423 protein-coding genes, 7 tRNA genes and 1 pseudogene (1 of these 431 cut by a window edge) are annotated in these 455,013 nt (G+C 71.0%); 175 read left to right on the forward strand and 256 right to left on the reverse strand.

Annotated features, from left to right (window positions below):
- Positions 1-16 precede the first annotated feature (16 nt).
- On the forward strand, positions 17-1,219 hold the full coding sequence (gene chrA, locus C3481_RS04865; RefSeq protein ID WP_258039013.1) for a chromate efflux transporter: 1,203 nt from the start codon (positions 17-19) through the stop codon (positions 1,217-1,219).
- Here the strand turns inward: chrA and C3481_RS04870 are convergent.
- The 3 genes from C3481_RS04870 to C3481_RS04880 all read right to left on the reverse strand — a co-directional run bounded on the left by C3481_RS04870 (position 1,209) and on the right by C3481_RS04880 (position 4,636).
- Positions 1,209-2,486: an MFS transporter gene (locus tag C3481_RS04870; protein WP_064955938.1), complete on the reverse strand. Its 1,278-nt coding sequence runs from the start codon at positions 2,484-2,486 to the stop codon at positions 1,209-1,211. The two genes, chrA and C3481_RS04870, sit on opposite strands and share 11 nt — an antisense overlap.
- 100 nt (positions 2,487-2,586) lie before the next feature.
- On the reverse strand, positions 2,587-3,876 hold the full coding sequence (locus C3481_RS04875; RefSeq protein ID WP_258039014.1) for a M18 family aminopeptidase: 1,290 nt from the start codon (positions 3,874-3,876) through the stop codon (positions 2,587-2,589).
- A gap of 64 nt (positions 3,877-3,940) precedes the next feature.
- On the reverse strand, positions 3,941-4,636 hold the full coding sequence (locus tag C3481_RS04880) for a M15 family metallopeptidase (protein ID WP_103841006.1): 696 nt from the start codon (positions 4,634-4,636) through the stop codon (positions 3,941-3,943).
- An 86-nt stretch (positions 4,637-4,722) separates the two neighbouring features.
- Between C3481_RS04880 and C3481_RS04885 the strand changes: the two genes are divergently transcribed.
- Both C3481_RS04885 and C3481_RS04890 read left to right on the forward strand, forming a co-directional pair.
- On the forward strand, positions 4,723-5,391 hold the full coding sequence (locus C3481_RS04885) for a response regulator transcription factor (protein ID WP_064955940.1): 669 nt from the start codon (positions 4,723-4,725) through the stop codon (positions 5,389-5,391).
- Positions 5,388-6,491, forward strand: coding sequence for a HAMP domain-containing sensor histidine kinase (locus tag C3481_RS04890; protein WP_308457271.1), 1,104 nt, complete (start codon positions 5,388-5,390; stop codon positions 6,489-6,491). Before C3481_RS04885 ends, C3481_RS04890 begins: the two co-directional genes overlap by 4 nt.
- A gap of 6 nt (positions 6,492-6,497) precedes the next feature.
- On the opposite strand, the gene C3481_RS04895 is transcribed toward C3481_RS04890, so the two are convergent.
- Positions 6,498-6,806, reverse strand: a complete 309-nt coding sequence (locus C3481_RS04895; protein ID WP_103841008.1) for a TraR/DksA family transcriptional regulator — start codon at positions 6,804-6,806, stop codon at positions 6,498-6,500.
- 463 nt (positions 6,807-7,269) lie between these two features.
- On the opposite strand from C3481_RS04895, the gene C3481_RS04900 reads away from it, so the two are divergent.
- Complete coding sequence (locus C3481_RS04900) at positions 7,270-8,772, forward strand: MATE family efflux transporter (protein WP_064955941.1); 1,503 nt, start codon at positions 7,270-7,272, stop codon at positions 8,770-8,772.
- Between the two features lie 18 nt (positions 8,773-8,790).
- Here C3481_RS04900 and C3481_RS04905 read toward each other — a convergent pair whose 3' ends face one another.
- Positions 8,791-10,581, reverse strand: a complete 1,791-nt coding sequence (locus C3481_RS04905) for an NYN domain-containing protein (RefSeq protein WP_103841010.1) — start codon at positions 10,579-10,581, stop codon at positions 8,791-8,793.
- Between the two features lie 83 nt (positions 10,582-10,664).
- Between C3481_RS04905 and C3481_RS04910 the strand changes: the two genes are divergently transcribed.
- The 3 genes from C3481_RS04910 to C3481_RS04920 are packed head-to-tail and all read left to right on the forward strand — an operon-like array spanning position 10,665 to position 12,960.
- Positions 10,665-11,462 (forward strand): glycosyltransferase family 2 protein, encoded by a 798-nt coding sequence (locus tag C3481_RS04910; RefSeq protein WP_064955943.1) that lies wholly within the window; start codon positions 10,665-10,667, stop codon positions 11,460-11,462.
- Positions 11,459-12,316, forward strand: coding sequence for an endonuclease/exonuclease/phosphatase family protein (locus tag C3481_RS04915; protein WP_103841012.1), 858 nt, complete (start codon positions 11,459-11,461; stop codon positions 12,314-12,316). The genes C3481_RS04910 and C3481_RS04915 overlap by 4 nt, the downstream gene beginning before the upstream one ends.
- Positions 12,313-12,960 carry a hypothetical protein gene (locus tag C3481_RS04920; protein ID WP_023951930.1) on the forward strand — a complete coding sequence of 216 codons (648 nt, stop codon included), beginning with the start codon at positions 12,313-12,315 and terminating at the stop codon, positions 12,958-12,960. The genes C3481_RS04915 and C3481_RS04920 overlap by 4 nt, the downstream gene beginning before the upstream one ends.
- Here C3481_RS04920 and C3481_RS04925 read toward each other — a convergent pair.
- The 3 genes from C3481_RS04925 to C3481_RS04935 form a co-directional block, all read right to left on the reverse strand.
- Positions 12,944-14,182 (reverse strand): NAD(P)/FAD-dependent oxidoreductase, encoded by a 1,239-nt coding sequence (locus tag C3481_RS04925; protein WP_052007586.1) that lies wholly within the window; start codon positions 14,180-14,182, stop codon positions 12,944-12,946. The two genes, C3481_RS04920 and C3481_RS04925, sit on opposite strands and share 17 nt — an antisense overlap.
- Positions 14,183-14,351: 169 nt before the next feature.
- Positions 14,352-14,717, reverse strand: a complete 366-nt coding sequence (locus C3481_RS04930; protein ID WP_103841014.1) for a hypothetical protein — start codon at positions 14,715-14,717, stop codon at positions 14,352-14,354.
- Between the two features lie 150 nt (positions 14,718-14,867).
- On the reverse strand, positions 14,868-15,692 hold the full coding sequence (locus C3481_RS04935) for an SDR family NAD(P)-dependent oxidoreductase (RefSeq protein WP_103841016.1): 825 nt from the start codon (positions 15,690-15,692) through the stop codon (positions 14,868-14,870).
- A 133-nt stretch (positions 15,693-15,825) separates the two neighbouring features.
- Between C3481_RS04935 and C3481_RS04940 the strand changes: the two genes are divergently transcribed.
- A complete protein-coding gene (locus C3481_RS04940; protein ID WP_023951934.1) occupies positions 15,826-16,041 on the forward strand; it encodes a DUF2945 domain-containing protein in 216 nt (71 codons plus the stop codon).
- 90 nt (positions 16,042-16,131) lie between these two features.
- Here the strand turns inward: C3481_RS04940 and C3481_RS04945 are convergent, their stop codons facing one another.
- From C3481_RS04945 to C3481_RS05005, 13 genes are all read right to left on the reverse strand, one after another.
- Positions 16,132-16,587 carry an SRPBCC family protein gene (locus tag C3481_RS04945; RefSeq protein ID WP_023951935.1) on the reverse strand — a complete coding sequence of 152 codons (456 nt, stop codon included), beginning with the start codon at positions 16,585-16,587 and terminating at the stop codon, positions 16,132-16,134.
- Between the two features lie 112 nt (positions 16,588-16,699).
- Positions 16,700-17,785 (reverse strand): DNA glycosylase AlkZ-like family protein, encoded by a 1,086-nt coding sequence (locus tag C3481_RS04950; protein ID WP_103841018.1) that lies wholly within the window; start codon positions 17,783-17,785, stop codon positions 16,700-16,702.
- Between the two features lie 135 nt (positions 17,786-17,920).
- On the reverse strand, positions 17,921-18,511 hold the full coding sequence (locus C3481_RS04955) for a Sir2 family NAD-dependent protein deacetylase (protein WP_258039015.1): 591 nt from the start codon (positions 18,509-18,511) through the stop codon (positions 17,921-17,923).
- Positions 18,512-18,513: 2 nt separating this feature from the next.
- On the reverse strand, positions 18,514-19,245 hold the full coding sequence (locus tag C3481_RS04960) for a sulfurtransferase (protein ID WP_103841020.1): 732 nt from the start codon (positions 19,243-19,245) through the stop codon (positions 18,514-18,516).
- A 125-nt stretch (positions 19,246-19,370) separates the two neighbouring features.
- Positions 19,371-20,219, reverse strand: a complete 849-nt coding sequence (locus tag C3481_RS04965) for an aldo/keto reductase (protein ID WP_023951941.1) — start codon at positions 20,217-20,219, stop codon at positions 19,371-19,373.
- A 74-nt stretch (positions 20,220-20,293) separates the two neighbouring features.
- The gene (locus C3481_RS04970) at positions 20,294-20,791 is read right to left on the reverse strand and encodes a GNAT family N-acetyltransferase (protein WP_023951943.1); all 498 of its coding nucleotides are present in this window, start codon (positions 20,789-20,791) and stop codon (positions 20,294-20,296) included.
- 21 nt (positions 20,792-20,812) lie between these two features.
- Positions 20,813-21,670, reverse strand: a complete 858-nt coding sequence (locus C3481_RS04975) for a siderophore-interacting protein (RefSeq protein WP_023951945.1) — start codon at positions 21,668-21,670, stop codon at positions 20,813-20,815.
- The gene (locus tag C3481_RS04980) at positions 21,667-22,500 is read right to left on the reverse strand and encodes an ABC transporter ATP-binding protein (RefSeq protein WP_103841022.1); all 834 of its coding nucleotides are present in this window, start codon (positions 22,498-22,500) and stop codon (positions 21,667-21,669) included. Before C3481_RS04980 ends, C3481_RS04975 begins: the two co-directional genes overlap by 4 nt.
- A complete protein-coding gene (locus C3481_RS04985) occupies positions 22,493-23,515 on the reverse strand; it encodes an iron chelate uptake ABC transporter family permease subunit (RefSeq protein WP_103841024.1) in 1,023 nt (340 codons plus the stop codon). The genes C3481_RS04980 and C3481_RS04985 overlap by 8 nt, the downstream gene beginning before the upstream one ends.
- Positions 23,516-23,529: 14 nt before the next feature.
- Positions 23,530-24,531: an iron ABC transporter permease gene (locus C3481_RS04990; protein WP_103841026.1), complete on the reverse strand. Its 1,002-nt coding sequence runs from the start codon at positions 24,529-24,531 to the stop codon at positions 23,530-23,532.
- Positions 24,528-25,460 carry an iron-siderophore ABC transporter substrate-binding protein gene (locus C3481_RS04995; protein ID WP_103841028.1) on the reverse strand — a complete coding sequence of 311 codons (933 nt, stop codon included), beginning with the start codon at positions 25,458-25,460 and terminating at the stop codon, positions 24,528-24,530. Before C3481_RS04995 ends, C3481_RS04990 begins: the two co-directional genes overlap by 4 nt.
- A 67-nt stretch (positions 25,461-25,527) precedes the next feature.
- Entirely contained in the window at positions 25,528-26,175 is a 648-nt protein-coding gene (locus C3481_RS05000; RefSeq protein ID WP_023951955.1) for an SDR family oxidoreductase, read from the reverse strand.
- Between the two features lie 64 nt (positions 26,176-26,239).
- Complete coding sequence (locus C3481_RS05005; protein ID WP_023951957.1) at positions 26,240-26,749, reverse strand: bifunctional nuclease family protein; 510 nt, start codon at positions 26,747-26,749, stop codon at positions 26,240-26,242.
- Between the two features lie 76 nt (positions 26,750-26,825).
- Here C3481_RS05005 and C3481_RS05010 point away from each other — a divergent pair, with 76 nt between their 5' ends.
- From C3481_RS05010 to C3481_RS05040, 7 genes are all read left to right on the forward strand, one after another.
- On the forward strand, positions 26,826-27,863 hold the full coding sequence (locus C3481_RS05010) for an LLM class flavin-dependent oxidoreductase (RefSeq protein ID WP_023951959.1): 1,038 nt from the start codon (positions 26,826-26,828) through the stop codon (positions 27,861-27,863).
- Positions 27,860-28,642 carry an alpha/beta fold hydrolase gene (locus C3481_RS05015; RefSeq protein ID WP_103841030.1) on the forward strand — a complete coding sequence of 261 codons (783 nt, stop codon included), beginning with the start codon at positions 27,860-27,862 and terminating at the stop codon, positions 28,640-28,642. The genes C3481_RS05010 and C3481_RS05015 overlap by 4 nt, the downstream gene beginning before the upstream one ends.
- 90 nt (positions 28,643-28,732) lie before the next feature.
- Positions 28,733-29,272 (forward strand): GNAT family N-acetyltransferase, encoded by a 540-nt coding sequence (locus tag C3481_RS05020; protein WP_240482613.1) that lies wholly within the window; start codon positions 28,733-28,735, stop codon positions 29,270-29,272.
- A 111-nt stretch (positions 29,273-29,383) separates the two neighbouring features.
- A complete protein-coding gene (locus C3481_RS05025) occupies positions 29,384-30,181 on the forward strand; it encodes an alpha/beta fold hydrolase (RefSeq protein WP_103841032.1) in 798 nt (265 codons plus the stop codon).
- A 220-nt stretch (positions 30,182-30,401) separates the two neighbouring features.
- Positions 30,402-30,683: a GlsB/YeaQ/YmgE family stress response membrane protein gene (locus C3481_RS05030; RefSeq protein ID WP_023951967.1), complete on the forward strand. Its 282-nt coding sequence runs from the start codon at positions 30,402-30,404 to the stop codon at positions 30,681-30,683.
- 155 nt (positions 30,684-30,838) lie between these two features.
- Positions 30,839-31,789, forward strand: coding sequence for an aldo/keto reductase (locus C3481_RS05035; protein ID WP_103841034.1), 951 nt, complete (start codon positions 30,839-30,841; stop codon positions 31,787-31,789).
- Between the two features lie 176 nt (positions 31,790-31,965).
- Positions 31,966-32,592 carry a metalloregulator ArsR/SmtB family transcription factor gene (locus tag C3481_RS05040; RefSeq protein ID WP_064955957.1) on the forward strand — a complete coding sequence of 209 codons (627 nt, stop codon included), beginning with the start codon at positions 31,966-31,968 and terminating at the stop codon, positions 32,590-32,592.
- 35 nt (positions 32,593-32,627) lie between these two features.
- Here the strand turns inward: C3481_RS05040 and C3481_RS05045 are convergent, their stop codons facing one another.
- Positions 32,628-33,194, reverse strand: coding sequence for a TetR/AcrR family transcriptional regulator (locus C3481_RS05045; protein WP_103841036.1), 567 nt, complete (start codon positions 33,192-33,194; stop codon positions 32,628-32,630).
- Between the two features lie 23 nt (positions 33,195-33,217).
- Here C3481_RS05045 and C3481_RS05050 point away from each other — a divergent pair, with 23 nt between their 5' ends.
- A complete protein-coding gene (locus C3481_RS05050; RefSeq protein ID WP_181021884.1) occupies positions 33,218-34,396 on the forward strand; it encodes an MFS transporter in 1,179 nt (392 codons plus the stop codon).
- A gap of 14 nt (positions 34,397-34,410) precedes the next feature.
- On the opposite strand, the gene moaA is transcribed toward C3481_RS05050, so the two are convergent.
- Positions 34,411-35,421 carry a GTP 3',8-cyclase MoaA gene (gene moaA, locus C3481_RS05055; RefSeq protein ID WP_023951975.1) on the reverse strand — a complete coding sequence of 337 codons (1,011 nt, stop codon included), beginning with the start codon at positions 35,419-35,421 and terminating at the stop codon, positions 34,411-34,413.
- 196 nt (positions 35,422-35,617) lie between these two features.
- On the opposite strand from moaA, the gene C3481_RS05060 reads away from it, so the two are divergent.
- The 4 genes from C3481_RS05060 to cydC all read left to right on the forward strand — a co-directional run bounded on the left by C3481_RS05060 (position 35,618) and on the right by cydC (position 41,536).
- On the forward strand, positions 35,618-37,045 hold the full coding sequence (locus C3481_RS05060; RefSeq protein WP_103841039.1) for a cytochrome ubiquinol oxidase subunit I: 1,428 nt from the start codon (positions 35,618-35,620) through the stop codon (positions 37,043-37,045).
- A 10-nt stretch (positions 37,046-37,055) separates the two neighbouring features.
- On the forward strand, positions 37,056-38,087 hold the full coding sequence (cydB, locus tag C3481_RS05065) for a cytochrome d ubiquinol oxidase subunit II (RefSeq protein ID WP_064955961.1): 1,032 nt from the start codon (positions 37,056-37,058) through the stop codon (positions 38,085-38,087).
- 87 nt (positions 38,088-38,174) lie between these two features.
- The gene (cydD, locus tag C3481_RS05070; protein WP_103841042.1) at positions 38,175-39,878 is read left to right on the forward strand and encodes a thiol reductant ABC exporter subunit CydD; all 1,704 of its coding nucleotides are present in this window, start codon (positions 38,175-38,177) and stop codon (positions 39,876-39,878) included.
- Positions 39,875-41,536, forward strand: coding sequence for a thiol reductant ABC exporter subunit CydC (gene cydC / locus C3481_RS05075; RefSeq protein ID WP_103841044.1), 1,662 nt, complete (start codon positions 39,875-39,877; stop codon positions 41,534-41,536). The genes cydD and cydC overlap by 4 nt, the downstream gene beginning before the upstream one ends.
- 188 nt (positions 41,537-41,724) lie before the next feature.
- Here cydC and C3481_RS05080 read toward each other — a convergent pair whose 3' ends face one another.
- From C3481_RS05080 to C3481_RS05100, 5 genes are read right to left on the reverse strand one after another with little or no spacing between them, the layout of a single operon-like run.
- Positions 41,725-42,330, reverse strand: coding sequence for a GNAT family N-acetyltransferase (locus C3481_RS05080; protein ID WP_071918402.1), 606 nt, complete (start codon positions 42,328-42,330; stop codon positions 41,725-41,727).
- Between the two features lie 16 nt (positions 42,331-42,346).
- Complete coding sequence (locus C3481_RS05085; protein WP_088380832.1) at positions 42,347-43,426, reverse strand: ABC transporter ATP-binding protein; 1,080 nt, start codon at positions 43,424-43,426, stop codon at positions 42,347-42,349.
- Positions 43,423-44,226 carry an ABC transporter permease gene (locus tag C3481_RS05090; protein ID WP_103841046.1) on the reverse strand — a complete coding sequence of 268 codons (804 nt, stop codon included), beginning with the start codon at positions 44,224-44,226 and terminating at the stop codon, positions 43,423-43,425. The genes C3481_RS05085 and C3481_RS05090 overlap by 4 nt, the downstream gene beginning before the upstream one ends.
- A gap of 29 nt (positions 44,227-44,255) precedes the next feature.
- Positions 44,256-45,074, reverse strand: a complete 819-nt coding sequence (gene modA / locus C3481_RS05095) for a molybdate ABC transporter substrate-binding protein (protein ID WP_064955966.1) — start codon at positions 45,072-45,074, stop codon at positions 44,256-44,258.
- A gap of 3 nt (positions 45,075-45,077) precedes the next feature.
- Complete coding sequence (locus C3481_RS05100; protein ID WP_023951991.1) at positions 45,078-45,470, reverse strand: molybdopterin-binding protein; 393 nt, start codon at positions 45,468-45,470, stop codon at positions 45,078-45,080.
- 119 nt (positions 45,471-45,589) lie between these two features.
- Between C3481_RS05100 and C3481_RS05105 the strand changes: the two genes are divergently transcribed.
- The 4 genes from C3481_RS05105 to C3481_RS05120 are packed head-to-tail and all read left to right on the forward strand — an operon-like array spanning position 45,590 to position 48,657.
- Entirely contained in the window at positions 45,590-46,693 is a 1,104-nt protein-coding gene (locus C3481_RS05105; protein ID WP_103841048.1) for a ThiF family adenylyltransferase, read from the forward strand.
- Positions 46,681-47,940, forward strand: a complete 1,260-nt coding sequence (gene glp, locus C3481_RS05110) for a gephyrin-like molybdotransferase Glp (protein ID WP_374754839.1) — start codon at positions 46,681-46,683, stop codon at positions 47,938-47,940. Before C3481_RS05105 ends, glp begins: the two co-directional genes overlap by 13 nt.
- A 4-nt stretch (positions 47,941-47,944) precedes the next feature.
- Positions 47,945-48,424, forward strand: coding sequence for a cyclic pyranopterin monophosphate synthase MoaC (moaC, locus tag C3481_RS05115; protein WP_103841050.1), 480 nt, complete (start codon positions 47,945-47,947; stop codon positions 48,422-48,424).
- Positions 48,424-48,657, forward strand: coding sequence for a MoaD/ThiS family protein (locus tag C3481_RS05120; RefSeq protein ID WP_023952001.1), 234 nt, complete (start codon positions 48,424-48,426; stop codon positions 48,655-48,657). Before moaC ends, C3481_RS05120 begins: the two co-directional genes overlap by 1 nt.
- Before the next feature lie 21 nt (positions 48,658-48,678).
- On the opposite strand, the gene C3481_RS05125 is transcribed toward C3481_RS05120, so the two are convergent.
- The 3 genes from C3481_RS05125 to C3481_RS05135 are packed head-to-tail and all read right to left on the reverse strand — an operon-like array spanning position 48,679 to position 51,193.
- A complete protein-coding gene (locus tag C3481_RS05125) occupies positions 48,679-49,107 on the reverse strand; it encodes a molybdenum cofactor biosynthesis protein MoaE (protein ID WP_064955969.1) in 429 nt (142 codons plus the stop codon).
- Positions 49,107-49,583, reverse strand: a complete 477-nt coding sequence (locus C3481_RS05130; RefSeq protein ID WP_023952005.1) for a molybdenum cofactor biosynthesis protein B — start codon at positions 49,581-49,583, stop codon at positions 49,107-49,109. The genes C3481_RS05125 and C3481_RS05130 overlap by 1 nt, the downstream gene beginning before the upstream one ends.
- The gene (locus C3481_RS05135) at positions 49,580-51,193 is read right to left on the reverse strand and encodes an SDR family oxidoreductase (RefSeq protein ID WP_023952008.1); all 1,614 of its coding nucleotides are present in this window, start codon (positions 51,191-51,193) and stop codon (positions 49,580-49,582) included. The genes C3481_RS05130 and C3481_RS05135 overlap by 4 nt, the downstream gene beginning before the upstream one ends.
- 242 nt (positions 51,194-51,435) lie before the next feature.
- Between C3481_RS05135 and C3481_RS05140 the strand changes: the two genes are divergently transcribed.
- Complete coding sequence (locus C3481_RS05140; protein WP_103841052.1) at positions 51,436-52,911, forward strand: MFS transporter; 1,476 nt, start codon at positions 51,436-51,438, stop codon at positions 52,909-52,911.
- Positions 52,912-52,935: 24 nt separating this feature from the next.
- Here C3481_RS05140 and C3481_RS05145 read toward each other — a convergent pair whose 3' ends face one another.
- From C3481_RS05145 to C3481_RS05155, 3 genes are read right to left on the reverse strand one after another with little or no spacing between them, the layout of a single operon-like run.
- Positions 52,936-54,861, reverse strand: coding sequence for a helicase HerA-like domain-containing protein (locus C3481_RS05145; protein WP_103841055.1), 1,926 nt, complete (start codon positions 54,859-54,861; stop codon positions 52,936-52,938).
- A gap of 10 nt (positions 54,862-54,871) precedes the next feature.
- Positions 54,872-55,531, reverse strand: a complete 660-nt coding sequence (locus tag C3481_RS05150) for a phosphatase PAP2 family protein (RefSeq protein ID WP_088380838.1) — start codon at positions 55,529-55,531, stop codon at positions 54,872-54,874.
- Between the two features lie 58 nt (positions 55,532-55,589).
- A complete protein-coding gene (locus tag C3481_RS05155; protein WP_088380846.1) occupies positions 55,590-56,819 on the reverse strand; it encodes a multidrug effflux MFS transporter in 1,230 nt (409 codons plus the stop codon).
- 252 nt (positions 56,820-57,071) lie between these two features.
- Here C3481_RS05155 and C3481_RS05160 point away from each other — a divergent pair, with 252 nt between their 5' ends.
- On the forward strand, positions 57,072-57,776 hold the full coding sequence (locus tag C3481_RS05160) for a DUF3105 domain-containing protein (RefSeq protein WP_023952017.1): 705 nt from the start codon (positions 57,072-57,074) through the stop codon (positions 57,774-57,776).
- On the forward strand, positions 57,773-58,468 hold the full coding sequence (locus C3481_RS05165) for a DUF305 domain-containing protein (RefSeq protein ID WP_308457272.1): 696 nt from the start codon (positions 57,773-57,775) through the stop codon (positions 58,466-58,468). The genes C3481_RS05160 and C3481_RS05165 overlap by 4 nt, the downstream gene beginning before the upstream one ends.
- Before the next feature lie 36 nt (positions 58,469-58,504).
- Here C3481_RS05165 and C3481_RS05170 read toward each other — a convergent pair whose 3' ends face one another.
- The 3 genes from C3481_RS05170 to C3481_RS05180 all read right to left on the reverse strand — a co-directional run bounded on the left by C3481_RS05170 (position 58,505) and on the right by C3481_RS05180 (position 62,258).
- Positions 58,505-59,476 (reverse strand): carbohydrate ABC transporter permease, encoded by a 972-nt coding sequence (locus C3481_RS05170; RefSeq protein ID WP_023952021.1) that lies wholly within the window; start codon positions 59,474-59,476, stop codon positions 58,505-58,507.
- On the reverse strand, positions 59,476-60,813 hold the full coding sequence (locus tag C3481_RS05175) for a carbohydrate ABC transporter permease (protein ID WP_103841057.1): 1,338 nt from the start codon (positions 60,811-60,813) through the stop codon (positions 59,476-59,478). Before C3481_RS05175 ends, C3481_RS05170 begins: the two co-directional genes overlap by 1 nt.
- Before the next feature lie 110 nt (positions 60,814-60,923).
- The gene (locus C3481_RS05180; RefSeq protein WP_023952025.1) at positions 60,924-62,258 is read right to left on the reverse strand and encodes an ABC transporter substrate-binding protein; all 1,335 of its coding nucleotides are present in this window, start codon (positions 62,256-62,258) and stop codon (positions 60,924-60,926) included.
- Between the two features lie 268 nt (positions 62,259-62,526).
- Here C3481_RS05180 and C3481_RS05185 point away from each other — a divergent pair, with 268 nt between their 5' ends.
- Positions 62,527-63,576 carry a LacI family DNA-binding transcriptional regulator gene (locus C3481_RS05185; RefSeq protein ID WP_023952027.1) on the forward strand — a complete coding sequence of 350 codons (1,050 nt, stop codon included), beginning with the start codon at positions 62,527-62,529 and terminating at the stop codon, positions 63,574-63,576.
- Between the two features lie 97 nt (positions 63,577-63,673).
- On the opposite strand, the gene rplL is transcribed toward C3481_RS05185, so the two are convergent.
- Together rplL and rplJ are read right to left on the reverse strand one after the other, a co-directional pair.
- A complete protein-coding gene (gene rplL, locus C3481_RS05190) occupies positions 63,674-64,057 on the reverse strand; it encodes a 50S ribosomal protein L7/L12 (protein WP_023952029.1) in 384 nt (127 codons plus the stop codon).
- Positions 64,058-64,105: 48 nt separating this feature from the next.
- Positions 64,106-64,594, reverse strand: coding sequence for a 50S ribosomal protein L10 (gene rplJ / locus C3481_RS05195; RefSeq protein ID WP_023952031.1), 489 nt, complete (start codon positions 64,592-64,594; stop codon positions 64,106-64,108).
- Positions 64,595-65,036: 442 nt separating this feature from the next.
- Here rplJ and C3481_RS05200 point away from each other — a divergent pair, with 442 nt between their 5' ends.
- On the forward strand, positions 65,037-66,011 hold the full coding sequence (locus tag C3481_RS05200) for a hypothetical protein (RefSeq protein ID WP_146053619.1): 975 nt from the start codon (positions 65,037-65,039) through the stop codon (positions 66,009-66,011).
- 149 nt (positions 66,012-66,160) lie between these two features.
- Complete coding sequence (locus C3481_RS05205; RefSeq protein WP_064955975.1) at positions 66,161-66,820, forward strand: YqaJ viral recombinase family protein; 660 nt, start codon at positions 66,161-66,163, stop codon at positions 66,818-66,820.
- A 49-nt stretch (positions 66,821-66,869) separates the two neighbouring features.
- Here C3481_RS05205 and C3481_RS05210 read toward each other — a convergent pair whose 3' ends face one another.
- Positions 66,870-67,382 carry a 2'-5' RNA ligase family protein gene (locus tag C3481_RS05210; protein ID WP_023952035.1) on the reverse strand — a complete coding sequence of 171 codons (513 nt, stop codon included), beginning with the start codon at positions 67,380-67,382 and terminating at the stop codon, positions 66,870-66,872.
- 189 nt (positions 67,383-67,571) lie between these two features.
- On the opposite strand from C3481_RS05210, the gene C3481_RS05215 reads away from it, so the two are divergent.
- The 3 genes from C3481_RS05215 to C3481_RS05225 all read left to right on the forward strand — a co-directional run bounded on the left by C3481_RS05215 (position 67,572) and on the right by C3481_RS05225 (position 70,987).
- Entirely contained in the window at positions 67,572-69,278 is a 1,707-nt protein-coding gene (locus C3481_RS05215) for an MDR family MFS transporter (protein ID WP_258039016.1), read from the forward strand.
- Positions 69,279-69,288: 10 nt separating this feature from the next.
- On the forward strand, positions 69,289-69,807 hold the full coding sequence (locus C3481_RS05220) for a MarR family winged helix-turn-helix transcriptional regulator (protein ID WP_023952037.1): 519 nt from the start codon (positions 69,289-69,291) through the stop codon (positions 69,805-69,807).
- Between the two features lie 151 nt (positions 69,808-69,958).
- Complete coding sequence (locus tag C3481_RS05225; protein WP_103841061.1) at positions 69,959-70,987, forward strand: NADP-dependent oxidoreductase; 1,029 nt, start codon at positions 69,959-69,961, stop codon at positions 70,985-70,987.
- A gap of 121 nt (positions 70,988-71,108) precedes the next feature.
- On the opposite strand, the gene C3481_RS05230 is transcribed toward C3481_RS05225, so the two are convergent.
- On the reverse strand, positions 71,109-72,002 hold the full coding sequence (locus tag C3481_RS05230; RefSeq protein ID WP_103841063.1) for a LysR family transcriptional regulator ArgP: 894 nt from the start codon (positions 72,000-72,002) through the stop codon (positions 71,109-71,111).
- 71 nt (positions 72,003-72,073) lie between these two features.
- Between C3481_RS05230 and C3481_RS05235 the strand changes: the two genes are divergently transcribed.
- Positions 72,074-72,691 carry a LysE/ArgO family amino acid transporter gene (locus C3481_RS05235; protein ID WP_103841065.1) on the forward strand — a complete coding sequence of 206 codons (618 nt, stop codon included), beginning with the start codon at positions 72,074-72,076 and terminating at the stop codon, positions 72,689-72,691.
- 14 nt (positions 72,692-72,705) lie between these two features.
- On the forward strand, positions 72,706-72,981 hold the full coding sequence (locus tag C3481_RS05240; RefSeq protein ID WP_103841067.1) for an acylphosphatase: 276 nt from the start codon (positions 72,706-72,708) through the stop codon (positions 72,979-72,981).
- Positions 72,982-73,022: 41 nt separating this feature from the next.
- Here the strand turns inward: C3481_RS05240 and C3481_RS05245 are convergent, their stop codons facing one another.
- The 6 genes from C3481_RS05245 to C3481_RS05270 form a co-directional block, all read right to left on the reverse strand.
- The gene (locus C3481_RS05245; RefSeq protein WP_023952046.1) at positions 73,023-74,066 is read right to left on the reverse strand and encodes a nitronate monooxygenase family protein; all 1,044 of its coding nucleotides are present in this window, start codon (positions 74,064-74,066) and stop codon (positions 73,023-73,025) included.
- Between the two features lie 86 nt (positions 74,067-74,152).
- Positions 74,153-74,842, reverse strand: a complete 690-nt coding sequence (gene rplA / locus C3481_RS05250; protein WP_023952048.1) for a 50S ribosomal protein L1 — start codon at positions 74,840-74,842, stop codon at positions 74,153-74,155.
- A 13-nt stretch (positions 74,843-74,855) separates the two neighbouring features.
- Positions 74,856-75,287, reverse strand: a complete 432-nt coding sequence (gene rplK / locus C3481_RS05255) for a 50S ribosomal protein L11 (protein ID WP_023952050.1) — start codon at positions 75,285-75,287, stop codon at positions 74,856-74,858.
- Between the two features lie 216 nt (positions 75,288-75,503).
- Positions 75,504-76,565 carry a transcription termination/antitermination protein NusG gene (gene nusG / locus C3481_RS05260; RefSeq protein WP_023952052.1) on the reverse strand — a complete coding sequence of 354 codons (1,062 nt, stop codon included), beginning with the start codon at positions 76,563-76,565 and terminating at the stop codon, positions 75,504-75,506.
- 74 nt (positions 76,566-76,639) lie between these two features.
- Positions 76,640-76,897, reverse strand: a complete 258-nt coding sequence (gene secE / locus C3481_RS05265) for a preprotein translocase subunit SecE (protein WP_023952054.1) — start codon at positions 76,895-76,897, stop codon at positions 76,640-76,642.
- 44 nt (positions 76,898-76,941) lie between these two features.
- A tRNA-Trp gene (locus tag C3481_RS05270) sits at positions 76,942-77,014 on the reverse strand.
- Positions 77,015-77,645: 631 nt separating this feature from the next.
- Here C3481_RS05270 and C3481_RS05275 point away from each other — a divergent pair.
- The 3 genes from C3481_RS05275 to C3481_RS05285 all read left to right on the forward strand — a co-directional run bounded on the left by C3481_RS05275 (position 77,646) and on the right by C3481_RS05285 (position 83,523).
- The gene (locus C3481_RS05275; protein ID WP_103842025.1) at positions 77,646-78,665 is read left to right on the forward strand and encodes an HNH endonuclease signature motif containing protein; all 1,020 of its coding nucleotides are present in this window, start codon (positions 77,646-77,648) and stop codon (positions 78,663-78,665) included.
- Positions 78,666-78,849: 184 nt separating this feature from the next.
- Entirely contained in the window at positions 78,850-80,700 is a 1,851-nt protein-coding gene (locus C3481_RS05280; RefSeq protein ID WP_023952058.1) for an HSP90 family protein, read from the forward strand.
- A gap of 36 nt (positions 80,701-80,736) precedes the next feature.
- The gene (locus C3481_RS05285; protein WP_071918412.1) at positions 80,737-83,523 is read left to right on the forward strand and encodes a hypothetical protein; all 2,787 of its coding nucleotides are present in this window, start codon (positions 80,737-80,739) and stop codon (positions 83,521-83,523) included.
- 72 nt (positions 83,524-83,595) lie between these two features.
- Here the strand turns inward: C3481_RS05285 and C3481_RS05290 are convergent, their stop codons facing one another.
- The 7 genes from C3481_RS05290 to gabT form a co-directional block, all read right to left on the reverse strand.
- Positions 83,596-84,963, reverse strand: a complete 1,368-nt coding sequence (locus C3481_RS05290; RefSeq protein WP_064955984.1) for an NAD-dependent succinate-semialdehyde dehydrogenase — start codon at positions 84,961-84,963, stop codon at positions 83,596-83,598.
- Positions 84,964-84,981: 18 nt separating this feature from the next.
- Positions 84,982-86,448, reverse strand: coding sequence for an NAD-dependent succinate-semialdehyde dehydrogenase (locus tag C3481_RS05295; protein ID WP_023952064.1), 1,467 nt, complete (start codon positions 86,446-86,448; stop codon positions 84,982-84,984).
- Entirely contained in the window at positions 86,445-88,004 is a 1,560-nt protein-coding gene (locus tag C3481_RS05300) for an APC family permease (protein ID WP_023952066.1), read from the reverse strand. The genes C3481_RS05295 and C3481_RS05300 overlap by 4 nt, the downstream gene beginning before the upstream one ends.
- Entirely contained in the window at positions 88,001-88,903 is a 903-nt protein-coding gene (locus C3481_RS05305; protein ID WP_103841069.1) for a universal stress protein, read from the reverse strand. Before C3481_RS05305 ends, C3481_RS05300 begins: the two co-directional genes overlap by 4 nt.
- Positions 88,900-90,258, reverse strand: coding sequence for an NAD(P)/FAD-dependent oxidoreductase (locus C3481_RS05310; protein WP_103841071.1), 1,359 nt, complete (start codon positions 90,256-90,258; stop codon positions 88,900-88,902). The genes C3481_RS05305 and C3481_RS05310 overlap by 4 nt, the downstream gene beginning before the upstream one ends.
- Complete coding sequence (locus C3481_RS05315; protein ID WP_374754851.1) at positions 90,251-91,633, reverse strand: amino acid permease; 1,383 nt, start codon at positions 91,631-91,633, stop codon at positions 90,251-90,253. The genes C3481_RS05310 and C3481_RS05315 overlap by 8 nt, the downstream gene beginning before the upstream one ends.
- Before the next feature lie 113 nt (positions 91,634-91,746).
- Positions 91,747-93,105: a 4-aminobutyrate--2-oxoglutarate transaminase gene (gene gabT, locus C3481_RS05320; RefSeq protein ID WP_023952070.1), complete on the reverse strand. Its 1,359-nt coding sequence runs from the start codon at positions 93,103-93,105 to the stop codon at positions 91,747-91,749.
- Between the two features lie 84 nt (positions 93,106-93,189).
- On the opposite strand from gabT, the gene C3481_RS05325 reads away from it, so the two are divergent.
- Positions 93,190-94,716, forward strand: a complete 1,527-nt coding sequence (locus C3481_RS05325; RefSeq protein WP_258039017.1) for a PucR family transcriptional regulator — start codon at positions 93,190-93,192, stop codon at positions 94,714-94,716.
- Between the two features lie 102 nt (positions 94,717-94,818).
- Here the strand turns inward: C3481_RS05325 and C3481_RS05330 are convergent, their stop codons facing one another.
- Genes C3481_RS05330 through C3481_RS05355 form a run of 6 tightly spaced genes read right to left on the reverse strand, consistent with a single transcriptional unit; the run spans position 94,819 to position 99,776 of the window.
- Positions 94,819-95,667 (reverse strand): MurR/RpiR family transcriptional regulator, encoded by an 849-nt coding sequence (locus tag C3481_RS05330; RefSeq protein WP_023952072.1) that lies wholly within the window; start codon positions 95,665-95,667, stop codon positions 94,819-94,821.
- A complete protein-coding gene (phnE, locus tag C3481_RS05335) occupies positions 95,657-96,490 on the reverse strand; it encodes a phosphonate ABC transporter, permease protein PhnE (protein WP_103841077.1) in 834 nt (277 codons plus the stop codon). Before phnE (C3481_RS05335) ends, C3481_RS05330 begins: the two co-directional genes overlap by 11 nt.
- The gene (phnE, locus tag C3481_RS05340) at positions 96,487-97,287 is read right to left on the reverse strand and encodes a phosphonate ABC transporter, permease protein PhnE (RefSeq protein WP_103841079.1); all 801 of its coding nucleotides are present in this window, start codon (positions 97,285-97,287) and stop codon (positions 96,487-96,489) included. Before phnE (C3481_RS05340) ends, phnE (C3481_RS05335) begins: the two co-directional genes overlap by 4 nt.
- Entirely contained in the window at positions 97,284-98,102 is an 819-nt protein-coding gene (gene phnC, locus C3481_RS05345) for a phosphonate ABC transporter ATP-binding protein (protein WP_023952078.1), read from the reverse strand. Before phnC ends, phnE (C3481_RS05340) begins: the two co-directional genes overlap by 4 nt.
- Entirely contained in the window at positions 98,099-99,073 is a 975-nt protein-coding gene (locus tag C3481_RS05350) for a phosphate/phosphite/phosphonate ABC transporter substrate-binding protein (protein WP_023952079.1), read from the reverse strand. Before C3481_RS05350 ends, phnC begins: the two co-directional genes overlap by 4 nt.
- A 37-nt stretch (positions 99,074-99,110) precedes the next feature.
- Positions 99,111-99,776 carry an HAD family hydrolase gene (locus tag C3481_RS05355; RefSeq protein WP_023952080.1) on the reverse strand — a complete coding sequence of 222 codons (666 nt, stop codon included), beginning with the start codon at positions 99,774-99,776 and terminating at the stop codon, positions 99,111-99,113.
- Between the two features lie 80 nt (positions 99,777-99,856).
- Here C3481_RS05355 and C3481_RS05360 point away from each other — a divergent pair, with 80 nt between their 5' ends.
- Positions 99,857-100,513 carry an amino acid deaminase gene (locus C3481_RS05360; RefSeq protein ID WP_258039018.1) on the forward strand — a complete coding sequence of 219 codons (657 nt, stop codon included), beginning with the start codon at positions 99,857-99,859 and terminating at the stop codon, positions 100,511-100,513.
- 10 nt (positions 100,514-100,523) lie between these two features.
- On the opposite strand, the gene C3481_RS05365 is transcribed toward C3481_RS05360, so the two are convergent.
- Positions 100,524-101,954 (reverse strand): helix-turn-helix transcriptional regulator, encoded by a 1,431-nt coding sequence (locus tag C3481_RS05365; RefSeq protein ID WP_103842027.1) that lies wholly within the window; start codon positions 101,952-101,954, stop codon positions 100,524-100,526.
- A 185-nt stretch (positions 101,955-102,139) separates the two neighbouring features.
- Here C3481_RS05365 and aceA point away from each other — a divergent pair, with 185 nt between their 5' ends.
- Positions 102,140-103,447 carry an isocitrate lyase gene (gene aceA, locus C3481_RS05370; RefSeq protein ID WP_023952085.1) on the forward strand — a complete coding sequence of 436 codons (1,308 nt, stop codon included), beginning with the start codon at positions 102,140-102,142 and terminating at the stop codon, positions 103,445-103,447.
- A gap of 197 nt (positions 103,448-103,644) precedes the next feature.
- Positions 103,645-105,207: a malate synthase A gene (gene aceB, locus C3481_RS05375; protein WP_258039085.1), complete on the forward strand. Its 1,563-nt coding sequence runs from the start codon at positions 103,645-103,647 to the stop codon at positions 105,205-105,207.
- Positions 105,208-105,298: 91 nt separating this feature from the next.
- Here aceB and C3481_RS16500 read toward each other — a convergent pair whose 3' ends face one another.
- From C3481_RS16500 to C3481_RS05400, 5 genes are all read right to left on the reverse strand, one after another.
- A complete protein-coding gene (locus C3481_RS16500; RefSeq protein ID WP_181021885.1) occupies positions 105,299-106,225 on the reverse strand; it encodes a hypothetical protein in 927 nt (308 codons plus the stop codon).
- 177 nt (positions 106,226-106,402) lie between these two features.
- Complete coding sequence (locus C3481_RS05385; RefSeq protein WP_023952091.1) at positions 106,403-107,038, reverse strand: response regulator transcription factor; 636 nt, start codon at positions 107,036-107,038, stop codon at positions 106,403-106,405.
- A complete protein-coding gene (locus C3481_RS05390) occupies positions 107,035-108,237 on the reverse strand; it encodes a sensor histidine kinase (RefSeq protein ID WP_146053621.1) in 1,203 nt (400 codons plus the stop codon). Before C3481_RS05390 ends, C3481_RS05385 begins: the two co-directional genes overlap by 4 nt.
- A 16-nt stretch (positions 108,238-108,253) precedes the next feature.
- On the reverse strand, positions 108,254-109,129 hold the full coding sequence (locus C3481_RS05395) for an ABC transporter permease (RefSeq protein WP_088380495.1): 876 nt from the start codon (positions 109,127-109,129) through the stop codon (positions 108,254-108,256).
- The gene (locus tag C3481_RS05400) at positions 109,126-110,007 is read right to left on the reverse strand and encodes an ABC transporter ATP-binding protein (RefSeq protein WP_036304649.1); all 882 of its coding nucleotides are present in this window, start codon (positions 110,005-110,007) and stop codon (positions 109,126-109,128) included. Before C3481_RS05400 ends, C3481_RS05395 begins: the two co-directional genes overlap by 4 nt.
- Positions 110,008-110,101: 94 nt before the next feature.
- Here C3481_RS05400 and C3481_RS05405 point away from each other — a divergent pair, with 94 nt between their 5' ends.
- Entirely contained in the window at positions 110,102-111,301 is a 1,200-nt protein-coding gene (locus C3481_RS05405) for a pyridoxal phosphate-dependent aminotransferase (RefSeq protein WP_023952099.1), read from the forward strand.
- 191 nt (positions 111,302-111,492) lie between these two features.
- A complete protein-coding gene (locus tag C3481_RS05410) occupies positions 111,493-112,380 on the forward strand; it encodes an endonuclease domain-containing protein (protein ID WP_103841089.1) in 888 nt (295 codons plus the stop codon).
- Between the two features lie 97 nt (positions 112,381-112,477).
- On the opposite strand, the gene C3481_RS05415 is transcribed toward C3481_RS05410, so the two are convergent.
- From C3481_RS05415 to C3481_RS05445, 7 genes are read right to left on the reverse strand one after another with little or no spacing between them, the layout of a single operon-like run.
- The gene (locus C3481_RS05415) at positions 112,478-113,614 is read right to left on the reverse strand and encodes a UDP-N-acetylmuramate dehydrogenase (protein ID WP_103841091.1); all 1,137 of its coding nucleotides are present in this window, start codon (positions 113,612-113,614) and stop codon (positions 112,478-112,480) included.
- 2 nt (positions 113,615-113,616) lie between these two features.
- A complete protein-coding gene (locus C3481_RS05420; RefSeq protein WP_023952105.1) occupies positions 113,617-114,024 on the reverse strand; it encodes a MaoC/PaaZ C-terminal domain-containing protein in 408 nt (135 codons plus the stop codon).
- A complete protein-coding gene (locus tag C3481_RS05425; protein ID WP_103841093.1) occupies positions 114,021-114,470 on the reverse strand; it encodes a MaoC family dehydratase N-terminal domain-containing protein in 450 nt (149 codons plus the stop codon). Before C3481_RS05425 ends, C3481_RS05420 begins: the two co-directional genes overlap by 4 nt.
- A 9-nt stretch (positions 114,471-114,479) precedes the next feature.
- Positions 114,480-115,316 carry a sulfite exporter TauE/SafE family protein gene (locus C3481_RS05430; RefSeq protein ID WP_023952109.1) on the reverse strand — a complete coding sequence of 279 codons (837 nt, stop codon included), beginning with the start codon at positions 115,314-115,316 and terminating at the stop codon, positions 114,480-114,482.
- Entirely contained in the window at positions 115,316-116,179 is an 864-nt protein-coding gene (locus C3481_RS05435; RefSeq protein WP_103841095.1) for a DUF2510 domain-containing protein, read from the reverse strand. The genes C3481_RS05430 and C3481_RS05435 overlap by 1 nt, the downstream gene beginning before the upstream one ends.
- Before the next feature lie 43 nt (positions 116,180-116,222).
- A complete protein-coding gene (locus C3481_RS05440) occupies positions 116,223-118,277 on the reverse strand; it encodes an ABC transporter ATP-binding protein (protein WP_103841097.1) in 2,055 nt (684 codons plus the stop codon).
- Entirely contained in the window at positions 118,274-120,001 is a 1,728-nt protein-coding gene (locus C3481_RS05445; protein ID WP_103841099.1) for an ABC transporter ATP-binding protein, read from the reverse strand. The genes C3481_RS05440 and C3481_RS05445 overlap by 4 nt, the downstream gene beginning before the upstream one ends.
- A gap of 113 nt (positions 120,002-120,114) precedes the next feature.
- On the opposite strand from C3481_RS05445, the gene C3481_RS05450 reads away from it, so the two are divergent.
- The gene (locus tag C3481_RS05450) at positions 120,115-120,810 is read left to right on the forward strand and encodes a GTP pyrophosphokinase family protein (protein ID WP_023952117.1); all 696 of its coding nucleotides are present in this window, start codon (positions 120,115-120,117) and stop codon (positions 120,808-120,810) included.
- Between the two features lie 24 nt (positions 120,811-120,834).
- Here the strand turns inward: C3481_RS05450 and C3481_RS05455 are convergent, their stop codons facing one another.
- The 6 genes from C3481_RS05455 to C3481_RS05480 form a co-directional block, all read right to left on the reverse strand.
- Entirely contained in the window at positions 120,835-121,257 is a 423-nt protein-coding gene (locus C3481_RS05455) for an organic hydroperoxide resistance protein (RefSeq protein ID WP_023952119.1), read from the reverse strand.
- Positions 121,254-121,748, reverse strand: coding sequence for a MarR family winged helix-turn-helix transcriptional regulator (locus C3481_RS05460; RefSeq protein ID WP_258039019.1), 495 nt, complete (start codon positions 121,746-121,748; stop codon positions 121,254-121,256). Before C3481_RS05460 ends, C3481_RS05455 begins: the two co-directional genes overlap by 4 nt.
- Before the next feature lie 93 nt (positions 121,749-121,841).
- The gene (locus C3481_RS05465; protein WP_064956219.1) at positions 121,842-122,738 is read right to left on the reverse strand and encodes an SDR family oxidoreductase; all 897 of its coding nucleotides are present in this window, start codon (positions 122,736-122,738) and stop codon (positions 121,842-121,844) included.
- A 53-nt stretch (positions 122,739-122,791) separates the two neighbouring features.
- On the reverse strand, positions 122,792-123,676 hold the full coding sequence (locus tag C3481_RS05470) for an SMP-30/gluconolactonase/LRE family protein (protein ID WP_103841102.1): 885 nt from the start codon (positions 123,674-123,676) through the stop codon (positions 122,792-122,794).
- A complete protein-coding gene (locus C3481_RS05475) occupies positions 123,666-125,456 on the reverse strand; it encodes a glycoside hydrolase family 15 protein (protein WP_103841105.1) in 1,791 nt (596 codons plus the stop codon). Before C3481_RS05475 ends, C3481_RS05470 begins: the two co-directional genes overlap by 11 nt.
- Positions 125,453-125,812, reverse strand: coding sequence for a hypothetical protein (locus C3481_RS05480; protein ID WP_023952129.1), 360 nt, complete (start codon positions 125,810-125,812; stop codon positions 125,453-125,455). Before C3481_RS05480 ends, C3481_RS05475 begins: the two co-directional genes overlap by 4 nt.
- 142 nt (positions 125,813-125,954) lie before the next feature.
- On the opposite strand from C3481_RS05480, the gene C3481_RS05485 reads away from it, so the two are divergent.
- Both C3481_RS05485 and C3481_RS05490 read left to right on the forward strand, forming a co-directional pair.
- Entirely contained in the window at positions 125,955-126,875 is a 921-nt protein-coding gene (locus C3481_RS05485) for a DUF368 domain-containing protein (protein WP_023952131.1), read from the forward strand.
- 62 nt (positions 126,876-126,937) lie between these two features.
- A complete protein-coding gene (locus C3481_RS05490) occupies positions 126,938-128,257 on the forward strand; it encodes a cytochrome P450 (RefSeq protein ID WP_258039020.1) in 1,320 nt (439 codons plus the stop codon).
- 553 nt (positions 128,258-128,810) lie between these two features.
- Here C3481_RS05490 and C3481_RS05495 read toward each other — a convergent pair.
- From C3481_RS05495 to C3481_RS05515, 5 genes are all read right to left on the reverse strand, one after another.
- A tRNA-Met gene (locus C3481_RS05495) sits at positions 128,811-128,884 on the reverse strand.
- Between the two features lie 23 nt (positions 128,885-128,907).
- Positions 128,908-128,979, reverse strand: a tRNA-Thr gene (locus C3481_RS05500).
- Between the two features lie 63 nt (positions 128,980-129,042).
- Positions 129,043-130,437, reverse strand: a complete 1,395-nt coding sequence (locus tag C3481_RS05505) for a M23 family metallopeptidase (protein WP_242435650.1) — start codon at positions 130,435-130,437, stop codon at positions 129,043-129,045.
- 134 nt (positions 130,438-130,571) lie between these two features.
- Entirely contained in the window at positions 130,572-131,369 is a 798-nt protein-coding gene (locus tag C3481_RS05510; protein ID WP_023952137.1) for an inositol monophosphatase family protein, read from the reverse strand.
- Positions 131,370-131,414: 45 nt separating this feature from the next.
- Positions 131,415-132,296 carry a hypothetical protein gene (locus C3481_RS05515; RefSeq protein ID WP_023952139.1) on the reverse strand — a complete coding sequence of 294 codons (882 nt, stop codon included), beginning with the start codon at positions 132,294-132,296 and terminating at the stop codon, positions 131,415-131,417.
- A 78-nt stretch (positions 132,297-132,374) separates the two neighbouring features.
- On the opposite strand from C3481_RS05515, the gene C3481_RS05520 reads away from it, so the two are divergent.
- Positions 132,375-133,649: a sensor histidine kinase gene (locus C3481_RS05520; RefSeq protein WP_023952141.1), complete on the forward strand. Its 1,275-nt coding sequence runs from the start codon at positions 132,375-132,377 to the stop codon at positions 133,647-133,649.
- Between the two features lie 13 nt (positions 133,650-133,662).
- Positions 133,663-134,331, forward strand: a complete 669-nt coding sequence (locus C3481_RS05525) for a response regulator transcription factor (RefSeq protein WP_023952143.1) — start codon at positions 133,663-133,665, stop codon at positions 134,329-134,331.
- On the opposite strand, the gene C3481_RS16625 is transcribed toward C3481_RS05525, so the two are convergent.
- Positions 134,328-134,747: a DUF5979 domain-containing protein gene (locus C3481_RS16625; RefSeq protein ID WP_219817654.1), complete on the reverse strand. Its 420-nt coding sequence runs from the start codon at positions 134,745-134,747 to the stop codon at positions 134,328-134,330. The genes C3481_RS05525 and C3481_RS16625 overlap by 4 nt on opposite strands.
- Here C3481_RS16625 and lanKC point away from each other — a divergent pair.
- Positions 134,700-137,321, forward strand: a complete 2,622-nt coding sequence (lanKC, locus tag C3481_RS05535; RefSeq protein ID WP_103841109.1) for a class III lanthionine synthetase LanKC — start codon at positions 134,700-134,702, stop codon at positions 137,319-137,321. The two genes, C3481_RS16625 and lanKC, sit on opposite strands and share 48 nt — an antisense overlap.
- Positions 137,322-137,325: 4 nt before the next feature.
- The gene (locus C3481_RS05540; protein ID WP_103841111.1) at positions 137,326-137,442 is read left to right on the forward strand and encodes a SapB/AmfS family lanthipeptide; all 117 of its coding nucleotides are present in this window, start codon (positions 137,326-137,328) and stop codon (positions 137,440-137,442) included.
- A gap of 65 nt (positions 137,443-137,507) precedes the next feature.
- Here the strand turns inward: C3481_RS05540 and C3481_RS05545 are convergent.
- From C3481_RS05545 to C3481_RS05570, 6 genes are all read right to left on the reverse strand, one after another.
- Positions 137,508-137,589 (reverse strand) — tRNA-Tyr (locus tag C3481_RS05545).
- A 93-nt stretch (positions 137,590-137,682) separates the two neighbouring features.
- Complete coding sequence (locus C3481_RS05550; protein ID WP_088380483.1) at positions 137,683-138,174, reverse strand: FBP domain-containing protein; 492 nt, start codon at positions 138,172-138,174, stop codon at positions 137,683-137,685.
- A gap of 61 nt (positions 138,175-138,235) precedes the next feature.
- Positions 138,236-139,618, reverse strand: a complete 1,383-nt coding sequence (locus tag C3481_RS05555; RefSeq protein ID WP_103841113.1) for a hypothetical protein — start codon at positions 139,616-139,618, stop codon at positions 138,236-138,238.
- Positions 139,615-140,754 carry a DUF2510 domain-containing protein gene (locus C3481_RS05560; protein ID WP_258039021.1) on the reverse strand — a complete coding sequence of 380 codons (1,140 nt, stop codon included), beginning with the start codon at positions 140,752-140,754 and terminating at the stop codon, positions 139,615-139,617. Before C3481_RS05560 ends, C3481_RS05555 begins: the two co-directional genes overlap by 4 nt.
- 123 nt (positions 140,755-140,877) lie before the next feature.
- The gene (locus tag C3481_RS05565) at positions 140,878-141,201 is read right to left on the reverse strand and encodes a hypothetical protein (RefSeq protein WP_023952154.1); all 324 of its coding nucleotides are present in this window, start codon (positions 141,199-141,201) and stop codon (positions 140,878-140,880) included.
- A gap of 48 nt (positions 141,202-141,249) precedes the next feature.
- A complete protein-coding gene (locus C3481_RS05570; RefSeq protein WP_181021886.1) occupies positions 141,250-141,744 on the reverse strand; it encodes a GNAT family N-acetyltransferase in 495 nt (164 codons plus the stop codon).
- Positions 141,745-141,812: 68 nt separating this feature from the next.
- Here C3481_RS05570 and C3481_RS05575 point away from each other — a divergent pair, with 68 nt between their 5' ends.
- On the forward strand, positions 141,813-142,301 hold the full coding sequence (locus tag C3481_RS05575) for a YajQ family cyclic di-GMP-binding protein (protein ID WP_071918434.1): 489 nt from the start codon (positions 141,813-141,815) through the stop codon (positions 142,299-142,301).
- 2 nt (positions 142,302-142,303) lie between these two features.
- Here C3481_RS05575 and C3481_RS05580 read toward each other — a convergent pair whose 3' ends face one another.
- Positions 142,304-142,819, reverse strand: a complete 516-nt coding sequence (locus tag C3481_RS05580; RefSeq protein WP_219817639.1) for a site-specific integrase — start codon at positions 142,817-142,819, stop codon at positions 142,304-142,306.
- Positions 142,820-142,891: 72 nt separating this feature from the next.
- On the opposite strand from C3481_RS05580, the gene C3481_RS16715 reads away from it, so the two are divergent.
- Genes C3481_RS16715 through C3481_RS05590 form a run of 3 tightly spaced genes read left to right on the forward strand, consistent with a single transcriptional unit; the run spans position 142,892 to position 143,661 of the window.
- Entirely contained in the window at positions 142,892-143,017 is a 126-nt protein-coding gene (locus tag C3481_RS16715; protein ID WP_258039022.1) for a hypothetical protein, read from the forward strand.
- A complete protein-coding gene (locus tag C3481_RS05585; RefSeq protein ID WP_103841120.1) occupies positions 143,014-143,289 on the forward strand; it encodes a hypothetical protein in 276 nt (91 codons plus the stop codon). The genes C3481_RS16715 and C3481_RS05585 overlap by 4 nt, the downstream gene beginning before the upstream one ends.
- Before the next feature lie 48 nt (positions 143,290-143,337).
- Complete coding sequence (locus C3481_RS05590) at positions 143,338-143,661, forward strand: hypothetical protein (RefSeq protein ID WP_103841122.1); 324 nt, start codon at positions 143,338-143,340, stop codon at positions 143,659-143,661.
- A gap of 87 nt (positions 143,662-143,748) precedes the next feature.
- Here the strand turns inward: C3481_RS05590 and C3481_RS05595 are convergent, their stop codons facing one another.
- The 4 genes from C3481_RS05595 to C3481_RS05610 all read right to left on the reverse strand — a co-directional run bounded on the left by C3481_RS05595 (position 143,749) and on the right by C3481_RS05610 (position 147,740).
- A complete protein-coding gene (locus C3481_RS05595; protein ID WP_146053623.1) occupies positions 143,749-144,168 on the reverse strand; it encodes a hypothetical protein in 420 nt (139 codons plus the stop codon).
- 431 nt (positions 144,169-144,599) lie between these two features.
- The gene (locus C3481_RS16410; RefSeq protein WP_146053624.1) at positions 144,600-145,397 is read right to left on the reverse strand and encodes a hypothetical protein; all 798 of its coding nucleotides are present in this window, start codon (positions 145,395-145,397) and stop codon (positions 144,600-144,602) included.
- Between the two features lie 167 nt (positions 145,398-145,564).
- Positions 145,565-146,503 (reverse strand): hypothetical protein, encoded by a 939-nt coding sequence (locus tag C3481_RS05605; protein ID WP_146053625.1) that lies wholly within the window; start codon positions 146,501-146,503, stop codon positions 145,565-145,567.
- Positions 146,504-146,720: 217 nt separating this feature from the next.
- Positions 146,721-147,740: a LacI family DNA-binding transcriptional regulator gene (locus C3481_RS05610; RefSeq protein WP_023952165.1), complete on the reverse strand. Its 1,020-nt coding sequence runs from the start codon at positions 147,738-147,740 to the stop codon at positions 146,721-146,723.
- A gap of 193 nt (positions 147,741-147,933) precedes the next feature.
- Here C3481_RS05610 and C3481_RS05615 point away from each other — a divergent pair, with 193 nt between their 5' ends.
- Both C3481_RS05615 and C3481_RS05620 read left to right on the forward strand, forming a co-directional pair.
- Positions 147,934-148,869 (forward strand): dihydrodipicolinate synthase family protein, encoded by a 936-nt coding sequence (locus tag C3481_RS05615; protein WP_023952166.1) that lies wholly within the window; start codon positions 147,934-147,936, stop codon positions 148,867-148,869.
- Between the two features lie 132 nt (positions 148,870-149,001).
- A complete protein-coding gene (locus tag C3481_RS05620) occupies positions 149,002-150,318 on the forward strand; it encodes an Nramp family divalent metal transporter (RefSeq protein WP_103841128.1) in 1,317 nt (438 codons plus the stop codon).
- A gap of 4 nt (positions 150,319-150,322) precedes the next feature.
- Here the strand turns inward: C3481_RS05620 and C3481_RS05625 are convergent, their stop codons facing one another.
- The 10 genes from C3481_RS05625 to C3481_RS05670 form a co-directional block, all read right to left on the reverse strand.
- A complete protein-coding gene (locus C3481_RS05625) occupies positions 150,323-151,300 on the reverse strand; it encodes an alpha/beta hydrolase (protein ID WP_103841130.1) in 978 nt (325 codons plus the stop codon).
- Between the two features lie 40 nt (positions 151,301-151,340).
- Complete coding sequence (locus tag C3481_RS05630; RefSeq protein ID WP_103841132.1) at positions 151,341-152,642, reverse strand: ABC transporter ATP-binding protein; 1,302 nt, start codon at positions 152,640-152,642, stop codon at positions 151,341-151,343.
- A gap of 43 nt (positions 152,643-152,685) precedes the next feature.
- On the reverse strand, positions 152,686-153,534 hold the full coding sequence (locus C3481_RS05635; RefSeq protein ID WP_103841135.1) for a carbohydrate ABC transporter permease: 849 nt from the start codon (positions 153,532-153,534) through the stop codon (positions 152,686-152,688).
- Entirely contained in the window at positions 153,534-154,469 is a 936-nt protein-coding gene (locus tag C3481_RS05640; RefSeq protein WP_036304657.1) for a carbohydrate ABC transporter permease, read from the reverse strand. Before C3481_RS05640 ends, C3481_RS05635 begins: the two co-directional genes overlap by 1 nt.
- Positions 154,466-155,728, reverse strand: a complete 1,263-nt coding sequence (locus C3481_RS05645; protein ID WP_103841137.1) for an extracellular solute-binding protein — start codon at positions 155,726-155,728, stop codon at positions 154,466-154,468. Before C3481_RS05645 ends, C3481_RS05640 begins: the two co-directional genes overlap by 4 nt.
- Before the next feature lie 141 nt (positions 155,729-155,869).
- Positions 155,870-156,235 carry a hypothetical protein gene (locus C3481_RS05650; RefSeq protein WP_023952175.1) on the reverse strand — a complete coding sequence of 122 codons (366 nt, stop codon included), beginning with the start codon at positions 156,233-156,235 and terminating at the stop codon, positions 155,870-155,872.
- Positions 156,232-157,617, reverse strand: coding sequence for an FAD-dependent oxidoreductase (locus C3481_RS05655; RefSeq protein ID WP_023952177.1), 1,386 nt, complete (start codon positions 157,615-157,617; stop codon positions 156,232-156,234). The genes C3481_RS05650 and C3481_RS05655 overlap by 4 nt, the downstream gene beginning before the upstream one ends.
- A 52-nt stretch (positions 157,618-157,669) precedes the next feature.
- Positions 157,670-158,725 carry a polyprenyl synthetase family protein gene (locus C3481_RS05660; RefSeq protein WP_036304658.1) on the reverse strand — a complete coding sequence of 352 codons (1,056 nt, stop codon included), beginning with the start codon at positions 158,723-158,725 and terminating at the stop codon, positions 157,670-157,672.
- 48 nt (positions 158,726-158,773) lie between these two features.
- Entirely contained in the window at positions 158,774-159,511 is a 738-nt protein-coding gene (ubiE, locus tag C3481_RS05665) for a bifunctional demethylmenaquinone methyltransferase/2-methoxy-6-polyprenyl-1,4-benzoquinol methylase UbiE (protein ID WP_146053626.1), read from the reverse strand.
- Between the two features lie 117 nt (positions 159,512-159,628).
- Positions 159,629-160,171, reverse strand: a complete 543-nt coding sequence (locus C3481_RS05670; protein WP_023952183.1) for a DUF402 domain-containing protein — start codon at positions 160,169-160,171, stop codon at positions 159,629-159,631.
- Between the two features lie 25 nt (positions 160,172-160,196).
- On the opposite strand from C3481_RS05670, the gene C3481_RS05675 reads away from it, so the two are divergent.
- Positions 160,197-161,489, forward strand: a complete 1,293-nt coding sequence (locus C3481_RS05675; protein ID WP_103841141.1) for an isochorismate synthase MenF — start codon at positions 160,197-160,199, stop codon at positions 161,487-161,489.
- A 36-nt stretch (positions 161,490-161,525) separates the two neighbouring features.
- On the opposite strand, the gene menD is transcribed toward C3481_RS05675, so the two are convergent.
- The gene (gene menD, locus C3481_RS05680; RefSeq protein WP_103841143.1) at positions 161,526-163,337 is read right to left on the reverse strand and encodes a 2-succinyl-5-enolpyruvyl-6-hydroxy-3-cyclohexene-1-carboxylic-acid synthase; all 1,812 of its coding nucleotides are present in this window, start codon (positions 163,335-163,337) and stop codon (positions 161,526-161,528) included.
- 1 nt (position 163,338) lies between these two features.
- Positions 163,339-163,743, reverse strand: coding sequence for a PLD nuclease N-terminal domain-containing protein (locus C3481_RS05685; RefSeq protein ID WP_023952189.1), 405 nt, complete (start codon positions 163,741-163,743; stop codon positions 163,339-163,341).
- Between the two features lie 53 nt (positions 163,744-163,796).
- Between C3481_RS05685 and C3481_RS05690 the strand changes: the two genes are divergently transcribed.
- Complete coding sequence (locus C3481_RS05690; protein ID WP_023952191.1) at positions 163,797-164,057, forward strand: DUF4229 domain-containing protein; 261 nt, start codon at positions 163,797-163,799, stop codon at positions 164,055-164,057.
- A gap of 18 nt (positions 164,058-164,075) precedes the next feature.
- Here the strand turns inward: C3481_RS05690 and C3481_RS05695 are convergent, their stop codons facing one another.
- From C3481_RS05695 to C3481_RS05705, 3 genes are read right to left on the reverse strand one after another with little or no spacing between them, the layout of a single operon-like run.
- Complete coding sequence (locus C3481_RS05695) at positions 164,076-165,044, reverse strand: 1,4-dihydroxy-2-naphthoate polyprenyltransferase (protein WP_103841145.1); 969 nt, start codon at positions 165,042-165,044, stop codon at positions 164,076-164,078.
- A gap of 11 nt (positions 165,045-165,055) precedes the next feature.
- The gene (locus C3481_RS05700; protein WP_103841147.1) at positions 165,056-166,216 is read right to left on the reverse strand and encodes an AMP-binding protein; all 1,161 of its coding nucleotides are present in this window, start codon (positions 166,214-166,216) and stop codon (positions 165,056-165,058) included.
- A gap of 17 nt (positions 166,217-166,233) precedes the next feature.
- Positions 166,234-167,133 (reverse strand): 1,4-dihydroxy-2-naphthoyl-CoA synthase, encoded by a 900-nt coding sequence (locus C3481_RS05705; RefSeq protein WP_023952197.1) that lies wholly within the window; start codon positions 167,131-167,133, stop codon positions 166,234-166,236.
- Between the two features lie 35 nt (positions 167,134-167,168).
- On the opposite strand from C3481_RS05705, the gene C3481_RS05710 reads away from it, so the two are divergent.
- Complete coding sequence (locus tag C3481_RS05710; protein WP_258039023.1) at positions 167,169-168,170, forward strand: o-succinylbenzoate synthase; 1,002 nt, start codon at positions 167,169-167,171, stop codon at positions 168,168-168,170.
- Between the two features lie 18 nt (positions 168,171-168,188).
- Here the strand turns inward: C3481_RS05710 and C3481_RS05715 are convergent, their stop codons facing one another.
- Positions 168,189-168,806 (reverse strand): TetR/AcrR family transcriptional regulator, encoded by a 618-nt coding sequence (locus C3481_RS05715; protein WP_023952201.1) that lies wholly within the window; start codon positions 168,804-168,806, stop codon positions 168,189-168,191.
- Between the two features lie 124 nt (positions 168,807-168,930).
- Between C3481_RS05715 and C3481_RS05720 the strand changes: the two genes are divergently transcribed.
- A complete protein-coding gene (locus C3481_RS05720) occupies positions 168,931-171,756 on the forward strand; it encodes an MMPL family transporter (protein WP_103841151.1) in 2,826 nt (941 codons plus the stop codon).
- Entirely contained in the window at positions 171,753-173,804 is a 2,052-nt protein-coding gene (locus tag C3481_RS05725; RefSeq protein WP_103841153.1) for a YhgE/Pip family protein, read from the forward strand. The genes C3481_RS05720 and C3481_RS05725 overlap by 4 nt, the downstream gene beginning before the upstream one ends.
- A 535-nt stretch (positions 173,805-174,339) precedes the next feature.
- On the opposite strand, the gene ccsB is transcribed toward C3481_RS05725, so the two are convergent.
- The 6 genes and pseudogenes from ccsB to C3481_RS05755 form a co-directional block, all read right to left on the reverse strand.
- Positions 174,340-175,404 (reverse strand): c-type cytochrome biogenesis protein CcsB, encoded by a 1,065-nt coding sequence (ccsB, locus tag C3481_RS05730; RefSeq protein WP_103841155.1) that lies wholly within the window; start codon positions 175,402-175,404, stop codon positions 174,340-174,342.
- 5 nt (positions 175,405-175,409) lie between these two features.
- The gene (locus C3481_RS05735; RefSeq protein ID WP_103841157.1) at positions 175,410-177,185 is read right to left on the reverse strand and encodes a cytochrome c biogenesis protein ResB; all 1,776 of its coding nucleotides are present in this window, start codon (positions 177,183-177,185) and stop codon (positions 175,410-175,412) included.
- On the reverse strand, positions 177,166-178,005 hold the full coding sequence (locus tag C3481_RS05740; protein WP_103841159.1) for a cytochrome c biogenesis CcdA family protein: 840 nt from the start codon (positions 178,003-178,005) through the stop codon (positions 177,166-177,168). Before C3481_RS05740 ends, C3481_RS05735 begins: the two co-directional genes overlap by 20 nt.
- On the reverse strand, positions 178,002-178,616 hold the full coding sequence (locus tag C3481_RS05745) for a TlpA disulfide reductase family protein (protein WP_023952210.1): 615 nt from the start codon (positions 178,614-178,616) through the stop codon (positions 178,002-178,004). Before C3481_RS05745 ends, C3481_RS05740 begins: the two co-directional genes overlap by 4 nt.
- A pseudogene (locus tag C3481_RS05750) lies at positions 178,616-179,258 on the reverse strand (histidine phosphatase family protein). Before C3481_RS05750 ends, C3481_RS05745 begins: the two are co-directional and overlap by 1 nt.
- Positions 179,259-179,283: 25 nt before the next feature.
- Positions 179,284-180,006: a DedA family protein gene (locus tag C3481_RS05755; RefSeq protein ID WP_023952214.1), complete on the reverse strand. Its 723-nt coding sequence runs from the start codon at positions 180,004-180,006 to the stop codon at positions 179,284-179,286.
- A 99-nt stretch (positions 180,007-180,105) separates the two neighbouring features.
- Here C3481_RS05755 and aspS point away from each other — a divergent pair, with 99 nt between their 5' ends.
- Both aspS and C3481_RS05765 read left to right on the forward strand, forming a co-directional pair.
- Positions 180,106-181,446, forward strand: coding sequence for an aspartate--tRNA(Asn) ligase (gene aspS / locus C3481_RS05760; protein WP_103841162.1), 1,341 nt, complete (start codon positions 180,106-180,108; stop codon positions 181,444-181,446).
- An 89-nt stretch (positions 181,447-181,535) separates the two neighbouring features.
- Positions 181,536-182,729, forward strand: a complete 1,194-nt coding sequence (locus C3481_RS05765) for a mechanosensitive ion channel family protein (RefSeq protein WP_023952219.1) — start codon at positions 181,536-181,538, stop codon at positions 182,727-182,729.
- A 41-nt stretch (positions 182,730-182,770) separates the two neighbouring features.
- On the opposite strand, the gene C3481_RS05770 is transcribed toward C3481_RS05765, so the two are convergent.
- The 6 genes from C3481_RS05770 to C3481_RS05795 all read right to left on the reverse strand — a co-directional run bounded on the left by C3481_RS05770 (position 182,771) and on the right by C3481_RS05795 (position 184,653).
- On the reverse strand, positions 182,771-183,073 hold the full coding sequence (locus tag C3481_RS05770; protein ID WP_023952221.1) for a Dabb family protein: 303 nt from the start codon (positions 183,071-183,073) through the stop codon (positions 182,771-182,773).
- Positions 183,070-183,348, reverse strand: a complete 279-nt coding sequence (locus tag C3481_RS05775; RefSeq protein WP_023952223.1) for a glutaredoxin family protein — start codon at positions 183,346-183,348, stop codon at positions 183,070-183,072. Before C3481_RS05775 ends, C3481_RS05770 begins: the two co-directional genes overlap by 4 nt.
- Before the next feature lie 16 nt (positions 183,349-183,364).
- Entirely contained in the window at positions 183,365-183,658 is a 294-nt protein-coding gene (locus tag C3481_RS05780; RefSeq protein ID WP_023952225.1) for a rhodanese-like domain-containing protein, read from the reverse strand.
- Positions 183,659-183,772: 114 nt separating this feature from the next.
- On the reverse strand, positions 183,773-183,871 hold the full coding sequence (locus C3481_RS05785) for a 30S ribosomal protein bS22 (protein ID WP_003792170.1): 99 nt from the start codon (positions 183,869-183,871) through the stop codon (positions 183,773-183,775).
- A gap of 83 nt (positions 183,872-183,954) precedes the next feature.
- Positions 183,955-184,146, reverse strand: a complete 192-nt coding sequence (locus tag C3481_RS05790; protein WP_023952227.1) for a helix-turn-helix domain-containing protein — start codon at positions 184,144-184,146, stop codon at positions 183,955-183,957.
- Positions 184,147-184,245: 99 nt separating this feature from the next.
- Positions 184,246-184,653, reverse strand: coding sequence for a helix-turn-helix transcriptional regulator (locus C3481_RS05795; protein ID WP_023952229.1), 408 nt, complete (start codon positions 184,651-184,653; stop codon positions 184,246-184,248).
- Between the two features lie 100 nt (positions 184,654-184,753).
- On the opposite strand from C3481_RS05795, the gene C3481_RS05800 reads away from it, so the two are divergent.
- Together C3481_RS05800 and C3481_RS05805 are read left to right on the forward strand one after the other, a co-directional pair.
- The gene (locus tag C3481_RS05800) at positions 184,754-186,196 is read left to right on the forward strand and encodes a TrkH family potassium uptake protein (protein ID WP_023952230.1); all 1,443 of its coding nucleotides are present in this window, start codon (positions 184,754-184,756) and stop codon (positions 186,194-186,196) included.
- Positions 186,189-186,860, forward strand: coding sequence for a TrkA family potassium uptake protein (locus tag C3481_RS05805; RefSeq protein ID WP_023952231.1), 672 nt, complete (start codon positions 186,189-186,191; stop codon positions 186,858-186,860). Before C3481_RS05800 ends, C3481_RS05805 begins: the two co-directional genes overlap by 8 nt.
- Positions 186,861-186,986: 126 nt before the next feature.
- Here C3481_RS05805 and proC read toward each other — a convergent pair whose 3' ends face one another.
- A complete protein-coding gene (gene proC / locus C3481_RS05810; protein ID WP_064956101.1) occupies positions 186,987-187,829 on the reverse strand; it encodes a pyrroline-5-carboxylate reductase in 843 nt (280 codons plus the stop codon).
- A gap of 114 nt (positions 187,830-187,943) precedes the next feature.
- Between proC and C3481_RS05815 the strand changes: the two genes are divergently transcribed.
- Entirely contained in the window at positions 187,944-189,062 is a 1,119-nt protein-coding gene (locus tag C3481_RS05815; protein WP_103841164.1) for an alpha/beta fold hydrolase, read from the forward strand.
- A gap of 45 nt (positions 189,063-189,107) precedes the next feature.
- On the opposite strand, the gene C3481_RS05820 is transcribed toward C3481_RS05815, so the two are convergent.
- Complete coding sequence (locus tag C3481_RS05820) at positions 189,108-189,575, reverse strand: nucleoside deaminase (RefSeq protein ID WP_374754843.1); 468 nt, start codon at positions 189,573-189,575, stop codon at positions 189,108-189,110.
- A gap of 51 nt (positions 189,576-189,626) precedes the next feature.
- Between C3481_RS05820 and upp the strand changes: the two genes are divergently transcribed.
- Positions 189,627-190,262 carry a uracil phosphoribosyltransferase gene (gene upp / locus C3481_RS05825; RefSeq protein ID WP_023952235.1) on the forward strand — a complete coding sequence of 212 codons (636 nt, stop codon included), beginning with the start codon at positions 189,627-189,629 and terminating at the stop codon, positions 190,260-190,262.
- 17 nt (positions 190,263-190,279) lie between these two features.
- On the opposite strand, the gene C3481_RS05830 is transcribed toward upp, so the two are convergent.
- A complete protein-coding gene (locus tag C3481_RS05830) occupies positions 190,280-193,798 on the reverse strand; it encodes a bifunctional RecB family nuclease/DEAD/DEAH box helicase (RefSeq protein ID WP_103841166.1) in 3,519 nt (1,172 codons plus the stop codon).
- Between the two features lie 70 nt (positions 193,799-193,868).
- Here C3481_RS05830 and C3481_RS05835 point away from each other — a divergent pair, with 70 nt between their 5' ends.
- The gene (locus tag C3481_RS05835; RefSeq protein WP_023952239.1) at positions 193,869-195,938 is read left to right on the forward strand and encodes an NAD(+) synthase; all 2,070 of its coding nucleotides are present in this window, start codon (positions 193,869-193,871) and stop codon (positions 195,936-195,938) included.
- A 25-nt stretch (positions 195,939-195,963) separates the two neighbouring features.
- On the opposite strand, the gene C3481_RS05840 is transcribed toward C3481_RS05835, so the two are convergent.
- On the reverse strand, positions 195,964-196,545 hold the full coding sequence (locus C3481_RS05840) for a hypothetical protein (RefSeq protein WP_023952241.1): 582 nt from the start codon (positions 196,543-196,545) through the stop codon (positions 195,964-195,966).
- Between the two features lie 143 nt (positions 196,546-196,688).
- Between C3481_RS05840 and C3481_RS16720 the strand changes: the two genes are divergently transcribed.
- Together C3481_RS16720 and C3481_RS05845 are read left to right on the forward strand one after the other, a co-directional pair.
- A complete protein-coding gene (locus C3481_RS16720) occupies positions 196,689-196,820 on the forward strand; it encodes a hypothetical protein (RefSeq protein ID WP_258039025.1) in 132 nt (43 codons plus the stop codon).
- Positions 196,817-197,383, forward strand: coding sequence for a nucleoside phosphorylase (locus C3481_RS05845; RefSeq protein WP_023952245.1), 567 nt, complete (start codon positions 196,817-196,819; stop codon positions 197,381-197,383). The genes C3481_RS16720 and C3481_RS05845 overlap by 4 nt, the downstream gene beginning before the upstream one ends.
- Here C3481_RS05845 and C3481_RS05850 read toward each other — a convergent pair.
- The 8 genes from C3481_RS05850 to C3481_RS05885 all read right to left on the reverse strand — a co-directional run bounded on the left by C3481_RS05850 (position 197,371) and on the right by C3481_RS05885 (position 204,943).
- Positions 197,371-197,553 carry a hypothetical protein gene (locus tag C3481_RS05850; RefSeq protein ID WP_023952247.1) on the reverse strand — a complete coding sequence of 61 codons (183 nt, stop codon included), beginning with the start codon at positions 197,551-197,553 and terminating at the stop codon, positions 197,371-197,373. The two genes, C3481_RS05845 and C3481_RS05850, sit on opposite strands and share 13 nt — an antisense overlap.
- Positions 197,554-197,562: 9 nt before the next feature.
- Positions 197,563-200,568: an AAA family ATPase gene (locus C3481_RS05855; protein WP_103841168.1), complete on the reverse strand. Its 3,006-nt coding sequence runs from the start codon at positions 200,566-200,568 to the stop codon at positions 197,563-197,565.
- On the reverse strand, positions 200,565-201,713 hold the full coding sequence (locus C3481_RS05860; RefSeq protein WP_103841170.1) for an exonuclease SbcCD subunit D C-terminal domain-containing protein: 1,149 nt from the start codon (positions 201,711-201,713) through the stop codon (positions 200,565-200,567). Before C3481_RS05860 ends, C3481_RS05855 begins: the two co-directional genes overlap by 4 nt.
- A 62-nt stretch (positions 201,714-201,775) precedes the next feature.
- On the reverse strand, positions 201,776-203,236 hold the full coding sequence (locus C3481_RS05865) for an MFS transporter (RefSeq protein ID WP_023952253.1): 1,461 nt from the start codon (positions 203,234-203,236) through the stop codon (positions 201,776-201,778).
- Between the two features lie 150 nt (positions 203,237-203,386).
- Positions 203,387-203,746 (reverse strand): hypothetical protein, encoded by a 360-nt coding sequence (locus C3481_RS16725; RefSeq protein ID WP_023952255.1) that lies wholly within the window; start codon positions 203,744-203,746, stop codon positions 203,387-203,389.
- Positions 203,743-203,973, reverse strand: coding sequence for a hypothetical protein (locus C3481_RS05875; protein ID WP_064956107.1), 231 nt, complete (start codon positions 203,971-203,973; stop codon positions 203,743-203,745). Before C3481_RS05875 ends, C3481_RS16725 begins: the two co-directional genes overlap by 4 nt.
- A gap of 113 nt (positions 203,974-204,086) precedes the next feature.
- Positions 204,087-204,380 (reverse strand): GNAT family N-acetyltransferase, encoded by a 294-nt coding sequence (locus tag C3481_RS05880; protein WP_064956108.1) that lies wholly within the window; start codon positions 204,378-204,380, stop codon positions 204,087-204,089.
- The gene (locus C3481_RS05885; protein WP_023952261.1) at positions 204,377-204,943 is read right to left on the reverse strand and encodes a putative adenylate kinase; all 567 of its coding nucleotides are present in this window, start codon (positions 204,941-204,943) and stop codon (positions 204,377-204,379) included. The genes C3481_RS05880 and C3481_RS05885 overlap by 4 nt, the downstream gene beginning before the upstream one ends.
- 403 nt (positions 204,944-205,346) lie before the next feature.
- On the opposite strand from C3481_RS05885, the gene C3481_RS05895 reads away from it, so the two are divergent.
- From C3481_RS05895 to C3481_RS05905, 3 genes are all read left to right on the forward strand, one after another.
- Positions 205,347-206,039, forward strand: coding sequence for a winged helix-turn-helix domain-containing protein (locus C3481_RS05895; protein ID WP_064956109.1), 693 nt, complete (start codon positions 205,347-205,349; stop codon positions 206,037-206,039).
- A 100-nt stretch (positions 206,040-206,139) separates the two neighbouring features.
- Entirely contained in the window at positions 206,140-207,099 is a 960-nt protein-coding gene (locus tag C3481_RS05900) for a DNA-3-methyladenine glycosylase (RefSeq protein WP_103842038.1), read from the forward strand.
- Positions 207,100-207,124: 25 nt separating this feature from the next.
- Entirely contained in the window at positions 207,125-207,343 is a 219-nt protein-coding gene (locus C3481_RS05905) for a hypothetical protein (protein WP_023952268.1), read from the forward strand.
- A gap of 112 nt (positions 207,344-207,455) precedes the next feature.
- On the opposite strand, the gene C3481_RS05910 is transcribed toward C3481_RS05905, so the two are convergent.
- The 4 genes from C3481_RS05910 to C3481_RS05925 are packed head-to-tail and all read right to left on the reverse strand — an operon-like array spanning position 207,456 to position 211,243.
- On the reverse strand, positions 207,456-208,214 hold the full coding sequence (locus C3481_RS05910) for an ABC transporter ATP-binding protein (protein WP_023952270.1): 759 nt from the start codon (positions 208,212-208,214) through the stop codon (positions 207,456-207,458).
- Positions 208,211-209,233 carry an iron chelate uptake ABC transporter family permease subunit gene (locus C3481_RS05915; RefSeq protein WP_088380456.1) on the reverse strand — a complete coding sequence of 341 codons (1,023 nt, stop codon included), beginning with the start codon at positions 209,231-209,233 and terminating at the stop codon, positions 208,211-208,213. The genes C3481_RS05910 and C3481_RS05915 overlap by 4 nt, the downstream gene beginning before the upstream one ends.
- Positions 209,226-210,200, reverse strand: coding sequence for an ABC transporter permease (locus C3481_RS05920; RefSeq protein ID WP_064956111.1), 975 nt, complete (start codon positions 210,198-210,200; stop codon positions 209,226-209,228). Before C3481_RS05920 ends, C3481_RS05915 begins: the two co-directional genes overlap by 8 nt.
- A gap of 56 nt (positions 210,201-210,256) precedes the next feature.
- Positions 210,257-211,243 (reverse strand): siderophore ABC transporter substrate-binding protein, encoded by a 987-nt coding sequence (locus tag C3481_RS05925; RefSeq protein WP_258039026.1) that lies wholly within the window; start codon positions 211,241-211,243, stop codon positions 210,257-210,259.
- Between the two features lie 100 nt (positions 211,244-211,343).
- On the opposite strand from C3481_RS05925, the gene C3481_RS05930 reads away from it, so the two are divergent.
- From C3481_RS05930 to C3481_RS05945, 4 genes are all read left to right on the forward strand, one after another.
- Positions 211,344-212,129 (forward strand): siderophore-interacting protein, encoded by a 786-nt coding sequence (locus tag C3481_RS05930; RefSeq protein WP_064956113.1) that lies wholly within the window; start codon positions 211,344-211,346, stop codon positions 212,127-212,129.
- A 111-nt stretch (positions 212,130-212,240) separates the two neighbouring features.
- Entirely contained in the window at positions 212,241-212,780 is a 540-nt protein-coding gene (locus tag C3481_RS05935; RefSeq protein WP_023952276.1) for a DUF805 domain-containing protein, read from the forward strand.
- Positions 212,780-213,061, forward strand: coding sequence for a DUF6412 domain-containing protein (locus tag C3481_RS05940; RefSeq protein WP_023952277.1), 282 nt, complete (start codon positions 212,780-212,782; stop codon positions 213,059-213,061). The genes C3481_RS05935 and C3481_RS05940 overlap by 1 nt, the downstream gene beginning before the upstream one ends.
- Positions 213,062-213,181: 120 nt before the next feature.
- The gene (locus C3481_RS05945) at positions 213,182-213,907 is read left to right on the forward strand and encodes a membrane protein insertase YidC (RefSeq protein WP_103841174.1); all 726 of its coding nucleotides are present in this window, start codon (positions 213,182-213,184) and stop codon (positions 213,905-213,907) included.
- A gap of 90 nt (positions 213,908-213,997) precedes the next feature.
- On the opposite strand, the gene C3481_RS05950 is transcribed toward C3481_RS05945, so the two are convergent.
- The 3 genes from C3481_RS05950 to C3481_RS05960 form a co-directional block, all read right to left on the reverse strand.
- Positions 213,998-216,076 carry an alpha/beta fold hydrolase gene (locus C3481_RS05950; RefSeq protein WP_103841176.1) on the reverse strand — a complete coding sequence of 693 codons (2,079 nt, stop codon included), beginning with the start codon at positions 216,074-216,076 and terminating at the stop codon, positions 213,998-214,000.
- Positions 216,077-216,099: 23 nt separating this feature from the next.
- Complete coding sequence (locus C3481_RS05955) at positions 216,100-216,930, reverse strand: aldo/keto reductase (RefSeq protein WP_103841178.1); 831 nt, start codon at positions 216,928-216,930, stop codon at positions 216,100-216,102.
- 63 nt (positions 216,931-216,993) lie between these two features.
- Entirely contained in the window at positions 216,994-217,797 is an 804-nt protein-coding gene (locus C3481_RS05960; RefSeq protein WP_103841180.1) for a Cof-type HAD-IIB family hydrolase, read from the reverse strand.
- Between the two features lie 120 nt (positions 217,798-217,917).
- Between C3481_RS05960 and C3481_RS05965 the strand changes: the two genes are divergently transcribed.
- The 4 genes from C3481_RS05965 (at position 217,918) to C3481_RS05980 (ending at position 222,169) form a co-directional block, all read left to right on the forward strand.
- Positions 217,918-219,186, forward strand: coding sequence for a sensor histidine kinase (locus C3481_RS05965; RefSeq protein ID WP_103841182.1), 1,269 nt, complete (start codon positions 217,918-217,920; stop codon positions 219,184-219,186).
- Positions 219,174-219,851: a response regulator transcription factor gene (locus C3481_RS05970; RefSeq protein WP_071918466.1), complete on the forward strand. Its 678-nt coding sequence runs from the start codon at positions 219,174-219,176 to the stop codon at positions 219,849-219,851. The genes C3481_RS05965 and C3481_RS05970 overlap by 13 nt, the downstream gene beginning before the upstream one ends.
- Positions 219,848-220,738 carry a hypothetical protein gene (locus C3481_RS05975; RefSeq protein WP_146053627.1) on the forward strand — a complete coding sequence of 297 codons (891 nt, stop codon included), beginning with the start codon at positions 219,848-219,850 and terminating at the stop codon, positions 220,736-220,738. The genes C3481_RS05970 and C3481_RS05975 overlap by 4 nt, the downstream gene beginning before the upstream one ends.
- 219 nt (positions 220,739-220,957) lie before the next feature.
- On the forward strand, positions 220,958-222,169 hold the full coding sequence (locus C3481_RS05980; RefSeq protein WP_258039027.1) for an MFS transporter: 1,212 nt from the start codon (positions 220,958-220,960) through the stop codon (positions 222,167-222,169).
- Here the strand turns inward: C3481_RS05980 and C3481_RS05985 are convergent.
- The 6 genes from C3481_RS05985 to aztB all read right to left on the reverse strand — a co-directional run bounded on the left by C3481_RS05985 (position 222,144) and on the right by aztB (position 228,751).
- Positions 222,144-223,547, reverse strand: a complete 1,404-nt coding sequence (locus C3481_RS05985) for an MFS transporter (RefSeq protein WP_308457273.1) — start codon at positions 223,545-223,547, stop codon at positions 222,144-222,146. The two genes, C3481_RS05980 and C3481_RS05985, sit on opposite strands and share 26 nt — an antisense overlap.
- A gap of 57 nt (positions 223,548-223,604) precedes the next feature.
- Complete coding sequence (locus C3481_RS05990; RefSeq protein ID WP_103841186.1) at positions 223,605-224,435, reverse strand: hypothetical protein; 831 nt, start codon at positions 224,433-224,435, stop codon at positions 223,605-223,607.
- Between the two features lie 77 nt (positions 224,436-224,512).
- Entirely contained in the window at positions 224,513-225,697 is a 1,185-nt protein-coding gene (gene aztD / locus C3481_RS05995; protein ID WP_103841188.1) for a zinc metallochaperone AztD, read from the reverse strand.
- Positions 225,698-225,726: 29 nt separating this feature from the next.
- Entirely contained in the window at positions 225,727-226,629 is a 903-nt protein-coding gene (locus tag C3481_RS06000) for a metal ABC transporter substrate-binding protein (protein ID WP_064956124.1), read from the reverse strand.
- Complete coding sequence (locus tag C3481_RS06005) at positions 226,626-227,873, reverse strand: hypothetical protein (protein ID WP_103841190.1); 1,248 nt, start codon at positions 227,871-227,873, stop codon at positions 226,626-226,628. Before C3481_RS06005 ends, C3481_RS06000 begins: the two co-directional genes overlap by 4 nt.
- On the reverse strand, positions 227,870-228,751 hold the full coding sequence (gene aztB / locus C3481_RS06010) for a zinc ABC transporter permease AztB (RefSeq protein WP_103841192.1): 882 nt from the start codon (positions 228,749-228,751) through the stop codon (positions 227,870-227,872). Before aztB ends, C3481_RS06005 begins: the two co-directional genes overlap by 4 nt.
- Positions 228,752-228,805: 54 nt before the next feature.
- Here aztB and aztA point away from each other — a divergent pair, with 54 nt between their 5' ends.
- Both aztA and pgi read left to right on the forward strand, forming a co-directional pair.
- Entirely contained in the window at positions 228,806-229,525 is a 720-nt protein-coding gene (aztA, locus tag C3481_RS06015; protein WP_071918473.1) for a zinc ABC transporter ATP-binding protein AztA, read from the forward strand.
- Positions 229,522-231,207 carry a glucose-6-phosphate isomerase gene (gene pgi, locus C3481_RS06020; RefSeq protein ID WP_103841194.1) on the forward strand — a complete coding sequence of 562 codons (1,686 nt, stop codon included), beginning with the start codon at positions 229,522-229,524 and terminating at the stop codon, positions 231,205-231,207. Before aztA ends, pgi begins: the two co-directional genes overlap by 4 nt.
- A gap of 98 nt (positions 231,208-231,305) precedes the next feature.
- On the opposite strand, the gene C3481_RS06025 is transcribed toward pgi, so the two are convergent.
- Positions 231,306-231,860, reverse strand: a complete 555-nt coding sequence (locus tag C3481_RS06025) for a helix-turn-helix domain-containing protein (RefSeq protein ID WP_103841196.1) — start codon at positions 231,858-231,860, stop codon at positions 231,306-231,308.
- A gap of 65 nt (positions 231,861-231,925) precedes the next feature.
- On the opposite strand from C3481_RS06025, the gene C3481_RS06030 reads away from it, so the two are divergent.
- Positions 231,926-233,551, forward strand: a complete 1,626-nt coding sequence (locus tag C3481_RS06030; protein WP_103842046.1) for an FAD-dependent oxidoreductase — start codon at positions 231,926-231,928, stop codon at positions 233,549-233,551.
- Positions 233,552-233,657: 106 nt separating this feature from the next.
- Here the strand turns inward: C3481_RS06030 and C3481_RS06035 are convergent, their stop codons facing one another.
- The 4 genes from C3481_RS06035 to C3481_RS06050 all read right to left on the reverse strand — a co-directional run bounded on the left by C3481_RS06035 (position 233,658) and on the right by C3481_RS06050 (position 238,581).
- A complete protein-coding gene (locus C3481_RS06035) occupies positions 233,658-235,757 on the reverse strand; it encodes a glucose PTS transporter subunit IIA (protein WP_064956128.1) in 2,100 nt (699 codons plus the stop codon).
- Between the two features lie 88 nt (positions 235,758-235,845).
- A complete protein-coding gene (locus C3481_RS06040; protein WP_071918477.1) occupies positions 235,846-237,345 on the reverse strand; it encodes a PepSY domain-containing protein in 1,500 nt (499 codons plus the stop codon).
- A gap of 80 nt (positions 237,346-237,425) precedes the next feature.
- Entirely contained in the window at positions 237,426-238,070 is a 645-nt protein-coding gene (locus C3481_RS06045) for a hypothetical protein (RefSeq protein WP_071918478.1), read from the reverse strand.
- 37 nt (positions 238,071-238,107) lie between these two features.
- Positions 238,108-238,581, reverse strand: coding sequence for an S-ribosylhomocysteine lyase (locus C3481_RS06050; RefSeq protein ID WP_023952312.1), 474 nt, complete (start codon positions 238,579-238,581; stop codon positions 238,108-238,110).
- A gap of 230 nt (positions 238,582-238,811) precedes the next feature.
- On the opposite strand from C3481_RS06050, the gene C3481_RS06055 reads away from it, so the two are divergent.
- From C3481_RS06055 to C3481_RS06070, 4 genes are all read left to right on the forward strand, one after another.
- A complete protein-coding gene (locus C3481_RS06055; RefSeq protein ID WP_023952314.1) occupies positions 238,812-239,834 on the forward strand; it encodes a lytic transglycosylase domain-containing protein in 1,023 nt (340 codons plus the stop codon).
- 355 nt (positions 239,835-240,189) lie between these two features.
- The gene (locus C3481_RS06060; RefSeq protein WP_103841198.1) at positions 240,190-240,624 is read left to right on the forward strand and encodes a VOC family protein; all 435 of its coding nucleotides are present in this window, start codon (positions 240,190-240,192) and stop codon (positions 240,622-240,624) included.
- 23 nt (positions 240,625-240,647) lie between these two features.
- On the forward strand, positions 240,648-241,886 hold the full coding sequence (locus C3481_RS06065) for an amidohydrolase (RefSeq protein WP_036304663.1): 1,239 nt from the start codon (positions 240,648-240,650) through the stop codon (positions 241,884-241,886).
- A gap of 93 nt (positions 241,887-241,979) precedes the next feature.
- Complete coding sequence (locus C3481_RS06070; RefSeq protein WP_103841200.1) at positions 241,980-243,044, forward strand: sodium:calcium antiporter; 1,065 nt, start codon at positions 241,980-241,982, stop codon at positions 243,042-243,044.
- A gap of 97 nt (positions 243,045-243,141) precedes the next feature.
- Here the strand turns inward: C3481_RS06070 and C3481_RS06075 are convergent, their stop codons facing one another.
- Positions 243,142-243,474: a hypothetical protein gene (locus tag C3481_RS06075; protein ID WP_023952319.1), complete on the reverse strand. Its 333-nt coding sequence runs from the start codon at positions 243,472-243,474 to the stop codon at positions 243,142-243,144.
- Between the two features lie 286 nt (positions 243,475-243,760).
- The gene (locus C3481_RS06080) at positions 243,761-245,560 is read right to left on the reverse strand and encodes a DUF2207 domain-containing protein (protein ID WP_258039028.1); all 1,800 of its coding nucleotides are present in this window, start codon (positions 245,558-245,560) and stop codon (positions 243,761-243,763) included.
- Between the two features lie 35 nt (positions 245,561-245,595).
- Between C3481_RS06080 and C3481_RS06085 the strand changes: the two genes are divergently transcribed.
- Together C3481_RS06085 and C3481_RS06090 are read left to right on the forward strand one after the other, a co-directional pair.
- Positions 245,596-246,027, forward strand: a complete 432-nt coding sequence (locus tag C3481_RS06085; RefSeq protein WP_023952321.1) for a MarR family winged helix-turn-helix transcriptional regulator — start codon at positions 245,596-245,598, stop codon at positions 246,025-246,027.
- Between the two features lie 187 nt (positions 246,028-246,214).
- Entirely contained in the window at positions 246,215-247,651 is a 1,437-nt protein-coding gene (locus C3481_RS06090) for an HNH endonuclease signature motif containing protein (protein ID WP_258039029.1), read from the forward strand.
- Positions 247,652-247,872: 221 nt separating this feature from the next.
- Here C3481_RS06090 and C3481_RS06095 read toward each other — a convergent pair whose 3' ends face one another.
- A complete protein-coding gene (locus C3481_RS06095; RefSeq protein ID WP_071918483.1) occupies positions 247,873-248,298 on the reverse strand; it encodes an Hsp20/alpha crystallin family protein in 426 nt (141 codons plus the stop codon).
- A gap of 150 nt (positions 248,299-248,448) precedes the next feature.
- Complete coding sequence (locus tag C3481_RS06100) at positions 248,449-249,861, reverse strand: L-serine ammonia-lyase (protein WP_103841202.1); 1,413 nt, start codon at positions 249,859-249,861, stop codon at positions 248,449-248,451.
- An 89-nt stretch (positions 249,862-249,950) separates the two neighbouring features.
- Here C3481_RS06100 and C3481_RS06105 point away from each other — a divergent pair, with 89 nt between their 5' ends.
- Positions 249,951-251,021, forward strand: a complete 1,071-nt coding sequence (locus tag C3481_RS06105) for an FUSC family protein (RefSeq protein WP_103841204.1) — start codon at positions 249,951-249,953, stop codon at positions 251,019-251,021.
- A 9-nt stretch (positions 251,022-251,030) separates the two neighbouring features.
- Here C3481_RS06105 and C3481_RS06110 read toward each other — a convergent pair whose 3' ends face one another.
- The 4 genes from C3481_RS06110 to C3481_RS06125 all read right to left on the reverse strand — a co-directional run bounded on the left by C3481_RS06110 (position 251,031) and on the right by C3481_RS06125 (position 253,648).
- Positions 251,031-252,284 (reverse strand): FAD-binding protein, encoded by a 1,254-nt coding sequence (locus C3481_RS06110; protein ID WP_103841206.1) that lies wholly within the window; start codon positions 252,282-252,284, stop codon positions 251,031-251,033.
- 123 nt (positions 252,285-252,407) lie between these two features.
- A tRNA-Arg gene (locus C3481_RS06115) sits at positions 252,408-252,480 on the reverse strand.
- A 77-nt stretch (positions 252,481-252,557) separates the two neighbouring features.
- Positions 252,558-253,175 (reverse strand): asparagine synthase, encoded by a 618-nt coding sequence (locus tag C3481_RS06120; RefSeq protein WP_103841208.1) that lies wholly within the window; start codon positions 253,173-253,175, stop codon positions 252,558-252,560.
- Between the two features lie 44 nt (positions 253,176-253,219).
- A complete protein-coding gene (locus tag C3481_RS06125; protein ID WP_064956140.1) occupies positions 253,220-253,648 on the reverse strand; it encodes a YdeI/OmpD-associated family protein in 429 nt (142 codons plus the stop codon).
- A gap of 218 nt (positions 253,649-253,866) precedes the next feature.
- Here C3481_RS06125 and C3481_RS06130 point away from each other — a divergent pair, with 218 nt between their 5' ends.
- Together C3481_RS06130 and C3481_RS06135 are read left to right on the forward strand one after the other, a co-directional pair.
- The gene (locus C3481_RS06130) at positions 253,867-254,283 is read left to right on the forward strand and encodes a DUF4383 domain-containing protein (protein WP_036304665.1); all 417 of its coding nucleotides are present in this window, start codon (positions 253,867-253,869) and stop codon (positions 254,281-254,283) included.
- Entirely contained in the window at positions 254,283-254,828 is a 546-nt protein-coding gene (locus C3481_RS06135; RefSeq protein WP_103841210.1) for a hypothetical protein, read from the forward strand. Before C3481_RS06130 ends, C3481_RS06135 begins: the two co-directional genes overlap by 1 nt.
- 22 nt (positions 254,829-254,850) lie before the next feature.
- Here C3481_RS06135 and C3481_RS06140 read toward each other — a convergent pair whose 3' ends face one another.
- From C3481_RS06140 to C3481_RS06160, 5 genes are all read right to left on the reverse strand, one after another.
- Positions 254,851-255,786, reverse strand: coding sequence for an aldose 1-epimerase family protein (locus C3481_RS06140; RefSeq protein WP_237049205.1), 936 nt, complete (start codon positions 255,784-255,786; stop codon positions 254,851-254,853).
- Positions 255,787-255,818: 32 nt separating this feature from the next.
- Positions 255,819-257,321: an L-arabinose isomerase gene (araA, locus tag C3481_RS06145; protein WP_064956142.1), complete on the reverse strand. Its 1,503-nt coding sequence runs from the start codon at positions 257,319-257,321 to the stop codon at positions 255,819-255,821.
- A gap of 28 nt (positions 257,322-257,349) precedes the next feature.
- Positions 257,350-258,975, reverse strand: a complete 1,626-nt coding sequence (locus C3481_RS06150) for a xylulokinase (protein ID WP_103841212.1) — start codon at positions 258,973-258,975, stop codon at positions 257,350-257,352.
- A gap of 74 nt (positions 258,976-259,049) precedes the next feature.
- A complete protein-coding gene (locus tag C3481_RS06155; protein WP_258039031.1) occupies positions 259,050-260,063 on the reverse strand; it encodes a LacI family DNA-binding transcriptional regulator in 1,014 nt (337 codons plus the stop codon).
- 89 nt (positions 260,064-260,152) lie between these two features.
- The gene (locus C3481_RS06160) at positions 260,153-260,797 is read right to left on the reverse strand and encodes a hypothetical protein (protein ID WP_103841216.1); all 645 of its coding nucleotides are present in this window, start codon (positions 260,795-260,797) and stop codon (positions 260,153-260,155) included.
- Between the two features lie 203 nt (positions 260,798-261,000).
- On the opposite strand from C3481_RS06160, the gene C3481_RS06165 reads away from it, so the two are divergent.
- Complete coding sequence (locus C3481_RS06165; RefSeq protein WP_088380436.1) at positions 261,001-261,636, forward strand: hypothetical protein; 636 nt, start codon at positions 261,001-261,003, stop codon at positions 261,634-261,636.
- A gap of 2 nt (positions 261,637-261,638) precedes the next feature.
- On the opposite strand, the gene C3481_RS06170 is transcribed toward C3481_RS06165, so the two are convergent.
- Positions 261,639-262,226 carry a PadR family transcriptional regulator gene (locus C3481_RS06170; RefSeq protein WP_023952347.1) on the reverse strand — a complete coding sequence of 196 codons (588 nt, stop codon included), beginning with the start codon at positions 262,224-262,226 and terminating at the stop codon, positions 261,639-261,641.
- A 63-nt stretch (positions 262,227-262,289) separates the two neighbouring features.
- Positions 262,290-263,366, reverse strand: a complete 1,077-nt coding sequence (locus C3481_RS06175) for an FUSC family protein (RefSeq protein ID WP_023952348.1) — start codon at positions 263,364-263,366, stop codon at positions 262,290-262,292.
- 67 nt (positions 263,367-263,433) lie between these two features.
- Between C3481_RS06175 and C3481_RS06180 the strand changes: the two genes are divergently transcribed.
- Positions 263,434-263,934 carry a DUF1992 domain-containing protein gene (locus tag C3481_RS06180; protein WP_052007607.1) on the forward strand — a complete coding sequence of 167 codons (501 nt, stop codon included), beginning with the start codon at positions 263,434-263,436 and terminating at the stop codon, positions 263,932-263,934.
- A 22-nt stretch (positions 263,935-263,956) separates the two neighbouring features.
- Here the strand turns inward: C3481_RS06180 and C3481_RS06185 are convergent, their stop codons facing one another.
- The 3 genes from C3481_RS06185 to C3481_RS06195 form a co-directional block, all read right to left on the reverse strand.
- Complete coding sequence (locus C3481_RS06185) at positions 263,957-265,111, reverse strand: cystathionine gamma-synthase (RefSeq protein WP_103841218.1); 1,155 nt, start codon at positions 265,109-265,111, stop codon at positions 263,957-263,959.
- Entirely contained in the window at positions 265,108-266,127 is a 1,020-nt protein-coding gene (locus C3481_RS06190; RefSeq protein ID WP_023952354.1) for a pyridoxal-phosphate dependent enzyme, read from the reverse strand. The genes C3481_RS06185 and C3481_RS06190 overlap by 4 nt, the downstream gene beginning before the upstream one ends.
- A gap of 157 nt (positions 266,128-266,284) precedes the next feature.
- Positions 266,285-267,097 carry an NADPH-dependent oxidoreductase gene (locus C3481_RS06195; protein ID WP_197690573.1) on the reverse strand — a complete coding sequence of 271 codons (813 nt, stop codon included), beginning with the start codon at positions 267,095-267,097 and terminating at the stop codon, positions 266,285-266,287.
- 85 nt (positions 267,098-267,182) lie between these two features.
- Here C3481_RS06195 and C3481_RS06200 point away from each other — a divergent pair, with 85 nt between their 5' ends.
- The gene (locus C3481_RS06200) at positions 267,183-267,752 is read left to right on the forward strand and encodes a flavin reductase family protein (RefSeq protein ID WP_036305111.1); all 570 of its coding nucleotides are present in this window, start codon (positions 267,183-267,185) and stop codon (positions 267,750-267,752) included.
- A gap of 5 nt (positions 267,753-267,757) precedes the next feature.
- On the opposite strand, the gene C3481_RS06205 is transcribed toward C3481_RS06200, so the two are convergent.
- On the reverse strand, positions 267,758-268,615 hold the full coding sequence (locus tag C3481_RS06205; RefSeq protein ID WP_064956147.1) for a sulfurtransferase: 858 nt from the start codon (positions 268,613-268,615) through the stop codon (positions 267,758-267,760).
- A gap of 161 nt (positions 268,616-268,776) precedes the next feature.
- Between C3481_RS06205 and C3481_RS06210 the strand changes: the two genes are divergently transcribed.
- Positions 268,777-270,138 carry an O-acetylhomoserine aminocarboxypropyltransferase/cysteine synthase family protein gene (locus C3481_RS06210; protein ID WP_084670326.1) on the forward strand — a complete coding sequence of 454 codons (1,362 nt, stop codon included), beginning with the start codon at positions 268,777-268,779 and terminating at the stop codon, positions 270,136-270,138.
- Entirely contained in the window at positions 270,135-271,460 is a 1,326-nt protein-coding gene (locus C3481_RS06215) for an NtaA/DmoA family FMN-dependent monooxygenase (protein WP_023952364.1), read from the forward strand. The genes C3481_RS06210 and C3481_RS06215 overlap by 4 nt, the downstream gene beginning before the upstream one ends.
- A 15-nt stretch (positions 271,461-271,475) precedes the next feature.
- Here C3481_RS06215 and C3481_RS06220 read toward each other — a convergent pair whose 3' ends face one another.
- A complete protein-coding gene (locus C3481_RS06220) occupies positions 271,476-273,962 on the reverse strand; it encodes an MMPL family transporter (RefSeq protein ID WP_071918491.1) in 2,487 nt (828 codons plus the stop codon).
- Between the two features lie 54 nt (positions 273,963-274,016).
- Positions 274,017-274,571 (reverse strand): TetR/AcrR family transcriptional regulator, encoded by a 555-nt coding sequence (locus C3481_RS06225; protein WP_036304668.1) that lies wholly within the window; start codon positions 274,569-274,571, stop codon positions 274,017-274,019.
- A 38-nt stretch (positions 274,572-274,609) separates the two neighbouring features.
- Between C3481_RS06225 and C3481_RS06230 the strand changes: the two genes are divergently transcribed.
- The gene (locus C3481_RS06230) at positions 274,610-275,215 is read left to right on the forward strand and encodes a response regulator transcription factor (protein WP_103841220.1); all 606 of its coding nucleotides are present in this window, start codon (positions 274,610-274,612) and stop codon (positions 275,213-275,215) included.
- A 52-nt stretch (positions 275,216-275,267) separates the two neighbouring features.
- Here the strand turns inward: C3481_RS06230 and C3481_RS06235 are convergent, their stop codons facing one another.
- Positions 275,268-275,858: a DoxX protein gene (locus tag C3481_RS06235; protein ID WP_023952370.1), complete on the reverse strand. Its 591-nt coding sequence runs from the start codon at positions 275,856-275,858 to the stop codon at positions 275,268-275,270.
- 181 nt (positions 275,859-276,039) lie between these two features.
- On the opposite strand from C3481_RS06235, the gene C3481_RS06240 reads away from it, so the two are divergent.
- A complete protein-coding gene (locus C3481_RS06240; RefSeq protein WP_023952372.1) occupies positions 276,040-276,495 on the forward strand; it encodes a CinA family protein in 456 nt (151 codons plus the stop codon).
- Between the two features lie 13 nt (positions 276,496-276,508).
- Here C3481_RS06240 and C3481_RS06245 read toward each other — a convergent pair whose 3' ends face one another.
- From C3481_RS06245 to C3481_RS06255, 3 genes are all read right to left on the reverse strand, one after another.
- Positions 276,509-276,802 carry a dienelactone hydrolase gene (locus C3481_RS06245; protein ID WP_023952374.1) on the reverse strand — a complete coding sequence of 98 codons (294 nt, stop codon included), beginning with the start codon at positions 276,800-276,802 and terminating at the stop codon, positions 276,509-276,511.
- A 65-nt stretch (positions 276,803-276,867) separates the two neighbouring features.
- Positions 276,868-277,827, reverse strand: a complete 960-nt coding sequence (locus C3481_RS06250) for a Gfo/Idh/MocA family protein (protein WP_064956150.1) — start codon at positions 277,825-277,827, stop codon at positions 276,868-276,870.
- Positions 277,828-277,869: 42 nt separating this feature from the next.
- Positions 277,870-278,166, reverse strand: a complete 297-nt coding sequence (locus tag C3481_RS06255; RefSeq protein ID WP_052007611.1) for a hypothetical protein — start codon at positions 278,164-278,166, stop codon at positions 277,870-277,872.
- A gap of 175 nt (positions 278,167-278,341) precedes the next feature.
- Between C3481_RS06255 and C3481_RS06260 the strand changes: the two genes are divergently transcribed.
- A complete protein-coding gene (locus C3481_RS06260; protein ID WP_023952380.1) occupies positions 278,342-278,641 on the forward strand; it encodes a hypothetical protein in 300 nt (99 codons plus the stop codon).
- A 14-nt stretch (positions 278,642-278,655) separates the two neighbouring features.
- On the opposite strand, the gene C3481_RS06265 is transcribed toward C3481_RS06260, so the two are convergent.
- The 5 genes from C3481_RS06265 to C3481_RS06285 form a co-directional block, all read right to left on the reverse strand.
- Positions 278,656-279,105 carry a MarR family winged helix-turn-helix transcriptional regulator gene (locus C3481_RS06265; RefSeq protein ID WP_023952381.1) on the reverse strand — a complete coding sequence of 150 codons (450 nt, stop codon included), beginning with the start codon at positions 279,103-279,105 and terminating at the stop codon, positions 278,656-278,658.
- 98 nt (positions 279,106-279,203) lie between these two features.
- Positions 279,204-280,658, reverse strand: coding sequence for an NAD(P)/FAD-dependent oxidoreductase (locus C3481_RS06270; protein WP_064956151.1), 1,455 nt, complete (start codon positions 280,656-280,658; stop codon positions 279,204-279,206).
- Complete coding sequence (locus C3481_RS06275; protein WP_064956152.1) at positions 280,655-281,095, reverse strand: SRPBCC family protein; 441 nt, start codon at positions 281,093-281,095, stop codon at positions 280,655-280,657. The genes C3481_RS06270 and C3481_RS06275 overlap by 4 nt, the downstream gene beginning before the upstream one ends.
- 24 nt (positions 281,096-281,119) lie before the next feature.
- Positions 281,120-282,295 (reverse strand): zinc-dependent alcohol dehydrogenase, encoded by a 1,176-nt coding sequence (locus tag C3481_RS06280; RefSeq protein WP_103841222.1) that lies wholly within the window; start codon positions 282,293-282,295, stop codon positions 281,120-281,122.
- A complete protein-coding gene (locus tag C3481_RS06285) occupies positions 282,292-282,510 on the reverse strand; it encodes a 5'-nucleotidase/2',3'-cyclic phosphodiesterase (protein WP_023952385.1) in 219 nt (72 codons plus the stop codon). The genes C3481_RS06280 and C3481_RS06285 overlap by 4 nt, the downstream gene beginning before the upstream one ends.
- A 104-nt stretch (positions 282,511-282,614) precedes the next feature.
- Between C3481_RS06285 and C3481_RS16730 the strand changes: the two genes are divergently transcribed.
- Positions 282,615-282,737 (forward strand): hypothetical protein, encoded by a 123-nt coding sequence (locus tag C3481_RS16730; RefSeq protein WP_023952386.1) that lies wholly within the window; start codon positions 282,615-282,617, stop codon positions 282,735-282,737.
- Between the two features lie 79 nt (positions 282,738-282,816).
- On the opposite strand, the gene C3481_RS06290 is transcribed toward C3481_RS16730, so the two are convergent.
- The gene (locus C3481_RS06290) at positions 282,817-283,326 is read right to left on the reverse strand and encodes a MarR family winged helix-turn-helix transcriptional regulator (protein ID WP_023952387.1); all 510 of its coding nucleotides are present in this window, start codon (positions 283,324-283,326) and stop codon (positions 282,817-282,819) included.
- 178 nt (positions 283,327-283,504) lie between these two features.
- Here C3481_RS06290 and C3481_RS06295 point away from each other — a divergent pair, with 178 nt between their 5' ends.
- Positions 283,505-283,861, forward strand: coding sequence for a hypothetical protein (locus C3481_RS06295; protein ID WP_023952389.1), 357 nt, complete (start codon positions 283,505-283,507; stop codon positions 283,859-283,861).
- 156 nt (positions 283,862-284,017) lie between these two features.
- Positions 284,018-285,670, forward strand: a complete 1,653-nt coding sequence (locus C3481_RS06300; RefSeq protein ID WP_103841224.1) for a thiamine pyrophosphate-binding protein — start codon at positions 284,018-284,020, stop codon at positions 285,668-285,670.
- 9 nt (positions 285,671-285,679) lie between these two features.
- Here the strand turns inward: C3481_RS06300 and C3481_RS06305 are convergent, their stop codons facing one another.
- Together C3481_RS06305 and C3481_RS06310 are read right to left on the reverse strand one after the other, a co-directional pair.
- Positions 285,680-287,569, reverse strand: coding sequence for an FAD-dependent monooxygenase (locus C3481_RS06305; RefSeq protein WP_103841226.1), 1,890 nt, complete (start codon positions 287,567-287,569; stop codon positions 285,680-285,682).
- A 22-nt stretch (positions 287,570-287,591) separates the two neighbouring features.
- Positions 287,592-288,992: an MFS transporter gene (locus tag C3481_RS06310; RefSeq protein ID WP_023952395.1), complete on the reverse strand. Its 1,401-nt coding sequence runs from the start codon at positions 288,990-288,992 to the stop codon at positions 287,592-287,594.
- A gap of 76 nt (positions 288,993-289,068) precedes the next feature.
- On the opposite strand from C3481_RS06310, the gene C3481_RS06315 reads away from it, so the two are divergent.
- From C3481_RS06315 to C3481_RS06340, 6 genes are read left to right on the forward strand one after another with little or no spacing between them, the layout of a single operon-like run.
- Complete coding sequence (locus C3481_RS06315; RefSeq protein ID WP_103841229.1) at positions 289,069-290,529, forward strand: fumarylacetoacetate hydrolase family protein; 1,461 nt, start codon at positions 289,069-289,071, stop codon at positions 290,527-290,529.
- Positions 290,526-291,224, forward strand: a complete 699-nt coding sequence (locus C3481_RS06320) for a GntR family transcriptional regulator (RefSeq protein WP_052007613.1) — start codon at positions 290,526-290,528, stop codon at positions 291,222-291,224. Before C3481_RS06315 ends, C3481_RS06320 begins: the two co-directional genes overlap by 4 nt.
- 28 nt (positions 291,225-291,252) lie before the next feature.
- Positions 291,253-292,764: a 5-carboxymethyl-2-hydroxymuconate semialdehyde dehydrogenase gene (hpaE, locus tag C3481_RS06325; protein ID WP_023952401.1), complete on the forward strand. Its 1,512-nt coding sequence runs from the start codon at positions 291,253-291,255 to the stop codon at positions 292,762-292,764.
- A gap of 53 nt (positions 292,765-292,817) precedes the next feature.
- A complete protein-coding gene (gene hpaD / locus C3481_RS06330) occupies positions 292,818-293,978 on the forward strand; it encodes a 3,4-dihydroxyphenylacetate 2,3-dioxygenase (protein ID WP_088380429.1) in 1,161 nt (386 codons plus the stop codon).
- Between the two features lie 27 nt (positions 293,979-294,005).
- Positions 294,006-294,791, forward strand: coding sequence for a 2-keto-4-pentenoate hydratase (locus C3481_RS06335; protein WP_023952405.1), 786 nt, complete (start codon positions 294,006-294,008; stop codon positions 294,789-294,791).
- The gene (locus C3481_RS06340) at positions 294,776-295,579 is read left to right on the forward strand and encodes an HpcH/HpaI aldolase/citrate lyase family protein (protein WP_023952407.1); all 804 of its coding nucleotides are present in this window, start codon (positions 294,776-294,778) and stop codon (positions 295,577-295,579) included. The genes C3481_RS06335 and C3481_RS06340 overlap by 16 nt, the downstream gene beginning before the upstream one ends.
- Positions 295,580-295,586: 7 nt before the next feature.
- On the opposite strand, the gene C3481_RS06345 is transcribed toward C3481_RS06340, so the two are convergent.
- Genes C3481_RS06345 through C3481_RS06355 form a run of 3 tightly spaced genes read right to left on the reverse strand, consistent with a single transcriptional unit; the run spans position 295,587 to position 299,801 of the window.
- Positions 295,587-296,414, reverse strand: coding sequence for a PRD domain-containing protein (locus C3481_RS06345; RefSeq protein WP_023952409.1), 828 nt, complete (start codon positions 296,412-296,414; stop codon positions 295,587-295,589).
- A gap of 44 nt (positions 296,415-296,458) precedes the next feature.
- Positions 296,459-297,910 carry a family 1 glycosylhydrolase gene (locus C3481_RS06350; RefSeq protein ID WP_103841231.1) on the reverse strand — a complete coding sequence of 484 codons (1,452 nt, stop codon included), beginning with the start codon at positions 297,908-297,910 and terminating at the stop codon, positions 296,459-296,461.
- Positions 297,897-299,801 carry a beta-glucoside-specific PTS transporter subunit IIABC gene (locus tag C3481_RS06355; protein WP_071918503.1) on the reverse strand — a complete coding sequence of 635 codons (1,905 nt, stop codon included), beginning with the start codon at positions 299,799-299,801 and terminating at the stop codon, positions 297,897-297,899. Before C3481_RS06355 ends, C3481_RS06350 begins: the two co-directional genes overlap by 14 nt.
- Positions 299,802-300,020: 219 nt before the next feature.
- Between C3481_RS06355 and C3481_RS06360 the strand changes: the two genes are divergently transcribed.
- The 4 genes from C3481_RS06360 to C3481_RS06375 all read left to right on the forward strand — a co-directional run bounded on the left by C3481_RS06360 (position 300,021) and on the right by C3481_RS06375 (position 303,792).
- Positions 300,021-300,713, forward strand: coding sequence for an SDR family oxidoreductase (locus tag C3481_RS06360; RefSeq protein WP_088380424.1), 693 nt, complete (start codon positions 300,021-300,023; stop codon positions 300,711-300,713).
- A gap of 7 nt (positions 300,714-300,720) precedes the next feature.
- Positions 300,721-302,193 (forward strand): glycosyltransferase, encoded by a 1,473-nt coding sequence (locus C3481_RS06365; RefSeq protein WP_103841233.1) that lies wholly within the window; start codon positions 300,721-300,723, stop codon positions 302,191-302,193.
- Positions 302,194-302,293: 100 nt separating this feature from the next.
- Positions 302,294-302,596, forward strand: a complete 303-nt coding sequence (locus C3481_RS06370; RefSeq protein ID WP_071918505.1) for a hypothetical protein — start codon at positions 302,294-302,296, stop codon at positions 302,594-302,596.
- Positions 302,593-303,792, forward strand: coding sequence for a glycosyltransferase family 4 protein (locus C3481_RS06375; protein ID WP_103841235.1), 1,200 nt, complete (start codon positions 302,593-302,595; stop codon positions 303,790-303,792). Before C3481_RS06370 ends, C3481_RS06375 begins: the two co-directional genes overlap by 4 nt.
- Here the strand turns inward: C3481_RS06375 and C3481_RS06380 are convergent.
- Genes C3481_RS06380 through C3481_RS06395 form a run of 4 tightly spaced genes read right to left on the reverse strand, consistent with a single transcriptional unit; the run spans position 303,755 to position 307,795 of the window.
- Entirely contained in the window at positions 303,755-304,552 is a 798-nt protein-coding gene (locus tag C3481_RS06380; RefSeq protein ID WP_103841237.1) for a glycosyltransferase, read from the reverse strand. The two genes, C3481_RS06375 and C3481_RS06380, sit on opposite strands and share 38 nt — an antisense overlap.
- Entirely contained in the window at positions 304,549-305,562 is a 1,014-nt protein-coding gene (locus C3481_RS06385; RefSeq protein ID WP_103841239.1) for a glycosyltransferase, read from the reverse strand. Before C3481_RS06385 ends, C3481_RS06380 begins: the two co-directional genes overlap by 4 nt.
- A complete protein-coding gene (locus C3481_RS06390; RefSeq protein WP_064956167.1) occupies positions 305,559-306,677 on the reverse strand; it encodes a glycosyltransferase in 1,119 nt (372 codons plus the stop codon). The genes C3481_RS06385 and C3481_RS06390 overlap by 4 nt, the downstream gene beginning before the upstream one ends.
- On the reverse strand, positions 306,674-307,795 hold the full coding sequence (locus C3481_RS06395) for a glycosyltransferase (protein ID WP_103841241.1): 1,122 nt from the start codon (positions 307,793-307,795) through the stop codon (positions 306,674-306,676). The genes C3481_RS06390 and C3481_RS06395 overlap by 4 nt, the downstream gene beginning before the upstream one ends.
- 120 nt (positions 307,796-307,915) lie before the next feature.
- Here C3481_RS06395 and C3481_RS06400 point away from each other — a divergent pair, with 120 nt between their 5' ends.
- Together C3481_RS06400 and C3481_RS06405 are read left to right on the forward strand one after the other, a co-directional pair.
- Complete coding sequence (locus tag C3481_RS06400) at positions 307,916-308,956, forward strand: hypothetical protein (protein WP_103841243.1); 1,041 nt, start codon at positions 307,916-307,918, stop codon at positions 308,954-308,956.
- Positions 308,953-310,230 (forward strand): glycosyltransferase, encoded by a 1,278-nt coding sequence (locus tag C3481_RS06405; RefSeq protein WP_103842052.1) that lies wholly within the window; start codon positions 308,953-308,955, stop codon positions 310,228-310,230. The genes C3481_RS06400 and C3481_RS06405 overlap by 4 nt, the downstream gene beginning before the upstream one ends.
- Positions 310,231-310,237: 7 nt before the next feature.
- Here C3481_RS06405 and C3481_RS06410 read toward each other — a convergent pair whose 3' ends face one another.
- From C3481_RS06410 to C3481_RS06420, 3 genes are all read right to left on the reverse strand, one after another.
- A complete protein-coding gene (locus tag C3481_RS06410; RefSeq protein WP_103841245.1) occupies positions 310,238-310,870 on the reverse strand; it encodes a flavodoxin family protein in 633 nt (210 codons plus the stop codon).
- 72 nt (positions 310,871-310,942) lie between these two features.
- A complete protein-coding gene (locus tag C3481_RS06415; protein ID WP_103841247.1) occupies positions 310,943-311,917 on the reverse strand; it encodes a squalene cyclase in 975 nt (324 codons plus the stop codon).
- A gap of 19 nt (positions 311,918-311,936) precedes the next feature.
- On the reverse strand, positions 311,937-313,991 hold the full coding sequence (locus C3481_RS06420) for a beta-galactosidase (RefSeq protein WP_103841249.1): 2,055 nt from the start codon (positions 313,989-313,991) through the stop codon (positions 311,937-311,939).
- A 62-nt stretch (positions 313,992-314,053) separates the two neighbouring features.
- Here C3481_RS06420 and C3481_RS06425 point away from each other — a divergent pair, with 62 nt between their 5' ends.
- The gene (locus C3481_RS06425) at positions 314,054-314,650 is read left to right on the forward strand and encodes a TetR/AcrR family transcriptional regulator (RefSeq protein WP_064956233.1); all 597 of its coding nucleotides are present in this window, start codon (positions 314,054-314,056) and stop codon (positions 314,648-314,650) included.
- Between the two features lie 156 nt (positions 314,651-314,806).
- Here C3481_RS06425 and C3481_RS06430 read toward each other — a convergent pair whose 3' ends face one another.
- Positions 314,807-315,613, reverse strand: coding sequence for a sugar nucleotide-binding protein (locus C3481_RS06430; RefSeq protein WP_103841251.1), 807 nt, complete (start codon positions 315,611-315,613; stop codon positions 314,807-314,809).
- Positions 315,614-315,723: 110 nt separating this feature from the next.
- On the reverse strand, positions 315,724-315,948 hold the full coding sequence (locus C3481_RS06435) for a hypothetical protein (protein ID WP_146053628.1): 225 nt from the start codon (positions 315,946-315,948) through the stop codon (positions 315,724-315,726).
- Between the two features lie 947 nt (positions 315,949-316,895).
- Between C3481_RS06435 and C3481_RS16415 the strand changes: the two genes are divergently transcribed.
- Entirely contained in the window at positions 316,896-317,597 is a 702-nt protein-coding gene (locus tag C3481_RS16415) for a hypothetical protein (RefSeq protein ID WP_146053629.1), read from the forward strand.
- A 172-nt stretch (positions 317,598-317,769) separates the two neighbouring features.
- On the opposite strand, the gene C3481_RS06445 is transcribed toward C3481_RS16415, so the two are convergent.
- From C3481_RS06445 to C3481_RS06460, 4 genes are all read right to left on the reverse strand, one after another.
- On the reverse strand, positions 317,770-318,450 hold the full coding sequence (locus tag C3481_RS06445) for a hypothetical protein (protein WP_103841257.1): 681 nt from the start codon (positions 318,448-318,450) through the stop codon (positions 317,770-317,772).
- Positions 318,451-318,533: 83 nt separating this feature from the next.
- The gene (locus C3481_RS06450; protein WP_103841259.1) at positions 318,534-319,001 is read right to left on the reverse strand and encodes a hypothetical protein; all 468 of its coding nucleotides are present in this window, start codon (positions 318,999-319,001) and stop codon (positions 318,534-318,536) included.
- Entirely contained in the window at positions 318,998-320,149 is a 1,152-nt protein-coding gene (locus C3481_RS06455; protein WP_103841261.1) for a hypothetical protein, read from the reverse strand. The genes C3481_RS06450 and C3481_RS06455 overlap by 4 nt, the downstream gene beginning before the upstream one ends.
- Before the next feature lie 144 nt (positions 320,150-320,293).
- Positions 320,294-320,638: a hypothetical protein gene (locus tag C3481_RS06460; RefSeq protein WP_103841263.1), complete on the reverse strand. Its 345-nt coding sequence runs from the start codon at positions 320,636-320,638 to the stop codon at positions 320,294-320,296.
- A 29-nt stretch (positions 320,639-320,667) separates the two neighbouring features.
- On the opposite strand from C3481_RS06460, the gene C3481_RS16505 reads away from it, so the two are divergent.
- Entirely contained in the window at positions 320,668-320,826 is a 159-nt protein-coding gene (locus tag C3481_RS16505) for a hypothetical protein (protein WP_181021887.1), read from the forward strand.
- A 58-nt stretch (positions 320,827-320,884) separates the two neighbouring features.
- Here C3481_RS16505 and C3481_RS06465 read toward each other — a convergent pair.
- From C3481_RS06465 to C3481_RS16735, 4 genes are all read right to left on the reverse strand, one after another.
- Positions 320,885-320,976: transfer RNA gene (locus C3481_RS06465), tRNA-Ser, on the reverse strand.
- Positions 320,977-321,066: 90 nt separating this feature from the next.
- Entirely contained in the window at positions 321,067-322,377 is a 1,311-nt protein-coding gene (locus tag C3481_RS06470; protein WP_258039032.1) for an LCP family protein, read from the reverse strand.
- A 271-nt stretch (positions 322,378-322,648) separates the two neighbouring features.
- Positions 322,649-324,289 (reverse strand): RecQ family ATP-dependent DNA helicase, encoded by a 1,641-nt coding sequence (locus C3481_RS06475; RefSeq protein WP_258039033.1) that lies wholly within the window; start codon positions 324,287-324,289, stop codon positions 322,649-322,651.
- A gap of 4 nt (positions 324,290-324,293) precedes the next feature.
- Positions 324,294-325,055, reverse strand: coding sequence for a hypothetical protein (locus C3481_RS16735; RefSeq protein WP_258039034.1), 762 nt, complete (start codon positions 325,053-325,055; stop codon positions 324,294-324,296).
- Between the two features lie 131 nt (positions 325,056-325,186).
- Between C3481_RS16735 and C3481_RS06480 the strand changes: the two genes are divergently transcribed.
- On the forward strand, positions 325,187-327,607 hold the full coding sequence (locus tag C3481_RS06480) for an acyltransferase family protein (protein WP_103841267.1): 2,421 nt from the start codon (positions 325,187-325,189) through the stop codon (positions 327,605-327,607).
- 37 nt (positions 327,608-327,644) lie between these two features.
- Here the strand turns inward: C3481_RS06480 and C3481_RS06485 are convergent.
- The 3 genes from C3481_RS06485 to serS form a co-directional block, all read right to left on the reverse strand.
- Positions 327,645-327,732: transfer RNA gene (locus C3481_RS06485), tRNA-Ser, on the reverse strand.
- 48 nt (positions 327,733-327,780) lie between these two features.
- Entirely contained in the window at positions 327,781-328,722 is a 942-nt protein-coding gene (locus C3481_RS06490) for an HAD family hydrolase (RefSeq protein WP_103841269.1), read from the reverse strand.
- Positions 328,719-329,984, reverse strand: a complete 1,266-nt coding sequence (gene serS, locus C3481_RS06495) for a serine--tRNA ligase (RefSeq protein ID WP_103841271.1) — start codon at positions 329,982-329,984, stop codon at positions 328,719-328,721. The genes C3481_RS06490 and serS overlap by 4 nt, the downstream gene beginning before the upstream one ends.
- 115 nt (positions 329,985-330,099) lie before the next feature.
- On the opposite strand from serS, the gene C3481_RS06500 reads away from it, so the two are divergent.
- The 3 genes from C3481_RS06500 to C3481_RS06510 are packed head-to-tail and all read left to right on the forward strand — an operon-like array spanning position 330,100 to position 333,810.
- Complete coding sequence (locus C3481_RS06500; RefSeq protein ID WP_103841273.1) at positions 330,100-331,290, forward strand: diacylglycerol kinase family protein; 1,191 nt, start codon at positions 330,100-330,102, stop codon at positions 331,288-331,290.
- Between the two features lie 60 nt (positions 331,291-331,350).
- The gene (locus tag C3481_RS06505) at positions 331,351-332,715 is read left to right on the forward strand and encodes a deoxyribodipyrimidine photo-lyase (protein ID WP_103841275.1); all 1,365 of its coding nucleotides are present in this window, start codon (positions 331,351-331,353) and stop codon (positions 332,713-332,715) included.
- 48 nt (positions 332,716-332,763) lie between these two features.
- Positions 332,764-333,810, forward strand: coding sequence for an LLM class flavin-dependent oxidoreductase (locus tag C3481_RS06510; RefSeq protein WP_103841277.1), 1,047 nt, complete (start codon positions 332,764-332,766; stop codon positions 333,808-333,810).
- A gap of 172 nt (positions 333,811-333,982) precedes the next feature.
- Here the strand turns inward: C3481_RS06510 and pheA are convergent, their stop codons facing one another.
- Both pheA and C3481_RS06520 read right to left on the reverse strand, forming a co-directional pair.
- On the reverse strand, positions 333,983-334,945 hold the full coding sequence (gene pheA / locus C3481_RS06515; protein ID WP_023952439.1) for a prephenate dehydratase: 963 nt from the start codon (positions 334,943-334,945) through the stop codon (positions 333,983-333,985).
- A complete protein-coding gene (locus C3481_RS06520) occupies positions 334,942-335,838 on the reverse strand; it encodes an EamA family transporter (protein WP_103842055.1) in 897 nt (298 codons plus the stop codon). Before C3481_RS06520 ends, pheA begins: the two co-directional genes overlap by 4 nt.
- 73 nt (positions 335,839-335,911) lie before the next feature.
- On the opposite strand from C3481_RS06520, the gene C3481_RS06525 reads away from it, so the two are divergent.
- On the forward strand, positions 335,912-336,838 hold the full coding sequence (locus C3481_RS06525) for a LysR family transcriptional regulator (RefSeq protein ID WP_071918518.1): 927 nt from the start codon (positions 335,912-335,914) through the stop codon (positions 336,836-336,838).
- Between the two features lie 52 nt (positions 336,839-336,890).
- A complete protein-coding gene (gene pgm / locus C3481_RS06530; RefSeq protein ID WP_023952442.1) occupies positions 336,891-338,531 on the forward strand; it encodes a phosphoglucomutase (alpha-D-glucose-1,6-bisphosphate-dependent) in 1,641 nt (546 codons plus the stop codon).
- Positions 338,532-338,643: 112 nt separating this feature from the next.
- On the opposite strand, the gene C3481_RS06535 is transcribed toward pgm, so the two are convergent.
- Positions 338,644-339,138, reverse strand: coding sequence for a MarR family winged helix-turn-helix transcriptional regulator (locus C3481_RS06535; RefSeq protein ID WP_023952443.1), 495 nt, complete (start codon positions 339,136-339,138; stop codon positions 338,644-338,646).
- A 94-nt stretch (positions 339,139-339,232) separates the two neighbouring features.
- Between C3481_RS06535 and C3481_RS06540 the strand changes: the two genes are divergently transcribed.
- Entirely contained in the window at positions 339,233-340,162 is a 930-nt protein-coding gene (locus C3481_RS06540; RefSeq protein WP_023952444.1) for an NADP-dependent oxidoreductase, read from the forward strand.
- A gap of 128 nt (positions 340,163-340,290) precedes the next feature.
- Here C3481_RS06540 and C3481_RS06545 read toward each other — a convergent pair whose 3' ends face one another.
- The 11 genes from C3481_RS06545 to C3481_RS06595 all read right to left on the reverse strand — a co-directional run bounded on the left by C3481_RS06545 (position 340,291) and on the right by C3481_RS06595 (position 351,574).
- Positions 340,291-340,926: a bifunctional 4-hydroxy-2-oxoglutarate aldolase/2-dehydro-3-deoxy-phosphogluconate aldolase gene (locus C3481_RS06545; protein WP_064956182.1), complete on the reverse strand. Its 636-nt coding sequence runs from the start codon at positions 340,924-340,926 to the stop codon at positions 340,291-340,293.
- A complete protein-coding gene (locus C3481_RS06550; protein WP_258039035.1) occupies positions 340,923-341,861 on the reverse strand; it encodes a sugar kinase in 939 nt (312 codons plus the stop codon). Before C3481_RS06550 ends, C3481_RS06545 begins: the two co-directional genes overlap by 4 nt.
- 8 nt (positions 341,862-341,869) lie before the next feature.
- Positions 341,870-342,718, reverse strand: a complete 849-nt coding sequence (gene kduI, locus C3481_RS06555; RefSeq protein ID WP_103841281.1) for a 5-dehydro-4-deoxy-D-glucuronate isomerase — start codon at positions 342,716-342,718, stop codon at positions 341,870-341,872.
- 66 nt (positions 342,719-342,784) lie between these two features.
- Positions 342,785-343,549, reverse strand: a complete 765-nt coding sequence (gene kduD / locus C3481_RS06560; RefSeq protein ID WP_071918521.1) for a 2-dehydro-3-deoxy-D-gluconate 5-dehydrogenase KduD — start codon at positions 343,547-343,549, stop codon at positions 342,785-342,787.
- A complete protein-coding gene (locus C3481_RS06565; protein ID WP_103841283.1) occupies positions 343,546-344,418 on the reverse strand; it encodes a fumarylacetoacetate hydrolase family protein in 873 nt (290 codons plus the stop codon). The genes kduD and C3481_RS06565 overlap by 4 nt, the downstream gene beginning before the upstream one ends.
- The gene (locus C3481_RS06570; RefSeq protein ID WP_103841285.1) at positions 344,415-345,629 is read right to left on the reverse strand and encodes a glycoside hydrolase family 88 protein; all 1,215 of its coding nucleotides are present in this window, start codon (positions 345,627-345,629) and stop codon (positions 344,415-344,417) included. The genes C3481_RS06565 and C3481_RS06570 overlap by 4 nt, the downstream gene beginning before the upstream one ends.
- A gap of 21 nt (positions 345,630-345,650) precedes the next feature.
- Positions 345,651-346,322, reverse strand: coding sequence for a DUF624 domain-containing protein (locus tag C3481_RS06575; RefSeq protein WP_071918523.1), 672 nt, complete (start codon positions 346,320-346,322; stop codon positions 345,651-345,653).
- Positions 346,323-346,326: 4 nt separating this feature from the next.
- Positions 346,327-347,247 carry a carbohydrate ABC transporter permease gene (locus C3481_RS06580; protein WP_023952458.1) on the reverse strand — a complete coding sequence of 307 codons (921 nt, stop codon included), beginning with the start codon at positions 347,245-347,247 and terminating at the stop codon, positions 346,327-346,329.
- A complete protein-coding gene (locus tag C3481_RS06585) occupies positions 347,247-348,182 on the reverse strand; it encodes a carbohydrate ABC transporter permease (RefSeq protein WP_023952460.1) in 936 nt (311 codons plus the stop codon). The genes C3481_RS06580 and C3481_RS06585 overlap by 1 nt, the downstream gene beginning before the upstream one ends.
- A 93-nt stretch (positions 348,183-348,275) precedes the next feature.
- Positions 348,276-349,559 (reverse strand): ABC transporter substrate-binding protein, encoded by a 1,284-nt coding sequence (locus C3481_RS06590; RefSeq protein WP_023952462.1) that lies wholly within the window; start codon positions 349,557-349,559, stop codon positions 348,276-348,278.
- Positions 349,556-351,574, reverse strand: coding sequence for a DUF2264 domain-containing protein (locus C3481_RS06595; RefSeq protein WP_258039036.1), 2,019 nt, complete (start codon positions 351,572-351,574; stop codon positions 349,556-349,558). Before C3481_RS06595 ends, C3481_RS06590 begins: the two co-directional genes overlap by 4 nt.
- A gap of 137 nt (positions 351,575-351,711) precedes the next feature.
- On the opposite strand from C3481_RS06595, the gene C3481_RS06600 reads away from it, so the two are divergent.
- Genes C3481_RS06600 through C3481_RS06610 form a run of 3 tightly spaced genes read left to right on the forward strand, consistent with a single transcriptional unit; the run spans position 351,712 to position 356,353 of the window.
- On the forward strand, positions 351,712-353,595 hold the full coding sequence (locus C3481_RS06600) for a heparinase II/III-family protein (protein ID WP_258039037.1): 1,884 nt from the start codon (positions 351,712-351,714) through the stop codon (positions 353,593-353,595).
- Positions 353,592-354,707, forward strand: coding sequence for a substrate-binding domain-containing protein (locus C3481_RS06605; protein ID WP_103841291.1), 1,116 nt, complete (start codon positions 353,592-353,594; stop codon positions 354,705-354,707). The genes C3481_RS06600 and C3481_RS06605 overlap by 4 nt, the downstream gene beginning before the upstream one ends.
- Positions 354,704-356,353 (forward strand): DapH/DapD/GlmU-related protein, encoded by a 1,650-nt coding sequence (locus C3481_RS06610; protein WP_103841293.1) that lies wholly within the window; start codon positions 354,704-354,706, stop codon positions 356,351-356,353. The genes C3481_RS06605 and C3481_RS06610 overlap by 4 nt, the downstream gene beginning before the upstream one ends.
- Before the next feature lie 58 nt (positions 356,354-356,411).
- On the opposite strand, the gene C3481_RS06615 is transcribed toward C3481_RS06610, so the two are convergent.
- The 14 genes from C3481_RS06615 to C3481_RS06680 all read right to left on the reverse strand — a co-directional run bounded on the left by C3481_RS06615 (position 356,412) and on the right by C3481_RS06680 (position 372,652).
- Positions 356,412-357,542 carry a glycerate kinase gene (locus C3481_RS06615; protein WP_103841295.1) on the reverse strand — a complete coding sequence of 377 codons (1,131 nt, stop codon included), beginning with the start codon at positions 357,540-357,542 and terminating at the stop codon, positions 356,412-356,414.
- Position 357,543: 1 nt separating this feature from the next.
- Positions 357,544-358,581, reverse strand: a complete 1,038-nt coding sequence (locus C3481_RS06620; RefSeq protein ID WP_308457274.1) for a LacI family DNA-binding transcriptional regulator — start codon at positions 358,579-358,581, stop codon at positions 357,544-357,546.
- A 9-nt stretch (positions 358,582-358,590) separates the two neighbouring features.
- Positions 358,591-359,475, reverse strand: a complete 885-nt coding sequence (locus tag C3481_RS06625) for a sugar phosphate isomerase/epimerase (RefSeq protein WP_103841299.1) — start codon at positions 359,473-359,475, stop codon at positions 358,591-358,593.
- Positions 359,472-360,674 (reverse strand): dihydrodipicolinate synthase family protein, encoded by a 1,203-nt coding sequence (locus tag C3481_RS06630; protein WP_103841301.1) that lies wholly within the window; start codon positions 360,672-360,674, stop codon positions 359,472-359,474. Before C3481_RS06630 ends, C3481_RS06625 begins: the two co-directional genes overlap by 4 nt.
- A 10-nt stretch (positions 360,675-360,684) precedes the next feature.
- Positions 360,685-361,809 carry a Gfo/Idh/MocA family protein gene (locus C3481_RS06635; protein ID WP_064956238.1) on the reverse strand — a complete coding sequence of 375 codons (1,125 nt, stop codon included), beginning with the start codon at positions 361,807-361,809 and terminating at the stop codon, positions 360,685-360,687.
- Between the two features lie 185 nt (positions 361,810-361,994).
- Positions 361,995-363,518 carry an alpha-N-arabinofuranosidase gene (locus C3481_RS06640; protein WP_023952475.1) on the reverse strand — a complete coding sequence of 508 codons (1,524 nt, stop codon included), beginning with the start codon at positions 363,516-363,518 and terminating at the stop codon, positions 361,995-361,997.
- A gap of 66 nt (positions 363,519-363,584) precedes the next feature.
- Positions 363,585-364,865, reverse strand: a complete 1,281-nt coding sequence (locus C3481_RS06645) for an ABC transporter substrate-binding protein (RefSeq protein WP_103841303.1) — start codon at positions 364,863-364,865, stop codon at positions 363,585-363,587.
- A gap of 40 nt (positions 364,866-364,905) precedes the next feature.
- Positions 364,906-365,574, reverse strand: coding sequence for a hypothetical protein (locus C3481_RS06650; protein WP_103841305.1), 669 nt, complete (start codon positions 365,572-365,574; stop codon positions 364,906-364,908).
- 2 nt (positions 365,575-365,576) lie between these two features.
- Entirely contained in the window at positions 365,577-366,503 is a 927-nt protein-coding gene (locus tag C3481_RS06655) for a carbohydrate ABC transporter permease (RefSeq protein WP_023952478.1), read from the reverse strand.
- On the reverse strand, positions 366,500-367,492 hold the full coding sequence (locus C3481_RS06660) for a carbohydrate ABC transporter permease (RefSeq protein ID WP_036304677.1): 993 nt from the start codon (positions 367,490-367,492) through the stop codon (positions 366,500-366,502). Before C3481_RS06660 ends, C3481_RS06655 begins: the two co-directional genes overlap by 4 nt.
- A gap of 70 nt (positions 367,493-367,562) precedes the next feature.
- Positions 367,563-368,861, reverse strand: a complete 1,299-nt coding sequence (locus C3481_RS06665) for an ABC transporter substrate-binding protein (RefSeq protein WP_103842057.1) — start codon at positions 368,859-368,861, stop codon at positions 367,563-367,565.
- 182 nt (positions 368,862-369,043) lie between these two features.
- On the reverse strand, positions 369,044-369,994 hold the full coding sequence (locus C3481_RS06670) for a hypothetical protein (RefSeq protein WP_103841307.1): 951 nt from the start codon (positions 369,992-369,994) through the stop codon (positions 369,044-369,046).
- Between the two features lie 98 nt (positions 369,995-370,092).
- The gene (locus C3481_RS06675) at positions 370,093-371,859 is read right to left on the reverse strand and encodes an ABC transporter ATP-binding protein (RefSeq protein WP_071918533.1); all 1,767 of its coding nucleotides are present in this window, start codon (positions 371,857-371,859) and stop codon (positions 370,093-370,095) included.
- Between the two features lie 49 nt (positions 371,860-371,908).
- Complete coding sequence (locus C3481_RS06680) at positions 371,909-372,652, reverse strand: hypothetical protein (RefSeq protein ID WP_064956239.1); 744 nt, start codon at positions 372,650-372,652, stop codon at positions 371,909-371,911.
- Positions 372,653-372,852: 200 nt separating this feature from the next.
- Here C3481_RS06680 and C3481_RS06685 point away from each other — a divergent pair, with 200 nt between their 5' ends.
- Positions 372,853-374,811 (forward strand): DUF6807 family protein, encoded by a 1,959-nt coding sequence (locus C3481_RS06685; protein WP_103841309.1) that lies wholly within the window; start codon positions 372,853-372,855, stop codon positions 374,809-374,811.
- Between the two features lie 133 nt (positions 374,812-374,944).
- Complete coding sequence (locus tag C3481_RS06690; protein ID WP_103841311.1) at positions 374,945-376,420, forward strand: HNH endonuclease signature motif containing protein; 1,476 nt, start codon at positions 374,945-374,947, stop codon at positions 376,418-376,420.
- Positions 376,421-376,465: 45 nt separating this feature from the next.
- On the opposite strand, the gene C3481_RS06695 is transcribed toward C3481_RS06690, so the two are convergent.
- Complete coding sequence (locus tag C3481_RS06695) at positions 376,466-377,860, reverse strand: glycoside hydrolase family 30 beta sandwich domain-containing protein (protein ID WP_103841313.1); 1,395 nt, start codon at positions 377,858-377,860, stop codon at positions 376,466-376,468.
- A gap of 171 nt (positions 377,861-378,031) precedes the next feature.
- Between C3481_RS06695 and C3481_RS06700 the strand changes: the two genes are divergently transcribed.
- The 8 genes from C3481_RS06700 (at position 378,032) to C3481_RS16845 (ending at position 392,328) form a co-directional block, all read left to right on the forward strand.
- On the forward strand, positions 378,032-379,024 hold the full coding sequence (locus tag C3481_RS06700; protein ID WP_103841315.1) for a LacI family DNA-binding transcriptional regulator: 993 nt from the start codon (positions 378,032-378,034) through the stop codon (positions 379,022-379,024).
- 105 nt (positions 379,025-379,129) lie between these two features.
- Positions 379,130-380,464 (forward strand): Gfo/Idh/MocA family protein, encoded by a 1,335-nt coding sequence (locus tag C3481_RS06705; protein ID WP_103841317.1) that lies wholly within the window; start codon positions 379,130-379,132, stop codon positions 380,462-380,464.
- Positions 380,461-381,396, forward strand: coding sequence for an NAD(P)-dependent oxidoreductase (locus C3481_RS06710; RefSeq protein ID WP_103841319.1), 936 nt, complete (start codon positions 380,461-380,463; stop codon positions 381,394-381,396). The genes C3481_RS06705 and C3481_RS06710 overlap by 4 nt, the downstream gene beginning before the upstream one ends.
- On the forward strand, positions 381,393-382,292 hold the full coding sequence (locus C3481_RS06715; RefSeq protein WP_103841321.1) for a 5-dehydro-4-deoxyglucarate dehydratase: 900 nt from the start codon (positions 381,393-381,395) through the stop codon (positions 382,290-382,292). The genes C3481_RS06710 and C3481_RS06715 overlap by 4 nt, the downstream gene beginning before the upstream one ends.
- Entirely contained in the window at positions 382,289-383,407 is a 1,119-nt protein-coding gene (locus C3481_RS06720; RefSeq protein ID WP_258039038.1) for a mandelate racemase/muconate lactonizing enzyme family protein, read from the forward strand. Before C3481_RS06715 ends, C3481_RS06720 begins: the two co-directional genes overlap by 4 nt.
- Positions 383,404-384,375, forward strand: a complete 972-nt coding sequence (locus C3481_RS06725) for a serine hydrolase (RefSeq protein WP_103841323.1) — start codon at positions 383,404-383,406, stop codon at positions 384,373-384,375. The genes C3481_RS06720 and C3481_RS06725 overlap by 4 nt, the downstream gene beginning before the upstream one ends.
- Positions 384,372-386,624, forward strand: coding sequence for a beta-galactosidase (locus C3481_RS06730; protein WP_181021888.1), 2,253 nt, complete (start codon positions 384,372-384,374; stop codon positions 386,622-386,624). Before C3481_RS06725 ends, C3481_RS06730 begins: the two co-directional genes overlap by 4 nt.
- Before the next feature lie 439 nt (positions 386,625-387,063).
- A complete protein-coding gene (locus C3481_RS16845) occupies positions 387,064-392,328 on the forward strand; it encodes a GDSL-type esterase/lipase family protein (protein ID WP_308457275.1) in 5,265 nt (1,754 codons plus the stop codon).
- A gap of 93 nt (positions 392,329-392,421) precedes the next feature.
- On the opposite strand, the gene C3481_RS06740 is transcribed toward C3481_RS16845, so the two are convergent.
- Positions 392,422-396,321, reverse strand: coding sequence for an RICIN domain-containing protein (locus C3481_RS06740; RefSeq protein WP_146053630.1), 3,900 nt, complete (start codon positions 396,319-396,321; stop codon positions 392,422-392,424).
- A 227-nt stretch (positions 396,322-396,548) separates the two neighbouring features.
- A complete protein-coding gene (locus tag C3481_RS06745; RefSeq protein WP_064956252.1) occupies positions 396,549-397,592 on the reverse strand; it encodes a LacI family DNA-binding transcriptional regulator in 1,044 nt (347 codons plus the stop codon).
- 111 nt (positions 397,593-397,703) lie between these two features.
- Between C3481_RS06745 and C3481_RS06750 the strand changes: the two genes are divergently transcribed.
- The 6 genes from C3481_RS06750 (at position 397,704) to galE (ending at position 405,311) form a co-directional block, all read left to right on the forward strand.
- Positions 397,704-398,627, forward strand: coding sequence for a carbohydrate ABC transporter permease (locus tag C3481_RS06750; RefSeq protein WP_023952517.1), 924 nt, complete (start codon positions 397,704-397,706; stop codon positions 398,625-398,627).
- Complete coding sequence (locus tag C3481_RS06755; RefSeq protein WP_023952518.1) at positions 398,624-399,502, forward strand: carbohydrate ABC transporter permease; 879 nt, start codon at positions 398,624-398,626, stop codon at positions 399,500-399,502. The genes C3481_RS06750 and C3481_RS06755 overlap by 4 nt, the downstream gene beginning before the upstream one ends.
- An 89-nt stretch (positions 399,503-399,591) precedes the next feature.
- Complete coding sequence (locus C3481_RS06760) at positions 399,592-400,929, forward strand: ABC transporter substrate-binding protein (protein ID WP_064956284.1); 1,338 nt, start codon at positions 399,592-399,594, stop codon at positions 400,927-400,929.
- A gap of 74 nt (positions 400,930-401,003) precedes the next feature.
- A complete protein-coding gene (locus C3481_RS06765; RefSeq protein WP_103841329.1) occupies positions 401,004-402,542 on the forward strand; it encodes an alpha-N-arabinofuranosidase in 1,539 nt (512 codons plus the stop codon).
- On the forward strand, positions 402,539-404,290 hold the full coding sequence (locus tag C3481_RS06770; protein WP_103841331.1) for a beta-galactosidase family protein: 1,752 nt from the start codon (positions 402,539-402,541) through the stop codon (positions 404,288-404,290). The genes C3481_RS06765 and C3481_RS06770 overlap by 4 nt, the downstream gene beginning before the upstream one ends.
- Positions 404,291-404,330: 40 nt before the next feature.
- Complete coding sequence (galE, locus tag C3481_RS06775; RefSeq protein ID WP_071919438.1) at positions 404,331-405,311, forward strand: UDP-glucose 4-epimerase GalE; 981 nt, start codon at positions 404,331-404,333, stop codon at positions 405,309-405,311.
- 37 nt (positions 405,312-405,348) lie between these two features.
- On the opposite strand, the gene C3481_RS06780 is transcribed toward galE, so the two are convergent.
- The gene (locus C3481_RS06780) at positions 405,349-406,320 is read right to left on the reverse strand and encodes a LacI family DNA-binding transcriptional regulator (RefSeq protein WP_088380964.1); all 972 of its coding nucleotides are present in this window, start codon (positions 406,318-406,320) and stop codon (positions 405,349-405,351) included.
- A 64-nt stretch (positions 406,321-406,384) separates the two neighbouring features.
- Here C3481_RS06780 and galT point away from each other — a divergent pair, with 64 nt between their 5' ends.
- Positions 406,385-407,545 (forward strand): galactose-1-phosphate uridylyltransferase, encoded by a 1,161-nt coding sequence (gene galT / locus C3481_RS06785; RefSeq protein ID WP_036305144.1) that lies wholly within the window; start codon positions 406,385-406,387, stop codon positions 407,543-407,545.
- On the forward strand, positions 407,542-408,732 hold the full coding sequence (galK, locus tag C3481_RS06790) for a galactokinase (RefSeq protein WP_064956256.1): 1,191 nt from the start codon (positions 407,542-407,544) through the stop codon (positions 408,730-408,732). The genes galT and galK overlap by 4 nt, the downstream gene beginning before the upstream one ends.
- A 75-nt stretch (positions 408,733-408,807) precedes the next feature.
- On the opposite strand, the gene C3481_RS06795 is transcribed toward galK, so the two are convergent.
- The 6 genes from C3481_RS06795 to C3481_RS06820 are packed head-to-tail and all read right to left on the reverse strand — an operon-like array spanning position 408,808 to position 411,307.
- Positions 408,808-408,978 (reverse strand): CsbD family protein, encoded by a 171-nt coding sequence (locus C3481_RS06795; RefSeq protein ID WP_023952533.1) that lies wholly within the window; start codon positions 408,976-408,978, stop codon positions 408,808-408,810.
- Between the two features lie 56 nt (positions 408,979-409,034).
- Positions 409,035-409,649, reverse strand: coding sequence for a hypothetical protein (locus tag C3481_RS06800; RefSeq protein WP_023952535.1), 615 nt, complete (start codon positions 409,647-409,649; stop codon positions 409,035-409,037).
- Entirely contained in the window at positions 409,646-410,230 is a 585-nt protein-coding gene (locus tag C3481_RS06805) for a hypothetical protein (protein WP_023952537.1), read from the reverse strand. The genes C3481_RS06800 and C3481_RS06805 overlap by 4 nt, the downstream gene beginning before the upstream one ends.
- Positions 410,227-410,622, reverse strand: a complete 396-nt coding sequence (locus tag C3481_RS06810) for a hypothetical protein (RefSeq protein ID WP_023952538.1) — start codon at positions 410,620-410,622, stop codon at positions 410,227-410,229. The genes C3481_RS06805 and C3481_RS06810 overlap by 4 nt, the downstream gene beginning before the upstream one ends.
- The gene (locus C3481_RS06815) at positions 410,619-410,810 is read right to left on the reverse strand and encodes a DUF2273 domain-containing protein (protein ID WP_023952539.1); all 192 of its coding nucleotides are present in this window, start codon (positions 410,808-410,810) and stop codon (positions 410,619-410,621) included. Before C3481_RS06815 ends, C3481_RS06810 begins: the two co-directional genes overlap by 4 nt.
- Complete coding sequence (locus tag C3481_RS06820; protein ID WP_023952540.1) at positions 410,807-411,307, reverse strand: Asp23/Gls24 family envelope stress response protein; 501 nt, start codon at positions 411,305-411,307, stop codon at positions 410,807-410,809. Before C3481_RS06820 ends, C3481_RS06815 begins: the two co-directional genes overlap by 4 nt.
- Before the next feature lie 139 nt (positions 411,308-411,446).
- Here C3481_RS06820 and C3481_RS06825 point away from each other — a divergent pair, with 139 nt between their 5' ends.
- From C3481_RS06825 to C3481_RS06850, 6 genes are read left to right on the forward strand one after another with little or no spacing between them, the layout of a single operon-like run.
- A complete protein-coding gene (locus tag C3481_RS06825; protein ID WP_023952541.1) occupies positions 411,447-412,019 on the forward strand; it encodes an RNA polymerase sigma factor in 573 nt (190 codons plus the stop codon).
- 14 nt (positions 412,020-412,033) lie between these two features.
- Positions 412,034-412,606, forward strand: coding sequence for an Asp23/Gls24 family envelope stress response protein (locus C3481_RS06830; RefSeq protein ID WP_237049111.1), 573 nt, complete (start codon positions 412,034-412,036; stop codon positions 412,604-412,606).
- The gene (locus C3481_RS06835; RefSeq protein WP_103841333.1) at positions 412,603-412,923 is read left to right on the forward strand and encodes a hypothetical protein; all 321 of its coding nucleotides are present in this window, start codon (positions 412,603-412,605) and stop codon (positions 412,921-412,923) included. The genes C3481_RS06830 and C3481_RS06835 overlap by 4 nt, the downstream gene beginning before the upstream one ends.
- 48 nt (positions 412,924-412,971) lie before the next feature.
- Positions 412,972-414,219 carry an N-acetyltransferase gene (locus C3481_RS06840; protein ID WP_064956260.1) on the forward strand — a complete coding sequence of 416 codons (1,248 nt, stop codon included), beginning with the start codon at positions 412,972-412,974 and terminating at the stop codon, positions 414,217-414,219.
- The gene (locus C3481_RS06845; RefSeq protein WP_103841335.1) at positions 414,216-415,721 is read left to right on the forward strand and encodes a carboxylesterase/lipase family protein; all 1,506 of its coding nucleotides are present in this window, start codon (positions 414,216-414,218) and stop codon (positions 415,719-415,721) included. Before C3481_RS06840 ends, C3481_RS06845 begins: the two co-directional genes overlap by 4 nt.
- Before the next feature lie 26 nt (positions 415,722-415,747).
- Positions 415,748-416,503 (forward strand): hypothetical protein, encoded by a 756-nt coding sequence (locus C3481_RS06850; protein ID WP_071918550.1) that lies wholly within the window; start codon positions 415,748-415,750, stop codon positions 416,501-416,503.
- Between the two features lie 12 nt (positions 416,504-416,515).
- On the opposite strand, the gene C3481_RS06855 is transcribed toward C3481_RS06850, so the two are convergent.
- Complete coding sequence (locus tag C3481_RS06855; protein WP_023952552.1) at positions 416,516-417,565, reverse strand: biotin/lipoate A/B protein ligase family protein; 1,050 nt, start codon at positions 417,563-417,565, stop codon at positions 416,516-416,518.
- A gap of 100 nt (positions 417,566-417,665) precedes the next feature.
- Here C3481_RS06855 and C3481_RS06860 point away from each other — a divergent pair, with 100 nt between their 5' ends.
- Both C3481_RS06860 and C3481_RS06865 read left to right on the forward strand, forming a co-directional pair.
- Positions 417,666-418,412 (forward strand): ABC transporter ATP-binding protein, encoded by a 747-nt coding sequence (locus C3481_RS06860; RefSeq protein ID WP_023952554.1) that lies wholly within the window; start codon positions 417,666-417,668, stop codon positions 418,410-418,412.
- Positions 418,409-419,824, forward strand: coding sequence for an FtsX-like permease family protein (locus C3481_RS06865; protein ID WP_083990622.1), 1,416 nt, complete (start codon positions 418,409-418,411; stop codon positions 419,822-419,824). Before C3481_RS06860 ends, C3481_RS06865 begins: the two co-directional genes overlap by 4 nt.
- Positions 419,825-419,846: 22 nt before the next feature.
- Here the strand turns inward: C3481_RS06865 and C3481_RS06870 are convergent, their stop codons facing one another.
- On the reverse strand, positions 419,847-420,692 hold the full coding sequence (locus tag C3481_RS06870; RefSeq protein ID WP_023952556.1) for an alpha/beta fold hydrolase: 846 nt from the start codon (positions 420,690-420,692) through the stop codon (positions 419,847-419,849).
- Between the two features lie 83 nt (positions 420,693-420,775).
- Here C3481_RS06870 and C3481_RS06875 point away from each other — a divergent pair, with 83 nt between their 5' ends.
- Positions 420,776-421,234 (forward strand): MarR family winged helix-turn-helix transcriptional regulator, encoded by a 459-nt coding sequence (locus tag C3481_RS06875; RefSeq protein WP_023952558.1) that lies wholly within the window; start codon positions 420,776-420,778, stop codon positions 421,232-421,234.
- Positions 421,235-421,242: 8 nt separating this feature from the next.
- Positions 421,243-422,583 carry an MFS transporter gene (locus C3481_RS06880; protein ID WP_258039039.1) on the forward strand — a complete coding sequence of 447 codons (1,341 nt, stop codon included), beginning with the start codon at positions 421,243-421,245 and terminating at the stop codon, positions 422,581-422,583.
- 144 nt (positions 422,584-422,727) lie between these two features.
- Here the strand turns inward: C3481_RS06880 and C3481_RS06885 are convergent, their stop codons facing one another.
- From C3481_RS06885 to C3481_RS06895, 3 genes are all read right to left on the reverse strand, one after another.
- The gene (locus C3481_RS06885) at positions 422,728-425,604 is read right to left on the reverse strand and encodes a rhamnogalacturonan lyase (protein WP_219817640.1); all 2,877 of its coding nucleotides are present in this window, start codon (positions 425,602-425,604) and stop codon (positions 422,728-422,730) included.
- Positions 425,605-425,786: 182 nt separating this feature from the next.
- Positions 425,787-428,210, reverse strand: coding sequence for a glycoside hydrolase family 2 TIM barrel-domain containing protein (locus C3481_RS06890; RefSeq protein ID WP_103841339.1), 2,424 nt, complete (start codon positions 428,208-428,210; stop codon positions 425,787-425,789).
- Positions 428,207-428,866, reverse strand: coding sequence for a TetR/AcrR family transcriptional regulator (locus tag C3481_RS06895; protein WP_023952562.1), 660 nt, complete (start codon positions 428,864-428,866; stop codon positions 428,207-428,209). Before C3481_RS06895 ends, C3481_RS06890 begins: the two co-directional genes overlap by 4 nt.
- A gap of 184 nt (positions 428,867-429,050) precedes the next feature.
- Between C3481_RS06895 and C3481_RS06900 the strand changes: the two genes are divergently transcribed.
- The 8 genes from C3481_RS06900 (at position 429,051) to C3481_RS06935 (ending at position 442,533) form a co-directional block, all read left to right on the forward strand.
- Entirely contained in the window at positions 429,051-430,577 is a 1,527-nt protein-coding gene (locus C3481_RS06900) for an ABC transporter substrate-binding protein (RefSeq protein WP_064956267.1), read from the forward strand.
- Between the two features lie 67 nt (positions 430,578-430,644).
- On the forward strand, positions 430,645-431,586 hold the full coding sequence (locus C3481_RS06905; RefSeq protein ID WP_023952564.1) for an ABC transporter permease: 942 nt from the start codon (positions 430,645-430,647) through the stop codon (positions 431,584-431,586).
- The gene (locus C3481_RS06910) at positions 431,583-433,448 is read left to right on the forward strand and encodes a dipeptide/oligopeptide/nickel ABC transporter permease/ATP-binding protein (RefSeq protein WP_023952565.1); all 1,866 of its coding nucleotides are present in this window, start codon (positions 431,583-431,585) and stop codon (positions 433,446-433,448) included. The genes C3481_RS06905 and C3481_RS06910 overlap by 4 nt, the downstream gene beginning before the upstream one ends.
- A complete protein-coding gene (locus C3481_RS06915; RefSeq protein WP_064956269.1) occupies positions 433,445-434,293 on the forward strand; it encodes an ATP-binding cassette domain-containing protein in 849 nt (282 codons plus the stop codon). Before C3481_RS06910 ends, C3481_RS06915 begins: the two co-directional genes overlap by 4 nt.
- Before the next feature lie 195 nt (positions 434,294-434,488).
- The gene (locus C3481_RS06920) at positions 434,489-436,774 is read left to right on the forward strand and encodes a glycoside hydrolase family 3 protein (RefSeq protein WP_258039088.1); all 2,286 of its coding nucleotides are present in this window, start codon (positions 434,489-434,491) and stop codon (positions 436,772-436,774) included.
- Positions 436,771-437,916: a serine hydrolase domain-containing protein gene (locus C3481_RS06925; RefSeq protein ID WP_071918554.1), complete on the forward strand. Its 1,146-nt coding sequence runs from the start codon at positions 436,771-436,773 to the stop codon at positions 437,914-437,916. Before C3481_RS06920 ends, C3481_RS06925 begins: the two co-directional genes overlap by 4 nt.
- The gene (locus tag C3481_RS06930) at positions 437,913-440,699 is read left to right on the forward strand and encodes an alpha-L-rhamnosidase (RefSeq protein ID WP_103841343.1); all 2,787 of its coding nucleotides are present in this window, start codon (positions 437,913-437,915) and stop codon (positions 440,697-440,699) included. The genes C3481_RS06925 and C3481_RS06930 overlap by 4 nt, the downstream gene beginning before the upstream one ends.
- Positions 440,700-440,775: 76 nt before the next feature.
- Positions 440,776-442,533, forward strand: a complete 1,758-nt coding sequence (locus C3481_RS06935) for a DUF5605 domain-containing protein (protein ID WP_103841345.1) — start codon at positions 440,776-440,778, stop codon at positions 442,531-442,533.
- A 103-nt stretch (positions 442,534-442,636) separates the two neighbouring features.
- Here C3481_RS06935 and C3481_RS06940 read toward each other — a convergent pair whose 3' ends face one another.
- A complete protein-coding gene (locus C3481_RS06940) occupies positions 442,637-443,353 on the reverse strand; it encodes a FadR/GntR family transcriptional regulator (protein ID WP_071918557.1) in 717 nt (238 codons plus the stop codon).
- Between the two features lie 107 nt (positions 443,354-443,460).
- Here C3481_RS06940 and C3481_RS06945 point away from each other — a divergent pair, with 107 nt between their 5' ends.
- From C3481_RS06945 to C3481_RS06980, 8 genes are read left to right on the forward strand one after another with little or no spacing between them, the layout of a single operon-like run.
- Positions 443,461-444,843, forward strand: a complete 1,383-nt coding sequence (locus C3481_RS06945) for an MFS transporter (protein ID WP_103841347.1) — start codon at positions 443,461-443,463, stop codon at positions 444,841-444,843.
- The gene (locus C3481_RS06950; protein ID WP_103841349.1) at positions 444,840-446,579 is read left to right on the forward strand and encodes a dihydroxyacetone kinase family protein; all 1,740 of its coding nucleotides are present in this window, start codon (positions 444,840-444,842) and stop codon (positions 446,577-446,579) included. Before C3481_RS06945 ends, C3481_RS06950 begins: the two co-directional genes overlap by 4 nt.
- Positions 446,576-447,046, forward strand: coding sequence for a ribose-5-phosphate isomerase (locus C3481_RS06955; protein WP_023952574.1), 471 nt, complete (start codon positions 446,576-446,578; stop codon positions 447,044-447,046). The genes C3481_RS06950 and C3481_RS06955 overlap by 4 nt, the downstream gene beginning before the upstream one ends.
- Positions 447,046-447,831 carry a triose-phosphate isomerase family protein gene (locus tag C3481_RS06960; protein WP_103841351.1) on the forward strand — a complete coding sequence of 262 codons (786 nt, stop codon included), beginning with the start codon at positions 447,046-447,048 and terminating at the stop codon, positions 447,829-447,831. The genes C3481_RS06955 and C3481_RS06960 overlap by 1 nt, the downstream gene beginning before the upstream one ends.
- The gene (locus C3481_RS06965; protein WP_103841353.1) at positions 447,828-448,634 is read left to right on the forward strand and encodes a sugar phosphate isomerase/epimerase; all 807 of its coding nucleotides are present in this window, start codon (positions 447,828-447,830) and stop codon (positions 448,632-448,634) included. Before C3481_RS06960 ends, C3481_RS06965 begins: the two co-directional genes overlap by 4 nt.
- Positions 448,634-449,482 (forward strand): phosphogluconate dehydrogenase C-terminal domain-containing protein, encoded by an 849-nt coding sequence (locus C3481_RS06970; protein WP_103841355.1) that lies wholly within the window; start codon positions 448,634-448,636, stop codon positions 449,480-449,482. Before C3481_RS06965 ends, C3481_RS06970 begins: the two co-directional genes overlap by 1 nt.
- An 11-nt stretch (positions 449,483-449,493) precedes the next feature.
- On the forward strand, positions 449,494-450,249 hold the full coding sequence (locus C3481_RS06975) for an SDR family NAD(P)-dependent oxidoreductase (RefSeq protein ID WP_064956278.1): 756 nt from the start codon (positions 449,494-449,496) through the stop codon (positions 450,247-450,249).
- A gap of 2 nt (positions 450,250-450,251) precedes the next feature.
- The gene (locus C3481_RS06980; RefSeq protein WP_258039040.1) at positions 450,252-452,039 is read left to right on the forward strand and encodes a hypothetical protein; all 1,788 of its coding nucleotides are present in this window, start codon (positions 450,252-450,254) and stop codon (positions 452,037-452,039) included.
- 72 nt (positions 452,040-452,111) lie between these two features.
- On the opposite strand, the gene C3481_RS06985 is transcribed toward C3481_RS06980, so the two are convergent.
- Complete coding sequence (locus C3481_RS06985) at positions 452,112-453,677, reverse strand: DUF4038 domain-containing protein (protein ID WP_258039041.1); 1,566 nt, start codon at positions 453,675-453,677, stop codon at positions 452,112-452,114.
- Positions 453,674-454,516 carry an NAD(P)-dependent oxidoreductase gene (locus tag C3481_RS06990; RefSeq protein ID WP_103842063.1) on the reverse strand — a complete coding sequence of 281 codons (843 nt, stop codon included), beginning with the start codon at positions 454,514-454,516 and terminating at the stop codon, positions 453,674-453,676. The genes C3481_RS06985 and C3481_RS06990 overlap by 4 nt, the downstream gene beginning before the upstream one ends.
- Before the next feature lie 68 nt (positions 454,517-454,584).
- Here C3481_RS06990 and C3481_RS06995 point away from each other — a divergent pair, with 68 nt between their 5' ends.
- Positions 454,585-455,013, forward strand: partial view of an alpha-L-rhamnosidase gene (locus C3481_RS06995; protein ID WP_103841359.1) — the 5' end (the start) only. 2,184 nt of this gene lie beyond the right edge of the window; only the first 429 of its 2,613 coding nucleotides appear in the window; its start codon is at positions 454,585-454,587; its stop codon lies off the right edge, out of view.

Consider the following 455,013-nt stretch of genomic DNA (forward strand, 5'->3'; position numbering starts at 1 on the left):
GTGGTGCGCTGGACGCGTGTCGAATCTCGCCGCCGTGTTCGCGGTGTTCCTCCGCCTCGGGCTGACGTCCTTCGGCGGCCCGATCGCGCACCTCGGGTACTTCCGCGACGAGTTCGTGACCCGGCGGCGCTGGATCGGCGATCGGAGCTACGGCGAAATCGTGGCCCTGTGCCAGTTCCTGCCCGGACCCGCGTCGAGCCAGGTGGGGTTCGCGATCGGCCTGCGCCGCGCGGGACTCTCGGGCGCCGTCGCGGCCTTCGCCGCATTCACGCTGCCCTCCGCCGCGCTCATGGTCTGGGCGGCGAGCGGCATCGGGGCCGTGACCGGCCCCGTCGCGACCGGAGTCATCGACGGGCTCAAGGTGGTCGCGGTCGCCGTCGTCGCGCACGCCGTCTGGGGCATGGCGCGCAGCCTCGCGCCCGACCGGCCCCGCGGGACGATAGCGATCGCGGCGGCCGTCGGGGTCGCGCTGGTGGGCGGGCCCGTCGCGCAGCTCGGGGCGATCGCCCTCGGCGCACTCGCGGGGATTCTGTGGCTCAGCGAGAGGTCCTCCGACTCGGATGACGCCGGCGGGGACGACGCGCTTCCGAGCGCGGGCACCCGCGTCGGGATCGCTGCGCTCGTGATCCTGGTCGCGCTCCTCGTCGTGAGCCCGATCGCCGCCCGAATCACGGGAGACGGCTCGATCGCGTTGTTCGACGCTTTCCTGCGCTCCGGCGCGCTCGTCTTCGGCGGCGGCCACGTCGTCCTCCCCCTCCTCGAGAGCGCCGTCGTCGGGCCGGGCTGGGTCGACGCCGAGACGTTCCTCGCCGGCTACGGCGCCGCGCAGGCGCTGCCGGGACCGCTTTTCGCCTTCGCCGCCTATCTCGGAGCGCTCGCGAGCGTCGGCCCGGGCGGCGTGGCCGGGGCCACGATCGCGCTCGTCGCCATCTTCCTGCCCGGCTTCCTGCTGCTCCTCGGAACGCTGCCCGTCTGGGCTGTCCTGCGGCGCCGGTCGTGGGCGCGTGGCGTGGTCCGGGGAGCGAGTGCCGCAGTAGTCGGAATCCTCGGCGCCGCCCTTTACGACCCGGTCTTCACGACGTCGATCACCCGGGTCGACCAGTTCGCACTCGCTCTGGTCTGCTTCGGGCTGCTGACGCTCTGGCGCTGCCCCGCCTGGGTGGTCGTGGCGCTGGGTGCCGGCGTCGGTGCGGCCGCCGGAGCGCTGATCAGCGGCTGACGAGCGACGGGGCGGAGCGGACTCCGCGCGGCGTTCCGGCACCATCGCCCGCGCGTTCGCGCCGCTCGATGGCGAGGTTGACGACACCGAACGCGAGCACGAGCACCGCCGCGATCGTCGGCAGCAGCATGGCGAGCCGCACCTCGCCGGCCTCGGCGATGGCGCCCGTCACGGCCGACGCGAGCGCCTGCGCCAGCGTCAGCGCCGATCCGAGGAGCGTCATCGTCGTCGCCGACCGGCCGACGGGGCTGCGGTGCCCCGCGATGCTGAACAGCGTCACGAGGGTCGGCCCGACCCCGAGCCCCATCAGCAGCAGCATCACGATGACCGCCCCGAGCGAGTCCGAGGCGGCGTAACCGCCGGCCGAGACCGCGAGGACGGCTGCGAAGACGAGCCAGCGGCGGCGCAGCGCGAACCGCGAGGGCAGGAGCACGACCGCGAGAGCGAGGGCCGCCGAGCCGATCCCCATCAGCCCGTACAGGAGTCCTGCCTCGACGTCGTCGCCCGCGGTCTGCGCGAACGCGGTGAGCGAGGTCAGTGTCGAGCCGAAGAAGAGCCCCACGCCGAACGTGGCCGCGACCAGCACGAGGATGCGTCCGCGCAGCACCTGCGAGATCGGCGCCCGCTCCTCGCTCTCGCCCGGATCGAGGGCCGTCGCCGCGATCTGCCCGCTGGGGTGAAGGGCGAAGGCGGTGACGAAGACGAGGCTGAGGGCTGCGGCGATCGCGATCGGGGCCCAGGGAGCGATGACGGCCGCGAGGATGCCGACGAGGAACGGACCGATGACGAAGGCCGTCTCGTCGGCCGCCGATTCGTACGACATCACGCGCGAGAGCGTCCGCGGTCGATGCTCGGCGTCGAGTCGCGCCCGGATGATGCCCATCAGCCGACTGCGCGACATGGCCGCGGCCTGCGGAGCGCTCAGTCCGATGGCCGCCGCGGCGGTCAGGATGAGCGGGTCGGGTGATCCGGCCGTGACGACGACGGGGAAGATCCCGAGCAGGATGCCGTTGAGGATCCCGAGCGGAACGAGCACCCGCCGCTGCCCGAACCGGTCGACGGCGTCGCCGATGACCGGACCGGCGATGACGACGCCGATGCCGACGGCGGCCGAGGTGAGCCCGCCGAGCCCGACCGAGCCGGTCGCGGAGACGACGAGGGTGAGGACGCCCACGACCATCATCGCGAAAGGAAGCCGGGCGATGAAGGCGATCGGGAAGAGCGCCCAGCCCGTGTGATGGATCAGGGAACGATCATTCGACGTCATACATGCCTCCGAGCAGTCAGCTCGTTCTCACGTGCCGCCTTGCTCCGTCAGCAGGTAGTTGCATCGCTTCATCCGGGCCGGCGCCGCGGACCCCTCGATTCTACCGGCGGAACAGCTCCTCGGCGACGAGTGAGAGGTCATGCAGGTCGGAGACCCCCGCGAGCTCGCGCGCCGAGTGCATCGAGAGGATCGGGATTCCGACGTCGACGGTGCGGATGCCGAGCCGCGTGGCGGTGATCGGCCCGATGGTCGACCCGCAGGGCACGCTGTTGTTCGACACGAACTCCTGGCTGGCGACGCCCGCCGCCTCGCACCAGCCGTTCCATGCGGCCGCTCCGACGCCGTCGGTCGCGTACCGCTGGTTGGCGTTGATCTTCAGGATCGGCCCCGATCCCAGCACCGGCAGGACGACGGGGTCGTGCTTGTGGGCGTAGTTCGGGTGCACCGAGTGGCCGACGTCGCTCGAGACGCACCAGGATGCCGCCATCGCGCGCATCCCCTCTTCGCGATCGGCCCCGAGGCCGAGCTGGATGCGCTCGATGACGTCGGCGAGGAAGGGACCGGCAGCACCCGAGCGGGTGGCCGAACCGACCTCTTCGTGGTCGAAGACGGCGAGCATCGCGATGTGCCCGGCGTCGAAGCCTTCGGCGGCTCGCTCCAGGGCGACGACTCCGGCATGGACGGAGGCGAGGTCGTCGAGCCGGCCGGAGGCGAAGAAGACGTCGCCCGCGCCGAACACCGAGCCTCGGGCGGCATCGGCGGTCACGACGTCGTAGCCGCGGATGCGGGCGGCGTCCACGCCCGCCTCTCGGGCGAGCTCTCCCAGCAGGTCGGCGGACTCGGCGGACCCGAGTCCCCAGACCGGCTGCGTCTGCGTCTGCTTGTCGAGCGCGAGATGATCGTTCGCCTCGCGGTCGAGGTGGATCGCGAGCTGGGGAAGGCGGAGCAGCGGCCCCGTCGCGGTGAGCACCGAGGTGCCGTCGTCGAGCACGAGGCGCCCAGCCAGGCGCAGTTCGCGATCGAGCCACGAGTTGAGCAGCGGCCCGCCGTAGACCTCGACACCGGCCTGCAGCCAGCCGAGACGCCCGGTGGTGGGACGGGGCTTGAGTTTGAACGCCGGCGAGTCGCTGTGCGCGCCGAACACCCGGACGGGCGTCACCGCCGTCGCCGCTTCCGGCACGATCCACGCGAGCACGGCGCCGTCGCGCACCACGAGATAGCGCCCGCCCGGCTGATCGGGCCAGCGCTCGTCCTCGGCCAGCGCGGTGAAGCCCGCGGCGACGAGGCGACGGGCCACCTCGGCGGCGGCGTGGAAACTCGACGGCGACGACGCGACGAAGTCGGCGAGGTCGGCGGCGTGGGAGCGGGCGGCGGCGGTGACGGCGGACACGGTGACTCCTGGATCGTTGGGGGCCTCCGTCGATCGTAGGCGCAGCCGCCGTCGCACCCGCGGCTCAGCCGTTGGCATCGGTGCGCATCGGCGGGCACTCCGCGCCCGGCGCGGTGGCCAGTTCGAAATGCCAGGGCTCGTTGCCGTAGGTCTGACAGATGCCGAACTCCGAGCCGTACGAGATAAGCCAGTACTGCGCGTCGACCGGCCCGATGTCGATGGCGTCCCCGCTGACGTGGCGCGACTGCTCGGGGGTGGCGACGTAGGCGCGCGCGGTCTCCTCCCCCACCGACGCGATGCGGTCGTCGAGGAGCCACTGCTGATACGCCGCGCTGCGCCATCCGCTCGTCACACCGAGGCGGATGCCCTCGTCCGCGGCACGCGCCTCGGCGGCGCGCATCGCCGCGAGCAGCTCCGGGTCGAGTCGCGAGATCGCCGGAAGGTCGTCGTCCCACAGGCTCACCTGCACGCCATCCTCGATGAACCCGTCGTCCGCCGACGGCGAGAACGCCGGGCCCGGGAACACCGGCGGCATCGGGGGCAGCTGCACGCCCGACGCACCGGCGAGCGCACCGATGGCGGACGCGCCGAGGGCGACCGCACCCGCGACCGCGACCACACCGAGCGCGAGACGGCGGCGGCGCACACGAGGGGATGTCCGCGCTCGCGGGCGCGGCGGCACGAACGTCACCCGCCGTCCGGGCTCGGTCGTCGGCAGCGCGAGCGGGCGGGTCGGAACCGGGGCGGAGGAAGTGCTCATGCTCCCAGTGGACGAGAGCGGATGTTGCACCGGTGTCGCCGATTTCTCATACGCCCGCGATACCTGCGCCCGCCTATCCTGAGGCCATGCGTGTGCTGATCGTCGAGGACGAGCTCTTCCTCGCCGAGGCGATCCGCGACGGGCTGCGCCTCGAGGCCATCTCCGCCGACCTCGCCGCCGACGGCGACATCGCACTCGAGCAGCTGGCCATCACCGGGTACGACGTCGTCGTGCTCGACCGTGACATCCCCGGCCCGAACGGCGACGAGATCGCCCGCCTCCTCTCGCAGCGCCCCCAGGCTCCCCGCATCCTCATGCTGACGGCGGCCGACCGGCTGGACGACAAGGCGTCGGGCTTCGAATCCGGCGCCGACGACTACCTGACCAAGCCGTTCGCGATGCGCGAGCTCGTGCTGCGGCTGCGCGCGCTGGCTCGACGTTCGCCCAGCTCCGCTCCCCCGGTCCGCGAGTTCGGCGGCGTGCGACTCGATCCCTTTCGGCGCGAGGTCTACCGCGACGGAAGATACGTCGCGCTGACGCGGAAGCAGTTCGCCGTGCTCGAGGTTCTCGTCGGCGCCGCCGGCGGCGTCATCAGTGCCGAGACGCTGCTCGAACGGGCGTGGGACGAGAACGCCGACCCGTTCACGAACGCGGTCCGCATCACGATCTCGACGCTGCGCAAACGGCTCGGCGAGCCCTGGGTCATCGAGACCGTTCCCGGCGTCGGATACCGTATGTCGGACCCCGCGCCGTGATCGTCCGTCGCCGAGGACTCTCCTTACGGGTCTCGCTCACCCTCAGCTACGCCGGGTTCCTCGTCGTCGCCGGCGCGGTGCTCTTCGGCGTCGGCTTGCTGGCCCTGCGGTTCGTGCCGAGCGGCGACCTGTTCAGTCAGTCGACGGGCGGGTGGGCACCGGGTCGCGGTGACCTCACCGACGTCTTCGTGAAGTACGCCTGGTGGGCCCTCGCGGCGCTCGTCGTCGTCGGCCTCGTCGGCGGATGGTTCCTCTCGGGGTGGATGCTCGCCCCGCTCGGGCGGATCACCGAGGTCGTCGGCCTGGCCGATGCGGGAACGCTTCACCGCCGGATCGCGCTGCGCGGACGACGGAACGAGCTCACCGACCTCGCCGATGCCTTCGACGACATGCTCGACCGGATCGAGAGAGCGGTCGCGGAGGAATCGCGGTTCGCGGCGAACGCGTCGCACGAGCTGCGCACCCCGCACGCCGTCATCCGGACGATCGTCGAGGTCGCGCGAGCCGATCCGGAGGAGCGCGACGTCGACCTCGTCCTGAGCAGGATCGCCGAGACGAACGAGCGGGCGATCGCGACGACGGAGGCACTGCTCGACCTGGCACGCGCCGGCCGCACCGGCCTGGCCTTCGAGCCGGTCGACCTCGCCGCCGTGACGGAACGCGTCGCCGCGGACGCGCGAACCCCCGGCGCCCCGGCGACGCACCGGGCGTCGCCGACCATCCGGGTGGAGCCGGGGCCGGCGGTCGCCCACGGCAACGCGGCCCTGCTCGGGCAGCTCGTATCGAACCTCGTCACCAACGCGATGGTCCACAACCTCTCCGACGGCGGCGAGGTCGCGGTGCGGACGCGCACGGCGCCGGACGGGTGGGCGCTGCTCGAGATAGCGAACACCGGGCCCCACCTGGATGCCGCTCGCGTCTCGACGCTCACGGAGCCGTTCGTCCGGGCGGGCGACCGCACCCGCCCGGCATCCGACCGCGGCGTCGGTCTCGGCCTGACCATCGTCGCGACCATCGTCCGCAGCCACCGCGGCGATCTGCGCATCACGGCGCGCGAAGGCGGCGGCCTGCTCGTCCGGGTCGCGCTGCCGAGCGCGTGAGCGGCCTCAGGCCGTCTCGGCCCGGCTCTGGCACTCGATGCACGCGGGAGCGTAGGGAACCGCTTCGAGGCGTGCGGACGCGATCGCACGACCGCATCCGACGCACTGACCGTACGAGCCCGCACGGACGCGGTCGAGCGCCTCGCTGATCAGCGTGATCGTCGCGCGGTGCGATGCGGCGGCCTGATAGGCCACCGGGTCGACCGAGGGAACGGCACGCGGCTCGATATCCGCCAGCAGCTCGCGGCGTTCCGCGAGGAGCGCTTCCAGGCGCGTCCGGACGTCGCTCGACGCCGCTTCGGCCGTCTTTTCCATTTTTCTTCCGTTCTGCTTTTTGTGGTGCACGAAAAGCCCCGATCTCGAGCCCGCAGGGGCGAGATGACGGGGCATTGACCACCCACCATAGCCAGTGCGCACAAAAAAGCAAGTCACTGCAAATCGCCCTCGACGGTCGATTTGACTTCCTTATTTTCCGGGCTATGGTCGGGAGTCACACGCCAGCCACAAGGGGAAGCGAGTTCTTATGTCGACCAAAACACCACGCGCACGCGGCGACAAAAAGGCGCCGCAATTGTCACTCAAGGAAAAACGCGCCGCCAAACGCGAGAAGCAGGAGGACGGCGCGTTCCTCAAACCGCGGAAGGGCTCGGCCCGCTGACGCCGCGCGTGCGCATGCGGGATAGCCCGTGGCACATCTCGAATCGATTCGATAGACTGACCGACGGCGGCGCTCCGGCGCCGCCGTTGTCGTGCCCGCATCTTCTCGAAGGCCACCGCGATGTCCCGCAACCTCACCACCGGCAGCCCCTGGCGTGTCATCCTCGCGTTCTCGGTGCCCCTTCTGATCGGCAACGTGGTGCAGCAGATGTACCACATCGTCGACGCGGTCGTGGTGGGCCGCTGGCTCGGCGTCGACGCACTCGCTGCGGTCGGCGCCACGGGCTCGATGCTCTTCCTCCTCATCGGCTTCGCGTGGGGACTGACCTCGGGGTTCGCGATCCCCACGGCGCAGGCCTTCGGCGCCGGCGACCACGCCGCAGTGCGCCGCTCGGTCGCGGCCGGTGCCACGCTGACCGCCATCACGAGCGTCGCGCTCACCGTCGTGGCGCCGTTCCTCTCGCGCCCGCTGCTTCAGCTGCTGCAGACGCCCCCGGAACTGCTCGACGACGCGACGACGTTCGCGGTCGTCAGTTTCCTGGGTGCCGGGGCGACGATGTTCTTCAACTATCTCGCCGCCATCATCCGCGCGATCGGCGACTCACGCACCCCGCTGATCTTCCTGACGGTCGCGTGCGTCTTCAACGTCGTGCTCGTGGTGCTGATGGTCGGACCGCTCGGGTGGGGGGTCGGCGGGGCCGCCCTCGCGACGGTGGTGTCGCAGGCGCTCTCGGTGGTGCTGTGCCTCGATTACATCCGCCGGCGCATCCCCGTTCTGCGCATGCGGCGCTCCGACTGGCGCATCACGCGTGCCGATCTCGCCCTGCACCTGCGACTCGGGCTGCCGATGGGATTCCAGGCGTCGATTATCGCGATCGGCACGCTCGCGGTGCAGGTCCGTCTCAACGAGCTCGGTGCCGACGCCGTCGCCGCCTACACGACCGCCTCCCGCGTCGACGGCATCGCGGTCGCTCTGCTGCAGTCGCTCGGACTCGCCGTCTCGATGTTCGTCGCGCAGAACTACGGCGGCGGCCGTCCCGACCGCATCCGCCAAGGCGTCGCGCAGGCGACATGGATGGCAGTGATCGGCGCCGTCGCTCTCGGCGTGGTGCTGATCACCTCGGGGGCCTCGCTCGTGCGCCTGTTCGTCGGCGACGGCTCGGATGAGGTCGTCTCCCTCGCCGCGCTCATGCTGATCATCAACGGGGCGACCTACAGCGCCCTCGGCGTCCTGTTCGTCCTTCGCGGGGCCCTGCAGGGGCTCGGGCACACCCTCGTGCCGACCATCACCGGGATCGTCGAGCTGTTCATGCGCGCCGGAGCCGCCGTCGTGCTCGGCGCGCTGCTCGGGTTCGCGGGAGTGGCGTGGAGCAATCCCCTCGCGTGGCTCGGCGCAACCGTCATCCTGATCCCCGCCTACCTGCGGGCCCGGCGCGAACTCGCGGGCATGCCCGTCGCCCGCGCGGATCACATCACCGCAGCGACGACGCCGGTACCGGTCGTGGGCCCCGCGAGCGGATCGATGGTCGTCGACGCGGTGGTCACGCAGCCGGTGCCCGTCGTTCCGGTCGCGCGGCGCCGACGTCGTGCGCTCGTCTCGGCGTTGCGCCGCGGACGCGGCTGACCGGGTGCCGCCCCGCGATCAGCTCGCCGACGAGCCGGGCCGGGATGCCCGGCGGGGAGCCCGCTTGGCGGGCGCGGATGCCGCAGCTGAAGCCGGAGCCGAAACGGCGTCGGCCGGCGCCTCGATGGCGGGCTCGGCGGCATTCCGATCAGTGGTCTTCGTCGCGGGCTCCGCGACGGGCTCGACAGCGGGGTCGACCGTCGGCTCGCTCGCGGGCTCAGCCGCGGCCTTCCGGCTGCGCGACGCGCGCTTGGGCCGGGCAGGAGCCTCGGAGTCGGCGTCGTCCGAGGCGGTCTTCGGTGCGGTTGCTCGGCTGCGCGACGCGCGCTGCGGTCGCGCGGGCGTCTCGGCCTCGGTCTCGGTCTCAGTCTCGACCGTCGTCGGAGCGGCACCGTCGTCCGGGCCGGACACGGATGCCGCGCGGACGCTCGGCTCCGTCGGATCGGCGTCTTCGGCCGCAGGCTTCGCCGCGGCGCGAGCGGTCGTCGTCCGGGGGGCCCGGGTCTTCGCCGCGGGAGCCTTCGCGGGGGTCTTCGCATCAGCCTTCGCGGTGGTCTTCTTCGCGGCTGTCCGCCTCTTCGCCGCTCCGCCGTCGGACACCGCCTCGTCCTCGGCCGGGGCGGCATCCACCGAGCCGGTCGCCTCGTCGGGTGTCGTGCGCTCCGTCGCGGCAGGCATCGGCGCGGGGTCGACCGCTCCCCCGCCGGCGCCTACAGCATCGGAATCCTCCGACGACGACGACGCGGCGTTGCCCCGCGCGGCCGACGAGACCGCGTCGAGCGCGGCATCCAGAGCTGCGCCCAGCGTCAGCTGCTCGATCATCGGACGACGGCCGCGGGATGTCGACCCGCTCGCGCTCTCCGACGGAGCGGTCGCCCGCGAGGTCTCGACGCGGGAGTCCGCACCGTCCTCCGGCCCGGTCGGCGCCTCCGGCGCGGTCGGTGTCGCCTGCGCGAACGACTCGGACTCCGAGCCTGCGCTCTTGGCACGCGACGGCTTGCGCCTCGAGCGTCCCGGTTCCGCATCGCCTCGGCCCTTCGCGGACGCGTCGGCAGCGGTGTCGTCCGAGCCCTTCGAGCCCCCCGCGGTCTTCGGGCGCAGCGACATCCCGCCCGGCTTCGACTCGATCGTGAACAGCCCCACCGCTCGCACGAGATCCGACAGCTTCGCGTAGCCCCAGTTGCGGGGGTCGAAGTCGGGCTGCTGCTTGCGCATGAGCTGACCCACCGTGCCGAGATCGGACCAGCCGTCGTCGGCGGAGGCGGTCTCGGCGGCGCTGCGCAGCAGGGCCACGAGGCGCGCGTCGCCGCGCAACGCCGCAGACGTCCAGCGCTCCGCGGTGGTCGAGCGTGCGGCATCCGGCTCGTCGACGACACCGAGCACCTCGAGGTAGGTGAACTGATCGCACGCGTTGCGGAAGGCCTCGGGAGTCTTCCGCTCACCGAAGCCGTAGACGGTGACCCCTTCCTCGCGGATGCGCGAGGCCAGACGCGTGAAGTCGCTGTCGCTCGAGACGATGCAGAACCCCTGGAACCGGCGCGTGTACAGCAGGTCCATCGCATCGATGATCAGCGCGCTGTCGGTCGCATTCTTGCCGGTCGTGTTGTCGAACTGCTGCATCGGCTGGATGACGTGCTCGCTCGCGGCATCCTTCCACCCGCGCAACTGCGACTTGGTCCAGTCGCCGTAGACGCGCTTGACCGAGGCGGTGCCGTAGGTCGCGATCTCGGCGAGCACACCGCCGATCCGCGATGGCGAGACGTTGTCGGCATCGACGAGGACGGCGAGGAGGTCGCTCTGCTGAGGCATACCCCCAGCATGTCATTGACGAGGCGGCGCAGCACTGTCAAGCCGCTGCCGGCGCTCCCCCGGCAGCCGTAGCGTGAGGTCTGATGACACGCGAAGCCCGGCCCCCGCTGCACCGTCCGACCGTCTCGGTCGTGATCCCGGTGAAGGACGACGCCGTGATGCTGCGGCGGTGTCTGCGCGCTCTCGCCGAGCAGTCCGACCCACCCGACGAGATCGTCGTCGTCGACAACGGCTCGCGCGATGATTCCGCCGACGTCGCCCGCGCCGCCGGTGCCCGCGTCGTCGAATGCGCCGCCGCCGGCATCCCCGCCGCCGCGGCGACGGGCTACGACCACGCGCTCGGCGATCTCGTGCTGCGCCTGGACGCCGACTCGCTGCCGTCGCCCACCTGGATCGCCGGCCTCTGCCGCGACTTCGCCCGCCGCCCCGATGTCGCCGTGCTCACGGGAGGCGCCCGTTTCATCGACGGACCGCGGATGCTGCGCCGCCCCCTCGCGGCGACCTACCTCGGTCTCTACGCGCTGCTGGGGTTCGCCGCGCTCGGCCACCTGCCGCTGTTCGGCTCCAACCTCGCCTTCCGGCGCACCGCGTGGCGGAGCGTCAGTACAGAGGTGCACCGCGGCGACGCCGAGGTGCATGACGACTTCGACCTGGCGTTCCACCTGGGCGGACGGCACCGCATCGCGTACTCGCGACGCGCCGACATGGGGATCTCGATGCGGCCGTTCGACGACGGGCGCGCCTTCCGTACCCGGGTCGCCCGCGGCTTCCACACCGTCGTCGCGCACTGGCCCGACGAGCTGCCGCACCGCCGCGTCGCCCGCCGACTGCGGCGCACCAGACGCCGCCGCATGACCCGCGCCGCGGAGGCTCGACGATGACGCGCGCATCGCGCGGGAGCACCGTCGCCCGCCTCTTCGACCCCGGCGAGATGCATCCGCACGACCTTCACGTCGCGACCTGGAACATCCGCCGACGCATCGACGGTCCGACGTGGCCGCCGAATGACCGCTGGACGGTGCGCGGTCGGCGACTGGCCACCGTGCTGCACGCCGACCCGCCCGCGATCCTCGGCACGCAGGAGGCGATGCCCGACCAGGCCGACCTCGTGCGCGCCTCGCTCGGCACGTCCTACCGCTTCATCGGTCATGGCCGGAACGCCGACGGCCGCGGCGAGGGATGCCCGATCTTCTTCGACACCGAGCGTCTCGAACTGACCGGCCACGCTCAGCTCGCACTGTCGGAGACGCCCGCCGTCGCCGGATCGGCATCATGGGGCAATCCGGTGCCCCGGGTCGTCGTCCGGGCTTCGTTCCTCGATCGCGTCACGGGCAGCGTGCTGACCGTGTTCAACACGCACCTCGACGTCTTCTCGGCGCGATCGCGCCTGCGCTCGGCCTGGCTGCTGCACGACCTCGCCGCAAAGACGCCGGGTCCGGTCGTCGTCATGGGCGATCTGAACGCCGGGCCCGGCTCGGCGCCGGTGGCGGCGCTCCTCAGCGGAGACCTGGTCGACGCGTGGCACGCCGCCGGGATGCGCACGACTGCGCTCTGGGACACCTACGGCGGCTACCACCCGCCGCGCGTCCGCAAGGGGCCGATCGACTGGATCGCCGTCGACCGGGGCACCCGCGTCACCCGCGCCGCGATCGACACCCGGACGATCGACGGCGCGGCGCCGTCCGACCACCTCGGCGTGCATGTGCTCCTCCGGCTGGGAGAGGACGCCTCATGAGCCGCCCCGTCATGATCGAGAACTTCCTCCGCCCGCCTCGAACGATGAGCGCCGTGGTCGCGGACGCGGTGCGGCTCTGCGGGCTGCTCAGCATCGTCGTCGCCGCACTGTGGTTCGAGCTCACGGATGCCGGCATCCTCGCCTTCGCGCTTCCCGCGCTCGTCGCACCGCGTTTCGTCGGGGTCCGCCCCTCGTTCGACATCGCGTGCGGCGTCACGGTGCTCATCGCTGCGTGGAGCAACGTCGTCGATCTGTACCGCAGCGTCCCGTCGTGGGACATCCCGGTGCACCTCGTGTGCACGGGCGTGCTCGCGGCCCTCGCCTACATCGCGGCGGCTCGCGTCGGGATCGTGCCGCTCCCCGGCGCTGCGGGCTTCCGACGGCGTACCGGCCTCATCGTCACGACGGCGTTCGGTCTCGCCTTCGCGGCGCTCTGGGAGATCGTGGAGTGGGTCGGGAAGGCCTTCGTCGACTCCATCCTCGTGACCTACGACGACACGATCGGCGACATGGCCGTGGGCGGGGTCGGTGCGCTGATCGCCGGCATCCTCGTGGCGCGCGTGCGGCTGACGGCCGAGCGTCCGCGCGGCACGGGCGGCGACGTCGACCGCGAGGATGCCGCCGGCGTCACACCCTCCCGGTGAGGATGAGGTTCCAGTACACCCACGGCAGCACGCGCCGGTCGAAGAACCACGACAGCGCGCTCTCGCGATACATCCGCCGGAAGAACGGGATCGTCGGCATGAGCTCGCCGGACGGACCGAACTCGGCCCATACGACGCTCGACCGCGACACCGTCATCGGGCACACGCCGTAGCCGTCGTACCGCGCGCGGGGCTCGCCTCCTCCGGCGACGGCCGCGAGGTTCTTCGCGAGCACCATGGTCTGCTTGCGAAGCGCTCCCCCGCTCTTCGAGTTCGTCGTCCCGGCGGCGTCGCCGATGGCCCACACGTTGCCGAAGCGAGTGTGGCGCAGCGTCTCGGGGTCGACGTCGACGAACCCGTCGGCGTCGCCGGCTGCTGCCAGCCCGGACTCCCGGATCCAGTCGGGAGCCGACTGCGGCGGTACGACGTTGACGAGATCGAACCGGATGCGTTCGATGCCGGAGGGCGAGGCGATCACGACCTCGGACGCCGCGGCATCCAGCTCGATCAACGCGCTCTCGGTGCGCAGCTCGATGCCGTAACGGTCGATCGCCCGCTGGATCTCGCGATCGAAGGCCGGGATGCCGAACACGGTGGTCTCGGGCACGACGAGGACCACCCGGATGTCGTCGAGCACACCCGTGCGCTGCCAGTAGTCGCACGCCTGGTACATCGGCTTCTGCGAGGCGCCCGCGCACGAGGCGGGACCCGCGGGCTGCGTGAAGACGACGGTGCCTCGCCGGAGGTCGCGCAGGCGCAACGAGGTGCGGGCCGCGAGATCGCCCTCGTAGTGAGTGGTCACGTCGCCCGTGCCGATCGATTCGGCCAGACCCGGCACGCTCGCCCAGTCCTTCTGCATCCCGGGGCTCAGCACGAGATGGTCGTAGCCGACCTCTCCGCCCGAGGCCAGGCGCACCGTCGACCGGTGCGGATCGACCGAGGTCACGGCATCCTGGATCCATCGGACACCGTCGGGGATGACACTGCCCTGCGGCCGAACCGTCTCGCTGATGCGCGCGGTGCCGCCGGCGACGTGCGAGAACAGCGGCTGGTACTCGTGGGTGCCCTTCGGCTCGATCAGCGCGATGTCATCGACACCCTGCCGTTGCAGTCGGGCTGCGGCCGAGACGCCGCCGTTGCCGCCGCCCACCACCACGACCCGGTGATGCACGGGGTGCCGTCGCGTCGCTCGAGGATCAGATGCTGGGTCTGCCGTCGCCATGCGACCACGCTAGGTGCCGCGCCCGGAACGGCGAGGGTGCTTGCGTCGCGCGACGGCGGGGTCTAGGCGTGGTGCGGATGCCGCCGAGAACGCACCCGCGACGCGAGCACGCTCGCTGCATGGTGCGTGCTCGGAGCGGAGGTGCGTTCTCGGCGAGAGCAGGGCCGGGCTAGAGGGTCTCGGTGATGTAGATCAGGATGAAGATCGCGAGGATGCCGACGGCGAGGATCGCCATCGCGAGAGCCAGGCGCCGGTTGCGCACGGGCGCGTCGGCCGATGACCGGGCGGCGACGACCATCATCGCCCAGCCGACCACGGCGAAGATGATGCCGATGGCGGGCAGCGCCGTCTGCAGCTGGAACGCCAGCACGTAGAGGACGATCGCTACCGCGGCCAGGACGCCCGCGGGCACGAGCCACCGCGAGGCCGATCCGTGTCGGAAGCTGGCCTGATTGGTCAGATCGGTGGGATCGGGCCGGGGGTGGCGGTCCGGCATCTGCTCTGGTCCGTGGGGCTCGTTGCGCTTGTCGACCATGTCGTCCTCCCGTTCGGCCCCACGGTACGTGCCCCCGCACGCCCCGCCCGACCCCCTTGCGCATCTCCCGCCGAGCACGCACCATCCCAGCGACAGTGCACGGTGTGCGGTGCGTGCTCGGCGCGACGGTGCGTGCTCGGCGCCGGCAGGTCAGCCGGCGAGGGCGACCATCTCGGCGCTGCGATCCCAGAGCTCGCGGGCGAGATCGGGGTCGGTCGCGTTGCGGTGCGACCGGGTCGGGCGGTCGTTCTCGTAGTACGCGCCGGGCACCCAATCGCGATTCGGGACTCCGTCGGCGAGGAAGACCAGGCGCGCGCCGCCCTCGTCGGTCGTGGTGAGCAGCCGCCGCGCGAGCGGGTTGTGGTAGACCCATCGGAGCGGACCGGGCACGTTCGCGGCGAACTGCGTCGCGACGACGCCGGGGTGGAAGGCGGCCGCCGAGATGCCCTGATCGCCGACGCGGGTCTGCAGTTCGCGCGTGAACACGATGTCGGCGAGCTTGGCGTTGCCGTAGGCGATGCGCCCCGAGTAGTGCTTCGCCGCGTTCAGGTCGGTCACGTCGAACCGCGAGAACAGGCGAGCCGCCACGCTGGCCGTCTGGATGACGGATGCTTCGCTCTCGATGAGCCGCTCCAGCAACAGGTTCGTCAGCAGGAAGCCGGCGAGGTGATTGACCTGGAAGGTCTGCTCGTAGCCGTCGACGGTGAGGGCGCGCGGACCGAAGATGCCGCCGGCGTTGTTGGCGAGCACGTCGATGCGCGGATAGGCCTCGAGCAGTTCGTCGGCCAGACGCCGCACCTGAGCGAGCTCGGCGTAGTCGGCCAGGTGGTACGGCGCGTCGAGCTCGCTCGCGAGAGCCCGGGTCTTCTCCGGCGAGCGCCCGACGAGCACGACGCGGTGCCCTTCTCGCGCGAGACGCCGCGCGGCGGCCGCCCCGATTCCGTCGCTGGCTCCCGTGATGACGATCGTGCGCATGCCCGCAGTCTCGCAGGCTGCGGGCGCCTGGCGGGAGTGCTGGCGCATCCGACCCCGGTGTGTCAACGACTTCTCGCCCGGCACCGCCGGGCGACAGTATCGCGGCAACCGAAGCACAACGGAAGGAGCCGGGATGGCTCAGGAACTGTCGAAGGGCGACCGCGTGAGCTGGGACACCTCTCAGGGGCGGACGCAGGGGAAGATCGTCGAGAAGAAGGAGAAGGACTTCCAGTTCGCGGGTCAGAAGTTCACGGCATCCGCCGACGAGCCGGCCTTCATCGTCGAATCGGAGAAGAGCGGCGATCAGGCGGCGCACAAGCGTTCGGCGCTGCGCAAGCTCAGCAGCTGAGCGGCAGCCACCCCGCATCCGCTCACGCATACGACGAGAGGCCCCTCCGCCGAACGGAGGGGCCTCTCAACGTATGCGTGAGCGCCGGGGTCAGTTCTCGATGTCGCCGCGCCAGGCACCGGTCTCGGTGCCGCGCGACTCGATGAACTCCTTGAAGCGCGTGAGGTCCTTCTTCACGGCGTGGTCGTCGATGCCGATGGCGGCACCGACCGATTCGACGAAGCCCTCGGGCTTCCAGTCCAGCTGGACCGTGACGCGCGTCTCGTTGTCGCTGAGCTTGTGGAAGGTGACGACGCCGGCGTGCTCGTCCTTGCCGCCGACACTGTTCCAGGCGACGCGCTCGTCGGGGTGCTGTTCGGTGATCTTGGCGGTGAACTCGCGCTCGGCCCCGCCGATCTTCACCTTCCAGTGGGTCGTGCCGTCGTCGAGCTGGGTGACCGACTCGACGAAGCTCAGGAAGTGCGGGAACGACTCGAACTGCGTCCACTGGTTGTAGGCGACGGAGACGGGAACGTCGACGTCGATGGTCTCGATGATGCGAGCCATGGGCGGCTCCTTTCGTTTCGATTGCGGGGCTGCCTTCATGCTTCGCCGTCGCCGGCGCCGTCGCGACCGACTTGCGACCTCGGCGGTCGGCTGGTAGGCCCGGCGGTCGGGGTCAGTCGAGCCCGCGCACCGGCACGCCGAGCCACTCGGCGAGGTCGCGGATCTCCGCCTCGACCATCTCGCGCTCTTCGCTCTCCCAGGGCACGAGCTCGTGCAGCGCCGCGACGACGAGGTTCTCCTTCGCTTTGTCGAGGGCCGCGTCGAGAAGACCGATGAACCGGTCGCCGCACAGGATCGGATGCGCGAAGTAGCCGTACACGCGCTGCGCCTTCGGCACGAACTGCTCGAGCTTGTAGGTGAAGTCGAACGCCTCGATCAGTCGCGGCCGGTCGAACAGCATCCCGTCGTACGGGTTGAGGATCGCCACCCTCCCCCCGGGGTCGTCGTCGATGGCCTCGAGCGCCCGCGGGTCGACCCGCCACTTCCACGCGCTCCCCTCGACGACGGCCGGCTCACCGGCCAGCCCCACCCCCGACCACGACGACTTCTGCCGCGCGAGTCCCGCTCCCTGCAGCCGTCGCTCGTCGAGCATCGCGCCGGCCTCGTCGTAGGTCAGGTCGTCGGGCTCGGGGCCGCGTGCCCGCTCGGCGACGTCCCAGCGGCGCAGTCGGCCGGCACGCCCGACGACCGCGACCTCGCCGAGTCGTTCGAGCAGATCGAGCATCCGCGGCACCTGGTTGTCGCTGTACCAGCCGCTGTCGTTGCCGGCAGGCACGGCGGCGGTGTCGGGGATGTCGGCCGCCAGCAGCGGTCCGTCGGCGCGCAGGCGCGCCAGCACGTCGGCCCGGAACGCCCTGTTGGCCTCGAGCCACGCCGCGGTGCTCTCGCGCACGGGACGCATCCGCATCCGCACCCGCATCGCCGGAAGCATGCTCGCGGGGTGGAACGAGCCGGCGTACTCGAAGAGCTGCCGGTCGTCTTCGACGGCTTTCGTCAGCTGCCCGGGCTCGTAGCCCCAGCCGATCCTCGTCCACGGGATCGCCTGCTCGCTGGGCGCGATGACGGCCGTCGGATCGATCTTGATCGCCCCGATCTGCTCGGCCACCTCGACGACGTCGCCGGGCCGGTCGGCCTCGAGCAGCTGCGCCCGCACGATGATGCGACGGGCTTGCTCACGGGTGAGCCGGTGCGGTTCCATGCCACGACGCTACCGCCGACCTCCGACGCGCCCGCGACCTCCGTCAGAAGCGGGCGACCCACTCGGGAACGGTCACCGTCGCCGGCCCGAGCACGACGTCGTCGAACAGGCGCAGGTCGTCATGGGCATCGAGGTTCAGCAGAGCGGTGCGAGCCCCGGCTTCCGCCGCAACGCGACGAGGGATGCCGCGGGCGTGACCGCCCCCGACGTGCCGATCACCCAGAACTGCTTGCACAGCGCCACCGCGTCGAAGATGTCGTCGAGCCCGTACACCGCCTCGCCGAACCAGACCACGTCGGGGCGGAGCGCCCGGGCCCCGCATGAGGGACAGCGCGGCCCTCCGGCGAGGTCGCCGTGCCACGGCATCCGCTCTCCGCACGCCTCGCACAGCGCCGACCCGAGCTCGCCGTGGATGTGGCTGACGCGCGTCGACCCGGCCCGCTCGTGCAGGTCGTCGATGTTCTGCGTGACGATGAGCACATCGCCCGGCCGCCGTGCTTCGAGGCCGGCGAGGGCGAGATGCGCCGCGTTGGGCTCCGCGGCGGCCACCGCGCGACGACGCTCGTCGTAGAACGCGTGGACGAGAGCCGGGTCGGCCGCATAGCCCTCGGGAGTCGCGACATCCTCGATGCGGTGGTCCTCCCAGAGCCCGTCGACGGCGCGGAACGTGCGGATGCCCGACTCGGCGGAGATGCCGGCGCCGGTGAGGACGACGATCCGCGCCACGGTCAGCGCCGCGCCGACAGGTCGGGGGCGAGGGCCTCGCGCTCATCGAAGACGAAGCACTCGCCGTTCCAGTGCGCGCCGCCCTCGTGCTCGAAGTAGCCGAGGATCCCGCCTTCGAGCTGATAGGCGTCGATCCCCTCCTCGCGCAGGACGATCGCGGCCTTCTCGCAGCGGATGCCGCCCGTGCAGAAGCTGACGACCGTTTTGCCCTCGAGTTGATCGCGGTGCGCCGCCGCGGCATCCGGGAACTGCGTGAAGCGCTCGATCCGCCAGTCGACGGCTCCCGCGAACGTGCCGTAGTCGACCTCGAAGGCGTTCCGGGTGTCGAGAAGAACGACCTCGCGCCCGGCGTCGTCGTGGCCCTGGTCGAGCCAGCGCCGCAGGTCATCGGGCGACACGCTGGGCGCGCGCTCGGCGGCGGGCCGGATGGCGGGACGGTCCATGCGTATGATCTCGCGTTTGACCTTCACCAGCATCCGGCCGAACGGCTGGTCGCCCGACCAGCTCTCCTTCGCCGTCAGCGCCGCGAAGCGCTCGTCGGCGCGCAGGTCGTCGAGGAAGCCCCGAACAGCGGTCTCGGCGCCGGCGAGGAAGAGGTTGATGCCCTCCTCGGCCAGCAGGATCGTGCCCTTGAGTCCCGCTCCCAGGGCACGCTCGCGCAGCACGTCACGCAGCGCGGCGGGGTCGGCGATGTGCGTGAACAGGTACGCCGAGACGTTGAGAACGGATGCCACGCCTCCAGCCTACGAAACCGCGCGGCCAGGCGCGGATCGGGCGCAGTCCCCGGCATCCGCCGCAGAACGTTCTGCGCGGGATGCTGAGAACTGCGCCCGAAGCCGAATCCCGATCGGGGCCGAGGTCAGTTCACCTCGGAGGGGTGCGCGCTCACACGGCCCGACCCGTCGCCCGGGTCGAGGGCCGAGATCGCGTCGACCTGAGCCGTCGTGAGCTCGAAGTCGAACAGCGACGCGTTCTCGACCATGCGCTCGCGGCTGACCGTCTTGGGGAAGACGATGAAGCCACGCTGCAGGTGCCAGCGAAGCACGACCTGAGCGGGGCTCTTCCCGTGCGCGGCAGCCGCCTCGGCGACCGGCTCGGCGCCGAAGAGATCGTACTTGCCCTGGCCGAGGGGACCCCACGACTCGATGCGCACGCCCTTGTCGGTCGCCCAGTCGACGACCTCCTTCTGCTGGTAGGCCGGGTGCAGCTCGATCTGATTCACAGCGGGGAGCACGCCGGTCTCGGCGTGGATCTTCTCGAGGTGCTCGACGAGGTGGTTCGAGACGCCGATCGAGCGGGTGTGGCCCGCGTCGCGCAGCTCGATGAGCTTCTGCCACGCATTGACGTAGTTGCCGTTGGCGGGAGCCGGCCAGTGCACGAGGTACAGGTCGACGTGATCGAGTCCGAGCTTCTCGAGGCTCTCCGAGAGGGCCTTGCGGGGCTCGTCCCCGCCCTGACGGTCGTTCCAGAGCTTCGTGGTGATGAACAGCTCGTCACGCGGGATGCCGCTGGCCGCGATGGCCCGGCCGACGCCCTCCTCGTTGCCGTAGATCGCAGCGGTGTCGATGTGGCGGTAGCCCGCCTCGAAGGCCTCGGAGACGAGACGCTCGGTCTCGGCCGGGTCGACCTTGAAGACGCCGTAGCCGAGCTGCGGGATCTCGAAGCCGGAGTTGAGGGACACGTTCGGAACGTGGATCTGATCTGCCATGCCTCCACCCTACGAGCGTGCTCCGACTGCGTCGTCGGGATTGACGCGGGGCGCCCCGAGGGGCAAGGAGGTACTCAGCCCGCGAGCGCGTGCAGCGCATCGCCGGTGAGGCGCTGCGTCGTCCACTCCGACATCGGCTCGGCACCGATCGAGCGGTAGAACGCGATAGAGGGGGCGTTCCAGTCGAGGACGGTCCACTCGAGCCGCGAGTATCCGCGCTCGACGCAGACTTCGGCGAGCGACGCGATCAGCGCCTTGCCGTAGCCGCTGCCCCGCTGCGATTCGTCGACGAAGAGGTCTTCGAGCCAGATGCCATGGCGCCCCGTCCAGGTCGAATAGGTGAGGAACCAGATCGCGATCCCCACGATGTCGCCCTCGCGCTCGACCACGTGGCAGAAGGCGCGAGGCTCTGTCCCGAACAGCGTCTCGGTCAGCATCTCGGCGGTGTTCTCGACGGCATCCGGCTCACGCTCGTAGACGGCGAGGGCGTGGATGCAGGCCAGGATGCCGGTCTCGTCACCGGGGCGGGCGGCGCGCAGCACGGCGCCGCCGGGAAGGTCGCGCGGGGTCATCCCGTCAGCGTATCGAGGGCGTCAGCCGACGAGCGGACCGCCGTGCCGCCAGTACCCGAGGAACGAGATGCGCTCCCTCGGGATGCCGACCTCGGTGGTGAGGAAGCGACGGATGCCGGTGACGACGCCCGATTCGCCGGCGAGCCACACCGCGAACCCCGGATCGGCGGCCGCGGTGGCGCCGTGTGTTTCGGCCCACGACCGCACAGCGAGGGCGAGGCCGTCGTCGCCGGCGCGGTGCTCGACACGCGTCACGAGCGCGCGATCGGCGAGCGCGTCGGTGACGAGGTCGTCGGCGGCGTCCGCCACGCCCGCGATCACGTGCGGCTGCGTCTCCTCGGGCAGCGAGTCGACGATGTTCCGCAGGGCGGGGAAGGCCGTCTCGTCGCCCACGAGGAGGAACCGGCTCGCCTCGCCGGGCGTCCAGTGGATGCCGTATCCCGTCCACCCCATCCGCACGTCGGGTCCCGTGATGACGAGGGGGTCGCCGGGTCGGGCGGCCAGGGCCCATGCCGAGGCGGGCCCGATGGGCTCGTGCAGGAAGAAGTCGACGTCGATCTCCCGCTGGGCGACGCGGATCGCCGACGGCGTATAGGTGCGCAGCACGTTGCGGTCGTCCTCGTCGAGCGCCTTCCACCGCGCATACCAGTCGGAGGGGTGCGGGGTCGGCTCGTCGAGCAGGCCGAACTCGGCGAGGCCCGGGTGCGGGCGCCCCGACATCGGCAACACGATCTTGATGCGCTGGTCGAGGCCCCACGGTGCGAAGTTCGCCAGTGCCTCGCCGCGAAGGGTGATGCGGATGAAGCCGGGGCTGAGCCGGGCCACGGCGGCGACCTCGACGACGAAGGCACTGTAGGCCCAGAGACGCTCGCCGCTCACGGCGTCTCCTCCCCCGTCACAGCCCCGGGCCGACGTGCGCGGAGCGGCACGACGAGCGGACCGCCCGTGACCGGATCGTCGACGACGATGTTCGCGAGGCCGAAGACCTCCTCCACCCGCTGGCTCGTGATCACCTCCGCCGGTGGTCCCTCCGCGAGGATGCGCCCGTCGCGCATCGCGACGATGCGGCTCGCATACCGGGCGGCATGGTTCAGATCGTGGAGCACCGCGACGATCGTCCGGCCCCGCTCGTTCAGCTCGGCGAACAGCTCCATCAGCTCGACCTGGTGGGCCACGTCGAGGAACGTCGTCGGCTCGTCGAGCAGCAGCAGGTCGGTCTGCTGTGCCAGGACCATCGCGACCCACACCCGCTGCCGCTGGCCCCCCGACAATGCCTCGACGGGGCGCGAGGCGAGCTGCGTCGTGCCGGTCGCCGCCAGCGCCTCGTCGACAGCCGCGTCGTCGGCGGCGGACCACTGCCGGAACACGGTCTGGTACGGGTAGCGCCCGCGTCCGACCAGCTCGCGCACCGTGATGCCCTCCGGGGCGATCGCCGACTGCGGCAGCAGGCCCAGCCGCCGAGCGACCTCCTTCGCGGGCATCTCCGTGATCGCGCGGCCGTCGAGCACGATGCTCCCCGCGCGCGGGGCGAGCAGACGCGACAGGCCGCGCAGAAGCGTGGACTTGCCGCAGGCGTTGGGACCGATGATGACGGTGAACGACCCGGGCTCGATCCGCACCGACAGATCGCGGACGATATCCGCACCGTCGTAGGCGAGGGTCACGGACTCGGCGGCGAGCGATATCGCCGGGGGGAACGGGTCAGGCACGGCGGCGGACCTCCAGAACGATCATGAGGACGAGGTAGGCGCCGCCGAGCGAGACGGTGACGACGCCGACGGGAAGCGGTGCGGGCAGCAGATGCTGCGCGATGAGGTCGGAGGCGATCAGCAGCACGGCCCCCATGAGGGCCGAGAGCCCGAGCGACAGGTGGGGCGTGCGCGCGACGAGGCGCGCCACCTGCGGCGCCGCCAGAGCGACGAAGGCGATCGGACCGCCGACGGTCGTCGCCGCCGCGACCAGCACGACCCCGACCAGCAGTGCGAGCGTGCGGACGAGATGCGGCCGGGCGCCTGTCGCCGCCGCGAGGTCGTCGCCGAGCTCGAGCTGACGCAGCCGCGGCACGAGCGCGAAGGATGCGACGACGAACGGCGCTGCGCACGCCAGTGCGCCGGCCACCGCCGGAGCCGTGACGCCGTTGAGACTGCCTGCGCCCCAGGCGGAGGCGAACATCGCCGTCTCGAGCTCGATCTGCAGCAGCATCCAGGTGTTGAGCGACGCGAGCATCGCCGAGACGCCGATGCCGACGACGATGAGGCGGAACCCCTGCAGGCCGCCGCGCCAGGCGAGCGCCCAGATCGCCACGGCGGTGGCGAGGGCACCGATCAACGAGCCGCCCACGAGCACCGGCCAGCTCGACGACACCAGGACCAGCGCGGCGAGCATGCCCGTGAAGGCACCGCTGGAAAGCCCCAGGATGTCGGGACTCGCCAGCGGATTGCGCGTGACGGTCTGGAACAGCGCCCCGGCGATCCCGAGGATCGCCCCCACCCCGAGCGCCGCCAGTGCCCGTGGCAGCCGCCATTCGCGGACCACGGTCTGCACGAGCGCATCGTCACTCGCGCCCGCCAGCGCCGCGACGACATCGCCCGGCGCGACGGGGAAGGTGCCGGCGCCGAGGGCGACGACCAGCAGCACCGCCGCGACGACGAGGGCAGCGATCCCGACGACCACGCTGCGCAGGCGCAGCACCACGTGCAGGCCGCCGACTCGCGGGCTCAGCATCCGCGGCCCGCCGCTCACAGGGCGCTCGCCCGGCGTCGGCGCGCGAGCGCGATGAGGATGGGAGCCCCGACGAACGCCGTGACGATGCCGACCGGCAGTTCCGCGGGCGCGATGAGCACGCGCCCCACGACATCCGCCGCCAGCACGACGACGGGTGCCAGCAGTGCGCTGACGGCGAGGATCACCCGATGATCGGCACCGAACAGCCAGCGGGCAATGTGCGGCACCATGAGCCCGACGAACGAGATCGGTCCCGCGAGTGCTGTCGCCGCACCCGCGAGGAGGGTGACGGCGACGATGACGCCGATCCGGATGCCGGCGAGGTTCGCACCCTGCGCACGAGCGACATCATCGCCCAGTGCGACGGCGTTGAGCCCGGCGCCGAGCACGAGCGCCAGCACGAGTCCGACGGCGATGAAGGGCGCGACCGCCACGATCGTGTCCCAGCCACGACCCAGCAGCGACCCGGCGTTCCAGCTGCGCATCGCGTCGAACGCATCGGGGTCGCTCAGCACGATGCCCGTCGTGATGCCCGACAGCACCGCGCCGAGGGCGACGCCCGCGAGCGTGAGCCGGATCGGGCCCGCGGCTCCGCGTCCGCCCGAACCGATGACATAGGCGGCGACGGTGACGGCGAGCGCTCCGACGAACGCGAACCACACCGTCCCCGACGCCGCGCGCACGCCGAGCACCGCCATCCCGAGCGCCACGGCGAGGGCCGCACCGGCGTTGACGCCGAGGATGCCGGGATCGGCGAGCGGATTACGCGTGAAGGCCTGCATCAGCGCACCGGCGACTCCGAGCGCCGCGCCCGCGAGAAGTCCCACGACCGTCCGCGGGATCCGGAGCTCGGCCACGACGAACGTCGCCTCGGGTGAGCCCTCGCCCCGCAGCACCGCGGCGACGGTGCCCGGCGACAGCGGATTCGCCCCGACGGCGAGGGATGCCGCGACGACGAGCACCAGGGCCAGGGCGATCGCGGCGCCCGCCGCGGCGCGTCCGGCTCTCGAGGTCACCGCCCGTCGAGGAAGCGCTCGATGTCGGTCAGCACGCTCTGAGCGCCGCGGGGGCCGACGCCGGCCACCCAGGTGCTCGTGTCGACGAGGGTCACCGACGGGAAGGCATCCGCGTTCTGGGTGATCGCCGCCGGGATCGCCGACGCGTCGGTCGTGTCGGATGCCGTGACGAACACCGCGTCGGCGCGGGCGTCGAGGATGTTCTCGGGCGAGATGTCGGCCTGCAGGCCGTCGGCCCAGTCGTGCTCGGGCGTCGTGTAGCCGACGCACTCGAGCAGGCTGCCCGCGAACGACACGGGTCCGTACAGACTGAGGGTCGTCTCGTCGCGCGGCCGGATGACCTGTGCCGTCTTGCCTGCGAGGTCGTGCGCAGCCCCGATCTCGGTGCAGCGGTCGTCGACGGCCGCGATCTGCGCGGCGACCTCGTCCTCGCGTCCGAGCGCCTGGCCGATCAGCTCGGCGTTGTCACGCCACGGATCGGCCTGTGTCGCGATGAAGACCGTCGGAGCGATTGCCGACAGCTGGTCGTACAGCTTCGAGTGGCGCGCCTCGGTTCCGAGGATGAGGTCGGGCTTGAGCGCGGCGATCGCCTCGAGGTCGGGCTCGGGCACCGTGCCGACCGGTTCGACTCCGTCGACCTCGAGGTACGCCGGGATTCCCGCGACGTTGCTCGCGACCGCGGCCCCCACCGGCGTGATGCCGACGGAGACCGCGGTGTCGAGTTCGAGGGGCTCGAGGGTCACGACGCGCTGGGGCTGCTCGGGGACCTCGGTGACGCCGCGGGCATGCTCGACGGCGCGAGGGGCGACGCTGGCCTCCGAAGAGGTGTCGGCCGCGGAGGGCTGCGCCGCGCATCCGGCGACGACGAGGGCCGCGGCGGCCGAGATGGCGACGGCGCTCAGGGCGCGCCGAACAGGACGAGACAGCATGTGGGGCCTTTCCTCGGGTCGATCTCGCGGCGAGCGCGATGAGGCAAGGCAACCCTAACAAAGACGGTCAGTCGGCTGTGAGCGCCGCCTCGATCGGGGTGTCGCCGCCCGTGAACTCGATCATCCGCCCGACGGTCGCGGGCTCGGACAGGACGGCGGCGATGACCGCCGCCACATCGCCACGCGGAACGGACTCCTTGCCTGAACCACCGACGGTGATGCTGCCGGTCGGCTCGTCGAGCGTCAGAGCGCTCGGCGCGACGATCGTCCAGTCCAGTCCGCTCTCGCGCAGGTGGGCGTCGGCCTCCGCCTTCGCCTCGGCGTAGGCGTAGAAGGAGTCGTCCTCGGGCACGCCGTGATCCGGCCCCGCGCCGAAGTACGACACCATGACGTAGCGGCGGATGCCGGCCGCCGCGGCGGCGTCGATCGAGCGGATGGCCGCGTCGCGGTCGACCGCCCAGGTGCGGGCGGCATCCCCTCCCCCGGCTCCCGCGGCCCAGACGACCGCGTCGTTGCCGCTGAGCAGGTTCGTCAGCTGCTCGACGTCGAACGACTCGACGTCGGCGACGAGCGGCGTGGCGCCGGTCGCGGCGACATCCGCCTCGTGGTCGCGGTTGCGGATGACGGCGGTGACGGTGTCGCCGCGCTCGGCGAGGATCGGCTCCAGGCGCAGCGCGACCTTGCCGTGGCCTCCGATGATCAGGATGCGGGACATGGGTGTTCCTTTCGTCGGGGGATGTGGATCGGATGCGGCTGCGGCGGCCCCGTCGGCCGGCGCGTCAGCCGCGGAAGTCGTCGGGGTCGATGTCGTCGAGGAACTCGCGGAACTCCGCGACGCGCTGCTCGGCCGCCTCGGGAGTCTCGGCTCCCTCCGGCGCTTCGCTCACGGTGTCGGGGATGCCCGCCTCGGCGAGCACGTCATCGGCGACGAAGATCGGCGCCCCGGCGCGCGAGGCGAGTGCGATCGCGTCGGAGGGACGGGCATCGACGACCCGCGATCCGGTGAGGGCCGTGACCGTCACCTCCGCATAGAACGTGCCGTCGTCGATGCGGGTGACCTCGACCCGGTCGACGGTCGCGTCGGTCGCGTCGAGCAGGCGGATCATGAGGTCGTGCGCGAGCGGCCGCGGCGGCGAGACCCCTTCGACAGCGACGAGGATCGATGTCGCCTCCTGCGAACCGATCCAGACCGGCAGCACCCGATCCGACAGGGCATCGACGGGCTTGAGCAGGATGACGTGCTGTTGAGCGGGATCGAGCGCGACCCCGAGAACGCGGACCTGGACCATGACACCTCCCGGGGTCGGTTTCGCCCAGCCTATGCACGAGGGAATGCGAACGGGGCCGCGGGCGTTGCGGCTTGACATGCAGCGTTTCGGCACTCTCTCGTTCGGTCACTACGGTCCCCTCGGCGGCGGTCGCGAGCTCACCGCCGGTGCCTCGCTGCGTCAGGCGATCGACCTCGCGCAGGGAATGGACGACCTCGGCGCCGTGGGCGCCTACTTCCGCGTGCACCACTTCGCACGGCAGCAGGCGTCGCCGATGCCGCTGCTGGCCGCGATCGCCGCGACGACGAAGAATATCGAGATCGGCACCGGCGTCATCGACATGCGATACGAGAACCCGCTGTATCTCGCCGAGGAGGCGGCGGCGGTCGACCTCATCTCCGACGGACGGCTCGCCCTCGGCGTCAGCCGCGGGTCACCCGAGACCGTCGTCCGCGGGTACGAGGCGTTCGGGTACACCGGCTCGCAGGATCCCCGCGGCGCCGACATCGCTCGCGACCACTTCGACACCTTCCTCCGCGCCATCGAGGGCGAGGGGCTCGCCGAGCGCGACCCGAACAGCCCGTTCGGAGGCGGGAACGGCAAGCAGCGGATCGAGCCGCACTCCCCCGGCCTGCGCTCGCGCATCTGGTGGGGCGCCGGAACGACCGAGACCGCGGAGTGGGCCGGCCGCATGGGCGTGAACCTGATGTCGTCGACACTCCTCACGGAGGCCGACGGCACGCCGTTCGACATCCTCCAGGCCCGACAGCTCGACGCGTTCCGCGCCGCGTGGCGCGAAGCCGGGCATCCCGGTGAGCCCCGCACGTCGGTCAGCCGATCGGTCTTCCCGATCACGACCGCCGAAGACGAGCTGTACTTCGGCGGCAGCAACGACCAGGACGGCATCGGCTACATCGACGGCATGCGCTCGACCTTCGGCAAGACCTACGCCGCGGCGCCCGACGTGCTCGTCGAGCAGTTGATGCAGGATGCCGCGGTCATGAGCGCCGACACCCTCATGCTGACGATCCCCTCGCAGCTGGGCGTCGAGTTCAACCTGCGCATCGTCGAGTCGTTCGCGAAGTACGTCGCTCCCGCCCTCGGGTGGAAGTCGGGCGCGCTGCAGCCGCGATGATCGCGGCGGAACACGGCTCGGGCGTCCCGCTCATCGCGGTGCACGGGTTCGGAGTCGATCACCGCATCTTGCTTCCCTTGGAGGACTGGGTAGCCGATCGCCCATGGCGGCGCATCTATCTCGATCTGCCCTGGGCGGAGGGCGCGACCGATCAGGGTGTCAGCACGCCTCGGGAGGTCGCCGACGCTGTCCGCGACGAGGTTGAAACCATCGCCGCGGGCGGGCCCTTCGCCATCGTCGGCAACTCGTTCGGCGCGATGGTCGCCCGTCACGTGGCGCATGCGCTTCGGCCTCAGTGCCGCGGGCTGGCGACCCTCGCCGGCGTGTTCGAGCTCGACCATGACAAGAGGCGACTGCCTCCGCGCGAGATCGTCATGGCGAACGAGTCCGTGCTCTCCCGAGCGGGTTCGTTTCGGGACGACTTCGCGGAGATGGCGGTGCTGCAGACCGCCGAAGCGCTGAGCGCGTTCGAGAGGTTCGTGCTGCCCGGCATCCGGGGAGCCGACACGGAGGTCCTCGACCGGATCACCTCGTCGTACTCGGCTGGATACGCTCCCGAACGCACCGACCTCCCGTTCACGGCGCCGAGCCTGCACGTCTTCGGGCGTCAAGACCACGTCGTCGGTTTCGAAGACGGGCTCGGTACCGCCGGCCATTACGTCCGCGGCACCTTCGTCGTCGTCGACGGGGCGGGACACAACGTCCATCTCGAGCACCCGGACGCTGTCGCCCCGCTCGTTCGCGACTGGCTTCTGCGAGCGGAACACCACGCCCTCTGACTGCAGGCGCTCGCGCCCCGTCCGACTAGCGTGGATGGGGTGCACGATGAAGAGACACACAGCCTCGCGACTTCCCGGACCGCCCCTCGGGTGGACACCATCGAGCTCGTCCGTATCGACCCGGCGGGAGCCGACCGCGAGGAACTGATCGCGTTCATGACCGGCGAGGTGTTCCCGTTCCACGTCGGAATCCGACCGACGCGCGCTCAGGTCGAGGAGGGCATCGCCGCGGGGCGGTTCCGCGACGACGACAACGACTCGTTCTGGATCGACCATGTCGAACACGGCCGCATCGGATTCTTCCGCCTCGAGGAGATCAGCGACGGCGCACCGCTGTTCGATCTCCGGCTGGCGTCGGTGTGGCGGGGCCGCGGCCTCGCGAAAGACGTGCTGGCGACGGCGGCAGACCACGTTTTCACGACCATGCCCGAGGTCGACCGCTTCGAGGGGCAGACCCGCGAAGACAACCGTGCGATGCGCCGCGTCTTCGATGCATGCGGCTGGGTCCAGGAGGCCTACTACCGCGAGGGGTGGCCCGTCGAGGGTTCCGAGCCGCTGGGGTCGGTGGCGTACAGCATCCTCCGCCGCGACTGGGAGACCGGCGAGGTCACGCCCCTGCGCTGGTCTTAGCTCGCGCCGAGTACGCACCATCGCGCCGAGAACGCACCGTGCGAGGTATGTTCTCGCGGCGACGGTGCGTTCTCGGTGATGTGCAGGGCGCCGCACCCGGACAATGGACGGATGACGCAACGCCGCCGCACGATCATCCACCGCGGCGGCGTCTCGCTCGCGGTGACCGAGGCCGGAGGGACCGGCCCTGCGGTCCTGCTGCTGCACGGGCTGGCAGGCAGCTCGCGCGAGCTCATGCCCACGGCGGATGCGCTCACCGGCGGGCACCGGGTGCTCCTGCTCGACCAGCGCGGTCACGGCCGCAGCACGCGGCGACCCGACGACCTCTCCCGCGACGCCTTCGTTGCGGATGTCGTCGCCGTGCTCGAGCGGTTCGCGCCGGGTGAGCGAGTGGCACTGGTCGGGCAGTCGATGGGCGCGCACACCGCGTTGCTCACCGCGAGCCGGCATCCCGACCTGGTCAGTCGGCTGATCCTGCTGGAGGGGCATCCGGCCGGGAGCACCGATCCACAGGATGCCGCCGACCTCGGCGCCTTCTTCGCCTCGTGGCCGATCCCATTCGCCGATGCGGCCGCCGCGCGGGCCTTCCTCGGCGACTCGCCGCTCACCGAGGCCTGGGTCGCGGACCTTGAGCGGACGCCCTCGGGGTTGCGGCCCCGCTTCGACGCCGACGTCATGCAGGCCGTGATCGCCGCGGTGCACGAACCACGGTGGGCGGAGTGGGAGGACCTCGCGGTGCCGACGACGGCGGTGTTCGCCCATCGCGGCATGTTCTCCCCCGAGCAGCAGGCCGAGCTCGCCGCGCGGCGCCCGGGCACCCGCATCCTGCCGCTCCCCGACGGCAGCCACGACGCGCACCTCGATGCGTTCCCGTCGTGGCTCGCCGCGCTCCGGGACGCACTCGCCTGACGGATCCCGTGCGAGAACGCACCATCGCGCCGAAAGCACACCGTCGCGGGTGCGTTCTCGCGACGAGGGTGCGTGCTCGCGGCTCGCACGGGCCCGCAAGAGTACAACCACGGCGGGAGTGGGCGAAAGAGCCGCGGTGATCCCGACCGCGCAGTCATAACCTGTCGTCCGCCCCGGGTGCCCGACCGGCGCCTGTTCCTGCACAGAAAGAAGAAGCACCATGCTCTGGACGATCCTCGGCCTCATCCTCGTCGGACTGATCGCCGGCTTCATCGCGCGCGCCGTCATCCCCGGCAAGCAGAACATCGGCATCCTGATGACCATCGTGCTCGGCATCGTCGGCTCGTTCGTCGGCGGATTCCTCGGATTCCTCATCTTCAACCACAGCCCCGAGGGCGGCTTCCTGCAGCCGTCCGGCATCATCGGCTCGATCATCGGTGCCATCATCGTGCTCGGCATCTACGTCGCCGTCTCGCGCCGCGGCTCGACTCGTACGCGCTGACACAGCTGCACACAGGCACCGCGCCAACTCCTCAGATCCGAGCCTCAACGCCCCTCACGGGGCCCGAGACACCGCCTCACGTCGGATTCTGAGGAGTTGGCGCTTCGTCGTCACCGGGCCGGAATATCAGCCCGACCCCACCGCTTGAACCCACCATGAGCACGATCGGAAACAGCGACCTCTCCGTCTTCCCCCTCGCCCTCGGCGGCAACGTCTTCGGCTGGACCGCCGACCGCGACGCGTCGTTCGCGATCCTCGACGCGTTCGTCGAAGGCGGCGGCAACTTCATCGACACCGCCGATTCCTACAGCGCCTGGGCGCCCGGCCACAGCGGGGGCGAGAGCGAGACGATCATCGGCGAATGGCTCGCAGCACGCAGCCGCCCCGAGGTCGTCGTGGCGACGAAGGTCAGCCAGCATCCGGACTTCCGCGGGCTCTCCGCCTCGAACGTCCGCGCCGCCGCCGAGGCTTCGCTGAAGCGCCTGGGCGTCGACGCGATCGACCTCTACTACGCACACTTCGACGACGAGGAGACCCCTCTCGAAGAGACGGTCGGCGCGTTCGGCCAGCTCGTCGCAGACGGCCTGGTTCGCCACATCGCCGTGTCGAACTACACCGCGGAGCGCATCGAGGAGTGGCTGCGCATCGCCGACGAGACCGGCGTCGCCCGCCCCGTCGCCATCCAGCCGCACTACAACCTCGTGCACCGCAACGAGGTCGAAGAGACCATCGTGCCGATCGCCGAGCGCGAGGACCTCAGCCTCATCCCCTACTTCGCCCTCGCGAAGGGCTTCCTGACCGGCAAGTACCGGTCGACGGATGCCTCGGCCCACAACACCCCGCGCGCCGAGGGCGCCGCCGTGTACGCGACGCCGCAGGGCCTGCAGATCATCGACACCCTCGAGCGCGTCGGCGCCGCACACGACGTCTCGATCGCCTCGGCCGCGCTCGCGTGGCTGCGTTCGCAGCCGACCGTGGTCGCGCCGATCGCGAGCGCCTCGCGCCTCGAGCAGGTGCAGGGCCTGCTCGACGGCGGGCGCGTCGAGCTCACGGCCGACGAGATCGCCGAGCTCACCCGCGTGTCGACCTGGACCCCGGAGGCCTGAGCCGCGGCATCCGCAACTCGGACAGCCACGCGAACCTCGGAGCCCCGCGCAGGCAGGCTCCGAGGTTCGTCGTTTTCTCCGAGGTTTGCGCCACACACACCTAGGACGCGCCAGCAAACCCACAAAATTCACGGTGTGGTAAGACCACAGACGGTTTTCCGTGTTTAATGAGTCCTATGAGCACCGCGACCGTCGGATACAGCGCCATCTCGAGCTACTCCCGCGTGGAGATCCTGCACCTCATCCAGGAGCAGCCCCGCCGGACGATCCTCGAACTGCAAGAGGCCACCGACCTGCACCCGAACACCATCCGCGAGCACCTGGCCCGACTGATCTCCGACGGCTTCATCGTCGCCGAGAAGGAGCACCGCACCACCCGCGGACGCCCCCGCGTGCTCTACAGCGCCGCCGACGGAGACGCGACCCGCAGCGCCATCCAGCGCCGCAAGGTGCGGGATGCCGCGCAGCGCGGCGACCTCATGCGCCGCGTCCTCACCGTCGACGTCCCCGACGTGCTCGAGACCCGCGCACTGCACCAGCTCGACGCCCTCGTCGAGGAGCTCGAGGACGAAGGCTTCGACCCGATCATCGACGACTCCGCGCTGACGGTCGACCTGACCCCCTGCGCACACGCCACGGCGCAGGCCGATCATCGCGAGGTGCTCTGCAGCGTTCACCTGAGCCTGCTGCAGGGCGTGCTCACCGAGGCGGGCGGACCCCTCGCCGTCGACGGCATGCGGTCCTCGTGCGACCCGTCGGTGTGCATCATCCAGCTGCTGCACGCCGCGACCACTCACGACTGAGCCCGGCGGAGTCGACACCCGGACCTCGTCCGGCCTCAGCCCCGGGCGGCCGCGATCACCAGCGCCGCGGTCGAGCGGGCCAGCTGGGTGTCGTGACCGCGCTCGCGCAGCCGCATCGCCAGGTCGCCGCTGACGACGAGGAGCAGCCGCTCCGCGAGCTCGGCCGCGGCGGCCCCGGCGATCGGACGAGCGAGCTCGGTCAGCCGCGCCCGCATGCCCTCCGTGTCGGCGCGAACGGCGGATGCCACCTCCGGCGGCGGATCGGCGTATTCGGCGGCCGCGCCGAGGAAGGCGCACCAGCGCGACCCGCGCGGCTCGTCGCGGAACGCCGCCAGCGCGTCGAACACCGCCAGCAGCCGCTCCTCGTCGTCGGCGCCGCGCTCGACGGCGGCGTCCCACGTTTCGATCCAAGCCCGCTGCCGCCGCTCGAGCGCCGCCGCGAGCAGCGCCTCCTTGCTCGCGTACCCCCGGTAGAGCGTCGCCGCCGACACGCCCGCGCGGGCCAGCACGGCGTCGATCGGAGTCGCGGCGATGCCCTGAGTGAAGAAGAGATCCTCGGCGGCATCGAGGATCCGCTCCTGCGTCCGCGGCCGCATTCCCATGCCAGCACTCTATGCTCGGTAAAGTGAAACGGTCGTTTTTGTTTCGGCGGTGGGGTCTCGTCGCCTCCGGAGTCGCGCTGATCGCGGCGACCTACGGCCTCGTGCGCCTCGCCTTCGGACTCCACCTGCCCGACATGAGCGCCGACCTCGGCATCGACACCGCCGCGGCCGGCCTCGTCTCGGCGGCGGGGTCGATCGTCTACGCCCTCGCCGCGCTCGTCGGCTTCCTCGCCGCCGAGGGACATCCACGCCTCCTCGTCGTCGCGGCGATCCTCACGGCGGGCGGCGGTGCCGTCGGGATCGCGGCGGCGACGGATGCGGCGACCTTCGCCCCCGCTGCGGCGATCTCCTCCGCCGGCGCTGGGCTCGCCTCGCCCGCCCTCGTGCGCCTGGTGGCGCGTACGTTCGCCGAGCGCGAGTCGAGCACGCCGCAGGCGATCGTCAACGCCGGGACCGGCCCGGGCCTCGTCATCGCAGGCTTCATCGCCCTCGCCCTCACCCCCGACTGGCGCCTGTGCTGGCTGATCGCGGCAGTCGCGACCGTGACGGCGGGGGTCGCCGTCCTCATCGCCGATCGCCGGCGGAACAGCGCTCCGGGAGACGAAGGCGCGAGCCGGCCTCCCCTTCTTCCGCCGGGAGCGTGGTGGACGGCGCATCGCTCGGCGATCGCGGCATCCGTCCTTCTCGGAATCGGCGCGTCGGCGATCTGGAACTACGGCCGCACCGTCCTGGTCGACGCGGGCGGGTCGCAGACGCAGTCGGTGCTGGCGTGGATCGTGCTCGGATGCGGCGGCGCCGCCGTCATCGCGACATCGCGGCTCGTGTCCGGCCTGCACCCCCGGGCACTCTGGCTGATCGGCGCGGGGCTCATCGCCGGGTCGACACTCGCGGTGGGCGCCACCCCGACGAACACGGCGCTCGCCCTCGGTGCGTGCGCCGTGTTCGGGTGGGCGTACGTCACCGCTTCAGGAGCGCTCATCGGGTGGACGACGCGGATCGATGCCGTACACGCGGCCGCCGGCACAGCACTGCTGTTCGTGACCTTCATGGTCGGACAGGCCATAGGCGCGGCAGCGATCGGCGCACTGCTCCCCCGCGGCGGACCGGCGCTCGTCTTCGCCGCAGCCGCCGCGACGTGCCTGACCGGTGGTGCGGTCCTGATCTCACCGCGCCACCGCGAAGCGACCCCACCCCGCGCCTGAGCGGCGATCTCGGCCTACCCGCCGATCGCGTTCATCCCGCGGGCGGGCTGCAGGAAGCCCGGGTCGTCGATCGCGTGACCGGCCTTCTTGCCGGCGATGCAGTTTCGGAGCACACGATCGATCCGCTCGGCTCGCGCCTCGGGCGGCGTCTCGGAGCGCAGCACCGGCAGCAGGTCGTACTCGTCGATCGAGAAGAGGCAGTTGCGCAGCTGGCCGTCGGCGGTCAGCCGCATCCTGTCGCACGCGCCGCAGAACGGGGCGGTCACCGATGCGATGACGCCGACCGTGTGCGGGCCGCCGTCGAGCCGCCACCGCTCCGCGGGCGCGCCGCCACGCCCCGGGACGGGCTCGAGGCTCCAGCGCGCCGCGAGCGCTTCGAGGATCTCCTCGCGCGTGACCATGCTCGACCGGTCCCACGTGTGGCCGGCATCCAGCGGCATCTGCTCGATGAATCGCATCTGCGCGTCGTGCGCCACGGCGAAGGCCACAAGGTCGGCGAGCTCGTCGTCGTTGACACCGCGCATCGCGACCGCGTTGATCTTCAGCGGCCGGAGCCCGGACGCCTGGGCCGCGCGCACCCCGTCGAGCACCTCGTCGAGGCGGTCACGACGGGTGAGGTTTCGGAACCGCTCCCGGTCGAGGGTGTCGAGCGAGATGTTCAGGCGAGCGAGCCCCGCGGCGACGAGGTCGGGCAGCACCTCGGGCAACCGGATGCCGTTCGTGGTCATGGCGATCTCGATCGGGCCGTCGGGCGACGCGATGGCCGCGAGCCGCCGCACGATCTCGACGATGTCGGTGCGCAGCAGCGGTTCCCCGCCGGTGAGGCGGAAGGTCGTGATGCCCGCGGCTGCGGCGACGGTCGCGACCTCGACGATCTCATCCAGGGTGAGGATGCTCTGCCGCGCGAGCCATTCGTTGCCCTGCTCGGGCATGCAGTACGTGCAGCGCAGCGAGCAGCGGTCGGTCAGCGAGATGCGCAGGTCGCGGTGGACCCGGGCGAATCTGTCGACGAGCGGCTCCCCCATGGGTCGAGCGTAAGCGGCTCCGGAGCATCCGAGGGCCGGCCGCGACCGATCGGAGCCGCGTTTTGTGGTCTGACAGCACCTTGCTTAGTGGTCTGACCACGCGTAGCATTATTCCCGGCCGCCCCTGAGACCGGGGAAAACCACACTCGATACCTTCAGCCTGTCGAAACCCTCGCCTCCCGAAAGGCACGCCCCGATGGACTTCCTCGATCCGCTCCTGCTGGCACGCTGGCAGTTCGGTCTGACGACGCTGTACCACTACCTCTTCGTGCCGCTGACCCTCGGGATGGCTCTCGTGGTGGCGATCTTCCAGACGGTGTGGCACCGCACCGGCAACGTGAAGTGGCTGCACCTGACCCGCCTGTTCGGCAAGATCTTCCTCATCAACTTCGCCATGGGCGTCGTGACCGGCATCGTCCAGGAGTTCCAGTTCGGCATGAACTGGTCGGCCTACTCCCGTTTCGTCGGCGACATCTTCGGCGCACCGCTGGCCTTCGAGGGTCTCCTCGCCTTCTTCTTCGAGGCGACCTTCATCGGCTTGTGGATCTTCGGCTGGGACAAGCTGCCCAAGGCGCTGCACCTGTTCTCGATCTGGATGGTCGTGCTCGGGTCGACCCTGTCGGCCTACTTCATCCTCGCCGCCAACGCGTTCATGCAGAACCCGGTCGGATACCAGATCGCCGCCGACGGCGGCCGGGCCGAACTGATCGACTTCGGCGCGGTCCTGACCAACCCGATCGTGCTGGCCGCTTTCCCGCACACGATCTTCGCCGCCTGGATGTTCGCCGCTGCCGTGGTCATCGCGGTCGCAGCCTGGCACCTCTCGCGCGCGCAGCACGTCGAGACGATGCGTCCCGCCCTCCGCTTCGGCATGTGGGGCATGATCGTCTCGTTCGTCGGGGTCGCGCTCTCGGGAGATCAGCTGAGCCTCGTGATGGTGGCGACGCAGCCCATGAAGATGGCCGCGGCCGAAGCCATGTTCAACAGTGCCTGCGGGGCTGACGCGTCCTTCTCGATCTTCTCCATCGGAACCCCCGACGGCACCGAAGAGGTCTGGTCGCTGCGCGTGCCGTACCTGCTGTCGTTCCTGTCGACCCACAGCTTCGACGGGTGCGTCGAAGGCCTCAACGACCTGCAGGCGCAGTACACCGAGACCTTCGGGGCGGGCGTCGACTACCGCCCCATCGTGTGGGTCACCTACTGGTCGTTCCGCTGGATGATCGGCCTCGGGGGCATCGCTACCCTCATCTCGGTCGCCGGCCTCTGGGTCACGCGCAAGAAGGCTCAGCGCCCCGTCGCCCGGTGGATGTGGAAGGTCGCCATCTGGTCCGCTCCCCTCCCCCTTCTCGGCAGCCTCGTCGGCTGGGTCTTCACCGAGATGGGCCGCCAGCCCTGGATCGTCTTCAGCCTCATGCTGACCGAGGACGGCGTCTCACCGAACGTGCCCGGTTGGACGGTGCTCATCTCGCTGATCGCGTTCACCGCGGTGTACGCCTCGCTCGCCGTCGTCGAGTTCGGCCTCATCCGCAAGGCCGCGCAGAAGGGCCCCGACCCGCTGGCCGAACCGGGCTCGCCCGAAGCCGAGAACCCCTCGGCGTCCCACACCCAGACCACCGTCTACTGAGGAGCACGACATGGATCTCGCATACGTCTGGTTCTTCATCGTCGGAGTGCTCTTCGTGGGCTACTTCGTCCTCGACGGGTTCGACTTCGGTGTCGGGATGTCGCTGCCCTTCCTCGGGAAGGACAACGTCTCGCGGCGCCAGATCATCAACACCATCGGCCCGGTCTGGGACCTCAACGAGACCTGGGTGATCGTGGCGGGCGCGTGTCTGTTCGCAGCGTTCCCGGAGTGGTACGCGACCCTGTTCAGCGGGTTCTACCTGCCGCTGCTCCTGATCCTCATCGCCCTGATCCTGCGCGGGGTCTCGTTCGAGTACCGCCACCAGCGCGATGACGCCACCTGGCGCAAGCGCTTCGATCTCATGATCGTGGTGGGCTCGGCACTCCCCGCCTTCCTCTGGGGCGTCGCGGTCGCCAACATCGTGCAGGGCGTTCCGATCGACGCAGACAAGGAGTTCACCGGCACCCTGTTCACGCTGCTGAACCCCTACGGCCTGCTCGGCGGCGTCGTCACGCTGCTGCTGTTCTTCACCCACGGGGTCTACTTCGTCGCCCTCAAGACCGACGGGGACGTGCGCGCGCAGGCCCGTCGCCTCGCGACGAAGTCGGGACTGCTGACCCTGGTCGCCGCGGCCGTCTTCCTCGCCTGGACCGTGCTGTCGGCGATGCAGGCGCAGGCGCCGCTGCTGCCGCTCGTGTTCGTGACGGCCGCCCTGGCCGCCGTCATGCTGATCGGAGCCATCCTCGCCAATGCCCGGGGTCGCGAGGGGTGGGCCTTCGCGGGAGGCGCCGGCACCGTGATGTTCGCCGTGCTGACCCTCTGGCTCTCGCTCTTCCCGAACGTGATGCCGTCGTCGACCGACCCCGCGTGGAACCTGACGATCGAGAACGCGTCGTCGACCGACTACACGCTGACGATCATGACCTGGGCAGCCGTGATCTTCCTGCCCCTCGTGCTGCTCTACCAGGGCTGGACGTACTGGGTCTTCCGCAAGCGCGTCACGCGGGCCCGTATCGAAGAGGCCGAGCTCGTCGCCCACTGACCGGATGACGGGATGCCTCGGATCCGCGCGATCGCGCCGGGCCCGAGGCATCCCGGTCCCGGGGTAAGGCAGGATCGAAGGGTGAGCATGGACGACCCCGAGGCGCCCGCGCGCTCGAGCGGGCGGCCCGTCGATCCGCGGCTGCTGCGCTATGCCCGCGCCTCGCGCGTCTTCTTCGTCGCGATCGGGGCGATCGGCCTCGCCCAGACCGCCGTGATCGTCGGCTTCGCGTGGCTGACCACGCAGGCCATCGTCGGCGCCATCGGCGGGATGCCGATCGCCGACCTCATGCGAACCCTCGCCGCTCTCGCGGCCGTCGTCGCCGCGCGCGCCGGGCTCCTCTGGCTGCGCGAAGCCGTCTCTGCTCGCGCCGCTGCCCGGGTGCGCAGCGAGTTGCGCGGCGCACTCACCTCCGCCGTCGGTCGCCTCGGCCCCGGATGGCTCGCGAGCCGCAACTCCGCTCAACTCGCCGTCACGGCAGGCCGCGGCCTCGACGCGCTCGACGCCTACTTCGGCCGTTACCTGCCGCAGCTCGTCCTGACGGTCATCGCGACCCCGGTGCTCATCGCCGTCATCTGGTGGAGCGATTGGATCTCCGGGCTCACGGTCCTGCTGACGATGCCGCTGATCCCGCTGTTCATGGTGCTGATCGGCCTAGCGACCCGCGCCGTCCAGCGCGCGCAGTGGCAGACGCTCCGCCAGCTCGCCGCCCGCTTCGCCGACACCGTCCGGGGCCTGTCGACGCTCACCGTGTTCGGGCGGCAGCACCGGGCCGCGACGTCGATCGAACGCGTGACGGAGAACTACCGCATCGAGACGATGCGCGTCCTGCGGGTGTCGTTCCTGTCGGGCTTCGCGTTGGAGTTCCTCGCGTCGATCTCCGTCGCGATCGTGGCGGTGTCGATCGGCTTCCGGCTCATCGACGGCTCGCTCGGCCTATCGGTCGGGCTCTTCGTGCTGCTGCTCGCCCCCGAGGCGTATCTTCCGCTCCGTCAGGTCGGCGTGCAGTTCCACGCCGCCGCAGAGGGGGTCGCCGCCACCGACGACGTCTTCGAGGTCCTCGACGCCGCGAGGGCGCTGCCGCAGCAGGATGCCGCGATCCCGGCGCCGACGGATGCCGCGACGACCGCGGCGGCGGAGCGCGGCGTCCTCCGCGCCCGTGAGCTTCGGGTGCAGCGCGGCGACTCGCTGCTCGCACCGGTGTCGTTCACGGCGAGGCCGGGCACGATCACACTCCTGTCAGGGCCGAGCGGCGCCGGCAAGTCCAGCGTCTTCGCCGCACTGCGCGGCGTGGCCCCCTTCGAGGGCGAGCTGACGCTCGACGGAGCGCAGGTTCCGCCGCCGGCGTCGTGGCTCGCCTGGGCCGGACAGGATCCGGGCCTCATCGCCGGCACTGTCGCCGAGAACGTCACTCTCGGCGCTTCGGCAGACCGCACCGCGGGGGCCGCGGACGAGCGTGCCATCTCGCGCGCGCTGGTGGCTGCCGGCGCCGCCGACCTCGACCCGACGCTCGAGCTCGGTGTCCGCGGCGCGGGCCTCTCCGGCGGTCAGGCGCAGCGGGTCGCGGTCGCGCGCGCCCTCTTCCGGCACGAGAGCGTCGGCGCGCCGGTGATCGCCCTCGACGAGCCGAGCGCGGCTCTCGACGCCGAGACCGAGGCCGCCCTGTGGCAGAGCCTGCGCCGCGTCGCGGATGACGGCGCGACCGTCCTGCTCGTCTCGCACCGGGAGACGGCCCGCTCCATCGCCGACGTGCTGGTGGACGTGCGACCCCGATCCGAGGTGACGGCATGACGACGACCGCCGACGTGCTCCGGGGCGCGATGCCGCCACCGAGACGGTTCTGGCGCGCGCTCGCGACCGGCTTCGCGACGGAGGCCTCGGCCGTCGCGCTCCTCGCGTGCAGCGCATGGCTCATCGTCCGCGCGAGCGAGCAGCCCGCGGTGATGTACGTGATGGCCGCCGTGGTCGGGGTACGGGCGTTCGCGATCTCGCGGGCCGTCTTCCGCTACCTCGAGCGCCTCACGTCGCACGACGCGGCGCTGCGCCAGCTCGCCACGACGCGCACCGACCTCGTCCGGCGTCTCATTCCGCTGGCGCCCGACGGGCTCGGCCGCATCCGCCGGGGATCCGCCCTGTCCGCCCTCGTCGACGATGTCGATGACCTGCAGAATCTGCCGCTGCGGGTCGTCGAGCCGCTCGTGGCATCGGCCACGGTCGCCCTCGCCGCCGTGATCTTCGTCATGACCGTCTCGTGGCCCGCCGGGCTCACCCTGCTCGGCTGCCTCATCGTCGCCGCGGCGGCGGCCACCGGCTGGGGCTGGGTTGCAGGCGCCCGCGCGGAGCGCACGATCGCGCCGCTCCGCGCCCGGCTCGCCGACGCCGTCGCCGACCACCTCGGCAGCCTTGACGTGCTGCTGGCGTACGGAGCCGAGGCGCAGAGCCGGCGCCGTATCGAGGCAGCCGACGCCGACCTCCGCCGCGCCGTCGTCCGCCGCGCCGGCGCGCAGGCCGGCAGTGCGGCCATCGTCTCCCTCGCCGCCGGCGCCGCGTCGATCCTCGCGGTCATGGTCACCGCTCCGGATGTCGCCGCCCTCGGCGGTCCGTGGTTGGCCGTCGCCGTCCTCGTGCCGATGGCCGTGTTCGAGGTCTTCCAGACGGTTCCGCTCGCAGCGGCATCCTGGCGTCAGGTGCGCGCGTCGGCAGAACGCATCGCCGAGACCGTGCCGAGCGGCATCCCCGCCGGCCTCGTCGACAGCAGCGTCGCTCCCACGGGTGTCGCGCCCGCGCTCGGCGACGGCCTGCACCTCCGCGACGTGTCGGTGACGTGGCCCGGCGCCGAGCGTCCCGCTCTCACGGGCGTCGACCTCGATGTCCGCCCGGGCGAGCGCCTGCTCGTCGTCGGCTCGAGCGGTGCGGGCAAGTCGACGCTCGCCCATGCCCTCGTCCGGTTCCTCGACGTCGACGGGAGCTACCGCGTCGGGCGCACCGACGTGCGGGACCTCTCTCCCGACGACGTGCGTCTGACGGTCGGACTGTGCGAGCAGCAGCCGATGCTCTTCGACGAGGACATCCGCCAGAACCTCCTGTTCGCCCGCGACACCGCGACCGACGCCGAGCTGGAGGCCGTGCTCGAGCGCGTCGGGCTGGGCGGCTGGCTGCGCGAGCGCGGCGGTCTCGACGCTCGCGTCGGCGAGCACGGCGCCCTCGTCTCGGGCGGCCAGGCGCAGCGCATCGCGCTCGCTCGTGCACTGCTGCACGGCTTCCCCGTGCTCGTGCTCGACGAGCCGACGGCCGGGGTCGACCCCGCGGCATCCGACGCGCTGATGCGCGATCTGCTCTCGGCCGTCGACGAGGAACGTGCCGTCGTGCTCATCTCGCACGTGCGGGTGCCGAGCTCGCTCGTCGACCGCACGGTCCGCATCTCCGACGGGCGTCTGGTCACGGGCTGACGCGCGCCCCCACCCCGCGAGGTCCCAGTTCGGCCGGGAAACCTGCCGACAAACCCGGCCCGTGTGGGACTTCGCTCGCCGTGGCCCGCCGCGACCGCCCCTGCGCAACCCGAGGTCCCCATTGAGCCGGAAATCCAGCCGGCAAACCCGGCCCAACTGGGACCTCGGCGGCGCCGCGCGACCGGGCCTCAGCGCCCGAGATCGATGCCGAAGGCCTGTGCGCCGGGAGAGGAGGGCAGGCGCTCGAAGCCCAGGCGGTCGTAGAAGGCGAGCGCGCCGGCGTTGGCGGCCGACGCGACCAGGTGCAGACGGGTGATGCCCGACGCCCGCAGCTGCTCCGACACCCGGTCGATCAGCCGTCGCCCCCACCCCTGTCCCTGCGCCCCGGGCAGCAGGTCGATGTGCAGGTGCGCCGGATACGCCTCGGCGAGCGGCTCGGCTCCGGGACGTCGGCCGTAGGCGTACCGCAGCGTGCCCGCCTGCCGCGAGGTGTCGTCGGGCGCGGGCTCGGGCCAGCGACCGGCGAACCGCGGCCACCACTCGGCGCGGAACCACTCCTCGAAGGCATCGGTATCGGGCGTCGCGACGACATAACCGATCGCGCGGTCGTCGTCATCGGCCACGACGAAGGAGAGATCCGGATGCCGCTCGGCGTAGGGCAGCACGTAGATCGCTCCCCAGATGTCGTCGTCGTCGAAGATCCCCGCGGCATCGGAGCCGTGGTCGGCGGTTCGCAGACAGATCTCGCTCAGCGCGGCGTCATCGCCGGGCCGGACGGCACGCATGTGGGGCATGCCCCCATCGTGCCACTCAGCCCCACGTGATCGCGGCGGTCGGCAGGGAGAGCGTCACAGATGCACCCGCACGAAGGTCCGCGGCCAGATCCACCGGGATGTCGACCGCCAGCGGCGGATCGGCGACGAGCACCCGCACCCCGCCGACGGTGGGTTCGAGCCGGACCACGGGGGCCCGCCACGCGACACGGCCGTCGTCCGACGACGCGGCCTCCGGCCGCACGAGCCCGTCGCCGGCCCCGATCTCCTCGAGCCGGACGTCGCCCGGGCGGAACAGCGCCGCGACCGATCCGCCGCCCTCACCGGGCCGCGCGATCGCGAGGGCACCGGCCCGCCAGACCGCTCCGTCGCCATGACCGACCACGTCCCCGACGACGCGGTTCACTCCCGCGATCGCCGCACCGAACGCCGTCGCCGGGCTCCGCAGCACCTCTCGGACCGAGCCGCTCTGCGTCACGGTTCCCTCCTCGAGCACGACGAGCCGATCGGCCACCGCCGCGGCATCGAGGGCGTCGTGGCTGACGATGACGGCCGTCGTCCCGGCGGCCCGCAGCTGCTCGCCGAGCATCGTCCGCAGCGACGCGGCGGTCGCCGGGTCGAGCGCCGTGAACGGTTCGTCGAGCAGGACGACGCGGGGCCGCGCGGCGAGCGCGCGGGCGAGGGCGACCCGTTGCTGCTGACCGCCGGACAGCTCTCGGGGGTACCGGCCGCCGACGCCGGCGAGACCGACGCGTTCGAGCCAGTCGTCGGCGGTGACGCGCGCCCGGCGCGCCGGCTCGCCGCGAGAGCGGAGCCCGAAGGCGACGTTCTCGCGCACCGAGAGGTGCGGGAAGAGCCCCGGGTCCTGTCGCAGCAGCACGATGCCGCGACGCTGCGGCGCCACGCGGCGGCCGGGACCGGCGACCTCGTCGTCGTCGACACGGATCGACCCCTCGTCGAGCGGGACGAGGCCGGCGATCGCCTCGAGCACCGTCGTCTTGCCCGCGCCGCTCGGCCCCATGACCGCGACGACCTCGCCCGGTTCGGCGACGAGCTCGGCGGCCACGGTGATGCCCGGGCGCTGCACCCGGACGCGGGCGGTGAGCCGCGCGCTCATCGGGCGCCGCCCGGCCGCCAGGCGCGCACGAGCAGGAGCGCCGCGATCGCGGTGATCAGCAGCAGGAGCGACAGCGCGACAGCCGTTCCCTGCGACACCCCCGCACCGTTGAACGCCGTGTAGATCGCCAGCGGCATCGTCTGCGTGACGCCGGGCGCGTTGCCCGCGAAGAGGGCGGTGGCGCCGAACTCGCCGAGGGCGCGCGCGAAGCACAGCACGGTTCCTGCGACTAGGCCGGGGGCGGCGAGCGGCAGGGTGACCCGGAACAGGATGCGCCACCGTCCCGCACCGAGAGCGGCGGCGGTCTGCTCGTAACCGGCTCCCGTGGCCCGCAGGGAGCCTTCGAGCGCGAGGACGAGGAAGGGCAGGGCGACGAAGGTCTGCGCGATGACGACGGCCGTGGTCGTGAAGGGGATGCGGATGCCGGCTTCGCCGAGCATCGCGCCCAGCCAGCCGGTCCGCCCGAACAGGAACAGCAGTGCGACGCCGCCGACCATGGGCGGCAGCACGAGCGGGACCGTCACGACGGCGCGCAGCACCGCCGCACCGCGGGCACCTGCTCGGGCGATCGTCAGGGCGAGCGGAACGCCGAGCACGATGCACGCAGCGGTGGCCGCGAGCGCGGTCTGCAGCGAGAGCGCGAGCGCCGCGCCGGCCTCGGGCGAGGTGACGTCGGCCCACACCGTCGCGGGGTCGACGCGCCCCACCAGCGCGACGAGCGGGACCACGAGCAGCGCGAGCCCGACGACGGCCGGCACGAGCAGGACACGCGGCACATACCCCGACGCGTCGCGGCGCATCGACCGGTGACCGCCTGCCCGGCCGCCGCTCACGGCGCCCCGAACCCGAGACGGCGGAGCACCGCCTGGCCGTCCGCAGACAGCACGTAGGCGACGAACTGCTCGGCGGCCTCGGGCGCACGGGCGCCGGCCAGCGCGGCGATCGGATAGCGGTTGACCACCTCGTCGGCGCCGGGAGTGTCGACGATCTCGACGTCGTCGGTCAGGGCGGCATCCGTGACGTAGACGAGCCCCGCATCGGCTTCGCCGCCGGCGACCTTCGTCAATACGGCCGTGACGTTCTGCTCGTAGCTGTCGACGCTCGCCGTGACACCGGCGTCGCTGAGAAGCGTCTCCGACGCCGCCCCGCACGGCACCGCCTGTGCGCACAGCACGACGGTGCGGCCGGCGTCCGCGAGGTCGGCGAGGCCGGCGACCGCGCCGGGGTTGCCGGCGGGCACGACGAGGGTGAGGCGGTTCGTCGCGAAGATCTGCGGGTCGGCCGCGAGCCCGGCCGCGACGACCTTCTGCATGTTCGCCTCGTCGGCCGAGGCGAACACGTCGGCGGGGGCGCCCTCGGTCAGCTGCGTCGCGAGCGTCGAGGACCCGTCGTAGCTGATGGGCGAGATGGCGACCGTCGGATGCCGCTGCTCGAACCGCACAGCCAGCTCGTCGAAGCCCGCCTTCAGCGACGCCGCGGCGAACACGGTGACCTCGCCTGAGATGTCGGGGGCCGCGGACCCGGACTCCGACTCCGCGACGCCGGGCGCGGCATCCGTCCCCGCGTCGGGGCCGCCGCCCGCGGCGCATCCGGCCAGGAGGAGCAGGGCGGCGGCGAGGGCGGCGAGGCTCGTTCGTCGGGTGCGCACGGCTCAGTCCTTCGGGGTCTCGACGACGACGGTGGTGGCCTTGACGACGGCGACGGCGAGAGACCCGGGCTCGAGCTCCAGCTCGCGCGCCGCCTCGGCCGACATCAGCGACACGATCCGGTGCGGTCCGGACTGCACGTCGACCTGCGCCATCACGCCGTCGATCTGCACGCGGGTGACGAGGCCGACGAATCGGTTGCGGGCGCTCGAAAGCCGGTCCGACGGGTCGGCTGCGGCCGAAGCCAGCTCGACCGCGTGGGCGGCGAGCGCGTCGCCCGGCACCCGTGCGGGGCTTTCATCGGTGACCGGGAGGACGCCGTGGTCGATCCAGCGGCGCACGGTGTCGTCACTGACGCCGAGCAGGCGCGCCGCCTCCGAGATTCGGTATGCCGTCATGCACTGAACTTACCCGCATCTGCGGACCGACGGGGCCGAATCCGCCGCATTCACGGATGCGTGTGACGCCTCGCCTCCCGTCCGCCCGGGTTGCCCGCGCGCGCGTCTAGCCTGATCCCATGACCGTCCCGCCTCTTGTCGCCGCCACCGGGCCTCTGTCGGATCGCGAGCGCGAGCGCACCGCGAGGCACGCCGTCCTCGCGGGCCTCGGCGACCAGGGGCAGCGGCGACTCGCGGCCTCCCACGTCGCCGTCGTCGGCGCAGGAGGCCTCGGCTCGCCGGTGATCCTCGCCCTCGCAGCTGCCGGAGTCGGGACGATCACCGTCATCGACGACGACGAGGTCGAGTACGCCAACCTCCAGCGCCAGGTCATCCACCGGGTCGACGACGTCGGTTCGCCGAAGGTCGCCTCCGCCGTGCGCGCCGCCGCCGCGCTCTCCCCGGAGACCCGGATCGAGACGCGTCGGGAGCGGCTGGATGCCACCAACGCGTCGCGGCTGCTGGCGGGGAGCGACCTCGTCATCGACGGCACCGACACGTTCGAGACCCGCACCGTCGTGGCCGCCGCGTGCGCTTCGCTCGGGCTGCCGCTCGTCTGGGGCGTGATCCAGGAGTTCCACGCGCAGGTCACCGTCTTCTGGACCGCGCCGCCCGAAGGCGTACCGGCGATCGGCCTCGACGATCTCTACCCGGCCGGCAGCGCCGACGACCTGCCGACGTGCGCCGAGGTCGGCGTGCTCGGCTCGCTCTGCATGACGGTGGGCGGGATGCTCGCGACCGAGGCGATCAAGCTCATCACCGGAGTGGGCGAGCCGCTCCTGGGCCGGCTCGTCGTCGTCGACGCCCTCACCGGCACCCAGAGCGAGGTGCCGCTGCGCGCGGCGTCGAGTGCGCTATCGCAGGCCCCCGTTCCGCCGACCCCACCCGAGCGGACGTGGACGGCGGCGCCCGAGGTCGATCTCGAGCAGCTCCGAGCGCAGCAGTCCGCCGGTGCGGTGGTGCTCGATGTACGCGAGCCCCACGAGACGGCGACCGGCGTGCTTCCCGGATCGGTGGTGTTGCCGCTGGGAGAACTGCTCGCGGCCCCTGACCGCGTCGACGCCGAGCGGGTCGTGGTCGTGTGCGCGCACGGCATCCGAGCCCATCGCGCGGCCGATGTCCTCCGGGGCCGCGGTGTCGCGGCATCCGTGCTCGCGGGCGGACTCGCGCGGTGGCAGTCGTGAGCGGCGGGCTGCGCACCGTCGAGGAGCAGCTCGCCGACGTCCTCGCCGCCGTCCGCCCGCTGCCGACCCGCACGGTCGGGCTCGCCGATGCCGCCGGCTGCGTCCTTCGCGAGGCCGCCGTCGCCCGCGGGGGTATCCCCGACTTCGACAACTCGGCGATGGACGGTTTCGCCGTGCGCTTCGACGACGTCGCGGGCGCGTCGCCCGAGCACCCCGTCGATCTGGCGGTCGTCGCCGACCTGCCGGCCGGCTCCGCCGACGATCCGTCCCTGAGCCCCGGGCAGGCCGCGCGCATCATGACGGGCGCACCGGTGCCGACGGACGCCGACACGATCGTGCCGTTCGAAGACACCGCGGGGGGCCTCGACGATTCGCTAACGACCGCGCGCGTGCTCGCGGCTCCCGCCCGGCGGGGCGTGTTCCTCCGGCGCGCGCACGACGACATCCGCCCCGGCGATACGGTGCTGGACTCCGGTGTGCCGCTCGGCCCTCGGCAGCTCGCCGCCCTCGCTGCCGCCGACATCGCACGGGTCACGGTCTCGGAGGCACCGCACGTCGTCGTCATCTCGACCGGCAGCGAACTGGTCGAGCCCGGTCTTCCCCGCTCCCGCGGGCAGATTCCCGAGTCCAACGGCCTGCTGCTCGAGACGCTCGTCCGTCAGGCGGGCGGCGACGTCGTCCGCCGTGTGCACGTCGACGACGGCGGCAGCGCGTTCCGTCGCGAGTTCGCCGCAGCGACGACCGGAGGATCCCGCGCGGATGTCGTCATCACCTCGGGAGGGGTGAGCGCGGGCGCTTACGAGGTCGTCAAGACCGAGCTCGGCGACGCGCTGCGCTTCTCGCGGGTGGCGATGCAGCCGGGCAAGCCGCAGGCCTTCGGGGTCCTGCCGTCGGGAACCCTCGTCTTCGGCCTGCCGGGCAATCCGGTGAGCGCGGCGGTGTCATTCGACGTGTTCGTGCGCCCCGCCCTGCTCGCCCTCCAGGGCCGCTCAGACCTCCACCGGCCCGCGTTGCGTCTTCCCGCTGCCGAATCCTGGCACACACCGCCGGGGCGCCGGCAGTACCTTCCCGCAGTCATCGACCGCAGCGATCCCGCCCGGTGGCGCGTGCGCCCGGCGACACCGGGCGGCTCGGGCTCGCACCTGGCGGGCGCCCTCGCCCTCGCCGAGGCGTACGCGGTCGTCCCGGCCGAGACGGCCGTCGTCGAGCCCGGCGACCTCGTCGAGGTCCTGCTGCTGGAAGGATGAGGGCATGAGCTTCACTCACCTCGACGACGCCGGTCACGCTCGCATGGTCGACGTCACCGCGAAGCACCCGACCGTCCGCGCTGCGACGGCTCGCGGGTTCGTCCGCTGCTCGCCCGAGGTCGTCGCGTCCCTCCGCGACGGCACGGTGCCGAAGGGCGACGTCCTCGCCGTCGCGCGCATCGCCGGCATCCAGGCAGCCAAGCGCACGCCGGAGCTTCTCCCCCTCGCCCATGTGATCGGGGTGCACGGGGTCGTCGTCGACCTCGACATCACCGACGCGGGCATCGAGATCGAGGCGACCGCGCGCACCGCCGACCGCACCGGCGTCGAGATGGAGGCGCTCACCTCGGTCTCGGTCGCCGCCCTCGCCGTCGTCGACATGGTGAAGGGCATCGATAAGGCGACCTCGATCGAGAACATCCGCATCACCGCGAAGTCCGGCGGCCGCAGCGGCGACTGGCAGCGCCCCGGCGAGGGCGCCTGATGGCGCGCGTCCGCTACTTCGCCGCGGCTGCCGAGCGCGCGGGACGGAGCGAGGAGGTTCGCTCCGAGAACAGCCTCGGCGCTCTGCGCGACGCACTGTCGCGGGAGCATCCCGGGCTGGCGGCGATCCTGCCGAAATGCGCCGTCCTGGTCGACGGCGCACGCGCCGCCGACTCCAGCGAGATCGGCCCCGACGTCACCGTCGACATCCTCCCGCCCTTCGCAGGCGGCTGAGTCACCCGCCGTCCGAGAGGATCAGCCGCCGATCCCCTTCCACGCCGTCGTGCCGTCCGCCTCGATCTGCTGCTTCCAGATCGGCAGCTCGCGCTTGATCGCCTCGATCAGCTCGCGGCACACCTCGAATGCGTCGCCCCGGTGCGCCGTGCCCACCGCGATGACGACGGCGGCATCCCCCACCGCGAGGTCGCCGATGCGGTGACTGACCGCCACGATGCCGTCGCGGTCGCCGAGCGCGGCCGCAGCGATGGCCCGCAGTGTCGTCTCGGCGTCGGGGTGAGCCTCGTAGTGCAGCGCCGAGACCGCGCCGGCGGCATCCGGGTCGTGATCGCGCACGGTCCCGACGAAGCTCGTCACGGCCCCGATAGCGGGGGAATCGACGGCCGCGAGATGCTGGGAGACGTCGAGGGGCTCCGCGGTGATGCGGGCGATGCGGATCTCGCCCATCAGTGATCGTGCCCGTCGAGCTGGGCGACGACGTGCCCGGCGATCCCCGTCACCACGTCGATACCGGATGCCACGGCGCGTGGCGACCCCGGCAGGTTCACGATGAGCGTTCGCCCGGCCACCCCTGCTCGCCCGCGTGAGAGGACGGCCGTGGGCGTCTCGGCTACACCGCGCCGGCGCAGCTCTTCGGCCACGCCGGGCAGCTCGCGCTCGATGACCTCGCCGGTGCCTTCGGGAGTCTCGTCGCGCGGCGCCACGCCGGTTCCGCCGGTCGTGACGATCAGACGCGCTCCGCCTGCGATCGCGGCCCGCAGCGCCCCGGCCACCGAGGCAGCACCGTCGGCGACGACGGCGGCGTCGGCGCAGTCCCATCCCGCGGCGCGCAAGGCCTCGACGGCGACGGGACCGGCCGCATCCGGACGCTCACCCCGGGCCGAGCGATCGGACACGGTGATGACGGCGGCGGAACGGCTCACGACCCCACCCTAGGGGCGTCCGCACCCGCTCGCGCGGTGTCGTCGTCGGCGTGGGTGTTCTCGACGGCGATCCGCCCTTCCTCGACCTTTCCTTCTGCCATCTCGGTGATGCGCGTCGCCATCGCGGTGAAGATGAGCCCGTGGAACGGCAGAACGCCGAGCCAGTACAGTCGCCCGGCCAGTCCGCGCGGGAAGAAGATCGCGCGCTGCTCGTACCGGGCACCGCCCTCGCGCGGCGCGACCTTCAGCTCGAGCCAGGCCTCCCCCGGCACCCGCATCTCGGCACGCAGACGCAGCAGGCGCCCCTCCTCGACGGCCTCGACACGCCAGAAGTCGATCGCGTCCCCGACCCGCACCTTGCCCCGGCTGCGGCGCCCGCGCGCGAGGCCGATGCCGCCGACCAGGCGGTCCATCCAGCCGCGGATCTCCCACAGCGCGCGCGCCGAGTACCAGCCGTTCGTGCCGCCGATGCCTGCGATGACCTCCCAGAGCCGCTCGGGCGAGGCGCTCGTGTCGGCGGAGCGCTCGTCGGTGAAGACGGTCCGGCCCGCCCACTCGGGGTCGCTCGGCAGCGGATCGCTCGGCGCGCCGAGCACGTCGGCGTCCTGCCAGCTCGTCTCGACCTCGTCGGCATCCACCCGGCCGAGCGCCAGCCGCACGCTCGTCCGGTACGACGTCAGGCCTCCCTCGGGCTGCGGGATGATGTCGTCGATGTCGTGGTCGTCCATGACGCACTCGTTCTGGAGCGACGCGATGAGCGGGCGTGCGATGGCGCGTGGCACGGGCGTCACGAGGTTCACCCAGTGCGAGGCGAGCCCGGGTGTGAGCACCGGCAGAGCCGCGATCGCCCGCTGCCGCAGGCCCGCCTCGAGGGCGTATCCGTTCATCATCTGCCCGTAGCGCAGCACGTCGGGACCGCCGATGTCGACGGCGCGGTTCAGCTCGGGATCCACGCGCGCCGCGCCGAGCAGGTAGTGCAGCACGTCGCGGACCGCGATCGGCTGGATGCGGTTTCGCACCCACTTGGGCGCCGGCATGTACGGCAGCACGTCGGTGAGGTGACGCACCATCTCGAACGACGCCGACCCTGACCCGATGACGACGCCCGCCTGCAGCACGAGGGTCGGCACGCCGGACTCCAGCAGGATCTCGCCGACCTCCACGCGCGAGCGCAGGTGCGGCGACAACTCGGCATCGGAGGGGTGGAGCCCGCCGAGATAGACGATGCGCTTCACGGATGCCGCCGCCGCGGCATCGGCGACCGTGCGGGCGGCCCGTTCGTCGGCCTCCTCGAAGCCTGCCCCCGCCCCCATCGAGTGGATCAGGTAGTAGACGACGTCCACGTCGGACACGGCCTCGGCGACGGCATCCGCGTCGTCGGCCGAGCCGCCCACGATCTCGACGGCGTCGCCCCACGGAAAGCTCGCGACGCGTTCGGGCGTGCGCGCCAGCACGCGCACGCGGTATCCCGCCGCGACGAGACGTGGCACGAGTCGTCCGCCGATGTATCCGGTGGCGCCGAGGACGAGGGCTCGCGGCGCCGATCCGTCCGGTCGGGGCTGCGCCTGCAGCTCGGGCTCGTGTCCGGTAGGTGCGGTCAGCTCGGTCATGATCAGACGGTAGGCGCGGACCGGTCCCGACCGACACGACTTGACATGCGACGGATCGCCCGTTGCCGCCCGGGCACTGTGTCCGCGTCGCCTCACGCGCGCGCGATAGGCGGCGATGCGCCGGATCGCAACGCCCCCGCGCGAGATTGCGCCCGCCCCGGCACCGGGGTCTACGCTCCCGTGAGCGAAGGACAGTCGTCTGGCGACCCGAGCCCGGCGACGCTGCCGGAGGAGAACCGAATATGTCACGCACGCGCACGAAGCGGCCCGCCCGCCGACGTCTCGAGGTCGACGACGTCATCGTCGTCGAACGCAAGAAGGTCCGAACCGCCATCTCGGGCACCGTCGTCGGCAACTTCATGGAATGGTTCGACTTCGGCATCTACGGCTACCTCGCCGTGACGCTCACCGTCGTCTTCGCCGAGGACATCCCCGACCCGTGGGGCCTGCTGGTGACCCTCCTCGGCTTCGCCGTGTCGTTCCTCGTGCGTCCCCTGGGCGGGATCGTGCTCGGCCCCCTCGGCGACCGGATCGGGCGGCAGAAGGTCCTGTTCCTGACGATGGCGATGATGGCGACCGCGACCGCGCTCATCGGCCTGCTGCCGACCTCGGCGCAGATCGGCATCTGGGCGGTCGTGCCCCTGTATGTGCTGAAGATGGTGCAGGGCTTCTCGACCGGCGGCGAGTACGCCGGGGCCTCGACGTACGTGACCGAGTTCTCACCCGACCGCTCGCGGGGCTTCTGGGCCTCGTGGCTCGACGTCGGCTCGTACGTCGGCTTCGCCGCCGGCGCCACGGTCGTCGCGCTGACGACCCTCATCACGCAGGGACTCTGGGGCCCCGACGCGATGGTCGACGGCGGCTGGCGCATCCCGTTCCTCGTCGCCATCCCGCTCGGCATCGTCGCCATCTGGTTCCGCCTGCGCATCCCGGAGACCCCGGCGTTCGAGCAGGAGTCGGAGTCGGCCGCGGCGCCCAGCAAGGACGACCCGATGGCTCGTCACGGCATCGGCGGCATCCTGCGCCACCACTGGCGGACGATCCTCGTCGCCGTGGCGATCGTCGCGGCGACCAACACGGCCGGCTACGCGCTGACCAGCTACATGCCGACCTACCTCGAGAAGGAGGTCGGACTCTCGAACCTCTCCGCCGCGGTGGCGACGGTTCCCGTGCTCGTGGTGATGTCGGCGACCCTGCCCTTCGTCGGCCGGCTCAGCGACCGCTTCGGCCGGCGGCGCATCTACGCATTCGCGATCGGAGCGTCGCTCGTCCTGACGGTGCCGGCGTTCGCGATCATGCAGATCGGCGAGCTGTGGGCGGTCTTCATCGCGCTGGGCATCATCGCGGTGCCGGTGGCGCTGTTCGTCGCGATCTCGGCGAGCGCCCTGCCGGCACTGTTCCCCACCGCCACCCGCTTCGGCGCGATGGGCATCGCCTACAACCTGGCCGTGTCGCTCTTCGGCGGCACGACACCGCTTTTCAGCCAGGCGCTCATCGAGTGGACGGGCAACACGTACATGCCGGCGTTCTACATCATGTTCTTCTCGGCTCTCGCCGCCGTCGCGCTCTTCGCGATGCGCGAGACGGCCCAGCGGCCCCTCCTCGGCTCCGTGCCGACGGTCGAGACCATCGCCGAGGCCCAGGCTCTCGTCGCCGGGCAGGACGACGATCCGCGCATCGACACCTCGACGATGCCGCTCGACATCGTCCGCCCCTGAGGCGCCGTCGGCCCGGGCGCGTCCTCAGCGCCGCCCGGTGCCGAAGATGCCCCGGATGACGCCGGTCAGCACCTCCTGGGCCGCACGCGAGCCGAGGATCTGCTCCGCCGGCGTCTTCCGGCGCGACCGCGTGTTCGAGGTCATGCTGCGCAGCATCCGGTCGTATTCGCGACGCTCTTTCGCCTCGTCGGCCGCGGCCTGCTTGCGGATGGCTGCGAGCTGCTTCGCGTAGGCGGCGTCGGCCTTGGCGCGCAGCTTCGCGGCGTCCTGCTCGGCCTTGCGGCGCGCGGCCTCGGCCTCGGCCGCGTCGAGCGCCGCCTGGGCCGCGTTCATGCGGGCTGTGAGGATCTCGCGCGCCGACTCGCGGTCGATCGCCTCGGCGTAGCGCGGCCGGATCTCGGATGCCGACACGCGGGCCTCGACCTCCGCTGCCGTCGCCGGCGACATCGCGGCCTGCGGCGCGCGGAGCCGCGTCCAGGCGACGGGCGTGGGCGCGCCCTTCTCGTTCATCACCGTGACGATCGCCTCGCCGGTGCCGAGCTCCTGGAGGACCCGCTCGAGGTCGTAGCCCGAGCGCGGGTAGGTGCGCACGCTCGCGCGCAGGGCGGTGACGTCGTCGGGCGTGAAGGCCCGCAGCGCGTGCTGCACGCGCGAGCCCAGCTGCGCCAGAACGTCGGACGGCACGTCCTTGGGCGTCTGCGTGACGAAGAAGACGCCGACGCCCTTCGAGCGGATGAGGCGGACGGTCTGGACGACGGCGGCGAGGAAGTCCTTCGACGCGTCGCGAAACAGCAGATGCGCCTCGTCGAAGAAGAACACGAGCCCCGGTTTGTCGGCATCGCCGACCTCGGGGAGCACCTCGAACAGCTCGGCCAGCAGGTACATGAGGAACGTCGAGTAGAGCACCGGCCGGTCGGCCACACCGGGTACCTCCAGCAGGGTGATGACGCCCTCGCCCGCGTCGGTGGTGCGCAGAAGGTCGCGGACGTCGAACTCCGGTTCGCCGAAGAAGACGTCGGCCCCGGCATCGGCGAAGGTGACGAGCTCGCGGAGGATGACACCGGCCGTGGCTTTCGAGAGTCCGCCGAGCTCGGCGAGCTCGGCTTTGCCGTCATCGCTCGTGAGGTAGGTCAGCACCGCGCGCAGGTCGGCGAGGTCGACGAGCGCCAGGCCGTTGGCGTCGGCGTAGTGGAAGACGAGACCGAGGCTCGACTCCTGCGTCGCGTTGAGCCCGAGCACGCGGCTCAGCAGCAGCGGACCGAAGCCCGAGACGGTCGCGCGCACGGGCGTTCCCGCTCCGCGGTCGCCGAGCGCGAGGAACTCCGTCGCGAAAGAGCGCGGCGTCCACTCCTGCCCGATGGCGCCCGTCCGGAAGAGCAGCTTCTCGCTCGTCTCCCCCGGCTCGGCCAGTCCCGACAGGTCGCCCTTGATGTCGGCGGCGAACACCGGCACACCGTTCGCCGCGAGCTGCTCCGCGAGAACCTGAAGGGTGCGCGTCTTGCCCGTGCCGGTGGCGCCTGCCACGAGACCGTGACGGTTCGTCATCGCGAGCGGGATGCGGACCGGCGCATCGCGCAGCGGCTCGCCGTTCAGGAGAGCCCCGAGCTCGAGGGCGGGCCCGTCGAACGCGTAGCCCCGGCGGATGTCGTCGACCTCGGATCCGTCGAGAGGACCCGCCGCATCGGCGGGCTCGGGTTCCCCCGCCGACTCCGACGGCTCGGGTGGCGGGACCGCAGCCGCCGGCTCGGCTTTCCCGTCCGGACCCGACGACTCGGGTCGCCCGGCCGCAGCACGGGCGGCATCCGCTTCGGCGGCGGCCAGGGCGGCGCGCGCCCGTGCGGCGACGAGGGCTGCCTCGGCGGCCTCCGCCTCGGCGCGCAGCCGGGCGAGATCGGCCGCAGCGACCGCGGCAGCGGAAGGAACGGCCGGATCGTCGGGCGAGACGCTCATGGCGGTGAGCCTAGCCCCGCCGCTCCTGAACCGCGCGTCGCTCCCGTTCGAGCTGCTCGGTGAACATCGCGGCCACCACGAGGGCGACGCCCGCCCCCACCAGCATCCCCCCGACCGTGTCGGAGAGCCAGTGCGCGTGCACGACCGTGCGGCTGAGCGCCATCAGCACCGTCCACACGACCCCGATGATCGCGACCCAGATGCGCGGAAAGAGGATGACGGCGACGACGGCGATCGTGGCCGCATTGGCTGTATGCCCGGACGGGAATGAGCCGGCATCCGTCGTGACGAGGATGTCTTCGGGTCGCGATCTGTCCACGAGGTGCTTGATCAGCTGCACCACGAGCGCGCTCAACGCCGATGCCACCAGGAAGTAACCCGCAGCCCAGGGCCGGCGCAGCACGATCAGCGCCACGGCGACCGCGATCGGGATCGCGAACACCCCCACCCACGTCCCGCCGATCCGGTTCATCACGAGCCCGAACACGAGTCCGACCGCCCCCGGATCGGCCGGCAGCGTCTCGTTCCACCACCGATCGACGGCGAAGGGCTGGCCCAGCTGCGTGAACAGCCACCACCCCAGCAGCGCGCCCGCCACCATCAGGACGATTCCGATGGCGGCACGGCGCGGCCAGAGTCGGCGGGGGTCGGTCGGCGGGGCGTCGTTCATCGGTCCATTGTGTCGGCGTTGGCCGATTCGGCTCCGCCCCTTGCGCCGGAAGCGTCGATCAGGGAGAGAGCTGCGGAACGCTGCGCGGGCGCACGACGAGCCACAGCGAGAGGACCGCCACCACGGCGCACCCCGCCATCACCGAGGCCATCGTCGTGGCAGTGATGCCCGAGCCGCCCGAGATCCACGCCGCGAGCGGCGAGATGAAGCCGGCGACGCCGAAGTTGACGGCGCCGATCAGCGATGCCGCGGTTCCGGCGGCGCGGCCGTGACGGTCGAGAGCGAGCACCTGCACGCAGGGGAAGGTGAAGCCGCACGCCGTGATGAAGAAGAACAGCGGCACGACCGTGCCCCACAGGCCCAGCCCCAGCTGGTCGGTGACGATGATGGCGGCCCCCGCGATGACGAGCACGGCGGTCGAGACCGCCATGACCCACTGCGGGCCGAAGCGGGCGGCGAGCCGCGACGCCGTCTGCACGCCCAGGACGACGCCGAGCGAGTTGACGGCGAACAGGACGCCGTACTGCTGCGGATCGAAGCCGTAGGTCTGCTGGAAGAGGAACGACGACGACGACAGGTACGAGAACAGTCCGCTGAAGGTCATGCCGCCGATGATCAGCACACCGATGAAGATGCGATCGCTCAGGACGCTGCGGTAGCGCTGCCACACCGTGGCGGAACCGCTGTCGCGGCGGCGCGCCTTGGGCAGGGTCTCGGGCACGAGGAAGAGCGAGGCGATCAGCATCACCGCGCCGTACGCGGCGAGCACGACGAAGATGCCGCGCCAGGGCATGACCGTCAGCAGGCCCGAGCCGACGAGCGGGGCGGCGACCGGGGCGACACCGGAGACCAGGGCGAGTCGGCTCAGCATCACCACGAGCCGGCGTCCGCCGAACAGGTCGCGGACGATCGCCATCGCGACGACACCGCCCGCGGCCGCGCCGATGCCCATGAAGACCCGAGCCGCACTCAGCAGCTCGAGGGTCGGGGCGATGGCGGCGGCCGTGCTCGAGAGCACGTGGAGCGCGGTCACGCACAGCAGCGGGACGCGGCGCCCCAGCTTGTCGCTGAGCGGGCCGACGATGAGCTGCCCCAGCGCGAAGCCGACCATCGTTCCGGTGAGCGTGAGCTGAATCGCCGCCGCCGTCGTCTGGAAGTCGGCTTCCAGCGCGGGGAAGGCGGGAAGGTAGAGATCGATCGTGAAGGGCCCGAGCGCCGTCAGCGCGCCGAGCAGGATGATGTAGATGACGCGGCGCGAGGTCGGGATCGCGTCACCCGGATGCAGCATGATGGGCGCCGTGGCGGGGTTCGAGCCCAGCGTGCGGATCGCCCCGGTGGCGGAGGAGGAATGATGGGGAGGAGTTTCGGGCACGTCTTCTTCGTTTCGTGGCAGCAGCGTTTTCGAGCGACCTTCTATCGTAACCCGCGCCCGATTCGCGTCGTTCGCGCCTCTCAGCCGATTCACCATTCACGCGCATAGGCTGGCTCCGCGCCGCGCGCGCTCCGACACTCCCCTTGCCCCCGAACCGAGGTCACAGCAATGACTCCGTCCGCCGACAAGCGAACGAGCGGCAATCCTGCCGCCCAGGCCCAGATCAACCTCACCGTCAAGCAGCAGCGCGAGCAGCAGAAGCAGGCCAAGCTCGCCGAGTACCAGAAGCAGCTGGCGAAGCGACGTCGCAGCAAGCTGACCTGGTGGGTCGTCGGCTCGACCGCCGCGGTCGCCGTGGTGGGCCTCATCGCCGCGTCTGTGGTCCTCGCGCCTCGGCCCGTCACGTACGAGGCGGGCAACAGCACGGGTCGCGAGATCCCCGGCGTCGAGACGTTCCAGAACATCACGACGCACGTCGAGGGCACCGTCGAGTACCCTCAGAACCCGCCGGCCGGTGGCGAGCACAACCCGTACTGGCTCAACTGCGGCGTCTACACCGAGCCGCAGGCGAACGAGAACGCCGTCCACTCGATGGAGCACGGCGCCGTCTGGATCACGTACGACCCGGCCCAGGTCTCGGATGCCGACATCGAGACCCTCGAGGGCTACATGCCGAGCACGTACGCGCTGCTGACGCCCTACCCCGACATGGACACCCCCATCGCCGTGAGCGCCTGGAACGCGCAGCTGAAGGTCGACTCGGCCGATGACGAGCGCATCCGCGACTTCTTCACCGAGTACTGGCGCAGCCAGAACGTCCCCGAGCCGAACGCGATCTGCTCGGGCGCGATCGACGGGCCCGGCAAGGCGTGACCTACGACCTCGCGGTGGAGACCGAGTCGCAGGGCTCGGTCCCGCAGCCCACCGGCCTGCGCTGGTGGGCGGTGCTCCTCATCGTCCTCGCGGTCGCGGGGGCGGCGTTCGCCGTCGGGCGCTTCTCCGCCTTCGGCACCTCCCCGTCGGTTCCCGGCAACTCCTCCCCCGAGGCCGGCTTCGCCCGCGACATGCAGGTGCACCACACGCAGGCGATCGAGATGGCGATGACGATCTATCGCAAGACCGAGGACGAGGGCATCCGCACGCTCGCGTTCGACATCGCCACGGCCCAGGCCGGCCAGCGCGGAGAGTTCTACGACTGGCTCGTCCAGTGGGGGCTGCCGCAGGCATCCACCGCTCCCCTCATGCAGTGGATGGTCGGGCACCCCGCTCACAACCACGGGACTCAGGCGCAGCAGCCGAGCGACGAAGAGCTCCGCGCCGAGATGGGCATGGCCACGCCCGCTCAGCTGGCGCAGCTGGATGCCGAGACCGGCGTCGCCGCCGACTGCACGTTCCTCGGCCTCATGATCCGCCACCACCAGGGGGCCATCCCCATGGCCCAGGCCCTCGTCGACCTCGGCAGCGACCCGCGGGCCGTTCAGGTCGCCGGCGGCGTCATCGAGACGCAGAGCGCCGAGATCGACCTGATGCGCTCGATCCAGCAAAGACTGGGGTGCGAGGGCTGACAGCCCCCGCACCCCAGCGGCATCCGCTCCTCCCGATCAGCCCTTCGTCGCACCTGCCAGCAGGCCGCGCACGAAGAAGCGCTGCAGCGCGAAGAACACGATCAGCGGCACGATGATCGAGATGAAGGTTCCCGCCGACTGCAGGAACCAGCGGTTGCCCCACGTGCCCGACAGCGAGTTGAGCGCCTGCGTGATCGGCAGAGCTCCCGGCGACGCGAAGATCGTCGCGACCAGCAGGTCGTTCCACACCCACAGGAACTGGAAGATCGCGAACGACGCGATCGCCGGAGCTGCCAGCGGGACGATGATGCGGAAGAAGACCTGCCCGTGGCCGGCGCCGTCGACCCGCGCCGCCTCGATGATCTCTCCCGGGATCTCGGCGATGAAGTTGTGCAGCATGAACGTCGCCAGCGGCAGGGCGAAGATCGCGTGGGCGATCCAGACGCGGGCGAAGCTGTACTGCACCTCGTTGAGACCGAACCCGGGGAAGATCGGCACGTCGTTGATGGTCAGCCCCTCCGAGAAGAGGCTGAGCAGCGGTACGAGCGCCATCTGCAGCGGCACGATCTGCAGCGCGAAGACGAACACGAACAGCGCGCTGCGGCCCTTGAAGTCGATCCACGCGAACGCGTAGGCGGCAAGGGCTGCCATCACGATCGGGAACACCGTCGCGGGGATGGTGATCGCGAGCGAGTTGATGAACGCCGAGGCGAGCGTCGTCGACGTTCCTCCGGCCGTCAGCGCCTCGGCGTAGTTGTCGAGGGTGAACTCCGGGTTGGCGAAGACGGTCCACCAGCCGGTGGACTGGGTGTCGGCACCGGGCCGGAACGAGGTCACGAACAGGCCGAACGTCGGGATCGTCCAGAAGACGGCGATGATGACGGCCGCGATGGTCGCGCCCTTCGACGTCAGCTTCTTGTGGGCGATCGCCTCGTTTCGGCGTGTGTCGCGCGCCACCTGGCGCTTGGTGCGGGTGTCGACGGGCGCGGCCGGGGCTGCAACGGTCATCAGCGGATCTCCCTCTGCTTGGCCATCGATCGGGCGTTGTAGATGATCAGCGGCAGGACGAACAGGAACAGCACGACGGCGAGCGCGGACGAATGCCCGTAGCTCTGGAACCGCTGCTGCTGGTTGACCATCTCGAAGCCGAGCACGGTCGTCTCATCGCGGCCGCCGGTCATGACCGCCACGATGTCGTACACCTTCAGCGATGCGATCGTGATGGTCGTGAGCACCACGATCAGCGACGAGCGGATGCCGGGCACCGTGACATTGCGGAACCGCTGCCAGGCGTTCGTCCCGTCCAGCTGCGCCGCCTCGAGCTGCTCGGTCGGCACCGCCTTGATCGCGGCGGAGAGGATCACCATGGCGAATCCGGTCTGGGTCCAGATGAAGACCACCAGGAGCATGAGGGTGTTGATGACCGGCTTGATGGCGAGCCACTGGATCGGATCGCCGCCGAACGCCGTGACGATCGCGTTGAGCAGGCCGACCTGCTCCCCCTGCCGCGCGTCGTACATGAACTTCCAGATGATGCCGGCACCGACGAACGAGATCGCGACCGGCATGAACACGAGGACCTTGAGCACCTTCTCGCCGCGGGCGCGGTCGATGAACACCGCGTAGGCGAGTCCGATGGCGACCGAGATCGTCGGAGCGAGGAGCGCCCACAGGAGAGTGTTGACGACCGAGGCCGTGCCCGTCGGGTTCGTGAACACCCAGAAGTAGTTCTCGAGGCCCACGAACTGCTCGCCCGACTTGTCGTAGAACGACTTGAAGATCGTGGCGATGGCCGGGTAGATCAGTCCGAGCGCCAGCATGATGCTGGCCGGGGCCATGAAGAGGATGAGCTGGAACAGGTAGCCCGCGCCCTGACGCGACCGGAAGTCCGCGAAGAAGAGCAGCGCACCGACGAGCAGCGCGATCGCGACGACGTAGAGGACGGCGTTGGCGTAGGGGCGCAGCAGCAGGAACGCGAGCACCGGGATGACCAGGCACGCGACGAGCCGCATGATGAAGTAGCCGCGACCCGGCCGGGGCGCGTACTCGATGAGCACCAGGATGATGCCCACGACGAGCCCGAAGACCGCCAGGATCACGGGGATCTGGATGAGCGGGTTCATCGCGCCCAGCCAGAGGAAGAAGCTGTTGAGTGAGAACCCGATCGTGATGCGCGCCGATTCCTCGCTCGATCCGGTGAAGATCAGCAGCAGCAGGATGGCGACGATCAGGGCGAAGCCGACGGCGACGACGATCCGGGTGATCGACCTCCCCTTCGGATCGGTGGCATGGGTGGTGGTGGGAGGTTCGGTGTCGACAGGTCTGTCGACGGTCGTCTGCGACATGTGGATCCCCTTCTGAGTACAGCGGCGTACCCGGGCGGTACGGACGGGAGGAGCGGGGCCGGGCTTGTGCAGCCCGACCCCGCTCGGCTCAACCGATCGTCAGGCGACGATCAGTTCTCGTAACCGGCCTGGATGTCGGACAGGACCGTCTCGGTGTCCTTGCCGTCGATCCAGTCGACCATGCCCTTCCAGAACGAGCCCGAGCCCACCGTGGACGGCATCAGGTCGGATGCGTCGAAGCGGAAGACCGTGGTCTCGTCCTGCAGCGTCGTCATGGCTTCCTGGAGGAACTCGCTCGAGGCGAGCGAGGGGTCGGCGTTCTTGTTCGCCGAGATCACGCCGCCGAGCTTGACGCGCGCGTCAGCGAACTCGGGAGAGGCCATGAACTCGAGAACCTTCTGCGTCGACTCGTCGTCCGAGAACGCCGCGACGAACTCGCCGCCGCCCTCGACCTGGAGCTCGCCCTCGGTGTACCCCGGGGTCAGGAAGGCGTAGACGTCACCGTCGGGAGCGACCTCGGGGGTCGCGCCGTCGGCGGTCTGCACGTCGAGGAAGTTCGCCGACAGGAACGAGGCCTGGTGCGTGAGCGCGCAGTCGCCGCTCGCGACGGCCGCGGCGACGTCGCCGAACGCGGTCGAGTTGATGCTCTTCACGTCGCCGTAGCCCGCGTTGACGTACTCGGGGTTGAGCAGGATCTCGCCCACCGCGTCGAACGCCGACTTGATCTGAGGATCGGTGAACTTCACGTCACCGGCGACCCACTGGTCGTAGACCTCGGGACCGGCCTGACGCAGGACGAGGTCCTCGACCCAGTCCGTTCCCGGCCAGCCGGAGGCGGCGTCGGAGGCGAAGCCGGCGCACCACGCGGGCCCGCCGGTCGTCTCGACGATCTTGTCGGTGAGGGCGATCATCTCGTCCCACGTCTTGGGCACTTCGACGCCCCACTCGGCGAACTGCTTGGGCGAGTACCAGACGTAGCCCTTCAGGTTCGCGAGCATCGGTGCCGCGTAGAAGGTGTCGTCGAACGTTCCGTACTTCTTCCAGTCCGGCGACCAGTTCTCGTCGACCGCGCTCTCGACGGCCTCGGATGCGGGCAGCACCTTGCCGGTCTCGACGAGCGTCTTCAGCAGACCGGGCTGCGGGACGATCGCGATGTCGGGGGCGTCGCCACCGGTCACCTTGGTGACGATGTTGCCCTCGAAGGACTTGTCGCCGGTGTACTCGACCTTGATGCCGGTGTCCTCGGTGAACTGTGCGAACGACTCGTTGAGCGCGTCAGCCTCACCACCGGTGATTCCGCCCGAGATGCGGACGGTCGTCTTCGCGTCGCCGCCGCCGTCGCCGCCGCCTTCGCCGCCACCTTCGGCGCACCCAGCCAGCACCAGTGCTGCCGCGCCCATGAGAGCGACGGGGGCAAGAAGACGGTATCGCTGTGACAATGCCATGTACTTCTCCTCTATCGGGATCATCGTTCACCCAGAGGAGCCTTGTCCGCATCCATTGGGGAACCGATTCCAGGACAACCTACTGTCCCGCCGAGTCCGGCACAACTAGCGGAATATCACGGAATGACAACCATCACCTGTGGTAATGCACCTGTTCGTGGGAGCGCTCACACGGGACGGGCCTGGAACCGGTTCCCGGTCGCGCGGGAAAGCGCTACGCTCTGGTGGGAGTCCCCCGGCAGGTCTCCCGAACGGACGAGGAGGTCCCATGAGCACCATCGCCGACGTCGCCACCCGAGCAGGTGTGTCCAAGGCGACGGCGAGCCGAGCCCTCTCCGGCCGGGGATACGTGTCGGAGGAGACCCGCCAGCGGGTCGCCGCGGCGGCCCAGGAGCTGTCGTACGTCGCCCATTCCTCTGCCATGAGCCTCGCGACCGGTCGCACCCAGACGGTCGGCGTCGTCATGCCGCATGTCAGCCGCTGGTTCTTCGGGGAAGTCCTCGAGGGCATCCAGGCGGCACTTCTCGAGCACGGCCTCGACCTCACCCTGTACGACGCCCGACCGGGAACCGAGACCCGGCGGCGGGTGTTCGAGGACTTCCTGGCCCGTCGACGCTTCGACGGTGTCATCGCGGTAGGCCTCGAACCGGCCGAGAGCGAGCTCGACGCACTGCTGGCGCTGGGCAAGCCCGTCGTCAGCGTCATCGGCACCGAGGGCGACACGAGCCTCGTCACGCTCGACGACGCGCACGCCACCGCTCTCGCGACGGCGCACCTCGTCGAGCTCGGGCACCGCCGCATCGCGTTCCTCGGCGGCACCGATGCGACCCGCTGGCCGCACGTCGAGTCCGAGCGCTACGCCGGCTATGAGTCGGAGATGCGCCGCGCCGGCCTCGCGGCGGAGATCTCCCGCGTGCCCGCGGAGCTCTCGATGCCCGCGGGCTACGCCGCCGCCGTCGACCTCCTGAGCGACCCGGCATCCCGGCCCACCGGCATCGTGGCGGCCTGCGACGACGTCGCGATCGGCGCGATCATCGCGGCCCGCCGCCTCGGCATCCTCGTCCCCTCCGCCCTGAGCGTGGTCGGCATCGACGACCACGTGAACGCCGAGATGTTCGCCCTGACGACGCTGCGACAGGTGCCCCACGAGCAGGGCCGGGCCGCCGTCGAGCTGCTCCTGCGCCACATCGAGGACCCCGAAGCCGACACGGTGACCATGCGCATCAAGCCGCGGATGGTGGTGCGGGGGACGACGGCGGGAGCCCCCGGACACAGCTCCGTCGCCGTCCGGGACTCGACCCTCTCCCGCCGCGACTGAGTTCGGCGCGTCGGGCCCGGCACGACCGGGAGATACGACGACGGCCCCGGATGCAGCATCCGGGGCCGTCGTGCTGCTCTCGAGTGAGAGCGGGGAATTACTTGAGGGTGACCGTCGCGCCGGCCTCTTCGAGAGCGGCCTTCGCCTTCTCGGCGGTCTCCTTGTTCGCGCCCTCGAGGACGGCCTTGGGAGCACCGTCGACGACAGCCTTGGCCTCGCCCAGGCCCAGCGAGGTGAGCTCGCGGACCGTCTTGATGACCTGGATCTTCTTGTCGCCGGCAGCCTCGAGGATGACGTCGAACGAGTCCTTCTCTTCCTCGGCCTCAGCGGCACCAGCGCCACCAGCGGCGCCGGCGACGGCGACGGGGGCAGCAGCGGTGACGTCGAACTTCTCCTCGAACGCCTTCACGAACTCGCTGAGCTCGACGAGGGTCAGGCCGGCGAACTGCTCGAGCAGCTCCTCGGTGGAAAGCTTCGCCATGATGTATCTCCTAGATAGATGGGGTTGGTGTAAGAGCTCGCCTGTCGCTCACGCGGCGTCGGCGGTCTCCAGCTTTTCGCGAAGCGCGTCGATGGTGGCGGCAGCCTTGCCCATCGTCGCCTTCATCATGCCCGCGGCCTTGGCCAGCAGAACCTCGCGGCTCTCGAGCGAGGCGTACTTGTTGACCTCGTCGGCGGTGAGGGCGTTGCCCTCGAAGATGCCGCCCTTGATGACGAGGAGCGGGTTGGCCTTGGCGAAGTCACGCAGAGCCTTGGCGGTGGCGACGAAGTCGCCGTGCACGAACGCCACGGCCGAGGGACCCTTGAGGTCCTCGTCGAGCGACGTGATCCCCGCGTTGTTCGCGGCGATCTTGGTCAGCGTGTTCTTCACCACGGCGTAGTTCGCGTCCTGACGGATGCTGTTGCGCAGCTGCTTGAGCTGGGCCACCGTCAGACCGCGGTACTCGGTCAGCAGAACGGCAGTCGAGTCCTCGAATGACTTCGTGAGCTCGGCGACCGATGCGTCCTTCTGCACCATGGTCACTCCTTGATGTGTGCCTGACGCCCCGCGGTGGCGGAGCGCCGGCCTCGACCAGCCCCGGACATGACAAAAGCTCCGGCGCAGAGGCACGGAGCTCGGTTCCCGAAGGAGAAGTTCAGTGTCACCTGCGCGGGCCCCTGCAGTGCAGAGCTTCGATCACGAGTGCGCTCACGCGCACACCGATGACCAGCGGTCTTTGGCTTACCCCCCACCATACCCCCATACCCCCCATCCCCCAAATTCCCCCCCGCCCCGCGCCGAGTGCACGGCATCCCGCCCACTGCACGGCACCGCAACGCAGGGTGCCCGTGCACTCGGCGCGAGCTCGTTCACTCGGCGCCGGCCGCGGGTTCTGCACATGTGGGGGGTGGGGTGGGGGTGTCCACACATGGGTGGGGGGAATGGGGGTGGTGGGGGGTGGGGGGTGAGCATGGGCGGGATGCGCAGACGACGAGGACCGGATGAGGTGCGGGCATTGCTCCACCGCCGACGCGACCTGCTTGAAGCCGGTGAGAGCGAACGCTCGATCGACCGTTCTGTGCGCGACGGTGTCCGGGTGCACGTGCGACGCGGCTGGTACGTCGACCGCGCCGCGTTCGACGAGCTCTACACCGAAGACGCGCACCTGCTCCATGTCATGGCGGTCGCGCACGAGGTCCGAGGCCACGCGGTCGTCTCACACGAGTCCGCCGCGGTCCTGCACGGCCTCGACCTCTATCGCGTCCGGCCGACCCGCGTCCACCTCACGACAGCCCCGGGCGCCCGGGTCTCCAGCAGTCCCGATACATTCCGCCACTGCACGCCTCTCGATGCGCATGACGTCGTCGAGGTCAACGGCATCCGCTGCACCTCCCTCGCGCGGACGGTCTTCGACGTCGCGCGCACCATGACTCCCGAGGCGGCACTCGTCATGGCCGACCGAGCCGAACGGATCTGGTGCGACCACACGGGCCACTCTCCCGACGGCTGGCGGATGGCCATGGCCGCTCGGATCGCCGAGGCGGGGGCGGCGCGAGGGATCAGGCGGGCTCGATGGGTGGCGGGCTTCGCCGACGGCCGGGCCGAGTCGACCCTGGAGAGCGTGAGCCGGTTCCGGCTGCACCAGCTCGGCTTCCGGTCGGTCCGGCTGCAAGTGCCGATCGCCGGCCCGCGCGGTGCGGGCTGGTACCGCGTCGACTTCGGCCTCGACGACGCCGATGCCTGGGGCGAATGCGACGGCGTCGGCAAGTACCTCGACCCGGAGCTCCGCTCCGCGGGCTCGGCGGAGAGGACAGTCCTCGAGGAGAAGCGCCGCGAAGACTGGATCCGGGGCACGACCGGACGCCGCCTCGTGCGCTGGGAGGCTCGACACGTCATCTCCCCGTCGGCCTTCGCCGCCCACCTCAGGGCATTCAACATCCACCCTCCCCACTGAGTGCACGGCTTGCCGCCGGGTGAACGAGACATCCTCGCGCGGATGCCGTGCAGTGGATGGGATGCCGTGCACTCGACCCCTACGCGAGGGGAGGGCACGCCGAGGGGCAAGGGCAGAGAGGTGGGGTGGGCGGGGTTAGGGTCTAAGGCGTGTCTCCCGAACTCGCTGCTCGCATCGTCGCGGATTCGCGCGACCGCGTGGCGTGGATCCGGGCGCGCTCGCGGGGCATCACGGCAACGGATGTCGCGACGCTGACGAGCCCCAAGGCGATCGCGCGCGCAGCCGACGCCAAGCTCATGGGCTCGGGATTCTCCGGCAACGCGTACACCGACCACGGCCGCCGCCGCGAGCCGGAGATCGCCGCGTGGGTCGCCGCGACGCACGGCATCCAGCCCTCCTCCGCGCTGTTCCACGCCGTGGTCGAGAAGCGTCACCTCGCCACTCCCGACGGGGTGATGGTGGATGCCGATGGCCGTGTCACCCTCGCTGAGATCAAGACCACGAACAAGAGCTGGCGGTCGATCCCTCGCACCTATCTGCGTCAGGTGTGGTGGCAGCAGCACGTCCTCGGCGCCGAGCGCACGCTCGTGGTGTGGGAGCAGCACGACGGTTTCGTCCCCATCGACGATGAGCCCCGCTGCGCGTGGGTCGACCGCGATGAGCGAGAGATCCGACTGCTCGTGAACCTCGCCACCGAGCTCATCGACGAGCTGTACCGCCGCACCATGCAGCGACGCGCGGCCGAGGCGCCCCGCGTCGCAGCGGCGCATCCGCGCGAGCCGTACCGCGCCCTCGCCCTGAGCGACTGACTCGACCCGCACGCCCGGAGCACACAGCCCCGCGGTCACCGCCCCGCGGTCACCGCAGCGGCGTGACGACTTTCGCTTCGGCGTCCCACAGGCGCAGCCCCGTCAGCTCACCCTCGATGGTCGACGCACCGACGATGCCGAGTGCGCGGCCGACCTGTTCGGCCGTCATCCGGCGAGCGAGCGTCATGTGCGGCGTCCACCGGTCCTTCGCCGTGACGGCATACCGAGCCGGCGGGGGTCCGACGAGGTCGACGATGTCGGCGTGCAGCCGCAGCAATGCGGCGCTCATGACGACGGGCCGAGCCAGGACGAACCGCTCGCCCGCGGCGAAGACGACCGCTCCCCCGAGCCGGCACTCCACCGGCAGCGCGCCACCCGCTCGCGCGAGCTCGCGCACCGCATCCTCCGGGAGGTCGTCTCGAACGGCGAGCGTCACGTGCGGACGATTCGAGTCGGACGGATGCCGCCCGGCGCTGGGCAGATCGGCGTCGATGAGCCGCTGCCAGTCCGCCCGGACGGCGGCATCCACGACGTCGTCCGGAAGCGACTCGATACTGAACATCCCGCCATCCTTCCGCCTCACGCGTCGCACCGGGAATAGTTGACGTAGCTCAACGATTGAACATATAGTTGACCGATCTCAACGGTTGACTTTCGTCAACCAGTTACGCCGCTCCCGCGGCTATCGAAGTACCGTCCACCGACGATCCGCGCCAGCGCAGCCGCGTCCGTCCGAATCCCAGGAGGACCCATGTCCGCTCCCGCATCCGCTCCGCCCGAGGGGAAGAACATGTCGCGCCGCGGCGTGCTCGAAGCCCTCTCGGGCCTCCTGCTCGGCATGTTCGTGTCGATGCTCGCCTCGACCGTCGTCTCGACGTCGCTCCCGGTCATCATCCACGACCTCGAGGGCACCCAGGCCGCCTTCACGTGGGTCGTCACGGCGACCCTGCTGACGACCGCCATCTCGACCCCGATCTGGGGCAAGCTCGCCGACCTCACCAACCGCAAGGTGCTCTACCAGCTCGCGATCGTCATCTTCGTGCTGGCCACCGCCGCTGCCGGCTTCTCGCAGTCCCCCGAGATGCTGATCGCCTTCCGCGCGGTGCAGGGCATCGGCGCCGGCGGCCTCGCCGCCCTCAGCCAGGTGCTGATGGCCGACATCATCAGCCCGCGCGAGCGCGGTCGCTACATGGGCCTCTTCGGCGCCGTCATGGCCGTCGCCACGATCGGCGGCCCGCTGCTCGGCGGCGTCATCACCGATGCCTGGGGCTGGCGCTGGAACTTCTTCGTCGCGCTTCCCGTCGCCGTGGCGGCTCTGCTGATCGTGCAGCGCACGCTCCACATCCCGGCCCACCCGCGCAAGGAGACGCGCATCGACTACCTCGGCATCGTGCTGCTGTCGGCGTCGGTGTCCCTCCTGCTCATCTGGGTGACCCTTGCGGGCGACTCGTTCGAGTGGATGAGCGTCGAGACGCTGCTGATGGTCGGCGGCGCCCTGATCGGCGCGGTGCTCTTCGTCATCACCGAGCTCAAGGTGCGCGAGCCGCTCGTGCCCCTCACGCTCTTCCGCAACCTGACCTTCACCCTCTCGGTGATCGCGTCGATCGCGACGGGCATCGCCATGTTCGGCGCCTCGGTGTTCCTCAGCCAGTACATGCAGCTCGCCCGTGGAGCAACCCCCACCGAGGCCGGCCTCATGACCATCCCGATGATCGGCGGACTTCTCGTCGCCTCGATCGGCGTGGGCGCGCTCATCACGCGGACCGGACGCTGGAAGCCGTTCCTCATCGTCGGCGCGCTGCTGCTGATCGGCGGGGCGAGCCTGCTGTCCACGATCCACTACGACACCGACTTCACCCTCGTCTCGATCTACATGGCGATGCTCGGTGCGGGCATCGGCATGACGATGCAGAACCTCGTGCTCGTCGTGCAGAACACCTCTCGCCCCACCGAGATCGGTGTCGCGAGCTCGGGTGTGACGTTCTTCCGGAGCCTCGGCGGCACGATCGGCGTCTCGGTCATGGGAGCCGCGCTCGCCTCGCAGGTCACGACGCTCGTCAGCGATCGGAAGGACGACATCCAGGCCGCGCTGGTGTCGCTCGGCGATCAGGCCCCGACCTGGGCCGCGCAGCTGCAGTCGGGGACGCTCCCCCAGGTCTCGGCGATGCCCGAGGCGCTGCGGATCGTCTTCGAGGACATCTACGCCACCGGCATCTCGCACTCGTTCCTCATCGCCGTGCCGTTCGCGGTCCTGAGCCTCATCGCGATCGTGTTCCTGCCGAACAAGCCGCTGACCACGATGACCACGACCGAGCGCCTGCAGGCGGGCGAGGCGGACTTCGCCACGGTGTCGGTACCCGAGGGCATGAGCGCACTCACGGCGACCGGAGCCGTCCGTACGGATGCCGCCGACGGCGATGCGCCGATCGACGCCGAGACCCGCCGCTCGGCTCGCTAAGGTGATCGGGATGCCCGAGCAAGAGTCCGCCGAGTCCCGGGGGTGCACCGCCCCCGGGGCTCCCGGCCCCTGGGCCGCGGTCTTCGACGACGAGCGCACCGCGGCCGTCCGAGCCCTCGAGCTCGAGTTCGGCGAGCTTTTCACGCACGTCCGGCGCCTCTTCGCCGAGAACGCCGATCGGCTCAGCCCGGGGATGCTTCCCGGCGCATACAAGGTCTTCACGACGATCGCACGCCGCGGCGAGATCACCCTCTCCGCTCTCGCCGAGACCCTGCATTCCGACAAGGGTCAGATCAGCCGAACGGTGCGGGAGCTCGAAGAGCTGCAGCTCGTGCAGCGCACGCCCGACCCCGCCGACGGCCGGTCCAGCCTGCTGTCGGCCACCCCCGACGGCATCCGACGGCTCGACGCCGTCCGCGCCCCGCGCGAGAACTCGCTTCTGAACGCGCTGGAGTCGTGGCACGTCGACGACATCCGGGAGCTCACCCGCCTGCTCCACGCCCTCTCGGCATCCGAGGCGCCCGACTGACCCGCCTCGGCTCCGCGGGCCGGCGTTGCACGCGCGCGAGCTTCTCCCCTCGGTGACCGCTCCGTAACACGGTCGAGACAATGTCACGATTGACTGAGGTCGACCGAGCATCATCGCCGCCGACGCCGGCGGCGTGAGGAAGGAGCGACGGATGAGATTCCGGCCGCTGCGCACAGCAACCGCCTCCCAGCCGACGACGCCGGCCGAGACGCCGCCCGAGACCATGCGAGCGGTCGTGTTCGACGAACCCGGTGCACCCGAGGTTCTCCGTGTGACCGATGTTCCCGTACCCTCGCCCGCCCTGAGCGAGGTGCTGGTGCGAGTGGTGGCCGCCGGTGTGAACCCCATCGACGCCAAGACGCGGCTGGGACGCGGGGTCGCCGGGCTCATCGATCGCTGGCCGAGCACGCTCGGCTTCGACTTCAGCGGCGTCGTGGTCGCGAGCCCGTTCGAGACCCACGACCTGCAGCCGGGCACGGAGGTCTTCGGCATGGTGCCGTTCCCGCGGTCGGGCGGCAGCTACGCCGAGTACGTCGTCGTGCCGTCGCTGTCCGTCGCCCGGAAGCCCGCGAGCCTGTCGCACGTCGAAGCTGCGGGGGTTCCCCTCGCCGCGCTCACCGCGTGGGGGCTGGTCGTCGAGACCGCTCACGCGCACGAGGGGCAGCGGATGCTGATCCACGCCGGGTCGGGAGGCGTCGGCCACTTCGCCGTGCAGCTGGCCGCCTACTTCGGTGCGCAGGTGACCGCCACCGGCTCGGAGCGGAACCTCCCCTGGCTGCGCGAGCTCGGCGCCTCGGTCGCGATCGACTACGCCACGACGCGCTTCGAAAACGTCGTCGGCGAGATGGACGTCGTCATCGACCTCGTGGGCAACGTGCACGACGACACCGGCTCCCGCTCGCTCGGGGTCCTGCGTCCGGGCGGTCTGTATGTGATGGTTCCGACCGGCGGGTGGCCGGGGTACGGCGAAGCCGCCGCTGCCGCGGGCGTTCGGGCGACCGGATACAAGGTCATCCCCGACGGCAGCGTGCTGGCGACCCTCGGGCGGTTGCTCGACTCCGGCGCCATCCAGGTCTTCGTCGACAGCGTGCACGACCTCTCCGATGTCGCAGCCGCCCACGTCGAGGTCGAGCGGGGTCACTCCCGCGGCAAGGTCGTCCTCACGGTCGCCGAGACCTGAGCCCCGCCCTGCCGGGCCGGGCCCGGTGAGATTTCACCGACCACGCACCCGCGCACCCACCACGTACCGTCATAGCGACACTCTCGCGACGAGCGTGCACTCTCGGCGAACCGAGCTCGAGTCAGACGACGGGTTCGAGCACGCGCCGGGCCTCTGCGACGAGCTCGTCGGCGACGGCGTCGAGGAGCGGGGAGGCGAGGTTCCACTGCTGCCAGTACAGCGGCACGACGATGTCCTCTCCCCCGAGCCGGACCAGCTCGCCCCGTGCCACGTGGGCGCGCGACTGCAGCGTCGGCAGGAGCGCCCACCCGAGGCCGAGCAGCACGGCGGTCGCGAAGTCCTGCGAGGCCGGCACGCGGTGCCGCGGCGGCGCGGCGGAGTCCGCACCCGCACCGCGCAGCCACCGGGTCTGCAGCTCGTCGCGGCGGTCGAAGTCCACGACGGGCGCTGCCGCGAGGCCGGCGCGATCGGGTCCACCACCTCCCCCCTCGGCGAACCATCGACCCGCGAAAGCGGGCGTCGCGACCGCCTCGTACCGCAGCGCGCCGAGCGCCGACACCCGGCATCCCGCCACCGGTGCCCGACGCGAGGTGACGGCGCCCATGACCGTTCCACTCTCGAGGAGACCCGCGGTGAAGTCCTGGTCGTCGCGATGCAGGTCGAACACGACATCCCGAGCGGACGCGACCCGGGCCAGCGGCGGCAGGAACCACGTCGCGAGCGAGTCGGCGTTGACCGCGAGCGGAACGCTCGTCACCTCGTCGTCGATCCCATCGAAGGCATCGCGCTCGAGGAGGGCGAGCTGGCGGGCGTAGCGCACGAAGCGGTGCGCCGCCTCGGTCGCGCGCGCCGGTTTCGACCTCACGAGCAGCACCTGCCCGGCGATGCGCTCGAGCGCGCGGATCCGCTGGCTCACCGCGGACGGCGTGATGTGCAGCCGGCGCGCGGCGGCGTCCAGGCTCCCCTCGTCGAGGATCACCGCGAGCGTCTCGACCAGATCGACGGGCACACGCATCTTCAGCTGCGCTTCACCAAGTGAAGTTCCATGAACTGGACTGTAGCGTCCGCCGACCCTAGCGTCGACTCGTGCTCTCCGCTTCCTTCTCGGGCCTCGGCCTCGGCCTGTCGCTCATCGTCGCCATCGGCGCGCAGAACCTGTTCGTGCTGCGGCAGGGCATCCGGCGGGAACACGTCCTGCTCGTCGCAACCATCTGCGCCGTATCCGACGCCGTGCTGATCGGCGCGGGGGTGACCGGCCTCGGCCTCCTGGTGGAAGGCATGCCGTGGTTCGTACCCGTCGTCCGGTGGGCCGGTGCGGCGTTCCTTCTCGCCTACGGCCTCCTGGCTGCCCGCCGCGCCTGGCGTCCGAGCGGACAAGCCCTCGACGCGCACGCGGCGACCGAACGGCCGGCGCCGGCACGCCGCACCACCGTCGTGCTCACGTGCCTCGCGCTGACCTGGCTGAATCCGCACGTCTACCTCGACACCGTCTTCCTGCTCGGGAGCATCGCCGCCACCCACGGCGACGACCGGGTCTGGTTCGCCGTCGGGGCGGTGGCGGCGAGCGTCCTCTGGTTCTTCGCGCTCGCCTTCGGCGCGCGGCTTCTCGGCCGGGTGCTCGCGACCCCGCGGGCGTGGCGGGTGCTCGACGGTTTCGTCGCCGTCGTCATGATCCTCCTCGCCGTGAGCCTTGTCTGGCCGTGAGGCAGGATGAGGGGATGCGAAGCGTTCGCGTGATCGTCGAAGGCCGCGTTCAGGGCGTCGGGTACCGCTACAGCCTGCTGCTGGAAGCCGACCGGCGCGCAGTGGCGGGCTGGGTGCGCAACCGGACCGACGGTTCGGTCGAGGCCGTCCTGGAGGGCACGGATGATGCTGTCGACGCGGTCCTCGCCTGGATGGCGGAGGGCCCTCCCGGAGCCCGGGTCGGCGTGGCCCGGGTGACCGACGCGCAGCGCGTCGGCTCGACGGGCTTCGAGGTGCGCGACACCCACTGACCGCAGCCGCGCCGCCGCGTTGCCGCGGTGCCGGCCGTGCGTCAGCAGTCCGGCAGCCCGGCCGCGAGCTCGCGCAGCACCTCCGCCGCGTCATCCCGGCGGGCGAGACCCGCCGCCTGCCCCGCCCACAGCGATGACAGCTCAGGATCTCCGCCGGCTGCGGCACGGAAGACTCCCGTCAGCCAGTTCTGCGCAGGGAAGGGAGCGATCACCCCGCTCGCCTCGATGTGGCGCAGGGCGCGATTCGGGATGCCTCGCGCGAGGCGCCCGCTCATCGCACGCGTGAGCACCGTCGAGGTGTCGTCGGCACCGGCGATCGCGGCGCGATGGCCGTCGGATGCGGCCGACTGCCGCGTCCGCAGGAACGCTGTCCCCACCTGCACCCCCGCGGCCCCGAGGGCGAGCGCGGCAGCGACGCCCCGCCGATCGGCGACGCCGCCCGCGGCGACCACCGGCACGGAGACGGCATCCGCGACCTGGGGCGTGAGAGCGAAGGTCCCCACGAGGGAATCCTCCGGGGCCGCGAGGAACGACACGCGGTGGCCCGCGGCCTCGGCGCCGCTCGCGACGATGACGTCGACACCGCCGGCCTCGAGCGCACGCGCCTCGGCGACGGTCGTGGCGGTGCCCATCACGCGGATGCCGAGCCGATGCGCATCGGCGACGACGCTCGGTGCCGGCACCCCGAAGACCACGCTGAGCACCGCCGGTCGCGCCTCCCAGACGGCTGCGAGCTGTTCCTCGAGCGGCGGCAGGAAGCGTTCTGGCAGCTCGGGGACGGCCGCGCCCGCGGCGGTGTAGAGCGGTCGCAGCGCGTCGCGCGAGGGCGCGGCGTCCACGCGGTCCGGGGTGACCTCGTCGCCGAGCGGCAGCCAGAGGTTGAGTGCGAAGGGGCGAGCCGTGCGCTCTCGTATCGACGCGACGGTCTCGCGGATCCGCGTGCCGTCGTAACCGTAGAGGCCGAACGATCCGAGCCCGCCGCCCTCGCTCACCGTGGCGGTCAGCTCCGCCGACGACAGGCCCCCGAAGGGGCCGAGCACGATGGGCAGGTCGATTCCGAGCAGATCGGTGAGGGAACGCCGCATGAGCCGACGCTAGCGCGTTGCGCGCGAGGCCGGAACGACGAACGGGGCCTCACCTGAAGGCGAGACCCCGTTCGTGCGAAGCGCGATCAGACGAGCGCGTTGACGTCCAGCGGGATGCCGGGGCCGAACGTGGTCGACACGGCGCCCTTCTGGATGTAGCGGCCCTTGGCGCTCGAGGGCTTCAGGCGGACGATCTCCTCGACCGCCGCGTTGAAGTTCTCTTCGAGCTGCTCGGCCGAGAACGACGCCTTGCCGACGACGAAGTGCACGTTGGCGTGCTTGTCGACACGGAACTCGATCTTTCCGCCCTTGATCTCCTCGACGGCCTTGGCCGGGTTGGGGGTCACGGTGCCGGTCTTGGGGTTGGGCATGAGGCCACGGGGACCGAGGACCTTACCCAGACGTCCGACCTGACCCATGAGCTCGGGCGTCGAGACGGCCGAGTCGAAAGCGGTCCAGCCGCCCGCGACCTTCTCGATGAGCTCGGCGCCGCCGACCTCGTCGGCACCCGCGGCGATGGCGGCCTCGGCGGCCGGGCCCGTCGCGAACACGATGACGCGAGCGGTCTTACCCGTGCCGTGGGGCAGGATGACCGTGCCGCGGACCATCTGGTCCGCCTTGCGCGGGTCGACAGCGAGCTTCAGCGCGACCTCGACGGTCGAGTCGAACTTCTTCGAACCGGTGTCCTTCGCGAGAGCGACGGCCTCGGAGGAGCTGTAGAACTTGTCGCGATCGATCTTCGCCGCGGCTGCTTCGTAAACCTTGGACTTAGCCATTGTGTTCTCCCCCTCAGCTCTCGACCGTGATGCCCATGGAACGGGCGGTGCCGGCGATGATCAGCGAGGCGGCCTCGATGTCGTTGGCGTTCAGGTCGGGCATCTTGGCCTCAGCGATCTCACGGACCTGGTCCTTCGTGAGCTTCGCGACCTTGGTCGTGTGAGGCGTGGCCGAGCCCTTGGCGACTCCGGCGGCCTTCTTGATGAGCTCCGCGGCGGGCGGGGTCTTCAGGATGAAGGTGAAGCTGCGGTCCTCGTAGACGGTGATCTCCACGGGGATGACGTTGCCGCGCTGCGACTCGGTCGCGGCGTTGTACGCCTTGCAGAACTCCATGATGTTGACGCCATGCTGACCGAGCGCGGGGCCGATCGGCGGCGCCGGGTTGGCTGCTCCGGCGTTGATCTGGAGCTTGATCAGGCCGGTCACCTTCTTCTTCGGTGCCATTCGTTTTCCTTTCGTCGAGCGGATGCCGGCGGCATCCCTCTCCCGCACGCCCGGCATCTCCGAACGGCGGTTGTGTCGCGCGGGCGCGCAGGCGCCCGCAAACTCCCCAAGCTTACCGCATCCTCAGCAGGGCGGACGTCGGCGATCCTGGCCACGAGACGACGAAGCGCCCCGGCCACCGTGCGGCGGAGGGGCGCTCGTCGACGCGGGGTCGCGTTACTGCTTGGTGACCTGGTCGAACGAGAGCTCGACGGGCGTCTCGCGCTCGAAGAGCGACACCAGTACCGTGAGCTTGCCGCTCTCGGGCTTGATCTCGCTGATCGAGCCGGGAAGGCCGGCGAACGAGCCCTCCTTGATGGTGATGGTCTCGCCGATCTCGAAGTCGACCTCGGTGACGACGCTGCGCGTGGGGGCGGCGACGCCCTTCGCGGCGCCGGCCTTGGCGGGGGCCGCCTCCTTGACCTCGACGAGCGACTTCAGCATGTTGAACGCCTCGTCGAAGCGCAGCGGCGTGGGGTTGTGGGCGTTGCCCACGAAGCCCGTGACACCGGGGGTGTGGCGGACGACCGACCAGGTGTCTTCGGTGAGCTCCATGCGGACGAGCACGTAGCCGGGGATCCGGACGCGCGTGACCATCTTGCGCTGACCGTTCTTGATCTCGACGACGTCCTCCATCGGGACCTCGACCTGGTAGATGTCCTCTTCGACCTCGAGCGTCGACTTGCGCTGCTCGATGTTGGCCTTCACCTTGCGCTCGAAGCCGGCGTAGGAGTGGATGACGTACCACTTGCCCGGCAGCATGCGCAGCTCGGTCCGGAACGCCTCGTACGGGTCTTCGTCGTCGCCGACGGAGATCTCGATGCCGGCGGCGGCCTCGAACTCCGAGAGGTAGTCGACGGCTTCCTCGGAGACCTCGACGTCGGGCTCGGGACCGTCGTAGGGCTCGACCTCGTCGGCGGCCTCAGCGGCCTGCTCGGCGATCTCCTCCTCGAGGGAGTCGGTCAGCACCTCCGCAGCAGCCTCGGCCTCGGCGGTCTCGTCGATCTCGAGCGCGTCGTTGACGACAGCGTCGGCCTCGGGGTCGTCGATCTCCACACCGTCGAGGTCGGTGTCGTCCTGCTCGGCCTCATCGTCCACGACGTGGACGGCGGTGTGCTCGGCTGCGTCGGAGGCACGCTCCTGACCGGCCAGCACGTTGCCCTCCTGGGCTTCGTCGTCCTCGCTGGACTGCTCGGCGGCCGTAGCCCAATCGACGTCGTCGGGGATGCGTTCTGACACTGCGTTCTCTTCCATCGGTTGTCGGGATGCCTGCGCGGCAGGCATTCGCGGGTCGTGCGGGCTGGGCCCGTCGATCAGCCCGGGACGCCGAAGACGACGGTGGTGATCCAGACGAACAGGACGTCGAGGCCGTAGACGAGCGCCATCATGACGACGACGAATCCGAGGACCACTGCCGTGAACTTCACGAGCTCCTGGCGGGTCGGGGTGACGACCTTGCGGAGTTCGGCGAACACCTGGCGGATGAAGATGATGATCCGCGCGAAGATGTTCGGCCTCTTCTCGCGGGGCGCGCCACCTGCGGCGACGACTTCGCCACCCTCTTGGACCATCGAACCCACCTGATACCTTCCGTGTGCCGGCTGACGCCGACGCGCAGGGCGGACAGGAATCGAACCTGCAACCTGCGGTTTTGGAGACCGCTGCTCTGCCAATTGAGCTACCGCCCTAGAGATCCTTCGGACCCCGGGGTCTACGCCCGCATTCCTCCACAGCCGCCGAGTCTTCGACGCTTGGGCATGGCGAAAGAATGCAGATTTCGACTGCTCCTCTCAGTGTACGTCATGACTGCCGGGGTCGCGAACGTCGGCGCGGATTCGGCACGGACTCCTCCACTGGAGAGATACGGAGCCCGTTGCGCACAGGCGAAACTGCATTCGATGTGAATGTCGTAACCCGCTGCCATGATGGGAACATGACATCGAACGGCGACCATGGGCTCGGAGGCGAGGGCGCCTCGGGTGGGTCGCCGCACGCCGACGCGTTCTCGGTGTTCGCGGAGGCGCTCGATCTGGCTCATGCGTCTGATGTGGCGCGGGTTCGGGCGTTGGCGGAGCTGGGGTGGTCGGCGTTGCGTGAGGCGCGTCGTGACGGCGTGCGAGGCATGGCGTCGGACATGGAGCTGCGGTCGGTCGCGGCCGAAGCGGCCGGGATGGCGCGGCTGACGGATCGGCGGCTGCAGGGCGAAATCGATCACGCGATGGCCGTGATCGACGACTACCCGGCTGTGTTCGACGCGTGGGTGCAGCGGCGGATTGAACGCGGACACGTGGATGTGGTCGTGCGGGGGTGCCGGACGAGGTGCGCGATTCGTTCGCGGAAGCGGCGATCGCGGTGTGCGAGCGGGATGTGCCGTCCCGGGTGCGGGCTGCGCTGGACGCGTTGGCGGCCCAGCTTCACCCGCAGACGTTCACGGAGCGGCACAAGACGGCGGCGGCGGAACGATGCGTGCGCGTGTTCCACGGGTCCGATGGGATGTCGAACCTCGTCGCCAACATCCCGACGGTCATCGCCGCAGGGATGCTCGACCGGCTCACGCAGATGGGACAGTCCGTCAAGGACGCCCGGGTTGAGGGCGCTGACGGTGCGGATGCCGCCGGGGCTGTCGGAGTGCACGCTGACGCGGTTGCCAGCCCGGCGGGAACGGATGCCGCACCGGACGTCCGGACGATGGACCAGCTGCGGGCCGACATCCTCGGCGACCTCGTCCTCGGCGGAGCGCCGGTGGTCGACCCGACCTACGGCACCGACCGTGCCGGTGGACTCGGTGCCATCCGGGCACGCGTGCAAGTCGCCGTCACCGCCGAGACGCTGATGGGGCGCGATGACAACCCCGCCGAAGCTGTGGGCGCCGGGCTGATCGACTCCGACACGGCACGACAGCTCGCCGGGCAGGTCAGCGAATGGGACCGGCTGTTCATCGACCCCGTCACCAGGACCCCGGTCGAGATCGACACGTACCGGCCCACCGCATCGATGAAGAAACTCCTGATGGCCCGGGACCAGCACTGCCGGTTCCCCGGATGCCGACGCGCCGCCATCCGGTGTGAGATCGACCACACCATCGATCACGCCCTCGGCGGGCACACCCACATCTTCAACCTCGCCCACCTCTGCCAACGACACCACTCCATGAAGCAATTCACGAAATGGGAAGTCCGGCAGCTCGGCGGCGGAGTCCTGGAATGGACCTCACCCCTCGGACGGGCCTACCGCGAAGACGTACCCATACCCTCCGTCTGCTTCACTATCGACACAGCCGACCCGCCGCGCTCCCGCGCCGGAGCAGGCAAGCCACCCGGCGGGCCACCGCCGTTCTGAACCCCGGGGGTCGCGACTCCGCGCCCGCACCCCTCCCCCCGTCGGGGTGGCCCGTCAGCCGACACCGGATATGACGCGCGATTCTGGACGCGAGTCAGAAATGGCCCCTTACCGGGAACTGTTACGCTCTGCTGTCGCACCGAGGACGCCATCGGTGGTGCTTACCCGAGACGAAATCAGGCGGATGAATACCGGACGATCACAGCAGTTCCAGGTCGACCTTCGCGGCATCGTCGACCTCCTGAGTCGACACATCTATTCGGGTCCTCGCGTGTTCCTTCGCGAGCTGATGCAGAACGCCTGCGACGCGATCACCGCTCGCGCCGAGTTCGACGCGAGCACATCCCCGGCAGGGATGCCGCGCGAGTCGAGCGGCATCCGCATCACTCCCCTCAGCGACCGAAGCGACGAGTTCATCGTCCGCGACGACGGCATCGGACTCACCGCCTCAGAGGTGACCGACCTGCTCGCGACCGTCGGGCGCAGCTCGAAGCGCGACATCTTCGACCTCCCCAGGAGCGACTTCCTGGGGCAGTTCGGCATCGGGCTGCTGTCGTGCTTCATGGTGGCCGAGACGATCGTCATCCGATCGCGGAGCGCGCGCGGCGGCGCCGCCGTCGAATGGCAGGGCAACGCCGACGGCACATTCACGGTGCGGACGATTCCCGATGATCTCCCGGTCGGCACGAGCGTGCACCTGCGGCCGCGCCCAGGACAGCGCGATCTCCTCAGCACCCCCGCGACGGTCGAGCTGGCCGAGACTTTCGGGGAGTTCCTCCCCATCCCGGTGCGCGTCGACCTTCCCGGCGGCGGCGAGCAACTGACCACCCGCACGCCTCCCTTCCGTGCCGCCACGACCGGCATCGACGAGGCGGCCCGCTGGGCCTACGGGCGCGACCTGCTCGGCCAGGACCCGTTCGACGCGATCCCGTTGCACGTCCCGGGAACCGACACCGTCGGAACCGCATACGTCCTCCCCTACGCTCCCCCGCCCGGCGCCCGACAGGCCACCCGCGTCTACCTCGGACGGATGTTGCTGAGCGAGAACGCCGACGACATCCTGCCCGACTGGGCCTTCTTCGTCCGGGCCGTGATCGACTCCACGGCGCTCAGCCCGACCGCGAGCCGCGAGGCGCTGGTCGAGGACGATGCCCTCGAGCACACACGTCAGGAACTCGGAGCCGCGATCCGGCGCTGGGTGCTCGACCTCGGGCTGACCGAACCGCAGCGTCTCGCGCAGTTCGTCGCGGTTCACGAAGTCGCGCTCAAGTCGCTCGTGCGTCATGACGACGAGCTCGCCGCCTTCATCGTGCGTTGGCTGAGCGTCGAGACCACGCACGGGCGAATGCGGGTCGGCGACCTGATCGGCCGCTTCCCGCACCTTCGATACGTCGAGACGGTCGACGAGTACCGCCAGATCGCCGGCATCGCCGACCCCCGGCAGCCGCTCGTCAACGGCGGATATCTGTTCGACGCCGAACTGGTGCGCCTGCTCCCGCTCGTCTTCGACGGCGTCACCGTCGAGCACGTCGACCTCGCCGACGAGCTCGACCGGCTCGATCCGCCTCCACTCGACGACCGCGCCCGCGTCCTCGCACTCGAGGAGCGCGCGACCTCCGCCCTCTCGGCTGTCGGATGCAGGGTCGCGGTGCGCTCGCTCGACGCCGCCGAGATCCCGGCGGTCTACCTCGCGGGTGCCGAAGCGCTGCGGGCGATCGACCGCGGCCGAGCCCGATCGGTCGGCAGCCCGCTGTGGGGAAGCGTCATGGACCGCATCGACGCGACAGCCGAGAGGCTGCGCCCGGCCTCCTCCGAGGTGCCGTCCGGGAGTGTCCGTCTCTGCCTGAACTGGCAGAACTCGGTCGTGCGTTCGCTCCTGGACATCCCCGACGACCTCGCCTTCGCGCGCACGGTCCACCTCCTCTACGTTCAGGCGCTCCTCGCCGCCCAGCGCCCCCTCAGCGGCGACGACCGCGCGCTCATGATGGGCGCGCTCCATGCGCTCGTCGAACTCTCCGCGCGCCCGGCGTCCTGACCGCATCCCGCGCCTCGGCCCCCACGAAAGGACAGCATGAGCAGCGACCGTATCCTCGAACTGTTCGAGCAGATCGACCGCACCCCGGTCGGCGTCGAAGAACGAGCCCTCATCAACGAGGCCATCGCCCTCGCCGTCGATGCGGGCGACGAGCCCCTGGAGTACCGGGCGCGGATGCGACTGACCTCGTCCGCCTGCATGAGCGGCGACACCGAGGCGATGCTGACCTCCTTCGCATGGTGCCTCGGAAAGCACGACGATGACCCCGAACGCTTCCCCGCCGACCTGGGCGACGAGACCGCCGACCTCATGTGGCAATTCAAGTGGATGGCCGACAGCCTGGCCGCGTCTCCGGCGTTCGACCGGGAACAGATCGCCGCCGTGCTCGACGACATGGAGAACCACTACCGCGCTGCCGGGCTCGGTCAGAGTGGCGTCCTCATGGCGCGCTTCGAGAACGCGTGGATGGCCGGCCGCCTCGAGGAGGCCGAGCAGCTGCGCACCAAGCTCGAGACGACACCCCGCGACAGCCACAGCCACTGCGAGGCGTGCGTCCGCAGCGTCGTCGCCGGCTACCTCATCGACACCGACCGCGAAGACGAGGCGATCCGCCTCGTCGAAGAGCTCGTCGAGGGCGACTTCTCATGCGGCGAAGAGCCGGAGCACGCGCTCGCCCGGTCGCTCGTTCCGTACCTGCACGCGGGCGAGTACGACAAGGCCCGCCTCGCTCACCTGCGCAGCTATCGCCTCGCGAAGGACAACGCCGACAACCTCGCCATCGTGGCCGACAACATCGTCTTCTGCGCCATCACCGGCAATGAAGCACGGGCACTCTCGCTCGTCGAACGCCACCTCGACTGGCTCGCGCACGACGCGCTCGGCGTCGACGGCCACCTCTCCGCCCTCACCGCCTTCGCGATCGCTCTCGAAGCCGTCAGCGCCGCGGGACACGCCGACACCATCGTTCGCGGCGCCGACTCCGAGCGGCTCCGCGCGTTCTTCGGCGAGAACGACGGCCCGTGGCGCGCCGCCGAGCTCGCGGCGGTGATGCGTTCGGAGGCCGAGCGGATCGCCGGCGAGTTCGATCGCCGCGACGGCACCGACGGTCACCGCCGCCGTCTCGACCGGGCCTGGGCCGTCGGGCAGGAGCGCTACTCGCTCCCCCTCAGCGCCGAGCCCCTGCTCCCCCGCGTCGCCCCCGTGGCCGCGCGCTCGGCCGAAGAGCTCGTTCAGCGAGCCATCGACCTCGGCGATTACGGCGCCTCGGAAGCACTGGCTGCGGCGGATGCGGCGCTCCCCGGCGCGACCCTCGACCAGCGCGCCAAGCTCCACTCGGCGCGCATCGCCGCCCTTGTCGCGCGCGACGACCTCGAAGGCGCCCAGGCCGCTCTGCACGACCGTCTCGACGCCCTCCGCGCCGTCGGTCGCGACGCGGAGGCCCAGGTCGAAGAGCGCGCCGGCCTCGCCCTGTTCGGACGCGGCGCCCCCGGCGACCTCGAGACGCTTCGCGAGGTCCTCGCCGACGGCGAGAGCCTGCCGCCCCGTCTGCACGCGATCGTCGAGGTCGTGGTGGGCATGGCCGTCGCCGAGACCGACCCCGAGACAGCCCGCGGCCTCTTCGACGACGCCCGCGACCGCGAGGCCGCGCTGGGCGACGACGACCTGCGTCGCATCGTCGCGCTCGCACGTGCATCGTTCCAGGGCGCCATCGGTGCATTCGACGAGTGCGACGCGACGATCACCGCCGCGCTCGAGGACCCCGCGCTCGGCGCCGGCGCCCGGGCCCGGCTGCTCGGCCTGCGGGCTCGCATGCGCGGCGGCCAGGAGAGGTTCCTCGACGGTGTGGCCGACGCCGACGAGCTCTGCCGCATCCTCGTCGAGCTCGATGCGCGCAGCGTCCTCGCCGGAGCGTACGTGCTCGCGGCCGCGCTCAACGAGGACGCCGGTGCGCCCGGCGAGGCGGTCGCCCGTTACCGGTTCGCCGAGCGCGCCGCGACCGAGAACGGCGACTCCGTGACCGCGGTGCAGTACCGCCTCGCACGGGCGCTGCTCGCATCCGGCTCCGCCGACGAGGCCGCCGAGCTGCTCGTGAACGTCTACTCCGACGAGACCGACCGCGAGGAGCCCGCGGCGTCGCGCGCCCAGACGCTCATGCTGCTGGCCCGCGCCTTCGAAGACGCCGGCGAACCCGGCCGTGCGGTCGGCGCATGGGAGTTCGCCGCCGAACTGTTCGACGAAGGAGAGGCGCCGGTGGGTCGCGCCAACGCTCTCCTGTCGCACGGGCGTCTGCTGCACCGGTTCGGAGAGTTCGACGACGCCCTCGCCTCGCTCGAGACGGCGGTCGAGATCGCACGCACCGAGCCCGAACAGGCCGGGCTGCTCGCCGAAGCGCGGCACTCGGAGGGTCAGGTCCGCGCCGCGCGAGGCGAGCACGAGGCGCTGACGGCTTTCGATGAGGCCCGCGAGATCGCTTCCGGTCTCGGCGCCCCGTGGCTCGTCGCCGACATCACCGACTCGCGAGCCCGAGCGCTGGCCATGCTCGGGCAGGCGGACGAGGCGGTTGCCACGGCGCTCCAGGCCGCCGACGCGTTCGCGGAGGTCGGCGACACCGGTTCTGCCGGCGCGTCCGAGCTCTTCGCCGCGCGCGTCCTCGCCCAGAACGAGCGCGGCGCCGATGCGGTCCCGCTCTACCGGTCGGTCATGGAGCGTGCCGCCGAGATCCCGCCGCTGCTCCAGGTGGCCGCCGGTGAGCTCGGCGACGTCTACGAAGCGCTCGGCCGCCCCGCCGAAGCCGCCGAGGTGCGCGCGCTCCTCGACGCCTGAGCCCGATCGACACGAAGGGCGCGCCGATCCACTCGGCGCGCCCTTCGTGGTTATCGCGGGCTCCGCGACGGGTCAGGCGCCCGTGCGGATCAGCTTCTTGTTCACGAACTCGTCGGCGGCGAGGAGCCCGAGCTCGCGAGACGTGCCGCTGCGCTTGACCCCGCCGAACGGCAGCCCGGCCTCGTCCGCGAGCACGAGGTTGATGTAGACCATGCCCGCGTCGATCGCATCGGCCACACGCTCAGCCTGCTCGGCATCCGTCGTGAACACGTAGGAACCGAGCCCGAACGGGGTGTCGTTGGCGAGCTCGATCGCCTCGGCCTCATCCGCCACCCGGTAGACGACGCCGACGGGACCGAAGAACTCCTCGCGGTAGGCATCCATCTCCGGCGTCACGCCGGTGAGCACCGTGCCCGGGTAGAAGGCGCCGTCGCGGCGTCCCCCGGTCACGAGGGTCGCCCCCTGCGCCACGGCTCGGTCGACCTGCTCCGCCAGCCGCTCCGCCGCCGTGAGCGACGACAGCGGCCCGAGCACCGTGTCGTCGGCGAACGGGTCGCCGACCTTCGCGTCGGCCAGCGCCGCCGCGAACCTCTCGACGAAGGCGTCGTAGAGCCCGTCGACCACGATGAACCGCTTCGCACCGTTGCACGACTGTCCCACGTTGTCCAGACGCGCCTCGACGGCCGCCGACACCGCCGCATCCAGATCGTCGGTCGAGAGCAGGATGAAGGGGTCTGACCCACCGAGCTCGAGCGCGACCTTCTTCAGGTTGCGACCGGCGATCTCGGCGACCGCCGATCCGGCACGCTCCGACCCGGTCACCGAGACGCCCTGCACGCGGCGGTCGGCGATCACATCGGCGGCCTGCTCGTTGCTCAGGTACAGGTTCGTGTAGACCCCCGCCGGGAACCCCGCGTCGCGATAGATCGCGTCGATCGCGGCGGCGGACTCGGGGCACTGGGGCGCGTGCTTGAGCAGGATGGTGTTCCCGACCGCGATGTTCGGCGCCGCGAAGCGGGCCACCTGGTAGTACGGGAAGTTCCACGGCATGATCCCGAGCAGCACGCCGAGCGGGCTACGACGGATGACCGCGGCACCCTCCCCCTCGATCGGGATCGGGGTGTCGCCGGTGATCTCGTCGATGTGGTCGGCGTAGTACGCGGTGATGTCGGCGGCGAAATCGACCTCGCCCTCCGCCGCGGCGAGCGGCTTGCCCATCTCGCGCACGATGATCGCGGCCAGCTCGTCTCGGCGCTCACGGTGCAGCTCGGCCACGCGGCGAAGCCGGTCGGCCCGCTCGGCCGGCGCGACGACGCGCGACCAGGTGCGGTACGCCTCGTCCGCGGCGGCCAGGGCCCGCTCGACGTCCTCGTCGGTCGCGGGGTCGTACGTCGCCAGCGTCTCGCCGGTGGCGGGGTTGGTCACGGCATACGTGCTCATCGGTTCTCCTTCGTCTCGTCAGTCGGCGGGGATCAGGGTGTACTTCGTCGAGAGGTACTCGTGGATGCCCTCGAGTCCGCCCTCGCGCCCGATTCCCGACTGCTTCACACCGCCGAACGGGGCCGCCGCGTTCGAGACGACCCCGACGTTCAGGCCCATCATGCCGGTCTCGAGGCGATCGATCATCCGGTGGCCGCGCGCGAGATCCTGCGTGAACACGTACGAGACCAGTCCGTACTCGGTGTCGTTGGCCAGGCGCACGGCCTCGTCCTCATCCGCGAAGGTCGCGATCGCCAGGACAGGTCCGAAGATCTCCTCGCGCAGGATGTCGCTGCCCGCGGCGACCTCGGTCACGACCGTGGGCTCGAAGAACGTCCCCTCCCCGTCGATCGCGGAACCGCCCGTGCGCACCGTGGCACCCCGTGCGACGGCGTCCTCGACGAGCGCGCCGGTCTTCGCGACCGCCTTCTCGTCGATGAGCGGCCCGATCTGCACACCGTCCTCGGTTCCGCGACCGATCTTCATCGCCGAGACGCGCTCGGTGAGCCGGTCGGCGAACTCGTCGGCGATCGACTCGTGCACGATGAAGCGGTTGGCCGCGGTGCAGGCCTGCCCGATGTTTCGGAACTTCGCGAGCATCGCGCCCTCCACCGCCTTGTCGAGGTCCGCGTCGTCGAACACGACGAACGGCGCGTTGCCGCCGAGCTCCATCGAGACCCGCAGCACGCCCTCCGCTGCCTGCTCGATGAGCTTGCGCCCGACCGGGGTCGAGCCGGTGAACGAGAGCTTCCGCAGCCGGGGGTCGGCGATGATGGGCGCGGCGACCTCGCTCGAGCGCGTCGCGTTGACGACGTTCACGACGCCCGCCGGGAGGCCCGCCTCCTGCAGGATCTGGACGAACAGCGTCGTGGTGAGCGGGGTGAGCGCCGCGGGCTTGACCACGACGGTGCACCCGGCCGCCAGCGCCGGGGCGATCTTGCGCGTCGCCATCGCGAGCGGGAAGTTCCACGGCGTGATGAAGAACGAGGGGCCAACGGGACGCTGCGAGACGACCATGCGGCCGGTGCCCTCGGGGTTGAGGCCGTATCGGCCCGAGATGCGCACGGCCTCTTCGCTGAACCACCGCAGGAACTCACCGCCGTAGACGACCTCGCCGCGCGCCTCGGCGAGCGGCTTGCCCATCTCGAGCGTCATCAGCAGCGCCAGGTCCTCCTTGCGCTCCTGCACGAGGTCGAACGCCCGGCGCAGGATGTCGCTGCGCACTCGGGGCGCGGTGGCGGCCCACTCCTCCTGCGCGGCGACAGCGGCGTCGAGGGCGCGGATGCCGTCTGCCGGCGAGGCGTCGGCGATCTCGATGAGCGTGCGACCGGTCGAGGGGTCGGTGACCGGGAAGGTCGCGCCGCCCTCGGCATCCACCCACTCGCCACCGATGAAGAGGCCGCGTTCGATTCCCGCCAGCAGTCGTGTCTCGTTCTCGTGCGTCATCGCGCCACTCCTCTCGCGCGCCGGCTCGCCGGCGCATCCTTGGTCAAAGTCTCGCCCCGGAAGAACGCGGGGCGCTTCACGGCCTGCCACACCATCACGACGACGCCGACGAGGATGACTCCCACGCCGAGGATGAACACCAGGCCGATGCCGCCGATCTGCGACCCGCTGCCGTACGCGGGATCCATCGTGTCGATGAGCGTCGTCACGAACAGCACCGCCAGGATGACGCCGCCCACGAGCGGGAAGAGGAACGTGAAGAAGACGTTCCGCACCGAGTCGAACCACTGGCGCCGGAAGTACCAGACGCAGGCGAACGCCGTCAGGCCGTAGTAGAAGCAGATCATCATGCCGAGCGCGAGGATGGTGTCCCACAGCACGTTCTCGCTGACGATGCGCATGACGACGTAGAAGCCCGACGCGACGATCGCCGAGACGATCGTGGCGTAGCCGGGCGTGAAGAACCGCGGGCTCACCTTCGCGAAACTCTCGGGGAGGGCACCGTAGTGGCCCATCGCGAGCAGTGTGCGCGCCGGCCCGACGAAGGTCGACTGCAGTGACGACGCCGAGCTGGTGAGCACGGCGAGCGAGACGAGGAACGCGAGCGGGCCGAGGATCGGTCCCGAGAGATGGAAGAAGACGTTCTCCTGGATGTCTTCGTTGCCGAGTCCGAGCTCGCCCGTGCCGACGCCGGCGAACATGATCATCGCGATCGCGAGCAGCAGGTAGAGCGCGACGATCATGACGACCGTGATGGTCGCGGCGCGGCCCGGTGTGCGCTCGGGGTCCTTGGTCTCCTCGTTCATCGTCAGGGTGACGTCCCAGCCCCAGAAGATGAAGATCGACAGCGACAGCCCGGCGGCGAAGGCGCTGAACGTCGGCACGGCGAACGGGTTGAACCACGACCAGTCGAACGCCGTGGCGTCGAAGGCGTTGCCCGAGACCGCCTCGACGATCGCCGCGATGGCGAACAGTACGAGGACGACCACTTGGAAGGCGACGAGCCCGTATTGCAGCTTCTGAGTCGTCTGCATGTCGCGGTAAGAGATGAAGGTCGCCGCGGCGACGAACAGGACGCAGACGAGGACGTTGATCCAGACCACCGAGGCGAGGCCGGCGATCGACTCCTGCCCGGTGAGCTGGGCGATCAACAGGAAGAGGAAGTCGACGGCGACACCCGCGAGGTTCGAGAGCACGAGGATGGTCGCAGCGACCAGCCCCCAACCGGCCATCCACCCGATCCACGGGCCGAAGGCGCGCGTCGCCCATGTGAAGCTGGTGCCGGAGTCGGGCATGCGGTTGTTGAGCTCGCGATACCCGAACGCGACGAGCAGCATCGGGATGAAGCCGACGAGCACGATCGCCGGCACCTGGGTGCCCACGACGGATGCCGTCGGCCCGACCGCCGCGGTGAAGGTGTAGGCCGGGGCGATGCAGGAGATGCCGATGACGACCGCTCCGATGAGGCCGACGGTCCCGGCGCTCAGCCCCTTCCGGGAGATGCCGCCGGTGACGGGGTCGCCCGCGGGCACCCCCGCCTGTTCTGCTCGGGTCATGCGCTCGCTCCTTCGCGGTCGCTGCGGGTGCGGGGCACCACGATCATGGGGGCGGTCACGACGCGCAGCATCCGCGCCGCCGTGGAGCCGAGGAAGAGCCGTCGCGGCTGGGCGAGACGGCTGGAGCCGACGATGACGACCTCGCCGGCTTCCCACTCGAGGTGCGATACGGCGTCCTCGATGCCGTCGCCGGCCGCGACCACGGCGGTCACCTCGGCGTCGGACGGAAGCGCCGAACGGACCTCGTCGAGCACCTCCTGCGCGTGGTTCTGACCGACCGTGCGGATGGCGCCGGTGTCGAGGCCCGCGGGCAGGTCGAGGGCGACGAGCGAGAGCAGCCGCACCGGCGCCGCGGTCGCCGCGGCGAGCCGGATGGTCGCCTCGACGAGGAGTTCCGTGCCCTCGCGCTCGCCCACGGCGGCGGTCAGCCGCGTGATGCCGGTCTCGACCGGAACCCGCCGCGCGCCGCGCGGAACCAGGGCGACCGGCACGTCGGACGAGTGCACGAGCTCGGTCGTCGTCGTGCCGAGCCGGTGCCGGCCCCGGTTGCCGCCGTCGGCCGCCCCGACGACGATGAGCGAGGCCCCCAGCTCGTCGGCGGTGTCGATGAGCCCCGCCGCGACCGACTCGCCGTAGCGGACGTGGGCGCGGTGCGACACACCCTCGGGAACCTCCGCGGCGCCCTCCCGCAGCCAGCCGGCGGCCTGCTCGCGCAGCAGCCGCTCGTAGCCGGCATCCGGCGGCACGATGCCCGGCTTCTGGGCGGGGAGCACGAGCACGAGGTGGAGCGCGGCCCCGGATGCCGACCCGAGGCGACTCGCGAAGGCCACGGCATCCCGCCCCGCCTTTGTCGCGGTGTATCCGACGACGATGCGGCCGCCGGACGCCGACCGACTCATGCGCGGTCCGCTTCGAGGATCTCGTCGACGACGCGGTGGCCCATGCGGATCGCCCCGTCGACGTGCTGGTAGCCGAGCCCGGCGAGGTCGCTGCACGCGACGTGCAGGGGTGCGACGAGCTCGAGCTGCTCAGCGCCGTAACGGGTCAGGCCGCCCAGGTCGAAGCTCGCGGCGTACGCGCCGCGCGTCCACTCCTCGCTGCCCCAGTCGCTCTCGTAGTAGACGATCGGGTTCTTCGCCTCGGGTCCGTAGTAGTGCGACAGCGACTCGAGGATGCGCTCGCGCCGCTCATCCGCCGACAGGCGGAAGAGGTCGTCGGCGTTCTGGTCGGAGACGAACCCGACGAGCGTGCCCCGCTCGTCGCCGTGGTTGGTGTTGTCGTACGCCTCATGCGACAGCTCGTACGGGCTGAAAGCGGTGCCCGACAGCCCCTGCTCGCGCCAGAACGGCCGGTCGTAGACGGCGTGCACCTTGATGACGAAGCCCATCGAGAAGTGCTGGTGCATCTGGTGCTTCAGACGCGGCAGCGGCGGCGAGAACGAGATGCGGTTGTAGAGCACCGGTGCCAGGGCGAGCACGACGTGACGCGCCCGCACCGTGACGTCGTCGGTGCGGACGACCGCGCCCGCGTCGGAGTACTCGATCGAGCGCACCGGCTGAGCGAGCAGGACGTCCTCGCCCAGTCGCTCCGCGAGGCGCAGCGGCACCTGCTGCAGACCTCCGACGACGCGCTTGTCGAGGATGAAGTCCGCGTCGACCAGGTGCGAGTACGACCCCGCCGACGCCGCCATGAGCAGCGACTGCAGCAGCGAGAAGGTGTGCGTCGGCTTGGTGAGCATCGCCGATCCCGTGGCGAACGCGAGGTTGCGCACCGCCTCGTCGTCGTCGGTCTGCTGTCGCAGCCAGGCGTCCCACGAGATGCGGTCCCACTCGGCCGCCTTCTCGTGCGCCCACGGCCGGTCGGGGTCGATCTCGGCGACCATCTCGTCCAGCCGCGCGGTGATCTCGTCGATGACCCGTTCGGTCTCCGGCGCCACCGGGAACATCTCGCCGCGGAAGCGTCGCGCCTGCCCGTCCGGACCGACGTATACGCTGTCGCCGTCGCGGTACCGCGTGTACGTCTCGAGTCCGAGGTCGGCGAGCGTGTCGATCAGCGCGTGCTGGTCGGGCGAGACCCACTGGCCGCCGAGCTCGAGCATGGCGCCGTCGATCTCATCGGTCCACAGACGTCCGCCGACGCGATCGCGCGCCTCGAGCACGACGACCGACAGCCCGGCCTTCCTCAGGTCGTTCGCGGCGGTCAGTCCGGCCGCGCCGGCTCCGACGATCGCGACGTCGCGGGTGATCTCAGTCATTTCCGACTCCTTCGTTGGCAGAACCCGTGACCGGGGCGACACTCTCCCGGTCGAGCCGACGGGCGCGCAGGTTGCGGCGCACGAGCGGCCAGAACACCAGTAGTACACCGGTGGCGATGAGACTCGTCCACACCTGCGAACGCCCCGACTCGGTCGTGAGCATGACCACCACGACGGCGGCGATCGCGACGATGAGGAAGATGTTGAGCCACGGGTGCAGCCACATCTTCAGCTTGAGCGCGGCCACCTCCTCGGGCGTCATCCGCTGACGCAGACGCAGCTGGGTGAGGGCGATGAAGACGTACACGAAGAGCGCGACGAGGCCGGCCGAGTTCATGATGAAGTCGAAGATGCCCGACCCCGGCGTGAGGAAGTTCACGAGCGTCGCGATGAGCCCGCCGATCGTCGAGGCCAGCAGCGCCATCACCGGAACACCGTTGCGCGAGCGCTGCGCGACGATCTTCGGGGCGAAGCCCTTGTCGGCGAGCGCCGAGAACATCCGCGAGGCCGAGTACAGCCCCGAGTTGAGCACCGAGATGACCGCCGTGAAGATCACGAGCTGCATGATGACGTCGGCGCCAGGGATGCCGAAGCGCGACAGCGCGACGGTGAACGGCGCGTTCGCGACATCCGTCGGTGCCGGCAGCTCGTCCCAGGGCACAACGGTGACGATCACGAGCACCGAACCGACGAAGAACAGCAGGATGCGCCAGATGATGGTGCTCGTCGCCTGTCGGATGCCCTTGGCGGGATCGACGGATTCGGCCGACGCCATGACGGCGATCTCGGTGCCGAAGTAGGAGAAGATCACGAGGGCCACCCCGGTGAAGGCGACGCCGATGCCGTTGGGGGCGAACCCGCCGTGCTCCCACAGGTTGGGGACGGCGAAGGTCGCCTGCGGCCACAGCCCGAGGGCGAAGAGGATGCCGGCACCCAGGAACACCACGATCGCGAGCACCTTGATGCTGGCGAGCCAGAACTCGACCTCGCCGAACGTGCGGACCGAGATGACGTTCGTCCCGACGAAGACCGCCAGCAGGATCAGCGACCAGCCCCACGAGGGGACGCCGGGGAACCAGGTGTGCATCGTCTCGCCGCCGAGCACCGCCTCGTAGGCGAGCACGCCGACCCAGAAGTACCAGTAGAGCCAGCCGACGAGATAGGCCGCCCAGTCGCCGAGTCCGACGCGGGCGTACTCCATGAACGAGCCGATCGCCGGACGCGACGCCGCCATCTCGCCGAGCATGCGCATCGCGAGGAAGACCAGCAGACCGCCCAGCAGATAGGACAGGACCGCGGCCGGCCCGACCGTGCGGATGACGTTGCCCGACCCCACGAACAGGCTCGCGCCGATGATGCCGCCGAGCGTGATCATCGTGACGTGGCGCGACCGCAGCTTGTTCGAGCGCGCTTTCGTCACCGCCCCGAGCCCCGCGGACGTCTCGGGCGAGACCGGGTTCTTCCAGCCGCTGGAGCTCGGGGCCACGCTCAGACCCGCCCGAGCGCCGCAGCGATCACGTCGAGGCCGTCGTCGAGCAGCTCGTCGCCGATCGACAGCGGCGGAAGGAACCGGATGACGTTGCCGTAGGTGCCGCACGTGAGGACGATGACGCCCTCCGCGATGCACGCCTTCGCGATCGCCGACGTCAGCGCGGCGTCGGGGGCGCCGGTGGCGGGGTCGACGAACTCCGCGGCGATCATCGCGCCGAGCCCGCGCACATCCCCGATGCGGGGGTCGCTCTCGCGCATCGCGTTCAGCCGGGCCGTCAGGCGCGCCCCGATCTGCTGAGCTCGCTCGATCAGGCCGTCGTTCTCGAAGGCGTCGATCGCGGCGAGCGCCGCCGCGCACGCGACCGGGTTGCCACCGTACGTGCCGCCGAGGCCACCGGGGTGCGAGGCGTCCATGAGGTCGGCGCGCCCGGTGACCGCGGCGAGCGGCAGGCCCGCCGCGATGCCCTTCGCCGTCGTGATCAGGTCGGGGACGATGCCGAAGTGCTCGCTGGCGAACATGGCACCGGTGCGAGCGAAGCCGGTCTGGACTTCGTCGGCGATGAACACGACGCCGTTCTCGCGGCACCAGTCGGCGACCGCCGGCAGGAACCCGTCGGCGGGGACGATGAACCCGCCCTCGCCCTGGATGGGCTCGATGATGACGGCGGCGAGGTTGTCGGCTCCGATCTGCTTCTCGATCTGCGAGATCGCGCGGGCTGCGGCATCCGGGCCCGACAGCCCGTCGCGGAACGGGTACGACAGCGGCGCACGGTAGACCTCGGGGGCGAACGGCCCGAATCCGCTCTTGTAGGGCATCGACTTCGCGGTGAGCGCCATCGTGAGGTTCGTCCGGCCGTGGTAGCCGTGGTCGAAGGCGACGACCGCCTGGCGGCCGGTCGCCTTGCGTGCGATCTTCACGGCGTTCTCGACTGCTTCGGCGCCCGAGTTGAACAGCGCGGTCTTCTTCTCGTGGTCGCCCGGGGTGAGCCGGTTGAGGGCTTCGGCGACGGCGACGTACGACTCGTACGGCGAGATCATGAAGCAGGTGTGGGTGAACTGCGCGACCTGCGCCTGCACAGCGGCGACGACGGCGGGATGCGCGTTGCCCACCGAGGTCACGGCGATGCCCGAGCCGAGGTCGATGAGCGAGTTCCCGTCGGCGTCGACGACGACTCCGCCGCCCGCGGCGACGGCATGGATCGGCGCGGTGTGGCCGACACCGGCCGGGACGGCGGCTGCCTTGCGGGCCAGCAGTTCCTCGGAGCGAGGTCCGGGGATCGCGGTGACGACGCGGCGCTCCTGCGGGAGGGTCGGGCCGCCGAGGGGGATGGTCGGCGTCGAGGTCGTGGTGCTCATTCCGCGACAGTAGGACGCGCATCGCGCAACCCGCATTCACCGGGTTGTACAGTGATGCCACCTCTTATCGCCAGCATGTACAGGATGCCGATGCCCGCCGCCGCTCCCCCGTCGCCGACGATCCGCGCGCTGCTGGCCCGGCGCGAGCTCGATCTGCGCCTCGCGACGCCGGCCGACGACGCCAACCTCGACGCGCCCGTGCGCTGGGTGCACAGCTCGGATCTCGCCGACCCGACGCCCTTCCTCTCGGAAGACGTGATCCTGCTCACGACGGGCACCCAGTTCGCCGGAGACGACGACGCGGACGCAGAGGCGGAGGCCTATGTCGGCCGCCTGCGGGCGCGCGGTGTCCGGGGGCTCGGCTTCGGCACGGAGGTGGTCCGCGACGGCATCCCCGATGCGCTCCGGACCGCGTGCACGACGGCGGGAATGCCGCTGTTCGAGGTGCCGTACCGCACGCCGTTCATCGCCGTCGCCCGAGCGGCGGCCGAGGCCATCGCGGCACAGGCGTACGCCCGGCGCAGCTGGGCGCTCGACGCGCAGCGCGCCCTCGCGATCGCCGCTCTGCGCCCCGACGGCTTCGACGCGACGCTCGCCGAGCTCGCGCGCCAGCTCGGGGCGTGGGTCGGCCTCTACGACGCCTCGGGTGCGCTGACGCACGAGCACTCGACCGCCGGGTCGTCGGTCGACGACGACCTGCGCCGGGCCGTCGACGCCGAGGCGGCGGCCCTCCTGCGCAGGGGCGGCGGGACAGGTGCGGCGATGCGGCTGGCGGGGCACACCGTGACGCTGCAGACCCTCGGCTCGGCGGGTCAGCGGGGCGTCCTCGTCACCGTCGGCATCGAGCTCGACCAGGATGCCCGGGCTGTCGTCACCGCCGTCGTCGCGATGACGGGCCTCGCTCTCGAGCAGCGCCGGATGACCGCGGGAGCGTGGAGCGGACTGCGGGCGGCGCTCGTCGACCTGCTCGTCGACGGGCATCTCACCCTCGCGCGGAAGGTGGCGACCGATGCCTGGGGCGGCTTCCCCGCCGCGCCATACGTCGTCGCCGTGGCCGATGCTCACGCCCCGACCGGCGCCCGCGAGGTGCTCGACAATCACGCCGCGGGGGGTCGGTTGTTCTACGGTCGCGACGAGGACGGAGTGCTCCTGATCGTCGGGGCGGGCGAACGGCAGGTGCTCGACGACATCGCCGCGCGGCTGTCGTGGCGGCTCGGAACCGCCGCCGCCGCGACCGACGACGCCGTGACGGCGGCCCGCGACCGTGCCCGGCTCGCGCGCGACCGCGGGCGTCCGGGTGCCGTCACCGATGTCGTCGACGCCCCGGGCGATCTGCTCGACGATCTCGCGACGGCGCCCTCTCGCGCCCGGGCCGGAGCCGAGCTCGCACCCCTGCGCACCCATGACGCCCGTCACGGCACGGCGCTCGAGGCGACGCTCGTCGCCTGGCTCGATCACGACGGCGCGCATGAGGCGACTGCTCGGGCCCTCGGAGTGCACCGGCACACCGTCCGTACGCGCATCGCCCTGGCCCAGCGCCTGCTCGGCCGCGACCTGTCGACCTTCGCCGATCGTGCCGCCGTCTGGACGGCTCTCCGCCTCTCCCCCTGACTGACCCCCCGCCTCTTCCCGTCGACTCGCCACGGAATGCGGATCCGGGCCCCGCCGCATCCGCAGTTTCTGGCGAGTCGACGGGGAGAAGGGGGCGAGGGGTCAGGCGCCGAGGTTGTCGGAGAGGACCTCGAGCACCTGCGCGCGCACGGCGCTCGCCCCGCCGGGCAGGCGCGCGGCCACCTCGTCGGCGAGCGCCTCGACGAACAGCGCGTGTGCGGCGCGCGACGTGTGCTCGAGCTCGTCGCGGAAGCTCGTCCCGGCAGGCGCGATGACGAGGGCGTGCGTGGCGCGCTCGACGAGCGGGGATGCCGCGAACGAGGTGATCGCGATCACGACGGCTCCCCCGCTGGCGGCCGCCGCCGCGGCCCGCAGACTCGCCTCGTTCGCGCCCGAGCCGCTCACGACGATGCAGACGTCACGACTGCCGAGCTGCCGAGCGGAGATCTGCTGCGCGATGACGTCGGCGATCACCTCGGCGGGCCGCCCCACGGCGGTCAGGCGCATCGCGAGATCGCTCGCGACCGGCGACGAGAGTCCGTTGGCGACGACCAGCAGCCTCCCGGCACCGACGACAGCCGTCACCGCTCGCTCGACCTCGTCGGCGTCGAGCAGACTCGTCGACGCCGGCAGCGCCGCCGCGGCTCGATCGATCGACCTGCGCACGCGCCCGAGCGCCCCGTCACCGTGGTCGGATGCCGCCGGCGCGACCGCTCCGAGCTCGGCGGCGAGCGCGACCCGCAGCTGCGGATAGCCGCGGAACCCGAACGTCTGACAGGCGCGGACGACCGACGAACGGGCGACCCCCGCTCGATCGGCCAGCTGCTGCGCGGTGAGTTCGACGACGACCTCGGGCGCGTCGAGGATCACGTCCGCGACGCGGCGCTCGGTCGGCTGCAGCCCGTTGCGGAGCGCCTGGATGCGCACGGTCGGCGGAGCGTTACCGGACACGTGCGCCCTCCATGATCCGTCGGCGGATGCGGCCCGAGATGCCGTCGATCGCCATCGTGACGACGATCACGACGATCAGCAGCATCCCCACCGTCGACCACTCACGGTACTGGGTGTAGGTCGTCAGCATGTCGCCGATCCCGCCGACGCCGATGAGTCCGAGGACGGCCGACGAGCGCACGTTGATCTCGAAGCGGTAGAGCCAGAACGACAGGAACACCGGGGTCGCCTGCGGCCACACGCCCCATCGCAGCACCTGCGCCGGGCTGCCGCCGGCCGCTCGCGCCGCTTCGATGGGTCCGGCGGGGACGGCTTCGACGGCTTCGTACCCCCACTTGCCGAGGGTGCCGATGCCGTTCACGGCGAGGGCGAGCGCCCCCGTGAGCGGCGTGAGCCCGGTCATCGAGAGGATGATGATCGCGAAGATGATCTCGGGAACGGCGCGGATCGTCGAGAACACGAACCGCAGGATCGAGCGCAGCCACGCCGGACCGAGGCCCCGGGCCGCCACCAGACTGAGCGGTGTGGCCACGATGACGCCGAGCACGGTCCCGACCCACGCCATCTGGACGCTCTGCCACGTCTGCCACAGGGCGTCGGGCAGCTTCTCCCACGTCGGCGACGAGAACATGAGCCAGCCGTACCGCACGAGCTCGGCGGGCAGGTCGGCCAGCCGCGACCAGGTGATGTCGACCGACCAGAACGCCAGGATGACGACGACCGTCACGGCGGCGGCGATGAGATTGCGCACGAGCCGACGCGGGCGTGCCGGCACGGCGCCTTCCGATGCCCGGGGCGGCCCGGTGAGGACGGGAGCGGTCATGCGAGCCTCCGGCGGAGAGCGGAGCTGGCTGCGTCAATGACGAGCACGACGACGAGGATCTCCAGGATGATGAGCGACAGCTGGTCGTATCGGTAGTAGGTGCGCACGGCGTCGATGATGAGACCCATGCCGCCGGCGCCGACGAGCCCCAGGACGGTCGAGGCGCGGACGTTGAGCTCGAGGACGTACAGCGTCTGCGCCGCGAACGCGGGCCAGGTGTCGGGCAGGGCGAGGGCGTGGTTGATCTGAAGCTGCGTCCCGCCCGCGGCGCGGCCCGCTTCGAGGGGGCCCGTGTCCATCGCGTCGATCTGCTCGGAGACGAGCTTGACGATGATGCCGACGTTGAAGAGCACGAGGGCGAGGATGCCGGGCAGCGCGCCCACCCCGACCATCGCCACCAGGATCGCCGCCGAGAGCAGGTCGGGAACGCTCCGGACGATGTTGAGCATCGCGCGGACCGCACCCCGCAGTACCGGATTCGGGTTGGTCGGCCGAGCCGCCCACAGACTCAGCGGCAGCGACAGCGCGGCCCCCACCGCGGTGCCGATCACCGCCATCTGGAGCGTCTCCAGCAACGGACCGATGGTGCGCGGGAAGAACGACCAGTCCGGCTGCAGCAACCCGAGCACCTTGTCGGCTCCGTGCTGCCAGTTGCGCGCGATGCCCGACAGGTCGAGGCCGACGCCGATTCCCGGGAGGCAGGTGACCACGGTGATCGCGGCGACGATCCCCGCGATCAGCCAGGGCACCGCGCGTCCGCGGGGGCGCGGCGGGACGACGAGTGCGGGCGCACTCATGCGTCGAGCCGGTCTTCGGCCGTCAGCGATCGCCCGTAGATGCCGGCGAAGTCCGCGTCGGATGCCTCCGCTGCCGAGCCGTCGTAGACGACCTCGCCCGCCCGCATCCCGATCAGCCGCACGCCGTAGGTGCGCGCCAGGTCGAGCAGGTGCAGGTTCACCAGCACCGTGATGCCGAGCTCGGTGTTGATGCGCTGGAGGTCTTTCATCACTCCGTGCGCGGTGGGCGGGTCGAGGCTCGCGACCGGCTCATCGGCCAGGACGATGCGCGGCTGCTGGGCGAGGGCGCGGGCGATCGCGACGCGCTGCTGCTGACCGCCCGAGAGAGCGGCGGCGCGATCCCAGACCCGCGGCAGCATCCCGACGCGATCGAGCGCCTCGAACGCGAGGCGACGGTCTTCCGACCGGTAGGCGCCCAGCAGGGTGCGCCACACCGGGGTATGGGCGAGGCGGCCGACGAGGACGTTGTTGAGGACGCTCGTGCGACCGGCGAGGTTGAAGCCCTGGAACACCATCCCGATGTCGCCCCGCAGCCGGCGCAGCTCGCGCCCGCGGGCCGTGTCGACGCGCACACCGCCGACCTCCAGCACGCCCGAGGTCACGGGGACGAGGCCGTTGATCGTGCGGATGAGCGTCGACTTCCCCGACCCCGAGAGGCCGACGACGGCGACCATCTCGCCCGCACCGATCTCGAGGGAGACCCCGCGCAGGCCGAGGGTGCCGTTCGGGTAGCGAACCGTGACGTCGTGCAGCCGGATGCCGGACGGCGATGCCGGGACCGAGGCCCCGGCATCGCGTGCAGTGGTGTCGGTCACTGCAGGCCGAGCGCCTGCGCGGCGCGAGCGACGACGTCGAGCGACGACGCGTCGGCGGGCGCGAGCTTGGTGATCGAGTAGATGCTCTGGAGCACCTCCGAGCCCTCCGGGGTGTTCGAGAAGTCCTCGAGCGCGGTGGCGATGCGCTCGCGCAGCTCGGGCGAGAGGTCCGCGCTCAGCGCGACACCATCGTTGGGGATCTCCTCGGTCATGGCGAACACGACGACCTTCTGCCCGACATCCGGGGTGTCCTTCTTCACGATCGTGCGCGCGTCCCAGAAGCTGAACCCGACTTCGGCGTCGCCGTTGTAGACGGCGAGCACGGACGCGTCGTTCGCGGTCACGGGCAGCTGATCGATGTCGCTGTCGGTGTCGAGCCCGGCCTCCTGCAGAGCGAGGATCGGGTAGATGTAGCCGGCGGGCGACCCGGGCCCGAGCACGGCGACCTTCGCACCCTTCACCTTGGTGATCGAGTCCAGGCCCGCGGGGCCCGTCATCGCGTCGGCACCGTTGCAGAAGAGCATCCCGTCGCGCTCGACGGGAGCGTCGTCGCAGTACTTGTCGGGGTTGTTCGTCATGAACTGCGCGGGGTAGCTGATGTTGCCGTTGCGCTCGGTCTGCAGCACGACGTCAGCGCCGTACATGTCGTTGGCCTGCCACAGCTGCAGCGACGGGAGGAACCCGATCTGCGCCTGACCGGCGCCCATCGCCTCGACCGCGGCCTGGTAGTCCTTCGAGACCACACCGGTGACCTCGATGCCGAGCTCGTCGCTCAAGTAGTCGGTGAGCGGAGCCGCGGTCTCGACGAGCCCGTTCTGGTCCTGCGAAGGGACGAGCGCGAGCACGAGCGACGTCGGGTCGGCGGCGGCCTCGGGTGAGTCGCCGGCAGCGGGCGAGCCCGCGCAGCCGGCAAGGGCGATCGCGGCGACCGCGCTGACGGCCGCGGCGGCGAGGAGACGGGTGGTGCGCATGAGTGGTGTCCTTCGGGTGAGGGGTGGATGTTCGGGGTCAGGGGGCGGATGCCGCGGCCCACGCTTCGATGCGCGGCAGCAGTTCGGTGAGCGTGTCGGCGTAGAAGGTCGGGGATGCCGCGGCATCCGTCCACGGGCCGACGAGCGCGGTGTCGTGTCCGCGCCGGTGCGCGGGCTCGAGGTCATTCCGCCAGATGTCGCCGACCGCGAGCACCCGGCGGTCGCGGACCTCGGGCGCGTCGAGCAGCCGTTCGAGCCCGGCGGGCTTGCCCGCGTCGGTGACGATGCGCGCGAAGGCGTCGCCGAGCCCCAGCGCGTCGAGCGTCTCGGTCACGCGGATCGCCGGGGCGTTGGTGACGAGTACGCACTCGGCCGGCAGCCGCGTGGCCGCCGCTGCGAGCCCGACCGGCGCCTCGACGGGGGCGAGATCGGTCCCCAGCAGCGCCCGACTGTCGAGGTAGGCACGCGACAGCGCCTCGGCACCGACCCCCGCGTCCTCGGCCACGAGGCGGATGACGTCGTACGCGTCGAGCGGCGCTCCGCGTCCGGTGGGTCGGCCGCGCAGCCCATCGTCGACCCGGGCGAGGAACCGATCCGGCGCGGCGGAGGCAGTGGCGGCGGCACGCGCGTAGGCGAGCACCGGCCCGTCGCCGAGGGCGACGGTTCCGTCGAAATCGAAGATGATGAGAGCAGGGTTCGGCACGGATCGGACTTTCTGAGTGGACGCTTCGTCCATCGTTAGGTGCACACGTGGACATAAATCCCACAGTCGATGAACTGCGGATGAACGAGATCCGACGACTCGATGCGGCGGCCGTGACCTCTGCGTCCGGCGATGCGAGGCAGGCGTTCGACGCGATCCCGTGGCTCTCGCGATCGATCGCCGAGGATGCGGCATCCGGTCGCTTCGCGCGCTGGTCGCGGTCGACCATCATCGACGAGAACGTCGGCGATCCCGTGCTCGACCGCGCGGTCTTCGACCGGCTGCACGATCTCGCCGGCGAGCCGAGCGCCTGGCCGGTCGGGAACGCCGGCGTGCTCCACGTGTACGGCTACCTGCTGTCGCTCACTCCGACCCCGTACGGCCTGAAGCGCGATCGCTGGCTCGGCCCCGAGCTCGCCCGCGCCTTCGGGCTCGCCGACGACGCCTTCGCGCCCTGGAGCGACGGGCCGACGCTGCTCGAACGGGTCACGGGTGCGGCGACCGGCCTGCTCCGCTCCCCCGCAGCTTCGCGTACCGAGGCCGGCGGCGAGTATGTCACCGCCCTGTCCGCATCCGCAGGTCGCGCGGCGCTCGTGTACGCGCGCGTCACCGAGGACGGCATCCGCCTGGTGACGACCTTTCCCGTCGCCGACGCCGCCGCCGTCCTGACCGCGATCGACGCGGCCGCGCCCACCCCCGGCGCCCCCTCCCGCCCCCGCTGGAACGCCGCCCCCTGACTCCCGCCGGTCAGGACGGGGCGTGCGCCTCCAGGAACGCGTAGAGATCGGTCGTGTCGACGCCCGGGAAGGCGCCCGTCGGCAGCGTCGCCAGCAGGGTGCGCGGCGTCTTCACGTTCGGCCAGGCGGCGGCGCGCCACCGCTCCTCGAGGCCCGCCGGCGCACGTCGGCAGCACACGTCGACCGAGTGCCGCGACACCCCGCGGTGAGGTGTGTCGCGGCCGAGGAACCACTTCGTGTCGTCGAAACGCACGCCGACGCTGACCGAGTGCGCCCCCTCGCTCGAATGCTCGACGCGAGCCGTGCACCAGTAGGTCCCGTTGCCGGTATCGGTGTACTGGTAGTAAGGGTTGAAGCGGTCGTCGACGTCGAAGACCGCCCGGCTCGTCCACTCCCGGCAGCACAGCTGCCCCTCGATGGCGCCGAGGCGGTCGGTCGGGAAGTCGACGTCGTCGTTCTCGTACGCCTTCGTGATCGTCCCCGACTCGTGAACCTTGAGGAAGTGCACCGCGATGCCGAGGTGCTCGGTCGCGAGGTTCGTGAAGCGGTGCGCGGCGGTCTCGTACGACACCGAGTACGCGTCGCGCAGGTCTTCGATCGAGATCGCCCGCCGCTCCTTCGCGTCGCGCAGGGCGGGCACAGCATCCGCCTCGGGGATCAGCAGTGCGCCGGTGAGGTAGTTGGTCTCCACCCGCTGCCGGAGGAACTCGTCGTAGCTGACCGGCTCGGTGTGACCGAGGATGCGGCTCGACAGCGCCTGCAGCACGGCTGTCCGCGGATCGGCGGGGGTCGCGGCAGCGAGGCGGCTCGACAGATAGAGCCTCCCGTGGGCGAGGTCGGCGACGCTGCGGGTCGTCTGCGGCAGATCCGCGACGTAGTGGATGCTGAACCCGAGGTGCCCCGCGATGTCGCTCGCGGTGCGCTGCGTCAGCGGCCCGCCCGGGTGCCCGACCGCCGCCAGCAGCTCCCGCGCCTGCTGCTCCAGCTCGGGGAAGTAGTTGTTCTGCGTGCGCATGAGGCGCCGCAGGGCGACGTTCGCGCGCCGCGCCTCCTCGGGGGTCGCGGCGCGTTCGTCGTGCAACCGCTCGATCTCACCCTGCAGTGCGAGAAGGGCGCGCAGCACCTCGTCGGGCACGGCGCGCGGGATGCGGAACGGCGTGACCCCGGCGCTCCGGAACGTCGGCCCGGTCATCGCCCGGGCGACCTCGATCTCGAGGGCCGCACGGGGATCGAGCTCCTCGGACTCGAGAAGCGCGTCGAGCGAGGTGCCGAGGGCGCGGGCGATCGTGCGGAGCAGCGAGAGCTTCGGCTCGCGGCGACCGTTCTCGATCATCGAGAGCTGGCTCGGCGCGCGCCCGACGGCCGCGGCGAGGTCGTCGAGGGTCATCCCTCGCCCGGTGCGGATCTGCCGGATGCGCCGGCCGATCGTGAAGGCGTCCATGTCCTCATCGTCGAGCGCCACCCCTGCGGCGGCGACGGCATCCTTGCGCGTCATGGCGGGATTCTGTCACGAAAGCAGAAGATCGGCCGATCTTCTCCTCGAATCCGACCGTACCGCGCGGGTTAGTTCGCCCACAGTGGTCTCCACGACGGGCAGAGCCGCCCGTTCTGACGAAGGAGACCGAGATGACCACGATTCCCGCTCCGGGTCCGCTGCGGCCCGGCGACCAGGTTCAGACCGCTGCCGAGCTCGAGGAGCTGTGGCAGACCGACCCCCGCTGGGACGGCATCGAGCGCACGTACCGCGCCGCCGACGTCATCCGGCTGCGAGGTTCCGTGCGCGAGGACGCCACGCTCGCCCGCCGCGGTGCCGAGTCGCTGTGGAACCTGCTCCACACCGAGGAGTACGTCCGTGCCCTCGGCGCCTACACGGGCGGCCAGGCCGTCCAGCAGGTGCGCGCCGGCCTGAAGGCGATCTACCTGTCCGGCTGGCAGGTCGCCGCCGACGCGAACCTCGCCGGGCAGACCTACCCCGACCAGAGCCTCTACCCCGCCAACTCCGTGCCCGCCGTCGTGCGGCGCATCACCAACGCGCTGCTGCGGCAGGACCAGATCGAGCACGCCGAGGGCGGCCGCACCCGCGACTGGCTCGCCCCGATCGTCGCCGACGGCGAGGCCGGGTTCGGCGGTCCGCTGAACGCCTACGAGCTCGCGGCATCCCTGATCGCCGCCGGTGCCGCCGGGACTCACTGGGAAGACCAGCTCGCGAGCGAGAAGAAGTGCGGCCACCTCGGCGGCAAGGTGCTGGTGCCGACGGCCCAGCACATCCGCACGCTCAACGCCGCGCGGCTGGCCGGAGATGTCGCGGGCGTGCCCGCGATCGTCATCGCGCGGACCGACGCGCTGGGCGCCGACCTCATCACGAGCGACGTCGACGAGCGCGATCGCCCTTTCCTCACCGGCGAGCGCACGAGCGAGGGCTTCTACCGCACCCGCGCCGGGATCGACCCGGTCATCGCTCGCGGCCTCGCGTTCGCGCCCTTCGCCGACCTGCTGTGGGTCGAGACCGGCGAGCCCGACATCGAGCTGGCGCGCGAGTTCGCCGCGGCCGTTCACGCCGAGCATCCCGGCAAGCTGCTCGCGTACAACTGCTCGCCGAGCTTCAACTGGAAGCGGCACCTCAGCGACGCGCAGATCGCGACGTTCCAGGCGGAGCTGGCCGAACTGGGCTACCGGTTCCAGTTCATCACCCTGGCCGGATTCCACGCCCTCAACCACTCGATGTTCGATCTCGCCCGTGGCTACGCCGACCGCGCGATGAGCGCGTACGTCGAGCTGCAGCAGGCGGAGTTCGACGCCGAGACGCACGGCTACACCGCCACCCGCCACCAGCGTGAAGCAGGCACCGGCTACTTCGACGCCCTCTCGACGGCGCTCAACCCCGACAGCGCCACCCTCGCCTTGGCCGGATCGACCGAGGCATCCCAGTTCTGACCCCCTTCACCCGTCGAGTCGCCAAGAAGTGCCGGTCCGGCACCCCCGGCATCCGCATTCTCTGGCGACTCGACGCCCTCAAGACCGGAGACGAGAACATGACCATGACACAGACAGCCACCCAGACCCGGCGACGCACCTGGACGGGCCCCGTCGCGGTGCAGACCCACGAACCCGCGATCGCGGTGCGCGGCGAGATGCACCCGCGCTTCGACGAGATCCTCACGCGCGATGCCCTCGACTTCGTCACGACACTGCACGACCGGTTCGCGGGGCGACGGCACGACCGCCTCGCCGACCGGATGCGGCGCCGCTTCGAGATCGGCAACGGCGCCGACCCCGCCTTCCGCAGCGACACCGCGCACATCCGCGAGGACGACACGTGGCGCGTCGCGGGCGCGGGGCCGGGCCTCGAGGACCGCCGCGTGGAGATCACGGGACCCACCGACCCCAAGATGACGATCAATGCCCTGAACTCGGGCGCCCGGGTGTGGCTCGCCGATCAGGAGGACGCCACCTCGCCGACCTGGCGCAACGTCATCGGCGGGCAGCTGTCGCTGCGCGACGCGATCCGCGGCGAGCTGGAGCACACCGGCCCCGACGGGCGGCGGTACACCGTCACCACCGAGCGCACCCCGACGATCGTCATGCGCCCGCGCGGCTGGCATCTCACCGAGAAGCACCTCGCCTACACCGACCGCACGGGGCGCACCCTCGACGCATCCGGCTCGCTCGTCGACTTCGGCCTGTACGCGTTCCACAACGCCGTCCGACTCGTCGAGAGCGGCCGTGGGCCGTACTTCTACCTCGCCAAGCTCGAGTCGAGCGAGGAGGCGCAGCTGTGGGACGACGTCTTCTCGTTCACCGAGCGCCGGCTCGGACTGCCTCACGGCACCATCCGCGCGACCGTGCTGATCGAGACGCTGCCTGCGGCCTTCGAGATGGACGAGATCCTCTTCGCCCTCCGCGACCACTGCGCGGGCCTGAACGCCGGACGGTGGGACTACATCTTCTCGATGATCAAGAACTACCGCGGACGCGGCGCCCGGTTCGTCCTGCCCGACCGCAGCGCGGTCACGATGACGGTGCCGTTCATGCGCGCGTACACCGAGCTGCTCGTGAAGACCTGCCACCGCAGGGGCGCGCACGCGATCGGCGGAATGAGCGCCTTCATCCCCAACCGGCGGAACCCCGAGGTCACGCGCGCCGCCTTCGAGAAGGTCGCCGCCGACAAGCGTCGCGAGGCCGGCGACGGTTTCGACGGCACGTGGGTCGCGCACCCCGACCTCATCCCGATCGCGCGCGCCGAGTTCGACGCCGTGCTCGGCGACCGTCCGAATCAGCTCGAACGCCAGCGCGACGACGTCGCGGTCGCGGCGTCCGAACTCATCGACTGCCACATCGGCCTGCCGATCACGACCGCCGGGGTGCGCGCGAACGTGTCCGTCGCCGTGCGCTACCTCGAGGCCTGGCTGCGCGGGATCGGCGCGGTCGCGATCGACGACCTGATGGAGGATGCCGCCACAGCCGAGATCAGCCGCTCGCAGATCTGGCAGTGGATCCACCAGGACCGCACGACGGATGACGGCACGCCGATCACCCGCGCCTGGGTCGATGCACTGGTCGACGAGGTCCTCGCCGAGGTCGACCGCCGCGACGGCGACCGCTTCGACGACGCCGCGGCCCTGTTCCGCGAGGTCGCGCTCGGCTCGGACTTCCCCGCGTTTTTGACCCTCCCCGCCTACGCGAAGTACCTCTGAGGTCCCTCACCCCCGTCGACTCGCCACGAACTGCGGGTCCTGGTCCCGCCGGACCCACGTTTTCTGGCGAGTCGACGGGGTCCGGGCGGGGTCAGGGGGACAGGAGGGGGATCAGAGCCGGAGGGGCGGAGCGAGTCTGCAAGTCGGTGCCGACGATGCGCTGACAACCGTCGAGCTCGACGGTCACAGTGCGAGGCGCGCTGACCGCGGCGGCCGTGACGTCCGGGTGGACGACGACGAGACGGGATGCCGTCTCGGCGCACTCCACGCCTGCAGGCGGAGCAGCCGCGGCTTCGAGAACCGCCGCGGCGTCGTCGGCGTCGAGCGAGAAGGCCGCCGCGAACAGGCCCCCATCGCCGACGACGGTCGGCGTGCTGGCCGGGGCTTCGGCCTGATAGACGCACACCAGGGCGCCTGCGACGTCGGCCGGCGGTTGCGTCTCCGTCGGAGCCCACCCGAGGACGTTGAGCGGCGCCACGCCCGCGCGCGTCGCGCAGCCTGCCGCCGTCGCGTCGTGCAGTTCGACGCGCCCCGCTGCTGAGAAGGCTCGGTCGACGATCTCGAGCCGAGCCAGGGCGGCGAATGGTTCGTCCTCCTTGGGTCCGCCGCACGCCGTCAGGGGGAACGACATCGGCACGAAGCGGCCCGCCGCGTCCGTCGCCCAGAGCGCGCGGAAGCCGTACCCGATAGCGGGACAGACCGCTGCCGGCCCCGGATCGCTCGGTGCCGCCATCGCGGCGAGGAATTCCGTGAGGTCGCCCTCGTAGCGCCGCACCTCGTTGCCGGCGAGGACGCCGTCGGCATCCTCACGCGTCACGCCGTCGGCGCACTCCAGCACCGCGACGACCTCGAAGTCCTCAGGGACGAGACCGGCGCCGGGAAGCGGGTTGAGCATGGGGTCCGGGCACGACATCGTGTCGGACACGGTCGCCACCTCGCGGACAGGCGGCGGTCCGAGCGGGATCGACGCGCACCCCGCGAGAAGCAATAGCGTGCCCGAGCCCGTGGCCAGAGCCACCCTTATCCGCATCCCCGCAGCCCTCCCCTGCCCCGTTCTCTCCGTTCCCTCCCACGCTACGACCGCGCCCGCTCCCGCACGTGACGACCCCATAACGATCGTCGACTCGCCACGAACTGTGGGTCTTGGCCTCGCCGGACCCACGTTTCCTGGCGAGTCGACGGGGTGGGGCGGGGGTCAGGGAAGGAGGCCGCGCTCGAGGGCCAGGGTCACGGCGCGGGTTCGGCTGTCGACGCCGAGCTTGTCGTAAACCCGCAACAGGTGCGTCTTGACGGTCGACTCGCCGATCCCGAGCTGCACCGCGATCTGCCTGTTGCCGTGGCCGGCAGCGACGAGGCGCAGCACGTCGGTCTCGCGCGGAGTGAGAGCGGATGCCGCCGGCTCGGGCTGCCGCATCCGTTCCACCAGACGCACCGCGACGGCCGGCGAGAGAGCCGACTGGCCGGCGGCGACCGACCGGATCCCCGCCACGATCTCCTCGCGCGGAGCCGCCTTGAGCAGATATCCGCTGGCTCCGGCTTCGATGGCGGCGAGGATCTGGTCGTCGCTCTCGTAGGTCGTGAGGATGAGCACCCGCGGCCCCGCGGCCGCATCGCGCGCTGCCACGATACGAGCGGTGGCTGCGACACCGTCGAGCACCGGCATCCGGAGGTCCATGAGGATGACGTCGGGTCGCGCCTCGGCGGCGAGCCGGACGGCCTCGTCGCCGTCGGCCGCCTCCGCGATCACCTCGAAGCCGGGCTCGTCCGCGAGCAGGCCGGCCAGCCCCGCCCGGACGATCGGGTGATCGTCCGCGATGAGCAGACGGATCATGCGCGCACCGCCGCGCCGGCACTCGGCACCGCCGCGCCAGCACTCGGCACCGCCGCGGCGGGCGCGGGGAGGCGGACGGAGAGCGTCGTTCCCGCCCCCGGGACGGCCGTGACCTCGACGGTCCCCCCGGCGAGCGCGACCCGATCGCTCATGCCGTCGAGACCGTAGCCGGTGCGCGGGGAGGAGACGTCGAACCCGCGTCCGTCGTCCTCGACGACGAGTCTCAGAGTGCCGTCGTCCTCGCCCGCGAGCGTCACCGTGACCCGCGCGGCTCCCGCGTGCTTGCGCACGTTCGAAAGCGCCTCCTGCAGGCAGCGCAGGACGACCACCTGCGTCTCGCGATCGACCCCCGATGCCGTGTCGACGACGGAGATCTCGAGTCCGGTGTCGGCGCGGAAGCGTTCCGCGAGCCGCTCCACCGCGGCGCCGAGTACGGGGTCGCCCGGCACGGCCGCGGTCCGGGCGACGATCGCCCGGGCCTCGCCGAGCGCGTCGCGAGCGGCCACCTCGAGGCGCTCGACAGCCGCGGCGGCACCGTCGACGTCGCCCGCACGCGAGCGCCGCCCGGCCTGTTCGGCGAGCATGACGATTCCCGCGAGAGTCTGCGCGAGGGTGTCGTGGATCTCGCGCGCCAGGTGCTCCCGCTCGTCGGCCGCGCCCTTGTCGCGGCTGAGCGCCTCGACCTGCTGCTGCGCCCGGGAGAGCTCGTCGAGCAGACGCGCGCGCTCCGTGCCGTAGGCGGCGATCGCCGAGATCCACCACCCCATCGCGATCGAGAACGCGACCGAGAGCACCGCGACGGCAGCGGCCTCCAGCAGCGCGTCGGGCGCGAAACCGAAGCCGCCGGCGTACCCGACGAGCATCCCGGCGCCGACCGAAAGCGACCCCACGACCCCATCACGGCGCAACGGAGCGAAGATCCACACCAGCGGATACACGATGACCTGCATCGTCGCGAGCGAGACCTCACCGAACGTCATCGCCGCGATCGAGACCGTCACGATGGCCAGGAACACCGCGAAGCGGCGGGGATCCTCCGCGCCGGCGGAGGGCCGCGCGATCAGATACGCCGCGAGCAGCAGCACCAGCCCCGCGACCGCCCACGGCAGCCGTTCCGCCTCCCCCGCGGCCGCCAGGATGCCGACGCCGAGGGCGAGCACGACACCGACGGCGACATCCACCCAATTGCGACTGATCACGAGACCATCCTGCCGCTCAGCGGATCCGCGAGCGGATGCGGGCCGCCGCGAGCACCGTGAACGCCACGGCCACGACGGCCAGCACGACGGCCGCAACCCAGACCGGCACCGTCGCCGTGCCCACCTGCAGATCGAGGCCGTAGATGCGACTGAGCTCCTCGACCGCGCCCGGTGCCCCGCTCGCGAGGCGATCGAGCGGATCGGCGGCGAACTCGCGCCGGACGAGCATCGCCGACTGCGCGAACGGGAGGACGCCGACGGCATCCCGCACCGCGTCGGGGAACGAGCCGACCGGGATGTACGCGCCCGCGACGAAGCCGGTCAGGGTTCCCACGAGCGTCGACAGCCCCGAGTACGAGCCGCTCGTGCGGAGGAACGACACCACGAACGCCCAGAGGGCGGTGTACGCGGCGACCGAGAGCACGGTCCACAGCACGATGCGGGTGATCTGCCCGGCGTCGGGGAGTGTCCGCCCGGTGAGCCCGAGGTACGCCAGGGCGACGGCGAGCACGATCAGCGTGGTGATCAATCCGATGATGAACGCCGACCCGAGATAGCCGAGCACGAGCTGCGAGCGGCGCACCGGCGAGACGAGGAAATCGCGGAACCGTCCGGACGCGGCATCCTCGACGAACGTCGAGAGCGCGCCGAGCGGGGTCGTGACGGCGGCGACGGCGACGACCCCGGCGAACATCCACGAGTCGACGAAGTCGCGGGCGGCGTCGGCGTCGAACCCCGGCGTCGCGGCGAGCGAGTCCACCTGCATCTGGCCGAGGAAGAGGGCGTAGAGGAGGAACACCACCAGGGCGCCCGTGAGCGAGAAGAACACCCCGAGCGGGTCTCGGTAGAACAGCCGGAGATTGCGCCCGACGTACGCCTGCACGGTCTTCATCGCGTCGCCTCCCCCGTCGCCGCCTGCCCCGTCAGCGCCAGGAAGACGTCGTCCATGCGTCCATGGCGGAACTCGAAGTCGAGCACCGCGTCGCCCCGTTCGGCGAGGATGCGGCGGGCCTCGGCGGCATCCGCCACCGCGATGCGCTCGTCTCCGTCAGCCGTGACGAGCGACAGGATGCTGGAGCTGTGTCGCGCGCGCAGCTGCGCCGGAGTGCCGTCGGCGACGATGCGCCCGCGGTCGATGATGCAGACCTGGTCGGCCTCTTCGGTCTCCTCGAGGTAGTGGGTCGTGAGGAACACGGTCAGGCCGGCGCGCTCGCGCAGCTCGTGGATCGTCCGCCACACCATCTGCCGGCTCGCAGGGTCGAGTCCCGTCGTCGGCTCGTCGAGGAAGACGATCTCCGGGTCATGGAGCAGCGCGCGGGCGATGTCGGCGCGGCGACGCTGCCCACCCGAGAGCCGCCCGTAGCGCCGGTCGATGAACTCGCCCAGGTCGATGATGTCGGCGAGGCGCTCGATGCGCTCGCGGATCGCCGCCGTCGAACCGAGGTAGGGGCGCGCCCGCACCGTCAGGTTCTCACGGACGGTGAGCGCGGAATCCAGGAGCGAGTCCTGGAAGACGACGCCGATCGCGCGGCGGACCGCATCACCGTCGGAGCGCACGTCGTGCCCGGCGACTTCGAGCTGCCCGGCATCCGGTTCGATCACGGTCGTGAGAGCGCTGATCGTCGTGGACTTGCCGGCCCCGTTCGTCCCGAGGAACGCGAACACGCCGCCGGCGGGTACGTCGAAGCTCACGTCGTCGACGGCCGTCACGTCGCCGTATCTCTTGGTCAGGCCGCGCACGACGGTCGGTGCGCTCGCTCTCGTGGTCATGCCTCCAGCGTGCCGGTTCCGCCGTCCGTGCGGCAGGGGTCATCCGGTCGATCCCCGTCCACCATTCGGTGGACCGCGCCGCTACTCTCGAAGGGTGACCGAACGCGCACCGCTGTCCCGCAAGCTCTCCGCCATCGCCGAGTCGGCGACCCTCAAGGTCGACGCGAAGGCCAAGGCCCTGCAGGCCGCCGGCCGGCCGGTCATTTCGTACGCGGCGGGTGAGCCCGATTTCTCGACGCCGCAGTTCATCGTCGAGGCCGCTCAGCATGCTCTCGCCGACCCCGCCAACTACCGGTACACCCCGGCCGCGGGCCTCCCCGTGCTGCGCGAGGCCATCGCCGCCAAGACGCTGCGCGACTCGGGCCTCGAGGTGCAGCCCTCGCAGGTCATCGTCACCAACGGCGGCAAGCAGTCGGTGTATCAGGCCTTCCAGACCGTCGTGAACCCCGGCGACGAGGTGCTGCTGCCCGCCCCCTACTGGACGACGTACCCCGAAGCGATCGCCCTCGCCGACGGCATCCCGGTCGAGGTCTTCGCCGGCGCGGACCAGGAGTACAAGGTCACCGTCGAGCAGCTCGAGGCCGCGCGCACCGAGCGCACCACCGTGCTCGTCTTCGTCTCGCCCTCGAACCCCACCGGCTCGGTGTACACGCCCGAGGAGACCGCCGCGATCGGCCAGTGGGCGCTCGAGCACGGGATCTGGGTCATCAGCGACGAGATCTACCAGAACCTCGTCTACGAGGGCGCCCGCGCCGTCTCGATCGTCGAGGCCGTCCCCGAGCTCGCGGGTCAGACGATCCTGGTCAACGGTGTCGCCAAGACCTACGCCATGACCGGATGGCGCGTGGGCTGGATGGTCGGTCCCGCCGACGCCATGAAGCTCGCCGGCAACCTGCAGTCGCACCTCAGCTCGAACGTCAACAACGTCGCGCAGCGCGCGGCCCTCGCCGCACTCACCGGGCCGCAGACCGAGGCCGAGGAGATGCGCCTGGCCTTCGACCGTCGGCGCCGCCTGATCGTCGAGGAGCTCGCGAAGATCCCCGGCGTCGAGGTTCCCAACCCCCTCGGGGCGTTCTACGTCTACCCCGACGTCACCGGTCTGCTCGGACGCTCGTGGGGCGGGGTGGAGGCGAACACGAGCCTCGAGCTCGCCGACCTGATCCTCGAGCAGGCCGAGGTCGCCGTCGTACCCGGCGAGGCGTTCGGTCCGTCGGGCTACCTGCGCCTGTCGTACGCGCTCGGCGACGAGCAGCTGCTCGAAGGCATCCAGCGCCTCCAGCGCCTCTTCTCCTAACCCCCTCTCGTTCCCCCGTCGACTCGCCAAGAAACGCGGATCAGGGCACGCCCGCATCCGCCGTTTGTGGCGACTCGACGGGCAGGGGGGCGGAGCCAGGGGTCCTGCACAGGGGGGGGTGAGGGGGCGAGATATCCCCGGGACCGGCAGCGGAACGTCGGCGCGAGCCCTTGGAGACGGATGCTGGTGCGATGCGACGCGCTCCGCTTCCCGCCGCGCTTCCCGTGGGATTCCTCACCGAGACGGCCCGCGAGCTCGGCGTCACGGCCGGCCGCCTAAGGGCTCGTGATCTCGCCCGGCCCCTTCACGGTGCGCGGGCGCGCGAGCCGCTGAACCATCTCGACCTGCTCAGGCTGATCCGCGAGCGGGTTCCGCCGCATGCATTCTTCTGCGGACCCACTGCGGCCGCGGCGCACCGGATGCCGCTGCCCGGCCCCCTCCGAGACGCCGCGGCGGCGCGACCGCACGTCGCCGTCGCGCTTCCGGCCAACCGGGTCAGACGCCCCGAGGTGGTCGGTCGTGCATTGGCCGTGGAGCCGGACGACATCGTCGAGGTCGACGGCATCCGGCTCACGACGGTCGAACGCACGTGGGTCGACCTCGGCGCCTCCCTCTCGCTCGGCGCTCTCGTGGCCGCGGGCGACGCGCTCATCGCTCGCGGCGGGCCGCGCACGACGGTCGACGCGCTCGAACTCGCTCACGAGAGGGCGGGCCGCCGCCGCGGCGCGGTCCGCCGGGCCGCGGCCTTACCCCTGCTCGACGACGGCGCGGAATCGCCGCGTGAGTCGGAACTGCGGGTGCTCCTCATACGGGCCGGGCTCCCCCGGCCCGAGACGAATGTCGTCATCCGCGACGGCTGGCGCTTCGTCGCGCGGGTCGACCTGCTGTACCGCGATGCCCGGCTCGTCCTCGAGTACGACGGCGATTATCACCGCGACCTCTCGCAGTGGAGCCGCGACCAGTCACGACGTGCCGAGCTCGAGTCGCTGGGCTACCGCGTCACCGTCGTGACTGCGCGTGACTTCGACGATCCCGGCGCGCTCGTGCGCCGCATCCGCCGTCTCCTGTCCGGGCCGTGACGCACCTCACTCCGTCGACTCGCCACGAACTGCGGATGCCGGCACCCGATCATCCGCATTCTCTGGCGACTCGACGGGTGGGGCGGGGGCGGGGGGCTTACAGCTCGACGCCCACGAGGACGGGCTCGGGTTGCAGGATGAGGCCGAACTCGGCCTGCACACGCTGCTGGACGAACCGCGCGAGCGCGGCGAGCTCCTCGGCCGTCGCACCCCCGCGATTGGTCAGCGCGAGGGCGTGCTTGGTCGACAGACCGGCACGCGAACCGGGCAGCGAGAAGCCCTTGCCGATGCCCGCGTGCTCGATGAGCCAGGCCGCGCTGACCTTCACATCCGGCTCCGCCACCTCGCCCACAGGCGAGACGCCGTAGTACTCGTTCAGCGGGATCACGCGGTCGGACACGGGATCGGGCGCCACCGGCCAGCGCGGACAGGCGTCGGGCAGGGTCCGGGCGAACGCAGCGGTGACCACGGCGTTCTGGAAGAACGACCCGGCGCTCCACGTGTCGGGGTCGCCGTCGTCGAGCACCATCCCCTTGCTGGCCCGCACCGACAACACCGTCTCGCGCACCCACCGCAGCGACACCGTCGCCTCGGGATCGAGCCCGAGCGCGCCGCGCAGCTGCGGCCCGCGGATCGCGAACTCGCCGTGCCCGACACGCTCGAGCTCGAGCGTGATCGAGAGGATGACGGCCGAACGCGCCGCGACCGATCCGTGGTGGTGCTTGAGCACCGAGGTGCGGAAGCCGAGTCCCAATTCGGGTGCCGGGACGACACTGACCTCGCCGGTCGACTCGTCGAGCAGCTCGACCTCGACGAGGGTCTGCACGACCTCCTGACCGTAGGCGCCGATGTTCTGCACCGGCGCCGCCCCCGCAGTGCCCGGGATGCCTGACATGGCGGCGATCCCGCCGAGGCCGGCCGCGACGGCGTACTCGACGAGGTCGTCCCACGAGTGTCCGGCCTGAACCTTCAGACGCGCGTGGCCCGGATGCGGCGAGGGAAGCTCCTCGATACCCGTCGTGCGGACCGCGACGACGGTGCCGTCGAACGGCTCATCACCCACCAGCAGGTTCGACCCACCACCGACGACGAGCCAGGGTTCACCGGCCGCCCACAGCTCACGCATCGTGGCGACGAGCTCGTCGGCCGTGTGCGCCTCCACCATGCGGTCGGGCACGGCGCCCGCGCGCAGCGTGGTCAGCTCCGCGAGGGACCGCGGTTCGATCTCGGCCACGGTCACTCGGCGGTGCGCACGCGCACCTGCGCCTTGCCGAGCACGACGGTGCCGTCGTGGCTGACGGTCAGGTCGATGCGCGCGACGCCATCCTCGACCGCGCCGACCTTCGCGACGACGGTGAGGGTCGCACCGATCTCGGCGTCGACGACGACGGGGCGCGTGAAGCGCACACCGTACTCGATGATGCGGCCGCTGTCGCCGAGCCAGTCGACGATCGTCTCGACGGCCAGCCCCATCGTCAGCATGCCGTGGGCGAGCACCCCGGGCAGGCCCACGCGGGCGGCGACGTCGTCGCGATAGTGGATCGGGTTGAAGTCGCCCGAAGCGCCGGCGTAGCGCACGAGCGACTCACGGGTCAGCTCGACGGAGCGCTCGGCGACGATGGTTCCGACAGTGAGATCGCTCATGCGTCCTCACCCCCGACCAGCAGCACGGACACGGCCGTCACGACATGGTCGCCGGAGACGTCACGGATGTCCGCCTCGCTCGTGACCATCGCCCCCTTGCCGAACGCACGGATGCCGGTGACGGTGAGCTGCGCGGTGAGTTCATCGCCCGCCACGATCGGTCGCGTGTAACGGAAGCGCTGCTCGGCGTGCACCGTCCGCTCGAGGGCGATGCCCGAGTCGGGCTCACCCAGGAGCTGCTGCAGGGTGAGGTCCTGGATCACCATGGCGAAGGTCGGGGGTGCGACCACATCGGCGTAACCGAGCGCGCGCGCTGCATCGGCGTCGGTGTGCTGCGGATCGGTCGCGAAGACGGCGCGGGCGAACTCGCGCACCTTCTCGCGACCCACGAGGTACGGGGCGGTCGGCGCGAAGGCGCGGTCGACCAGATCGGGGTTCACGGACACCGTCCGATTCTACCGTTGGCCCTCCGCGGGCTGCGCAGCACGCTTCGCCGCACGCGCCGCACGGTGCGTTTTGACGGCGCGCACCGCCATCTGCGACGCGATGAAGGTGAGGAAGGCGGCGAACAGGACGTTGGCGGTCAGCGGGTTGAGCAGGGTCGCGATCCAGGCGCCCACCGCGGTGGTCATGCAGGCGGCGAGTCCGACGACGAGGGCCGCCAAGAGGTCGACGTTGCGTCGGCGGGCGTTGCCCACCGTGCCCGAGATCGCCGTCGGGATCATCATCAGGAGCGAAGTGCCCTTCGCGATGAGATCGCTCGTGCCGAAGAGGAACATCAGCGCGGGCACGACGATGACGCCGCCGCCCACACCGAGCAGCCCCGCCATGATGCCGGTGAACAGACCCAGCCCGGCGAGCCCGATGCCGACGCCCCAGCTCAGTTCCAGTACCGCGTCACGGGAGGGCACGACGATGAAGAGCATCACGATGACCGCGACGAGGAACGCCACGAAGCCCCAGCGCAGCGCGTTCTGCGGAATCTTCGCCAGCAGCCAGCTTCCGATCTGCGCTCCGATCACGGCACCCGCGGCGAGGATGATGGCCGGGATCCAGGCGACCGACCCGGTGAGGGCGTAGGAGATGACGCCGACCGAGGCGGTCGGGACGATCGCAGCGAGAGACGTTCCGGCAGCCAGCCGCTGATCGAACCCGAGCAGCAGCACCAGGAGCGGGACGATGACCGTTCCGCCGCCGACGCCGAACAGCCCCGACAGGAGGCCGGCCGCGAGCCCGACCCCCGCGCAGGCCAGGTAGAACCGCGCACTGCGGCGCGCACCCCGCTCCCCCATCACTGCTCGACGTAATCGTCGATGAGCCAACCGGAACCGCCCGGGACGAGCGTGTAGAGCGCCGAGAAGCTGGCCGGCACGGGATTGTCGAGAGGGGCGCCGGCGGCATCCGCCGTCTGCGTGAAGGTCTCGACCGTCTGGACGTAGATCGTGTCTCCCTCTCGGGTCGTGGAAATGAAGCTCACCTCGTAGTCCTCGACCGAGTTGTTGAACTCGCGTGCCGCCTGGGCGAAGTCCGCGCAGTCGGACAGGCCGCCGCCGGCGAGGAACTCGGGCGTGAGGATCGCCTGGTACGCGGCGCAGTCCATGTCGTCCCAGGCGTCGTCGTACGCGTCGACGATGTCTTCGGCCGCCCGCAGATCGGCCCCCTGGACGGACGTCGCACCGGGGCGATCGCTGCTCGGATCCAGGATCCCCACGATGAAGCGCGGAACGAAAACGGCGGCGAGGATGACGAGCCCGATGAGCACGACGCCGAGCGCGACGAAGACGATCCAGAGCTTCGATCGGCGAGCGGGCGCTGGGTCGGTCTCACCGACGGCGCCGGTCACTGCCGCCGTCGCCGTCGTCGGGTGGGCGCCGGGGTAGACCGGAGCGAACCCTCCCGGCGACGGCGGGATCGGCGGCAGCGCGTCGGTGGGCGACGCCGTGTCGGATGCCGCGAGCCCGTGCTGGCTCTCGGCGAGGGAGGCCTCCGTCACGACCGGCGGTTCTTCGAGCTGGGGCTCGGGCTCCGGCTGGGGCTCGGGCTCGGGCTCCGGTTCGACGGGGGCGTGCGTGTGCTCGGTCCATTGCGAGCCGTCCCACCATCGCAGTGAGCCGTGCCCGTCGTCGTACCAGCCCGGAGGCGTCGAACCGCTCAACTCTGCCTTCTCTCGCGTCGGGCGCAGATCCGCCTCGTTCAGACTACCGATCGGCCGCGACCTGGCTGCCCGTCTCACCGTCGACCGCGGCGATCTCGGCGACCGCCTCCGCCTGCTCGGTCGCGGCCTGCTCGAACTGCGATCGGTAGAGGCGCCAGTAGGCGCCCTGCGCGGCGATCAGCTCGTCGTGCGAGCCCTTCTCGACGATGTCGCCGTGCTCCATCACGAGGATGAGGTCGGCGTCGCGGATGGTTGAGAGCCGGTGTGCGATGACGAACGAGGTGCGGCCCTCGCGCAGTGCCGACATGGCCTGCTGCAGCAGCAGCTCGGTGCGGGTGTCGACCGAGCTGGTCGCCTCGTCGAGAATCAGCACCGCGGGCTGCGCCACGAAGGCCCGTGCGATCGTGATGAGCTGCTTCTCCCCGGCCGAGACGTTCGCGGCATCCTCGTCGAGGACCGTGTCGTAACCGTCGGGCAGCGAATGCACGAAGCGGTCGACGCGCGTCGCGGTTGCTGCCTCGACGATCTCATCGTCGGTCGCGCTCTCGCGGCCGTAGCGGATATTGTCGCGGATCGTGCCGGCGAAGAGCCACGGGTCCTGCAGCACCATGCCCGTGCGCGAGCGCACATCGTCGCGCGAAAGCTCGGAGATGTCCTGACCGTCGAGCAGGATGCGGCCGCCGTCGAGCTCGTAGAAGCGCATGAGGAGGTTCACGAGCGTGGTCTTGCCCGCCCCGGTCGGACCGACGATCGCGACCGTCTGCCCCGGCTCGACCCGGAACGTCAGGTCGGTGATGAGGGGCTTGTCGGGTGAGTAGGCGAAGCGGACATGCTCGAACTCGATGACGCCGCGACCGCCGCGCGCCGGCTCGGCGTCGGGCGCGTCGGGCTCCTGCTCGTCCTCGTCGAGCAGCTCGAACACGCGCTCGGCCGACGCGGTGCCGGACTGCACGACCGCGGCCATGCCGCCGAGCTCGGACAGCGGCTGGGTGAACTGCTGCGAGTACTGGATGAACGCCTGCACGTCGCCGAGTCGCAGCTGCCCCGACGCGACCATGAGGCCGCCCAGCACCGCGATGCCCACGTACGTGAGGTTTCCGATGAAGGTCATGCCCGGCATGATGAGGCCCGACAGGAACTGCGCCCTGAAGGCAGCCTCGAACAGCTCGTCGTTCTCGGCCGCGAACTTCTCGCGCGCATCGCGCTCGCGGCCGTACACCCGGACGAGCGCGTGACCGGAGAACGACTCCTCGACGCGGGCGTTGAGACGTCCGACCTTGCGCCATTGCACCGCGAACGCCTTCTGCGACCGCGGCCCGATGACGCCGAAGATCACGGCCATGAGCGGCAGCGACACGAGCGCCACGAGCGCCAGCTGCCACGAGATGGAGAACATCATGAAGAGCACGCCGACGACCGTCAGCACGCTCGTGAGGGCGGTCGACAGCGACTGCTGCATCGTCTGGGTGATGTTGTCGATGTCGTTCGTGACCCGCGAGATCAGCTCGCCGCGCTGGACCCGGTCGAAGTACGACAGCGGCAGCCGGTTGATCTTCGCCTCGACCGACTCGCGCAGACGCCACATCGTGCGGACCATGATGATGTTGATCACGAAGCCCTGCAGCCAGGTGAGCACGGCCGAGCCGACGTAGATCGCGAGCACGGTGACGACGACCCACTTCAGCCGATCGAAGTCGACGCCCGCGCCCACCTGGAAGTTCTGCATCGCTCCGACGATGTTGGCGACATCCGTCTGCCCCGCGGCGTTGAGCGCCGCGACGACATCATCCTGGCTCGTGCCCGCGGGGAACTGCGAGCCGAGGTTCGCCGAGACGACGCCCTCGAAGATGAGGTTCGTGGCATCGCCGAGGACGCGCGGAGCGAGGACGGCGAGAACGACGCCGACCGCGCCGAGAACCGTCATGAGCGCGAACACGACCGCGTACGGCCGCAGCAGTCCGATCATCCGCAGGAAGCTCGGCCCGAACTTCGCCGCCTTGCCGGGTGCCACGCTGTCCCAGCTGCCCGAGTTCTGGCGGGCCTGCTCGGCCAGCTCGAGCTCGGTGCGCTCGTCGTCGGTGAGGTTGTCGGCGCTCATGCGTCCACTCCCAGCTGCGATTCGACGATCTCTCGATACGTCTCATTGGACTCGAGCAGTTCGTCGTGCGTGCCGAGACCCGCCATCCGGCCGTCGTCGAGCACGAGGATGCGGTCGGCACCGGTCACGGTGGAGATGCGCTGTGCGACGACGATCTTCGTGACCTCCGGCAGTTCGCGCCACAGCGCTTCGCGCAGCCGGGCATCCGTGGTGAGGTCGAGCGCGGAGAACGAGTCGTCGAAGACCAGGACGTCGGGGCGCCGCACGATCGCGCGTGCTATGGCGAGCCGCTGTCGCTGCCCGCCCGAGACGTTCGTGCCGCCCTGGGCGATGCGGGCGTCGAGCCCGCCCTCCATCTCCGCGACGAAGTCGCGCCCCTGCGCGATCTCGAGCGCCCTCCACAGTTCGTCGTCGGTCGCGTCCTCCCGACCGAACCGGAGGTTCGACGCGACCGTGCCGGTGAACAGGAAGGCGCGCTGCGGCACGTAGCCGATGCCGCTCCACAGCAGATCGAGGTCGGCTTGCCGGACATCGACGCCGGCCACGGAGACCGCCCCTCCCGTGACGTCGAACAGACGCGGGATGAGCGACACGAGGGTCGTCTTGCCCGAGCCGGTCGAACCGACCACCGCGACCGTCTCGCCCGGAGCCGCGCGGAACGAGATGCCCTCGAGCACCGGCGCATCGGCGCCCGGGTAGGTGAACGAGACGTCGTCGAACGCAACGGCGCCGGGCTCGGGGAACTCGCGTACCGGCGACGTGGGCCGCTCGAGGGCATCGTGAGAGGAGAGCACCTCGCCGATGCGGTCGGCCGAGACCGCGGCGCGCGGGATCATGATCGTCATGAACGTCGCCATCAGCACGCCCATGAGGATCTGACCGACGTACTGCATGAATGCGAAGAGCGTGCCGATCTGCACGTTGCCCTGGTCGACCTGGATGCCGCCGAACCAGATGACCCCGACGACCGTGACGTTGAGCACCAGCATGGCGAGCGGGAACATCAGGACGAACAGGGATCCGACCTTGCGGCCGACGATCATGATGTCGGTGTTCGCACCGCGGAAGCGCTGCTCTTCGATGCGCTCGCGGACGAACGCCCGCACGACCCGGACGCCGGTGAGCTGCTCGCGCATGATGCGGTTGACGTTGTCGAGCCGCGTCTGGAACTGCCGGAACAGCGGCACCATGCGCCCGATGATGAGCCCCGCGACGACGAGCAGCAGCGGCACCGCGACGCCGATGAGCCAGCTGAGCCCGACATCCTGCTGCAGCGCCATGATGACGCCGCCGATCGCCAGCATCGGAGCTGTGACGAGCATCGTGGCGCCCATCATCGCGAGCATCTGCACCTGCTGCACGTCGTTCGTGTTGCGGGTGATGAGCGTGCCCGGGCCGAAGCGCGACACCTCGCGCTCGGAGAAGCCGTTGACCTTCTCGAAGACGTCGCGTCGGATGTCGCGCCCCGCGGCCATCGCGGCGCGGGCGGCGCACAGCGTCGCGATGACCGACGCGACGATCTGCCCGAGCGCGATGACGAGCATGATCGCGCCGCGCGACCAGATGTAGGCGGTGTCGCCGCGGGCGACGCCGTTGTCGATGATGTCCGCGTTCAGACGAGGCAGATAGAGCGAGGCCATCGCCGAGCCGAACTGGAACACCAGCACGCCCAGGAGCAGCCACCGATAGGTGCGCAGATAGCGGAACAGGAGCTTGCCGAGCATGGGTCTCCTTGAGCGAGTCGACCGGACGGTTCATGGTAGCGCCGCGCTCCGACACGCGACCGACCGACGATCCTCACAGCCGCCGCCGATGCCGGATCGGTACCGTCGGTGCCATGACGACCGGCAGCTCCGTGCCCCCGCTATCGATCACCGACGGTCTGCAGAACTTCTCACCCCAGGAGCTGCGGAGCCTTCGCGACGAGTTCCAGCAGTTCCTCCTGGAGTACCGGTTCGGGATGCAGGAGATCGAGACCAAGCTGCAGATCCTGCGCGACGAGTTCCAGCAGCTGCACGACTACAACCCGATCGAGCATCTCTCCAGCCGGCTGAAATCGCCCGACGGCATCGTCGAGAAGGTCGTGCGCAAGGGCGTCGAGCCCGAGTTCGCGTCGATCCGCGAGCACATCACCGACATCGCGGGCGTGCGCGTCACGTGCAGCTTCACGCAGGACGCCTACCGCCTGTTCGACCTGCTCACGGCCCAGGATGACATCGAGGTGCGGACCGTCAAGGACTACATCGCCGAGCCCAAGCCCAACGGCTACAAGAGCCTGCACGCGATCGTGGAGGTGCCCGTCTTCCTGTCCACGGGCCGCATCACCGTCCCCGTCGAGGTGCAGTTCCGCACGATCGCGATGGACTTCTGGGCGAGCCTCGAGCACAAGATCTATTACAAGTTCGCGGCGAACGTGCCGGCCGAGCTGATCGCGGAGCTGAAGGATGCCGCGGAGACGGCGGCCGAGCTCGACGCGAAGATGGAGCGCCTGCACCGGGAGGTGCGGCACCGTCCCCGCGTCGTGCGCATCTGAGCGCGCGACGCGGGGACGCCGGGATCAGTCCTCCGAGACCGTGATCTCGACGGGGATGTTGCCGCGGGTCGCGTTCGAGTACGGGCACACCTGGTGCGCAGCATCGGCGAGCTCCTGAGCGACCTCGCGCTCGACACCGGGCAGCACGACCTCGAGGACGACCGAGAGCGAGAACCCGCCGGCATCCGTCGGGTGGATCTGCACCTGACCGCCGACGGCCGAGTCGGTCACGTCGATCTTCTTGGACCGCGCCACCATCTGGAGGGCGGAGTGGAAGCAGGCGGCGTAACCGGCGGCGAACAGCTGCTCGGGGTTGGAGCCGTTGCCCGAGCCGCCCATCTCCTTCGGGATGGCCATCTCGAGGTCGACGCGGCCGTCCGTGGTGCGGACGTGCCCGTTTCGGCCGGCGCCCGTCGAGAGTGCTTCGGCGGTGTAGAGAGCGCTCATGCGTGCTCCTCCTTCATTTCCTTTTCGGGGGTGGTCTTCGTCGCGCGAGGAGCCGCGCGCAGATCGGTGGCGGTATCGCGCATCCCGTCCGCCAGCTCGGTGAGGGCGGCGATCAGCTGACGGGCTCCGTTGACGGTGACGCCCATCCCCTGCGCGATGCAGGCGGGGACGTGAGCGAGCTCCGTGCGCAGCTCGCGCCCGCGGACGGTGAGCGACACGGTCACGACGCGCTCGTCGGCACTGTCGCGGCCGCGCTCGACCAGACCGTCGCGCGTCATCCGGCGCAGCAGCGGCGAGAGGGTGCCCGAGTCGAGGTCGAGCGCCTCGCCCAGGTCGCTCACGCTGCGCCCGTCGCGGTTCCACAGCAGCACGAGCACGAGGTACTGCGGATAGGTCAACCCGTGCGGCTCGAGCAGGGCGGCATACGCCTTCGTGGTCGCGCGCGACGCGGCATAGAGCGAGAAGCAGACCATGTGCTGCGTCGGTTCCATGTGACGCATGGTACACAACTCAGTTGTGCACAATCAATATGGTCGGGAAGAGCGCCGGCAGCCGGGGCCGCCGGCGCCCTCCGAGCGCGGACGTCAGGGCGTGGGCATGCCGCCGTTGACGTTCAGGGTCTCCCCCGCGACGTAGCTCGATTCCGCGGAAGCGAGGAACACGTAGGCGGGCGCGAGCTCCGCCGGCTGGCCCATGCGTCCCAGCGGCGTCTCCTCGCCGAAGCTGTCGATCTTCTCCTGCGGCTGCCCGTCGCTCGGCTGCAGCGGCGTCCAGATCGGCCCGGGCGCCACGGCGTTCACGCGGATGCCCTTCGGTGCGAGCTGCTGCGCCAGGGCCTTGGTGAAGGTGTTGATCGTCGCCTTCGTCGAGGCGTAGTCCACGAGCGTCTCCGACGGCGAGTAGGCCTGGATCGACGTGGTGTTGATGATCGAAGCGCCCGCCGGCAGGTGCGGGAGCGCGGCCTTGGTGATCCAGAACATCGCGTAGACGTTGGTCTTGAAGGTGTCGTCGAACTGCTCGTCGGTCAGATCGGCCAGCTCGTACTGGAAGATCTGCTTGCCGCCGTTGTTGACGAGGATGTCGATGCCGCCCAGCGCCGAGACGGTGTCGGCGACGAGCGAGCGGCAGTACTCCGGGTCGCGCAGGTCGCCCGGGAGCTGCGCCACCGTCACGCCCGCATCCTTCAGAATGCCGGCGATGCGCTTCGCGTCCTCTTCCTCCTCGGGGAGGTAGGAGATGGCCACGTCGGCCCCCTCTCGAGCGAAGGCGATCGCGGTCGCGGCGCCGATGCCCGAGTCGCCGCCCGTGATGAGCGCCTTGCGCCCGGTGAGGCGGCCGCTGCCGCGGTAGCTCTCCTCGCCGAGGTCGGCCTTCGGCGTGAGGTCGGCGTCGAGGCCCGGCTCGTCCATGTGCTGCTTCTCGGGCTCGATGTCCGCGTACAGCTCGGCGGGGTTGGCGAAGGTGTACTGGTCACGGGACATGGTGTCTCCTTCCATCGGTCTTCCTGGGGGTGGTCGTCACTCGGGTCCGTCGATCAGGTGATCGACGCGGATCCGAACGTGTGGATGGGGCGGCCGGTCGCGCCCGGTTCGAGGCGGAGGATGCCGCCCGAGAGGGGATGCCGCTGCAGTTGCTCCTCGGAGAGGTTCTCGCGCGCCGATCCGACGAGGAGGACGTCGAGGTCGGGCCCGGCGAACGCGACGGAGGTGATGTTGGGCGCGGGCATCGCGATCTCGTCGACGAGTTCGCCGTTCGCACTCCAGCGCGCCACGATGCCCTCGCCGTACAGGCCGTTGAAGAACGAGCCGTCGGTCGCGAGGACCAGCCCGTCGCTCGATCGGCCCACGAGGTACGGCTCGAGCTCGCCGAGGTCGCCGGCGGGGCCGTATGGCGCCCGGTAGACCGTCGAGGTCGCGGTGTCGGTGATGTACATCGTGCGCCCGTCGTCCGACCACTCCATGCCATTGGCGACGCCGTAGCCGCCGCCGAGCACGCGCAGACCGCCGTCGGGGTCGACCGACCAGACGGTCGCGTCGGGGGCGTCGCGCGTGAGCTCCATGGCACCGACGACGAACCGGCCGAACGGATCGACCTTGCCCTCGTTCAGCCGCATCCCGTCGTGGCGGTGACGCAGCGTCGCGAGGTCGCGCTCGATGCGCCCGTCCGGGTCGAGCAGGACGACCCGGTCCTTCAGCGCCGCGATGTAGCCGCCGCCCGCGGCCGGCTGCACCGCCGACAGCGGCGGGGGCAGCTCCACGACGCGGTCGTCACTGCCGTCGACCGCACCGTCGAGCGGGCCGCGATGCAACAGTCCCGCGGTGATGTCGACCCACACGACCTCGTCGGCGCGGTGATCCCACCAGATGCTCTCGACGAGCACGGCACGGGTGTCGCGGAATACTCCGATCTCATCTGTCACGGAGTGCCTCCTCGGGGACGACGTCGCGGATGGTGAGCACGGTCGCGATGAACGCGAGGTGGCTGAGGGCCTGCGGGGTGTTGCCCCACGCGGTGCCGTCGTCGGCGTCGATCATCTCGGCGTAGATGCCGACGTCGTTCGCGAGGGCGACGAGCTGGTCGACGAGGTCGAGCGCCTCGTCATGCCTGCCGACGCACGCGAGCGCCTCAGCGCGCCAGAACGCACAGGCGACGAACGTCTTCTCCTCGGCCGATACCCCGCTGTAGCGGTACAGCAGCGGCCCGGCGCCCAGTTCCGCGGTGAGGGCGTCGATCGTCGTCGACATGCGCTCGCCGCGGTCGAAGCCGGTTGGCGCGTGCAGCAGCACGGAGGCGTCGAGCTCCTCGGACCCGGCGTAGAACACGTACGCAGACTTGACCTCCGACCAGCAGTTCTCTTCGATCCAGAGCCGGATGCGTTCGCGCTCGGCCTTCCACCGCTCCGCGCTTCCGGGGATCGCACCGCTCTCGGCGAGCGCGACCGCGTCGTCGAGAGCTTTCCAGCACCCCATCTTCGACGAGGTGTAGTGCCGCTCCTCCGGCAGCTCCCACATGCCCGAGTCGGGGTTGCGCCACAGGTCGCACGTGCGGTCGGCGACACCCGCCAGCATCCGTGCCGTTCCGATGTCGAGCACGTTGCCCGCATCGACGTACGTTCGGCAGATGGCCATGAGGTCGCCGTAGACGCCGAGCTGGAGCTGCTCGCGGGCGGGGTTGCCCGTCACGACGGGCTGATTGCCGCGCCATCCGGGCACGGGATAGTCCTGGGCGTCGGGCACGAGGTCGCCGTTCAGCGTGTACATGACGTGCAGCTCGGGCCCGTGCTCGCGGATGGTGCGCAGCATCCACGACAGCGCCGCATGCGTCTCCTCGCGGAGCCCGAAGCGCACGAGGGCGTGAGCGGTGTAGGCGAGGTCGCGAACCCAGGCGTAGCGGTAGTCCCAGTTCTTGCCGCCCTCGGGATTCTCGGGCAGCGAGGTGGTGGCGGCCGCGGCGATCGCGCCGGTGGGGCTGAAGATGAGCAGCTTGAGGGCGAGCGCGCTGCGCTGGATGCGTTCCTGCCAGGGCCCCTCGTACGAGAAGACCTCGGACCAGTGCCGCCAGTTGTCGATCGTCCGGTCGATGCCGATGTCGACGTTGCGCGGGTCGGGAAGATGCAGGGGCTCGTCGTGCGTCGCGGCGAGCGCGATCAGGTGGCGCGAACCGGCCGAGGTGGTGAACGACCCGGTCAGGCGCGGGCCGCTCGTGCCGTCGGGGTCGGGCGCGTCGGGGCCGTGCTCGAAACCCACGACGACGAGGGCGGTCTTGCCGCTGCGGATGACGTCGCCGTGCTGGGTGCGCTCGATCCAGGGCGATGCCGTCCGCAGCGAGGTGCCGGGATGGATACGCCAGGCCATCGGCACGGTGCCATCGATTCCGTCGATGCGCCTCGCCAGCTCCGCCCACGGCATCCGCCCGGCGACTCCCGAGACCATCGCGTCGGTGACCTTCACGGTTCCGCGGGCGGTGGTGAACGTCGTCTCCAGGACGTTGGTGTCGGGGATGTACCGCCGGGTGGTCTCGAACTCCTCGGTGGGCGCGAGCTCGAGGCACCCGCCCGTCTCACTGTCGAGCAGGCGGGCGAAGACCGGGGTGGAGGTGAGTTCGGGAAGCGGCAACCAGTCGATGCTGCCGTCGAGTCCGATCAGCGCGACGGTGCGACCGTCGCCGATCGGCGCGTACGACTCGATCGCCGCGGTCACATGCCCTCGTCGTTGATGTCGCCCTCGCCGTCCTCACCGAGCTCGGCGATGACCGGGTCGTCTCCCTGGGTCTCGGGCTGGGCGTATCCCGTGGGCAGGTCCTCCGCGGGGATCTCGTCTTCGTCCGAGGGAATGTGCGCCGGGTCGTCGCTCGTGGCGGTGGCGGTGTCGAGTTCGGCGGGGTCGACGCCGGCGTCGAGCGCCTCGTCGATCGCGTCGGTGCGGTCCCACTCTCGCTGCGCGGGGTCGAGGTCGGGATCGGCCACGCTGGTCGCATCGCCGTCGCGCAGCGGCTGGATGCCGGCGTCCTCGGCTGCGGTGGGGCGGGCGAGGTCGTCGTTGAATGCGTTGGACATGACTCCACGATGCGCGGGAGCGATGAATTCGTCGAGCCACTTGCACCGGGCCCGAGGGCGCGGTAACGGCGACCACCACGGGTCGCTCAGGTGGTCACCGGTAGCGTGGAACGCTCCGTCGTCGTCATCCCGGAGGTCACCCATGCCCGTCGCCCGAATGCTGTTGGATGCCGGTCGCGGCGCTCTCATCGGGACCGTCGAGATCATCCCCGGGGTCAGCGGTGGCACCGTCGCGCTGATCGTCGGGGTGTACGAGACGCTCATCGACTCGGCCGGCCACCTCGCCCGCGGTGTCGCCCGCGCCGCCTCCGACGGCGTCCGGGGCCGCGGCCTCACTCGTGCGCGCGAGGAGTTCGCCGCCGTGCGCTGGTCGGTGGTCCTGCCCGTCGGCTTCGGCATGATCGCCGCGGTCCTCGCGGCATCCGCGATCCTCGCACCGATCATCGAGGCCGAGCCCGTCGCCTCGCGCGCCCTGTTCGCGGGACTCATCCTGGCCTCGCTCGTCGTTCCGATCCGGATGGTCGGCGGTCGCTGGCGGATGCGCGAGTACGCCATCGCGGCCGTCGGCGCCGTCGCCGGTTTCCTTCTCACGAGCCTCCCCCAGGTCGATCCTCTCGAACCGCCCCTTCCGGTGGTCGCGCTCGCGGCGGCGTTCGCCGTGTGCGCACTGGTCGTCCCGGGCGTCTCGGGCTCGTTCATCCTGCTGGCCGTCGGTATGTACGCCCCGACGCTGGCCGCCGTGAACGAGCGCGACCTGGTCTATCTGGGCGTGTTCATCCTCGGCGCGATGATCGGTCTCGGGCTGTTCGTGTCGGTGCTGCAGTGGCTGCTGGTCCACCGGCGGCGCGTCATGCTGGCGATGATGACGGGCCTGATGCTCGGTTCGCTCCGCGCCCTGTGGCCATGGCAGGAGGGCGGCACGGTGCAGCCCCCCGGGCCCGATGCCCTGCCGGTGCTGCTCCTCGTCCTCATCGGCGCGGCGGCGGTGGGCGGCGTGCTCCTCATCGAATCCGCTGTTCTGCGCAGGGCTGCTCGTCGCCTCGAATCGGGCGCCGCGGGCTAGCACACGTCAGCTGGATCCGCCTCCCCCTCGGCTCAGCCGGGCCGGCGTGTGAGCGTGGACTCATGATGTCTTCGATCACCGCCGCTGCACGCACGCTGACCGACGACTCCCCCCAGCTTCTGCTGCGCGGTTACGGGTTCGGCGATCGGATCTGGAGGCGAGTGCGAGCCGACGCTCGCTCGGCGCCGATGGGCCTTCTCGGCGATCCGACGATCTTCGTCCGGGGCGCCGAGGGCGTCGAGGTGTTCTACGACGAGGATCGGGTGCGGCGTCACGGGGCGATGCCGGGGATCGTGCAGGAGACCCTCTTCGGCCACGGTTCGGTTCACAGCCTCGACGGTCAGGACCACAGGCACCGCAAAGCGACGTTCCTCGACGTCGCCTACGAGGACGAGCAGGTCGAGCGCCTGCGCCCCTTCCTCGCCGCCGAGTGGCAGCGCGAGCTCGACGACTGGTTCGCCGGCGGTGAGCGCTCCGCCTACGACGCGGCTGTGGGCGCCTTCGGGCGTGCCGTCATGCGGTGGGCGGGACTTCCGGGCACTCCCGCCGCGAAGACGCGGTGGGCGGCACGCCTGGCGCAGATCGTGGACGGCTTCGGCGTCCCCTACTCGCCCGAGTACATCCTCGCGTGTATCAATCGCCGCTGGTCCGACCGCCACGCTCAGCACCTCATCGAGGCGGTGCGCGACGGCGACCTCCAGCCGAAGCCCGGAACGGCCCTCCACGCGTGGGCCTGGCACCGCGATCGCGCCGGCGTGCTGCTGTCTGCGCGACTCGCCGGGATCGAGCTGCAGAACAGCATGCGACCCATGATCGCCGTCGCGCGGTTCGTGGCCTTCGCGGCGAAGGAGCTGCGTGACCGTCCGGAGTGGCGCGAGCGCATCGCCGCGGAGGCGGCCGATCGCAAGACCCTCGACGGCGGACCGCTCGCCATCGCGTTCGCCCAGGAGGTCCGCCGCACGGCCCCGTTCGTTCCGATGCTCCCCGCGCGTGCGGTCGCCGACATCGAGCTCGACGGCCAGCGCGTCGCGGCGGGTGGCCGCGTCGTCCTCGACATCCTCGGCACCAACGTCGATGAGAGGTCGTGGGAGCGCGCCGACTCGTTCGCGCCCGAGCGCTTCATCGGCGTCGACGACTACGAGGCTCTTCCCGCGTTCGTCCCGCACGGCGGCGCGGATGTCGCCACCGGCCACCGGTGCCCGGGAGAGAAGCTCGCGATCGCCGGGCTCGCGACCGCGATCACGGCGCTGAGCCACCCGGATGTCACGATCCTCGGCTCCGGTCTCGACGTCGACATGCGCCGGCTGCCGACGAAGCCCGCGTCGGGCGGTCGTGTCCGTGCGGCCGGCACCGGCAGTGGTTGCCCGTTCCACCGGCGCTGACGCGACACGACCCGTCCTCGGGCATCGTGTCCCCCGAAAGGCCGACTCGACGGACCGCCCGGGAGGCCCTAGCGTCGATGACGTCGACGATCTTCCCCCCGGATCGTGGAGCGCCCCGCATCCTCGGATGACGGGGCGTTCTGGTTTCCGGTCCGCGTGGGAGTGCCCGGCATCATCCGATCGGATGAAATCCTGCGCGGAACATCAGCGGATACAGAGCCCTTCAAGAGCCCAGTCGCGGGACTTTTAAGTCGTTTGACCGGCTTTTTTGAGCCCGGCCAGGGGCGCAGCCGGTGAGCACGGGCCATCTGCCACCCGAGGCATGATCATCACGTCGGGTGCGATCCAGCGCTGATGGGGAGCAGGGCGGGCCTGCTCGATCCCTCGGCCGCGAGTTAGGTCCTCGTCTCGCGTCCGACCTGCGCCCGGGACTCTGGAGGGGTCCCGGGCGCCTCCTCTTCCCCTGATGCGTTCGCGTTCGGCGCGACGGCCGCCGCGTCGACCTCATCCCGGATACGACAAAACCCCCGGACGCACCGGGGGTTTTCATCTGTAGCAGGAGCGGGGCTTGAACCCGCGACCTCACGATTATGAGTCGTGCGCTCTCACCAACTGAGCTACCCTGCCGCAACGCATCCGAGGATGCTGCGAGCCCCGAGTCAGGATTGAACTGACGACCCCTTCCTTACCATGGAAGTGCTCTGCCACTGAGCTATCGGGGCGTGCCACCCGCGAGCGGGCAACTAGAAGAGGATACCATCTCGGCGGCCTCACTTCGAATCAGGTCAGCGCTTCGTGTGCTCCTCGAGCCAGGCGATGGGATCGGTCTGCGTGGTGCCGCCGAGGAGGACCTCGAGGTGCAGGTGAGCCCCCGTCGACTTGCCAGTGCTGCCGACCTTGCCGATGATCTGGCCGGGCTCGACCGTGTCGCCGACCTTGACCTTGAGCGAGCCGTACTGCATGTGGCCGTACCGGGTCGAGACGAGCTCACCGTCGATGTTGTGGTCGATGACGACCGTCACTCCGTAGTCGCCGCCCGCCTCGGTCGCGATGCGCACGGTTCCGCCCGCAACGGCGTGGATGTCCGCGCCTGCGCCCGGAGTGAGGTCGACCCCGCGGTGCGGACGCGAGAACTCGGAGAGGTATGAGACGGAGCCGAACTGCGCCGAGATCGGTACACCGACCGGGAACGGCCACTGGATCGCGGCGTTCGGGTCGTTGACCCACGTGCCGGCGAAGTTGGTCACACCCGAGTCTGCGGCGATCTTCGAGACCGAAGTGACGTCGAAGGTGTCGCTGCGGTCGAACGTCACACCCGTACTGGACGAGGACACGTACGCCTGGATCTCCTCGGGCTCGATCGAGGCCGACGTCCGCGGCACCTCCGCCGTGATGTCACGGCCGGTGTCACCGGACGCGAAGACCGCAGCGGCAGGGCTCGTCAGGCCGACCGCGAGGAGACCGACGGCCGCGACGGCGCTGATCGAGACGGATGCCGCGGCGACGCGCTTGCCGACACGACGCAGGCGCCCCGGGCGGGCGACCGCGACCTCGCGCGTGCGCTGCTGGTGCTCGGCGATCGATTCCTCGGCAACCTGCACCGGCGTCTGAGCAGTGAAGGAGAACAGGCGCGCGGCGAACTCGAACTCGTCGACGTCATGCGCGTCCGAAGGCTTGCGGGTCTCGTCACCGGCGCCCGAGTCGCCGGCCGAGCTCGTCTCGGCGGCATCCGCCGTCTCGGTCTTCGCGGAATCGACCGCGGCAGGACCGAACGACTCCCCCTGGGGGGCAGTGTGCTCGGCCGGACGTGAGCGACGACGACGGGAGGGCGTGACGAGATCCGGACCGGCGTAGGCGTCGCCGTCGAGGACCGTGAGGACCATTTCGTCGGTCTCGTCGTCGATCTGGGCCTCGGGCTCCGCAACGGGGGCGGTGCTCGCGTCGTCGCTCGACGCCGCGCGGGGCTCGTCGGGCGTCGACGGCGCCTCGTCGATCGTCGCGACGTCGTCGGTCGGAACCGCGGCGACCTTCGCGGCGAGCTCGGCTTCAGCCGCCAGACGCCGCCACTGCGCTCGCGTCAGTCCCGTAGCCCGCGTGAGACCCGTCGCCGCACCGGACGAGGATTCCCCTGCCGAGGGTCGCGAGGACGCGGCCTCGGTGGGGGTGGTCTCAGAAGTCAAATCGCAGGCTCTCGAAAACAGCGCGCGCTGGCGCGGCACAATCTCTCCGGGTGGTGTCCGCCCTCCGGATCGGGTTCCGAAGATAACGAACGGGTAAACACTAACGACTTGCGGCTGGGAATGCGATCCACGCGTCAGCTTTCGTGGAAAACCCGTTCTGCCAGACGACTGTGGAGCGACGGGGACGCGGCGATCGTCATGGTCCGCCCCGGACGCTCTCCGGGCATCCCGGTCACCACTCCCCCGGCCTCGGCGACCAGCAGCGCGCCGGCGGCGTGGTCCCAGGGCTGAAGTCCGCGCTCGACGTAGCCGTCGAGCCGGCCGGCGGCGACGTACGCCAGATCGAGGGATGCCGCCCCGGCGCGGCGGATGTCGCGCGCGACGGGCATGATGCGGCCCAGCCGCGCGAGATCGCCCGCGTGCGTCGCCGGGTCGTAGCCGAAGCCGGTCGCCAGGAGCGCGCCCGCGTCGGTCGGCTCGGACACCGCGAGGCGGGCGTCGCCGAGCCAGGCGCCCTCGCCCGCGGTCGCGCGGAACATCTCGTCGACGGCCGGCGAGAAGACCGCCGCGGCCACCGCCTCCCACTGCTGCGGATCGGGCTCGCCGTCGACGACGGCGATGCTCACCGCGTAGTGCGGGATGCCGTAGGCGTAGTTAACGGTTCCGTCGATGGGGTCGACGACCCAGGTCAAGCCGCTCGCGCCGTGCTCGGCTCCGGACTCCTCGCCGAGGAACCCGTCGTCTGGCCGCGCCTGAGCGATGCGATCGCGAATGAGGAGCTCGACCTCACGATCGGCCTCGGTGACGATGTCGGCGAGCGCGGACTTGGTCGCGGCGATCGCGACGCCCTCGCTGCGGCGTCGACGCGCGAGCGCACCCGCCTCGCGCGCGATCTCGACGGCCAGATCTGTGAGCTCTCGGGCATCCACCATGCGACCCACGCTACGGGGTTCGCGGCCTCCGCAAGGCCGGGAACGTCAGCGCGGGGCGATCGGCTGGTCGGGCAGCGGCGGGGGCGGCGGGTAGTCCTGGTACCCCGGCTGCGCGGGCGCCTGCGTCGGCGGGGTCGTCTGAGCCGCCGTCGGATGTGCCGGAGCCTGCTGCGCGGGGGCGTAGCCCTGCGGGTAGGTGGGGCGACCGGTGTAGTAGGCCTGCCAGTCGGGCGATCCATCGCCGAGCACGGGCAGGGGCGTGCGACCGTCGGCGTAGGTCGGCCACGGCGCAGCTGCCGGTGGATGCGGCGGGCGAGGCATCAGCAGTGCGTTCACGAGCGGGACCAGCGCGGTGCCGACCGCCGCGAGGATGGTGAGCGCGACCACGACGCGCCAGTAGATCGGCAGGAAGTCGAACCACTCGCCGCCGACGAGCGGCACGATCAGCATGACGGCGACGATCCCGACGAAGGCGATGGTGACGTAGGTCACGATCGAGAGGAACGTCGTGGGGTTGCGCAGGTAGGCCTTCGTGAACAGGCGCAGGTGCAGCAGCGCGAGCTGGAGAATCAGCACGACCAGGAGGAAGCGCATGAAGCGCTCGTATCCCCACCCGAAGCTCTCGGTCGGGGACGGCAGCCAGATCATGACGGCGCCGACCAGCAGCGCGACGACCCAGCTGCCCATGCTCGTGAGCGCGAACCAGGCGGGCCGACGACCCGCCAGGTGCGACTCGAGGATCGCGATGCCCGCAAAACCCGCGAGCAGCAGCACCGTCATGAAGGCGCGCGCGACGATGCCGGTGCCCGAGCCGATCAGAACCCAGACGACGCACACGATCGCCGCGGCGATGAGTGCGCCGATGGCGACCCAGATCGCGGCGCGCAGCAGCTTGCTCGATTCCGGAGATGTGATGGGCTTGCTCATCGACAGGTTTCCTTCCGCGCTGACTCCTCACATCCTGGCATGCACGGGGCTTCTGCGCGGGGCTGAGAGGATTCTGTGGTGAAGCCACCCCGAGAGCCCGGCGTCGACTTCGGCGCACCCGCGACGCAGACCTTCTTCCGCACGCGTCGCGCGTCGGCGATCCTGGTCGCGATCGTCTCGGTGAGCACGACCGTCCAGGTGCTGGCGACGCCGATCACCGCGATGATCGCTGGTCCCGTCGACTGGCCCTTCGACGTATCCATATCGGTCCTGTGCGTCATCCTCGCCCTGGCGTGCGTGGCCCAAGCCTCGGCTGTTCTCCTGAGCGAGCGGTGGCCCCGCACGGCGGTCTTCGCGACGGTCGCCGTCTACCTCGTCCTCCTCGGCGCCTTCGACATACCGAACTGGCTCATCGGCATGTACCTCGTCGTGGCACTCGCGCAGTTCCTTCTGGCCCGCCGGGTCTCGGCCGGTTCGGCCGTCGTGTGCTTGCTCGGCGTCGTGGTCGCCGGCATGGGCGGGCTCTTCACCTGGGCCGTCTTCTACTCGGGCGACGTCAGTACCGCCCTGAGCTTCATGGCGAACGAGTTCTTCCGCTTCTCCGCTCCGGCCCTCGGGGCGACCGCTCTCGGGATCTGGTGGGGCGCCCAGGTGCGTCAGGTGACACTGGCCCGTGAGCAGGCCGAGCTCGCCCGCCAGGAGCACGACGCACGGGTCAACGACGCGCGCGAACGCGAGCGCGCCCGCATCGCGCAAGAGCTGCACGATGTCGCGGGCCAGCACCTCGCCGGGCTCGTGACACTCGCCGATGCCGCCATCTCTCTCGCCCCGGCCCGCCCCGACGAGGCGATCCGCCTGGTCGGTGAGGTGAGGAACGAGGGGCGGTTCGCCGCTGCGAGCCTCGCGGGCGCACTGAGCGACCTGCACACGGAGGCAGCGACCCCGACTGAGACGACGCGTGACCTGCGCCGGGCGGGCGAACTCGTGCAGTTCTGGTCGCGGCGCGGCATGCCGGTGTCGTTCGAGCTGTCGGGCGGGGTGTCGGATCTGCCCGCCGTCGTCTCGACCACGGCGTACCGCGCCCTGCAGGAGGCGCTGACCAATGCGGCCAAGCACGCTCCCGGGGCACCCGTGAGCGTCTCGGTGACCGCCGCCGAGGACGAGCTCATCGTCCGGATCGTCAACCGGGCCCCGAACAGCGACTCGACGCCTGTTCCGGGCCTCGATCTCGGCTGGGGCCTGCGCGGGATGCGCGAGCGCGTCGAGCTGTTGCGGGGCACACTGTTCGCAGGGCCGACGCCGACCGGCGGATGGGAAGTGCGGATCACGATCCCGATCGACCCGGTCGCCTGACAAGGAGAACGGTATGACTCGTGGGGCCGAGCGCATCCGCGTTCTGATCGCCGACGACAATCGTGCTGTGCGTCGCGGGCTGCGACTGCAGCTCGAAGGCGCTCCCGGCATCCAGGTCGTCGGCGAGGTCTCGAACGGCGTCGACGCCGTCCACGTCGCGCGCGCCGAACGCGCCGACGTCGTGCTCATGGACATCCAGATGCCTCAGATGTCGGGGCTGTCCGCGACCCGCCTTCTCGCCCGTCCCGACGACGGGAGCGCGCCCATCGCCGTCATCGTCATGACGAGCTTCGCCGTCGACGGATACGTCAGCGAGGCCCTGGATTCCGGCGCCGTCGGATACCTGCTGAAAAGCCACGACTCGGACCAGCTCGTCGGCGCGATCTACGCCGCGGCTCGGGGCGAGGCTCTCGTGTCATCGCGAGTGACGGCGCCGCTGATCCGCGAGTTCGTCCGCCGCGGCGGGGCCCCCGAAGACCCCGAGGCCGGCGCGCAGCTGACCTCCGCCGAGCGTCGCGTGATCTCCGTTCTCGCCGGCGGCGTCACGAGCAACGAGGGCATCGCCGAGACGCTGCAGGTCTCGGTCCACACCGTGCGATCGCAGCTGCACTCCGCGCTCAAGAAGCTCGATCTCGCGGATCGCACCCAGCTCGCGCTGTGGGGAGCGCGCAACCGGGTCTAGGTTTCGTCATCCATCCGGGTGAAACTTCGGCACCGGTTTCTGCCACGCACGAGCAGACCCACCATCATGCTGCCCAGGCCGAGCATGAGGCCGAGGTACGGCTCTCCGCCGCCTGTCGCGGGAAGGATCTCGACGGTGACCGGGTCGGCGGTCGCCACCTGCACGAGCGCGGTCGTGCCGGATTGGGTCTCCGTCACGACGCACTCCGACCCGGCGGGCAGGTCGCTGTACACCTGCTCGTCATCGCCTGCGCCGCTCCCCGCGGCAATGGCAAAGGGGCTTTTGTCCGGTCTTCGCCCGCCGAGCCCGCGGTCCGGCGCGACCGATGATGACCCTGGGCCCGCCGTACCGGGCCGTAGGGGAAGCAGATGGATCCGATCTTCGGGCGTTTCGCGATACGGGATCGGGTGTTCTATGACTCACCCGGCACGGATGCCGCCCGCGCCGGCGCACCGGAAGACGCGAACGTCTACGCGCCGTCGACGGCGGTCCCGTGGGACGGCTGGCGGCGGAGCCGGCGGCATCCGTGGTCCATCTGGCTGCCGCCCGGGATGCGCCTCGCCGCTCAGGGGTGGAAGGTGCATGTCACGGCGCTGCCCGACGGGGCCGGTGATGTGCTCGACATCGTGTCGGCGTACTGCCACCGGCACGGCATCCCGTTCAAGCACCTGATCGACGAGCGGGCGCTCGATGCCGTGCTGGCGAAGGATGCCGAGCGGTCGGGCGCCGGGAAGTTCATCACGCTCTATCCGCCCTCGGAGGAGAGCCTGGAGCACTGCCTCGGCACCCTCGACGAAGCAGTCGGCTCCCGGCCCGGCCCGTACATCCTGTCGGACCTGCGCTGGAACGTGGGGCCGCTCTTCGTCCGGTACGGCGCTTTCACCGACCATGAAGTGCTCGTCGACGGCGAGTCCCTGCCGGCGGTGCGCGACCTGCGGAGCGGGCAGTGGGTTCCCGACCGCCGCGAAGCCGGGTTCCACGTTCCGCCCTGGGTCGAGCTGCCGACCTTCCTCCGGCGTCAGCTCGACGCCCTCGGCGACCAGCCGCCGGCGGGATTCCCGGAGATCACCGGGGCGCTGCACTACTCCAACGCCGGCGGTGTCTACCGCGGCTTTCTCGACGGCTCCCCCGTCATCGTGAAGGAGGCCCGGCCGTTCGCCGGCTGGACCCCGGACGGCCGCGATGCCGTCGCGCGGCTCCAGGACGAGGAACGGACCCTGCGAGCCGTCGCCGGCAGAGTGCGCGTGCCGGAGGTGCGGGCATCCCTCGACGCGCACGGTCATCGCTTCCTCGTCCTGGAACAGCTGCCGGGCCAGCCGCTCGATCGGGTGGTGTCGACCAGCAGCCCGCTGACCGCCGCGGTCTCCACCGCCGCGGAGCGCCACGCGTATCGCGACCGGATGCTGCGCGTCGTCGATGCCCTGGGGCGGGAGATCTCCCGTCTCCACGCCGCTGGCCTCACCCACGGGGATCTGCACCCCGCGAACGTCGTGGTCGACGCGGACGGGTCGGTCGGCCTCATCGACTTCGAGATGTCGATGCCGGTCGGCTCCCGTTCCGCCGCCGTACTCGGTGCGGCCGGGTTCACGCTGCCCGATGAGCCCGACCCCGTGCGGCGCGACGCTCACGCACTGGCGTGCATCGAGCTGTACGTCTTCCTGCCGCTCACGAGCGTGCTCGCTCTTCAGCCGGCGAAGGCCGGCGCTCTCGCCGCTGAGGCCGCGGCCGCCTTCGACCTGCCTCGCGCATGGTCCGAGCGCATGGCCGCCGCGCTGCGGCTCGGGTCTCGCGGCGATGGCGCCCCCGGCCAGGCGGGCCGGCATCCCCAGCCCGGTCCGACGATCGAGCGGATCGCCGCGCAGCTGATCGCCGATGCGACGCCGCACCGCCGCGACCGGCTGTGGCCGGGCGATCCCCGTCAGTTCGCGGAGCCCGCGTTCTCGCTCGCCCACGGCGCACTGGGGGTCGCCCTCGCGCTCGACGCCGCCGGTGTCGCTCTGCCGTCCGAGATGCGCGCGTGGGTGTCGCAGTCGATCTCCGCAGTGCGGGACGACCGCCCTCGCGTCGGCCTGATGGACGGCCTCGCGGGCGCGGTGTGGGCGTGCCGCCGCCTGGGGCTCACCGACGAGGCCACGACGCTCGGCGAGCGCCTGCAGAGCGTCGAGCTCGACGTCGGAGCATGGGGCTCCGACCTCGCCTCGGGCCTCGCCGGTATCGGCATCGCCCTCCTCGACGCATCCGGCTCGCCCGACGACCTCGCTCGAGCGATCGACATCGTCGACCGCCTCAGCGAGAGGTGGGGGCTCGACGAGCGGAGCGCGCCGATGACGACGCCGCCCGCATCACGACGGCGCGGCGGCCTCATGGGCGGCGCGAGCGGAACCGCGCTCCTGGCCGTGCGGCTGTTCGAGCACACCCGAGACCGGCGCTTTCTCGAGATCGCCCGCCACGCTCTCGCCATCGACCTCGGCTCGCTGCGGCGCGACGGGGACGGCTCGCTGCAGGTGGACCAGGGCTGGCGGCTGCTTCCCTATCTCGCCCACGGGTCGGCTGGCATCGGACTCGTCCTCGCGCAGTACCTGGCGCATGAGCCGGACGACGAGCTGGATGATGCACTGCGCGGCATCATCCGAGCAGCGTCGGCCCCCTTCGTCGTGCAGTCGGGAATCTTCGCCGGCCGAGCGGGGCTGGCGCTCTTCCTCCACTCGCTGCACGCGACCGGACATGCGACGCCGGAGACGGTCCGCGCCCGCGACCACCACCTGTCGCGGATGACCCTGCACGCCCTCGATGCCCCGGCCGGCGTCCGCATCGTCGGCGACGGGATGCTGCGCGCCTCGTGCGACCTCGCCACCGGAGCCGCGGGCGTGCTGCTCACCCTCGTCGCGGCATCCGGTCGCGGTCCGGTGACCGACCGGCCACTCCTCCCCATACTCCCCCCGGTGCTCGCACCCGTCGGTTCTCCGGCGGCGATCGAACGAAGGAGGTGAGGAAATGGGCTTCATCCTGTCGCTGCAGACGCTCGATAAGAGCGAGGACGAGCACCGCACGGTCCTGGCCAGCACACTGAGCATCGGCCTGTGCCGGAGTACCGTGTCGACCGCCTGCTGACCGGGCGCGAACCACGCGGATCGCCAAGCAGAAGGGCCCCCGCTCAGCGGGGGCCCTTCTCGATGTGGCGAGTGAGGGATTCGAACCCCCGAATGCAATGCAGTCTGATTTACAGTCAGATCCCTTTGGCCGCTTGGGTAACTCGCCAGTGCGCACCCGCCCGGCTTGTGCAGTCGACCGGAGGCGCGAGAACCCATATTACCCCCTGTGACCGCGTGCTCCGAACCACGGCGAGAGCCGTCAGTCGTCGCCTCCGATGACCCGTTCGACGAAAGCCTCGGTGCGGTGGCGGGTGCCGTCGATCCGGCGATCGACGCTCGCGCGGATCTCGCTGGGCGCGAGCGGTCCGGCGATCCGCACGTTGTCGTGACATCCGAGGTCGGCGCAGATGTACGTGCCGATCGTGTCACCGGCATCGCCGGCGGGCCCGGCCTTGCGGGCACTGAAGAGGGTGACCTGGTCGCCGGGCTGCATGGTGTGGCAGAGGTTGCAGAGCGCGGAGCGCGCACGCGAGCTTCCGGAGGCCGCGCGCATGACGACTCCGACCGGGGCGCCCTCGCGCTGCGTGATGACGTATCCCCGCTCGCGCGAGTTCGGATCCCGCCACGCGAGGAAGTCGAGGTGGTCCCAGTCGAGCAGCATGAAGTCGATCGGCATCGCCATGATCCGGCGGTCGTCGACCGTCGCGTTGACGAACGAAGCGCGGACTTGGTCTTCGGTCAGAGCTTGCACGCGTTCCAGCCTACGAAGCGCACGGCATCCGCGGGCCGCGTGCGCGGACGCCCTTCCGCGGTCACTGCGATGCGACCCATGCCTGCCAGTCGGCCTCGGTGAAGTCGGTGCTGTCGACGAAGAATCCGCCGCCGAGGACTGAATCCACTGCCATCGTCCAGGCCGACCCGTCATAGGCATCGGCGTAGGCGTAGAACGACCCCGCGGCGTCGTACGCGAGGTTCGCGTCCTTGCTGCGCAGCGCCTCGTCGGTGAAGGCCCCCATTCCCTGCGCGGCGATGGCGGCCTTCACCTCGGGCCGGAGGTACCCGGGATCGGCGAGACCCGATTTCCATTCGACGAAGCGGGCGAAACCCTCGTGGACCGCCACGGGCGGTGCGATGAACGACCCGGGCGCCGCTGTGTAGTGAAGGCCGTGTGCGAACTCGTGGACGAACACTTGCTCGCGACCCGTCGCGCTGCCCGGGCCCATCACGATGAGCGTTCCGGAGGTGTCGGATCCCGTCGCGATCACGGGGTCGAGGAAGCGCTGCGCGATCTGCGGTCGGAGAGTCGGACGGGCGTAACCGGCGACATCCATGTCCCACGGCGTGCCCTTGCCATACTGCCAGCGCTGGAAGCGTTCATCGTCGTGGGTGATCGCCGATACGAAGCCGTCCTGCGTCGGCTCGCCGCCGAGGGCGCGGATCGTGTCGAGCGCGATGACGGCCGATCGCTCGGCCGCATCCGCGTTCTGATCGACCAGCTCGGCCTCGTCGCTCATCCCGAACAGGACGACGTGGTCGCGCTTGACCACGTGGATCTCACCCTCGTCCCACGGGTTCGGCTCGCGCGCGGGGACGATGGATGTGATCGTGGCGGGCTCGGGCGGTTCCGTCTCTTCGTACCGATCGAACGACCGGCTGGGGACGGTACCGGGCTCGAAGGTGACGGTGTAGGCGAAGCCCTGAATGAGGTCGAGACCGGCGTCACGGTCACCGTCGCCTCGCTGCGGCTGCGCCGCGAATGCATACTGAGCGCCGAGGATGACCTCGATGGTGCCGGTCTCGTCGACGTCGAAGTCCGACGGCGCGATCGCCGCAACATCCCACCCGATCTTGGTGGAGTTGTCCCACCACAGCGCGAGCTGCGTCGCCGCGTCACCCGTGGCGTGAGCGAGGAACCGCTGACGGTCTTTGTCGCGCATTGCGGCGTTCATCTCGGCGAACGTGGCGCTGGTGGGAGTCGCCAGGTCGTTGTCAGCCCACGGAGCCCACGCGACCGGAACATCGGCCGTCGGCCCCGCTTCGGGCGTCCGCGGCCACAGCACGACACCGGCGGCGGCGGTCATCAGCAGCGCGCCGACGCCGAGGGAGGCGATGACGATCTGCATCGTGCGCGCCGCACGGTTGCGCGGCTTCCGCTCCGGCGCCTCGGTGGCCGGCGCGGGGGTGGTGTCGGTCATCGGGTCTCCGCCTTCGAGATGAGGATGATGCGGCGTTCGGAGTCGGTCGTCAGCTCGCCGCCGACGCCCGTCGAGGCGAGGACGAAGACGTAGTCGGTGCCGCCCGAAGAGATCAGGTACTGCTCGAGGGGTGCCGGAGTGTTGGGATCGTTGTGCCACCCCATCAGATCGGTCAGCGGCGCAGCCTGGCCGACGACGGGGAACCCGGCGGCGAGGGCGTCGATGTCGATGCCGTCGTCGAAGGAGGTCGAGGTGCCGCCGCTCAGGCAGACCGCGGCCAGCACACCCTCGGTGCGCGCGATCTCGGACATCTGCGACAGCACGACGTCGGAGGTGTAGCACGCCTGATCGAGTCGGGCGGGCTCGAAGCTCGTCGTCGCGACGACCTCTCCCTCGGACGCCGCCGCCGATGCCGCGCCGGTCACCCGCCAAGGCCCGATCGCCGTCGGCGTCTCTCCCGGTTTGAACGCCGACGGAACGTCGTCACCGTAGTAGTAGGGCCGGGTCAGCCAGATCTCGCGGGTCGAGGTCGCCGTCTGCGGCGTGCCGTCGACGGTGAAGGTGTAGGTCATGTCGACCACTGCTTTGGCGGTGTCCGCGCCGCTGGGCGACTCGTAGCCGGCGGTGCCGTTGGTTCCATAGAGGATGCCGCGCCGGTCGTACTCGATGGAGAGGTCGAGCACCTCCGCGGCGCGCGCGTCGCCGAACAGGGGCGTCGCCGACCCCGAGATCGCGATGTAGCCGGGCGAGGCGTACTGCGTCCAGCCGGGCTCGTCGGCTGTGGCGGCGGCGAGGAAGCCGTCGACGACATCCGGCGCCTCCGAGGTCGCGGCCGCGTTGGCCGAGACGACGGTCCAGCCGACGAACCCGGCTGCGCCGCCGACGATGAGAAGAGTGGCCGCCAGCAGGATCCAGGTCGCGCGCGTCATCACCTTCTGCCCGGGGTTCTTGGGCGCGGGCGCGGCAGCGGGGGCCGCCGCCGGTGCGGCATCCGGCGCCGTCTGCTCCGCCACGGGGTAGGGCGAGACGTGATCGGTCCATCGCTGGCCGTCCCAATACCTCAGCTGCTGCTGTCCCGATGGGTCGGGATGCCAGCCGGCCGGCGCGGTCGGAACAGAGTCCGGCACGTCGTTCACACGTCCCCCTTGCCCCGGCCGCGAGCACCGCCGGTTCGAGACGATGCTATTGGCATGCGCGAAGTGGCTCGTACACCTGCTTTTCCGCGCCGGATCTGCTAGTCGCGACAGACGCCCTCGGCGTCAGATGAACCAGCCGTTCAGGAATCCGGTCCCCAGCAGCACCTGCCCCCAGCCGAGGACCAGCGCGACCACGGGCCACCCGTATCCCCCGCCGTCACCGCGCGCCGCGATCAGCCCGATGATGCCGAGCACGCCACCGAGGGCGCCTGCCGCGATCGAGATCGGCAGGGCGATGAACAGCATCCATCCCCAGAGCGGATCCACGGTGTACCCGAGGATGAACACGACACCGACCGGGAGGATGCCGATGCCCGCGAGGATCGTCGCGGCGATTCCCCACCCGCGGCCGCGGCGCCGGGGCCGGTCGGCGGGCTCACTCGTCATGGCGCGAGCCTAGCGTCCCCCCGCCCGAGGCTACGGGCGCGACCGAGGTCAGCGGACCATGCGGGCTTCCGTGATAGCGGGAGCCGTCGGGTCGACCTTCTCCATACCGTCGAAGGCGAAGCCGTTCCGAAGGTAGAAGGCGATCGCTCGTGGATTCTGCTTGGCGACCCACAGAGTCGCGGGTGCTGTCCCGAGCGCCGAGTCCAGGAGCGCCTGGCCCACCCCCGTGCCGTGATGAGCAGCGGAGACATAGATCGCGTAGAGGTGGGTGTCACGCCCGGGCTTCTCGCCACCGTCGGCAGAGCTCGGGCCCGCGAGAGCGAATCCCGCGAGCTGAGCGCCATGCTCCGCGACGCGCACCGTGACGGTGGGCGCGGGGTCGTTGAGGATCTGATTCCACATCCGATGTCGCGAGGTGACGTGTTCTGCGTCGAAGAACCCAGCCGGCAGGAGGTGCGCGTACGCCTCTTGCCAGGTGGCGACATGGAGTTCGGCGAGCAGCGCTGCCTCCTCGGCGGCGGGCTCCCGGATCACGAAGCTCATGTACCCCACCCTGGCAGGGATCCTCGCCGTCGTGGCAGGGCGCACGGCGGCTCGGTAGGCTGAGCGGCATGGCAGATTCCTCGTTCGACATCGTCAGCAAGATCGATCGCCAGGAGGCCGACAACGCGCTGAACCAGGCCCGCAAGGAGGTCGAGCAGCGCTACGACTTCAAGGGCACCGACGCCTCCATCGAGTGGTCGGGCGAGTCGATCCTCATCAAGGCGAACTCCGAAGAGCGCGCCAAGGCCGTGCTCGACGTCTTCCAGACGAAGCTCATCAAGCGGGGCATCTCGCTCAAGAGCCTCGACTCGGGCGAGCCCACCGCTTCCGGCCGCGAGTACCGCATCGTCTCGACGCTGAAGGAGGGCATCTCGTCGGAGGATGCCAAGAAGATCAGCAAGATGATCCGCGACGAGGGCCCGAAGTCGGTCAAGTCGCAGATCCAGGGCGATGAGCTGCGCGTGCAGTCGAAGTCGCGCGACGACCTGCAGGAAGTGCAGCGGATGCTGAAGGCCGCCGACCTCGACGTCGACCTCCAGTTCGTCAACTACCGGTAAGACTACCTTCTGACCTGGGCTTTTCCGTCAGCTGTCCGCGGATTGTCCGCCGGAGCGAGAACCGAGGCCATGAAGTCCGCCGCAGCGGCCCGCGTCTTGTCCTCCGCAGACGGCCACAAGTGGCTGTAGACGTTCAGGGTGATCGACGGCTGAGAGTGACCCAGCGCTCGCTGCACGGTGACCACATCGCACCCTGCCGCAATGAGGCTCGAGGCGTACGTGTGCCGGAGCGCGTGCAACGTCACATCTTCGGGTAGACCCGCCGCCTTGCGGATCCGCCGCCACTCCTCACCCGCGTTGTTCCGATGCCACGTCTGACCCAGCGGCGTGCGGAGGAGCAGGGCATCCGGGGACGATGAGCGGTCGACTAACGAGAGAGCGCTCATAAGCTCATCGGGCGCGAACACGTCACGCTCCGAACCAGCCTTCGGAGGAACGATCTTCGCCGTCTTGTGACTAGAACCCTGCACCTGCTGGCGGACGCCGATCGTGCGACGAAGGAAGTTCACGTCCTTCACCCGCAGCTCCTACAGGCACTCAAGGAAAGCGTCGCGGGCCTCATCGCGGCGGGCGGTTTGTCGGGGCGTGACATGCCGGCAAATGCCCGCCTGCTAATGGAGATCAGCCGAGACCTTGAGGTGCTTGAAGCCCGCCAGGAAGCTGATGACGAAACCGGCGTCGTCGAAGACGCCCCGTTCAACCCGGAGGACATATGACCAGCGACAAGTCCCTGACAGAGACAGTCCGAGGGATTCTCGACCAACTGGATGTGCCAGAGGGCCGCATGCGTGCCGTCGTGATCGAGCTTGCGGCGTTGACCGACGAACCGGACGCCCCCGGACACATGGCCGCAGCGTCGGCCGGCGTAGAAGCCACGCTCAGGTATCTGCGCGAGGCGTACGAGGTGACCTCGCCGCTGCAAGACCAGCTCGACATCCTGCGAGGCGAACGACACGTTCGGGAGCTTCGCGAAAAGGGCGAGCTGTAGGTCGCTCAGGTCCACTCAACCCCCGCAAACACAGAGAGAGGCCAGCTAATGGCAGATTACGAGATTGTCGCTTGGGAGAAGGGCACTGGGCTCCTCAGGCGCATGACGCTAGAACAGTTGAAAGCGGAGCTGGACGCGCTCGAGAGCGGGAGTGCCATGCGGTCGGCTCCTTCCGAAGACGTTCGGTTGTCCGACCTGCCCGACGAGATGCCAGGGAAAGAGGGGCTCATCGCTCAATACGGGCCTGACTACATCGTTCAGACGCTCCCGTCCGACTTCCCTGCACCGGACCCGAACAACCCGGACGCGCCAATCGAACACCAGGGCCTCAAGTACGCCTTGGTTAACGAGAACGGACATCCGATGAGCTAGCGGGCCCTAAGATCCGCCGATGAATAGGGCACCGTCGGAGAGGCGCCTCCGCTGTGGAGGATGGTAGTGGAGACGCCCCTCCGACGGTCAGATCTGAACGGCGGAACGCACTATTTCGAAGGCGATCCAGTCTTCATCCTTGCTGCTGAGCCGCCAACCGGTGGCCGGCTCGCTCCCCCAGGCCGTCGCGACCGAGACGCCGCCCGCCTTTGCGATCGCAACGACATCGATGTCCTGGCCGTCGCTCTCGAGCAGCCTGGTCTTGACGCTTTCGTCGACTCGATCCCACCAAGCGGGCTTCGTCGCGTCCTCGATGATCGTCCCATCATCCTTGACCGCGGCAATGACCGACCCGGCGCCCCGCGAGACCGAGTCGGAAGGGTCATCGAACACGAGTGCCGGCGCGTTCCGCCTCACTGCAGCAGCGAGCGCTTCGCGGGCGCTTTGGTACGTGCCAGTCCGGTGTGGCCTGCCGTCTTCTGTGACCGAGTCGATGTGAAACCCCATGAAGATGACCCTAGGTCGCACGACGGGACACCGCGTTGCGCCACACGACCGTGTTGAGCTCCCCGGCATCACTCATCCAGTACACGACGATCACTCGATCGTTCCACCCGTGCGCGACGGCGGGCAGCCGTTCTGCGGGCTTGTGTGGCCACGACACCCACGCCCACACGGGCGGCCGCCTCTCCGCCCATTGAAGCGGTTGCGGACCGTACGCCTGCATCGGGATTGTGCAGGGCGGTATGCGCATGATCGTCTGCCGCGACAGCTCTGCAGCTCGCCGGTCGATCGCGTCCGCATAACGCTTGTTAGTCCCCACCTGGCCGAGTTCCCCATCCTCCGGCCGAGAGACTGCCATCTCTACGTCGCGAAGAGAGCGGAGAGCTATCTGAGCACGTCGGCGCTACCACGAGGCTGGCGGCGCGACCTCACCGTCAAATCCCTTCGCGTCTACTGTTGACCCGACGTTGGTCATCGGACACATCGACCTCAGGCGCAAGAGCAACTCTCGCCTCGTGCGAGGTGAGCGGTCGCCGTAGCGCGCGTCGCTTCGAGTAGGCGAGCAGCATTTCCAGCAAGATTTCCTCTGCGAGCGCGCCTACCGCGTTTGTGACGCTGGCCTCGTCCGGGGCTTGAAACTGCCAGTCCCCCTGAGCTAGGGCATGACTTACTGTGGCGCCTTTGGGGATGGGATTGCGCCCCCTACCTCGTGCGCCCCACAAGACTACGAGTGTGAGCTTCTTGCGATCTACGAAAGTCGCCCAGTCGTAGGGGGGAAACTGCTGTGGATGTGCCAAGATGGCGCGGAACAGACGAGCCTTCTCCACCTCAGCAGTTCTGCCATGCTCCTGCGGGTACCGGTCGTCCAGCCACCGCAGGAACGGGCCATTGTCGGAGAAGTTGGTTTGGAATACGGCACTGTTGCGAGCGACGACTCCTGACAGTTTTGACACAGCCGAATATAAGTCGTTGAAGAATGCTTCCGTTGCTCGAAAGAGTTCCATCTGCTGCGCGTTGCTGACTGCAACGCCCGGATCATCGCGCCTTGACCACACGTACGCGTTGCGGACGTCGTCAACGGCGTCTCGGGACCGGATCAGACCGCGGAACCCCTCGATGAATGTCTGAAAGGCCAACGCTTCGAATCTATTCGCGGGCATTTCGGAGAACGCTTCCTCCCAGCCATCGACACTGTGTTGGTTGATGAAACGTGTGATAAATAGTGCAGGCACCCGAGGCCCTCCGTGTTTGTACAGTCCAAGCGCGTCACGCCGCCGAGGCCCAAACTAGCGCCTTCGATGATGCCCGAGCGGGCAGGTCTGCGCCAAACTCGTCTCCCACATGCCGTCTCGGATGCGGTCAGGGGTGGAAACGCCGACGGGCACGCGAGGGCGAGCTTCTAGACGTCACTCACATCGGGCGTCCGCTGCGCAGCTTCCAGCGTCGCCCCAATACGGTCTGCCAGCGTCGCCGCAGTCCTCGTTCGCCTCGACCTCAACTCCGGAACAGCCTCGGCGGCGAGCATCGCCAGCTCCCTGTACTGGCCTCGCAGCCTCCGATACTCCTGCCCCAAAGACGGGCGCGTACCACCGACCCACTCGAGCAGAACAGCGTGCCGGCCCTGACTTCGCTCAAATGCCTTTCGCGCTACCTCCTCCTTCTCCTCAGGAGTGATCCATTTGAGCTCGGTCCGGCCATTAGCGATCTCTTTCTCGATGAGCGCCTCGACGCTGGGCCGGACCTCCTGGTCCTCGCTCGCAACCATACGCAGAAACCGAAGAGGATCCTTCTGCGCTAGAGACATCGCAACCCGCTTTGCCACGGGCCAGGGCAGCAACCACCCGTCGGCATCACGAAACGTGTCGGCATGCCCGAGCAGCTCAGAGACGCTGATGCCACTCAAGGTTGAAAGCCGCCCGGGATCGTCCACCTCGAGCGTCCCCCCAGGCTTGTACCCCAAGAATGCCACCTCTGTCGGAATGGCTTCCAGGAACACATCTTGAGCGGCTTCCCGCTCATCCGCATTGAACGGATGATGCACCGCACGGGACCAACGGGCGAGTGAATCGACGTAGGCGTCTCGCTCGCTCCACGGAACCCGGCACCGCTTTATCGGCGACCAGGCTGCGCGTGCGTTCATGTCCAGATCGAGATGCTGCACCTTTACCCGCTGCGGATCACCCTCCGCCACCTCCAGCAGCTCCACCCGCCGCCAGCGGCGCTTCTCGACGTGCCACCACAACCACTCCTCGCCGACGTCGGCGTGCGTGGGGTGGCGCTCAGGGACGCGCTCCCCCACTTCCGGCGCTCGTCTTTCGATCTCGTCGCTCCTACCCATGAGGACAGCGTGCCTGTGCCCCACCGTGGGAACCAAGCCAGTCCGCCCAGAGTCCGCCAGAGATTCGATCCTGTCCAATCACACCCAGTCAAGCGCAACCGGTTAGGCGCAGGTCAGAAGGAGTTTCCTATCGTGCCCAGTCACCAACAGCCGACAGGATGCAGTTCGTCAACTACCGGTAAGGCTCGGCGCCGACAGACCCCACCAGCACCGCAGCTCAGCGGCGCGGGGCCGTCGACGCTCGCGGGATGAGGGTCGGTAGCGCGCGCACGATCTGCGGCGTCGCGGGATCGGTCGCTAGCAGGATGTCGAGAGCCGACGAGGCGATCTGGTCGAATGGCGTCCGCACCGACGTCAGCGGCACGGGCAGGCGTGACACGAGCGGGATGTCATTGTACCCGACGATCGAGAGGTCCTTCCCCGTCTCGAGCCCCAGGGATCGCGCGACGCTGAGCACTCCGATCGCGAGATTGTCGTTGGCCGCGAAGATCGCCGTGGGGCGAGAGGTACCGCCCAGGAGCGTCTCGGCGGCCTCCATCCCGTGGTCGAGGCCGTAGCCGACCGCCATCACCCGCTCCTCGGGCAGGTCGACGCCGGCTTCAGCGAGAGCGCGGTTCGCGCCGCTGCGCCGGTCGCGTCCGCTCGAGGTGAACCAGGGGCCCGTGACGACAGCGATGTCGCGATGTCCGAGGTCGAGCAGGTGCCGCATCGCGAGATAGCCGCCGGTCTCGTCGTCGCCGAGCGAGGCGGGGCTGACCCCGTCGGTCCGCAGCGCGAGCACGTGAGGGATGCCGCGCTCGCGCAGCGACGCCGGAAGCGAGTCGTCGATGCGCGCGGTCGCGAGGACGAGCCCGTCGACGTTCCGGTCGAGCAAGGTCTCGGTCGCGCGGCGCTCCTCGTCACCGTCGTCGCCGCACGTCGCGACGACGGCGAAGTAGCCCCGCTGCCGCGCGGCCCGCTCGACCGCCTCGAACATGAGCGCCATGACCGCGTCGGTGAGTCTGGGCACGAGCACGCCGATGGTGCCCGTGGCGCCACGTCGGAGCCCCGAGGCGAACACGTTGCGGCGATAGCCGAGCTCTTCGGCGATTGCGCGAACGCGTTCGGCCGTCGCCGACCGGGAGGGCGGAGTGCGATCGTCCAGGATGCGGCTCACGGTCGAGATGCTGACACCCGAGGCCGTCGCCACGTCTTTGAGCGTCACGACGTGTCTGATGTTCCGGTCGCCCTCGGCCATGTCCTGCCTCCCTCGCCGAGCCTACCCGTGACACGCACGGCGGCGAGAACCTTCCCGAGAACGTTCCCGAATCGCTTGACATCGATGGCGAGCGGGTCCAAACTGCAAACGTTCCCGCAAACGTTATTGGTTTCGGGATCAGCCAACCGGCACCTCCCGATCTCGACGACGAGACCTCACCCAAGGAGACGACATGGTCCTCGACCTCCGCGGACTCAACCCCGCCCCCGTCACCCCGTTCACCGTCGACGGCGACGTCGACTACGCAGCCATCTCGCGGCTCGGCTCGTGGCTCGGCTCGATCGAGGGGGTGAAGAGCCTGGTCGTGCTCGGCCACGCCGGCGAGGGAACATTCCTCACCGAGAAGGAGCAGCTCGACGTCATCCGGGCCTTCCGCGACTCCGTCGAAGACCGGCTGCCGATCATCGCCGGCATCACGAAGGAGGGCAACGCCACCGCCGCGCTCGAGGCGAAGGATGCCGCGGCCGCCGGAGCGCGCGGCGCTCTGGTCTACCCCTCGCACGGCTGGCTGCGCTTCGGATTCCAGCCCGGCGCGCCGCAGACGCGATACCGCGCGATCTGGGAGGAGTCGGGGCTCGAGGAGATCCTCTTCCAGTACCCCGACAACACCAAGGCCTCGTACGACCTCGACACCCAGCTCGAGATCGCAGGCCAGGAGGGCGTGAACCACACTAAGAACGGCGTCCGGAACATGCGTCGGTGGTACACCGAGATCCCGGCACTGCGCGCGGCGTACCCTGACCTGCAGATCCTGTCGTGCCACGACGAGTACCTCCTGCCGACGATGTTCGACGTCGACGGCCTGCTCGTCGGCTACGGGAACATTGCGCCCGAGCTGCTGGTCGACCTGATCGCCGCGGGCAAGGCACGCGACTACGCCGCTGCCCACGCCATTCACGAGCGCCTGCTCCCGGTGACGAAGGCCGTCTACCACCGCGGCTCGCACATGGAGGGCACCGTCGCCCTGAAGTGGGGCCTGGTCAACCGTGGCATCCTGGACCACGCGACGGTCCGGGAGCCGCTGCTGCCCCTCCCCGCCGGCGCAGACGCCGAGATCGCCGCGGCCTTCGCCTCGGCCGAGCTCGGCAGCGTCACCGTTCCCGCGTAAACCACCACGGGCGGCCGGACCCCGCATCCGGCCGCCCTCCCTCCACCCCGTTCCGCTCCCCGACGCGTCGCAGCGCCGGCTCGAAGTCAATGACGACTGCGCGGCATCCCGCCGCCCTCCGAAGGAGTCTCCATGAGCGACCGCATCACCTCACGTCCCCCCGCCACTCCCGCGTCCGGCCACGGCCGGATCTCGACCGAGACGGTGCGGAGCATCGTCGGCAAGAACCCCGTGCGACGAACGTTCTGGCGTCGCCTCGCCCTGATCGGCCCCGCATTCGTGGCGGGAGCCTGGCAGTTCGGTCCGGGAAACCTCACCACCGCGATGAACGCGGGAGCAGGATACGGCTACGCCCTGATCTGGGTGATCATCGTGTCGACGCTGCTGATGGTCTTCTTGACCGACATGAGCGTGCGGCTCGGCATCCGAACGCCCGTCTCGCTCATCTCCTCCATCAAGGACAGCCTCGGCCGGTGGACCGGCGTCGCAGCCGGCATCGGCGTCTTCCTCATCGCCCTCTGTTTCTCGGTGGGGAACGCCGTCGGATCGGGAGTGGGGCTCGCGATGCTGATCCCGGGCAGCTCGCCCGTCATGTGGACGGTGATCTGCACGGTCGCTGTCGCGACCATCCTGCTCATGAAGGGCATCTACGGCATCGTCGAAAAGGCCTTGATCGTCATCGTCGCGATCATGGCGTTCTGCTTCATCGTGTCGGCGTTCGTGTCGAACCCCGACTGGGCCGCCGCCGGCCTCGGGCTGATTCCCGTCGTCCCCGACGGAGCCTGGTTGCTCATCATCGGGCTCGTAGGGACCAACTTCTCCATCAACGCCGCTTTCTTCGCGTCGTACGGGACCAAGGCCCGGGCAAGGTCCGAATCGGAGTACCGCGACATCACGATCGTCGACACGATTCCCGGCATCGTCGCCCCGGGCATCATGACCGCCCTCGTCATCGTCGTGTCCGCGTCCGTGCTGTTCGACACGGGCACCCCGGCTCCCGGAGCCTTCGTCGGTCTCGCGCGCATCTTCGAGCCGGTTGCAGGACCGGTAGGCACCTGGATCTTCGCGCTCGGCTTCTTCGGTTCGGCGTTCTCGTCGATGATCCCCAACTGCATCGCCGGCGGCACCCTGCTCTCCGACGCCCTCGGACGCGGGGCATCGGCTGAAACCATCACCGCTCGGCTGGGCAGCGCGTTCATCCTCGCCTTCGGCATCGCGATCACCGTCGCGTTCGCCGGGTCGTCGCCGATCGAGCTGATCGTGCTCGCTCAGGCCCTCACGGTGCTGTTCGCTCCCCTCCTGGCCGCTCTCATCATCGTGATGGCCAACAACCGGGCACTGATGGGCCCGCTTCGAAACCGCTGGTGGCAGAACGGGCTGGGTGTCGTCGGCTTCGTCTCGGTGCTCGCCCTCTCGATCCGATTGCTCATCAGCATCGTCGCGGGCTGAGCACTCACCGGTCGAGGCCGCTGACGAACGACACCAGTCGGTCAGCGGCCTCGGCGCGTGCGGGCGCAGCCGAGAGGAAGACATCGTGCAGGGCGCCGTCGATGCGGGCGATCGTGACGGTGGCGGCGATGCGGGTGGCCGCGCGCGCGATGTCGTCGACGACGAGCACGGAGTCGGCCGAGGTCATCGTGTCGTTCCACCGCAGCGGCGAGGTCGACCGCGCCGAGAGCAGCACGAGAGCCGGGGCGCCGACGTCGACCCCGGCCGCGACACGCGCGTGCCCCGCGATGACGGCGGCGAGCCATGCCGGATGCGTCGGGAAACCCTGCTCGGGTCGCCAGCCGTCGGGCGCGTCGGGAAGGCTGCCGACCTCGCGCTGAGCCCGCGTGTAGAACCCGAGATCGACCACGGGATGGGCGCCACGCGGGTCGAAACGGGCCCGGACCTCGACGAGCGGCGCGACCGCCTGCCGCCCGAGGGGGCCGAGCTGCAGCTCGAGCCAGGGGCTGTTCAGCGCCACGGCCGCAGCGCGTCCCGGGTGACGCGCTGCCCACAGGGTGAGCGTCAGTCCGCCGGTGCTGTGCCCGAGAAGCACGAGCCGCCGGCCCTGACGCGCGGTGTCCATCACAGTGAGCGCGGCCTCGATGTCGTCGTCGTACACGTCGAGCGAGGTGACGTAGCCGCGCGCCTGACCGGGACGGATGCTGCGCCCGTACTTCCGCAGGTCGAGCGCGTGGAACCGCGCGCCGCGGTCGGTGAACAAGCGGGCGAGATCGGTCTGGAAGAAGTAGTCCGACCAGCCGTGGACGTACAGCACGTCGATGTCACGCCACGCTCCGAAGAGGCGGAGGCCCGGATGCGGCATCGCCCGCACGAGCGTCGCGACGACCTCACCCTCGTCATCGGAGCCGAGCGGAAGCGTCGTCTGCTCGAAGCCGGGGCCCAGCAGGTCGGGGCCCCACGTCACGTCATCCGCCCGCATGTCCCCACCCTAGGTCGTGGACATCGACGGATGCCGAGCGTCAGGCGGCGGAACTCTGCTGCGCACCTGAGCCCGAGCCTGCACCGGAGCCGGTGCGACGGGCCTCGCGCTCCTGGGCGCGCTGGAGCGCGCGCTTGCGCTGCTCGCGGGCGTCGTCCTCGAGCTTCGCCGCACGCTGCTCGTCGCGCGTGAGGTTCTCGCCCGTCTCGGGGTCGAACACGTGCAGCGAGTCGGGTGAGAACCACAGCGTCGCCGGATCGCCCGCGCGGATGTTGCTGAGCGAGTCGAGCGCCACGACGAGCTCGGTGCGCAGCCCCTCCCCGTCGAGATCGCGGTCGAGTTCGGCGAGCTTCTCGCGGACCGATTCCTCCACGTCGAACGGGATGTAGGCGTACAGCACCTCGCCGAGCCACTCGGTCATCTCGACGTCGACCTCGGCGCGCACACCACCCTCGAGCGGACGGTCCGAGGTCTCGGCATCCTCGAATGCATCGGGACGCACGCCGACGATGACGAGCTCGCGGTCCCCGATCGCGCGGCGCAGCCGGTCATCGAGCGGAACGTCGAACATCGGCAGCTTGAGGGTGTCACCCTCGACCGTGCCGTGCAGGAAGTTCATCGGCGGCGACCCGATGAAGCCGGCGACGAAGAGGTTGACCGGCTGCTCGTACAGGCCGCGCGGGCTGGCCACCTGCTGCAGCTCTCCGCGGCGCAGAACCGCCACCCGGTCGCCGAGCGTCATGGCCTCCGTCTGATCGTGGGTGACGTAGACCGTCGTCGTGCCGAGCGAGCGCTGCAAGCGCGCGATCTCGGTGCGCATCTGCCCGCGCAGCTTGGCGTCGAGGTTCGACAGCGGCTCGTCGAAGAGGAACGCCCGGGCGTTGCGGACGATCGCGCGCCCCATCGCCACCCGCTGACGCTGACCGCCGGAGAGGTTGGCGGGCTTGCGGTCGAGGTGCTCGTCGAGCTCGAGCAGGCTCGACGCGCGCCGGACCCGCTCGTCGATCTCGTCGTCGGGCACGTTGCTCGACTTCAACCGCATCGGAAAGGCGATGTTCTCGTAGACCGTGAGGTGCGGGTACAGCGCGTAGTTCTGGAACACCATCGCGAGATCGCGGTCCTTGGGCGCCTTGTCGTTCACGACGTCGCCGTCGATGAGCATCTCGCCGCTGGTGATGTCCTCGAGCCCCACGATCATCCGCAGGAGCGTCGACTTGCCGCATCCGGAGGGCCCGACGAGGATGACGAACTCGCCGTCGGCGATGTCGAGGTCGACGCCCTTGACCGCCGTGAAGCCGTCGTCGTACGTCTTCACGATGTTCTTCAGCGTGATGGAGGCCATGACGTTCCCTTCGAGGTCGACGCGGCGGCGGAGATGCTGGAGGTCATCCCTTGACCGCGCCCTGCGTGAGGCCGGAGACGATCCGGCGCTGGAAGATGACGACGACCACAACGATCGGGATCGTCACGATGATGGCTGCTGCCGAGATCGCGCCGGTGGGCTGCTCGAACTGCGACGCTCCGGTGAAGAACGACAGGGCGGCGGGCACGGGACGCGCGCCGCTGGTCGAGGTGAGCGAGATGCCGTAGACGAAGTCGTTCCAGGCGATGAAGAACGCGATGATCGCGGTCGTGAAGACACCCGGTGCCGCGAGCGGCACGACGGTCTTGCGGAAGGCCTCGAACGGCGTGGCACCGTCGACCTGCGCCGCCTGCTCCAGCTCCCAGGGGATCTGACGGAAGAAGGCCGCGAGGGTCCAGATCGCGATCGGCAGCGTGAGCGAGAGGTAGGGGATGATGAGGCCGAGCCAGGTGTCGTAGAGGCCGATGACCCGCCACAGGTTGAACAGCGGCGTCACGATCGACACGATCGGGAACACCGAGACCGCGAGTGCCGTGACGAGGATGATGCGCTTGCCGCGGAACTCCAGTCGGGCGATCGCGTAGGCGCACAGCGTCGCGAGCACGACGGCGACGAAGGTCGCGATGAGCGAGATCCCCACGGAGTTGCGCAGGGCGGGCAGGAAGAGGTCCTGCGCTCCCCCGCCGGGCGCGAGGATCTCGGTGTAGTTCTCGAGCGTCCATTCCTGCGGGAGCAGAGTGCCCGAGAACAGACCCGACGGAGTCTTGAACGAGGTCATGAGGATCGAGAAGACGGGGAAGAGCGACCACACGAGCACCGCGATCATGATCGCGGCCCATCCGATCCGCTGCGGCCAGGTGAGCGTGCGCATCAGGAGTTCCGTCCCGTCGCCAGGTCGACCTTGAAGCCCTTGATGAAGATCGCGGCGATGATCAGGACGCTGAGGAACAGCAGCACCGAGATCGCCGAGCCGAGCCCGATCTCGAGGCGCCCGATCGAGGTGTTGTACGCGAGCAGCGACAGCGCCTCGGTGTCGTTGGCACCGCCGGTCATGATGTAGATGTTGTCGAAGATGCGGAACGCCTCGAGCGTGCGGAAGAGCACCGCGACCATGATCGCGGCCTTCATGTTCGGCAGGATGACGCGACGCATGACCTCCCATCCGGTGGCCCCGTCGACCTTCGCGGCCTCCTCCAGATCGCCGGGCACCTGGGCGAGGCCCGACAGCAGCAGCAGCGAGATGAACGGCGTCGTCTTCCACACCTCGGAGAAGATGATCACCACGAGGGAGGTGCCTTGCTCGGCGAACCAGTTGAGCTCGGGGTCGAACCCCGGGATCCAGCTCAGCCAGTTGTTGACGTACCCGCCCGAGTTGATGTCGAACGCGTAGAACCAGGCGAAGGCCGCCACGACCGTGATGATGCCGTAAGGCACGAGGATCGCGGTCCGCGCCAGACCGCGGAGCTTCTTGATCGCCCGGTGCATCACGAGCGCGAGGAGGAAGCCGAGAATCAGCTCGAACAGCACGGTCACGACCGTGATGAAGAGGGTGACCCCCATCGACCGCCAGAACGCGGGGTCGCTGAGGACCACCCGGTAGTTCTCGAAGAGGACGAAAGACCGCTCGTCGGGGGCGGTGAGCCGCAGGCTGAACAGCGAGTCGAACAGCGCCTGCCCGATGGGATACATCGTGACCAGCAGCATGATGACGAACGCCGGGCCCGCCAGCATCCAGCCGAGTCGCCCCTCCGCACGCGCCCGAGCGGAGCGCCGGGGCCGCGCCGCCGCACTCTCCCGCGTGCTCACAGCAGACGCTCCCCGCGCAGGACGGCGAGGATGAACTCGCTCGACGTTCTCGGAGTGGTGTCGGGGTCCACCGCTGCCGGCGGGTGCCACGTGCGCTGCAGCCCGATGGAGATCTCGTTGTAGTACGGCGTCTGCGGACGCGGCACACCGAGGTCGAGCGACTCGCGGATGGTGTCGGCCATCGGGAACTCCTCCTGCACGCGAGGGTCGTCGTAGGCGGCGGCGTTGGACGGCGGGTTGCCGTCGGTGACGAAGTACTCCGATTGGTTCTCAGGCTGGACGATGCATTCGACGGCCTGCCAGGCGAGGTCGGGGTTCTTGCTGAACGCACCGACGCCGAGGTTGATGCCGCCCACGGGAGGGGCGGCCGGCTCGTCGGCGTCGACGCGCGGGTAGACGGCCCAGCCCAGGTCATCGGCGATGGCGGGATCGGCACCGGTCATCGCCGGCCACACGAACGGCCAGTTGACCATGAACGAGCCCTGCTCGCCCTGGAACAGGTTCATGTTGGCGTTCTCGTCGGCGGTCGGCAGACCCGGGCCGCCGAGCCCGTCGGCACCGATGCGGTGGATGATCTCCGCCGCGGCCCGGCCCGCCTCGCTGTCGAGTCCGAGCTCGAGCTCGTCGGCGGGCGCCTCGGGGTTCTTCAGGATCTCGCCGCCGGCCGACGCGACGAGAGCGTTGATCCACACCGTCAGCGACTCGGCCAGCGCGCCCTGGACGCCCAGCCGAAGATCCTGCTCTTCGGCGACGCCGATGATGTCGTCCCAGGTGACCGGCTGCGACATGTCGAGACCGGCGGCGTCGACCACCGACTGCCGATACCAGAGCAGCTGCGTGTTGGCCCAGAACGGCACGGTCACCAGCTCGCCATCCCAGCTTGCCGAGTCGACCGCACCCTGGACGATGCCTTCGGTGTCCTGCAGGTCGCCCGGGACCTCGTCGAGGAAGCCGGGCTCGGCGAGCTCGGGGATGAACGGCGGGTCGAGGCTCATGATGTCGAGCGAGGTGTCGCCGGCCGCCAGACGCCGGGCGAGCTGTTCGCGCTGCGAGGCCGCGTCACGCGGTAGCAGCGATGTCTCGATGCGATAGGCGCCGTCCGCGGCATCCGTGCAGGCCGCGGCGATCCGCGCTTGCCCGCCGTCGTCGGGGTTGATGTACCAGGTGAGCGTGGGCACGCCGTCATCGGGGGCGCAGGCGCCGAGCGTCGCTGCGAGTGCGACCACCGATGCGGCTGCCAGGACCCGGGTCGTGCGCATCGGGCCTCCTCGTTCCGTATCGTCGCGCCCCGGCGCGCTCACGGCACCGGGCGTGCACCCATCATGGCGTCGGAGGAACGCCGCGACCACGGGTTGCCCAACCCGATGCGCTGTAGTACGTCGAGCGGGCGAGGCGAACGGTCAGTCCGCGGCGACCGGGCTCTCGATCTCGGCGGGGTCGTCACCCGCGAACGCGTGCGATTTCGTCTCGAGGAACGCGCAGAGGGTCGACACCATCGCGAGCTCGGTCGACAGGGCGAGCGCCCCACCCGCGCCCAGACGCAGCTCGGTCTCGCGCGCCTCGAACGTGATGCGCCACGTGTTGCCGCCGGGAACGTCGGGCTCGATGTAGGTCACGGTCTGGGCGTTCATCATGGTGATCGCGACGAGTCCGGTGTCGCGGCCGAGGCTGCCGTCCTGCGGAATGACCTTCACCGCGAGCGGGTATCCGAACCGCTGGAACTCCTCGATCCACGCGTCGAGGGTCTGCTTGCTCCGGAAGGTCATCGCCCGGCCTCTTCGCCGCGCGAGATGCTGACCATCTCGTCGCGGTCGACGACCTTCACGCGCGCGCGTTCGGCCGGGGCGCCGAGCGCGATCTCGTGCTCGTCGAGCCGGTGCCAGCCGTCGAGGTCGGTCCAGGCGACGCCACGCTCGGTCAGCAGGTCGAGGACGCCCTGCTCGGACGGGTCGGCCGGCTGCCACCACGATCCCTGGTCGTTGATGACGTGGCGCACGGTCTCCATCGCGTCGGACTTGGTGTGACCGATGAGACCGACGGGTCCGCGCTTGATCCACCCCGTCGCGTACACGCCCGGCACCCGCTCGTTCGAGTCCTCGTGCAGCACCTGACCCTCGTGGTTCGGGATGACGCCGTGCGTCGCATCGAACGGCACGCCCGGCAGCGGCGACCCGAAGTAGCCGACCGCGCGGTAGAGCCCCTGGAGTGCGACCTCGCGCAGCTCGCCGGTGCCTTCGACGCCGCCCTGGCCATCGGGACGCGTCCGCTCGTAGACGAGCGCGGCGACACGGCCGTCGGCGTCCTTCTTGACCTCGACGGGCTTGGCGTAGAAGTGCAGGTGCAGGCGGCGCGAGGCCTCTCCCCCGAGGCCGTTCGCACCCGGGCGCTGGCGCCAGGACTGCAGCACGCGGTCGATGACCATCACCTGCTTGTTCGACGCGATCGCCGCCTTCGAGGCCTCGTCGTAGTCGAAGTCCTCGTCGTAGACGACCAGGTCGACGTCGCGCAGGTCGCCGAGCTCGCGCAGCTCGAGCGGGGTGAACTTCACCTGCGCCGGTCCGCGACGCCCGAAGATGTGGACATCGGTCACCGCCGACGAGCGCAGCCCCTCGTAGACGTTGTCGGGGATCTCCGTCACGAGAAGGTCGTCGGCGTGCTTGGCGAGCAGGCGGGCCACGTCGAGCGCGACGTTGCCGTTGCCGATGACGCCGACGGATGCGGCATCCAGCGGCCATTCGCGCGGGAAGTCGGGGTGACCGTCGTACCAGCTGACGAAGTCGGCCGCGCCGTATGAGCCGTCGGCGTCGATGCCGGGGATGTCGAGTGCTGCGTCGCGCACCGCCCCCGTGGCGAAGATGACGGCGTTGTAGTGGTGCTTGAGGTCGTCGAGGGTGAGGTCCTCGCCGAAGCGCACGTTGCCGAACAGCCGGATGTCGCCGCTGTCGATGACATCACGGAGGGCGTTGATGATGCCCTTGATGCGGGGGTGATCGGGCGCGACGCCGTACCGGACGAGCCCATAGGGGGCGGGCAGGTGATCGAACAGGTCGATCGAGACGTCGAACTTGCGCTCGGCCTTCAGCAGCAGATCCGCGGCGTAGATGCCGGCGGGACCGGCTCCGACGATGGCCAGCCTCAGCTTGGTCATGGGTGTTCCTCGTTCCTGGTCGCACCCGAGCGCGGGCGCAGCGGGGTCTGTGTCAGCTGGCGCGGTCGACGACGACCTCGGCGAACCGGGTCAATGCGTCGCGCACGGCGCCGGAGGGAAGCGGCGCGAGGGCCGCGACGGCGTCATCGGCCCACTTCTCGGCGAGCCGGCGCGTCTCGGCCGTGACGGCGTGATCGCGCAGCCGGGCGAGCGGCTCGTCGAGGATCGCGGGGTCGGCGCCTTCGGCGATCTCGGCCACGCCGCGGTCGATCGTGGCGGCGAGCTCACGCGAGGCTTCGTCGTCGGCGCGGGTCAGCAGCAGGTACGGCATCGTCGGCACGCCAGCGCGCAGGTCGGTGCCCGGCACCTTGCCCGTCGCCTCGGGGTCGGCCGACAGGTCGATGACGTCGTCGAGCAGCTGGAAGGCCACGCCGGCCTTCTCGCCGAACGCGAGCAGCGGCTCGGCGAGCTCTTCCGGTCCGCCCGAGAAGAGCACACCCACCTGAGCTGCGGCGGCGATGAGCGAACCGGTCTTGTCGGCCAGCACCTGGATGTAGAACTCGACCGGATCGTCGCCGGGCTGGGCGCCGATCGTCTCGTGCATCTGACCGAGCACGAGACGCTCGAACGTGTCGGCCTGCACGCGGATCGCCCGCTCGCCGATGCGGGCCATGAGCTGGCTCGCGCGCGAGAAGAGCAGGTCACCGGTCAGGATCGCGACGTTATTGCCCCACACCTCGTGCGCACTGGGGACGCCGCGTCGCTTGTCGGCGCCGTCCATGACATCGTCGTGATAGAGCGAACCGAGGTGGGTCAGCTCGAGCGCCGCAGCTCCGGCGATGACGTCCTCGGTCGCACCGTCGCCGAGCTGGGCGGTCAGTAGCGCCAGCATGGGCCGCAGCCGCTTGCCGCCCGCTTCGTAGAGGTAGCGCGTCTTGGCGTCGACGAGAGCGTCGCTGACGGTGAGCTCATCGCCGAGGCGCGTCTCTACGCGCTCGAGCCCGGCTTCGACGGTCGCGAGCAGCTTGCGGGTGCGGGGTCCGGCGAAGATCCGCTCGGTCATCCCGAGGTGCTTCGCCAGCCGCGGCGCGGATGGGCTCGATGTCACCTCTCCAGCCTACCGGCCGGGCGGCGGCGCCGATCCGCGCGAGCCGGTTCAGCCGGCGGGCTTGACAGCGCGATGCAGCGCGACGATGCCGAACGACAGATCGCGGTGGGCGACCTCGTCCCAGCCGGCTTCGCGGATCCACCCGGAAAGGGTGCGCTGGTCGGGCCAGTCGCGGATGGACTCGTTGAGGTAGTCGTAGGCCTCGGCGTTGGAGCTCACCACGCGCGCGACGAGCGGCAGCACCCGGTCGTTGTAGAAGCGGTAGAGCCCTGCGAACGCGCGGGACGGGGGCTGCGAGAACTCGCTGATGAGCAGACGTCCGCCGGGCTTGGCGACGCGCAGCATCTCGGCGAGCGCCTTCTTCGGCTCGTTGACGTTGCGGAGCCCGAACGAGATGGTGACGACGTCGAACTCGGCATCCCCGAACGGCAGGTTCGTGGCATCCGCTTCGACGAACGACAGATTCGGGATGCCGCCGCCCGGCGCCTGCGGTCCGTAGCGACGGACGCCCTCGGCGATCATGCCCGGCGAGAAGTCCGCGGCGACCACCTCGGCGCCGCTGCGCGCGAGCGAGACGGAGCTCGCACCCGTTCCGGCGGCGAGATCGAGGATGCGCTCCTCCGGCTTCGGGTCGATCGCGCGCGTGGCCGCGATCCGCCAGAGGCGGTCCTGTCCGAGGCTGAGGACGTCGTTGGTGCGGTCGTATGCGCCGGCCACCTGGTCGAACATGCCGCTGACGCGCGACGGGTCCTTGCCGAGGTCGGCGCGGTTGGGCTCGCTGGTCACGCCCTCGAGTCTAGGCGCGGCCGTGACCGTCCAGCCCCGCTCCGCGACGTCCCACTTCGGCCGGGTCTGGGCCGGGGTTTCCCGGCCGAAGTGGGACCTCGGCGAGTGGGACGGGAGTCAGGGGGCCGAGGGGGCGGGGAGGGATGCCAGGATGCCGAGCCAGTGGTCGGCCGTGGGCGCGTCGAAGGGCGGGCGGTGCGCGGTGACCGCCGCCTCGAGGTCGACAGCGAGAGCCTCGAGCTCGGCGACGATCTCCCGCGGGTACCCGTAGGCCACGCGATGCTCCTCCCACTCGTCGCGGTCGTCGATCCAGATACCGCGGGTGGCGGAGTCGACGACATCCAGGTCCATGTCGATCGCGGTGGGCTCGCCGCCCTCGTCCCAGCGGGCGTCCCAGGCGATGTCGATGTAGACGCGGGTGGGATGAGGCGGCGCGTTCATCGTCAGCACCCACTCTCCGACAGGCGGAAGGAGCATGACGCAGGGGTGCGTCGCGACGAAGTCGCGTCCGGGCCGGTTGCTGCCGTCGCCCGGCCGCTGGCCGAACCAGTCGCCGTGCTCGTCGCTGCCGAGATAGATGCAGGCGTGCACCCAGTGGGTGCCGCCGTTCCACTTGCGCCAGCGGAAGATCACCGGGGTTCCCGGTACGGGGCGGAGCATCACGCGCCGAGTCTAGGCTGGTCGGGTGAACGATTCTGCGCCCGCCGCCCGGCTGCGCGTGGTCACTCGCGAGATCGAGGCACCCGACGAGCTGCTGGTGTTCGCCGACCCGCAGAACCCCACGGTGTGGTCGCGACGCGGCGACATCCTCGTGGCGCGCGGCACCGCCGCGGCCTTCGGTCCGGCCGACGCGAACCCCGGTCCGCGCGAAGCGGCCGACTGGTGGCGCAGAACGGTCGCCACCGCCGAGATCGACGACGCGGTCGGATTGCCCGGATCGGGCCTCGTCGCCTTCGGCGCCTTGCCGTTCGATCCCCGCCCCGACGACCGCGCCGACGCGACGACCCCGGCGCTGCACTTCGCGGTGCCTCGGGCCGTCGTGGGCCGCCGCGGATCGCGCGCGTGGGTGACCGCGATCACCGCCGACGGCTCGGATCCCGTCGCATCCCTCCTCGCCGCGACCGGGTTCGGCCCGCACTGGTCGGCGACGACCGGCCCCGGAGCGCTGCCTCCCGGCGGCTACCAGGAGATCGTGCGCGCGGGCGTCGACGCGATCCTCCAGGGCGACCTCCAGAAGGTCGTCCTCGCTCGCGATCTCGCCGGCACCGTTCCCGCGGACGCCGACCTGCGGCGGCTCGTCCGCGCGCTGTCGTCGGCGTACCCCGACACGTGGGCATTCGCCGTCGACGGCCTCATCGGAGCGAGTCCCGAGACCCTCGTGACGGTGTCGGGCGGAACCGTCACCGCGCGCGTCCTCGCCGGGACGATCGCGCGCGGAGCAGACGCCGACGCCGACACCGCGGCATCGCTGCACCTGGCCACCAGCACGAAGGATCTCGACGAGCACGGCTACGCGGTGCGCAGCGTCCTCGAGGCGCTTCGCCCGTCGACCTCGTCGCTCGTCGCCGGCGAACAGCCGTTCATGCTGAAGCTGCCCAACGTCTGGCACCTGGCGACCGACGTCGAGGGCGAGCTCGCCGGGGATGCCTCAGCCCTCGACCTCGTCGCGGTGCTGCACCCCACGGCGGCCGTCGCCGGCACACCGACCCCCAACGCGCTCGACGAGATCCGCCGCCTCGAACCCTTCAGCCGCGGACGCTACGCCGGTCCCGTCGGCTGGATCGACGCGAACGGCGACGGGGAGTGGGCCATCGCGCTGCGATGCGCGCAGTTCCGTCCCGGAGAACGCACCGACGACGGCGCCTCGATGCCCTTCACCGCCTACGCCGGGGCGGGCATCGTGGGCGCGAGCGACCCGGAATCGGAAATGCTCGAGACGCGGGTGAAGTTCCGCCCGATCATCGACGCGCTCGCCTGAGCGGGCGATCGTGCGCCGCTCGCGGCTCAGCGGTACTCAGCGCACCAGCGGGACTTCGATCAGCTGGCGCCCGCCGACGGGCGAGGTCAGCGCCTGATCGAGCGCCGAGCGCGTCGTGATGCGCCGGTACTCCCACCCGTAGGCGAGCGCGAGCTGCTCGAGGCGTGCCTCGTGGGGGGTGAACAGCACCCGGTCAGCAGCCTCCGGCGGCGCGGTTCCGGCGACCTCGAGCCCATCGAAGATCGTTCCGCCGCCGTCGTTGCCGACGATGACCTGGATCCGCGGTTCGTCCTCGGCGCCGGGGAGCAGCAGCGCGCCGACGTCGTGCAGCAGAGACAGGTCGCCGGTGAGCACCCGGGTCACGCCGGCCCGCGCGTCGTCCTGGCTCGCGACCGCGATGCCCACCCCGGTCGCGACGATGCCGTCGATGCCCGCGAGCCCGCGATTGGCGTGCACCGGCACTTTCTTGCCCCCGAGCACGGTGTCGGCCACCCGGACGAGCCTCGACGAGGCGAACAGGAGACGATCGTGCGGCCAGCTGGCCCGCCAGACCGCGTCGACGAGCGACTCGCGGTCGAGCGGCGCCTTGAGCACGGCCATCTCCGCCGAGATGGCGCCGAGGCGCTCCTGCGGCACCGCCGACGCGAGCCCGTCGACGTCGGGCGCCGCGGGGCTCAGGTCGACCGCCTCGTCACGCGATGCGCGCATCCAGGCGCCGAGCCAGGCGCGGTCGGCTGCCCCGGGCGAAACGGACACCGCGGACACCGCTGTCGTCGTGCCGTTGAGGTTGAGGTCTTCGCCCGGACCACGGACGGCCCACACCTCGACCTCCGGGCGCGACAGCAGCCCGGCCACCTCGCGGCTGAGCGTCGGATGCCCGAACACGACGACCCGCTCGACGGCGTCGGCCAGCTCGGGACGCGAGAGCACCGCTCGGTAGCCGTGGACGAGGTTGCGTCCGAAGCGCGCGCCGCTGACGATCTCCGCGACGAGCGGCCAGCCGCCCACGTGGGCGAGTTCCTCCGCCGCCGGACCGGCATCCGCGCCTGCGACGACGAGCGTGTTCGGACCGCGGGTGAGCTCCACGGGTTCGAGGGGCGTGGGGGGTTCGGCTTGGCCGATCCCGCCGCCGCCCTGATAGTGCGCCCCCGAGACCGTCGACTCGGCGGCCGCGTCCGCGGCGGCGCGGCGGGTATCGGGGGCGAGGGCGGGCTCGCCATCCACGTCGATGAGCCACGGCGGGAGGGCGCCCGACAGGGGGCTCCGGTACGGCAGGTTGAGGTGCACGGGGCCCGCCGGGCGCGACCGGTCGCCGCGAGTCGCGGCGAGAGCCTCGACCGCGAGGGCGGCGACGTCGGCCGACTGCGCCGCGGTCGGGTCGGCGTCGACGTCCTCCGGGGTCGGGGCGTCGGCCTCGAGCCGGACGAAGCCCGAGAACAATCCGGGCTGGCGCGTGGCCTGGTTGGCGCCGATGCCGCGCAGCTCGGGCGGGCGGTCGGCGGTCAGCAGCAGCAGGGGCACCCCCGAGTGGTGCGCCTCGAGAACCGCGGGCATGAGGTTCGCGACCGCCGTTCCCGACGTGCAGACGACGGCTGCCGGCATCCGCGTCTCACGCCCGATGCCGAGCGCGGTGAATCCAGCGACGCGCTCGTCGATGCGGATGTGCAGGCGGATCAGGCCGCGCTGCTCCAGTTCGGCCGCCACGAGCGCGAGCGCCTGCGACCGTGACCCCGGGCTGAGGACGACGTGGCGCACTCCCCCGGCGACCAGGGCGCCGAGAAGCGCCGCCGCGGCGTCGGTCGCGGGAGCCCGATCCGCCGGCGTCGGAGCGTGTTCGGCCCCGCTCATCTCAGGCGCGCGGACCGCGTGAGCCGGCCGGTCCTTCGGCGTCGTCGTCGCTCTGCGACGAGCGCGTGGGCGGGATGTCGCGGGGGTCGTCGGCCTCGGCGTCGAGGGCGGCGAGCTCCTCCTCGAGACGGCGGATGCGCTCGTCCTGGTCGCGGACCGTTCCGAGACTGCCCAGGAACTCGGGATCGTCATCCGGCGCACGGCGCACCGGAGCACTGGCTCGGCGCGCACGTCCGACGACGAACCACAGGATGCCGCCCAGCACGGGCAGCAGGACGACGATGAGGATCCACACCGGCTTGCTGACGCCGCGGTGCCGCGTGGCGTCCTGGAGCGCGCAGTCGACGATGCTGTACACCCAGAAGGCGAGTGCCAGCAGCACACCGATGAGCAGGAGCCGCGCCATCCTCCCATCCTAGGCGTCCGGCGGGGTGCTCGGCCCGGACGTAGAATGGCCGGATGAACGCCCGCTCGGCCGTCGTCTACTCGGTGCTGCGGCTCCTCGCCTTCCTGATCCCCTTCGGCATCATGATGCTCTTCCCGATCATGCGCGAGTTCTACTGGCTCGCGGCGATCTTCGCCGCCCTCATCGGCTTGAGCCTGTCGATGATCTTCCTGCGCCGGCCGCTCGACGACGTCGCGACCGGCCTCGCCGAACGGCGCACGCGCCGCCGCTCGGGCGCGCAGGCCGACGCTGAGGCCGAAGACGCCGCATCCTGACGGCGGCTCGCTGCCATCTCAGCCGACGAAGGCCCAGAACAGGAACGCACCGTAAGCGACCGACGTCAACGACGTCAGCGCCAGCGCGACGACCAGCTCACGCGGCTGGCGATACGTCCACACGATGAGGATCGCCGACAGAGCGGGCAGCAGCGCGAACAGGCTCAGCCATGCGATCGGGTAGACCAGCGCGAGCAGAACGGCGATCGCGAACGGCGCCAGAACGAACAGCGTGAAGACGATGCGGGTGGCCGTTCGGCCGATGAGCACCGTGAGCGTGCGCTTGCCCGCGATCCGGTCCTGGTCGATGTCGCGGAGGTTGTTCGCCAGGAGCACGGCGCAGGCGAGCAGCCCCGCACCCACCGCACCGAACCAGCTCTCCTGGGGAACGGATCCGGCCTGGACGAAGGTCGTGCCGACGGTCGCGACGAGCCCGAAGAAGACGAAGACGAACAGCTCGCCGAGACCCGCATAGCCGTACGGGCGCTTGCCTCCCGTGTAGAACCAGGCGGCGACGACGCAGGCCGCTCCGATCAGCAGCATCCACCAGTGACCGGTGCGCACGACGATCGCGATACCGGCGACGGCCGCGAGCCCGAAGAACCCGAGGGCGACGGCGAGCACCGTGCGAGGCTTCGCGAGCTTGCCCCCGGTCAGCCGGGCGGGGCCGACGCGCACATCGTCGGTGCCGCGGATGCCGTCACTGTAGTCATTGGCGTAGTTGACGCCGATCTGCAGCGCGACGGCGACCACGAGGCAGCACAGCGCGATGACCCAGTGCAGCTGTCGATCGACGAGCATCGCTGCGCCCGTGCCGATGAGAACCGGGGTGATCGCGAGCGGCAGCGTGCGCAGACGCGCGGCGCCGATCCAGTCGCGCGCCGTGGCCGTCCGAGGCGGCGGTGCCGACACGAGGCCGCGCTTGGCGGGGTTGCCGCCGCGCGGTGCAGGACGGGACGACTTCGGGGAGCGAGACGAACGAGCCACGAGGGATCATCCTAGATCGCGAGCATGCGACGCACCGCCGCACGGTCGGGTTTGCCGCTCGCGAGCACCGGGATCCGATCGACCGTGACGACCCGTGCGGGGCGCGCCGGTTTGCCGAGCCGATCACCGACGGCATCCCGGAGCTCGCCGAGCAGCCCCGGCACGTCGGAACCGACGTCGGCGAGCGCCGCGCTCGGCACGACGACGGCCGAGGCCTGGCCCCATCGCTCATCGGGGATCGCGACGACGACGGCCGACGCGAGTCCGGCATGTTCCCGGACGACGGCCTCGACGCGGTCGAGCGAGACGTTGACTCCGCCGGAGATGATGACGTTGTCGATACGACCGGTCACCCGCAGCACGGCACCGTCGAACTCCCCCGCGTCGCCGGTGCGGTACCAGCGCACACCGTCGTCGACGAGGAAGGATGCCGCCGTTCGGTCCGGCTCGCCGAGGTACCCGTCGGCGAGCATCGGGCCCGACAGCTGCACCTCGCCCGCGACGATCCGCACCCCCACTCCATCGAGCGGGACACCGTCGTAGACGCATCCGCCGCTCGTCTCCGTCGAGCCGTAGGTGCGCACGATGCGCGCGCCCCTCTCCAAGGCGCGCTGGTGCTGCGCCGCCGGAAGCGCCTGCCCGCCCACGAGGATCGCCTCGTACGCCCGCAGAGCATCGGCGACGGCGGCATCGGTCTCAGCCGCGTCGAGCAGGTCGGACAGCTGCGCCGGCACCAGCGAGGTGAACATGCCCGCACGCTCCCCGCCGATGCTCGAGTGCATCGACGCGGTGACCGCGGCGAACGCGGCGGGCGAGAACGACCCCGCGAGGACGGCCGGCTCATGACCCGAGAGCAGGCTGCGGACCATCACCTGCAGCCCCGCCACGTACCCGGGCGACAGGGCGAGGAGCCAGCGCCCCTCTCCGATCCGCGCCGCGGTCGACACGGCGCTGGCGATCAGCGCCGACCGACTCAGGACCACGCTCTTGGGCACGCCCGTCGATCCCGACGTCGTGACGACCGCAACGGTTCCGGGTGGGGCCTGCGCCGGCACGGTGTGGCCGGCGGGCGCGCCGAGGGCGAGCGCCGGCCCCGCACCGTCGAGGGTCTGCCGCAGGGCCCGGAGCACCGCGCGGGGCTCGGATGCGACCGGAACGAGGTCGACCGCCATGTCAGAGGCGATCCATCTCAGAAGTGGTACGGGTAGGGCGACCAGTCGGGGTCGCGCTTCTGCAGGAAGGCATCGCGTCCCTCGACGGCCTCGTCGGTGCCGTAGGCGAGGCGCGTCGCCTCGCCCGCGAAGACCTGCTGACCGACCATCCCGTCGTCGATCGCGTTGAACGCGAACTTCAGCATGCGGATCGCGGTGGGCGACTTGCCGAGGATCGTGCGGGCCATCGCGATCGCCTCGCGCTCGAGCTCGGCGTGCGGGACGACGCGGTTCACCGCGCCCATCTCGTACGCGCGCTGGGCGGAGTACTCCTCGGCGAGGAAGAAGACCTCGCGGGCGATCTTCTGACCGACCTGGCGCGCCATGTACGCCGAGCCGTAGCCGGCGTCGAACGACCCGACATCCGCGTCGGTCTGCTTGAACCGGCCGTGCTCGGCCGAGGCGATGGAGAGGTCGCACACGATGTGGAGCGAGTGCCCGCCGCCGGCGGCCCACCCCGGGATGACCGCGATGACGACCTTCGGCATGAACCGGATGAGGCGCTGCACCTCGAGGATGTGCAGCCGGCCCGCGCGGGCGGGGTCGGCCACGGCGCTCTCGTCGTCGCTGTACTTGTAGCCGTCGCGGCCACGGATGCGCTGGTCGCCTCCCGAGCAGAACGCCCAGCCGCCGTCTTTCGCGCTCGGACCGTTGCCCGTCAGCAGCACGACGCCGATGCGGGGGTCCTGACGGGCGATGTCGAGCGCGCGGTACAGCTCGTCGACCGTGTGCGGGCGGAAGGCGTTGCGCACCTCGGGGCGGTCGAAGGCGATGCGCGCGATGCGCCCGTCGTTCGAGACGTGAGCCGTGATGTCTGTGTACGCGTCGGCCCCGGGGGCGAGCGACCATTCCGCGGGATCGAACAGTTCCGAGACCATGCCGCCAGCCTATGCCGCGGTGGGAGGATGAACGCGTGGACCCCGACTTCCCCCGCCCCTCCCTGGCCGAGCTGCTCGACCGGTCGCACGTCGTGGCACTGCCGCTGACGACGCGTTTCCGCGGGGTCGACGTGCGAGAGGCACTGCTGCTCGAGGGGCCCGAGGGCTGGACCGAGTTCTCTCCGTTCACCGAGTACGACGACGGCGAGGCCGCGACCTGGCTGGCCGCCGCGCTCGAGTTCGGCTGGACCGCGACGCCTGCGCCGGTCCGCGAGCGCGTCGCGGTCAACGCCACGGTTCCGGCCGTCGCGGCCGAGCGCGTCGCCGAGGTGCTCTCGCGGTACGACGGATGCCGCACCGTCAAGGTCAAGGTCGCGGAGCGCGGCCAGGTGCTCGCCGACGACGTGGCTCGCGTGCGGGCCGTCCGCGAGGCGCTCGGCCCCGAGGGGCGCGTGCGGATCGACGCGAACGGCGCGTGGAACCTCGACGAGGCCGAGCACGCGCTCCACGCCCTGGCGGAGTTCGATCTGGAGTACGTCGAGCAGCCGTGCGCGAGCGTGGCGGAACTCGCCGAGCTGCGCCGCCGCGTGCGCTACATGGGGATCCCGGTCGCCGCCGACGAGAGCGTCCGCAAGGCCGACGACCCGCTCGCCGTGGCACGGGCCGGCGCCGCCGATCTGCTCGTCATCAAGGCGCAGCCGCTCGGCGGCGTCCGGCGCGCGCTCGCCCTGGTGGCAGAGGCAGGTCTACCCGCGGTGGTCTCGAGCGCCCTCGACACGAGCGTCGGCCTGTCGATGGGCGTCGCCCTCGCGGCGGCCCTGCCCGATCTCGAATTCGACTGCGGCCTGGGGACGGCCTCGCTGTTCGCCGCCGACGTCGCGACTCCCGCCCTCCGTCCCATCTCGGGCGAGCTCCCGACCGGACGGGTCTCGGTCGACCGGGATGCCGTCGCCGAGCTCGCCCCGTCCGCGGAGCGGCAGCGGTGGTGGCGTGAGCGTCTCGAGCGCTGCCACGCGGTGCTCGCGCGACAGCACTGACCGCAGATCGCGCAGACCTCAGGCGTCGAGGAGCGCGGTCGCGAGCTGCCCGATGCGTTCGTGCAGCAGCCGCGTCGTCTCCGCTTCGCCGAGCCCTTCGACCGCCGCCCGCTCGCACGTCGCATCGGAGAGATCGACCATGAGCTGCGCGACCTCCGTGATCGGCAGCCGGAAGCGCAGCTCGTAGACCTTTCGGATGTCGTCGACGATCACCCGCACTCGCTCGACGATGCCGTCCTGCAGGCGAAGGTAGGCCTCGGCCATCCGTTCGTCGCGCAACGCCTGCGTGCGCAGCTCCGACACCAGCCGGGGCTCCATGCCCCCGAGCGAGACGTCGACGATCTGCGGAACGAGCAAGGACGGATCGGGCGCCGCGGTGCGATCGAGGGTGCGGACGCGGTCGGCGACCAGGTCGAGCTTCTCGCTCGAGGACCGCTCGACCAGGGCGAGGAAGAGCTCTCCCTTGGAGTCGAAGTTCGAGTAGAAGGCGCCGCGGGAGAACCCGGCACGGTCGCAGACGGCCTCGACGGATGCCGCGTCGAGACCGACCTCGGCGAAGACCTCGGCGGCGGCATCGAGCAGCCGGGCGCGCGTGTTCTCGCGACTGCGGGTGGCTGTGCGTGCCTCGGCGTCCATGGTGCTCCTCGTGTTCACACCGATCGTCCAGCCTGACCGATGCGTGATGAACCTAGGATACATTGGTGTATCGGATACAGCGCTGTATCGAACACCATGACGATCGATCAGACCTGGAGCGCCCGTGTCCACACTCCTGTTCACCCTCGGACGCTGGTCGTTCCGTCACCCCTGGCGCGTGCTCACCGCATGGCTGCTGATCCTCGTCATCGCCGGCGGCGGTGCGGCACTGCTGAACAAGGGCACCGACAACTCCTTCTCGATCCCCGGAACCGAAGCGCAGGAGGGGCTGGAGCTGCTGAACCGCACCTTCCCCCAGGCGAGCGGCACGAGCGCGCAGCTGGTCGTCGTCGCCCCCGACGGCGAGAGCGTGCGCGATGAGCCCTTCTCCGGAGAGATCGCCGACACCGTGACGGCGTTCGGAGACCTCGGCGACGACGTCCTGGCCGTGACCGATCCGTTCGACCAGACCGTTTCCGGCCTGGTCTCGGAGGACGATCGGGCCGCGATCGTCCGCGTGCAGTTCGACGGCGAGGCGACCTCGGTCAGCACCGAGACGAAGGACGCGCTCACCTCGGTGGCCGACCGGATGCGATCGGACCTCCCCGACGGCACGCAGATCGCCCTCGGCGGTGACCTGTTCTCGACCTCGATCCCGGCGTTGTCGATCGTCGAGGTCATCGGCGTGCTCGTCGCACTGTTCGTTCTCATCGTCACGTTCCGCTCGTTCGCGGTGTCGTGGTTCCCCCTGATCAGCGCCCTGATCGGCGTGGCTCTGGCGACGTCGATGATCTTCGTCGCCACCCAGTTCGCGTCGGTGTCGTCGACGACCCCGCTGCTGTCGGTCATGCTCGGCCTCGCCGTCGGCATCGACTACTCGCTGTTCATCGCCGCCCGCCACCAGGACCAGGTGCGGGCAGGCATGGACCCCGAGGAATCCGCCGCCCGTTCGACCGGAACCGCGGGATCATCCGTCGCGTTCGCCGGCATCACGGTGCTCATCGCGCTGATCGGCCTGAGCTTCGCCGGCATCCCGTTCCTCACGACGATGGGCATCGCCGCTGCCGTCGCCGTCGCGATCGCGGTCGTCGTGGCCGTCACCCTCACCCCCGCCCTGCTCGGATTCGCCGGGGCGCGTGTCGCCGGCTGGCCCCGCCGGACGAAGCGATCGCGGAAGCGGCCGGCCGCACCTCGCCGGTCGTTCTCGGAGCGCTGGGTGCGCGGCGTCACGCGGCATCCCCTCGTCACGACGATCGCGGTCGTCGTGGGGCTCGGCGTCGTCGCGATCCCGTCGGCGAGCCTGACCCTCGCCCTCCCGAACGCGGGCGTGCAGCCGCCATCGAGCGAGGCCCGGCAGGCGTACGACCTCACCGCCGAGCACTTCGGCCCCGGCGCGAACGGCCCGCTCATCATGACGGGCACCATCGTGACCTCGAACGACCCGTTGACCCTGATGCAGGACATCGGCGACGACATCGCGACCATCCCGGGCGTGAAAGAGGTGGCCCTCGCGACCCCCAACGAGACCGCCGACACGGGGCTCGTGCAGATCGTGCCCGAGACCGCACCCGACTCCCCCGAGACCGCCGACCTCGTGCGCGAGCTGCGCGCACAGCACGACCGATTGCTCGACGAGTACGGCGTCGACCTCAAGGTCACCGGGTTCACCGCGGTCGGCATCGACATCTCCGACCGGCTCGGCGAGGCGCTCCTGCCCTTCGGCGTGTTCGTCGTCGGGCTCTCCCTCATCCTGCTGACGATCGTGTTCCGGTCGATCTGGGTGCCGATCAAGGCTGCGCTGGGCTACCTGCTCTCGGTGCTCGCCGCCTTCGGCGTCGTCGCCGCCGTCTTCGAGTGGGGCTGGTTCGCCGACCTGCTCCACGTCACCCGCGAGGGGCCCGTGATCAGCTTCATGCCGATCATCCTCATGGGCGTCCTGTTCGGCCTCGCCATGGACTACGAGGTCTTCCTCGTCTCGCGGATGCGCGAGGACTACGTCCATGCCCGCCGAGACCGGGGTGGCCGCGCGGATCGCCTCACCGCCGTCGGGGCCGTCCGCTCCGGTTTCACCTCATCGGCGCGCGTCGTCACGGCCGCGGCGGTCATCATGTTCGCCGTCTTCGCCGCGTTCGTCCCCGAGGGCGACTCGTCGATCAAGCCGATCGCACTGGGGCTCGCCGTCGGCATCGCCGTCGACGCGTTCCTCATCCGCATGACACTCGTACCGGCCGTCATGGCGCTGCTCGGCGAGAAGGCCTGGTGGATGCCGCGCTGGCTCGACCGCATCCTCCCCCACTTCGACATCGAGGGCGAGGCCGTCGAACGCGAGCTGTCGCTGCGCGACTGGCCGGAGCGCAACACCTCCGCCGCCCTGGTCGGCGAGGATGTCGCCGTCCACGCCGACGACGACGGCCGCGCAGCGGTCTTCTCCGACGCGACCTTCCGCGTCGAGCCGGGCGAGTCGCTCGTCGTCTCCCACCCCGATCCCCGTGTCGGCCGCACCTTCGCCCTCGCCGTCTCCGGGCGTCTGCGCGTCGACGGCGGGCTGCTCCGCGTCGGCGGGCACCTGCTGCCCGAGCGGGCGCCGTGGGTCCGCTCGCACGTCGGCCTCGCGCTGCTCGACGACACGACCGACCCCGTGGCCGAGCTGCGTCGCGCTACCGCCGGCGGCACGGCGATCGTCGTCGTCGACGGACTCGACGCCCTGACCGGCGCCGACCGCGACCAGGCCGCGGCGGTACTCCGCGACGCGGCATCCGACCTCGACGACCGTCACGCAGGCGCCGGCGCCCTCACCGTCGTCGCCGTCGTGCGGCGCGAGCTCGGCGTGCTCGACATCCTCGCCGAAGCGCACCGCCCCGCTCCCCACACCCTCCCCCTGCACGACGGTGCACCCGCGGCATCCGCGTCCGAACCGTCGCACCCGAACACCGAGGTGATCTCGTCATGACTCTGCCCATCGAGCGCGCCCGCTCGCGCAAGCCCGTCACCTGGCTCACGATCGTGGGCGTCATCCTGCTGCCCGTCCTCATCGGCGGCGTGCTGGTGGCAGCGCTCTACAACCCCGTCGAACGGCTCGGCAACATGCGGGCGGCCATCGTCAACGACGATCAGGCCGTCGAGATCAACGGTCAGCTCGCACCCCTCGGCCGGCAGTTGACCGCGGGTCTCGTCGCCGGGTCGGATGAGGTCCCGAGCAACCTCGACTGGGTCATCTCGAACGACGAGGACGCCCGGGCCGGGCTCGCCGACGGCACCTACGACGCTGTCGTGACGATCCCGAGCGGCTTCTCGGCGGCGGCCACCTCGACCGCCCCGGGCGGCACGCCGGAGAAGGCGACCATCCGGGTCGACACCGCCCCCGACAGCCTCGTCGTCGACGACGCCATCACGGCCCAGATCACGCAGGCGGCGACGTCGCTGATGGGCTCGCAGCTCTCGACGGTCTACCTCGAGAACGTGTTCCTCGGCTTCACAACGCTGGGGGATCAGCTCGGCGACGCCGCCTCGGGCGCGCGTCAGCTCGCCGACGGCGGACGGCAGGCGGCCGACGGCGCGACGCAGCTCGCCGACGGCGCGGGCCAGTTGGCGAGCGGCGCGGGAACCCTCGCGGACGGGGTCGGCCAGCTCGCGACCGGTGCCTCGCAGCTCTCCGACGGCGCCGCGGCGACCCAGACGGGCCTGACCACCTGGGCGCAGGGGGCACGCACCCTTGCGGGCGGGACCAACGAGTTCGCGACCCAGCTGTCGCAGTCGCTGAACGGGCTGAGCGTTCCCCAGATCCCCGCCGAGGCGGTCGCCGGGGCGCAGTACCTCGCCGAGAACTCCGACCGCATCGCCGGCGGGGTCACGCAGGCGGCCGACGAGCTCGCCGCGGTCTCGGCCAGCTGCGAGGCGAACGGCGGATCCGCGCAGGTCTGCGATGCCCTGCGCGCCGTCTCCGAGCGGACGCAGAGCGCACTCCCCGAGGTCACCGGCGTGATCGGCCAGTCCGGCCAGATCGCCGGACAGGTCTCGGGACTCGCCGCCTCGGCGCCCGAGCTGATCGCCGGCCTGCAGCAGGCCGCGGGCGCGGCGACACAGCTCGCGAACGGCATGACCGAGCTCGCCGACGGCGCCGACGCTCTCGCGGCGGGAGGCGGCCAGCTGGCCTCCGGCGCCTCAGCGCTCGCGACGGGCGCCTCCTCCGCCGCCGATGGCGCCGCGCAGCTCTCGTCCGGCGCCGGCGAGCTGGCCGGCGGTGCGACCGACCTCGCCACCGGTGTCGGCACGGTCGCCGACGGCACGGGCACCCTTGCCGACGGCCTCGACACCGCGACGGCCGCGCTGCCGTCGTACACCGACCAGCAGGCGACCGACCTCGCGAGCGTCGTCGCGGCGCCGGTCGAGGCCGAGGGCCTGGGTGCCGAGCTGTTCGGAGCCTCGGCCATTCCGCTCCTCACGGGCCTGGCGCTGTGGCTCGGCGCGATCGGATCGTTCGTCGCGCTGCAGGCCGTACCCCGCGGCGCGCTGACCTCGCGGCGCCCCTCGTTCGTGTTGACGCTCCGCGCCTTCGCGCCCGCCGCCGTGGTGGGGCTCGTGCAGGGCGTGCTGGTCGCCGTCGTCGTGCAGCTCGCCGCTTCGTACGATCCGTGGACGTGGGCCGCGTTCGCTGGGCTCTCTGCCCTCGCTGGTGTCGCCTTCGCCGCGGTGAACCAGGCTCTCGTGGCGCTGCTCGGCGGAGCGGGCCGATGGGTCGCGGCCGGTGTCGCCGTACTCGCGGTTGCCACGGGAGTCGTCTCGACCGTGCCGGGCGTGCTCTCGCAGATCGCGGGGCTGCTGCCGACGGCATCCGCCTACCAGGGCCTCCTCGCGGTGCTCACCTCGACCGGAGGCGCCGGCGCCGCGATCGCGGGACTGCTCGTGTGGACGGCGATCTCGCTCGTGGTCACGGTGATCGTCACCGCCCGCGCGCGCACGACGTCGGTGCGCGCCGTGCTCAGCCCCGCCACCGCCTGACACCGCGCCCCGCCCCGCCCCGCCCCGCGCGGGGCGGGGCGGGGGGATTCAGTTGGCAGTCCACGCCCCTTCGCGCCGCAGCAATGGGCGCGCGCCGCCAACCGAAGCGGGGCCACGGACCACAAAGCTTCAGTTGGCAGTTCACGCCCCTTCACGCCGCAGGAATGGGCGCGCGCTGCCAACCGAAGCGGGGCCACGGACCACAAAGCTTCAGTTGGCAGTCCACGCCCCTTCGCGCCACAGGGATGGGCGCGTGCTGCCAGGCGAGGCCGGGCCCGCGGCCCGGTGAGCTTCGGGCGGCGGGCCTCACCCCACAGGAATGGCCGATCCGCCAGTCGAGGGCGGCCACCACACCAGCGCAAGGTTCAGGCGGCAGTTCGCGCCCCTTCAGGACGCACGAGTGGGCGGATCCTGCCAACCGAAGCGAGGTCCCGCACCACCGGCATGGCACAGGTGGCAGTTCACGCCCCGTCCCGCGACAGGTACGGGCAGAACCCGCCAACCGGAGGCGCAGGCCGGGCGGCGGCCCCGAGGCTCAGCTCAGGCCGCTGTAGGCGTGCAGCCCCTTGAAGAACTGGTTGACGATGATGAAGTTGAACAGCACCGCCGAGAAGCCGACGATCGACAGCCAAGCACTGCGGTTGCCGCGCCAGCCGCGCGTTGCGCGCGCGTGGATGTAGCCCGCATAGAGCACCCAGATGACGAAGGTCCACACTTCCTTCGTGTCGAAGCCCCAGTACCGGCCCCACGCATCGTTGGCCCAGATCGAACCGGCGATGAGGGTGAAGGTCCAGAAGATGAAGCCGATGATCGCGAACCGGTAGGCGAGCGACTCGAGAGCGTCTGCGCTCGGCAGCGTCCGCAGGAAGCGCGCGCCGTCGCGCCGAGGAGCGGATGCCGCATCCCCGGCGTCTGCGTCTGCGCCTGCGCGGGCCAGGGCGCGTGCCTCGCGTCGCGCCTGCATGAGCTGCACGATCGACAGGGCGAACGCCAGCGCGAAGAAGGCCGACGCGAGCGAGGCGACGAAGACGTGGATGACGAGCCAGATCGACTTCAGCGGGTCCGCGAGCGGCACCACCGCGACGTAGAAGTTGAGGACCGATCCGCCCAGCAGCACGACCGCGAGACCGGTGATGAAGGTGCCGAGGAACCGGAGGTCGTACCGGAAGAGCACGACGAGGTAGACCATCACCACGAGGAGCAGCCCGGTGAGGGCGAACTCGTACATGTTCGACCACGGCACCCGCTCGGCCGCGATGCCGCGGAGCACGGTGGCGCCGAGGTGGAAGAGGAACGCGATCCACGTCAGGGTCGTGCCCATGCGCGCCCACAGCAGGCGCGGCCGGTCGGCGGGGCGGGCATTGAGCGCGAGCTCGGCCTGTGCCTCCGCGGCGCGGATCTCGCCGATCGTCTGCGAGCCGCCGGCACCGACCAGGACCGGAGCGGCGGCGGCCGCCGGGACGGAGTCCTTGGTCTTCAGCGCGAGGTCGGAACGACGAGCCAGATCGACCGCGTAGGCGATGAAGGCCAGCGCGTAGACAGCCACAGCTGTCCAGACGAGCAGGACCGAGACGGCATCCAACGACAGGTCTTCGGGCATGATCCTCAGTTTACGTCGGGCGCTTGCGCGCGGGCGGGGCGGGGACGGCGGGGACGCTCCGCCTCGGGCGGGACCTCGACCTCGTCGCGCCCGAGGGCGGCGAGGTGGCCGCGGGAGACGTCGGCGACCGCCTGCGCGATCGCGGGGTCCTCGCCGCGGGCGAGACCGGCGTACTCGAGGCGGATCGCGCCGTCGACCGGGGTCGCTTTGACCCACAGGCGCCGGCGCGGCACGAAGAGACCCGCGAGCAGACCGAGGGTCGCAAGAATCGCGAAGACGAGCACGAACGGCGCCCCCACGTCGCGGTGGATCGACAGCGAGACGTAGCGCTTGACCGCTGCCTCGGCGCCCGACGCGCGCTGGTCCTCGAAGGTCACGGTGCCGCGACCGCCGGGAAGGTCGACGGTCTGACCGGGTTCGAGCTCGAGCGACGCGACACCCGAGTCGCCGCCGGCGATCTGCTCCATGCCGGTCGGGTCGAGCGTGTACACCGAGCGGGGCGTGCCGTCGTCGATGCCGAGGTCGCCCTCGTAGACGCGGAAGGTCACGAGCGGGTTGGTGAGGTCGCCGTAGGCGGAGGCGATGGCGCCCGTCTCGAGCGTCGCAGCGGTCGGGTAGAAGAAGCCGGCGAACCCCAGCTGCTTCGGCATCCCGTCGGCGATCTTGACGACCCCGATCGAGGTCATGTTGTTGTCCTGCGGCAGGAACGGCACGTCCTCGCTGAACACGACCTCGCCTGCGGCGTCGCGGACGGTGATCGTCGGGGCGTAGCCGTTGCCCATCAGGTATACGCGGTCACCCTCGATCCCGTAGGGGTGATTGACCCGCACGTCGCCGTCGCGCGGCTCCTGCCCGGGCTCGGTCACCGTGAGGTGGGCGAGGAAGTCACCGGCCATCCCGTGCCCCGGTCCCCCGGTGAACGGGCCGTACGTCACGTCGAACTTGTCGAGGGTCAGCGAGTACGGGGGCATCTGGTCGGTGTCGACGAAGCGGCCCGGGTTGAACGAGGTGTAGCCGAGGCCGAGCGAGTTGACGAACGTGTCGCCCTCGACGATGACGGTCTGGCCCGTGTACGTCAGCCCACCGCCGATGCCCACCGAGATCAGCACGCCCACGAGCGCCCCGTGGAAGACGAGGTTGCCCGTCTCGCGCAGGTAGCCGCGCTCGGCGGAGACGGATGCCACGGGGCCCGAGTCGTAGCGCTCGACGCGGTAGCCCGACGTGCGCAGCTGTCGCTCAGCCTCGTCGACGGCCGCCGACGCCGCGGCCGCGGCATCCTCGTCCTCTCGCAGAGCGACGCCGACCGTGCGGTGATCGGCCAGCCGGGACAGGCGCACGGGGGTGCGGGGCGGGCGCGACTTCAGTGCCTGCCAGTGGTGCTTGGTGCGGGGGATGACGCATCCGACGAGCGAGACGAACAGCAGGATGTAGATCGCCGAGAACCACACCGAGGTGTAGACGTCGAACAGCTGCAGCGCATCGAGGATCGGATACAGGTCGGGGTTGTCGGTGCGCCACTGCGTCACGCCGTTGGGGTCGGCGCTGCGCTGGGGCACGATCGATCCCGGAATGGCGGCGATCGCGAGCAGGAGCAGCAGCACGAGCGCCGTGCGCATGCTCGTCAGCTGCCGCCAGCCCCACCGCAGCCACCCGACGATCCCGAGCTGGGGCTGCGTGATCGTGCGATCGCCATCCACGCCGCTGTCTTGGGGGGCGTCGGAGTGGTCTCCCGGTCGCAGCGGCGCCGAGGGATCGGCCTGGTCAGAGGAAGGTCGGGACACCGGCCACCACTCCTTGGAAGACGGACATGATCGTGGTCCAGACGCCGGTGACCATCAGCAGGCCGAGGACGACCAGCAGCGCTCCCCCGGCGATGTTCACGACGCGGATGTGCCGGCGCACGAAGGCCACCGAGCGGGTGGCCCAGCTCGCGCCCAGCGCCAGCAGGACGAAGGGGATGCCGAGTCCGAGCGAGTACGCGACGGCGAGAACCCCCGCGCGGGTGGGGTCGGCCTGGCTGAGGGCGATCGAGAGGATCGCGGCGAGGGTCGGACCGATGCAGGGCGCCCAGCCGATGCCCATCGCGACACCGAGCAGGGGCGCCCCGGCGATGCCGAGGTTCTGCCGCAGCTGCGGCCGGTAGATGCGCTGCGCGAAGCCGAACATGCCGACGAACACGAGCCCCAGGACGATCACGACGGCGCCGAGGACGCGCGTGATGACCTCCTGGTACTCGAAGAAGACGCGGCCGACCGTGCCCGCGAAGACGCCCATGGCGAGGAAGACCACGGTGAATCCCGCGATGAACAGTCCGACGCCGAGCAGCAGGCGTCCGCGGCCCGGCGCGGACGTCGGAGAATCCGTCGAAACGCGGACCGATCCCTCGGCATCCTCCGAGCTTCGCGCGATTCTCCGAGTTTCGTCGCGGCCGGCGCCCCGCCCCGCGGGCTCGCGCGGGGTGACCGCGCTGCCGAGGAAGCCGAGGTAGCCGGGAACGAGGGGCAGCACGCACGGCGAGAGGAACGACACCAGGCCCGCGAGCACGGCGATCGGCACCGCGAGCCACAGGGCTCCGCCGAAGACGATCTCGCCCGGGTTCACGACGATCCCGCGCCGGCGCCCGCCTTCGCGGCGTCCTCGACGAGGGTGCGCAGGATGCCGGCATCCCGCAGCTGTCCGACGATACGGGCGGCGACCCGCCCCTCGGTGTCGAGCACGAGCGTCGTGGGCGCCGCCTGGACCGATGCGGATGCCGCGAGCGCGAGCTTCAGCTCACCGTCGCCCTGCATGAGGAGAGAGGGGTAGCTGATGCCGTAGTTCTGCTCGAAGGCTGACGCCTGCTCGGGTCCGTCGTAGATGTTGACGCCGAGAAACTCCGCGCCGACCTCCTGCGTGTCGGTGTAGACCTCTTCCAGCAGCGGCGCCTCGGCTCGGCACGGCCCGCACTGGGCGTACCAGAAGTTGAGGACGAGCGGCTTGCCGGCGTAGTCGGCGCTCGAGATCGTCGAGCCGTCGACGGCCGTTCCGGTGAACTCGATCGGGGCGCCGCGCTCGGCCTCGGGGATCTCCGTGGTCGTGCCGTCGCCCGAGATGAACCCCTTGTTGTCGCCGTCGCGGTACTGCCCCGCGAGGTCGTCGTTGGGGCTCGAGCAGGCGGCGAGCCCTGCCGCGAGCCCGAGGGCGAGGACGGCGGCCACGAGGCGGCGCTTCATCAGACGGCTCCTACATCGACGGCACCCGCGGTCGACGCGGGCTCGGCATACGCGACCTCGCGCCACGCGGCGCGCTCTCCCCCGTCGTCGAGCTCGAAGCTCGTGACGCTCGAGAGGGCGCACCGGCGCCGACGGGGGGTCATGGCGCAGCGGCTCCCCCGCGATCGCGAGGTGGGTGATCCAGATCGGCAGCTGGTGCGAGACGATCACGACGTCGCCCGAATCCGTCGCGGTCCACAGATCGCGCATCGCGGCATCCATGCGCGCGACGATCTCGAGGTAGGGCTCTCCCCAGCTCGGCGTGGCGGGCGTGCGCAGGTGCCACCAGTTCCAGGGGTTGACGAGGGCGTTGCGCATGCGACGGCCCTCGAAGACGTTGTGCGGCTCGATGACCCGCTCGTCGATGACGGGGTCGAGACCGAAGAGCTCGGTGAACGGCTCCGACGACTCGCGTGTGCGCTGCAGTGGCGACGACATCAAGGCGGTAACGGGCCGGCCGAGCGACGACACGTACTCGGCAGCGGAGCGCGCCATGCGCCGGCCGTCCTCGCTCAGTCCGAAGTGCGGCAGCCGTCCGTAGAGCACGCGCCGGGGGTTGTGGACCTCACCGTGGCGCACGAGATGGAGACGGGCTGCGGGCACGGTCTCCAGTCTACGGCGGCGGCTCCTATGCGGACCCTGAGCGCTCGGGTGCCGTGCCCGGGCCCGAGGAGCGGCCTCGCCGCAGCTCGCGCACACGGGAGACGATGAACCAGACGACGAGCACCGCGACGACGATGATCACGATCGTCTGGAAGATCTCGGCGTACTGCTCGACGATGTGCCAGTTCTCGCCGAGGAGGAAGCCCGCCATCACGAAGATGGAGTTCCAGATGAGACTGCCCGCCGTCGTGAGCAGGCCGAACTTCCACCAGTGCATCCGCGCGACGCCGGCCGGAATCGAGATGAGGCTCCGGAACAGCGGCACCATCCGGCCGAAGAACACCGCGATCGATCCGTGCTTCTCGAACCAGTGGACCGACCGGACCACGTCGTCGCCGGTCACCAGCGGCATCCGATCGGCGATCCGGCGCAGGCGATCCGCGCCCAGCCAGCGGCCGAGGAGATACAGGATGAACGCGCCGGCGACCGATCCGAAGGTGGTCCACAGGATCGCCTCCGCGAGCGTGAACGACCCCCGCGACGCCGCCAGCCCGGCCATCGGGAGCACGACCTCGCTGGGGATCGGCGGGAAGAGGTTGTCCATCCCGACGGCGATCGCAGCGCCGGCCGGCCCGATCGTGTCCATCAGCGACACGGTCCAGTCGGCGAGCGTGGTCAGCCACGACCCGCCCTCATCGGCGGTGGCAGCCGACGCGTGCGCGGAGGCGGTGCGGGTCATGACGGTCATCGGGTGCCTTCGCGCTCGGTGATCGGATGCCCGGCCGGGCCCCGCGGACAGCCTAGGGCCGCGACGTCGGAGATTGCTGGACGCGTAGACTCTCCCCTCGTGAGTGAACGCGTTCTCGTCCAGCAGCTGCAGGCCCGCCCCGACGGCCCCGTTTCGGTGTCCGGATGGGTCGAGACCGTCCGCGATCAGAAGAAGGTGCAGTTCGTCATCCTCCGCGATGAGACCGGTGCCGTGCAGCTGGTCAACCCCGCCACCCGACCGGCGGAGGACGGCAGCGAGCAGGATGCCGCGGCCCTCGCCCTCACCGACCTGATCTCGAACCTCTCGACCGGCACCTTCCTCACGGTCGCGGGCGAGCTCAAGCACGACGAGCGCGTCAAGCTCGGCGGCGTCGAGATCAAGATCGGCGCCCTCGACATCGCGGCCGCGGCCCTCCCCGAGACGCCCATCGCCGCCGACTCCGGTCTCGACAAGCGCATGGACTGGCGATTCCTCGACCTGCGCCAGCGCCGCAACAACCTGATCTTCCGCGTGCAGACGACACTCGAGCACGCCATGCGCACGTACTGGATCGAGCGCGACTACATCGAGATCCACTCCCCCAAGCTCATGGCCTCGGCATCCGAGTCGGCCGCCGAGCTGTTCGAAGTGCCCTACTTCGAGGACAAGACCGCGTATCTCGCTCAGAGCCCGCAGTTCTTCAAGCAGATGGCGCAGTCCGCGGGCTTCGGGAAGATCTTCGAGATCGGCGACGTCTTCCGCGCCGACCCGTCCTTCACCTCGCGGCACGCGACCGAGTTCACCTCGATCGACGCCGAGATCAGCTGGATCGACTCGCACGAGGACGTCGCCGCGATGCAGGAGGAGCTCCTGCAGTTCGCGTTCCAGGCCGTCAAGGACAAGCACGGCGACGAGATCGCCGAGCTGTTCGGCGTCGAGGTCCAGGTTCCCCAGACCCCGTTCCCGCGGATCCCCCTCGCCGAGGCCCGCGAGATCGTCACGGCACGCGGATACGACATCCCGCGCACCGACGGCGACCTCGACCCCGAGGGCGAGCGCCAGATCTCGGCGCACGTGCTCGAGACGTACGGACACCAGTTCGTCTTCATCACCGACTATCACCCCGAGATCCGCGCCTTCTACCACATGCGCGACGAGGAGACCGGGCTGACGAAGTCGTACGACCTGCTCTTCAACGGCGTCGAGATCACCACCGGCGCGCAGCGCGAGCACCGCGTCGACGTCCTGATCGAGCAGGCCAAGGAGAAGGGGCTCGATCCCGAGCACCTCGACTTCTACCTCGACTTCTTCCGGTACGGCGCCCCGCCGCACGGCGGATTCGGGATGGGCCTCGCACGCGTGCTGATGCTGCTGCTCGGCGAGTCGTCCATCCGCGAGGTCACCTACCTCTTCCGCGGCCCCACGCGTCTGGCCCCGTAACACACCACCCCGCACACCCGGCAAGCCTTCAGGCGCCGCCGGCCGACGCCCGTATCGTGGCTTCTCCGCTGACGAGAGGAGCAAGACGTATGTGGGACGGCTGGATGGAGTTCGGCATCGCCGTGCTGGTGGGACTCGCGGTCGCGGCGGTGATCGCGGTGGTCGCTCACGTCGCGCTGCGCATCGCCGCACGACGGCAGCGCTGGCCCGAGGTGCTCGGCCGCCGCTCGCGCACGCCGTTCCGTTCGCTGCTCGTCGCCATCGTGCTGTGGGCGGCCGTGCAGACCGCGTTCCCCGATGAGCTGTGGCGGTCGGTGCTCGGGCAGATCCTGACGATCGCCATCATCGCCGCGAGCGCCTGGCTGCTCGCATCCCTCGTGCTCGTCGTCACCGACGTCGCGCTCGGCCGCTACCGCATCGACGTGCCCGACAATCGCGTCGCCCGCCGCATCCGTACGCAGATGCTGATCGTGCGCCGCCTCGCCGTCGCGATCATCATCGTGATCGGCATCGGGGCGGTGCTGCTCACGTTCGACTCCGTGCGCGCGGTCGGGGCGAGCGTCCTGGCCTCAGCCGGTATCGCGTCGGTGGTCGCGGGCCTTGCTGCGCAGTCCGTGCTCGCGAACGTCTTCGCGGGCCTTCAGATCGTCTTCAGCGATGCTCTGCGGGTCGACGACGTCGTGGTGGCCGACGGCGAGTGGGGCCGCGTCGGCGAGATCACCCTCAGCTACGTCGTCCTCGACCTCTGGGACGACCGTCGTCTCGTCCTGCCGTGCACCTACTTCACGACGACGCCGTTCGAGAACTGGACCCGGCGCGGCTCGGAGCTGCTGGGCGCCGTCGAGATGGACCTCGACTGGAACGTCTCCCCCGCCGCGATGCGCACCCACCTGCACGACGTGCTCGAGAAGACCGACCTCTGGGATCGCCGAACCTCGGTGCTGCAGGTGACCGATGCCGTCGCCGGCTACGTGCGGGTGCGCATCCTCGTCACCGCGAAGGACGCCCCGACCCTCTTCGACCTGCGCTGCCTCGTGCGCGAGGCGATGGTCACGTGGGTGCAGCGCACGATGCCGCAGGCCGTTCCGGTGCAGCGGATCGTGATGTCGGATGCCGCGACCCCGGGCCACGGCAGCGACCACCACATCACGCACGACCCCACACCGACCAACGACGGGCTCTTCACCGGCAGCGCCGAGGCCGAGCGCCGGGCGAGCACGTTCACCAATGCGATCCCGGTGGTCGTGACGGACGACCTCGCCGAGCGCGATCGGCGCGACTGACGCGTGCTCGCGTGCGCCGCCGCGCGCGGCCGAGGCTCGGCTCAGACCTCGAAGTCGACCGAGATGCGGCTCGCGACGACGCCGCGGACGAACGCCGCGACCTCCTGGTGAGCCGGGTGCACCTGGTACTCCTCGAGACCGGCGACATCGTCGAAGTCGGCGACGAGGGCGACGTCGCCGTTCACATCGGCGTAAGCGCTGTTCGGGCCGATGCTCAGGGAGCGGATCGAGGGGACGACACCGACGAGCCCCCGGATGCGGCGTGCCACCTCGGCGGCATGCTCGGCTCGGGTCTCGGCGTCTTCGGCGGCGAGCTTCCAGGCGACGACGTGGCGGATGGTCATGCGGACTCCTCGGTCGGGGTCGGGGTTTCGTCGGTCAGCGCGGCGCGCAGCCGGTCGGCGGAAACACGCCAGTGCGCGTGGAGGCGGTCGTCGATCAACACGACGGGGATCTTCTCCCACCACTGCTCGAAGAGCGCCGGGTCGTCGAAGATCGACCTCTCGACGACCTCGACCTCCGCGTCGCCGGGCAGGTCGGCCACGACCGTGTCGACGATCTCGCGGGCGACGTCGCAGAGGTGGCAGCCGGGCTTGGAGATGAGCGTCAGCGTGGACATCGGTGGCGCGGCGCTCTCAGCGCTCGAGCTCGAAACCGCGCGACGCCCATTCGCCGGTGCCTCCGGTGACGTTCGTCGCATCGTAGCCGCGCGCCTCGAGGGCGGCGACGACCTGCGCCGATCGTCCGCCGGCCTGGCAGATGACGTCGAAGGCGCCGTCGGGCAGCTCGCCGATGCGGTCGCCGAGCTGCGACATCGGGATGCTGATCGCGCCGGGAACACGTCCCGCGGCGAACTCGTGATCCTCGCGCACGTCGATGAGGGGGATGTCGCGGCCCGCGCGGAGCTCGTCGATGGTGATGGATTTCATGCTCGTTCCTCCACGTTCAGCCTAGGCCGCGGCGCGGCGGGGCGGCCGCATCCGGAAAGCACGAAGCGCCCCTCGGCCGGAGCCGAACGGGGCGCTCAGTGACGTCGCCGCGACTTACTTCTTGTTGCGGCGCTGGTGGCGAGTCTTGCGAAGCAGCTTGCGGTGCTTCTTCTTCGCCATGCGCTTGCGGCGCTTCTTGATGACAGAACCCACGGAAAACCTCACTATGTCAGGGTCTGGACGCATCTCGTCTGCGTCCGGGAACAGGCACCTCGCGAAAAATGCCTCGGATCAGTCTAGCCGACGTCGGCGATCGGCCGTTGCACGACGTCGCGCACCGCCGACTCGGGGACGCGATAGCTGCGGCCGAAGCGCACGGCGGGCAGCTCGCCGGAATGCACGAGGCGATACACCGTCATCTTCGACACCCGCATGATCTCGGCCACCTCCGCGACAGTGAGGAAGCGCACATCGGGCAGCTCGGCCATCGTCATCCCTTTCCCCGGATGCGAACACTCTAGGGGTCGGGCGCGACGCGTGTAAACCGGAGTGACGCCTGTTGCTCCGCCGAAGCGAGGGCTCTGGGCTCAGCGTCCGGACCGCTTGCCGAACACGCTCGTGACGGCGTGCTTCGCGGATGCCGCAGCCCGGCCGACCAGCTCGGCCGCAGCGACCGCCTGCTCGGGCAGCGCGGCGACGGGCTCGGCGTCGTAGGCCTCGGACGAGAGGAAGGGGACGAGCCAGTCGTCGACGACATCGAGCGGCTCGGGAGACAGGCTGTAGTAGCGGTGCTGCCCCTCCTCCCGCACGGTGACGAGCTCGGCCCCGCGCAGCACCTTCAGGTGCTTCGAGATCGTCGGCTGGCTCACGCCGAGCTCGCTCACGATCTGCGAGACGCTCGTCCCGGACGAGCGCGGATCGGAGTCCCGATCGAGCAAGAGCCTCAGGATGTCCCGACGGGTACCGTCGGCGATCACGTCGAAGATGTCCGCCATGCCATCAGGTTAGTCGGCGCGCACGCCCGAGTACCATGACATCGGCACCGACCTACCGCGGCGCCGGGAGCAACAGCTGCGATCGTGGGGAGGAACACGCATGGCGGACAGGTCCGTCGGCGCGGTCATCCTCAGCCGCCTCCGCGGCTTCGGGCGCAGCGCGTGGGATGCCGGTCGTGATCTCGCGACCGCCTCCCCGTCACGGTTCGCGGTTCTGATCTTCTCGACGCTGATCCTCGTCTTCACGACGCTGTTCTCCCTGCCGGCGGCATCCGCATCGGGCCGGGCCACGCCGTTCGCCGACGCGCTGTTCACCGCGGTGTCGACGATCTGCGTCGCGGGGCTCGCGACCGTCGACATGGCCACGCACTGGTCGCCGTTCGGCCACGTCCTCATCTACATCGGTGTCAACGTCGGCGCGCTCGGCGTGCTGACCCTCGCGTCGATCCTGGGACTCGTGATCTCCAAGCGCCTCGGCCTGCGCGCGAAGCTCATCGCCGCCGGCGACAGCAATCCGATGCGCGCACACGGCGGTCCCGTCAACGAAGGTCAGGCCGTCCGCCTCGGCGAGGTCGGCTTGCTGCTGCGCACCGTCGCGCTGTCGACGCTCGTCATCGAGGCGGGCCTGGCGATCCTGCTGTACCCCTCGCTGCTTTTCGGCGGCGTCGACCCGCTCACCGCGCTGTGGGAGGCGCCGTACTACGCGGCGATGGCCTTCACCAACACCGGCTTCTCGCCGAACGCGGAGGGCCTGCAGCCGTTCGCGCAGGACTACGTCATGCTCACGGTGCTCATGGCCGGGGTGTTCCTGGGCTCCATCGGCTTCCCCGTGATCTTCACGCTTTGGCGCCACCAGTGGCACGTGCGCGCGTGGTCGCTGCACGCCAAGCTCACGATCATCACGACGATCATCCTGTTCTTCACGGGCGCCGGAGTCTTCCTGCTCCTCGAGTACGACAACCCGGCGACCTTCGGGTCGATGGAGGCGTGGGACACCACGTTCCAGGCCTTCTTCATCTCGGCGATGACCCGGTCGGGGGGCTTCTCCATCATCGACATCGGCGAGATGCACGGCTCGTCGCTCATCGTCGGGTCGATGCTCATGTTCGTCGGCGGCGGCTCGGCCTCGACCGCCGGCGGCATCAAGGTCACGACCCTCGCCGTGCTCGCCCTCGCCGTGTGGTCCGAGGCGAAGGGACGCCCGTCGGTGCAGGTGTTCCGCCGCCGCATCCCCAGCGACGTCCAGCGCGTCGCCCTTTCGGTCGTCGCGTGGAGCGCCACGATCGTCGCGATCGGCACCGTCACGATCGCCCAGATCACGAAAGCCCCCGTCGACGAAGTGCTGTTCGACGTGATCTCCGGCTTCGCGACCGTCGGGCTGTCGACAGGCTTGACGGCCGAACTGCCCGACCCGGCGGTGTACGTCATGGCCCTCGTCATGTTCATGGGACGCGTTGGTACAGTGACTCTCGCTGCAGCGGTGGCCGCGGCATCCCGTTCGCAGTTGTACGCCCTGCCCGTCGAAAGGCCGATCGTTGGTTGAGCAGATCCGAAGCGACGCTCCCGTCCTGGTCATCGGGCTGGGCCGTTTCGGCGCCGCCTGCGCGGGCGAGCTCGACCGCCTCGACCGCGAGGTGCTCGCGATCGACGACAACCTCGAGCTCGTCCAGAAGTGGTCGGAGCGCGTCACGCACGCCGTGCAGACCGACGCCCGCAACCTCGACGCGCTCAAGCAGATCGGGGCGCAGGACTTCCAGGTCGCCGTCGTGGCGGTCGGCTCGTCGATCGAGGCGTCCGTGCTCATCACCGCGAACCTCGTCGATCTGAAGGTGCCGCAGATCTGGGCGAAGGCCGTGTCGCAGTCGCACGGCAAGATCCTCGCCCGCGTCGGCGCCAACCACGTCGTGTATCCCGAGCGCGAGGCCGGCGAGCGCGTCGCGCACCTCGTCAGCGGGCGCATGCTCGACTTCATCCGCTTCGACGACGACTTCGTGCTGGCGAAGATGTACCCGCCGAAGTTCATCCGCGGCGTCGGCCTCAACGAGTCCGGCGTGCGGACGAAGTACCGCGTCACGGTCGTCGGCGTGAAGAGCCCCGGCAAGCCGTTCCGCTACGCCGAGGCGAACACGGTCGTCACCAATCACGACCTCATCATCGTCTCGGGCACGAACTCCGACATCGAGCGCTTCGCCTCGCTCGACCGCTGACCCGGCACCCCCGCGTCGAGGTCCCCATTCGGCCGGTTATGCGGGACGCATACCCGGCCCAAGTGGGACCTCGAATGGCGCTTCGGGGGCGGGACGGGCCGGGGGGGTCGGGGCCGGGGGTCGGGGTCAGGCTCCGGCGGCGAGCTCGCGGGCGCGCGCCAGCGCGGCGTCGGTCGCGCGAGCGAAGACGTCGTCGAGGCGGGCCTCCTGCAGCACGGCGATCGCCCGCTCGGTGGTGCCCTTCGGGCTCGTGACGCGCCGGCGCAGCTCGGCCGGGTCCTCTCCCGAGGCGTCGAGCAGGGCGGCCGCACCGATGAACGTCTGCTCGGCCATCACCCGCGCCTCCGCCTCGGCGAAGCCCTTGCCCACCGCAGCCCGCGTGAGTTCCTCGATCAGCAGGAAGACGTAGGCGGGGCCCGAGCCCGAGATCGTCGACAGGGCGTCGATCTGCTCCTCCGGCACCTCGACGACGACGCCGCACGTCTCGAAGAGCGCGCGCACGGTCGCCCGGTGCGCATCGGATGCCGCGGGGCCGGCGGCCAGTCCCGTGACGGCCTTCCCGACGACGGCGGGGGTGTTGGGCATCGATCGGATGACCGCGACGTCCGACCCCAGGATGCCGGCGAACGTGTCGATCGTGACGCCCGCGGCGAGGCTCACCACCACCGCCCCCGGGCGCAGCACCGGCGCGATCTCGCGCAGCAGGTCGGGCACCATCGCGGGCTTGACGCCGATCAGGACCACATCGGCCGCGGCCGCGGCATCCGTGTTGCCCGTGGGTGTGTCTGCGAGCGCGACGCTCGTCACTCCCGGCAGGTCGGCGAGGGCGGCAGCCTTCTCGGCGGTGCGGTTGGTGACGGTCACTCCTCCGGCGGCGGCGCCGGAGGCCACCAGGCCCGAGAGCACCGCACCCCCCATCGAACCGGCTCCGAGGATGGCGATCGGGGGCAGGGCGACGACGTCGGGCATGCGGCCATCTTAAGTCCGGCCGTTTCCCAGCGGAGGGAACGGGCGCGAGGTAGAGTCGAAGCGTCCGCGGGCGCGGAGGCGCTCGCCGCGCAGAGCAGAGCGAAGGATCCCGCCATGCCCCTCTTCGACGGCATCACGCCACGCACCATCGAGACGTCGCGCCTGGCGGTGAACATCCTCGAACGCACCGCAGACGACCCCGAGACCCCGGCCGACCGCACGCTCGTGCTGCTTCACACGGCTCCCGGGTCGAGCCTGTTCTGGCAGGAGATCATCGAAGACCTGCCGAGCGACGTTCGCCCGATCGCCATCGACCTCCGCGGCTTCGGTGACACCGAACGGCTCCCGGTCGACGCGACGCGCGGCGTCCGCGACTTGTCCGACGATGTGCGGGCGACGCTCGAGGCTCTGGGCCTCGACGCCGTGCACCTCGTGGGCTGGGGCCTGGGAGCCGCGGTCGCGATGCAGTACGCCCTCGATCACCGGGTGCTCTCGCTCAGCCTGCTCTCACCCGTCTCGCCCTACGGCTTCGGCGGCACGCGGCTCGACGGCACGCGCCTGACCGACGACGACGCCGGGTGCGGTGCAGGCACGATCAGCCCGACACTCGTCGACCGTCTCACCGCTCGCGACGCCGGCGACGACGAGGGCACCGCCCGTTCGTTCTTCCGCACGTCGTTCGTCTCGCCCGACTACGAGTCCGACAACGAAGACACGTGGGTCGAGGCGATGCTCACGACGTCGACGGCCGAGGGGAACTACCCCGGCGACAGCGTCCCGAGCCAGAACTGGCCGGGCTTCGCCGCAGGTGGGCTCGGCACGCAGAACGCCCTCGCACCGGGGCACTTCGACGTCTCGGCGATCGTCGACCTCGCGGAAGGCTACGACGCGCCTCCGATCCTGTGGGTGCGCGGCGGTGCGGACGTCATCGTCGCGGACGGCTCGTTCGCCGACAGCGGTCACCTCGGTGAGATCGGCGCGATCCCGGGTTGGCCGGGTGTGGAAGCCGCGCCGGCTCAGCAGATGGTCGCGCAGACGCGCGCCGTCTTCGAGCGGTACCGCGAGGCGGGCGGTCAGGTGACCGAGGTCGTCATCGAAGGCGTCGGGCACGCCGTGCACCTCGAACGCCCGGGCAAGGTCCGCACCGCGATCCTCTCGACGATGGGCTACCTCGGCACGCCCATCTCACCGGCTCCCCCGACCGAGGCGATCATCCTCAGCTCCTGGGACTGACCGGCCCCGGCCCTGGCGCCGTCGCAGTCGCAGTCGCGGCCGACCTCACCGCTGCTGCGCGAAGAACGTGCGCAGCAGCGCCGACGAGTCCGCGGACCGCACCCCGGCGACGACCTCCGCGCGCACGGGAAGCCGGCGGTCGCGCACGAGGTCGTACTGCGAACCGGCGGCTCCGGCTTTGTCGTCCCACGCGCCGAAGACGAGTCGCGAGACGTGCGCCTGCAGCATCGCGCCCGCACACATGACGCAGGGCTCGAGCGTCACGGTGAGGGTGCAGCCGGCCAGGTTCCACGACCCGGTCGCGGCCGCCGCGGCGCGCAGCGCGACCACCTCGGCGTGAGCCGTCGGGTCGCCGGTCGCCTCGCGGAGGTTCCGTCCCTCGCCGATCACCGCGCCCGCCGCATCGGTCACGACCGCACCCACGGGGATGTCGCCGGCTGCGGCAGCCGCTTCCGCGAGCTGGAGGGCCAGCGTCATGCTGCGGATGTCGTCAGCGGATGCCGTCAGGGTCACGGCACCAGCGTAGAGCCGAGGAGATGCGGACCGTCCGCGTAGGATCATCACATGCGTGTTCACGTCGCCGACCACCCCCTCATCACCCACAAGCTCTCGGTCCTGCGCGACAAGAACACCACCTCGCCGGTGTTCCGCCAGCTCACCGAAGAGCTCGTCACCCTGCTCGCGTACGAGGCCACCCGGAACGTCCGCACCGAGCAGGTCGAGATCGAGACCCCGGTCACCCGGACGACGGGCCTCGCGATCGCCAAGCCGCGTCCCCTCGTCGTGCCGATCCTGCGCGCCGGGCTGGGCATGCTCGAGGGCATGACCAAGCTCCTCCCGACCGCCGAGGTGGGCTTCCTCGGAATGGCGCGCAACGAGGTGACGTTCGAGCCCACCACGTACGCCGAGCGCCTGCCCGACGACCTCAGCGACCGCCAGTGCTTCGTGCTCGACCCGATGCTCGCCACGGGCGGGTCGCTCGGCGCCGCGATCGACTTCATCTTCAAGCGCGGTGCGCAGGACGTCACCGCGATCTGCATCCTCGGCGCTCCCGAGGGGCTCGCCGCCATCGAGAAGCAGGTCGGCGACCGCGACGTGACCCTCGTCCTGGGCTCGCTCGACGAGCGTCTCGACGAGCGCGGCTACATCGTGCCCGGTCTCGGCGACGCCGGCGACCGCCTCTACGGCACCGTCGACTGACCCGCGAGCCGCGCGCTTCAGACCGCCCCGACGAGGCGAGCGAACGCGCTCATCCGCGCGACCCCCTCGGGCGTGCGCGGCAGATCGCCGAGGATGCCGGTGCCGTAGACGATGTACGCCGTGTGCTGCGCTCGTGAGACGGCGACGTTGAGGCGATTCTGCAGCAGCAGGAACTCCAGCCCTCGCGGTGCATCGCGTCCCGAGGATGCCGCGAGCGACACGATCGCCACGGCGGCCTCCTGGCCCTGGAAGCGGTCGACCGTTCCCACCGGCACCTGGGTGTAGCCCGCTGCGGCGAGCGCTTCTTCTACGAGCACCTGCTGGGCGTTGTAGGGGGTGACCACGATGATGTCGCGCTGGTCGAGCGGACGCGGCGCGGCCGTCGGATCGGGCAGCCACGTGCGGCCGAGGAGATCGGCGACCAGGCGCACGACGGCCTCCGCCTCCTCGGGCGAGGCGGTCGCATTGCGCCGATGCGCGACCGGTACGGGCACGACGCCCGGGGCTACGCCCTCGAGCACCCGGTCCGCGGTCGAGACGTGCGCGGCGAGACGTCCGTCATAGGCCAGCACCGAGACCGGCTCGGCGACCTCCGGCCGCATGCGCCGGGTCTCGGCCAGGAAGAACCCGCGGTCGGCGGGAATGACGTGAGCGCCGTCCATGATCCAGCCGAGAGCGGATGTGTCGACCGGCTCGGGGTGTGTGCCCTGGCTGACCTGCGGCAGCTGCTGCGGGTCGCCCAGCAGGAGGAGCCGTGATGCCGCGACGGACACCGCGATCGTCGAGGCGAGCGAGAACTGGCCCGCCTCGTCGATCACGAGCAGGTCGAGGCTGCCGCGCGGGATGCGGCCCGCGTGAGTGAGATCCCACGCGGTGCCGCCGATGACGTAGCCGTCGGGACGTGTCGCGGTGAATTCGGCGACGCCGTTCTTCGGGATGACGGTGAAGGCCTCGTCACCGCTCGGCTCGCCCTTCACCGCCTTGGCGATCTTCTCGCGGGGCACGCCCGCCGCCGCGATGCGATCGAGCATGTTCTCGACGACGGCGTGCGACTGCGCGACGACACCGACGCGGAATCCGCGTTCGCCGACCAGACGCGCGACGACGTGCGACCCCACATAGGTCTTGCCCGTTCCGGGAGGGCCCTGGACGGCGAGATAGCTGCGATCGAGGTCGAGGATGGCGCGCGAGATGTCCGCGACGGGGTCGGACCCGTCGCCCGGTAAACCGCCGGAGAACGTTCGCGGCGGGCGGCGCAGCAGCAGGTCGGTCGCGGGGTCGGCGGGCAGCTCGGGCGCGGCATGGATCACCCCGTCTGCCCACGCGTCGATCGCCGCCTGCTGGCTGCCCGCGGGCGGCGGCGCCGCGGGGGTCAGCGCGATCGGCAGCTCGGACCACATGTAAGCCCCCGCGGCGAGCTCCTCGACGATCGCGCCGTCATCGAGCACATCGACGACCCGAACGCGCCGGTCGGCGTGGATGAAGCGCGGCCGCGGTTCGGTCGGGAACGGCGCGGGCGACTCGTAGATCGCGAAGGGCGACGAATCGACGCTCAGCCGCGTGCCCGGCGCGACCTCGCCGCGGAGCTCGAGGATGCGCCGGTCGGTCCGGGTACCCTCGGGGCGATGCCAGTCCTCGAGCACCCGGCTGCGCTCCGACGCGACGGCGACGACGTCACGGGTGTCTTCCCACATCGAGAGCGGTTCGCGCAGACGGAGGAAGTGCGTGGCCCAGAACGACTTCGCCTCGCGCGGGTAGTAGTCGATCGCCGCTGCCCCGAGCCGGAGCGCAACGGCTGCCGGAGCCTCCGCACCGGCGGGGTCGTCGGTGGCAGCGGCATCCGCGAGCCGTGAGAGCGCCGTCGCCCGCGGCGACGGCTCGTAAGCGCGCTCTTCGGGCTCGACGTCGGCCGACGGGCGGAGCTGCGCTTCGCGCGCCCGGTCGACGAGCCAGTCGCGCAGCCGCCGCGTCGACACGCAGTCGTAGCGGTTGTAGTCGGCGAGGTCGGCGAGGATCGCGGCGGCGCCGTCTGCGTCACCCGCCTCGGCGAGCGCACGCGCCTCGACGTACCGGACGATCGAGTCGTCGCCCTTCTGGACGTCGCTCGTGCGGACCTCGGCGCCCATGTAGAGCGGCTCGAGCTTCTTGATCGAGTACGAGCGCGAGCCCACCCGAAGCGCCCGGCGGACGATCGGGTACAGGTCGACGAAGACACCGTCGCGCAGCAGTCGGTCGACCTCCGCTTCGCCGACGCCGTAGCGCGCGGCCATCGCGAGGAGATGCGTCGGCTCGTACGGCGCGTAGTGATAGATGTGCATCGCGGGGTGGGCGGCCCGCTGCACGGCGACGAACTCGAGGAAGGTCTGGAACGCCGCCTTCTCCTCGTCGAACGTGTGGGCCCACAGCGCGGAGTACTGCTCGCGCAGGTCGACCCACCCGAACAGGTAGTCGATGCCCCAGTGGCGACCCGCGCCCTCGGTGTAGAGCGGGTCTCCCTCGAAATCGAAGAACAGGTCGCCGAGGTCTGGCCGGGGAAGCGCGCCGAGTGCCCGCGGGAAGACGACCTCATAGGTCGGCAGGGGCGCAGCGCTCGGGCCGTCCTCGGTATCACCCTGGAGCATGGCCGTGACGCCGCCCGCGGGACTCTCGAGCTGCAGCCGCGCCTGGGTGCGGAGCCCCGTGAACGTGTCCCACGACATCCGGCCCGGCGCCTCGCGCGCTGCCGCGAGCTCGTCGATCGTGGTGACGCCGGAGGCCCGCAGCCGCTCGCGCTGGATCGGCCGCATCCCGGCGACGAGCAGCAGGTCGCGCGCAGCGACGACCTCGAGGTCGCACGTCGCGCAGCGTCCGCAGGCCGCGATCCGCAGATCTCCGCGGTCGTCGCCCCACGCGATGGCCTCCCCCGCCGCACCTGCGGCGACATCACGATCGGCGATGAGGGAGCGCAGGCGCTCGCGGCGCAGGGCGAACACGGGCGCGATGTCGGCCCGGGCATGCCGCGACACCGTGCCGTCGCCGAGCAGCAGCTCGACGTGATCGGCCACGCGCGCACCCTCGCGATCGAGCTGGACGGCATACGCTTCGAGCTGCATCAGCGCGGTGACCCGGGCATGACGGGCGAGCTTGGTGTCCTGCACGACCCACCGGTCGTCCTCGTCGCGCAGCAAAAAGTCGGCGAACCCGACGAAGTCGGTATCGGCGAACGCGGCCTGGTAGATCACCCGCGCATCCGATGCGAGAGCCTCGCGCGTGAGCGCGACCGCCCGCGCCAGGCCCGCGGCATCCGATGACCGCGTCTCGGGGATCTCGGTGACACGATCGCCGAACTCGGCGCGGTACGCCGCGAGCTGACGTTCTTCGTGCCGGTCGCCCAGACGGCCGGCCCGTTCGAGGGTCGGGTCGTCGGGCTCGTCGACGGCGGCGACGCGTCCGAGCTTGGCGTCGATCGCGCGCAGCCACGCGAACTCGCACTCGGCCGCGGCCTTGAGGTCGCTCGCGCTCCAGACGATCCGGCCTTCGTCCTCGATGTATCGCATGATCCCCTTCCGTTCAATGACCCTAACCGCGGGGTGCGACACCGCCGACGCCGGTGCCAGACTGAGGAGGGTGAACGAGTCGCTCCCCTTCGCCAGCGCGTACGCCCACGGCTTCGCGCGGATCGCCGCCTGCACCATTCCGGTGTCGATCGCCGATCCCGCCGCCAACGCCGAAGCCGTCATCGCCGAGGCGCACGCGTGCGACGCCGACTCCGTCGCGGTCGCGGTGTTCCCCGAGCTGTGCCTCACCGGCTACGCGATCGACGACCTCGTCCTGCAGGACGCGGTCCTGGATGCCGTCGACGCGGCGATCGAGCGCATCGTCGCGGCATCCGTCGATCTCATGCCGGTGCTGGTGGTCGGTGCCCCGCTCCGCCACCGCAGCCGCCTGTACAACTGCGCCGTCGTCATCCATCGCGGCGAGATCCTCGGTGTCGCCCCCAAGGCCCACCTGCCCACCTACCGCGAGTTCTACGAGCGCCGCTGGTACGCCGCCGGCGAGGAGTGGGACGGCGAGGGCATCCGCATCGGCTCGCACGAGACCGTGTTCGGAACGAACCTCCTCTTCGACGTCCGCGACGTCCCCGGCCTCGTCCTGCACGCCGAGGTGTGCGAGGACATGTGGGTTCCGGTGCCGCCCTCGTCGCGCGCGGCTCTCGCAGGGGCGACGGTGCTCGTCAACCTGTCGGGCTCCCCCATCACGATCGGCCGGGCCGACGACCGCCGCACGCTCGTGCAGTCGCAGTCGCTGCGATGCCTCGCCGTCTACGCCTACGCGGCGGCAGGTCTCGGCGAATCGACCAACGACGTCTCGTGGGACGGCCAGACCATGATCTACGAGGGCGGCTCGCTCCTCGCCGAGACCGAGCGCTTCCCCGACGGGCCGCGCCGCAGCGTGGCCGACGTCGACCTCGACCGGGTGCGCCAGGACCGGTACCGCCAGGGCACGTTCGACGACAATCGCCGCACGACGGCGACCGACTTCCTCACCGTCGAGACGTTCCTGCACCCGCCCGCCGAGGACATCGGGCTGCGGCGCACGCTCGACCGCTTCCCGTTCGTGCCGGACGACCCGGCGCGCCTCGACCAGGACTGCTACGAGGCGTTCAACATCCAGGTCTCCGGCCTCGAGCAGCGGATGCGGGCCATCGGCGGGCCCCGCCCCGTGATCGGCGTGTCCGGCGGGCTCGACTCCACTCATGCCCTGCTCGTCGTCGCCCGCGCGATGGACCGCATGGGCCGGCCGCGCAGCGACATCCTCGCCTACACGATGCCCGGCTTCGCGACGAGCGACCACACGAAGTCCAATGCCGTCGCGCTCGCCGAGGCGATCGGCGCGACGATCGAGACGATCGACATCCGCCCCGCCGCGAACGAGCTCCTGCGCGGTATCGGACACCCCTACGCCTCCGGCGAGCCCGTGTACGACGTGACGTTCGAGAACGTCCAGGCCGGTGTGCGGACCGACTTCCTGTTCCGGCTCGCCAACCGCCTGAACGGCATCGTCATCGGCACCTCCGACCTCTCCGAGCTCGCGCTCGGCTGGGCCACCTACGGCGTCGGCGACCACATGAGCCACTACGCCGTGAACGTCGGTGTGCCCAAGACGCTCATGCAGCACCTCATCCGCTGGGTGATCGCGCACCGGGAGGGGACGGGAACCGACCTGACCGACGAGGCCGTGGCGGTACTGCAGTCGGTTCTCGACACCGAGATCAGCCCCGAGCTCGTGCCCGCGGGCGAAGACGGCAAGGTGCAGTCCACGGAGTCGACGATCGGCCCTTACGCCCTCCACGACTTCGCGCTGCACCATGTCCTGCGCTACGGGTTCCGCCCGTCGAAGATCGCCTTCCTCGCCCAGCACGCCTGGTCGGATGCCGACGCCGGCGACTGGCCGGTCGGCTTCCCGCGCGACAGCCGCTACGCGTACGACCTCGCCGAGATCACGCACTGGCTGCAGGTGTTCATCAAGCGGTTCTTCGGCTTCGCGCAGTTCAAGCGCAGCGCGATCCCCAACGGCCCCAAGGTGGCCGCGGCGGGGTCGCTGTCGCCCCGGGGCGATTGGCGTGCACCGTCGGACGGCAACCCCGAGGCGTGGCTCGCGGAGCTCCGGCGGGCGCTGCCCGACCTCGTCGACTGACGCGTCGGCGACCGGGACGGCCCGGTCAGGCGGTCGGCAGAGTGCCGTAGGCCAGGGTGATGAGCCACCCGTCGCGCGAGATGTCGACGAGGGTGTACTTCATGTTGCGGTCGGGAATCCAGCCGCGGTGGCGGCCCGGGTCGAGCCGGACCTGTTCCGGTGCGACACGGACACCGCGGCCGTCGGCCTCCAGCACCGCCTGCACGTGAACCCAGTGGTCGACGAGGTCGAGGGTGTCGGCCCCGGCGAAGAGCCGGGAGTGCTTGCGCATCCGGGCGAGGTCGGCGGGTTCGGGATGCGCGTCGCGGATGTCGATGCCGACCGGCAGCCCCGGATCGCTGACCGCGACGACCGTCGCCGCACGGAAGCTCGCCGTCGTGATCGCCAGCGGCACCTCGACGCCGTCGCGCGATGCGATGAGGCGCGTGTGATAGCCGAAGCCGCGAGGAGCCTCACGTTCGATGCGGACATCCTTCTCGTCGCAGCCGAGAGCCTGAGCGACGAGCTCACGCGCGATCATCCGCCGCCGGTGGTGCACCGTGATGGCGGGATCCCACCCGAGCCGTGCGGTGATCCCCGCGGGCGTATCGAGAAGTACCGTCTTCATTCCGTCGCTCCCGCCTCTGGATGGTCTGACCTCAGGTCGAGTCTAGCGACCGCACGTGCTCGCACCAGGGCGGGCGACCGGGTCAATCCGGTTCCCGGGCCGCCCGCGCGATCCGCCGACGCGACCTCGCTTAGGCTGGCGGGATGAGCCTCGACAACGGCGACGACAAGCGGCCGTCCCCCGCCCGCATCGCGATCTGGGTCGTGGTGGGCGGCATCGGCGCCTACCTGCTGATCTCCGGCATCCTCGGCATCCTCGCCCGGGGCGGTGCGTGACCGTGCGACGGCTCTTGGTCGTCGCGCACCGCGATGAGCTGATCGGCTTCCCCGCCGACATCCCGGGGTTCGACATCCTGCTCACGGGCCCCGGCAAGCTGCTCGCCGCACATGAGCTGACCCGCGCGCTCGACCGCACCACGTACGACGAGATCGTGGTCGTCGGGACCGCGGGAGCGGTGGCCGGCGCTCTCGGCCCCGGCATCTACGAGGTCGGCGACGCCGTCCAGCACGACGTGTTCGACCTGGCGGGGGTTCGCGGCCGGCATCTGTCGATGCCCGAGCGCGTCGAAGCCGGCGGTGCCGGGGTGCGCATCGCGACGGGCGACGTCTTCGTCGACGACGCCGAGGCGGTCGCCCTGATCCAGTCGCTGGGCGCGCAACTGGTCGACATGGAGACCTACGTCTACATCTGGGTCGCCCAGCGCTTCGGCATCCCCATCCGGGTGCTCAAAGCGGTGTCGGACGACGCCCAGGACGGCGCGACAACCGGGTGGGACGACGCCGTCGCGGCGTGCAGTCGCGCCCTGTACGAGCGGATCCGGGCCGACTACGGCGTCTGATCACTGCTGCGCGCGAACAGCCGACGCAGCAGCAGGAACACGACGAGGGCGACGACCGCGACGAGCCCGAGCTTGACCGCGAACACGGCCAGGCGCAGCACGATGTCGACGATCACCCACGCCACGAAGATCGCGGCGATCACTCCGACGACGGTCCAGAAAGTCCTCACGGCGCCAGCCTAGTCGCGCTCACTGAGCGCCTCCTGTCGAATGATGCTCGGGCCCTCACGCGTCGCCTCGACGACGATCTGCGCGGCGAGCTGCTCCTTCATGCCCTCGACGTGGCTGATGACGCCGACGGTGCGGCCGCCCGCGCGCAGCTCGTCGAGGGTGCGCATCGCGAGCTCGAGGGTCTCGGGATCGAGCGACCCGAATCCCTCGTCGACGAAGAGCGTGTCGAGGCGGATGCCGCCGGCACGACCCGTGACGACCTCGGCGAGACCGAGCGCGAGGGCGAGGGAGGCAAGGAAGGTCTCTCCTCCCGACAGCGACTGCGGCGAGCGGAGGCGGCCGGTGTGCGCGTCGAGCACCTCGAGCCCGAGGCCGGAGGCTGCACCACGAGCCTGCAGCGCATCGCTGTGGTGGAGGGTGTACCGGCCCGACGACATGTCGCGCAGCCGCAGGTTGGCGGCGGCGACGATCTCTTCCAGTTCGGCGGCGAGCACGAAGGTCTCGAGATCCATCTTGCGGGTGTTGGGCGCACGGCCGGCGACGGTGTCGGCGAGCCGGGTCACGGTCGCCGTCCGCTCGGCGAGACCGGACACCGCGACGAACGCGTCGTCGATGCGCCGGAGGAGATCGCTCATCGTCTCGGCGGCGTTGACGGCGTCGCGGTGCGCGGCGATCGCCTCGCTGCGGGCGCGGTCTCCGGCAGCGACCGCTTCGGCCGCAGCGTCGAGATCGGGCCGCTCGTCGGGCAGCCCCGCGGCGGCGAGCTCGAGCTCGAGCAGGCGGGCGCGCGTGGCCGCGACGTCGGCGGCGTGTTCGGCGACGCGCCGCGTGAGGGAGGTCCGCTCGGATTCGGGGAGCAGCGCCTCGCGCACCTCGCCGACGTCGGCGAACACTGATGCCTCGATGCGCTGCGCGCGGTCGTTCGCGGCACCGGCCGCGGTCGCCTCGCTGTGGGCGAGCGCCCGCCGGCCCTCGATCACCGCTCGCGCGAGGTCGCGCCGCTCGGTCGCCTCCGCGATGCGCTCGGCGACCGTCGCGAACGGCCCCCGTGCGTCGGCCACGTCGCGCTCCAGGCGGGCGAGGGTCGTGGTGGCCACGGCGGAGCGCTCGCGCGCATCGGCCAGCGCGGCCGCCAGGCGCGAGCGCTCCTCGGCCGCCTCGGCGTCGAGACGGTCGAGCACGTCGCGCTTCTCGGTGAGGTCGGCGACACGCTCTGCGGCGCGTTCGGTGGATGTCAGCTCGTCCCGGGCCTGAGCGAGCATGTCGGCGAGCTCATCGCTCCCGCGACCGCCCGCACGTGCCGTCGCAGCGGCGTGGTCCGCGCGCAGCAGCGCGGCGCGCTCTCCCGCGCCGCGCGCCTCGGCCGCGGCGGCATCGCGCGCCGACTCCGCGTCGGCCAGATCGTCGTCCGTCACACCGTCGGGCGCCGGGGGCGCGGGATGCGGGTGCTCGAGCGCCCCGCAGACCGGGCAGGCCGCGCCGTCGGCCAGTTCGGCGGCGAGTTCTCCCGCCCGACCGGCCACTCGTCGCCGCAGCAGGTCGGTGACGGCGGCAGCCGCCCCCTCCGCGGCATTACTCGTGCGCAGATAGGCTTCCTCGGCCTCGCGGAGCTCACCCGCGAGACGTTCCGCCTCACCGGCCGCCTCGGCCTGAGCAGCGAGTTCGTCGACCCGGACACGCTGCTCGTCGCCGCGCGCCGCCGCGAGGGTCGCCGCCGCGAGCTCGGTCGAGAGCCGTTCGCGCTCCGCGGGCAGGAGCGCGTGCTGTGCGTCGAGCAGCGTCGCCTGCTCCTCGAGGAGGGCGATCTCGCCCGCGGTCGCGTCTCGATCCGCGAGGGCGTGCGTCAGCTCGTGCTCGCGCTCGAGCGCGTCCGTCCAGCGGGCGATGTCGCCTGTGAGGGCCTCGACGAGAGCGGCGATGTCGTCGTCGACGCGTCCGCCCGCCTCCGTCCAGCGCCTCTCGGCGCGCTCCACCGCGATGCGGGCCTCCCCCGCCGCTTCGTCGGACCGGTCGGCCTGCTCGAGCGTCGCGCGGAGCGCTTCGGCGGCACGCGCACGCTCGAGTCGGCGTTCACCCGCAGCCACCTCGTCGGCGACCGCGTCGAGGTCGTCCAGGCGCCGGCGCGCTGCGGCGAGATCGTCGAGCACCCGCACCCGCTCGACGAGCTCGGCATAGGTCGCCGCGAGAGCGGTCTGCCGCGACTCCGCCTGCTGGCGGAGCTCGTCGGCCTGTTCCACGCGGTAATCGGCCCGACGGCGTGCTCGTTCGACGACATCGCGTCGGCCGGCGAGGTCGAGCGGCGCCGCCCCGTCCGTCGCCCCGTCATCGCCGATGGCGCCGCTCTGCTGCGTCATGGCCGCTTCGGCGAGCTCGAGAAGCGTACGCACCTGATCGCCCGCGGCGTCGAGCTCGCGCTGCGCGGAGCGCCGACGCTCCTCGAGATCGTCCTTGTACTGCTCGAAGCGCTTCGTGCCGAACAGCGTGCGCAGCAGCTGCTGCCGCTCATCGTTTCGAGCGAGGAGGAATCGTGAGAACTTGTTCTGCGCCAGCAGGATCACCTGCTGGAACTGCTGCGCGTTCAGGCCCAGCACCTCGTCGAGCAGCAGCGCGACCTCGCGGGGTTTCGCAGCCCGGCCCACCCACTCGCCGTCGACGTCCTGCTCGAGCTCGGCGCGCGCGATCTCGGTCGTGAGCTTGTCGCCGCGCTTCGCGGGCCGCTCGTACTCCGGCGCTCGGGTCACGCGCCAGCGCTGCCCGCCGACGGTGAACTCCAGCCGCACCTCGGTGGGGTCGCCCAGGAAGCTGTGGTCGCTGCGGAGACGCCGTTCGCCGTTGTCGTAACGCGGCACCGAGCCGTAGAGCGCGAAGCTCACCCCGTCGAGGATGCTCGACTTGCCCGCGCCGGTGCGGCCCGAGATGAGGAAGACGCCGTCGCGATCGAAGGCGTCGAAGTCGACGGTCTGCTTCTCGCGGAACGGACCGAAGCCGGTCAGCTCCAGGCGATGCAGCTTCACGCCATCGCCTCCACGCGGATCCGCTCGTCGAGGACGTCGGCCAACAGCTCGCGCTCGCGCTCGTCGGCACCGGCCCCCTCGCGGACGTGCACGAGGAACGCTTCGACGAGCTCGGCGTCGCTGCGCGCGGCGCGCACGCGGTCGACGTAGGTGCGCGCGTCGCTCGGCGCGGCATCCGCCGGTACGTGCACGACCTTCGCGCAGAACGGGAAGCGTTCTTGCAGACGGCGCATCGGATCGCGCTCGGGCAGGGTGTCGGTGTACTCGACGCAGACCCACGCATCAGCGTGCTGCTCGTGAGCGGGATCGGCCAGAACGTCGGCGAGGGGGCCGCGCAGGGTGACGACCCGACGCGGAACCGGCAGCTGGAGCCACCGAGCGTCGACGAAGCCGTCGGCGTCGAGCTCGACGAGCCACGAACCCCGGGGCTTGTCGCCCTCGCCGAAGCTGTAGTGCAGCGGCGCGCCCGCGTAGCGCACGGCGGGGGCCAGCTGCTGGCGACCGTGGATGTGCCCCAGAGCCATGTAGTCGACACCCGCGAATGCCGCCAGCGGCACGACGTCGAGGCCGCCCTGCTGGATGTCCCGCTCGAGGTGCGGCGTCGGTTCGACACCCGCGGCGAAGCAGTGGGCGATCGCGACCGACCGCCCGCCGCGCACCGCCAGGTCGTCGCGCACGAGCCCCATCGCGCGATCGATCACGGCTGCCTGCGACCGGGCCTCGGGCCACAGGTGTCGCAGCAGCGCCGGCTCGAGATACGGGATGCCGTAGAAGTGCACCGGCCCGTCGGCATCCGCGATCGTGATCGGAGTGCCCACCGCGGCCGGGTCGGTGAGGACGTGGATGCCCTCGCGCAGCAGCCCCGCCTGGAACCCGAGGCGGGCGGCGGAATCGTGGTTGCCGCTCGTGACGATGACGCGAGCACCGGCGTCGGCGATGCCGCGGAGGGTGTCGGAGAGGAGGGCGTAGCACCCCGCCGCCGGTGCGGCCGAGTCGAAGACATCGCCGGCCACGACGACGACGTCGACCTCGTGCTCGCGGACCTGCGCGGTGAGCTCCTCGAGCACGCCCCGCAGCGCGTCGAGCGTCGAATGACCGTGGAAGGTCCGCCCGATGTGCCAGTCGGAGGTGTGGAGGATCCGCATGCCGACCAGGGTAGGAGGAGGGTCGGACATCGCGGCGATGCCCCGCGGGGAAGCCGCCAGACTCAGGCCCGCGCCGCCCGCCGTCGGGACGCGAGGTCGGCGACGCCCAGCACGAGGGCGAGCGCGAGGAACAGGCCGACCGAGACCATCCCGAGGGCGTAGGCATCGTGATAGACGTCGATCCGCGGCGTCGATCCACCACCGAGGCGGTACACCGTCGAGTAGAACAGCGACAGTGCGACGGCCGTTCCGACGGCGGTGCCGATGCGCTGCACGAGCTGACCCACGGAGCCGGCCAGACCGCCTTGCTTCACCGGGATGTCGGCGAGGGTGAGGGTCTGGTTCGGCGAGATGACGAGACCGCCGCCGAAGCCGCCGACCGTCAGCACGCCCGCCATCGCGAACTCGACGATCCCGGCCGGCACGAAGTATGCGACGAGAGCGAGCGCGACGACCGCCGCGAGCATGATGACCAGTCCCCCGACCACCAGGGGGCGACCGACGCGCGTCACGATGCGACCGCCGACGTACGAGGCGCCCGCACTGGCGATGGCGAAGCCGATCGACACCATCCCCGCGAACACCGGTTCGAGGCCCACTCCGAGCTGCAGGAAGAGTGTCGTGAGCAGGAACATGGCGGGGAGCGCCATGAAGTACACCGCCTGGATGAGCGTGCCGTTTCGATACGACGAGATGGCGAAGAGCTCGAGCGGGATCAAGGGGTGCTTGCCGGATGCCGCGTAGCGTCGCTCCCACCACACGAACATCGCGGCGAAGACCCCGAAGGCCACGAGCGACCACCACCGCTGCGGATCGTCGCCCTGCGCGCCCGTCGTGAGGAGGAACGGGGCCATGAAGGCGATCACGACGAGCGCGAACAGCAGCAGGCCCACCGGGTCGAGCTGCAGACGGGCCGGCCGCGACTCGCGGGTCCTCGGGAGCAGCCAGATCACACCGGCGAGAACGGCGATCGTCAGCGGGACGTTCATCCAGAAGATGTAGCGCCAGCCGTCCTCGGCCCCGCCCAGCGCGATCATGAGACCACCGAGCGTCGGGCCGAACGCCGTCGAGATGCCGATCGTGGCGCCGAACAGCCCGAAGGCCTTCCCGCGCTCGGCCCCCTGGAACATCTCCTGGGCGAGACCGATGACCTGGGGCATCTGGATGCCGGCCGCCACGCCCTGCACGAGCCGGGCGGCCAGGAGCACCCCCGTATCCGGCGCGAGCGCGCAGACGACGCTCGTGGCGGCGAAGAGCGAGAGCCCGATGACGAACAGCGCCCGTCGCGAGCGCTGATCGCCGATGCGTCCGGCCGGCACGAGGGTCAGCCCGAACGTGAGCACGTAGCCCGACACGATGAGCTGCAGCTCCGTCGAGCCCGCGCCGAAAGCCTTCTCGATCGAGGGCAGCGCGACGTTGACCTTCGTCAGGTCCAGGATCGTCAGCGCCGCAACGGCGACGCAGACCCAGAAGGCCCGCCACCGCTGGTGCACCGACAGCGGGATGCTCGCCGTGTCACTCATCGTGGGTCAGGCTATGCCCGTCGAGAGATGCCGTGCGCGGCCTTGCACTGTCGGCCCGGGCCCCGTAGAGGCCGGGCTCCCGGAGAGGCCCGGGCGCCACCACGACGAATGCCCCGGGACCGTGCCCCGGGGCATTCGCGATGTCATTCGTCAGTCGGCGGCGAGGTCGTCGACGATTCGCGCGATCTCGTCGTCGCCGACGTTCAGGCCGACCTCCGAGACGCGCTGACGCACGTACTTCTCGACCGTCGCGCGGTTCTCGCCCGGGAGATCCGCGCGCAGCTGCGCGACGAGCCCGTCGAGGCGCTCCTGCTCGGTCGTGTCGTGCATCGACAGCGCCGGACCGTCCTGCACGCCCGGAGGCGAGACCGGGGTGTCCTCCTTCGGAGGCGTCACGTCGCCGCCGGTTCCCGCAGATGTCGCCCGCGTGCCGCCGCGACCGGTCTCGGGAGCGTCCTGCGTCGCGGAGTCCGAGACGCTCGAGTCGATCTCGTCGGCCTGACCGCTCATCGCTGCTCCTCCTCGTCTGCCTGCTCGTCGGTGACGAGGTCGGGATCCAGGCCCTGCTGGATCTCGGCGCTCTCGACGAAACCGTCCGGGCTGTCGCCGTCGGGCATCGGGACGTCGGCGGGGCTGTCCGCGTCGCGGACGGCGTCGTCTTCGGCTTCGCTCGCGGCGAGCGAGGTGGCACCGGCGCCGTCGGGGTCGACGACGCCCTCGGGAAGATCGCGGTTCATGACTGTCTCCTTCGATCGATCGCCCCAGTCTGGCCCTGGCATCCTCTCGCGAGCACCGTCTTGACAGGCGCGCGCCGAGGGGCGTATCCCGCCGCCTCGGAACCACGCGGCGGTCAGCTGCGCGGCGTCAGAATGTCCGCGCGATCGGGGTGCGCCTCGAACCAGTCGGCGACGTACCAGCAGACCGGACTGATCGTCCGGTCGCCGAGAGTCTCGATGTCGGCCACGGCGCGCTCGACGACCTCCGCCGCATAGCCGTGTCCGCGGAACGTCGGAATCGTGTACGCGCGAGTGAGCGCCACGGTGCGCCCGTCGTCGCGGTAGTCGAGCACGCTGACGAGGTCGTCTCCCCGGTGCAGCGCGTAGCGCGAGGCGTCCTTCTCATTCGTGAATGTCAGATCGCTCATGGGCCCACGCTACGCCCGGCCGGCGGCAGTGAGGCCAGCCAGGCGTCGATCTCCGAGCGATCGCGCAGCCGCACGATCCGCTCCCCCGCGGCGATGCGCCCGAGCATGCGCTCGCGCGTGACGGGATGGTTGGTCCACGCGAACCGGATGATGTTCCGCTCTGGATGCCATCTCAGAAGATTTCGTGCGCGCTCGCGGTTGCCGTGCCACAGCTCCTCGCGCCGCACCACTCGGCGCAGCGTCCGCCCGACGACCTGACGCATCACACGTCGGCGCGGCAGGTCGAGCCACACGACCGTGTCGGCGCCGTCCGGTGAGCCCGGATCGAGCATGTCGCCCAGACGCGACGTCCAGTTGCCGTCCGCGACCCACCCGTCCGGATGCTGCCGCACGAACGCCCGGACCCGGGCGCGGGCCTCGTCGAGGTCGCGCATCCGCCAGTCGGCGTCCCAGAAGACGGCGTCGAGCTCGAGCCGCGGCAGCCCCGTCCGCGCCGAGACACGGTCCGCGAGCACGCTCTTCCCCGAGCCGGAGGTGCCGACGATCCGGATCCGCGTAGCCACGATCGTGCACCGTAGCGAGGATTGAGCAATCTGTCACATTCCGTCATCGAAGGACGCGAGGCACTGGTGTGTTTGACACATCCGGACACGGATCGTCATAATCAACCCCATGACTGACATCGCACGCACTCTGTCCGCCCGGGAGGCGAACGGAACTGCCGACATCATGATGATGTCGCAGCGTGCTGTCATGTGTTGCCGAATGTGCCGCTGACAGGTGAACCCCGCCTGATCCTCCGCCGCTTCTGAACGCGGCCGCGGATCCCCGAGTTCCGATGGCCCGGCCCACAACGCCGACATCCGGATGCTCGCTCACCGGCCCCCGCTGGGCCTCACGCAACGCACACCCGAACCCGCCGCAGGCTCTGACAGCCCGGGTTCACGTTCCGAGGACGAACCTCCCATGTCGAACACCGCTCTTCTCGCCCCCGCCGCCCCCGCTCGTCACCTTCGCGCCGTCGAGACGCCTCCCCCGGCACCCGCCGCCGCGGCCTCGACCGCGCCGCGCGGCTTCGCCCTGTACGTCGGCATCGACGAGGCCAAGGCCGCCGCCGACGGCGTCTCGCTCTCGACGCTCGTCGAGGCCCTGCGCCGTACGCTGGGCGAGCTCGCCCCCCACGCCGAGACCTACGCGACCGTCGCCCTGGCACCGGTCGGCGCCGGAGGACGCGACGTCGACGTCGTCCGCCTCGCGCTGCACGAGCCCAGCGCGGTCGCCCGCACGAAGCAGGACGTCCCGGCGGAGGACCACGTCCCCGGCGGCGTGACCGTCGACATCTCGCGCAAGCGCGTCTTCATCGACGGCGAGTCCGCCGCCTTCACCTTCAAGGAGTTCGAGCTGCTGCAGTACCTCGTGCTGCGCGAGGGACGCACGATCGAGCGCTCCGAGCTCGTCGAGTCGCTGTGGAACAACGGGTCCGACGAGGAGGCGCCGGGAGAGCGCACGATCGACGTCCACGTCCGCCGTCTGCGTGCAAAGCTCGGGCGCTACGAGGACATCGTGCGCACCGTCCGCGGCGTCGGCTACCGGTTCGACCGCCACGCCGACGTGGTCATCCGCTACGGCCACGGCACGCCGTCGCCCGACCGCTTCTGACGCGCCCCACCCGACCGGGGTGCCGATCGACGCCGCTCACGGCGGGATGTCGGAGGTTCCGACGTAGGGTGTCGGCATGAGCGCGGTGACGACGGGACGGATGCCGGGTCGCCGCCCGGCGATCCGCGGTCTCGATGCCGCGCCGCCGTCGTCGCCCCCGATCGAGACCGAGTACCGGCCGGCTGCGCCGATCGACGTCGCCCGCGCTGTGCGCCACCAGCAGCACGGGGCCCACGATCCCACGATGACCACGTCGGGCGAGGTGATCTGGCGCGTCAGCCGCACGCCGCGCGGGGTCGCCACGCTCGCTCTGCGGGTGGGGCGCTCGCTCGTGAGAGCGGCCGCGTGGGGCCCCGGCGCGGAGTGGGCGATCGAGCAGCTGCCTCGGCTGTGCGGCGGTGACGACGATCCTGAGGGCTTCGACGGGACGCGGCATCCGCTCATCGCCGACATCCACCACCGGCATCCCGACATCCGCCTCGGCGCGACCGACCTCGTCTTCGACGACCTCGCGAGCGCCGTCTTCGAGCAGAAGGTGACGGGGCTGCAGGCGTTCGGTGCCTGGCGTGCGATCGTCACCTGGTACGGCGAGCGCGCCCCCGGTCCCACGCCGCGCCCGATGTTCGCGCCTCCCGCGGACTGGCACCTCATTCCGAGCTGGGCGTGGCATCGCGCCGGCCTCGAGCCACCGCAGTCGCGCACCGTCGTGCGCGCGGCCCAGCGGCGCGCCTCGATCGAGCGTGCGGTCGCCGGGGCCCGCGGCGGCGACGAGCACGAACGCATCCTGACCTCCCTGCCGGGGATCGGTCCGTGGACGTCGGCGGAGACCCGCATCCGCGCCTTCGGCGACCCCGACGCCGTGAGCGTGGGCGACTACCACCTGTGCCACACCGTGGGCTACGCCCTGACGGGCCACCGCGTCGACGACGACGGGATGCTCGAACTGCTCGAGCCGTGGCGGGGCCACCGGCAGCGCGTCATCCGGCTCATCTACGCCGGCGGCGTGTTCGAACCGCGCCGCGGCCCGCGGCTGCATCCCGAAGACCATCGCGACCGCTGAGGCAGCCGCGTCGTAAGCTCGGGGCATGGCGAATCGGGGATGGCAGCGCGGACACACCTACTGGGCACTCGGCGCCGCCCTCGTCTTCGTGCTGGGCATCGTGTTCGGCCTCGTGATGAACAACGTGTGGCTGGGTCTCGTGCTCGCCGCGGCGATCTCGGTGGGATGGCTCATCGCCTACGAGTCGCGCCGGGGACGCAACGAGGGCGTCTACGATCGCGACGACGACGGCGCGCAGCTCTGACCCGCCGCATGAGCCACCTCACCTGACACTTCGCGCCCCATCCATGCACCGGATGCGGCCACAACTGCCAGGTGAAACCCACGCCAGGTGAAATCCACTCGGTGCGCCGAGGTCAGCGGAAGTAGACCGCGAGCGGGTACTCGCCGTCGTCGCGGACCGCGATCGGCGTCTGGAACACGCTCTCGAGCACATCGGGGCGCATGATCTCGCGCGGTGTCCCCGTGCACGCCACCGTTCCCCCGGTGAGGGCGACGATGCGGTCGGCATAGGCGGCGGCGAAGTTGATGTCGTGGATGACGACGACCACGGTCTTGCCCAGTTCATCCGCCGCCCGTCGCAGCTGTCGCATCATCCCGACGGCGTGGCGCATGTCGAGGTTGTTGAGCGGCTCGTCGAGCAGGATGCAGTCGGTGTCCTGAGCGAGCACCATCGCGACGTAGGCGCGCTGGCGCTGCCCGCCGGAGAGCTGATCGAGGTAGCGGTGAGAGAGATCCTCCAGATCGAGGAAGCGCAGCGCCTCGTCGACGTGGCGCCGATCGTCGGGGGTGAGGCGTCCTCCGGAGTGGGGGAAGCGCCCGAAGCCGACGAGATCGCGCACCGTGAGCCGCGTGACGAAGTGGTTCTCCTGCCGCAGGATCGACACGACGCGCGCCAGCTCGCGGCTCGGGGTGCGCGCGACATCGAGACCGCCGACGGTGACCGTGCCCGTTGTCGGCTCGGTCAGGCGCCCGACGATCGTGAGCAGCGTGGACTTGCCGGCGCCGTTGGGCCCGACGAGGGCGGTCACCCCGCCGGCCGGGATCCGGAGGTCGATGGGACCCAGCACGCGCAGGCCGCCGTAGGACTTCGAGACGTCGGTGAGGGTGATCACAGCGCGCCCTTTCGCAGAAGGTAGACGATGAAGAAGAGCCCGCCGACGAACTCGATGATCACGGTGAGCATGCCCGCCGCGTAGAACACGTGCCGCAGCACGAAGTAGCCGCCGAGGAGCGTCGTCATCCCCAGCAGAGCCGCGAACGGGAGGACGACGGCGTGCCGGGACGATCCGGCGAGCTGATACGCGAGTGTCGCGACGATGAACCCGAAGAAGGTCATCGGCCCGACGAGCGTCGTGGAGACCGAGATGAGCACCGCCACGAGGATCAGCAGGACGGTGACCTCGCGCTTGTAGGCGAGTCCGAGATTGGTGGCGACGTCGCGACCGAGGGTCAGCACGTCGAGACGGCGGCGGCGGCGCCACACCACGACGAGGACGACACCGACGATCGCCGCAGCCCACGGCAGGTACTCGGGGTTCGAGTTGCTCAGGTTTCCGAACAGCCGTGCCGAGAGCAGATCGAAGTCACTCGGCGTCAGTAGCCGCTGCATCACCGTGGAGAGTGAGCCGAACCCGACCCCGAGCACGATGCCGATGAGCAGCATGATGTGCAGGTTTCCCCGCTTGCCGGCGAAGAGCCATCCGTACAGGAGGGTCGCGAAAGCCACCATCAGCACGCTCTGGAGAGCCACCTTGGCGAGTCCGTCGGTCGCCGCGAGCGCAGCTCCCCCGAAGAAGAACACCAGGCCCGTCTGCATCACGACGTAGAGCGCGTCGAACCCCATGATCGAGGGCGTGAGGATGCGGTTGCCCGTCGCCGTGTGGAACAGCACCGTCGCGACCGCCTGGCAGCAGGCCACGATCGCGACCGTCGTAACCGTCGTGACCCGCAGATCCACGGCGAGCCAGTAGCCGCGTTGCGCCGGATCGAGGGGGATGTTCCAGGTCAGCAGCAGGACGGCGGCCGCGACGACTGCGACGGCGAGGACGACGAACCGCAGCCACACCCGTGGTCGCCGCGTCGCAGCATCCGCGGACGACGCGCGCACGGTGCCGCGCACGGCCTCAGCCATCGTTCCCGCGCTGCCGGAGGAGCAGCATGACGAACACGGCCGCGCCGAGGACGCCGAGAATCATCGAGACCGGCACCTCGAACGGCATCCGGATGACGCGGCCGACGATGTCGCAGACGACGATGACAGCCACTCCGCCCAGACACACCCAGGGAAGGTTCGCGCGGAGGTTGTCCCCCCGCCACATCGACACGAGGTTGGGCACGATGAGCCCGAGGAACGGCAGGAAGCCCACGACGACGGTCGTGACCCCGGTCGCGACGGCGACGAGGGCTGTGCCGAGGAGGAGCACCCGGTCGTAGTCGACGCCGAGCGTCGTCGCGACATCCTTTCCGAGGCTCGCCGCCGTCAGCCGGTCGGCGAAGAGCGCGACGAGCACGACGACGACGCCGACGACCCACAGCACCTCGTAGCGGCCACGGACCACGGCGGTGAAGCTTCCCATGAACCAGGTGCCCAGCATCTGCAGGGCATTGGCGCTGACGGCGAGGTAGGTCGTGAAGGCCGAGACGACGGCGCCGAGCATGATGCCGATGAGGGGCACGATCAGCGACGAGCGCAGCTGGATGCGGCGCAGGATCGCGAGGAAGACCAGCGTTCCGGCGAACGCCGCGATGCTCGCGACGACCATCCGCACGATCAGCGGCGCGTCGGGCACCAGGAGCACTGTCGCGAGGAGGCCGAGCGCGGCCCACTCCGTGGTCCCGGTGGTGGTCGGCTCGACGAAGCGGTTCTGGGTCAGCAGCTGCATGACGAGGCCGGAGACCGCCATCGCGCAGCCGGCGAGGACCAGGGCGAGCGTGCGCGGGATCCGCGTGATCCACAGCATCTCGGAGCCGACGCCGTCGGAGGTGAGGTCGTAGACGCCCACGAAGAGCGAGAGCACGACGAGACCGGCCACGACGATGATCGCGGCCGGGAGGGCGAGACGCCCGCGCATGCGGGCGGGGACGGTGAGCGCAGTCATGACGGGTTACGGGAGCCCCGCCCGGCGGTACCGGACGGGGCTCCCCGAGACGACGATCAGGCCGCCGCGGCGAACGCCGTCGCGATGTCGGCGTAGAGCTTGGTGTAAGCCTGGATGCCCTCGTCGAGGTAGAAGCTCGGCGCGAGGTACACGATCTGCCCCTTCTGCACGGCGGGAACGTTCTGCAGGGCCTCGGATCCCTCGATGAGCTCCTTCGCCGAGACGTAGCCGTCCTCGCCGAACATGGCGTCGCGATCGAGCACGATCAGCCACTCCGGGTTCGCCGCCGCGATCGCCTCGACGCTGATGTCGTCGCCGTGCGAGGCATTCTCCGCCCCGCGATCGATGCCGGGCACGAGACCGAGCGTGGGGAAGGCGGCGCCGACGCCGCGCCCCTCCCCCGGCGCCGCGAACGAGATCTTGCCGCCCGAGGTGAGCAGGCCCACGACCGTGTCGGTGCCGTTGTAGGCCGCCTTCGCGTCTGCGACGGCGGAATCGAGGTCGTCGGCGAGCTTCTTCGCGTCATCCTCGCGGTCGAAGACCTGGCCGAGGATCTCGACCTGGCGCTTCAGTTCGGCGACCTGCTCCTCGCCCTCGCGCGCACTGGTCTCGATCGTCGCGGGCTGGATCGCCGTCAGGTCGTCGTAGATGTCGCGGAAGCGGTAGCCGCCGACGATGAGGTCGGGCTGCGCCGAGATGATGGCCTCGAGGTCGGGCTCGCGGTGCAGCCCGACGTCGAGCACGTCGTCGCCGCCGGACAGGTTGGGCCACAGGTCGTACATCAGCGGCTTCGGTGCCGCCACGAGCTCGATATCCCAGTCGCTCAGCGTCTGGAACGTCGTGTTGTCGAGCGCCACGACGCGTTCGGGGGCGACAGGAACCTCGATCTCGCCGTGGTTGTCGGTCACCGTCACGGTCGCGGCCGAGGTCGCGTCGCCGCCGGGCTCGGCGTCCGGACTGGCCGACGACGCGCACCCGGCGAGGCCGAGGGCTGCGACGAGCGCGATCGAGACGAGTGCGGGACGGCGGAATGCATGGCTCACGTGACGTATCTCCTGGTGCGGTGCGTATCGGATGCTGGTCGACGGGCGACCGGATGCCGGGATCGAGACCCCGACGGCTGTGTAGGTTAGCCTAACCTTCATGTCCGCATCGACCGCAACCCCCTCGTTCCGGATCGCTCGCCGAGCGCTCGACCTGCGCTTCCGCTTCGTCCGCCTGGCAGCCCGACAATGGCTCACTCCGGCCTATGTCCGCGTGCGGCTCGAGGGCGCCGACCTGCGGGACTTCGACTCCCCGGGCTGCGACGACCACGTCCGCGTGTTCTTCCCCGACGTGGCCCCCGAGAGCATCGACGAGATGCGGGCGGCACCGAGCCGCGAGTACACCCCGCTCGCCTGGGACGCCGACGAGGGCTGGCTCGATCTCGAGTTCGCCCTGCACGGCGACGGCGTGGCTGCGGACTGGGCGGCGACGGCGGAGATCGGGTCGACGATCGGCATCGGCGGACCGCGCGGATCCGCGGTGCTCACGGGGCGCCCCGACGGCTGGTTCCTGGCCGGAGACGAGACCGCCGTGCCCGCGATCCGGCGATTCGCCCATCACATGGATGCCGCCGCCGTCGGGCGCGTGCTCATCGAAGTGCCCGACGGTGATCACGAGCTGCCCATCTCCACGCCCCCGGGCGTCGTCGTCGAGCAGGTGCACCGCGGATCGGCATCCGCCGGCGCTGCGCTCGCCGCTCGTCTCGCCGCGCTCGGCGACGGGGACCGACCGGCCGGCGCCGTGTTCGGTTTCGTGGCCGCCGAGCAGTCGATCGTGCGACCGGCTCGAGCGCTGCTCCTCGACCGCTGGCGCCTCGACCCCGAGCGGATCACCGTCAAGGGCTACTGGAAGCGTGGCGAGCCCGAGTATCACGCACCCCACTGAGCCCTCGGAGTCGCTTCACCTGGCACTTCCCGCCCACTCACCACGCGGGATGGGGCCAGAGCTGACAGGCGAAGACCGCCCCGCGCCGCGCCGCTCCGCTAGCATCGCGGGATGGAGGCCGTCTCGACAGCACCGCTGCCGAACGCTTCGCTGCCCCAGGCGATGCGACGTTTCGTCGCGCACGCCTTCCGTCTGCGCGGGCGCGCGAGCCGCAGCGAGTACTGGTGGTGGATGGCGGTCGGGTTCGCCGCCGCCGTGATCTTGCTTCTCGTGATCCCCCGGATGCTGTCGGGGCGCTGGCCGCAGCTCGATCTCGGCCTCCACCCCTTCGGCTGGTGGGGATGGCGCGGGCTCGAGCTCTTTGGACCGATCGCTCCGACCGATCCGCTCTCCGCTCTTCTGGGCGTCTACCTCTGGGCTTCGGCCGTGTGGGTCGCCCTGACGGTCGTCCCCGGTTTCACCGTGGCGGTGCGGCGGCTGCACGACTCCAACCTCTCGGGATGGTGGGTGCTGCTGAACCTGCTGCCGGTGGGCGGCTTCATCCTGCTCCTGCTCGCCCTGCGACGGTCGCGCCCCGAGGGCGCTCGTTTCGACGGGGATGCCGCCCTGTTCGAGCGCGCCGCCGGCGGAGTGCGGACCGAGGTGGTGTGATGCCCTTCCTCTCCGTGCTCCCGATGCTGCTGTCGATCGTCGGCGCCCTGTCGCTCGGTGATTCGAGCGGGCTCGCTGCGGCGACCGCGGTGGCGCTGCTCGCGATCGCGATCGCGGTCGTCTCGGTTTCGGCGACCGCCGCCACGACGGGGCCCGCGGGCTCGCGACGACCACACCCCCGGCGGTCGATCTCACCCTCGACGCTGCTGGCGCAGAGCGACCCGGACGCTCCCGGGAGACGCCGCCCCCGCGCCCCGGGGCTCGCGGCCTCAGCCGCGTAGCCACGTCCGGAACGGCTTTACACCCGCGCGCACCCGCGCCCGAGGCCTCGCGCATCGCGCCGTCCGGCGTCCCCTCGCGGCTGATCCCCCGTGTGTTCAGCTTCGTCGATCGGACTCCTCATGGACCTGTATTCCTTCCCGCCCCTCGCCGCCGCGCTCGACGCCGTGGCCTCGACCCTCGCCGCGCTGACCGCGGCGCTCGAACCCGCGCTCGGCGGCCTCTCCGCCGCGGCATCCGTCATCCTCATCACCGTCGTCGTGCGCACCGCACTCATCCCCGCGGGCGTCGCCCAGGCGCGCGCAGACCGCGCTCGTGCGCGCCTGGCGCCCCGGCTGCGCGAGCTCCAGCAGCGATACCGCACCGATCGCGAGAGACTGCAGCGCGAGACGCTCAAGCTGTACCGCGACGAGAACGTCTCGCCGACGGCGGGCTGTCTGCCGCTGCTTGTGCAGGCCCCCGTCGTGGGACTGCTGTACGGCGTGTTCATCCACCCCACGATCGCGGGGCACCCCAACGGGCTGCTCGCCGAGACGCTCTTCGGGGTCCCCCTCGGGTCGAGCCTCGCGGGCACCGTCGCCTCGGGGGCGCTGCCGCTCACCACCGGCCTCGTGTTCGGCGTCGTCATCGCCTCGATCGCGCTCGTCGGCGAGCTGACGCGGCGCGCCTTCCGGGTGACGGATGCTCCGGCCGCCCTGTCGGGAGTGCTCGGGGTCGCGCAGTTCGCGACCGCCGTCATCGCGGTATTCGTTCCCCTTGCGGCCGGCCTGTACCTGGTCGTGACGGTCGCCTGGACGCTGGTGCAGCGCCTCATCCTGCGCCGCATCCTTCCGCCCATCGCGGCGTGAACCCGCTCACGTGACAGGAGTGGCCCCCTCCCGCGCGGGGAAGCGGCCACTCCTGTCAAGCGAGGGCCGCGAAACGCGACCCGACGGCGCTCAGGCGCGCGCGTGCAGGTTCTCCTCGAGGAACGCGAAGACCGTCTCGTACCAGACGCGCGCGTTCTGCGGCGAGAGGATCCAGTGGTTCTCGTCGGGGTAGTACAGGAACCGGTGCGGGCTCGTGCCGTCTTCGGCGGCGTGATGCTCGTTGAGGTCGGCCCACAGCCGGAGCCCTTCGCCGATCGGCACACGGTAGTCGCGGTCGCCGTGGATCACGAGCATCGGCGTCCGGATGTCGGCGACGAAACGATGCGGCGAGTTGGCGATCGCGCCCTCGGGGCTGAAGATGCTCTGCCAGTACGGCGCGAAGTCGGTCGTGCCGGCGAACTGGTCGAACGCCCACAGGCTCGCGTGGGTCACGATCGCGTCGAAGCGGTCGGTGTGCCCCGCGACCCAGTTCGCCATGTAGCCGCCGAACGATCCGCCCATCGCGGCCGTCCGGGTCTGGTCGATGTCATCGCGCGCGACGACGGCGTCCGTGATCGACATGAGGTCGGTGAAGGGTGCGGCACCCCACGCGTCCCACCCGCGCGCGATGAAGTCGAGCCCGTAGCCGGTCGACAGGGCCGGGTCGGGCAGCAGCACGGCGTAGCCTCGGGCCGCAGCCAGCAGCGGGCTCCAGCGCCAGCTCCACGCGTTCCAGCTGTTGAGCGGTCCGCCGTGGATCCACAGCAGAAGCGGCGCCGGGGCCGCGGCATCCGCTCCCTCGGGCAGCACGAGCCAGCCGCGCACGCGGGCTCCGTCGTCGGCGGTCGTCTCGACCTCGACCATCGAGGCGGTCGTCGCGGGCGACGGGGCCGGGCTCGCAAGGGGTGTCACGGCGCCGTCGGCTGCGATACGGACGGGATGCGGCGGTGTCATCCAGTTCGAGCGGAGCGCGATGACATCTGTCGTCCCGGAGACCGGCTCGACATGCGTGTACGCGAAGTCGTCGTGCGTGATCTGTGTGACCTCGTCGGCGTCACCACCGTCGAGCGGCACCGTGAAGACCGGGCCGCGACCATCGTGGTCGGCAGTCGCGACGAGTGCGGAGTCGTCGTCGGCGAAGCGGATGCTGCTCGGCCACCGGTCCCAGCGCGACGCGAGGCGCTGCACGCCGGAGCCGTCGAGGGCACCGGCCCACAGCTCCTGGTCGGCGGGACCCGCCGGAGTCGACTTCGCCGTGCGGACGTATGCGACCCGCGCGCCGTCGCGGCTGATCGCGGGCATCTCGACATCGACATCGGCCTCGTCGCGGACGACGCGCAGCTCGCCCGTCGCGGTGTCGATCGCGACGAGACGGTACCGGGCGTCGCGTCCCTGCGGCTCGGGCACCGAGGCGATGAGGGTAGCGCCGTCGGGCGTCAGCGCCATTCCCGCCGTGCCCGCTACGCGGCCGCGGAGCAGAATGCGCGGTCGCGGCAGGCCCGCGGGGTACGGCTCATCGGCGGCCTCCGGTGCGGCCGTCGCGCCGACGACCTCGTCGACGGCCTGGTCGGCGGTCGCGATGACGGCGGGCGCGTCGGCCAGGTCGTTCAGGTCGAGGGCGAACAGCGCGGGCTCGTGGGGGCCGAGGTCGTGATCCCAGTACCGCACGGGGTACGTGTCGTGGATGATCGCGGAGACCTTGAGCTTCTTCCGCTCCGCCCGCAGCTTCGCGTCGGCCTCGATCGTGGCGGCGTCGGGAAGCAGCGACGACGCGATGACGATGCGGTCGGAGTCCGCCGCCGTCACGACCGCGGAGACCCCGCCGGCCAGCCGGGTCACCGGACGCGCCTCGCCACCGGCGGCCGGGAGCAGCCAGAGCTGAGCGGGGGCGCCGTCCGCAGCGTCGTTGTCGGGACGTGCCGAGACGAACAGCAGGTCGCCGGAGGAGGTGAACACGGCCCCGGACTCGCCGGTGGTCGAGCGGGTCAGCCGGCGCGGCACGCCGGTGCCGTCAGCGGGCACCGACCACAGCGAGCGCTCGTAGCCGGTGCGATCCTTCGTGAGGGTCGCGACCGTCAGCACGACGTGCGAGCCGTCGGGCGAGGTCGCCGCCGCGTCGATGCGGGGAAGGGCGTAGTAGTCGTCGAGAGAGTCGAACGGCGTCGTCATGCCTCCACGCTATCCGGCGCGGACTACATCTCCTCGTGCGTGTCGGGGTCGCCGTCCCAGAGCCGGCCGCGTTCGAGGGCGCTGATCGCCGTGATCTCGTCGCCGGTCAGCAGGAAGTCGAAGACGTCGGCGTTCTCGCGCTGGCGTACCGGGTCGGCCGACTTCGGGATCGGGGTCGACGACAGCTGCGTGTGCCAGCGCAGCACGACCTGGGTGCCCGTGACGCCGTGGGATGCCGCGATGTCGGCGATGACCTGCTCGTTCAGCAGCTCGCTGCGCCGTGCCAGGGGGCTCCAGCTCTCGGTGCGGATGCCGTTGGCGGCATGGAACGCGCGCAGTCCCGCCTGCGGGAAGTAGGGATGCATCTCGACCTGGTTGACCGCTGGGGCCACTCCGGTCTCCTCGATGAGGCGCGCGAGCATCGGCTCGGTGAAGTTCGACACCCCGACCGACCCGACCTGCCCCTCGTCGCGCAGCGCCAGCATTGCCCGGTAGGTCTCGAGCCACTTCCCCTGGCTGGGGTTCGGCCAGTGGATGAGGTAGAGGTCGATCTTCTCGACGCCCAGCCGGCCGAGCGACCCCTCGGCGCTGCGGATCGTCTCGTCGAAGCCGTGGTCGCGCCCCGGCACCTTCGTCGTGATGATCAGCTGGTCGCGGATGCCGCTGCGGCGCACGGCCTCGCCGACCTCCGACTCGTTCTGATAGTTCACCGCCGTGTCGAGCAGGCGGTAGCCGGAGTCGATCGCGGCGGCGATGGCGTCGACGCCCTCCGGGCCGCGCAGGTTGTAGGTGCCGAGGCCGAGCTCGGGAAAGTCGGAGCCGTCGTTGAGCGAGACCGTGGGAATCGTGACCATGCCGCACACGCTACGCCGTCACCGCGGTCTGCGGCGCGGGCTTGCGCAGACCGATCGCGCCGCTCAGCGCGCCAGGAACTCCTCGATCACGGTGAGCACTCCCGCCTCGGTGTGCGAGGGGGCGCTGTAGCGCGCGACCGCCGCGATCTCGGGGTGGGCCTCGGCCATCGCGTACGAGTAGCGGGCCTGCTGGAGCAGCTCGAGGTCGTTGAGGTAGTCGCCGAACGCCATCGTGTGCTCGGGCCCGATCCCGAGCGTCTCCTGCAACCGCGACAGCGCCCGTCCCTTGTTGACCCCGGGGTTCATGATGTCGACCCAGTGCTGCCCCGACACCACGACCTGGTGGCTCTCGCGGAGGTCGAACAGCTCCGGTGCGACCGACTCCTCGGCGAGCGCGAAGTCGTAGACGGCGAGCTTGAGGATCTCATCGTCGACCGACGTCAGGTCGTCGACGATCGCGAGCTCGGCGTAGTACGTGTCGGCCTCGGCGAGGAAGGCGGCGTCCGCGCGCTCGATGTACGCCGACCGTTTGCCGCAGACGACGAGGCCGACATCGAGGTGGTCGAGACCGCGGATGCGACGGACGACGGATGCCGCGAACTCCGCGTCGACGGCATCCGAGCTGACCTCCGCGCCGTCGCGCACGACGTACGCGCCGTTCTCGGCGATGTAGTCCAGCTCGACCGGCGCATCGGCGAACTGCCGCCGCAGCGTCGCGAGCTGCCGCCCGCTCGCGGGAGCGAAGACGATGCCCCGGTCGCGGAGCCGCGGCAGCAGCCGCCACAGCCCGTCCGGGATGCGGCCGTCCGCGTCGAGGAGCGTGCCGTCCATGTCGACGGCGATCAGGCGGATGTCGGGAGAGGTCACTCCCCCATCCTCTCCGACGCGACCAGCCGGTGCGGCCGCGCCCTCCCGGGGGATAACCCGAACGCGGGTCTCCGGACCGCTCGCCTGCGCGGCACCGGGCCGCGGTCCTAGCGTGGAGCCATGACCACAGCCGTCGCCAGCACCGCCCCTCCATCCCGCGCCCTGATGTGGGCGCGCCCGCTCGGCGCGCTCGCCCAGCTCGCCGCCCTCGGCTTCGCGGGCACCGCCGCATTCACCGTCATCCTGACGCTCATGGCGGTCGGCATCGGCCTCACTCCGGCGCTCGGCCTCGGCCTGCCGATCCTCGTCGGCTTCGTCTACGCGCTCTGGCTGACCGGCTGGCTCGAGTACGCGCGTGTCGACGGCCTCTACGGATGGGGGCTGCCCCCGCTGTCGGCGCGCAGCAGCGGACGGCCCGGGTTCGGCGGCTGGCTGCGCACGGTCTGGCTGCAGTTCACCGACGGCCGGATGTGGCGCGGGGTCGCTCACGCGGCGATCTCGACCGTGCTGGGTCTCATCGTGCTGAGCCTGGCGAGCCTGCTCGCGTCGGGCGTCGCCCTTCTCTTCGCGCCGCTGTACGCCACCAGCGACGTCACGATCGGGTCGACCTGGATCACCGTGCCGCTCGAGGGCGCCGTCGTGGCCGGCGTGCTGATGGTGATCGTGCCGGCAGCCGTGCTCGTGGGCATCGCTCTCCTGCACCGCATCCTCGCCACATCGATCCTCGTCCCCTCTCGCGAGGCCCAGCTCGTCGAAGCAGCACGCACCGCGGGCGTCCAGCGCGAGGGCGCGGTCCGTGCCGGAGAGCTCGAGCGCACCCGCATCGAGCGCGACCTGCACGACGGCGTCCAGCCCCGTCTGGTCTCGGTCGGCATGACGCTGGGACTGGCTCAGCAGAAGATCGACGACGATCCGGCTGCCGCGAAGGAGCTGCTCGCCGAGGCGCACACGTCGACGAAGGCGGCCATCACCGAGCTGCGTCAGCTCGCCCGCGGCATCCATGCCTCGGTGCTCGACGACCGGGGGCTCGACGCGGCGCTGTCGGCGCTCGCCGCCCGCTCGCACGTCCCCGTCAGCCTCGACGTGCGAGTCGATCAGCGCTGCAGCCGTACCGCCGAGGCGGCCGTGTACTTCGCCATCGCGGAATCGCTCACCAACGCCGCCAAGCACTCGCGGGCCGGGGAATGCCGCGTGGCGGTCCGCCATCGCGACGACCACACGCTCTGGGCGCGCGTCGAGGACAACGGCGTCGGAGGCGCCCGGGTCATCCCCGGAGGCGGGCTCGACGGAATCATCAACCGCATCACGGCGGCGGGCGGCACGACGCGTCTCGACAGTCCGGCCGGCGGACCGACCGCTCTGGAGGTGAGCGTCCCGTGCGCATCCTGATCTGCGAGGACTCCACGCTGCTGCGCGAGGGGCTGGTGCGGCTGCTGGCCGACGCGGGCCACGAGGTCGCCGCCGCCCTCCCCGACGCCGACGGCATCTCGGCCGCCGTGACCGAGACCAGTCCCGACCTCTGCATCCTCGACGTCCGGCTGCCGCCCACGTTCACCGACGAGGGCATCCGCGCGGCCCTCGCGCTGCGCGCCGAGAACCCGCGGCTGCCGATCCTCGTGCTGAGCCAGTACGTCGAGGAGCGCTACGCGAGCGAGCTCATCACCTCGCAGGGAGCAGCCCTGGGCTACCTCCTGAAGGACCGTGTGGCCGACGTCGGCGAGTTCCTCGCGACGATCGAGCGCATCGGGTCGGGAGCCACGGTGCTCGACCCCGAGGTGGTCGCGCAGCTCCTGACGCGCCGTTCACGCGACGAGCGGATGTCGCGGCTCACCGAACGCGAGCGGACGGTGCTCGCCCTCATCGCCGAAGGCCGCAGCAACCAGGCCATCGCCGGGGCGATGTTCCTGAGCGAGGCGAGCGTCGAGAAGTACATCACCTCCCTTTTCCAGAAGCTCGATCTCGAGCAGGACGAGCACGGCAACCGTCGCGTGCTCGCCGCGCTCGTCCACCTCGAATACGGCGGCTCGCAGCCGCAGAACGGAGCAGTGCGATGAGCACGACCCTGACCCCGCCTCCCGCCACTCCGCCGCAACCTCCGGTCGAGCCGCCGGTCACGGGCGACATGCCGCCGACCGGGCCGGCACCGTCCCGGGGACCGTCGTCATCCGCCCGGGTGATCGCGGGACTCACGATCGCCGCGGGAGCAGCCCTCGTCCTGTTCACCGCGGGCACGGGTGTCGTGTCGACCATCGTCAGCGGTGGTGCGGCGACCTCGACGATCTCCGCACCGACCGCGGGCGTGAACCTGCTCGAGATGGATGCCGCAGCAGCCGATGTCGAGGTCTCCTTCGGCGACGTCGACGAAGCGACGCTCACCGTGACCGGCACGGGAGGCGCCGAGGCGTGGGAGCTCGCCCGCGAGGGCGACCGCCTCGTGGTCGACTCCGACCGCGACTGGTGGAGCGGATGGCGCCTGTGGGGCGGATCGTCGCGGGCGACCCTCGTCCTGCCCGCGAGCCTCGCCGGGCTCGACGCCCAGCTGAGCGTCGGGGCGGGAGCCCTGCGTGCAGACGGCGAGTTCGGCGCGCTCGCGCTGCGAGCCGACGCCGGATCGGTCGATGCGGCCGGCTCCGCGACGAGTCTCGACGCGCGGGTGTCCGCCGGACGCGTGTCGGTCGACCTCGACGGTGTCCGCGAGGCGACCGTCGACGTCAGCGCCGGCCGGATGTCGGGAACGCTGTCGGGCACCGCGCCGACGTCGGTGACGATCACCGCCGAGGCCGGCGGCGCCGACCTGACCCTCCCCCGCGGCGGCTACGCCGTCAGCGCGACGCAGGAGGCGGGCTCGGTCGTCAACGGCCTCACCGAGGACCCGTCATCGCGCAACCGCGTCGAGGTCCGGGTGTCGGCGGGCTCGGTCGTCCTGCGCGAGGGACGCTGAGGTCCGACGGGCGATTCTGAACGATCCCTATGCACCGCTGATGAGAACCGCTCGCCCGTTGCATCCCGTTATCTGGCCGTTATAAATTCGAGGCACGCAGTTCCCCCGACTGCGCGGTGTGATCTCTGGTGCAAGGGATGACAGGGCCGGTCGACGATTCTGAGTCGACCGGCCCTTCTCACGTCCGGCGGGCGATCGCGGCAGTCGTAGGCTGGCCGAGTGCGTGCGTTCACCGGTCATCTCCCCGGCTCGCCCGCCTACCGCCGGCTCATCGCCGGGCTGTTCTTCGCAGGCGTGGCGACCTTCGCCCAGCTGTACTCGCCGCAGGCCGTGCTCCCCTTCATCGGCTCGGAGTTCGGGGTCGAGCCGGCGACGGCAGCCCTCGCGGTCTCGGTCTCGACGCTCGGTCTCGCCGTCAGCGTCATCCCCTGGTCGGTCGTGGCCGACCGCATCGGCCGCGTGCCCGCGATGGCGATCGGGGTCATCGCCGCGACGGTGCTCGGCCTGCTCGCCCCCCTCGCCCCCACCCTGCCGCTGCTGCTCGGCGCCCGGCTGCTCGAAGGCGCGGCGCTCGGCGCCGTGCCCGCCATCGCGCTGGCGTACCTGTCGGAAGAGGTGGACGCGGCTCACACCGCGACGGCGGCGGGCAGCTACGTCGCCGGCACCACGATCGGCGGGCTGCTCGGGCGGCTCGTCGCAGGGCCGTTCGGCGACGTCGGCCTGTGGCGCGGCGGAGTCTTCGCGGTCGCAGCGGTGTGCGCCGCGTCGGCGGCGCTCTTCCTCTGGCTGACGCCGCCGGCACAGGGCTTCGCGCCGCAGCGGCGGACCGGCGCCTCGGGCCCGGCGCTGGTCGCCCGGCTCGTGACGAACCTGCGCGACCGCCGCCAGTTGGCCCTCTACGCGCAGGGGTTCCTGCTCATGGGCGGCTTCGTCGCGGTGTACAACTACCTCGGGTTCCACCTGGTGGCACCGCCGTACTCGCTGCCGCTGTGGGTCGTGAGCTTCCTCTTCCTCGCCTACCTCGCCGGGACCGTCGCCTCGCCGTGGGCCGGATCGCTCGCGGGGCGGCACGGCCGGCTGCCGGTGCTGTTGGCCGCACTGGCGGTCATGGCGATCGGCATCATCGTGACGGCCGTGCCCCACGTGATCGCGGTGCTCGTGGGGCTGCTGGTCCTGACCGCCGGCTTCTTCGGCGCTCACGCGATCGCCTCGGGCTGGGCTCCCGCTGCGGCCGCATCGCAGACGAGAGCTCAGGCCGCATCGCTGTACTACCTCGGCTACTACGGCGGCTCGAGCCTGTTCGGCTGGCTCCTGGGATACGCCTTCCACGATCTCGGGTGGCCCGGCGTCGCCGGATGCACCCTCGCGATGGTCGCGGTCGCCGGTCTGCTCGCGGTGCTCGGGCTCAGGGCGCCGCGTCGGGCTGCCTGACCGCGCCTGCGACCGGGACCACCGTCGCGTCCGCGGGATCGGGCGGCGGCGCGTCGGCGTACGCCCGACTCAGGCGCCGGTACTGCGGTGAGGCGAACGCGAGGATGACGATGAGGAGCATCAGGGCGCTCGCAGCGACGAAGGCCAGGGCGATGCCGCGAGCCTCACCGCCACCGAGCAGCCAGCCGAAGCTGCGTTCTCCGGCGTCGCTGCGCATGAAGGGGATGAGGCCGAACTGCGCGAGCGGTCCGATCAGGTACGCCGAGATCGGAGACGCCGCCGACTCGACCGACGCCGCGAACCCGAAGACGCGGCCCTGGGTGTGGAACGGCACGACGCGCTGGATGACGGTCTGCTCGGCGGCCTCGGCGACGGGCATGAGCATCATGAAGACGAAGATCCCGAGGGCGTACAGCCACCACCACTCGCGGATCGCGAACGTCATGCCGAGCACGGCGACGCCGACGTTGACGAGAAGCAGCGTGCGCACGGGATTGCGTCCGAGGCCGCGAGCGGCCACGAGCGCGCCGCCGAGGATGAATCCGGTGCCGGTGACCGCGAGCACGATGCCCCACGCCTCGACCGTGAAAAGCGTCAGCCCGTACGGATCCATGAGCGCCATGAACACCCCGCCGACGAGGTTGTTGAGGGTCGTGAACAGGATCAGAGCCAGCAGCCCGGGCACCGACCGGATCGCCGGGAGGACACCGCGGAACGTGAAGGCCGGCGTCACGGCCTCGTTCGCCGCGGTGACGCCGCGCTCGGGGATCGAGACGAAGGTCAGGTGGGCGAGGGCGGACGCGGTCGCGACGACCGCGATCACGACGGTCCAGCCCATTCCGAGGAGGCCGATCGAGAGACCCGAGAAGACGCTCGTGACGATGAACGCCACACCCTGCACCGTTCCGACCAGGCCATTCGCCCGGTCGCGGCGGTCGCTCGGCACGAGCAGGGTGACGGTGGTCGACAGCGCGATGTTGCGCAGGTTCTCGACCACTCCCCCCACGAGGATCAGCCCCGCGAAGACCCAGAACCACGGCCCGCCCCAATCGACGAGCACCGACTCCGGGAACAGCAGGTAGATCGCGCCGGCGCCGAGATAGGTCGACAGGGTGATGAGGCTCGAGAGCACCATCACCGCCTTCTTCTTCATGTGGTCGACGAGGGCCCCGAAGACCACCCCGAACACGGCGACGAGCAGCATGTACGACCCACCGATGATGCTGGTCGCCAGCACGTTCTGCGTCGCGAGGTACGCCCAGAACGTCAAGGCGAACCAGAGGAAGCTCGAGGTCACGTTCGCGAGCAGGGTGTTGCCGAGCACCTGGTGGAACGCGCGCATGCGCGAGGTCTCCACGGCGCTGAGCGGGGCGGTCATGGGACGAACAGTAGACCCGGTCGCCGACACGGAGAAGAGCGAATCCCGGGTCGCCCGTCAGGCTCGCAGCGCGGGGTCGGCGAGCGACCACTTCTGGGCGGTCTGCATCATCCAGAACACCAGGAACAGTGCCAGGGCGACGAGCTCTCCCGCCAGCACGACGGGAAGGTCGAACAGCACCGCCGACACGACAGTGCTGGCGAGGTCGAGCAGGAGCGCGATCGCCACGACGACGTAGCCGATCCGCATCCGCTTCGCGGGTGGATGCGCGTCGGAGGGCCGAAGCGCCTCGGCTAGCGCGACGAGGGCGATGATGATGAAGAATCCGAACGCCGCGACGGCGTGACCGTAGCGGACGAGCAGCTGCGGCACGAGCGTCCACACGAGGGCGACGCCCGCCAGCACCGCCGCCGCGAGGGCGAGGGTCGGCCCCGCGTCGCGGAGGGCGACGTCGCCGCGTCGCGCCAGCACGAGGCCGATCGCGAGCACGACGGCGCCGATCACGAGATAGGTCGCCCGGGCGTTGTCGAGGTCATCCGTGAACCCGGCGGGGACGCACGGGGCGGCGCAGTCGACGACGATGCCGAGCACCTCGCCGGCCGAGATCGGCGTGGGGATGATGGCGATGAGCGGAGCCAGGAGCGCCGCGACATCCAGCAGCACCCGCTGCGGCCCCCGCCCGGAGAGGGCGAGCAGACAGGCCGCTGCCGCGACCAGGGCGGCGGAGAAGACGGTGCGGGCGGAGCTGTAGAAGTAGTGGCTGACGCTGGGGAGCACTCCCACGTCGGGGATCGCGAAGAGCACCGCGAGCATGATGGCCACCGGCGCGCCCGCGAGGGTCAGGCGCAGGTAGCGATACGTGCGCTGCGAGGTCGAGACGGCCGGCACGACGCCAGGCTAACGGCGGCGTCGGACGTCCGCCGCATCCGCCCCGGTGACCGGAGCGGATGCGGCGGCGCGGCGCGTCAGGAGACGGCGGCGATCTCGTTGGGAACGTGCGGCAGCTTCACGGTCTGCACGATCTCGCCCGTCGTGAGGTCAACAGCGACGAGTTCGCTGTCCGCCGGGTCGGTGACGTAGGCGATGTCGCCCGCGACCTTGACGGCCGGGTGCGGAGCCTGCCACTCGGCCGGACCCTCCCACGGGTCGACCACGGGCAGGGACTTCGTGATGCCCCCCGTGGCGGGATCGATCCAGTGCAGCGATCCGTCGGTGCCTATCAGCACGGCCTCGCCGGCCGGCCCGCGCGCGATGCCGCGGAAGGTGTACTCGACGCCGGCGGGCAGCGCGACCTTGGTCAGCGACTTCGCCTCGGTGTCGACGAGGGCGATGTTGCGCAGCAGGTAGCCCTCGGCGTCGGGGTCGTCCTTGTAGTCCATGACGACGAGCGGGCTGTCCTCGGCGACGAAGGCGTTGCCGATGCGGCCGTAGGAGTCGGGCGAGGTGACCTTGGTGATCTCTCCGCCGTCGTAGATGATCGCGCCGTTCTCGCAGCCGAACACGACGCGCTCGCCTTCGGCGGTGCCCTCACCGTGGACGCCCGGGCAGTCGGCGTTGGACGCGACCTCGGCGCCGTCCGCATCGAGCACGCGGATGCCGGTGCGCCCGGCCTCTCCGCCGACGGTGGTCAGCAGTGTGCCGTCCTCGAGCTCGACCGAGACGCCGTGGTGCGCTTCGACGCCGGGGATCACCTCGGCGTCGGGCAGCGTGCCGTCGAGCTGTGCGAGGTCGGCGGTGTCGAAGATCGTCGTGTCGCTCGTCGCGTCGTCGTAGAGCACGGTCTTGCCGCCGTGAACGACGACGTGTCCGGCGGCGGCCGCCGGGACGACGAGGTCGGTGAGCTCAGGCTGCTGAACGTCGAGCAGCTGGAAGCCCTCCGACGTGGTGACCATGACGTGACGGCCGTCACCGGCCGAGTTGAGCCGGATGAAGTCCTCGGAGTCGAAGTCTCCGATCACCTCGAGCTCCTCGCCGCCGAGGACGAGCACGCCGCCCTCGTAGCCGAGCGCGACGCGCGGACCGGCGGGCGCGGACGCCTCGGCCGACGCGTCGCCCGACGGGCTGGACGTCGCGGCGGGCGAGGACGAGCATCCCGCCAGCACCAGGGCTGCGGCGCCGGCGAGGGCGCCGAACTGCAGGGTTCTCTTCATGGGGTGGGTTTCCTTTCCAGGGAAATGCCTCATCGGGTGAGGCCGTCGGTGATGCGCTGGAGGTTCTGGCGCATCATGTCGAGGTAGGTGTCTCCGGGTTGCCCCTCCGGGGCGAGCGACTCGGTCAGCAGCGGCACGACGGACACGTCGCGCCCCGCCTCGTCGGCGAGGACGCGCATGAGCCGGTCCGGCTGCGACGAGTCGGCGAAGATGGTGCGGACGCCGGCCGCATCGATCGCATCGACGAGCTCCCGCAGGTCGGAGGCGCTGGGGGCCGCGAGGGTCGTCCCGCCCGGGACGGCCGCGCCGAGGATGCGCACGTCGTAACGGCGCGCGAGGTAGCCGAACACGTGATGGTTGGTGACGAGGGCCCGGTGCTCGGCGGGGATGGCCTCCAGGCCGGCGGCCATCTCGGCGTCGACCGTCTCCAGTTCCGCGGCGTATTCGTCGGCGGCATCCGTCACGTTCCGTCCGCCGTCACCGGCGAGGTCGGCGAGGACCGGGGCGAGTGCGTCGACGACACGGGCGGTCTGGGTCGGATCGGTCCAGAAGTGCGGGTCGACGGCGTCGGAGTCGAGGTACCCGAGGGTCTCGACGTGGTCACCCGCGACGAACTGAGCCACGCCATCGGCGGCAGATGCGTCGACGTGGTGCTGCACGCCCTCTTCGAGCCCGAGACCGTTCGAGACGACGAGGTCTGCGCTGCGCATCGCCGCCGCGTCCTGGGCCGAGAGCTCGAACGAGTGCGGATCGGCGTCTCGCGGCATGAAGGTGACGACGTCGAGTTCGTCGCCGGCGAGATTCTGCACGATGTCGCCCAGGATGTTGGTCGTCACGACGACGGTCGGGCGGTCGCTTCCGCCCGCCGAGCAGCCGGCGAGCGAGACCGCTCCCGCGAGGAAGAGGCCGAGAGCCAGCGCGACCCGCTTCATCGGCCCGTCTCCGCGAAGAGAGCGGGCGCATGCTCGGTCGGGAAACTCCGGGCCACCCGGCCGCCGTCAGCGGGATCGAGCTCGAACAGCGTTCGCTCCGCCGGCCCGTTGAGGTAGGTGCGACGCTGATCCGCGACGAGGTCGACGCCTGCCATGAGCGCGGGGTCGGCGACGGACGCCGCCACCAGCGGTTCCGTGCGCGAGAGCTGCCCTCCCGTGGCACCGGAGATGACGATCACCGAGCCGTCGGCGGCGAGTGCGACCACGGTGTCGTCGGCGTCGTCGACCGCCGTCACGCGGACGATGGGCTCGCCGGCGTCGTGTGCCGTCCACGACCGCTCGCGGGTGTCGAGCAGCCAGAACGCCGACGACTCGGTTCGACCGGCCACGGTGGGCCGGCCCTCGCGGTTGGCGAACGACAGGGCGCGGCTCGGCCCGCCCTCGGGATACGGGACGCGCTCGAGAGTCGTTCCCGCGGCATCCGAGACGGCGAGCACGGCACCGTCGGCGCAGCCGACGACGACGCCCACATTGGTCGTGATGGACCCGGCCGGCTCGGTGCAGGGCGTGGTGTCGAGTTCCGTCCCCGAGGCGTCGACGCGGCGGATCTCGCCCGCGCGCGCATCGGCGATGAGCGCTCCCCCGGGGATCGGCGCGACGAGGGAGCCGGGGGCATCGAGGTCGAGGCGGAAGCTCTCGACGATGTCGCCCTTCTTCAGCGCGTCGAAGTCGAGCAGCACGGCCTCGCCGCTGCGGTCGTCGCCGTGGTCGCCGCCGTCGAAGTAGACGCCGACCCCGAGGTCGCTCGTCACGGTCCGCGGTGCGCCGGAGCCCTCGAGCTCGCCGAGGATGCGGGACGGAGCCTCGTAGTAGTGGAAGTGGTCGATGTGGTTCCAGGTCCACACGCCGCTGTCGATGATCGACACCTCGCCCTCGCGGCCCGCGAAGAGGAAGCGTCCCTCGCTGTCGAGGGTGTCGGCGGGAGCGATCTCGCCGAGGAGCTCGGACTGCTCGTCGATCAGGTCGAGGTGGTGCACGGCACCGTCGGTTCCGATGCTGGTGAGGTGCAGCGCGGGCTCGGCGAGCTCGCGCGCTCCGGCGATGGCGCCGTGCCCGTCGCCGAGTGCTGTGGCATCGGCGTCGGGAGTCTCGGCGGCCGAGTCCGAGGGAGTGGCCTGGCAGCCGGCGAGGAGGGCTGCACCGGCCGTGAGAACGATGAGCGAGAGAGGTGCACGAGTTCTCATGCGGTCCTTTCCGGGGTGTTCGGGATGACGGATGCCGGCGCGCGGCGTCCGTCCGGGCGGGTCGGAATGCGGATGAGGGCGCGGATGCCGGTCGAGATGGCCCCCGAGCAGATCGCGGTGAAGGCGACGGTGGCCCCGGCGGCGGTGGCGGCGTGCCACGAGACGAGGAGGCCGACGGCGACGGACAGGGTGCCGATGACAGCGGCGAGCATCATCGTGGGGACGATGCGCCGGGTCCACTGGCCGGCCGCGACGGCGGGCCCGAGGAGCATGCCCACCACCAGGAGAGAGCCGACCGCCTGGTAGGCCGAAACCACTGCGAGCGTGACGAGCCCGACGAGGACGATGTGGGCGGCACGGGGCCGGAGACCGAGCAGCTGCGCCTGACGCGGGTCGACGGTCAGCGCGACGAATGACCGGTGCCCGAGCGCCGCGACGGCGGCGGTGACGGCGAGGGCGGCCGCGAGGGCGACGAGATCAGCCGACCCGATGGCGAGGATGTCGCCGAAGAGGATCGCGGAGGCATCGGTTGCGAAGCTGCGCGAGGCCGAGATGACGATGATTCCGAGCGAGAGGCTCGCGACGAACAACAGGCCGATGCTCGTGTCGGCGGAAAGACGGCCGCGCCGCTGCAACGCGCCGACACCCAGCGACATCGCCGCCGCGCTGACGGCGGCGCCGGCCATCGGCGGGAAGCCCGTGAGGGTGGCGACGGCCACCCCGGGGAGCATGCCGTGCGCCATCGCCTCGCCGAGGAACGCCATGCCGCGCAGCACGACCCACGTACCGACGATGCCGCAGACGACCGCGACGAGCGTGCCGCCGAGAAGCGCGCGCTGGACGAACGTGACGGCGAAGGGGTCGAAGAGGAGGGACACGGTCGACGACCTTACATGAAAGTGAGAACCGTTTTCATTTGCAATACTGAGTCGATGCCCAGTTTCAGCCCCGCTCCCGTCGCCCGCGGCCCGGTCGTCGCCCTGCGTGAGGTGACCGTCGCCTTCGACGGGCACCTCGCCCTCCGCGGGGTGGATCTCGATCTGATGGGCGGTGAGCTCCTCGCGATCGTGGGGGCCAACGGCTCGGGGAAGTCGACGCTCATCGCCATCGCGGCCGGACTCCTCGCCCCCACCTCGGGAACGGTGCGCCGGGACCCCGGCATCCGCGTCGGTCTCGTGCCGCAGACCTCGAACGACGGCGCCCGCCTGCCGCTGACCGTGGCCGACCTGGTCGCGATGGGGCGCTGGCGCGAGCGCGGACCGTTCCTGCCACTGCGCCGCCACGACCGCGCACGCGTCGCCGAGGCGATCGAGACCGTCGGGCTCACCCCGCTGGCCCGGCGGCCGCTCGGACTGCTCTCGGGCGGCCAGCGCCAGCGCGCGCACATCGCGCAGGCTCTCGCCCAGGACGCCGACCTGCTGCTGCTCGACGAACCGATGAGCGGACTGGATGCGGCATCCCTCGACGCCGTGGCATCCGCTCTGGCCGCCGTGGCGCGCACGGGCACGGCCGTCGTCGCCGTCACGCACGATCTGGCCGAGCTCGGCGAGGTCGACGCCGTCTGCCGGCTCGTCGACGGGCGCGTGGTCGAGAGTTCTCCCGCCGCGCCGCGTGGACGCGGACACGGCGGCGCGGCTACCGTGAGAGCGTGACCGCTGCTCCCATCGATGCCACCACCACCGCCGCCTGGAACGACCTCGAGTCGCTGAAGAACGGCTTCACCCCCGACCTCCGCGGCTGGTTCGACAGCGACCCCGGACGCGTCGAGCGTCTGAGCCTGCCGCTGGCCGACCTGCACGTCGACCTGTCGAAGAACCTCGTCACCGACGAGATCGTCGCCGCCCTCGTGCGCCTGGCCGAGCAGACCGGCGTCGCCGAGCGCTACGCCGCCATGGTCTCGGGCGAGCACATCAACACCAGCGAAGACCGCGCCGTGCTCCACACTGCGCTGCGACGACCCGCGGACGCCTCACCAGAGCTCGTCGTCGACGGGCAGGACATCGACGCCGACGTGCGGGCCGTGCTCGAGAAGATGTCGGCGTTCGCCGATCGGGTTCGCTCCGGCGAATGGACCGGCATCACCGGCAAGAAGGTGACCCACGTCGTCAACATCGGCATCGGCGGCTCCGACCTCGGGCCGGTCATGATCTCCGAGGCCCTCCGCCCCTATGCCACGGCCGGTATCCAGGCACGGTTCGTGTCGAACATCGACCCGTTCGACATCGCGAACAAGACCGCCGACCTCGACCCCGAGACGACGCTGTTCATCGTCGCGTCGAAGACCTTCACGACCCTCGAGACCCTCACCAACGCGCGCCTCGCCCGCGACTGGCTGTGGGCCGGGCTGCAGGAGGCCGGTGCGATCGACGACAGCGAGGCGCAGAAGACGGATGCCGTCGCGCACCACTTCGTCGCCGTCTCGACCGCGCTCGAGAAGGTCGAGGCCTTCGGCATCGACCCGGCCAACGCGTTCGGATTCTGGGACTGGGTCGGCGGCCGCTACTCCGTCGACTCGGCGATCGGCCTGTCGCTCGTGATCGAGCTCGGCCCCGACGCGTTCCGCGACCTGCTCGCCGGCTTCCACGCGGTCGACGAGCACGTCGCATCCACCCCGCTCGAGAAGAACGTGCCCGTTCTCATGGGCCTGCTCAACGTCTGGTACACCAACTTCCTCGGCGCCCAGACGCACGCCGTGCTGCCCTACGCACAGCAGCTGCACCGCTTCGCGGCCTACCTGCAGCAGCTCACGATGGAGTCGAACGGCAAGTCGGTCCGCTGGGACGGCACCCCCGTCACCTCCGACACCGGCGAGGTCTTCTGGGGCGAGCCCGGCACCAACGGCCAGCACGCGTTCTACCAGCTCATCCACCAGGGCACGCGGCTGATCCCCGCCGACTTCATCGCCTTCGTCAACCCGGCCCATCCGCTCACCGACGGCGGGCGCGACGTGCACGGACTGTTCCTGGCGAACTTCCTGGCCCAGACGAAGGCGCTCGCCTTCGGCAAGACCGCCGAGGAGGTCGAGGCCGAGGGCACGACCGGAGCGCTCGTCGCCGCACGCACGTTCGCGGGCAACCGTCCGACGACGTCGATCTTCGCGCCCGCGCTGACGCCCAGGGTGCTCGGCGAGCTCATCGCGCTCTACGAGCACATCACGTTCACGCAGGGCACGATCTGGGGCATCAACTCGTTCGACCAGTGGGGCGTCGAGCTCGGCAAGCAGCTCGCCCTGCAGATCGCGCCCGCGATCGAGGGCGACGCCGACGCGCTCGCCGCGCAGGATGCCTCGACCCAGGCTCTCCTCGCCTACTACCGCACCCACCGCCACTCCTGACGCCCCCTTTCTCTCTACCCGTCGACTCGCCAGAGAACGCGGATGCCGGGGCACCGGCATCCGCGGTTCTCGGCGAGTCGACGGGTAAGGGGGCGGGGTCAGGAGGGGGTCGTCAGGGTGTGCATGCGCTCGCCGGCGGCGTTGAAGATGCTGATGACCTCGGCGGGGCGCGTCCCGACCGCGCTGATGGAATGCGGGGTGCGGGTGTCGAACTCCGCCGCCTCGCCCCGCGAGAGGATGAGCTCCTGGTCGTCGAGCACGAGCCGGATGCGCCCGCTCAGCACGTAGAACCACTCGAAGCCGTCGTGGACCCGCGGCGACGGCGCCTCAGCTGACGGCGGAAACGTCACCTTGTAGGTCTGCACGGGCGAGGTCTCGCGCGTCAGCGGCGCGACGACATGGCCGTGCCGCATGGTCGCGGGCCGACGCACCCGGGGATCGGGATGCTCGGCGGGCACGAGGTCGTCGATGCGGATGCCGAGCTGCCGCGTGAGCGGGACGAGAAGCTCGAGGTTCGCCTGACGCTTGCCCGATTCGAGCCGCGAGAGCGTGCTCGTCGACATGTCCGCCCGCTCCGCGAGCTCGTCGAGGGTGAGCCCGCGTTCCTGCCTGGCCGCACGCAGGCGCGGGCCGATCTGATCCAATCCGGTCATGGGTCGAGTTTGCCATTTCTGCAAACGGGTTTGCCAGCGCGCATTCGAAACCGGATGCTGTGGACATGCAGAACCTCGATCAGGACGTCGTCATCGTCGGTGCCGGACCCGCCGGCCTCAGCGCCGCGCAGATGCTCGGGCGGGCTCGCCGTCGCACCCTCGTGCTCGACTCGGACTCCCCGCGCAATCGTTTCGCGGAGCACATGCACGCCGTCGTCGGCTTCGACGGCACCTCGCCCTCCGAGCTCCGCCGGCGCGGTCGAGAAGAGGCGGAGCACTACGGCGTCGTCTTCCGTTCGGCACGCGTCGAACGGGTCGACGAGACCGACGGCGGCCTCGAGGTCGTCCTCGCCGGAAGCACCGAGCGGATCACGACGCGAGCGCTTCTCGTCGCGACCGGCGTATCCGACCGCATGCCCGACGTGCCCGGGCTCGCCGAGCGCTGGGGGCGGACCGTGCTGCACTGCCCCTACTGCCACGGCTGGGAGGTGCGCGATCGCAGGATCGGCGTGCTCGCGACGTCGCCGATGAGCCTGCACCAGATCGAGCTCGTGCGGCAGTGGAGCGCGGAGGTCGTGGCATTCACGGCCGCGGCGGGTGACCTCGGCGACGACGCCCGGGAGCGGCTCCGTGCCCGCGGCATCCGCACCGTCGCGTCGCCCGTGGTCGCCGTCACCGGCCCGGCGGAAGCGGCGGACGACGCGGACGACGCGGCGATCGGCGATGTCGTGACCGCCGACGGGCAGCGCGTGGCGATCGACGCCATCTTCACCGGCGGACACCTCGAGCCTCACGACGGCTTCCTCGCGGGGCTCGACCTCGCCCGCGCCGACGGACCGGTCGGGTCGTTCATCGCCGTCGATGCGGCGGGGGCGACGAGCCACCCCCTCGTGTGGGCCGCCGGCAACGTCGTCGCACCGATGGCGAACGTGCCCCTGTCGATGGGCGCCGGGTCGATGGCCGGCGCAGCGGTCAACGCCGCTCTCGTCGCCCTCGACGCCGCGGCAGCTGTGGAGCGCCGCCGCGGTCATGCCGCCGACTGGGAGGCGCGATACGCCGAGACGGACCGGGTCTGGTCGGGCCGCGTGAACGAGACGACCTCGACGGTGATCGCCGAGCTCGAGGCGGCGGGCTCGCTCGCTCCGACCACCGCTCTCGACCTGGGGTGCGGCGAGGGCGGTGACGCGCTGTGGCTCGCCTCGCGCGGGTGGTCGGTGACGGGGGTCGACCTCTCGCCGACGGCGGTCGCGCGCGCCCGGGCCGCCGCCCGGAACGCTCAGCTCGACGCGACCTTCGTCGCGGGCGAGATCGACGCGGCGGAGCTCGGGGAGTTCGACCTCGTGACGACGAGCTTCCTGCACTCGTGGGACCCGGAGTTCTCCCGCATCCCGCTCCTGCGCGCCGCCCTCCGCCACGTCGCCCCGGGCGGGCGCCTGCTCGTCGTGTCGCACGCCGGCGGACCTCCGCGCGGGCCCGAGGACGGCGAACCGCACGAGCATCCTCCGTTCGCGACGCCCGCCGAGGAGCGCGCCGCGCTCGAGCTCGACCCCGCCGAGTGGATCGTCGAGCGCGAGGAGGTCGTCGAGCGCCGGGAGATCCACGAGCGCCGAGCCCCCGTCGCTTCCTCGCCCGCCGCATCCCGTCCCCCGCACCTGCTCGACGGCGTCCTCCTCCTCCGCCGCCTCCCCTGACCCCGCAGCACAAAACGTCGACTCGCCAGAATCTGCGGATGCCGGAGGCCCGGCATCCGCGATTCGTGGCGAGTCGACGTGTGGGGAGGGAGGGAGGGAGCGGGGGCTACTTCTCCAGGATCAGGAGAGGGGCACCGGCGGTCGTGGAGCCGAGGCCCACGGGGTCGACCGTCGCGAAGGCGTCGCCGTTGAGGACGATCACCGGCGTGATCAGCGGGTAGCCCGCCTTCTCGATCACGGCACGGTCGAACGTCACGAGGGGCGTGCCCTGCTCGACGCGGTCGCCGGCCTTGACGTGGACCTCGAAGCCCTCGCCCTTCAGGTTGACGGTGTCGATGCCGACGTGGATGAGCAGTTCGGCCCCGTTGTCGAGCTGGAGGCCAAACGCATGACCGGTCGGCTGAGCGGCCGCGACGGTTCCGGCACCGGGCGAGACGACGGTGTTCCCCGTCGGCTCGATCGCGACACCCGGACCCATGACGCCGCCGCCGAAGACCGGATCGGGCACCTCGGAGAGGGCGACGACCGTGCCGTCGAGAGGCGACGCGATCTCGAAGGCCGCCGACACCTCGTCGGTGGCGCCGGGCTTGTCGAGGGTCGCGGTGGCGGTTCCCGGAGCGGTCTGCGCGGGGGTCGCCGTCGACGAGCCCGAGCCCGAGGCCGCAGCCGCAGCAGGCGCTGCCGCAGCACCGGCAGCCGTCGCGCCGGCCTTCGCCTCGGCCTTGTCGCGCTGCGCCTCGAACTCGGCGCGCTGCTCGGGCGTGCGGTAGTCGCTGATGATGACGAGGGCCATCGCGACGACGAACGCCGCGAGCACGGCGATGCCGTAGAGGACGACCGAGTCGAAGGCGGGGATCGTCAGGAGCGACGTGAACACGAACGCCTGCGTCTTGACGCCACCTCCGATGCCGATGATGAGACCACCGACGAGGCATCCGACCAGCATCCGGGGGTAGATGCGCTTGAAGCGCAGGTGGATGCCGTAGAGCGAGGGTTCCGAGATGCCGCCGAGCAGACCGGCCGCGAGGGCTCCCGTCGCCGTCTGCCGCATCTGCTTGTCACGGGCACGCCACGAGATCCACAGCACGCCGGCGGTCGCGCCGAAGCAGGCGAAGTTCCATGCACCCATGGGGCCCTGGATGAAGTCGTAGCCGAGGTTCTGGATGTTCAGCAGCATGATCGCGTTGATCGGCCAGTGCAGGCCGAGCGGAACCATGAAGGGGTATGCGAGCGGGATGACGACCGCGAAGATGAACGGCGAGAAGTCGTTGATCGAGCTCAGCAGGTTCGCGAGACCGGCACCCGCGTACACACCGATGGGTCCGATGAGGAACGCCGTGAGCGGGATCATGATCAGCATCGCCAGGAAGGGGACGAAGATCAGCTGGATGTTTTCGGGGATGACCTTGCGCAGCCCCTTCCAGAGCAGCCCGAGCGCACCCGCCATGAGCAGCGGCGGGAACACCTGCGAGCTGTAGTCGAAGATCGTCAGCGGCAGACCGAAGACCGAGACGGTCGTGATGTCCGAACCGAGGAAGTTGATCTGCTGCGCGCCCTCCTGGGTCGCGAGGCCCGAGAACTGCGGCAGCATCACGACGGCCATGATCGCGAAGCCGACCCACGGGTCGGCCCCGACCTTCTTGGCCGCGTTGTAGGCGACCATGAGCGGCAGGAAGATGAAGACGCACTGCCACATCAGGTTGACGAACTGCCACGAGGGGTCGAGGACGACGCCCGGGGCATTCCAGGCCGGGATGACCCCGAGCGTCGCCATCAGCGCCATGAAGGTGATGAACAGCGATGCGCCCAGCAGTGCGCCGAGGATCGGGCGGAACGAGTCCGACAGGAACTCGAACAGGGAGTCGAGCCAGGCGACCTTGCCGCGCGGGCCCTTCGCGCGCTCGCGCGCCTTGACCGAGTCGATGTCGTCCTCGTCGACAGCGCCACCGCCGGCACCCGACATCGAGGGGAGCGCGTTGATGTCGTTGTAGACGTTCTGGACGGCTCCGCCGATGACGACCTGGTACCGGTTCCCGGCCTGCGGAACGGCGCCCATGACGCCGGGGATGGCCTCGACCGTCGACTGATCGACGTTCGACGAATCACGCAGTTGGAAACGCAGGCGCGTGGCGCAGTGCGTCAGACTCTCGATGTTTCCCGGACCGCCGACGGCGTCGACGATCGATTCAGCGGGGCTTGTCGCCATGGCTTCTCTCCTGTTCTCCGACGGGTGGCCGGAGTTCTTCGCCCGGAACTTTACCCTGAGAATTCGCCGGGAACGAGGGGTTGACCTGTCATGGCCTGACCACACTCGTTTCCGCTCCCCCGGAGGAAGATCTCCGCGCGCGACGGGCGCGGAATCCCTGCACGACCGCGTCGGCGATCACGAAGGCCGCGAGCGGCAGTCCGACGAGGGGAAGGAAGTACCCGATGCCGATCGCGACGGCCACCACGAGCGCGACACCCCATACCGGCGCGTTCGGAAGGGCCTCGCCGGGGACCGCGCCCATCCGGCGAGCGGGGTCGCGGGTGGGCCGACGCTTCCACCACATCAGGTATCCGAACACGACCATCGTCGCGATCCCTGCGGCGACCACGAAGAGGATGAGCTGGTTCACGATCCCGAACATCGACCCCATATGGAGGTCGACGGCCCACCGCGCGAGCTTCGCCATGAACGGGTAGTCCGCGAAGTCGACCCGGTCCACGACCGCGAGCGTGTCGCCGTCGATCGCGACACCGTCGACCTCCGTCGGGAAGCTGCGCTGGATCTCCTGGACGACCCACGCCTGCCCCGCAGCCGAGGGCGGCCGGATCTCGATGAGGCCGACGTTCACGTTCTCGGTGCGCGCGACCGCGAGCACGTCGTCGAACGTGTCGGGCGACACCGCGGCCGTCGGGGCCGCGACGACCCCGTGGTCCGCGTGCGCGCCCGCGGCGGCGGGGCCGTCGTCGCCGAGCGCCGTCGACAACGTCGGGTTCTGCCACGAGAGCGCGGCCCGGAGTGTCGATACGTTCGCGCCGCCGTAGGTCGACCACGTGATACCCGAGGCCGAGAGGAAGAGCGCCCCGACGACGAGCCACACCCCGACCGACGCATGCCATCCGAAGAGGCGCCGATACCCGGTGGCACCGCGCTTCGGGCGGAGCAGGTCCTTCTTCACGCGCGCCCTGCGCAGCCGCACGACCCAGAGCGCGAGTCCCGCGACGACGACGATGCCGAGCCACGACGCGGCGAACTCGCTGTAGAGGCGGCCCGGCTCGCCGAGGTGGAGGTTGCGGTGCAGGTCGCTGACCCATGCGCGCAGCGGCAGCGCACCGCTCGTGCCGTAGACCGTCAGGTCGCCACGGATATCCCCCGTGCCCGGGTCAACGAAGACGGCGCGCGTCTCGCTCGGCCCGAGCCCGGTCTGGGCGAACATGACGCGCGTGGTGTCGCCCGCCGCGGGCGCGGGCCGGACGGCCGCCAGCGAGGCGGCGTCGCCGATGTACCCCTCCGCGATGCGCACCTGGTCGCCGATCGAGAGCGTCGTCTCGGTGACCGGCGCGCTGAGCTCGTGGGCGTAGACGACGCGCTCGAGCTGCGGCGTCACGACGTAGATCGCCCCGCTGACCGCGGCGATCAGGATGAAGGGGCCGACCAGGATGCCGGCGAAGAAGTGGATGCGCAGCAGCAGCGGCATCACCCACGCGCGCGGTCGCCGCGGCGGGGCGTGTTCGCGGGACGGGGTGGCGGACGCGCCGCCGGGGTCGGGGGCGCCGCCGGTGGGCGTGCGCGACTCGGTGGTGGACATGAGACTCCTCGGTCGTCGGTGTGCCGGCACGCGAGCAAGGTGAGCGCGCACGGCGGATCGCCCCGACGGGCGCCGGGGCGTCAGAGAGCGAGGAGAACGGGAGGGCCGCGCCGCGCGGGCGCCGCGACGAGGGCGCACCGGCGGGGCATGCGGACGCTCGACACGATCGGGCGCACCCGCAGCGGGTTCGGGGCCGGCGGAACAGCATCCCGCGCCGCCGAGCGCAGACGCACGGCGATGCGCCGGGCGAGCCCGAGGAGCGCGGAGAGCAGTCGCTCGCCGCGGTGCAGGAGAAGTGTGGTCGCGACGGCGGCCAGGACGTGGGCGCCGATCATCGCGGCATCCGGTGCCACCGCGGCGAGCGCGCCGGGCGCGGACAGGGATGCCGGGAGCGACATATGTCCCGCATGCAGGCTCATCGGCGTCTTCTGGCTCGCTCCGGCCGTCGAAACCCCCGCTGATCCCGCCAGCGGGACGACGCCGAGCGCGAACATGACGTGGAAGAGCACCTGAGCCGCGGTGACCGCCGCTCCGAGCCGCACCGCGGAGAGCCGACGCCCGACGACGACGAGGCTCACCACCAGCGACAGTGCCCACGGCAGGGCGGCTCCCAGCGGTGAGGGCGGCTCACCTCCCGCTGCCACATGCGACAGCAGAGCGACGAACGTGGCCAGCGTCGCGGCCGCGCCGGCTCTCAGCGCGCGCTGGTGGCGAGGGGAGGTCACGTCGCGGTGCTCGGTCGGCCGGTCGGTCGCGGGGTCGTCAGACCCCGACGCGGGAGAAGGCGTCGAGGCTGATGCCCTGATCGAGCACGGTCTTCGACCACTCGCGGGCCGAGTGCAGGGAATGGTCTCGGTAGTTGCCACACTCGAGGGCGGAGACGCCCGGGATATCGGCCTCGACCGCTTCGTCGGCGATGAAGCGCAGGCTCCCGGTCAGGGCGGCGACGACGTCGGCGACCTCGGGCTCGCCCCACATCAGTAGGTGGAAGCCGGTGCGGCATCCGAAGGGCGAGATGTCGATGACGCCGTCGATGCGGTCACGGAGAAGGCCCGCGAGCATGTGCTCGATGGTGTGGATGCCGGCGGTCGGGATCTCGCCCGCGTTGGGCTGCACGAATCGCACGTCGAAGTTCGTGATGGTGCCGCCGCCGGGGCCGTGCTCGACGCCGATCCGCCGCACGTACGGGGCGAGCACGGCGGTGTGGTCCAACGTGAAGCTCTCGATCTCGGCCATGATTTCCTCCCTCGGCACGGACGATCGGACGGCCGAAACGGCCCGTCGTTCCGGCCAGATTAACCCGCCGGGCCACCGGGTCGGCCCGCCTCCGCTCTCAGGTTACGTCCAGGGGCTGTCCGGGACTCGTCCAGACTCACCCCGCAGACTCGGGGAGTTTTGTGCGTCCGCCCGAGACGCCCGCCGCCTGCCGCGGTGCCCGCAAACATCGAAGGACCGCCCCTGTTCGCATGACTTCTTCGTCAAGCCAGCCCACCCGCCGCGACCTGCGGCGTTCCACCACCTCCGCCTCCAGCTCGGCATCCCGCCGCTTCGTCCGCCCCGCTGCCCTCACTCTCGGGCTGGCCCTGGGCCTGACCGCGGTGGTGGGAACGACGGCCTCTGCCGCACTGCCCACGGCATCGGGTCCCGCTCCCGTCATGCAGCGCGCCGCGCTCGTCACCGCCGCGGCCACCTCGACCTCGAAGCCGCTGAGCGCGATCGAGCAGGCAACGAGCGACGCCGTCGCCGCGGCCGAGGCATCCGTCGTGGACGCCGCCACGGTGACCGGCGATGTGTCGGCGGCGGCGCTCCCCATCGAGGGCGACACGACGATCGACACGTCGCAGCTGCGCGAGCGCATCGCGGGCCTGAAGGACACCGACGTCATCCCGACGCTGCTCCTGCCCGACCTGACCGACAAGCTGACCGACGCGACCGACGACGTGCAGGCCGAGACGGCCGACCTCCGCGGACGCCTCGAGGCCGCTCAGGCACAGAAGGCCGCCGAAGAGGAAGCCGCGCGGATCGCCGCCGAAGAGGCTGCGGCCGCCGAGGCAGCCGCGAAGGCGAAGGCCGAGGAGGAAGCCGCTGCGGCCGCTGCCGCGCAGCGTTCGAACAGCTCGCGCTCGTCGTCCTCGTCGTCGTCCGCCCCCGCCGCTTCGGCCGTCGCCTCGACCGGAGACAACTCCCCCGGCGCCGCGCAGCAGGCCGCGAGCAACATGCTCGGCGAGTTCGGCTGGGGCCAGGACCAGTTCTCGTGCCTCGTCTCGCTGTGGAACAAGGAGTCGGGCTGGAACTACCAGGCCTACAACAGCGGCAGCGGTGCATACGGCATCCCGCAGGCGCTTCCCGGCAGCAAGATGGCTTCGGCCGGTGGCGACTGGCAGACCAGCGCCGTCACCCAGGTTCGCTGGGGCCTCGGCTACATCTCCGGCCGCTACGGCTCGCCCTGCGGCGCATGGGGCCACTCGCAGTCGACCGGCTGGTACTGATCTCTGCCAGTTCACGAAAGCGCACGTTCGCACGGTCCGCTCACGCGGATACCGTGCGGACGTGCGCTTTCGCCGTGTGCGGGCTCGGGATGCCGGGTCAGTCCTCGTCGACCGGGTCTTCGGCCGTGGGCTCGAGTGTCGGGGCTTCCTCGATCGGGTCGATGGGCATCTCACCCGGTGCGACGAAGGGCACGTTCCCATTGAGGCTCATAGTGGTTCCTCCCTGTAGTTCGTGAACCGCTCACGATACGGCGACGCCTCACCGCCGTCAGCCCCGTTGCCTCGCCGCGACGCCGGGTGTACTCGCCCCGTGTCGGTGGTCGGGGGTACCGTCGGTCGCGACGAGGAGGTCACTATGAACACGCTCGGCAACATCACCTTCTACGCAGACAACCCACGCGCGCTCTCGCATTTCTGGGCTGATGTCTTCGGCTATCCGCGCCTCGACTGGCCCGACGACATGCGCCGACAACAGCTCGATGCCGGCCTGACCGATGACGACCTCGACCGCCGAGGGCTCGCGGAAGATCCCGAGGGCCGCGGGCCTCGCCTGTACTTCCACCACGCTGACGGCGCGAAGCGGGGGCGCAACCGCCTGCATATCGACGTGTCGGTCGCACCGGCCGACGGTGCTCGCCGCGCAACGGCCGAGGCTCTGGATGCCGAGAAGGATCGCCTGGTCGCGCTGGGGGCGAGTGTCGTCCGGCTGGTGGAACAGCAGTGGGGTGCGTGGCCCGAGCGGTATTGGCAGATGCGAGACCCCGAGGGCAACGAGTTCTGCCTCCAGTGATCGTCCGGCATAGGGTCGGAGACATGGCCCCCCGCATCCTCGCCGTCGTGAACGGCCGCATCGTCCCCGTGTCCGCACCCGCCATCGAGGGCGGGACGGTGATCGTCACCGATGGCGTGATCACCGCCGTGGGCGGCGCCGAGACGCCCGTTCCCGAGGGCGCGGAGGTCGTGGATGCCGCGGGACGCTGGGTCCTGCCCGGGTTCGTCGAGGCCCACGGCCACCTCGGCGTCCACGAGGACGGCGAGGGATGGTCGGGCAACGACACCAACGAGATGACCGACCCCAACGGCGCCCGCTTCCGCGCGCTCGACGGCATCGACATCGACGAGGTCGGGTTCCGCGACGCACTGCGCGGCGGTGTCACCTCCGTCGTCATCAAGCCGGGTTCGGGCAACCCGATCGGCGGGCGCACCGTCGCCATCAAGACCTGGGGCGGACGCACCGTCGACGAGCAGGTGATCGCCGAGAACGTGTCGGTGAAGTCGGCCCTCGGCGAGAACCCCAAGCGCGTGTACGGCGACAAGAAGCAGACCCCCTCCACCCGGCTGGGCGTCGCCTCCGTCCTGCGAGACGCCTTCGTCGGCGCGCAGAACTACGTCGCCAAGCGGGATGCCGCGGCAGCCAAGGGCGAGCCGTTCGAGCGCGATCTCGGCAAGGAGACGCTTGCCGAGGTGCTCGACGGCACGCTGCTGTGGGACCAGCACAGCCACCGGCACGACGACATCGTCACCGCGATCCGACTGGCCGAGGAGTTCGGTTACCGGCTCGTCGTGAACCACGGCACCGAGGGGCACAAGATCGCCGACGTCCTGGCCGAGAAGGGCATCCCCGTCATCTTCGGGCCCATGCTCACCTCGCGCTCGAAGGTCGAGCTGCGCGACCGGGCGATCGGTGCTCTCGCCCTCATCGCCGCGGCGGGCGTCACGGTCGCGATCACGACGGATCACCCCGTGGTGCCGATCGACCAGATCCGGCTGCAGGCGATCCTCGCGGTGCGCGAGGGACTCCCGGCGGATGTCGCGCTGCAGGCGCTGACCACCAACCCCGCCAGCATCCTGCGCCTCGACGACCGCGTCGGCGCCCTCGAGGCCGGCCGCGACGGCGACCTCGTCCTGTGGTCGGGCGACCCGCTCGCCGTGGAGTCGCGCGTCGAGCACGTGGTCATCGGCGGAACCACGGTGCTCGAGACGACCGACGACGGCGACGTGCACATCGTCGAGCGGTGGGAGCGGTTCGGCCGGTCGAGCTGGCTCCGCTGAGCCGGATCCGGAACCGGTCCCGGATCCTGAGCCGGTTCCGGGGGCGAACGCAAGCGGTACACGCACCCGCCTGATCGGGTGTGCACTGAGGGGATGTCGAACCTGCCCCTCTGGCTGCTCCTCCTGGTGTTCGCCGCTGCCGCCGCCGTCGTGTGGGTCGCCGGCATCCAGCTCTCGAAGTCGACCGACGTCCTCGACGCGCGCTGGCACATCGGCAGCGCGTTCGGCGGACTGATCGTGCTCGCCGTGGCGACCAACCTCCCCGAGATCGCCATCACGGTCAGCGCCGCCGTCTCGGGCAATCTCGAGGTCGCCGTGGGCAACATCCTCGGCGGCATCGCCCTGCAGACCGTGGTGCTGGTGATCCTCGACCTGTTCGGCAAGCGCGGGCACGGGGTCAGACCGCTGACCTATCGCGCAGCATCCCTCGTCCTCGTGCTCGAGGCCGTGATCGTGGTCGCCGTGCTCGCCGTCGTCATGGCGGGGAGTCAGCTACCCGGTGATCTCGTCGTGGCCCGCCTCACCCCCGACGTCGTGCTCATCGCGGCGCTGTGGCTCGCGGGGCTCTTCCTCGTGCAGCGCGCCGGGAAGCACCTTCCCTGGCATGAGAACGGCACATCGCCCGGTGCGAGCGAGCACCGGCCGGGGCACCGGCGCGCGAAGCCGCAGCATCCGCATCACGCGATGAGCACCCGCGCGGTCGTCGCGATCTTCGCCGTCTCGGCGCTCGCGACGCTCGGAGCCGGTGTCGTGCTCGAACGGGTCGGCGACGCCATCGCCGACGAGATCGGCCTGTCGGGGGTCCTGTTCGGAGCGACCGTGCTCGCACTGGCGACCGCGCTGCCGGAGATCTCCACGGGGCTGCAGGCCATCCGCCAGGGCGATGACAATCTCGCGATGAGCGACATCTTCGGCGGCAATGCGTTCCTGCCCGTGCTGTTCCTCGTGGCCACCCTGATCTCGGGCCAGGCCGTACTGCCGCAGGCGAATGGAGCTGACATCTACCTCACCGCGCTGGCCGCGCTGCTGACGCTCGTCTACGTCGTCGGACTCATCTTCCGGCCCGCAAAGCGCGTGGCCGGGATGGGCGTCGATTCACTGGTCGTGCTCGTCCTCTACGCTGCCGGGGTGGCAGGGCTCTTCGCCGTCGCGGGGTGATCCGGCCGCAGGGTGAGCCCGCAGCCGCAGGGTGAGCCCGCAGCCGCAGGGTGAGCCCGCAGACGCAGGGTGAGCCCGCAGCCTCGGGGTGTGCGGGTCAGACCTCGTCCGAGCGTGGCGACCGCACCGACCATCCGACCCGCCGCAGGGCATCGGCCAGTCGTGCGGCCTCGGTCGCCGCGACATCCCATGACACGTCCGAGCACACGTCGACCGCCAGCGGGGGCGGGTCGGCGAACCTGGGGATCTGCACCTCGGCCCACACATCCCGCCCCAGTCCCACGCGCGGGAACGCGGTGCCTGCGTTCTCGATGACGCCATCCGACACGAAAGCGATCGTCTCGAGAGCGTCCGGCTTCGCGATCGGCAGGTCGACGACGAGCGTGACCACGAAGGGTCCGCTGGCGGTGTCTCGGCCGTGGGCGTGCACGCGCTCATCCTGACAGACCCACGGCACTGCGAAGGCCGAAAACCGGATGCCGCCGAGGTGGCGCCTCGGCGTTTCCGATGATTACGAAGAGATAACGGAAAACCCTTGCTCGTCGTTACCTCGTCGTTATAGAGTGCTCGCACGGTAGCTGTTTTGCTGTGGCAGCCACCGGCATGTGATTGCAGGAAACTCTTGGTGCAAAGGGACGAGGGCCCGACCGAATGCCTCTTCGGTCGGGCCCTCAACTGCGTCCGTGGGTCGCGCGCCGGCCGCGGATGACGAGCGCTCAGGCGCCGCCGCCACCACCTCCGCCGCCTCCCCCGCCGGCCGATCCGCCGCCGCTGGAGCCACCCGACGTCGACGACGACGAGGACGCGGCCGACGAGAGCGTGCCGATGCCCGCGGAGAAGGACGAGGCGTCGAAGGCACCCGAGCCGGAGTACCAGATCGGCGCACTCACACCCGCTGCGGCGTAGGCCGCCGTCAGGTGCTCGGCCCACTCCTTCTCGCGGCCGAACAGCACGGCGTACGGCAGCAGACGCTCGTAGATCCGCAGGACCTCGCGGGGGTCGTCCGTCGCGACCGGTTCGCGCTCGGCGCCCGTCGGCGACTGCAGCATCCGGATGCGGTCGGCCTCGGCCCACCGGATGAAGAGGTCGAGCCCGAGCAGGTGATCACGGACCTCCGCGCCCGCGGCCGACAACGGATCGCCGGCGACCGCGAACACGACCACGATGAACGACGCCCCCGCCAGCACGATGCCGATGATGGGCAGCGCCGGGTGGACGTATGCGTTCAGCGCGAGCGCCCCGAACAGGATCACCAGTCCCGCCGCGATCGCCCAGGCGGCGACGGGCCAGCCGCGCACTCCCCTCGGCACCGGCTTGTACATGTCGCGCCCGCGGAGGCTGTCCTTCGCCATCTTCAGCGCCCGCTGGGACTCGGACGACAGCCGCGTGTCGGAGGTCCCGAAACGGTAGACCTCACCGCGTCGGTGATTCGGGAACATGCCGCGCAGGAGTCTGCGCCCGTTCTCGTCGGCGGCCCGGGGATCGACGAGCTCCGCCTGCAGCTTCGCGCGCCCCCAGCGGCGGTGGCCGTCGTCGACGATGCGGATGGAACCGAGGAGCGCGAGCTCAAGGATCTCGGCCGGAATCGCCTTCGAGGTCTTCTGCAGCAGCACCGCCGCATCGAGTGCGTCGATGCGGCGCGGCGGTGCATACTCCGCGATGACCGTCGGACGCCCCGGATCGTCGCGGAGGTACCGGCGGCGGTTCCGCAGCGCCCAGCCGGTGGCACCGGCGAGGAGCACCGCTGCCCCGGACTGAAGCCACCCCAGAGGCGAAGCCAGGAACCCGGTGTCGTATACCTCGAACGCGCCCTCGTCGAACCCGACGGCGAAGCTGAGCGTCTCGTGCGGTGCGAGGTCGGTCGCCGAGGCGGTGATCGCGGTTCCGTCCGGTGAGGCGATGATCTCGGGACACGGAGTCGTGCTGTCCTGCTCGCCGATGTAGCAGGCCTGACGCCCCGCGAGCGAGGCCGCAAGGCCGGGATCGATGTGCAGCGTCGCGGTCACCTGACGGAACGGCTGATTCCAGTCGATGCCGTTGACGTCCCAGTAGAACTCCAGCCCGGTGTCCGCGAAGTCCCACACGACGTTTTCGAGGTCGTAGGTGAAGACGAAGGTGTTCCGCCCGTGCAGGTACCCGGGCTCGCGCGTCAGGATGCCGAGCGTGCCGTCCTCGCTGTCGGTGTCGACGGGACGGGCCTGCCCGTTCTCGTCGGTGACGGAGATGAGCCGCGGATGCAGCGGCTGCCCGTTGTACGTCTCGGGCAGAAGACGGCGCATGCCGCGGTTCTGATCCGACTCGGGGAACTCGGCGACGAAGGTCTCGACGACCCGCATCCGCGCCGTGCCGTCCTCGTCGCGGGTGAGGGTGTAATCGACGGAAAGCGAATCGAAGACGAACGCGTCGACATCGGCGGATTCGTCTTCGGATGCCGCGGCGGGGGCCGTCAGTCCGAAAAGGCCTGTGATCAGCATGAGGACCACGACCGCGAGTGCCGCCCGGGTGCGACGCATCATGCCGACCAGCTTAGGCGGGCAGTAAAGTTGTCGCCATGAGCGATCGTCGTCGTGCCGTGGCAGCGTGGGAGAGCCTGTTCCGCGCGCAGCACGAGATCTTCGACGACATCAGCAACGACTTCGCCGGCGATGAGCTCACGCAAGCCGAGTACGACGTCCTTCTCACGGTCGTGCGCGGCACCGGTCATCGGGCGCGGCTGCGCGATGTCACGGCCAACATGCTCATCAGCCAGCCGAGCGTGTCGCGCCTGGTCGACCGGATGGTCTCGCGCGGCCTCATCACCAAGTGCGGTGACCCCACCGACGGTCGCGGCGCGATGCTCACCGCGACCCCGGAGGGCGTCTCAGCCTTCCGCCGGCTCGCTGCGGCCCACGGTCGCTCCATCGCCGAGCGGATGTCGATGCTGTCGACCGAGGAGCTGGAGCAGCTCGAGCAGCTGACGACGAAGCTGCGCCGCCTGCCCTGACGCCCGGCGGAGCGGTCGGGCGGCGTCCCGCGGTGTCGTGGGGCGTCGTGCGGCGTCGTGGGGCGTCACGCGGTGTCGTGGGGCGTCGTGCGGTGTCGATTCCTCCCCAGGCGGGACGGTGACCCGACATTCTTTGACCGAACATAGGTCCGACTCACATGTCGTACCTTGCTGGCATCATGGGAACATGACAGCGAATGGCGTGGGTGGCGAAGTGGGACGCGAGGCCCCCACACCGTCGCAGGCGCTCGCTCTCTCGCGGTACGCGGAGGCGCTCGACCTCTCTCACGCCGCTGACATCGCCCGCACTCGGGCGCTGGCCGATCTGGGCCACGCCGCCCTGCACAACGCGCGCCGCGACGGCGTGCGCGGCATGGCGTCGGATATGGAGCTGCGGTCGGTGGCAGCCGAAGCGGCCGGGATGGCCCGGCTGACCGACCGCCGGCTGCAGGGTGAGATCGACCACGCGATGACGGTCATCGACGACTACCCCACTGTGTTCGACGCGTGGGTGCAGCGGCGGATCGAATGCGGACACGTGGATCTGGTGGTGCGCGTCGGCGCGGGGGTGCCGGCTGCGATGCGGGATTCGTTCGCGGAGGCCGCGATCGGGGTGTGTGAGCGGGATGTGCCCTCCCGCGTGCGGGGTGCGCTGGAGACCCTGGCAGCCCGGTTGCATACGCAGACGTTCACAGAGCGGCACAAGACCGCGGTCGCGGAACGGTGCGTGCGCGTGTTCCACGGAACCGACGGAATGTCGAACCTCGTCGCCAGTCTGCCCACGGTGATCGCGGCGGGGATGCTCGACCGGCTCACGCAGATGGGACAGTCGGTGAAGGACGCCCGGGTCGCGGGCACTGGCGGTGCCGGGGCGGGCGGGGCGGATGCCGCTGGCCGGGGCGCCGGCGCGGATGCCGGGGAGAGTTCGGCGGCGGATGCCGCAGAAGCGGGCGAGCCCGCCGATACCCGGACGATGGACCAGCTGCGCGCGGACATCCTGGGCGACCTCGTTCTCGGCGGCGCGCCCGTGGTCGACCCGACCTACGGGACCGACCGGGCCGGTGGGCTGGGGGCGATCCGGGCACGCGTGCAAGTCGCCGTCGCCGCGGGGACACTGATGGGCAAGGACGAGAACCCCGCCGAAGCCGTCGGGGCCGGGCTCGTCGATGCCGACACCGTCCGACGACTCGCCGGGCAGGTCAGCGAATGGGACCGGCTCTTCATCGACCCGGTCATCCGCACACCGGTCGAGATCGACACCTATCGGCCCACCGCATCGATGAAGAAACTCCTGATGGTGCGGGACCAGCACTGCCGGTTCCCCGGATGCCGGCGCGCCGCGATCCGGTGCGAGATCGACCACACGATCGATTACGCCCTTGGCGGCCACACCCACATCTTCAACCTCGCCCACCTCTGCCAAAGACACCACTCGATGAAGCAGTTCACCAAGTGGGAGGTCAGACAGATCGGAGGCGGGGTTCTCGAATGGACCTCACCCCTCGGCAGGACCTACCGCGAAGACGTCCCCATACCGGCCGTCTGCTTCGCCATCGACACCGCGAGCCCGCCACGGGATGCCGGAAGCGGCGGGCCACCGACGGACGAACCTCCACCGTTCTGAGTTCGGGGCGTGTGTCCGCGCACGTTCCGAGGCCGGGCACGACGGACTCGCGCGCCTTTGGTCACCGGTGACGCATCTCCTCAGCCGCGACGCATCGGCGCATCCGCGCATCCGCGCATCCGCGCATCCGCGACGCATTCGGCACCGACCCGCACGCGACGGGCGGCCGCCGCCCCCGAGGGAGCTGCGGCCGCCCGTCGTGCGAACGCGGATTTGCGCGATCAGTTCTCGATCGGCACCACCGGCGCGGCTGCGTCGGTCGTGACCTCGACCTTGCGCGGCTTGGCCTTCTCGCTGACCGGGATGGTCACGGTCAGGACGCCGTTGTTGTAGGTCGCGGCGATGCCTTCCGTGTCGACGCCCTGGCCGAGGTTCAGCTGGCGCAGGAAGCTCGCGGCTTCACGCTCGCGCGTGATCCACTTCACTCCGTCGCCGCTGGTGAGCGTGCGCTCGGCGCGGATCGTCAGCAGCTGGCCGTCGACGTCGATGTCGACCGAGCCCGGGTCGATGCCCGGCAGGTCGGCGGTCATCACGTAGTGGTCGCCGTCACGGTAGAGGTCCATCGGCATGCGACGGGGGCCGCGGCGCGTGTCGAAGAGGCTCGAGGCAATGCGGTCGAGGTCGCGGAACGGGTCGTAAGTAGCCATCGATCTTTCCCTTCTCTGATGCTTCATGTTGAGATCTGGAAGTTGAGCCCTGTCGGCTCAACTGCATTCAGATTAGCACTCTCCCCCATCGAGTGCCAAGGGTTCTCGCACGGCGAACAGCGCCCCGGAGACGGGGCGCGGAAGGGCCTCTCAGCACTCGACGACGTTGACGGCGAGCCCGCCCTCGCTCGTCTCCTTGTACTTGTGTGACATGTCGATCCCCGTCTGCCGCATCGTCTCGACGACGGCATCCAGCGAGACGTAGTGCTGCCCGTCGCCCCGCAGCGCGAGGCGCGCAGCGGTGACCGCCGTCGACGCGGCGATCGCGTTGCGTTCGATGCACGGGATCTGCACGAGACCGCCGACCGGGTCGCACGTGAGCCCGAGGTGGTGCTCCATCGCGATCTCCGCCGCGTTCTCGATCTGCGCGTTGCTGCCACCCATGACCGCCGTCAGGCCCCCGGCCGCCATCGCGCACGCGGACCCGACCTCGGCCTGACACCCGCCCTCCGCACCCGAGATCGAGGCGTTGGCCTTGAAGAGCGAGCCGAGCGCCGTCGCGGTCAACAGGAACCGCCGAATCCCGCGCCGACGGTCGAGATCCTCCGAGGCCAGGCGCGACTCCGCCGCGAACCGCCACCAGTACATCGCCACCGCGGGAACAATCCCCGCGGCCCCGTTGGTGGGCGCGGTGACGACGCGTCCGCCCGACGCGTTCTCCTCGTTGACGGCGAGCGCGAACGCACCCAGCCACTCCCCCGGGAGCTCCCGCCCACCCGCGGCTTCGGCCGCCTCGAGCTGCGCACGCATCGCGCCCGCGCGCCGCCGCACGCGCAGCATCCCGGGCAACGTGCCCTCGGCACGCAAGCCCGCATCGACGCACCCCGACATCGCATCCCAGATCGCGTCGAGCCCCGCGGCGACCTCAGCCTCGGGACGAAGCACCTCCTCGTTGCGGCGCGCGAGCCCGGCGATGCTCACCCCGTCGCGCTCGCACAGCTCGAGCAGCTCGGCCGCCGTGCTGAACCGGTACGGCCACGCGACATCGCTGCTCGGTCCGCCTCCCGCTCCCCGCGGAGCGGCGTCTGCCCCCGCCCGGCGGATGAAGCCACCCCCGACCGAGAGATACGTGTCCGACGCGACGAGATGGCCGGCGGCATCCCACGCGCTCAGCGTCATCGCGTTCGGATGCTCCGGCAGTCGCGTCCGCGGCTCGAAGGTCACATCGCCTCGCGAGAACGGCACCGGATGCCGGCCTGCGAGCAGCAGAGGTGAGCCGTCCGTCCAGCTCGTCCACGCCGCGCGGACCGCATCGGGATCGACCGTCTCGGGCGCGTGGCCCTGCAACCCCGCGACCACCGCGTCGGGAGTGCCGTGCCCGATGCCGGTCGCTCCGAGCGACCCGTACAGCACGCAACCGACGCGCACGACCTCGGGCAGCCTGCCGGCGGCCTCGAGCCCGACGGCGAAAGCTCGGGCGGCGCGCAACGGGCCGACCGTGTGGGAGCTCGAGGGTCCTACACCGATGGAGAACAGCTCGAACGCCGAGACGTAAGCGCTCACACCTCCAGGCTACGCCAGCATCTGCCGTACGCACCGGGCGACGTCAAGGGCCTGCCGACGGATACGCCACGCGCCTATCGTCGCGACCGATGACCACCCCATCCCACCCCCGTCTGGCATCGCTCAAGGCAGCCGCGCGCACCGCGGGTGGCGAGGCCTTCGCGGTCTCGCGCCTTCTGCTCGCCGGCAAGGCGGCCCTCGCCGCCGCGATCGCCTGGTACCTCGCGCCGTATGTGCCGTTCGCGCACGACGAGTACTCCTACTACGCGCCGCTCGGCGTTCTCGTGAGCATGTACCCGACGATCGCCGACTCCGCCAAGGCGGGCCTGCAAGCGCTGGGAGGCCTGGCCATCGGCATCGCGATCGGCCTCGCGGGACTGTGGATCGTCTCCGGACCCAGCCCGCGGATCATCGGCGTGGCGATCGTCGTCGCCGCGGGCGTCGCCGTCGGCGGCATCCGAGCTCTCGGCACCGGCCGAGACTGGATCGCCATCGCGGCGCTGTTCGTTCTGCTGCTGGGCGCGAACGACGCCGGCGGCTTCTCGGTGTCGTACCTCGTGACGATGGCGTTCGGCGTGCTCATCGGGGTGGCCGTCAACCTCGCGCTCGTCCCACCCCTGTACCTCCGGCGGGCCTCCACCCGCCTGTCGCAGCTGCGCGACGCGGTCTCGGACCGGCTCGAGATGCTGGCGACCTCGGTCGCCGCCAGCGAACCCGCCGATTCGGCGGGCCAGCGCTACCTCGGAGAGATCCTCGACGCCGTCTCGGCCGACGTGCGCGAGGCCGCCCGCAGCCGCAAAGCCCATCCGCTCGCTCGGCGCCGCCGCGGCATCGAGGCCGAGAACGACCGTCGCTTGAGAGCGCTCGAGAACACTGTGCGCCAGACGATCGAGCTCGGCGACGGCATCGACGGCCTCCCCCTCACCCCCGACGCCGCGCCGCTGCGCGCCGAGCTCGCCGAGGCCGTACGGGCCACAGCGCGAGCCGTCGCACGACCTCTGGGCGACCCGGCGACGGCAGCCACGGTCGAGGATGCCGAGAAGGCGCTCGCCCGCGTCGTCGCAACGGTGCCCGCGGACGGCGATGGTCGCATCTCGCCGTGGACGCGCACCGCCGTCGATCTCAGCCGGATCATCGAGGCATCCCGCCCGTTCTCGTGAACCGGTGAATCAGCGAGCGGCGATGCCCAGCACCCGCTCGAGGTACGGACCCGAGAACTTACCGGTCGGGTCGACACGCGCCACGAGCTCGCGGAAATCAGCGAGACGCGGGAGCGAATCGCCGATGGGCATCGAGAAGACCTTGCCCCAGTGCGGCCGGGGGTCGAACGGAGCGAGCACGCGCTCCACATTCGCGATCGCCTCGCGGACCGCATCCGGTTCGTTCTTCCACGTGAAGTGGATGCACACACTGTCGCGCCCGAACCCGGGAGAGAGCCAGAGGTCATCGGCGGCGACGGTGCGCAGCTCGGTCACGAGAAGGGCGGGCTCGACTCGGTCGGCGATCGAGCGGACGGCCGCGATCGCCTCGACGGCCACCGCACGGTCGACCCAGTACTCGGTCTGGATCTCGTCGCCGTTGGACGGGGTCGCGTCGATGCGGAAGTGCGGCAGGCGCTCGCACCAATCCCCGGGGATGCCGCCCTGCTCGGTCGTGTTGTCGACTCCGTCGGCCGCGGGCGAGTCCGCCTTGACCCTGACGCGCCGAGCGCTCAGCACGCGTTCCGGCATGTCGGGGGCCGACGCGGCGTCGAGGCGCTCCTTGATCCACACTTCGCCGACATCCGGCGTGTTCCAGCGGGTGAAGACGCTGACGCTGTAGCCCGACGCCGTCACCTCGTCGAAGCGCTTCAAGAGATCGTCCCAGGTGAGCCCGGCATAGGTGTCCTGGCGCACCTGGTAGGTCGGCTCGATCGCGAGCGTCAGCCGGACGACCGGCCCGAGTGCGCCGAGGTGGACGACGCTGCCGGCGAAGTCGGCGTCACCGGCCGAGACCGTGCGCAGCTCGCCGTCTGGAGTGATGAACTCCAGCGCCCGCACCGCCGTCGCGAGCGACCCGTTGCCGTCGCCCGACCCGTGCGTCGACGTCGCCGTCGCACCACCGACGGAGATGTGCGGCAGCGAACCCATGTTGTGCAGCGCCCAGCCGTGATCGGCGAGGTGCCGAGCGACGACGGCATAGCGCGTTCCGGCTCCCACCGTCACGGTCCGCGCATCCTCATCGACGATGATGTCGGCGTCGAGCCCGGTGAGATCGAGCAGGACGCCGGCCGTGTCGGCGAGGTCGTTGAACGAATGCCGTGTGCCCAGCGACCGGATGCGGTCGTGCGCGGCGACCATGCGTCGAGCCTCGTCGATCGTCGTCGGTGCGAGTACAGCTTCGGCGGTGAAGGTGTGTGTTCCGGCCCAGTTCCGTTCGGTCACGCCCCCACGCTACGCGATGACCGCTGAGAATGTGCAGCACCACAACAAAGTCGTCGGCGTGGAACGGAAAACAAAGAAGCCCCCGCAGAGCGGAGGCTTCTCATTCACTGTCTCAACACAGTGTGCGCCCGAAGGGACTCGAACCCCTAACCTTCTGATCCGTAGTCAGATGCTCTATCCATTGAGCTACGGGCGCAGTGCCTGGGAATCTCTCCCGGGCCGTCGTCAAGCATAGCCCGCTCTCGCGCAAAGAGCGAATCGAGCGCGGAACGGCTAGTCGATCACCGGCGCAGCCGCGGAATCCACGGCCTCATCGCGCTCGACCGCCTGCCGCTGGACATTGCGACGCTGCGAGCGGAGACGCGGGAGGTCGACCATCCGCAGGGCCTGCATGCGCGCCGTGCGCATGCGCTCGTAGTCGGGTTCGAGATCGGGCCGCGCCGCCTCGATGCGAAGCGTGCGGTCGATGTTCCCGGCGACCTCGGCCCACGCGGCCTCCCGCGCATCAGCGATGAGCTTGCGCAGCTCCGCCTCGTCGGCCGCGCGCTCGCGGAGCTCTTTGGCGATGCGCAGCGACTGCTTGCGACGTCGACGCAGATTCGACACGTCCCGGCTGCGGTAGTCGTGCGTCCCGCCCGAGTCGCTGTAGCGGCCGCTCGCGGCCTTGCGTTCGCGATGGGTGCGCTCGGCGTCGGCCTCGGCCTCCTCCGCGAGAGACATGAGCGCGTCGCGCGCGTCGTCCAGGAAGCGGTCGGCCTCGAAATCGCGCCCGTCGGCGAGGATGTCGACGAGGATGGCGTTCTTGAGCGCGAGGCGGGTCGCCGCGGAGGCGATGTACAGCCCTTCGGCGACGATCTCCGAGCTCTTGGTACGCGCTTGACGGGTGGCCAACGCTGCCCCTCCTCACCTCACCCCAATCCTACGGGGCGCGCGCCTCAGCCGAGCTTGGCGATGATCGCCGCGATCCTCCTCGCGCGGGTCTCCGGCGCCTTCGCGGACTCGACGTTCCCGACATGCGCCTTCCGCGCGCTCGGCGGCAGTCGGTCGAACGCTTCCCCCGCGCCGGCGTCCGTCAGCGCGGCGGCGAGATCGGTCGGTACCTCGACCTCCCGCGGCGCCTCGTCGAGTTCGATGTCGACGACGATCGCATCGCCTCCCGCGAGGCCGCTCTCGCGCCGCCGCTCCGCCGAGAAAGGGATGAGCGCGAGCCCCCGCATCGACCCCACCGTGCTGCGGAAGGCGAAGCCGTTGACGGCGACCGAGACGGCGGGGCGACGACCGCCACCGAGCGCATCCAGGATCGAAAACGGCACCTCGATGCCGGTGTTGTTTCCGAACTGGGACAGCGTCGTCTCGAATCGCACGCTTCTCATTACCACCGCGGCGCCCGAATACACAAGCAGGGTGAGCCGTGAACTCGCTGACCATAGCCTCGCTTCACGGCCTGGGCCTGACTCCCCATCGATATCGACGAACACACAAGATCGGACGCTCCGGGCCCGCCCAGTGGCAAACCGATCTGCCCATGTCACCGAACAACCGCAGCACCGCGACATCCGTCGCCCAATGGGAGGGAACCCTCATGCGTACATCACCGAACCGCCTCGTGGCGATCATCTTCGGCGCCGTCTACATCCTCGTCGGCCTCCTCGGCTTCACCGTGACCGCGGGCGTCGACTTCATCGCCACCGAGGGTGGCCTGCTGCTCGGCATCTTCGAGGTCAACCCGCTGCACAACATCGCGCACCTCCTGATCGGTGCCGCGCTGCTCATCGGCGGCCTTTCCGGCGTCCGCGCCGCGAAGGGCGTCAACATCACCGTCGGCGCGGCCTACCTGCTGCTCGGCATCGTCGGCTTCTTCATTCAGGACAGCGCCGCGAACGTGCTCGCCCTGAACACCGCCGACCACTTCCTCCACCTCGCCAGCGCCCTCGTGCTGCTCGGCGTCGGCCTCGGCACCGACCGCGCGGTCGACACCCGCCGCACCGCCGTCGCCTGATGAACACCGCCGCGCTCACCCGCTCCTGGCCCACGCTCGCCGCGTGGGGGGCTGGTCTGCTCCAGCTCGGCGTGGGCGCGGGCATGATCGCCCAGGGCACCGGCGCCGCCGATCGCGGCGTCGGTGTCGTGGCGGTAGCGGTCGGGGCGGCCGCCCTCGGTTGGGGCGTCGCCGCCCTGACCCGCGGCCGCCTCGTCGCTCCCCGTGTCGCGATGGCCATCGCCGTCGCCGGCACGATCGCATCGGGGCTCGCTCTCGCAGCGGACCCGATGCGGATCAGCGTTCACGCCGTCGGCGTGACCGTTCTCCTCCACGTCGCCTACGGCGTGGCCGCAGCGGCTGTCGTCCGCCGGGCGCGCACAGCGCCCGCCGGCTCCTCCCCTGCCGAAGCCCGCTCCACCCCGCGGACGAGCGTCATCGGGCTCGTCGCCGGTTGCGTCATCGTGGCCGGACTCGTCACGCCGGCGCTCGGGGCCACAGAGGCGGGTCGCAACGCTCCGAGCCACTCCGACCACCCGCTGTTCTCCACCGAGCACAGCCACTGAGCCGCCGAGCGCGGCCGCGAGATCAGATCGCGCTGATGCGCCAGGACGCCTCGACCGTGGCGGCCGGCTCGATGAGGATGAGCCCGGCGTCGTAGTCGTACCGCGCGGCGTTGAAGGCATCCGGGGCGCACGTCATCGGCTCGACCGCCAGACCCGCGCGGTGCCCCGGCTGAGCCGGTCCCCCGGGCAGATCGGCCGTGTGCACCTGGACCCACGGGCACGCGGCATCCCACGAGATCGCGACTCCCGTTCCCGACGGGTCGGTCACCCGCACCGCGGCGATGCCGTCCTCGGCGCGCGAGAGCGCCGTGAACGCGTGATCGATCTCGACGGGGCCCAGCGTCCGCGGCTCGCGGAAGTCGAACTCCGCGACGTCCGCGACGTCGGCCAGCCCGACGGGCGAGAGCCGGTCGGGGGTGACCTCGAGCACGCGAGCTGCCGGCAGTTCGAGCGTCCACTCGTCCAGCGGCGCCGATCCGGCGACGAGATACGGGTGCGGGCCCGTGCCGAAAGGCGCGGCATCCGCGCTCTCGTTCGTCGCCCGCACCGTCTGCGTCAGGCCGTCGGCGCCGAGGCGGTAGGTCGTCTCGATGCGGACGGTCCAGGGGTAGGCGGTCTGCGCGACGATCGTGGCGCCGAGCGTCACGTGATCGGCGGCGACGACGACGGGCTCGAAGTCGAGCCAGGCCACCAGCCCGTGCAGCGCGTGGTGGCGCTCCGGCTCGGTGAGAGCGAGACGATAGCGGGTGCCCGCCACCTCGTACTCACCGTCGACGACGCGGTTCGGCCACGGGGCGAGGGTCGCACCCCGGTAGCCCGGGCGCACTTCGTCTTCGCCGTACGGGACGACGAGGTCGCGCCCGGCGACGCGGAAGGAGCGCAGCGACGCCCCCACGCTCGCCACGATCGCCTCAGCGTCGCCGAATCGCAGCACGTACGACGTTCCGGATGCCGCCACGGGCGTCCCCTCTCGGTTCTGGTTCTCGGAGATCACAGTCCGCGGGCCAGGCGGTAGTAGGCCTGGTTCCAGCGGAGCTCCTTCTGGAATCCTCGCACCGTCGTGTCCTCGTCGATGACCACGAGCTCCGTGCCGGCGATCTCGGCGAAGTCCCGGAACACCTCGATGCCGACGGCCGTCGTCATGACGGTGTGGTGTGCGGCACCGGCGGCGAGCCAGCACGCGGCCGACGTGGCGAAGTCGGGTGCCGGCTTCCAGATCGCCCGGCCCACCGGCAGCTTCGGCAGGTCGGGAGCCTCGACGTTCTCGACCACGTTCGCCGTCAGGCGGAAGCGGTCGCGCATGTCGCTCATCGCCACGACGAGGGCGGGACCCGGGTCGGCGGTGAAGACCAGGCGCACGGGGTCGTCCTTACCGCCGATGCCGAGGGGGTGGATCTCCAGGCGCGGCTTCGCGGTCGTCAGCGACGGCGAGACCTCGAGCATGTGTGCGCCGAGGATGCGCTCCGAGCCGGGAACGAGGTCGTAGGTGTAGTCCTCCATGAGGCTCGCCCCGCCGGGCAGACCCGCACCCATCACGTTGGCGACGCGCACGAGGATCGCGGTCTTCCAGTCGCCCTCGGCGCCGAAGCCGTAGCCCTCGGCCATGAGGCGCTGCACGGCGAGGCCCGGCAGCTGCGTGAGCTCGCCGAGGTCTTCGAACGAGGTCGTGAAGGCTCCGAAACCGCCGGCCTCGAGGAACGAGCGCAGCCCGATCTCGATCGCCGCGCCGTCGCGCAGCGACTGATGGCGCTCAGCCCCGGGGAGAAGCTCCTCGGCGACGTCGTACTGCGCGAGGTACACCTCGACGAGCGCGTCGATGTCGGCGTCGGAGGCCGCGGCGACGGCATCCGCCAGCTCGTTCACGCCCCACGTGTTCACCTGGACGCCGAACTGCAGCTCTGCCTCGGTCTTGTCGCCCTCGGTCACCGCGACGTAGCGCATGTTGTCGCCGAAGCGCGCGAGCTTGAGCGTGCGGGCGGCCTGCCACCCGGCCGCGGCGCGCTGCCAGTCCTCGATCTGACGCGTGACCTCGGGGTTCGAGACGTGCCCGACGACGGTCTTGCGCGAGACGCCGAGGCGGGTCTGGATGTAGCCGAACTCGCGGTCGCCGTGGGCGGCCTGATTGAGGTTCATGAAGTCGAAGTCGATGTCGGCCCACGGCAGCTCGACGTTGGCCTGCGTGTGCAGGTGCAGCAGCGGCTTGCGGAGCGCGTCGAGGCCCGTGATCCACATCTTCGCCGGACTGAAGGTGTGCATCCACGCGATGACGCCGATCACCGAGTCGTCGGCGTTCGCGTCGAGGGCGAGTCGGCGGATCGACTCGGAGTCCTTGAGCACCGGCTTCCATTCGACGCGGACCGGCAGTCCGGCGAGGCCGGCGACGACCTGTTGCGACTGCTCGGCGACCTGGCGCAGGGTCTCCTCGCCGTAGAGGTTCTGGCTGCCCGTCACGAACCAGACGGTGTACTGCTCGAGAGAGGTGGAGAGGGTCATTGTTCTTCTTCCGGTGAGGTCGGACGGGTCAGGACAAGGCGGCGACGGCGGCGCGCTCGACGGCGAGCCCCGCGTCGTAACGATCGAGGTAGGCGGCGAAGCCGGCGGCATCCGCTGCGTCGGGCTCGGCGACGTCGACCGACGCCGACGCGAAGACGCGCTCGCGGAGGTAGGCGTCGAGATCGAGGCCGTCGCCGTGGCGCAGATAGTCGGCGAGCACGGCGATGCCCCAGGCCCCACCCTCCGAGGCGGTGTCACCGACGGCGACCGGGGCTCCGAGGGCCGCTGCGAGGAACCGCTGGGCGACCCCGGCGGTTCGGAACATGCCGCCGTGGGCGAACATCCGGTCGAGCTGCACCCCCTCGCGGTCGAGAACGCGCATGCCGAGCGCGAGCGTGGCGAACACGCCGTAGAGCTGCGCCCGGATCGCGTTGGCGAGCGTGAACCGACTGTCGGGGGTGCGCACGAACAGCGGACGACCCTCCTCAGTGCCGGCGATGGGCTCGCCCGCGAGGTGGTTGTACGCCAGCAGGCCGCCGGCGTCGGGGTCGCCCGTGAGCGCTTCGCGGAACAGGGTGTCGTACACCGCGTCGGCGTCGAGCGCCGATCCCGACGCCGCAGCGAACCGCTCGAACATGCCCACCCAGGCCGCGAGCTCGCTGGCCCCGTTGTTGCAGTGGACCATCGCGACGAGGTCGCCCGCGGGGGTCGTGACGACGTCGATCTCGTGGTGCGTGCTCTGCAGCGGGCGCTCGAGCACGACCATCGCGAAGATGCTCGTGCCGGCGCTGACGTTGCCGGTGCGGGGCGCGACGGCCTCGGTGGCCACCATGCCGGTGCCCGCATCGCCCTCGGGCGGGCAGAACGGGATGCCGGGGCGCAGCGCTCCCGACGGGTCCAGCAGCGCGGCACCGGCGACGGTGAGGGAGCCTGCGGCTTGACCTGCGACACGGACCTCCGGCAGCAGGGAGCAGAGATCCGCCGGGAGTCGCCCGGCGGTGTGCGCGTCGAAGAGGTCGACGCGGCGCTGGTCGTAGTCACGGGTGACCGGGTCGATCGGGAACATCCCCGACGCGTCGCCGACCCCGAGGACCTTCTCACCGGTCAGGCTCGCGTGCACGTACCCGGCGAGGGTCGTCATGTGACGGATGTCGGCGACGTGCGCCTCGCCGTCGAGCACGGCCTGATGCAGATGGGCGATCGACCACCGCAGCGGGATGTTGATGCCGAGCAGCTCGGTGAGCTCGGCCGCGGCCGCGCCCGTGCTCGTGTTCCGCCACGTGCGGAACGGCACGAGCAGCTCGTCGTGGGCGTCGAACGCGAGATAGCCGTGCATCATCGCCGAGACGCCGATCGCGCCGAAGGTCTCGGGCACGACGCCGTACTGGGACTCGACCGAGGCGGCGAGGTCGGCGTAGGCCGCCTGCAGGCCGGACCAGACGTCGTCGAGGGCATACGTCCAGCGGCGCTCCTCGAAACGGTTCTCCCACGCGTGCGACCCGGTCGCGAGGACCCGGGTCGGGTCCGACCCGACGAGGCATGCCTTGATGCGGGTCGAGCCGAATTCGATGCCCAGGCTCGTGCGACCGGCGAGGATGTCGTCGCGCTCGGCGGATCGGTCGCGCGTGGCGGTGTGGGTCACGGATGCCTCCATTGGTCGTGCCGCGGTGTGAACATGTTACCGGTAACAACCTCACGACGCGAGCCTGAACGGCAGGCTCATCGACCTCAGACCGGGCGAGTCGAGTCGCGCACCACGAGCCGGGGCGGTTCCGGACAGGTGGCAGAGTCCGCGCCCAGCAGGATCCGGACGCACCGCTGCGCCTCGCCCGCGATATCGAGACGGACCGTAGTGAGGGCGGGCCGGTAGAAGGCCGCATCCGGGTGGTCGTCGAAGCCGACCACGCTGACGTCCGCGGGAACGTCCACACCCCGTGAAGCGAGTCCGGAGACCAGGCCGAGCGCCATCTGATCGTTCGCGACGACGATCGCGGTCGGCCCGCCCGCCTCGCCGACCGCGGCGGCGATCTCGGGGGCCAGCGCCGCCCCCGATGCCGCGGACCAGTCGCCGCGCCAGCGACCGGCGAGCTGCAGTCCCCGTCGCGCGAGCGCAGACTCGGCACCGGTGTCGCGAGCGACGGCCTCGAGCCAGGCGGCCGGGCCCGACAGCTGAGCGATGCGGCGGTGCCCGGCGTCCAGCAGATGATCGACGGCGAGCGCCGCTCCCTCGGCGCCGCGGTCGCCGTCAGCCGGCGTGCCGGCTCCCCCGACCCGCGAGTGCAGCGGCACCACCGGGACCCCGGGGGATGCCGCCGCCAGCGCTTCGAGCGCCGCCGTATGGGGCGCCACGACGACGATCCCGTCCACCCCCTGGGCGAGAAGATGGTCGGCGGCGGCCGTGACGCTGGCGGCATCCGCGCCGTCGGCGTAGGCCGTGGCGATCCACCGGCCGGCCGACCGCGCCGCGCGTTCGAGAGCCCCGATGCCCGCGGCGGGCCCGTACAGATCGGTGTCGGAGGCGACCACCCCGATCGTCCGCGTCGTCGCGGTGCCGAGCGCACGCGCCGCATTGTTGACGCGATAGCCGAGCTCGGCCATCGCCGCGACCACGCGTTCCCGCGTCTCGGGCCGGATGTGAGGGTGGTCGTTGATGACGCGCGAGACCGTCTGCGTCGACACGCCCGCGGCGGCCGCGACATCCCGCACGCCCACTCGCGCCCGCCCGGGCATCGCTTCGCTCACTGCGCCAGGCTAGCGGGCACGCCGAAGGGCGGCACCGGCCGAGGCCGCGTGCCGCCCTTCGAGAACTCTCGGTCGGATGCGATCCGGGATCAGCGGTCGCCGAGGATGCCGCCCACGAGGTCGTCGACGTCGGAGGTCACGTCCGAGGTGATGCCGCCGACGAGGTTGTCGACGGTGCTGCCGATTCCGCTCGTGACGTCGCCCGTGCTGACCTCGCCCGTGCCGACGTCGCTCGTGCCGACGTCACCCGTGCCGACGTCCGTGCCGTTGCCGAGGTCGGTGTCGGTCTGGTTGCCGTTGCCGACCTCGTTGCCGTTGCCGGTCTCGTTGCCGTTACCGGTCTCGTTGCCCGAGACGATGGGGGCGTCGACCGGGGCGTCCACGGCAGTGTCGTTGCCCGAGGCGATCGGGGTGTCGTTGCCCGACAGCAGCGCGCCGTTGCCCACATCGCTGATCAGCGGTCCGTTGATGAGGCCGCCCTCGAGCCCGAGGTTGCCGACGTTGGCGTTCTCGCCCACGCCGTTGCCGTTGGCCTCGAGGACGCCGTCGATCCACGTCGACAGCGCGTCGAACGACGATGCGACGTCCGTGGTGGTGGTCGTGTCGGTGGTGGACGAGTCGACTGCGGTGGTGTCGTCAGCCGACGCGGGCAGGGCGAATCCGGCGGTGGCGATCGCGGCGGCACCCAGGCCCGCCGTGCCGAAGATTGCTGCTCGCTTCAGGTTCGTACGCATGTCTCTTCCTTCCGTCACGTGCGCTGGATTGCGGCACGTGGGGCTATCCGGGACGACCCCCGGATGCGGATTGGAGACCTCGAGCGAAAACCGTGCATCCGCCCCCGTTCGGGCCGCCTGCGATCCGCGCCCTCATGCGGATCGCGGCGGTTTCCTGGCAGTCGCCTGAGAGCGCGGCATCCGGCCCGCGTAGGCTCTGCGTCATGCGTGCAGAGCTCGCCGATCGCCGTGACACGACCTGGGAGGATCTCGGACCGAGATTCCGGGTGTTCGTCTACCCCGGCGACGCGAAAGACACGCGGATCATCGACATCGTCGACGTCTCGATCGACACCGTCTTCCGCGAGATGCGCATCTTCTCCGACGACGACCGCCACCTCTGGTCGGTCGCTCTGGTCCGCGGGGAGGGAGCGCAACGGGGTCTGGTCTGGCTGTCGGGGTACGACTACGACGACACCCCGACCGACGGCGTCGAATGGCAACGTCGTCGCGAGATGCAGGATCGCTACCTGATGGCGCGTTCCCGTCGCGGCGAGCCGCTCGTGCTCCCCGACGGACGGCGCGTCATCCGCATGTTCTCGGGATGGGCCTCGAGCCCGCTGTGGGAGAGCTTCACGGACGAGTACGTCGTCGACCCGCGCAGTCTCGGGATGAGCGATGACCTGACCCGGGATCTCCTCGCCTGGGACGGCGCGATCCAGGACGCGGGACCCGACGGCCCGGTCCCCGCCGACTCGTTCGAGACCGGCCTGGCGATCTGGCGCCGCCTGCGCGACGAGCTCGCCCCCATCGCGGAGGTCCGCCCCGATTTCTGGGCTACCGGGCAAGTGCTCGGCTGAGCTCAGGCTTTGACCGGCCGCCCGCGCTTGGGCTTCTCCGTCGACAGCTCGATCGCCATCGCGCGGCCGGGATGCTGCGCGAGGCGCTGCTCGGTGTGATCGAGCCAGCGCACCTCGGCCTCGGCCGCGAAGATCATCGAGTCGACCACGAGCGACCAGGCGAGCTCCTCGGGACCGTCGGGGTTCGCTCCGGCGTACTCGCCGCTGCGGAGCTCCTGCAGTTGCGCGAGCGAGGCGCGCCGCTGCGCCTGGATGACCTCGTTCACATCGATCCCCGGCAGGGTCGCGGCCACCGCGAGCTTGATCGCGAGCTCATCCCGTGTGCCCGCCGGCCGTTCGACGGGCGAGCCCAACCATGACGCGACCTCGGCGCGCCCGGCATCCGTGATCTGCCAGTAGACGTGGCCCTGCCCGTCGACCGACCCCTTCTCGACGAGACCGTCCCGCTCGAGCCGGTCGAGGGTGTTGTAGATCTGGCCCACGTTCAGGGGCCACGTCGACCCGGTCCGACGGTCGAACTCCGCCCGCAGCTGATAGCCATAGCAGGGGCCCTGATCGAGGATCGCCAGAAGGCTGAGTCGAACCGACACGGTCGTCCTTTCGCATACCGGGTATGTAGTTTGCGAGTATATGCATACCGGGTATCGAGGGGACTACCGCCGCGGGCCCATCACGATCACGCTGCTGAGGATGCCGAGTCCGACACCCACCGCGGTGTCGACGACGCGCTCGACCGCCAGCTCCGGGCCGCCGGCTCCCGCCGCGCTCAGGATGAGGAGCACCAGCGGGGTGATGAAGACGAGCGCGAGCGCGTAGTGGCGGACGACGACGAGCTCGATGATGAACTGCAGCGCCCCGAGCACGAGACCGAGCACGACGCCGCCGAGCGGCACGACGCTGATGGCGAGGAACACGGCCGCCCCCGCCGCGGTGCCGAGCGCGCGGTGGATGCCGCGCGACAGCGCGACGCGGCGACTCGCGCTGACTCCGAGGACGGCGATCCCCGCCCCGACGATCCAGTAGGCGCGCTCGGGATCGACGAGCAGCGCGATCGCCGTGCCGACGACCGCGACCGTCGCCGTTCGCACGACGAGGGTCCGCGTCGTCGCCTCGCCCCCGGCCGCGGGGAAGAGCGAGCGCATCGACCGAGGCTTCGCGCCGCGGTGCGAGCGCCGCACGAGAGGTGCCGCCGTGACCAGCCATGCGAACAGCAGCGACGCCGCGAGGACACCGAGATACAGCGCCGGGTTCACCGCGTGCGACGACTGCGGCGCCGTGACGTGCGCCGACAGGCCGTAGATGAGCACGGCGAACAGCGGGCCCGGCGGACCGACCGAGCGGCCGAAGACCAGAACGGATGCCGCGACGGCGACCACGATGAGGCCGATGGCCACCGCGACAGCGCCGACGGCAGCCGCCGCGACCCCGAGCGCCGCACACGACCACAGCACCGCCGCGACGATGGGGACGAAGCGCAGGCGCTCGCGCGGTGAGAGACGGCCACCGTACAGCGTCGCGAACGCTCCGGTCGCGGCGAGCAGCGCGATGTTCTCGAGCCCCAGCGCGGAGAGGACGACCACGGGCAGCGCCATCGCGAGCGCAGCCTGCAGCCCGAGGTGCCATCGCGGTCCCGGCGACGGCCCGAATCGCGTCAGGCTGCGCCCCAGCTCCCCCGCCTCACGCCGCCACCGGCCGGAACTGTCGGGGGGCGGTTCGAGCGAGAGCGGCATTACTCCATTGTCCCGCGAGAACGCCGACGTCTGCGCGCCGGCACGTACTCTGGAGGCGGAGAACGACATGAGCGACGATTCCCCCGCATCCTCGACGCCCCAGACGCCGGTGCCCGGCCCTCGTGAACGCGCGGCCTACATCGAGACGGCGATTCAGCAGGCCATCCGCCGCGGCGACTTCGACGATCTGCCGGGAGCGGGCAAGCCCATCGCCGATCTCGGCCCGAACCACGATCCCGACTGGTGGATCAAGCGGAAGATCCGCGAGGAGCAGCTCACCGGGCTCGGCCCGCCGGCGCTGACCCTGCGGATCGAGCACGCCGAGTTCGACGCCCGTGTCGACGCTCTCAACCGCGAGGACGATGTGCGCGAGTACGTCGCCGACTTCAACCGGCGCGTCGTCGAGGCCCGCCGGCAGCTGCAGGGCGGGCCGCCCGTGGTCACACCGACGCACGACGTCGAGGCCGAGGTCGCCGCCTGGCGTCAGCGTCGCGCGGATGCCGCGGCGGCGGCATCCGCAGCCCCGCCGGCCGAACCGCGACGCCGCCGGCGGCTGTTCCGACGCTGAGCGGCCCGCCGGCGAGACGAGGTCAGCGCAGCGCCTGCTCCACGTCGGCCAGCAGATCGTCCACCGACTCGATGCCCACGGAGAGCCGCACCACCTCGACCGGCACGGCGGCCTCTGTGCCGCGGACCGAAGCGTGCGTCATCGCATCGGGATAGTTCACCAGCGACTCCACGCCGCCGAGCGATTCGGCGAGCTGGAACAGGCGCGTCGACTCGGCGAAGCGACGCGCCGCCTCGCCGGACTCGAGCGCGAGCGAGAGCATGCCCCCGAAGCGGGTCATCTGCGACGCGGCCAGCTCGTGCCCGGGGTGCGAGGCGAGCCCGGGGTAGAACACGCGGGCGACGCGATCGTGTCGCTCCAGGAACGCGGCGATGGCCCCGGCGTTCTCGCTGTGGCGCTGCATGCGGACATCGAGCGTCTTGATCCCGCGCGTCGTGAGCCAGGCATCCATCGGTCCCGACACCGCTCCCGCGGCGTACTGCAGGAAGCCGATCTTCTCGGCGAACGCATCGTCGTCGAGCACGAGCGCGCCGCCGACGACATCCGAGTGTCCGCCGAGGTACTTCGTCGTGGAGTGCACGACGACATCGGCGCCGAGCTCGAGGGGCCGCTGGAGCGCCGGGGTCGCGAAGGTGTTGTCGACGACGACGAGCGAGCCGGCATCGTGTCCGATGGCCGCCAGGCCCGCGATGTCGGTGATGCGCAGCAACGGGTTCGACGGTGTCTCCACCCACAGCACGCGCGGCGCGCGCTCGGCGACCGCAGCCCGCACGGCGGGGAGGTCGCTCATGTCGACGACCCGCAGCTTCACACCCCACGGAGCCAGGACACGGGCGATGAGACGGTGCGTTCCCCCGTAGACGTCGTTGCCGAGAAGCACCTCGTCACCGGGCGTCAGCGCGGCGCGCAGCAGCACGTCCTCGGCGGCCAGCCCCGAGGCGAACGAGAAGCCGTGCGCCCCGCCCTCGAGCGCGGCGAGCTGCACCTGGAGCGCCGTGCGGGTCGGGTTTCCCGAGCGACCGTACTCGTAGCCGCCGCGGAGGCCGCCGATGCCGTCCTGCGCGAACGTCGTCGAGAAGTGGACGGGCGGGATGACCGCTCCGGTGGTGGGGTCGAACTCCTGGCCGGCGTGAACGGCGAGGCTCGCGAGGCCGCGGGCGGAATCGTGCGTGCTCATGCGTCGCTCCTGGTGTCGTGGGTCGTGCGGTGATCGGGGATGCCGTGGTCGGGTTCGACGACGAGGTCGGCGAACCCGTGGGCACGCATCCAGTCGTCGTCGTAGATCTTCGAGAGGTACCCGCGGCCGTGGTCGGGCAGCAGCACGACGACGACGTCGTCGGGCCCGAGCTCGCGTGCCGTCCGAAGCGCGGCCACCACGGCCATGCCCGACGAACCGCCGACGAGCAGGCCTTCCTCGCGCGCGAGGCGGCGGGTCATCGCGAACGACTCGCGGTCGCCCACCCGCTCGTAGCGGTCGACGACGGACGGATCGAAGGTCTCGGGCCAGAAGTCCTCGCCGACGCCCTCGACGAGGTACCGGCCGATGTCGCCGCTGTAAATGGACCCCTCGGGGTCGGCGCCGACGATCGTCACGGCCCCGCCGGAGACCTCGCGCAGGTACCGTCCCGTGCCCGTGATCGTGCCGCCGGTGCCGACACCGGCGACGAAGTGCGTCACGCTCCCCGCGGTGTCGCGCCAGATCTCGGGTCCGGTCGTCTCGTAGTGGGCGCGCGGCCCGGCGGCGTTGGCGAACTGGTTGGGTTTGAAGGCGCCGGGGATCTCCCGCGCGAGCCGGTCCGAGACGCTGTAATACGAATCCGGATGCTCCGGCGGCACGCTCGTGGGGGTCATCACGACCTCGGCGCCATACGCCTTCAGGACGGCGACCTTCTCGCCCGCGAACTTGTCGGGAACGACGAAGACCATCCGGTAGCCGCGCTGCTGCGCGACGAGGGCGAGGCCGACACCGGTGTTGCCGCTCGTGGGCTCGACGATCGTTCCGCCCGGCCGGAGCAGCCCGTCGCGCTCGGCGGCCTCGATGATCCTCGCAGCGATGCGATCCTTGGCCGAGCTGCCCGGGTTGAAGTACTCGATCTTGGCGAGCACGGTCGCCCGCGTCGAGGACGCGACGTGGTTCAGGCGAACCAGCGGGGTGTTGCCGACGAGTTCGGCGATGTTCTCTGCGTAGCGCACGAGGGTGTCCTCACGGTGTCCGCGCGCTCAGAGGCGCGGGTGCTGTCGGGGTCGTCTGAGGTGAGCGCGGCGGCGCTCAGCGACAACAACGACAGGTCTGCACGCGTCCACCCTAAGCCAGGGCCCGGCCGCTGTCGAGCGGATTCGCCCCCCCGGGTCAGCGCGACGACAGACCGCGGCGTTCGAGGGAGCGACGCATCGTGTGGCGCCCGTGCAGGCTCGCGGCACCCCGCACCCGGGCGATCGCGGCGCGCAGCCAGCCCCGCGGCTCGCCCTGCGTGCGGTAGTACGCCGTGACCGCCTCCTCGTACGCGGCGATCTCGGCGTCGTCGGGCAGGCGATAGGTCTCGCGGTGGCGGACGACCCGCTGCGGCAGCCGTGGCTTCACCCCCGCCCGGTCGTCCGGGTCGGGGCGGCCGAGCACGACGCCGAACGCCGGAAAGGCTCCCGCGGGGAGTTCGAGCAGATCGGCGATCTGCTCGGGATGGTTCCGGACCGCCCCGACGTAGACCGCGCCCAGGCCCAGCGACTCGGCGGCGATCACGGCGTTCTGGGCGGCGAGCGCCGCATCGATGAAGCCGACGATCGTGCTCTCCATGTACTCGACGGCATCCGACGGCTCCCCCGCGCGATGCGCGAGCTCGCGCGCACGAGCCCAGTCGGCGACGAAGACGAGGAAGACGCCGCCCCGGCGGATGAAGTCCTGGTCGCCCGCGAGTCGGGCGAGCGCGTCGCGCCGGTCGGGGTCGCGCACCTCGATCACCGACCACGCCTGCAGGTTCGAGCTCGTCGAGGCCGACTGTGCAGCCGCGATGATCGCGGTCAGCGTCGCGTCGTCGATCTCGCCGGGTGCGAATCGCCGCACGGAGCGATGGCGGTAGAGGAGGTCCAGCACATCGTTGCGCGGGAGGCCCTCGGGCGCGGCAGAGCCGTACCGCCCAGACCAGCCGTCGCGTGATTCCGTCGTCACGCGGGGAACGTTACACGGCGTCATCGATCGTCTCCGACGTTCACGGAACATGTGATGGGTCGTCGTGGTTACTAACGTCGTGATCATGTCGCAGCCGAACATCGACCCGTCCGCGGAGCACCCCTCCCGTCATCTGGGCGGCTCGCTGTCCGCCGATGAGTTCAAGACGCTCTTCCGCGGGCACCCCGGCGGGGTCGCCGTCATCACCGCCGACGCGGGTGACGGCCCGGTCGCGCTCACGGCGACCTCCGTGTCGTCGGTGAGCGCCGACCCGCCGCTCCTGGTGTTCTCGGTGTCGGCTCAGTCGTCCGCGTCGGCCGTCCTGTCCACTGCCGAGACCGTCGTGGTGCACCTGCTCGACGCCGACGATCTGCCGCTGGCGAAGCTCGGCGCCACGAGCGGCATCGATCGCTTCGCCGACACCTCGGCCTGGTCGCGGCTGACGACGGGAGAACCCGTGTACCGCGGCGTGCGGGCGTGGGTCCGCTGCGCGGTCGTGTCGCGGATGGATGCCGGCGGCTCCATCGTCATCGCCGGCCACGCCCTCCAGTCGCACGTCGAGCGCGACGTCGAGCCCGGCGGTCACGGCGATGCGCTGGTCTACCACAACCGCACCTGGCACCGCCTCAGCGAAGATTCCGCCATCCGCGGCTGATCCCCTCAGACGACGCCGATCGCCGCCGCCGGGCTCGCCCCCGTCGCGACGGGCCGGCCGGGGTCACGAGACCACTGGCTCCACGACCCCGCGAACACGCGCGCCCGGCCGTATCCGGCCACCGCGAAGGCCAGGGCGGTGTGCGCCGAGGCGATACCCGAGCTGCAGGTGATGACGACATCCGTGTCGGCGCCGATCCCCACTGCCGCGAGCGACGTGCGGACCTCGTCCGGACCGCGCAGGAGACCGTCCGGCGCGATGTGGGCCACCGTCGGAAGATTCAGGGCCCCGGGGATGTGGCCGCTGACGGGGTCGGCCCCTGCCACCTGACCCCGGTAGTGCTGGGGCGCGCGCACGTCGAGCAGCACTCCGCGCGCGGGAGCGACGGCCGCCTCGTCGATGGTGGCGAGACCGCCGCTGCCCTCGGGGAGCGACACATCGCCCGCCGCGGCGGCGCGGTCGCTGTGCTCCAGGCGACGCCCCGACGCGACCCAGGCGCGGAAGCCGCCGTCGAGCACCCGGACGTCGAGGCCGTGACGGCGCAGCAGCCACCACGCACGCGCGGCGGCGACACCGTCGTTGTCGTCGTAAGCGACGAGCCGGTCTCCGGCCCTCACACCCCAGCGACGGGCCGCGGCCTCGAGGTCGGCGCGGTCGGGCAGCGGATGCCGTCCCTGCTCCGGAACCCCGGGGCGCGCGAGCTCACGTTCCAGATCGACGTAGACGGCGCCGGGCAGATGACCCAGCAGATAGTCGGGGCGTCCTTCGGCCCGGTCCAGGCGCCACCGGACATCCAGCAGACGCACGGGAGCGTCCGCAGCGAGTTCGGCGGCGAGGTCGTCGACGCTCACCAGGGGGGACATGCCCCCATGCTCCCCAGCCCGCGTTCCCCGTGCGCTCGCGATCGAAACAGTCGGAAACGGGAGAACACAGAGCGACACACGCCGACCCACGGGCGCCTCCGCGTGACCTCGCATGACGGCGGGGAAGCGCCGCCGCGTCCGCCGCCCGTACTCTTCCCCCCATGCCCGGTCTCGAGAACCACCCCGAATCCCTCGCCTTCGCGACGCGTCAGCTGCACGCGGGCGCCCGCGGCTTCGACGCATACGGCTCGCGCGCGACCCCGATCTACCTGACCGCCGGCTTCGAGTTCGACGACATCGCCGACGGCGAGGGCCGCTTCGCCGACCCCACGACGGGTTTCAGCTACACGCGCGTCGGCAATCCGACCGCCGCGGCGGCTGAGCGGCGCATCGCCGACCTCGAGGGCGGCGTCGGCGCCCTGCTCGTCGGCAGCGGCCAGGCCGCGACGACGACGGCGCTGCTGACGATCCTCGAGTCCGGAGACCACATCGTCGCGGCCTCCGCGATCTACGAGGGCACGCGCGAACTGCTGCGCTCCGAATTCGGCCGCCTCGGCATCACGACCGACTTCGTCGACGATCCGCGCGACCCCGCCGCCTGGGAGGCGGCGATCGGCCCGCGCACGCGCGCGCTCGTCGCCGAGACCATCGCGAATCCGCGCGGCGGCGTGCTCGACATCCCCACCGTCGCCGAGGTCGCACACCGGCACGGCATCCCGCTCGTCGTCGACTCGACCCTCGCGACCCCGTACCTGCTGCGCCCGCTCGAACTCGGCGCCGACATCGTCATCCACTCCGCGTCGAAGTTCCTGTCGGGCCACGGAACGGGCCTGGGCGGCGTCATCATCGACGGCGGACGCTTCGCCTGGGACGCCGTCCCGGGCCGGTTCCGCCAGATCGCGGCCGAGACCGGGCCCGACGGGCGGACGTTCGTCGAACGCTCCGGCGAGCGCGCCTTCCTCGACACCGCACGCCGCGTCGCGATGCGCTTCGGCCCCTCCCCCTCGCCTCTGAACGCCTTCCTGCTGCTGCAGGGCATCGAGACCCTGTCGCTGCGGGTCGAGCGCCAGTCGCAGACCGCGGCGGCTCTCGCGGCCTGGCTCGAGACGCGTCCCGAGGTCGCCGGCGTCGACTACAGCGGACTCCCCTCGCATCCCGACCATGATCTCGCCGTGCGCCTCCTTCCGGCGGGACAGGGCGCGCTGTTCTCCTTCACCCTCGCGGGCGGGCGGCCGGCCGCGGAGGCGTTCACGCGCAGCGTGCGGCTGTTCACCCCGATGACCCACCTCGGCGATGTGCGCTCGCTCGTGCTGCATCCGGCGACCACCACCCACGCGAGTCGCGACGATGCCGACCTCGAGCGCATCGGCGTCGGTCCGGGGCTGCTGCGCATCTCGGTCGGGCTGGAGGATGCCGGCGACCTCATCGCCGACCTCGCGCGCGGACTCGACGCCGCCCGCGCGGCGACCGGCGTCGTGCCGGAAGACCTGCCGGAAGACCTGCCGGAAACGGTGTCGGCATGACGCGCGCACAGCACTTCGGCTGGTTCCTCTCGCGCGGGTTCGGGCCCCACGGCTGGGCGCGGCCGTACCAGCGGTGGAACTGGCCGTGGCAGAAGCCCGACCTCTACCAGCACTCGGCCCGCGAGCTCGAGCAGGCGGGCTTCGACTTCGTCCTCATCGAAGATGCGCTCTCGGTCGGCATCACGCCCGAGACGCTGAACCTGCGGGTGCGCAAGGCGTACGGCGGTCCCAAGCACGACCCGTGGACGCTCGCGCCGTACCTGTTCGCCGCGACGCAGCACCTCGGCGTGATCCCCACGGTCAACCCCGCCGCGTGGCCGCCGTACCTCGCCGCCCGTCAGTTCGCGTCGCTGCAGCACCTGAGCGGCAGCCGGCTGGGGCTGAACGTCGTCACCGACGTCGGATCGGCGCATCATTTCGGCACCGAGCGCCTCGGGCACGACGCCGCATACGACCGCGCCCAGGAGTGGCTCGATGCGCTGCGCCTGCTGTGGCACAGCTGGGACGACGACGCGCTGATCGCCGACCCCGACACGCAGATCTACGCCGACGGCTCGAAGATCCGCGCCGTCCAGCACCGCGGCGAGTACTTCTCATTCGACGGTCCCCTCAACGCCGAGCCCCTGCCCGCGGGCGACCCGATCGTCGCCTCCCCCGGCGGCTCGCCGCGCGGCATCGGCTTCGCCGGCACGAACTCCGAGATCCAGCTCGCCCTGTCGAACCTCGATCCCGCGAGCATCCGGGCCTACCGCGCCCGGGTGCGCGAGGCGGCGATCGCCGCCGGGCGCGATGCCGACGCGATCAAGACTCTCTTCGTCGTCAAGCCCATCGTCGCGAGCTCGGTCGACGAGGCAGACCGCATCGTCGAGGCGTCGCGTCATCCCGACGAGGCGGCCCTCCGCGAGGTCGCAGAAGCGTGGTCGAGCGACCTCGAGACCGACCTCACGTCGCTCGACCTCGACCGCCCGCTCGATCCTGCGATCTTCGGCGATCACGTCTCGAAGGGCACCATCCGGGGCCTGCTCGGGCGCTACTCCGACTTCTCGGAAGCACCGCTTCGCGACATCCTCACCGGCAAGGCGCGGCTCGGACGCGTGACCGACGGTGCGGGAGGGACGGTAGGAACCGCGGAGGAGATCGCCGACGTCATCCAGGCGCTGGGCGACGATGCCGACAACGACGGCCTGATCTTCTCGGGCGACTTCCACCCCGTGACCCTCCACCGCGCACTCGACGAGCTCGTGCCGGTGCTGCGGCGCCGCGGCATCCTGCGCACCGAGCACACCGGTCGGGGCCTGCGCGCCGACCTCGACGCGTTCTGACCCCGACCGGCGCGCTCAGACGTGCGGGTGGGTGCGTTCGAGCTTGGCGCCCTCGACGTCGACATCCGGCAGGATGCGGTCGAGCCACCGGGGCAGCCACCACGCGCCGCGCCCGATGAGGTGCATGAGTGCCGGCATGAGCAGCATCCGCACCACGAGCGCGTCGACGAGGATGCCGAAGGCGAGGCCGAAGCCCATCGAGCGGATGATCGTCGCCTCGGCGAAGATGAAGCCGCCGAACACCGACACCATGATGAGCGCAGCCGCGATGACGACAGACCGCCCGGCACGGAAGCCCTGCATGACCGCGAGGCGCGCCTCGGAGCCGTGCACGAAGGCTTCGCGCATCCCCGACGCGAGGAACAGCTGGTAGTCCATCGCGAGTCCGAAGAGGATGCCCACGAGGATCACCGGGAGGAAGTTCAGGATCGGGCCGGTGGTGTGCAGGCCGATGAGCTCGGCGCCCCACCCCCATTGGAAGACCGCGACGACGGCGCCGTAGGTGGCGAACAGCGACAGGATGAATCCTCCCGTCGCGATGAGGGGCACCACGAGCGAGCGGAAGACGACGATCATGATCACGAGCGAGAGCCCCACGACGACCGCGAGGTAGATCGGCAGGATGCCGACGAGGCCCTCGGAGATGTCGATGTTGATGGCGGCCTGCCCGGCGACGCCGAGCGCGTACTCGCCGTCGACGGGAGGCAGCGAGCGCAGGTCGCGCACCAGGTCCTCGGTCGCGACGCTGCTCGGCCCCTCGGTCGGGATCACCTGGAACGCGGCGATCGAACCGCTGTCGGAGACGGCGATCGGGGCCACGGCGCTCACGTGCTCGCGCCCGGCGATCGCTTCGGCCACCGCGACCTGCGCGCGCAGACGCCCGGCATCGTCGAGGCCCTCCGGCAGGCTCGCGGTCACGAGCAGCGGCGAGTTCGCGCCGGGACCGAACGCGTCCTCGGTGAGCTCGAACGCACGCTGGCCGTACGACCCCTCCGGCTCGGATGCGCCGTCGGGAAGTCCCACCCGCATCGACAGCGCCGGAACCGCGAGGGCGAGCAGGAGCCCCACCGAAACGACGGCGGTGGTGATCGCGCGCCAGGTCGGCATCGCGCGCGTCGGGGTCGTCACGGCGTCGGGGGCTCCGACGCGGGCGCGGGCACGGCGACCGAGCACGCGCATCCCCAGCAGACCGAGGAGCGCCGGCAGCAGCGTGATGGCGATCAGCACCGCGATGGCCACGCAGACGGCTCCCGCGGTTCCCATGAGGCCGAGGAACGGGATGCCGGTGATGTTGAGGGCGAGCAGGGCGACGACGACCGTCGACCCGGCGAACACGACGGCGTTGCCGGCGGTGCCGCCGGCGAGGCCGATGGACTCGTGGAGGTCGATCCCGCGCAGCAGCTGCTTGCGGTGGCGGTTGAGCACGAACAGGGCGTAGTCGATGCCGACCGCGAGCCCGAGCATCACACCGAGCACGGGCGTCACCGACGCCATCTGCACGACCCCCGACAGCGCGAGCACCCCGAGCACGCCCACACCCACGCCCACGATCGCGGTGACGAGCGGGAGGGCGGCGGCGATGAGGCTGCCGAGCATGACGAGGAGCACCACGGCGGCGACCGCGACGCCGACGGCCTCGCCGACGCCGAGGATCTTCGGCACGCCCTGCGAGATCTCGGTCGAGAAGCCCACCTCGACGCCATCGATCGGCTCGGCGGTGAAGTGCTCGACGACGGCGTCCTTCGCTTCCTGCGGCAGCTCGAGGCGCGGCAGGGTGAAGGCGACGTTCACGGTCGCGGTCGAGCCGTCCGGCGAGACCAGCGCGATGCCGTCGGCGAGGTCGAGCAGGCGCCCGCCGAGCTCGGCGGTCTCGGCCTGCGCCTCGAGCTCGGTCCGGCCGGCGTCGAGGGTCGCCTGCTGCTGCTCCAGCTCGGCGCGCCCGGCGTCGAGCTGGGCCTGCTGGGCATCGAGCGCCGCGAGCTGCTGGGCGGGGGCGCCGGCAGCCTCGAGCTGAGCCCGCGCGGCGTCGAGCTGGGCCTGGCCCGCCTCGAGCTGCGCCGTGCCCTGGTCGAGCTGCGCCTGTCCGGCGTCGAGCTGGTCGCGCGCGGACGAGATCTGAGTCTGGCCGTCGGCCAGCTGCTGGGCCTGCGCGGCTCGCTGCGCCTCGGCCTCGAACGGGTCGTTGACCGTCGCGACGTCGGGCAGATCGGTGGCGGAGGCGACGAGATCGGAGATCGCCGCCCGCTGGTCGTCGCTGAGAGCGCCGTCCTCGGCGTGGAACACGACGGTGCCTGCCGCGCCGGCGAAGTCGGGCAGCTCGTCGGCGAGCTGGTCGGTGACCTTCGATGACGCGGTCCCCGGGATGTCGAAGCTCGATGACAGCCCGCCGAAGCCGAGCGCGAAGGCGCCGCCGGCGATTCCCAGCACGGCGACCCAGGCGACGACGACGAGCCAAGCGCGACGCGCGGCCCCCTTGCTCAGGCGGTACAGCAGCTCGGCCATCGGCGACTCCTTCGGGATGCGGACGCCTTGACGAGACGCGACGTCTCGTCAACCCTAACCCGGGACCAGGACGTGCACGATCGCCCGGATGCTGTCGGGCGTCGGGGCGGCGCCCAGGAGCGCCTGCATCATCATCCAGCCCGCGACCGCATCGCCGATCTCGACCGCTGCGAGAGCAGGATCGCCGTGTGCGACCACGCGCGCCCGGATGCCGCCGTCGGCGCTCAGCCGGTCGCGCATGAGCTCACCGATCGCGGCATGCTCGGTCGCGGCGGCGACGAGCGACCGCAGCAGCAGACGTCCCTGCGGAGCGTCGAGGACGGTCCACACCCGCGACATCCACTCGGTCAGGTCGCGGCGGAGGTCCCCCGTGTCTCGCACCGCGAGCTGATGCCGGAAGATCATCCCCTCGAGCAGCGCTTCGGTGAGGATCGCGGCGCGAGACGGCCACCACCGATAGATCGTCTGCTTGCCGACGGCGGCGTGCCGGGCGATCGCCTCGATCGTGAGGTTCTCGTAGCCGCTCTGCGCGATGAGCTCGGCCGCGGCCGTCAGTACCGCCAGCCGAGCCTGTTCGCTGCGCCGCGGACCGGCCCGGTGCTCGTCCATCCCTCCACCGTAACGAGCCGGACGCTACGGTGGAGCCCATGCTCGCCGTGCTCGTCCTGGCCGACCACGACCTGGTCCGCCGCGGCGTCGCCGACCTGATCGACGCGGCGACGGGACTGCAGGTCGTCGCCGAGGCGGCCACCGCCCGTCAGGCGGCGGCGCGCGCAGAGGTGACACGGCCGGACGTCGCGATCATCGGATACCGGCTCGCCGACGGCGACGGCCCACAGGTGTGCCGCGCCCTGCGCGCGCTGGACCCTCACCTGCAGTGCATCGTCCTCAGCGCCGCGGACGACGACACGGCCCGCACCGCGAGCGCCGCCGCGGGCGCCGCGGCCTTCCTTCTCGAAGACGTCGCGGCGGGCGAGCTCGTCGAGGCCGTGCGCCGGGTCGGGTCGGGGCACCCGCTGAGCGCGACCCTGCGACCCGCCTCACCCCCGACGTCGCCGCCGGAGGCCCTCCCCCGCCGGCAGCGGGAGGTGCTCGCCCTGGTCGCGCGGGGGCTGTCGAACCGCGCCATCGCGATCGAGCTCGGTGTCGCCGAGAAGACGGTGAAGAACCACCTGACGGGGATCATGCGCACGCTCGGCGTCACGAGCCGTACGCAGGCCGCGCTGCGCGCGGCGCAACCCGAGCACGAATGAGCGAAGGCGCGGACCCCGGTGGGATCCGCGCCTTCGGCGGGGCGACTCGGTGTCAGACGAGCCACCGGAAGCGCTGCACGAGAGGCAGCTTCTTCCACATGGCGCCGAGGCCCCACGTGTCGCCGGCGTGGAGCACGGCGATCACGATAAGCGCGAGCGCGTAGACGATGTGGTAGTCGACGAGGGGGTTGGTGGATGCCGCGCCCCAGGCGAACGGCCACTCGGCCAGGTACATCAGCAGCATGACGAGGCTTCCGGCGACCGCGGCGACGCGGAGACCGATGCCCGACATGACGGCGACTCCGATGGCCAGCATGCCCGCCATGAACAGGACGTCGGCGAGCGGGCTCGCCATGCTCTGGAACCAGGGCTGGAGCGGTCCGGTCACGGCGGGGCTGTTGAGGAAGCCCTGCGCCGGGGTACCGCCGTTGATCCACGCCCGCTCGAACGGCGTCGAGAAACCGAGGCCGAGCAGCTTGTCGAGGAACGCCCAGAGGAAGATGAAGCCGGTCGCATAGCGCAGCGCAGCGAGGGTGCGGCGTCCGGTGAGCGAGGTCACGATCTCGTCCTGGCGGGCGATCGCCTGAGTGCGGGTCCGAGCCTCCGTGCGCGGGATGGCTGCGTGGACCGCGTGCGTGGTCATTTCTGTCTCCTTCGTTGTATGTGGTCTGACCACATAACTATCTCGCGTTCCCGGCGTCATGAATAGGGACCAAAGTCCCGATCCGCCCGCAGGGTCGCCCGCGCGTATCACCGCGTCGGACCGGGGACAATCCCCGCGCCCGGAGTACACGCCGCTGCTTAGGGTCGCGCCAGGAGGAGATATGAGCGACATCGAGGAACTCGCACGACGCGCACAGGAGACGGGCACCGTGATCGCCGTCGCGGAATCACTCACCTCGGGCAACCTCGCCGCGACGATCGGGGCCGCGGAGGGCGCGGGCGACTGGTTCGCCGGCGGGGTCGTGGCTTACCGGCTCGAGACGAAGCACCGGGTCCTGGACCTGGCCGAGGGCATCGATCCCTGCTCGCCGGAGTGCGCCGAGCAGCTGGCCCGGGCGGTGCGCGACCTCACGGGAGCCGACCTCGCGGTATCGGCGACCGGCGTCGGGGGCCCCGAGCCCCACGACGGGCACGAGCCGGGCACCGTCTACCTCGGGTGGAGTGACGGCGACGACACCGGGCACGTGCTGCTCGAACTCGACGGCGAGCCCGAGCAGGTCATCGACGGCAGCGTCAACGCGGCCCTCGGACTGCTCATCGATCGGATGCGACGCTGAGGGCGCTCGCCGATCAGGCCGTCGACAGCGGCGGCCGGTGCGCGATGGGGATCGGCTTGGTCGCAAGCGGCGACCCGGTGCGGCGCGACGCCGCGTGCCGCTCGGAGATGGCGAACGCCGCCTCGCCGATCGCGGCGAACGTCTCGGTTCCCGCGGTGCCGCACAGCCACACCACCTCGTACACGCCGTCGCGGCGTCGCTCGACGTAGGCGACGACGGCGGCGGCATCGGAGGACGGGCGAGCGGGATCGCATACCCGCCAGGCATCCTCGGCGATCTCGTCCCAGCGCAGTCCCGTGTGTTGCATGATCCGAGCCTGCGTCACGGCCCCGGCGGAACCCCAGGGCCTTGACAGCACGATCCGCGGATGCGTCAGCCGGCCGCGGCGCGACGGATCCGTTCGAGCGTGCGCAGCGTCGCCGACGTGCGGGCCTGATCCTCGTCGGGTGCCGCCGCACCGCCGACGAGCTCCACGAAGCGCGCGACCTCCCCGTCGAGGGTGTCGACCGCGGCGTCCGAGGTCCATTCCGACGACGCACCGGACGCGTCGATGCGCGTGATCCGACGCGGGCTGGCCAGATGATCGATCAGGAGCGTCGCGCTCTCGCCCTGGATCTCGCTCGGCCTGGCCGCCGTCGTGATCTTCGAGTAGCCGACATCGACGATCAGCCCGGGGTACTCCAGCACCGCGAGGCCCGCCCCGTCGGCACCGGTGGCGATGGTCACCGCCGACGCGGACACCCCCACGGGCTCGCCGAACAGGAGGACGGCGGCGTGCACACCGTAGACGCCGAGGTCTGCGAGCGCGCCGCCGCCCATCGCGGGATCGAAGATGTTGGGGGTCTCACCGGCGAGCACGGCGTCGTAACGCGAGGAGCGCTTGGCGTAGTGGAACGAGGCTCGGCGGAGGCTGCCGAGCGACGGGACGCGGTCGCGGACGGCGACGATGCCCGGGTCGTAGGCCGTGCGCATCGCCTCGATCAGCACCACCCCCGCCCGCCGGGAGCGGCCGACGAGATCGTCCCATTCGGCGGCGGAGCCGACCGCCGGCTTCTCGACGAGCACGTGCTTGCCCGCCGCGATCGCCGCCGCGACCTGTGGGCCGTGCGCGGAGTTCGGCGAGCCGATGTAGACCGCATCGACGCCGGGATCGGCGAGAGCGGCCTCTACGCTGCCGAACGCTCCCTCGACGCCGAGACGATCGGCATACGCGCGCGCCCTCGCGCCATCGCGCGATGACACAGCCACCACCTCGATACCGGGCGTGCGGGATGCCGCACCGATGAAGGCGTCGGTGATGACGCTCGTGCCGACGGTCGCGATCCGGATCATGCCCTCCAGCCTAGGAGGAGGTGACCGGGGCCTCGGGCTGCGTCAGTGGCGCCGGGTCGAGCGCAGCGTCTGCACCGCCTCGTCGAATCGCAGCGTCTGACGGAGTTCGACGGCGGCGGAGTACCAGGGGCCGCCGAGCGCCACGAACACGGCGCCCACGACGTCGATGTACCCGAGGATGACCTCGCCCTCGCGCACCTCGTAGCGATCGACGTCGACGAGCTCCCACCGCACGTCCGCCTCGGCGCTGGGGGCCTCGGGCCGCCGGGTGGGCAACTGACGCAGAGCGCCCGACGTGGCCAGCCTCACCGCGCTGGGCTTGCGGGCGATCGGTGACATATCCAAGACCATGACCACTCCCGTCGCTCTGCATCGAGTGTCCCGCCCCGGACCCACTGCACCTACCGGCTTGACAGAAGTTCACACGGGGTTTACACGGCGTCAACACGACCTACCTAGTTCGCCTAACTAACCGGAATTAGTTAGGCCGAACCGCGCCACTACCCTCGCGTCCGTGGGAACACTCGTTTACGGAAGCCAGGGGCGGACGTTCGACGTCGAGGACCGTCTGCTCGCTCACCTGCGGGTGGTCTTCATGAACAAGCTGCGTCGCAACGAGCCGTTCATGTTCCACCGCTCGACCGACAGCGGGCTGTTCAGCGTCTGGGTGCACCCGGCCGTTCCGATGGTGTTCCTCTTCAGCGGCAGCCGGCCGCCGACGATCAATCGGCACTGGGTCGAGGCCCTCATGCTCGAGGCCGGCGGAACGAACGGCCTGCGGGTGATCCCGGAGCCGGCGACCGCCGACGCCTGACGGCGTCGCCTGCCTCAGCGGCACTCCTCATCGACCGCGTCCGCGATCGCGTCGAGAAGCGTCGCCAGCTTCGCCGCGGTGTCCTCGTCGAGCCCGCGCGCGATGTCGCGGACGCGGAGCGTGAGCGGGTCGACGCCTTCGACATCGGCATTGCGGTCCGTCGGAACGACGTACTTGCTCCGGCCGTCGTCGGGATTGCGCTGGAAGGCGACCAGTCCCCCGTCGTGCAGGCGCTTGAGCATCGTGGTGGCCGTCGGCGTCGAGATGCCGAGCGTCGCGGCAATGTCGGTCGGTGTGACGCGCTTGCCGGCATCCGCGCTGTCGTACACGACGCGCATCGCCGCACGCGCGGTCTCGCTCGGACCGCAGTCGCTCTGGCGTCGCCGCGCCAGGCTGGCCTCGGCCAGTCGCAGCCGTTCGACCGCGCGTGCGACGGATTCGGGCTCGGACGCACCGGACACCATGGAACCTCCCGCAGACGTCGATGATGCCTCCACTGTAGAAGCGCCGAGAATCGGCGATCTGCGGCTTGACTCCGCCGCCCGGGGCCCGTAGTGCCCCCTCAGAGACGCGGCGAGAGGTCGGGACGCGTCCGCACCCCGAACTCGTGCCGCAGCGCGCTCAGGGCCGCCCACCAGCCGCCCAGCCCGTGAACGCCCGGTCCGGGGCTGGTCGACGAGGAGCACAGGTAGACGCCGTCCATAGGGGTTCGCCACGGGTCTCGCGCGAGCACGGGACGCGCGATCAGCTGATCGAGCGAGGGCACCCCGGCGGAGATGTCGCCGTCGGGATAGTTCAGATTGCGAGCGGCGACCTGCCGCGCCGTCTCGGAGTGAGTGGCGAGGATCGTCTCCCGAAAGCCCGGCGCGAAGCGCTCGATCTGCCGGACGATCGCCTCGGTGCGGTCGACCTCGCTGCCGGCGGGGACGTGCGTGTACGCCCACAGCGTGTGGTGTCCCGCCGGGGCACGGGTCTCGTCGAACAGCGACGGCTGGGCGACCAGGACGTAGGGCGCGTCGGGCAGACGCCCCTCCCGAACCGCGTTCTCGGACGCGGCGATCTCCGCCCGCGTGCCGCCGATGTGCACGGTGCCGCTGCGCGCGATCGCCGGATCGCGCCAGGGCACGGGCGCCGACAGAGCGAAGTCGACCTTCGCGACGGCGTCGCCGTAGCGGAAGCGCTCGAGTCGGCGGCGGTACCGGGCCGGCATCCGCTCCCCCGCCATCCCGATGAGGGCACGCGGAGTGACGTCGAGCAGGACGGCGCGGGCGGTGGGGAGCTCGTCGAGGGAGCGGATGCGGCGCCCCGCGAACAGCTCGCCCCCGTGGGCGCGGATGTCGTCGACCATCGCCTGGACGATGGCGCCGCTGCCGCCGATGGGGATCGGCCACCCGCGCGCATGACCGTAGGTGGCGAGGGTCAGCCCGCCACCGGCGGCTGCGAGACTCGGAAGGCCCAGGATCGTGTGAGCCGCGACACCGGACACCAGAGCCGGGGCGGCCTGCTCGCGGAACCGCAGGTTCCACGCGGCGCTCCCCTGCTCGAGTGTGCGCAGTCCGAACCAGGCCGCGGCGATCGGATCGCCGGGGACGCGCAGCAGCGAGCCACCGGTGAGGTCCGCGATGCCGCGCACGCGCTCGACGAGCGGCGCCATCAGCCGGGTGTACGCGCGGCCGTCGGCTCCGAGCCCCTCGGCCGTGCGATCGAGATCGCGGTAAGCCAGCGCTGCGCCACCGTCGAGAGGGTGCGCATACGACACCTCGGGCACGACGAACTCGACGCGGCGGCGCAGTCCGAACTCGCGGAAGAAGGCGGATTCGAAAGCGAGCGGGTGCACCGCCGAGCAGAGGTCGTGCCGGTAGCCCGGAAGCGTGATCTCGCCCGTCGCCGCCCCACCGCCGAAGTGGTCCTCCGCTTCGAACACCGCGACCGAGAGCCCGGAGCGCGCCAGGGTGACGGCCGCCGCCAGCCCGTTCGGCCCGGAGCCGACGACGACGGCGTCGTACTCCGCCGTCACCGTCCCGCGCCGCCCTCCGCGAGGTGCGCGAGCCTCCGCAGGGTCTCGGCGTTGCGGACGTGCAGCGGCAGGTCGAGCAGTGGTTGCGGGATGAATGATCCCGGCCCCTCCGCGGCCACCTCCTGAATGCGCACGACGCAATCGTCGCCGCGGGGCTTGACGTCGATGGTGATGTGGGCCTCGCCGATCGGCCAGCCGCGCGCTTGCATCACCATGCGGTGCGGCGGATCGAATTCGAGCACCGATGTGCTGTCGTCGATGACGAAGGGCCAGACCCCGAACGAATGGTGCAGGCGCGACCCCGTCTGAGGCCAAGCCGGACTGACGTCGCGCATGCGCGAAGCACCGACGACCCAGGCCGGGAAGAGCCAGCCGTCGTTCAGGACCGCGAAGACGTCCTCGGGGGCGCAGTGCATGAGCCGGACGTTACGCGACATGGCCGTCTCCTCTCCGGGGCGGAGTCACGGCTGCAGCACCACCTTGATGCAGCCGTCCTCCTTCTTCTGAAAAGTCTCGTAGAGGCCCGGCGCGTCGGTCAGCGGCGCGCGGTGGGTGGTCAGATCCATGACGCCGAGCGGGTCGGCGGGGTCTTCGACGAGAGGCAGCAGATCATCGATCCACCGCTTGACGTTGCATTGCCCCATCCGCAGGCTCAGCTGCTTGTCGAACATCGTCTTCATCGGCATCATGTCGGCCTCGCCGGCGTACACGCCGCTGATCGACACGGTGCCGCCGCGGCGGACGACGTCGATCGACGAGTGCAGTGCGGCCAGCCGGTCGAGCCCGCCGGTCTCCATGACCTTCTGGGCCAGGGCGTCGGGCAGCAGTCCCACCGCCTTGTGCACCGTCGAGACGGCGGGGTTGCCGTGGGCCTCCATGCCGACGGCATCCACGACCGCATCCACGCCGCGCCCGTCGGTGAGGTCGCGGAGCTCCTCGGCGACCGAATCGGTGAGGTCGAAGACGTCGGCACCGTGCCGCTCGGCCATCGCTCGGCGCTCGGCGACCGGATCGACCGCGAGCACGCGATAGCCGCGATGCACGCCGACGCGCGCGACGAACTGCCCGACGGGGCCGAGGCCCATGACCGCGAGAGTGCCGCCCTCGGGAACGTCGGCGTACGCCACGCCCTGCCACGCCGTCGGCAGGATGTCGCTGAGGAAGAGGTAGCGGTCGTCGGGAAGGTCGGAGCCGACGCGGATGTGGTTGTAGTCCGCGAGCGGGACCCGCAGGTACTCGGCCTGCCCTCCCGGGACCTGTCCGTACAGCTTCGTGTAGCCGAACAGCGAGGCGCCGCTGCCGTATTCGGTGACCTGCGTCGTCTCGCACTGCGACTGGAGGCCACGACGGCACATGAAGCAGTGCCCGCACGAGATGTTGAACGGCACGACGATGCGGTCGCCGACGGCGAGGTTCGTCACGGCAGACCCGACCTCGACGACGACACCCATCGGTTCGTGGCCGAGTACGTCACCGCTGTCGATGAACGGCCCGAAGATCTCGTAGAGGTGCAGGTCGGACCCGCAGATGGCCGTCGAGGTGATCCGCACGATCGCGTCGGTGGGCTCGAGGATCTCGGGGTCGGGCACGGTCTCGACGGAGACCTTCCGGCGTCCCTGCCAGGTGAGAGCCTTCATCGTGTCTCCTCCGGGTCGTCGCCGTCGGCTTCGGGCGTGCCGGGGCCGGGCCCGGGCCGCACGGCGGCGGTGTCGGCGATGTCGATGCGCGTGACGCCGTCGTGCTCGCTCGTCTCGATCCGCGGCGCGGCGTCGGCCTCGGTCGATCCGCCGGCTCGCAGCAGTTCCTCGCGGCGGGCGTCTTCGTCGGTCAGGGATTCGGATGCGTCGGACATGGGGCGACCGTAAGCACGTCCGCCCGGCCGGAGCGAGGGGATGGCGAGGGCCGGACAAGCGTGGTAGCCAGAGACGACAAGCCCATCCCGGAAGGAGACCGCCGATGTCACGAGACGACGCGAAGCCCAGTCAGGCCGAAGGTGCCGACCCCGAACACCCCGACACGGGCGAAGCCCCGGAAGAGGCGACGGGACACCCCTCGCAGGCCGAGGGCGAAGACAGCTGACACCACGACGGAGGGGCCGGCGTCGCACCTGATGCGAGCCGGCCCCTCCGTCGTCGTGCGCCCGGAGCGTCGTTCGAGATCAGGCGCTGCGTTCCGCGACATCGTCGAGAGCGGACGCGAGGAGGTCCACGACCTCGGCCGCGATGGCGGCACGCTCCGCGTCGAGCTCGTCGATGACGGTCACGATCGCCTGGTGATGGGCGGCGAAGGCGGCATCCACTCGCTCGACCGCCTCCGGGGTCGGAACGAGGTAGTGCGCGCGTCGGTCGGTGGGGTGCTGAACGCGCTCGACCAGCCCCTTCGAGGCCAGACGCTCGACGACGTTGGTCACGGTGGCGCTCGAGGTGGCGAGCATGACGATGAGGTCCTTCGGGCCCAGATCGCGGCCGTCGCGGTGGCCCTGGACGAGGTATCGCAAGGCGGTCAGGTCGATCGCCGACAGCTCGGATGCCCGGACGGCGAGCCCGGCCTGCACCTGCTCGGCGCGTCGCAGGCGCAGCACGGCGTCGCTCAGGCGACGGCCGACCTCTTCGCGAGGTTGGTCCGCGTAGAGATGGAGTCCTTCGTGCAGGACGACGTTTCGAGGCATCGGGTTGCCACCTCCTCCGACAGCATCCTAGAACACTAGCCCGGCTTGACAGATTCTGTCTTTCACAGATGGTGAGATACATAGGATCTAAGAATTGACAGGAAGTGTCTTGTCTGGCTAGATACTTAATGAGGGAACCAACACTTCCCTCGCTCATCGACGATCTCAGGAGGACAGCATGGGACAGCTCCACTACGGAAACTCCGACACCCGAATCGAGATCCCGGATCGCCTGCTCGCGCACCTGAAGGTCGTCATCGCGACGAAGCTCCGGCGCAACGAGAGCTTCATGATGTCGTGGACGTCCGACGAGGGCCGTTCATCGATCTGGCTGCAGCCGTCCATCCCCCTGCGCTTCGTCTTCGAGAGCGCGGACATGGAGATCCTGAACCCCGCTGCCGTCCGCGACCTCGCCAATGCCGCGACCTCGTCGGCCGGCCTGATGGTCGCCCTCGACCAGGAGATCCCCGAGGCCCCGCAGCGCGAGCTGCGCCCGGTCACCGCCGGGGTGCCGCGACTGAAGGTCCCGGCGTAACCCGGACCGAACACTTCACGCCGTCGTCGGTCGTTCCTATAATCGGAACGTCCGGCGGCGGCGTTGCCGTCGGTGCTCGAAAAATGGGCACGAAGCGGCACCCGCGCGTGAGACACATACGGCCTCGATCACCGTTCCGTCTCGAAAGGCATCGCCATGCCCTCCGTCTCCGCGCACGTCTCCGCTGCCCTCTCCCGACACGTCTCGCACGTCTTCGGGGTGATGGGAAACGGCAACGCCCACCTGCTCGACGCACTGGAGCGCTCACCCGGGGTCGCCTTCACCGCCCTCCGGCATGAGGCGGGCGGCGTGGTCGCCGCCGACGCCCACTACCGCGCCGGCGGAGGTCTCGCGGCCGCCACCGCGACGTACGGCGCGGGGTTCACGAACACGCTGACACCACTGGCCGAAGCGGCCCAGGCCCGCACCCCGCTGGTCCTGGTCGTCGGCGATGCACCCACGTCGGGACCGCGCCCGTGGGACGTCGACCAGATCGCCCTCGCGTCGGCCGTCGGGGTCCGCACCTACACGGTGGGACGGACGGATGCCGCCGCCACCACCGTCATCGCGATCGAGCACGCCCTGGCCTACTCCTCCCCCGTCGTCCTCGCGATCCCCTACGACGTCGCGAAGGCCGACGCCGGCCCCCTCACCGAGACGCCCGAGCCGCGACGCGCCCCCGAGCTCGCTCCCGCCACGCCGTTCGCGACCGGAACCGTCAGTCAGATCGCGCGCGCGCTCGCCAGCGCGCAGCGCCCCCTCCTCCTCGCCGGCCGAGGCGCCTGGCTCGCCGGAGCGGGGCCCGCGCTCGGCGCTCTCGCCGACGCCACCTCAGCGGTGACCGCGACCACCGCGCTCGGGCGCGGGCTCTTCCCGCGGGAGGAGTTCGACCTCGGGGTCACCGGCGGTTTCGGCGCCGAGAATGCGATGTCGCTCATCCGCGAAGCGGATGTCGTGGTCGTCGTCGGCGCGTCGCTGAACCAGTTCACGATGCGATTCGGAGCCCTGTTCGCCCCCGGGACGACGGTCGCGCAGATCGACACGGCCCCCACGGCGACGCATCCGCACGTCGGGCTCTATCTGCGCGCCGACGCGGCGCTCGCCACCCGGGCGATCGCCGACGAGCTCACCGCGATCGGCGCTGCGGCCAGCGGATGGCGCGAGTCGGTCGACATCGTCGCCCTGCGCGACCACCACCCCGGCGATGCACTCGCCCCCGACGGGCGCCTCGATCCGCGATCGGCCGCGCGGCGGATCGGGGAGCTGCTGCCCGCGGACCGCGTCGTCGTATCGGACGGCGGCCACTTCATCGGCTGGGCCAACATGTACTGGCCCGTGTCGTCGCCCGACCGGATGATGATGGTCGGCACCGCTTACCAGTCGATCGGTCTCGGCTTCCCCTCCGTGCCCGGTGCGGCACGCGCCCGCCCCGACGCGACGATCGTGCTGACGACGGGCGACGGCGGCGGCCTCATGGCCGTCAGCGACCTGGAGTCCGCCGTGCGGGTGGCGGGAGGCCACGGCCTCGCGGTCGTCTGGAACGATCGCGCGTACGGCGCCGAGGTCCACCTCTACGGCGCACAGGGCCTCGCGCCCGCACCCATGCTCATTCCCGAGGTCGACTTCGCCGCGCTGTGCCGCGCTGTGGGCGGCGAGGGCGTCGTCGTGCGAACAATCGACGACCTCGAAGCCCTCGCCCGGTGGCGCGACCGGCCCGCAGATGAGCGTCCGTTCCTCCTGCTCGACCTGCGGGTGTCGGCGCAGATCCGCGCCCCGTACCAGGAGGAGATCCTGCGTGTGAACTCCTAGCGCGGCCTCCTAGCGCGGCAGGAGGGCTCCCGCGAAGAAGGCCGCGAGCTCGTCCGTCGCCGTCAGGGGCAGCACGGCAGCGACGTACTGATCGGGGCGGACGACCACGACGACGCCGTCGCGGGAGAGTCCCCGCTCCTCGAAGATGTCGGAATCATGCCACGCGCTCGGTGCCGCGGCGTACACCTTCTCCCAGTCCGTCAGACCGAGCGGACCGGTACGGGGGCGGAAGATGTCAGGCACGAGCGGCAGCTCGACGTCGTCGTACCGCTGCTGGTACACGACCTTGACGTCGAACACCGCGTCCACGTCCGCGCCCGCCGGGGTGTGCACGGACACCGGCGACGCGGGCGACGCGAGCCACCGCGCGAAGTCGCCGAGGGCGGACGGGGCGCCCGGCAGCGGGGCATCGGCGAACGCGTAGACACGCCACCGCCCGTCCGCCCGGGCATGGTGACCGAGGTGCACGGCGTTGCCGTCGGCGACGCGAGCGACTTCGACGGACGCGAATCGCATGCCGATCGGAAAGCCGGAAGCGAGGTCCTGGTGCGTGGCGTCGGCGACGATCGCCGACGGGGCGTACCGGGTGCGGAAGCCGGAGGGGAACTCCGCCGTCGCCAGGTAATGGGTCGCGAGATCCTGCGGATCGGTGATCTCCTCGGGCTTGCGCGCCATGAGGGCCGACCACTCCCGGTCGAAGTCGATCAGCTGCTGCGCGACGGGCCGGCGCTCGGCTCCGTAGGTCGACAGCAGCGAGGGCGCCGCCAGACCCGTCAGGACGTGACCGAGCTTCCACCCGAGATTGAACCCGTCCTGCATCGAGACGTTCATCCCCTGCCCGGCTTTCGCGCTGTGGGTATGGCAGGCGTCGCCGGTGAGGAACACGCGCGGCGCACGCGGGGCGCCCGCCGGGACATCGTCGAAGCCGTCGGTGACGCGGTGCCCGACCTCGTAGACGCTGTGCCAGGCGACTTCCTTCACATCGATCGAGTAGGGATGCAGGATCGCGTTGGCACGCCGGATGATCTCGTCGATCGGCGTCTGCCGCACGCGGTGATCGTCGTCGGGGGCGACCTCGCCGAGATCGATGTACATGCGGCTGAGGTAGCCGCCCTCGCGCGGGATGTGCAGGATGTTGCCCACCGCCGAGTTGATCGCGCACTTGATGCGCCAGTCGGGGAAGTCGGTGTTGACCAGCACGTCCATGACACCCCAGGCGTGCGCCGAGGCCGCCCCGACGTGGACCCGGCCGATCGCGTCGCGCACGCGGCTGCGCGCGCCGTCGCACCCCGCGACGTACTTGGCGCGGATCGTGCGCTCCTCCCCCGCCCGAGCGCCCGCGATGTGACGCACGCGCACCTCGACGGGGAAGTCCCCCTCGTCACCGACGGTCAGCCCGAGGAACTCGATGCCGTAGTCGGGGACGACGCGCCCCGGCCCGTGCGCCGCGGCCTCGGCGAAGTAGTCGAGCACGCGCGCCTGGTTGACGATCAGGTGCGGGAACTCGCTCATCCGCAGCGCGTAGTCCTCCGTGCGCATGGTGCGCACGATGCGCGCCGGATCGTCGGGGTCGGGCGCCCAGAAGTTCATCCAGCCGATGTTGTAGGCCTCGGCGATGATCCGCTCGGCGAACCCGAACGCCTGGAAGGTCTCGACGCTGCGCGGCTGGATGCCGTCGGCCTGACCCAGTTCGAGTCGCCCCTCGCGGCGTTCGATCAGCCGCACGTCGACATCGGGGAACTGCGACAGCTGCGCGGCCAGCAGCATCCCCGCAGGCCCCGAGCCGACGATGAGGACGTCGGTCTGGTCGGGCAGCTCGGCGGGGCGATGCAGCCCGCGACCGGCCGCGGGCTGCACACGCGGATCTCCCGAGACGTAGCCGTGATGATGGAACTGCATCGTGTCCTCCTGGCCACCGCGTTCAGCGCCGGCCGGTGCCGACGATCGGGCTCACCGACTGCTCGGCCTCGTGGTCGGGATCGAGGGGGATTCCGCTGCGGTCGCGCAGCAGCAGCGTCGCGACGAGCCCGAGCACCGTCATCCCGGCCAGGTACCAGGTCACCGACATGGTCGATCCCGTCGCCTGCACGAGCGCGGTGGCGATCGTCGGAGCGAACGCCCCGCCGAGGATGGCGCCGATGGCGTACGAGATCGAGACGCCCGAGAACCGGATGGATGCGGGGAAGAGCTCGGCGTACAGGGCGGCCTGCGGGCCGTAAGTGAGGCCCAGGCCGATCGTCAGGATCGCCAGCCCGGCGAAGAGGAGGCCGATGCTTCCGGTGTTCACGAGAGGGAAGAGGGCGAACACGCCCGCGAGCTGGAGGATCCAGCCGGCGATGTAGGTCGTGCGACGCCCGATGCGGTCGGAGAGGAATCCGGCGATGAGCGTGGTGACGAGCCAGGTGACGGCCGAGCCGGCGACGGCCCACAGGACCGGTTCGCGGTCGAAGCCGAGCGGCCCATCGGGGTTGGTGGCGTAGTTCTGGATGTAGCCGCCCGTGGTCATGTAGCCCACGGCGTTGTTCCCCGCGAAGACGAAGGCGGCGATGATGACCAGGGCGGCGTGCTTGCGGAAGAGCTGCACGATCGGCATGTGCGCCTTCTCGCGCCGCTCGGCGAGCTCGGTGAACACGGGGCTCTCCTCGACGCGGCGACGCACGTACCAGCCGACGAGGATGAGCACGACGCTCAGGAGGAACGGGACTCGCCAACCCCAGGCCAGGAACGCCTCGCCGGGGGCGATCATCGCCATGAGCGCCATGACGCCCGACGCGAGGAGAAGCCCGAGCGGCACGCCGATCTGCGGCGATGCGCCGAACGCGCCACGGCGCGTCTTCGGCGCGTGCTCGACGGCCATGAGCACGGCGCCACCCCATTCGCCGCCGGCCGAGATGCCCTGGACGATGCGCAGCAGCACGAGGATGACCGGCGCCGCGAGACCGATGGTCTCGTAGGTCGGCAGGAGGCCGATCAGTGCCGTCGCGACGCCCATGAGGATGAGCGTCCACATCAGCACGAGCTTGCGTCCCAGCCGGTCGCCGAGGTGGCCGGCGAGGAAGGCGCCGAGCGGCCGGAAGAGGAAGCTCACCCCGACGGTGGCGAAACCGATCAACGCGCTGTTGGCACCCAGCGGAGCGAAGAAGAGCTGACCGAAGACCAGCCCGACCGCCGTGGCGTAGATGAAGAAGTCGTACCACTCCACCGTCGTCCCGACGACGGTGGCGAAGACCACGCGGCGGCGGTCGGCGGCGGTGGCGATGGTCCCGGTCGGGGTGAAGCCGCTGCGAGCGGCCGGACCGGGGGTGGATGTGGGGGTGCTCATCTTCGTGCTCCCGAGGTGTCGACGACGTTGTCTGCAGACGTTGTTCTGCTGGCGATGATCATATACGATTTCGAATATGAGACAAGAGCGAGGAAGCTCCGGTCGACCGGGCAAGATCATCGCGGTCCACCTGAGCTATGCATCCCGGGCGGCCCAGCGCGGGCGCACGCCCGCCGCCCCCTCGTACTTCCTGAAGGCGTCGAGCTCGATCGCCGGGACCGGCGGCACGGTCGAACGCCCGCCGGGCACCGAGCTGCTCGCGTTCGAGGGCGAGATCGCGCTCGTCATCGGACGAGAAGCGCGCCATGTCACCCTCGCCGAGGCCTGGGACCACGTCGCCGCCGTCACCGCGGCCAACGACCTCGGCGTCTACGACCTGCGCTCCGCCGACAAGGGGTCGAACCTGCGCTCGAAAAGCCGCGACGGCTTCACTCCCCTCGGCCCCGACCTCATCGACGCCCGCACCGTCGACCCCCACCGGCTCCGCGTGCGCACCTGGGTCAACGGCGACCTCGTCCAGGACGACACGACCGCCGGCCTGCTGTTCCCCCTGGCGCAGATCGTCGCCGACCTCTCGCAGCACGTGACCCTCGAGACCGGCGACGTCATCCTGACCGGCACGCCGGCCGGATCGTCGGTCATCGTTCCGGGAGACGTCGTCGAGGTCGAGGTCGACGCGCTCGACACCGGCGCCACGTCCGGACGTCTCGTGACGACGGTCGGCGCCGACACGAGCCCTGCCCTCGACCCCGCGCTCGGCTCCCTTCCCGCGATCGACGACGTCCAGCGCGAGGAGGCACGGGGATCCGCCGCCGCGGCCGGGCTGCCGGACGAGCCGGCATCCGGCCTCACCGCCGACCTCCGCGTCAAGCTCGAGCGCGTGCCCGTCGCGGCGCTGTCGCAGCAGCTGCGCAAGCGCGGGCTCGACGACGTGACGATCGACGGCGTGCGGCCGATGCACCCCGGCAGCAAGCTCGTCGGAACCGCCGCCACGCTGCGGTTCGTGCCGTTCCGCCCCGACCTCTTCGCTCAGCACGGCGGCGGGTTCAACGCGCAGAAGCAGGCGTTCGACACGGTCTTGCCCGGCGAGGTCATCGTCATCGAAGCGCGCGGCGAGACCGGATCGGGCACCCTCGGCGACATCCTGGCCCTCCGCGCCCGGACCCGGGGAGCGGCCGGCGTCGTGACCGACGGCGGCGTGCGCGACTACGCCGCCGTCGCCGAGATCGGGCTCCCCGTCTACACCGCAGGCGCCCATCCGGCCGTCCTCGGACGCAAGCACGTCCCGTGGGAGGCGGGCGGGACCATCGCCTGCGGCGGCGCTACCGTCCAGCCCGGAGACATCATCGTCGGCGACGCCGACGGCGTCATCGTCATCCCGCCGGCACTCGTGGCGGAGGTCGTCGATGCGGCCCTCGCGCAGGAGGACGAGGACGCCTGGATCGCCGCGCGCGTCGCGGAGGGCGCTTCGGTCGACGGCCTGTTCCCGATGAACGCGGCCTGGCGCGCCCGGTACGACGGCGAGCGCGGCGCATGATGTCGCCGACGCCTCCCCTGCCCGAGACGCAGAGCAAGTCGCAGCGCGCGTATCACTGGATCCGCGAGCGCATCGCCGAGCAGGAGTTCACCCCCGGATACCGGCTCGTGCTCGGGACGATCGCCGGCGAGCTCGACATGAGCGTCGTGCCGGTGCGCGAGGCGATCCGCCAGCTCGAGGCCGAGGGCCTCGTGACCTTCGAGCGCAACATCGGCGCCCGCGTGGCGATGGTCGACGACTCGCAGTACCGCTTCAGCATGCAGGCGCTGTCGATCCTCGAGGGCGCCGCGACCGCGCTCGCCGCGCGTGCGCTGAGCGTCGACGACATCCGACGCGCGCGCGAGATCAACGCGCTGATGACCGAGTCGCTCGATCACTTCGACCCCCGCTCGTTCACCCGGTTGAACCAGGAGTTCCACGCGACGCTGTTCGAGCAGTGCGCGAACCCGCGGATGCTCGAGCTCGTGCAGGCCGAATGGGCGCGACTCGGCCACCTGCGTGACTCGACCTTCAGCTTCGTCCCGGGCCGCGCCCAGGAGTCGGTGCGGGAGCACGAGCACATCCTCGCGCTGATCGAGCGAGGGGCGCCCCTCACCGAGATCGAGCACGCCGCGCGGCGCCACCGCTCGGCCACGCTCGACGCCTACATGACGCACGAGCACCCCGACCAGGCGCTCGGCCTGCCCAACTTCTGACCGCCCCCCTGTTGCAAGGACGCACGAGATGACCGACACGACGCTCACCGCCCCTCACACACCCGCGGACCTCCCCGGCGCCATCCGGCACTACATCGACGGGTCGCTCGTCGACTCGCTCGACGGCGCGACGTTCGACGTGCTCGACCCCGTCACCGGACGCGTGTATCTGCAGGCCGCGGCCGGCAAGAAGGCCGACGTCGACGCGGCCGTCGCCGCTGCCCGCCGAGCCTTCGCCGACGGGCCGTGGCCGCGGATGCTGCCGCGCGAGCGCTCACGCGTGCTTCACCGCATCGCCGACCTCGTCGAGTCGCGCGACGCCCGCCTCGCCGAGCTCGAGTCGTTCGACTCCGGTCTCCCCATCACCCAGGCGCTCGGGCAGGCCCGGCGCGCGGCGGAGAACTTCCGGTTCTTCGCCGACCTGATCGTCGCGCAGGCCGACGACACGTACAAAGTGCCCGGCCGTCAGATCAACTACGTCAACCGCAAGCCCATCGGAGTCGCGGGGCTCATCACGCCGTGGAACACCCCGTTCATGCTCGAGTCGTGGAAGCTCGCCCCGGCACTCGCCACCGGCAACACCGTCGTGCTGAAGCCCGCCGAGTTCACTCCCCTGTCCGCGTCGCTGTGGGCGGGCATCTTCGAAGAGGCGGGACTGCCGCCGGGGGTGTTCAACCTCGTCAACGGCCTCGGCGAGGACGCGGGCGACGCGCTCGTGAAGCACCCCGACGTGCCCCTCATCTCGTTCACGGGTGAGAGCTCGACGGGGCAGCTGATCTTCGCCAACGCCGCACCGCACCTCAAGGGGCTCTCGATGGAGCTGGGCGGCAAGAGCCCGGCGATCGTCTTCGCCGACGCCGACCTCGACGCCGCGATCGACGCCACGATCTTCGGGGTGTTCTCGCTCAACGGCGAGCGCTGCACGGCAGGCAGCCGCATCCTGGTCGAGCGCTCGGTGTACGACGAGTTCGTCGAGCGATACGCCGCGCAGGCCGAGCGGGTGCGCGTCGGCTACCCCCACGACCCCGCCACCGAGGTCGGCGCGCTCGTGCACCCCGAGCACTTCGAGAAGGTCATGTCGTACGTCGAGCTCGGTAAGAGCGAGGGCCGGCTCGTCGCCGGCGGCGGTCGCCCCGAGGGGTTCGAGACCGGCACCTTCGTCGCCCCGACCGTCTTCGCCGACGTCCCCCCGACCGCGCGGATCTTCCAGGAGGAGATCTTCGGCCCGGTCGTCGCGATCACCCCCTTCGACACGGATGCCGAGGCCCTGGACCTCGCCAACGACACGAAGTACGGGCTCGCCGCCTACGTCTGGACCAACGACCTGAAGCGGGCGCACAACTTCTCGCAGGCCGTGGAGGCGGGAATGGTGTGGCTCAACTCCAACAACGTGCGCGACCTCCGCACCCCGTTCGGCGGTGTCAAGGCGTCCGGCCTCGGCCACGAGGGCGGCTACCGGTCGATCGACTTCTACACGCACCAGCAGGCGGTGCACATCACCCTCGGCGCGGTCCACAACCCGACCTTCGGCAAGAGCTGAATCGCCGCCCGGCACCCCGACTGCACCCCGACAACGAGAGCAAGGACGCTGTCATGACCCACCGCGACCAGATGACCCGGACCTCCTCGGGCTACTTCGTCAGCCAAGAGGCGCCGATCACCTGCGACGACCCGATCCCGACGCCGACCGCGCCGGCTCCCGACATCCTCCGCTGCGCGTACATGGAGCTGGTCGTCACCGACCTCGCCGCCTCGCGCGAGTTCTACGTCGACGTGCTCGGGCTCTACGTCACCGAGGAGGACGACGAGGCGATCTACCTCCGTTCGACCGAGGAGTTCATCCACCACAACCTGATCCTGCGCCAGGGGCCGGTCGCCGCCGTCGCGGCGTTCTCGTACCGCGTCCGGTCGGCCGACGACCTCGACCGCGCCGTGGAGTTCTACACCGAGCTCGGGTGCCGGGTCGAGCGGCGCCCGGAGGGCTTCGTGCGAGGCATCGGCGACTCGGTTCGCGTCGAGGATCCCCTCGGCTTCCCCTACGAGTTCTTCTTCCAGACCGAGCACGTCGAGCGCCTCTCGTGGCGCTACGACCTGCACACGCCCGGCGAGCTCGTGCGCCTGGATCACTTCAACCAGGTGACCCCGGACGTCCCGCGCGCCGTGCAGTTCATGCAGTCGCTCGGGTTCCGGGTGACCGAGGACATCCAGGATGACGCCGGCACGGTGTACGCGGCGTGGATGCGGCGGAAGCCGACCGTCCACGACACCGCGATGACCGGCGGCGACGGCCCCCGCATGCACCACGTCGCCTTCGCGACGCACGAGAAGCACAACATCCTCGCGATCTGCGACAAGCTCGGCGCCCTGCGCCGCTCCGACGCGATCGAGCGGGGGCCGGGGCGCCACGGCGTCTCGAACGCGTTCTACCTCTACCTGCGCGACCCCGACGGACACCGGGTCGAGATCTACACGCAGGACTACTACACCGGCGACCCCGACAATCCCGTCGTCACGTGGGACGTGCACGACAACCAGCGCCGCGACTGGTGGGGCAACCCCGTCGTTCCCTCCTGGTACACCGAGGCCTCGCTCGTCCTCGACCTCGACGGGAATCCCCAGCCGCTCCGCGCCCGCACCGATGACTCCGAGATGGCCGTCACGATCGGCGCGGACGGGTTCTCGTACACCCGCCCGGGCGATGACGGGCTGCCCGAGTACAAGCAGGGCGAGTACAAGCTCGGCAACCAGCTCTGATCTCCAACCAGCTCTGAGAGGACGCTCATGCTCTCCCCCGACGACATCGCCGCCATCGCGGACGAACTGGCCGAGGCCGATCGCACGCACGGCGTCATCCCGCGGATCACGGCCCGCTATCCCGGCGCCACCGTCGAGGACTCGTATGCCATCCAGGGCGTCTGGCGCGATCGGATGATCGCGTCGGGCCGCCGGCTCGTGGGGCGCAAGATCGGCCTGACATCCAAGGCGATGCAGCAGGCGACCGGGATCACCGAGCCCGACTACGGCGTCATGTTCGACGACACGGTCTTCGCCTCCGGCGCCGAGATCGCGACCGAGCGGTTCTCGAATGTGCGCGTCGAGGTCGAGCTCGCGTTCGCGCTCGCCCGTCCGCTCGCCGGACCGGACTGCACGCTCGACGACGCGCTCGACGCGATCGACTACGCCGTCCCGGCGCTCGAGATCCTCAACTCGCACATCGAGCTCGAGGGGCGCACGATCGTCGACACGATCGCCGACAACGCCGCCTACGGTGCGATGGTGCTCGGCACCGAGCGGCGACGCCCCGATGAGATCGACCTGCGGTGGGTGCCGGCGCTGCTCTCGCGCAACGGCGAGATCGAGGAGACGGGGGTGGCGGCCGGTGTTCTCGGACACCCCGCCACGGGCGTCGCCTGGCTCGCCAACAAGGTGTCGCAGCACGGCGCGCGTCTGGAGGCGGGCGAGCTGATCCTCGCCGGGTCGTTCACCCGGCCGATGTGGGTGTCGCGCGGCGACGCGGTCCGCTGCGACTATGGCCCGATGGGAGTGATCGCATGCCGTTTCGTCTGACACCGACCTTCCGCGACGCCCTCGCGCGCGCCGACCGCCCGCTCGCGGGCATGTGGGTCTGCTCCGGGTCGCCGCTGGTCGCCGAGATCTGCGCCGGTGCGGGACTCGACTGGCTCCTCATCGATATGGAGCACTCGCCCAACGGTATCGAATCGGTCCTCGCGCAGCTGCAGGCTGCCGCAGCGGCGCCGGTGACGACGATGGTGCGGGTCCCGACCGCCGATCCGGTCGTCATCAAGCAGGTGCTCGACCTCGGAGCGCAGAACCTGCTCGTGCCGATGGTGTCGTCGGCCGCCGAAGCAGAAGCGGTCGTGCGCGCGGTGCACTATCCGCCGCGCGGCATCCGCGGCGTGGGTTCCGCCCTCGCCCGTTCGGCCCGCTGGAACCGCGTCGACGACTACCTGGCCGACGCCGAGCAGCACGTGTCGCTCGTCGTGCAGATCGAGACCGCCGCGGGCGTCGACGCCGCCGCGGCCATCGCTGCGGTCGACGGTGTCGACGGCGTGTTCGTCGGCCCGAGCGATCTCGCCGCGTCGATGGGGCTGCTCGGACAGCAGACGCACCCCGACGTCGTGGCCGCCGTCCGTCGCGTCTTCACCGAGGCCCGCTCCGCAGGCGCACCGGTGGGCGTGAACGCCTTCGACCCCGCGCTCGCCCGCGACTACGCCGACGCCGGAGCGGACTTCCTGCTCGTCGGAGCCGACGTGGCACTCCTGGCCCGCGGCTCGGAAGCGCTCGCGACGGCGTGGGTGCCCGAGGCCGACCGCACGACCCGCTCCGGATACTGACGCGGGATCACCCCGGAACGGCCCGCGCGATGTGCAGGGCGAGGTAGGCGACCTCCTCGTCGGAGATCTCGATGTCGTGCTGCGTCCGCACGAGGGCACGCACCCGTTCGGCCGTCGCCGTGGCGCGCGGATGCCGCCGGCTCATACTCTCGAAGAGGAAGCCGTCGTCGCTGTCGAGCATGCGCCCGGAGAACACCCGCTCGGCGAAGAACTGCAGGTGCACGAGGAAGCGCGACGAGTGCAGGTCGTCGCCGAACGCGATCCCCGTGGTGTTCGAGACGATCGTCGTCGCCGCGGAGATGAGCCGTACGACGTGCATCGTGTCGGCACCGGCCCGCCCGTTGGCGGCGTTGGCGAGATGGAACGCGATGTTCGCGGCCTCCTCGTCCGGCACATCCACGCGCATCCGTGCTCGCAGCAGCTCCACGCCCCGCGCGCCCACGGCGTACTCGTCGGGGTAGACCGTGCGCAGTTCCCAGGCGAGCCGGTTCACCACGACGAGGCCGCGACGATGCCGCTCGACGGCGAAGTGGAGATGGTCGGTGAGCGTGAGGTAGATATGCGGGTCCAGATCGAGCCCCGAGGCCACGGCGTCTCGCACGATCTCCCGGGTCAGTTCGACGAACTCACCCGGGATCTGCGCGAGCAGCTCGACGAGGTTCCGCTGATCCGCATCGTCGAGCGCGACGAACACCCGGTCGGTCGCCCCTTCGTCGACGACGTCGCCGGGCTTGGCTCCGAATCCGATGCCCTTGCCCAGCAGCACCCGCTCGACCCCGCGCTCGTCGTCGACGAGCACGACGCTCGAGTTGAGCACCTTCTTGATGGTCTGCATGCCCGTCCTCATCGACCCGGCCTCACGCTCATGGAGCAGGAGGGTCACCCGAGATCTGCGCCGTTCGTGGCGATAACCCGCTGGTACCACCAGAACGAATCCTTGCGTCGACGCTCACCGCTGCCCCGACCGAGGTCGTCGAGGTCGACGTGAATGAAACCGTATCGCTTCGAGATCTGCGACGACGACGCGCTGATGATGTCGATCGGTGCCCAGCTGGTGTAGCCCATCAGCTCTACGCCCTCGTCGACCGCCCGGATCATCTCGCGGAAGTGCGCCCGGAAGTAGTCGATGCGGTAGGGGTCGTGGATGCGGCCGTCGGGGGTGAGCTCATCGCGCATGCCCAGCCCGTTCTCGACGATGAACAGCGGCTTGCCGTAGCGGTCGTACAGATCGATGAGCGAGATCCGCAGCCCGACCGGGTCGATCTGCCAGCCCCACTCACTGGACTCGAGGTAGGGGTTCTTGACACCGAGCACCGTGTTGCCGGGCGTCCGCTCGGCATCCGGGTCGACGGATTCGGCGAGGGTCATGTAGTACGACAGCGAGATGAAGTCGACGGGGTGCTCGCGCAGCAGCTCGGCATCCCCCTCGGCGAACGGGATCTCGACGCCCTGTCGCGCGAGGGCGTTGAGGGCCAGGCGGGGGTAGGCGCCGCCGGCCTGGACGTCCGTACACAGGTAGAGCAGCCGGTCCTTCGCCTGGGTCGCGGCGATGTCATCGGGGTGACAGGTCAGCGGGTAGGTCTTCAGCATCGTCAGCATGCAGCCCATCTGCGACTCGGGCCACATCTCGTGCAGCATCCGCGTCACCGAGGCCGAGGCCACGAACTGGTGGTGGAGGGCGGTGTAGCAGGCCTGCAGGATGCTGCCCTCGACGGTCTCCTCGATGATGCCGCCCGAGGTGAGCGGATGCCGCACGATGCCGTCGATCTCGTTGAACGACAGCCACAGCTTCACGAGGTGCCCGAAGCGCTCGAAGCACGTGCGGGCGAACCGCTCGAACAGGGCGATCGTGCCGCGGTCGACCCAGCAGTTGTTCTTCAGGGCGAGGGCGAGAGGGGGGTCGTAGTGCGAGAGCGTGACGAGCGGTTCGATGCGGAGACGCCGCATCTCGGTGAACAGCCCCTCGTAGAACGCGATGCCCTCCTCGTTGGGCTCGGTCTCCTCGCCCGTCGGGTACAGCCGCGTCCACGCGATCGACACGCGCAGCACCGTGAAGCCCATCTCGGCGAACAGCGCGAGATCCTCGGGATACCGGTGGTAGAAGTCGATGCCGCGGCGCTTGGGGTAATACGTCTCGTCGTCATCGGCCATGGCGGCCGTGATGCTCTCGACCGTGTGCGCGTGATGGATCGCGTATTCGCGCGGGTCGACGTTCGGACGGTACTTCGCGATGTCCGAGACGGCCGGACCTCGGCCGCCCTCGCGCCACGCGCCCTCGGCTTGATTGGCGGCGAGCGCGCCGCCCCACAGGAACGAATCAGACAGTGCCATGAGCGGCCTCCTTGGTGCGTGCGGTGAAGATTCCCGTGCCCGCCTCGACGGGCCCAGTGAGGGCTTCGACGACGTCGAACGCGTCGCCGTTGAGGACGACGACGGGGGTGATCGTGTCGAATCCGGCGAGGTGGATCGCTTCGAGGTCGGCCTCGAGAACGAGCTGCCCGCGTTCGACGCGATCGCCCTGCGCGACGTGGGCGACGAAGGGCGCACCGTCGAGCTTGACGGTGTCGAGCCCCACGTGGACGAGGATCTCGACGCCGTCGTCGCCGGTGATGCCGAAGGCGTGCTTCGACGGCAGCAGGCTCGACACGACTCCCGACAGCGGTGCGTACACGGCGCCGGTGCTGGGGCGGATCGCGACGCCGTCGCCGAGGATGCCGCCGCCGAACACCGGATCGTCGACGCGGTCGAGGGGGACGACCTCGCCGGCGACGGGAGCGACGAGCCGGCCGTCGGCGACGGGCTCGGCCGCGATGTCACCCGCCGTGCCGGCCTGGGCGTCGAGCGCGCGGATCGTGCCCGAGTCGGAGTCCTTCCAGATGACGAGCGAGACGACGAAAGCGGTCGCGAAGGCGACGAGCGCCCCGATGACGGCATGGATGAGGTTCCACGGGTTGAGCACGTCGATGAACATCGAGATGCTCGCAGCCCCCGGGCTGACGAGGGCGAAGGCGCCGACGGCGGCGATGCCGAGGTAGACGCCGCCGGTCAGTGAGCCGGCGATCACCGCGAACAGCGCGCGGCGGTTCTGGAGCGTCACACCGTAGAGCGCGGGCTCGGTGATGCCGAAGAACGCGGAGATGCCCGACGAGATCGCCGTGCCACGCAGCGTCTTGTTGCGGGTGCGGATGGCCACGGCCAGGCTCGAGCCCGACTCGGCGATGTTGTGGGCGAGCGAGGCCACGAGGTAGAAGGGGTCACGCCCCTGCTGTGCGACGGTGGCGATCGTGGGCGGGATGAACGCCTTGTGCATGCCCACCGAGATGATGAAGGGGAGCACGGCGGCCAGCAGCGCGATCGCGACCCAGCCGAGCGTGCCGTACAGCCACAGCATCCCGCCGGTCAGCAGCGACCCGAGCCCGTATCCGAGGGGCCCGAGAGCGAAGATCATGATCGGCGAGACCACGATGAAGCACAGCAACGGCACGAAGAACGTGCGGATGGGCCCGGGGGTGATCTTCGTCGCGAGCTTCTCGACGGGCCACAGCAGCAGCACCGTGAGGATCGGCGGGAACACCTGCGCGTTGTAGGCGATCGCCGGGATTGGCAGCCCGAACAGCGCGACACCGCCCTCCTGAGTCAACAGGCCCGAGAACGTCGGGAACACCAGGAGCCCGACGATGCCGAGGGCCAGCGGGATGTTGACGCCGAGTTTCTTCGCGGCGGTGTAGGTCACCAGCAGCGGCAGGAAGAAGAACACCGCATCGGGGATCGCGGAGAGCACCTGGTAGCTGGGATCGGTGGTCTGCATCCACCCGAGCGCCGAAGCGAGGATCAGGAACGACTTGAAGATGCCCGCGCCGGCGATCGCCGGGATGATCGGGGTGAACACCGCCACGACGAAGTCCATGATCGCCGAGCCCGCGCGCTTCCAGGTGAGCTTCTGCCGGGGCGTGCCCGCGGCGCGAGCCGCCGCACGTCCGCCGCGCAGCTTCTCGATCTCGGCGAAGTAGTCGCCCACCTTCGACCCGACGATGATCTGGGTCTGCGGACCGCGCACGACGCCGATGACGCCGGGCACCGCCTTGAGAGCCGCCTCGTCGGCGCGGGCGTCGTCGACGAGATTGAAGCGGAGTCGCGTCGAGCAGTGCTGCAGGGCGGCGATGTTCTCGGGTCCGCCGACGTGCTCGAGGATCGCGCCGGCGGCGTCCTTCGTGGTGGTCATCTTCGTTTTCCTCCTGTGGAATCCCGGACCGTGCCGCCGGAGCGGCTCCGCTCCGGACCCGGCCGGAGGCAATAAAAAAAGGACCCGACCGCCGTGCGATGCACGTACGTTCGGATCCTGCCTGCATGACCAGTCACATGTCCGAGAAGATCGTCGCACGTTCGGCTGCGGGGTGCAAACGGACGCAACGGGCACGGTCGCGGATGCGACGATGGGAGCATGACGCAGACGCATCTCATCACGGGCGCGGGCTCGGGCATCGGACTCGCGATCGCGCGCCGGCTCGCCGACCGCGGTGACCGGCTCGTGCTCCTGGGCCGCAGCGACGCCCGCGCCGCCGAGCTCGCGGACCTCTTCCCGAATGCCGTCGGCGTCGCTGCAGACCTGCGCGAGCCCGCGGAGCTGGCCGGCGCGCTCGCGGATCGCCTGCCGGAGGCGATCGACACCGTCATCCACGGGGCGGGCGTCGTCGAGCTGGGCCCGGTATCCGACCTGTCCGTCGCCGCGTGGACCGATCAGCTGACCGTCAACCTGATCGCCGCCGCGGAGCTCACCCGTCTCGCGCTGCCCGCGGTGCGGACCGCGCGCGGTCAGATCCTCTTCGTCAACTCCGGCGCCGGCCTCACCGCGCACCCCTCCTGGAGCGCGTACGCCGCGTCGAAGCACGGGCTCAAGGCCCTCGCCGACGCCCTCCGCGGCGAGGAATCCGCCAACGGCGTCCGCGTGACGACGGTCTACCCGGGCCGGACGGCCACACCGATGCAGGCGGAGGTCCACCGCCAGGAGGGGCGCGACTACGACCCCGCGGCCTTCATCGACCCGGAGTCGGTCGCGACGACCGCGCTCGCGGCGCTCGACCTTCCGCGCGACGCCCTCGTCCCCGACGTATCCGTGCGCCCCGGCCCGCGGTGACGACGACGTGGCCGGTTCCGACCTCCCTCCCGGGCGACACCTCGCACTGACCTGGGGCATCGCCGTCCCTTACGGGGGCATGACGACGGCCCTGCTCGACCGCAGCCGCCTCTTCGCCGACGCGGGGACACCGGTCGACGTCCTCACCCTCGACGACCGCGCTCTCCCGCTGCCGCCGATCCCTGGAGTCGGCGCCGGCACCTCGGTGACCATCCGCAACCTCTACGACTGGCCGCGCTCGAACGAGGTCCCCGCCCGCTCGGGGCTGCCCGACGCTCCGGCTCCGCTCGACCCCGAGGACGACGGCGTCATCTCCGACGGAGCCGGCGGCGTGGTCCTCCGCCGGCTCCGGCTGGGCGCGAACGGCAAGCCGGTCGACATCGACCACCTCCGGCTCGACGGCACGATCGCGCTCTCGGAGCGGCGCGTGGGAACCCGCGGCCGCATCCTCCTCGCGCGCGACGCCGACGGCCGGCCGATCCGGGCCTGGCGCCGGCGCTACGACTTCTACGCCGACTGGCTCGACCACCTCGTGGGAGACGACGAGGCGTTCCTGATCGTCGACAGCAAGACCGTCGCTCCCTTCGCCGCGGGCTACCGCCGTCGTCGTGTGACCACCGTCCACGTCGTGCACGGCTCGCACCGCGGCCCGACGCCCGGCTCGGTCCGGGCGTCGCGCCAGGCGGTGTTCTCCCGGCTCGCCGACTTCGACGCCGTCGCCTTCGCGACCGAGGCCCAGGCCGCCGACGTCCGCGACATCGTGGGCCCCCGCCCGTTCCTCGCGAGCATCGCCCACCCGGTCTCCGCCGTCGACGCATCCGCTCTGCCGCCGGAGTCCGACCGCACCGGAGCCGTCGTCATCGCGCGCCTGGAGCCCATCAAGCGCGTGGAGGATGCCGTCGCCGCGATGCGCCTCGTCCACGGCCACGACGACGACAGCGACGGCCCCGAGGTCCGGCTCGACGTCTACGGCACGGGATCTCGTGCCGACGAGCTCGCCGCCCTGGCCGTGGACGACGACGCGATCCGGTTCCACGGCCACACCGACGACCCGACCACGGCGATGGCCGCCGCGAGCGTCCTTCTGCTCACGAGCAGATCCGAGGCGTTCGGGCTCGTCCTGCTCGAAGCGATGGCCGCGGGCTGCCTCCCCATCGCGTACGACATCGCCTACGGACCGGCCGAGCTCATCCGCGACGGCGAGAACGGCTGGCTCGTCCCCGACGGCGACGTCGAGGCGCTCGCCCGTGCCGTGCGTGCCGCGGCAGAAGCCGACCCCGCCCGGCGAGCCGCGATGCGGCGGAACGCACGCGCGACGGCATCCGCCTACAGCGACGCCCGTATCCGGCACCGCTGGGCGAGCGTCCTGCGGACGGCGCGGCGCCGGCGGCGCATCCTCATCGGGCAGCGCCGCTTGTCGGCCGCCGCGCGCCGCCTGGCCGGGGGCCTGCGACGCCGCCTGCGACCGAAGCACGGTTGACCCCCGCCGTTAGCTCGCGCTCCACCAGCTCGTCAAGGGCCACTCACAACGGCGAACGGGTGATGCACCCTGTCGTGGCACGAGGGAGGCGAGGGCCGCGATGGGACTGCTGCGATACGGATCGGACCTGATCGCCATCCCCATGCCCGACGACGTGCTCGCGCACCTTCAGCTCGTGATCGCGGCGAAGCTCGGCGCAGGTGAGGGGTTCACGGTGAGCTGGAGGCACGGCGACGGACAGGGGCGGAGCACGCTGTGGCTCGAGCGCTCGATCCCCCTGCGTTTCGACTTCGCGTCGTCGCACCCGGTCAGCACGGATCCGCGGCGCGTGCGGGCCATGCTCACCGAGGCCGCCGCGATCACCGGCCTCTCGCTCGGCACCCTTCCTGTCGAGGCGTCATGACCAGGGTGCTCACGTCGCAGGCCGAGACCCGCTGGCTTGTGGGGACGTCCGAGTACGCCGGAGTCACCGGGTACACCGGCGGGATCGGCCGCCACTACGCCGCTCTCCTTCCGGCCCTCGCCCGCCAGGGGGTCGCCGTCGACCTCGCGATCGAGACGGGCGCGGAGCTCGTGTCCGACGACCCGGGCCCCGGCGTCCGGCTGGTCGACGGCGGCGTCCGACGCGCATACCGCGCCCACCGTCATGACGTCGTCTTCGCCCCCGAATGGGGCGGACTGGCCGCGGCGCTTCCCCGCACGGCACCGCTGCTGACGAACCTCGCGACCGGCATCCGGCTCGCCGACCAGGTCTCCGGGTTCGCGGCGGCCGACCTGCCCATCGGGCAGCGGATCGTGCGCGCACGGCAGGCTGCCGCCGAGCGACGTCAGCTGTACCGGTCGACCGGCCTCATCGCCATCTCCCGCGCGATGCTCGACCGCACGAGCGACCTCTACCCCGGGCTGCCCCCGGCCCGCATCGTGCGCAACTGCATCGACGTCGATGCCGTCGCCGCGGCGGCAGCGCGGCCCGAGGTGCCGACGGGCTGGCCCCAGGACGACGCACCGATCGTCCTCTTCCTCGGCCGGTCCGAGCGCCGCAAGGGAGTCGAGGACGCGTTCGCGGCCTTCGGACGGGTGCACCAGGATGTCCCGCGTGCGTGGCTCGTGCTCGCCGGCGCCGGCGGCGACGCCCGCTACGAGCCGACGCGTTCCGCGCTCCTCGAGATGCTGCCTCCGTCGGCGCGCGACCGGGTGATCTGGCTCGGGCACGTGCCGGGCGACGAGATCTACGGAGCCACCGCCCGCGCGGACGTCGTCATCTGCCCCTCGCGCTGGGAGGGGTTCGGCAACGTCGCCCTCGAGGTCAAGACGATCGGCACTCCCCTGGTGGTCACCTCCGGGAGCGGATTCGACGAGTTCTGCACCGACGGGCAGGACTGCCAGTCCGTACCGCCCGCCGACCCGGAACGTCTCGCCGCAGCCATCACCGTCGCGGTGCGGCATCCGGCGTGGGCTCGGACGCTCGCCGAGCACGCCCGCGCACAGGTGGCGGACTTCGCCCCCGATCCCGTCGCCCGCGACCTGCTCGCCGCCGCAACCGAGCTCCTCGCCGGTGCGGTCAGGCCGAGGCTCGACGCCAGCCGTCGTCCTCTCTGACGACGGCCCCGGCTCGCTCGAAGGCCTCGAGCCACCCCGTCATGGGCCACTCGCCCCACTTCCGCGCGAATCGGCGGCCGTTGCGCAAGATGTCGTCGAGGTGCTGCCAGGGCGGTGACGACGTCTCATGATGCTGGTGATAGGCATCGGCGCCGCCCACCCAGATCATCGGGACCGACGCGCGGCGAAGTGAGAACGCGAAGTCGGTGTCTTCGCCCCCGTATCCCTCGTACTGCTCGTCGAAGCCGCCGATGGCCCGCCACACGGCCGGCGTGGTCGCGAACGACAGCGACCAGAACAGCGGATACTCCTCCGCCGCGGCGCGCTGCAGGACACCCGGGGGCGGGGCCGGGCGCGCCGGGTGGGGCGCGGTGGCCGCGCGAAGGGATGCCGCATCGAGCGCGGCCCCCGCGGGGAGGTACGTCACCGGTCCGCACAGGACCGCATCGGGGTGCTGCGCCGCCGCGTCGCGGTACCGTTCGACGAGCTCGGGACCCGGGATGCAGTCGGCGTCGAGGAAGACGAGCAAGCGTGCCCCCAGCGCCTCCGCCGCACGCGCGCCCGCGTTTCGCGCCGCTGCGAGCCGCAGACCGGCGGGCCCCGGCGGAACATGCACGACGGACTCGGCGTCGAGCGCGGGAGCGTCGTCGTCGCCGATCCAGACGACCACCCGTGGGGTGCCGGCCGTCGCGCGCAGCTGGTTGCGCAGGTGAGCCAGGCGCGGCGCCGAGCACAGCGTCACGATCGCGATGTCGCTCATGCTCGTCCTCCTGTGACCGCCTCGGCGCGGATGACGGCCGCTGCCCGCTGGACGGCGCCATCGGTGCGCCATGCCTCCCACCCGTCACCGCCGCGCGCCGATGCGCGTGCGAGCAGCTCGGGCCAGCGCTCGGGCTCCGGCCAGGCTGTCAGGGCGACGGCGAGCCCGGATCGCCCCAGTGCCGACGCCGTCGCACGCTGCTCGGCGAAGGGACGCTCCTGCGGGATGACGACAGCCGGGGCACCGGCGGCGGCGAGATCGGCGACGGCGTTCTGGCCGCACCACGACACGACGACGGATGCCGTCGTGACCGCGTCCCAGGGATCGGTGGTCCACGCTCCGGAACCGGCGCCGAGCACGCGCCAGGGGCGTCTCGACGCGCGCTCGGCGGCGGCGATCTCGGCGGCGGAGACGTCGGCCCCGCCGCCACCGCCGAGGAGGACGACCTCGTCACCGCGCGGCTGCGCGGGCCGGTCACGACCGGCGAACCGCGAGATCCCGCCGACGAATGCGACGCGATCGCCGAGGGCGGTCAGGTGCTCCGGCGCGTAGATCTCCTCCGGCCACGGCGCGATGATCCGCCGCGCGGCCAGGAAGGCCAGCCGGTGGGGCTCGTCGACGCGGTCACCGGGCTGCGTGATGATCACCACGGGCACACCGAGGAGCCGGAGGAAGAGCGTGACCTCGGCCGAGACGTCGACGACGAACGCCTCGATGTCGCCGGCCGCGACCGCCGCCGCGATGACCGCGAGCCGGGAGCGGTGGCCGGCGTGGCGCAGCGGGGCCCAGTGCAGCATCCCGCCGGCCGTCGGGTCGTCGGCGGGGATGGCGGGCGCGGGCTGATCGTCGCGCGCGAGCTCGACCCAGGAGACGTTCGCGGGCAGATCGGCGGGAACGGGCAGCGAGCTGAAGCAGACGACGTCGGCATCGAGGTGGGGGGCGATCGCCCGCATCCGGGTCAGGTGCCCCTGGCCGTGGTGATGCACGTACCAGCCGATGCGCCCGGTCATGCCGGCAGCTCGGCGGGGGCGGCCTCCGTGCTCAGCGACGCGAAGATCTCCTCGAGAGCCGTCGTGCGCGCATCGAGCGAGAAGCGTTCGACCGCGCGGGCGCGGACCGCGCGGCGGAAGCGCGGATCGCGAGCCTGCTCCCACATCTCCTCGACCGCATCCGCCATCGCGACGACGTCCCCCGCGGTCACGAGCCGCATCCCGATGCTGGCCGCGGCGATCTCGGGCACCCCGCCCACGGCGAAGCCGACCACGGAGGTCCCGCACATGAGGGCCTCGGGCCCGACGAGTCCGAACGGCTCCGCCCACGCCGGAGTGGCCAGCGCGACCGCCGATCGGCCGACGAGGTCGGCGAGCTCGAGAGGCGTCAGCTCACCGACGACGGTCACGCCGTCACCGAGCAGCGGGCCGAGCACCTCGTCGGCGTACGCGCGATCGCCGACGCGACCCGCGATCGTGAGGCGTCGCCCCAGCGCCCGCGCGACGGCCACCGCAAGGTGCGGAGCCTTCTCGGGGACGATGCGGCCGAACCAGACGAGGTCGTCGCCGCCCGGGCCGCCGGTCCAGACGCGCGGGTCCACGCCGTTGGCCAGCAGGGTCGAGGCGACCCCCGCGTGCTGCCATTCGCGGCGGGTGTGCTCGCTGACCGAGAGGAACGCGCTGCCGCGGCCAGCGGCGGCGCGGTGCGCGCGCACGAAGTCGTCGTCCACGGGCGTGTGCAGGGTCGTGACCATCGGCACGCCCAGCTGCGGCGCGAGCTGCAGCGGGAGGGCGTGCAGGCAATGGTTCGAGATCACGTCGAAGTCGGCGGCCCGCGCGCCGATGGTCTCGAGCGCGCGCCGGAGCATCGGCACGCTGAGCGTCTCGTACGCGGGCGGGTACGTCTTGTCCGTGCGCACCGCGTCGGCATCCCAGCCCAGTTCGGGCATCTCCCAGACGCTGCCGGGCTCGACGTGGTCCGACCCGGTCACCGCGACGACGGTCACCTCGTGGCCTCGCGCGCGCAGAGCCTCGATCTCCGACCACACGGCGGCTTCGAGCCCGCCGGCGTGAGGCCTGCGGATCGGGAACCGAAGCGGCGCGATCACCGCGATGCGCAGCGAACGCCCCGTCACGAGACACGCTCGCTGCGGAGCCGGCGGTACAGCGCGGCGTGCGCCTCCGCCGTCGCGGCATCCTGCTCCCGGCGACGGGCGCGGCGCCGCTCCATCAGCTCGGCTCGCGCGATCGACCCGGGCCGTGCCGCGTCGTCGCACGACAGCAGTGAGCGCAGTGCCGCTGTGAGCGTCTCGACGTCGCCCGGGCGGAAGCTCGCTGTCGAGGCGTCGTCGTGCTGATCGGCGAAGTGGCCGACGTCGGGGACGGCGACGGGCACCCCCAGGTCCCAGCACAGCTCGAGCCACCCCGAGTGGCTGCCGAACCGGTAGGGCAGCACGCACACGTCGAGCCCGCCCAGCGCGGTGTTCAGCGCGGCGTCGGGCAACCGGCCCTGCTCGACGAGGACCGCGTACGGGTGTCCGGCCACGGCCGCACGGACCTCGTCGCGGGCGCCCTGATCGCGGACCGACCGGTGCATCCGGATCTCGGCGACGGCGTGATGGCCTTCGTCGCGGAGCCGCTCGACCGCGGCGATGAGCGTCCGCGCGCTCGTGGGCCCGTCGGTGCCGGGGCGCAGGTCCTTCAGGTGCATCCCGATCCGGAGGTCCTCGCTCACCACCACGATGGACGGGCTCTCGCCCTCGTGCAGGATTGCGGGGTGCGGCAGCACGGCCGCATCCCGTCCCCAGCGCTCGCGTACCTCGGCGGCTGCTCCCGGGGACAGAGTCACGAGAGCATCGGCCCGCGGTACGAGCTCGTCGAGCTGCGCGGCATAGGGGCTCTGGTCGGTCAGCTGCGGATGCGTCAGGTCGTGCACGGTGAAGACGACGGCCCATCCCGCCGCGTGTGCTGCCTCGACGCACGCCGTCAGGTGACCGGCGGGGAAAGACTCGGTGCCGAAATGGACGTGCAGGATGTCGGCGTCGTCGGCGTTGCGGCGGATCCAGTCGGGGTCGAGCGCCACGGGAGGCCACCAGACGCCCTCGGCCGCGCCCGGCACGGGCGGGTCGGGCAGAACCTCGATGCCCGCGGCATCCGTCACACGCCGCACGTACGGATGCCCCGCAGGCACTGCCACGACGCGCACGTCGGGTGCACCGGACATCTCGTCCCGGGGCACGCTCGCGGTCACCATGGTCACGAATCTCCTTGCTGGAGCCGCCGAGAAGGGGCGACCCGAGTCGGACGCTAGCCGAGCGGACACGCCGGCGCCTCGCACTTGCGCGAACCACAGGCGACCGGTAACGATGACCGGATGCCCGCCGATCCCCCTCCCCTGTGCCTGGTCTGGGGACCCGCCGGACACGGCGTGACCGACTACGGTGCCGACATCGCCCGGGCCGCCCACCGGCTCGCCCCGGCCCTCCGCACCGTCGAGGTGACCGACCTCGGTGCCGCGCTGGCGGCGATCGCCCCCGGCGAGCGCGTGCACCTGCACGCGACGGACCGCCTGCTCGGAACGAGCCTCGAAGCCGCCGCAGACGCGGTCGAGACGCTCGCCGGCGCCTGCCGGCTGACGCTCACGCTGCATGACCTGCCGCAGCCTTCCGACGGCACGAAGTACGACCGCCGGGTCGCCGCGTACCGCCGCTTCTTCGCCGCGGCCGACGCCGTGGCCGTCAACAGCGATCACGAACGGCTGCTGGTGTCCGAGCACCTGGGCGACGACCTGCGCCCCCGGGTGATCCCGCTGGGAACCCGCGTCGCCGCCGCCCCCGAGACCGGCGAACCCACCACCTCGGCAGATCTCGTCGTGCTCATCGCCGGCTTCGTCTACCCCGGAAAGGGGCACGAGCCCGCCGTGCGCGCCGCGACCGCCGCCGTGGACGCCCTGCGGGCGTCGGGACGGCCGGTCGGCGAAGCGGTCGTCCGCGCGCTGGGCGCCGCGTCGCCGGGCCATGACGGCGATGTCGCCGCACTCGAACGCCTGGCGGCCGATCTCGGCGGTCGCTTCGAGATCACCGGGTTCCTCGGCGACGAGGAGTTCGCCCGGCGGCTGCGCGAACCCGGCATCCCGGTCGCCGCCCACGAGCACGTGTCGGCGTCGCGGTCGATGCTCGACTGGATCGAGGCGGGCCGCCGCCCGCTGGTCGTCCGCTCGCGCTACAGCGACGAGATGGACCGTCTGCGACCCGGCACCGCGACCCTGTTCGACCCGGCGGAGCTGACCGACATGCTCGCCGCCGCCTGGGAAGATCCGGCCTCGACGCGCCTCGTGCCGGGGCACCCGCTGCATCCGGATCTCGCCGACGCGGCCGGGTCGTACCTCGCGTGGTGGCGCGGGATGCCGCGATGACGGCAGACAGCCCCGCCGGCATGCCGCTCCCGGCGAACCGGTGGGATCTCCTCGACGGGCGGTGGCCCGAACAACCGCCGCTCGTGTCGGTCATCGTCGCCCACTACCGCCAGCCCGAACAGCTCGCGCGCACGCTCGCCGCGCTGCGGTCGCAGGATCACCCGGCCGAGCTGCTGCAGATCATCGTCGCCGACGACGGCTCGCCCGAGCCGCCCTCCGTTCCGGACGGGGTCGAGCTCGTCCGCCACGAGGACCGGGGCTTCCGGCTCGCGGCCGTCCGCAATCTCGGAGTGGCTGCGGCACGCGGCGACGTGCTCGTGTTCCTCGACGCCGATACGGCACCCGAACCCGCCTTCATCCGTGAGCTGACCCGGCTGCCCGCACTCGCGCCAGACTGCGTCACGGTCGGGCGCCGCCGGCACGCCGACCTGCGCGGCGTCGACGCCACCCGGCTCGCCGAGGAGGCGGCGCCCAGGGCTCTGCCCGAGCCGGACTGGCTCGCGGCGGAGTATCGCCGGACCGCGAACCTCCTCCACGCCGACGACCGCAGCTACCGGTACGTCATCGGGGCCGTCATCGCGTGCTCGCGGATGCTGTTCGATGCGACGGGCGGATTCGACGAGTCGTTCACGTCGTACGGCGGGGAGGACTGGGAGTGGACCTATCGCGCGTGGCTGCGCGGCGCGCTGCTCGCCCACGTGCCCGCGGCCGTCGCCTGGCACGACGGCCCGGATGCCGCCGGACGCGACGAAGGCGCTGTCGCACGCCGCAATGCCGAGGCCATCCGGCTGAGCGACCTCATCCCCGTCGCCGGATCCGCGGGCCGGGGCCTGCGGCCCACCCACCCCGATATCGCGATCATCGCGCCGCCGCACGCGAGCGCCGGGCAGCGGTTCCTCGCCCTCGACAGCACCCTCGCGGCGCTCGGCCCCGCCTCGAACCGCGCCGCAGTCCTCGCCGAGGACTCCGAGCCGGATGCCGCCTTCGACCGGGTCCGGGTCGTCGTCGAGCTGCTGCGCCCGGTTCGCGTCGACGCCGACGCCGACGTCCTCGCCGCGTCGCTGGCGCGGATGGGCGACGAGGCGCTCGGCGAGGTGACGCTGCGCTCCCCTGACGGCGAGCCACTGGTGCGGATGACGTCGACGCGCGCCCGCACCCGGAGCGAGCGCTGGCACCGCGACGATCTCTTCCCGACGGCGTCGGTGACGACAGCGGCGATCCGCGTCGTCACCGACGAGCCGGACCTCGCCGCCTACCTCGGCGGCTGGGGATGACCGGCGCTCACTCCGCTGGGTAGCGGGCCGCGCGCAGCACGCGGGCGAGGTGCGCCGCGTTGCGGGCGAGTGTCGCCGTCGTCGAGGCGACCGGGTCGGGGGTCTTCTCGAGATCCGTGAAATCGACCGTCTGCATCGCCTCGCCGTTCCAGTACGTACCGCCCTGGGCGGGAATCGTGAACCCGACATCGTTCAACCCCTGGAACAGGTCTGCGGTGGCCTTGTGCGCGCCGTCCTCGTTGCCGACCACGGCCACCACGGCGACGCGGTCGAAGAGGATCGGCCGACCGGCATCGTCCGTCTCGGAGAGTTCGGCGTCCAGGCGCTCGAGGACGCGCTGCGCGAGACTCGAGGCGTGCCCCATCCAGATGGGCGTCCCGACGACCAGGATGTCTGCGGCGAGGATCTGCTCACGAACGGAGGGCCACTCGTCGCCCTCCCCCATGTCGGTCTCGACGCCGGGCGCGATGTTCAGGTCGGCGATGCGCACCTGCGTACCCGCGGCGCCATGCTCGGCGAGGGCGTCGAGCACCTGCTGCAGCATGAGCTGCGTGCTCGACTCAGCGGGTGCGGGCTTCAGGGTGCAGTTGAGGGCGACGACGCGAAGCGGGGCGTCGGAAGCGGGCGAGTCTGTCGTCATGGCGAGTCCTTTCGTCTGCCGCCATCGTCGGCGACGATCCATGACGGACGACAGGCCGTTGACAGGACCGCGTCAGGCCGGAACGGCGGCATCCCACCACCGCAGCACGCGCAGGGCGATCATCGTCAGCCAGGGCGACGGCTCACCCCGGGCGACATCGATGTCGAACCAGACGCGTCCCGCCAGCGGCGTCCCCTGATGCCATGTGCCGTCGGCGGAGCGAGCATTCCGAACCATGTCGACGGCCTGCGCCAGCCGCGGGTCGGGCGCGACGCCCTCGAGGAGCGCGGCGGCGCGGAAGTGGTCGAGGGCTGCGAGGACGCTGTAGCGGTGGCGGTTGGGATAGACGAACTCCGTCACGAAGTCACCCACGGGCTCGCCGGTCGAGGCGCGGAAGGCCAGCCGCCGCGACAGCAGGTACTCCTCACCGCGGTGGCGGCTCTCACGGAGGGCCGTGTCGCCGGTGATCTGCTCCCACGCGAGCATGCCGCGCAGGGCGTTGAGCGTCGAGTGGAACGACCCGCGGGTCGACCGCCCCTCCTCCGCCTCGCAGTTCCACCCGCCGTCGGCCAGCTGATGCTCGCGGAACCACCGCGCCAGGCCGCTCACGTCGACGCCGAGCCAGGCGCCCGTCGCGAGCGTGTACGAGTTGATGCACACGTCGATCTCGCCGTCCCAGTACGGCAGGTCGTCGTACTCCCACCGGCTGTTGCGCCGGAGCCGTTCCGCGGTGTCGCCGAGGACGGCGGCATCCAGACCCCACTCGCGCAGATCCTTCAGGGTCCAGGTGGTCGCCGTCCAGGGCTGACCCGGCGCGCGGGCCTCCGGGCTGTCGAAGAACCCCGCGGGGAAGTAGGCTCCGCCCTCCCACTGGCCGTCGTCGCCCTGCTCCCGCAGGAGGCGCGCCCCGTTGCCCTCGGTCGCGACGCGGGCGCGCGTGGCCTGCCACACCGACGGCGGAGCGCCGGCGAGGTCGCGCTCCACCTGCCAGCGCAGCGACGGGTCGGTGTCCAGAAGCCACGCCAGCGTGCCGTCCGTGTCGGTCATGCGGTCATTGTCGCGCGGGTCAGCCCTCCTGCGCGAGCACGGCGACCCCGCGGGGAGCGATCGTCACGGCATCCGCGGAACCGCGCTCGGCGGCGCCCGCGAGCAGGTCACCCGCTGCGGCCACGACCACCTCGTCGTCGGTGCGGTTCGCGAGGAACACGTAACGTCCGCCCTCGTGGCGACGGACGATCACGTCGACGTCGCCGTCGGCCGCGAGGGCGTCTGCCGCGAGCGCCGGGATGTCGCCGGCCAGGCGCCGCATGACGTCCGCCGCACCGGGCCGACCGATCGCAGCCGACACGTACGTCGCGCTGCCGCCGCTGTCGTGGGCGCTGCGGCGCCGAGTGATGGCCGGGGCGCCGTCGAGATCGCCGCCCGCGTAAAAGTCGAGCACCTCGACATCCGGTTCGACGCGAGCGATGCGCTCGCTCCAGTCGCGGACGACCGTGCCGGATGCGAGGGATGCCGTCTCCCCCGGCAGCATCGGCACGAACTCCTCGATCGTGATGCCGAGCAGGTCGCGCAGCGCGCCCGGGTAACCGCCGAGCCACACCCGGTCGTTCTCGTCGACCACGCCCGAGAAGTAGGTCGTCACGAGGTGACCACCGCCGCCGACGAAGGCGGTCAGGCGCTCGCGCAGCGCCGCCGGGACGACGTGGAGCATCGGCGCGACGACGACCTCGTAGTCGGCGAGGTCGGCGGCGACGGGCACGACGTCGACGCGGACGCCGAGGTCGAGGAGCGCCCGGTACCACAGCAGTGTCTCGTCGTCGTAGGCGGGCGACTCGGCGGGGTGCGAGTCGCGGCCGCTGACCCACCACGACTCGTAATCGAACACCAGCGCCACACGAGCCCGCTCGCGCCGACTGCCGGTGACGGGTGCGAGGTCGCGCAGCTGCGAACCGAGGTCGACGACATCACGGAACACCCGACTGTCGGCGCCGGCGTGCGGAACCATGCCGGAGTGGTAGCGCTCGCCCCCGGCACGGGACTGCCGCCACTGGAAGTAGCAGACCGCGTCGGCCCCGTGCCCGACATGGGTGAGGGCGTCGCGGACGAGCTCGCCGGGGCGCTTGGGCGGATTCACGGCGCGCCAGTTCACCGCGCTCGGCGCGTGCTCCATGAGGAACCACGGCCGGCCGCCGGCGATGTTGCCGGTGAGGTTCGACCAGAACGACAGGTCGTCGCGCCCGAGCTCGCCCGGGCGCAGGTAGTGGTCGTTCGAGACGAAGTCGACGTCGCCGACCCACGAGGGGTAGTCGATGTCGCGGACGTTCTGGGCGACCATGAAGTTCGTCGTGCGCGGGACGCCGGGGGTCACTTCGGCCAGCACCGCGTTCTCGGCACGCAGGTGGTCGCGAACGGCATCCGACGAGAAGCGCTCGAAGTCGAGCTGCTGCCCGGGGTTGCGCTGCGTCGGCGCGGCGCGCGGCGGCAGGATCTCGTCCCATTCCTCGTAGTGCTGCGACCAGAACGCCGTGCCCCAGGCCTCGTTGAGCGCGTCGAGGGTCGTGTAGCGCTCCTGCAGCCACACCCGGAAGGCCCGGGCGGCGTCATCCGAGAAGTCGTACAGGTTGTGGCAGCCGAGCTCGTTCGAGATGTGCCAGGCGACGAGGGCGGGGTGGTCGGCGTAGCGCTCGGCCAGGGCGCGGGTCAGCCGCAGCGCGTACTCGCGGAAGACCGGCGACGTCGGCCGCCAGTGCTGGCGCGACCCCGGCCAGAGGGTCGTTCCGTCGATCGTCTGCGGCAGGATCTCGGGATGCCGCTTCGCGAGCCACGGCGGCGGCGACGCGGTCGCCGTGGCGAGGTCGACGTCGATGCCGTTGGCGTGGAGCAGATCGATGACCTCGTCGAGCCATCCGAAGTCCCATTCGCCGGGACGCGGCTCGAGCAGCGCCCACGAGAAGATCCCGAGCGAGACGATGTTGACCCCGGCCTCGCGCATGAGCCGGACGTCCTCGTCCCACACCTCGCGCGGCCACTGCTCCGGGTTGTAGTCGGCGCCGTAGCGCATCCGTCCCGGGCCGAGCGCCCCGTCCTTCACCCAGCGGTAGGTCGTGTCATCCGTTGCCATGCGATCAGCCTAGACCGAAACACGTGCAGATGCACGGGATTGAGGTGTTCTACGCTCGGGTCATGCCCTCCGATGCCGCTCACCCCCGCGGGCCGTACGCGAAGAGCGCGGCCCGGCGTGCGGAGATCGTGGCGTCGGCGACCGTCGTGTTCGGCACCCACGGCTACCGCGGCGGGTCGCTCCGCCAGATCGCCAAGCAGCTCGATCTGAGTCTCACCACCGTGATGCACCACTTCCCCACGAAGGTCTCGCTGCTGGCGGCCGTCCTCGAGCAGGAGGATGCCGCCGACACCGACTTCCCCGCGCGCGCGGCCCGCGACGGGTTCATCCCGAGCGTGCTCGCCATCGTCGAGCGCAACCTCGCGCGGCGCGAGCTCGTCCGCATGTTCTCGATCGTGTCGGCCGAGGCGACGCACCCCGAGCACGAGGCGCACGCCTGGCTGCTCGAGCGCTACCGAGCGGTCACCGAGACCTACGCCGCGGCCATCGCCGACGACCGCGCCCGCGGCCGACTCGAGGCCGACGACGACCCGCGAGCCCTCGCCGACCTCGTGATCAGCGGCTGGGAGGGCATCCAGATCCGCTGGCTGACCGACGACACCGATCCCGTCGCCGCGATGCGCCTGCTGCTCACCGGCCTGCTGCGCCCTCGCCGCTGAGCACGCCGCGCCTGAGCGCGCCGCGCTCGAGCCGATACATTCGTCGGACTGCCGGGGCCGGTGTGGTCTCGGACCCCGCTACTGGCGACACCAGCACCACCGGTCCGACGGCTGTATCGGCTCCGACGGCAGAATCGCCCCCGCTGGACTCGGCGATCAGCCTCGATCGGCGATCATGCGCCCGTAGCCCTCGACGAATGTCGGGAACGTGAAGTCGATCATCGCGGCGAGGCGCGAGCCGTCGAGCACCTTGCCGCGGTCGGCGTCGGGCATGACCTCCGCGCGCGGCGGTGCGGCGACCCCGAGGCGATCCGCGATGAACTCGACCACCTCGCCGAGGGCGGCGGGTCGCCGGTCGACGCCGTGCAGGAGCGCGGGCGGCGCGTCCGCGTCGAGCAGCTGCGCGATCGCGCGGACGAGGTCGACCTCGTGGATGCGGTTGGTGCGGCGGTCGTAGTCGACCGGCTCGCCCGCGAGAACCTGCCGGATCAGCCGCTCGCGCCCGGGCCCGTAGATCCCCGCCGGCCGCACGATGATCGCGTCGAACAGTTCGCGCGCCGCACGCTCGCCGTCGACGAGCTGTTCGCCCCGCATACTCGTGGGCCGGGGCTCGTCATCCTCGTCGAGAGCGCGTTCCGGGCCCCACCCCTCGAAGACCCGCGTCGACGACACGAAGACGGTGCGCTCGGGCTGCTTCGGGAGGGCCTGCGCGATCCTCTGAAGCGCGGCGCGGTAGAAGCCGGGGTCATCCCCCGGCGGAAGCGTGACGACCATCGCGTCGACCGCGGGCAGCGTCGTGTCGAGGGGCGCTGCCAGATCGGCGACGATCGGCGTGAACGCAGGCCGGATGCCGCCGGCGCTCCGCCGGATCGCGACGACCTCCTGTCCGGCCTCGACCAGGCTCTCGCCGAGGCGAGTGGCGACCTTGCCGGATCCGACCAGGAGCGTACGTCGAGCAGTCATGCCCCTATCCTCCCAGGGCGCGCCGGCGCCGGGGCCAAACTTCAATGGCCCGCCGTCCACCGGCAGTACCCCGCGCCGCCACTCCTCCGGGACTGACAACCGTCGGACTCTCAGATGCGCCGGCCCGCGGCGCTCACCTCCAGCACGATCGCATCGCCGCGAGCGGCGTCGCGGGCCGTGCCCGGGTGGCTCGCGCGCGGAACGACGAACGAGCGTGTCGCGTAACCGACCTTCCGCGCCGCACCGCTGACACCACGGGTCCGGCTCAGCAACCGTCGCCCGGTGAGCCCGCGGCCCGCAGCGGGGTGCTGTCCGACAGCGGAGAGATCGAGCATGTCGTTACGAGCGAACGTGGTCAGATCAGCGGGCGCGGAAGAAGGCGAGGCAATGTCGAGCTCATCCGGCATGGAGCAGCATGAGATATTCCACCTGAGAGGGCCCGACCCCACACGGCGCCCGCCCCGCGCCCCAGAGCTAGCGCGTCGATCGCGGAGAGTCTACAAAGCGACCGGACGTAGGACGAGCGGGCTTATCCCGCAATGTGCGTTCGGCGCGACCAAGCCATTGAAGCATCACTCTGGCGCAGGTCACGAGAAATAAGGGCAATCGAGGTTCACTTGAGTTGACCAGAGCCTATGAATTGCGTCAGAGTGACAAAATCAGCGCTCCGAAGGTGGGGCTGCCGTCTGGAAAGGAATCGAAACATGCGACGATACTCGAAAGTTGTTAAGGGCCTAGTTGCTGCAGGGCTCGCGATCGGCCTCGTCGGGGGAACCTCCGCCGCCGCCAATGCCCGCGTAACCTATACGGAGGCGAACGGGGTAAACATCCGCAGCGCGGCGACTACCGCATCTTCGATCAATGGAGTTGGGTACAGTGGGCAGCAGGTCACGGATCACTGGGTGGTCACGGGCCAGAACCTTACGGCGTACAGTAGCGTCTACGGAACGCGGACGTCGAACAAGTGGATTTACCAGACCAACCAAGCAACCGGCGTCACTGGATATGTTTGGATCTACCTACTGACGAGCTGACGGACGCGGAGTGCAACTTGTCTCGGAATTTCTGCACCGGCAGCTTACGGTTGCTTGCGGCACTGACGCTCGTTGGGCTGGCGGGGACAACGGCAAGTTGCTCGACCACTCCGTCGCCATTACCGATACCGACCGCGACGGAGTGGTCACCGGATCGTGTCCCTGACTCTCCGCTATCACCTTATGAGCTCTCCGCAGATGAGCTTGCGGTCCTCGATGAGGGGACCTCTGTCCTCGCCAAGGCGTGCATGATCGATCGAGGCTTTCTTCAGGATTACAACTGGCCGACGAGTGAGTACCGGCCAAGCGGCGCCCTCTGGGAGTCTTTCATCGGTCTCTACGACAGGGAAGTAGCCGAGGAGTATGCCTACCGCCTACCGGCCCTCGCTCCTGGTGCGGCTGTATCGGTTGAGGATGCGGCTCGGAAGCGTGGCCCGTCAGCGGTCTTGGGGGTAGATGATCCAGGATTTCTGGAAGCTTTTCTCGGTCCTTCACCTGATCGTGGCGCCGATGTCAGTGATCCAGCGAACTGGGGTTGCATGCAATCCGCGACCGCTGCCCTCTCTCCGGAGGGCGAGGCGCCCACACTCGATATCCTGGGCGAAATCGCCACCGAGGCCCAAAGGGCTACTTTGGAATCCGGTGCAGTTCAGCGCTCGTTGTCCGCATGGCGTGAGTGTATGGCTGCGGACGGATTCGAGGTCGAGATGCCCGAGAGTCAGAACGAAACGAGCCGCATTGATGGCCCGAGCGTATCACGCGCCCTGCGTGACGTCGACTGCAAAGAGGCGTCGGGGCTCATCGATGAGTACGTCACCGCCTTGTATTCGGAGGAATCTCGCCTGATCAGGCAGCGAGCGGATGAACTCGCGGCGTACCGCAGTTTCGTCGACGCGCGAATCGCGCGCGCGAGAGAGATCGTGGCTGGGATCCCGAGGGGCGAGGAGTAAGGCGGACGGTGATTGCGGGCGCTCGGAAACGGTTTATGTCGGCGGCGTCGGGTGCTCGAGGCCGCCGACATGAACATCGAGACCGGACATGGCCGACGTTCTGAGTGGCATGTACGTCACTCAGAACGTCGGCCCCCTCTCGGCTCACGGTAACGCTTGATTGGCGTGAGCCTCAATTCACGGCGTCGGAGTCACGTGGCCCGTAGTACCGCCCGCGGTCCGTCGACCACACGTATCCGCACGCCTCCATGAGTTGGCGGCCTTCTGCGCGGTCAAGCTCGAGAAAGGTGGCGAGCGCGTCGTCGCTCCATGCGTCCCGCTGCTCCACGGCATCCCTCAAGGTCGAAGGCACTGGCCCCCCGTCGTGAAACCATGCGTTCGCTAGCCGTCGCATGTTGCGGCGAGTGCGTCGCCGCAACATCCTCCCCGCTCGATGGGCCAGTTCCATCGCCCCATAGACCTCGAGGGCATCCCTGCCGAAGTCCAACAGATCCGCGAGCTCCCACAGCGTGAGGCCGAACATCCCATCACCACCGGAGCCCCGAAGCCGTACTCGGGTGGTGCTGTCATGGGGGCCGGCGAGCAATCGCAGGTCGGCGAAGGTGAGCACTGCAGGTATGGGAAAAATGTCCCACCCGAGCGGCACGGCATCGTCGTGGTCGATCTCCTCGAAGAGGAACATGGACTTGTCGGGCTCGCTCGAGTCTCGGTGTAGACGATGGCCGAGAGCTTCAGAAACCGCGTCTTCGAGCGCCGCGATCGCGTCGGCGTCCGGCGCTCCCTTGATAGCGACTTTCCGGTCGCCGCCTGCATAGCCTGACAGGATCAGGCCGATCGAGATATCGCGGGTCATGCGCCGACGGTAGCAGCCTGGGTCAGGCAGCCACTGGACTCCCGAGGTCACGAAGGCGACCCCCGAAACTGCTCGAAGTTTGCTCAGGCGATGAGCTGCCCGTCCGGCAAGGTCGGGTCGGTGGGGATCTCTCCCCGTTCCGTGGCTTGCAGCCACAGGTGCGCGCGCAGAGCCTTTCGCGCGGGCCTCGTGAGTCCGCGGTAGTCGACGAAGCAGTGAGCGGGAGCACGGAGTTCACCGTCTTCGAGGGGTGCGGCGGAATCGTCGATCACGTGGCGCCCCCCCTCGATGACTTCACCGACCGTGACGGCGTAGACCGCTAGAGATGGGCGGCTGGCGTTGTTCGTGTGCCAGTCTCGAGCTTGCTGCGCTGAGGTCAGCGAGGCCCTCGCGAAGGATGGCATGTCGCGGTCAATGGTTGCCGGGCCGAAGGCGGTGGTCGCGATCTTGTCCCCGTCCATCATGAGATCCGTGATCTGACGGTAGATCCGTTCCTCCACCGCGCTCATGATGCTCTCGCCTTGCAGGAGCTCGAGGTCTACGTCGGTCATGCCACCCCCCGGCGGGCAAAGTCGATCGCTTCGGATAGATTCTTCGTCTCTGAGTGTTCCCCGACGCGATTCGCGGGCGTCATCGTAAACAGCTCGAACGTACCGTCCGCGAGTACCTCGATGCTCCGAACGCCGGCCGCACTCGCCCACTCGACGAGCACGCCGCCCTCTGGAGTCGGGAACAGACCGGGCACGTCGGCCCTCGCGTCGAGGCCACGGATGATCTCTTGCGCGGCTTCCAGCGCCGAGAACGAGATCTGCAGGCCTTCGCCGTCCTCCCACCCGCTCGGCAGGGCCGCGAATTCCGTTAGGCGCCGGCCTGATACGGAGTCATCGAAGGCGACTAGCTCAACAGTGTGGGTAGTCCAGAATCTGTTCGGTACCCCGTTCTTGGTCCGTAGCTCCCCGGTGATCCGAGTAAGCGGACCTTCTTCGGCGGTGTTGAGAACGGCTTTGAGATCCGCGAGTAGCTCGGTGTTTTCCCGGTACCAACCATGAACGCGTCCTTGTGATGTGACGAGCTCGAACTTGGTGGAGTCGGCGTCTACGGCAGTCACGCGCCCGACGAGGCTCTCGTCCTTCTTCTGGACCAGCGGTGCTATTGATGGCGCCTCAGGCTCCGTGAAGAAGTCGGTCAGGATGAGGTCCGCTCGCGCCTCGCGACGCCCCTCGACGGTGATGATCGTGGGCGTCGTGTCACTCGGGTCGGCGTAGAACTCGATCGACTGGCCGTCAAGCAGGGAGCCCCCGATATCCGCCAGTTCCTCGCGAACCTCCGCAACCAGCGCGGGCGGAACGTGCGGGAGCTCCGGGAGTGGCAAATGCGCGTACGCAGCGGCAATCGTGGCATCCGCTGCATCCCGCGCTTCCGCCTGGTAGTGGACGTAGGTCTCGTGTTGCTCGAACGCGAGAAGCACGTCTGCGCTTCCATCGTTGATTTTCTCGATCGTCAGACCCACGCCATCGGCGAAGTCGGAGGGCAACTCGTCCTCGGGGTGTTCGCGGCGCCACTCAAACTCGGCCAGCTTGCGCACGACTTCTTGGTACCGCTGCAGCTCAACGAGCGAGTCGATGGGGAGTCGGCCGCCCTCGAACCGTTCGCCGGTGAGTCGGATGCGCTTGTAGCGCGGGCCCCCCAGCTCGTCCATGAATCCTGATCGTAGGGGCAAAGTCCGACACGGCCCAACTCCCGAGCGCGATGTGGCCCTGACTAGTGCTGTGCGCCTCGCTGATAGCCGAACGTCCCCACCGGTAGGTGAGGGCGGCGTTCGAGCGTCGTTACGGGGCCTTTGTCAGGCATCACCGACATTCCCGGCGACCGGGTGGCCGTCGCGCGCGGGCTCATGGACCAGGGCGAACTCGCGTCCGTCGTACTCGACCACCTCATCGTCTGAGTCGGGGAAGTCGGGCGGGGGGGGGGGGAGCACGCGGTAGTCGGCGCCGTACTGTTTGATCAGCGCGTCCCGCCCCGGCATGTCCCCGGGCATGTCGGCGACGCGGCGGCCTTCGGACTCCACCGCGACCCTCATCGCGCTGGCCTCTGAGAGTGCGTCGAGCTCGGCCCTAAGGTGCTCGAGCGTCGTGCGTTTGAGCTGATTCGTGGTCTTATCGATGACGATGATCTCGTAGTTGAACATGGTCTCTCGCGGTCTCGTCGGCCGCGAACGTGAAGGCGATTCAGCGGATGCTAGGCCACGCCGCCGTGGCGATGACACTCGACGTCTGCGCGGACCTCTTCGACGACGACCTCGAAGCCCTTGCAGATCGCCTCGATCAGGCGATCGGCACGCGAGATCTTGCCACCTCGTTGCCACGACGGGCCTGACGCCTACGACGAAGCCCCCACAAGCCGCACATCTCCGCGGTTCGGGGGGCTTTCGTCGTGGCGGAGACGGAGGGATTTGAACCCTCGGTCCCCTTACGGGGACTCCACCTTAGCAGGGTGGTGCACTAGGCCTGACTATGCGACGTCTCCACGGCATCCGACGCGAGACGGCGCGGATGCACCCGGCAATCATAGCCCGGACTTCCCCAGGCTCCGAATCGAGGGCCGCACGGAGCCATGTCAGCCCTTGCCCACGGTACAGGTCACCTGCGCCGCGGTTTGACCCGTGACCGACTCCGGCAGCACGACCGGTCCGCCGGCCTCGGGCGCGTCCGTCGCGGGCGCGTCCGGCGTCGCCGCCGGGTCGGCGGGAGCCGCGGAATCGGTCGGGGCGGGTGCGGGAGGCGCCGCCTCGCCGACGACCTCGGTGCTGTAGCCGTCGCTCGTCGATCCGCTCAGCTGGACGGGCTGGTTCGCGGCGAGCGCGTCGAAGAGCACCTTGGCGGCGCTCTCGACCGGTTGCACACGTGATCCGCCGTTGACGTAGGCCGTGGGGTACTGCACGAACACGATGTCCTCGTAGGGCACGCTGCGCATGGCGAGGGCGATCTGCACCATCCGCTGCGGGCTCGACAGCGACGAGCTCAGCTTGATCTGCCCGCTGGCGACCTGGTCGACGGCGGTGGTGGCGAGATTGAGCAGCGCCGCGGGGTTTCCGAGCACCCCGTCGGACTGCAGCTTGCGCACCATCGAGCTCATGAACTGCTGCTGGTTCGAGATCCGGCCGAGGTCGGATCCGTCGCCGATTCCGTACCGTGTGCGGAGGAACTGGAGCGCGTCGGTGCCCTGCAGCGTGTGGTTGCCCTGAGCGAGACTCAGCCCCGTGTAGCGGTCGTTGATGTCAGCCGACACGCAGACGTCCACGCCGCCGATCGCGTCGGACATGTTGATGACGCCGGTCCAGCGGGTCGCCGCGGCGAACTGGATGTCGATGCCCGTCAGCTCTTCGATCGTGCTGACGGTGCACGCGAGACCGCCGTACATGTACGAGACGTTGAGCATCTGCGCGCTCATCGCCGAGTACTGGGTGCCGTCCTCGCCGGTGCAGGCGGGGATGGGAACGATCATGTCGCGTGGGAACGAGATGACCGTCACGCGTCGCGGCTCGTCACTGATGTGGACGAGCATCGTCACATCGTTGCGCTCGCCCTCGGTGGTCTTCTCCTGGCAGGCGCCGGACAGTTCAGCGTTCGCGCCCTCGCACGAGTCGGTGCCGACGACGAGCATGTTCACGCCACCCTCGATCTCGCCGATCGTCGGGGGGAGCTGCGAGTCGTCGTCGCCGATCGAGACGCCGGCGTCGGCCACGACCTGCGTGGCGTTCCACACGTAGAAGCCGCCGATGGCGACACCGCTCACGACCACGACGGCGACCATGACGCCGAGCACCGCCAGGATCTGGGTCAGCGGGTTCGGCGACCGCAGCTGGCCGTGCCGGGCGACGGGACGACGACGGCGCCGCGACGCCTTCGCATCGGAACGTGCGCTCACGGGTGTCCTCTCGACGAGCCGGCGAGGAGTGCGTTCGGGTGCACGCTCTTCGCGTCGCGCAGGCACTCCCGGTGACCGACTCATCATAGGGACGGATGTCTGGAAAGTCCGTGAGCGCCCCGGACATGCGAGGCGGTGACGCCCCCCATTCAGCCGCCACCGCCTCACATGTCGCCGTGCTCACCTGAACGCTAACCAGCCGCGAGCGGGGAATCGGCCGGAACGGGACGAGACTGGTAGCCGCTCCCAGGGGCGACGTCGCGGCCCGGGATCAGGCGGGTTCGAGCAGACCGCGCTCGGCGACTAATTCCGTGGCGAGCACCTTGTACCCCTGCGATTCGAAGAACACGGTGACACGGTCGTCCTCGACGGCCATCACGGTTCCCTCCCCCCACTCGTGGTGACGGACGACGTCGTCGACGCGGAAGGGACCGTCGGCGTGATCACCCCGTTCCTCCGAGGTGTCCTCGCGCGCCGCACGGTCGTTCGCGGATGCCGCGCACGTGTCGCAGTTCTCGCACGGCTCGACGTAGTCCTGCCCGAAGTACCCGAGCAGCGTCGCCCGTCGGCACCGACGGGTCTCGGCATAGCTGCGGAGCATCTCGATGCGGGAGGCATCGATGCGTTCCCGCTCGGCCGACCTCTCCAACGCAGCGTCGACGGCGCGCTCCACGGTCATCCCCCGCCGCAGCGCGACCCCGGCGCGACTCGTCCGCACCGCGCCCGCATCGACGAGAACCGTCAGCAGCGCGGTCACGCGACGGGCCGACAGTCCGCCGGCCGCGGCGATCTCGGCGCGCGACCGCGTCGCGCCGGAGATGGCGTCGACGAGGCGCTTGAGCTCGCCGCGCTTCGGCGCCGACGCCGCGAAGAAACGTCGCAGCGACAGGTCTTCGGGCCGATAGTGGAGCGTCGCCGTCGCGGGCTCGCCGTCGCGGCCGGCGCGACCGAGCTCCTGGTAGTAGGCGTCGATGGAGTCGGGGATGTCGGCGTGGACGACGAAGCGCACGTCGGCCTTGTCGATCCCCATCCCGAACGCGGAGGTGGCGACCACGACCTCGACCTCGCCGTCGTGGAACGCCTCGTGCACCCCGTGCCGCTCCTTCGCTGACAGGCCGGCGTGGTACGCGACGGCGTTGATCCCTCGTTCCTGCAGCGCCTCGGCGTACTCCTCGGTGCCGCGCCGGGTGGCGGTGTACAGCAGCCCCGGCTTGGGCAGCTCCACTACCTCGTCGATCACGGCGTCGCGCTTGCCCGACTTCTCGGAGTGACGGCGGACGTTCAGCTCGATGTTCGGCCGGTCGACGTCGCCCACGAGGATGGCCGGGTCGTCCATGCCGAGCCGCTCGATGATCTCGGTGCGGACGGGGCTGGTGGCCGTCGCCGTCATCGCAAGGATCGGCGGTCGCCCCAGACGCTCGGAGACCTCGCCGAGCATCAGGTAGTCCGGGCGGAAGTCGTGCCCCCAGGCTGCGATGCAGTGCGCCTCGTCCACGACCAGCAGCGACACCCCCGCCTCGGCGAGCTCGGCGACGACGTCGTCCTTCGCGAGCTGTTCGGGCGCGAGCAGGACGTACGAGGCCTCTCCCGAACGGATCGCGTCCCAGGCCTCGCGCTGAGCGCGCACGCCCCGGCTCGAGTTCAGGGCGACGCCGTCGGGCGCATCGGGCGCCTCCTCGATGCGCGCGAGCTGATCCTCCTGCAGCGCGATGAGGGGCGAGACGATCGCGGTCAGTCCGGGCCGGAGGGCCGCGGCGACCTGGTAGACGGCCGACTTCCCGGCCCCCGTCGCCCAGACGACCAGCACGTCTCGCCCGGCGACGGCCGCCTCGATGGCGTCGAGCTGCTGCGGGCGCAGCTCCTCGATGCCGAAGGACTCTCGGGCGACACGGGCGATCTCGTCGGGCTGCACCGGCTCAGTCCATCGCGCCCGCCGCGACCGTGCACGCCGCTTGCGCCGGCGCCCTCGGTGTGGAAGGCGCGTCGTCAGCGGGCTGCAGCCCGCGACGCTGGACGCGGTCGTACGACGGCTGGCGCAACGCACGCACCCAGGGGTAGACGCGCGCGCCGGGCAGCACCCGTCGTCCGGCGTCGAATCGGGGCTGACCATCCGGCCACGCGGCACGGCGCAGCCGCACGAGCGCGAACGGGCGCCAGGGGCCGAACGGCGAGGCGAACGACAGCACGAGACGCCAGTCCGCGGCATCCGGGCCGCCGTCCACGGTCGTCGCCGAGAGCAGCACCGGGCCCCGGCGTCCGCGGTAGGGCAGCAGGATGCCGAAACGCGCGCGGTCGGGCCGGCGCAGGGGCAGCAGCGCGTAGCGCAGCGGCACGCCCCGCCCGGTCGAGGCGAACTCGATGTCGGCCGCGCCGTCCCCCGGAGACTCGGGGTCACCGGGGATGCGGAGCGCGAGCCCGAAGATGTCGGGCAGAGCGTCCGGGAGTCCGAGTGATCGCGACAGGCGAGCGACCACGGGCGTCTCACCGGCGACCGGCGGATCGTCTATCCACGAGACCCCGGACCGACGATCCGGGCCGACCCAGCGGATCGTGCCGCTGAGCATCGTCCCGCGGACGTGGATCGGGCGCGGCCGGCGCAGAACCAGCAGAGCGCCGAAGAATCCGCGGAGCAGCGTCCCGGCCACGCGGGCGAAAGGCGCACGAGGAAGAGCTCTCATCGCGCCAGCGAAGCGGGTTCCCTGCTGCTTGCGCACAGGGGTTGCGCTGAGATCTCGATGCGCTATCGCCGCAGTGAGACCGCTCCCACTACACTCGGTGGCGCCCTTCCGGACGCCATGTGAACAGCCCGATGCTCCCCCACCCGACGCCGCGACGCGACATCCAGGGCCTTCGGGCTCTCGCCGTCCTCGCGGTCATCGGCGCGCACGCCGTCGGCTGGCCACGCGGCGGGTTCGTCGGGGTCGACGTGTTCTTCGTCGTCTCCGGCTTCCTCATCACCGGGGCTCTGCTGCGCGAGGTGCAGCTCACGGGCGGCATCCGCCTCGCCGCCTTCGCCGGTCGGCGCGCCCGCCGCATCCTGCCTCTCGCGGTCGTCGTGCTCCTCGCCACGGCGGCGAGCGCCTTCGTCGTCTTCAATCGTCCCCGCGCCGAGCAGACGCTCGTCGACGCGCTGTGGTCGGCGGGCTTCGCCGCCAACTGGCGATTCACCGCGGTCGGCACCGACTACTTCCACGCCGACGACGCCGTCTCACCGCTCCAGCACTTCTGGTCGCTCGCGGTCGAGGAGCAGTTCTACCTCGCGTGGCCGCTGCTGCTCCTGCTGGCGGTCTCGCTTCTGCCCGCCGCCCGTCGACGCGGCGCCGCGGCGGCCGCGGCCGCGGCGACGCTCGCGGCAGCCGTCGTCGCCACCTCGTTCGCGTGGGCGATGCTGCAGAGCGCGGATGCCGCCGTCGCGGCCTACTTCTCCACCTTCACCCGCGCGTGGGAGCTGGCGATCGGGGCGCTCATCGCCGCGATGGTGCCGCTGCTGCGCCGCATCCCGCCCGTCCTCGGCGGACTCGCGTCGTGGGTCGGTGTCGGAAGCCTCGTCGTGGCGTTCGCCGTCATCGATCCCGCGGCGGGCGGGTTCCCGGCTCCGTGGGCCGCCCTGCCCGTGGTCGCCACGGCACTCGTGCTCGCGGGCGGCGTGCCCGGCGACCCGCGGCATCGGCACCTCTTCCCGCTGACGAACCCGGTGAGCGTCTTCGCGGGCGACGTGTCGTACTCGCTGTACCTCTGGCACTTCCCGGTCATCGTGTTCGCCGCCGTTCTGCTGCCCGCCCGGGAGGCCACGACGGTGCTCGTGCTCGCGATCACGGCCGTCCTCGCCGTCGCCTCGTACCACCTCGTCGAGCGGCCCTTCCGATTCGCGCCGTACGGACGGCCGGTCGGCGGCGAAACGACGGAGACGGCGCGAGAGGATGCCGCCGCCGCGCCGGTGTCCGCTGCGGAGCGCGCTGCGACGCCGGTTCCGGATGCCGCGCCGGCCCCGGCGCCGCGCGCGCTCAGCACCCGCCCCGCGGGCTGGACTCCCGGGACGCGCTACTACCCGGGTATGCCCCGTCCTGACTCAGCGGACCTTGCTCCTCACGATGTGCCCGCACCGATAGCCGCACCGGCGCTCGCACACGCGACAGGGACAGGGACAGGGACAGCGACAGCGACAACGACGACCGCAGAACCGACGTCCGACGCATCTGCGCCCTGGGCCGCGTGGCGCGCCCGCTTCGGGCCGCCGGCGCTGCTTGCGGCATCCGGGCTCGGCATCGCCGCGCTGGCCGTCGTGCTCGTCGTTCAGAACGTGTTCGGCGGCCTCACGGCATCGCTCGTCGCCTTCCCGCCCGCGGGTGCCGCCGACGCCGCGAGCGACGCGGCCGACGCAGACCCCGGCGACCCGATCGCCGCCCTGCAGGCCGAGCTCGCCGCGGCCGCGACCGCGACGGAATGGCCCGAGCTGCATCCCTCGCTCGACGAGGTCATGACCCGGTCGTCGGCGAGCAACCCGGCGCGCGACTGCTTCTCACCCGATGTCTCGCCGACCGCCACGGGCTGCTCCACGGGCAGCTCCGACGCCCCCGTCCACATCTATCTCGTCGGCGATTCGACCGCGATGGCCTACGCTCCGGCGTTCCGCAAGCTCGCCGATGACAGTGACGGCGGCATCCGCGTGACGACGGTCGGCCTCTACGGATGCCGTTTCACCGACGTCGCCGTGCAGAACGACGGCGCCGGCGTGATGGCGGCATGCCCGCAGCGGAAGGCCGATGTCCGCGCCATGATCCTCGCCGACGCGCCGACCCTCGTCGTGATGTCGAACGCCTACACGCTCGGGCACACCCCCGACGGGGCCGACCTGTCGGCCGATGCGCTGCTCGCCGCTCAGGAGGCCGAAGCCGACAGCTATGGGATGCCGGGTCGCATCGTCCACCTGGCGCCGCCGCCGGAGGGCGCCGATCTCGGACGCTGCTACTCTCCCGCCGCCTCGCCGTACGGCTGCGCCGCGGGCGTCTCGAGCACGTGGGGTCAGATGGAGTCGGCAGCCGAGCAGGTGGCGGCAGCGTCCGGGAATCACGCGGTGAGCTCGCTGCCGTTCGCCTGCTGGGAGCTCGTGTGCCCCGCCTTCGCGGGCGACATCCCCACGCGCTACGACCGCACGCACCTGACCGTCGCCTACGCCGAGCACATCGTGCCCGCGCTGCGCGCCGAACTCGCCGCCCGCGGGCTGCTGTAGACCGCGGAGCGCGCGGCCGGGCAGGCGAAAGCGGTTCTGGCGGAGGGTGTGGGATTCGAACCCACGGGACATTGCTGCCCACCAGTTTTCAAGACTGGATCCTTCGGCCGCTCGGACAACCCTCCCAGCGGCGCGAACCGCTGAGCTTCGATCCTAGCCGCCCACGACGCCGGTCAGAGCGAGCGGAGGATGGCCGCGACGCCGCCCTCTTGAACCGACACGGTCGTCTCGGATGCCTCGGCCAGCAGCTCGGTCGCGCCCTGCGCCATCGCGATCGCCCGCCCGCCGCGCTCGCGCGCCCAGCGGAACATCCCGATGTCGTTGCGGCCGTCCCCCATGACGAGGACGTCGGCCGGCTCGATGTCGAGCCAGGTGCGGACCCGCTCCAGCGCCGTGGACTTGTCGACGCCCTGCGGCGCGATGTCGAGCCACGCCGACCAGCCCACCGCATACGACACCTTGTTCAGGCCGATGCGGTCGACCAGCTCGACGAAGTCGGAGTCGGTCTCGTCGGGAGAGACCACGACGACGCGGCACACCTCCTGCTCCGACAGCTCCGCGAAGGCGACCTTGTCGGCGTCGTGGAGGTTCCAGTCGTGGAGCTCCTCGGTGTAGAGGCGGCGCCCGTCGGGCAGCTCGACCATGTAGCGGGCGTGCGGCAGGTGCTGACGCAGCAGGCCGAGCACCTCGCTCGGGTCGAACGTCTCGATGAAGAAGCGCTCGTACGCGAGCACGTCGGCGAAGTCGTCGTCGATCCGCTTGAGGATGACGGCGCCGTTCGAGCACACGACGTAGTCGGGGTTCAGCGCGAGCGAGCCGAGGATGCCGTGCGTTCCCTCCCACGAGCGTCCGGTCGCGAGCATCACCTCGTGACCGGCCGCGTGCGCGTCGGCCACCGCCTCCACCACACCGGGACTGAGCGTCTCGTCCTCGAGCAGCACGGTGCCGTCGATGTCGAGCACGATCATCAGGCGCGAGGCGCCGGCGACCGCCGGCATGACCTCGGCGACGTCCTCGACGATCTCGGCAGCATCGCGCGGCGCGACGACCTCGATGCCGCCCTCGTCGGGAAGCGCGTCGGGGGCCTGCGTCATCCCGCCGTCGGCGCCGGTCATGCGATCGGCTCCGCGACCTCGAGGCCGCCGAGATAAGGCCGCAGCACCTCGGGGATCACGACCGAGCCGTCCTCTCGCTGGTGGGTCTCAAGGAGCGCGACGATCCACCGGGTCGTCGCGAGCGTGCCGTTGAGGGTCGCCACCGGCTCGGTCTTGCCGCCGTCGGGACGGTGACGGATGTCGAGGCGACGCGCCTGATACGTCGTGCAGTTCGAGGTCGAGGTGAGCTCGCGGTACGCCCCCTGCGTGGGCACCCACGCCTCGATGTCGTACTTGCGCGCGGCGCTCGAGCCGAGGTCGCCGGCCGCGACGTCGATGACGCGGTACGACAGGCCGAGGTCCTGCAGCATCCGCTCCTGCATCTCGACGAGCCGCAGGTGCTCGGCCGCCGCGTCGGCGGGCGTCGTGTAGACGAACATCTCCAGCTTGTTGAACTGGTGCACCCGGATGATGCCGCGCGTGTCCTTGCCGTACGAGCCGGCCTCGCGCCGGTAACAGGTCGACCATCCGGCGTAGCGCTTGGCGCCGCGCTCGAGGTCGAGGATCTCGTCCATGTGGTACCCGGCGAGCGGGACCTCGCTCGTGCCGACGAGGTAGGCGTCGTCTTCCTCGAGGTGGTAGACCTCCGCCGCATGCTCGCCGAGGAACCCGGTGCCCCGCATGACCTCGGGGCGCACGAGCGTCGGCGGGATCAGCGGCGTGAACCCGGCGGCGAGCGCACGGTCGAGACCCAGCATCATGAGGGCGATCTCGAGACGCGCGCCGATACCGCTGAGGAAGTAGAACCGGCTGCCGGCGACCTTCGTGCCGCGTTCCATGTCGATCGCACCAAGCTTCTCGCCGAGGGCGAGGTGGTCGAGCGGCTCGAAGTCGAACGACGGCGGCTCGCCGTGCGTGCGGAGCGTGACGAAGTCGGCCTCGCCGCCCGCGGGCACGTCGTCGATGACGATGTTCTCGATGCGGGCGAGCGCGGCGTCGGCGGCCTCCTCGGCGGCGGTGACGGCCTGCTGGGCCTGCTTGACCCGTTCGCTGAGCTGCTTGGCCTCGGCGACGAGCGCGGCCTTCTCGTCCTTCGGCGCCTGCGCGACCTTCTTGCCGTGGGCGTTCTGCTCGGCACGGAGCCGCTCGAACGTCGTGATGGCCTCGCGGCGCTCGCGATCGGCGGCGATGGCGTCATCCACGCTCTCCGACGAGTTCCCGCGCTTCACCTGCGAGAGTTTCACCAGGTCGGGCTGTTCACGGAGCAATGCGAGGTCGATCACGCGTCAAGTCTAGGGTCGCCCGCATCCGCGCAGCCGGATCAGCGCACCCCGTACCGCCGCGGCCGTCCGGCGCAAGGGGCAATCCGCCACGGGCGGCCACCCCTAGGGTGTAGCCATGGCGACCGACTCCGACGACACCTCCCCGCGGGAGCGCTCCGACGATCCCACCTCACAGACCCCCGACCCCGAACAGGCGGCGGCTCCCGACGACGTCATCCGCGAGCCCGAGGACGTCGCGCCCGACACGACCGACGGCGAGACCGGCGAGGCACGCCGCGTGGGCCCCGAGGGCGAGACGGAGCCGATGTCGGGCGGCTCGGAGAAGCCCAATCCCAAGGCGGCCCTCGTCTACAACCCCATCAAGGTCGACGGCGACGCCCTGCGCGAGCAGGTGCTCCGCGCCGCCGAGGCCGCCGGGTGGGAGGAGCCGCTCTTCTACGAGACGACGGTCGACGACCTCGGCGACGACGTCACGCGTCAGGCGCTCGAGTCCGGCGTCAACGTCGTGCTCGTGGCGGGCGGCGACGGTACGGTCCGTGCCGTGTCGGGAGAGATGAGCGGCAGCGGCATCCCGCTCGCGATCGTCCCGAGCGGCACGGGCAACCTGCTCGCGCGCAACCTCGGTCTGCCCCTCACCGAGCCCGAGACCATGATCGAGGCGGCCTTCAACGGCGACCGGACCGCGATCGACGTCGGCTGGGCGCGGATCACCCGCGAGAGCGGCGAGGTCGAGAAGCACGCGTTCGTCGTCATGGGCGGCATGGGGCTCGACGCGGCCATGATCGCCAACACCAACCCGCAGCTGAAGAAGTCGGTCGGCTGGGTCGCATACGTCGACGGCGCGACGCGGTCGCTCGTCAACGCCAAGCCGTTCCGCGTCGTCTATCAGCTCGACGGACACCGCATGCACGCCGCTCGTGTGCAGAGCGTGCTCTTCGCGAACTGCGGGTCGCTGCAGGCCGGCATCGCCCTCATCCCCGAGGCCTCGATCACCGACGGCCAGCTCGATGTCGTGATCATGCAGCCGAAGGGCTTCTGGGGCTGGCTGCTCGTGTGGCGCCGCGTCGCGTGGGACAACAGCTTCCTGCGGAAGTTCCGCGCCGGTCGTCGCGTGCTCGCGCTGCGGACGAAGGACAACGCGGTCGTCTACTCGCGCGGCCGCGGCGTGGCGCTCGCCCCGCAGGAGCCGCACCCGGTGCAGCTCGACGGCGACGAGTTCGGCGAGGCGAAGCACGTGCAGACCCGCATCGACCCGCGGGGCCTCATCGTTGCCGTGCCCGCCGGTCACACGCTGCCCGGCGACTGAGCCCCCGTCCGCCCCTGTCAACCGCTCGCCGTCGCCCGGGTCGCCCGACAGGATGACGGGATGAGCTCGCCTTCGATCGTCTGGTTCCGCGACGACCTGCGCCTGGCCGACCACCCCGCGCTCCGCGCTGCGATCGACCGCGGCGAGCCCGTCGTCGGGCTGTACGTGCTCGACGAGGAGTCCGAGGGCATCCGACCGCTCGGCGGCGCAGCACGGTGGTGGCTGCACCACTCGCTCGCATCGCTCGCCGATGATCTGCGCGCTCGCGGGTCGCATCTCGTGCTGCGCCGCGGGGCCGCGGCATCCGTCGTCCGGTCACTCGTCGACGACATCGGAGCAGGCGCCGTCTACTGGAACCGCCGCTACGGCGGACCCGAGCGCGCGATCGACACCGAGCTGAAGGACGGCCTCCGCTCGGACGGCGTCGAGGTCGAGTCGTTCGCCGCCAACGTGCTGTTCGAGCCCTGGACGGTCAAGACCGGCAGCGGCACCCCGTTCTCGGTCTTCACCCCGTTCTGGAACGCGGCACGCAACCTGCCCGCCCCGCGCGAGCCGCTCCCCCGGCCCCGCGAGATCCCCGGCCTGCGGTCGGCACCCGCGGGCGACGACCTCGACGATTGGAAGCTGCTGCCCACCCGGCCCGACTGGGCGGGCGGTCTGCGCGAGCGCTGGCAGCCCGGCGAGGCCGCGGCGCGCGCACGCCTCCGTGAGTTCCTCGACCACGACCTCGGCTCGTACGACGCCGCCCGCGACGAGCCGAGCGCGGGCGCGACCTCGCTGCTCTCGCCGCGCCTGCGCTGGGGCGAGCTGAGCCCGCACACGGTCTGGCACGCCGGGGTGGAGACCGGGGGCGGGACAGGCGCCCATGCGACCTCCGCCTCGCGTTTCCTCTCCGAGCTCGGCTGGCGCGAGTTCGCCTGGCACACGCTGTACCACTTCCCCGACCTGGCGACGAAGAACTGGCGGAAGGGCTTCGACGCCTTCCCCTGGCCGGCCCTCGACCCGGCGCACCTGACGGCGTGGGAGAAGGGCGAGACCGGCGTGCCGATGGTGGACGCCGGGATGCGCGAGCTCTGGCACACCGGCTACATGCACAACCGGGTGCGGATGGTCACGGCATCCTTCCTCACGAAGAACCTGCTCATCGACTGGCGACTCGGCGAGCAGTGGTTCTGGGACACCCTCGTCGACGCCGACGGCGCCAGCAACGCCTTCAACTGGCAGTGGGTCGCGGGGTCAGGGGCCGACGCGTCGCCCTATTTCCGCATCTTCAACCCCGAGCGGCAGGCCGAGAAGTTCGACCCGAAAGGGCTGTACATCGGGCAATGGGCGCCCGACAGCGCAGGCCGCGAGCCGATCGTCGACCTCGCCGCGACCCGCAAGGCGGCGCTGCAGGCGTACGAGGCGGTGAAGCGGGCGCGGTGACGCGGGCTCGGGAATGCCGGCGGAGGCCGCACGGTTGACAGAGGGGATATGAATGATGCATCCCGCCCCGCCCTGTCCGTGCTCGACCTCGTGCCCGTGCGCACGGGACAGACCAGCGCGCAGGCGATCGCGGCGTCGCTGACCGTCGCGCAGCGGGCGGACGAGCTCGGCTACCGCCGCTACTGGTTCGCCGAGCACCACAACATGCCGGCCGTCGCCTCGACGACCCCGCCGGTGCTCATCGCCGCCGCGGCAGCACGCACCTCCCGCATCCGGGTGGGCTCCGGCGGCGTCATGCTCCCCAACCACTCGCCCCTCGTCGTCGCCGAGCAGTTCGCGGCGCTCGAGGCGATCGCCCCCGGACGCGTCGACCTCGGGATCGGCCGCGCGCCGGGCAGCGATCCTGTCATCACCCAGCTGCTGCGTCAGTCGGGCACGACGAGCGACGTCGACCGGTTCCCTGACAACGTCCGCGACATCCTGGCCCTCGTGACCGGCGACGGCGCGACGGTGCGGTTCACGTCGGGCGGGACGTACGACGTCCACGCGACGCCCGCCGCCACGACGACCCCCGACGTCTGGCTGCTCGGATCAAGCGACTACTCGGCGCAGCTCGCCGCCGCCCTCGGCCTGCCCTACGTCTTCGCGAACCACTTCTCGGGCGAGGGCCTCGACCGCGCGCTGGGGCTCTACCGCGACCAGTTCCGGCCGTCCGAGACCCTCGACGCACCGCGGACGTTCCTCACGGCGAATGCCGTCGTCGCCGACAGCGAGGCCGAGGCCGAAGCCCTCATGCTCCCGCAGGCCCGCATGATGGCACGCCTGCGTGGGAACCGACCGCTCATCGCGCTCGAGACCGTCGAGGAGGCCGCGGCCGCCGAGGCCTCGGACCACCTCGCCGCGCCCCTGCTCGACGCGCTCCGCTCGCGCTGGTTCGTCGGCACCGGCCCCGAGGCCCAGGCCGCCCTCGCCGCGTTCGCCGCGCAGCACGGCGTCGACGAGGTCATGGTCTCGCCGGTGTCGGCCGCGCACGACGGCGAGCAGCCGGATGCCGCTCCCGCCCGCATCCGCACCCTGGAGCTCCTGGCCGCCTGACCCCGCCCGGTCCCGGCGCCGCCCCGGCCGGTCGACGCGCCACGAACTGCTGGTCCGGCCTCCTCGGCATCCTCACACCGTCGACTCGCCGCAAACGGCGGATCCGGGGGGCCCGACATCCGCATTGTGTGGCGACTCGACGGAACGGGCAGGGCGTGGGAAGCCGGGCGGGTCAGGCCTCGGGCTCGCCGGAGATCAGGGCCCGCAACCAGTCGCGCGCCTCGACGAAGACGTCGTCGGAGTACCGCTCGGGATAGCGGACGATGGCGCGGTCGGCGCGCGGGTATGACCCGAGGAACAGCACCTTCGGGCTGAAGCGCCGCACGCCCATGAGGGCATCCGCCATGCGCTCGTCGGCGACGTGGCCGTCGGCATCGATGACGAACCGGTATCGTCCGAGGGCATCGCCGATCGGCCGCGACTCGATCAGCGACAGGTTGATGCCCCGGGTCGAGAACTGCTCGAGCAGCTCGAGCAGTGCACCGGGGTGGTCGTCGGGCAGCTCCGCGATGAGCGAGGTCTTGTCGGCGCCCGTCGGCGACGGCGGCGCGACGGTGCGACTCACGAGGACGAATCGAGTGACCGCGTGCTCGTTGTCGCCGATGTCGGATGCCAGCAGCTCGAGGTCGTGGTGCTCGAGGATGCCGGGCGGGGCGATCGCCGCGTCGGCGTCGCTGACTCCGTCGATGAGGCCGACCGCTGCGGCGACGTTGCTCGCGGCGGGCAGGTGCGCATGCTCCGGCAGCGTCTTCAGCAGCCACTGCAGGCACTGCGCATAGGCGACCGGATGCGCGGCGATAAGCGACACGTCCTCGATGCGCGTGCCGGGCCGCGCCACGAGCACGAAGTTCACGGGCACGAGGTACTCGCCGACGATCCGCAGACCCGGCATCGTGGCCAGCGCGTCCTGAGCCGTCGAGACACCGCCGTCGACAGAGTTCTCGATCGCGATCATCGCGGCATCCGAGCGTCCGTCCACGACATCCGCGAGCGCTTCGCCGACGTTGCGCACCGACCGCCAGATCTGGTCGCGCGCCTCGGGCACCTGGGCGAGGGCGGCCTCGGTGAAGGTCCCCGCCGGCCCGAGATAGCTGTAGGTGCGGCGGGCGGGCTGGTCGTCGTGCTCGGGCGTCACGCAACGAGCCTAGACCGGCGCACCCACCGCACGCGCACGTTGGTCACGAGCACGCCGAGCACGAGCACCGCTCCGCCGACGATCTCCGCGGCCGCGGGGATCTGTCCGAGCAGCGCTGCGGCCGCCGCCATCGCCACGACGGGCGCCAGCAGCACCCACGGCACGACAGCCGCGGAGGGGTTGCGTGCCAGCAGTCCGTTGAAGATCGCGTAGCCGACGAGGGTGCACAGACCCGCGGTGTAGACGGTCGAGACCAGGGCCCGGATGCCGAACCCGGCGAGCCCCGCGCCGATCGCTCCGGGCCCCTCGAAGGTCATCGCCAGCACGAGCGCGGGCACCGGCACGACGAGGGCGGACCACACGGTGAGCGAGAGGGCCCCGAGCGGCCCGCGTCCGGTGACGACGCCCGCGCGACGGGCGATCACGTTGCCGACGGCCCACGACAGCGCGGCGCCGAGCGCGAGGACGACGGCGAGCGCGGGAGCGTCTCCCCCACGGCCGGCGGCGACGGTCGCGAGCCCGGCGATCCCAAGACCGACGCCGATCACCTGCCCCGGTGTGGGGCGTTCCCGCAGCGCCCCGGCCGCGATGACGACGGTGAACACCGCCTGCGCCTGCATCAGCAGGGCGGCGAGCCCCGGTTGCAGTCCGAGCCCGAGAGACAGGTACAGCAGCGCGAACTGGCCGAGGCTCATGAACAGCCCGACCCCGATCACCGATCCCCAGCGAGCGCGGGGCCGCGGAACCACGAACGCGAAGACGGCGACGGCGGCGAATCGGATGGCCACGAAGAGCAGGGGCGGGATGCCGGCCATCCCCCAGTCGATGACGAGGAAGTTGAATCCCCAGAGCGTCGCCACCGTAGCCGCCAGGATCATGTCGCGTCGAGTCACGAGGCTCAGTCCACCGCTCGGGACGATCAACGACAAGCGATGCTTTCTCCACCTGAATCGGTAGCATTTCTTCATGATTGATCTGGATGCCGTGCACTCGCTGCGGACCGTCGCGCGGGAGGGCAGCGTCGCGGGCGCGGCATCCGCTCTGGGATTCACACCCTCGGCGGTGTCGCAGCAGATCAAGCGCCTCGAGCGCGAGACCGGTGTCGCACTGCTCGAACGCGTCGGCCGCGGCGTCGCCCTGACGGCTGCCGGCACGCAGCTCGTGGTCGGGTCAACGCCGATCCTCGCCGACCTCGAGCGACTGCGCGCCGACCTGCACGCGGGCGTCGGAGCGGACGACGACGGCCGAGTCACCGGCGAGCTGCGCCTCGCCGCCTTCTCGACCGTCGTGCGCGGGCTGCTGGCTCCTGTGCTCGTGGAGCTGGGGGACGCCCACCCCGACCTGCGTCTGCCCGTGCGCGAGAGCGAGCCGTGGGAGACGGTGGCACTCGTCGCCTCGGGCCAGCGCGACCTCGGCATCGTCCACCAGTGGGGCGGCGTCGCGCTGGCGATTCCCGAGAATCTCGTCGTCACTCCGCTGTTCACGGATGTCGCCGACGTCATCCTTCGACGCGACCATCCGCTCGCCGATCGCGACGTGCTGCATCCGGCCGACCTCGCGCGCGAGCAGTGGGTCGCCACATTCGACACGACCATCTGCCGCCAGTGGCTGCGCCGGCTGTTCGACGGCATCGGCGGCGCACCCCGCGTGCTGTACGAGTCAATGGAGTTCGAGAATCACATCGCGCTCGCTCGCACCGGAGCCGTCGTCGCGCTCGTGCCGCGCCTGGGACGCGGCGACCTCGGGCCCGACCTCGTCGCGGTGCCGACCGCGGCTCCCGCGTCGACGCGCGACATCGCCGCGGTCCACCGGCGCTCGCAGGCCGACTCCCCCGCGCTGCGTGCAGTCCTCGCTGCGCTGCTCGCCACCGCGAACGCGCAGGATCGGCCGTGAGTGCCGTGTCAATCCGTCACCGCCGCGGCCAGAAGCGGGCAGACTAAGCACCATGAGCCGTGCAGGAGCGCCCGCAGAAGCATCCGACCTCATCGACATCGATGAGCTGATCGCCGCCTACTACGACCGGAAGCCGGATGCCGCGGTCCCCGGGCAGCGCGTCGCGTTCGGCACGAGCGGCCACCGCGGTTCGTCGCTGTCGACGAGCTTCAACGAGGATCACATCCTCGCCACGACGCAGGCGATCGTCGACTACCGGCGGGCTCAGGGCATCGAAGGCCCCCTCTTCCTCGGTCGCGACACGCACGGACTGTCGCTTCCCGCCGAGCGCAGCGCCATCGAGGTGCTCGTCGCGAACGGCGTCGACGTGCGCGTCGACTCCCGCGACTCGTGGGTGCCGACGCCCGCGCTCAGCCACGCGATCCTGACCTACAACCGAGGTCGCGCGCTCGACGATGCGGGTCGCGCCGACGGCATCGTCGTAACGCCCTCGCACAACCCGCCGCGTGACGGCGGCTTCAAGTACAACCCGCCGCACGGGGGACCTGCCGACACCGACGCGACCTCGTGGATCGCCGACCGCGCGAACGAGCTCATCGCCGCAGGCCTGGTGGGCGTGCACCGCACCCGTCACGCCGACATCGACCTCGACGCGCTCGGCCAGTACGACTTCCGCGACGCCTATGTGCGCGACCTCGCCACGATCATCGACGTCGACGCGATCAAGGCATCGGGCGTGCGCATCGGGGCCGACCCGCTGGGCGGCGCCTCGGTGGAGTACTGGGCGCTCATCGCCGAGGTCTACGGCCTCGACCTGACGGTCGTGAACCCCGAGGTCGACCCGACCTGGAAGTTCATGACGCTCGACTGGGACGAGAAGATCCGCATGGATCCGTCGTCGCCCTCGGCGATGGCCGCGCTCGTGGCGCGCCGCGAGGAGTACGACATCCTCACCGGCAACGACGCCGACGCCGACCGCCACGGCATCGTGACGCCCGACGCGGGCCTGATGAACCCCAACCACTACCTCGCCGTCGCGATCGACTACCTCTTCGCGAACCGCCCCGGCTGGCCGGCGGATGCCGCGGTCGGCAAGACCCTCGTCTCGTCGATGATCATCGACCGCGTCGCCGCGTCGCTCGGACGCGAGCTGCTCGAGGTTCCCGTGGGCTTCAAGTGGTTCGTTCCGGGCCTGCTCGACGGCTCCGTCGCCTTCGGCGGCGAGGAGTCGGCGGGGGCCTCGTTCCTGCGCAAGGACGGCAGCGTGTGGACCACCGACAAGGACGGCATCCTGCTGTGCCTGCTCGCCGCCGAGATCCTCGCCGTCACCGGCAAGACCCCCTCGCAGCGCTATGCCGAGCTCGAGGCCGAGTTCGGGTCGTCGGCCTACCAGCGGGTGGATGCCGCGGCCACGCCCGAGCAGAAGGCCGCCCTCGGCAAGCTGTCGGGCGACGCCGTGTCGGCCACCGAGCTGGCGGGCGAGCCCATCACGGCGAAGCTCTCGCACGCGCCCGGCAACGGTGCAGCGATCGGCGGCCTCAAGGTGCAGACCGAGCACGCGTGGTTCGCCGCGCGCCCCTCGGGCACCGAGGACGTCTACAAGCTCTACGCCGAGAGCCTGCGCGGACCCGAGCACCTCGCCGAGGTGCAGGCCGAGGCCCGCGCCGTGGTCTCGGCCGCGCTCGGCGCCTGACCGGCATCCCCGCATCACACCCAATGCACGGCCGAGCGCCGTGTGCACGGCTTTCAAGCGCGGGCAGGCGGTACGCTCGCGGCGAAGTCGTTCACTCGGGCGAGTGCGGTGGTCAGGTCTGACGGCGCCGGGATGCCGAACGCGGCGGCGCCGAGCGCAGGTGCGTCGTCACGCTGCCGAGGATGCGCGCGAGGTCCGCGGCATCCGCGTCGGACAGCGGCGCGAACAGCAGCCGGTGCACCGTCTCGATGTGGCCGGGGAACACGGCGGCGAGCACCTCGCGCCCCGCACCCGTCAGGGCGACCACCGTGCTGCGCTCGTCCTCGACGGACGGTGACCGCGTGACGTATCCGCGCTGCTCGAGCAGCGTGGCCTGGTAGGTCAGCCCGCTGCGGCTGTACACGACGCCGTCGGCGAGGTCGGTCATGCGCAGAGTGCCACCCGGGGCGTCGTTCAGCCGCGCCAGCAGCTGGAACTGGACGTAGCTCAGGCCGCCGGCATCCTTCAGCTGCGTCTCGACGGCGGGGCGAAGCAGGCTGCCCACCTCGGTGAAGGCGAGGTAGGCCTCCAGCTGCGTCGACGTCAGGGAGCGTGGCGCGTTCGTCATGGGCTCGATCCTACCTGTTGCTTCACATTCGAAGTAGTGTTACGTTCCTCGTATCGCTTCGAATTCGAAGCACTTGACCGCGAAGGATCAGATCATGAATGCAGTGCAGTTCTCTCAGACCGGTGGCCCCGAGGTCCTCGAGATCGTCGACATCGACCGCCCCGAGCCGGCGGCGGGCCAGGTGCGCATCCGCGTCGCCGCGTCGGCGTACAACGCGGCGGACGGCGGGATGCGCGCGGGCTTCCTCCCCATCCCGATCGAGCTGCCCCACGTGCCCGGGTACGACATCTCCGGGCACGTCGACGCGGTCGGCCCGGGCGTGACCGGCCTCGCGGTGGGCGATGCGGTGATCGCGTTCCTCCCGATGGAGCACGACGGCGGCGCGGCGGAGTTCGTGCTGGCCCCCGCCGACGCCGTGGCCGCCGCGCCGACGAGCATTCCCCTCGCCGATGCGGCCGCGCTGCCCTCCGTCGCGCTGACCGCGTGGCAGGCCCTCTTCGACGACGGTCGCCTCGAGTCGGGCCGGCGGGTGCTGATCGTCGGCGCCGGCGGTGTCGTCGGAAAGTACGCCGTCCAGCTCGCCAAGCGCGCCGGCATCCACGTCATCGCCACCGCAAGCCCCCGCAGCATCGACGCCGTCCGCGCGGCCGGAGCCGACCAGATCATCGACCACACCGCGACCGACGTGCTGGGCGCCGTCGACGGACCGGTCGACGTGCTGCTGAACCTCGCCCCGATCGAGCCCGAGCTGTTCGAGACCTACGTCGGGGCCGTCGCCGACGGCGGGGCGGTCGTCAGCACGACGGCGTTCATGTCCACCCCGGGCGACGAGGCGCGCGGCGTCCGCGCCGCGACGGTGTTCGTCCGCCGCGATCGCGACCGTCTCGCCGAGCTGGTTCGCCTCGTCGACGAGGGCGCGCTCACCGTCGAGGTCACGCGGCGCATCCCGCTCGCCGAGCTGCCCGCGCTGCACGCCGAGGCGGCCGAGAGGGGCATCGCGGGCAAGGTCATCGTCCTCCCCTGAGCCAGACCCAGCTCCCGCCCCGCGTCACACCCAATGCACGGCCGAGCGCCGAGTGCACGGCCTTCGAGCGCGAGCAGGCCGTGCGCTCGCGGCGAAGCCGTACGCTCGGGGCCGTGCGCTCGCGCGAGTCAGCGCGCGAGCAGCTCGGCCAGGCGCGGCAGCTGCGACTCGTCTTCCAGGGCGGAGCCGACCGCGACGACACGCACCCCGGCATCGAGGAAGTCGGCGGCGTTGGCGGCGTCCATGCCGCCGGTCGCGACGAACCTCACGCCGGGGAACGGACCGCGGATGTGCCGGAACCAGTCCGCGCCGAGCCACTGCGCGGGAAAGGCCTTCAGCCACGTCAGCCCGAGGGCGACCGCCTGCTGCACCTCGCTCGGCGTGGCGACGCCGGGCAGGATCGGGATGCCGCGCTCCTGGGCGGCCCGGACGACGTCGGGGTCGAGGCCCGGCGACACGACGTACGCCGCGCCGGCGTCGGCGGCCACGGCGACCTGCGCCGGCGTCAGGATCGTGCCGGCGCCCACGGCCTTGCCCCGCTCGGCGCCGAGACGCGCGACCTCGCGCAGCGCCCGCTCGTCCTCCGCGGTCTGCAGCGGAACCTCGACGGAGTCGATGCCGAGATCCCAGGCGGTCGTCGCGAGGCGCACCGAGCGCTCGAGTCCCATGCCCCGGAGGATCGCCATCAGCGGTGCGCCCGCGAAGACGGCATCGAGAGCGGCGGCCTGGTCGGTGGTCGCATGGTCGACGGGCGACGTGGTCATGGGGAGGTCCTTTCGAAGGGGATGTCGGCGACGGGTGACCCCGCCGCATCGTCGGGGAAATCCCCGGTCGTGGCCATCGTGAGCGCCGCGCGCTCGTGCGCGGACCGCAGGCGCTGCCGCGGCGAGACGCCGGCCAGCAGCGCGGCGAGGTAGCCCCCGGCGAAGGCGTCGCCGGCCCCCACGGGCTCGACGACGTCGACGACGAGAGCAGGCTCGAAGACCACGCTGTCGTGCGCGAATAGCGTGGCACCGACGGCACCGTCCTTGACGATGAGCTGCGGGGCGTCCGGTAGCAGGGCACGCACCGCATCCGCATCCGCGGCGCCCCAGAGCGTCTCGGCCTCGTCGCGGCCGACGAACACGATGTCGGCTGACCGCGCCAGCTCGAGCAGCGGGCCGGCAGCCGCCGCGACGGCCCACAGCGGGGCCCGGTGATTGACGTCGACGCTCACGGGGACGCCCGCCCGGCGCGCGCGATCGACGATCCGACGCAGGAACGCCGGCGCCGTGCCGCCGAGCGCGGCCGTGATGCCCGAGACGTGCAGCAGCGCGACGCCGTCCCACGACAGAGCGTCGGCGTCGGCCTCCGAGAGGTGGGCGGCCGCCGACCCCGCCCGGTAGTACGCGACGCCGTGACCGGGGTCCTTCAGGTAAAGGCCGGTCGGGTGATCGGCGTCGATGACGACCCGCGAGACGTCGACTCCGCGCGCACCGACCCGCGACACGACGCGCCGGCCGAGGGCGTCGTCGCCGACGCGGGAGAACCACGCGGCGGGCTGACCGAGCGCGGCCGCGTGCGCGGCGACGTTCGACTCCGCTCCCCCGGCGTCGATGCGGAACACCTCGGCGTGCTCGAGGCGCTCCGCCGCCGCGGGCGCGACCATCGCCATGGTCTCGCCCGCCGTCAGCAGCGCCCCATGCGGCACCCCACGCACGGGCCTGCTCACTTCAGGGTCGTGACGGGTGCGGCATCCATGTCGTCGAACGCCTGGTTCTCGCCGGCCATCGCCCAGACGAACGAGTACGCCGCGGTGCCCACGCCGGAGTGCAACGACCAGCTCGGCGAGATGATCGCCTGCCGGTCGGCGACGACGAGGTGCCGGGTCTCCTCGCGCTCACCGAGCAGGTGGATGACGCGGGCGTCCTCGGGCACGTCGAAGTACAGGTAGCACTCGGTGCGACGGTCGTGGGTGTGGGCGGGCATCGTGTTCCACATCGAGCCCTCGTGCAGCGTCGTCACGCCCATGACGATCTGACAGCTCTTCACGCCGTTCTCGTGGATGTACTGATTGAGCGTGCGGCGGTTGCTCGTCACCTGGTCGCCGAGCTCGCGCACCGTCCCCTCGCCCGGTGACACGAGGGCTGCCGGGTAGGCGGTGTGCGCGGGCGCCGAGAACAGGTAGAACTGCGCCCCGGTCGAGGCGCCGCCCTCCTCGCGCTCGCCCGCGTCGGCGAACACGACGTCGCGGATGCCGCGGCCGAGGTACAGGCACGCCCCCGTCACGAGCGTGTGGACCTCGCCGTCGGCGGTCACGGTACCGGTGCCACCGACGTTGATGATGCCCACCTCGCGGTGCTCGAGGAAGTAGTCGCTGCGGATCTCCGGGTAGCCCGGAAGCACCAGCTCGCGGCCGGCCGGCACGGCGCCGCCGAGGACGATGCGGTCATGGTGGGTATAGACGACCGTGATCTCACCGGGCACGAACACCTCGGGCACGAGGTAGTGTTCGCGCAGGTCGGCGGTGCTCATGCCGGGGATCTGCGCGGGGTTGGTCGCGTAACGCTGCTGCATGGGGTTCCCTTCTGGGGCGGAGTCGGCGGGATGCCGGTGGTGGAGCGGTGACGGCCGGAGATCGGCTCAGCGGACGAGCCAGCCTCCGTCGACGGGCACGATCGCGCCGGTGACGTAGGCCGCGGCATCCGAGGCGAGGAAGACGAACGCGCCCTGCAGGTCGCCGGGCGTACCCCAGCGGCCCGCGGGGATGCGGGCGAGGATCGATGCCTCGCGGTCCGCGTCGGCCCGGATCGGCGCGGTGTTGTCGGTCGCCATGTACCCGGGCGCGACCGCGTTGACGGTCACGCCCGACGCGGCCCACTCGTTCGCGAGCGCCTTGGTCAGTCCCGCGACGGCGTGCTTCGAGGCGGCGTAGCCGGGCACGAGGATGCCGCCCTGGAACGACAGCATCGAGGCGACGTTGATGATGCGTCCCGACCCCTGCGTGATCATGCGGCGTCCGGCGGCCTGCGACAGGTGGAAGACGGCGTCGAGGTTGACGGCGAGGACGTCGTCCCAGTCGGTGGCCGGGTGCTCGGCGGCGGCGGCGCGGCGGATGATGCCGGCGTTGTTGACGAGGATGTCGATGCCGCCGAGCTCGGCGACCGTCTCGGCGACCGCGTCGGCGAGCTGCTCGGGCGTCGCGGTGCCGAGGTCGAGGCGCATGCGGTGGGCGCGGCGTCCGGTGGCGGCGATCGCCTCCGCCGTCTCGGCGGCGTCACCACGGTCGAGCAGCGCGACGTCCGCGCCGGCCTCGGCGAGCGCGACGGCGGCGCCCTGGCCGAGGCCGCGGGTGGAACCGGTGACGAGGGCGACGCGGCCGTCCAGCCGGAAGGAGTCGAGGATCATGCGGGGCCTCCGATGAAGGTGGTGGTCAGTTCGCCGAGGCGCTCGATGCGCACGGTGACCGCGTCGCCGGGACGCAGCGGGCGATGGGCGGCCTGCGCGTCGGGCAGCTTCTGCGGGGTGCCGGTCGAGATGACGTCGCCGGGTTCGAGCGTCATGACGCTGCTGAGATACGACACGACGCGCGCGACCGAGAAGATCGTGGTGGCGGTGGACTGCGAGACGGTCACGATGCCGTCGCGGACGACCTCGACGAGCATGTCCTGCGGGTCGCCCGCCTCGTCAGACGTGACGAGCCACGGCCCGAGCGGCGCGAAGCCGTCGAAGCACTTCCCCATCGCCCACTGGCTCTGCCGCCGCTGCCATGAGCGGTCGGAGACGTCGTTGAGGATCGTGTAGCCGGCGACATGCGCGAGGGCGGCAGCCTCGTCGACATCCTTGGCCCGCCGCCCGATGACCACGGCGACCTCGCCTTCGTAGTCGACGTCGTCCGCGACCGCAGGCACGATCACGGGGTCTGTCGGCCCGCCGAGGGTGTTGGGGGTCTTCACGAAGACGTCGGGGAACGCGGGATCATCGGCGGTCGGGTCGACGCCGTCGGGCACATGCCCGCGGTAGTTGTAACCGAGGCAGAGGATCTTTCCCGGACGCACGGGCGCCTCCAGTCGCACCGACGACAGCGCGGGATCGGCGAGATCCGCACGCGCCGCCGCGCGGTCGAGCGCGTCGCGGTCAGCGGCGAGCAGGTCGGTCAGTGTGGCCGGGCCGAGGTCGACGACGCGGTCGACACCGTCCACCGCGACGATGGCGCCCGACCGGACGGCACCCTCGGTATCGACCGCGCGGGCCGCGCGGTAACGGACGAGCCTCACCAGTACGGCTTCCAGTCGGGGCGCGCCGCGCGCACGAGGGCCTCGAGGTAGAAGTAGTCGCCCCACAGGGTGCCCTCGTCGACGCCGACCGACTTCGGCAGGTCGTAGACGCTGTGCAGGAGCACCGCATCGGCGGCCTCGGGGCTTTCGGGCGTGTAATTCTCGATGAGCGACGCGAGGATCTCGTGGGCCGCCGTCCGGTAGCGCGCGGCGGCATCCGGGTCGGCATCCGGGTCGTCCTCGAGCACGCCGGCGAGCTCGAACAGCCCCGACACCGCGATCGCCGCGGACGAGCTGTCGCGGGGCGCATCCGCACCGTCGGTGTAGACCATGTCCCAGAAGGGGACCCGGTCGCTCGGGAGGTGCGAGAGGAAGCGTTCGGCGCAGCGACGCGACGCGTCGAGCAGGGCGGGGTCGCCGGTCGCACGGTGGTTCATCGCGAAGCCGTAGATGCCCCACGCCTGACCGCGCGCCCAGCACGAGTCGTCGAACGCGCCCTGCTCGGTCGCGCCGCGCAGAGGCTCGCCGGTCTCGGGGTCCCAGTAGAACGTGTGGAAGGTGGTGTCGTCGTCGCGCAGGATGTGGGTGCGCAGCTGCGTCGTGTGGCGCCGCACGGCATCGGCGAAGCGCTTCTCGCCGGTCTGCTCACCCGCCCACGTGAGCAGCGGCATGTTCATGAGGCTGTCGACGATCGTGCGCCCGCGCTGCGCGGGGTCGGAGAGGTCGCCCCACGCCTGGATGATGCCCGCGGGTTCGAGGAACCGGCGCATCAGGTGATCGGCGGCCGCCAGGGCGGTTTCACGGGCGGCTTCGTCGCCGAGGAGCCGGTAGGGCGCGACGGAGGCGAGGCTGTAGAGGAACCCCAGGTCGTGGGTGTCGAGGTCGTCCTCGTCGCGGAGGCGCCGCGCGAAGTCCGCCGCGTGCGCGAGCCCGGCATCGCGGAAGAAGGTGTCGCCGGTGATCTCCCACGCGATCCACATCATCCCCGGCCAGAAGCTCGTCGTCCACCCGCGGTTGGCCCCCGCGGGGAACCCGCCTGCCGCAGGGCGGATCGGGTAGCGGTCGTCGCGCGTCGTGTCGTCGGGGTACGTCTCACCGAAGGTCTCGATGTTGCGACGCAGCGTGCTCAGGGCATCGGCGATCGCCGCTTCGAGTGCGGCGGGCGCCGTGCCCGCGGGCGCGCCGAGATCGGTTCCGGGGAGGGATGTCATGTCGAGGGGTTCCTTCGGGATTCAGACGGTCTGGGGTTCGGGGTCGCCGAGCACCGGACGGAGGATGTAGCGGGCGTTGGCCCAGGCGAGATAGAGGGCCGGTGCCGAGGTGAGGCCGATCGCGATGGCCGGCATCGCGACGAACAGGCCGGCCTGCAGCGCAAGGACCGCGAGCGACACGAGACTCAGCCACCAGCGACGCACGCTCAGAAAGACCGCGGCCCGGGCGATTGAGCGCAGCGACGCATCGGGCTCCTCGGCGAGGGCTGCGAAGGCGACGAGGCCCGCCGCGAGGAGGAGCACCGTGAGCACTCCGAGCACGGGAACGACGGCGACGCCCGCCTGCAGCGGCGCGAAGAAGCGGACGTCGACGAGCACGACGACGAGGGCGGCCACGACGACCGTTCCCAGCGCGAGGGCCTTGCGCCACGAGCGCTTCCAGCTGCGGATGAACGTCCGCACGACCTGGTTCTCGCCCTCGCCGTGGGCGCGGAAAGTCGCGAACGCCGCCGTGATGCCCGGTGCGCACAGCGGCGCGACGACGGCGAGCATCGGCCACGACAGCGCCGGGTCGGTGATCACGAGCAGCACGACGAGCGGCAGGCACGACGCGAGCAGCAGCAGGTTGGTCATGAGCCCGAGGTAGACGACACCGAAGACGGTCGCGTACGTGTTGTGCGAGATGCGCTTCACGGCGTCAGCCCTTCATCCCGCTCGTCGCGATGCCCTCGACGAAGTACTTCTGCCCGAGCAGGAAGATGATCGCGATCGGCACCACCGAGATGACCAGCCCCGCGAACAGCAGGGCGTAGTTGGTGTCGTACAGGTTGCTCACGAAGCTCTTCAGCCCGAGCTGGATGGTCCACAGGTCGGGGTTGCGCAGGTAGATGAGCGGACCGAGGTAGTCGTTCCAGGTGTTCACGAACGTCAGGAGCGTGAGGCTCGCGAGCGCCGGCACCGACAGGGGCAGCATGATGCGGCGCCAGATGCCGTACTCGCTCAGGCCGTCGAGGCGCGCGGCTTCGGACAGCTCCTCGGGGATGGTCTCGTAGAACTGCTTCATGAGGAACACCCCGAAGGCGCCGAATGCCTGGATGAGAATGATGGCCCACAGCGTGTTCGACACCTTGACGTTCGACAGCAGGATGAACTGCGGGATCATGTACGACTGCCACGGCACCGCGATCGTGCCGATGTAGGCCAGGAACAGCACGTCGCGTCCGGGGAAGCGGATGCGGGCGAAGCCGTAGGCCGCGAACGAGCCGGTCAGCACCTGCAGGAAGGTGACGACGACGGCGAGCACGAGCGTGTTGCGGATCCAGGTCAGCATCCCCGACTGGTTCCAGATGTCGACGTAGTTCTGCCAGACGAACACCTCGGGGATCCACTGGATCGGCACCGAGAAGACCTCGTTGGCCGTCTTGAGCGAGCTCATGATCATCCAGAAGAACGGCAGCAGCAGCGCCGCCGCGGCGATGATCAGCGCGATGTAGCCGGCGATGCGTCCGATGCGGCGCAACGGCGAGACGGTGTCGGGGCGGTGGCCCTCGGGCAGGCCGTCGGCGGCGATCTTGCGGAGCGCACGGCGGTCGTCCTGGGGTACGAGAAGATTCGTCATCAGACGTTCCTCCGCTTGTTCCAGATGAACTGGAGGATGGTCACGAGGATGCAGAGGAAGAAGAGCGCCACGGCGGCCGCGGAGGCGTAGCCGAACTGGTTCTCCTCGAACCCCTTGCGGTAGATGAACTGCGAGATCACGAGCGTCGACTGACCCGGCCCACCCTCGGTCATGACGAGGATCAGGTCGAAGATCTTGAACGAGTTGATCGTGAGCATCACGGTGACGAAGAACATCGTCGGCCGCAGGCACGGGAGCGTGACGTTGACGAAGCGCTCCCACGCGTTCGCGCCGTCCATGCGAGCAGCCTCGTAGAGCTCGCGCGGCACGGTCTGCAGGCCCGCGAGGAACAGGATCATGTAGTAGCCCATGTCGCGCCATGTGCTGACGATGACGACGGCGGGCATCGCCCACTCCGACGAGGTGAGCCACCCGGGCGGGTTGGCGATGCCGATCGCGCGGAGGATCTCGTTGATCGGTCCGTACTCGGGGCTGAAGAGCAGGTTCCACACCACGGCGATCGCGACGATCGAGGTGATGTAGGGGAAGAACGCGGCGGTGCGGAAGAACGCCACTCCCCGCAGCTTGTTGTTCAGCAGCAGCGCGAGACCGAGCGACGCGATGATCGTCAGCGGGATGTGCAGGGCCGCGTAGTAGAGGGTGTTGACGAACGAGATGCGGAAGCTCCCGTCGCCGAGCAGCCGCTCGAAATTGTCGAGTCCCACCCAGTTCGCCGTGCCGAAGATGTTCCAGTTCGTCAGCGACATGTAGAAGAGCGTGACGACCGGCACGAGCGTCAGCAGGGCGAATCCGACGAAGTTCGGCAGGATGAAGCTCCAGCCCAGCAGCGTGTTGCGCAGGGTCAGCTTCGATCTCCTGCGGCGCTGCGCCGGCTCGGGGCGGCGCGCCTTCGGGGAGGCGGCGGTGGTGGTCATGGTGTCTCCTGGGGAGGACGGCGGGGGATGCGGCCGGCGCGGGGATGCCGCGCCGGCCGCGGGGCGCCGTCGGTGGGGCGACGGCGCACGGGATCAGTCGAGACCGACCTCGTTGGCGACACGGTCCTCGGCCTCGCTGATGGCCTGCTCGACCGGGGTCGAGCCCGACAGGATCGCGCTGTGCATGTCGTTGAGGATGTTCTGGATCGCCGCCGTCTTGTTCGACGTCGGGTTCTCGGGGTGGACGTCACCCGTCGACCACGCGAACGTCGACAACTCGTCCGTCGGTGCGCCGTCGACGGCGAAGTACGCCTCGGTCACGGCGTCGTTCGACGCGGCCGGCGTGATGCCGATCTTCGCCAGCTCCTCGGCGGCTTCCAGGCTTGCGGCGTAGGCCAGGAAGTCCTTCGCGGCCTGCACCTTGGCGCCGTCGATGTTGGCGTTGATCGAGAAGCCGGTCGGGTCGCCGAATGTCACGGGCGTGTTGTCCATGCCCGTGGTCGACGCGTCGAGCTGCGGGATCGGCGCGATGCCCCACTCGAAGTCGTTGGCCTCACCCGAGGCCTGTTGCGAGATCAGGGTCGCGACGTACCAGGTGCCCATCGGGAGCATCGCGGCCTTCTGCGTGCCGAACTCGCCCTGATAGGTGAGCTGGTTGGCCGTCGAGGTGTTGAAGTCGACCTGCGCACCGGCGTCCTGCAGGGCGAGGACGCGGTCGTAGTAGTCGGCGAAGTAGCCGTAGTCGCCCGAGAGCACGTCGGTGTCCTCCTGCGCCGAGGCGAAGCCCTGCACGGTCGACTGCCAGCGGTGCTGGTAGGCGCCCTTCGCGACGCCCGCGGTGGTGATCGCCTCGGCGGCCGCGTCGTAGTCCTCCCACGTCCACGAGCCGTCGGGATACTCCTGCCCCGCTGCGTCGAAGAGCGCCTTGTTGTAGAACAGCACCCAGCGGTCCTGGCGGTAGGGCACGCCGTAGGCGGTGCCGTCGACCTCGTACGACGAGGCGCCGCCGACGCCGTCGGGCAGCTCGACGTCGGAGACGTCCATGAGCTGGCCGCCCTCCTGGAAGGTCGTGACGAACTTCACCTCTTTCTGGGTGATGATGTCGGGTCCGACGCCGGCCGCCAGGTCGGCGGTGACCAGCGTGTTGTATTCGGCCGCGTCGTACTGCTTGAGCTCGATCGTGACGTCCGGGTTCTTCTCGTGGAAGGCGTCGGCGAGCACCTGGAACTCGGGAGTGGTGTCGAGGCTCCACCCCGACAGGGTCAGGGTGACGGGGCCGTCGGCGGTCTGGGCGGGCTCGGATCCCCCGCCGCAGGCGGCGAGCGACAGGGTGGCGACGACCGCCATTCCCGCCGCGGCTGCGAACTTGCGCTTCATGCGTGCTGCTCCTTTGCGATTGCGTGCGAGATCCCACGTCGGACCTCGTGGTGCCGAAGCGCCGGGGCAGGCGGTTCGGAGTCGATGAGACGGCTGACGGTGCGGGCCCCATCGGGCCAGGTGACCGTGACCGTGGCGCCGTCGATGTCGACGGCTGCGTGCGGTGCGCTGTGCTCTCCCCCGGCGAGGTCGAGCAGGGCGGCGACGGGCTCGCCGACGCGCACCTCGTGCTCGATGACGGGTACGAGGGTGCGGACGCCGAGCGGATCCGCGTCGGCGCGCGACACCAGCCCCGCGACGCCGGCCGGGAGGAGTGCCCGGATGCCGCTGCTGCGGCCCCGCGACGACACCCAGGCTCCGGTGTCGTCGGTACCACCGACGACCTCGTCTCCCGAGAGCGGCCAGCCCCCGAGGCGCAGGCGCAGCGTTGCGGCATCCTGCCCCGGCGCGAGCGCATCGACGACGACGATCCGGACCTCCGACGATGCGCGGACGATCGAGGTGGTCGTGATGGTGCCGACGGATAGGGTCTCTCCGGCCAATCCCGATCCATGACGGTGCGCGGTGGGGGCCGGGTCGACGAGATGCGCGTCCCACGTCGATGCGGCGATGCCGACGTGCCCCTCCGCGCCGCCCGGGACGCGTACGTCTCGCAGGGTCATCGCCGTGCGATGCGTCGCACGCCCGTAGCGATCGACGAGGGCGACCGACTGCTCGAGGGGTTCGAGCCAGCCGCGCTCGTCGGTGATCGGCGAGGTGGCTGTGGAGTAGCCCAGGCGCGCGTAGAGCGGCGAGTCGGTCGTGCGGGCCCCCGGGAGCGCGTGGTCGGTGCCGTGGTTGACGACGCGCACGATGCCGTCGGCGGTGGTGCCCGACACGATCCAGCCGGGCGAGACGATCGCGCGCAGCACGTCGCCCTGCTCGATCGGCAACGGCTCGGCCGGAGCGGTCCAGACCGGGTGGTCGGCGGGCAGCAGGAGCCCGAGGAACCCCTTGACCGCCCAGTAGGGAGAGCCCGGGCCCGAGTACGACTGCGCGAGCTCACGCCACGCGCCGTGCCAGCCCATCGTGAGGATGCCGTCGGCGTCGGGGGCGCCGCGCTCGGCGAAATGCGTCACGATCCGATCGGCCGCGTGGCGCAGGCGTCCCGGGCTGTGCGAGGGAACGTCCGCGATGACGCCGGCCCAGAACGGGGCGGCCGCAGCGAAACGGTAAATGAGGCTGCGGCCCTGGATGAGGGGCGAGCCGTCACCGCCGACCAGAGCGAGTGCGTCGTGGAGGAACGCGTCGAGGCGGGCGACGTCGGCGTCATTCCGGTCGCCGGCGAGGCCGGCGGCGCCCGTCATCCGCGCCCACAGGATCGGATAGACGTGCAACGCCCAACCGACGTAATGGTCGTACGAGCGCTCGTCGCCGTCGGAGAGCCAGCCGCCCTCGCGCACGAACGAGTCGTGACGGGCGAGGTCGGCGGCGATGTCGTCGGCCGACCACGGCCCGCCGACCGACCGCAGGAACGTCTGCACGACGATGCGGAACCAGACCCAGTTGGTCTGCGGGTAGGTGTCGTCTCCGACGACGGGAGCGAGGTAGTCGACGACGCGCTGCTGCGTGAGGGCGTCGAGGCGGTCCCAGATCCAGGGACGGGTGAGGTCGAGGACGAGGGCGATGGATGCCGCCTCGACCTTGGCCTGCGCGTGCTCCTCCATCCGGACCCACCGGTCGGGCGCCTCGGGATCGACGCCCGAGACGATGCCGCGCGAGTAGTGCGCGATGATCTGGTCGACTCCCTCGCCCCGTGCCCCCGCGATGCGGAAGCCGGCGAGGAGGAAGGTGCGTGCGAAACCCTCGAGCCCGTCGACGGCGTGTCCGTAGCCGCCTTCGGCACCCGGGAAGTGGATGCGGCCGGCACCGGGCGTCGCGTGACGGCGGGCGGCGTCGAGCAGAGCATCGGCTCGGGCGACCCAGGCGTCTCGGACCGTCTCGCCGTGGGGCGGGTTCGGGTGCTCGGAAGTCACCGGTTCTCCTTCGAAGGGCTTCTCGGTCGTCATCGTTGATTGCGACCGATTCGGAGATTAGCAACCCGTTTCGATCATTGCAAGATTCTCTTCGTTTCCTTATGATCGTTTCTGATCACTTTCTGCAAAGGAGCCCCGTGCAGTGGAACATCGTTGGGTTCGCCGGTCCCCTCGCCGCCACGTGCGGCGGCACCCCGGCGCGCCTCCGGCCGCCCGCCGAAGCGCTTCCCGTGCCCGCGGCGGAGCGCTGGGCTGCGCGGGTCTCGCCTGACGTCGGTCGCCGCCTCGTCGACCGCGCGCGTGCCGACCTCGACGCGCCGTGGCCGCAGCCCCGCGCAAGTGCCGCCGCGCGCGTGCATCGAGATGGCGACCGAGACGGATACGAGCAACAGGTCTTCGCTCGCCAGCGACGACTGAGCCGGGCCGTGGTCGCGGCGCTGTCGGACGACGATCCGAGATATCTCGACGAGGTCGCCGACGGCGTCTGGCTGCTCTGCGAGCAGTCGACGTGGTGCTGGCCCGCCCACGATGACACCTATGCGAGGCGTGGGTCGGTTCTCGCGACCGTCACCGATCCCTTCCTCGATCTCGGCGCGGGAGAGGTGGTCGGACAGCTCGCGTGGACCGATCACGTGCTCGGGCGCCGGCTCGACGAGCGATACCCCGGGCTGCGGCAGCGCATCCGGCACGAGGCCCGCACGCGCGTCATCGAGCCGTTCCTCTCGCGACGCGACTGGCACTGGCTCGGACTCGACGGGCACGTCCACAACTGGAATCCCTGGATTCACGGGAACGTACTGGTCGCCGGGCTCGTCCTGTGCGAGGAGGGCGTTGAACGCGATCAGCTCGTCGCCCTGGTGGCACAGGGCCTGGACCGCTACGTCGCCGCGCTGCCGGCAGACGGCGCGATCGACGAGGGATACGCGTACTGGTGGAACGGTGCGTGCCGGGCGCTCGAGGCTCTCGACCTGCTCGCCTACGCCACCGATGGGGCGTGGGATCCGGTGCCCGAGGTGGAGCCCCTGCGCGAGACGGTCGCGTTCCCCCATCGCTCGCACCTCGGCGGCCCGTGGTACGTCAACCTCGCCGACGGCCCGGCCCGTCCCCCGGCCGATCAGCCCTGGCACGCCCTGCACCGGGCGGCTCGCGCCGTCGGAGACGACGAGGCCCGCCGCCACGCCGTCGCGCAGCACCGCAACGATCTCCCCGCCACCGAGGAAGCCGGGCTCGGTCGCCTGCTGCGCGCCCTGACGGACGACGCGTGGCTGACCGAGACGCGCGGTTCCAGCCCCCTGCCCGCCGAGGTCTGGCTGCCGTCCACCCAGGTCTGGCTCGCCCGTGGCCACGCGGGCAGCGCCGCCGGACTCACCATCGTGATGAAGGGCGGCCACAACGACGAGAACCACAACCACAACGACGTCGGCTCGATCATCGTCGCCTCCGACGGCGTCCCCGTGATCGTCGATGCCGGCCGCCCGACCTACACGGCGCAGACCTTCGGCCCGGACCGATACGACATCTGGACGATGCAGAGCGACTGGCACAACGTGCCCCGCATCTCGGGCGCGGCACAGCCGCACGGCACAGCCTTCGCGGCATCCGATCCGGTTCTCGTCCGAACGGATGATATGACCGCGCTGGATCTCGAGATCGGCGGCGCCTACCCCGCCGGCTCGGTACGCTCGTGGCGACGCCGGGCTGCGCACCACCGCTCGGGACACGTCACGATCGACGACAGCTGGGAAGCCGCCGGACCGGATACGCAGGTGCGCCTGCTCCTCGCGGGCTCGGTGACGACCGGCGACGGATGGGCTCGCGTGAGACCCCTCGACGGCGCAACCCCGGTGCGGATCACGTGGCCCGCCGGCGCACCGCACACCCTCGTCGTTCGCGAGCTCGACGATCCGATGCTGACCGACGTCTGGGGCGACCGCCTCAGCCGGCTCGCCGTCGACGTCGACGGTCGTACCGAGCTGCGTGTCACGGTAGAACAGGAACGGAACGAGGACGAGCGACCATGACCGACCCCACACCGGCGCTGCTGGCCGCCGAACGCCGCGCGCACATCCTGGCGACGATGGAGCGCGAGGGCGCCGTCCGCATCTCGCAGCTGACCGAGGAGCTCGGCGCCGCCACCGTGACCCTGCGACGCGATCTGGCGCAGATGGAGCAGGAGGGACTGCTTCAGCGCGTGCACGGCGGCGCCATCCCCGCGACCGGGCAGCACGCCCATTCACCGGCGGGCTCGTCGGGCGCGGAGACCTCGACGGGGTCGATCGCGGTGCTCGTGCCCTCGCTGAACTTCTACTGGCCCGGGGTCGTGCGGGGCATGGAGGCCGCCGCACGTCGTCACCGTTTGAAAGTCCACCTGCGGGGAGCCTCGTACGAGCTGCAGGATGAGCGCCCCGTCCTCGAGCGTCTCGTCGCGAGCGGCGACATCCGCGGCCTGATCGTCGCGCCGAACACCGACACCCCGCATTCGCAGGATGTCGTGCAGTGGCTCGCCGAGTGCGGCACCCCGAGCGTCCTGGTCGAGCGCGACGCCATCGTCCAGCCCGCCGGCGTTCCGGTCGAGGCCGTGACGACCGACCACGCCCTCGGCGCCGTTCTCGCGGCGCGCCACCTCGCGGCGCTCGGGCACCGCAAGGTCGGGCTGGTGCTCTCTCGCAATTCCCCCACCTCGCGCAAGATCGCCGCCGGATGGCAGGCCGCGTGCGAAGAGCTCGGGCTCACACCCGCCCAGCACATCGAGACGACGCTTCCCGACCGCGCGAGCGCGGAGTTCTCCGCTGCGGTCGACACGACGCTGGATCGCGCGCTCGGGAGCGGGGTGACCGCCCTGCTGGTGCATTCGGACCCCGAGGCGATGGCGTTCGTCGATCTGGCGCTCAACCGCGGAATCTCGGTGCCCGAAGACCTGTCGATCATCGCCTACGACGACGAGGTCGCCGAACTCTTCACGCCCGCCCTGACCGCCGTCGCCCCACCGCGCGTCAGTGTCGGCGAGACGGCGGTGGAGCTGCTGGTCTCCCGGATGGCCGACCCCGGTCGCCCCACCCGTCGGGTGATGCTCAACCCGACTCTCGTCGTGCGCGAGTCGACCGTCGTCCCGCGCGCGAAAAACCCGGCGTGATCGACCGCCACGACTACTCGCCGTGGGACTTCTGGTCCACGGCATCCGAGGAGAGCCGGCGGCGTCAGCGCGAGCATCAGGCAGCGCTGGCGGACGATCACGCGGACTGGTCGTTCGGCGACGAGTGCTTCATCTCGGAGCTCGCGGCGCTCGACACCGAGAGCCTCGCCCTGGGCGACCGCTCGTACATCGCGGCGGGGGCGTACCTGACCGGCACCCTGCGCATCGGCGCGGACTGCTCCCTGAACCCCTCGACCGTCGTCCGCGGCGACGTCGTCTTCGGCGACGGCGTGCGGATGGGCGCGCACAGCTCCGTGCTCGGCTTCAACCACTCGATGGAGCCCGGGACGCCCGTCTTCCGGCAACCGCTCACCAGCCGCGGCATCCGCATCGGCGACGACGTCTGGATCGGCTCGCACGTCGTCGTCCTCGACGGGGTCACCGTGGGCGCGTCGGCTGTGCTCGCCGCGGGAGCCGTCGTCACGAAGGACGTGCCCGCGGGCGCGATCGTCGGCGGCAACCCCGCTCGGCTGCTGCGCTGGCGGGTGCCGCCCGTCGAGTCGCCTCCCGAGTCGAACCGGCTGCACGCCCGCGTGTCCGCATTCGCCGGAACGGCCCGCTCCGATGCGACCGCCCTGCTCGCCCGCTGTGTCGACCCGGCCTCCGGGCTGTACGCCGACCGGGTAGGCGCTCCCCCGACAGTGCGCGCGCAGGGCGACGCCGTCGAGATCGCCGACCTGCTGCTGGGGTCGACGCCGCCGGGCAGCGATCCGTCCGAGCTGATCGATCGGCTGCGCGGCTGGCAGGACCCGGCGACGGGCGCCGTTCCCCCGCTCGGCTCGGTCGACATCGCCGGCTGGGACGACGGCGACACGGCCTACCACGTACTCTCCGTCGGGTACGCGCTCGACCTGTTGGGGTCCGAGTTCGCCCACCCTGTCGGGCTCGTCACCCGAGCGACGGCCGAGTCCCTGATCGCCCGACTCGACGCGCTCCCTTGGGACACCGATCCCTGGAACGCCGGACACCAGGTCGATGCGATCGGCACCGCTCTGCTGTGGGCCCGGCGCCGGGGCGACCGGATCGCGCCGGGCGTGGCCGAGTCCCTCTTCGGATGGCTCGTGACGCAGGCGGATGCCGCGAGCGGCATGTGGGGCCGGCCTTCCGCCGACCGCGGCCTGCTGCTCGTCGTCAACGGCTTCTACCGGGCGACGCGCGGAACCTTCGCGCAACACGGCATCCCGGTTCCCCATCCCGAAGCCGTCATCGACACGGTGCTGCGACACGCCCGCGACGAGCGGTGGTTCGCCCCGTCACGACTCGACGCCTGCAATGTGCTGGACGTCGCGCATCCGCTCTGGCTCACGCGGGCAGCCGGCTACCGCCGGGCCGAGGTCGAGGACCTCGCGACGCGCCTGCTCGACCAGGTGCTCGGAGGCTGGCAGCCGGGAGCGGGAATGAGCTTCCGGCTCACCGAGACGGAGCCGGGGCTGCAGGGCACCGAGATGTGGCTCGCCATCGCCTGGTACCTCGCCGACCTGCTCGGAGTCTCGGACGCTCTCGGTTATCGCCCGCGCGGCGTCCACCGTCCCGAGCCCGCGGCATCCTCGCATCTCTCACTCAATGCACGGCCAAGCGCCGAGTGAACGACCTTCCTGCGTGAGCAAGCCGTGCGCTCGCGGCGAAGCCGTTCACTCGGGCGAGTCAACGGGCGAGCGCTGCGCCCGCCGCGCGGAGCCAGCGGGCGGGTTCGGCCAGCGAGGCTTCGGCCGATCCTGCGAGGCCGGTCAGCGAGACGGATGACGCGAACGCCGCGGTGTCGGCGTCAGCGGCGATCCGCCCGGCGACGAGGGCGGCCGGCACCCCGGCCCCTGCGGCGAGCTCGGCGACGAACGCGGGTACCTTGCCGGCCGCGGACTGCCCGTCGAACGACCCTTCGCCCGTGATGACGAGGTCGGCGCGGGCGATGGCGTCGGCGAGGTCGATGAGCGCCGCGACCTCACGAGCGCCGGGGCTCAGGCGCGCGCCCCACGCGAGCAGCCCGAACCCGGTGCCGCCGGCGGCTCCGGCTCCCGGCGTGGCAGCGAGCGACGCCCCATCCGGCACGAGGTCGGCGAGCCGGCTCAGCGCCGCGTCGGCCGCGGCGACCTGAGCCGCGTCGAGCCCCTTCTGCGGCCCGAACACGGCGGCCGCACCCTGCGCACCGAACAGCGGGTTCGACACGTCGCTCAGCACGTCGACGCCGCCCGCGGGAAGCGGCCGCAGCCCCGACAGGTCGGCGTGCGCGATGTCGGCGAGGCCTCGCGCACCGGCGTCGACGTCACGTCCGACGGCATCCGTGAACCGGGCGCCGAGGGCGCGCAGCATCCCGGCCCCGCCGTCGGTCGACGAGCTCGATCCGATGCCGAGCACGAGGCGGTCGACGCCGGCGTCGAGCGCGGCGACGATCGCCTCGCCGAATCCGGTGGTGTCGGCGTCGAGGCCGCGTCGCTCCTCGCCCAGCAATTCGATGCCTGACGTCGACGCGAGCTCGACGACACCGACCGAGCCGCGATCCGACGCCACCGGCCGGTCGCCGGGGGTCGGGGGAAGCAGCAGCCAGGACGTGTCGACGGGTGTCCCCGCGGGGCCCGTGACGGTGACGGGCATGCGCCGCGCCCCGGGGATCGCGGCGGCGAACGCGTCGAGCGTGCCCTCGCCGCCGTCGGCCATCGGGCGCAGTTCGACAACGGCACCGGCATCGGCCGAGACCCACCCCGCGGCGAGCTCACGGGCCGCCGCAGCGGCGGCGATGGATCCCTTGAAGCTGTCGATCGCGACGACGACGCGCGTCACGTCACGAGCTCCGCGGGGGCGTGCTCTCGCGCACGAGCACCTCGAGCGGCAGCGCGGGCGCGTCCTCGTCGGCCTCGGCGTCGACGGCTGCGCGGAGCGCGGTGTACCCGACGTCGGGGAGAGGTACGCGGACGGTCGTCAGAGGCGGCGTGACGTCGCGCCCCGTCGGGATGTCGTCGAAGCCGGCGAGCGCGATGTCGGCGCCCGGCTCGCGTCCCGCCGCACGCACCGCGGTGAGGGCTCCGATGGCCACGACGTCGCTGATGCCGAACACGACCGTTCCCGGCTCGACGCCGTCGGCGAGGGCCGCTGCCATCGCCTCGGCACCCGACTCACGGCTGAAGCCGCCGCGGTACACGCGGGGCTCCGCTCCCCCGCCGCTCGTGAAGCCGTCGGCGAAGCCGGCGAGGCGGTCGTCGCTCGTCACGACGCCCTCGGCGGCGGCGAGCACGATGGCCGAGCGGTAGCCGCGCGCGGCGAGCGCGGCGCCGAGCTCGCGGGCACCGCCGCGGTTGTCGATCGCGACGCTGCGGATGCCGGGGGCACCGGGACCCAGCGCGACGACGGTGCCGCCGCTCGCGGCGATGAGGTCGAGCTCGGTTCTCAGCTCGTCCGACATCTCGCGCGAGGTGCGCGAGGCGGCGAGGATGATGCCGCGGGGACGCTGACCGCGCAGCGCGCGCACGAGCCGCAGCTCGCGCGCCGGATCGCGCTCGGTGATGGCGACGGTGACGACGAGGCCGGCTTCATCGGCGCCGCGCGCGACGCCCGCCGCGAGCTGTCCGAAGTACGGGTCGGCGATGTCGGCCACGAGCAGCGCGACGATCGCCGACGTGCCGCGAGCGGTCGCCTGGGCCGACAGGTTGGCCGTGTAGCCGAGACGGGCCGCGGCCTGCTCGACGCGTTCGCGGTACGCATCGGCGACCTTGCGGGTCGAGCCGTTCAGCGCCCGTGAGGCGGTCGCGAGCGACACCCCGGCTTCTCTCGCCACATCGTGCAGCGTGGCCGAGCCACGCGGCGACATCCCCGTCTGTCCCACGAGCCGAGTCTATGCGGTGGGGGTCCGCGGGCCCGAGAGGTGCGGCGTCACGGCCCCACCGAAGGCCTCGGCGGTGCGGCGCACGACCTCGGCGGGATCCGCGGCCCAGATGTCGGCGTTGAAGATCTCGACCTCGATGTCGCGGTCGTATCCCGTCGCCTCGACGGCCCGGGTCAGCGATGCGAAGTCGATGACCCCGTCGCCCGGGTAGTGGCGGCTGAGCAGGACATCCTCGGGCAGCGGCGTTCGCCAGTCGCACACCTGGTACGTCGCGATGCGACCCTCGCGCCCGGCCCGCTCGATGGCGGGCAGGACGTCGGGGTCCCAGAAGATGTGGAACGTGTCGACGGTGGCGCCGACGACCTCGGGCTCGAAATCGGCGGCGATGTCGAGCGCCTGGCCGAGCGTGGAGACGACGCAGCGGTCGGAGGCGAACATCGGATGCAGCGGCTCGATCGCCAGCGTCACCCCCGCCGCTTTCGCGTGGGGGGCGAGCTCGCCGATCGCATCGCGTACCCGCTCCCGGGCGCCGACGATGTCGCGTGACCCCTCGGGAAGGCCGCCCGCGACCAGCACGAGGATCGCCGTCGAGCCGGGGGCACCGGCGACGGCGAGCGCGGCGGCCTCGTCGATCGCGACCCGGTTGTCGTCGATCGAGGAGCGCCGGGCGGGACCCTCCGGCATCGTGAAGAAGCCCGCCCGGCAGTGTGTGGTGAACCGCAGGCCCGAATCCGTCAGCATGGCGGCGGCCGTGGCCAGACCGACCTCCTGCACGGGCTCGCGCCACAGGCCGATCGCCTCGATCCCGGCATCCGCGGTGACCCGCAGCGCGGTCGCGAGGTCGGCGTACTTGATCGTGGCCTGGTTGATCGACAGGCGCGGGTCGACGCTCATGCCTCGACTCCGTTCAGACGCAGCATCGCGTGCCAGCGATCCGCGGCCAGTTCCGGCTGTTCGAGAGCGTGCGACGCGTTCGCGAGCTCGACGATCCGCGAGAGGTGCGGCAGGCTGCGCGCCGAGTGCAGTCCGCCGACCATCTGGAACGCAGCCTGATGGCCGTTGAGCCACGACAGGAAGGCCACGCCGGTCTTGTAGTAGAACGTCGGGGCCGCGAAGACCTGCCGGCTGAGCTCTTCCGTCGGCCCCAGGATCGCGAGGTAGCGGTCGGCGTCGCCCGCGTCCAGCGCCTGAATGGCGGCGGAGGCGACCGGAGTGATCGCCGCGAAGGCGCCGAGCAGCGCGTCGGAGTGCTGCCGCGCCGAGGCGGGGTCGCGCTCGGGCTGGGTCGCCTGGGGCACGTCTGCGCCGCCGATGAGGCCGACGTAGTTGAAGTCGTCGCCGGTGAACATGCGCACGCCCTCGGGCAGCCGCTCGCGCACCGACACCTCGGACGCGGCGTCGAGCAGGCTCATCTTCACGCCCGCGACCCTGTCGGCGTTCTCTTCGATGACCTCGACGAGGACGTCGGATGCCGCGCGCCAATCGGGCGAGCCGAAGTAGCCCGCGAGGATCGGGTCGAAGGCGGTGCCGAGCCAGTGCAGGACCACCGGACCGGATGCCGCGGCCAGCACCTCGCGGTACACCCGGCGGTAGTCGTCGGCCGACGACGCCGCGCGGGCGAGGTGCCGCGACGCCATGAGCACCGGACCTGCACCCTGGTCCTCCGTGAACGCGAGCTGGCTCTTGTAGGCGTCGATGACCTGATCGAGCGAGATGTGCTCGTCGTCGACGTGATCGGTGTTGACGCCGACGACGACCGAGCCGCCCTCCTCGCGCGCGACCTCGGCCGATCGGGCGATGAGCTCGCGCGTCGCGGCGGCGTCGAGCCCCATGTTCCGCTGCGCGGTGTCCATCGCGTCGGCCACGCCGAGACCCCAGGAGTAGACGGCGCGGCGGAAGCCGAGCGTGGCGTCCCAGTCGATCTGCGCCGGCTGGCCCGGGGTGTTGTCGGCCGAGACGACGGGAACCACGTGGGCCGCCGCGTACGCGACCCGGCTGCGCAGCGGCGTCTCCGGCCGGGCGAACCCGGGCGCATCGTTCAACGGAACGGAGGTGACGGCGCCGTCGGCGCCGAGGAGGGTGAGGTCGGTCATCGTGCGGCGCTCAGATGCTCAGAGCCGGCAGCTCGACCTTGCGGCCCTCGCGGCTCGACTGCAGGCCGGCTTCGGCGAGCTGCACTCCGCGGGCACCGGCGAGGAGGTCGAACTCGTAGGGAGTCTCGGTCACGTACGAGGTGAGGAACTCCTCCCACTGCTGACGGAAGCCGTTGAGGAAGACGTCATTGGTGGGCACGTTCTGCCAGTCGGCGTCGTAATCGTGCGTGTCTTCGAGGTCGGGGTTCCACACGGGCTTCGGGGTCGCGTTGCGCGGCTGGATCTTCGCGCCGAACAGACCCACGACGGCGGAGCCGTGCGTCCCGTCGACGTGGAACTCGACGAGCTCGTCGCGGTTGACGCGCACCGTCCACGACGAGTTGATCTGCGCGACGATGCCGCCCTCGAGCTCGAAGACGCCGTAGGCGGCATCCTCCGCCGTGGCGGTGTAGTGCTCGCCGTTCTCGTCCCAGCGGTCGGCGATGTGCACGGCCGCCTGGGCGTAGACAGTCTTGACGTCGCCGAAGAGGTTCTCGAGCACGTAGTTCCAGTGCGGGAACATGTCGACGATGATGCCACCGCCGTCTTCGGCACGGTAGTTCCAGCTCGGGCGCTGCGCGGGCTGCCAGTCGCCCTCGAACACCCAGTAGCCGAACTCGCCGCGCACCGAGAGGATGCGGCCGAAGAAGCCCGAGTCGATGAGGCGCTTCAGCTTCTGCAGGCCCGGGAGGTAGAGCTTGTCGTGCACAACACCGGTCTTCACCCCCGCCTCGGCGGCGAGCTTCGCGAGCTCGAGCGCCTCGTCGACCGACTCGGCGGTGGGCTTCTCGGTGTAGATCGTCTTGCCGGCGGCGATCGCCTTGCGCAGCGCCGACGCGCGGGCCTTCGTGACGAGGAAGTCGGCGTAGATCTCCCAGCGCGGATCGGCGAGGGCGGCGTCGAGGTCGGTCGTGTAGTCCTCGATGCCGTGCTTGGCGGCGAGGTCGGCGAGCTTCGCCTCGCTGCGTCCGACGAGGAGCGGCTTGACGGTGACCTTGGTCCCGTCCGGAAGCTCGATGCCGCCCTGGTCGCGGATCGCGAGGATCGAGCGGACGAGGTGCTGACGGTAGCCCATCCGGCCCGAGACGCCGTTCATGATGATGCCGATCTCGCGGACCTGCGGGGCGGTCGCCGTCTCCGGCGCGGGGCTGAGGGTGGTCGTCTCTGACACGGGCGTTCCTTTGCTTCGTCCGCTCACCGATGAGGTGGTAAGCGCTTTCCCATACTGTAGAGGGCGGCCGTCCGCGGGCGCAAGCCTGCGCGCGCGGACGCTGCGTCGGGTCAGCCGAGCCGGATGGCCGCCCACGAGATCGGGGGCAGGGACAGCGAGAGGATGCCGTCCTCGACCGCAATTCCCGGCACCGGCACCACGCCGACCCGGTCGGGGTCGTCGAGGGTGTTCGCGGCATAACGGTCGTCGTCGTGCAGCAGGTGCGATTCGACGATCGACACCGCTGCATCCCGCGCGGCCCCGAGTGCCGACACGTCGATGCGCAGGTCCTCCGCGTCGACCGTCGATCGGTTCACGACGAACAGCGACGTGCCGCCCTCATCCACGGTGGCCACCGCGTTGACGTTCGAAACGGTGCCGAAGCGCTCGCTCTCGAACGAACCCGACGTGACGGGCACCGACACCGCTCGCTCCCCCGCAAGACGCGAGGTGAGCGAGAACGGATAGAACGTCGTCTGGCGCCATGCCGGACCCCCGGGCTCGGTCATGACCGGGGCGATGACGTTCACGAGCTGCGCGAGCGAGGCCGATCGCACGCGGTCGCTGTGCTGGAGCAGCGTGATGAGCAGGTCGCCGAACACGACCGCATCCAGTGCGTGGTACTGGTCTTCCAGCAAGCGCGGCGCGACGGGCCAGCCGGGCTCGCGCGGCTTGTCGTCCTGACCTCCCTCGTCGTTGTGGAGGTACCAGACGTTCCACTCGTCGAAGGAGATCATGATGCGCTTGTCGCTCTTCTTCGTCGCCGCGACCGCGTCGGCGATGGCGACCACCGACTCGATGAAGCGCGACATGTCGACGCCCGACGCGAGGAACTCCTGCGCGTCGCCGAAGCGCTCCTGGTAGTAGGAGTGGCACGAGATGAAATCGACGTCGTCGAACGTGTGCTCGAGCACCGTGCGCTCCCACGACCCGAACGTCGGCATGCCGCTGCCCGACGAGCCGCAGACCACGAGCTCGACGTCGGGATCGAGCATCCGCATCGCCTTGGCCGTGCGCGAGGCGAGCTTGCCGTAGTCGTCGGCGTTGCGGTGACCCAGCTGCCAGGGGCCGTCCATCTCGTTGCCGAGACACCACATCCGCACGCCGAACGGGTCGCGCCGCCCGTTCGCGACGCGCTGTCGGGTCCACGCGGTGTCGGCGTCCGCGTTGACGTACTCGAGCAGGTCGATCGCCTCCTGCGTGCCCCGCGTTCCGAGGTTGACGGCGAGCATGAGATCGCTGCCCACGAGCTCGAGCCAGCGCGCGAACTCGTGCAGGCCCACCTCGTTGGTCTCCGTGGAGTGCCACGCGAGGTCGAGACGTCGCGGCCGCTCCTCGCGCGGCCCGACACCGTCCTCCCACCGGTATCCCGAGACGAAGTTGCCGCCGGGATAGCGGATGGTCGACACCCCGAGCTCGCGGACGAGCTCGACGACATCCGACCGGAAACCGTCGGCATCCGCGGACGGATGACCCGGTTCGTGGATGCCGTCGTAGATGTGACGGCCGAGATGCTCGACGAAGCCGCCGAAGATGCGGCGATCGATGCGGGAGATCTCGAAACGGGGGTCGATGGCGGCGTTCGTCGGCGTCATGTCATTCCTTGGGTCAGCGGGGATGCCGCGCTTCCGCGCGCGACATCCCCGACGTGGCGGTCTTCCTCAGCCGAGCACGACCTCGGCTTCGGAGAAGAACTGGTCAACAGCCTGGTCCACCGACGTGGTTCCGAGCCCGAGCGACTTGCCGAGCTCCCAGAACGTCTGCTCGAGCGAGCCGTATCCGGCGACGGGCACGGGCGGGGCATCCCCGATGCGATCGGCGGCCGACTCGATGTAGTCGGCGACCTGCTTGTCGGCGCCCTCGAGCGTCGCGCCCGCGAGCTTCGAGCTCGATGCCGGGAAGCCGAGCGTCGTGCCGAAGATCTGACCCGCCGCCTCGGAGTTCACGACGAAGTCGAGGAACAGTGCGGCTGCCTGCGGGTGCTCGGTCTTGGCAGAGATCGCGACCTGCAGGCCGGCCTGGCGATAGAGGTCCTTCGAGCCCTCCTTCGCCGTCGGCGGCGCGACGATCGAGATCGACGAGGCGCCCGAGTCGGCGAGATAGCCGCCGAGGAAGTTGCTCCAGCTCATCTCACTGGCGGTCAGCGCGGCCCCGAAGCCCGACTTGGGCGAGAGCTCCTCGAGTCGCTGCTGCGGCACCGCGACACCGTCGCGCAGGCCCGCGCCGCTCTCCCAGAACTCGCGCAGCTGGTCCTTCGTGAACCCGAGCTCGCCGTCGTCGGTGTACAGGTTGCCGCCGTCTGCCCGGAGCACCAGCTCGAACGCCTGGATGCGCTGGGTGTAGTCCGTGCCGCCGTAGACGGCGCCGCCGGTCTTCTCGGTGACCTCGGCCATCCACTCGTCGAACTCGGCGAAATCGGTGCCGCCTTCGGGCGCGGCGACGCCGGCCCGCGCGACGAGGTCGTCGTTGACGAAGTTCGCCCACAGGCTGTATCCGGTCGGCAGCGAGTACTGGGTGCCGCCCAGCGCTCCGGTGCCGAGCAGCCCCTCGTCGAACGTGGACATGTCGATCTGATCGGCGACCTGCGCGAGATCGAGCAGGTTGCCCGACTCGCCGTACTGGCGCAGGTAGCTGTCGGAGAACTGGAAGACATCGGGCAGCCCCCCGCCCGCGGCCTCGGTCTGCCGCTTCTCCCAGTAGCTCGGGAAGTCGGTGAAGCTGACGTTGACGGTGATGTTCGGGTATTCCTCGTTGAACGCCGCGATCAGCTCGTCATAGCGCTTCGCCCGATCGTCGTTGCCCCAGAACGCGTAGGTCAGCGTGACCTTCTCGTCGGGGTCGAATGCGGCTGCGGGAGGCGTCTGCGCGCCGCCGCATCCGGTCAGTGCCAGCGCACCGGCGGCGACGATGCCGACGGTTGCGAGCAGGCGGGTGGCCTTCATGGGAGTCCTTTCATCGGGAGCGGGCCCGGGGGGACGGGTCTCAGGTGTGGCGGGGCCGGGCGGGGATCGCCACGACCGCGAGCGCGGCGCAGCCGATGCCGGCGACGAACAGGGGCGGCAGCGCCCAGGTGACCACGACGACGAAGGCGGCCGTGGCGAGGAGGTACAGGGTCCCGACGACGTCGCCGCGGGCGGCATCCGGGATCGATCGGATCGCGCCCCGCCAGCCGAGTGCGGGGCTCCAGGCCCCGGCGGCGAGGAGCAGCGCGACGGCGAGCGCCGCGAGTCCCGCCCAGCCGACCGCCTCGACGACGGCACCGCCCGGGAGGAAGCCCGATCGGGCCAGGTCGATGTCGAGCAGCAGGATGAGCGCCGCGACGACGGTCACGAGCCCGGCGACCGCGCCCGGCAACAGACCGGCACGCACGTCCGCCCAGAACAGGGCGAGCCTCGAGTCGTCAGCGGCGACATAGCGTCGCAGGTGCCGCACTCCGGCCGCGAGCGCGATCGGAAGGGTGACGACGGCGAGCGAGACGACGCCGATGAGGAGCCCGATCAGCAGCACCTCGCCGAGCAGGGCGAACGCCCCGGCAGCACCCGGATGCCGCAGCTGCGGGCGCGCGTCGAGAGTCGGACCGCTGCCGGAACGGTCGGCCCTCACCGCTGCGCGCTGTTCGCGCCGCGTGCGCGGACGCTCGTCGGTCGACATCGCTAGCCCTTCAGACCCTGCGTGGCCACGCCGTCGACCAGGAACTTCTGGAAGACGATGAAGAACAGCAGGATCGGCACCAGCGCGATGAACGAAGCCGTCACCGTCGCCCCGTAGTCGCTCGACGAGGTCTGGTCGTTGTAGAGGCGGAGCGCGATCGGCAGCGGGTAGTTCTCGGGGCTCGTGAGGTACAGCAGCGGCCCGAGGAAGTCGTTCCACGCCCAGATGAAGCTGAAGATCGCGCACGTGATGAGCGCCGGCTTGATGAGCGGGAGGATGATCGACCAGAAGATGCGGAGGTGCCCCGCGCCGTCGATCTTCGCGGCCTCGTCCATGTCGCGCGGCATCTGCCGGATGAACTGCACCAGGAGGAAGACGAAGAACGCCTCGGTCGCGAGGAACTTTGGCAGCAGCAGCGGCCAGTAGGTGTCGACCATCCCGAGATTGTTGAAGATGATGTACTGCGGGATGATCACGACGTGGAACGGCAGCAGCAGCGTGCCGATCATGGCGGCGAACAGGATGCCGAGGCCCTTGAACTGCAGGCGGGCGAAGGCGTAGGCCGCGAGCGCCGACGAGAGCACCGTTCCGATGACCGAGACGCCGGCGATCAGCAGCGAGTTGGCGAAGAACCGCCACATCGGGACGCCGGCGATGCCCTCGGCGACCTTGATGTAGTTGTCGATCGTCGGCGCGTTCGGCAGCAGGCCCATGTTCTGGCCGAATTCGCTGTTGGGCTTGAAGGTCGACAGCAGCAGCCAGACCAGCGGGTAGAGCACGACCGCGGTGATGACGATGAGGACGGCGAACCAGACGATCGTCTGCCAGGTCTTGCGCTTCACGCGGCGGCGGGCGGGCGGCATCGGCGTGGTCTGCTGCTCGGCGAAGATGGCCTCGCTCGTGAGCGGTGAGGTGGGTGACGTGGTCATCGGTTGTCTCCCGAGTAGTGCACCCACGACTTCTGGGTGCGGAAGAGGATGAGGGCGATGATGGCGACGACGACGAGCAGGACCCACGCGATCGCAGCGGCGTAGCCCATGCGGCCGTCGGCGAAACCGGTCTTGTAGAGGTAGACCGTGATGAAGTTCGTCATCCCGGCGGGGCCGCCGGTGCCGTTGGAGATGATGTAGGCCGACCCGAAGACCTGGAACGCTCCGATGAGGCCGAGCAGCAGGTTGAAGAAGATGACGGGCGAGAGCATCGGCACCGTCACGGCGCGGAAGCGGCGCAGGGCGTTGGCGCCGTCCATCTCGGCCGCCTCGTACAGCTCCTTCGGGATCTGCTTGAGGCCGGCGAGGAAGATGACCATCGTGGCGCCGAACTGCCAGACGGCCAGGAGGATCATCATGGGCAGGATGAGGCCGGGGTTTCCGATCCAGCCGCCGAGGTCGATGCCGAAGACGTTCAGGCCGTTGTCGACGGGACCGTTCGTGGCGAACATGGCGCGCCACACGATCGCGACCGAGACCGAGGCGCCGATGAGCGAGGGAGCGTAGAAGGCCGAGCGGAAGAAGGCGGCACCCTTGTCGCGGTAGTTCAGCAGCAGGGCGATCAGCAGCGCCGCGATGAGCGAGATCGGCGTGCCGACCAGCACGTAGATCAAGGTGATCTGCGCCGACTGCATGAAGCTCGGGTCGTTGGTGAAGAGCCGGATGTAGTTGTCGAGGCCGATCCACTTGGGCGGCGCGAAGATGTTGTAGCTCGTGAACGACAGGTACAGCGAGTACGCCATCGGCACGAGCGTGAGCCCGAAGAACCCGACGAGCCACGGCAGGAGGAAGCCGTACCCCGCGATGGTCTCGCGGGCCGCGCGCTTGCGGGCGCCGGGGCGATCGAGGTGTTCGGGGCGCTGCTTCCGGACGAGGCCGCGGCGCGGCGACTCCTTGGTGACGATCACCCGTGTGGCGGTAGTGGTCACGATGCTCCTGAGGATGCGGGGAGGATGCGGGCCCGCGGGCCGGCGCTGCGCACCGGCCCGCGGCAACGGGTCATCCGTTGAGGGTGATGTCCATCTGCGAGAAGAAGCGGTCGACGGCGTCGTCGACGGTGATGGTGCCGAAGGCCAGCTCGGTGCCGAGCTTGCGGAACTCCTCCTCGATCGTGCCGTAGCCGACGATCGGCACCGGCGGGGCGTCGCCCAGGCGGTCGGCGATCGATTCCTCGTAGTCCTTGACCTGCTGGCTCAGCGGGTCGAGGTCGGCCGCGTCGAGCGCGGTCTGCGAGGCGGGGAGCCCGCGGTTCGTGCCGAAGATCTCACCCGACTGGGGCGAGTTGACGAGGAAGTTCACGAGCGTCGCCGCGGCGGCGGGGTGCTCGGTCTTCGCCGAGATCGTGTGGAGCATCGAGGGCTTGAGGTACAGGTCCTTCGCACCCTCCTTCGTGACCGGCGGGGCGACGAGGCCGAGCTCGGTGTAGCCCTCGCCGAGGTTGCCGAGGTACCCGCCGCCGAAGTTGTCCCACGTCAGCTCGCTCGCCGTCAGCGCGGCGTCGAAGCCCGAGAGCGGCAGGGCCTCTTCGAGGCGCTGCTGCCCGATGACAGCACCGCTCTCGCGGAGCTCGGCGCCGTCCTCCCAGAACTCGGTGAGTCGCTCTTTGTCGAAGCCGGGCTCGCCGTCCTCGTCGAACAGCTGCGAGCCCTCGGAGCGCAGCTGCAGCTCGAAGTTCTGGATGCGGCCGGTGTAGTCCGTGCCGCCCCAGTACGCACCGCCCGACGCGTCGGTGACGCTCGCGATCCACTCGGAGTAGTCGTCCCACGACCCGCCGGCGAAGTCCGCCACGCCCGCCTGCTCGAGCAGCTTCGGGTTGGTGAACATGCCCCAGGCGTTCGTCGAGGTCGCGATGCCGTAGGTCGTGTCGCCGACGACGCCGATGTCGAGGATGTTCTGCGGGAGCGCGTCGGTCTCGATGATGTCACCGAGATAGGGCTCGAGGTCGAGCAGGAGGTTGTTCTCGGAGTACTGGCGCAGGTACGAGTAGTCGAACTGCATGACATCCGGAAGCCCACCGCCCGCGGCCTCGGTCTGACGCTTCTCCCAGAACTCCGGGAAGGTCAGGAAGGTCGCGTTGACCGTGATGTTCGGGTATTCCTCGTTGAACGCCTCGATGGCCTCGTTGTAGAGCTGCGCGCGAACGTCGTTGCCCCAGAACGCCAGGTTCAGGGTGACTTTCTCGTCGGGGTCGAAAGTCGCGTCGGCGGCCGGCGTGGCGCCGCCGGCGCAGCCCGCCAGGGTGAGCGCTGCGCCCGTCGCGATGGCGACCGTTGCCAGTGCCCGCTTTCTGCTGAACATCATTGTCCTCTCTGCCGAACGTCGTCGTCTCGGTGCGCGCGAACGTCCATTGTCCGTGTGTGCAGGTGCGCTGCCCCGCGTTCGGGAAAGCGCTTGCCGGCAACGGTACTACGCGATGAAACGTTTCGCAAGAAACTCGGGGGAACCGATTCCGACCCGTGATCCCGCGACTGTTACCGGTCTCAGTGCGACGACTCAGCCTCGCACACCAGGCGGCCCGCGTCGACACGCAGCCGCACACGGTAGACGGCGCACCGGCGGGCTTCGACGTCGGTCGCCGCAGCCCCGTCGCCACCGGCATCCGGAGTGGTGGCCGGCTGCGCGAAGAAGTAGTACCAGAGCGTGTCACCGTCGCGGACCGGGGCGCCGTGGTGCCCGAAGCCCCGGCCAGGCACCGCGCCGGCACCGAGCACGACGTCGTCGGGGCCGCCCTGTCGCACCCAGTGGACAGTGTCGTCCGAGACGAAGACGCCCATCCCCCGCCACTCGTCGACGATCATCCACCATCTCCCGTCGAGCTCGAAGGCGCTGGGGCCCTCGTGCGGACGTCCGTCGATCGCGATGCCGCCGTCGCTCCACGACTCGAGATCGTCCGACACGGCGACGCGGGTGATCGACTCGGAAGCCTCGTCCTTGTACCAGAGCCGCCATCTCGCGTCGGGGCCGCGGGCGACGCCGGCGTCGATGACGCGGTCGCTCGCGAGATCGAGTGGTCCGAGCCGGTGCCACGACACCAGGTCGGACGAGCGGTACGCGACGATCGTGCGGGCGTGCCCCGGCCAGCGGTCGGGCACGCCGTCGATCTCGGTCAGGTACATCCGCCATCCGGTGCCGTCGAAGACGACCTCGGGAGCCCAGTGCGTGCGGTCGACGTCTGCCGGGGGCGGCCCGGCGGTCAGTCCGAGCCCGCCGCCATCCGGTTCGAGCGTGCCCGCGTAGTGCCAATCGACCCCGTCGCGCGATCGAGCGACGCCGATGCGCGAGCCATGCACCCACGAGACGCCCGGCCCGGGGTCGGGATGCGTCGCCCGTCGCTGCGTGTAGAACATCCACCAGCCGCCGCCCGGCTCGATGACGACGACCGGATCGGTCGCCCCGTCGTACACCGGGTCGCGGTAGATCTCCCTGAGCATGAGTTCTCCTGTCGTGAACCCGTCGACTCGCCACGAACTGCGGATGCGGGGGCGCCGGCATCCGCATGTCCTGGCGAGTCGACGGAGGGGTGGGGGGGTCAGGACTGGGTCGCGTGGAGGTGGGCGTAGCGGCCTGCGGCGGCCAGCAGGTCGTCATGCGAGCCCTGCTCGACGATGCGCCCGCGCTCGAGGACGACGATGCGGTCGGCCTGACGGATCGTCGAGAGACGGTGAGCGACGACGAGGGTCGTGCGGCCGGTCATGAGCCGCGCGAGAGCTTCTTTCACGAGCTCCTCCGACTCGGGATCCAGCGCCGAGGTCGCCTCATCCAGCAGCAGGATGCGGGGGTCGCGGACGAGCGCACGCGCGATCGCGAGCCGCTGCCGCTGCCCGCCCGACAAGCGCGCTCCCCGCTCGCCGACCACGGTGTCCCAGCCGTCCGGCTGGTCGCTGACGAACTCCCACGCGTTGGCGTCGCGCAGCGCCCGCTCGATGCGCTCGTCGCTGACGTCCGGCAGCCCGTAGGCGACGTTCTCGCGGATCGTGCCCTCGAAGAGCACCGACTCCTGCGGCACGACCGACACGGCGCGGCGCACCGAGCGCAGGTCGAGTTCCTGCACATCGGACCCGTCGATCGTCAGGCGCCCGCTCGTCGCACGCACGAACCCGAGCACGAGGTTGAGCAGCGTGGACTTCCCCGACCCCGACGAGCCGACGAATGCGTAGGTGCGGCCCGCGGGGATGTGCAGGTCGATCTCGTGCAGCGCGTCGTCGCTCGCCCCCGCGTAGCGGTGGCCGGCTCGCTCGAGGCGGATGTCGCCGACGACACGATCCACGCGGCGCTTGCCCTCGTTCTGCTCGAGGTCGGGCTCCTGCAGCACCTCGGCGATCGAGCGCACCGATTCGAGTCCGCGCGCCCCGACCGGGATGAGCATGAGCAGCTGCGTGAGCCCCTGCGTGAGCAGCGTGAAGTATGTCGAGAGCAGCACGACCTCTCCGGGAGAGATCGGCAGGATGCCGGTGAGCGAGAACACCGCGGCGAGCACGAGGCATCCGACGCCGAGCAGCTGCATCGCCACCCACGAGATCGAGGCGACGTGGCCGTTCAGCATGTCGAGGTGCAGCCCCGCGCGCCTCACCCCCTCGGCGCCGCGCGAGACGCGGGTGACGGCCGTCTCCTCGAGGCCGTGCGCACGCGTGACCGGGATGAGCGAGGCCATCTCGCCCACCCGTGCCGAGAACACCTCGACCTCGCGCCGGAAGACGGCGTTGCGCTCGCGCGACCGGTTTCGCATGCCGTACCGGATGCCGATCGCGATCGGCACCGCGAGGGCGTAGACCGGCAGGAACTGGGGCACCGCGATCGCGGTCATCGTGAGGGCGCCGATCATGACCATCGTCGCCGAGAGCAGCGGGTGCGTGACCTGCTGCAGCATGAGCTCGACGTTCTCGACATCGCGCACGACCTTGGTCTGCACGATCGACGAGCTGACGCGGGAGTGATATCCGATCGACAGGCTCTGCAGCCGCGCGGCGAGCGCGTTGCGCAGGTCGGCGCCGGTGTCGCGCACGACGGTCATGAAGCTGCGCGTGTAGAGGATGTGGTTCGGGTAGTTCTGCAGCAGCAGGGCCGCGGCGAGCAGGAACCACCCGATGACCGCGCTGACCTCTCCCCCGCTCGCGACGATGTCGATGATCGCCGCCGTGATGACCGGCAGGAACCACATCGGGATCTCTTTCAACGCGAAGGCGCCGATCGCGACGCCCATGCGCCCAGGACGCCGCGCGAGCAGCCGCAGGACGGATCGTGCCGGACGAGCGCCGTCGATCAGGTCCGCGGGACGGGAAAGCGGTTTCCGAGCCACGCGTCCATGTTAGGCGCAGGTCGCGCTGCCGCAAACCCCTCGGCGCGGATCAGCCGGCCGCCTGCGCGATCCGGTCGACGAACAGCTGCGTCGCCTGCGGCACGTAGTCCGCGCTCGTCTCGGGATCCCAGCCCACGAGGGCGAGAACGTTCTGCCCGGTGCGCACCGTCGCGCCGACGAGGGCGAAGGGCGACCCGCCGACGTCTCCGGTCACCCGCCACCCCTGCACGTCATCCGCTCCCGTCACGGCCAGATCGAACGGCTCGACCGCTGTCGTGACCGGCACCCCCTGCATGGCGAACAGCTCCTGACCGTCTGCGCAGCGCGCGATCGCGTCGTCGGCCTGGGCCACGAGCGCCTCGGCAGCCGCCTCGTCGGCCGCTGACGCCACGACCGCCGTCATCGATCGATCGTTGCTCGTGCCCCATTCGACGGCATCGCCCGCCGATTCCCACCCGGCACCGAAGGGAGCGAGACACGCGGCATCCGAGACCGTCAGCCCGGGGTAGATCGACTCGAGCATCGCGGCGATCGTGTCGTACTGGGCCGGGCGGAACTGGATGCCGCTGAACAGGTCGGCGAGCTCGGCCCGGTCGAGGGAACCGGATGCCGCAGCGGGCGCCGACGTCGACGGTGACGGTGAGGCCGCGGTGGTCTCGGGCGCGGCGCTCGAGGCCGCTCCGCTCTGATCCCCCGCCGGCGAGCAGCCCGTCAGCGCGGCGAGTCCGAGGGCCGCGACGACGAGGCCGGCGTGCAGCCGCGTGCGCGGAAGACGGGATGCGGGTGATGCCATGGCGGTTCTCCTCGGATCGGTGTGCCTCGACGCTAACGCGCGCCACGCCCGCCCGTCGCGGACAGCACTCCCCATCGACGCCCCGCGCGCCCTACCGTAGGGTGTCGCGCCACCGCATCCTCCGTGAGACCCCTGCGTTATCCGGGAGACATGCGGGAAAGCGCTTGCTGGCATGATGGGAGCGACGTCAGGAGAAACGGATGCCACGCACCACCACCATCGCCCTCGTCGGCGTCCACGGCTACGGAACCGTGCACCTCGACAACCTCCGCCGCCTGGGCGATCGCGTGCGGCTCGTCGCGGCAGCCGACCCCCGCCCGCCGGCACCGGGCGCCCTGCCCGAGCACACGCGCGTCTTCGCAGACCTGCCGGCCCTGCTCGCCGCGACCGACGACATCGACGTCGTCATCGTGGCGACCCCGCTCCACACCCACCTCGAGCTCGCGCGCACGGTCGTGGGCCGCGGCATCGACCTCTACCTCGAGAAGCCGCCGGTGCTGACGCTCGCCGACCTCCGCGTGCTCCAGGAGGCCGCCGCAACCTCGGGCGCGCGGGTGCAGGTGGGCTTCCAGAGCCTCGGATCGCGTGCGCTTCGAGCCTTCGCCGAGGACCGCTTCGACCTCGGGCCCATCCGGGCGATCGGGGCGGTCGGGCTCTGGGCACGCGACCGCGCGTACTGGGAGCGCAGCCGGTGGGCCGGGCGCCGCGAGCTCGACGGCGTCGCCGTCGTCGACGGGGTCACGACCAACCCGCTCGCCCACGCGACCGCCACCGCCCTCGCGATCGCCGGAACGACAGCTGTCGCCGACATCACACAGGTCACCGCAGACCTCTACCGTGCCAATGCCATCGAGGGCGATGACACGAGCCTGCTGCGCGTGTCGACGACCCGCGGCATCCGTGTCACCGCCGGGCTCACGCTGTGCGCGGACGAGCAGGTCGACCCCTATGTCGAGGTGCACGGGCGCCGCCGCTCCGCACGCTTCTTCTACACGGAGGACGTCGTCGAGATCGATGGCCGCAGTGAGCGCTTCGAGCGCGACGACCTGTTCGAGAACCTCCTCGATCATCGAGACGAGGGCGTCGCGCTGCTGTCGCCCCTGGCGGCGTCCGGCGCGTTCGTCGCGGTCATCGACGCCGTCGGGCGCACCGCGCCGCACGAGATCGACCCCGCGTTCGTCAGCCCACGCGGCGAGGGCCCGGCCCGGCGGCTCGTCGTCGACGGCATCGAGGACGCGGTCGTCCGCGCCGTCGACGCCGAGGCGACCTTCGCAGAGTTGCACCTCCCCTGGGCGCGGCGCACGGTTCACGAGGTCGTCCTCGCCCTGCCCGGCACCGGATCGCCGCTGGCCGAGCTCGTCGACGGCGCAGGTACCGCACGCTCGTCGAGCCCGCGACCCTACCTGCATCCGATCCGCACCCCGGGTGGCGTGGTCGTCACCGATCACCACCCCGCCGATCACGACTGGCACCTCGGCGTCAGCGTCGCGCTGCAGGATGTCGACGGCACCAACTTCTGGGGCGGCCGCACCTACACGCCGGGTGAGGACTACATCTGGCGAGACGACCACGGCCGCATCGAGATCGTTCGCGTCGAGCGGATCGCCGAGGGCGCGGTTCTCGACCTGCGCTGGACGGGCCCCGACGGGAGCATCGTGCTGCGCGAGCGCCGCGAGCTGCGGGTGACGCACCACGACGAGCGGGCCGCCCTCATCGAGATGTCGTTCGCGCTCTCGCCCGCGGATGATCGCACCGTGATGCTCGGGGGACCCGGCAGCAACGGGCGTGCGGGCGGCGGCTACGGGGGGCTGATCTGGCGCCTGCCGGCCTGCGACGACGTCGACGTGCGGACCCCCTCGGCCCGCGGCGAGGAGGCGGTGCACGGGACGGTCGCGCCGTGGCTCGCGTGGTCGGCGGCCTTCGCCGATCCGACCGATGGCCGGCCGGTAGAGGCGACCGTCGCGCTGGCCCCCGCCGACGACGCCTCGGCCGCCGATCCGTGGTTCGTCCGGGTGGCGGGGTACCCCGGCATCGGCGCGGCCCTCGCCTGGGACCGCGCGGTCGCGGCATCCCCCGATTCCCCGGTCCGACGCGCGTACCGACTGCTCGTCGCCGACGGCCGCCTGACCGATGCCGAGGTCGCAGCGCTCCTCGCCTGAGCTGCGCGGCAAGGCACGTCGCGCCAGCGGGGGCGCCAACTCGGCGGCGGCCTCGAACCCCGCTCCTGCGCGACCTGAGACGGGGTGTGGACAGTCGAAACGCGATGTCGGAGGTCCGTGACATCATTCGAACATGCATTCGAATGGCGGCTTAGGTGGCGGGATCGGCAGCGACGGTGACGTCGCTGCGCTCGCTCGACTGGTCGCGGATGCCGAGGGCGTCTCGGATGCTGCGCGGGCGGTGCAGATTCGTGAGGTTCGGGTGCTCGCCGCCGCCGGGGTTCTCGCGGAGAAGCAGGCCGCCGGCGCGTCGGAGAACGTCGAGGCGCGAGAGATGGCGTTGCGGGGGATCGCCGCCGAGCTCGCCGGGGTGTTCGTGGCGACCGACCGGACCCTGCAGCGCCGCATCGATGAGGCGCGCGATCTGGTCGAGAACTATCCGGTGACGATGGCGGCGTGGGAGGCCGGGCGCATCGTCCGGGGTCACGTGCGGGTCATTCAAGAGACGGGATGCCTGGTGCCTGCGGAGGAGCGGGCAGAGTTCGAACGGGTCGCGGTCAATCGGTGCGAGGGCGAGACACCCAACCGGGTGCGCGACGCGTTGCGGATGCTGGCGGAGCGAATGCACCCGCGGAGTTTCACGGAGCGGCACGAGGAGGCCGCCGCGGGGCGGTGCGTGCGGGTGCAGGCAGGCGCGGATGGGATGTCGGACCTGATCGCGACCCTGCCGACGGTGATCGCCGACGGGATCGTGGACCGGCTGACCCGTCAGGCCCGCGAGATCATCAACGCGCGGGCGCAGGCTGACGCCGCGGGCGTTGACACCAGCGGGGCTGATGCTCGAGCCGACGCGTTTGGCGCTCGAGCCGACGCGCGAGCCGACGCCAACGGTGGCGGTCGCGATGCCGATGCGACGATTTGCGACGGGTCGTCGTTCGTCGACGATGCCCGAACGATCGACCAGGTCCGCGCCGACGTGCTCAGTGACCTCCTCCTCGCCGGCACACCCGCCCTCGACCCCACCGGCACCGGTGACGGCGACGGAACACTCGGAGCGATCCGGGCGCACGTGCAGGTCGCCGTCTCCGCGCTCACCCTCATCGGCCAGGACGACGGGCCCGCCGACCTCGCCGGCCGCTCCCCCATCGACGCGAAGACTGCACGCGAACTCGCCGGCAACGCCACCTCCTGGGACCGGTTGCTCACCCACCCGGTCACCGGAACCGTCCTCGAATGCGACACCTACCGACCCACCGCCGCCATGGCGCGGCTGCTGCGGGCCCGTGACCGGCACTGCCGGTTCCCCGGATGCCGGCAACCCGCCATCCGATGCGAACTCGACCACACCATCGCCGCCTCCGACGGCGGCCCAACGCACGTGTGCAACCTCGCCAACCTCTGCAAACGACACCACGACGTCAAACACCACACCCGATGGCACGTCCGACAACTCCCCGGCGGAAGGCTCGTCTGGACCTCCCCCACCGGACGGATCTACCGCGAAGACGCACCACCACCCCTCGTCGCCTTCGCCGTCGCAGCGCCACCCGGCGGTGACAACCCTTCACCTGCACCATCGGGAGGCTGGGATGCACCGCCCCCGTTCTAACGCGAGCCTCGGGCCGCTCCGGCGCCGCGCACGATGCAGAGCGCCTCAGGCCGCGGCGATATGGAACGTGCTGAACGAGTCCGCGGGAAGGACGACGTCGAACGCCGCGCCGTCGAGAGCGATCGTCACCGGCAGCTCGTCGGCGAGATCGTTCTGCATGACCACGACGATCGAACCGTCGGGGTTCTCGAAGGCGAGCTGGTTCTCGTGACCCGTCCAGCTGAACGCGTCGATGCGCGTCGCGCCGGTCTGCACGTGGCGCGCGAGGTGCTTCATCACGAAGAACTCGTGGGTGTATCGGAATCCGTTGGTCTCGGGATCGACGACCACGAGCGAGTTCTGAGCCCACCCCCAGCGGCTGATGCCGCCCTCGTCGAGCGCGAGGTTCCAGTAGGTGTACGCGTTCGCACCGGCCTCGAAGAAGCGCTTCATGAGAGACCAGGTGTACCGCGCGAAGCGCCAGTCGTTCCGACCATCACCGCACTCCTGCTCCGTTTGATAGAGCGACAGATGCGGCGCGACCCGGTGCGCTTCGGCGATCGCGCCCTTCCCGGCCCACTGGAATCCCGCACCCGAGATGAAGGGTGCGGCTTCCGGATCGGCGAGCACGGCCGCGAGGTGCTCCGGCGCCGGGCGCTCCTGCGTCCCGAAGAACACCTCCACACCCAGGTCGCGCATCCGCGGGCCGAGGACGGCGATGAAGCGGGCCAGCCCCTCGGGCGTCCACGTGCAGCTCGGGAACACCTGGGGCGAGTTGAACTCGTTCTGCGGCATGACCATCGAGATGTCGATGCCCTCCGCGCGGTACGCCTCGACGAACCGCGCGAAGTACTCCGCGTAGGCGATCAGATACCGCGGCTCCTGGATCATCATGTCAGTGCCCTCGACACCGACCTGGTCGGGCCGCAGACCGTTGTCGATGTCGTTCCCGCGCCACGGCAGAGCTGCGGCGTAGTGACCGTTCGTCTTCATCCACGACGGCGGGCTCCACGGCGATGCCCACAGCTTCAGGTCCGGCCGCCGCCGCAGGGCCTCGCGGATGTACGGGATGAGGGTCGCGCGATCGTGCTCGATAGAGAAGTGATCGAGCTGGAGATCGCCCGCGACCTCGTCATACGAGTACCAGTCGGTCGAGAAGTCGTTCGCGCCGAGCGGCATCCGACAGACCGAGAATCCCGTGCCTCGCCCCGGGGCGAACAACTCGTCGAAGATCTCGGCGCGATCGGTCTCACGCAGACGCGTCAGAGCACGCCAACCGAGCTCGTTGAAGCAGACCCCGAACCCCTCGACGGTCTGGTGCCGACGGTCCGTGCGCAGCAGCACATTGGGCATCCCTACCAGCGGCGCGAACCGCGGCGCCGGCATCTCGACCCACGCGCGCTCGCGGTCGGTGCTGACCCAGCTGATGCGACGGTTCGGGACGACGGCGTTGTCGGACATGCGGGCCTTTCGGGTATGTCGGGCGAACGCGGCGCATCACGACGACGCGACGTCGCGTTCCCCGCCATCATGGCAGAGCGGCGTCCGCGGTCGCGCTCGCGGCGTCCGTCGCCTCTCGTCGTAAAACGTTTCCTCGCCATAGGATGGCCGGATCGGAGAGGGCAGGGAACGATGGCCGGGGCGAAGCAGACGACGATCACAGACGTCGCCGCGCACGCGGGCGTCTCGCTCGCCACGGTCTCGCGCGTCATGAACGGCAATGCCACCGTCGACCCGGCCCTCGCCGAGCGGGTGCGGGCCTCGGCCGCGCAGCTCGGGTACGCGGCGAACCCGCTCGCCCGCAGCCTCGTGCTCGGCCGCACGCAGACCATCTCGGTGGTCGTTCCCGACCTGTCGAACCCCACGTTCCAGGGCATGCTGCGGGGCCTCAGCCGAGCCGCGGCCGCCGACGCCTACCACGTGCTCATCGCCGACTCCGACGAGCACGTCGACGAGGAACGCCTGCTCGCCCTCGAGTCGCGGCGGCGTTCGGACGGACTGATCCTGTGCGCCCCGCGCATGAGCGATGAGCAACTCGCGGAGGTCGTCGCTCACGTCGCCCCCGTCGTCCTGGTCAATCGAACGGGCGACGCTCCGAGCGTCGCAGCCGACTATCGCACGCCGCTGCGGGCGATCATCGATCATCTCTACGCGCAGGGCCACCGACGGTTCGCCTATCTGGCCGGTGCGGCGCGAAGCGCGTCGAGCGGCCAGCGCCTCTCCGCGCTCGCCGACGCGCGACGCGAGCTGACCGGCTGCGAGATCATCGAGATCGCCGCCGGTGTCGACTTCGCGAGCGGGGCGGGAGCCCTCGACGACGTGCTGTCCTCCGGGGCGACGGCGGCGCTGGCGTTCAACGACCTGTCGGCGATGGGCCTGCTGAGCGCGGCGACCGAGCGCGGCATCCCGGTGCCGGGCCGGCTCTCGATCGCGGGGTTCGATGACATCCCCTTCACCCGCTACACCTCCCCCGCGCTCACGACCGCCGCCGTGCCGATGGGCGAGCTCGGCGCGCGAGCATGGACGGCGCTGCACGACCTGATGAACGGCCGCACACCCCTGCCCACCGTCACGGTCTCGCCCGAGGTGATCGTGCGCGGCAGCACCGGCGCTCCGGCCGACTGACCGCCGCACCTCGCGCCCGTCAGACCGCCCGTGTTAATCTCGGAAAACGTTTCCTGAGAGCGCTTTCCCCCGAGGGCGCCTCAGCTTCGGGCACGAAGGAGAGCCATGACCCGCACGCGCTACGCGCTCGTGGGCGCGGGACACCGCGCGCAGATGTACGTCGATGCCATCACCGGGACGCACGCCGACCGGGCAGAGCTCGTCGCGATCTGCGAGCCCAACCCGGTGCGGGCCGAGCACTACCGCGATCAGGTAGTCGAGCGCGGCCTCCCCGCCCCGACCCTGTGGGTGCCGGACGAGCTCGAGCGGATGATTCGTGACTCTCACGCCGGGCGCGTCATCATCACCGCGCGCGACGACCTGCACGCATCCCTCATCGTCCGCTCGCTCGACGCCGGCGCCGACGTCGTCGTCGAGAAGCCGCTCACGATCGATGCGCAGAGCGCCGCGGCGATCGAGGATGCTGTCGAGCGCACCGGTCGCTCGGTCGTGCTGACGTTCAACTACCGGTACTCACCCCGCAACAGCGCCCTGCGCCGCGTGATCCAGGACGGCCGCATCGGGCGGGTGACCTCGATCGACTTCTCGTGGATGCTCGACACGAAGCACGGGGCCGACTACTTCCGCCGCTGGCACCGCGAGAAGGAGCACTCCGGCGGCCTGCTCGTCCACAAGGCCAGCCACCACTTCGACCTCGTCAACTGGTGGATCCGCGACGAGCCCCGCCGCGTCTTCGCCTCCGGTGGCCTGCGCTTCTACGGAGCCGAGAACGCCCGGGCCCGCGAGCTCGGCGAGCGCCCGCTCCGCGGGACGCACGACGGCGCCCACGACCCGTTCGAGCTCGACCTCCGCGACGACGATCGCCTCCGCGCCCTGTACCTCGAGGCCGAGAGCCATGACGGGTACCTGCGCGATCGCGATGTGTTCGGCGAGGGCATCACCATCGAGGACAACCTCGCGCTCATCGTCGACTACGCCGGTGGCGCCACGATGTCGTACTCGCTGAACGCCCACGCCCCGTGGGAGGGATACCGCGTCGCCGTCAACGGCACGGAGGGCCGCGCCGAGCTCGAGGTGGTCGAGCGCGGCGCCGTCCTCGAGAACGAGGGCCTGCACCCCGTGCTCGATCCCTCGGCGGTCGAGGCCGCGGGGCCGGCCTCGCTCCGCCCGCAGGGCGAACGCCTGATCGTCCAGCGCCATTGGGAGGACGCCGTCGAGATCCCGATCGAGTCGGGCGAGGGCGGCCACGGCGGCGGCGACGAGTTGCTGCTCGCCGATGTCTTCGTCGGGCCCGGCGACGACCCGCTGGCTCGACCCGCCGGCTGGGCGGACGGCGTGCAGTCGATCGCGGTGGGCATCGCGGGCAACCTGTCGCTGGCGTCGGGTCTTCCCGTGCGCACATCCGAGCTCGGCATCCGACTGCTCGACGGCCGGCGATGAGCCGGGTCGTCGTCACCGGAGGCGCGGGCCGCCTCGGCCGGAGCCTCGTCGGCGGGCTCGTCGCGGCCGGCCACCGCGTCGTGTCCTTCGACCGCGCGGTGTCGGACGCCCCCGAGCTGCGGGGCGCCGATCAGCTCGCCATCGACCTGCTCGACGCCGAGGCCACCGTCACGGCGTTCCGCGCGCAGCGGGCGAGCGCCGTCATCCACCTGGCCGCGATCGCCGTCCCCTTCAGCGCCCCCGAAGACGTCATCATGCGCACGAATACGGCGCTGGCGATATCGGTGCTGGGCGGGGCTGTCGCCGCGGGCGTTCCGCAGGTCGTCGCGGCCTCGAGCCCGACCGTGCTCGGTTACGGCGCACCGCACGGCTGGGTTCCCGACCGTCTCCCCCTCGACGAGCGCACGCCGCCGCAGCCGTGGAACGCCTACGCTCTGTCGAAGCTCGTGATCGAGCAGACGATGCGGATGCTGCACCGCCAGACCGGCGACGCCGTGCGCTTCGCCGTGTTCCGCCCCTGCTACGTCATCGCACCCGAGGAATGGCGCGGGGCGCCGACGCAGCAGGGCCACACCGTCCGCGAACGCCTCGACGATCCGAGCCTCGCCGCGCCCGCGCTGTTCAACTACGTCGACGCGCGCGACGTCGCCTCCTTCGCCGATGCGCTGCTCGCCGCCCTGCCCACGATCCCGAACGCCGAGACGTTCTTCGTCGGGGCCGACGACGCCCTCGCACGCCGCCCGCTCGCCGAGCTCATCCCCCGCTTCCACCCCGGGACCGAGGAGGTCGCCGCCGTCCTCACCGGCACGACCCCCGCCTTCTCCAACGAGAAGGCACGGCGCCTGCTCGACTGGGCGCCGCGTCATTCCTGGCGCGATGCCCTGACCGAAGAACACTCCCTCTCCGACACCCGAAAGGACGTGCCGGCATGAACTTCGACGGCATCCTCTTCTTCCCCGTCACCCCGTTCGACTCCTCCGGCTCGGTCGACCACGAACTGCTCGCATCGCACGTCGGCCGAGGCGTCGAACAGGGCGCCGGGGGCGTGTTCCCCGCGTGCGGCACGGGCGAGTTCCACGCGCTGTCGACCGCCGAGGCGGGTGCCGTCGTCCGTACCGCGGTCGCAAGCGTCGCGGGCGCCGTTCCCGTCGTCGCCGGCACCGGCGGCCCGCTCGGCCATGCCCGCGAGACGGCGCGCGCCGCCGCGGATGCCGGGGCCGACGCGCTCCTCGTGCTTCCGCCGTACCTCGTCGGCGGACCGCAGGCGGGGCTCGTCGCCTACGTCGAGGAGGTCGCCGCAGCATCCGACCTGCCGGTCATCGTCTACCACCGCGCCAACGCGCGGTTCACGCCCGAGTCGATGCGCCGTCTCGCCGACAACCCGCGGATCATCGGGTTCAAGGACGGCGTCGGCGACATCGGCGCGACTCAGCTCATCGTCCGAACGATCGCCGAGGCCGGCCGCGAAGACTTCGCGTTCTTCAACGGGCTGCTCACCGCCGAGCTCACTCAGGCCGCGTATCGCGGCATCGGCGTGCCGCTGTACTCGTCCGCAGCCTTCGCGATGGTCCCCGAGGTCGCCAACGCGTACTACCGGGCCTACGTCGAACACGACGAGGAGCGCCGTCTCGCGCTGCTCGACGCGTTCTACACGCCGCTGGTCGCCCTGCGCGACGAGACGCCCGGGTTCGGCGTCTCGCTCATCAAGGCGGGCCTGCGCCTGAGCGGGCAGGCCGTCGGCGGCGTGCGCGCCCCGCTCGTCGACCCCACGGCCGATCAGGAGCGCCGCCTCGCGGCGATCCTCGACGCCGGGCGCGCCCTGCTGTGACGACGGTCGCCGCACTCGACGCGCACCTGACCCGGGTGCCGCTCACCCGCCCGTGGGCCGCGGACGTCACCTCGGTCGGCGTCATCGCGACGCACCTGCGCCGCAGCGACGGGGCCGAAGGCTGGGGCTTCGCCTGGACGCCTCAGATCGGAGCCGAGGCGGTGCTCGCCCTCCTGCGCCACGACATCGCGCCCGCCGCGGTGGGGCGTTCCGCCGCCCCGGGCGACGCCTGGCAGGGCTTGTGGGAGCACGTGCACGAGGCGGGCGGCGGCGGTGTCACGACGATCGCGCTCGCGGGCCTCGACCTGGCGCTGTGGGATGCCGCGGCGCGCGCCGCAGGTTCATCGGTCTCGACCCTGATCGGACGACGGCGCGAGAGCGTCCGCGTGTACGGCAGCGGCGTGAACCTCCACTACTCGATCGACGAGCTCGTCGCTCAGGTCGAGCGATGGGTCGATCGCGGGTTCGGCGCGGTGAAGGTCAAGGTCGGCAAGGCGGACATCGCCGAGGACCTCGACCGGCTGCGCGCCGTGCGCGCGGTCCTGGGGCCCGACCGCGGCCTGATGATCGACGCCAATCAGCGCTGGGACCTCGACCGCGCCACGCGGTCGCTCGACGTCCTCGCCGAGGTCCGACCCGGCTGGATCGAGGAGCCCCTGCGCGCCGACGACATCGACGGACACGCCGAGCTCGCACGGCGCCTCGGCGGCGGGCCGCGCATTCCGATCGCCGTCGGCGAGAACCTGCACACCGCGTACCGCTTCGCCGAGATGCTGCGCCGCGGCGCCGCGCAGATCGTGCAACCCAACATCATCCGCGTCGGCGGGATCACGCCGCTGCAGCGCATCGCCACCGTGGCCGAGGACGCCAGGGCCGAGCTGCATCCGCACCTGCTGCCGGAGCTGTCGGGCCAGATCGCGCTGACCCTGCCCGGCGGCGCCGCCGAGCCCTGGGTCGAAGACGTCGAGGATGCCGGCTTAGCCGAGCTCGGCGCCCTCCGCGATCCGTCTCCCGTCGTGATCCGCGACGGACGGCTGCGCGAGACCGATCACGTCGGCCTGGGCCTGCGCTTCCCGGAGCGACAGGAAAGCGCTTCCCGTAGGCTGGCGCCATGACCTCGAGTTTCACCGCCGCGTTCGATTGGGCCCGTCGGCACGTGGCGGACGGCCGCCTGCCGTCCGCGGTCGTCGGTGTCGCCGACTCGCGCGGCATCCTCGCCCTCGACGCCGTCGCTGCGGACGTCGACGACCGATACGCGCTCTTCTCGATCACGAAGCCGCTGCTCGGCATCTCCGCCGCCCGTGCCATCCAGCGCGGCGAGCTCACCCTGCAGACTCCGCTGAGCCGCGCCCTGCCCGAGTTCGGCCGCGATCGCGACGACATCGTGCGGCTCTGTCACCTCGTGAGCCACACGAGCGGGATCAGCGAGCCGCCGCTCGACACCCGCGTGCCGCTGCGCACCGAGCTCCTCACGCGCGGCCGCGACTTCGCCGCCGGGACCGTCTCGCGCTACTCCACGCTCGCGTTCGAAGGCGTCGCCGCCCTCGTCGAGGACGCGAGCGGCCGCCCCTGGCACGACGACGTCGCCGGCTGGGCGTCGAGCATCGGCGCCAACGGCCTGTCGGTCGACCTCGACGGTGCGGCGCCGATCGCGGATGCCGCCGCCGCGGGCGCCGACATGGCGGCCTTCGCCGCGCAGCGCAATCCCGGCGCGGGCCTCGCCGGCCGGGCGCGCGACCTGCTCGCCCTCGGAACCGAGCTGCTGCGGATCCACGACGGTGCCCGCGACGGCATCCTCTCGCCCGCAACGCTCGCGATGATGCTGCGGCCCCTCACCGGCGACATCCCGCGGCTCGAGCCCTACCCCGCCGAGCGCGGACAGGACTGGGGCCTCGCTTGGAACCTGCGCACCCGCGCGCCGGGCCTGATCGACCGCGACGTCTACGGCCACGGCGGCTGGGCGGGAACGGAGTTCTGGGTCCACCCGAGCGCCGGCATCGCGTGGGTGCTCCTGACCAACCGCGCCCTGCGTCCGGGCGTCGACATCGACGAGCTCGACAACGCGATCGTCGGGGCGCTGTGAGCGAGCTGGTCCGCGTCGACCATTCCGCATGGCCGAGACCCGAACGGCCCGCGCCGCTTCCGGCTCCCCACGAACGCGCCCGCGGCATCTCGGTCACCGACCGCGCCCTCTACCGGCACGGCGAGGGCTGGGTGCCGGTATCGGGCGAGGTGCACTACAGCCGGCTGCCGCGCGAGCGCTGGACCGAGCGGATGCGGCAGCTGCGCGCCGCCGGCGTCTCGGTCGCCTCGACCTACTCCTTCTGGAACCACCACGTCGCCGAGCGCGGGCATCCGCGTTTCGACGACAACCTCGACATCGGGGCCTTCATCGACGAAGCGGCCGCGGCGGGACTCGACGTCATGCTGCGGATCGGACCGTGGGCGCACGGCGAGTCGCGCAACGGCGGCTTCCCCGACTGGGTGCAGGAGCTGCCGGTCGCCCACCGGAGCGACGACCCCGCCTACCTCGAGCTCGTGCGCGAGTGGTTCGGCCAGCTCGCCGCGGCGCTCGACGGCCGCGCGAGACCGGGCGGTCCGGTCATCGGCATCCAACTCGAGAACGAGCTCTACGATCGCCCCGAGCACCTCGTCACCCTCAAGCGCCTCGCGCGCGAGGCGGGACTGGCGGCGCCCCTGTGGACGGCGACGGCCTGGGGCGGGGCGATGCTCCCCGACGGCGAGGTGATGCCGGTGTTCGGCGGCTATGCCGACGGCTTCTGGGTCGACCCCGCAGCCCCGTGGGATCCGACCTTCCGCGCGCATCACTTCCCCTCGCACGACTGGGACGATCCGGGGGTCGGCGCGGACGTGCGTGCGAGCCAGGGGTTCGCGGCGGCGAGCGCTGCCGCCGACCTGCACGGCTTCCCGCCGGCTACCTGCGAGCTCGGCGGGGGCATGGCCACGGCGTACCACCGGCGCCCGGTCCTGGCCGGGCGCGACGTCGCCGCGCTCGCGCACGTCAAGATCGGCAACGGGTCGGCCTGGCAGGGGTACTACATGTTCGTCGGCGGCGGGAACCCCGGGCCCGGACTGCAGGAGACCATCGGCACGGGCTATCCGAACGACCTGCCCGAGTTCGGGTACGACTTCCACGCGCCGATCGGACAATCGGGCGACCTCGCGGATTCGGCCCCACTGCTGCGCGCACAGCACGCCTTCCTGGCCGCCTTCGGCGACCGCCTGTCCGGCATGTCGTCGTCGCTGCCCGAGATCCGCGCCACGTCGCTCGATGACCGCACCACCCTCCGGTGGGCGCTGCGGTCGACGGGCGATGAGGGCGTCGTCGTGATCTCGCACCATCAGCCGTTCGAGCAGGTCGAGGACGTCGCCGGGGTCCGGCTGCGCATCGTGCAGGGCCACGCGGAGACCGTGTTCCCATCGCGCCCGATCACCGTGCCCGCGGGGACGCTCGCTCGATGGCCCGTCGGGCTCACCGTGGGACGGACGCGCATCGCCTGGGCGACGGCATCCCTCATCACGGTGCTTACGGGCGCCGCTCGCCGAACGCTCGTGCTCGTCGAGGACCGCGGCGTCCCCGCCGAGATCACGGTCGGCGACTCCGTACCGCGGGATGTCGTACCGGGGCATGTGCCGCTCCAGCTCGGTGACCTCGACGTCCTGGTGCTGCCCGCCGTCGATGCCGACCGTCTCTGGGTTCGGCCGGGCCCGCATCCGGAGCTGTGGCTGACCGACGGCGAGCTGACCTGGGATGCCGACGGCGCGCTCCTCCGGGGCGCCTCGGCCGCCCGCCGATACGACCCGCACACGCGCGATTGGTCGGTCGCGAGAGCCGTGGCGGATGCCGCGGGTCGCGGTCTCGCCATGGAGAGCGAGGCGACGCACGTCGAGCTCGTCCGTCCGCCCGCCGCACCGGCGATGGATTACGGCTTCGGCGGGCCGCGCCACCGCGCGCCGTCGAGCGAGACGTTCGCCGACCGGGCCGCCCACTACCGGGTGCACCTTCCCGCGACCTCGCTCGAGCCCGAGGCGGATGCCCTGCTCGACCTCGACTGGGCGGGCGACGTCGGACGCGTCATCGTCGACGGCCGCGTCGTCGACGACCGCTTCTGGGACGGCACGCGCTGGTCGCTCTCGCTGCGGGATGCCGGCGCCACCGAGACCAGCGAGATCGCCGTCGAGGTGCTGGCGCTGTCACCCGCCTCGACGATCGCGCTCGCGGCCCGCGCCGAGTCACGGCGAGCCGAGGCCGCGGCGACATCCCTCCGCGCGTCGCTCCGGCTGCGCGGCCCCTGGCAGCGCCTCGCCTGAGCGGCCCGCGCCGGTGGCGAAACTCGGAGAATGGCGCGAAAACCGGATGCCGCGCGGGCTGAAGCTCCGAGAAGCGTGAGATTCTCCGAAAGTCGCGACGACCGGATCGGGACCGTCGCCGCCACGGTCCGTAATCGCGGCGGCGACGGGGAAAGCCCATCGAAACGGAATGCGCTTTCCGCGTCACCGTAGCGCGGATATCGCACGCCCCACAACCCGCGTCCATCAGACCGGCCCCCGCGCCGGAACTGACCGTTGCTTCTTCGGGACCGCCGTGTTTAGATCGTTTCACGCAAGGCGGAATGCGCTTTCCAATGACGGAGGCGCGCCCCCTCGCGCCGTGGTCGAGTCCGTACGCCCCCGGATGCCGTTCATCCTCCCGCTCCGGCGGAGAGGCTGCGCGGCGTGCCCTTCTCGCCGATGCTGTCCAGGAGGAACCGTGGCTCCGAGCCGTCCCCCCGTCCCCGCCCACCACCGACCGGTCCGCGCCGGCGCCGCGGTATCCGCTGCAGCCCTCGTGGTCACTCTCCTCGGCGCGGCACCCGCCGTCGCCGACAACACCGCCCTCCGCCCCCTCGATCCCGGCGAGAGCGTCACGTTCGACTTCGGCCCGGGAGCCATCGCGCCGGGTGCCATCGGAGTGACGGCCGAGACCGCCTTCGACACGGCCGCGGGTTACGGCTTCTCGACGACTCCCACCGCCGATCCGGCGAACGTCGATCGCGGCGGCGACGACCCGTTGCGCTCCGACTTCGTCGCCGCTCACGGCGGCACGTTCGAGATCGAACTCGGCGCCGGCGACTATTCGGTCGCCCTCGTCGCGGGTGACACCGCCGCAGCGACCGATATCTCGCTGACCGTCGAGGGCATCGTGAAGGTGCAGCCCACGGCGAAGCCGGCCGGCGAGTACCTGGAGATGTCGTTCCCGATCGCCCTCGTCGACGGCAGGCTCACCGTGCAGGTCGGCGGCACCGCGGCATCCCTCGCGGGTCTCACCGTCACCCGGCTGGCGGAACGTCCCGCCGGCGCGATCCCGACGACCTACCTGACCGGCGACTCGACGGTGCAGACCTACGACGCCACCGCCTACGCACCGCAGGCCGGGTGGGGTCAGATGCTCGACCGCTTCCTCGCCGACGACGTCGCTGTGACCAACCGGGCCATCGGCGGACGCTCGTCGAAGAACTTCATCACGCAGGGGCGTCTCGACGAGGTCCTCCTCGGCATCCGTCCGGGCGACTACCTGTTCGTGCAGTTCGGCCACAACGACGCGACGCAAGGCGTCGACGACCGCTACGCGTCGCCCGCCGACTACAAGGAGTACCTTCGCGTCTACGTCGAGGGGGCGCGCCAGCGCGGAGCCACGCCGGTTCTCGTGACGCCGGTCTCACGCCGTGACTTCGACCCCGCGACGGGGCTGTTCCGCGTGAGCTTCCCCGCGTACGTCGAGAAGATGATCGAGCTGGCCGACGAGGAGGATGTCGCTCTGGTCGACCTGTCGGCGTCGAGCCGGGCCTACCTCGACCAGATCGGACCGGATGCCGCGAAGGCGGTGTTCCTGCACGTCGACCCCGGTGTCTTCCCCAACCGCCCCGCAGGCACCGTCGACGACACCCACTTCCAGGAGTACGGAGCCATCCAGATGGCTCGTCTCGTCGCGCAGGGCATCGCGGCGCTCGACGACCCGCTCGCCGCGAAGGTCGTCGACGTCGAGCAGCCCGGTGAGCTACCCGCCGCCCCGCAGAACCTCGTCGCGGGAGGCATCAGCAACGCCGGGGCGACGCTGCGCTGGGATGCCGTGCCCACCGCCGACATCTACAAGGTGCTCCGCCAGCGAGCCGCAGACCCCGCCGACACCTGGACGCTCGTCGGGACCGTCACGCAGCCGACCACCATCGTCCAGGGCCTCGAGGAGGGCGCGACGTTCCGCTACCGCGTCGTGGCCGTCAACGGACGCGGCGAGTCCGAGCCGTCGGCATCCGTGGAGTTCACGACCAAGCAGGCGCAGTACCGGTTCGACTTCCAGCTGCCCGGCAACCCGCTCGCCGCGGGGTACACCGAGGTCACCCCGGCGATGGGCTACACCGCCGAGCGCGGCTACGGCTTCACCAACGTCCTGCCGGCCAACGCCGGTCGCGACCGCGGCGCAGCCGACGGCGCCGACGACCTCTCGCGCGATTTCGTGCTGCCGGGCGACAGCTCGACCTTCGCCCTCGACGTGCCGAACGGCACCTATTCGGTCAAGACCTACTCCGGTGACTGGATCGGCTCGTCGCGGACGAGCTTCCGGGTCGAGGGCAAGGACGCCGGGTCGGGCAACGCGGGACGCGCGTCGGTCGCGGCGGTCCTGCGCGGCCCCTTCCTGGTCACCGACGGACAGCTCAACATCGAGGCCTACGGCGCGGCCGCCGGCACCCGGCTGAACGGGCTGGAGATCACGCCGATCCTGCTCGGCCCCGTGGGCTTGAGCGTGACGGGAGTCGATGCCGATCCCGCGGCCCCGCGAATCGACCTCGCGTGGGATGCCGAGCCCGGAATGCGCTGGAACATCTACCGCGCCTCCGAGTTCGAGGGCGCGCCGGCGCTCGTCGGCACGGCGGATGAGCCGGGCTACACCGACCGCACCGCCCGCCTGGGTCTCGACTACAGCTACCACGTGACCGCCGTCGACCAGACGGGTCTCGAGTCGGTCCCCTCCGCCACGGTCGGCACGAGCCTGGTCGATCCCGAGGCGGCACCGCCGTCGGCACCGACCGCGCTCACCGCCGAGCGCGTCGACAAACGCGAGATCGAACTGTCGTGGTCGGCACCGGATGACGCCGTCTCGGCGCTCGTGTTCCGGTCGCAGACCGCCGGCGAGCGCGGCGACCTCGTGGGCATCGTCGATGTCTCGCGGTTCGTCGACACCGACGTGCTGACGACCGTGCCCTACTTCTACACCGTGGTGGGCCTCGGCGCGGGCGGTCCGGGTGCCGGGTCCGAACAGCTCGAGACGCCCGCCCCGACCGTGCTGCAGCGTCAGGCCGAGTACCTCGGCCGCGGCGTCGCGGCCGTCGCGACCGACGACGGGGTGCTCGTGTCGTGGCGGCTGCTCGGAACCGATCCGGCGGACGCCGCGTTCCACGTGTACCGCGACGGCGAGCGCATCACCGACGAGCCGATCACCGCGACGACGAACCTCGTCGACACGACCGGCTCGACGGGATCGACCTACTTCGTCACGAGACTGAGCGCCGACGGATCGACCGAGACCACCGAATCGGAGCCGGTCTCCGTGCAGACCGCGGCGTACCGGTCGGTCCCGCTGCAGCGTCCCGCCGATGCCTACACCCGAGACGGCCAGCCGTACTCGTACTCGGCGAACGACACGACCGTCGGCGACGTGGACGGCGACGGCGAGTACGAGCTCATCGTCAAGTGGTACCCCTCGAACGCGAAGGACAACTCGCAGTCGGGCTATACCGGAAACGTCTACGTCGACGCCTACCGGATGAGCGGAGAGCGCCTGTGGCGCATCGACCTCGGCGTGAACATCCGAGCCGGCGCGCACTACACCGACCTCATGGTGTACGACTTCGACGGCGACGGTCGGGCGGAGCTCATCACCCGTACCGCCGACGGCACGATCGACGGAGCCGGAAGGCCCATCGGCACCGCCGGGGCCGATCATCGCAACAGCTCGGGCTACGTGCTGCAGGGCCCCGAGTTCCTGACCGTCTTCGACGGATTCACGGGAGCCGCCGTCGACACGATCGACTACGTGCCGCAGCGCGGCGACGTCGGATCGTGGGGCGACACCTACGGCAACCGTGTCGACCGGTTCCTCGCGTCGGTCGCCTACCTCGACGGCGAGCGACCGAGCGCGATCTTCAGCCGCGGGTACTACACCCGCGCGGTGATCGGAGCGTTCGACTTCGACGGCGAGCACCTGACGACGCGCTGGGTGCTCGACTCGAACGACGAGGGCGCGGAGTCGATCTACGGCCAGGGCTACCACTCGATGTCCGTCGCCGACGTCGACGGCGACAGCAAGGACGAGATCGTCTTCGGATCGGCCACGATCGACGATGACGGCGCCGTGCTCTACTCCACGGGGCTCGGACACGGCGACGCGCTGCACGTCTCGGATCTCGACCCCTCCCGGCCGGGGCTCGAGGTGTTCGCCGCGCACGAGAACATGGCCGCGTCGGGCAACCGCGGTGCGACCTTCCGCGATGCCCGCACCGGCGAGATCCTGTGGGACGTCCCCGCAACCGTCGACACCGGCCGCGCGGCATCCGGTGACATCGATCCGCGGCATCCGGGGGCGGAGAGCTGGGCCGTGGGCGGCGACGCGGCCTGGAACTCGCCTACGGGCCACCTCATGACGGCGGCCGGCGAGCGCATCGGCGAGACGATCCCCGCGGCGAACTTCCTCGCCTGGTTCGACGGCGACCCGCTGCGCGAGATCGTCGACCACACCTGGGACGCCGCGACATCGCAGGGCACCCCCACGGTGTCGAAGTGGGACTTCGAGAACGAGACCGAGAATGTCATCCTCAGCGACACCGGCGCCCGGTCGAACAACGGCACGAAGGGCACGCCGAACCTGCAGGCCGATCTGTTCGGCGACTGGCGCGAAGAGATCGTCTGGCGCTCGGCCGGTTCGTCGGAGCTGCGCATCTACTCGACCACGGACGAGACCGAGCTGCGCATCCCGACCCTCATGCACGACATGCAGTACCGGGTCGCCGTGGCCTGGCAGAACACCGGGTACAACCAGCCGCCGCACCCGAGCTTCTTCATCGGAGATGGGATGGCTCCCGCGCCGATGCCCTCGATCGCGGTGACCGGCGACCCCTCGGGGGCGACGGACGAGACGGCCCCGGTCGTCTCGGGGCTGCCCGAGGACGGCGCGCTGCTGCCCGACACCGGCGAACTGCAGCTCACGGTCGCAGCCGACGACCCGGAGAGCGGTGTCCGCACCCTCGATGTCGCGCTCGACGGCACGCCGGTCGCCCCCGACGCCGCGATACCGCTCGCGGGGATGTCGGGCGAACGCGTCCTCACGGTGCGCGCCGTCAACCACGACGGTCTCGTGGCGACCGCCGAGGTGCGGCTCGTCGTGTTCAGCGACGACGGTGCCTCGGCGCCGCCCGCCCGAGCATCGCTTCACACCGACAGCGGCTGGAGAGACGGCCGGCACGACGGATCGTTCACCGTGACGATGAACCTCTGGTGGGGAACGAACGGCGGCGCGTACCGCCTCTACGAGAACGGCGAGCTCATCGCCACGCGCCTGCTCGCCCCGAACACGCCCATGGCGCAGGTCGCGTCGGTCGCGGTCGCGGGCCGGTCGAACGGCACATACGTCTACACCGGAGAGCTGGTCAACGCCGCCGGCGTCACGGCCACGACGCCCACGACCGTCGTGGTGACGGATGCCGCGCCGGCTCGTCCCGTCGTCTCGCACGACAACGGCGACGGCGACGGCGCGTTCACCCTGACCACGAACCTGTGGTGGGGCACGAACGGGTCGGAGTACACGCTGTTCGAGAACGGCGTGGAGATCGACCGGCAGCAGCTGACGGTCGCCTCCCCCGTAGCGCAGCGCGCCGTGACCTCGATCGCCGGTCGCAGCCCCGGCACCTACGAGTACGTCGCCGAGTTCGCCAACGACGCCGGGGCCACCCGCTCCGCGCCGATCACCGTCGTCGTGCGCTGACCGCCGTCCGACACAGCACGAAGGCCGTGCCGATCGTTTCATCGATCGGCACGGCCTTCGTCGTCGGGGACTCCGCCGTCAGGGGCTCCGTCGTCAGGCGTCCCGGGCTCCGACGCGGCGTCGGCGCACGACGACCGCTCCGGCGCCGAGCACGAGCAGCGCCAGCGCGCCGAACAGCGTCGCGGCGATGCCGCCGGCATCCCCTCCCGTGCGTGCCAGGTCGCGCGCATCGGTCGAGCCGGCCGCGCCGTTCGCACCCGCGTCCGTCGACGCACCGCCCGAACCCGAGCCCGAGCCCGGCGTTCCCGCGCCGCCATCGGCGCCACCGTCGGTGCCACCGCCCGTTCCCGGGTCGACGACCGCGGCGGTCGGGACGATCGCCGCCGAGCGAGCGCTGCCACCGATGAAGCCGGCCGCTGCCGCGGTCACCTCGACCGAGATCTCCCGGCCTTCGTCAGCAGCGGTCAGCGCGTAGCTGTCGGCCGTGGCGCCGTCGATCGCGGCCCCGTCACGCAGCCAGACGAACGCGGGCGTCGCGTCCGCCGGGTCGGTGACCGCCACCGCGCGAACGGTCGAGCCGACGCGCGGCTCCCCCGACACGACGGGCGTCTCGACGCCGACCGCCCGGCTGACCGTGACCGTGTACGTCTGCGAGGCGCCATCGGGAGCCGTGACCGTCACGGTCCCGACGCTGGTGATCACGTCATCCGCCGCGGCCGCGGCATCCGCCGCCATCCGCTGCGCGTCACCGGCCTGGTCGTCGCCGGGCTGCGTCACGACGACAGTGGCGTCGTCGTCGACCGCGAGCGCGTGGAGCGTGGGCCACGCCGACCCCGTCGTCGTGACGGTGTACTCCAGCGTGTCCGGCGCGAACCCGTCGACGGGCTCATCGCCGACGGTGAGCCGCGCCAGATCGGCGACGCCTGCCGGGGCGGCTGCGGCCGCGAAGATCTCGACCTCCGAGACGATCATGTGCGTGTCGGGGCGCGCGTTCATCACGACCCGGACCTCGTCGGCGGCGCCGGAGACCGGCACCTCGACGCGCGGCGCGCCCGTCGCGGGCTCCGGCACGGTGACGAGCTCGCCCTCGACCCACTCGCCGCCGCTCTCGCGGTGGTCGACGCGCATGGTCGCGGGCCAGCTCAGCGAACTGCCGTCACGGTAGAACTGCACGGCGACACGCGTGAGGGTCTCGCGCTGCGCCAGGACGTAGCTCAGGGTGTCCTGCGTGTTCTTCGCCCCAGAGCGCCAGTTCGACCAGCCCTTGTCCGTCGAGCTGCCGTTGATCGTGTTGCTCACGTCGTACTGCGTGCTCTCGGTGAAGGTCGCGCTCGGAGCGCTCTCGGGGGCGACGTTGCGTTCCGACGCCGCCGTGACGATCACCGTCAGACGGGCATCGAGCTTCTCGCCGCTCGGACCGGTCGCGACGCCGGGCACCGAGACCGTGCCGGGGTTCGCGAACGCGTCATCGGCGATGCCGTCCCACGTCCATTCGACCGGAACGGAGAAGCCTGCGCCCGAGGGACGCAGCTCGGCCTGCACCGCGCTGTCGGCCTGGCTCCTGACGGCGTCGAGGGCACTTCCGGCGGGAACGGTGACGGATGCCGGGCGCGCCGCGGTGTACGCGCCGATCTCGACCGTGGCGGTGGCTTCGAACGAGCCGCCGAACAGCTCGGTGCCCGTGCCGCGAACCTCGACCGAACCGGTGCGCGAGAAGTCGACGCCATCGAGCTGCCAGGTCACCGGAGCCTGCCGCACGGTCCCTCCGGTGTAGCGCACAGCGACACTCGCGGGCAGTGCGGGTACCACGCCGACCGCGGTGGCGACCGTCACGGGCTCCGTGCCCGCGACGGTCGTGCTCGCGATACGCCACTGCTGGTTCCCGCCGCCGTTCGAGGTCCACAGTCCCACCGACGCGCCGGGGGTCGTGCTGCCGCCGCCCACGTCGAGGACGCGCTCAGCAGCGACGTTCAGCACCGAGTAGTACGCGCCGTCCGTCGTGGAGGCCATCCACTGCAGTGCGGGATCGGTCGCTGCTGCCGCTGGATCCGCGTCCACGAGCGCCGTGGCCGTGCCGCTCGATGCGAGGAACTGGCCCGACCCGTTCTGCAGCGTGAAGCGGTGGCGGTTGGTGCCCGCCCCCGCGATCGTGCGGACCGTCCACGCCTGTCCGCGGGCGGCGTCGGGGGTGGTGGCGAGAGAGCGGACCGCGAGCGTCGAGCCGCCGTCGAGGGCGAGCCCGCTCTGAAGGCCCGTGAGCTGCACCGTCTCGCCGTCGCGGAAGGCGGCGGCATCCGGCGAGACGCCCGAGACGCCGTCGATGACGAAGGTCACGACCGACTTCGCGGGCACCGTCAGCGTGGCGGTGCGGGATGCCGCGTCCACGGCGACCGGCTGCCCCTGCTGGAGCGCGTTGACGGTGGGCTCCGCCGCGGTCGACTGGGTCGTGACGACGGGGGTCACGGTCGCCCCGGGGGCCACGGTGCCGAAGTCGCTCAGGTCGATCTCGACGGTGCGGTCGGCAGCCTCGGCGTTGACGTGCACGATCGTGGCCCCCTCGCCGTCGGCGTCGATCGCCGCGGTCGACTGCGCGTTGTCGGTCGCGATCAACCGGTCGCCGGGGGTGATGTAGTGCGTGAAGTTGCGGACGGTGTTGAACTTCTCGTTCGTCAGCACCTGGCACGAGGGGTCGGCGTCGCCGTCGCGGAGCCGACGCTCGGACTTGCCGTCGGCGTTGCAGTCGAAGTCGATGAAGACGCTGCCCCAGTTGAGCTTCTCGACCTTCTCCATGTTGTAGAGGTCTTCGACCGGCTGCCAGAACACCCACGCGTCCGGCTCGAGCTCACGCAGGTCGCCGACGATGTGCTGGGCCATGCCCAGGCCGTTCTCGATGTCGTCGGTGACGAAGCCCTTGCTGCGGTCGGTCCAGTTGCCCTCGACCTCGCTCATCCACAGCGGCTTGTCGGCGGCCTTCGCGATGTCGCGCACGACCTGGCGCCCGCCGGTGCCGTACGTGTGCACGTTGAGCTGGTCGACGAGGTCCTTCGCCTCCGCAGACCACGTGTTCCAGTTGGTGGCGAAAATGCCGGGGTTGGTCTCGTCCATCGCGGAGATGACGGCATCCGTGCTCGTCCCCGGCTGCGCGAGGCGCTCGGCGAGGGCGGCGATCATCGCATCCTGCGCCTCGGGCCCGATGTGCGCGCCCTCCTGGCGTCCGCCGGTGGGCCAGGTCGCGCCGTCGGGGATCTGCGTGGACCAGTAGTTCGTGTTGGGCTCGTTGAACGGGTCGATCGTGTCGAACGAGATGCCGTGAACCCGCTCGAGCTCGTCGACGACGTTCACCAGGTAGCCGGCGAACTTGTCCATGTCGGCCGGGGCGAGTTGCTCGCTCGTGGCGTTGTTGATCCCGCCCGAGACGTAGCCGCTCTGCGTGAGGAAGTAGGGCGGCGAGTTGCTGAACGCCTCCCAGTGCGTGACCTTGTCTTTGAGGGCGTCGAGCCACCAGCGCTGCGCGGAGTCCCGCGAGAAGTCGTAGGCATCGGGATCGTCGGGGTCCCAGGCATCCCGGTAGCGGTCTCGGTCGGCGAAGGTCGAGGTGATCGCGCCTTCGTCGTCCGTGGCCTGCAGGTCGGGGTTCCAGAAGCCGGGAACCGCGCCGCCGGGCCGCAGGTACGGCGGGACGTCGGTGGCGTTGCCGCCGCCGATGTTGTAGCGCGCGATGTTGAGGTTGAGGCCCTCGTTGCCGAACACGGCGTCGAAGAGCTTCTGCCGAACGTCGGCGGGGTAGTTCCCGGTCGCGTTGGCGAACCAGACCAGGCTGGTGCCCCATCCCTCGAACGGCTTCTCCGAGGCGGTAGCGGGATTCGGGGCGATCCGCACGGCGGCGGGCTCGGCCGCCTGCGCCGGCGGGGGCGCCGCAGCGGCAGCGGCGGTGAGACCACCGGCCGCGAGCGCCACGGCACAGGTCATCGACAACAGTCGAGCTGACTTCATCGTCATTCCTATCCGGTCGCTCCGATGCGACCTCGGGGGGGGGGGGGTGATGTTGACGTCAACATGTTGACGTCAACACCGAGCCTAAGGGACTCCTGTGCGCGGGTGCAATGGCGCGTTCCTCACGACGAAACTCGGACGATCACGCGAAAGTCGGAGCAAATGTCGCGAACGGCCCGAGGAACGCGCGATTCTCCGAGCCCGCGAGCCGGGCAGTCCGGCCCGGGCTAAGCGCGGGGGCCTGAGCTCGCGCGCACGACGAGCTCGGTCGGCACGAGCGTGCGCTCGGCCGGCGCCTCTCCCCCGTCGATCTCGGTGAGCAGCGAGCGGACGGCGGCCGCGCCGATGCGGTCGAAGTGCTGGCGCACGGTCGTCAGCGGCGGCCAGAAGTTCGCCGACTCGGGGGCGTCGTCGTAACCGACCACGCTGACGCTCGCAGGCACGGGCCGATCGGCCTCGTGCAGCGCCCGGAGCAGCCCGAGAGCCATGCGGTCATTGGCGGCGAACACCGCCGTGACGGCGTCGTCGGCGGCGAGCGACCGCCCGATCTCGTACCCCGACTCGGCGGTCCAATCCCCTACGTGCGCCTCGGGCACCCGGGCTCCGCGCGCGACGAGCGTGTCGTGCCAGGCGACCCGCCGGCGCTCCGCGGCGAACGACTCCCTCGGCCCGGAGATGTGGTTGACCGTCTGGTGCCCGAGGTCGAGCAGATGCTCCGTCGCGAGACGCGCACCCAGCGCCTGGTCGTTGTCGACCACGGGATACGGATAATCGGCACTCGAGTCGACCACCACGACGGGGAGGCCCGTGGGCAGCGCGAGCTCGCGCTCGCCCAGCCGGTGCGTCTCGATCAGGATGATGACGCCGTCGACGGCGTGCTCGGCCAAGCGCACGAATGCGCCCGACACATCGGACTGCGTGGCCGACTGCACGGTGATGACAGTGAGCGAGTACCCCGCCTCCGCGGCGACGGATGCCACGGCATCGAGCGTGCGCGTGTTGCCGTAGCTCGCGAGCGAGAACATGATCACGCCGATGCTGCGGAAGCGCCCCGAGCGCAGGGCGCGGGCCGCACTGTTGGGCCGGTACCCCAGCCGCGCCATCGCATCCTGGACGCGAGCCCGGGTCTCGGGGTCGACGTTCTCGCGACCGTTCGCGACGCGCGACACCGTCTGCCCCGACACGCCGGCCATCGCGGCCACGTCGGCCATCGACACCTCGCGGCGCCGTGGCCGCACGTCCGGGCCTGCGGCTGCTCGTGCTTCACCCATGCCCGGATCCTCCTCGATGTTGACGTTGACATGCTAGCGTGCCCGAGTTATGTTTACGTCAACATCCGCGCTCAATCGGCGAGCGCCTGCATCACAGAAGAGGCACGGACGATGACGACCACTACGGCACCCCCTCCGGCCGTGCGCACCGCACGGAAGCGGCGGCGCGTCAGCGTCGAACAACGCGGATGGCTCTTCGTCGGCCCGTTCGCCGTCGTCTTCGCGCTCGTCTTCCTCGCGCCCCTCGCCTACGCCCTCTACCTCAGCTTCTTCCGCGAGCAGATCGTGGGCGGCAACGCATTCGTCGGTTTCGAGAACTATCTGACGGCTTTCGCCGACCCCAAGCTGTGGGACGGCTTCCTCCGCGTGCTGCTGTTCCTGCTCATCCAGGTGCCGATCATGCTCGTGCTCGCGCTGGCCGCCGCCCTCGCGATCGACAGCGCGCGCCTGCACGCATCGGGCTTCTACCGGATCATCATCTTCCTGCCCTACGCCGTCCCCGCCGTCGTCGCGGTCCTCATGTGGGGCTACATCTACGGCGACCAGTTCGGTCTCGCCGGCAACATCAACGACCTCCTCGGCGCACAGGTCCTGCGACCCTTCCTGCCCGAGTGGATGATGGTCTCGATCGGCAACATCGTCACCTGGCAGTTCGTCGGCTACAACATGCTGATCTTCTACTCGTCGCTCAAGACGATTCCCGGCGAGCTGTACGAGGCGGCATCCCTCGACGGCGCCGGTGCCTGGCGCACGATCCTCTCGATCAAGATCCCGGCACTGCGCGGCTCGATCGTCATCGCCACGATCTTCTCGATCATCGGCAGCTTCCAGCTCTTCAACGAGCCGAACATCCTCAAGCCCCTGGCCCCGAACACGATCACGACGTTCTTCACGCCGAACATGTACGCGTACAACCTCTCGTTCGCCGGCCAGCAGTACAACTACGCCGCCACCGTCGCGATCATCATGGGCGTCATCACGGCGGTCATCGCCTACGTCGTCCAGTTGCGCGGATCCCGTCAGGAGATGCGATGACCGCTCCCGCCCTCGCCCGCAGCACGCCGTTCGCCCGGCGGAAGTCCGTCGTGCTCACCGTCGTGATGAGCCTGTTCATCCTCTACACGCTGCTGCCGCTGTTCTGGCTGGTCATCAACGCGACCAAGACCCAGGGCGACCTGTTCACGACCTTCGGCCTCTGGTTCGGCGACAGCTTCAACCTGTGGAACAACATCGTCGACACGTTCACCTACCGCGACGGCATCTTCCTGCGGTGGCTCGGCAACACGCTCCTCTACGTGGTCGTCGGCGCGGGCGGTGCGACGGTTCTCGCGACGATGGCCGGCTACGGCCTGGCGAAGTACAACTTCCGCGGCCGCAAGGCGGTCTTCGCCGTCGTCATCGGCGCCGTGGCCGTTCCCGGCACCGCCCTCGCGGTCCCCACGTTCCTCATGTTCAGCCAGCTGGGCCTGACCAACACCCCGTGGGCGATCATCATCCCCTCGCTCATCAGCCCCTTCGGCCTGTACCTGATGTGGGTGTTCGCGAGCGACGCCGTCCCCACCGAGCTGCTCGAGGCGGCCCGCATGGACGGCGCCAGCGAGATGCGCACGTTCTTCACCATCTCGACGAAGCTGCTCATGCCCGGCATCGTCACGGTGCTGCTGTTCGCGGTCGTCGCGACCTGGAACAACTACTTCCTCCCGCTCATCATGCTCAGCGACCCCGCCTGGTACCCGCTCACCGTCGGGCTCAATCAGTGGAACGCCCAGGCCACGGGAGCCGCGGCCCAGCCGATCTACAACCTCGTGATCACCGGATCGCTGCTGTCGATCATCCCCATCGTCGTCGCCTTCCTCCTGCTGCAGCGCTTCTGGCAGTCCGGCCTGAGCGCCGGCAGCGTCAAGCAGTGAGCGCACCCCCAGACCCCGTATTCCGCACCACCTGAATCAACAACGACCCGAATCCACAACAACGAAGTGAAGGAACTCCCATGACACCCATGCGCAAGGGATCGGCGCTGCGTCGCGCCGCATCCGTCGTGGCCCTGACCGCAGCCGCCGGCCTCGTGCTGGCCGCCTGCTCGTCCTCCGGCCCCGCCGCGGGCAGCGGCAACCCCGACGACCTCGACGCGGCCCTGAAGGCCGGCGGCGAGATCACCTACTGGTCGTGGACCCCGTCCGCCGAGGCGCAGGCCGAGGCGTTCATGAAGAAGTACCCCGAGGTCAAGGTCAACGTCGTCAACGCGGGCACCAACACCGAGGAGTACACCAAGCTCCAGAACGCGATCAAGGCCGGCTCGGGCGCCCCCGACGTCGTGCAGATCGAGTACTACGCCTTCCCGCAGTTCGCCCTCACCGACGGGCTGCTCGACCTCGCGCCCTACGGCTTCGGCGATCTCGAGAGCGACTACACCGCCTCGACGTGGAACTCCGTCGACTTCGACGGCAAGATCTACGGCCTGCCGCAGGACTCCGGCCCCATGGCGCTGTTCTACAACAAGGCGGTCTTCGACCAGTACGGCCTGACGGTCCCGACGACGTGGGACGAGTACATCGCCACCGCGCGTCAGCTCACCGCCGCCGACCCGACGAAGAAGATCACGAACGACACCGGTGACGCCGGCTTCGCCACCAGCATGATCTGGCAGGCGGGCGGGCAGCCCTTCTCGGCCGACGGCACCGACGTGACGATCAACGTCGCCGACGAGGGCTCGAAGAAGTGGGCCGACACCTGGAACACGCTCGTCGAGGACGACCTGATCGCCAGCACCCCGAGCTGGAGCGACGAGTGGTTCAAGGGCCTCGGCGACGGCTCGATCGCGACGCTCGTCATCGGGGCCTGGATGCCGGGCAACCTCGAGTCGTCGGTCGCCGACGCCTCCGGCGACTGGCGCGTGGCCCCCATGCCGACCTACGACGGCACCCCGGTCTCGGCCGAGAACGGCGGCGGCGGCCAGGCGGTCACGAAGCAGAGCGAGAACCCGGCCCTCGCCGCCGCGTTCCTCAAGTGGCTGAACAACGACGAGGAGAGCCTGACGATCTTCGCCGAGAGCGGCGGCTTCCCCTCGACGACGGCGCAGCTCGAGTCGGACGAGTTCCTGAACAAGGCGCCCGAGTACTTCGGCGGCCAGAAGATCAACGAGGTGCTCGTGCAGGCGGCCAAGGACGTGCGTCCGGGCTGGCAGTACCTGCCCTTCCAGGTGTACGCGAACAGCATCTTCAGCGACACCGTCGGGCAGTCCTACGCCTCAAAGTCCGACCTGAACGAGGGCCTCGCCACGTGGCAGGACCAGCTCGTGCAGTACGGCAACGACCAGGGCTTCACCGTCAACAAGTGACGCCCGACGAGGGGCGGGTCGCATCGAGCTTCGGTCCGGCCCGCCCCTCGCCATGTCCCCCCAGGAGAAGAGCAATGACCTCCCCCACCCGCATCTCGCTCGACACGTCCGCCCCGGGCCCTGTCGTACCCCGGCGACTCTTCGGCACCTTCGTCGAGCACATGGGACGCTGCGTGTACGACGGCATCTTCGAGCCGGGTCACGCCACGGCCGACGACGCCGGCTTCCGCGGCGACGTCCTCGAGCTCGTGCGCGAGCTGGGCGCGACGGTCGTGCGCTACCCCGGGGGCAACTTCGTCTCGGGCTACCGGTGGGAGGACGGCGTCGGCCCGCGCGACCAGCGCCCCGTGCGCCTGGATGCCGCGTGGCACAGCACCGAGACCAATCAGGTCGGGCTGCACGAGTTCGCCGCGTGGGCCGAGCAGGCCGGGCTCGAGCTCATGGAGGCCGTGAACCTCGGCACGCGCGGCGTCGCCGAGGCCGCCGATCTGCTCGAGTACGCCAACCACCCGGGCGGCACCGCGCTGTCGGAGCGCCGCCGCGAGAACGGGCGCGCCGAGCCCTTCGGCATCCGGCTCTGGTGCCTGGGCAACGAGATGGACGGCCCCTGGCAGATCGGCCACAAGACCGCCGAGGAATACGGCCGCCTCGCTGCCGAGAGCGCCCGGCTCATGCGGTTCATCGATCCCGACGTCGAGCTCGTCGCCGCGGGCAGCTCGAACCACGAGATGCCGACCTTCGGCGAGTGGGAGCGCACCGTGCTCCGCCACACCGCGGGACTCGTCGACCACATCTCCGTGCACGCCTACTACGAAGAGACCCCGGGCGACCCCGCGAGCTTCCTCGCTTCCGGCGCCGCCCTCGACGCCTACATCGGCGAGGTCGCCGACATCATCGACGAGGTGCGCGCCGAGCGCGGCATCACGACCCCCATCGGCATCAGCGTCGACGAGTGGAACGTCTGGAACCAGACCCGGTGGAACGAAGTGGACAAGCCCGAGGTGTTCACCGGCGACTGGCCCGTCGCTCCGCGCCTCATCGAGGACGACTACACCGTGACGGATGCCGTCGTCGTCGGGTCCCTCCTGATCACGATGCTTCGCCGCGCCGACCGCGTCTCGATGGCGAACCTCGCGCAGCTCGTCAACGTCATCGCGCCGATCCGCACCGAGCCGGGCGGCGGCGCCTGGCGGCAGACCACCTTCTTCCCGTTCCAGCTGACCGCGGCCGCGGCATCCGGCCATGTCGTGGTCCCGGTCATCGACACCGGCGTCATCCCGACCGCGCGCTACGGCGACGTGGGCGCCGTCGACGCGGTCGCGACGATCGCGGGCGACGAGCTGTCGATCTTCCTCGCGCATCGGGGACTCGACGCCGAGACGCCGGTCACGATCGACCTCGACCGCTCGGCCGCGCGCGCCGAGGCGCTCGTGCTGACCGTCCCCGCGGGCGGCGACCGGCACACCGTCAACACCGCATCGTCGCAGCCCGTCGCCCCGGCATCCCTCGCCGTCGAGGTCAGCGACAGCGCTGTGACCCTGACCCTTCCCCCGCTCTCCTGGGCGCGCGTGAGCGTGCGCCTGAACCCCGGAACGAATCGAGTGACCGCGTGACGACCTTCAGCATCGGCGAGACCGACTTCCTCCTCGACGGGCGCCCGCACCGCGTCATCGCGGGAGCTCTGCACTACTTCCGCATCCACCCCGACCACTGGGCCGACCGCATCCGCAAGGCACGGCTCATGGGGCTCAACACGATCGAGACCTACGTCGCCTGGAACGCCCACGAGCCGGTGCGCGGCGAATGGGATGCCACGGGCTGGAACGACCTGGGGCGCTTCCTCGACCTCATCGCGGCGGAGGGCATGCACGCGATCGTGCGCCCCGGCCCGTACATCTGCGCCGAGTGGCACAACGGCGGACTTCCCGTGTGGCTCACGAGCACGCCCGGAATCGGCCTGCGCCGCTCCGAGCCGCAGTACGTCGAGGCGGTCAGCACCTACCTGCGGCGCGTCTACGAGATCGTGGCGCCCCGCCAGATCGACCGCGGCGGCAACGTCGTGCTCGTGCAGATCGAGAACGAGTACGGCGCCTACGGCTCCGACCACGACTACCTCCGCACGCTCACCGAGCTCACCCGAGCCTGCGACATCACGGTGCCGCTGACCACGGTCGACCAGCCCGAGCCGCACATGCTCGCCGCCGGCACGCTCCCCGACCTGCACACGACCGGATCGTTCGGCTCGCGCGCCACCGAGCGCCTCGCGACGCTGCGGGAGCACCAGCCGACCGGGCCCCTGATGTGCTCGGAGTTCTGGGACGGCTGGTTCGACTGGTGGGGCGGGGTGCACCACACCACGGATGCCGCCGCCTCGGCATCCGAGCTCGACGCCCTGCTCGCCGCGGGAGCCTCGGTGAACATCTACATGCTCCACGGCGGCACGAACTTCGGCACCACGAACGGCGCCAACGACAAGGGCCGCTACGCCCCCATCGTCACCTCGTACGACTACGACGCACCGCTCGACGAATCGGGCCACCCGACCGAGAAGTACCACGCGTTCCGCGAGGTCATCGCCCGCTACGCCCCGGTGCCCGACGAGGTGCCGCCCGCGCGGCCCGCGGCCCCCGTGCTGTCGGTTCCGCTGCGGGCGACGGGCGACTGGCTCCCCGCGGCGGGTTCCGGCGCGGGCGCGGCGGTCACTCCCCCGACGTTCGAGGAACTCGGACAACTCGGCCCCCTCGTGCGCTACGACATCGCGCTGCCCGCCGAGGCGTTCGGAGATTCAGACAGCGCCGTGCTCGCCGTCGCCGAGGTCCGCGACCTCGCCTGGATCGCCGTCGACGGCGCACCCGTCGGCCGCCTGCAGCGCGCGCTGCACGAACGCTCGCTGCCGATCCCGCGCGGGTCGCGGCTGACCGTGCTCGTCGAGGATCAGGGGCGCGTCAACTACGACGTCCGTCTCGGCGAGAACAAGGGCCTCGTCGGCCCCGTCGCCCTCGGCGGACGCGAGCTGACCGGCTGGTCGGCGCAGCCCGTCGGCCTCGCGGCCGTCGCCGCCGGCATCCCCGCTGCTTCGGAGCAGACGACGGCGGGACGCACCGGTCTCGCGGGCACGTTCGACCTCGACGCGCCCGCCGACCTCTTCCTCGACACGGATGCCTGGAGCAAGGGCTTCGCATTCGTCAACGGCTTCTTCCTCGGGCGGTACTGGCGCAACGGCCCGCAGCGCACCCTGTACGTGCCCGCTCCCGCGACGCGTGCCGGGGCGAACGAGATCGTCGTCGTCGAGCTCGAGCACGTCATCGATCCCGTCGCCGCGTTCGTCGCCGCGCCCGACCTCGGCCACCGCGAGGAGTGAGCGCGAGGAAGCCCCGCCGCGATCGGGCAGGATGGATGTCATGAGCTGGATGGTCACCGGTGGTGCTGGATACATCGGCGCGCATGTCGTGCGCGCCCTCGCCGCGGCGGGTCTCGACCCCGTCGTCCTCGACGACCTGTCGAGCGGTCACGCCGGGTTCGTCCCCGAGGGCGTGCCGTTCGTCCGCGGCTCGATCCTCGACCGCCCGCTCGTCGAGGGCGCCCTGCGCGAGCACGGCGTCGAGGGCGTCATCCACGTCGCCGGCTACAAGTACGCCGGCGTCTCGGTGACGCGCCCGCTGCACACCTACGCGCAGAACGTCGAGGGCACGCGGATCGTGCTCGAGGCGATGGAGACCGCGGGCGTCGACAAGATCGTGTTCTCCTCCAGCGCCGCCGTCTACGGCACTCCCGACGTTCCGCTCGTCACGGAGGACCTGCCCAAGCGCCCCGCATCGCCCTACGGCGAGTCGAAGCTCATCGGCGAGTGGCTGCTGCGCGATCAGGCGGTCGCGACGGCGGGCTCCCCCGCACCCCTGCGCCACACCTCGCTGCGCTACTTCAACGTCGTGGGTTCGGGCGACCCGTCCGTGTACGACACGAGCCCGCACAACCTCTTCCCCATCGTCTTCGAGAAGCTGATCGCCGGCGAGACCCCGCAGATCAACGGCGACGACTACGACACCGAAGACGGCACGAACGTGCGCGATTACGTCCACGTCGCCGACATCGCCGCCGCCCACGTCGTCGCGGCCCAGCGCCTCGCGGCCGGAGAGAACGTCGAGCCGGCCTACAACCTCGGGTCGCAGAACGGCCTGTCGGTCCGCGAGATCATGGACGCGATGGCCCGCGTCACGGGCATCGACTTCACCCCGAGGATCGGCCCGCGTCGCCCCGGCGACCCCGACCGCATCGTCGCCACCGGCGAGCTCGCCGCCCGCGACCTCGAGTGGGCCAACCGCTACTCGGTCGACGAGATGGTGCGCACCGGCTGGGAGGCGCGCCGGGCGGCATCCGTCTGACCGGACCCACATGCTGAGCTGAGCTCACGCGGGCGCTTCACCTCAGCGCAGAGCTCGCGCGGACGACGAGCTCGGTGGGCATGGTGTGCGCCGGGGCCGTCGAGCCCGACTCGATGACCTCCACGAGCGCCTCGACGGCACGTGCGCCGAGGGCGTCGAAGTCCTGGCGGACGGTCGTCAGCGGCGGCCGGTACTCCGCGGCATCCACCACGTCGTCGAATCCGACGACCGCGACGTCGTCCGGCACCGCGCGACCGGCGTCGCTGAAGGCACGGAGCAGGCCGAGCGCCATCTGGTCGTTCGCGGCGAACACCGCGGTGGCATCCACGAGCGCCGCACCGGCCGCGTGACCGCCGCGTGAGGTCCAGTCGCCGCGGACGACCTCGGGTACCGCCGCATCCGCGTCGATCAACGCCTCGCGCCACCCGCGCTCGCGTTCTTGAGCCGCGAACGAGGCTGCGGGCCCCGCGAGGTGGTGCACCGTCGTGTGCCCCAGCTCGAGCAGGTGCTGCGTCGCCTGTCGGGCGCCTCCCGCGTGGTCGGTCTGCACGATGGCGAAGCGGTCGTCGGGGGGCGAGTCGACGACGACGAGGCGGAGGTCGGCGGGCGGTGCGGTGTCGCGAGCGAGCCGCGTCGCCTCGTTGAGCACGATCGCTCCGTCGACGCCCTGGTCGCGCAGCTGGGCGAACGCCTCCGCGATGTCGCGCGCACCGGCGACCGTCACCACGGCCAGGGCGTAGTCGCGCTCAGCCGCCGCGTCGGCGATGGCCTGCAGCATGCGGGAGTTGCCGACCGAGGCGAGGGTCGAGACGACGAGGCCGATCGTGCGGGTCTGGCCGGTGCGCAGCGCCCGGGCGGCGCGATGCATGCGGTAGCCGAGCGTCGCCATGGACGCCTCGACCCGGGCACGCGTCGCGGGATCGACGCGCGGGCTGCCGTTGGCCACACGCGAGACGGTCTGCGCCGAGACGCCCGCGTGAGCCGCCACCTGGGCCATCGAGACGCGCATGCCGGTCCTCTCGTCGGGGTGTGTTGACGATATCACGGCCGGAATGTAGCGTGTTATCGTGAACATCAGCGCCCCTCCCGCCGTGCCGCTCGGCGCGGGCGTCGTCAAACGCTCCACGCGCCTCGACGACGGCCGCGAGCTTCTCTACTACGACGACCCCGACACGACGCTCGGCCCCGAGCGCGCCGTCGACGCCCGCACCCTCGACCCCCGCCCGGAGACCGCGACGATGCGGCAGGACATCCTGACGGGCGACTGGATCTCGATCGCGGCATCGCGCCAGAACCGCGCCTTCCTGCCCCCGGCCGAGCTCGACCCGCTCGCCCCGCAGACGCCGACCAACCCCTCCGAGATCCCGTCGCGCTACGACGTCGCCGTCTTCGAGAACAAGTCGCCGTCGTTCGGCCCCGCCCTCGCCGAGGCGTTCGGCGGCGCACCCGCGGCATCCGACCCGCCCCGCGGCATCGATGACCTCGCGCACCTGGGCCTCGGCCGCACCCGCACGAGCGTCGGACGCACCGAGGTCGTGTGCTTCTCCCCCGAGCACGCCGGATCCTTCGGAACCCAGACGGTCACCCGCGCCCGTACCGTCATCGAGGCGTGGGCCGATCGCACGGCCGCGCTGTCCGCGCTCCCCGGCATCGAGCAGGTGTTCCCGTTCGAGAACCGCGGCGAGGCGATCGGCGTCACCCTGCCGCACCCGCACGGGCAGATCTACGCCTACCCGTACATCACACCGCGCACGACGCGCCTGCTCGACTCGATCGACCGCACGGCTCCCGATCTGTTCCAGCGCATCCTCGAGTTCGAGCAGGCGGGTCCCCGGGTCGTGCTCCGCGGCGAGCACTGGACGGCGTTCGTCCCGTTCGCCGCGCGCTGGCCGATCGAGGTGCACCTCCTGCCCCACCGGCACGTCGCCGACTTCGCCGAGACGAACGAGGCCGAGCGCGACGAGCTCGCCCCGCTCTACCTGCGATTGCTGCGCGGGATCGACGCACTGTACGAGACCCCGACGCCGTACATCGCGGCATGGCACCAGGCACCGGTCCGCCACGCCCGCGACACCGCCCGCCTGCACCTGCAGCTGACGAGCCCGCGCCGCGCAGCCGACAAGCTCAAGTTCCTCGCCGGGTCCGAGGCCGCCATGGGCGCCTGGATCGGCGACATCCCGCCCGAGACCGCGGCTGCGCGTATTCGCGAGGCTGTAGAAGGAGTGACCCTGTGACCGACACCGATCCGCGCACCGACGCGCGCGACCTGCTGGCCTCCCTCGGCGCGACCGCGACGAGCGAATGGTCGGCCCCGGGCCGCGTCAATCTCATCGGCGAGCACACCGACTACAACGACGGCTTCGTGTTCCCGTTCGCCACTCCCCACCGCACGCACGTCGCGCTCGCCCCCCGCACGGACGGGCGCTTGCGGGTCATCTCGACGTTCGACACCGTGCCGGTCGAGGTCGCGATCGCCGACCTCGACGCGATCTTCCCGACCACAGGTGGCGAGCACGCCGTGCCCGAGTGGTCCGCGTACCCGCTGGGCGTCGCCTGGGCACTGATCCAGGCCGCCGGCGCAGACCCGACCACGCTGACCGGCGCCGATCTCGCGTTCGCGTCGAACGTGCCGGTCGGCGCGGGCCTGTCGTCGTCCGCCGCGATCGAAGGCGCCACCGCCTCGGCGCTCAACGAGCTGTGGAGCCTCGGACTCGACCGCGTCGCGCTCGCCCAGGTCGGCCGTCGCGCCGAGAACGAGGCCGTCGGAGCGCCCACGGGCATCATGGACCAGATGGCCTCGATGCTCGGTGAGCCGGATGCCGCGACGTTCCTCGACTGCCGTTCGCTCGAGACCGACGAGGTCGAGCTCGGCTTCGCCGCCGCGGGGCTGACGCTGCTCGTGATGGACACCAACGTCAAGCACGCGCACTCCACGGGTGGCTACGGCGAGCGCCGTGCCTCGTGCGAGAAGGGCGCGCAGCTCATGGGCGTCCCGATGCTGCGCGACCTGTCGGTCGACGACCTCGACCGCGCCGCCGGCATCCTCGACGACGTCACCTTCCGCCGCGTCCGCCACATCGTGACCGAGAACCAGCGCGTTCTCGACACCGTTCGCACCCTGCGCGAGCAGGGGCCGCGGGCGATCGGATCGCTGCTGGACGCCTCGCACGTCTCGATGCGCGACGACTTCGAGATCTCCGTGCCCGAGCTCGACCTCGCCGTCGAGACGGCGCGCGGCGCGGGCGCCATCGGGGCCCGGATGACCGGCGGCGGCTTCGGCGGCGCGGCGATCGCGCTCGTCGAGACCGGTGCCGTCGACGCGGTGGCCGGCGCCGTCGAGAAGGCATTCGCGGATGCCGGCTACGCGGCTCCGACGATCTTCTCGGTCAGCCCGTCGGCGGGCGCGCGCCGCGACGGCTGATACCGCGCCCGACAACCACGCACGCACGACGAGAGGGGGATGCCGGCCCGGCACCCCCCTCTGCGTTCACGCGACTTACTTGAAGGCGTCCTTGACGTCTTCGCCCGTCTTCTTCGCCTCGGCCTTGACCTGGTCGGCCTTGCCTTCGGCTTCGAGCTTGTCGTTGTCGGTCGCCTTGCCGATGGCCTCCTTCGCCTTGCCGGCGATGTCCTGGGCGGCGTTCTTGATCTTGTCGTCGAGACCCATGATGGGCTCCTCTCCTTCGGTGGTGACGCCCCGGGCGGGGCTGTGGACGTGTGCGGTCAGGACAGGCGGCGCTGGTCGTGCGCCAGCTTCGCGCGCAGCCCCGTGTGGATGGAGATGTAGGTCGTGAGCTGCTGACCCGTCAGAGTGCCGAGGTTGCCGACGAGACGCTCGACGGTCTCGGCCACGTGCAGCGGCGAGGTGTTCTGCCGCGGAGTGACGCTGACGTGCAGCACCGGCTGCTTCTTGATGTCGTTCGCGGTGACACGGGCGCTGAGGATCTCGTCGCGGTCGGCGAGCGCGTTCTTCAGCGCGTCCGCCGCGAATCCCTCGGTGACCGTGATGCGGCCGAGGTCGCTCTCCGCACCCGTCGCCCGGAGTGCGGTCCGGCGGCGGCCGTGGATGCTGCGCACGACCAGAACGATCAGCAGCACGACCAGCAGCGCGAGCGCGGCGAGCACGCCGACGGCGAGCCAGGTGAGGCTCGTGCCCGCGATGACGGTGGCATCCCACGCCTGCTTCGCCCAGTCCTCGGCCCCGGACCCGACCGAGGTCCAGGTGTCGGCGGCTGCCGGCCACACCGCGCCGGCGATGATTCCGCCGCCGACGACGACGAGCACCAGTCCCAGGATCAGGAGGATCGTGCGGTTGACCGCGCGATTGGTGTTGTTCATGCGTTCTCCTCCTGTTCGCGGGGCCGCTCGACCCGCACCGCGGTGCGCAGCTTCGACGCGAGCCGATACGACTCCAGCTCCGCGTCCGCCAGGGCGCGGACCTGCGTCTCGTCGACGGGGACTCCCACCGCGGGGGTGAGGGTCACATCGACCGAGCGGTGGCCGACACCGACCCGCACCTGGTCGCGGGGCAGTCCGCTCTCGTCGCTGACCCGCTGCGCGATCGCCGAGGCGATCACGCCGTTGTCGGCGACGACGGCGCTCTCACCGACGACGAGCTGGTGCTTCGACAGGCGGCCCGGGGCGACGGCGAGCGCCACGAGGATGACGCCGAGCACCGCGATGACCGCGCCGATGGCGACGCTGACGCCGACCGGTACCTCCGTCGGGAGTCCGACGACCCACCCGAAGGCGGCGGCGGGACCGAGGAGAAGGGCCGGCTGACCGGCGAGGTTCAGCACGATCTCCGTACCGACGTAGACGAGCGCGAGGATGACGAGGACGACGGCGACGATCATCGCGACGGTGCGCGGCGAGTGCGTCTCACGCCGCACGACGCGGCGCAGCACGGGACTGCTCATCGGACTCTCCTCCTTGCGGGTGTCGTGGCGCCGATGACGGTGATGTCGACGCGCGTGACGGGCTTCCCCAGCACGCGGCCGAGCTCTTCCTGCACGCGGCGCTGGGCCTCACGGGCGATGTCGACGACGGCTCCGGCGGCTCGCACCGCTTCGGTGTCGTCGAGCGACGGGACGGGGAACGGCGCCTGGATGCGGACGGCCACCCCACCCCGGTGATCGGATGCCGTGACCGACACACGGTCGACGTCCACGCCGATGACCTGGGATGCGATCTGCTCCGAGACCTTCCGCACCACGCGCTCGCGCACATCGACCCGTCCGGCGAGACCGGACGCCCCGCCGGTGGCGGCCGTGACGCCGCCACCGGGACGGATGGCCTCTGCGACGGTCATGACGAGGTGCGCCGCCCGGTCAGCACGTCGGCCAGCCCGCGGACGTCGAGCTTGCCGGACGCGATGCGGCCGACCGCGGCACCGATCGCCATGAAGAGGGCGACGAGGAGGAATCCCCAGAAGCCGAACAGCAGGGCGGCGGCGGCGAGGATGGCGCCGATGAGCGCACCCGAGACGGTGGCGCTCATGCGACGCGCGACTCGGACTCGTCGTCGTCGTCAGCGCCGGCGATGTGCACGTCGTTGACCTCGACGTTGACCTCGACGACCTCGAGGCCCACGAGTCGGCTGATGGCACCGGCGACGGCGGCACGGACGTTGTCAGCGACCTCCTGGATCGGCGCGGGGTACTCGACGACGATCGTGAGGTCGGCTGCGGCCTGGGTCTCGCCGACCTCGACCTTGACGCCCTGCGACAGGTCGGTGGCGTTGATGGCGTCGCGGATCGCACCGAAGGCGCGGGCTCCGCCGCCACCGAGGGCGTAGACGCCGGCGACCTCACGGGCTGCGATGCCGGCGACCTTCGCCACGACGCCGTCGGCGATCGTGGTCTTGCCCGCGGCATCGGTGTCGGCCGGGACACGCGACGACGAGAACGTGCGGTCGACGCGCGAAGCCTGCGGCGCGGCGGCCTGCGACTTCGTGGTCTCAGCAGCGGGGGCGGTGTTCTTCTGGTCCTCAGCCATGACGTTTCCTTATCTGTCTGCGTTGTCCGATGCAAGCTCTCGGCTCGTCATTCGGTGAGCGTTACGTTCGCTCTACAGATAAGAGGGCGGCTCATCCGGATTCGTCACAAAAAAGTTCGAGAAGTTTTCTGGGGGAACGATGCGAGCCGAAGACAGCGGGTCGAACCCCGACCTGCAGGCCGCGCCCGACGGCATCCTGGCGGCCCGAGCCGCCTCCGGAGACGCCGATGCCTTCGACGTCCTCCTTCATCGGCACACCCGCATCGTCCGCGCCTACGTGTACCGCATCGTCGGTACCCTCTCGGAGACCGACGACGTCGTGCAGGAGGCCTTCCTCACCGCGTGGCGGCAGCTGTCCACCTTGCGCGACCCGAACGCCGTGAAGGCGTGGCTGATGAAGATCGCGAGCCGCGAGGCGTATGCGCATCTCAGGAAGCGCCCCGACCATGACACACTGGACGGATTCGACAGAGCCGCGGAGGCGGGTCTCCTCCCCGAGGCCGCTGCCATCCGCAACGCACAGTTGCAAGCGCTCTCTCTTGCACTCGATGCGCTGCCGGAAGCCCAACGCCGCTGCTGGCTGCTCCGAGAAGTCGGGTCGCTCAGCTATACCGAGATCGCAGAAGAGATGAACCTCCCTCTCAGCACCGTTCGAGGAAACCTGTCCCGCGCCCGCGCCAGCATCACGATCCAGATGGCGGGGTGGCGCTGATGGATGCCGATGGCATGACTCTCGAGTGCGGCAAGACGATCGACGAGATCAGCGACTACCTCGACAGCGGTCGCTCGCCGTACGACCCCGAGATCGAGACCTGTCCCGACTGTCTGAACGCCCTCGACGCGCTCGAGCGCGCGGGGCGGTTGTCACGCGAGCTCATCGCGGCGGATGCCGCGGAGATGCCCGAGCCCTCGGAGAACTGGTTCCACGGCGTGATGAACGCGGTGCGGGCCGAGCTGCGGGCCGGGCGCTCGATCCCGCTCTCGCATCCCGATCCCCGGGTCTCGATGACCGTCACCGAGGGAGCCGTGCAAGCTCTCATCCGCGCCAGCGGCGACGCGATCGACGGCGTCTTCATCGGCCATTCGCGCATCATCGGCGACGTCGAGGTGCCCGATGCGCCGATCGCCGTCGACATCACCGCGTCGGTCGCGTGGGGCGAGTCGCTGCCGACCGCCGCCGGAGCGGTCCGCCGGGCGGTGTCCGACGCGCTCGCCCACCACACCGAGCTGAACGTCACCGCCGTCGACGTCACCGTCGAAGACCTCCACCGTCCCTTCCCGCCCAAGGACACCGCATGATCGAGCCCGTCTCCATCGTCGACCCGTCGGCTCCGCGCCCCCTCGTCGAGGTGCCCGGGGTCAGTGCCGTGCACGACCCCCGCCCGCCGCTGACCCGCGTGCTGGGAGCAGCGGCATCCGCGCTCCACCGAGAGACGGCGGCACCGATGAACGGCGTCCTCGTCACGGCCGATGGCGAGGTGGTGACCGCTGCCGCTGCCATCTCCGTCGCCGCATCCGCACGCACCCCCGAGGTGGCCCGCGCCGTCGCCGACGAACTGTGCGCGCAGCATCCGACGGCCGACCGAATCACGGTGCAGGTCCGCCGCATCGCCTGACCCGCGGTTGCCTCACCGAGGCGCCGCGGAGTCCGCTAGCTTCGGACTGTGTCTGCGACCGTCTCCGTCTCTCTCCGCCCCGCGGGTCCCGATGATCTTCCCGCTGTCCGGGAACTCGACAGGCTGTGTTTCCCGCCCGGGCGCGACGACGTCGAGCCCGCTCACCCGGGCGAGCTCGAGAGCGCCTTGGCGGGTGAACAGATCACGCTCGCCGTCATCGGCGACTCCGTGGTGGGGATGCTGCAGACCGAACGACTCGGCCCCGAGCACGTCTACCTCGCCGCGTTGGCCGTTCATCCCGACCACCAGCGCGCCGGGATCGGAGCGCGGCTCGTCCGGCACTTCTCCGACACGGTGAAGGGGATGTCGCCGCGGCCCTCGGCCACGACGGTGACCAGCCCCAGGAACGTCGCGATGATCGACCTGCTGACCCGGAGCGGCTTCGTCGGATCGCGCGGCATCCACGCCTACTTCGGTCCGAGCAAGGACCGTCTCTACTTCCAGCTGAAGAGCCGGCAGCTGGTCGCCGATCCCGACGACCGCGTCCTCGTCCCGGTGGCGGCGACCGATCACCTGTTCGATCTGCTGAGCGCCGACGCGAACGCCGTGACCAGCGTCATCAAGAGCGTGCAGGGGACGTTCTTCGAGGTCTCGACCTTCGAGGTCGAGGACCGACCCGGCCTGCGCGCCGACGAGACGTCCGTCAGCACGGGTGAGGCGGGCGCCGTCCTGGCGGCACTCACCTTCCTGCTCGGCTTCTCGCTGACGATCACCGACTTCTCCGAAGCGCTGCGGATCTTCCTGCTGGTCGCCACGATCCTGACTCTGGGAGCCACGCAGGTCTACGCGAACGCGTCGGGCTCGTTGTCGCGCCTGCAGGACGATCAGTTCGGCCTGCATATGAAGTGGGGCAATCTTCTGCTCGAGTTCGGCGGGGTCTATCCCCTCGTCCTGGTGCTGCCGGCCGTGTTCGCCGACGCCTCCGACAACGCCGGGCTCTCCCTCGCGACCGCGATCGTCGTCGCCGTCCTCGTCCTCGCGTACGAGGTGTCACCGTTCTCGATCAGCGGCCGGTACCGACGCAACATCGTGTTCTACGCGCTCGCGGTGGTCACAGCCGCGGCCCCGGTCGCCGCCGCGCCACTGCAGGCGCTGACCGGGCGCGACACCGCATGGGTCGTCCTGACAGCTGTCATCCTCATCGTCCGCTTGGCGTATCTCATCCCCGCCGGCCGGCAGGAGCTCGGCGCCCGAACCCGCCCCCGGCTGATGCGTCGCGCCCGGAGGACGCGATGAGCGCCGCAGCGGGGGAAAGCGGTGGCGGGAACCTCGTTCGCGCCACCGCGGCGGGCCGCGTGCGCGGCACGCGTCGCCACGACGGAACCCTCGTCTTCCTCGGCGTCCCGTACGCGCAGCCGCCGACCGGCGCACGGCGCTTCGGCGAGCCCGTGCCCGTCGAGCCGTGGGACGGCGTCCGCGACGCGACCGCCTACGGACCGACGCCGCAGCGCGGTGACCACGGCGACACCCTCATCCCCGAGCCGTCGATCCCCGGCGACGACACCCTGTCGGTCAACGTGTTCGCGCCGGACTCGTCCGGCGAGGCGGGCACCGTCGCACGGCATCCCGTTCTCGTCTACATCCACGGCGGCGGTTTCGTGCAGGGCTCCCCCGCGAGCCCCTGGTACGACGGCGGCTCGTTCGCGCGGGCGGGCATCGTCGTGGTCACGGTCTCGTACCGCCTCGGCTTCGACGGCTTCGGCCTCCTCCCCGGCGCCCCGACCAACCGCGCCGTGCGCGACTGGATCGCTGCCCTCGAATGGGTGCGGGCGAACGTCGCCGTGTTCGGAGGAAACCCCGATGACGTGACGATCGCCGGTCAGTCCGCCGGCGGCGGCGCGGTGCTCACTCTGCTCGGGATGCCCGATGCCCAGCACTTGTTCCATCGCGTGCTGTCCATCTCTGCGGCCCTGACGAACGTGCCGCCCGCCCGGGCGGCGACGGCGACCGGCCGGCTCGCGGCGCGCCTCGGGATCGCCCCGACCCGCGAGGCGTTCGCCGGCGTGGACGAGCTCACGGTGCTCGGGGCGCAGCAAGCGCTGGAATCGGAGCGGCACGGCAGCATCATCGCCTCGGTGCGCTCGCGGCTCGCCGACGGGCTCACGTGGGGACCGGTCGTCGACGGCGAGCTCATCCCGCGCCCGACCCTCGATGCGCTCGCTGCCGGCGTCGGCGCGGACAAGTCGCTCGTGCTCGGCACGACGGACGACGAGTTCACGATGATCACCGACGGGGTCGCCGGCCCGCTGCGTCTCGTCCCGCCGGCGCTGGCGCTTGCCGCACTCGGGGTCGGCCATGCGATGCGCTGGCGCTACATCCGCGACAACCGTACGCAGCGACGACTCGGCACCGCCGCATTCCTCGGCCGCTACGCCACCGACCGCATCTTCCGCGACACCGTGCCCCTCGTCGCCCGGACCCGTGGCGGTTCTTCGACGTGGGCCTACCGATTCAGCTGGCCCTCGCCGACCAAGCGCTGGGCGCTGCACTGCCTCGATGTGCCGTTCTGGTGGGACGCCTTGGGCGCCGACGGCGTCGCGAAGCTTGCGGGGCCACAGCCGCCGCAGGAGCTGGCCGACGCGATGCACGGCGCCGCCGTGTCGTTCGTCCGGACCGGCGGTCCGGGCTGGCCGCGATGGACGCCGGACGAGCGGACGACGCGGATGTTCGGCGCCGCGCCGTCGGTGCCGACGGTCGTGGCCGACGGTTACGCATCGGTGCGAGCGCTCGTCGGTTGACGGGGTGCGGGTGAGAGCAGAAGACGATGCCTGAGAGCTCCGCCGCCTCCGCGGCCCGCGAACTCGTGGAGTCCGGGCGCGGATTCGACGCCGCGCTGATCGAGCGCGCCGCCTTCGCCGACGAACCGGCGGTCCAGGAACTGCTGGATGCGTCGGACGAAGAGCGCCGCCGGCCCGTCGGCCGCCGGTCGATGTTCCGCTCACTGGGCGTCGCACTGCTGGAGTTCCTACCGATCATCGCCGCCGGGGTCGTCGTGATCCCCGCCCGAACGGCATCCGACCTGACCGTGCCGACCCTCGTCGCCGGTGCGCTGGCGATCGTGGCGGCGGCATCGCGTCCGATGCTGTGGCGACAGTTGGCGAGCGGGCGCGCCGAGGCGAGCGGTTCCCAATTGTCCATCAATGCCGTCTCGGTGCTCTTCGCCGCGTTCGCGATCATCATCGTCGCGCTGCGCTCCGATGACACCGGCGCCCCCGGCCTCATCATCGGCGCCTTCGCCGTGCAGGGCATCGCGTCCGCCGTCACCGTCGCCGCCATCGTCCGAGCCGGGCGTCGCGCCGGGGGGTCTTCGGCTCCGCGGACGGGAGTCGAAGCCCTGCGCGCCGCCGTCGGCGCACTGCCGGGCTCACGACAGGAACAGGCACGGGAAGACATCGCCACCGCATTGCGCGTGGCGGTCGACGGCGGCATCCTGAGCGAATCGGATGCCGCCACCCTGACGCGGGCGCCGCTCGGCGGTCTCGCCCGAGCCCACTGGGCTTTGTCGCAGACGCGCCGCTGACGACGCCGCGGGTCAGGGAACGCGCTTGAGCCAGGCGTCCGTCGCGAACTTCGACTCGACGAGCGCTTCGGCCTCGGCGTACTCCTCGTCCGAGATCGTGCCGGGAACCGCGCCGTAGCGCTTCGAGAACACCTCGATGAACCGCTCGATGATCGCGTCGCGCGGCAGACCCGTCTGGCTCCGCAGCGGATCGACGCGCTTGGCGGCCGAGACGGTGCCCTTGTCGCTGAGCTTCTCGCGGCCGATGCGCAGCACCTCGGTGAGCACCTGCCCGTCCATGTCGTACGACAGCGTGGCGTGGTGGAGCACCCCGCCGTTGGCGAGACGCTTCTGCGCGGCGCCGCCGATCTTGCCCGAAGGCGAGGCGATGTCGTTGAGCGGCTGGTACGTCGCCTCGATGCCGAGCGAGCGGAGGGCCTCGAGCACCCAGTCGTCGAGGAAGGCGTACGAGTCGGCGAAGGTCAGCCCGGCGACGAGGGATGCCGGCACGTACAGCGAGTACGTCACGATCGAGTTCGCCGCCATCATCATCGCGCCGCCGCCGGAGATGCGGCGCACGACGTCGAAGCCGTGCTTCGCGGCGCCCTCGGGGTCGACCTCGTTGCGGTACGACTGGAACGACCCGATAACGACGGCCGATTCGTTCCACTCCCAGATGCGCAGGGTGGGGTTGCGGCGCCCGTCGCCGACGCGGGTGGTGAGGACCTCGTCGAGCGCGAGATTCATGCTCGGCGACACGGCGCGGTCGTGGACGACCTCCCAGTCGAACTCGCGCCAGCCCGGGGCGGTGATCATCGCGCGGCGAACCGCGGTGCCGACCGACTCGGGAGTGAAGCCGAGCAGTTGCGCGCCGTCGGGCAGCGCCGAACGGACGGCGGCCGCGATGGTGGCAACATCCGACTCCTCGGGCAGGCCCGTCACGGCCGCATCGATGTCGGCGAGCGCGTCGTCGGGCTCGAGGAAGAAGTCGCCCGCCAGGTGGAAATCGGCGATGCGGCCATCGCGCACCTCGAGGTCGACGACGACCAGCTTTCCTCCGGGGACCTTGTATTCGCCGTGCATGCGTCCAGCCTAGGACCGGGCGGAGGATCGGTCGCCCGATGGATGCCGTTACACCTCGCGACGGACGACGGCGCGGGCCCCGCTCGGAAGAGTGGATGACATGAACCCCACCATCGACTCCGCCCCCGTCCTCGAAGCCCGCGGGCTCGTGAAGCGCTACGGGCCGCTCACCGCGCTCGACCGCGTCGACCTGACCGTCCGCGCCGGCGAGGCCGTCGCGATCATGGGCGCATCGGGGTCGGGAAAGACGACGCTCCTGCACTGCCTCGCCGCGATCATCGCGCCCGATGCCGGCTCCGTCCGCCTCACCGCTCCCGGTACGGCGCCGCGCGAGCTCGTCGGGATGCCCGATGCCGACCGGTCCGCGGTCCGGCGCAGCAGCCTCGGCTTCGTCTTCCAGGACCACCTGCTGCTTCCCGAGCTCACCGCCGTCGAGAACGCCGCGCTGCCGCTGCTTCTCGTGGGCACGGCCCGCGCGGCCGCCGAGGCCCACGCCGCGGCGTGGCTGGGCGCGCTGGGACTCGCGGGCATGGAGAACCGTCGCATCGGCGAGCTCTCGGGCGGACAGGCGCAGCGCGTCGCCATCGCCCGGGCTCAGGTGACCGGCGCTCCCGTCGTGTTCGCCGACGAGCCGACCGGAGCCCTCGACTCCACCACCTCGGCGGAGGTGCTCGACGCGCTGCTGCACGCCACGACCGGTCAGGGACGCAGCCTCGTGGTCGTCACGCACGACGCGGAGGTCGCGCGCCGCTGCGACCGCGTCCTCCGGATGCGCGACGGGCGCATCGTCGACTCGTCTGCCGGCCCCGCGCGTGCGGGCGCGGCCGCCACCGGGGCGACCCGATGAGCGCCGTCGTCGCGACCGGTTCGCTCCCGCAGCCTCCCGCTCCGCTCGCGCACGCCTCCGAGGCGCCGGGCGGCATCGGCCGCGTCGCAGCTCTGACGATCCTGCTCGCCCGGCCGGCGCGGCAGGGGTCGGCGGCGATCGTCCTGCCGCTGACGGCGTTCGCCGTGACGACGATGCTCATGCTGATCGTCGCGGGCGGCACGCGCATGTTCCTCACCGACCCGCGTGCGGGCGAGATGGCCTTCCTCTACGGCGTGCTCAGCGTCCTGGCGCTCATCCTCCTCGCCGTCCCGACGGCGACCCTCGGGGCTGCCGCCGCCCGCCTGTCGAGCCGCCGCCGCAACGACCGCCTCTCGACGCTGCGGCTCCTCGGGGCCACGAACACGGAGGTCGGAGCGATGGCGGTGGGCGAGGCATCCGTCGTCGCGTTCGCCGGTGCCGTCGTCGGCGCCGCCGCCTACGGCGTCGCGTTGCCCCTGGTCGGGCTGCTCCCCTTCTTCGGCGGGCCCGTCGGCGCCGCCGCGGTGTGGGCGGGGTGGCCGATCGTCCTCGTCGTCGTCATCGGGGTCGGTCTCATCGCCACCGTGAGCGCGGCGGCGAGCCTGCGTCGCGTGCGGCTGACCCCTCTCGGCGTGCGCCGCCGCACCGAGGCGCCGCCGCGACGCACCCGGACCCTCGTGATCTCCGCGATCGCGATCGTCGCCGTCGGCACCATCGTGGCCCAGTTCAGCAGCGTCAGCGCAGTCCTGGCCCCCGCTGCGTCGATCGTGGTGCTGCTGGCCCTGTTCGCCGGCGCCCTCGCGCTGGTCAACCTCATCGGGACTCCGATCGTCGCGGCGCGCGGACGGTCGATGGCGCGGCGCGCCCGGACGGCTGCTCAGCTCATCGCCGGCCGCGAGCTCGCTGCACACGCCCCCACCGCGTGGCGCCGCGTGTCGAGCATCGCGATGATCTCGTTCATCGCGGTCGTCGGCGGCAGCGGAATGGCGCTGACCGAGATCGCCGGCGACGAGCCCGGGATGACGCTGTTCGCCGACATCCGCACCGGCGTCCTCGTCACGCTGGGCGCGGGCTTCATCCTGCTCGCCGCTTCGGTGGGCGTCAGTCAGGCGGCGTCGGTGCTCGACGACCGCGAGCTCATCGTGGGCCTCGACCGTCTCGGTATGGAACCCGCCGAGCTCGCCCGGGCACGTCGCATCACCGTGATGCTGCCCCTGCGCTGGGCGGCCGCCGGCGGGGCCGTCGTCGGGGTGGCGCTGGCCCTCCCGATCGTGGGGATCAGCCTGGTCGTGGCGCCGCTCACGATGGCCGTCATCGCGGCGACCTTCGTCGCGGGCTTCGGCGCGGTCGCGCTGGCGCTCCTCGCGTCACGCCCGCTCGTCACGGCGATCCGGCGCGGCCCCGCCCGGTGACCCCGACGCTCGCTTCCCCGGCTCAGCCCCGCGGGAAGCGAGCGTCGAGCCACGCGAGCAGATCGGCCTGCACGTCGCCCCGCACCGCCTCGTTGAAGATCTCGTGGCGGGCACCCGGGTACACGAGTGTGGTCACGTCCGTCAGACCCGAACGCGTGCGGTATGCGTCGGCGAGACGGTGGACGCTCCGCGGGCCGCCGACGGTGTCGTCGCGCCCGACCATGAGCAGGACCGGGACGTCGACCCCGAGGTCGCGACGCGGCCGGCCGATGAGCTTGAGCGTCTCGACGGGGCCGAACAGTCGGGGCAGCGCTGTCGTCGTGGTCAGTGGGTCGTCGAGGAAGCTCTGCTGCACGGCGACATCCGTGCTCAGCCACTCGACGCCGTTCGCGCCGGGCGCCTTCCACGGCGCGTTCAGGTCGCCGGAGTTGAGCGATCCGGGCCAGCGCAGCGCCGACCCCGAGAGCACGAGTCCGGCGTAGGCGTCCGGCCGGTCGTCGAAGAGCATCTGCGCGAGGAACGATCCCCACGAGTGGCCGAGGAGCACGATGGGCGCCCCGGGATGGTCGCGCTCGATGATGCGGGTCAGCTCGGCGCACGCGTCGCGCGCGGCGTGCAGTCCGCCCCGGCCGAGCTTGCCGAGCTTGCTCGGGTCACCGTGCTGCCGGATGCCGGTGCGTCCATGGCCGCGGTGGTCGTCGGCGTAGACGGTGAAGCCGGCGGCGGTGAGCACCTCGGCCAGCTCGGCGTAACGGCCCGCGTGCTCGCCGACGCCGTGCAGCAGCTGCACGACCGCCCGCTGCGCACCCTGCGCGGGATGGATGTCGTAGACGATCGCGACCCCGTGCGCGTCGGTGAACTCGGGCATGCGGCGAGTCTACGTTTTCGGCCGTCGCATTCCGGACACCACAGACCGTTAGCAAGACTAATGAGCTAAGCTAAACATCACAGATGAGCACCTCCTCCCCCGCCTCCGCCCCGCCGTCCGCCATCGATCTCGCGCACGACGCGACCGACCTCCGCATGGCGACCTTCCGCCTCGCACGGCGACTCCGCGCGCAGCGCGCCGTCGATTCGATGAGCGACGGGCAGTACGCCGTGCTCGCGAACCTGCACGTGCACGGTCCGCACACGCTCGGCGAGCTGGCGGACCGCGAGCGCGTATCGGCGCCGTCGATGAACCGCACCGTCAACCACCTCGAAGAGCTCGGCTACCTGACACGGACGCCCGACGACGGCGACCGTCGCAAGGTCAACATCGCCCTCACCGACGAGGGCCGCACCGTCGTGATCGAGACGACCCGCCGTCGCGACTCCTGGCTCGAGCACGCGCTGGAAGAGCTCGAACCGGCCGACCGTGAGACTCTGGCCGCCGCCGCCGTCATCATGCGGGCGGTGGCCGACCGATGAGCTCTGCGATGTTCCGCTCCTTCTCGGTGTTCAACTACCGGGTGTGGTTCTTCGGCGCCCTCGTGTCGAACGTCGGCGCGTGGATGCAGGCCACGGCGCTCAGCTGGGTCGTCCTCACCGGCCTCACCGACAACGACGCGGGAGCGATGGGCGTCACGATGGCGCTGCAGTTCGCGCCGCCGCTCCTGCTCGTCGGCGTCACCGGGTGGGTCGCCGACCGTTTCGACCGGCGCCGTCTGCTCGTGGTCACGCAGAGCTCGCTCATGCTCGTCGGGCTGATCATCGGCACGCTCCTGCTCACGGGTGTCATGACGCTTCCGCTCATGTACGTCTTCGCGTTCACGCTCGGCATGATCTCGGCCTTCGACAATCCGGCACGTCAGGCGTTCGTCTCCGACATCGTCGCGCGCGAGATCGCGGCCAACGCCGTCGCGCTCAACGCGGCATCCTTCAACGGTGCGCGCATGATCGGCCCTGCAGCTGCGGGCATCGTCATCGTCGCGGTCGGCACCGGCTGGGTCTTCTTCATCAACGCGGCGACGTTCCTCGCGATGATCGTCGCGCTCTTCCTCATCCGGCCGGGCGAGCTCATCCCGCGCGTGACCTCGCCGGGCGCGGCTCGCCTCGCCGACGGCTTCCGGTACGTTCGCGGGCGCCCCGACCTCATGGTCACTTTCGCGATGGTGTTCCTCCTCGGCGCCTTCGGCATGAACTTCCCGATCTTCGCGTCGACGATGGCGATCGAGTTCGGACGCGACGCCGACGGGTACGGCCTCCTCAGCTCGATCCTGGCGATCGGGTCCCTCGCCGGCGCCCTGATGGCGGCCCGTCGTGAGCGGGCGCGCATCCGCGTCGTGATCCTCGGCGCCGGACTCTTCGCCGTGGCCGCCGCGGTGTCGGCCTTCATGCCGGATTACTGGCTGTACGCGGTGACGCTGATGTTCACGGGCTTCGCGGTCGTGACCACCCTGACCACGGCCAACGGCTACGTGCAGACGACGACCGACCCGGCCCTGCGCGGCCGTGTGCTCGCGCTGTACATGGCGATCCTCATGGGCGGCACCCCCATCGGCGCCCCGATCGTCGGATGGGTCGCCGACCAGTTCGGGCCGCGCGCGGCCATCGGTCTCGGTGCCGTCGCCGCCCTGGTCGCGTTCGGCGTCGGGGTGACATGGATGCTCGTCTCCGGACGCGTCCACCGCTCGAGCTCGCGCCGGTTCGCGCTCTCGCTCGACGAGACGCGCCCGATCTCGGTCGTCGCGCCCGAGGAGTTCAGCGACGAGGTCGCCGGAACGACGCCCATCCCGCTGCCCGACGCGGCCACCGAGCGCCCCCGCCGCACGCGCTGAGGCCCCCGCCGGCGCCGACCCGCGCCCGAACCCGATACATCCGTCGGACGGGTGGGGCTGGTGAGCGTTCGCGCCGCGTCACCGGCCCCACCCGTCACTCCGGTCCTGCAGATGTATCAGGGCATCACGTCTGAGCGGGCCGCCTCAGCACATCCGGGCGAAGTAGGGCACGTCGTAGGTGGCGTGGTAGCCGACTCCGTCGAGCCACTGATACGCCGTCACGGTCGCCGATCCGGGCACGAGCGAGTCACGGCCCGCGTCGAAGAGCCGGTACGCCGCGTCGCCCGCGGCGACCTTCTGCTGCGCGTGCTCACCGCCGACCGCGGCCAGCCGCACGTCGATCGCACCCTCAGCCTCGTTCGCGGCGTGGACCGCGACGTGCACCGCCCCGTTCACGCACTGCGACCGCGCGCTCACGCGCAGCGGCACCGGCTGCCCCGCTCGCACCGTAGCCGTCGCCGACGGCTGTGACGGTGCCGCCTGGCCGAAGGTTCCCGCGGGGGTGACGGTCGCGGTCCACTCCCCCGGCGGCACCGCCGCGAACCGCGCGGAGCGAGCCTCGGCCCCGACCTGCTGGGCGACGGTCTCACCCGCCGCCGAGCGGAGCGTGACGGCGAAGCCGGTGGCCGGGGCGCCGGCATCCGTCGTCGCCCACGTGACGTTGACGCCGGCCGAGTCGACCCCGATGCCGGGAACCGCCACGGGCGCGGGGGCGGGCCGCAGCGGCACACCGGCGAAGTCCATGCCGGAGGCGAGGTGGAACCCGGTGTAGCTCGGCTGGTTGTAGGTCGTCTGCTGACGGGCGACCTCGGCGCGGTACTGCGGATCGTGCATGAGCGTATACAGCTTGTGCTCGGTCACCTCGGTCGAGACGTACAGCCGCAGCGCCGACGAGTCCGCCGTCCGTACGACCAGCTCTTCGCGCCAGTCGCCCAGCACGTCGGCGACGAGGCCGGGGTTTCCCTTCGTGCCGTTGTTGGCGAGGGTTCCGGATGCCGTCAGCACGGTGCCGCGCGCCCAGTCGTCGATCGTCGGGGCGACGTCGCCGCTGCCGTTCACGATCTGCGTCGTGAGGTCGCCGGCCCAGCGGATCGAGGCGTTCGTGCCGGGCGTCGCCGCCGAGAGCACCTCGCCCTGGGCGGTCAGCAGGCCCGAGGCATCCGTCCCGCCGGGCATGCTCGACCAGACCTCCATGCCGGGGACGTCGGGGCGGACGTCGCCGATCATCCCGCGCCCGGTGTCGCGACCCGAGTAGGCGCCGAAGACGACCTCGCCGGTGGCCGCATCCCGCAGCGCCGTGCCGTACGGCGCATACGCTCCGCCCTCGTGCACGGTGAAGATCTCGAGGCCCGGGCGCGACGGGTCGATGTCGGCGACGTGCATCGCGTCGCCGTGACCGAGACGCGCCATCTCGCCCGGAGTCGCCGATCCCTCGGGCATCTCGGCGAACGAGCTGTAGAGGAGGCTTCCGTCGTCATCCAGCGTCGCCGATCCGTAGACGATCTCGTGGCGGCCATCGCCGTCGACATCCGCCGCCGAGAGGCTGTGGAAGCCCTGCGTCGTGATCGTGCCGTACACGGGGTCGGTGCCGTCGACCCCGTGCGGGCCGTCGTTGAACGGGTTGGTCATCGGCGCGTGCCCGCTGTCGACGAACCAGCGCTTGACGAGGTTCTCGCCGTCCCAGTCGTAGGTCGCGATCGTCGTGCGCGTGTAGTAGCCGCGGGCGAAGACCGCCGACGGACGTTCGCCGTCGAGGTAGGCGACGCCCGCCAGGAACCGGTCGACCCGGTTTCCGGGCTCGATGCGCGACATCGCGTAGTCGCCCCACAGCAGGCCGTCGTCGCCGCGGTCCGGCTCGTAGCGCACGGTCTGCAGCTCGGCTCCGCTCTCGCCGTCGAAGACGGTGAGGTACTCGGGCCCCTCGAGGATGAAGCCCTCGAAGTTCCGCAGGGCGTTGCGGGCGCTTCGGCTCGGCGCGTACACGTCGATGAAGTGATCGACGAGGGCGCGGGCGTCGGCATCCGACAGCGGGTAGTCGTAGCGCGGCTCGATGCCGAAGGCCTCCTCGAGCGTGGCCGGCCACCGGCCCGACACGACCTCGTCGCGCGTGGACCACCCGCGGAACACCTCGACGAGGTGATCGGCGTAGTCGGCGGCGCTCATGCGGTAGTCATCGGTGTGGGCGTAGCCCGCGGCGACATCCTCGCCCGGCATCGTGATGTACTGCTCCGACGCCACCGAGCCGTCGTCGGCGTAGGTGATCGACTTCGTCCCCGGCGCGGTCTTGAGCATCGTCTCCGACCGTCCGTCGCCGTCGAAGTCGTAGACGAGGAACTGCGTGTAATGCGCGCCGGCACGGATGTTGGGACCGAGGTCGAGCCGGTTCAGCAGGCGTCCCTCGAGGCTGTAGGTGTCGATGTAGACCCCGCCGGTGTACCCGACCTGCGAGACGTCTTTGGAGTTCGAGGGGTCCCACTTCACGACGAATTCGTAGCGCCCGTCGCCGTCGACGTCGCCGACCGAGACGTCGTTCGCCGAGTAGGTGTACTCCTCGCCTGCCGGAGTCACCCCGCCTTCGGGCCGCTGCAGCGCGATGTCGAGGAAGCCGTCTTGCATCGGGATCGCGGCGTCGCTCGCCGCCGTCTCGACGCCCGCCGTGACCGGCGCCACGCGGTAGACGGATGCCGCCGTGCCGGCGTCGTCGCGGTAGTTCGTGCTGTCGGTGACGGTGGCGATCGGCGCGTCATCGCGGTAGACGACGAAGTCGGTGCCGGTGAGGCCGGTCTCGCCGGCACCGCTGGCCTCGCCCGCGAGGAGGCGCCAGCTGAGGAAGACGCCCTCGCTCGTCGGCACCGCGACGAGGCCCCGGTCGAGGGTCTCGAGCCGGGGCACGGGGGCGGCCGGTGGCTCCTGCGCGCCCGCGGCCGGGAGCGTCGCGACGCCTCCGGCGGTGAGGGTCGCGGCGGCGAGCGTTCCCGCGGTGAGGCCCGCGAGCAGCGTGGAGCGGAGTCTGTTCTTCATCGAATGGATCCCATCGGAATACGCTTTCCTGGATTCCGACGAGCCTAGGCGACGACGCTCCTCGCCCCGATGAGTTCTCTCTCATCCCCCCCCTGATTTTCGCATCCCCCGCTCCGCACTCGAGGGTGCGCATCTGCACGGTTTGGACCCGCCGGCACCGTGCACCCCCGCACCCTCGCGGCTCACAACGCGGCGGGCACCACCTCGAACACCAGGGATGCGGGGGCGTAGCCGGGGGCGGAGGCCGTGACGGCGACCGTGCCGGTACCGGAGGGCTTCACCACCGCGAGCAGCCGGCCGTCGAACGTCGTGAAGACGGGACCGGCGAACGACTCCTCGCTGTCGGTACGCCCCGACCCGATGCCCGCCAGCACTCCGGCGCCGGCCACCCCGACCGTCACCGGAACGTCGCGGTCGCAGACCACGACTCCGTCGTCGTCCTCGAGCGTCACCGCGACGAATGCGAGACCGTCGTGGTGCACGGCGGCGTCTTCCAGACGTGCGACCAGCGAGGCTGGGCCCGCGCTGACGAGAGCGTGCCGCCCGATCTCGGCACCGCCGCGGCGAGCCACGGCGACGAGGCGGCCCGGGCGGTACCGGGTCTCGAAGCGAGCGAGGAACGCCTTCTCGCGGCCGACCGGCTCGGCGCCCACGCTCTCGTCGTCGACGAACAGCTCCACCTCGTCGGCATCCGCGTAGACGTCCACGGTCACGGGGGCACCGGATGCCGCATCCCACGACCACGACGACACCGTGTCGGTCCACGACCACGGCGTCGTCGCCGTCGGCCGCCCGTGATGCTGCGGGCGGTGCACGGCGATGTAGGGGTCGCGGCGCAGCCCGTAGACGATCTCGCGGTAGTACGAGATCGGCCGGCGGAACCCGGTGATGTCGAGGTCGCCGCAGCCGGCCAGCCGGTAGGGATAGGGACCGGCGGTGCCGGTGGGCGTGTAGCCGGGCTCGTCGGTGTAGTCGACGCGACCGATGCCGGCCTCGCCGAGGTAGTCCCAGCCCGTCCACGTGAAGTCGCCGATGACGTGCGGCAGCTCGCGCACGAGCTCCCACATCACGTCGATGCGCTCGGGGAAGGTCTCGGAACCGACGATGATGCGATTCGGATGGTCGAGGGCGTCCTGCCGGTAGCGCGAGTCGGCGTAGTTGAACCCGACCACGTCGAGGACCGCTGCCGACTCCTCGATCGACGCGCTCACGAGCGGCGAGGCGTTCATGAGCCCCATCTGCTCACCCATCCCCGCCATCATCGTGTTGGCGTCGGGCATCTGCTCGCGGGCTTCGGCCATGCGGTCGAGGTTCGCGATGATGCCGTTGATCCCGTTCGTGACGAATCGCGTCGGGTCGAGCTCTCGCACCTGCTCGGCGAGCCGCCGGCTCCAGGTCGCGCCCAGCGGCGTGGCGAGCTCGAGGATCTCGTTGCCGATCGAGTACATCACGACGCTCGGGTGGTTGCGGTCCTTCGCGACGAGCGAGGCGATGTCGTCGCGCCAGTGCTCGGCGAACGTGATCGTCGCGTCGAACGGGGCCTTCGGGCGCGTCCAGGCGTCGGTCAGCTCGTCCATGACGAGCATCCCGTGCCGGTCGCATGCCGCGAGCATCGCGCGACTCATCGGATTGTGTGCGCTGCGCAGCGCGGTGAAACCCGCCCGCTTGAGCAGCCGGACGCGCCGGTCCTCGGCGGCGGGCTCGGTGGCCGCTCCGAGCATGCCGTTGTCGTGGTGAACGCAGGCGCCGCGCAGGTCGATCGAGCGCCCGTTCAGACGCAGGCCGTGGCGCGGATCGAGCTGGAGCGAGCGGATGCCGAAGTCGGTGACATCCTCGTCGAGCAGCGCGCCGTCGGCGGAGGCGAGCGTGCTGCGCACCCGGTACAGGTCGGGCGTCTCGACATCCCAGCGCATCGGCGCCTCGACCGTCACCCGCGCCCGGGCCACGGCGCGCTCGCCCGGCAGGACCGTGACGGGCGAATGCGCACTCGCGACCACCGTTCCGTCGGGCGCCGCGACCTGCCAGCTCACCCGGGTCGTCACGGTGTGCCGCGTCGTGTTCGCGACCTCCGTCGCGACGGCGACGACCGCGCGCTCGTCGTCGATGTCGGGTGTCTCGACCCGCACGCCGTCGAGCGGGATGTGCACGGGATCGGCCACGACGAGATGCACCGGGCGGTAGATCCCCGCCCCGGAGTACCAGCGCGAATCGCGATGCGCCCGCGCCTCGACGCTGATGCGGTTGACGGCGCCGAACTCGAGGAAGGGGTCGAGCACGACCGAGAACCCGGCGTAGCCGCCCGCCTGATGCGCGGCGAACGCGCCGTTCACGAACACGACGGCGTCGCGGTAGACGCCCTCGAACTCGAGGACGACGGTGCGCGAACGCCAGTCGCCGGGCACGTCGAGCAACCGCGCGTACTCGAAGACGCCGCCCGGGGTGTATCCGGTGTGCACGCCCTGCGGTTCGTCGGGCGAGCGTGGCAGATCGCGCAGCGCATCGTGCGGCAGGGTCACGGCGACGGGACCCCGCCCGTCGGCCGGGGTCTCGAACGGACCGAGCTTGGGGCCGACCGTCCACCCGTCGTGCAGCGGGACGCGGATCACGACGACGGCTCTTCTCGGGTTCGGGGCGACCACTCGATGTCGACGAAGCTCGCGAACATGGCCTGCAGCTCCGCGGCCATGTCCAGCGCGTCGCGGTCGAGCAGCCACTGCACCTGCAGGCCGTCCATGAGGGCCACGGCCATGATCGCCGCGCGACGAGGCGTCATCCCGTGCCGGAGGCGCCCCTCGTCGCGCAGGACCCGGAACGACCGCTCGATGTTGCCGCGGGTGTACTCGTACCGACGGACGAAGTAGCCGTGCGCCGGATGATCGGACGCCGTCGCCTCGGCCGACAGCGTTGTGTAGAGCTCGACGACGCCAGGCGTCGAGGCGTTGTGCGAGGCGAGTTCGATGAGCCCGCGGAGGACATCGGTGCCGTCCTCCGACTCGATGGGCACCAGTGCGCGGGCGCGGGCGTCGCGCTCCTCGAGCACGGCCTCGAGCAGGGCGCTCTTGTTGCGGAAGTGGTGCAGCAGCCCGGCCTCGCTCATGCCCACGCGCGTCGCGATGTCACGGAGCGATCCCGCACGGTAGCCGGACTGCGAGAACACCTCGAGAGCGGCATCCAGGATCGCCTGGCGGGTGGCCTCGGTCTTCGCGTACGTGCCTCGCCGTCGACGGCGCTCGGGCGCCGTCGTGTCGGTCGTCGTCATCATCGTCCATCTGTCCGTCGTCGCCCTCGTCGGCGAACGGAGGCCAGTCTGCCCGCTCGGATAACGAAAACCTAGCGATCGATAGAAATTCGGCTCAAAAATCTAGTCACCGCTCGGATTTGGTGCTAGCGTCCAGCGCCAGGGCGATCCACCGGGGTATCGCCTCTCCCGAGAAAAAGGACCAAAGATGTTCCGATGGAAGGCCACAGCAGCCCTCACGGTCGTCGCCGCACTCGCCCTGGCGGGGTGCGCGGGGACCGACGACGGATCCGGCGGTGACAGCGGTCGCGCCGACCGGCTCACCCTCACGGCGATCGCCGCTCCCACGAGTTACGACATCGGCCAGGGCGCGGAATGGGGCAACCGCAGCCCCTTCTTCCAGGCCGTGTTCGACACCCTCCTGTCGAAGGACTCCTCCGGTGAGACGCAGCCCTGGCTCGCCACCGAGTGGTCGTACAACGACGACAACACGGTGCTGACCCTGACGCTCCGCGAGGGCGTGAAGTTCACCGACGGCACCGACCTCGACGCCGCGGCGGTCGTCGCGAGCCTCGAGCACTTCCGCGACGGCACCGCCCCGCAGGCTGCGACCCTCGCCGGCAAGGAGTTCGCCGCCGTCGACGCGACGACGGTGACGATCACGCAGCAGGCGCCCGACCCCTCGCTGATCAACCTGCTCTCGATCGCCCCGGGCCTGATCCAGGCCCCGTCGACGTTCGACGACCCCGACTCCGCGACCGACCCCATCGGCTCGGGCGCGTACATCCTCGACACCGCCTCGTCGGTCACCGGGACCACGTACAACTACACCGCGAACCCCGACTACTGGAACGCGGACGCCGTCAAGTACGACAACCTCACGATCAACGTCCTCGAGGACGTCACCGCCACCGTCAACGCGATCCGCGCGGGCGAGGCGAACGGCGCGAAGATCGCCGACAACAACACGATCTCCGAGGTCGAAGGCGCCGGCTGGACGATCGAGTCGAACGAGCTCGACTTCCAGGGTCTGCTGCTGCTGGACCGCGCCGGCACGATGGCCCCCGAGCTCGCCGACGTCAAGGTCCGCCAGGCGATCAACATGGCCTTCGACCGCGAGGCGCTGCTGGCGTCGCTGCAGAGCGGATACGGCACCGTCACCGAGCAGGTGTTCCCCGAGACCTCCGTCGCGTACGACGCCGCGCTCGACAGCACCTACCCGTACGACCCGGATGCCGCGAAGGACCTCCTCGCCGAGGCGGGCTACCCCGACGGGTTCACGCTCAACATGATGTCGACCCCGGCCTTCCAGACCACCTTCGACCTCGTCGCCCAGCAGCTGTCCGACATCGGGATCACCGTCAACTACACCGACCCCGGCACCGGCAACTTCATCACCGACATGCTGGCGCCGAAGTACCCCGCGACCTGGATGGCGCTGGAGCAGAACCCCGACTGGCAGCTGATCAACTTCATGGTCGGCCCCGACGCGACGTTCAACCCCTTCAAGTACCAGGACCCGACGGTCGACGGCTACATCGAGACCGTGCAGTTCGGCACCCCGGACGAGTCGGACCAGGCTCTCAAGGACCTGAACAAGTACCTCGTCGACCAGGCGTGGTTCGCGCCGTTCTTCCGGGTGCAGGGCACGTTCGCGACCGACGCGAACACGAACCTCGAGTTCTGGCCCACCAACGCCTACCCGTCGATCTTCGACTTCTCGCCGAAGAACTGATCAGACTCCCTCGGACCGGGCGACTCTCCAGCGCCCGGTCCGAGGGTTCCACCTTCGGGAAGGCATCATGCTCACATTCATCCTGCGCCGCCTGCTCTCGGGCGTCGTGCTGATCGCGGTGATCTCGTTCCTCGCGTTCGTCCTGCTGTACGCCGGCGGCGGCGACATCGCCCGCCGCATCCTCGGCGAGAACGCGACCGCCGAGACCGTCGCGAAGAAGACCGAGGAGCTCGGTCTGAACCGCCCGCTGCTCGTCCAGTACGGCGACTGGGTCGCCTCCGCACTGACCGGCAACCTCGGACGCAGCTGGTTCACCGGCGAACTCGTCTCGGTGAGCGTCAGCGGGCGCCTCGCCGTCACCCTCTCGCTGGTGCTGGGCGCGACGATCGTCTCCGCCGTCCTCGCCGTCGTCCTCGGCGTTCTCGCGGCACGCCGCGGCGGCATCGTCGACGGGGCCGTGCAGTTCCTCTCGCTCGTCGGCTTCGCCGTGCCGGGCTTCCTCATCGCCCTGCTCCTCGTGCTCGTCTTCGCCATCAACCTCGGATGGTTCAAGGCGACCGGTTACGTGCCCATCACCACGTCACCGACGGGCTGGCTCGCCTCGGTGACCCTGCCCGTGGTCGCCCTCTCGCTGGGGGCGATCGCGACGGTCGCCGCTCAGGTGCGCGGCTCGGTCATCGACGCGATGTCGCGCGACTACGTCCGCACCCTCCGCTCGCGGGGCCTCGGCATGCGCTCGGTCATCTACAAGCACGTCCTGCGCAACGCGGGCGGCCCGGCGCTGGCCGTCCTGGCCGTGCAGTTCGTCGGTCTTCTCGGCGGCGCGGTCGTCGTCGAGCAGATCTTCGCCATCCCCGGCATGGGCCAGCTGAGCGTCCGCTCCACCACCCTCGGCGACGTCCCCGTCGTCATGGGCCTCGTGATCGCGTTCGCGATCATCGTCGTCATCGTGAACCTCCTGATCGACCTCGCCCAGGCCGCTCTGAACCCGAAGGTGAGACTGTCATGACCGCCGTCGACGTCCCTCCCGCCGTCCCCATCGCCCCCGTGCGGGTGAGTCTGTTCCGCCGGCTGCTGAAGAAGCCCCTCGGAGTCGTCTCGGCGCTGTTCCTGCTGCTAGTCGCCGTCGTCGCGGTCATCGGCCCGGTGATCGCGCCGCAGGACCCGAACTTCGCCGACATCCGCAGCATCCTCGCCCCGCCGAGCGCCGCGCACCTCCTCGGCACCGACGGGAGCGGCCGCGACGTGCTGTCGCGCCTGCTCGCAGCCACCCAGACGAGCGTCGCCGCCGCTCTCATCGCGGTCGTCGTGGCCGTCGTGCTCGGCGTCGTCAGCGGACTCATCGCCGGTTACTACCAGGGCTGGTTCAACACCGTCGCCACCTGGGTGACCGAGCTGAACATGGCCCTGCCCGGCATCGTGGTGCTGCTCGCGGCACGCGCCGTGCTCGGCCCGTCGGTGTGGATCTCGATGCTGATCTTCGGCATCCTGCTCGCCCCGGCGTTCTTCCGACTCGTGTACGCCGCCGTCACCGCGGTGCGCGGCGAGCTGTACGTGGATGCCGCCCGGGTCTCGGGGCTCGGCGACGGCCGCATCATCGGACGCCACGTGCTCGCGGTGGTGCGGGCGCCGATCATCATCCAGGGAGCGATCATCTCCGGCATCGCCCTGGCCATCCAGTCGGGCCTGGAGTTCCTCGGCCTCGGCGACGTCAACGTCCCGACGTGGGGATCGATGCTGACCGACGGCTTCAAGAACATCTACAAGACGCCCGTCCTGATGATCTGGCCCTCGCTCGCGATCGCCCTGACCTGCATCGCTCTCACTCTCCTGGCCAACGTCATGCGCGACGAGCTCGAGCGCACCGTCACCGTCCGGCGCAAGCGCCGCCGTGCGGTGACCACCGCCACCGGCTCGGTCGCCGCCGTCACCACCTCGGTGTCGACCGGCGGCGGTGAGCCCATCGAGGACCTCGACGAGCTGCCCGTCGTGGAGGGCTCCGACGTCATCGTCCATCCCGAGGACGCACGCAGCAAGGCGACCGAGCGCGTGCTGCAGATCCGCGACCTGCGCGTCGGCTACGACCAGCCCGACGGCTCGCACATCGAGGTGGTGCACGGCGTCTCGCTCGACATCCGCCGGGGCGAGGTGCACGGACTGATCGGCGAATCCGGCTCGGGCAAGACGCAGACCGCCTTCGGCGTGCTGGGCCTCCTCCCCCGCGGCGGCCGGGTGACCGGCGGCTCGATCACCTACGAGGGCACCGAGCTCGCCGACGCCTCGGACCGGGTGTACGCGGGAGTGCGCGGCAAGCGCATCGGCTACATCCCGCAGGAGCCGATGAGCAACCTCGACCCCGCCTTCACGATCGGAAGCCAGCTCGTCGAGCCGCTGCGCGCGACGCTCGGGCTGTCGAAGAAGGAGGCGACCGAGCGATCGCTCGACCTGCTCGCCCGCGTGGGGATCCCGCAGCCGAAGCGGACGTTCGATGCCTACCCGTTCGAGGTCTCGGGCGGCATGGCGCAGCGCGTGCTGATCGCCGGCGCGGTCTCGACCGATCCCGACCTCATCGTCGCCGACGAGCCGACGACCGCCCTCGACGTCACCGTGCAGGCCGAGGTGCTCGATCTGCTCCGCGATCTCCAGGCCGAGCGTCACATGGCGATGCTGCTCGTGACGCACAACTTCGGCGTCGTCGCAGACCTGTGCGACCGCGTCACCGTGATGCAGAACGGCCGCTTCGTCGAGCAGGGCCCCGTGCGCTCGATCTTCCGCGACGCACGTCATCCGTACACCCGAGCGCTGCTGGACGCGATCCTCGACGAGGGTCCCGCCCGCCCGGCGCTGGTCACGAAGGGAGCGAGCGCATGACCGCTCCGCTGCTCGAGGTCTCCGATCTCGTCGTCGAGTACCCCGGCAAGGGATTCCGCGCCGAGCCGTTCCGCGCCCTCAAGGGGGTCTCGCTCGACATCCTGCCGGGCGAGACCGTGGGTCTCGTGGGCGAATCCGGCTCGGGCAAGACCACGCTCGGGCGCGCGGCGCTCGGCCTGGCACCCGTCACCGAGGGCTCGATCATCTTCGACGGCCGCGACATCTCGCACCTGACCCGGCGCGAACGGCGCCCCCTCAGCGCCGACATCCAGGTCGTCTTCCAAGATCCGTACTCGTCGCTGAACCCGTCGATGACGATCGAGCAGATCCTGACCGAGCCCCTCACCGCGGCCGGTGTCGGCGCTCGTGAGGCCCGCGACCGGGTGCGCGAGCTGCTCGACCAGGTCGGCCTGCCCGGCGATGCGCGCAGTCGCCTCCCCCGCGAGTTCTCGGGGGGCCAGCGTCAGCGCGTCGCGATCGCGCGCGCGCTCGCGCTGCGTCCGCGCCTGATCGTGTGCGACGAGCCGGTCTCGGCCCTCGACCTGTCGACGCAGGCGCGCGTGCTCGACCTGTTCATCGAGATCCAGGAGCGCACCGGCGTGGCCTACCTGTTCGTCACGCACGACCTGGCCGTCGTCCGCCATGTCAGCCACCGCGTCGCGGTGATGTACCGCGGCGAGATCGTCGAGTCGGGCGACGCCGACCAGGTCACCTCCCGGCCGGAGCACCCGTACACGCAGCGCCTGTTCATGGCGGCCCCCGTGCCCGACCCCGACCGGCAGGAGGAGCGCCGCGCCGCCCGACGCGCGTTCCTCGCGTCCGAGGCAGCGCGCGGCGCAGCCTGAACGGATGCCGGGGCTCCCGTTCCGGCGCCCCGGCATCCACCCCCTCACCCCCTCTCGCTTGGAGTTCCCGTGACCGCGTCCACCGACCACCTCCGTCCCCTGCTCGACCAGCTCACCCTCGAGGACAAGGCCGCCCTCGTCCAGGGCGCCGACTTCTGGACGACGGTGCCGCTGCCGGCGATCGGGCTGCGGGCGATGACCCTCTCGGACGGACCCGCGGGTGTGCGCGGCCCCCGCTGGGACGAACGCGATCCCTCGCTGAACCTGCCCTCGGGCTCCGCGCTGGCGGCATCGTGGGACGCCGACCTCGCCTACCGCTACGGCGCCGCCTCGGCATCCGAGGCCCGCCGCAAGGGCGTCGACGTCGTGCTCGGACCCACCATCAACCTGCACCGCACCCCGCTCGGCGGACGGCACTTCGAGTGCCTGTCGGAGGACCCCGAGCTCACCGGCGAACTCGGCGCCGCCTACGTGCGCGGCCTGCAGGACAACGGGGTCGCCGCGACGCCCAAGCACTACGTCGCCAACGACTCCGAGACCGACCGCTTCACCGTCGACGTGCAGGTGGACGAGCGCGCCCTGCGCGAGCTCTACCTCGCCCCCTTCGAACGGACGGTCACGGATGCCGGCGCCTGGGCCCTCATGAGCTCGTACAACTCCGTCGACGGCGTCACGATGACCGAGAACGCCCTCCTCGAGACGCCGCTGAACACCGAGTGGGGCTTCGACGGCGTCGTCATCAGCGACTGGACCGCGGTGCGATCCCTCGGCGCCGTGCCCGCGGCACAGGACCTCGCCATGCCGGGACCGGCGCCGGCGTACGCCGACCTCGTCGCCGCCGTGCGCGACGGGCGCGTCGACGAGACCGACCTCGACCGCAAGGTGCTGCGCATCCTGCTGCTCGCCGAGCGGGTCGGTGCCCTGGGCGACAGCGCGCCGAGCGAGACGGCCCCGGTCGACGGCGTCGCGTTCGCGCGGGAGGCGGCGGTCGCCGGAACCGTGCTGCTGCGCAACGACGGCCTCCTGCCCCTCGACGCCACGCCGCTTCGCCGCGTCGCGGTCGTCGGTCAGAACGCGCGCGACGCCCGGACGCAGGGTGGCGGGTCGGCGACGGTCGTGCCCGCGCGGGTGGTGTCGCCGCTCGACGCTCTGCGCGAAGCCCTGCCCGGTGCCGAGGTGCGCTTCGAGATCGGCGCCGTCGTGCAGGAGGGCGTCGCCGAGCTGCCGCTGTCGCAGCTGACGAACCCCGTGACCGGAGAGCCCGGCATGCGCGTGAGCTTCCTCGACGCCGCCGGCGGCGAGATCTTCGCCGAGGACCGCCGCTCGACCGCCCTCGTGTGGTTCGGAGGCGACGCCCCCATCGGCGAGAGCGCGACGATCGTCTACGAGACACGGCTCACCCCGGCCGAGTCCGACGAGATCGAGCTCGGCTTCGCCGGGGCGAACCCGGGCCGCCTCTTCGTCGACGGCGAGCTGCGTCTCGACGACGCCCCCGTGCTGACGGGCACCGACCTCGGCGCCGCGTTCCTCAACCCGCCTTCGCTCACCGCGCCGGTGACCGTGACGGCCGGTACGCCCGTCGACATCCGGGTGGAGTTCGCGCGGGCGGGGGACGGCGCGATCGCCGGCGCGTTCTCCGCCACCCTCGGCATCGCCCCCGAGCGCACCGATCCCGACGAGCTGATCGCCCGCGCGGTCGACGCCGCCGCCGCGGCCGAGATCGCGGTCGTCGTCGTGGGCACGAACTCCAAGGTCGAGTCCGAGGGCTACGACCGGACAGACCTCGACCTCCCCGGCCGCCAGGACGACCTCGTGCGGGCCGTCGCCGCGACGGGAACCCCGACGATCGTCATCGTCAACGCGGGATCCCCTGTCGTGCTGCCGTGGGCCGGCGACGTCGCCGCGGTGCTGCAGGGCTACTTCGGCGGCCAGGAGTTCGGCCACGCCCTCGCCGACATCCTCACCGGCGCCGCGGAGCCCGGCGGCCGCCTCCCCACGACCTGGCCCGCCGCACTGGCCGACGTCCCGGTCACCGAGGTGACCCCCTCGGACGGCGTGCTGCGCTACGCCGAGGGCATCCACGTCGGCTACCGGGCCTGGCTGCGAGACGACGTCGAGCCCGCTTTCGTCTTCGGACACGGGCTCGGCTATACGACCTGGCGATGGGATGCCGCGCAGCGCCACGGCGACACGCTCACGGTGACGCTCACCAACACCGGTGATCGCGCCGGCAAGCAGGTCGTGCAGGTCTACGCCGAGCGGCCCGGCTCCGCCGTCGACCGCCCGGTGCGGTGGCTCGTCGGATTCGCCGTCGTGCGCGCCGAGGCCGGACAGACGGTGTCGGTCGACATCGCGGTCGACCCGCGTCGCCTCGCGCACTGGGACGGCGCCTGGGTCGTCGAGCCCGGCGCCTATACCCTGCACACGGGAGCATCGGTGGCCGAGCTCCCGCTCACCGCCGAGTGGGAGGTTCCCGCATGACCACTGAGCCGACGACCGAGCTGACCGGCGTCCTGCACGGGCGGGCCGACGATCGCCTGACCGAGGTGGTGACCGAGCTCGAGGGGCTGCTCACCGCCGATCCCGACCTGTCGTTCCAGGTCGCGGCGATCCACCGCGGCCGCACGGTGCTCGACGCGTGGGGCGGTCCGCACCTGAACGGCGAGTCCGTCATCGTGCCGTACTCGGTCACCAAGAACACGATCGGGCTCTCCGTCGGCCTGCTCGTCGAACGCGGCGAGATCGACCTCGATGAGCGCGTCGCGCACTACTGGCCCGAGTTCGCCGCGAAGGGCAAGGGGGCCGTGACCGTCCGTCAGCTGCTGTCACATCAGGCCGGCCTCCCCCAGACCGACGATCCCCTCACGTGGGACGAGCTGCTCGACCACCACGCCGCCGCCGCGCGGCTGGCCGACGCGACGCCGTTCTGGCACCCCGGCAGCGCCTTCGGCTACCACGCCATCACGATCGGCAGCCTCGGCGACGAGCTCGTGTACCGCGTGACCGGCCGCACGCTCCACGAGTTCTACGAGACCGAGATCCGCGCGCCGCACGCGATCGACTTCCATCTCGGGCTCCCCGCCGACCTCGAGCACCGCCGCGTCGATGTTCTGCCGATGATCCGGCCCGTCTCCGACACGGCCGAACGACCCTCGTCCGCGCTCGGGCCACGGGTGTTCGCGCCCCCGGCGGGCGGCCTCGACCTCGCCAACTCCCCGCGCAGCTGGCGCTACGGGCATCCGGCCGGCAGCGGTACCGGGTCGGCCCGCGGGCTGGCGCGCCTGTTCGCGGCCATGGTCACCGGGGTCGACGGTGCCGCACCGATGCTCGGCGCCGACACGGTCGCCGCGATCGGCCAGCAGCAGGTCCGCGGCTACGACGAAGTGCTCCACCAGCACGACCGCGCACACGCCATCGTCTTCCAGAAACCCTCGCAGCAGCTCGCGTTCGGCGGCCCGCGCGCGTTCGGGCACGACGGAGCCGCCGGCGCGCTCGCGTGCGTGGACCCCGAGACGGGGCTCGCCTTCGCCTGGACGATCGCCCGCGGCCCCTGGCCCGGCGGCGCCGATCCGCGCGCCGTGGCGCTGGCCGCTCGGCTCGGCCGCATCCTGGGCGACGCATGACCGCCGCGATCGCGACGCTGCGTGCCGAGCTGCGCGACGACACCGCTTTCGTCGCCACCCCGACACCGCGGCTGAGCTGGACCGTCCGGACGGACGAGTCCGACTGGATGCAGCGACGCGCCGAGATCGACGACGGTTCGGGTGCGGTCGCCCTCGAGCACGACGAGAGCGCGCTCGTGACGTGGCCGTTCGCCCCGCTCGCGCCCGGGGAGGCGAGGCGCGTGCGCATCCGCGTCGAGGGCGCCTCGGGCACGATGACCCCCTGGAGCGACGACCTCGTCGTCACCGCGGCCTTCCTCGCCGACGACGAGTGGGTCGCCGAGCCCGTCGGGTTGGCCGCCCCGCAGCGTCCCGCCCAGCCCACCGTCGTCCGCACCCGGTTCCGGCCGCCCCGGCCCGTCGCCCGCGCGATCCTCTTCTGGACGGCGCTCGGGTCGGCAGAGCCCGAGATCAACGGCGTCGCCGTCTCGGACGAGGTGCTCGCCCCGGGCTGGACCGCCTACCGCGATCGTCTCGTGCACGAGACCGTCGATGTCACCGATCTCGTCCGCGACGGCGAGAACGAGCTGACCGCGACCCTCGCGGGCGCCTGGTACACCGAGAAGTACGGCTTCTTCGCATTCGCCGATCGGCTGTACGGCGACCAGCCGTCGTTCCTCGCGCAGCTGCGGGTGACCTATGACGACGGCTCCGCCGAGACCCTCGCCGCGACCGGCGCGGGATGGGAGGCCGCGGGCGACGGACCCGTCGTCGACTCCGGCATCTACGCGGGCGAGCACCAGGATCTCGCACGCACGGCGACCGCGTTCTCGCCGGCGCGGGTCGGCGCGTCGGCACGTCCCGGTTACGAGAACGTGCCGACGCCGGAGGCTCGCATCGCCCCGCCCGTTCGCCGCACTCAGGCGCTTGCGGTGTCCGAGGTGCTCACCACGCCGTCGGGCGGGCGCATCCTCGACTTCGGCCAGAACCTCGTCGGGCGGCTGCGGCTGCGCGTGCGCGGCCGGGCCGGTCAGCGCGTCGTCATCCGCCACGCCGAGGTGCTCGAGGACGGCGAGCTCGCGCTGCGTCCGTTGCGCAACGCAGCGGCGACGGCGACGTTCGACCTCTCGGGCGGCGACGACGTCCTCGAGTCGCGCTTCACCTTCTACGGGTTCCGGTACGCCGAGATCACCGGTGCCGACGTCGACCCCGCCGACATCGAAGCCGTCGTCCTGCACACCGACATGACCCGCACCGGATGGTTCGCCTCGTCCGACCCGCTGATCGACCGGCTGCACGAGAACGTCGTGTGGGGCATGCGGGGAAACTTCCTCTCGATCCCCACCGACTGTCCGCAGCGCGATGAGCGTCTGGGCTGGACCGGCGACCTGCAGGTCTTCGCGCCGACGGCATCCTTCCTCTACGACTGCGCCGGCTTCCTGACGTCGTGGCTGCGCGACCTCGCTCACGAGCAGCGCCGCAGCGGCGGCTCGGTGCCCGTCGTCGTCCCCGCTGCCCTCACGGGCTTCGGGGCGTTCGGGGTGAGCCCCGCCGCGTGGGGCGACGCCGCGACGGTCGTGCCCACCGTGATGCACGAGCGCTTCGGCGATCGCGACGTCGTCGCCGCGCAGTACGCGAGCATGCGCTCGTGGGTCGACGCGGTGGCCGCCGACGCGGGCGACAACGGGCTGTGGGCCGGACGCATGCAGCTGGGCGACTGGCTCGACCCCGCCGCTCCCCCCGACAAGCCGGGCCAGGCGAAGGTCGACTCCGACATCGTCGCGAGCGCGTACTTCGCCCGCTCGCTGCGGCAGGTCGCCGACGCCGCCGGGCTGCTCGGGTTCGACGCGGACGCCGCTCACTACGGAGCGCTCGCGGAGCGCAGCCGGAAGGCCTTCGTCGCGGAGTACGTCACCCCCGCCGGCCGGATGGTCAGCGATGCCCCGACCGCCTACGCCCTGGCGCTCGAGTTCGACCTCGTCGTCGACCCGCCGGTGCGCGCGGCCCTCGCCTCCCGGCTGGCCGACCTCGTCCGCGAGGGCGGCTACCGCATCGGCACCGGATTCGTCGGCACGCCGCTGGTGGCGGACGCCCTCGCCGAGGGAGGACGGCTGGATGCCGCGGAGCGCCTCCTCACGCAGACGGAGTGCCCGTCGTGGCTGTACCCGGTCACGCAGGGCGCGACGACCGTCTGGGAACGCTGGGACTCACTGCTGCCCGACGGAGGCGTGAACCCGGGCGAGATGACGTCGTTCAACCACTACGCCCTCGGCGCGGTCGCCGACTGGCTGCACCGCACGGTCGCGGGGCTCGCCCCGGCAGCCCCGGGCTATCGGCGGATCCGAGTCGCTCCCCGCCCGCTGCGCTCGCTCGACCACGCCTCGGCGCGCCACCTCACGCCGTACGGCGAGGCGAGCGTGGCCTGGCGCCGCGACGGCGGGGAGATCGTCGTGACGGCGACCGTGCCGCCGAGCACCCGCGCCGACGTCGACCTGCCGGGGCTGCGCAGCCTGAGCGCCGAGGTCGGTTCGGGAACGCACGAGTGGCGTTTCGCAGCTGAGAGCGCGCCGGCGCTCCCGCCGCTCGACGGCCTGAGCGCTTCGCTCGCCGACGTGATCGACGACCCGCGGGCGTACGGCGCGCTGCTCGGCGCGCTCGAGCAGCACGCCCCCGACCGGGTGCCGGCCGTCCGCGACGAGACCCGCTGGGGCGCCGGCCGCACGGTGAGCTCGGTCCTCATGTTCAGCCCGCCCGACCTCCTCACGGCGGTCGACTCCGCCATCCGCGAGGCCACCGCGCGCTGAGCAGCGCCACGCCCCGACCCCGACCTGGCCCGACCCGCCCGACCCTCCCGATCCCGTTCCCGCCCAGGAGGCATGAATGTTCGACCGCGCCACGACCTTCGGCGAAGCCCTCGACGACCCCGCCGCGCGCGCCATCCTCGAGCGGTACATGCCCGGGATCGCCGCCTCGCCGATGGCGACCCAGTTCCGGGGCGGTCGTCTCGGCCAGCTCGTCGCGATCGTGCCAGCGCTCGAGGACCTCGCCGAGCGCGAGCGCTTCTTCGCGGCTCTCGCCGAGGTCGGCAGCGGCGCGCCCCGACCGCCGTACGCGCCGGCGCTCGAGCCCGATCCCGCATACGAGGGCGACGACATCGCGCGCGGGTCGGCTGCGCTCGACGTACCGGCGAGCGCAGCCCTGTGGGACCCGATCGAGATCCGCATCACCGGCCCCGCCCACGGCAACCCCTTCGTCGACGTCGAGCTCGACGCGATCTTTGAGAGGGACGGCGCCGAGGTGCGGGTCGGCGGCTTCTACGACGGCGACGGCGTCTACGTCATCCGCGCCCTCGCCGACGCTCTCGGCGCCTGGACCTTCCGCACCCGGTCGACGGCGCGGTCGCTCGACGGCATCACCGGCGCTCTCGAGGTCGTCACGGCACGCGCGGGCTCGCACGGACCGGTTCGCGTCGACGGCTTCCACTTCCGGCACGCCGACGGCACGAGACACCGTCCGCTCGGGACGACGGCGTACGCCTGGACGCACCAGCCCGACGAGCTGCAGGAGCAGACGCTGTCGACCCTCGCTGCGGCATCCTTCGCGAAGCTCCGCATGTGCGTCTTCCCGAAGTCGTACCTGTACAACAGCGACGAGCCGGCCGACTTCCCCTTCGTCGGCAGCCTCGCGGACGGTTTCGACCTCGAGCGCTTCGACCCCGCGCACTTCCGCCGCCTCGAGAGGCGGATCGCCCAGCTCGGCGAGCTCGGCATCGAGGCCGACGTCATCCTCTTCCACGCCTACGACCGATGGGGTTTCGCCGACCTCGGACCGGCCGTCGACGAGCGCTACCTGCGTTACGTCGTGCGACGCCTGTCGGGCTATGCGAACGTGTGGTGGTCGATGGCCAACGAGTACGACCTGCTGTGGTCGAAGGACCTCGACGACTGGGAGCGGCTCGCCGCCGTTGTCGGCGAGGAGGACGCGTTCGGTCACCTCAACTCGATCCACAACTGCCGACCGGTCTACGACTACGACAAGCCCTGGATCACGCACGTCAGCATCCAGCGGGTCGACGTCTACCGCACGGCCGAGAACACCGATCAGTGGCGCGAGCAGTGGGGAAAGCCCGTCGTCATCGATGAGTGCGCCTACGAGGGCGACATCGACCAGGGCTGGGGCAACATCACCGGCGAGGAGATGACGCGGCGATTCTGGGAGGGCGCGGTGCGCGGCGGCTACGTCGGCCACGGCGAGACCTACTACCCGCCCGCGCACGGCCGCGACGACGAGGTCCTCTGGTGGTCGAAGGGCGGCGAGCTGCACGGGTCGTCCCCCGAGCGCATCGCGTTCCTGGAGCGCCTCCAGTCCGAGTCGCCGACCGGGGTGTGGGACCCCCTGCCGAGCGACTGGGACGTGCCGTGGGGCGGGGTCGCGGGAGCCGTGAAGATCGGTTACTTCGGATTCAACCGCCCACGGTTCCGCAACGTCATCCTCGAGGAGGGCGCCTGGCGGGTCGAGGTCGTCGACACCTGGAACATGACCGTCGAGCCGGTGCCGGGCGAGCATCGCGGCCAGCTGCGCGTCGAGCTTCCCGGCCGCCCCTACATGGCCATCCGCCTCACCCGTCTCTCCGACTGACCCCACCCCCCGCGCGGGCACCGACCGCGAGGTCCCCGTTCGGCCGGGTATGGGACCCGGATAACCGGCCGAAGTGGGACCTCGCGGTTCTGTGAGCGGCCGGTCAGGGGGCGATGCGGCGGGCGGCGGTGGCCATGTGGGTGGCCATGGCCGAGGCCGCGGCATCCTCGTCGCCGGCGGCGACGGCACGGGCGATCTCCTCGTGCTCGGCGAGCGCGCGGCGGGCCTGCTCGTCGTCGTGCACCGCACGGTCGGCGTAGACCTGCAGCAGCGACCGCACGACGTGGAGCAGATCGATCAGCATCGCGTTGCCGGCGATGCGGGCCAGCTCGTGGTGGAACGCCAGGTCGGCGCGGGCGAACGCGCCGAGGTCGCCGAGCGTCGACCGCATCCGCTCGACGTGAGCCTCGAGGTCGCCCGAACCGTCCGCCGCGGCGGCGAGGCGGGCGACGTAAATCTCCAGTCCCGATCGCAGCTCGATCAGCTCGTGCGTGTTTCGCTCTCCGATGAGCAGCCCCCACCGCAGCGTCTGCGGCAGCAGCTCGCTCGCCGCACCGCGCAGGTACGTGCCCGAGCCGGGGCGCACGTCGACGATGCCGAGGATCTCGAGGGCGGCGAGCGCCTCGCGCACGGCCGATCGGCCGACTTCGAGCGTCGCGGCGAGCTGTCGCTCCGGAGGCAGCCGCGTTCCCGGGGCGACCTCGCCCGACGTGAACAGGTCGAGCAGGCGCCGAGCCACCTCCGAGACGGGGGTGCGCGCCGGGAGCGCCGCGAGGGATGCCGCGAGGTCGGGCGATCCGTCGGAGCGATAGGCGGGCATGACGACAAACCTACCCGGCGCCCCTCGGGTTGCAATTGGTCAACCGGTTTGCCAAACTAGCCGAGCGATGAGGCAACCCATCGCGCAACCGACGATGGGAAGTCAGCGTGGACACCTCTTCCGAAACGGAATCCCCCGTAGCCCGCTCCGCGATCCGCAAGGTCGCGATCCGCCTGGTGCCCTTCGTGGCTTTGATGTTCTTCATCAACTACCTCGACCGCACCGCGATCGGCTTCGCCGCCCCGAACGGCATGAACGACGACCTCGCCCTGAGCGCCGCGCAGTTCGGGTTCGCCTCGGGGGTGTTCTTCATCGGCTACATCCTGCTCGAGGTGCCCTCCAACCTCGCCCTGCACCGCTTCGGCGCCCGCAAGTGGCTCGCGCGCATCATGGTCAGCTGGGGCATCGTCGCCGTGCTGTTCACCTGGGTGCAGAACTTCGAGCAGCTCGTCGTCCTGCGCTTCCTGCTCGGTGTCGCCGAGGCCGGGTTCTTCCCCGGCGCGATCCTGTTCCTGAGCCTCTGGGTGCCCTCGCGCTACCGCGGCCGCATCCTCATGCTCTTCTACCTGGCCCAGCCCCTCACCACCGTGATCGGAGCGCCGCTGGCCGGAGCCCTGATCCAGCAGCACGGCGTCTTCTTCGGGCTCGAGGGATGGCGGTTCATGTTCCTCGGCGTCGCGATCCCCGCCGTCGTCGTCGGCGTCGTGGCGTGGTTCTACCTGAAGGATTCCCCCGCGGATGCCGCGTGGCTGACGACCGACGAGAAGACCTGGCTCACCGGAGCCCTCGCGGCCGAGCGGTCGGCGACCGAGGCACGCGAGAAGCACGTCTCGGCACGGTTCGCCTTCGGCAGCGGACGCGTGTGGGCGCTGTCGTTCATCTACTTCGGCTTCATCTACGGCCTCTACGCGCTGGCGTTCTTCCTCCCGACGATCATCGAGGGCTTCCAGCAGCAGACGGGCCAGACCTTCGACGTCTTCCAGAAGGGCCTGATCACCGCGATCCCGTACCTGCCCGCGGCGATCGTCATGGTCCTGTGGTCGCGCGACGCCCACCGCCGCGGCATGAAGACCTGGCACATCGCGGTGCCCGCCGTGGCCGGCGCCGTATCGATCCCGCTCGCGCTCTTCGCCGGCTCGCCCGCCGCGACGATCGCCGTCATCACGGTCACCGCGTGCGCGATCTTCGCCGCCCTGCCGAACTTCTGGACCCTGCCCACCCGCTTCCTCACGGGAGCCGCGGCCGCCGCCGGTGTCGCCCTGATCAACACCGTCGGAAACCTCGCCGGCTTCAGCGCGCCCTACATCACCGGCGCCGTCCGCGACTGGACCGGGGGCTACGAGGTGCCGATGGTCATCGTCGGCGTGATGATGCTCGTCTCGGCCGTGCTGATGGCGCTGCTCGCGCGCGGCGACCGGATGGCTCCCGCGGCCGTCCCGCGAACAGGCCAGACGGCCGCCGCGACGCAGAACGGGCCCGCGACACGATGACCCGCCTGTGGAACGACCCGGCCGACTTCGCCGACGAGATGATCGACGGCTTCGTCGCGGCCAACGCGCGCTACGTCCGACGCGTCTCGGGAGGCGTGGTCCGCACCACGCCCGCGCCCGCGGGCCGGGTGGCCGTCGTCGTCGGCGGCGGATCGGGCCACTACCCGGCCTTCGGCGGGCTCGTCGGGGCAGGCCTGGCCGACGGCGCCGCGATGGGCAACCTCTTCGCCTCCCCCTCGACGCAGCAGATCCACGCCGTCGCCCGCGCAGCTCACGGCGGCGGCGGGGTGCTGTTCTCGTACGGCAACTACGCCGGCGACGTGCTGAACTTCGACGCGGCGCAGGAGCGGCTGCGCGCCGAAGGCATCGCGTGCGAGACGGTCGCCGTCACCGACGACATCGCCAGCGCATCGGCTGACGAGATCCACCGGCGGCGCGGGATCGCGGGAGACCTCACGGTCTTCCGTTCCGCCGCGGGCGCGGCATCCGCCGGTTACGACCTCGCGGACGTCGCGCGCGTGGCTCGCCTCGCGAACGACCGGACGCGCTCGTTCGGCGTCGCGTTCTCGGGATGCACGCTTCCGGGCGCCCCCGCACCTCTGTTCAGCGTTGCCGAGGGGCGCATGGCGATCGGACTGGGCATCCACGGCGAGCCGGGCATCGACGAGGCCGAGGTGCCGACCGCCGACGGGCTGGCCGAGCTGCTCGTGTCGCGGCTGCTCGCCGAACGCCCCGACGGCGCGGACGGACGCGTCGTGCCCATCCTCAACGGCCTGGGGTCGCTCAAGCACGAGGAGATGTTCGTCGTCTACCGGCGCATCGCCCAACTGCTCGCCGACGCGGGCCTCGAGGTCATCGACCCGCACGTGGGCGAATACTGCACGAGCTTCGACATGGCGGGCACCTCGCTCACGCTGTTCTGGCTCGACGACGAGCTCGCCGAACTGTGGGAGACCCCCGTCGACACCCCGGCCTATCGCCGCGGTTCCGTCGCGCCCGAGGCCGCGGGCCGCGCGGCCCAGCCCGAGGACGCCGGCGCAGCCGACACCGCCACCGCCATCGTCCCCGGCGACACCGACTCGCAGTCCGTCGCCCGCGTGGTCGTCGAGGTGGTCGACACGGTCGCCCGCACGGTCGACACCCACGTCGACGAGCTGGGACGGATGGATGCGATCGCGGGCGACGGCGACCACGGCATCGGGATGCAGCGAGGCTCGCACGCCGCCCGCGCGGCCGCCCACGAGAGCGCGGCCGCCGGGGCCGGCGCCGCCACGACGCTCGCCCGCGCCGCCGATGCCTGGTCCGACCGCGCCGGCGGCACGTCCGGGGCCCTGTGGGGCGTCATCCTCACCTCGGTCGCGAGCACGCTCGGCGACACGGGACGGCCGGATGCCGCCGGGGTGGCCGCAGGTGTCGCCGCAGCCACCCGCGGGGTGATGTCGTACGGCAAGGCGGAGCTCGGCGACAAGACGATGGTCGACGCCCTCGTTCCCTTCAGCGCGCAGCTCACGACCGCGGTCGCGGGCGGCGCGACGCTGGCCGAGGCCTGGCGCTCGGCGGCATCCGCCGCGTCGGCCGCCGCTGCCGCGACCGCCGCGCTGCTCCCCCGCATGGGCCGGGCGCGCACCCACGGCCAGCACAGCGTCGGCACCCCCGACCCGGGCGCGCACTCCCTCGCGCTCATCGTCACCGCCGTCGGCGACGTGCTCACCCACCACGAGAGGACCCCGTCATGACCGAACCGCTCCGCATCGTCATCGGCTGCGACGACGCCGGCTTCGACTACAAAGAGGTGCTCAAGCGCGACCTCGAGGCCAGCGCCGGCGTCGCGTCGGTCATCGACGTGGGCGTCGGCGCCGACGGCCACACCCCCTACCCGACCGTCGCGATCGAGGCCGCCGAGCGGGTCGCACGCGGCGAGGCCGACCGCGCCCTGCTCATCTGCGGCACCGGGCTCGGTGTCGCGATCGCAGCCAACAAGGTCGCCGGCATCCGTGCCGTCACGGCGCACGACTCGTTCTCGGTCGAGCGCGGGGTGCTCTCCAACAACGCGCAGGTGCTGACGATGGGCCAGCGGGTCGTGGGTATCGAGCTCGCGCGCCGCCTCGTCCGCGAGTGGCTGACCTACCGCTTCGACACGTCCTCCGCCTCGGCCGAGAAGGTGGCCGTCATCGACCGGTACGAGAGCACCGGATCCTGCTGATGACGCCCGTGACCGTCGGGGTGAGCCTCAAGGCGTACTTCGGCCGACGCGCCGCCCGCGTGTGGTTCGGCGAGGTCGCCGCCGCCGTGAGCGAGCGCGAGGCCGTGCGCAGCGGCGCCGTGGAGGTCTTCGTCATCCCCACCTACCTGCAGTTCGACGATGCGCGCGACTACCTCGCGCCCGCCGGCGTCCGCGTGGGGGTGCAGGACGTCTCGGCGTACGAACCCGGCGCCTACACCGGCGAGATCACCGCGGCGGAGGTCGCGGAGTCGGGCGGCGCGTTCGCCGAGATCGGCCACGCCGAACGCCGGCGCCTGTTCGGCGAGACCGACGAGATCACGGCGGCCAAGGCAGCGGCGGCCCTGCGACACGGCGTCACCCCCGTGCTCTGCATCGGAGAGCCGGAACGGACGGATGCCGAGTCCGCGGCACGCACGGCCGTCGCACAGCTGCACGCGGATCTCACGGGGGCTCCCGCCGGCCGGGTCGTCGTGGCGTACGAGCCGGTGTGGGCGATCGGCGCCCCCGAGCCCGCACCCACAGCGCACATCGTCACCGTGAGCCGCGCGCTGCGGGCAGCGCTCGACGCCGATCCGGAGCGCGCCGGATCGAGCGTCATCTACGGCGGCTCGGCCGGCCCCGGTCTGCTCGCGCGGCTCGAGGGCGCCGTCGACGGCCTCTTCCTCGGGCGCTTCGCGCACGACGCCGCCGCCTTCGGCCGCGTCATCGATGAAGCCGCCGAGCTCGCGGCAGCCCGCAGCACGCAGGACGGAGCGACGTCGTGATCGGCCTCGGCACCTATGCCTTCCTGTGGGAGCACTCCGAGCGTGCATCCCAGCCCCTCTCGCTCGTCGGCGCGTTCGAGCGCACCCGCGAGCTCGGCGTCGACCTGTTCCAGATCTGCGACTACGCGCCGCTGGAGCTCATGGACGGCATCGAGCTGCGCGATGCGGCCGCTGCGGCCCGTGACCTCGGCCTGACGATCGAGGTCGGCACGAAGGGGGTCGCCCCCGAGCGTCTGACCCGCTTCCTCGAGCTCGCCGCGGTCTTCGACGCGCGGCTCGTGCGCAGCATGATCTACGCCCCCGACTCCCGCCCGACGCTGGCCGAGGCCGAGGCGTGGCTGCGCGGCATCCTGCCCGCGTACGAGGCAGCCGGGGTCTCCCTCGCTCTGGAGACCTACGAGCAGGTGTCGACCGCAGATCTCACGCGGCTCATCGCGGCCGTCGACAGCCCCGCCCTCGGGGTGTGCCTCGACCCGGCCAACGTCGTCGCGCGCCTGGAGCTGCCGCGCGAGACCGTCGAGCTCGCCGCGCCCTACGTCACGAACATCCACGTGAAGGACTTCGCCTTCGCCCGGCAGCCCGGCTGGGTCGGTTTCACGTTCACCGGTGCCCGCATGGGCGAGGGCCTGCACGACTACCCCCATCTGCTCGAGACCGTGAGGCCGCGCGAGCGCGGGGTCGACGAGCGCGAGGTCAACGAGATCGTCGAGCACTGGCTGCCCTGGCAGGGCGATGCCGAGACCACTGTCCGAACCGAGCGGGACTGGACCCGCGCCACCCTGGAATACCTGAGGAGCACCTGATGAGCCACACGATCGCCGTCGTCGGAGCGGGCGGGAAGATGGGCACGCGCGTGTCCAACAACCTCGTCAAGACCGATCACACCGTCTTCTACGTCGAGAACTCCCCGGCCGGGCGCGAGCGCACGATCGCCGCCGGGCGCGAGCTGACGGATGCCGCCGCCGCGGTCGCCGACGCCGACATCGTCGTGCTCGCCGTGCCCGACCTCGCGCTGGGACCGGTGACCGCCGATCTCGTCCCCCAGCTCAAGCCGGGCGCCATCGTGCTGACGCTCGACCCGGCCGCCGCCTACGCGGGCCTGCTCACGACGCGCGACGACGTCATCCAGGCCGTCGCGCACCCGTGCCACCCGTCGGTCTTCCTCGAGCGGACCACGAAGGAGGAGTGGGCCGACACGTTCGGCGGCATCGCGGCCCCGCAGGACGCGATCGCCGCGATCGAGTCGGACGACCCCGAGAAGCAGCGCATCGTCGAAGAGACCGTTCGCGCGATCTACGCACCGGTCATCGACGTGCACTGGGTGACGATCAAGCAGCTCGCGCAGCTCGAGCCGACCCTCGTCGAGACCGTCGCCTGCATGATCGGGTCGCTCCTGAACGAGGCACTCCACGAGGCGATCCACACGATGGGCGTGCCCGAGGCCGCGGCCCGCAGCATCCTGTACGGCCACACGCAGGTCGCCCTCGCGAACGGCCTGCGCGGCGACAACCCGTTCAGCGATGCGTGCCTGATCGCGATGGACTACGGTCGCGAGAGCATCATCAAGGACGACTGGAAGAAGATCTTCCGCGACGACGAGCTCGACAAGAACCTCGCCCGGATGCTGCACCTGGATCACATCGAGCGCTGAGGACGACGACGATGACGAGACTGCAGGGCAAGACGGCGCTCGTGACCGGCGCTGCGATGGGCATCGGACACGCCGTCGCCGAGCGCTTCGTCGCCGAGGGCGCGCGCGTCGTTCTCGCCGACCGCAACGGGCCGGCCGTCGGCGACGCGGCGGCCTCGCTCGGGCCGCTCGCGCGCGCCGTGACGATGGACATCTCCGACGAGACCGCCGTCGCGGCGGCCTTCGCCGAGGTCGAGTCGGCGGGGTGGACGCCCGACGTCGTCGTCGCGAACGCCGGCGTGCAGCTCTTCGGACAGGACGCACCCGCCGCCGACCTCGACCTCGACGTGTGGCGGCGGACGATCGACATCAACCTCACCGGGACGTTCCTCACCGTGAAGTACGCCGTCCGCGCGCTGCTGTCGCGCGGCGGCGGGTCGATCATCCTGACCGGGAGCCCGACCGCCGTCAACGGCGAGGGGTGGGCGTTCACCGCCTACAGCGCGTCGAAGGCCGGCGTGCACGGGCTCGGCCGCACGGTCGCCGCGGCATACGCCGATCGCGGCATCCGGGTGAACACCGTCCAGCCCGCGTACACCGAGACGCCGCTCGTGTCGGCCATCAGCGACGACCCGGAGTCGCGGGCGGCGATCGTCTCGCGCATCCCCGTGGGCCGCGCCGGCACCCCCGCCGACGTCACCGGCATCATGGTCTACCTCGCGAGCGATGAGGGCTCGTTCGCGACGGGGGCGACCTTCTCGGTCGACGGCGGCATGACGACCCTCTGAGGATGCCGGAGATGTGGGGGCGCGACGCCGCGGATCGGCGACGGATCGGGGCATGGGAGTTCGAGCTGCGCGTCGACGAGTTCGCCGACATCCGACGGGATGGCCGGCGCGTGCTGCGCAGCATCCGGGCCGTCGTGCGCGACCGCGACTGGAACACGCTCGACCTCGTCGTCGACCGGGTCACCGCCGGCGAGACCAGCCTCACGATGCACGTGCGGACCGGCGACGAGCGGATGCCGCTGAGCGGCGTCGTCCGCGCCGAGGTCCGCGGCGAGAGCCTGCGGGTGCTGTGCGACCTCGAGGCGGCGACGCCCATCGAGACGAACCGCACGGGCCTCGTCGCCCTCATCCCGCCCTCGGCGGCCGGGGCCGGATTGTCGGTGACCCACAGCACGGGCGGGGTGTCGCAGACGGCGCTTCCGGTCGCCATCAGCCCCCACCAGCCGGTGCTCGACATCGCGGGTCTGCGGTGGCGTGACGGCGGCGTCGATGTCGGGCTCGCGTTCGACGGCGATGTGTTCGAGATGGAGGACCAGCGCAACTGGACCGACGCCTCGTTCAAGGTCTACAGCCGGCCGCTCGCACTGCCGTTCCCCTACCCGGTCGCGGCGGGCGAGCGCGTGCGGCAGCAGATCACCGTCACGGCTGAGGCCGCGCCGACGCGGGGTGCCGCGCCGACCGAGGACTCCGCCGCCGAGAGCGATGTGATCGGGGATGCCGTGATCGAGCTGCGGCGCGCCGGAACCTTCCCCGCGATCGGGCTGAGCGCGTCGACCGCCCCCGACCCGGCGCCCGCAGGCATCGGGTCCGTCGCCGCGGCGACGACGCTCGTCGAGCTCGACCTGGCATGGCCGGGGTGGCCGGCGGCGCTCGAGCGCGCGGCATCCGAGGGCCCTCCCCTCGACGTCCGGTTCGTGCTGCCCGCCGAGGCGGGGGTGTCGGGCGACGCGGATGCTGCGATCACCGCGGCGCTTTCCGACGCAGTCGCCGCACTCGCGGATCGCGATGTCTCGCGCGTGGCGGCGTTCCAGCCCACGGGAGCGGCCCGTCACGTCGCGGATGAGGCGGCCGCCGCGATGCTCCGCGGGGCGCTGGAGCGTTCGCGCCGCACCGTGCCGGTCGTCGGCGGCGTGCGATCGCACTTCACCGAGCTCAACCGCGAGCAGCACCGCCTGCCGCGGGGTCTCGCGGGACTGACGTTCAGCGTCACGCCGCTCTTCCACAGCCGCGACACCGAGCAGCTCGTCGAGTCGCTCGCGATGCAGCGCCTGGTCGCGACGCAGGCGGTCGAGATCGGCGGCGGGGTGCCGGTGCACGTCGGCCCGGTGACCCTGCGGCCGCACTTCAACGACGTCGCCACGACGGCGCCGCCGCGCCCCGCGGCATCCGATCTGTCGGCCGGCTACGGCACGCACCTGACCGACGCCGACGACCCGCGCCAGCACGCGGCCGAGCTCGCGGCCTGGACGATCGCGAGTGCCGCGGCCCTCGCCGTGCCCGGCGTCGCGAGCCTGACGTTCTTCGAGTCGTGGGGGCCGCGCGGCATCCTCGACTCCGATGGCACGGCGCTGCCGGTCGCCGAGGCGATCGCAGCCCTCGCCGGGCTCGCGGGCGGCGAGCTGCTCTCGGGCTCGAGCCCCGACGGTCTCGTCTGGGCCGTCGGCGCCGAGCGTCGGGGCGAGATCACGGTGCTGGCGGCCAACCTCGACACCCGCCCCCGCACGCTCACGGTGACCACCCCCACCCCCATCTCCCTCACCCTCTCCCCCGGCACCTGGTCCCGCCCCTGACGCTCCCCCCGCCTCCCGTCTCGCCTCGCCTCGCCTCGCCTCGCCTCGCGCCGAGGACGCGCATCCGCACGGTTAGAGCGGGTCGGAACCGTGCATGTACGCACTCTCGCGCTCCGAGGCCGCGGTCCGTGCGATGCGCAGCGCGACGGGCCGGCCGGCGGGGAGGTCGATGGCCTCTGCGGCACGCGCGAACGCCTCGTTCCGGCCCACGTCGTCGAGCACGAATCGGCACCCGACGGGCTCGATCGTCATGGCCCACGTATCGATGATCTCCACGTCGAAGGCGTCGCCGGGACGCAGAGGCGCGCCGGTATCCGTCGCCTGCGGCAGACGGAACTCCCATGCCGGAGGCGCTGAGCGACCGAGGTAGGTGACGTACACCCGACCCGGTATGCCCGCGACGAACTGCGGATCGTCCCACTTGTCGATCGGATCGAGGCCGGGGCCGTCGATCGACTCGAGGATGCCGCGAAGAAACCGAAGTCGTGCGGGCGAGCGTCCTTGCAGCCTGCCGCCCGCCACCATGTGCAGGCTCCCGTCGTCGCGTTCGAAGCTCTCCCCGTGCGAGGCGTAGCAGCCCGAGACGGTCGCCACCCAGAATCGATGCACGAGCTCCTCCGCTGACAGCTGCCCCCAGCGCAACGGGATGTCGCCCTCGTACTTCACCTCGTCGAACACGACCGGCTTGGCGTAGGCATCTCGGTACAGGACGGCCCGGCCGAGCTCGGCGACGGCGTGGCCGTTCTGGATCGACGCGTGCGTCACCCAAGGACGATTGTGGTCGAACAGCTCGGTGAGGTTGTGAATCGAGCGCAGGTGGTCGTGCGGGTCCGCGGCGGCGATCACACCTCCGAGGCGGTCCCAGCGATCGGCGGGTCGGTCGAGGATGTCGTGTTCGTTGCAGAGCGACCACCAGATGTTCGCGTAGCCGCTGAGGCGCGCGACGAGATAGCGAGCGTAAGCGGCATCCTCGTCCTCCGTCAGCTCTCCGAGACCGAACGTGCCGTCGTCGTACGCGTTGAGGACGAGCACGTCGGCTTGGATGCCGCGCGCATCGAGCAGCCGCACCGCCCGATCGAGACGCTGGAAGAACGCCGGGACCGGTCGCGAGACATCCCAGCGACCGGTGCCGTCGCGCTCGAACGGCACCAGCGTCGGATAGTGAGTCACGTAGCCGCCGGTCTGCGGGAAGACGAGGAACCGCAGACGGTTGAACCCCGCCTGCGCCAGGTCGTCCGCAGTCTGCTTCAGGACGGCGTCATCCTGGTGGAGCCAGTTGTATACCGTCGCGCCGAGCGGGCGATGGGGTCTGCCGTCGGCGTGGGCGAAATGGAAGCGGTGCGCGACGCGGACGGGACCGAGCGCATCCCCGGGCAGGACGGCCACCGAACCGCTGCGCCCGTCCAGCTCCGGAGCAGGGCTCGAGCTGCGCCAGTTCCATTCACCCGGCCGATCCGGCAGGAAGCGCGCCCGGTAACTCCGCCCGCCATCCCAGAAGCCGGGAACGTCGAGCTCCCGGTCTCCGCACCGCGCGGTGACGGTCAGCGGTGTCCGCGTGGCGGGGATGGGCACAGCCGGGCCCTCGAAGGCGAGCTCGATCGTCGTGCCCACCGACGTCGCCGTGTCCGCCGAGGTCACGATGCACGCCAGTCGTGCTGAGCGCGGAAGCCGAGGTCGCGCTGGATCTTGCGCGTCGAGAGAAGCGACTCGAACTCGCCGAGGTCCGCGGCCACCGTCGCCGTCGGGAACCAGCGCGCCGCGACCTCACGCGAGGGCGCGGCCATGCCCGACGAGGGCGCTGCCACGTTGTACACCTCGAAGCCCGGCCGCGCCGCATCCAGGGCGAGCTCGATCGCGAGCGCGCCGTCACGGGCGTCGACCCAGGTGCCCAGGAGGTCCCGGCGATAGTCGGGGTCGCTCGCGCGGGCGAACGTGGCGTACTCGTCGGGGGCGACGACGTTGGTGAAACGGAGGGCTGTGATCGAGGCCCCCTCCTCCCAGCGCACCAACTGCGCAGCCATCGACTCCTCGACGACCTTGCCCAGTGCGTAGGTGTTGTTCGCGGACGAGACCGTCTCGTCGACGGGCAGAGCGCACGGCGCGTCGGCGAACGGGAAACCGGCCGCGGTGATGCTCGACGCGAGCACGATGCGGCGGATGCCGGCACGGTGCGCGGCGAAGAGCACGTTGAAGGTCGCCGCGACATTCGCATGGAATGTCGCGGCGTCGGGCACGAGGCCGTTCACGGGGATCGCGGCGAGGTGCACGACCGCGTCGAGCCCGCGATGACGGGCGGTAACGCCGAGGAACGCGTCGAGCGTCTGGCCGTAGTCGGCAAGGTCGACGCGTGTGAACCCCGCACCCGGCGTGCCGACGATGTCGAAGCCCACGACGTCGTCGCCTCGGGCCCGCAGGCGCTCCACCGTCGCGCGCCCGAGCTTGCCCCCGCTGCCGGTGACACCGATCGTGTGCGTCATCGCTCGCATCTCCTCCCGCATCGTTGCATAATCATTCTATAGTGCAAATTGTTTACCCAGGAGGTCGGATGGGGATCATCAGCGCCCCGCGCATCGAACACCATCGCGACCCCCTGGGCATCGGAGAACGCGAACCTCGGCTGTCGTGGACCGTCTCGGACGCCCCCCGCTGGCGTCAGAGGGCATACCGCGTCCGGGCCCGCCGTGGCGATGGGCGCATCGAAGCGCACGAGCAGACGTCCCCTGAGCAGGTGCTCGTCCCCTGGCCGTTCGCGCCCCTCGCCTCCCGAGAGCGCGTGAGCGTGAGCGTCGCGGTCGCCGACGAGTCCGGCGCCTGGATCGCGTCGGACGAGACGGAGCTGGAGGCCGGGCTGCTCGAGGCCGCGGACTGGCGCGCGCATCCGGTCGGAGCCATCTGGAACGAAGACCCCGACGCCGACGACCGCCGCCCGGCTCTCGTGCGACGCTCGTTCCAGGTCGGGCCCGGCCTGGCTCGC

The sequence above is a fragment of the Microbacterium sp. Ru50 genome, from assembly GCF_002920555.1.
Taxonomy (GTDB): Bacteria; Actinomycetota; Actinomycetes; order Actinomycetales; family Microbacteriaceae; genus Microbacterium; species Microbacterium arborescens.

Bases quoted from the DNA above. Each gene is read 5' to 3' on its own strand.
- C3481_RS05300 (WP_023952066.1), bottom strand. From the start codon at position 88,004: ATGACCCGAGCAGAACAGGCGGGGGTGCCCGCGGGCGACCCCGTCACC.
- C3481_RS05080 (WP_071918402.1), bottom strand. From the start codon at position 42,330: ATGCCCCACATGCGTGCCGTCCGGCCCGGCGATGACGCCGCGCTGAGC.
- C3481_RS06640 (WP_023952475.1), bottom strand. From the start codon at position 363,518: ATGACGCCGACGAACGCCGCCATCGACCCCCGTTTCGAGATCTCCCGC.
- C3481_RS06355 (WP_071918503.1), bottom strand. From the start codon at position 299,801: ATGACCACCACGAAGGACGCCGCCGGCGCGATCCTCGAGCACGTCGGC.
- C3481_RS06625 (WP_103841299.1), bottom strand. From the start codon at position 359,475: ATGAGCGTCGACCCGCGCCTGTCGATCAACCAGGCCACGATCAAGTAC.
- C3481_RS05215 (WP_258039016.1), top strand. From the start codon at position 67,572: ATGTCCGCTCCCGCATCCGCTCCGCCCGAGGGGAAGAACATGTCGCGC.
- C3481_RS06375 (WP_103841235.1), top strand. From the start codon at position 302,593: ATGACCAGGGTGCTCACGTCGCAGGCCGAGACCCGCTGGCTTGTGGGG.
- C3481_RS06705 (WP_103841317.1), top strand. From the start codon at position 379,130: ATGACCCGCACGCGCTACGCGCTCGTGGGCGCGGGACACCGCGCGCAG.
- rplK (WP_023952050.1), bottom strand. From the start codon at position 75,287: ATGGCACCGAAGAAGAAGGTGACCGGCCTGATCAAGCTCCAGATCAAC.
- C3481_RS06880 (WP_258039039.1), top strand. From the start codon at position 421,243: ATGTTCCGCTCCTTCTCGGTGTTCAACTACCGGGTGTGGTTCTTCGGC.
- C3481_RS05025 (WP_103841032.1), top strand. From the start codon at position 29,384: ATGACGCAACGCCGCCGCACGATCATCCACCGCGGCGGCGTCTCGCTC.
- C3481_RS06035 (WP_064956128.1), bottom strand. From the start codon at position 235,757: ATGGCGACAAGCCCCGCTGAATCGATCGTCGACGCCGTCGGCGGTCCG.
- C3481_RS04900 (WP_064955941.1), top strand. From the start codon at position 7,270: ATGTCCCGCAACCTCACCACCGGCAGCCCCTGGCGTGTCATCCTCGCG.
- C3481_RS06025 (WP_103841196.1), bottom strand. From the start codon at position 231,860: ATGACCGGATTGGATCAGATCGGCCCGCGCCTGCGTGCGGCCAGGCAG.
- C3481_RS06510 (WP_103841277.1), top strand. From the start codon at position 332,764: ATGAATGATGCATCCCGCCCCGCCCTGTCCGTGCTCGACCTCGTGCCC.
- C3481_RS06175 (WP_023952348.1), bottom strand. From the start codon at position 263,366: ATGCCGCTCTCGCTCGAACCGCCCCCCGACAGTTCCGGCCGGTGGCGG.
- C3481_RS05635 (WP_103841135.1), bottom strand. From the start codon at position 153,534: ATGCGCACGCTCACCTGGCCGCAGCGGATCGGATGGGCCGCGATCATG.
- C3481_RS06105 (WP_103841204.1), top strand. From the start codon at position 249,951: ATGACCACCCCATCCCACCCCCGTCTGGCATCGCTCAAGGCAGCCGCG.
- galE (WP_071919438.1), top strand. From the start codon at position 404,331: ATGAGCTGGATGGTCACCGGTGGTGCTGGATACATCGGCGCGCATGTC.
- C3481_RS05950 (WP_103841176.1), bottom strand. From the start codon at position 216,076: ATGACGACGCCGTTCGACTCTCTCGACGACTACTACGCCCTTCCCCGC.
- C3481_RS05595 (WP_146053623.1), bottom strand. From the start codon at position 144,168: ATGGGGTTTCACATCGACTCGGTCACAGAAGACGGCAGGCCACACCGG.
- C3481_RS06285 (WP_023952385.1), bottom strand. From the start codon at position 282,510: ATGTCCGACGCATCCGAATCCCTGACCGACGAAGACGCCCGCCGCGAG.
- C3481_RS06180 (WP_052007607.1), top strand. From the start codon at position 263,434: ATGAGCGACGATTCCCCCGCATCCTCGACGCCCCAGACGCCGGTGCCC.
- C3481_RS05865 (WP_023952253.1), bottom strand. From the start codon at position 203,236: ATGAGTGACACGGCGAGCATCCCGCTGTCGGTGCACCAGCGGTGGCGG.
- C3481_RS05465 (WP_064956219.1), bottom strand. From the start codon at position 122,738: ATGTCCCGTGACCAGTACACCTTCGCCAACCCCGCCGAGCTGTACGCG.
- C3481_RS05085 (WP_088380832.1), bottom strand. From the start codon at position 43,426: ATGAGCGCGCGGCTCACCGCCCGCGTCCGGGTGCAGCGCCCGGGCATC.
- C3481_RS06875 (WP_023952558.1), top strand. From the start codon at position 420,776: ATGAGCACCTCCTCCCCCGCCTCCGCCCCGCCGTCCGCCATCGATCTC.
- C3481_RS05185 (WP_023952027.1), top strand. From the start codon at position 62,527: ATGAGCACCATCGCCGACGTCGCCACCCGAGCAGGTGTGTCCAAGGCG.
- C3481_RS05030 (WP_023951967.1), top strand. From the start codon at position 30,402: ATGCTCTGGACGATCCTCGGCCTCATCCTCGTCGGACTGATCGCCGGC.
- C3481_RS05105 (WP_103841048.1), top strand. From the start codon at position 45,590: ATGACCGTCCCGCCTCTTGTCGCCGCCACCGGGCCTCTGTCGGATCGC.
- C3481_RS05350 (WP_023952079.1), bottom strand. From the start codon at position 99,073: ATGCGCACCACCCGTCTCCTCGCCGCCGCGGCCGTCAGCGCGGTCGCC.
- C3481_RS05745 (WP_023952210.1), bottom strand. From the start codon at position 178,616: ATGAAGCGCCGCCTCGTGGCCGCCGTCCTCGCCCTCGGGCTCGCGGCA.
- C3481_RS06250 (WP_064956150.1), bottom strand. From the start codon at position 277,827: ATGATCCGGATCGCGACCGTCGGCACGAGCGTCATCACCGACGCCTTC.
- C3481_RS05035 (WP_103841034.1), top strand. From the start codon at position 30,839: ATGAGCACGATCGGAAACAGCGACCTCTCCGTCTTCCCCCTCGCCCTC.
- C3481_RS05450 (WP_023952117.1), top strand. From the start codon at position 120,115: ATGACGACCGGCAGCTCCGTGCCCCCGCTATCGATCACCGACGGTCTG.
- C3481_RS06865 (WP_083990622.1), top strand. From the start codon at position 418,409: ATGAGCGCCGTCGTCGCGACCGGTTCGCTCCCGCAGCCTCCCGCTCCG.
- C3481_RS05570 (WP_181021886.1), bottom strand. From the start codon at position 141,744: ATGAGCTTCGTGATCCGGGAGCCCGCCGCCGAGGAGGCAGCGCTGCTC.
- C3481_RS05490 (WP_258039020.1), top strand. From the start codon at position 126,938: ATGATGTCTTCGATCACCGCCGCTGCACGCACGCTGACCGACGACTCC.
- C3481_RS05565 (WP_023952154.1), bottom strand. From the start codon at position 141,201: ATGACGAGTGAGCCCGCCGACCGGCCCCGGCGCCGCGGCCGCGGGTGG.
- cydB (WP_064955961.1), top strand. From the start codon at position 37,056: ATGGATCTCGCATACGTCTGGTTCTTCATCGTCGGAGTGCTCTTCGTG.
- C3481_RS06420 (WP_103841249.1), bottom strand. From the start codon at position 313,991: ATGGCAACGGATGACACGACCTACCGCTGGGTGAAGGACGGGGCGCTC.
- C3481_RS05840 (WP_023952241.1), bottom strand. From the start codon at position 196,545: ATGAAGACGGTACTTCTCGATACGCCCGCGGGGATCACCGCACGGCTC.
- C3481_RS06805 (WP_023952537.1), bottom strand. From the start codon at position 410,230: ATGAGCAGTCCCGTGCTGCGCCGCGTCGTGCGGCGTGAGACGCACTCG.
- C3481_RS05725 (WP_103841153.1), top strand. From the start codon at position 171,753: ATGACTCTGCCCATCGAGCGCGCCCGCTCGCGCAAGCCCGTCACCTGG.
- C3481_RS06450 (WP_103841259.1), bottom strand. From the start codon at position 319,001: ATGACCGACGTAGACCTCGAGCTCCTGCAAGGCGAGAGCATCATGAGC.
- C3481_RS06545 (WP_064956182.1), bottom strand. From the start codon at position 340,926: ATGACCACGTCGCCCGTCGACCATGCGACCACCGACCAGGCCGCCGCT.
- C3481_RS05460 (WP_258039019.1), bottom strand. From the start codon at position 121,748: ATGGAACCGACGCAGCACATGGTCTGCTTCTCGCTCTATGCCGCGTCG.
- C3481_RS05220 (WP_023952037.1), top strand. From the start codon at position 69,289: ATGCCCGAGCAAGAGTCCGCCGAGTCCCGGGGGTGCACCGCCCCCGGG.
- C3481_RS05780 (WP_023952225.1), bottom strand. From the start codon at position 183,658: ATGAAATCCATCACCATCGACGAGCTCCGCGCGGGCCGCGACATCCCC.
- C3481_RS06930 (WP_103841343.1), top strand. From the start codon at position 437,913: ATGACCGCCGCGATCGCGACGCTGCGTGCCGAGCTGCGCGACGACACC.
- C3481_RS05010 (WP_023951959.1), top strand. From the start codon at position 26,826: ATGCAGCGTTTCGGCACTCTCTCGTTCGGTCACTACGGTCCCCTCGGC.
- C3481_RS06570 (WP_103841285.1), bottom strand. From the start codon at position 345,629: ATGACATCCCTCCCCGGAACCGATCTCGGCGCGCCCGCGGGCACGGCG.
- C3481_RS05685 (WP_023952189.1), bottom strand. From the start codon at position 163,743: ATGGCGCGGCTCCTGCTCATCGGTGTGCTGCTGGCACTCGCCTTCTGG.
- C3481_RS06905 (WP_023952564.1), top strand. From the start codon at position 430,645: ATGCTCACATTCATCCTGCGCCGCCTGCTCTCGGGCGTCGTGCTGATC.
- C3481_RS06915 (WP_064956269.1), top strand. From the start codon at position 433,445: ATGACCGCTCCGCTGCTCGAGGTCTCCGATCTCGTCGTCGAGTACCCC.
- C3481_RS04870 (WP_064955938.1), bottom strand. From the start codon at position 2,486: ATGACGTCGAATGATCGTTCCCTGATCCATCACACGGGCTGGGCGCTC.
- C3481_RS05670 (WP_023952183.1), bottom strand. From the start codon at position 160,171: ATGCTCCGCCCCGTACCGGGAACCCCGGTGATCTTCCGCTGGCGCAAG.
- C3481_RS06670 (WP_103841307.1), bottom strand. From the start codon at position 369,994: ATGCTCAGGGAGATCTACCGCGACCCGGTGTACGACGGGGCGACCGAT.
- C3481_RS05965 (WP_103841182.1), top strand. From the start codon at position 217,918: ATGACCACAGCCGTCGCCAGCACCGCCCCTCCATCCCGCGCCCTGATG.
- C3481_RS06235 (WP_023952370.1), bottom strand. From the start codon at position 275,858: ATGACCACGCACGCGGTCCACGCAGCCATCCCGCGCACGGAGGCTCGG.
- C3481_RS04940 (WP_023951934.1), top strand. From the start codon at position 15,826: ATGGCTCAGGAACTGTCGAAGGGCGACCGCGTGAGCTGGGACACCTCT.
- C3481_RS06245 (WP_023952374.1), bottom strand. From the start codon at position 276,802: ATGCAACACACGGGACTGCGCTGGGACGAGATCGCCGAGGATGCCTGG.
- C3481_RS06925 (WP_071918554.1), top strand. From the start codon at position 436,771: ATGACCACTGAGCCGACGACCGAGCTGACCGGCGTCCTGCACGGGCGG.
- C3481_RS06860 (WP_023952554.1), top strand. From the start codon at position 417,666: ATGAACCCCACCATCGACTCCGCCCCCGTCCTCGAAGCCCGCGGGCTC.
- C3481_RS06665 (WP_103842057.1), bottom strand. From the start codon at position 368,861: ATGTTCAGCAGAAAGCGGGCACTGGCAACGGTCGCCATCGCGACGGGC.
- C3481_RS06060 (WP_103841198.1), top strand. From the start codon at position 240,190: ATGAACACGCTCGGCAACATCACCTTCTACGCAGACAACCCACGCGCG.
- hpaE (WP_023952401.1), top strand. From the start codon at position 291,253: ATGACCGACACGACGCTCACCGCCCCTCACACACCCGCGGACCTCCCC.
- C3481_RS05200 (WP_146053619.1), top strand. From the start codon at position 65,037: ATGCGCAGACGACGAGGACCGGATGAGGTGCGGGCATTGCTCCACCGC.
- C3481_RS06135 (WP_103841210.1), top strand. From the start codon at position 254,283: ATGAACACCGCCGCGCTCACCCGCTCCTGGCCCACGCTCGCCGCGTGG.
- C3481_RS06955 (WP_023952574.1), top strand. From the start codon at position 446,576: ATGACCGAACCGCTCCGCATCGTCATCGGCTGCGACGACGCCGGCTTC.
- C3481_RS06455 (WP_103841261.1), bottom strand. From the start codon at position 320,149: ATGGACGAGCTGGGGGGCCCGCGCTACAAGCGCATCCGACTCACCGGC.
- C3481_RS06605 (WP_103841291.1), top strand. From the start codon at position 353,592: ATGACCGACCCCACACCGGCGCTGCTGGCCGCCGAACGCCGCGCGCAC.
- rplL (WP_023952029.1), bottom strand. From the start codon at position 64,057: ATGGCGAAGCTTTCCACCGAGGAGCTGCTCGAGCAGTTCGCCGGCCTG.
- C3481_RS05715 (WP_023952201.1), bottom strand. From the start codon at position 168,806: ATGGACGCCGAGGCACGCACAGCCACCCGCAGTCGCGAGAACACGCGC.
- C3481_RS06290 (WP_023952387.1), bottom strand. From the start codon at position 283,326: ATGCCTCGAAACGTCGTCCTGCACGAAGGACTCCATCTCTACGCGGAC.
- C3481_RS05935 (WP_023952276.1), top strand. From the start codon at position 212,241: ATGGAGGCCGTCTCGACAGCACCGCTGCCGAACGCTTCGCTGCCCCAG.
- C3481_RS05540 (WP_103841111.1), top strand. From the start codon at position 137,326: ATGGGCTTCATCCTGTCGCTGCAGACGCTCGATAAGAGCGAGGACGAG.
- C3481_RS06645 (WP_103841303.1), bottom strand. From the start codon at position 364,865: ATGAAGGCCACCCGCCTGCTCGCAACCGTCGGCATCGTCGCCGCCGGT.
- C3481_RS05940 (WP_023952277.1), top strand. From the start codon at position 212,780: ATGCCCTTCCTCTCCGTGCTCCCGATGCTGCTGTCGATCGTCGGCGCC.
- C3481_RS06695 (WP_103841313.1), bottom strand. From the start codon at position 377,860: ATGTCCGACAACGCCGTCGTCCCGAACCGTCGCATCAGCTGGGTCAGC.
- C3481_RS06490 (WP_103841269.1), bottom strand. From the start codon at position 328,722: ATGACCGGCGCCGACGGCGGGATGACGCAGGCCCCCGACGCGCTTCCC.
- C3481_RS06400 (WP_103841243.1), top strand. From the start codon at position 307,916: ATGCCCGCCGATCCCCCTCCCCTGTGCCTGGTCTGGGGACCCGCCGGA.
- C3481_RS05015 (WP_103841030.1), top strand. From the start codon at position 27,860: ATGATCGCGGCGGAACACGGCTCGGGCGTCCCGCTCATCGCGGTGCAC.
- C3481_RS06360 (WP_088380424.1), top strand. From the start codon at position 300,021: ATGACGCAGACGCATCTCATCACGGGCGCGGGCTCGGGCATCGGACTC.
- C3481_RS06435 (WP_146053628.1), bottom strand. From the start codon at position 315,948: ATGCTCGATCTCTCCGCTGTCGGACAGCACCCCGCTGCGGGCCGCGGG.
- C3481_RS05160 (WP_023952017.1), top strand. From the start codon at position 57,072: ATGACTCCGTCCGCCGACAAGCGAACGAGCGGCAATCCTGCCGCCCAG.
- C3481_RS05975 (WP_146053627.1), top strand. From the start codon at position 219,848: ATGAGCACGACCCTGACCCCGCCTCCCGCCACTCCGCCGCAACCTCCG.
- C3481_RS05295 (WP_023952064.1), bottom strand. From the start codon at position 86,448: ATGACGCACGAGAACGAGACACGACTGCTGGCGGGAATCGAACGCGGC.
- C3481_RS06405 (WP_103842052.1), top strand. From the start codon at position 308,953: ATGACGGCAGACAGCCCCGCCGGCATGCCGCTCCCGGCGAACCGGTGG.
- C3481_RS06300 (WP_103841224.1), top strand. From the start codon at position 284,018: ATGCCCTCCGTCTCCGCGCACGTCTCCGCTGCCCTCTCCCGACACGTC.
- proC (WP_064956101.1), bottom strand. From the start codon at position 187,829: ATGCCCGACGTCGTCGCCCTGCCCCCGATCGCCATCCTCGGAGCCGGT.
- C3481_RS05225 (WP_103841061.1), top strand. From the start codon at position 69,959: ATGAGATTCCGGCCGCTGCGCACAGCAACCGCCTCCCAGCCGACGACG.
- C3481_RS06090 (WP_258039029.1), top strand. From the start codon at position 246,215: ATGACAGCGAATGGCGTGGGTGGCGAAGTGGGACGCGAGGCCCCCACA.
- C3481_RS06030 (WP_103842046.1), top strand. From the start codon at position 231,926: ATGCAGAACCTCGATCAGGACGTCGTCATCGTCGGTGCCGGACCCGCC.
- C3481_RS05605 (WP_146053625.1), bottom strand. From the start codon at position 146,503: ATGGGTAGGAGCGACGAGATCGAAAGACGAGCGCCGGAAGTGGGGGAG.
- C3481_RS05985 (WP_308457273.1), bottom strand. From the start codon at position 223,547: ATGACCGCCCCGCTCAGCGCCGTGGAGACCTCGCGCATGCGCGCGTTC.
- C3481_RS06920 (WP_258039088.1), top strand. From the start codon at position 434,489: ATGACCCTCTCGGACGGACCCGCGGGTGTGCGCGGCCCCCGCTGGGAC.
- C3481_RS06590 (WP_023952462.1), bottom strand. From the start codon at position 349,559: ATGAAGCGCAAGTTCGCAGCCGCGGCGGGAATGGCGGTCGTCGCCACC.
- C3481_RS05325 (WP_258039017.1), top strand. From the start codon at position 93,190: ATGCCGATGCCCGCCGCCGCTCCCCCGTCGCCGACGATCCGCGCGCTG.
- C3481_RS06395 (WP_103841241.1), bottom strand. From the start codon at position 307,795: ATGGTGACCGCGAGCGTGCCCCGGGACGAGATGTCCGGTGCACCCGAC.
- C3481_RS06680 (WP_064956239.1), bottom strand. From the start codon at position 372,652: ATGGCATCACCCGCATCCCGTCTTCCGCGCACGCGGCTGCACGCCGGC.
- C3481_RS06855 (WP_023952552.1), bottom strand. From the start codon at position 417,565: ATGCACGGCGAATACAAGGTCCCCGGAGGAAAGCTGGTCGTCGTCGAC.
- gabT (WP_023952070.1), bottom strand. From the start codon at position 93,105: ATGAGCACCACGACCTCGACGCCGACCATCCCCCTCGGCGGCCCGACC.
- C3481_RS06715 (WP_103841321.1), top strand. From the start codon at position 381,393: ATGAACTTCGACGGCATCCTCTTCTTCCCCGTCACCCCGTTCGACTCC.
- C3481_RS06835 (WP_103841333.1), top strand. From the start codon at position 412,603: ATGATCGAGCCCGTCTCCATCGTCGACCCGTCGGCTCCGCGCCCCCTC.
- C3481_RS04950 (WP_103841018.1), bottom strand. From the start codon at position 17,785: ATGGAACCGCACCGGCTCACCCGTGAGCAAGCCCGTCGCATCATCGTG.
- C3481_RS06700 (WP_103841315.1), top strand. From the start codon at position 378,032: ATGGCCGGGGCGAAGCAGACGACGATCACAGACGTCGCCGCGCACGCG.
- C3481_RS05700 (WP_103841147.1), bottom strand. From the start codon at position 166,216: ATGGCGGTCGACCTCGTTCCGGTCGCATCCGAGCCCCGCGCGGTGCTC.
- C3481_RS16415 (WP_146053629.1), top strand. From the start codon at position 316,896: ATGATCGATCGAGGCTTTCTTCAGGATTACAACTGGCCGACGAGTGAG.
- C3481_RS04880 (WP_103841006.1), bottom strand. From the start codon at position 4,636: ATGAGCACTTCCTCCGCCCCGGTTCCGACCCGCCCGCTCGCGCTGCCG.
- C3481_RS05575 (WP_071918434.1), top strand. From the start codon at position 141,813: ATGGCAGATTCCTCGTTCGACATCGTCAGCAAGATCGATCGCCAGGAG.
- C3481_RS05815 (WP_103841164.1), top strand. From the start codon at position 187,944: ATGCCCCTCTTCGACGGCATCACGCCACGCACCATCGAGACGTCGCGC.
- C3481_RS05280 (WP_023952058.1), top strand. From the start codon at position 78,850: ATGAATACCGGACGATCACAGCAGTTCCAGGTCGACCTTCGCGGCATC.
- phnE (WP_103841079.1), bottom strand. From the start codon at position 97,287: ATGAGTGCGCCCGCACTCGTCGTCCCGCCGCGCCCCCGCGGACGCGCG.
- C3481_RS06410 (WP_103841245.1), bottom strand. From the start codon at position 310,870: ATGACGACAGACTCGCCCGCTTCCGACGCCCCGCTTCGCGTCGTCGCC.
- C3481_RS06585 (WP_023952460.1), bottom strand. From the start codon at position 348,182: ATGACCACCACCGCCGCCTCCCCGAAGGCGCGCCGCCCCGAGCCGGCG.
- C3481_RS05485 (WP_023952131.1), top strand. From the start codon at position 125,955: ATGCCCGTCGCCCGAATGCTGTTGGATGCCGGTCGCGGCGCTCTCATC.
- C3481_RS05650 (WP_023952175.1), bottom strand. From the start codon at position 156,235: ATGACCTTCCGGAGCAAGCAGACCCTCGACGCGTGGATCGAGGAGTTC.
- C3481_RS05305 (WP_103841069.1), bottom strand. From the start codon at position 88,903: ATGAGTCGGTCGGCGTCCGGCGGCCGCATCGTCGTCGGATACACCGCG.
- C3481_RS06975 (WP_064956278.1), top strand. From the start codon at position 449,494: ATGACGAGACTGCAGGGCAAGACGGCGCTCGTGACCGGCGCTGCGATG.
- C3481_RS06655 (WP_023952478.1), bottom strand. From the start codon at position 366,503: ATGACCACGTCACCCACCTCACCGCTCACGAGCGAGGCCATCTTCGCC.
- C3481_RS05620 (WP_103841128.1), top strand. From the start codon at position 149,002: ATGAGCGACCGCATCACCTCACGTCCCCCCGCCACTCCCGCGTCCGGC.
- C3481_RS06095 (WP_071918483.1), bottom strand. From the start codon at position 248,298: ATGGCTACTTACGACCCGTTCCGCGACCTCGACCGCATTGCCTCGAGC.
- C3481_RS05630 (WP_103841132.1), bottom strand. From the start codon at position 152,642: ATGGCCTCCATCACGCTGAAGAACATCGTGAAGACGTACGACGACGGC.
- C3481_RS06500 (WP_103841273.1), top strand. From the start codon at position 330,100: ATGGCGACCGACTCCGACGACACCTCCCCGCGGGAGCGCTCCGACGAT.
- C3481_RS05245 (WP_023952046.1), bottom strand. From the start codon at position 74,066: ATGCGGCGTTCCCTCACCGATCTGCTCGGAATCGACCTGCCCATCGTG.
- C3481_RS05765 (WP_023952219.1), top strand. From the start codon at position 181,536: ATGTGGGACGGCTGGATGGAGTTCGGCATCGCCGTGCTGGTGGGACTC.
- C3481_RS06990 (WP_103842063.1), bottom strand. From the start codon at position 454,516: ATGACGCACACGATCGGTGTCACCGGCAGCGGGGGCAAGCTCGGGCGC.
- C3481_RS04945 (WP_023951935.1), bottom strand. From the start codon at position 16,587: ATGGCTCGCATCATCGAGACCATCGACGTCGACGTTCCCGTCTCCGTC.
- C3481_RS06630 (WP_103841301.1), bottom strand. From the start codon at position 360,674: ATGACCGACCTCACCCTCCTCGGCGCCGACGGCGCCGTCACCTCCGTT.
- C3481_RS05240 (WP_103841067.1), top strand. From the start codon at position 72,706: ATGCGAAGCGTTCGCGTGATCGTCGAAGGCCGCGTTCAGGGCGTCGGG.
- C3481_RS05045 (WP_103841036.1), bottom strand. From the start codon at position 33,194: ATGGGAATGCGGCCGCGGACGCAGGAGCGGATCCTCGATGCCGCCGAG.
- C3481_RS06320 (WP_052007613.1), top strand. From the start codon at position 290,526: ATGATGTCGCCGACGCCTCCCCTGCCCGAGACGCAGAGCAAGTCGCAG.
- C3481_RS05930 (WP_064956113.1), top strand. From the start codon at position 211,344: ATGTCCGCATCGACCGCAACCCCCTCGTTCCGGATCGCTCGCCGAGCG.
- C3481_RS06800 (WP_023952535.1), bottom strand. From the start codon at position 409,649: ATGAACAACACCAATCGCGCGGTCAACCGCACGATCCTCCTGATCCTG.
- ccsB (WP_103841155.1), bottom strand. From the start codon at position 175,404: ATGCCCGAAGACCTGTCGTTGGATGCCGTCTCGGTCCTGCTCGTCTGG.
- C3481_RS04995 (WP_103841028.1), bottom strand. From the start codon at position 25,460: ATGCTGTCTCGTCCTGTTCGGCGCGCCCTGAGCGCCGTCGCCATCTCG.
- C3481_RS05590 (WP_103841122.1), top strand. From the start codon at position 143,338: ATGGCAGATTACGAGATTGTCGCTTGGGAGAAGGGCACTGGGCTCCTC.
- C3481_RS06885 (WP_219817640.1), bottom strand. From the start codon at position 425,604: ATGAAGAACAGACTCCGCTCCACGCTGCTCGCGGGCCTCACCGCGGGA.
- C3481_RS06850 (WP_071918550.1), top strand. From the start codon at position 415,748: ATGCCTGAGAGCTCCGCCGCCTCCGCGGCCCGCGAACTCGTGGAGTCC.
- C3481_RS05420 (WP_023952105.1), bottom strand. From the start codon at position 114,024: ATGAGCGATCTCACTGTCGGAACCATCGTCGCCGAGCGCTCCGTCGAG.
- C3481_RS06795 (WP_023952533.1), bottom strand. From the start codon at position 408,978: ATGGGTCTCGACGACAAGATCAAGAACGCCGCCCAGGACATCGCCGGC.
- C3481_RS05795 (WP_023952229.1), bottom strand. From the start codon at position 184,653: ATGGCGGACATCTTCGACGTGATCGCCGACGGTACCCGTCGGGACATC.
- hpaD (WP_088380429.1), top strand. From the start codon at position 292,818: ATGACCCACCGCGACCAGATGACCCGGACCTCCTCGGGCTACTTCGTC.
- C3481_RS05755 (WP_023952214.1), bottom strand. From the start codon at position 180,006: ATGACCGTCATGACCCGCACCGCCTCCGCGCACGCGTCGGCTGCCACC.
- C3481_RS06160 (WP_103841216.1), bottom strand. From the start codon at position 260,797: ATGCGTACGAACCTGAAGCGAGCAGCAATCTTCGGCACGGCGGGCCTG.
- C3481_RS06225 (WP_036304668.1), bottom strand. From the start codon at position 274,571: ATGGACGAGCACCGGGCCGGTCCGCGGCGCAGCGAACAGGCTCGGCTG.
- C3481_RS06340 (WP_023952407.1), top strand. From the start codon at position 294,776: ATGCCGTTTCGTCTGACACCGACCTTCCGCGACGCCCTCGCGCGCGCC.
- C3481_RS04965 (WP_023951941.1), bottom strand. From the start codon at position 20,219: ATGGCAGATCAGATCCACGTTCCGAACGTGTCCCTCAACTCCGGCTTC.
- lanKC (WP_103841109.1), top strand. From the start codon at position 134,700: ATGGATCCGATCTTCGGGCGTTTCGCGATACGGGATCGGGTGTTCTAT.
- C3481_RS06050 (WP_023952312.1), bottom strand. From the start codon at position 238,581: ATGGCCGAGATCGAGAGCTTCACGTTGGACCACACCGCCGTGCTCGCC.
- C3481_RS05125 (WP_064955969.1), bottom strand. From the start codon at position 49,107: ATGGGCGAGATCCGCATCGCCCGCATCACCGCGGAGCCCCTCGACGTC.
- C3481_RS05290 (WP_064955984.1), bottom strand. From the start codon at position 84,963: ATGAGCACGTATGCCGTGACCAACCCCGCCACCGGCGAGACGCTGGCG.
- aceA (WP_023952085.1), top strand. From the start codon at position 102,140: ATGACCACGATTCCCGCTCCGGGTCCGCTGCGGCCCGGCGACCAGGTT.
- C3481_RS04985 (WP_103841024.1), bottom strand. From the start codon at position 23,515: ATGCTGAGCCCGCGAGTCGGCGGCCTGCACGTGGTGCTGCGCCTGCGC.
- C3481_RS06750 (WP_023952517.1), top strand. From the start codon at position 397,704: ATGACGACCACTACGGCACCCCCTCCGGCCGTGCGCACCGCACGGAAG.
- C3481_RS04885 (WP_064955940.1), top strand. From the start codon at position 4,723: ATGCGTGTGCTGATCGTCGAGGACGAGCTCTTCCTCGCCGAGGCGATC.
- C3481_RS05880 (WP_064956108.1), bottom strand. From the start codon at position 204,380: ATGAGCGATCTGACATTCACGAATGAGAAGGACGCCTCGCGCTACGCG.
- C3481_RS06275 (WP_064956152.1), bottom strand. From the start codon at position 281,095: ATGTCGCGTAACGTCCGGCTCATGCACTGCGCCCCCGAGGACGTCTTC.
- C3481_RS16735 (WP_258039034.1), bottom strand. From the start codon at position 325,055: ATGAGAGCTCTTCCTCGTGCGCCTTTCGCCCGCGTGGCCGGGACGCTG.
- kduD (WP_071918521.1), bottom strand. From the start codon at position 343,549: ATGATCCTCGACTCCTTCCGGCTGGACGGCCGCGTCGCCCTCGTCACC.
- C3481_RS05860 (WP_103841170.1), bottom strand. From the start codon at position 201,713: ATGCGGATCCTCCACACCTCCGACTGGCACATCGGGCGGACCTTCCAC.
- C3481_RS05955 (WP_103841178.1), bottom strand. From the start codon at position 216,930: ATGGTCACGATTCCCACGGTCTCGCTCAACGACGGCTCCGACTTTCCC.
- C3481_RS05645 (WP_103841137.1), bottom strand. From the start codon at position 155,728: ATGCGCACGACCCGGGTCCTGGCAGCCGCATCGGTGGTCGCACTCGCA.
- C3481_RS06685 (WP_103841309.1), top strand. From the start codon at position 372,853: ATGCCACGCACCACCACCATCGCCCTCGTCGGCGTCCACGGCTACGGA.
- C3481_RS06980 (WP_258039040.1), top strand. From the start codon at position 450,252: ATGCCGGAGATGTGGGGGCGCGACGCCGCGGATCGGCGACGGATCGGG.
- C3481_RS05440 (WP_103841097.1), bottom strand. From the start codon at position 118,277: ATGAGCGCCGACAACCTCACCGACGACGAGCGCACCGAGCTCGAGCTG.
- C3481_RS05610 (WP_023952165.1), bottom strand. From the start codon at position 147,740: ATGGCCGAGGGCGACCGGAACATCAGACACGTCGTGACGCTCAAAGAC.
- C3481_RS06385 (WP_103841239.1), bottom strand. From the start codon at position 305,562: ATGACCGGGCGCATCGGCTGGTACGTGCATCACCACGGCCAGGGGCAC.
- C3481_RS06725 (WP_103841323.1), top strand. From the start codon at position 383,404: ATGACCTCGAGTTTCACCGCCGCGTTCGATTGGGCCCGTCGGCACGTG.
- C3481_RS05140 (WP_103841052.1), top strand. From the start codon at position 51,436: ATGTCACGCACGCGCACGAAGCGGCCCGCCCGCCGACGTCTCGAGGTC.
- C3481_RS05155 (WP_088380846.1), bottom strand. From the start codon at position 56,819: ATGCTGCATCCGGGTGACGCGATCCCGACCTCGCGCCGCGTCATCTAC.
- C3481_RS06505 (WP_103841275.1), top strand. From the start codon at position 331,351: ATGAGCTCGCCTTCGATCGTCTGGTTCCGCGACGACCTGCGCCTGGCC.
- C3481_RS04925 (WP_052007586.1), bottom strand. From the start codon at position 14,182: ATGGCGACGGCAGACCCAGCATCTGATCCTCGAGCGACGCGACGGCAC.
- C3481_RS06335 (WP_023952405.1), top strand. From the start codon at position 294,006: ATGCTCTCCCCCGACGACATCGCCGCCATCGCGGACGAACTGGCCGAG.
- C3481_RS05480 (WP_023952129.1), bottom strand. From the start codon at position 125,812: ATGTCCAACGCATTCAACGACGACCTCGCCCGCCCCACCGCAGCCGAG.
- C3481_RS06830 (WP_237049111.1), top strand. From the start codon at position 412,034: ATGACTCTCGAGTGCGGCAAGACGATCGACGAGATCAGCGACTACCTC.
- C3481_RS06295 (WP_023952389.1), top strand. From the start codon at position 283,505: ATGGGACAGCTCCACTACGGAAACTCCGACACCCGAATCGAGATCCCG.
- moaC (WP_103841050.1), top strand. From the start codon at position 47,945: ATGAGCTTCACTCACCTCGACGACGCCGGTCACGCTCGCATGGTCGAC.
- C3481_RS05100 (WP_023951991.1), bottom strand. From the start codon at position 45,470: ATGACGGCATACCGAATCTCGGAGGCGGCGCGCCTGCTCGGCGTCAGT.
- C3481_RS05585 (WP_103841120.1), top strand. From the start codon at position 143,014: ATGACCAGCGACAAGTCCCTGACAGAGACAGTCCGAGGGATTCTCGAC.
- C3481_RS05920 (WP_064956111.1), bottom strand. From the start codon at position 210,200: ATGACTGCGCTCACCGTCCCCGCCCGCATGCGCGGGCGTCTCGCCCTC.
- pgm (WP_023952442.1), top strand. From the start codon at position 336,891: ATGAGCCGTGCAGGAGCGCCCGCAGAAGCATCCGACCTCATCGACATC.
- C3481_RS06370 (WP_071918505.1), top strand. From the start codon at position 302,294: ATGGGACTGCTGCGATACGGATCGGACCTGATCGCCATCCCCATGCCC.
- C3481_RS05555 (WP_103841113.1), bottom strand. From the start codon at position 139,618: ATGACCGACACCACCCCCGCGCCGGCCACCGAGGCGCCGGAGCGGAAG.
- C3481_RS06710 (WP_103841319.1), top strand. From the start codon at position 380,461: ATGAGCCGGGTCGTCGTCACCGGAGGCGCGGGCCGCCTCGGCCGGAGC.
- C3481_RS05800 (WP_023952230.1), top strand. From the start codon at position 184,754: ATGGCGGACAGGTCCGTCGGCGCGGTCATCCTCAGCCGCCTCCGCGGC.
- C3481_RS06820 (WP_023952540.1), bottom strand. From the start codon at position 411,307: ATGGCTGAGGACCAGAAGAACACCGCCCCCGCTGCTGAGACCACGAAG.
- C3481_RS06070 (WP_103841200.1), top strand. From the start codon at position 241,980: ATGTCGAACCTGCCCCTCTGGCTGCTCCTCCTGGTGTTCGCCGCTGCC.
- C3481_RS05310 (WP_103841071.1), bottom strand. From the start codon at position 90,258: ATGACTGAGATCACCCGCGACGTCGCGATCGTCGGAGCCGGCGCGGCC.
- C3481_RS06960 (WP_103841351.1), top strand. From the start codon at position 447,046: ATGACGCCCGTGACCGTCGGGGTGAGCCTCAAGGCGTACTTCGGCCGA.
- C3481_RS05830 (WP_103841166.1), bottom strand. From the start codon at position 193,798: ATGCGATACATCGAGGACGAAGGCCGGATCGTCTGGAGCGCGAGCGAC.
- C3481_RS06825 (WP_023952541.1), top strand. From the start codon at position 411,447: ATGCGAGCCGAAGACAGCGGGTCGAACCCCGACCTGCAGGCCGCGCCC.
- C3481_RS06650 (WP_103841305.1), bottom strand. From the start codon at position 365,574: ATGTCGACCGACGAGCGTCCGCGCACGCGGCGCGAACAGCGCGCAGCG.
- C3481_RS06415 (WP_103841247.1), bottom strand. From the start codon at position 311,917: ATGACCGACACGGACGGCACGCTGGCGTGGCTTCTGGACACCGACCCG.
- C3481_RS06005 (WP_103841190.1), bottom strand. From the start codon at position 227,873: ATGAGAACTCGTGCACCTCTCTCGCTCATCGTTCTCACGGCCGGTGCA.
- C3481_RS06635 (WP_064956238.1), bottom strand. From the start codon at position 361,809: ATGAACGGCGTCTCGGGCCGGATGGGCTACCGTCAGCACCTCGTCCGC.
- aceB (WP_258039085.1), top strand. From the start codon at position 103,645: ATGCACCCGCGCTTCGACGAGATCCTCACGCGCGATGCCCTCGACTTC.
- C3481_RS06430 (WP_103841251.1), bottom strand. From the start codon at position 315,613: ATGACTGCTCGACGTACGCTCCTGGTCGGATCCGGCAAGGTCGCCACT.
- C3481_RS04905 (WP_103841010.1), bottom strand. From the start codon at position 10,581: ATGCCTCAGCAGAGCGACCTCCTCGCCGTCCTCGTCGATGCCGACAAC.
- C3481_RS06780 (WP_088380964.1), bottom strand. From the start codon at position 406,320: ATGCGCGTCTCGATGGCCCAGGTGGCGGCTCACGCGGGCGTCTCGGCG.
- C3481_RS06580 (WP_023952458.1), bottom strand. From the start codon at position 347,247: ATGACGAATCTTCTCGTACCCCAGGACGACCGCCGTGCGCTCCGCAAG.
- C3481_RS06130 (WP_036304665.1), top strand. From the start codon at position 253,867: ATGCGTACATCACCGAACCGCCTCGTGGCGATCATCTTCGGCGCCGTC.
- C3481_RS05060 (WP_103841039.1), top strand. From the start codon at position 35,618: ATGGACTTCCTCGATCCGCTCCTGCTGGCACGCTGGCAGTTCGGTCTG.
- C3481_RS05180 (WP_023952025.1), bottom strand. From the start codon at position 62,258: ATGGCATTGTCACAGCGATACCGTCTTCTTGCCCCCGTCGCTCTCATG.
- C3481_RS05410 (WP_103841089.1), top strand. From the start codon at position 111,493: ATGCGACGCGCTCCGCTTCCCGCCGCGCTTCCCGTGGGATTCCTCACC.
- phnE (WP_103841077.1), bottom strand. From the start codon at position 96,490: ATGACCGCTCCCGTCCTCACCGGGCCGCCCCGGGCATCGGAAGGCGCC.
- C3481_RS06970 (WP_103841355.1), top strand. From the start codon at position 448,634: ATGAGCCACACGATCGCCGTCGTCGGAGCGGGCGGGAAGATGGGCACG.
- C3481_RS04910 (WP_064955943.1), top strand. From the start codon at position 10,665: ATGACACGCGAAGCCCGGCCCCCGCTGCACCGTCCGACCGTCTCGGTC.
- C3481_RS06540 (WP_023952444.1), top strand. From the start codon at position 339,233: ATGAATGCAGTGCAGTTCTCTCAGACCGGTGGCCCCGAGGTCCTCGAG.
- C3481_RS05775 (WP_023952223.1), bottom strand. From the start codon at position 183,348: ATGTCCACGCTGACGCTCATCTCCAAGCCCGGCTGCCACCTCTGCGAC.
- C3481_RS06280 (WP_103841222.1), bottom strand. From the start codon at position 282,295: ATGAAGGCTCTCACCTGGCAGGGACGCCGGAAGGTCTCCGTCGAGACC.
- secE (WP_023952054.1), bottom strand. From the start codon at position 76,897: ATGGTCCAAGAGGGTGGCGAAGTCGTCGCCGCAGGTGGCGCGCCCCGC.
- C3481_RS05770 (WP_023952221.1), bottom strand. From the start codon at position 183,073: ATGACCATCCGCCACGTCGTCGCCTGGAAGCTCGCCGCCGAAGACGCC.
- C3481_RS06845 (WP_103841335.1), top strand. From the start codon at position 414,216: ATGAGCGCCGCAGCGGGGGAAAGCGGTGGCGGGAACCTCGTTCGCGCC.
- C3481_RS05210 (WP_023952035.1), bottom strand. From the start codon at position 67,382: ATGTTCAGTATCGAGTCGCTTCCGGACGACGTCGTGGATGCCGCCGTC.
- C3481_RS06815 (WP_023952539.1), bottom strand. From the start codon at position 410,810: ATGAGCGCCACCGTCTCGGGTGCGCTCATCGGCGCCATCCTCGCCGCC.
- C3481_RS04920 (WP_023951930.1), top strand. From the start codon at position 12,313: ATGAGCCGCCCCGTCATGATCGAGAACTTCCTCCGCCCGCCTCGAACG.
- C3481_RS05365 (WP_103842027.1), bottom strand. From the start codon at position 101,954: ATGGACGCCTTCACGATCGGCCGGCGCATCCGGCAGATCCGCACCGGG.
- C3481_RS06760 (WP_064956284.1), top strand. From the start codon at position 399,592: ATGCGCAAGGGATCGGCGCTGCGTCGCGCCGCATCCGTCGTGGCCCTG.
- C3481_RS05005 (WP_023951957.1), bottom strand. From the start codon at position 26,749: ATGGTCCAGGTCCGCGTTCTCGGGGTCGCGCTCGATCCCGCTCAACAG.
- C3481_RS06480 (WP_103841267.1), top strand. From the start codon at position 325,187: ATGCTCCCCCACCCGACGCCGCGACGCGACATCCAGGGCCTTCGGGCT.
- C3481_RS05445 (WP_103841099.1), bottom strand. From the start codon at position 120,001: ATGCTCGGCAAGCTCCTGTTCCGCTATCTGCGCACCTATCGGTGGCTG.
- C3481_RS06910 (WP_023952565.1), top strand. From the start codon at position 431,583: ATGACCGCCGTCGACGTCCCTCCCGCCGTCCCCATCGCCCCCGTGCGG.
- C3481_RS06000 (WP_064956124.1), bottom strand. From the start codon at position 226,629: ATGAAGCGGGTCGCGCTGGCTCTCGGCCTCTTCCTCGCGGGAGCGGTC.
- C3481_RS05430 (WP_023952109.1), bottom strand. From the start codon at position 115,316: ATGGGGGAGCGGGGTGCGCGCCGCAGTGCGCGGTTCTACCTGGCCTGC.
- C3481_RS05360 (WP_258039018.1), top strand. From the start codon at position 99,857: ATGAACGAGATCCGACGACTCGATGCGGCGGCCGTGACCTCTGCGTCC.
- C3481_RS04915 (WP_103841012.1), top strand. From the start codon at position 11,459: ATGACGCGCGCATCGCGCGGGAGCACCGTCGCCCGCCTCTTCGACCCC.
- C3481_RS05000 (WP_023951955.1), bottom strand. From the start codon at position 26,175: ATGTCCCGCATCCTGATCATCGGAGGCCACGGCAAGGTCGCGCTGCGC.
- menD (WP_103841143.1), bottom strand. From the start codon at position 163,337: ATGAGCGGGGCCGAACACGCTCCGACGCCGGCGGATCGGGCTCCCGCG.
- C3481_RS05150 (WP_088380838.1), bottom strand. From the start codon at position 55,531: ATGAACGACGCCCCGCCGACCGACCCCCGCCGACTCTGGCCGCGCCGT.
- C3481_RS05900 (WP_103842038.1), top strand. From the start codon at position 206,140: ATGCCGGGTCGCCGCCCGGCGATCCGCGGTCTCGATGCCGCGCCGCCG.
- C3481_RS05120 (WP_023952001.1), top strand. From the start codon at position 48,424: ATGGCGCGCGTCCGCTACTTCGCCGCGGCTGCCGAGCGCGCGGGACGG.
- C3481_RS06085 (WP_023952321.1), top strand. From the start codon at position 245,596: ATGAGCGATCGTCGTCGTGCCGTGGCAGCGTGGGAGAGCCTGTTCCGC.
- kduI (WP_103841281.1), bottom strand. From the start codon at position 342,718: ATGCAGCAGCGTTACGCGACCAACCCCGCGCAGATCCCCGGCATGAGC.
- C3481_RS05400 (WP_036304649.1), bottom strand. From the start codon at position 110,007: ATGACCACGAGAGCGAGCGCACCGACCGTCGTGCGCGGCCTGACCAAG.
- C3481_RS06940 (WP_071918557.1), bottom strand. From the start codon at position 443,353: ATGCCCGCCTATCGCTCCGACGGATCGCCCGACCTCGCGGCATCCCTC.
- C3481_RS06765 (WP_103841329.1), top strand. From the start codon at position 401,004: ATGACCTCCCCCACCCGCATCTCGCTCGACACGTCCGCCCCGGGCCCT.
- C3481_RS05625 (WP_103841130.1), bottom strand. From the start codon at position 151,300: ATGCGGGCGGATGACGTGACGTGGGGCCCCGACCTGCTGGGCCCCGGC.
- C3481_RS05690 (WP_023952191.1), top strand. From the start codon at position 163,797: ATGAACGCCCGCTCGGCCGTCGTCTACTCGGTGCTGCGGCTCCTCGCC.
- C3481_RS04935 (WP_103841016.1), bottom strand. From the start codon at position 15,692: ATGCGCACGATCGTCATCACGGGAGCCAGCGACGGAATCGGGGCGGCC.
- C3481_RS05875 (WP_064956107.1), bottom strand. From the start codon at position 203,973: ATGAACCGCGATCTTCCCGAGGGCGTCGTCGACCCCGACGGCGCCGGT.
- C3481_RS05135 (WP_023952008.1), bottom strand. From the start codon at position 51,193: ATGACCGAGCTGACCGCACCTACCGGACACGAGCCCGAGCTGCAGGCG.
- C3481_RS06080 (WP_258039028.1), bottom strand. From the start codon at position 245,560: ATGATGCGTCGCACCCGGGCGGCACTCGCGGTCGTGGTCCTCATGCTG.
- C3481_RS06315 (WP_103841229.1), top strand. From the start codon at position 289,069: ATGAGACAAGAGCGAGGAAGCTCCGGTCGACCGGGCAAGATCATCGCG.
- C3481_RS05145 (WP_103841055.1), bottom strand. From the start codon at position 54,861: ATGAGCGTCTCGCCCGACGATCCGGCCGTTCCTTCCGCTGCCGCGGTC.
- C3481_RS06055 (WP_023952314.1), top strand. From the start codon at position 238,812: ATGACTTCTTCGTCAAGCCAGCCCACCCGCCGCGACCTGCGGCGTTCC.
- C3481_RS06690 (WP_103841311.1), top strand. From the start codon at position 374,945: ATGCATTCGAATGGCGGCTTAGGTGGCGGGATCGGCAGCGACGGTGAC.
- C3481_RS05285 (WP_071918412.1), top strand. From the start codon at position 80,737: ATGAGCAGCGACCGTATCCTCGAACTGTTCGAGCAGATCGACCGCACC.
- C3481_RS06870 (WP_023952556.1), bottom strand. From the start codon at position 420,692: ATGCCCGAGTTCACCGACGCGCACGGGGTCGCGATCGTCTACGACATC.
- C3481_RS06210 (WP_084670326.1), top strand. From the start codon at position 268,777: ATGCCCGGTCTCGAGAACCACCCCGAATCCCTCGCCTTCGCGACGCGT.
- C3481_RS04970 (WP_023951943.1), bottom strand. From the start codon at position 20,791: ATGACCCCGCGCGACCTTCCCGGCGGCGCCGTGCTGCGCGCCGCCCGC.
- C3481_RS16730 (WP_023952386.1), top strand. From the start codon at position 282,615: ATGTCACGAGACGACGCGAAGCCCAGTCAGGCCGAAGGTGCCGACCCC.
- C3481_RS06345 (WP_023952409.1), bottom strand. From the start codon at position 296,414: ATGCAGACCATCAAGAAGGTGCTCAACTCGAGCGTCGTGCTCGTCGAC.
- C3481_RS06950 (WP_103841349.1), top strand. From the start codon at position 444,840: ATGACCCGCCTGTGGAACGACCCGGCCGACTTCGCCGACGAGATGATC.
- C3481_RS06215 (WP_023952364.1), top strand. From the start codon at position 270,135: ATGACGCGCGCACAGCACTTCGGCTGGTTCCTCTCGCGCGGGTTCGGG.
- C3481_RS05090 (WP_103841046.1), bottom strand. From the start codon at position 44,226: ATGCGCCGCGACGCGTCGGGGTATGTGCCGCGTGTCCTGCTCGTGCCG.
- C3481_RS06240 (WP_023952372.1), top strand. From the start codon at position 276,040: ATGAGCGACATCGAGGAACTCGCACGACGCGCACAGGAGACGGGCACC.
- rplA (WP_023952048.1), bottom strand. From the start codon at position 74,842: ATGGCTAAGTCCAAGGTTTACGAAGCAGCCGCGGCGAAGATCGATCGC.
- C3481_RS06755 (WP_023952518.1), top strand. From the start codon at position 398,624: ATGACCGCTCCCGCCCTCGCCCGCAGCACGCCGTTCGCCCGGCGGAAG.
- aztD (WP_103841188.1), bottom strand. From the start codon at position 225,697: ATGAAGAGAACCCTGCAGTTCGGCGCCCTCGCCGGCGCCGCAGCCCTG.
- C3481_RS05655 (WP_023952177.1), bottom strand. From the start codon at position 157,617: ATGACCAAGCTGAGGCTGGCCATCGTCGGAGCCGGTCCCGCCGGCATC.
- C3481_RS16715 (WP_258039022.1), top strand. From the start codon at position 142,892: ATGCCGGCAAATGCCCGCCTGCTAATGGAGATCAGCCGAGACCTTGAG.
- cydC (WP_103841044.1), top strand. From the start codon at position 39,875: ATGACGACGACCGCCGACGTGCTCCGGGGCGCGATGCCGCCACCGAGA.
- C3481_RS05395 (WP_088380495.1), bottom strand. From the start codon at position 109,129: ATGAAGACCGTGCAGGCGTACGTCGGGCGCAATCTCCGGCTGTTCTAC.
- C3481_RS05175 (WP_103841057.1), bottom strand. From the start codon at position 60,813: ATGTCGCAGACGACCGTCGACAGACCTGTCGACACCGAACCTCCCACC.
- C3481_RS04895 (WP_103841008.1), bottom strand. From the start codon at position 6,806: ATGGAAAAGACGGCCGAAGCGGCGTCGAGCGACGTCCGGACGCGCCTG.
- C3481_RS05040 (WP_064955957.1), top strand. From the start codon at position 31,966: ATGAGCACCGCGACCGTCGGATACAGCGCCATCTCGAGCTACTCCCGC.
- C3481_RS06525 (WP_071918518.1), top strand. From the start codon at position 335,912: ATGATTGATCTGGATGCCGTGCACTCGCTGCGGACCGTCGCGCGGGAG.
- C3481_RS05615 (WP_023952166.1), top strand. From the start codon at position 147,934: ATGGTCCTCGACCTCCGCGGACTCAACCCCGCCCCCGTCACCCCGTTC.
- aztA (WP_071918473.1), top strand. From the start codon at position 228,806: ATGCCCAGTTTCAGCCCCGCTCCCGTCGCCCGCGGCCCGGTCGTCGCC.
- C3481_RS05170 (WP_023952021.1), bottom strand. From the start codon at position 59,476: ATGACCGTTGCAGCCCCGGCCGCGCCCGTCGACACCCGCACCAAGCGC.
- C3481_RS06230 (WP_103841220.1), top strand. From the start codon at position 274,610: ATGCTCGCCGTGCTCGTCCTGGCCGACCACGACCTGGTCCGCCGCGGC.
- C3481_RS06255 (WP_052007611.1), bottom strand. From the start codon at position 278,166: ATGTCACCGATCGCCCGCAAGCCCAGCGCGGTGAGGCTGGCCACGTCG.
- C3481_RS06425 (WP_064956233.1), top strand. From the start codon at position 314,054: ATGCCCTCCGATGCCGCTCACCCCCGCGGGCCGTACGCGAAGAGCGCG.
- C3481_RS05705 (WP_023952197.1), bottom strand. From the start codon at position 167,133: ATGGTCTCGGAACTGTTCGATCCCGCGGAATGGTCGCTCGCCCCCGGG.
- C3481_RS06200 (WP_036305111.1), top strand. From the start codon at position 267,183: ATGTCGCAGCCGAACATCGACCCGTCCGCGGAGCACCCCTCCCGTCAT.
- C3481_RS06150 (WP_103841212.1), bottom strand. From the start codon at position 258,975: ATGGAGGCATCCGTGACCCACACCGCCACGCGCGACCGATCCGCCGAG.
- C3481_RS05915 (WP_088380456.1), bottom strand. From the start codon at position 209,233: ATGGCTGAGGCCGTGCGCGGCACCGTGCGCGCGTCGTCCGCGGATGCT.
- C3481_RS05945 (WP_103841174.1), top strand. From the start codon at position 213,182: ATGGACCTGTATTCCTTCCCGCCCCTCGCCGCCGCGCTCGACGCCGTG.
- C3481_RS05515 (WP_023952139.1), bottom strand. From the start codon at position 132,296: ATGAGCAAGCCCATCACATCTCCGGAATCGAGCAAGCTGCTGCGCGCC.
- C3481_RS06165 (WP_088380436.1), top strand. From the start codon at position 261,001: ATGCGTGCAGAGCTCGCCGATCGCCGTGACACGACCTGGGAGGATCTC.
- C3481_RS06535 (WP_023952443.1), bottom strand. From the start codon at position 339,138: ATGACGAACGCGCCACGCTCCCTGACGTCGACGCAGCTGGAGGCCTAC.
- moaA (WP_023951975.1), bottom strand. From the start codon at position 35,421: ATGGGGGAGCCGCTCGTCGACAGATTCGCCCGGGTCCACCGCGACCTG.
- C3481_RS06185 (WP_103841218.1), bottom strand. From the start codon at position 265,111: ATGAGCACGCACGATTCCGCCCGCGGCCTCGCGAGCCTCGCCGTTCAC.
- C3481_RS05455 (WP_023952119.1), bottom strand. From the start codon at position 121,257: ATGAGCGCTCTCTACACCGCCGAAGCACTCTCGACGGGCGCCGGCCGA.
- rplJ (WP_023952031.1), bottom strand. From the start codon at position 64,594: ATGGTGCAGAAGGACGCATCGGTCGCCGAGCTCACGAAGTCATTCGAG.
- C3481_RS06460 (WP_103841263.1), bottom strand. From the start codon at position 320,638: ATGTTCAACTACGAGATCATCGTCATCGATAAGACCACGAATCAGCTC.
- C3481_RS06220 (WP_071918491.1), bottom strand. From the start codon at position 273,962: ATGGCCGAGCTGCTGTACCGCCTGAGCAAGGGGGCCGCGCGTCGCGCT.
- araA (WP_064956142.1), bottom strand. From the start codon at position 257,321: ATGACCCTCTCCACCTCTCTCGAGCAGTACACCGTCTGGTTCGTGACG.
- C3481_RS05510 (WP_023952137.1), bottom strand. From the start codon at position 131,369: ATGGTGGATGCCCGAGAGCTCACAGATCTGGCCGTCGAGATCGCGCGC.
- C3481_RS05905 (WP_023952268.1), top strand. From the start codon at position 207,125: ATGGCGAATCGGGGATGGCAGCGCGGACACACCTACTGGGCACTCGGC.
- C3481_RS06065 (WP_036304663.1), top strand. From the start codon at position 240,648: ATGGCCCCCCGCATCCTCGCCGTCGTGAACGGCCGCATCGTCCCCGTG.
- C3481_RS06380 (WP_103841237.1), bottom strand. From the start codon at position 304,552: ATGAGCGACATCGCGATCGTGACGCTGTGCTCGGCGCCGCGCCTGGCT.
- C3481_RS05895 (WP_064956109.1), top strand. From the start codon at position 205,347: ATGTCGAACACCGCTCTTCTCGCCCCCGCCGCCCCCGCTCGTCACCTT.
- C3481_RS05315 (WP_374754851.1), bottom strand. From the start codon at position 91,633: ATGATCACGCTCGGCGGCATCATCGGCGCGAGCCTGTTCGTGGGGTCG.
- C3481_RS06895 (WP_023952562.1), bottom strand. From the start codon at position 428,866: ATGATGACGACGACCGACACGACGGCGCCCGAGCGCCGTCGACGGCGA.
- cydD (WP_103841042.1), top strand. From the start codon at position 38,175: ATGGACGACCCCGAGGCGCCCGCGCGCTCGAGCGGGCGGCCCGTCGAT.
- C3481_RS06740 (WP_146053630.1), bottom strand. From the start codon at position 396,321: ATGAAGTCAGCTCGACTGTTGTCGATGACCTGTGCCGTGGCGCTCGCG.
- C3481_RS06900 (WP_064956267.1), top strand. From the start codon at position 429,051: ATGTTCCGATGGAAGGCCACAGCAGCCCTCACGGTCGTCGCCGCACTC.
- C3481_RS06205 (WP_064956147.1), bottom strand. From the start codon at position 268,615: ATGTCCCCCCTGGTGAGCGTCGACGACCTCGCCGCCGAACTCGCTGCG.
- C3481_RS06935 (WP_103841345.1), top strand. From the start codon at position 440,776: ATGTTCGACCGCGCCACGACCTTCGGCGAAGCCCTCGACGACCCCGCC.
- C3481_RS06445 (WP_103841257.1), bottom strand. From the start codon at position 318,450: ATGACCCGCGATATCTCGATCGGCCTGATCCTGTCAGGCTATGCAGGC.
- C3481_RS04930 (WP_103841014.1), bottom strand. From the start codon at position 14,717: ATGGTCGACAAGCGCAACGAGCCCCACGGACCAGAGCAGATGCCGGAC.
- C3481_RS05230 (WP_103841063.1), bottom strand. From the start codon at position 72,002: ATGCGTGTGCCCGTCGATCTGGTCGAGACGCTCGCGGTGATCCTCGAC.
- C3481_RS06745 (WP_064956252.1), bottom strand. From the start codon at position 397,592: ATGGGTGAAGCACGAGCAGCCGCAGGCCCGGACGTGCGGCCACGGCGC.
- C3481_RS16720 (WP_258039025.1), top strand. From the start codon at position 196,689: ATGAGCCTCGACAACGGCGACGACAAGCGGCCGTCCCCCGCCCGCATC.
- C3481_RS06040 (WP_071918477.1), bottom strand. From the start codon at position 237,345: ATGTCCACCACCGAGTCGCGCACGCCCACCGGCGGCGCCCCCGACCCC.
- C3481_RS06810 (WP_023952538.1), bottom strand. From the start codon at position 410,622: ATGACCGTCGCAGAGGCCATCCGTCCCGGTGGCGGCGTCACGGCCGCC.
- C3481_RS05385 (WP_023952091.1), bottom strand. From the start codon at position 107,038: ATGATCCGTCTGCTCATCGCGGACGATCACCCGATCGTCCGGGCGGGG.
- upp (WP_023952235.1), top strand. From the start codon at position 189,627: ATGCGTGTTCACGTCGCCGACCACCCCCTCATCACCCACAAGCTCTCG.
- C3481_RS05525 (WP_023952143.1), top strand. From the start codon at position 133,663: ATGACTCGTGGGGCCGAGCGCATCCGCGTTCTGATCGCCGACGACAAT.
- C3481_RS06265 (WP_023952381.1), bottom strand. From the start codon at position 279,105: ATGGTGTCCGGTGCGTCCGAGCCCGAATCCGTCGCACGCGCGGTCGAA.
- C3481_RS06305 (WP_103841226.1), bottom strand. From the start codon at position 287,569: ATGCAGTTCCATCATCACGGCTACGTCTCGGGAGATCCGCGTGTGCAG.
- C3481_RS06350 (WP_103841231.1), bottom strand. From the start codon at position 297,910: ATGGCACTGTCTGATTCGTTCCTGTGGGGCGGCGCGCTCGCCGCCAAT.
- C3481_RS05790 (WP_023952227.1), bottom strand. From the start codon at position 184,146: ATGGCCGAGCTGCCCGATGTGCGCTTCCTCACTGTCGCGGAGGTGGCC.
- C3481_RS16725 (WP_023952255.1), bottom strand. From the start codon at position 203,746: ATGAGCGGTCAGGCCGACGAGATCGACTCGAGCGTCTCGGACTCCGCG.
- C3481_RS06310 (WP_023952395.1), bottom strand. From the start codon at position 288,992: ATGAGCACCCCCACATCCACCCCCGGTCCGGCCGCTCGCAGCGGCTTC.